This window comes from Microbacterium sp. NPDC078814 (assembly GCF_040702645.1).
In the GTDB taxonomy this organism is placed as follows: domain Bacteria; phylum Actinomycetota; class Actinomycetes; order Actinomycetales; family Microbacteriaceae; genus Microbacterium.
Map to the genome: position 1 here is coordinate 1 of NZ_JBFBLT010000005.1, position 392,958 is coordinate 392,958.

Consider the following 392,958-nt stretch of genomic DNA (forward strand, 5'->3'; position numbering starts at 1 on the left):
GGTCTCGACCGCATCGCCGTAGGTCTCGCTGAAGGTGACGTCGCCTGCCGAGATGTCCTGGACGGTCTTCCGTGCGGCGCCCCTCGTTCTGCAGGAGCGCGGACGGCACCTGCGGCGGGTAGACCCAGGCGACGAGCACGACCGAGATGATCATCAGCAGGAACCAGGAACTGAGCTTGCTCAGCGACACCGGCTGCCATCCCTCCGCCTGGTCCGGGTAGGCCCAGGCGCCCGCCCACGTGCCGATGTTCTCGGCGAGGTAGATGAACACTGCGACGCCGGCGAACACGACCAGGAGCGGCAGGCGGATGGTGCGACGCCACACGCGCGCGTGCAGGATCGTGGGCAGCCAGAGCACGACCACGGCGGCGAGGAGCACCCACCGCGCGTCCCACCACCAGTGGTGGGTGAAGAAGTTGACGTAGATCGCCGCGGCCAGCACGGCCGTCATCCACCGCCGCGGATAGCGGGTGAACCCGAGGTCGAACAGCCGGTACACCCGCACCATGTACGAGCCGACCGCCGCATACATGAAGCCGCTGAACAGCGGGACGCCGCCGATGCGCAGGATGCCGTCCGCGGCGTACGCCCAGGAGCCGACATCGGTCTTGAACAGCTCCATCGCCGTTCCCGTGATGTGGAAGAGCACGATCACCCAGAGCTCCCGTCCGCTCTCCAGCCGGAACACGAGCATCGCCACCTGGATCAGGACGGCCGCGATCGTCAGGGCGTCGTTGCGGGCGAGCGCCGCGTCGTCGGGATACCAGAGGCGGGCCGCGATGATCACCACCAGGAGCGCCGCGCCGAACACGCACGCCCACGCCTGCTTGAGCACGAACACGACGAACTCGGCGAGTCCGGCGCGGAAGCCCGTCGTCGGCACCGCGCGGAGGAGACGGCGGGCGGCCGCATCGACGCGGCGCTCCAGGGAGGTGGCACGTTGCATGCCTCGGACCGTAGCGGTCGGGGTCGACAGAACGCCGGGAGACCGCCGACAGTCCGCCGGGCTCAGGGACGCCGCGGCGGGGTGCCCGTGGCGCGGTCGATGATGCGGGCCACCATGGCCTCCGTGGTGGTGTTCTCCCCCGGCACGTTGGGCTTGCCCGTGCCGTGGTAGTCGCTGGACCCGGTGACGATGAGGTCATGCCGTTCCGCCAGCTCTCGAAGGAGCCGCTTGCCGGCGGCCGTGTTCTCTCGATGGTCCACCTCGAACCCGCCCAGCCCCGCGTCGAGCAGCCGCTCGATGTACGGCATCGGCATCATCCGATCACGGCCCGCCGTCACGGGATGCGCGATGATCGCCACGCCTCCCGCCTCGGTGAGCAGTCTCACAGCGGTCAGCGGGTCCGGCGCGTAGTGGGGCTCGTAGTAGCCCTCCCGCGGGTGCAGGATGCCGTCGAAGGCCTCCCCCCGATCGCGCACGATGCCGCGGGCCACCAGGGCATCGGCGATGTGGGGACGGCCGACCGTCGCGTCGAGCGTCGTCTGGGCGAGGACGTCGTCCCAGTGGAGGTCGTAGTCGCGGCCGATGTTGCGGACGATGCGCTCCGCGCGCCCGATCCGGTCGTTCCGGATCCGGTCGGTCTCGGCCCGCAGCGCCGCATCCTCCGGATCGAAGAGGTAGCCGAGCACGTGCACGCTGCGCCATTCGTGCTTGGCGGAGAGCTCCATGCCCGGGAGGAAGGTCATGCCCAGGGCGACGGCGGCGTCACCGGCCTCCGCCCAGCCGGTGGTGCGGTCGTGATCCGTGAGCGCCGCGGTCCGCACCCCGTGCCGATGCGCCTGTCTCATGACCTCGGCGGGCGCCTCGGTGCCGTCGGAGTGGTTGGAATGCAGGTGCAGGTCGGCGGGACCGGCGGGCGGAACGGGCATCCTCCGAGCGTACCGAGCGCCGACGCGCGTGGCGCGGAATCCCGGACACCGATCGCGGCGACGAGCCGGTCCTGAGGCAGGGACTTCACAGGCGGCGCTTCTAGGCTGGACGGGATGTTTCGACTCCTGGGGATCCTGCTGACCGTCCTGTTCGCGATCGCGACGGCGGTCGTCGTGTGGCCGCAGTTCTTCCGCCTCGAGCAGACCTACCCGTTCGCTCAGCTCGTCGCCGCCCGCGGCCTCGTGCTCGGCGGCTTCCTGGTCATCGCGGTGCTGGCGCTCCTGCTCCTGCTCGCCCGGCCGTTGCGGGGCTTCGCGGCGTCCATCCTGATCGTCGCGCTGCTCGGTGCCGCCGCGACCGGCGTGATCGGGGCGACGCGGGGGTTCGGCGTGGCCGCCCTCCCCGAGCGGACCGACACGAGCCTGCGGGTGCTCACCTGGAACACGGCGGGTGAGGCCGTCTCCGCCGAGCAGATCGCCCGGGAGATCCTGGAGCAGGAGGCCGACGTGGTGGCGCTGCCCGAGACCACCGAGGAGGTCGGCGAGCGGATCGCGCTCATGCTGCGCGAGCAGGGGCATCCGATGTGGGTGCACCACGTGCAGTTCCGCCCGGACGTGGAGGACGGTCCGCAGTCGTGGCAGACCACCGTGCTCGTGGCTCCGGAGCTCGGCGAGTACTCCGTCATCGAGTCGTCGAAGGACGGGAGCAACAACACCGGATCCGTGCCCAGCGCCGTGCTCATGCCCATCGATGGCGATGGCCCCACGATCGTCGCCGTGCATGCCGTCGCGCCGCGCATGGAGGAGATGCAGCAGTGGCAGAGCGACCTGCAGTGGATCGCCGACCAGTGCCCCGCAGGTGACTTCATCCTCGCCGGCGACTTCAACGCGACCGTGGATCACATGGCCTCCCTCGGCATCGACGGCGGGGACATCGGGTACTGCCGCGACGTCGCCTCCCGGACCGGCAACGGGATGTCCGGCACCTGGCCGAGCTCGTTCCCCGCTCTCGCCGGCGCCCCCATCGACCACGTGATGGCGTCGGCCAACTGGCGCCCCACGGGCTCCGCCGTGCTCGACGACGCCGGGGGCAGCGATCATCGCGGCCTCATCGTGCAGCTCGAGCCGGCCGGCTGATCACGCCGGAGGCCTCCAGGTGAGAGACTGGACGGGTGAGCACCGGAGAAAACGACACGATCGCTGACGAGACCGTCGAAGCCCCCGTCGAGAACAGCTCGACCAACCGCAAGCAGCCCTTCCCGCAGGGCTTCCTCGACACCATCTCCACCGGCTGGGCCGAGCGCCCGGAGACGCTGCCCGCGCCGCGCGCCCAGGCTCCGTACGCCGAGCGCCGCCGCGCCGCCGTCTCGGCTGCGTTCCCGGGCAAGCGCCTCGTGATCCCCGCCGGCTCGCTCAAGCAGCGCAGCAACGACACCGACTACGTCTTCCGCGCGCACTCCGCCTTCGCGCACCTCACCGGCTGGGCCTCCGACGCGGAGCCGGACTCGGTGCTCGTCTTCGAGCCGACGTCCGACGGACACGACATCACCCTGTACTTCCGCGAGCGCGCCGACCGCACCACGACCGAGTTCTACGCCGACGCCACCGTCGGCGAGTTCTGGATCGGCCCGCGCCCGTCGCTGGCCGGCGTCGCCGCCGACCTGCAGGTGGCCACGGCGCACCTGCACGAGTTCGCCCCGGTCGACGGCGAGCTCGTCCTCGACGAGGACGAGGCCCTCACGCGTTTCGTCTCCGAGCTGCGCCTCGTCAAGGACGACTTCGAGATCGCCGAGATGCGCCGGGCCGTGGCGATCACGGCGCAGGGCTTCGACGACATCATCCGTGAGCTCCCGGCCGCGGTCGCGCACGCCCGGGGCGAGCGCGTCGTCGAGGGCGTCTTCCACCGCCGCGCCCGCGAGGACGGCAACGGCGAGGGCTACGACACGATCGCCGCGTCCGGGCCGCACGCGTGCTACCTGCACTGGACGCGCAACGACGGCACGGTCGTGCCGGGAGACCTCATCCTCGTCGACGCGGGCGTGGAGGCGGACAGCCTCTACACCGCCGACATCACCCGCACGCTGCCGGTGTCCGGGACGTTCACGGACGTGCAGCGCCGCGTCTACGAGACCGTGCGCGAGGCCGCCGACGCGGCTTTCGCGGCGGCGAAGGTCGGTGTCCGCTTCCGTGACGTGCACGCCGCGGCGATGGCCGTGATCGCCGAGCGCACCGCGGAGTGGGGCCTGCTCCCGGTCACCGCCCAGGAGGCCCTGGACGCGGACAAGGGCGGCCAGCACCGGCGCTACATGGTGCACGGCACGTCGCACCACCTCGGCATCGACGTGCACGACTGCGCGCAGGCGCGCCGCGAGATGTACTATGACGGCATCCTCACGCCGGGCATGGTCTTCACCATCGAGCCGGGGCTGTACTTCCAGATCGACGACCTCACGGTACCCGCCGAGCTGCGCGGCATCGGCGTCCGGATCGAGGACGACATCCTGATGACCGAGGACGGCCCGGTCAACCTCTCCGCGGACATCCCGCGCACGGCCGACGAGGTCGAGGCCTGGATGGCGCGACTGCAGGGCTGACGACGGGAGGGAGTGGGGCCGCGGCCCCGCCCCTCACCCCCGCAGCGTGCTGACGAAGGCGTCGACCACGGGCGCCAGGTCCGCGGCGACGTCCGCCGGTGGTCGCCGCCGGCCCTTCACCTCGAAGGAGTGGCCGCCACCCTCGACCCAGTGCACCCGCGCGTCGTGACAGGACGCGACGGCCTCCTCGAGCTGCGCGATCGGCTGGATGAACGGGTCCGCGGTGCCCTCCACGAAGAGCTGCGGGACGGTGATCGAGGGGAGATGGGCGATCCGCGGCTTGTCCGGACGCCCCGGCGGGTGGAGCGGGTAGCCGAGGTAGACGAGGCCGTCCACGACGAGCCCCTCCGCGACGGCCAGGGACGCCATGCGCCCGCCGTAGGACTTCCCGGTCGCCCACACGGAGGCATGCGGCGCCCGTGCACGGGCTTCGGCGACCGCGGCCTCCCACGTCGTGACCGCGTGCGCGGCGGGACCGGGCATGCGGCGCCCCTGCTCGGCGTACGGGAAGGAGAAGCGCAGCGTCGAGAAGCCGAGTGCGGCGAGCGCACGGTCGAAGCCGACGAGGAACGGGTGATCCTTCCCCGCTCCGGCCCCGTGGGCGATCAGCATGACGTCATCGCGGGTGCCCGGCGTCCAGTCGGCGGACACCGGGGTCGCGCCGGCGGGCAGGGCGACCTCGATCCGGACGGCGGAGGGCTCCGAGGTCACCGCACCGATCCGGGGGTGCCGGTCTCCGGGTCGGCGGGCCGGGGCGGAAGACCGGGCTCAGGAGCGGGGGCAGGCTCAGGAGCCGGGCCGGGCTCAGGAGCAGGCTCAGGGGCCGGAGCAGGCTCAGGGGCCGGGCCGGGCTCAGGAGCAGGCTCAGGGGCCGGAGCAGGCTCAGGGGCCGGGCCGGGCTCAGGAGCAGGCTCAGGGGCCGGAGCAGGAGCGCCCTGCGGGATCCGCTCGCCGTACTTCGGCGGCTCGTCCAGGTTCACCGGAGGACGCACGGGGGCGACCCGCTGCGCGCCGAGGACCTGCCGCGCCTTCGCCAGCGACCCGGGCTGCACGGTCACCTCGTAGTGATCCGCGGCGAACTGCGTCACACTCGCGAAGTCACGGCGGCGACGCACGATGGCGTAGGTGATGAGGCTCAGCAGCATGCCCACCGCGACGCCGATGAGGACGAAGCCGACGAACAGCTGGATCGGCACCTCGGGGTTGCCCAGGACGAGGATCGCCGACAGGAAGAGGCCGATGAGCACCCCGTTGATCGCGCCAGAGCGCGCGGCCGCGGCGTAGCCGAGCCTTCCGGTCACCCGCTCGACCGTCCGCACGCTCTGCCCGACGATCGCGATGTCGCGCGCAGGGACCTCTCCGGCGATCAGCTTCGACACCGCCTTCTGCGCGCTCTCGTAGTCGCGCATGGAGGCGACGATCTCACCGGTGTCCGTGCCGCTCGCGGGGCGATTCAGCATGCTCATCCGGCTATTCTTCCACGTCGTGCCTCGCGGCCGGCCGAGCGACCGCCCCGACAGCCGCCCCGGCACGCCGCGGGCTACGCTGGTCGGGTGAGCACACAACGGGTTTTCGCCGCGCGCCTGGCAGGGTGCGCCGTCTTCGATCCCGTCGGCGACCGGCTCGGCAAGGTCCGGGACGTCGTCGTCGTGTATCGAAGTACCGCGGCCCCGCGCGTGATCGGACTGGTCGTGGAGATCCCCGGCCGGCGCCATGTGTTCCTCTCGATCGGCCGGGTCACGTCGATCCGGTCCGGGCAGGTCATCACCACCGGCCTCATCAACGTGCGGCGCTTCTCTCCCCGCGCCGGCGAGGTGCGCGTCCTCGCCGAGATGCTGGGCCGGCGGGTGAGCCTGACCGACGGCAGCGGCACCGCGGTGATCGAGGACGTGGCGATCGAGCCGAACCGTCTCGGCGAGTGGGCGATCAGTCAGCTCTTCCTGCGCCGCCCGAAGACCGGCGCGTCGCCGTTCGCCAAGGGCCCGACGACGTTCGCGGCCTGGAGCGAGGTCACCGAGGAGCACGCACCGGGCGAGTCGCAGTCCGCCGAGCAGCTCGTCGCCTCGTACTCCGAGCTGCACGCCGCCGATCTCGCCAACACGCTCCTCGACCTCCCGCAGCAGCGGATGATCGAGGTCGCGGAGGAGCTCTCCGACGATCGCCTCGCCGACGCCCTCGAGGAGATGCCGGAGGACGAGCAGGTGCACATCCTCGACCGCCTCGGCGAGGAGCGCGCGGCCGACATCCTCGACCAGATGGAGCCGGACGACGCCGCCGACCTCCTCGCCCAGCTTCCGCCCACCCAGCTGGAGGAGCTGCTCCAGCGGATGGAGCCGGAGAAGGCGGAAGACGTGCGGATGCTGCTGCGCTACGGTCCCGACACGGCCGGCGGTCTGATGACCCCGGAGCCGATCATCCTGTCCGCCGACGCCACGGTCGCCGAGGCCCTGGCGCTCATCCGCCGCCACGAGCTGCACCCGGCCCTGGCGGCAGCGGTGTTCGTGACGCTCCCGCCGTTCGAGACGCCGACCGGGCGGCTGCTCGGCCTCGTGCACTTCCAGCGGATGCTGCGCTATCCGCCGCACGAGCGGCTCGGCGCCATCCTCGACGACAGCCTCGAGCCGGTGCCCGTCACCGCCTCCGCCGCCGAGGTCGCCCGCATGCTCGCCAGCTATGACCTCGTCTCCCTGCCCGTGATCGACGCGGCCCACCGCCTCGTCGGCGCGATCAGCATCGACGACGTCCTCGACTACCTCCTGCCGGACGACTGGCGCACCCACGACAGCGACGACGTCGCCCCGCCCGTGACGGAGGCGCGCTGATGGCACGCAAGGAGCGGGCCGCCCGCCTCGACGCGCCGGGACGGACGAGCACCCGCCCCCGGTCGACCTCGCGCGACCGCTTCGGACGCTTCACGGAATGGGTCGCCCGTGCCATGGGCACGCCGGCGTTCCTCGTCATCCTCAGCCTCTTCTGCATCCTCTGGATCGGCTGGAACACGCTGATGCCCCGCGAGGTGCGCTTCGACGACGCCGCACTGGGCTTCACCGCGCTCACCCTCATGCTGTCGCTGCAGGCCTCGTACGCCGCGCCGCTGATCCTCCTCGCGCAGAACCGCCAGGACGACCGCGACCGCGTGCAGATCGAGCAGGACCGGCAGCGCGCCGAGCGCAACCTCGCCGACACCGAGTACCTCGCCCGCGAGATCGTCGCGCTGCGGATGTCGCTGGAGGAGCGCAACGCGCAGGTGGTCACCCGCGACGTGCTGCGGCAGGAGCTCCGTGCCCTGCTGGCTGAGCTGGGCGACGCCGAGGAGAAGCCCGCAGGCGGCACCGCCTCATGACCGCGGCCGAGAGCGTCAGAGCCGCAGTGGCGGCGGTGACCGACCCCGAGCTGCGGCGGCCGATCGGCGACCTCGACATGGTGCGCGACATCACGGTCGAAGACGGCGTGGCGCATGTGGGCATCGTGCTGACGATCGTGGGGTGCCCCGCCGCCGACCGCATCGAGCGCGACGTGCGCGACGCCGCCGCCACGGTCCCCGGGGTGACGGGCGTCGAGGTCGAGGTGGGCGTGATGACCCCGGCCGAGCGCACGGCGCTCACCGAACGGCTCCGCGCGGGTCGTCCGGCGCGGCACATGCCGTTCGGGCCGGACTCCCTCACCCGCGTGATCCTCGTCTCCAGCGGCAAGGGCGGCGTCGGCAAGTCGACCGTCACCGCGAACCTCGCCGTCGCCCTCGCCGACCAGGGCCTCGCCGTCGGCCTGGTGGATGCGGACGTGCACGGCTTCTCGATCCCCGGTCTGCTCGGCATCCCGGCCGGCACGCAGCCGACGCGCATCGACGACCTCATGCTGCCGCCGGTGGCCCACGGGGTGAAGACCATCTCGATCGGGATGTTCCTGCGCGACGGGGAGTCCGTCGTGGCCTGGCGCGGACCGATGCTGCACCGCACGATCTCGCAGTTCCTCACCGACGTCTTCTTCGGCGATCTCGACGTCCTGCTCATCGACATGCCGCCCGGCACCGGGGACATCGCCATCTCGATCGGGCAGCTCCTCCCCCACGCCGAGGTGCTCGTGGTCACCACGCCGCAGGCGGCGGCCTCCGACGTGGCCATCCGCAGCGGACTCGTCGCCCGTCAGACCGGTCAGCGCGTGATCGGCGTGATCGAGAACATGTCCGCGTATACCCTCCCCGACGGTACCGTCGTCGACCTGTTCGGTGCGGGCGGCGGAGCGGCGGTCGCAGAGGCCCTGTCCGCGCCCGACGCGCCGGTCCCCCTGCTCGCCTCGATCCCGCTCAGCCCGGCGCTCCGCCAGGGCGGGGACGAGGGCGTCCCGGTCGTCACCGCGGCGCCGGACGACGCCGCCGCGCAGGCGATCCGCACGATGGCCGCCGCCCTCGCCCGACGGGGCCGGGGCCTGTCCGGCCGCTCGCTGCCCATGTCGATCGGATGAGCACGCGTGGGAGGATGGACGGATGCCGCACCGCTCCGTGACCGTGGATGAGGGACTGCTGCGGAGGATGGCGCGCGACGCGGCCGTCTACGCGCTCACCCGTCCCGTCGCGATCGTGATGTGGGTCGCGCTGGCGGCGGGACTCGTCCTCTCCGTCTTCACCCTCAACGACCTCCTCTCCACGGGAGCCGAGGTCAGCGCGATCGTCGCCTGGATGCCCGTGGTCACGGTGGGACTGGGCGCCTACGCGGTGCTCCTGACCACCTCGAGCGCCCGGCGCGCCGTGCGGGCCGCGATGCCGGTGGAGAGCGTCGTGTGGGTCGCACTCGAAGAGGATCGGCTGCAGCTGGGAAGCGATCGTCGTCGTTCCGAGATCCCCTACGCCACGTTCCAGAGTCTCCGCGTCGGACGGGACGCCGTGATCTTCAAGGTGCGCGACGCCTCCGTCGCCACCGCCATCCCGCGCTCGCTCTTCAGCGACGAGGAGCTGGCGACCCTGCGGACGCGGATCTCCTGACCGGACGGCTCAGGTCGCCTCGCTGTCGAACGGCGGGCGGTCCTCCGCGCTGAAGGTCGGCGGCGCGGTGCGCGGGGCCACCGGCTCGGCGATCGTCGCCGTCGCCTGCGCGGGGGTCGCGGGCTCCGGCTCCTCGAGGAGGGCGTCGCGGATGATCCGCCGGGGGTCGTACTGGCGCGGGTCCAGCTTGCGCCAGTCCACGTCGTCGAGTTCCGGTCCCATCTCCTCGCGCACACGGGACTTCGTGTCGCGGATGTACTCGCCGGCCCTGCGCACGATGCTCGCGAAGGCCTCCGCGGCACGCGGCAGACGCTCGGGGCCGATGATCAGCACCGCGATCAGGCCGATGAGCAGCAGCTTCTCGAAGGTGAGGCCGAACGTCATGTGACCAGGCTACCGCCGCGCCTGCGGGCTCTGCGCGCGGTGAGCGAATACCCTGGACACATCAGCCATGCACGCAGGGAGAGGCAGGTCATGAGCGAGCACGACGCCAACGCGCGCTTCCTTCGCGAGTCCATCGTCGAGCCGGAGACCATCGCCCGCGCTCGCGCCCACGCCGTGGAGCTGGGAGCGGCCCCGATCAGCGCGGTCGTCGGCTCGCAGATCGCCGTGCTCGCCGCCGCCGGAACGGCGCGCTCCATCGTCGAGATCGGCACCGGCGCCGGCGTCTCCGGACTCTGGCTGCTGCGCGGGGCCCCGAACGCGGTGCTGACCTCGATCGACAACGAGCCCGAGCACCTCGCCGCCGCCCGTCAGGCGTTCGCGGACGCGAAGGTGCCCGCCACCCGCGCGCGGTTCATCGCCGGCCGCGCGATCGACGTGCTCCCCCGCATGAACGAGGCGTCGTACGACATCGTCCTCGTCGACGCCGACCCCGAGAACGTCATCGAGTACGTCTCGCACGGTCTCCGCCTCGCCCGCACCGGCGGCCTGGTGCTCGTGCCGCGCATCCTCGCCGGGGGCCGGGTCGCCGACCCTGTCCAGCGCGACGACGTCACCTCCGCCTACCGATCACTCGTCCAGGAGACGCAGGAGTCATCGGCGGTGCTGGCCACGGTTTCACCCGCGGGCGAGGGCCTGCTGCAGCTGATCCGCCTCGACGACCGGGCCTGACCGGGTCCGCCGACGCGAAGAGGGCGAGGGATCCGCGGATCCCTCGCCCTCTTCGCGTCGCGCTGCAGCGGACCAGGTACGATCAGGCCGGGGCCACGACGGCACCGAGCACGTCGTGAAGCTCCTTGGCCTCGGCGTCGTTCACGGAGACGACCAGGCGGCCTCCTCCTTCGAGCGGAACACGCACGATGATGAGTCGTCCCTCTTTCACGGCCTCCATGGGTCCGTCTCCGGTCCTCGGCTTCATCGCTGCCATCGTGGCTCCCTTTCCTCCGGTGGTATGGGACGAGTTTATCGGGTGCGACCGCGCCGTGGACGTCACGGGACACAATCTGCTCCCCGGCGTCGTCAGGGCACCTGCCAGAACGTGCTGCCGAGGGCATACACGTGATAGATCCACACCCACTGGCCGACCAGGCACAGCGCCAGCACCCCCAGCCGCCACGCTCGTGAGCGCGGCACCGCCACCGCTCCCCACGCCGGGCTGAGCGGCAGCAGCAGGCGGAACGTGCTCGACTGCGGGAAGAACACCGCGAGCAGGTAGAGCAGGTAGCTCGCGCTCCAGAGACGGAGGTCGGGGCCGAGCGCGCGCACCTGCGGGGACAGCAGCAGCGCGGCGGCCGCCGCGACCACGAGCACGACCAGCGCGACCGGCCCCCAGGCGGCCGGCAGACCCCACAGCTCGAACCAGAACTGCGATGCCTGCACCCAGCCCTCGAAGGGCACGAAGCCCTCGACGCCCCCGGTGATCCAGTGCCGGCGCCAGGCGAGCTCGGTGGCGAGGTAGGCGCCGGGGTCCCCGGTCACGACACCGGCGATCACCTGCCACGCGAACCCGGTCGCCGTCGCCAGTGCGCCGAGGGCGACGATGTGCACGACCTCCCTGCCTCCGAGCGGATCCGTGCGACGGTGCGTCCAGCGGAGGATCCCGTGCAGGCCGAGGTACAGGGCGAAGGCGAGCACTCCGGGACGGGTGAATCCCAGCACCGGGATCAGCACGTACAGCCAGGCGTAGTTCCGGCGGATCGTCGCGTCCAGCGCGAGGAAGAGCAGCAGCAGGAAGAGCGTCTCCGCATATCCCACCTGGAACAGGGCGCCCAGGGGGCCGGCGGCGAAGAAGACGACGGCCCACAGCGCCGCCGCGTTCCCGATGCGGTCGCGGAGCAGACGATGCAGGGCGAGACAGGCCAGGTAGCCAGCGACGAGCGCGAGCACGAGCGCTCCGGCGCCCCAGGAGCCGAACAGGAAGCCCAACGCCTTCGCGGCGTACGCGAACACGGGCATGAAGGCCCACGCGTTCTCGGCCACCTCCCCGTCGTCGGTCAGCGGGAGGTCGGCGGGATAGCCGTGCACCGCCACCTGCCAGTACCACTGGGCATCCCATCCGAGGACGAAGTCCACGAGCCCGGCGTCGCCGCCGAAGCGCGAGAACACCGTGGACAGGGAGGCCGCGGCGATGAGGAATCCGGTCGTCACGACCCGTGCGAGGACGTAGATGATGCCGATGCGCAGAGCCAGCGGCGTCCGCGCCCAGCGCCGTGCGAGCGTCAGTGCGACGTGAGCCATGCGCGCAGACCCCGCTCGACGGCGTCGATCTGGGCGAGCGGCACACGCTCCTCGTCGTGATGGGCGAGATGCGGGTCACCGGGCCCGTAGTTCACGGCCGGGATGCCGAGGGCCGAGAAGCGCGCGACGTCGGTCCATCCGTACTTCGGCTGCGGCTCCGCGCCGACCGCCGCGACGAACCGGCGCGCGATGTCGGCGTCCAGCCCGGGGCGGGCACCCTCGGCGGCATCCGTGATCTCGACGTCGAAGCCGGCGAGGACCGCCCGGACGTGGGCCTCGGCGTCGGCCGCGGACTTGTTCGGCGCGAAGCGGTAGTTGACCTCGACCTCGCAGGCGTCCGGGATGACGTTGCCGGCGACCCCACCCGCGATGCGGACCGCGCTGAGTCCCTCCCGATAGAGCAGGCCCTCCACCAGCACCTCCCGGGCCCGGTACTCGGACAGCCGGGTGAGGATGGGCGCCGCGCGATGGATCGCGTTCTCGCCGATCCAGGCCCGGGCGCTGTGCGCGCGGACGCCCGTGGTCCGCACGATCGCCCGCAGCGTGCCGTTGCACCCGCCTTCGACCTGGCCGTTCGACGGCTCCCCGAGGATGGCGAAATCGGCCTGGAACAGGTCAGGACGCGCTGCGGCGAGAAGCCCGAGGCCGTTCAGGGAGGCCGCGACCTCCTCGTTGTCGTACCACATCCAGGTCACGTCGATCGCGGGGTCGGTGAGCTCGGCGGCGAGCTTGAGCTGCACCGCGACCCCGGCTTTCATGTCGACGGTGCCGCGACCCCACAGATACGGCACGCCGTCGATCTCGATGTCGCGCGTGGGCAGATTGTCGTTGAGGGGCACGGTGTCGATGTGCCCGGCGATCGCGACGCGCTGCGCCCGACCGAGATCCGTGCGGGCGACGACCGTGTTGCCGTGCCGGATGACCTCCAGGTGCGGCAGACCGGACACGGCCTCCTCGATCAGGTCGGCCAGTGTCCTCTCGTCGCCGGAGACACTCGGGACGTCGCAGATCGCGCGGGTGATGTCGGCGGAGGACGCGGTCAGATCGAGCACCATGCCCCCAGCCTACTGATGCCCGTCATGCGGGACGGGACACCGTCGCCGGCGCGATACCGTGGAGGCATGAGCGACGCACGATCTGTCTGGGGACTCGGCCTGACGACCACCGCGAGCGACGGCACGGTCCTCGACGCGTGGTACCCGGAGGTCCGCTCGTCCGCGCCGTCCGAGACCGAGGTCGCCGCCGCGCGCACCGCGCTCGACGCACAGACCGGTCAGGACGAGCGCCGCGACGTCACCCTCGCGGTGGTCGAGCTCACGATCGATCTGGACGCCGCCCCGGTCTCCACCGCGGATGCCTATCTGCGTCTGCACGCGCTGTCGCACCTGCTCGCGCGGCCGAACGCCCTCAACCTCGACGGCATCTTCGGTCACCTGCCGAACGTCGCCTGGACCAATGCCGGCCCGCTGCTCCCCGCCGATGCCGCGCGCCTGCGTCCGCAGCTCCAGCGCGCCGGGATCCAGATCCAGGGCCTGGACAAGTTCCCTCGTCTCACCGACTACGTGCAGCCCGCCGGGGTGCGCATCGCCGACGCCTCGCGCGTGCGGCTCGGCGCCCACCTCGCCCCCGGCACCACGGTCATGCACGAGGGCTTCGTCAACTTCAACGCCGGCACCCTCGGCGCCTCGATGGTCGAGGGGCGCATCTCGCAGGGCGTGGTGGTCGGCGACGGCAGCGACATCGGCGGCGGCGCCTCGATCATGGGCACCCTCTCCGGCGGCGGGTCGCATCGCGTGTCGATCGGCGCCCGCACGCTTCTCGGCGCGAACGCCGGCATCGGCATCTCCCTCGGCGACGACTGCGTCGTGGAGGCCGGGCTCTACGTCACCGCCGGGACGAAGATCGTGCTCGCCGACGGTCCCGCGACGGCCGACGGCGGACGGAAGACCGTCAAGGGCGCCGACCTCTCGGGCCAGGACGGCCTCCTCTTCCGTCGCAACTCCCTCACGGGTGCCGTCGAGGCGGTCCGTCGGGCCGGCGTCGGCGTCACGCTCAACGAGGCGCTCCACGCCTGACAGCCCGCCTGCAGCCTTCGACCGGTCTCCGCTGGTAGACTGGCTCCGTTGCCCGCGCCGCCGGCCGGTCAGCATCGTCGTCGTCTAGGGGTCTCCGAGGACCGAAGCGAGCGCCCGCGCTCCCCTCTCCAGCCCGAACTGGCCATTCGCACGGCGAACGGACGCGCACTCGCTGCGTCTTCGCCCACCTCACCCCACTATCCCGCGCCATTCTCGTGCGCTGACGGAGTTCTCTGCATGCCTTCCTTCCTCGATCTCGGCGTTCCCGCCGAGCTCGCCACCGTTCTCGCCGCCTCCGGAAAGACCGAGGCGTTCGCGATCCAGCGCGACACCCTGCCCGACTCGCTCGCCGGCCGTGACCTCCTCGGTCGCGGACGCACGGGCAGCGGCAAGACCATCGCCTTCGCGCTCCCGCTCGTCGCCCGCCTGGCAGCCTCCGGCCACAAGCGCCGTTCCGGCCTTCCCCGCGGCCTCGTGCTCGCCCCCACCCGCGAGCTCGCCACCCAGATCGCCGCGACCGTCGCCCCGCTCGCGGAGGCCGTCGGCCTTCGGGTCACCACCGTGTTCGGCGGTGTCAGCCAGCGTCCGCAGGAGCAGGCGCTCCAGGGCGGCGTCGACATCGTCGTCGCCTGCCCCGGCCGTCTGGAAGACCTCATGAAGCAGCAGGTCGTGCGTCTCAGCGCGATCGAGGTCACCGTGCTCGATGAGGCGGACCACATGGCCGATCTCGGCTTCCTCCCCGGCGTCACCCGCATCCTCTCGGCGACGCCCGCCGACGGTCAGCGCCTGCTCTTCAGCGCCACGCTGGACCGCGGCATCGACACCCTCGCCCGCCGGTTCCTCACGAACGCCGTCAGCCACGAGGTCGACGAGGCGAGCGTGCCCGTCGGCGAGATGACCCACCGGGTGCTCGTCGTCGACTCCCCCGAGAACAAGACCGTGCTGGTGCGCGATCTCGCCTCGGGCACCGGCCGTCGCATCCTCTTCACGCGCACCAAGCACCAGGCGAAGAAGCTCGCCAAGCAGCTCACCGCCGCGGGGATCCCCGCCGTCGACCTGCACGGCAACCTGTCCCAGAACGCCAGGGAGCGCAACCTCGGTGCCTTCTCCACCGACCCGGCCGACGGGGGCGTCCGCGTCCTCGTCGCGACCGATGTCGCGGCGCGCGGTGTGCACGTGGACAACGTCGACCTCGTCGTCCACGTCGACCCGCCCGTCGAGCACAAGGCCTACCTGCACCGCTCGGGCCGCACGGCTCGCGCCGGCGCCGCCGGCACGGTCGTCACCGTGGTCCTGCCCGAGCAGCGCCGTGACGTGAAGGATCTCCTGCGCAAGGCCGCCATCACGGCACCGCTGGAGAACCTCACCGCCGACGCCGTCACCGAGCTCGTCCCCGAGCGGGCTCCGCACGTGCGCCCCGCTCCCCCGCAGCCGCAGCAGCAGCGCTCTGCGAAGCAGCGGCCCGCGGGCGGCGAGAAGAGCACCGCGACCACCCCGCCCTCCCGCCGTCGTCGCCGTCCGCGCTCGGCCGGCCAGGGCGCGCCGGGTGCGCAGCGCCAGGGCGGCCAGGGCCGCCAGGGCGCGCGCGGCGGCCAGGGACGCTGATCCCGGCTCGCGCCTGACGACGACGAAAGCCCCCTCGCACTCCGGTGCGAGGGGGCCTTCGGCGTCTGCGGCGCCGCGCTCAGCGCGTCGGGAAGGCGCGCTCCGGCGACCCGGTGTAGAGCTGCTGCGGACGGCCGATCTTCGTCTGCGGGTCGAGCTGGAGCTCGCGCCACTGGGCGAGCCAGCCGGGCAGGCGGCCGATCGCGAAGAGGACCGTGAACATCCGCGTGGGGAAGCCCATCGCCTTGTAGATCACGCCCGTGTAGAAGTCGACGTTCGGATACAGGCGACGCTCACGGAAGTAGTCGTCCGCGAGGGCGATCTCCTCGAGCTCCTTCGCGAGGTCCAGGAGCGGGTCGGTGACGCCGAGCGAGCTCAGCACCTCGTCCGCGGCCTCCTTGACGAGCTTGGCGCGCGGGTCGTAGTTCTTGTACACCCGGTGCCCGAAGCCCATGAGCTTCACGCCCTCTTCCTTGTTCTTCACCCGCTCGACGAACCGGGAGACGCTCTGTCCCGAGTCGCGGATCTGGCCGAGCATCGTGAGGACGGCCTCGTTCGCACCACCGTGCAGCGGACCCGAGAGGGCCTGGATGCCGGCCGAGACGGAGGCGAACTGGTTGGCTCCCGTGGAGCCGACGAGGCGGACGGTGGAGGTCGAGGCGTTCTGCTCGTGGTCCTCGTGCAGGATGAGCAGCAGTTCGAGGGCCTTCACCATGGTCGGGTTGATCTCGTATGGCTCGGAGTTCACGCCGAAGTTCAGCTTGAGGAAGTTCTCCACGAAGCCGAGCGAGTTGTCCGGGTAGAGGAACGCCTGGCCGACGCTCTTCTTGTGCGCGTAGGCGGCGATGACCGGCAGCTTGGCGAGCATGCGGATGGTGTTCAGCTCGACGTGCTCGGGGTTGTGCGGGTCGGTCTGCCCCTCGTAGTACGTCGACAGGGCGGCGACGGCGGAGGAGAGCACCGACATGGGGTGCGCGGTGTGCGGCAGCGCGGAGAAGAAGCGCTTGAGGTCTTCGTGCAGCAGCGTGTGCCGACGGATCTTCTCGTCGAACTCGGCCAGCTCTCCGGCGGACGGGAGCTCCCCGTAGATGAGCAGCCACGCGACCTCGAGGTAGCTGGTGCTGCCGGCGAGCTGCTCGATCGGGTAGCCGCGGTAGCGCAGGATGCCCTTGTCGCCGTCGATGAAGGTGATGTCCGACTTCGTGGAGGCGGTGTTGACGAAGCCGTAGTCGAGCCCGGTGTAGCCGGTCTGACGGGTCAGCGTCGAGAAGTCGATGCTGTCGTGGCCCGCGGTACCGCGCACCAGGGGGAATTCGGCGGTGGTGTCGCCGATCGTCAGCTTCGCCGTCTGGTCTGCCGCAGCGCTCACGCGGACCTCCTCATTCTGTCTGATCGCCCCGGCATCGCGGGCGTCAGCAAGTTCTTGATCAAGCCGGAACTGGCGATATCTCTGGCGCCGAGCGCCGGGCCGGGTGCCGACCGAATCGCCTTTACAGCCTAGTCGTCACGCAGGCCTACTGTGACAACCGCCAAAGGGATGGCTGCAACAGGGAGGGATCCTACAGATCCGCGCCGCGCAGGCGTCGCGCCGCTTCCGCGACGCGGTCGGTCGGCGCCGTCAGCGACAGCCGCACGTGCGCAGGCGACGAGGCGCCGTAGAAGTGCCCGGGGCCCGCGAGGATCCCGAGGTCCGCGAGGCGCGCCATCGACTCCCAGGCGTCGCGCCCCTCGGTCGCCCAGAGGTACAGCCCGGCCTGCGAGCCGTCGATGCGGAAGCCGGCAGCCTCGACGGCGGGCAGCAGCAGCGCCCGCCGCTCACGGTAGAGCTCCTTCTGCGCCGCGACGTGTGCGTCGTCACCGAGGGCGACGATCATCGCCTGCTGCACCGGCGCGGGCGGCATGAGGCCGAGGTGCTTGCGCGCGGCGAGGAGCTCGCCGACTACGCGGGCGCAGCCGGCGACGAAGGCCGCCCGATAACCCGCGAGGTTGGACTGCTTGCTCAGCGAGTACACGCTGAGGAGATTCGCCCGCGTGCCGCCGGTCACCCGGGGGTCGAGCACCGACGGGATCGCGTCGTCCGCCCAGGGGCCGTCCCAGCCGAGCTCGGCGTAGCACTCGTCGCTGGCCAGCACGGCGCCCAGTTCCCGCGCCCGCTGCACCGCCGCGGCGAGCTCGTCGACCGTCCAGGTGCGGCCGTCGGGATTGCCCGGGGTGTTGATCCAGATGAGCTTGGCGCCCTCCGGCCACTCCGCCGGGTCGTCGACCGCGAGGGGCGTCGCCCCTGCCACCCGCGCGCCGACCTCATACGTCGGGTAGGCGACGCGAGGATGCACCACGATATCGCCGGCGCCGAGCCCCAGCAGCGTGGGCAGGAGCGCGACGAGCTCCTTGGAGCCGATCGTCGGCAGCACGTTGTCGGCCCGGAGGTCCGGGACGCCGCGGCGGCGGGCGTACCAGTCGACGATCGCCTCCCGGAGCGCGGGGGTGCCGACGGTCTGCGGATAGGCGTGGGCGTCGGTCGCCTCGGCGAGGGCCTGACGGACGATCTCCGGCGTGGGATCGGCCGGCGAGCCGACGGAGAGATCGACGAGCCCGCCCGGGTGCCGGGCGGCGCGCTCGCGATACGGGACCACGGCGTCCCACGGGTAGTCGGCGAGGTCGCGGACGCTCACGGAGCGGGCCTACTCGCCCTGCGGCGGGAGCGCGGCGATGATCGGGTGGTCGAACGGGTAGACGCCGACCTTGGCGGCGCCTCCGGGCGAGCCGATCTCGTCGAAGAACTCGACGTTGGCCTTGTAGTAGTCCTGCCACTCGTCGGGCAGGTCGTCCTCGTAGTAGATCGCCTCGACCGGGCACACCGGCTCACACGCTCCGCAGTCCACGCACTCGTCGGGGTGGATGTAGAGCGACCGTTCGCCCTCGTAGATGCAGTCAACGGGGCACTCGTCGATGCAGGCGCGATCCTTGACATCGACGCACGGGAGGGCGATCACATACGTCACCCCCTCAGTCTACGACCCGTGGACCTCGGGTTCCTCCGAGGACGGCGTGGCGGGGCGGACCGGCTGCCGGGAGAACGACGGCCACGCGATGACCAGCAGCACGATGCCGGCGGCGAGATACGTCCAGATGCGCCCGGCGAGGGTGTCCTGCACGACGACGGAGCCGCCGGGGCCGACGCCCGAGATGAGCACGATCATGCCCAGCATCCCCAGACCGGCGGCAACGGCCGCTCCCCGGTCGTGGGTGAGCGCACGGACGGCGATGAGGATCGCGGCGCAGGCGATGGCGGCGACGATGAGGCCGATCGGGATCGGCCCCCACATGACGCTGTGTGCGATGGTCCCGGCCACGCCGTAGACCCCACCCACCAGGGCAGCAGCCACCCAGGACAGCACCCTCGACAACCACTTCCCGCGCACCCCCCGATCCTACCCGGGCACTGTCCGGCGGAACGACGTGTCAGGCGGCCAGACCGAACAGCCGCAGCAGCGCGGCGACGAGGGCGGCGGCGGCCACCACCACGAGGAACGACTGCCGCAGCCAGAGGAGACCTGCCGCGACGAGCAGGGCGGGGACACGCGCGTCGACGGTGATGGCCTGCCCGTCGCCGAGCGACTGCACCGCGACGAGGGCGGCGAGCAGCGCGACGGTGAGGAGATCGGAGATACGGGCCGGACGCGGCGCTTCGAGCACCTTCGGCGGCACGAGATAGCCCACGGCCTTCAGGGCGAGGCAGATCAGGGCCGCGAGGAGGATGGCGCTCCAGAGGGTCATGCGGTTCCCTCCCCTTCGCCGGCGCCTGCGGGTCGCGGCGTTCCGAGCCAGTTGAACCATCCGACGACGATCGCGACGAGAGCGGCGACGAGCACCGGGAGTCCGGGCAGGAGGAACGGGGTGAGGGCGGCCGCGATCACGGCGGCCGCGATCCCGACGGCGACCGCCTGCCGTTGACGCAGACGCGGCCACAGCAGGGCGAGGAACGCCGCGGCCGCCGCGGCGTCCAGCCCCCAGGCCTTCGGGTCGCCGAGCACGTCGCCGACCAGCGCACCGACGAGCGTGGTGAGGTTCCAGCCGAGGAAGATGCCGACACCCGTGACCCAGAATCCCACCCGGCGCAGGCGCGGATCGTCCTGCGCGATCGCCACGGCGGTGGACTCGTCGATCGTGAAGTGCGCGGCGAGCGCTCGTCGTACCGGTCCTCCGCCGACGACCGGCGACATGCGCATCCCGTAGGCGACGTTGCGCACCCCGAGCAGGGCGGCGGACGCGATCGCCGAGGGCAGGGCGGCCAGTCCGCCGGCGGTGAAGACTCCCACGAAGGCGAACTGCGATCCCCCGGTGAACATCAGGAGACTGAGCACGCATGTCTGCCACACGTCGAGGCCCGCGGCCACGGCGAGCGCGCCGAAGGAGATCCCGTAGGCGCTCGTCGCGAGCACGACGCCGAGCGCCTCGCGCCACACCTCGCGCTCGGCGGTCATCGGGGTCCGCTCCGCCACGACGTTCGCTTCACTGAACACACGATCATCATTCTGAACATGCCTGGATGCATAGTCAAGCGAACGATCGTTTGCCATGATGAACGCATGGACGATCTCCGCACCCGCATCGCCCGCACGCTCCGCCGCGAGCGCGAGGCGGCGAACCTGTCCGTCTCCGAGCTCGCCCGGCGGGCCGGCATCTCCAAGGCGACGGTCTCCCAGCTCGAGAGCGGTGCCGGCAACCCGAGCGTCGAGACGCTGTGGGCGCTGGGCGTCGCGCTCGGCGTGCCCTTCGCGGTGCTCGTCGACCAGCAGGCCAACGCCCCCACCCTCATCCGCGCCGACGACCTCGCGGGGGTGCCCTCCTCTGCCGCCGCCTACAGCGCCACCCTCCTCTCCGCGAGCCCTCCGGGCGCCCGGCGCGACGTGTACCTCATCCAGGCGGAGCCCGGCGACCCCCGACGCTCGGACCCCCACCATGCGGGCACGATCGAGCACGTGATCCTCATCGCCGGACAGGCGCGGGTCGGCCCGCCCGAGGATGCCGTGGTGCTGAACCCGGGCGACTACCTGACGTATGCCGGCGACGCGGCGCACGTGTTCGAGGCCATCGCGCCCGGGACGAGCGCCGTGCTCATCTCCGAGCTCCGCTGAGGATCACTCCCCCGGCCCGGCCGGCGAGGGGTCCGGGATCTCGTGCGGACGGTAGTTCGGCAGGCGCGACGCCGGCAGGATCGCGAGCGCGCTCACCGCGGCGAGGATCAGCAGGCCGAGCTTGAGGGTGCGCAGGCGCGACTCCTCGTTCACGGCGACCGCGGCGTCGACCTGTTCCGGCGTCGCGTCCGTGGTCTCCAGGACCGCACGCAGTTCGTCGTTGCTGACGAAGTTCACCTCGTTCAGGTCGACCTGCGACACCAGCGACGGCGGCAGTTCCGGATGCTCCACGACCGCGCGTCCGACGTTGAGCGCGAGCAGCGAGACCAGCAGCGCCCCGGCGAGCGCCGTCCCGACCGCGGAGGCGAGGTTCTGCGTGGTGCCGCGCAACGATCCCACGTCGCCGGCGAGCTCGGGCGGCGCCGCGGTCACGAGCACGTTGAAGACCAGGGTGACGAGAGCGCCCTGGCCGATGCCGAACACGATGAGGCCGGCGATGGTCGGCACCGTCTCCCAGTTGTTCGTCACGACGATCGAGAGCCAGACGAGCGCCGCCGTCGTGAGGATGAACCCGAAGACGCCGATCGTGCGCGGCGGGTAGCGCGTGTAGAACCGCACGACGAGCGTCGCCGTGACGAACACCGTGAGGTTGAACGGCATCATCGCGAGGGCGGTGTCGAAGGGCGTCCGCCCCTGGACGATCTGGATGTACAGCGGCACCGTGAAGTTCACGCAGGCTTCCAGCGCCACGACGATGAACATGGCGTACACCGCGGCGCGCTCCCGGGACGAGCCGAGCACGCTCAGATCGATCAGCGGCACCTTGCCCTCCGCCATCCGCCGCCGCGTCCACAGGAAGAACCCCTGGCCCAGGATGATCCCCAGCACGATGAAGATCGGTGCCGGTGAGAGCCCGAAGACCGAGAACGGGGCGGACGGCGCCGCCGGGAGCGCTCCCCAGCTGTTCAGGTTGTTGAATCCGAGGGTCAGCAGCACGATCGCCGCGCCGATGAGGAGGGCCGCGACGAGATCGATGCGGATCGCCGCATCGCCGCGATCGCCGCGCAGCGTGAAGCTCAGCGCGAAGACCGCGACGGCGATCGCCAGCACGATGACGAAGAGCGGACGCCACCCGACGAGCGTCCCGAGCGTCCCTCCGATGAGGAAGGCGCTGACGCCGGAGATCGCGCGTGCCGAGCCGATCGCGCCGATGGCCGTGGCCTGCTGCGGGCCCCGGTAGTTCTCGGCGATCAGAGCCACGATCGAGGGGACGATGATCGCCGCGGCCGCTCCCGCCACGGCCTGCCCGGCGATGGCCCACCAGACGGTCGGGGCGAGGAGCATCATCACGGCCGACCCCGCGAAGAGCGCGACGACGACGCGGAAGATCAGCACCCAGCCGACGCGCTGCCCGAGCTTGGCCCCGGTCATCACGAGCGCCGCGACGGCGAGGCCGTACATCACGATCGTCGTGCTCGCGACGGTCGGCGGGACGCCGAAGTCGCTCACCATGCCGCCGAGGGAGATCGGCAGCGCTGCGACGTTGAAGGACATGAGCACCTGTGCGAGGAACAGGCTGACCATCGGCAGCCAGGACGTCTTCGCGGGGGCGGGGGCCGTGCGGGTCATGAGCGCGCTCCTTCCGAGGCTGACGAGACAGGCGCCTCGCCGGCATGCGCGGGCGCGGGCGCGGAGGCGAAGAGGTTCAGCCCCAGCGACCGCGACAGGTGGCCGATCGCCATCTGCGACCGGATCGAGTTGCCCGCCTCGTCCAGCCGGGGCGAGAAGCCGGCGACGGCGCCCTTGCCGGGAGAGACGGCGACGAGGCCGCCCGAGACGCCCGACTTGGCCGGAAGGCCGATCTCGAACAGCCAGTCCCCTGACCGCTCGTACAGCCCACTCGCCGCGACGACGGCGAGCGTGTCACGGCAGACGTCCGCGGAGACCACCCGCTCTCCCGTCACGGGGTTGACCCCGCCGTCGGCGAGCGTGGCCCCCATGACGGCGAGGTCGTGCGCGGTCACGCTGAGCGCGCACTGACGGGTGTAGACGTCGACGATCTCGTCCGGATCGCCGGCCAGTCGTCCGTAGCTGCGCAGCAGCCATCCGAGTGCGCGGTTGCGCTCGTTCGACCCGGCCTCGGAGGCGTAGACCTCGCCGTCCAGGCTCAGCGGTCGTCCGGCGAACGCGGACAGCCCCTCGCGGACGCGCTCCCACTGCTCCACCGCCGTGGCGCCGGGCATCAGCGCGGTGGTCGCGATCGCCCCGGCGTTGACCATCGGGTTGCGCGGATGCCCGTCGTTGAGCTCCAGCGCCACCACCGAGTTGAAGGCGAGGCCGGTGTTGTTGACGCCCACGATCTCGCGGACCCGCTCGTGGCCGTGCTCCTGGATCGCCAGCGCGTAGACGAACATCTTCGAGATCGACTGGATGGAGAACGCGTGCAGCGCGTCTCCGGCGTCGTGGATGCCGCCGCCCACCTCGATCACCGCGAGCCCGAACAGCTCCGGATCGACCGCGGCGAGGACAGGGATGTAGTCCGCCACCTCCCCGGACACCTCGTCCGCGTACCGGGCGTGCGCCTCCCGCACGAGCTCGTCCACCCGCTCCCATCCGGGAAGCGTGCCCGTGGAGACCTCCTGCGGGACGTCGAGCCAGACGGTGGGGTCGAGCACCATTCCTCCTCGGAAATCGCGACGCCCCCAGCCGTCTCCCTGTCACGGTAGCGTCCGTGTCGGGTGACGGCTAGGGGCAATCGTCCGCGAGGGGCCCGCTCTGCGGCTCAGTACCAGTTCATGGCCTGGGAGTGTCCCCAGGCGCTGCACGGGGTGCCGTAGGCGTCGGCGATGTACTGCAGGCCCCAGGCGATCTGGGTGGCGGCGTTCGTCTGCCAGTCGGCACCCGCCGAGGCCATCTTGCTGCCGGGCAGCGCCTGCGGGATGCCGGTCGCTCCCCCATCGTTGTTGTACGCCTGGTAGTTCCAGCCGGACTCCTTGTTCCACAGCGAGTTCAGGCAGGAGAACTGGTCGCCGCCCCAGCCGTAGCGGTCGGCCATCATCTGCTGTGCGGTGGCCCGAGCCCCGTCCGGCGTGTTCGCGGAGGCGAGCGCCGCCGCTGCGGCCGCCGCCTTCTCCTCGGCGGCGCGGGCGGCGTCCTCTGCCGCCTTCTTCTCCTGCGCGGCCGTGAAGGCCTCCTGGAGGTCTGCGGTGGCCGTCACCACCTTCTCGGTCTCGGCTTCGGCCTGCTCGGCCGTCACGGTGATGAGGACCAGCGGGAGGGTGGATCGATCGGCGAGGGTCTCCAGGTCGTCCTCGAGAGCGGTGGTGTCCACGGACGCCGCCGCGCCCACGTCGAGGCCCGACTCGGCGACCTCCGTGGACAGGCTCTTCGCCGCGGCGACCGCATCGATCGCGTTCGAGACCGTCATGACGGCCTGATCGGCGATCCGAGTGAGGGGCTCGGTGCCGAGGTCGTGGCTCGTGACGGCGGAGGTGGCGTCGGAGCGCTCCGCTCCGGCCGCCGGGGCGGAGGCGAGTCCCACGCTGAGGGTGATGCCGACGAGCGCGGCCGTGGCGGCGCCGAGGGCGATGAGGGGTGTACGGGTGACGGTGGCGCGAGCGGCTGCCGCGTCGGAGGCGCGCCGAAGCGCACGGGTCTTCTGAAGCAAGGCTTTGACTTTCGGGTCGTCGTACGCCCATATCGGGGACTCATCGGGAGCTCGCCCCGGGCGCAAGTCAACGAGTCTGCGTCATCAACCTGAACGAAAACTAGCCCTCACCTGGGATTTTCATGAGAGAGGGCCCCACGCGGCCAGGCGGCGTGGGGCCCTCTCGAAAGGAGTGCGGTGCGATCAGGCGTTCGCGTCCTGACGCTTGAGACGCGAGGCCTCGCGACCGCGGACGGTCTGGTCGAGGATCACCTTGCGGATGCGGACCTTCTCCGGAGTCACCTCGACGCATTCGTCGTCGCGCGCGAACTCCAGGCTCTCCTCCAGCGTGAGGATGCGCGGCGGCGTCATCGACTCGAAGTTGTCGGCCGTGGAGGAGCGCATGTTGGTGAGCTTCTTCTCCTTGGTGATGTTGACGTCCATGTCGTCGGCGCGCGAGTTCTCGCCGATGACCATGCCCTCGTAGACCTCTTCGGTCGGCTGCACGAAGAACGACATGCGCTCCTGGAGCGCGATCATCGCGAAGGGGGTGACGACACCCGAGCGGTCGGCCACGATCGAGCCGTTCTGGCGGGTGGTGATCTGCCCCGCCCACGGCTCGTAGCCGTGCGAGATCGCGTTGGCGATTCCCGTGCCGCGCGTGGTCGTGAGGAACTCGCTGCGGAAGCCGATGAGACCACGCGAGGGCACGACGAACTCCATGCGCACCCAGCCGGTGCCGTGGTTGGTCATGTTCTCCATGCGACCCTTGCGGTTCGCGAGGAGCTGGGTGATCGCGCCGAGGTGCTCCTCCGGCGTGTCGATGGTCAGGTGCTCGAACGGCTCGTAGACCTTGCCGTCGATCTTCTTGGTGACCACCTGCGGCTTGCCGACCGTGAGCTCGAAGCCCTCGCGGCGCATGTTCTCGACGAGGATCGCGAGGGCCAGCTCACCGCGGCCCTGCACCTCCCAGGCGTCGGGACGGCCGATGTCGACGACCTTGAGCGACACGTTGCCGATGAGCTCGCGGTCCAGGCGGTCCTTCACCATGCGGGCGGTGAGCTTGTGCCCCTTGACCTTGCCCATGAGCGGCGAGGTGTTCGTGCCGATCGTCATGGAGATCGCGGGGTCGTCGACCGTGATGGCCGGCAGCGGACGGATGTCCTCGGGGTCGGCGATGGTCTCGCCGATCGTGATGTCCTCGAAGCCGGCGATGGCGACGATGTCGCCGGGGCCGGCGGATTCTGCCGGGTAGCGCTCCAGAGCGCGGGTCTTCAGCAGCTCGGTGATGCGGGCGTTGCTGGTCGAGCCGTCGGAGCGAACCCACGCGACCGTCTGGCCCTTCTTGAGCGTGCCGTTGAAGACGCGCAGCAGGGCGAGGCGACCGAGGAAGGGGCTGGAGTCCAGGTTCGTGACCCAGGCCTGCAGCGGGGCCTCGTCGTCGTAGGCCGGGGCCGGGACGTGCTCGAGGATGGCCTCGAACAGCGGCTCGAGGTCGTCGTTGTCGGGCAGCGAGCCGTCGGCCGGACGGTTCTGCGACGCGGCACCGGCGCGACCGGAGGCGTAGACCACGGGCACGTCGAGCAGCGCGTCGACGTCGAGGTCGGGCACGTCGTCGACGAGATCGGAGGCCAGGCCCAGCAGGAGGTCGTGCGCCTCCTCCTCGACCTCGGCGATCCGGGCGTCCGGACGGTCGGTCTTGTTGACCAGGAGGATGACGGGGAGCTTGGCCTCGAGCGCCTTGCGCAGCACGAAGCGGGTCTGCGGCAGCGGGCCCTCGCTCGCGTCCACGAGCAGCACGACGCCGTCGACCATCGACAGGCCGCGCTCGACCTCGCCGCCGAAGTCGGCGTGGCCGGGGGTGTCGATCACGTTGATCGTGATCTCCTTGCCGCCGGCGTGCTTGCCCTTGTAGGTGATCGCCGTGTTCTTGGCGAGGATCGTGATGCCCTTCTCGCGCTCCAGATCGTTGGAGTCCATCGCGCGCTCCTCCACGTGCGAGTGTTCGCCGAAGGAGCCCGTCTGGCGGAGCATCGCGTCGACGAGCGTGGTCTTGCCGTGGTCGACGTGGGCGACGATTGCGACGTTGCGGAGGTCAGAGCGGAGGGCGTGCGCCATACAAGGGTCCTCAAAGAGTGTGGGGTTGCGCCGGGAAGCCGACGTTCCAGGATAACGTACGCGCGGATCGGGTTCCTGAACGCACGTCGTACCATCGTCCCGTGACCCTCCCCGACCCGACTCCCCCGGTGCCGCAGACGCCGTCGACCGCGCCCATCCGGAGGGACGAGCCGCGCGATGAAGGTCGAGGGCGCCTGTGGTGGGAGATCGCCATCGTGCTCGCCCTGGGTCTGGGCCAGTCCGCGGTCTACGCGATCGTGCAGCTCGCCTATCGACTCACGGACGACACCCCCCTCGCGGATCAGACCGCCACCCTCAACCCCTCCCGCAGCGACCGGGAGGTGTTCGACCTCATCTATCAGGTGCTGTCGATCGGATTCGCCCTGGTGCCGGTGCTCCTCGTGTGCTTCCTCCTCTGGCAGCGCCGTCGCCCGCACCTGGAGCGCCTCGGCCTGGACGGCACCCGGGTGGCCGGCGACGTCGGCCGCGGCGTGCTCCTCGTCCTCGCGATCGGCGTGCCGGGGCTGGCGCTCTACCTCGGCGGGCGGGCGCTCGGACTGTTCGTGGCCGTGAACCCCGCGGGTCTGGACGCGCACTGGTGGACCGTGCCGATCCTCCTGCTCGCCGCCGCCCGCGCATCGCTCCAGGAGGAGTTCGTCGTGCTCGGGTACCTGTTCGCCCGCCTGCGGCAGCTCGGATGGTCGCCGTGGACGATCATCGTCTCGACCTCCGTGCTCCGTGCGACGTACCACCTCTATCAGGGGCCCGGTGCCTTCATCGGCAACCTCGCGATGGGGCTGCTGTTCGGGTGGCTCTACCACCGCACCGGTCGGCTGCTGCCGTTCCTGGTGGCGCACTTCCTCATCGACGCGGCGGCGTTCGTCGGCTATCCCTGGGCCGCGGCGACCTGGCCCGCCCTGTTCGGTCTTCCCGGCTGAGGCGCGCTCAGCCGAGGTTGACGACGACGAGCGCCGCGACGGCCCACAGCACGATGACAGCGAGGGCGATGAGGGCCGGGCCGTCCCAGCTGCGTCGGACCGGGGCGTCCGCCGTCGAGGGTGCCGCGCTCCACAGGTCGCGGATGCCGGTGAGCACCCGGAGCGCCGACGGCACCTTCACCTCAGCATCCTCATCACGGGAGCGACGAGGCGGACGTGCCTTGGCCGGTCCGCCCCAACAGCTCACGGTGCGGCCGTCGTCCAGCGTGAACTCGAGCTGCCAGCGCATGTCGATGTCCTGCACACGCGCCCAGCCGAAGGTCGTGCGACGCAGCAGGTTCTGCACCACGGCCCCCTCCTGATCCACGCGGACGAAGGAGACGAAAGCGGTCTCGTAGACGATCCACAGCCCGAGCAGCAGCCAGGGCGCCACGAGGAGCGCCTGCACGATGCTGCCGTTGACGACGGTGTCCCCGAGCAGGAACAGCACCAGCAGGATGCTGAGGACGAAGACGACGGTGCCCGAGGGCGCACGGTAGGTCCGTGCGCCCTCGGGGTGTCCGGGAGATGCCACCTCAGAGGCCGCCGAGCGGGATCGAGGCACCGGGGATCGCCTGCAGCAGACGATCCGTGTACTCCTCCTGCGGGTTCGCGAAGATCTCGTCGACCGTCCCCTGCTCGACGACCTTGCCCTTCTCCATGACGCAGACCAGGTCGCTGGAGACCCGGACGACCGCGAGGTCGTGCGTGATGAAGAGGTACGTCAGGTTCAGCTCCGACTGGAGTTCGGCGAGCAGCTGCAGGATCTGGTCCTGCACGAGCACGTCGAGTGCCGACACCGCCTCGTCGAGGACGATGATGTCGGGCTTGAGCGCCAGCGCACGCGCGATCGCCACGCGCTGCCGCTGTCCGCCGGAGAGCTCGTTCGGGTAGCGCGTGGCCAGCGCCTGCGGCAGGGCGACCTGCTCCAGGAGCTCCTCCACGCGAGCCCGATGCGAGGCCCGGTCGCCGACGCCGTGGATCTGCAGCGGCTCCGCGATGGTGTTGCCGATGTTCCGCAGCGGATCCAGGGATCCGTAGGGATCCTGGAACACCGGCTGCATGCGCCGGCGGAGTCCGAACGACTGCGCGTTCGACAGATGGGACACGTCCTGCCCGTCGATCTCGATCGTCCCGCTCGTCGGCTCCTCCAGCTTGAGCACCATCTTGGCGACCGTGGACTTGCCGGATCCCGACTCGCCGACGAGGGCCAGCGTCTTTCCGCGCGGGATCTCGAACGACACGTCGTCCACCGCCCGGAACGCCTCGCTGCGGAAGTTGCCCTGCCGGATCTTGTAGTCCTTGGTCAAGCCGGCCACGCGGACCGTCGGAGGGAGGTCGGCCAGGTCGTCGAGGGTCTCGATGCCCCGGTCCTCCACGACCGCCTGGATCCGCTGCGACGCGACGCTGGGCGCCGCGGCGACCAGTCGCTTCGTGTACGGGTGCTGCGGGTTCTCCAGGATCTGCCGGCTGGGGCCCGCCTCGACGATGTTGCCGCCGTTCATGACGATGATCTTCTCGGCGCGTTCGGCCGCGAGTCCCAGGTCGTGCGTGATCAGCAGCACCGAGGTGCCCTTGTCGCGCGTGAGCGACGCCATGTGGTCGAGGATGACCCGCTGCACCGTCACGTCGAGAGCCGAGGTCGGCTCGTCGGCGATGAGGAGCTTCGGGTCGGCGGCGAGGCCGATCCCGATCAACGCGCGCTGGCGCATCCCGCCGGAGAACTGGTGCGGGTACTGGTGCAGGCGACGCTCGGCATCCGCCAATCCGGCCTGCTGAAGCACCTCGATCGTCCGCGCCTTCGCCGCGGCGCGCCCCTGGGCGACGCCGTTCGCGCGGACGGCCTCCTTCACCTGGAAGCCGATGCTCCACACGGGGTTCAGGCTCGACATCGGGTCCTGCGGGACGAAACCGATGTCTCGACCGCGCACCGCCTCCATGTCGCGCCGGCTCAGCCCGGTCAGCGGGCGGCCCTCCAGCGTGATGGACCCGCCCGTGATCGTTCCCGTGCCCGGGAGGAGGTCGACGATGGCGGTCGCCGTGGTCGACTTGCCCGAGCCGGACTCGCCGACGATGGCCACCGTCTCACCGGGCATCACGTCGAACGTGACGCCGTGCAGGACCTCGCGCATCCCGCCCTGGGTGCGGAACGCGACGGTGAGGTCGCGCACGCTCAGCAGCGGCATCTGTGGGGTGGTGCGGTCGCTCATCGGCGAGCCCTCGCCTTCGGGTCGATGGCGTCTCGGATGAGCTCGCCGAGGCTCACGAAAGCGAGCACCGCGAGGGTGAGCGCGATCGACGGATAGATGAGGGACATCGGAGCGACGCGCAGAGCCGCCTGCGCCTGGCTGATGTCCTTGCCCCAGGAGACGACGGTGCCGTCGAGCCCGACGCCCAGGAACGACAGCGTGGCCTCGGCCACGATGGCGGCGGCGAGCCCGAGCGTCGAGACCACCAGGAGCGGTGCGATCCCGTTGGGAACCACGTGGGTCACCAGCGTCTTGAACTGCGACAGCCCCAGAGCGCGCGATGCCATGACGAAGTCGGCCTGACGCACCCGCAGGATCTCGGCGCGCACGACGCGAGCCGTCGAGGCCCACGAGAACCCACCGATCGCGAGCGCGAGCGTCCACACCGACCGGTAGTCCGACAGCACGGTCATCACCACGAGCGCAGCGAGGATGTACGGGATCGCGAAGAAGATGTCCCCCACGCGCGAGAGCAGGGCATCGAGCCAGCCGCCGTAGAAACCGGCGATGGCTCCCATGATGAGGCCGAGGACCGCGGAGATCACGGTCGCGATCAGACCGACGGCCAGCGAGGTCTGCGCACCCCACACGACACGCGCGTAGATGTCACACCCCTGGAAGTTGTAGCCGAGCGGATGGCCCGGCGTGGGGCCCTCGTTGCTGTACATCAGGTCGCAGGCGCGCGGATTGACCTGCGTGAACAGGGTCGGCCAGAACGACATCAGCACGAACACGGCGGCGAGGAACACCGAGAACCAGAACAACGGTCGACGGCGCAGGTCGCGCCAGGCGTCTCGCCACAGGTTGCTGGGCTTGTCGCCGACGCGGACGGCATCGACGGAGATCGTCTCGGTCTCGACCGGGGCGACGTAGTGCTTCTGTGTGGTGGGGTCAGACATAGCGGATCCTCGGGTCGAGTAGACCGTAGAGCAGGTCGATGACAAGGTTCACCAGCACGTACAGGATGACGAACACCGTCACGAAGGAGACCACCGTCGGCCCCTCCCCGCGGATCGCCGCCTGATAGAGCGTGTTGCCGACACCGGGGATGTTGAAGATCCCCTCGGTCACGGTGGCCCCGACGAGCAGGACACCGAAGTTCGTGGCGGAGTTGGTGATGACCGGGATGAGGGAGTTGCGCAGCACGTGCACGGGGAGGACGCGTCGCCGCGAGAGCCCCTTGCTGTAGGCCGTGCGCACCCAATCCTGGTTGAGGGTGTCGATCACCGAGCTGCGCATCAGGCGCATGCTGACGGCGAACAGGCTGAACCCGAGGACGAGCGCGGGGAGCCACAGGCCGCCCCAGTCGTTGTCGGACCCGACTGTCGGACTGAACCAGCCCCACTGGATCGCCAGGAAGTACTGCGCCAGGAAGCACATCACGAAGATCGGGATGGCGAGAGCCACGAGCGCGATGAGCAGGGCCGTCGTGTCGAAGAGCTTCCCCTTGCGCAGCGCCGAGATGGTGCCGACGGAGATCGCGAGGGTGAACTCGATGCCGATCGCCATGATCGCGAGACGCCCCGTGACCGGCAGGGTGTCGACGAGGACGTCGGAGACCGGTCGGCCGGAGAAGGTCACGCCGAGATCGCCCTGGAAGACACCGGTGATGTAGTACCAGTACTGCACCAGGAACGGATCGTTGAGGTGGTACTCCTCGCGGAGCGCGTTGACGAGGGCCTCACTGGGCGTGCGGTCGCCGAACAGCGCGAGGATCGGGTCTCCCGGCATCGCGAAGACGAGGAAGTAGATGAGCAGGGTGGCCCCGAAGAAGACGGGGATCACCTGGAGAAGACGTCTGAGGATATAGCTGAGCATCCGCTGTCGCTTTCGGGCGGTCGCGAACAGGCAGGACGGAAGCACCCGACGAGGCGGTGACGGAAGACCGTCACCGCCTCGCGGTTGCGAGCTCCGTCAGGCCTATTCGGCAGCCTTCGTGATCTCGTAGTACAGCGGGACAGAGTTCCAGCCGAAGGTGACGTTGTCCACCGTGTCGGCGTAGCCACCGGTCACGTTGGAGTACCACAGCGGGATCGCGGGGAGGTCGTTGAAGAGGATCTCCTGCGCCTTGGTGAACTCCTCGACCTGGGCCGCGGTGTCGGTGTTGCTGATGCCGTCGGCGATCAGCTTGTCGAACTCGGGGTTCGAGTAGTCACCGTCGTTCGAGCCGGCGTTGGTCGCGTAGAGCGGGCCGAGGAAGTTGTACAGACCGGGGTAGTCGGCCTGCCACCCCGAGCGGGCAGCGGTCTTGATGCTGTTGTTGTTGATCTCCTCGCGGATGACCGAGAAGGTCGGGTACGGGTCGCCCGAGGCCTCGATGCCCAGCGTGTTCGAGATCGCGTTGGTCACGGCCTCGACCCACTCCTGGTGGCCGCCGTCGGTGTTGTAGGCGATCTTGAACTCGCCCTCCCACGGGGAGATCGCGTCGGCCTCGGCCCACAGCTCCTTGGCCTTCTCCGGGTCGTACTTCAGGACCTCGTTGCCCGCGATCGAGTCGGACCAGCCGTCGATGACCGGCGACGTGAAGTCGGAGGCCGTGGTGCGGGTGCCGAAGAAGATCTTGTCGGTGATCTGGTCGCGGTCGAACGCCATCGAGATGGCCTGGCGACGGAGGATGCCCTCTTCGCCCGAGAAGTGCGGCAGGAACTGCCCGATCGTGAACGACTGGAACACGGCGGACGGCTGGTTCACGGCGCGATCCCCGAGGTCGTCCTGGAACGTCGGCAGCGAGACGGCGGGGATGACGTCGATGACGTCGACCTTGTTGCCCTGCAGGTCGGCGTAGGCCGCATCCTGGGTCGCGTAGAACTTGATCGTCAGACCGCCGTTCTTCGCCTGGCGCCCGCCTTCGTAGTCGTCGTTGCGGACCAGGTCGATCTGCACGTCGTGCTGCCAGGCGCCCTCGCCGTCGAGCTTGTACGGACCGTTGCCGATCGGGTTCTCGCCGAAGGCGTCGATGTCCTCGAACGCCGCGTCGGGCAGCGGGTAGTACGCCGAGTAGCCGAGGCGCAGCGCGAAGTCGGCGGCCGGCTTGTTCAGGGAGATCTTGAAGGTGTAGTCGTCCACCTGCTCGAGGCCGGTCATGTCGCCCTGCGCGCCGTACACCTCGTCGGTGTTCTGGAAGCCCTCGATGTCCTCGAAGAAGTAGTTCGATAGGTGGGCGTTCTCCGCCTGGGCGCCGTAGTTCCACGCCTTGATGAAGTTGTCGGCCGTGACCTCTTCACCGTCGGAGAAGGTCTGCCCCTCCTTCAGCTTCACCGTGAGGTGCTGCGGGTCTTCGGTCACGATCTCCTCGGCCATGTCGTTGACCGGCTTGCCCTCGGCGTCGTAGTAGACGAGTCCGGCGAAGATCTCGTCGAGGATCTTGCCGCCGCCGACCTCGTTGGTGTTGGTCGGGATGAGCGGGTTCTCCGGCTCGGAGCCGTTCGTGGTGATGATGGCGTCCGGGTCAGCCTTCGCCCCGCTGCCGTCGTCTCCCGAGTTGCCGCCGCCGCTGGCGCAGCCTGCTAGGGTCAGGGCGCCGATCACGAACAGTGCGCTGCCCGCGAGGGCGATCTTGTTGCGCTTCACTTTTGTCCTCCTGTGGACGTGGGAATTCTGCGCGGCTCATCATCGAGCGCGCAGGGATACCTGAGCGTAACCCGGTGGTCGCGCGTCCAGGACGTTCAGCTAACGAACTGTTACTGAGTGGTGACCATCTGTCACATGACCGAAACATGGCGCAACGCGAACGGCGCCGCGCCGCCGGGAGGCGGGCGCGACGCCGTTCGTCGTGCGGGTCCGTGTCAGGCGAAGGCCTCGATCGGCGGGCAGGCGCAGACGAGGTTGCGGTCGCCGTACGCCTGGTCGATCCGGCGGACAGGCGGCCAGTACTTCGCCGCCACCAGCGAGCGCACCGGATAAGCGGCCTCCTCGCGGGTGTAGGCGTGCGCCCACTCCCCCGCGATGAGCGAGACCGCGGTGTGCGGGGCGTGCACGAGCGGGTTGTCGTCCGCAGGCCAGCGCCCCGCGGCGACGGCGTCCGCCTCGGCCTTGATCATGATCATGGCCTCGATGAAGCGCTCGATCTCGTCGAGGTCCTCCGACTCGGTGGGCTCCACCATGAGGGTGCCGGCGACCGGGAACGACATGGTCGGCGCGTGGAAGCCGTAGTCGATCAGGCGCTTGGCGACGTCGTCGACGGAGATGCCGGTGGCCTCCTTGAGCGGACGCAGGTCGAGGATGCACTCATGCGCGACCCGTCCGTTCTCCCCCGTGTAGAGCACCGGGAAGTGCCCGCCGAGGCGCTCGGCGATGTAGTTCGCCGAGAGGACCGCCGCGGCGGTCGCGCGCCGGAGCCCCTCGGCGCCCATCATGCGCACGTACGCCCACGAGATCGGGAGGATGCCCGCAGAGCCGTACGGGGCCGCGGAGATCACCGCGCCCTCGAACGTGTGGCCACCGAAGTGCTCGGCGCGCTGCGCGAGCGGGTGCGACGGCAGGTACGGCGCGAGGTGGGCCTTCGCCGCGACCGGACCGATGCCCGGGCCGCCGCCGCCGTGCGGGATGGCGAAGGTCTTGTGCAGGTTGAGGTGCGAGACGTCGCCGCCGAGGTCGCCGAATCGCGCGTACCCGAGGAGCGCGTTGAGGTTCGCTCCGTCGACGTACACCTGACCGCCGGCCGCGTGCACCGCCCCGGTGATCTCGACGACCTGCTCCTCGTAGACGCCGTGCGTGGACGGGTACGTGATCATCAGCGCCGCCAGGTCGTCGGCGTGCTGGGCGATCTTCGCGCGGAGGTCGTCCAGGTCGACGTTGCCGAGCGCGTCGCTCGCCACCACGACGACCTTCATGCCGGCGAGCACGGCGGAGGCCGCGTTCGTGCCGTGGGCGGAGGACGGGATGAGGCACACGATGCGGTGGTCGTCGCCGTTCGCGCGGTGGTAGCCGCGGATCGCGAGGAGGCCCGCCAGCTCACCCTGCGAGCCGGCGTTCGGCTGCAGCGACACCGCGTCGTACCCGGTGATCTCGGCGAGCCAGCCCTCGAGCTGGTCGATGAGCTCCAGGTAGCCGCGCACGTCGGCCTCCGGGGCGAACGGGTGGATGCCCGCGAACTCCGGCCACGTGATGGCGGCCATCTCCGTGGCGGCGTTGAGCTTCATCGTGCACGAGCCGAGCGGGATCATGCCGCGGTCGAGGGCGTAGTCCCGGTCGGACAGGCTCTTCAGGTACCGCATCATGGCGGTCTCGCTGCGGTGGCTGTGGAACACCGGGTGCGTGAGGTACTCGTCCTGGCGGCGGAGGGCGTCCTGCAGCGCGTCCGCGTCGCCGAGGCCGAAGCCGAAGGCGCGCTCCTGCTTCCCGCCGAAGACCTGCGCGACCTGGTGCAGCTCGGCCACCGTGGTCGTCTCGTCCACCGCGATGCCGATCGTGTCGGCGTCGGCGACCCGCAGGAGGATGCCGAAGCCGCCCCGCGCCTGGTCGGCGTACTCCGCCGCCCGGCCCGGGACGCGCACGGTCAGCGTGTCGAAGAAGTGCTCGTGGACGACCTCGGCGCCGGCCTCGACGAGCCACTCGCGCAGCAGGGCCGCCTTGGCGGCGACGTCGCGGGCGATCTCGCGGAGTCCATCCGGGCCGTGGTAGACCGCGTACATCGAGGCCATCACGGCGAGGAGCACCTGGGCGGTGCAGATGTTCGACGTCGCCTTCTCGCGGCGGATGTGCTGCTCGCGGGTCTGCAGCGAGAGGCGGTAGGCCGGCTTGCCCTCGGCGTCGACGGACACGCCGACGAGACGTCCGGGCAGCTGCCGCTCCAGGCCTGCCCGCACGGCCATGTAGCCGGCGTGCGGGCCGCCGAAGCCCATCGGCACGCCGAAGCGCTGCGTCGTGCCCACGGCCACGTCGGCCCCGAGGGTGCCGGGCGCGGTGAGGAGCGTCAGCGCGAGGAGGTCGGCGGCCGCGACGGCGAGCGCGCCGGCGACGTGCGCGGCGTCGAACACCGCGGACGGATCCCACACACGGCCCGAGGCCCCGGGGTACTGCACGAAGACGCCGAAGAGCTCGGCGGGAAGCTCCTCCCCCGCGGCGAAGTCGACCGTGACCAGCTCGATGCCGAGCGCCTCGGCCCGGGACGCGAGCATGGCCTTCGTCTGCGGCAGCGCATCCGCGTCCACTGCGAAGACGTTGGAGGAGGTCTTCGAGGCCCGGCGCGCGAGCAGCATCGCCTCCACGACCGCGGTGGACTCGTCGAGCATCGACGCGTTCGCGGTGGTGAGGCCGGTGAGCTCGGCCACCATCGTCTGGAAGTTGATGAGCGCTTCCAGGCGCCCCTGCGAGATCTCGGGCTGGTACGGCGTGTAGGCCGTGTACCAGGACGGGTTCTCGAGCACGTTGCGCTGGATGACCTGCGGCGTGACGGTGCCGTAGTAGCCGAGGCCGATCATCGAGCGGTTCACCGTGTTCCGCGCGGCGAGGGCACGCAGTTCGGCCAGTGCCTCGGTCTCCGACGCGGCGACCGGGATGCGGGAGTCGGCGACCGCGTCCTCCGGTCCCGTGTAGATCGAGGCGGGGACGGCCTGACGCATGAGCTCCTCGACCGGGCTCAGCGTCCCGTTGCCGGCGGAGCCGAGACCCAGCGCGTCGAGCATCGTGCGCTGGGCGGCCTCGGTCGGTCCGATGTGACGATCGGCGAATGCAACCACGTCCGGATCAGCCCTCCGTGAGTGCGACGTACGCGTCGCGGTCCAGCAGTCCGTCCAGCGCACCGGCGGCGACGGACACCTTGAGCAGCCAGCCGCCCTCGAACGGCTCGGCGTTGACGAGCGAAGGGTCGTCGACGACGGCGTCGTTGACCTCGACGACCGTGCCGGCGACCGGAGCGTAGAGCTCCCCGACCGACTTCGTGGACTCGATCTCGCCGACCACGGAGCCGGCGGTCAGCTCGGTGCCGACGGCGGGGAGCTCGACGAAGACGACATCCCCCAGCTTCTCGGCGGCGTAGTCGGTGATGCCGATCGTCACGGTGTCGCCGTCACCGGCGATCCATTCGTGCTCGTCGGTGTAGCGGAGTGCGCTGAGGTCGGTCATTTTGTCCTCCGGTAGAAAGGCAGGGCGGTCACGGTCGCGGGGATGCGGGTCCCCCGCACATCAAGGAATACTGCGGTTCCCTCTTCCGCGGAAGAAGGGTCGACGTACGCCATCGCGATGGGATGGCCGAGCGTCGGGCTCAGGGCACCGCTGGTGATCTCTCCGATCGGGGTGCCGTCGGCGTCGACGACCGCGTAGCCGGCGCGGCCGGCGCGTCGTCCTTCGGCCGTCAGGCCGACGAGGATGCGGGCATCGTCGGCGGGCGCCGGAGCATCCTTGCCGACGAAACGGTCCTTCGCGACGACCACGACGCGGCCGAGGCCGGCCTGGGCGGGTGCGGTGTCGAGGCTGAGCTCGTGGCCGTAGAGCGGCATGCCCGCCTCCAGGCGGAGCGTGTCGCGCGCGGCGAGGCCGGCGGGGACGAGCCCGTGCGGCGCGCCGGCGTCGAGGACGGCGTCCCACAGCGCGGTCGCGTGGGCGGCCGGGACGAGGAGCTCGAAGCCGTCCTCCCCGGTGTAGCCGGTACGGGCGAGGAGCAGCGGCTCGCCGGCGAACGACGCGGTCGCCCACGCGTAGTACTTCTGCTCCGCCCAGGGGATGCTGACGTCGGCGATGCCCGCCGTCGCCGCGAGGATCTCCTCGGCCCGCGGGCCCTGCACGGCGATCAGCGCGTAGTCGTCCGAGACGTCGTCGACCTCCACGGCGCCCGCGTCCGCGTCCGCGATCCGCTCGGTGAGAGCCCGACGCACGGCGTCGCGGTTGCCGGCGTTCGAGATGATGAGGAAGTCGTCGTCGGCCAGCCGGTACACGATCACGTCGTCGACGATGCCGCCCTCCGCCGTCAGCAGCAGGGAGTACTTCGCCTTGCCGACCGCGAGCGCCGACAGCCGCCCGGCGAGGGCGTAGTCGAGGAAGGCCGCCGCGCCGGTGCCGCGGACCGTGAACTCGGCCATGTGCGAGATGTCGAAGACGCCCGCTGCCTGCCGCACCGCGTGGTGCTCGGCGAGGTCGGACGTGTAGCGCACCGGCATCTGCCAGCCGCCGAAATCGGTGAAGGAGGCGCCGAGCGCCTCATGGCGCTCGCGCAACGGGGTGTAGCGGGGGTCGGACATGGAGTTCTCCCGGGCTGGGTCGGGCGGGACGACGACGTCGTCCCTGGGAACTCCCCCTCTGTCATGGGCCTGAGAGCTTCGCCCGCGCGAGCGCAGGGCTTTCACCGTCGGCGGATCCCCCGGTGCTCGGGATCGCTTTTCAGAGCGGCCGGACCTCCGCGGTACGCGTACCTGAGAGATTGGCGGGGAGGCTTGCTCCTTCGGTGCCCGGCTGCATGCGCCGGGGCTCTCCCGCGTCGGTCGTTCGGCCTGTCTTCGATTGTGGGTTCAGTCTAGCGGTCTCCCCCGCCCGCTCAGGAGCCCAGCGCGAGCTCCGCCCTGACCTCGTCGCGGAGCCTGCCGAGGTTCTCCGGTTCGGGGGCCGCCGCCAGAAGCGTCCTGGTGTACTCGTGCTGCGGGTTCAGGATCACCTCGTCGGCCGATCCCCGCTCCACGACGTCGCCCCGGAAGAGGACCATGATGTCGTCGGAGAAGTGCCGCGCGGTCGCCAGGTCGTGCGTGATGTAGAGGACGCCGAGGTTCTCCTCCCGCTGCAGCTCGGCGAGCAGGTTGAGCACGCCGAGCCGGATCGACACGTCGAGCATCGACACCGGCTCGTCCGCCACGATGAACCGGGCGCCGGGGGCCAGGGCCCGCGCGATCGCCACGCGCTGCCGCTGTCCGCCGGAGAGCTCGTGCGGGCGCCGTTCGGCGAAGCTCTCGCCCGGAGTGAGCCGCACGCGCTCCAGCAGCTCGATCGCCCGCGCCCGCACCTCGCGACTGTCGAGCTTGGGGTGGTGCAGCCGGATCGGACGCTCCAGGTGGTGCACGATCGTGTGGAACGGGTTCAGCGAGGCGAACGGGTCCTGGAAGACCATCTGGACGTCCGACCGGTAGCGCTCGAGGGCCGCCCCCCGCGTGCCGGACTCCTCGCCGTCGAGGAGGATGCTGCCCGAGGTCGGCGTCTCCAGCTTCATCAGCATCCGGGCGATGGTGGACTTGCCCGACCCGGACTCGCCGACGAGAGCCGTGGTCCGCCCGGCCTCCAAGGTGAACGACACGTCTTTCACCGCGTGCAGCACGCTCGTGCGGAACCCTGACCGCAGGTGGAAATCCTTCACGAGGTTCCTCGCCTCGAGGGTGCCGCCGCGCCTCGTCCCGTCCACGCTCATCGGATGACCTCCTGGTTGACGCCGCCGCTGCGGACGAAGTCGCCCCGCTCGCCCGTGAGGGACGGGAAGCTCGACAGCAGGCGCTGGGTGTACTCGTGCTGCGGGTTGCGGTAGATCTCCGCCGCGGTGCCCTGCTCGACGATCCGGCCCTGCAGCATGACAGCGATGCGGTCGCTGATCTCGATGAGCATGGGCAGGTCGTGGGTGATGAAGATGACCGCGAAGCCGAGCTTCTCGCGCAGGCGCATGATCTCCCGGATGATGCCGCGCTGCACGACCACGTCGAGCGCCGTGGTGGGCTCGTCCATGATCATGACCTGCGGGTCGAGCGCCAGCGCCATCGCGATCATCATGCGCTGGCGCATACCGCCGGAGAGCTCGTGCGGGAAGCTCGTCAGCCGCCCGGGGTCCACGCCGACGAGCGTGAGCAGCTCCTCGGCGCGCTCCTGCTTGGCCTTCTTCGACATTCCGGGGCGGTGGGTGTCGAAGATGTCGAAGATCTGCGCGCGGACCGAGATGACGGGGTTGAGGGAGTTCATCGCCCCCTGGAAGACCATCGAGATCTTGTCCCAGCGGAATGCGCGCAGCCCGTCTCCGTCGAGTCCGACGACGTCGATGTCATGGCCGTCGCGATCGTGGAACACGATCTCGCCGTCGGTCATCAGGGCCGGCGCCTTGAGCAGCCGGTTCATCCCGTACGCGAGGGTGGTCTTGCCGCAGCCCGACTCTCCCGCGAGACCGAGGATCTCGCCCCGGTGGAGAGTCAGCGAGACATCCCGGACCGCCTTGACGGGCGGATCGACCTCGTACTCGATCGAGACGTTCCTGGCGGTGAGCACGGCGTCGCTCATGCGGTGACCCCCTTCTCCTTCGCGGCCTTGCGCAGACGACGGGCCGCATCGGGCGCGTTGCGCAGCTTCGGGTTGATGACCTCGTCGATGGCGAAGTTGATCAGCGCGAGTCCCGCGCCGAGGATCGCGATCATGATGCCCGGCGGCACGAACCACCACCAGGCACCGCGGCCGAGGGCCTGACCGGATTGGGCGTCGTTGAGGATCGAGCCCCAGGTGATCGAGGAGTTCGGACCGAGGCCGAGGTACGACAGCCCCGCCTCGCCGAGGATGGCGAAGATGATCGCGAACAGGAACTGCGCGGTCAGCAGCGGGAGCAGATTCGGCATGATCTCGACGAGGATCACCCGGAGGGACTTCTCCCCCGCCACCTTCGAGGCGTACACGTAGTCACGGGTGCGGAGCGAGCGGGTCTGCAGCCGCAGCACGTACGCCGCGCCGGCCCACGAGGTGATGCCGAGGACGAAGGCCACGAGCTGCCAGCTGCGCTGCGGCACGAACGACGCGATCACCATGACCAGCGGCAGTCCGGGGATGACGATCATGACGTTGGTCAGGAGAGCGAGGACGTCTTCCCGCCAGCCGCCGAGGTACCCGGCCAGGACGCCGAAGAGGAGGGACAGCACGATGGCGATGCCGCCGGCCGTCACACCGATGAGCAACGACCCCTGCGCCCCGACGGCGAGCTGCGCGAACACGTCGTTGCCGAGCTTGGTCGTGCCGAGCCAGTGCTCCGCCGACGGCGCGGCGAGGGCGGGATTGTCGGTGCTGCGCGGGTTCTGCGTGAAGAACGGCGCGATGATCGCGAAGAGCACGATGGCGAGCACGAGCACGGAGCCGACGATGAACTTCGGCGACGTGCTGGGCAGGATCCGGCGGCGCCGGCGCTCCTGACGCTGCGTGGCCAGGGCGACGGTGCCCTCGGGGGCGACGGTAGGAGGCTCCTCCACGAGGAGCGGGTTCTTCGTGTCAGACATTCTGGCGAGCCCTCGGGTCGATGAAGCCATAGACGAGGTCCATGAAGAAGTTGGCGACGAGCACCGTGAGGGTGATCACGAGGAACAGCCCCTGCATCAGCGCGTAGTCGTTGTTGGTGACGGCCTGGAACATGAGCTTGCCGACGCCCGGATAGGTGAACACCTGCTCCATGACGATGGAGCCGGCGACGACGAACCCCAACGTGATCGAGAAGCCCGCGATCGACGGGATGGCCGCGTTGCGCGCGGCGTACGTCGTCATGATGCGTCGCGGCCGGAGTCCCTTCGCCTCGGCGGTGAGGACGTAGTCCTCGGCGAGCGTGGAGACCATCATGTTGCGCATGCCGAACATCCAGCCGCCCACCGAGCTGATCACGATCGTGATCGCCGGGAGGATCGAGTGCGCGACGGCATCCGAGAAGAACGCCCAGGTCGGCTCCGGGCCGTCCGGGAAGTCGAAGACGTCGTAGCCGCCGAAGATGGGGAACCAGCCCAGGCCCACGGCGAAGACGGCGACGAGGATGAGCGCCAGCCAGAAGTACGGGATGGACTGCAGCACGGTGGTCGCGGGGATGAGATGGTCGACCCAGGTGCCGCGCTTCCAGCCGGCCCACGCCCCGAGCACGACGCCGAGCACGAACGAGATCACCGTCGCGGTTCCGACGAGCACCAGCGTCCACGGGAGAGCACCCGCGATGAGCTCCGTGACCGGAGTGGGGAACTTCGTCACCGACACGCCCAGATCGCCCTGGAACATGCGCCCCCAGTAGGCGAGGTACTGCTCCCAGAGGGACGAGTCGTCTCCGCCGAGCAGGAGCTTGATGTTGCGGATGGTGGTCTCGGAGACCTCTCCGCCGGCCCGCTGCATCTTGGCGATCATGATGTCGGCGGGATCCCCCGGCATGAGCCGGGGAAGCAGGAAGTTGATGGAGATCGCGGCCCACAGCGTGAACGCGTAGAACCCGATCCTTCGTGCATAGAACTTCATGTCACCTGTCCTGACTTCCTACTTCCCCGACTCATCGACTCAGCCGGCGGGCTTGATCTGCGTCAGCACGTAGCCGGCCGCGATCGCACCCCAGGACGGCGGGAAGGCGTAGAGGTCTTCCTCCGTCGGCCAGCCCGTGTAGTCCTTCGTGTTGTAGAAGGTCTGCGTCGCGTTGATCACGAGCGGGATGTACGGCAGGTCGCGCACGATCTCGGACTGGATCGTGCCGTACAGCTCCTTCTTCTCCGCTTCGTCGTTCGTGCTGATCGCGGACTGGATGGCGGCATCCACCGTCGGGTTGCTGTAGCGGCTGAAGTTCCAGCGACCGGCCGGGATCTCCGTGCCGACGGGGCTGGTGGACTCGACCTCGGTGCCGCCGAACCAGTCACGGTAGATCTGGAACGGGTCGGCGACCGACGTGCCGACGACACCGCCGACGATGAGCTGGAAGTCGCCACCCTGTCGGGCGTCGGAGAACTCCTGCCACTGCACGGTCGACGCGGTCACCTTGATGCCCGCGGCCTCGGCCTGCTCGGCGATGAGCTTCGCGGCGTCGTTGTAGTCGGTCCAGCCGTCGACCGAGATCAGGCTGAGCTCGACCGGAGCGCCGTCCTTCTCGTAGATCCCGGAGGAGCCCTTGGTGTAGCCGGCGGCCTCGAGGATCTCCCCGGCCTCGGCGGCGTCCGCCTCCTGCGGGCTGACCTCGTTGGCCGGGTCGGCGAGCCACTTCTCGTCGCGCGGCAGCAGCGTGTACGCGGGCGAGATGTCGCCGGTCAGGCCGACGAACGCCTTGTCCTTGATGGTGGCGCGGTCGATGGCGACGTTCAGCGCCTGGCGCACCGCGACGTCGGTCTGCGGGCCTGTGCAGCCGAGCTCGGCGTTCGAGCAGGTGTAGAGGACGGTCGGGTCCTGCGGGGTGTTGATCCACTCGATCTTGCCGTTGCCCGTGACGTCGTCCGGGTTCGGGATGAACATGCCCGTCCAGTCGAGCTTGCCGGCGGCGAGCAGGTCCTGCGCGGTCTGGTTGTTGTCGACCGCGATGTACTGGACCTTCTTGACCGCGAGCTCGTCGGCGCCGCGGTAGTTCTCGTTCGCGACCAGCGTGTAGGACTCGCTCGTGGTCTTGTCCACGACGTACGGACCGGAGCCGACGGGATCTTCGTTCGCGAAGTTCGCGAAGTCGGTGACGTCCTTCCAGATGTGCTCCGGGAGGATGTAGCTCGACCCCATCCGCTGGAACTCGGTCGTGTACTGGGCGGTGGCGTAGGTGAGGACGACGGTCGTGTCGTCGGTCGCCTCGGCCGAGACGAGTCCGTTGCCCTCGGGGTTGTTGGCCTCGTACGTGAAGGAGAAGACGACGTCGTCGGCGGTGAGCGGCTCGCCGTCGCTCCACTTCAGGTCGGGCTTGATCTTCACCGTGATCTGGGTGCCGTCCTCGTTGTACTCGAACGAGTCGCCGATCAGGCCGACGGGCTCGGCGTCCTGCGTCTTGTTGTAGAAGAACAGCGGCTCGTAGATGGGGCCGAGCGCACCGTGGAGCACGGTGGGCGCGAACGGGTTGTAGTTCGCGGTGATCGGCGTCTGGCTTCCTGCCCAGACGCGGAGTGCGCGGTCGCCGTCGGCGTTGCCGCCGTCGTCGCCGCCTCCACCGCTGCCGCAGGCCGTCAGGCCCAGGGCGAGGACCGAGGCCCCCGCGACCGCCGTGAGCGCGATCTTGCGCTTTCCGTTACGGATCATTCTTCATTTCCTCTCGGTGCTGCACTGCAGGAGGGATTCTCCGGTTGGAGCCGAACCCCGGGCGGGGTTCACGGGAACCCCGGGAGGTGGCCTGCGGCCGCCCTCGAAGGGGTTTGTTAGGACAGTAACCTAACAAACCCACCCCGGGGGGACAAGCCTTCCTGCGGGCGGGAGATAACGTTTCGGACTCGACGTCTTCCCTCGTCATGGGCGCGCACTAAAGGTCTCGATGACACTAAGATCGAATCCGGAGGTTAAGGTGCCTATGACTCGAAGTGCGGACATCCGCGTCGCCGTCTCGACGGTCATCCTCACGCTGCGCCGCGGTGACGACGGTCCGCCCGTGCTCGCGCTCCCCCTCGTCCGCCGCACCCGCGAGCCGTTCGCCGAGCGGTGGGCGCTCCCCGGCGGGTGGCTCACCCCCGAGGAGTCGCCGGTCGACGCCGCCGCCCGCACGCTCGCCGAGACGACCGGCCTCGCGCCCACCTACCTCGAACAGCTCTACGCCTTCGGCGCCGTCGACCGCTCCCCCACGCGGGTCGTCTCGATCGTGTACTGGGCGCTGCTGCGTCAGGACGACGTCGAAGCCCAGATCACCGCGCACCGGGCATCGGGCCGCGCGCCGGAGAACGTGGAGTGGTTCGATGTCGACGATCTGCCGGCGCTCGCCTTCGATCATCACGAGATCATCGAGTACGCGCTCTGGCGCCTGCGGAACAAGGTCGGGTACAGCCGCGTGGCCCAGGGCTTCCTGCCCGCCGAGTTCACGCTCGCCGAGCTCCGGGAGGCCTACGAGTCGATCCTGGGGCGCGCACTCGACCCCGCGAACTTCCGGCGGCAGGTCGAGTCCGCCGGCAACCTGACCCGCACCGACCGCTTCCGGACGGGCAGTCACCGCCCGGCCCGCCTGTACCGCGACGACACCGATCTCGAGCTGGCCGACCGCGGTCCGCTCCGCCCGGAGGAAACGAGAACCCGATGAGCACCACCTTCGTCCCGATGCCCGCCGTCCCGTCGTCGGATCCGTCCGTCGACCACGCCATTCAGGCCATCGTCGGCGGGGTCTCCACCGACGCCACCTGCACGACCGACCTCGCCGTCGGCCCCTGGGACTTCGACACACGCCCCGGCTACGGCCCCGGCTCCTCCATGGGCGATGTCATCCCCACCGGGGCTCCCCGGCAGGGAGAGCTCCCCGCGGCCTACCGCGAGGCCGGCGAGGCGGAGCTCCACCGACGCATCGAGGCGGCGAAAGCCACGCTCGGAGATCGCGTGGTGATCCTCGGGCACTTCTATCAGCGCGAAGAGGTCGTGACGCACGCCGACGAGGTGGGCGATTCGTTCCAGCTCGCCACCGCCGCCACGATGCGGCCGGACGCGGAGGCGATCGTCTTCTGCGGCGTGCACTTCATGGCCGAGACCGCCGACCTCCTCTCGCGTCCCGACCAGGCGGTGATCCTGCCGAACCTCGCCGCAGGGTGCTCGATGGCGGATATGGCCGACATCGACCAGGTGGAGGAGTGCTGGGAGCAGCTCGCCGACGTGCTGGGCGACCTCGACACCCCGGACGAAGACGGCCGCGTGCCGGTGATCCCCGTCACCTACATGAACTCCTCGGCGGCGATCAAGGGCTTCGTCGGGCGACACGGCGGCATCGTGTGCACCTCGTCCAACGCCGCCACGGTGCTGGAGTGGGCGTTCGCCCGCGGCCGCCGCGTGCTCTTCTTCCCCGACCAGCACCTCGGCCGGAACACCGCGAAGGCCATGGGGGTGCCCCTCGACCGGATGCCGATGTGGAACCCGCGGCGAGCGCTCGGCGGCTCCACCGCGGAGGAGCTCGTCGACGCGCAGGTGATCCTCTGGCACGGCTTCTGCTCCGTGCACCGGCGCTTCACCGTGGCGCAGATCGACCAGGCCCGCACGGAGCACCCGGGGGTCCGCGTGATCGTGCACCCGGAGTGCCCGATGGAGGTCGTCGACGCGGCGGACGAGGCCGGGTCCACGGAGTACATCCGCCGCGCCATCGCCGAGGCCACGGAGCCGACGACGTTCGCGGTGGGGACCGAGATCAACCTCGTGCGCCGCCTGGCCGCACAGTACCCGCAGCACCGGATCTTCTGCCTCGACCCGGTCGTGTGCCCGTGCTCCACCATGTACCGCATCCATCCGGGCTACCTCGCGTGGGTCCTGGAGGAGCTGGTCGTCGGCCGCACACCGAACCGCATCACGGTCTCCCCCGATGTCGCCGACCCGGCTCGCCTCGCGCTCGAGCGGATGCTGGCCGCCAAGCCGCCGGTGGCCGCCGGGGCACGATGAACGTCGTCGTCGTCGGCTCCGGTATCGCCGGGCTCACCGCCGCGCTGCACGCTCACGAGGCCGGGCACACGGTGACCGTCGTGACGAAGGGCGGCCTCGGGGGCGGATGCACGCCTCTCGCGCAAGGCGGCGTAGCCGGCAGCTACGGGCCCGGCGACAGTGCGGACGCCCATGCCGCCGACACGATCCGCGCCGGAGGGGGTTTGTGCGATCCGGCCGCGGTCGACGCGCTCGTGGCGGACGGCGCGGCCCGGATCGCCGAGCTCCTCGCCCGCGGCGTCACCTTCGACCGGACTCCGGGCGGAGCACTCGCCCGCGGGCGCGAGGCGGCGCACACCCATGCCCGCATCCTGCACGCCGGAGGCGACGCCACCGGAGCCGCGATCTCCGCGGCGCTGTGCGCAGCGGTGCGTCGCGGGCCCATCGCCGTCTGCGAGGGGACGATGCTCCTCGACCTCGTCGTCGAGGAGGGACGGGTCCGCGGGATCACGGTCCTCCGCGAGGGCGACACGACCGAGCTCCGCGCCGACGCCGTGATCCTCGCGACGGGCGGGGCGGGGCAGCTCTACGCGCACACGACCAATCCGCCGGAGGCGACGGGCGACGGCATCGCCGCGGCCCTGCGCGCCGGCGCCGCCGTCGCCGACCTGGAGTTCGTGCAGTTCCACCCGACCGCGCTTCCCGGCAGCCCCGTCTTCCTCCTCTCCGAAGCCGTCCGCGGCGAGGGCGCCGTGCTCCGCGACCAGGACGGGCGACGGTTCGTGTTCGACAGCCATCCCGACGGGGAGCTCGCGCCGAGGGATGTCGTCGCGCGGGCCATCGCCCGGCAGGCCGCCCGGCAGGGGGTGCCCGTGCACCTCGATGCGACGGCGCTGGGGGCGGACGCGCTCGCCCGCCGCTTCCCGACCATCGACAGGGTGACGCGCGCTCGCGGTTTCGACTGGTCCACGGAGCCCGTGCCGGTGACCCCCGCCGCGCATTACCTCATGGGCGGCATCGTCACCGATCGGCACGGACGGAGCACGATCCCGGGGCTGTACGCCGTCGGTGAGACCGCCCGCACCGGGGTGCACGGGGCGAACCGGCTCGCCTCCAACTCGCTCCTCGAAGGCGCCGTGTTCGGGGCCAGGGCCGCCGCCGCGCTGGACGGACCGTGGCCTCCCGTGGTCGACCGCCTCCCCTCCCCGCCGGCGACGACCAGGGAAGACGCCCTTGCGCCACCGGAGCCCCTTCCCCCGTTCGACCGCGCGGCGCTGCAGCGGCTGCTGTGGGACGAGGTCGGTCTGCACCGGACGGGCTCCGGACTGCAGCGCACCCTCCGAACCGTGTGCGCGTGGGCCGTCGGGATGCCACCCGCGTCCGACGTCCGCTCGCACGAGGACAGGAACCTGCTGCGGGTCGCCGAGGCCGCCATCCGCGCCGCCCTGGCCCGCCCCGTCTCGGTCGGCGCCCACCACCGCGACGACCACGCCCCCGCCGCGCCGACCGCGGCACACGCACCGATCCTGGAGACCGCCTGATGCTCACCCGCGCCACCCTGCACCGCGTCGTCGGAGCCGCGCTGGAGGAGGACGCCCCCTGGGGCGACCTCACCAGCACCACCCTGCTCCCCGCGGAGACGACGGCCACGGCCGACCTCGTCGCCCGCGAGGACGGGGTCTTCAGCGGCGGCGAGGCCTTCGCCACCGCGTTCCTCCTCACCGATCCCGACGTCACGGTCGACCTGCACGTGGGCGACGGCGATGCCTTCACCGCCTCCGACGTGCTGGCCACCGTGACCGGACCGGCCCGCGCGGTCCTCACGGCCGAGCGCGTCGCCCTGAACCTCGTGCAGCGGATGTCGGGCATCGCGACCCTCACCGCCGCCTACGTCAGCGAAGTCGAGGGAACGCGGGCGCGCATCGCCGACACCCGCAAGACGACGCCAGGACTGCGGGCGTTCGAGCGGCACGCCGTGGTGTCCGGCGGCGGCCGGAACCACCGGTACTCCCTCTCCGATGCGGTCATGGCGAAGGACAACCACCTCGCGGTGCTCCAGCGGTCCGGGCTCGACCTCGCGACGGCTCTTCGCGAGGCGCTCTCGCGGCTGCCGCACACCGCCCACGTCGTCGTCGAGGTCGACCGTCTCGACCAGATCCCGGCGGTGCTCGACGGCGGTGCCCACACGGTGCTGCTGGACAACTTCTCCCTCGACGACCTGCGCGCCGGGGTGGCCCTCATCGGCGAGCGCGCCACCGTGGAGGCCTCGGGCGGCGTCGACCTGACCACCGTCCGCGCCATCGCCGAGACCGGGGTGGATGTGATCTCGGTCGGAGCCCTCACGCACTCCGTGCGGGCGCTGGACCTCGGACTCGACCTCCGGATCGACTGAGTCCGTGCTGTACCTCGATCACGCCGCGACCTCGCCGGTACGCCCCGAGGTGAGGGCGGCCATGGAGCCCTACCTCACCGCGGTGTTCGGCAACCCCGCCAGCCACCACACCGCGGGCGAGACGGCGGCGCGGGCGCTGGAGGACGCCCGCACCAGGGTCGCCCGCGTCTTCGGGGCGCGGGTGGGCGACGTCGTCTTCACCGGCGGCGGCACGGAGGCGAACAACCTCGCCGTGAAGGGGATCACACTGGCAGCGCTCGCCTCCGGCCGGCGGCGCGTGGTGGTGTCGCCCATCGAGCACGAGTCGATCCGGGAGTCGGCAGCGTACCTCGCCCGGTTCCACGGGGTGACGGTCGCGATGCCCGCGGTGGACGGGACCGGGCGGATCGGGCCGGACGCCCTCGACACGGTGCTCACCGACGACACGGCCGTCGTGTCCGTCGGACACGCGAACAACGAGATCGGCACCGTCCAGGACATCGCCGCGCTCCGCGAGGTCGTCCGCGCCCGCCGCGTGCCCCTCCACGTCGACGCCGTGCAGTCGGCCGGCTGGCTGCCCCTGCACGATCTGGATGCCGACGCCGTGTCGGTCGCCGGGCACAAGCTCGGCGCTCCCAAAGGGACCGGGGCGCTCGTCGTCCGCGGACGCCTCCCTCTGGAGCCGCTCCTGCACGGTGGCGGCCAGGAGCGCGGACGACGGTCCGGCACGGTGGACGTCGCCGGAGCGGTCGGCCTGGCGACGGCGCTCGAGCTCGCGGAGCAGGAGCGCGCGGCCGCTGCGGCCCGAGCGGCAGAGGCCACGGCGCGCTTCATCGCCGAGGTGACCCGGCGGGTGCCCGATGCGACGCTGACCGGGCATCCCGCGCATCGGCTGCCCGCGATGGCGAGCTTCACGATCGCGGGTGTGAGCGGCGAGGCGGTGCTGTTGGAGCTGGAGCGCCGCGGGGTGATCTCGTCCAGCGGCTCCGCCTGCGCGGCCGGCAGCGACGAGCCCTCCCCCGTGCTGCTCGCCTGCGGCATCAGCCCGGAGGTCGCCCAGACGGCGGTGCGGTTCACCTTCGGGCGCACGGCGCTCCCGGCGGACGCTCCCGAGCGCCTCGCCGCACTGGTCGCGGAGGCGGTCGCCGCGGCCCGCGGCTGACGGACGGCTCTAGACTCGGCGGGGTGACCGCCCCCATCCCGATCGTGACGCTGATCGTGCCAGGACGCGACATCGCCGCGTTCGCCCCGGCCGCCCTCGACTCCCTCCGCGCGCAGACGGACGAGCGGTGGCGGGCCATCCTCATCGACGACGGCTCCACCGACGACACGGGAGCGATCTTCGCCGACGCCGCCGCGAGGGATGCCCGCTTCACCGTGGTGCGGCATGAGACTTCCGTCGGGCTCGGCGCCGCGCGCAATGTCGGCCTCACACGGGTCGACACGCCCTTCACGGGCTTCCTCGACGCGGATGACGAGCTGATGCCGGACGCGCTGGCGACGCTCGTGGGCACGCTCGAGCGCACGGGGAGCGACTTCGCCGCCGGCGCCTACGTGCGGCTGCGTCCCCGGGGGCGAGGATACGTGCCCGGCCGCGTGCAGCCGTGGGTGGCCGCGGCGACCTCTCCGGCCCGCCTCGGCACCACTCTGGCGGAGCACCCGCAGGCCGTGTCGAACATCGTCGCGTGGTCCAAGGTGAGCCGCACGGAGATGTGGTCCGACCTGCGGTTCCCCGAAGGGGTGGCCTACGAGGACCAGGTCGTCGCGCAGACGATGTACACCCGGGCGCGCGCCTTCGACGTGCTGCCGGACGTCGTGGTGCGCTGGCGCGTCCGAGCGGACGGCACCTCGATCACCCAGAGCAAGGCGCAGCTCCCCGTGCTCCGCGACTACCTCGCCGCGCTCCGCGGCGGCATCCGCGTCCTGCAGGAGGCGGGCGCGCACGCCGCCGTGACCGCCCGGCTCGACCTCATCCTCGCGATGGACGTCGCTCCGCTCCGGGAGATCGCGGACACCCATCCCGATCCCGCCTACGCGGCGGAGGTCTCCGCGTTCCTGGCCGAGCTGCGTGCCCTTCCCGAGTTCGCCGACGCCCGCCCCGACCCCACCCTCGCCGACGCCCTCGCGTGGTGAGCCCCGCCGGAAGGACCCCCGCATGACCGACTACCTCTCCTCGCTCTTCGCGCTCGACGGCCGCACCGCGGTCGTGACCGGCGGCAGCTCGGGCATCGGCCGCGGCATCGCGACGGCGCTCGCCCGGGCCGGCGCGGCCACGGTGATCGTCGCCCGCGGTGCGGAGCGCATCGCCGAGACCGTCGAGGAGCTGAACGCGCAGGGGTGCCGGGCCGCGGGCGTGGTCGGCGATCTGAGCACGCGCGACGGCATCCATGCGGTCGCGGAGGCCGCGGCCATCCCCTTCGGCGAGCCGGACATCCTCGTCAACTCCGCCGGCATCAACATCCGTCCGCCCTACGCCGAGATCACCGAGGCGGATTGGGACGCGACGATGACCGTCAATGCGCTCGCCCCGTTCCTCCTCGGTCAGCGCTGGGCGCAGGGCATGGCGGCGCGCGGGTTCGGGCGACTCATCCACATCAGCTCCCAGCAGGCGCACCGCGCGTTCGTGGGCAGCGGGGTGTACGGCGCCTCCAAGGGCGCGGTCGAGTCGCTCATGCGCTCGGAGGCCGAGGCCTGGGGCGGCACCGGTGTGACGAGCAACTCCCTCGTCCCGGGATTCGTCCTCACACCCCTGAACGCCCGCCTGCAGGAGGATCCCGCGACGATCGCGGCCCTCGCGGCCCGGACGATGATCGGACGCAACGGTCTTCCCGAGGACTTCGCCGCGGCAGCGGTCTTCCTCGCCGGTCCGGGTTCGGCCTACGTCACCGGCCAGTCGCTGTTCATCGACGGCGGGCTCTCCGTGCACTGACCCTCGCGGTCGTCACCCGTCGGTCGGGCGCGGCCGGGCCTCGGTGCTCGATGCTGTCGGCAGCGGGACGCCCGTCGTCAGCGCCACGACGGCATCGGCTGCGGCGGAATCCTCCGGCTCGCGATCCGCACGGCGCGCGGCGAGGCCGGCCTCGAGGCCCTCCTCGACACCGCCCCGGATCGCCGCCTCCTCCTCGGCCTCCGCTTCGATCTCCGCGTCGAGCACGCGCGACGCGGCCACCTGCTGCGCCGCCAGCTCGGCGTAGAGGCCGCCGTGCGCGAGCAACTCGGCGTGGGTGCCGGATTCCACGATGCGCCCGGCCTCCAACACATGGATGAGGTCCGCCCCCATGACCGTCGACAGGCGGTGCGCGATCGACAGGGTCGTGCGCCCCTTGGCCGCCTCGTCGAGGGCCTCCTGCACCACGCGCTCGGACACGGTGTCCAGGGCGGAGGTCGCCTCGTCGAGCAGGAGCACCGGCGGGTCCTTCAGCAGCACACGGGCGATCGCGATGCGCTGCTTCTCGCCACCGGAGAGCCGGTACCCGCGCTCCCCCACGACCGTGTCGTAGCCCTTCTCGAAGCCCGCGATGATGTGGTGGATGTTGGCCGCGGTGCAGGCGGCGACCAGCTCCTCGTCCGTCGCGTCGGGCTTCGCGTAGCGGAGGTTCTCCCGGATCGTCGCGTGGAACAGGTAGGTCTCCTGGGAGACGATGCCCACGTCGTCGATGATCGACTCCTGCGTGAGGGTGCGCACGTCGGCCCCCGCGAACAGCACCGCGCCGCCCTTGGCCTCGTACAGGCGCGGTGCGAGGTACAGGATCGTCGTCTTGCCCGCACCGGAGGGGCCGACGAAGGCGACGTGCTGCCCGGGCTCGGCCACGAAGGAGACCCCGTGCAGGGTGGGACGCGAGTCGGCCGCGGCATCCGGATACCGGAACACGACGTCCTGGAACTCGATGCGTCCACGCGGCCCGGGGGCCTGGGCCACGGCGATCGCATCGGGGGCGTCGGTGATCTCGGGCACGAGGTCCAGGTACTCGAAGATGCGGGCGAACAGCGCCGACGAGGTCTGCAGATCGAGCGAGACCCGCATGAGACCCATGAGCGGCATGAGCAGCCGCGCCTGGACCGTCGTGAAGGCCACGATCGTCCCCGCGGTGATCGCTCCCGTGCCGCCCGCGATGAGGTATCCGGAGACGAGGTAGATGACGGCGGGGACGCTCGCCATGATGACCTGGACGACCGCGAAGAAGCCCTGACCGCTCATGGCCCGCCGCACCTGGAGGCGCACCTGGTTGCGGTTCTCCTGCTGATAGCGCTCGGACTCGGTGCGCTGGCGGTTGAACGCCTTGGACAGCAGCATGCCCGAGACGCTCAGGGTCTCCTGGGTGATGGAGGTCAGCTCGGACAGCGACTCCTGGGTCTCCCCCGCGATGCGGGCGCGCACCTGTCCCACGCGTCGCTGCACGAGCACGAGGAACGGCATGAGCACGACGGCGATGAGGGTGAGGCGCCAGTCGATGAGGATCATCGCGACGAGTGAGGCGATCACCGTGACCGCGTTGCCGAGGATGCTGGTGACCGTGTTCGTCAGCACGCCCGAGACGCCGCCGACGTCGTTCTGCAGCCGGGACTGGATCACGCCGGTCTTCGTGCGGGTGAAGAAGCCGAGCTCCATGGCCTGCAGGTGCTCGAACAGCCGCACCCGGAGATCGCCCGTGACGCTGTTGCCGACCGTGGCCGTGAGCCAGGTCTGTGCGACGCCGAGGACCGCCGAGAAGAGGAAGAGGCCGACCATCGCGCCGACGAGCACGCCGAGCAGCGAGAGGTGGGGGCCGCCGCCGTCGACGGGGAACAGCGCGTCGTCGAAGATGCGCTGCACGAGGAGCGGCGGGATGACCGCGATGCCCGCGCCGAGCACCACGAGGACACCGGTGAAGAGGATGCGCCACCGGTAGGCGCTGAACAGGGCGACGACCCGGGTGCCGAGTCCGTCGATCTTCGGAGCCTCCGCGTTGAGCCGACGCTGGGCGTCCTCGTCCACGCCGCGGAAACCGCCCCGCGGACCACCGCCCATCCCGCCCATGCTCATGGCGCCAGCGTACTCACCCCCCAGGACACCGGCTCCGCTGTCTCGGCGTTCAGCGATATCCCAGATTTCGGAATGAAATGTCCGTCCGACCCGTTACGCTGAGTGATTCTCGCGAACTCTCGCACCTTCCTCTTCTCTCCGATGCCCTGGAGGCCGCCCATGTCTGCCGTCGATACCGGCTCCATCACGACGCCCCCCGCATCGAGCGGGGGCATCCCCCGCAAGGACATGCGGGTCATCTGGCTGCTGCTCGTCGCCGCCTTCGTCGCCATCCTCAACGAGACGACGATGGGCATCGCGATCCCGCACCTGAACACCGATCTCGGCATCCCGCCCGAGCTCGGGCAGTGGCTGACGAGCGCGTTCATGCTCACGATGGCGGTGGTCATCCCGACCACCGGCTTCATCCTGCAGCGCTTCACGACGCGACAGGTCTTCATCGCCGCGATGACGGCCTTCTCGCTCGGCACGCTCGTGGCGCTCGTCGCGCCCGGGTTCTCCGTGCTGCTCGTGGGTCGCGTGATCCAGGCCGCCGGCACCGGCATCATGATGCCGCTGCTGATGACGACGATCATGAACGTCGTGCCCGCGCAGTCGCGCGGCCGCATGATGGGCCGCGTCGGCCTCGTCATCTCGCTCGCGCCCGCCATCGGCCCGACGCTCGCGGGCGCCGTGCTGGACGCGTTCAACTGGCGCGCGCTGTTCGCGATCGTGCTGCCCATCGCCCTGATCTCGCTCGGCATGGGCGCGAAGTGGATGACGAACCTCGGCGAGACCCGCAAGGCTCCGCTCGACGTGCTGTCCATCCCGCTCGCGGCGCTCGGTTTCGGCGGCATCGTCTTCGGCCTCAGCCAGTTCGGCGGCGAAGGCGGTGCGGGCGGCACGACCGGCGTCATCGCCCTGGTCGTCGGCGCCGTCTCGCTCGCCCTCTTCGTCTGGCGCCAGCTCGTGCTGCAGCGGGTGGACGACGCGCTGCTCGACCTGCGCGTGTTCCGTTCGGCGAACTTCTCGCTGGCCGTCATCATCATGACGATCCTGGCGCTGTCGATGTTCGGCACGCTCACGCTGCTGCCGCAGTACCTGCAGAACGTCGCCGGACTCAGCGCTCTGGAGTCGGGCCTCATCCTGCTCCCCGGTTCGGTGCTGATGGGTCTCCTCGGACCGATCATGGGTCGCGTGTACGACGCGAAGGGCACCCGACCGCTGCTCATCCCCGGGACGATCCTCGTCTCGGCGTCGCTCTTCTTCTACTCGACGGTCGGCGAGCACACCGTGTGGTGGCTGCTGATCATCGTGCAGGCGGCCATGTCGGTCGGCCTCGCGATGTCGTTCACGCCCCTCTTCTCCTCGTCGCTGGGGTCGCTGCACCGTTCGCTGTACTCGCACGGCTCGGCCGTGCTGAACACGCTGCAGCAGGTCGGCGGCGCGGCCGGCGTCGCGCTGCTCACGGTCACGTACTCGGCCATCCTGCACGCCGGCGAGGACGAGGGCCTGTCGCGGGCGGTGGCGGGTGCTCCCGGTGCGCGGACGGCGTTCCTCATCGCGGCGATCATCTCGCTCGCCGCGGTCGCGCTCAGCCCGCTGGTGCGCAAGCCCGCCGACGACATCGGCGACGCGGCGCACGGCGGTCACTGACCGCGCAGAGACACCGACGGCGTCTGCTGCTCACCGCTCCTTCGGGGCGGGGATGTGGCAGACGCCGTTGCTGCAGTAGCCGGCGGCACCGCCGTCGAGCAGCTCGATCGCGCCCGGCAGCGGCTGCAGCCCGAGCGGCGCGTCCTGCCCGGTGCTCTCCTGCTTCGATTCGGTCATCCCTCGATCGTACGCCTGCCAGGAGCACCGGGCGCCGCACGCTCTTCTCTGGGAGGCGACAGCGGCGTATCGTTCCCGGCGGGGGGTGCACGCCCTCGCCGCGCGCCCCGGAGCCGAGGAGGCGCCATGATCATCCACCCGCCCGAACGGGCCACCGCGACCGGGCATGTCGCGGCGATGTACGAGAGCGACCTCGCCGACGACGGGATCGTGTTCGCACACACCCGGGCCATGGCCGTGAACCCCGAAGCCCACGCCGCCTTCGAGGCGCTCGTCCGCGCGGTCGTCCCGTCGATCGGCGTGGGAGTCTACGAAGCCGCGACCCTCGGTGCGGCGCGGGCCCTCGGTTCCGCGCACTGTCTGCTCGCCCACGGCCGCCGCTCCCTCCGCGCCGGAGTCGTCGACGAGGCGGGACTCGCCGCCTTCGCCGCCGGAGACGACCGCGGTTTCACGGAGCAGGAGCAGGTCGTGATCCGCTTCGCCGCACGCCTGTCGACGGATCCGTCGGCGATGACCGATGCGGACACGCAGGAGCTGCGCGAGGCGGGGTTCAGCGACCGGCAGATCGTGGACATCACCCTGGCGGCGGCGGCGCGCAACTACTTCAGCAGGGCATTGCTCGCGCTGGCCGTCCCCGTCGAGGAGGTCTCCGGGCTGGACCCCACTCTCGCCGCGGCGCTCACGCACGCCTCCGCGGCCGAGCCGCCAGGTGATCGATAGGCCGCTCCCCTTAATCTGGACGGATGCTCCGACGATTCCTCGCCCGCGTGTACTGGGCCGTCAGCCGGTGGACCCTCGTCGCCGACGCCGCCCCCACGCGGCCGACCGTCCTGATCGGCGCCCCGCACACCTCGAACTGGGACTTCGTGCTCATGCTCGCGATCGCCTGGCGGCTGGGCATCGAGGTGCACTGGCTGGGCAAGAAGAGCCTGTTCCGCGGCTGGCGCGGCCCGATCATGCGCGGCCTCGGCGGCATCGCCGTCGACCGGGCGGATCCGGCACGCATCGTCGGCGAGGTCGTGGACCAAGTGCACGCCGGGTCCGTGTTCGGCCTCGTCGTCACCCCCGACGGCACCCGCGGCGGCAACGAGTACTGGAAGAGCGGCTTCTACCGGATCGCGCGTGCCACCGGCATGCCGGTCACCCTCGGCTTCGTCGACCGCCACACGATGACGACCGGCCTCGGGCCGACGATCGACCTCACGGGAGACGTGGCCGCCGACATGGACCGGATCCGCGCGTTCTACGCCGACAAGCACGGCGTGCGTCCGGAGCGCTGCACGGAGCCGCGGCTGCGCGAGGAGACGGCCGAGCGGCCGGAGGGCTGACGCCTCACTCCTCCGCGGGCGCGTGGTCTCGGGCGTACGCGAGGTCGTCGTCGGACAGCGACTCGATCATTCCGACCACCGCTCCGGTGATCTCCCTGATCTCCTCGCGGACGTCCTCATCGAGGTGCCGCGAGCCGCTGCCGATGACCGCTCGGCGCGCCTCGTCGGACAGCTCGGGCCACCATTCGTCGATCGGGGGCAGGGTCATCTCGGGTCCTTTCCTGAGGCGTCTCCGCCGGGCCGCGCAAGGTCCTGGACAGCGGCGGATCGTGCCCACGAGACTATCGCCATGAGAGCAGAACCCCGTGGCGCCGCGGACGAGCGCGACGACCGCGACGACGGCCGCGACGAGACCCCGAACGAGCGCGCGGACCGCAACTGGGAGGAGCTGCTGCAGGAGCTGCGGGTCATGCAGACCGGCACCCAGATCCTCACCGGATTCCTTCTGGCGGTGGCCTTCCAGCCGCGCTTCACCGACATGGACGAGTTCCAGCGCGATTTGTACGTCGTCCTCGTGGCCCTCGCCGCTCTCGCGACGATCCTCGCCCTCGCCCCCGTCGGCATCCACCGGGCCCTGTTCGGCAGCCGGCTGAAGCCCGAGCTCGTCCGGACGGCGGCGCGGCTGGTGAAGATCGACCTGTTCGTGATCGGCGCCCTCACGATCGGCGTCACGACCCTCATCATCGACTTCACGGTCAGCCGGACCGCCGGGATCATCGCGCTCGTCGCGTCCCTCGTGCTCGTGGTCGGACTGTGGATGGCGCTGCCCGGCCTGCTGCGGCGCGCCCGAGCGCGGGCGCGATCACACGACGGACCGCCGCCCCCGTCGGCGTGAGCGCGACGAGGGCGGCGGTGGGACAGCGGGTCGATCAGCGACCGGCGGGGCTGCGGTTCTCCGCGCTCACCATCCAGGCGAACTGCTCCAGCCGCTCGATGACGGCGTGCAGCAGATCGGCGGACGTCGGGTCCTCCTCGTCGACGGCGTCGTGCACGTCGCGCATGGTTCCGACCGCGGCCTCGAGGCGCGCGGTGACGAGGTCGATGGTCTCCGTCGTGGACACCTCGCCGGTCGGGAACTCCGGCAGCGTGGTCGTCTTCGCGATCGTGGCGCTGCGGCCGTCGGGGACGGCGTGCAGCGCGCGCATGCGCTCCGCGATGGTGTCGCTGAACGTCCGGGCGTCCTCGATGATCTCGTCGAGCTGACGGTGGGTGTCGCGGAAGTTCCGTCCGACGACGTTCCAATGCGCCTGCTTGCCCTGCAGCGAGAGCTCGAGCAGATCGACGAGCACGGCCTGCAGGTTCGCCGCGAGGGTCGGGGATGCCGTGAACCCCTTCTCCGCGTTCTGCTGGCGCGTGGTCTTGACGCCGGCCTTCGCCGCCCCGTCCTTGCTGCGGGAGCTGCTGGTCTTCTTGGACTTCGTGTCTGCCATGGTGTGACCTCCTGCTGTCACGGTAACCCCGCCACGCGGCCGATTCGAGGGGGTTGACACCCACCGGGCGCACCCCCGAACGTGAGGGAGGCGACACGGCCATCACGAGAGGCGGAACAGTGGGAACAGCAGCACAGGAGGATCGACCCGAGGTGGTCATCGCCCCTCTGACCGCGGCGGATGCCGGCGAGGTGCTCACGATCCAGCGGGCGGCCTTCGTGTCGGAGGCGGCGATCTACGGGAGCGTCGACATGCCGCCGTTGACCCAGACGCTCGCCGAGATGGAGGCCGAGCTCACCTCGGAGCGCGGCCTGGGTGCCCGGATCGACGGCCGCCTGGTCGGAGCCATCCGATTCGTCGAGGACGACGACCTGCTCCTGATCGGACGGATCGCGATCGCCCCCGACATGCAGGGCGAGGGCATCGGCCGGAAGCTCCTCGAGGCGGCCGAGCAGGCCTCCGACGCCCGCGAGTCCGAGCTCTTCACCGGAAGCCTCAGCGAGGCGAACATCCGGCTGTACGAGTCCTGCGGATACGAGGAGCGCGAACGGGTGCCGCAGGGCGACGGCACCGCCCAGGTCTTCCTCCGCAAGCGGCTGCGAGGTTAAGGGCAGCGCCCCCGTCGGCGCAAGGGGGTCGAGGGGATCCGGGGCGATGGGGAATCGTAGCCGGGACATGTCGCGACCGCGTCATGCCCCAACCGGAAAGGAGAGCTCGTGCTCACCCTCACCGACAACGCCACCGCCATCGTGTCGACCCTTGTGAGTCGACAGAACGACGCGCCGGCCGCCGGGCTGCGCATCCACACCGCCGAGGCGCAGGACGATTCGGGCGCGGCCCGGCTCGCCGTCGCCGTGACCGCCGACCCGGAGCCCGCCGATCAGGTCGTCGAGCTGTCGGGCACGCGCCTGTTCCTCGACGAGGCCGCCGCCTCCGCGCTCGACGACAAGGTCCTCGACGCGGGCGTGGACGACGAGGGCTCCGTGTCCTTCGCCGTGCTCCCTCAGGTCGCCTGAGACCTCAGACTTCGGACGCCGCGGCCGCCCCGGCCGCGGCGTCCGTCCGTCTCCGAGCACGCTCTGATAACGAGGTCCGCGCCTTCGGGGCACCCGGCCGCAAACGCTCTAGCATCGGAGCATGCGACGACCTGCTTCTCTTCTTCTCGCCCTTGCCGCCACCGCGCTCGCGGTGACGGCCTGTGCTCCCGCGAACTCGGCCGAGCCGTCCGCGTCTCCTCGTCCCTCGGAGACCACCAGCGCATCGCCGACGCCGACGGAGACCACGTCCGCGCAGATCGTGGTGACGCTGGACGGTCTGACGGTCACCGGCGCGGAAGACCGGAGCGCCGATTACACGGACGCCGCCGCCCTTCTCGAGCTCCTCCAGGAGGTCACCGGCCAGCTTCCCGAGCCGGAGAGCGTGGAGATCTTCCCCGGCGAGGCCTCCACGCTGGAGGCGTACGACTGGGAGGGCCTGCGCGTCCTGGCCGACAGCACCGGCGAGGCCCCGGCGAGCGTCTCCGTCACCGCGGCCGAGGTGGCGGGCCTCCCCGTCGTCACCGAGGACGGATTCCGCGTCGGCAGCACCCGCGCCGAGCTCCGCGCCGCCGATGCCTGGGCGCTGACGGATGCGGAGGACCCGGAGACGGCGAGCGAACTCGGGCTCGGCGGCCGCGAGGTGCCGGACACCGAGTCCCTGACCCGCCCGGGCTCCACCGGGATCATCTACACGATGTTCGTGCTCGACGGCGACACCGTCACGCAGATCATGGTCCCCGCGAACGACTTCAGCGACCTCTGACCCGCGGCGTCACCCTCAGTCCCAGTCCAGGTACTCCTCGAGCACGACGGCCGTCTCGATGGGGTGCGTCATCGGGAAGAGGTGATCCCCGCCCTCGACGACCTTGATGCTGGCGCGCTCCGGAGCCGTGGCGCGCAGGCTCTCGGCGTTCGCGGGCGGGGTGACCTCGTCGGCCGTCCCCTGGATCAGCAGCACCGGGATCACCGGGGCGAGGGGCGTCTCCACGTCTTCCACGCCGAGGAGTGCGAGACCGTTCACGCGCTCCGGATGAGCCAGCGCGAATGACCGTGCGATCGTGCCGCCGAAGCCGTGTCCGCCGATCCACGTGTCGCCGAGGCCGAGGTGGTCGATGACGGCGAGCGCGTCCGCGACGCGGTCGTCGATCGAGACGTCGGCGTCATCCGCGCGATGGCCGATCCGCACCACGTGGAATCCGGCCTCCTCGGCGAGGTAGTGACCGACCACTCCGAGCACGTCGGCGGCCAGGCCGCGCTCCTGGATGAGCACGAGCCTGACCGGCCCGTCACCCTCGTCGACGAAGGGGATGGCGCGGCCCTCGGGCTCGAAGATCTGGGTGTCGGTCATCGGCGTCGTTCTCCTCAAGCCGTCGGTGTCAGGTTCGCAGGCGTCGTCCGCGCCGGGCTCCTGCGGCCGGGCACCGGGCGGTGGCGCCTGCGTCCAGCGTAGCCCGCCGGGGGACGAGCCTCCTCCTCGCATCCCCCGGCGGAGTCATGAGGCGGCGGCGAGCTCGCGCCACAGATGCGCGAGCGTCGCGGCGCCGCGGACGAGCATGCGCAGATCGATGCTCTCGTCGCTCGCATGCCAGTGGTCTTCGGGCAGCCCTGTACCGAGGAAGATCACCGGGGCGGCGAGTTCCCGGGACAGCAACTCCGCCGGACCTCCCCCGGCGTTCCCCATCCGCCCCTGCACCGCGTGGCCGTAGCCGCGGGCGAGGGCGCGCTCCAGGGCGTCGCGCATCGGCCCGGGCGGGGAGGCGTACGGTTCCTGCGCGATGTCCTCGTCGACCTCGAGACGGTACGTCGCCTCCGGGGGCATGACGTCGGCGATGAAGGCGCGGAGCGCGTCGGCGACGTCATAGTTGCGCTGGTCGGCGACGGTCCGGATGCTCAGCGAGGCCATGGCCTCCCGGGGGATGACGGAGCGCTCGATGCCCTCCGGGTCACCGGCGAGCAGCGAGATCACCTCGATGGCCGGGCGCACCCACAGGCGCTCCTTCGGGGTGAACCTCTTCTCCCCCACGATGACCCTCGTCTCGGTGCGCCGCGTCCAGTCGTCGGGATCGAACGGCAGCGCATCGAGCTCCGCGGCCCGCTCGTCGGTGAGCGGGGCCACGCCGTCATGGAAGCCGGGGATCGCGATGCCTCCGTCCTCGTCGTGCAGCTGCGCGAGCACCCGGGACAGGACGAGGGCCGGATTCACGGTCACGCCGGAGGCGGCGCCGCTGTGCACGTCCCGGTCGGGCCCCTGCACCGTGAGCGTCGCGGTCAGCGTCCCGCGCATCGAGGTCACCGGAGCCGGGGAGTCGGCCCCCCACTGCAGGGTGTCCGAGAACACGACGAGGTCGCACGCGAACCGATCGGGGTCAGCCTCCAGGAGGTTCTTGAGGTGCGGGGAGCCGATCTCCTCCTCACCGTCGACGAGCAGCTTGAGGTGCACCCCCCGCATCGGGGCCGTCCACGGCGGCGAGCGCGCGCTGGGCCCAGACGTGCGCGAGCGCCTGACCCTTCGCGTCCGATGCCCCGCGCCCGTAGAGGCGCCCCTCTCGGAGCACCGGCACGAACGGCGCCGTCTCGCTCCACTCCTCCGGCTTCGCGTGCCGGACATCGTGGTGGGTGTAGACGAGCACGGTGGGCGCCCCCGGCGCGCCGTCCCGCTCGGCGAACACGGTCACCGCATCGCCCGCGGGGAGCAGCGTCGTCGTGAAGCCCGCGTCCCGCAACTCGGCGGCGATCCAATGAGCCGACCGCACGCCGTCGATGCGGCGCTCGGGGTCCGCCGACACGGACGGGATCTCGACCCAGGCGGAGAGTCGGTCGACCATCTCGTCCCGATGGGCTTCGAGGAACGCGCCGATCGCGTCGTCCGCGGCTGCCGTCTGATCCCCCATGCCCACAGCATGCCCGGGGGGACGCGGAGGAGAGCGGGGGGGGTTGACGGCGCCGATGCCGACCGGCTACCACGCGAGGTGACACCTCACGTGCCGAGTGTGATTGTCCCACGCGACTCCGGGTCTGGAAAGGCCCTGAGTGGATGGGCCGACCGGGCGTTGCATGGCCAGCCCATCCCCAGAAGAGAAAGGCTCGATATGTTCTTCCATCGACAGGAGCTCCAATTCTCCGCGACGCCCGAGGCCCCGGACGCCGTGTACGCCCGCAAGCTGCAGGAGGTCCTCGGCGGGCAGTACGGCGAGATCACCGTCGCCCTGCAGTACCAGTTCCAGGCGTGGAACATGCACATCCCCGGCAAGTACCGCGACCTCGTCTTCGGCATCGGGGCCGAGGAGATGGGCCACGTCGAGATGCTCGCGGTCATGATCGCGCAACTCCTCGAGAAGTCCCCGCTCGGCATCACGGAGGACGCCGTGCAGGACGACCCGACGGTCGCCGCGATCGTCGGCGGTACGGACGTGCAGCAGGGCATCGTCGCCGGTGCCGGCGCCCGCCCGGTGGACAGCAACGGCAACCCGTGGCAGGGCTCGTACATCACCGCGAGCGGCAACCTCCTCGCCGACTTCATGGCCAATGCGAACGCCGAGATGCAGGGCAGGGTGCAGGTCGCCCGGCTCTACCACATGACCGACGACCACGGCGTGCGCGATCTGCTGAGCTTCCTGCTGGCGCGCGACACCATGCACCAGAACCAGTGGCTCGCCGCCGCGGAGGAGCTGAAGGCCGAGGGCGCCGAGAAGCTGCCCGTGCCCAGCAACTTCCCGCTGTCCAAGGAGCACCGCGACGTGTCGTACCAGTACCTCAACTTCAGCGACGGTCCTGCCGCCGCGGAAGGCACATGGGCATCCGGACCGACGCCGGACGGACATGGCGAGTTCAGCTACCACGAGGGCCCCACGACCACGGCCGAGATGCCTCCGCCCACCCACCCCGACGCGCGCTTCTACGGCACGACCGAACTGCCGAACGTCGTGGAGAAGGTGGCCGGCGCCGCGCAGGACGCGCTCCACAAGGAGTGAGCGGCCGCCGTTCGACGGGGTGGGCGTCGCGCGCCCGCCCCGCCGGCCGTCCTACCGGACCGGGTCGACGCGGCGCAACTCCCTCGTGCCGGTGCATCGGTGCGGATACCGTCGAGGCACACGGTCTCCGGCAGAAGGGAACTCCATGCTCCTCGGCATCCTCAGCTCCTCCGCGGACAGAAGCCTCGGGGCCGGGGCGCGCCGATGACGGCGTGCTTCACGGTCGAGCCGTGGGCCGTCGGCATCGAGAGCGTCGACACGGCCCATCTCGCGCAGGAGGAGTCCGTCTTCGGTCTCTCCAACGGCCACATCGGCTGGCGGGGCAATCTCGACGAAGGCGATCCGCGGGGTGTGGCGGGCAGTTACCTCAACGGCGTGTTCGAAGAGCATCCGATGCCGTATGCAGAGGACGGGTACGGCTACCCCGAGACGGGGCAGACGGTGATCAACGTGCCGAACGGGCAGCTCATCCGCCTGTTGGTCGGCGACGAGCCGTTCGACGTCGAGCACGGGACCGTCCATGCGCACACCCGCCGCCTCGACCTGCGCGAAGGCACCCTCCACCGGGAGGTCGACTGGGAGTCAGCCGAGGGACGTCGGGTGCACATCAATTCGACCCGTCTGGTCTCCCTGGAGCACCGGTCGCTGGCAGCCGTGCGCTACCGCGTGCAGGCGCTCGACGCTCCGCTCGCGGTCACCGTGCTGTCCGAGGTGCTCGCGAACGAGCCGCTTCCCGTGACCCATGACGATCCGCGGGTGCAGGAGCTCCTCGCCCGTCCGCTGGAGGCCGTCGCGGCATCGGAGCGCGGCGCGCGGAGCACGCTGTTGCACCGCACCCGCGGCAGCGGTCTGCGTGTGGCGGTGAGCGCGGACCATCTCGTGCAGATCTCCGGAGAGGGGACGCCGGACGTGACGACCGAGGTGGACGACGATCTGGCGCGCACGCGCATCCGCGTCGACCTCGCCCCCGGCGAGGAGCTCGAGGTCGTCAAGCTCGTCGGACACGAGTGGTCGGCGTCCCTCGCACCGCAGACGCTGCGTGACCGCGCGGAGGAGGCCGTGGAGGAAGCGGCTCGCCTGGGGTGGGACGAACTCGTGGCGGGACAGCGCGCCGTCCTCGATCGGTACTGGGAGTGCGGCGACGTCCGTATCGAGGGCGATGCCCGGCTGCAGCAGGCCGTGCGCTTCGCGCTGTTCCAGGTGTTCCAGGCGTCGGCGCGCGCCGAGGCTCGATCCGTGCCGGGCAAGGGTCTCACCGGCTCGGGCTACGAGGGCCACACATTTTGGGACTTCGAGGCGTTCGTGCTCCCCGTGCTCACCTCGACCGCTCCGGATGCCGCGCTCCAGGCACTGCGCTGGCGTCATGCGACGCTGGATCACGCCAGGGAGCGGGCGCGCACGCTCGGCCTGCGCGGGGCGTCCTTCGCCTGGCGCACGATCGACGGACGCGAGAGCTCCGGGTACTGGCCCGCGAGCACGGCGGCCTTCCACATCAACGCCGCCGTCGCGGGTGCGGTGATGCACTACGTCCGCACGACGGGCGACCAGGACTTCGAGCGGGAGGCGGGCACGGAGATCCTCGTCGAGACCGCGCGCCTCTGGTTGTCCCTCGGGCGCCGGGACGACGACGGCGGCTTCCACATCGACGGGGTCACCGGGCCCGACGAGTACACCGCCGTGGTCGACGACAACGTCTACACCAACCTCTCCGCCCGCCGGAACCTCCGCGGAGCCGCGGCAGCCGTCCGACGTCATCCGGACGTCGCCGCCCGCCTCGGCGTGGACGACGACGAGATCTCCGCGTGGGAGGCCGCCGCCGACGGCATGACCGTGCTCTACGACGAGGAGCGGAAGGTGCACCCGCAGTCGGCGGGGTTCACCGCGCACGCCCGGTGGGATTTCGACGCCACCGGCCCCGACGACTATCCGCTGCACAGTCACTTCCCCTACTTCGACCTCTATCGCAAGCAGGTGCTGAAGCAGGCCGACCTCGTGCTGGCGCTCTACACCGCGCACGAGGAGTTCACGTGGGAGGAGAAGGCCAGGGCGTTCGCCTACTACGACGCCCTCACCGTGCGTGACTCCTCGCTCTCCGCGGCCGCGCAGGCCGTGATCGCCGCCGAGGTGGGTCATCTCGAGCTCGCATCGGCGTACCTCGCGGAGCTCGCCGCCCTCGACCTGGACGACCTCCACGGCAACACGGACGAGGGACTCCACATCGCGGCCCTCGCCGGCATCTGGACGGGAGTCACGGCCGGCTACGGGGGCATGCGGGAGGGAGACGACGGCCTGTCCTTCCGGCCGCAGCTCCCGGACGGGGTGACCCGTCTCGCGTTCGGCGTGCGGCTGCACGGCTGCATCCTGCACGTCGACATCACGCCGGCGGAGACGACCTACCGGCTGAGCGCTGGCGAACCGGTGACGATCCGGCACGCGGGCGAGGAGCTCGTCCTGCACGCCGGCGTTCCGTCGAGACTGCCGACGCCGGACCGCGTCGAGCCGCTCACTCCGGCCCCGGTGCCGCCACGCTGGCGGGAACCGGGACGACCGCGCGCCGGCGACTGAGGCGGCGTTCGGTGCGTGTGCCATATCGAGGCGGGTCAGCGCAAGGCCCGCGGCGATGTCGGCCGCCCGCCGTAGTGTGGAGCCGTGCCTGATTCCCCCCACCCCGCATCGGATGTCCTCTGGGCGTGCGTCGAGGACGGCTTCCATGTCGGAAGCCGCGGCGGAGACTTCCTCGGCTACGTCGACCGTCAGCCCGACGGCCGCTTCGCCGCGTTCTCCGCGTCCGCGCAGCCGCTCGGTCTGCACGCCACGTTGAGCGACGCGACCACGGAGGTCGTCGCCCACGCCGGCCCCTCGGAGGGCGACGCCGCCCTCGGCGCTCCGGAGCTGGTGCAGGGGTGACGGCGGCCAGGGCCGACGGGCTGCTCCGCCTCGTCTACACCAGCACGGCGGCGCAGCCGTTCCGGGAGACCGCTCTGGAGCAGCTGCTCGAGCAGTGCCGCCGGTCGAACGCGGCCCGCGACATCACGGGCCTCCTCCTCTTCCGCCAGGGACGCTTCCTCCAGGTCCTCGAAGGACCGGTCGAGGCCGTGCGCCGACTCGTCGACGCGATCGCCGACGATCCGCGTCACCGCGCGATGCGCATCCTGCTGGAGACGCCGATCACCGCCCGGCTCTTCTCCGATTGGTCGATGGGCTATCGGTCGTTCCGCACGGGGAACACCGCCGCCCCCACGGGCTTCCGCGACTCCTTCGACGACCTCGTCGACGGCGCGGACGACTCCACGATGGAGCGCGCCCTGTTCGAGCTCACCCTGTGGTTCCGCACCCGCTCCGGCGCTGCGGTTCCGATTCCGGCCGCGAGCGACGAGGGTTCCTCCCTCCGGGTATGAGCGGGCCCGCGGGCGGACCGGAGCCGTCGCTCATCCAGCAGCGCATGGCGCTGGAACGGCGGCGGAACTGGGGCGTCTACGCGATCGTGTTCTCCTCGGTGATGACGGTCGGCTGGACGGTCGCGTTCCTCCTCGATGCGCCCGCCGGGTTATGGCGCGTTCTCAGCATCATCGTGTTCGCCGCCGGGATCATCGTCGGTATCGTCGAGACCCGCCGCGCGAGGCGCGCGCTCCGTGCGTTCGAGGATCGCCATGGGCCGGACGCGGGTGTACGGCGCTGAGCCGTCGCACGTCAGCGACCGAGACCGATGCTGAAGCCGCCCGAGAACAGCACCGCGCCGAGGCCCACGACGGCCATGCCGACCAGGAGCACCCACGCGACGGCGCGGACCCCGCTCCGCCCGTGGCGCGATCCGGACGTGAGAAGCAGGACGACCGTCGGTACGAGCAGCAGCCCGCCGAAGAGCAGGGCCGGGGCGACACGGACGTCCGGCGTGGGGCAGGGGAACGCGAGGGCGCACACCGTCGGCACTCCCTGAGCCAGCCAGAGGAGCAGCCACGTCACGAGCACGACGACGACCGCCGGCAGGGCTCTCCCCAGGAGCCGCGGTCGACTCGTCTCTGCCTGCTGCACCCCACCACTCTCTCAGGCGGAGCGAGTGAGATCCAGACCTCGCTCCGGCCGCGGGTTCGGCGGACTTAGGAGAAGAGCTGGCGCAGCGCGTCCGGGTCGCCGGCGTCGACCACCTTCTGGATGGCCTCGATGGTGGCGGGGTCGGTGAACATGCCCGCCAGGGTGTCGTTCCAGATCGCACGCACGCCGTCGATGTCCCCCGCGTCGACCGCGAGACCCGCCGCCGTCATGGCGTTCTGGTAGGGGATCTGTGCGAATCCGGCCTCGGCATCCAGCGGGCTGAAGTACGGCACCCAGGGCGAGTCGGGATCCGGGGTGAGCCAGAGCATCTGCCCCGGGGAGAGATCGCGCACGTGATTCAGCGAGGCGAGGGACGGGTAGGCGCAGAGCCGTTCGGCGATCACCGCCTCGACGTCGCCGGGCGCGACCGTGTACGTCACGACATGACCGTCGTCATCGAGGGTCACCTCCCCCTGCGCGAACTCCCTGGCGCCGAGGTCGACGAGCGGCTGTCGTCGCTCCCACCGCCAGTCGTCGGTGTAGCTGACGACCTCGGACAGTCGGACGCAGCGGTCCGTCGTGGTCGGCTCCGGTGCCTCCGCCGTCACGGGCTCGGGCTCGGGCCCGCGGGTCGCGGGCGGGGATGGAGCACTCGACGTGTCCCCGGTTCCTTCTGCGGCGCACCCGACCAAGAGCAGGGCCACCACCCCCACGGACGCGAGCGCTGCCGTTCGTGCTGTCGATCGAGACATCGCCCGCCTTCCGATAAGCCGGAACCTATCAGTCGTCGAAGCGGAACTCCACTCCGTCACGTCCTGCATCATGATCATCGAGGAAGACGGTCCCACGAACTTCACATCCGATGGCGGCAAGATCCGTGATCAGGCTCGCATTGACACCTTCGTCGTCGCCCGTTGAACGTGCGGTCACGTCAAGAAGCCACGTCGTCCGCTGATAGGTCAGATACTCGGGCTTGTACGCGCGTCCTGCCCGGCCGGACCGGGTCTGTTCGCCGATGTTCGCAGCTTCGGTGGGTTCGAGCCGGAGCGAGGCGGTGATCTCCGCGACAGTGCGCGACTCGCTGTAGATCGCCAGCGTTGCTCTGTCGTGATCGATCATCGCTCTCCGAATACCTAGTTGTTGAAGCGGAACTCCACGACGTCGCCGTCCTGCATGACGTAGTCCTTGCCCTCCAGGCGCGCCTTGCCCTTCGCACGGGCTTCCTGCACGGAACCGGTCTCCACGAGGTCGTCGAACGACACGATCTCGGCCTTGATGAAGCCCTTCTCGAAATCGGTGTGGATCACGCCGGCGGCCTGCGGGGCCTTCGATCCCTTGGGGATGGTCCAGGCGCGGGCCTCCTTGGGGCCGGCGGTGAGGTAGGTCTGCAGACCGAGCGTGTCGAAGCCGATGCGGGCGAGCTGGTCGAGGCCCGACTCGTCCTGGCCCGTCGAGGCGAGGAGCTCGGCGGCGTCCTCGGGGTCGAGGTCCTTGAGCTCGGACTCGATCTTCGCGTCGAGGAAGATCGCCTGCGCCGGCGCGACCAGGGCGGCGAGCTCGGCCTTGCGGGCGTCGTCGGTCAGCACGGACTCGTCGACGTTGAAGACGAAGATGACGGGCTTGACGGTCAGGAGCCCGAGTTCGCGGATCGGCTCGAGGTCGAGGCCGCTCGTGGAGAGCAGGATCCCGCGCTCCAGGGCGTCCTTGGCGGCCTTCGCGGCTTCGAGGACCGACGGGTCGATCTTCTTGCCGCGGACCTCCTTCTCGTACCGTGTGATCGCCTTCTCGACGGTCTGCAGGTCGGCGAGCATGAGCTCGGCGTTGATGGTCTCCATGTCCGACGCCGGATTCACGGCACCGTCCACGTGCACCACGTCGTCGTCGGAGAACCCGCGCACCACCTGGGCGATCGCGTCGGCCTCGCGGATGTTCGCGAGGAACTGGTTGCCCAGCCCCTCCCCCTCGCTCGCCCCGCGCACGATGCCGGCGATGTCGACGAACGACACCGCGGCGGGCAGGATGCGCTCGCTGCCGAAGATCTCCGCGAGCTTCTGGAGCCGCGGGTCGGGAAGGTTCACCACGCCGACGTTCGGCTCGATCGTCGCGAACGGGTAGTTCGCCGCGAGCACGTCGTTCTTGGTGAGAGCGTTGAAGAGGGTGGACTTGCCGACGTTGGGCAGGCCGACGATTCCGATAGTGAGAGCCACGGGGTATGAGTCTACCTGCGCCGCTCTCCCCCACCTCACCCTCGCCAGGGCAGGCACCCACGCGGGGTCAGGCGGCAGGGTGGGAAAAGTGCCTGATGCGGCGCGGACGCCTGTTCAGTCGCGGACCGCTCGGAAGGCCCTCGTCACGTAGGGCACCTCGATCGCGTCGTCCCCGCGCAGGCCGAGCTCGTCGAACAGGGCGTCCATCTCGCGGCGGATCCGGTCCTTCTCGGCATCGTCGGCGGTGATCACGGCGCTGCGGGACGCGGCCATACGATGCAGGAGCTCCCGCGTCATGGGGCGCGACCACTCCCAGCGCTCCTGCGCCAGAGCGCCGAAGGGCTCCGCCACCACGGGGTCGCCCGCAGCAAGCATGATCTCGGCGTTGCTGCCGTGCATGATGTCGGTGAGCCGGCGCACCCAGTCCACGCGCTCGTCGCGGAGGTTCCAGATGAGCCCGAGCACACCGCCCGGGCGCATCGCGCGACCGATCTCCGCCGACGCGGCGACCGGCTCGACCCAGTGCCACGCCTGACCCAGGACGACGGCGTCCACGCTCGCGTCCGGAAGCGGCAGCCCCTCGGCGGTCCCGACGAACGTGGGCACCCCGGGGACGGCGTCGCGAAGGGCCGCGAGCATCGCGGGGTCCGGATCGATCGCCACCACCTCGGCGTCCGCAGCTGCGACGAGCGCCCGCGTGAGCTTGCCGGTCCCGGCGCCGACATCGGCCACCCGCCGCGTACCGTCCGCCATCGGCTCCAGCATCCAGGCGACGGCCTCGAAGGGGTACTCGGGTCGTCCGGCCTCGTAGCTTCCGGCCGCCGCGCCGAAGGATCTCGCGAGTTCGTCCGCCATGTGGCCAGCATACGGCGAGCCTGCACAGCGACGTCGGAGGCCCGGGAGAGAGTGAGGACGTGCCACTGGACTTCACTGCGATCGACTTCGAGACCGCGAACTCCAGCCCGGCCTCCGCGTGTTCCGTGGGACTCGTGCGGGTGCGGGACGGGGAGGTCGTCGCCACCGCGAACTGGCTGATCCAGCCCCCGCCCGGCCATGACGAGTTCCAGGAGTGGAACGTCCGCATCCACGGCATCCGCCCCGAGCACGTGCTGTCGGCGGCGACGTGGGTCGATCAGTTCGACCGTCTGTGCGGCTTCGCGGGCGCCGACGTGCTCGTGGCCCACAACGCCGGCTTCGACCTGAACGTCCTGCGACGGGCGACCGAGGTCACGGGTCAGATCTGTCCGCCGTACCGGTCGCTGTGCAGCCTCCAGGTGGCGCGGAAGACCTACCAGCTCGACTCGTACCGTCTGCCGCTCGCCGCCGCGGCGGCCGGGTACGCGGAGTTCTCGCATCACGACGCGCTGGCGGATGCCCTCGCCTGCGCCCAGATCATCGTGGACGCGGCCGCGCGGGCCGGAGCCGCGGATGTCTTCGCGCTCGCCGATGTCCTCGGCCTCCGCGTGACCGAGCCCGCCGTGCCGGCACTGGAGCGCGCCGTCGCCTGACGCACCTCGCGTCCTCCCGGCGATGTCGGACGCCCCCGGCATCATGGAGCCATGGATGCCCTGTCGATCGTTCTCCTGCTCGTGGCCCTCGCCGCGGGCGTCGCTCTCGGGTGGTTCCTGCGAGCCGGTCGCAGCGCCGCCGACATCGCACGCACGCAGGCGGAGCTCGCGGCCGCGCGAGACGACCGCGACCGCCAGTACGACCTCTATCGGGACGCGGTCGAGCACGCCCGCACCGAGCAGCGGGCGGAGGCTCAGCGTGTCCAGCAGCAGAACGCCGTCCTGCAGGCTCTGGCACCGGTCCGCGAGAGTCTCCAGCAGATGCAGTCCAAAGTCGCCGCGATCGAGAGCGAGCGTCAGGCGCAGTTCGGCACACTCGCCGAGCAGCTCCGGCGTGCCCAGGAGTCCGATGAAGCGCTCCGCGCGACGACCGAGTCGCTCGCGGGTGCGCTGCGCTCCACGTCCACGCGCGGCGTCTGGGGCGAGACCCAGCTACGGCGCGTCGTCGAGGCGGCGGGGCTGACCAGACACGTCGACTTCGACCTCCAGGCGACGATCACCTCCGACCGCGGCCAGGGACGCCCGGACATGGTCGTCCGCCTTCCGGGCGGCACGTCCATCGCCGTCGACGCGAAGGTGCCCCTCGACGCCTACCTCGAGGCCTCCGCCCTCCCCCTCGGCGACGCCCACGAACCCCAGCGACGCGCCCACATGCAAAAGCACGTCCGCGCCGTCCGCGCCCACGTCGACGCCCTCGCCAAGAAGGCCTACTGGTCGGGCCTCGACGCGAGCCCCGAGTTCGTCATCTGCTTCCTTCCGAGCGAGTCGCTGCTGGCGGCCGCCATCGACGAGGACCCGACGCTGCTCGACTACGCATTCAGCCGTCGCGTGGCCCTCGCCTCTCCGGTCAACCTCTGGGCGGTCCTCAAGACCGTCGCCTACACGTGGACCCAGCAGGAGGTGTCCACCGAGGCCCGGACGCTGCTGGCGCTCGGCACGCAGCTCTACGAGCGCCTCGGCACGCTCGCGGGTCACGCCGACGACCTGCGCCGGGCGATCGAGCGCACGGTCGACAGCTACAACCGCTTCGCAGGATCCCTGGAGTCCCGGGTGCTCGTGACCGCCCGGCAGTTCCCCGGCGTCGATGCGGAGGCCCTGGCACCGGCGTCGCCGATCACCGCGGACGGGCGGCGCTTCACCGCTCCGGAGCTCCTGGCCCCGACCGAGGCCGAAGAGGCCGCCGATGCGATGCAGGCCGACGTCGGCGAGGTGCGCGCTCGTCTCGACCACGCCGCCGCGCTCCACGACCGGGAGCAGTGACGACGGGAGCGACCGGATCCTCCGACCGCGGGAGCGTCAGGCGACGCCGGGCACGCCGCTGAGCAGCAGGATGACGAGGCCGCTCGTCGCGAGGAAGGCACCGATCATCCACCAGGCGCTGACCTCGTGCCCCTCGGCGCGACGGACGCGGAACAGCACGTCGGCGCGGCGAGCCGGATCGACGGCCGGCTGAGCGACGGGTGCTGGCGGGGCCACGGCGGCCGCTTCGGCATCGGCACTCACCCGGAGGATGCGTCCGGTATTCGTGGTGATGATCTTCGTCGGCGCGGCGCTCTTCGAGCCGGTCGTGTGCTGCGTTGTCATGCGTTCGCCCTCCTGTGCCTGCGGTGCCTGGCGGCTCCGTCGACGGCGACAAACCCAGTGACAATTGTGACACGGCGGCTCGCCGAACCGGGCCCGACCCGTGCAGGAGGCGATACCGGGTCGGTAACGATGGCGAGAGTCCCCCCCGCGATCATGCCGGCGGGAGAGCCGTCACAGCCACTTCGAGACGAGGTGCTCCGACGCGATGCGGCGCAGCGTTCCGGAGGCTCCGCGCAGCACCACGCTCTCGGTGTACACGTAACCGCGCTCCCGCCGGACCCCGGCCACGAGCTGGCCGTCTGTGACGCCGGTCGCGACGAAGATCGTGTTGTTCCCCTGCACGAGGTCGTCCGCCTCGTAGACCTTGTCCATGTCGAGCCCCGCGTCGATACCGCGCTGGCGCTCGTCGTCATCGCGCGGCCAGAGCCGTCCCTGGATGTGGCCGCCGAGGGCCTTGATCGCACACGCGGTGACGATGCCCTCGGGGCTGCCGCCGATGCCGACGCACATGTCGGTACGGGCGTCGTGGCGGGCGGCGTTGATGCCACCGGCGACGTCGCCGTCGCTCATGAGACGCGTACCGGCACCGGCGTCGCGGATCTCCTGGATGAGCTGCTCGTGCCGCGGGCGGTTGAGCACCGAGACGACGATCTCGTCGACCGGCTTGTCCAGCGCACCGGCGAGCTTGCGGATGTTCTCGCCGATGGGTAGGCGGATGTCGACGACGCCGACACCGGCGGGCCCGGTCACGAGCTTGTCCATGTAGAAGACGCTGGAGGCGTCGAGCATCGTGTCGCGGTCGGACACGGCGATCACCGAGAGCGCGTTCTGCCGGCCGGCTGCGGTCAGCGACGTACCGTCGATCGGGTCGACCGCGATGTCGCACAGCGGGCCGCGCCCCGTGCCGACGACCTCGCCGTTGAACAGCATCGGGGCGTTGTCCTTCTCGCCCTCGCCGATCACCACGCGGCCCTGGAAGTCGACCGTCCCGAGGAACGCCCGCATGGCGTCGACGGCGGCGCCGTCGGCAGCCTCCTTCGCACCGCGACCGATGAACGGAACGGCACGGATCGCCGCCGCCTCGGTCGCGCGCACCAACTCCATCGCGAGGTTACGGTCGGGACGCAGCGGGCTCAGGTCGGCAGTCAGACTCACCATGAGCCCCAGCCTATCCGCGAGCAGGGGATCGATCGGCTCGTTTTCCGCCGGTGCGCGAGGAAGAAATCGCGGTTCTTAACACCACCGAAGGACGGCGCCCACCGACGCGCGACTCCTCCTGCCGGAGCCGGACACCCGCCCCGATAGAGTGGCAGCTGTCCCGGCTTCACCTACCGCAGGAGTTCTCATGCCCGTCGCCACCCCGGATCAGTACGCCGACATGCTCGACCGCGCGAAGGCAGGCGGCTTCGCGTACCCCGCGTTCAACGTCTCCAGCTCGCAGACGATCAATGCCGTCCTCCAGGGCCTGACCGAGGCCGGCTCCGACGGCATCATCCAGGTCACCACCGGTGGCGCCGACTACTTCGCCGGCCACACGGTCAAGGCCCGCGCGACCGGCGCCCTCGCCTTCGCCCGCTACGCCACCGAGGTCGCCAAGAACTACCCGGTCACCGTCGCCCTGCACACGGACCACTGCCCGAAGGACGCTCTCGCGGGCTTCGTCGAGCCGCTCATCGCCGCCTCGGAGGAAGAGGTCAAGGCCGGCCACAACCCGATCTTCCAGTCCCACATGTGGGACGGCTCGGCCGTGCCGCTCGCGGAGAACATCGAGATCGCCAAGGAGCTGCTCCCCCGCATGAAGGCCATCAACGCCATCCTCGAGGTCGAGATCGGCGTCGTCGGCGGCGAGGAGGACGGCGTGCAGCACGAGGGCTCGAACGAGGCGCTCTACACGACGTTCGCCGACGTGGACCAGGCCGTGCAGGCGCTCGGCCTCGGCGAGCAGGGCCGCTACATCGCCGCGCTCACCTTCGGCAACGTCCACGGCGTGTACAAGCCGGGCGGCGTGAAGCTGCGTCCGGAGCTGCTCGGCGAGATCCAGGCCGAGGTCGCCGCGAAGTACAACACCGGCGAGAAGCCGCTCGACCTCGTCTTCCACGGCGGCTCCGGCTCGACCGATGAGGAGATCGCCCTCGCGGTCGCCAACGGCGTCATCAAGATGAACATCGACACGGACACGCAGTACGCGTACACCCGTGCGATCGCCGACTACATGTTCAAGAACTACGACGGCGTGCTGAAGGTCGACGGCGAGGTCGGCAACAAGAAGCAGTACGACCCGCGCGCCTGGGGCAAGATCGCCGAGTCGGCCATGGCCGCCCGCGTGGTCGAGTCCACCCGCCAGCTGGGCTCGTACGGCCAGTCGAAGAGCTGACACCCGCAGACAGACGAAAGGGGCCCGGCATCATGCCGGGCCCCTTTCGTCTGTCTACTCGGGGTCAACGCACCCCGGTCGCCTGGTCGAGGTAGGCGATGAAGGCCGGGTCGCCCATCATCGGCACGACGAGGCAGAACGAGGCGAAGCCCAGCGTGATGACGGCTCCGACGAGCGGGAGCCACCAGGTGAGGCGGCCACGACGCAGGCGACGGATCGACAGGGCCGCCGTGACGCACCAGCCGACCGCCAGCACGACGGCCGCGATCGTGCCCCACGTGCGGCCCGCGGCGTAGTTGGTGAACTCCCCCTCGATGCCCAGCATCCCCATGGTCTGATTCATCACCGGGACGATGTCGAGGTAGGACAGGCCGGTGACGACGACGTTCACGAGGCCATAGGCGAGAAGCGCGATCGTCGCGAAGCGGTCCACCGAGGAGGGGCGCGCCGGAGCAGGAGCCGCGGGCGAGGGGTCCGAGACAGGAGCCGACGGGGCGACCACCTCTGCCACGGGCGGCAGCCCCGCGGCCCTCCGCTGCTCCTCGGGCGTGGCGAGTTCCCCGTAGCGGGGGCGCTGGTCGGTCATCCCGCCATGGTATCGGCCGGTGCTCCGTCGGTCGTTCAGGAAAAGGGACCCAACCGATAGCGGCCCCGGAGAAGTGGGGACTTCTCGGGGCCGCGGACGGAGAGCGCTGGGGACGCTCCTCATCCCGTTCGGTCGCCGGCGCTGGGGACGCCATGGGCGATCAGTAGGGCGTTGTCAGCCACTACGCCTTCGATCATAGATAAGCGACGTGGCGGGCACCAGGGTCACGAATTCAGATGGTGAACTCGGCGTCCGGCCCGTCGGTGTCGAACGCATCGGCCCCGAGCTGGAGCGACAGCCGACGGGCGGCGCGCTGCAGGTTCGAGACGAGCCGCCGGTTGACCACGGCCTGGTCGGCCGGGAGGGAGACGGCCAGCGATGCCGTCACGCCCGGGGCGATGACCGGGACCGCGACGCAGGTCGCGCCGATCGCGTACTCCTCGCGATCGATCGCCCACCCCGGGGTCTGCTCGAGCTGGGTGAGGAGCGCTGTCCGGTCGCTGATCGTCCGCGGCGTGAGCTCCTCGAGCCGATGACGGGCAAGGTAGTCCAGCCGGTCCTCTTCCGAGAGGGCGGCGAGGATCTGCTTCCCGAGGGCGGTCGCGTGCGCGCTGGCGTGCAGCCCGACCCACAGCTCGATCCGAGGGTTCCGCACGGCGTCCACGATGTCGACGAGGTGGATCTCCCCATCCGCGTACCGCGACAGGTAGGCCGTGGCGCCGACGTCCTCGGTCACTGCGCGCAAGGCGGCGCGCACGCGGGCGAGGAACACGCCTCGGGAGCCGATCTGCTGCTGGAAGGACGGGAACCGGTCCCCCAGCACGAGGCCGTCGGGCTCCGCACTCAGGTACCCCTCGTGCACGAGCGTGCGCACGAGGTTGTAGGTGGTACCCGGCGTCAAGCCCGTGATCGACGAGAGCATCTTCGCCGGCAGGGGGCGCGGGGAGTTCGCGACGATGTCGACCAGGCGGAGAGCGCGTTGCACGGACCCGATGAGGGTCGGCTCCGCCTCCGCGGCGTTCACCGCTACGCACCCCCTCCTGCGGAGGCGCGGCCGCCGAGGGCGCGCGCGTCGCGCTGGCCCGTGGCGTCCTGACGGAGCTCCTTCGGCAGGGAGAACATGAGGTCCTCCTCCGCCGTCTTGACCTCTTCCACGTCGCGATACCCGGCATCGCCGATCGCGTCGAGCAACTCGCGCACGAGCACCTCGGGGACCGACGCGCCACTGGTGACGCCGACCGTCTCCACGCCGTCGAGCCACTCCTGGCGGATCTCCTCGGCGTAGTCCACGCGGTAGGCGGCCTTGGCTCCGTACTCCAGCGCGACCTCGACGAGTCGCACGCTGTTGGAGGAGTTGGCGGACCCCACGACGATCACCAGATCAGCACCCTGGGCGACCTTCTTGATGGCGACCTGCCGGTTCTGCGTGGCGTAGCAGATGTCGTCGGACGGCGGGTTGTGCAGCTCGGGGAACCGGGTGCGGAGCCGGTTCACCGTCTCCATGGTCTCGTCCACGGAGAGCGTCGTCTGCGACAGCCACACCACCTTCGAGGGGTCCTTCACCTGCACGGTGTCGGCCTCCTCCGGGGAGTTCACGACGGTGACGTGATCCGGTGCCTCTCCGGCCGTGCCCTCGACCTCCTCGTGCCCGTCGTGGCCGATGAGCAGGATCTCGAAGTCGTCCCGCGCGAAGCGCACGGCCTCGCGGTGGACCTTGGTGACGAGCGGGCAGGTGGCGTCGATCGCGTGCAGGCCACGGTCGGACGCGGCGTTGACGACAGCCGGGGAGACGCCGTGCGCGCTGAAGACGACGTGCGCGCCCTCGGGCACCTCGTCGACCTCCTCGACGAAGATGGCCCCCTTGGCCTCGAGCTCCGTCACGACGTGGATGTTGTGCACGATCTGCTTGCGGACGTAGACCGGGGCGCCGTAGCGCTCGAGCGCCTTCTCCACAGCGACCACGGCGCGGTCCACGCCTGCACAGTAACCGCGGGGGGCGGCGAGCAGGACGCGCTTGTGTCCGGGCACCGGGTTATCCTGAAGCCGCCCGGCCGCGGCGCGCACTCGTGGGATGCGAGGAGCGGGAAGATGAACGGCAGTCGAAGTCACCCCTCGATTCTACCGTCGTGCGGCTGGGCGGGGCCGGTGAGTGCGCGGGCAGGAACGGGAGCAGATGACAGTCTTCGAAGCGACGACGGGACCGGGCGAGACCCCGCCGGCGGATGCCGTCGCCCCGCGCGACTCCACGGCCCAGGCACCGACGTCGGTCGCCCGACTGAACGCCACCATCCGCGACTTCGTGGCGCGATGGAACACGGTGTGGGTCGAGGGCGAGATCACGTCCTGGAACGTGCGCGCCGGAAACGTCTTCGCCCGCCTCAAGGACACCCGGTCCGATGCGCAGATCTCCATCCGTGTCTGGTCAAGCGTGCGCGGCCGCATCCCCGCCGACCTGGGCGTGGGCGATCACGTGGTCGCCGCCGTGAAGGCCGACTACTTCGTCCGCTCCGGGGACTTCAGCTTCGCGGTCTCGGCCATGAAGCACGTCGGGCTCGGCGACCAGCTCGAGCGCCTAGAGCGGCTGCGGGTGCAGCTCCGCCAGGAGGGCCTCTTCGATCCCGCACGCAAGAAGCGCCTGCCGTTCCTCCCCCATGTCATCGGACTCATCACCGGCGAGCGCTCAGACGCCGAGAAGGACGTGCACCGCAACGCCGAGCTGCGCTGGCCGCAGGTGCGGTTCAAGACCGCGTACGCCGCGGTGCAGGGCGATCGCTGCGTGCCGGACACGCTGGCGGCTCTCGCCCGTCTGGACGCCGACCCCGAGGTCGACGTCATCATCATCGCTCGCGGCGGCGGCGACCCGCAGACCCTCCTCGGCTTCAGCGACGAACGCCTCGTCCGAGCCGTGGCCGCCGCCTCCACACCGGTGGTCAGCGCCATCGGCCATGAGAACGACCACCCCCTCCTCGACGACGTCGCCGATCTCCGCGCCTCGACGCCGACCGATGCCGCCAAGCGCGTCGTCCCCGACGTCGGGGAGCAACGCGCACTCATCGCGCAGCTGCGGTCCCGGGCCACCACCCGCCTCACGCAGCGCCTCACGCACGACATCGCCCAGCTCGAGCAGCTGCGGTCCCGGCCGGTGCTGCGCTCGCCCGATCCGATCATCGACAGCCGCGCACAGGAGACCTTCCTGCTTCTCGCTCGCGGTCGCGACGCGGTCACCCGGCAGCTCGACGACGCCGGCCGGCGGACCGGTGAACTGCGCGCCTCGCTGCGCGCCCTCTCCCCCGCCGCCACTCTGGCCCGCGGTTACGCGATCGCGCATCTGGAGGGCGGCGTCATCCTCCGCGATGCGGCCGATGCGCCTGCGGGCAGCGCGCTCACCCTCACGGTGGACCGAGGGTCGCTCGCGGTGCGCTCGGAGGGCGAGATCGCGGAAGGCGCCTGAGCGGGCGGCGTCCGGGGCACGACGTAGGATGGAGGAGTGAGCGCCGTGAACGACACCCCTGTGGACACGCTGTCGTTCGAGGCGGCCCGTGACGAGCTCGTCCGGGTCGTCGCCGAGCTCGAACAGGGGGCGCCCACCCTCGAGCACTCACTCGCGCTCTGGGAGCGCGGCGAGGCCCTGGCCGCCCGCTGCGAGGAGTGGCTGCTCGGCGCGAAGCGTCGCCTCGAAGCCGCGCGCACCGCCACCACCGACGAGAGCGACGCGTCATGAGCAAGGGCCCCGCGATCAACGCCGACCTCGGTCGACCGGAGACGCCCGACGAGACCGCCGCACGCAAGGCCGCGTCGAGCAAGGCCTACCGGTCGAGCCAGACCGTCCGCAACCTCGTCGCCGCGCTCGTGGTGACCCTCGCGGTCGTCGTCGTCATCATCGCGCTCGTCCCCCGGGGCGAGCCGGTCGCGGCGAAGCCGATCGACGTCGCCGCCATCGCCGCGGACGTCGAGTCGTCCATGGGCAGCCCGGCGATCGTCCCCGAGACGGACGACTTCTGGCGGGTGAACGCCGCTGAGCTCCAGAGCGGAGCCCCCGTCGTCTGGGAGGTCACCCTCGCCCCCGCGGCCCAGGACGAGCGCGGGTTCATCAAGCTCGCCCAGGCCTTCGACGCCGACGCCTCGTGGGCCCCGCAGCGCCTGAACGGCGTCGCCCCGACCGACACCATCCGCATCGGCGGCCGGGAGTGGGACGTCTATCGGCCCGGGTCCGCCGGCGCGGAGGCGAACGTCACCTATGCCCTGGGCACCCAGGCCGGCGACGACTACGTGCTTCTCTACGGCTCCCGCTCGGCCGACTCCACCGCCGAGCTCGCGGAGTCGCTCATCCCCCAGATCCGCACCGTCTCGGAGGCCCGATGACCCACCCGCTGACCCCCGCCGCCGCCTGGAAGCAGATGCAGGACGGCAACCGTCGCTTCGTCCGCGACGAGCCCCAGCACCCGAACCAGAACGTCGACCGCCGCAAGGACCTCACCGCGGCCCAGCACCCCGTCGCGACGCTGTTCGGCTGCTCGGACTCCCGCCTGGCCGCCGAGATCATCTTCGACCTCGGCCTCGGCGACCTCTTCGTCGTGCGCAACGCCGGGCAGGTGATCGGCGAGTCGATCGTGGCGAGCCTGGAGTACGCGGTCGCCGTCCTCGAGGTGCCGCTCATCGTGGTCCTCGCACACGACTCCTGCGGTGCGGTGCGCGCCGCCATCGACGGCACCGCCATCGATGCCGACCCGCTCCCCCCGCACATCTGGAAGCTCATCGCGCCGATCGTCCCTGCCGCGCGCAAGGTCCTCGCGGAGAGCGGCGGCGGCACGGTGGCCGACATCGATGCGGAGCTCGTCGGACGCGAGCACCTGCGCAACACCGTCAACGACCTGCTGCAGTCGTCCGAGATCATCAGCAACGCCGTCGCCGAAGGCCGTCTCGGCATCGTCGGCGCCAACTATCGTCTGGCCGAGGGTGAGGCAGCGCCTGTCATCACGGTCGGCATCGAAGCCGAGGGGATCGACCCCGCAACCAAGGAGGGTTCGGAATGACCGACACCGAGTACCGCATCGAACACGACACCATGGGTGAGGTGCGAGTGCCCGTGAACGCGCTCTACGGGGCGCAGACGCAGCGCGCCGTGGAGAACTTCCCGATCTCCGGCAAGGGCCTGGAGTCGACGCAGATCGCCGCACTCGCGCGCATCAAGAAGGCCGCCGCGCTGGCGAACAAGGAGCTCGGCACGCTCGACGGCGCCATTGCCGACGCGATCGCCCAGGCCGCCGACCAGGTCGCCGCGGGCAGCCACGACGGCGAGTTCCCGGTCGACACCTACCAGACCGGCTCCGGCACCTCGTCGAACATGAACATGAACGAGGTCCTGGCGACGCTCGCGAGCCGCATCCTCGGCTCGACCGTGCACCCCAACGACCACGTGAACGCCTCGCAGTCGTCGAATGACGTGTTCCCCACCTCGGTGCACATCGCGGTCACCCAGGCGCTCATCGACACCCTGATCCCGGCGCTCGACCACCTCGCCGTCGCGCTCGAGGCCAAGGCGGAGCTCTGGAAGGACGCGGTCAAGTCCGGCCGCACGCACCTCATGGACGCGACGCCCGTCACGCTCGGCCAGGAGTTCGGCGGCTACGCCCGCCAGATCCGCCTGGGCATCGAGCGCGTGCAGTCGGCGCTCCCCCGCGTGGCCGAGGTGCCTCTGGGCGGCACCGCTGTCGGCACCGGCATCAACACGCCGCTCGGCTTCCCGCAGAAGGTCATCGAGCTGCTCGCGGCCGAGACCGAGCTGCCCATCACCGAGGCGAAGGACCACTTCGAGGCGCAGGCGAACCGCGACGGTCTCGTCGAGGCCTCCGGCGCGCTCCGCACCATCGCCGTGTCGCTCACGAAGATCAACAACGACCTGCGCTGGATGGGCTCCGGCCCGAACACCGGTCTCGGCGAGCTGCACATCCCCGACCTGCAGCCGGGATCCTCGATCATGCCGGGCAAGGTGAACCCCGTCGTTCCCGAGGCCGTGCTCATGGTGTGCGCGCGCGTCATCGGCAACGACGCCACGGTCGCCTGGGCCGGCGCCTCCGGTTCGTTCGAGCTGAACGTCGCCATCCCGGTCATGGGCACCGCGCTGCTCGAGTCGATCCGTCTGCTGTCGAACGCCTCGCGGGTGCTCGCCGACAAGACCATCGACGGCCTGCAGGCGAACCTCGACCGCGCCGCCGCCTTCGCGGGCATGAGCCCGTCGATCGTGACGCCGCTGAACAAGCTGATCGGCTACGAGGCCGCCGCGAAGATCGCCAAGCACTCGGTCGCCAAGGGCATCACGGTGCGCGACGCCGTGATCGACCTCGGCTACGTCGAGCGCGGTGAGCTCACGCTGGAGCAGCTGGACGAGAAGCTCGACCTCCTGTCGATGACCCACCCGGGCTGATCCCCACCCGACACGGATGCCGCGAGGACCTCGGTCCTCGCGGCATCCGTCGTCTCCGGCCCCGTCCCGTGCAGGTGACGGGTCAGCTGAGTTCGCCGCCCTCCAGGAGGTCGGTGACGAGGGCGGCGATGGCGGAGCGCTCCGAGCGGGTCAGGGTGACGTGGCCGAAGAGACCGTGTCCCTTGAGGGTCTCGATGACGCTCGCGATACCGTCGTGCCGGCCGACGCGGAGGTTGTCGCGCTGCCCGACGTCGTGGGTGAGGATCACGCGCGAGTTCTGGCCCATGCGGCTGAGCACCGTGAGCAGCACGTTCCGCTCCAGGGACTGCGCCTCGTCCACGATCACGAACGCGTCGTGCAGGGACCGTCCCCGGATGTGGGTGAGGGGCATCACCTCCAGGAGCCCGCGCTCGACCACCTCGTCGATGACGTTCCCCGAGACCACGGAGCCGAGGGTGTCGTACACCGCCTGGCCCCAGGGGTTCATCTTCTCCCCCTGGTCGCCCGGCAGGTAGCCGAGTTCCTGACCCCCGACGGCGAACAGCGGACGGAAGACGATGATCTTCTTCTGCTGCTGCCGCTCCAGCACGGCCTCCAGCCCCGCGCATAGCGCGAGCGCCGACTTGCCGGTGCCTGCGCGCCCGCCCAGGGACACGATGCCCACCTCGGGGTCGAGGAGCAGGTCGATCGCGATGCGCTGCTCGGCGGAGCGCCCGTGCATGCCGAAGATGTCCCGGTCACCGCGGACGAGCCGGAACTCGCCGTCACCGGTGACCCGACCCAGGGCGGACCCGCGCTCGGAGTGGATGATCAGGCCCGTGTTGACGGGAAGCCCGTGCACGTCCTCGCTGAGCCCGACCTCGCTCTCGTAGAGGTCGCTGATGTCGTCGCCGGAGAGATCGAGGGCGGCGATGCCGGTCCAGCCCGAGTCCACGGCCTGCTCCGCGAGGTACTCCTCGGCACGCAGCCCGAGGGACGCGGCCTTCACCCGCATCGGAAGGTCCTTCGAGACGATGGTCACGTCCTGGCCGTCCTGCGCGAGGTGCATCGCGACGGAGAGGATGCGGCTGTCGTTGTCGCTGAGGCGGATGCCGGCCGGGAGCACCGAGAGGTCGGCGTTGCCCAGCTCGACGCGGAGCGTGCCCCCCTCGCCGACCTCCACCGGGAAGTCGAGGCGGCCGTGCTCGACGCGGAGATCGTCGAGGTGCCGCAGCGCCTGGCGGGCGAAGTACCCGATCTCCGGGTCGTGCCGCTTGCCCTCGAGCTCGGTGATGACGACGACCGGGAGCACCACGGAATGCTCCGCGAACCGGAAGAGTGCCTGCGGATCGCTCAGCAGGACCGAGGTGTCGAGGACGTAGGTGCGCAGATCCTGAGCGGGTTCTGCGGCCCCGGCCTGACTCGGCGTCTGACGGGTGGACTGCTGCGCGATGCTGGTGGACTGCTGCGCTGTACGTGTGGTCACGACCCACTCCCGACCCGGGGATTCCCGGCTATTCGAACGAGTCGACCAGGGGGTCACGAGTCGCGAACCTGAGGCCGACCCGACCGGGCGCCTTGCCCGATGCCTTGAAGGTACGGCCGCCCGAGGGCTTTCCCCGGCCTCGACACGCCAGCTATTCGTTACGGGACGATGAACGATTCCCTGCCGAAGGCCCCGAGCGCTTCGTCGAGCAGACCGAGGGTCTCGGTGTCGGTGCCGGCATGCGGCGCGATGCGGATCGACCCGCCCCGAGCGGTCACGACGAGTCCGGCGTTGGCGAGCGCCGCGGCGAGCCGCGCGGGTTCCTCCGGAGCGAGCGCGACGATCCCGGCGCGTTCGCGGGGCTCGCGCGGTGAGGCGACGGCGATCCCATGGCGGTCGGCCGTGGCGATCACCGCGTCCACCTGCGCGGACAGCCGCTCCTCGATGGCCGCGACGCCGGCGTCCCTGACGTCCCGCGCGCCGATCGCGAGCCGACCGGCCGCGAGGGTGTCCGGCACGCTGATCGTGTAGGCCTTCGCGTCCGGTGCCGGGGCCGGGCGCTCGTCGACGACCAGCCCGGTCGCCGCCGTCCCCGTGATGCCGGAGAGCACGGGCACGATCCGTTCACGCGCCCGCGGCGAGAACCAGGCGAACCCGGTGCCCCGGCCCGCGCGCAGCCACTTGTAGCCGTGCCCGACGACGACGTCCGCGACGCTGTAGTCGGCGTCGATCACGCCGAAGGACTGCACGGCGTCGACGATGAGGAGGCGGTCCGGGCCGAGGACGTCCCGCAGCGCGGCGAGGTCGACCCGGTACCCGGTGCGGAAGTCGACGTGGCTGACGGCCAGGGCCACGACATCGTCGTCGAGGACGGCGGCCACAGCGTCGGGGGTGACGCGTCCGTCGTCGGGCGTGATCCAGCGGGGCGTGACCGCGTGCTCTGACGCGGCCGCCGCGCGCTCCAGGGTGAGGCTCACGCTCGGGAACTCCGCAGTGCTCGCGACGACCGCGCCGGAGACCCCGTAGAGCGCGTGCATGAGGCCGTGCGTCGACGACGGCTGCAGCGTGACCTCCGCGGACTCCGCCCCGAGGAGCTCGGCGACGACCTCCTGCGCCTGTCCGATCCGCTCCCCCACGAGCGCCAGCGACGACGGCCGGCCGTTCCCGAGGAGGTCCGCGTCGGCGATGACCTCGGCACGGACGGACGGCGACACGGGGCCGAACGCCGCCCAGTTCAGATAGCCGGGCTCCGCGTCGAACGTACTGAGGTAGTCGTCGAAAGCGCTCACTGCGTCATTGTGCCACGCCCCGCGGCTCCCGGATCAGCGACCGAAGCGGCGGTCGCGGTCGGCGTAGTCGCGGATCGCGCGGAGGAAGTCGACCTGTCGCAGATCGGGCCCGAGCGCCTCGACGAAGTAGAACTCGCTGTGCGCGCTCTGCCACAGCAGGAAGTCGCTCAGCCGCTGCTCGCCGCTCGTGCGGATCACGAGGTCCGGATCGGGCTGGCCGCCCGTGTAGAGGTGCTCCCCGATCATCTCCGGAGTGAGCTGCGCCGCGAGGTCCTCCAGCGTGCCGCCCGACGCCTCGTGTGTGGTGATGATGCTGCGCACCGCGTCGACGATCTCGTTCCGGCCGCCGTACCCGGCCGCGAGGTTCACGTGCAGGCCGGTGTGGTCCTTCGTGCGCACCTCCGCATCGGCGAGCACGCGCGCCAGCTCCGCGGGGAGGATGTCGGAGCGGCCGACGTGCTTGACCCGCCAGTTCCCCTTCTGGGAGAGCGCCTCGGCGAGCTCCGCGATGATCTCGATGAGGTCGGCGAGCTCGGCCGAGTCCCGTTTGCGGAGGTTGTCGCTGGAGAGGAGGTAGAGCGAGACCACACGCACCCCGAGTTCATCGCACCAGCCGAGGAACTCCTGCATCTTGGCGGCGCCTGCACGGTGCCCTTCGGCCGGGGTGTCGAAACCGAGCTGCCGCGCCCACCGGCGGTTGCCGTCGATCATCATGGCGACGTGGTGCGGAACCGAGGCCGGATCGAGGTGGCGACGCAGCCGGCTGGTGTACAGCCGGTACAGCGGTCCCCGTCCCGGGCTCTCGCGTGACATCACCCACCTACGCTACCCTGCCCCGCCCTTCCGCGCCGGTGCAGAACCTGGGGACATGTACGGGGACGGGCATGCGCTCCCGCCTAGAGTGAGCACGTGAGCACTTCCGACCAGACCGGCGCCGACCTCCCGAAGCTGCCGCTGCTCGAAGCGGCAGCCGCCGACGCGGCGACCGAGATCAAACCGACCTGGCGCGGGTGGATCCACGCCGGCACGTTCCCCGTCGCGATCGCCGCTGGCATCGTCCTCGTCACCCTGTCCCAGGGAGCGGCGGCCAAGTGGGCGGCGGTGGTCTTCATGGCCACCTCGCTGCTGCTGTTCGGGAACTCCGCCCTGTACCACCGTTTCAACTGGCGACCGCGCGTGAAGGGCATCCTCAAGCGGATCGACCACGCCAACATCCTGCTGCTCATCGCCGGCACGTACACCCCGCTCGCGACCCTGGCGCTGCCGCCGGCCAAAGGCGTCCTGCTGCTGACCCTGGTCTGGAGCGGGGCCCTGCTCGGCATCCTCTTCCGCGTGTTCTGGATCCACGCGCCGCGCTGGCTCTACGTCGCGCTGTATCTGCTGCTCGGCTGGGCCTCGGTGATGTACATCGTCGACCTGCTCGACGCCAACGTCGCCATGATGGTGCTCGTGATCGTCGGCGGTCTGCTCTACACGGGCGGCGCCATCGTCTACGCGCTGAAGAAGCCGAACCCGTGGCCAGGCCACTTCGGCTTCCACGAGATCTTCCACGTGTGCACGGTCCTGGCCTTCCTCTGCCACTGGACCGCATGCCTGCTGATCGCCCTGCACCCGCTCTCGCCGTCGCTCGGCGCGCCCTGAGCGGCGGTCAGCGCTCGCGCGGCTCCTCGTCGGGCGCGGCCGGTGCGTCCGGTGCGGTGCGACCCTGGTCCTGGGCGTCTTCGGCGGCGCGGGCGGCCTCCTCCGCGTCGAGCTCCTCGCGCACCTCTTCGCGGTACCGCACCCGGCGGATCCGGCGGTTCATGTCCCAGATCAGCAGGATCACGGCGACGAGCACGATGACGATCACCGCGAAGCCCGCGAAGCCCGGCGTGACCGACTCCGGGGCCACCGTCATCGACGGTGTCGGCATCGGGGTCTCGGAGAGGAAGCGCATGAATCGGCCTTTCGTACGCAGGTCGCATAACCTGGTATCACCAGCCTAACGACCGGAAGACCCCACCTGTGACGACCGCCCTCCAGCTCGACGAACGCTATGGCCGCACCCGCCGCCGCCGGTGGCCGTGGTTCCTCGCCGGGGCCGTCGCGCTCCTCCTCCTCGCGGCCCTCGCGTGGTCCATCGTCGGCCAGTCGCTGAGCTCGGTCGACGCCGATGATCTGGGCTTCGAGCTCGTGGACGAGCACGCCGTCGACGTGCGCTTCCAGGTGACCGGCGTCCAGGGCAAGGACGTCGTGTGCGTGCTCGAGGCCCTCGACGAGGAGTTCGGCGTCGTGGGCTGGAAGATCGTGGAGATCCCGGCGGGAGACGCCCATGCGCTCACCCGTGCGGAGCGCATCCCGACCGTCGCGGAGGCCACGACAGGTTTGGTGAACACCTGCTGGGTCGCCTAGACTGATGCCAGACAGACGACGCCCCGGCACCGTGCCGGGGCGTCTTGGCATATCCCCCGCGGCATCTCGGCGGGATCCCGATAGAAGGAGCTTCGTCATGTCCACCGATGCTCAGGTCCCCTTCCTCACGCAGGAAGCCTACGACCGGCTCGTCGCCGAGCTGGAACACCTCTCCACCGTCGGTCGCGACGAGATCGCCAAGCGCATCGAGGCGGCCCGCGAGGAGGGCGACCTCAAGGAGAACGGCGGCTACCACGCGGCGAAGGACGAGCAGGGCAAGCAGGAGGCCCGCATCCGCACCCTGGAGGCGCTGTTGAAGACCGCCAAGGTCGGCGAGGCCCCTGCCAGCCGGGGCATCGTCGAGCCGGGCACCGTCGTGACCGCGATCGTCGCGGGCGGCGAGGAGGTCTTCCTCCTCGGCAGCCGCGAGATCGCCGCCGCCGGCAGCGACCTCGACGTCTACAGCGAGGCCAGCCCGCTGGGCCAGGCGATCCTCGGCCTCAAGGTCGGCGAGTCCTCGTCGTACGAGGCACCGAACGGCCGCTCGATCAGCGTCGAGATCGTGAAGGTGGAGACCTACACGGGCTGACGCGCCCTCACGAGACACCCCCTCGACCGCCACGGTCGAGGGGGTGTCGCGCGTTCGGGGGTCAGTCCTGGACGACGATGGGGGCGAAGCCGGCGCGACGGAGGGTGTCGAGCGTGTGGGCCGAGTGGTCCGCCCCGCGGGTCTCGACGCTGAGCTCGAGGATGACCTCGCTGATCTGCAGTCCGTGGCCGTGACGCGTGTGCATCGCCTCGATGACGTTCGCTCCCGCCTCCGCGATGAGCTCGGACACGCGGGCCAGCTGGCCGGGACGGTCCGGCAGCGGGATGCGGATCGTCAGGTACCGCCCCGAGGCGGCGAGGCCGTGCGACACCACGCGCTGCAGCAGGAGCGGGTCGATGTTGCCGCCCGACAGCACGGCCATCGTCGTGCCGGTCGCCGACACACGTCCGGAGAGGATCGCGGCGACGCCCGCCGCACCGGCGGGCTCCACGACGACCTTGGCCTGCTCCAGGAGCACGAGCATGGCACGCGCGAGGTCGTCGTCCGAGACGGTCACCACCTCGTCGACGAGGTCCTTGATGATATCGAACGGCACAGCTCCCGGGCGCGCGACGAGGATGCCGTCGGCGATGGTCGGGCGCGTGACGATGTCGACCGGCTCCCCGGCCGCCAGCGACGGCGGCACCGCGGCTGCGTTCTCCGCCTGGACGCCGATCACGCGGATCGTCCGTCCGAGCTCGGCGGCCTTGGCCTTGACCGCGGCGGCGACGCCGGCGATCAGCCCTCCTCCGCCGATGCCGAGGACGACGGTGTCGATCTCGGGCGCATCCTCCAGCAGCTCCAGACCGAGGGTGCCCTGCCCGATCACGATGTCCCGGTGGTCGAACGGGTGGATGAGGACGGCGCCGGTGCGTTCCGCGAACTCGGCGGCCAGGCGCAGCGACGTGGCGACGGTCTCCCCCTCGAGCACCACCTCGGCCCCGTAGCCGCGGGTGGCGAGGAGCTTCGGCACGGGGACCCCGAGCGGCATGAAGATCGTCGCGGGGATGCCGAGCGCCTGGGCGGCCAGAGCGACGCCCTGCGCGTGGTTCCCGGCCGAGGCCGCCACGACGCCACGGGAGCGCTCCTCCGCGCTGAGGCGGGAGAGCCGGTACGCCGCGCCGCGGATCTTGAAGGACCCCGTGCGCTGCAGGTTCTCCATCTTCAGCAGCACGGGGGCACCGAGCGCGTCGGACAGCGCCCGGGAGGGCAGCGTCGGGGTGTGCGAGATCACCTCAGCCAGACTTCGAGCCGCGTCCTGGAACTCGGTCAGGCTGGGGACTGCGCTCATCGATTCCTCCGTCTCCGCTCACGCGGAACTGTGCTCCAGATCAGATCTCCACTCGGCCCGACGCCGGTGCGCCAGGATCCCGAGCTGATGGTCACCGCCGCCACGTTCACGAACGCGGCCAGCGGGACGGCGAACAGGGCACCCGGGATGCCCGCGATCATCGCGCCGCCCGCGACCACGAGGACGACGGCGAGCGGGTGCACCTTGACGGCGGAGCCCATCATGATCGGCTGCAGGATGTGGCCCTCGATCTGCTGGACGGCGAGGACGACGACGAGCATCCAGAGGGCGATCCACGGCCCGTTGTAGACGAGCGCGAGGAAGACGGCCACGGCACCGGTCACCACCGCACCGACGATGGGGATGAACGAGCCGAGGAACACGAGAACTGCGACGGGCAGCGCGAGCGGGACCTGGAGCAGGAAGGCGCCGAGGCCGATGCCGATCGCGTCGATCGTCGCCACGAAGAGCTGCGTCCTGGCGTAGTTGACGATCGTCGTCCAGCCGTTGCGCGCGGCGCCGTCGACGGCGGGGCGGGCCTTCCGGGGGAAGATGCGCAGCGTCCAGCGCCAGATGCCGGCGCCGTCGGCGAGGAGGCAGATGAGGATGAACAGCGACAGCAGCGCGCCGGTGGCGACGTGCCCGACGGTCGTCCCGATCGCGAGGGCGCCCGTCCAGAGGACCTGCGCCTGCTCGCTGATGAAGTCGAGGCCCTGCTGCAGGTAGTTCGCGATCTGCGTGTCCGACAGGTTCAGCGGACCGTCGTGCAGCCACACCTGGAACTGGTCGAAGGCCTCGGTCGTGCGCTGCTGCACGTCCGGGAGCTGGGCGCGCACCTGCCAGACCACGAGCCACATCAGCCCGGTGACGATGGCGATCGTGCCGATGAGGGAGACAGCGATCGCGAGCCAGCGCGGGAATCCGTGACGCAGCATCCAGGAGAACGCCGGCCACAGCAGGGCGGTGATGAGGATGCCCACCATCAGCGGGATGACGAGGAGCTTGAGCAGCATCACCAGCCAGATGAAGACGCCGGCCGCCGCTGCGATGAGCAGCAGGCGCCAGGCGTAGCTCGCCGTGATGCGCAGGGGCAGCGGCACCGCCTCGTCGGCTTCGGTGGTCACGGTCCGATCGGTCACCACGGGGCGCGGACGGAACAGATCGCGCAGCCGGGGTCGCTGGTCCTCGCTCATCGCCTCAGTCTACGGTCATGCCGTATGCCGTTCGACGCATCCTGCACGCCAGGACGATGTCGGAGAGCGGGGATACGCTGGCGGCGTGACCGACACCCTCAGTCCCGCCCAGGCACGACGGATCGCCCTCGCCGCTCAGGGCTTCACCCGCGCACGCCCGGCCACCGTCTCCGGTCGCCATCTGCACCGGGTGATGGACCGGCTCGGCGTGCTGCAGATCGACTCGGTCAACGTGTTCGCCCGGTCACACTACGTCCCGCTGTTCTCCCGGCTCGGCGCCTACGATCCCGCACTCCTCGACCGCCTCTTCCTGTCGCGCACGACGCACTATGTGGAGTACCTCGCCCACGAGGCGACCTTCATCCCCGTCGAGGACTGGCCCCTGTGGCGGTTCCGCATGGACGACTTCCGGCGGCGCTGGTCCGCGGAGGACTCCTGGCTCCGAACGAACGCCCGGACGGTGCAGTGGGTGCAGGACGAGCTCCGTGCGCGCGGACCGCTCCGCCCGGTCGACCTCCGTGCCGACGCCCCGCGCGAGCGCGGCACCTGGTGGGACTGGGACGAGGTCAAGCTCGCCCTCGAGCATCTGTGGCGCACGGGCGACGTCGCTGTGAGCGGGCGCCGGGGGTTCGAGCGCACCTACGCCCTCGCCGAGCAGGTCATCCCCGAGCGCATCCGGTCCCGCGAGATCCCGCGCGAGGACGCCGTCCGCGAGCTCGTCCGACGCGCCGCTCGGTCCAGCGGCGTCGGGACGGCGGCCGACCTGGCCGACTATTACCGCCTCCGCGACCGTGCCGCGGTGACCGGGGCGATCGCCGACCTCGTCGACGCCGGGGAAGTGCAGCCCGTGACCGTCCGCGGCTGGGAGCGGGGTGGCCGGCCCCTCCCCGCCTGGCGGCATCGCGACGCAGTTCTTCCGCGCCGGGTCGAGACCGCCGCCCTGCTGACTCCGTTCGATCCGGTGGTGTGGTTCCGGGAACGCGCGCTGCGGGCTTTCGAGCTCGACTACCGCATCGAGATCTACGTGCCGGCGGCGAAGCGCCGCTACGGCTACTACTCGCTGCCCGTGCTCGTCGGCGACCGGATCGTGGCGCGGGTCGACCTCAAGGCCGACCGCGGCACGTCCACGCTGCAGGTGCAGTCGGCGTGGTGGGAGCCGCAGGCGCGTCCCGGCGACGCCGAGGCGATCGCGGCGGAGCTCCTCCGCGCCGCGCGGTGGCAGGGTCTCGAACAGGTGTCGGTCTCCGGATGGGGCGATGCGACCGCTGCCGTCCACACCGCGCTCGCCTCCACCGCCCCGGACACGGTGCGTCGTCACGTCCACGTCCGGGAGGCCGTCGCGTGAGCCGTCGTCGCTGGTGGCTCCTGGGCGGTGTCGTCGTTGCCGTCGCTGTCGCGGGGGCGGTGTGGTGGGGGCTGTCCGCGCTCCGCTCGCCGACCGCGGAGGACGCAGCGCTGGCCTATCTCCGGGCGCTGGAGTCGGGCGATCCCGAGGCGGTCGCGGCGACGGGGACCGCGGTGTCCGACGCCGCCCTCACCGCGTTCGCCGGAGCGGCGTCGACCATCGCGGACGCCGAGGTCACCGCTGTGCGTGAGGGAGACGGTGACGCGTCCGCGACGGTGCGCTTCCGACTCGACGGGGACGAGCACCAGGCGCGCGTCCGGCTGACGCCGGAGAGCGGCCGCTGGACCGTCGACGCCTCCGGACTCGGTGCCCTCCGCGCCACGACGACGATCGGGACGGCGGTCCAGGTCGGCGATGCGGTCCTCCCGGTGACCGAAGACACCGCTCTGCTCCCTGGCGTGTACCCGGTCGCGGCCGCGCCGCGGGCGCTGCTGGCCGGCACGACCGAGGCCGTCGTCCTCCCCGGCGACGACGCCACCGCACGCGTGACCGCCGAACTCCGCCCGGAGGCGACGGAGGCCGCGCAGACGCAGCTCGACGGCTACCTGGAGACCTGCACCGCCGAGGGCCACGCGATTCCCGACAACTGCGGCATCCGGATCCCGTGGGGCACGGAGTTCCGGGACGTCTCCCACGTGGCGTTCCGCGTCGAGCGGTTCCCTGCGGTGACGCTCTCCGCCGGCGGGTTCACCGCGGACGACGGCATCCTCGAGGCGACCGTTACCGGCACCGGCCAGGACGGCGCCGCGCGCACCGTCACCTACCGCAGCACCGCGTGGAGCGTGCGCGGTGGCGTGGATATCACCGCAGACGAACTCGCCCTCACCGTGTGGTGAGGGCGAGGATCAGAACTGCACGCGCGGCGGCTCGGAAATGGCGCCGCTGTCGGCGACCTCGAAGAACTCGCGCTCGGTGAAGCCGAGTCCCTTGGCGAAGAGGTTGTTGGGGAACACCTTGATCTTGGTGTTGAGCTCGCGGACGCCGCCGTTGTAGAAGCGCCGCGCGGCCTGGATCTTGTCCTCGGTGTCGACGAGGGCCTGCTGCAGCTGAAGGAAGTTCTGGCTGGCCTGCAGCTGCGGGTAGGCCTCGGCCACCGCGAAGAGGCTGCGCAGGGCCTGCTGCAGGTGCCCCTCGGCGATCCCCGCCTCGCCGGGGCTGCCGGCGGAGAGGGTCTCGGCGCGGGCGCGGGTGACGTTCTCGAACACCGCCTTCTCGTGCGAGGCGTAGCCCTTGACCGTCTCGATGAGATTCGGGATGAGGTCGGCTCGGCGCTTGAGCTGGACGGTGATGCCGCTCCAGGCTTCGTCTACGCGGACGTTCAGCTGCACCAGCGAGTTGTACGTCGCCCAGAGATAGACGCCGACGAGCAGGATCACCCCGACGACGATCAGTACCGGCACGAGCCATTCCATCAGTGCCCCACCCTTTCCCGTATTTCTCTCATCCTAGACGCGGTGCCTGCACGTGGACTGGGGATGCGACGGACCAGCGCCGCCGATCAGCGTCCCAGCACCCGCTCCAGATAGCGGTTCGTGAAGCGGCGATCCGGATCGAGGCGGTCGCGCAGCGCCACGAAGTCATCGAAGCGGGGGTAGCTCTCCCGCAGCGTCTCCCGGGTCATGGTGTGCAGCTTGCCCCAGTGCGGGCGGCCGCCATGGGCCCGCATGATCTCCTCGACCGCACCGAAGTACGCCGTCGGGTCCGCGCGCCAGTACCGGTGCACCGCGATGTAGGCGCTGGGGCGGCCGTACGCGGTGGAGAGCCAGCGATCGTCGGCGGCAGCGAAGCGGACCTCCACGGGGAACTCGATCCGCCAGCCGCGCTCGGCGATGAGCTCCTGGAGGGCGCGGAATGCCGGCACCACCTCGGCCGCCGGCAGCGCGTACTCCATCTCGCGGAAGCGCACGGTCCGGCTCTGGGTGAGCACGCGATTCGAGAGGTCGGTGTACTCACGGTCACCGGTGAGCCGCACCGCGAGCCGGTTGAACGGCGGCGTGATCGCCGGCACCGCCTGTCCCGCCGCGCAGACGACGCGATAGACGCCGTTCGCGAGCAGGGTCTCATCCACCCACCGGCCCACGACCGGGAGCGGCCTCCGTCGCGTCGATTCCGGCAGACGCGACTGCCGCTTGGTGAGCGCGACGTCGGTATGCGGGAACCAGTAGAACTCGAAATGGTCGGCGGCGGGGACGCGTTCGTCGATCGTGCCGAGCACCTCGTCCAGCGGCAGCGGCTCGTCGACCGCATGCATCACGAACGTGGGCACGCACTGCAGGGTGACCTCGACGATGATGCCGAGCGCGCCCAGCCCCAGAGCGACCGCGGGCAGGAGCTCCGGACTGTGCGCCTCGTCGATGCGGAGGAACTCCCCGTCGGCGGTGATGAGGGTCACCCCGACGACCTGGGTGGCGAGTCCGCCGAAACCGGCGCCGGTGCCGTGCGTGCCCGTGGAGATCGCACCGGCGATGGACTGGCGGTCGATGTCGCCGAGGTTCTCCATCGCGAGGCCGTAGCGGGCGAGCAGCCCGGGGATGCGGTGCAGCCGGGTACCGGCGAGGAGCGTGACCCGTCCGCTCGCGACGTCCGCGGACACGAGCCCCTGCAGGTCGTCCAGTTCCAGGAGCACACCGGGGGCGATGGCGATCCCGGTGAAGCTGTGACCGGCGCCGACGGCTTTGACCGTGAGCCCCTGTCGCACCGCTGCCCGCACCGCACGCTGCACGCCCTCGGGGCTGCGCGGGCGCTCGACCCGCACGGGGCGCACGGACGCCGACCGGCCCCAGTTCTGCCAGGTGCCGCCGATTCTCGTCACAGGAACGCCTTCCCCTCGCCGCGGTACGTCGGCAGCTCGTCCACGACCTCGTCGCCGGACACGAGCTGGTACGCGGCGATGCGCTCGGCCGGCTCGCCGCTCTTGGCGTGACGGAACCAGACACGATCGCCGACGCCGAGCGTCGCCGCTGTCGGCCCCTGCAGCGGCGTCTGCACCTCGCCGGCAGCCTCTCGCGGAAGCGTGCGGAGGTTCGCCGGCCACACCGGGCGCGGCTGTCGCGAGGCCAGCGCCGGACCCGAGGCGATCCAGCCGCCGCCCAGCACCGTGGCGATGTCGGCAGCGGGACGGCGCACGACGTCGAAGGCGAAGGCCGCGGCCGGCGCCGGGTGGAAGGACCGGTACCCGTCGAACAGGTGTCCGCCGAGCAGACCGCTGCCCGCGCTGGCCTCGGTGAGCGACTCGTCGCTGCCGCTGAACTCCAGGGATCCGGTGCCCCCGCCGTTGAGGAACTCGAGCGGCGTCACGGCGCCGACCGCGGCGACGATCGCCGCCCTTCGCTCCCGCAGCTCCTCGCGCGAGCGGGCCTGGACGCGACGGATCAGCGGTCCATCGGGACCGGCATCGCCCTGTCCTGCGATCTGGGCGTCGTACATCTGCAGCCCCACGAGGCGGAAGCCGGGGCGTGCGACGACCGTCCGCGCGAACGCGGCGACCTCCCCGGCGGAGAAGAGGGCCGATCGGCGGACGCCGATGTGACCGAGCAGCGCGGATCGCCAGGACGCGTCGACGTCGATGGCCACGCGAAGCTCGGGGCGCGCGGACGGGGCCACCACGCTGTCGACGAGGTCCAGGTGCACGGGGTCGTCGATCATGAGCGTGATGCGCTGCGCCGCCTGCTCGTCGGCGCACAGCCGTTCGATGCCCGCGCGGTCCACGGTCGGGTAGCCGAGGACGATGTCGTCGTGGGTCTCCGCGAGCCAGAGCGCCTCCTCCAGCGTGAACGCGAGGATCCCGCGGAAACCCGGGAGTCGCAGCACGGCATCCAGGACCGCACGCACCCGCACCGACTTCGACGCCACGCGGATCGGCAGACCGCCGGCACGGACGAGCAGGTCCATGGCGTTGTAGCGCAGCGCTTCGCGATCGATAACCGCCACGGGCGCCGGAAGGTGCCCGGTCGCGGCCGACAGGCGCGGCCAGTAGCGGCCCGGGTCCTCCCATTCGGGGGCGACCGCGGGGCCACCCGGGACGGGGCTCAGTTCGTCGGTGAGGTCGAGCACTCCCCCACCCTACGGCCTGAGCCCCGCCGGGTCACGACCCCGCCGACGATAGGCTGGCGGCGCAGCCCCCGTAGCCCAATGGCAGAGGCAGGCGACTTAAAATCGCCTCAGTCTGGGTTCGAGTCCCAGCGGGGGCACCGTCAGCGGCCGAGGATGTCGCCGATCCCGGGGATACCGAGATCGCCGAGCCGCTCCCCCCAGCCGGTCGCCGTCTCGCCGAGACCCGAGACGGCCTCGCCGGCCGAGCCGAGCATCTCGTCGGCGCCGCCGGCCAGCGCGTCGATGTCGACGCCGGAGGCGAGCGCATCCAGGTCGATGCCCTGCGCCAGCGCGTCGAAGTCCACCCCGAGCCCCGCCGCCTGTTCCAGGAGCGGTGCGGCCACGGTGCTCACGACGGCTCCGCCGGCCACCACGCCGAGGAGACCGACCGCCGCGCCGCCCGCCGCGACCGCGGCCCCGCCGCCGCGGGCGCGGGAGAGGAGTCCGCGCAGGCGGCCGGGCTGCATCGCCTCGGCCCGTCCGGCCGCGCGGGCCAGGTCGTCCGCAGACGACGAGCGCGGTCGCTCCTCCACCGGGAGCTCCGCCCGCATGCGGGCGTCGACGTGCGCGCGCTGCGACGGCGTGAGGCGCGCGAAGGCCTCGCGATGGATCTGCTCGATCCGATGTGGATCCGCTGTCTGCAGGAGGTAGTCGTACCGGGCGATGGCCGCGCGGTCCGCCGCGGAGACGTCCGACGCACCACCGGACGCGGGAGCGGGCGGCGGGGCGTACGCCCCTGCGGCGGATGCTCGTCCGGCGGGAGGGGTGGGCGCCGGGGACGCGGGAGGAGGCGCGGTCGGGCGCTGCGCCTGAGGATCGGTGCCCCGCACGGCGTCGACCGCGCCGCGGATCATCCCGCTCCAGTCGGTGGAGGCACGCGCGCCCTCGCCGCCGCGCACCCCGGGGCCTCCCCCCTTCGCGTCGATGGCGTCGGTGGCGAGGCGGATCAGGCGGGAGAGCTTTGACATGGGGGTCCCTTCGTGGGACGGACCGCCGTTCTCCGCGACCTCTGTCGACGCAAGGTTCCGGGCAGCCCGCGATTCGGGTGCCAAGGTCTCCTCCACCCTCGCGGGCCAGCGGGCCGGGGCACGATGACATGCCCGTCATGACGACGTCGCTGCAGACGGGAGTACTCCCCTTGCGGTCGACACGCTAGCGAGGCGGCCTATGGATCGGCTCCACGCGCGGCCGGGGAGGCGCCGTGCCCAGGATCGCGGTCATCTCGTCGTACAGCACCCGGAAGGCGTCGCGGAGCTCTGCGGCACCATCCGGTCGACTCGCAGCCGGGACCGCCTCCGCCAGCGTCCCGAGGGCGAGAGTCGCCGCGGCCTCCCGCGCCACCGCCGTGCCGAACTCATCGGACGGCCGGCCCCACCCCGCGGCGAGGAGGAGCTGGTCGCGCAGCACTCCCGCCACCCCGAGGAGCACGGCCGCTGCGCGGAGATGGCTGCGGGCCACCTCCGTGCCGAGAAGGCGTTCCTGCATCACTCGTGCGAGCCGTCGGGCGTGCGGCGTCGGCACCTCCCGGCGTGTGCGGAGACGCCAACCATCCGGCGTGCCCGGCACGGACTCGTACGACAGCGGCTCGCCGTCCCGGAGATGGACCACCGGGATCGACGACGGCGACACGAGCGACGGCCGCCGCCACCAGTCCGCCGGCGCCATCGCCGCAGACAAGAAGGCGGTGGCCGGAGCGTGCGCCCCCGCCCCTTCGAGCTGCACGAGATCGGCCGTGCTCGCGAGCAGGCTGAGGCCCTGTTCCGCCGCGAACCGCTGCAGCAGCAGCCCGACGGGCTCGAGATCGCCACCCGGGACGGAACGCGCGAACTCCGCCGCCTCGGGAATCGGCAGCACGACGGCGACGGACGACGGATCGGGGCCCGGCGGCACGAACCACGAGCACCCGGAGAACGCCGCCACCCGGGACGCATGCGAGGCGTAGCCGTCACTGCGGGTGAAGAGCCTCAGGACCGCCCGGGGCTGCGCGGCGACGGCTTCCTGCACCTGGGCGAGAAGGTGAGGGTGCGGGCGCACCGCAGCGTCGAGGACGAGATGATGCGTGGCTCGTCGCGTCCAGGGCCGCCATGCCGCGGCGCCCGTCGGGCAGATGCGGACGGGAGCGCCGTCGAGCCGTGCCGCGAGCTGTGCCGCATGCGCGTCCTCGCCCGGACCCGTCCGGATCGACACACTGACGGTCGGTGATTCTCCCCCGTGCGCGCTCACCGGACCTCCTCCCCGCATCGGGGGTGCCTCGCACACACCCCTCCCGAGCACCCCTGCGAGCGTACAATGTGAGATGTTACGCGACCAACTCCCGTCCCCGGTCAATAGGAGAAGGCCCTGGCGCTCACGCGCTCAGGGCCTTCTCCTCAGAACCGGACGGTCACTTCGCCGCAGCGGTCTCCGCGGAGTCCTTCGCAACGGAGGCCGGAGCCTTCTTCGCTGCGGGCCGCTTGGCGGCCGGCTTCTTGATCTCAGACGGCGTCTCCGCCGCGGGCGCAGCGGCCGGCTTCTCAGCGGCCGGCGCCTTGGCGGCCGGGGTGGCGTCGGCGGGTGCCGCGGGACGCGGGCGGGCGGCGAACTCCTCGAAGACGTAGCGAGGGTTCTGCACCGTCTGCAGGTTCACGAGGTCGCGGCCCAGCCACAGGTTGTTCCACCAGCCCCAGAGCACGCGCCACTTGCGCTCCCACGTCGGCATGGCCAAGCCGTGGTAGCCGCGGTGCGCGAGCCAGGCGATGAAGCCCTTCAGCGCGATCTTGCCGGACTGGAAGACGCCGTTGTACAGGCCGAGGCCGGCGACGGCACCGAGGTTCTTGTGGAAGTACTCCTTGGGGGTCTCCCCGCGGAGCACCGCGACGAGGTTCTTCGCCAGGAGCTTCGCCTGCCGGACGGCGTGCTGCGCGTTCGGGACGCAGAATCCGCCGACGCCGCCGCCCGAGAGGTCGGGAACGGCCGAGACGTCGCCCGCGGCCCAGGCACCCTCGACGAACGCCTCGGGGGTACCGACGCGCAGGTCGGCACGGGTCTGGATGCGACCGCGCTCCTCGACGGGCAGGTCGCCGCCGCGCACGACGGTCGGGTTGGCCATGACGCCCGCGGTCCAGACGATGACGTCCGTCGGGATGACCTCGCCGGTCGACAGCTCGACGTTGCCGTCGATGGCACCGGTGACCTGGGTGTCGAGGTGAACGTTCGCGCCGCGCGTGGCGAGGTCCTTCAGGACCCACTCGCTCGTCTTCAGCGAGACCTCGGGCATGATGCGGCCCATGGCCTCGATGAGGTGGAAGTGCGTGTCGTCGAAGGTCAGCTGCGGGTACTTGCTCACCAGCGACGAGGCGAGCGAGCGGAGCTCGGCGAAGACCTCGATGCCCGCGAAGCCACCGCCGACGACGACGACGGTCAGCAGGCGGTCGCGCTCGGGGCCAGCCGGGAGGGAGGCGGCCTTGTCGAAGTTCGACATGACCTTGTCACGGATGGCGACGGCCTCTTCGATCGTCTTGAGCCCGATGGCGTTGTCGGCGATGCCGGGGATCGGGAACGTGCGCGAGACGGCGCCCGCGGTGACGACGATCTGGTCGTACGCGAACTCGTACGGCTCGCCGACGGGCGGCGTGATGGTGGCGACCTTCTGCGCGTGGTTGATGTTCGTCACCTTGGCGGTGAGCACGTGCGTGCGCTTCAGGTGACGGCGGTGCGCGACGACGGAGTGCCGGGCCTCGATCGATCCGGCGGCGACCTCCGGGAGGAACGGCTGGTACGTCATGTACGGCAGCGGGTCGACCATGGTCACGTCGGCCTCGCCCTTGCGCAGATGCTTCTCGAGCTTCCACGCGGTGTAGAAACCTGCGTACCCTCCGCCGACGATCAGGATCTTGGGCACAGTGCTGTTCTGAGGCACAGAAGAACTACTCCTCGGAGTCGGGATTGTGGCGTACGGGAACGCGCGCCGATCGGATGCGCCGGGCAGCTGCGGTGACGCCAAGCGCTACCAGGATACCAGGGACCGTGAGGGCGATGAGCGGCAGGGTACCGTAGCGCAGGGAGTCGGCGCTGGGAAGCAGCGGTGAACCGGGGTCGGTGGGGGCATCCGCGTCGGGCAGCGGCGGCACCTCCACGGGGGCGAGCGACGGCTCGGGCGTGGGCTCGCTGTCGGCGCGGCGGTACAGCCGCACCCACTCCGCGAGATCGCCCATGGGGTTCTCGCTCACGGACGGCAGGTTCGCCGAGATCGCCGCCTCCGCGTCCACCAGGCCGAAGCCGTACAGCGGATCGCGCGGCTTCTTCGCATCCGCCACCGGCATCGCCGTCTTGATGATGCGGTTGATGACGTCGTTCGCGGAGATGTCGGGGTGCGCCGAGCGGATGAGCGCCGCGACGCCGGCGACGATCGGAGCCGCGCCGCTGGTCCCGCTCCAGGAGACGACCTCGCCGTCCGCCGACACCCCCAGCAGGCCCTCGCTCGGCGCCGAGATGCCGATGGTGATGCCCTGCGTCGAGGCCTCGATGCTCGCGGTGCCGGTCTGGTCGACGCCGCCGACCGTGAGCACGCCGGGGATCGTGGCGGGCGCGCCGATGATGTTCGTGCCGCTCCCCCGGTTGCCGGCCGCGACGACGACCACGACGTCGTGCTCGAACGCGTAGAGGAAGGCGTCGTCCCAGCTCTGATCCCAGTCGAGCGTGTTCGTCGTGAACGACAGGTTGATGATGTCGGCGCCGTGGTCGACGGCCCAGCGGATGCCGGTGGCCACCTGCTCGGTGAACGGCACCGCCGCGGCGGCGCCGAACCCCACGGAGATCGAGAGAAGCTCCGCCTCGGGCGCGACCCCGATCATGCCGGTGCCGTCGGCTTTGCCGCGTCCTGCCGCGAGGGACGCCACCCACGAGCCGTGATTGCCGTCGACGGCGCCGAGCGGCGTGCGTCCGTCCGGCGTCCCGGCTCCGGACACGTCCGTCCCCCCGACGACCGCCTCGTCGAAGACCTGCGGCACCTTGCCGATGCCCGTGTCGATGACGGCGATCGTGACGCCCTCCCCGCGGGTCGTCTGCCAGGCGTCGCGGATGCGGGCACCGTCCAGCCAGTACTCCGCCGCCCGCACCGGATCGGCCGGGTCGTCGGCGACCGGAGGTGGCGTCGGCGTCGGCGTCGCCGTGGAACCGAGGAGCAGGACGGATGCCGCCACCGCCACGAGGGCGACGGCGCCGCGCAGCATCCGCCGCCGCGTCATGCCGAACGTGCCGGATCGTCGCGGAGCGCGGCGCCGGGCTCTTCGCAGCGGCAGACCTCGGGAGACCACGAGCTGCGGGCCAGCGCGGCATCGCCGATCGGGTTCACACCGGCTCCCGCCGCCAGGGCGTGGCCGGCGAGGGCGTGCAGGCACTTCACCCGGGTGGGCATGCCTCCGGCGGAGATCCCGTCGATCTCGGGCACCTCGCCGAACTGCGCACGGTCGGCGAGGTACGCCTCGTGGGCGGACCGATACGCGGCGGCCACGGTCTCGTCCTCCGCGAGCATCGCCGCGAGCTCGGGCATGACCTGGTTCGCCTCGAGCGTCGACATCGCGGCGGTCGCCGCCGGATGCGTGAGGTAGTAGAACGTGGGGAACGGCGTGCCGTCGGGCAGGCGCGGGGTGGTGGCCACCACCGTGGGGTTCCCGCACCGACAGCGGGCCGCGATGCCGACGACACCGCGGGCGGGGCGTCCGAGCTGGGTCGAGACGACGGCGAGCTCGGCGGAGGTGGGCGCGGGGAACGGCGGGGTGGTCACCCCACCAGCGTAGGGGAGCCGTCCGGGAGGATGCTCGGAGCCCGGGTTCAGCCTGCGGGGACGGCGGTGTCGCTCAGTCCCGCGGAGACGAGGGTGCGCAGCAACTGCGGCATCCAGTCGGCGGGCTTCTCCTCGAGGGTGTCGCTCACCGGCTCCTGCTCGCGCGGGAGGGTGGAGGGATCGAGGTCGTTGTCGATGAGGTACACGACCTCGCCCGGCTTGACGTAGTACAGGCGCTCACGGGCCTGGGTCGTGATGTACGCGGGGTCGTCCCAGCGCTCGCGCTCCGCGGTCAGCGCGGCGATCTCGTCCTCGCTCACCTGCACGGACTGCTCCAGCGCCGCGATCTTCTGGCGCTGGTCGATGAAGGTGCCCAGCGTGGGCACGAGCACCCAGGCTCCCAGCACCACGAGGGAGAGCATGATCACGGAGAAGGCCGAGAGCCGCATGCCCGAGGCCCACTCGCGCACGTCCACGCGGGGTGCGGCGGGGGCGCCGCTCCGCGGCTGTCGCGACGAGGACGTCGAGCGAGGCGTCGCCGCCCCGATCGACGGCGAAGGAGGAGCCGGTCGTCGTGCCACGGCTCCTCCTTCGTGTCAGCCGCCATCCGGGCGGCGCGGTCGTGCCGCGGATGCGGCGTGGTCGCTGTCGCGGGCGCTCAGCCCTGGTAGCGCGGGAAGGCGGAACGGCCGGCGAAGACCGCCGCGTCGCCCAGCTCCTCCTCGATGCGCAGCAGCTGGTTGTACTTCGCGACGCGCTCGCTGCGCGCCGGGGCACCCGCCTTGATCTGGCCGGCGTTCGTGGCGACCACGAGGTCGGCGATCGTCGTGTCCTCGGTCTCACCCGAACGGTGCGAGAGCATCGCCGTGTAGCCCGAGCGCTGCGCGAGGCTTACGGCGTCGAACGTCTCGGTGAGCGTGCCGATCTGGTTGACCTTCACGAGCAGCGAGTTGGCGACGCCGCGCGTGATGCCGTCGGCGAGACGCTGCGGGTTGGTGACGAACAGGTCGTCGCCGACCAGCTGCACCTTCGAGCCCAGGGCCTCGGTGAGGTGCTTCCAGTTGTCCCAGTCGTCCTCGGCGAGCGCGTCCTCGATCGTGACGATCGGGAAGTCGTTGACGAGCCCGACGTAGTACTCGGTGAGTGCGGCGGCGTCCCAGTCCTTGTTGTCGAGACGGTAGACGCCGTCCTTGAAGAACTCGGTCGCGGCGACGTCGAGGCCGAGGGCGATGTCGGTGCCGGGCGTGAAGCCGGCCTTCTCGATCGCCTTGACGAGGAAGTCGAGGCCCTCGCGGTTGCTGGGCAGGTCGGGGGCGAAGCCGCCCTCGTCGCCGAGACCCGTCGCGTAGCCGGCGGCCTTCAGCTCCGCGCGCAGCACGTGGTAGGTCTCCACGCCCCAGCGCAGCGCCTCGGAGTAGGTCTCCGCGCCGATCGGGGCGAGGAAGAACTCCTGCATGTCGATGCCGTTGTCAGCGTGCTCTCCGCCGTTGATGACGTTGAACAGCGGCACGGGCAGCACGTGCGCGTTCGGACCGCCGAGGTAGCGGAACAGCGGCAGGTCGGCGGAGTCCGCGGCGGCCTTCGCGACCGCGAGGCTCACGCCGAGGATGGCGTTGGCGCCGACGCGCTTCTTGTTGTCCGTGCCGTCGACCTCGATGAGGATCTCGTCGACGATGCGCTGCTCGCTCGCCTCCACGCCCTCGATGGCCGGGCCGAGCTCGTCGATGACCGCCTCGACGGCCTTGAGCACGCCCTTGCCGCCGTAGCGGCTCTTGTCGCCGTCCCGCAGCTCGTACGCCTCGAAGGCGCCGGTCGAGGCACCGGAGGGGACGGCGGCGCGCTGCACGATGCCGTCGTCGAGGAGCACCTCCACCTCGACGGTCGGGTTTCCGCGCGAGTCGAGAATCTCGCGTGCGCCTACAGCCTCGATCAGTGCCACTGATGTGCTCCTTGCTCAGGATGGAAGGGTGTGTGGAGCGTCGTCGATCCGCGCCCAGTCTATCCCCGGCGTCGGACCGCACCCGGAGACGAGCCGGGGGGATCCGCCCGCGTCAGACGACGAGGGCGAGCGCGATGCCGTCCCATCCCTTGATCCCGACCGTCTGCAGCGCCGTGGCGTCGAAGCGCGGGTCCTCCCCGAGCATCCGCAGCCCCGCGCGCGTGCCGTTCACCTTGGGGTCCGTCGAGTCGTCGCGGACGATCTCGCCGTCGCGGCCGATGTTGTCGAGCACGACAACGGTGCCCGGGTGACCGAGCTTCGCGGCCCAGTCCAGGTACACGGTGTTGGACTCCTTGTCGGCGTCGATGAAGACGAGGTCGAAGGCGCCGGCGAGGGTCGGCAGCACGTCGGCTCCCCGACCGATCCGGATGTCGACGCGGTCCCCCACTCCGGCCGCGTCGATGCTCGCCCGGGCGACGGCGGCGTTGTCCGCCTCCGCCTCGATCGTCACGACCTGTCCCGCCGGTCCGACCGCGCGGGCCATCCAGATCGTCGAGTAGCCGCCGAGGGTGCCGATCTCCAGCACGCGGCGGGCACCGCTCATCCGCACGAGGAGATTCAGCAGCTTCCCCGCGACCGGCGCGACCTCGATCTCGGGCAGCCCCGCCGCCCGCTGCGCCTCCAAGGCCGACGCCAGGGCCGGATCCGGACCCACGAGCATGTCGGCGAGGAAGGTGTCGGCGCGGGCCCAGGCGGCGGGAGTGGATTCCATGTGCTCAGCCAACCCCCGGCGCCGGCCGGCCGTCAAGCGTCGGCGGGGTGCGCGGCGCGGCGAGCTCCGGCTGGCGGCGGAACTGCCCCGTGAGCATGAGGACGATGGCCACGACGGCGGCGACGATCCAGCCCGCGACGCCGAGCGGTCCGGCGAGGGCGAGGTCGGGCTGCTCGGCGGCGACGATCAGGACCAGGCCCGCGGCGGCGTTCAGGGCCCCGTGCGCGACGACCGCCGGCCACAGCGAGCCGGAGCGCAGCCGCAGCCAGCCGAACAGGACCCCCCACGCCACGCAGCCGCCGATCATGAACAGCACGCCGGTGACGTCCGTCCGGCCGAAGTTGTAGCCGAGGAGGATGACGGGGCTGTGCCACAGCCCCCAGATCGCCCCGCTGAGCAGGAGCGCCGGCCAGGTGCCGAGCGGACGCAGCGCCGGGAGCAGCCAGCCGCGCCAGCCGAGCTCCTCGCCGAAGGCGAGCACGCTGTTCACCAGCGCCCCGACCGGGATCGCGGCGAGCTGCGCGAACACGACCACTCCGACCGGCGGCACCGGTGTCCCCGGGGGAAGAGCCTGGGCGAGCTGATCCGCGAAGGTCGAGAAGGTGAGGTCGAGCCGCACCCACCCGAATGCGGCGGCGAGGAGGACGCCGAGGGCGACGAGCAGCGGCGGCACGAGCCAGGCCGCGACCAGCAGCCCGACGACGCGCTTCGCGGGCCGCAGCGGCCACATCCCGAGGAAGCGCGCCCGACTGCCCTTCTCCGGTACGCCCGTGGTGAGCATGACGACGAGCACCGCGGCCGCGGGCGTGAACATCATCACGGGGAGGAGCGCTCCCGCGAAGGGTTCGGCGAGGCCGTCGCCGAGCCAGAGGGGCAGGCAGACGAGAGCCGCGAGCCCGCAGGCCGTGAGGGTGAAGATGAGGACCGCGCGCCAGGGCACGCGGGTCGGCGTCAGAGCGCTCATCATGCCGTCCTCTCCGTTCCTCCGGAGGGCGCAGGCCCCGCGGATCGGTCCACGTACGCCTGCAGGAGCGCCGCCGCCTCCTCCGCCCCGTCGATCGTGATGACGAACGGTCCGTGGTCGCGGCGATGCACCTCGATCGCCGGCCCCTGGCGCATCACGATCCCGCTGCGGCCGTCGGGAGCGAGACGCCACCCCCAGCCGCCGAACTCACCGAAGGGCGAGATGCGCACGGCCCTGGCCGACGCGATCTCCGCCACCGGGATGGTCTTCCGAGGCCACCCGATCACGGCACGGGCGTCGATGCCGTCCGGCGTGACGCGCACCCGGAACGAGGCGGTCGCCGCCAGCGCGAACCCGACGACGAGGGCGACCAGACCCGAGACCCAGGCCAGCGGGGTGCCCGTGATGAGCATCGCCACGGCGAGCGCCACGAGCCCGAGCAGCACGAGCAGGAGGAAGACGAGGGCACCGGTGGGCATGGTCGTGGTGCCCACCCAGACGACCCGCTCGCCGTCGCCGACCCGCACGTCGTGGCGGGGCTCGAGAGCGGCGCCGGGCACCGACTGCACGCGCGGCTGCACGAACCACGCCATCGCGCCCACGCCGAGGAGAGCCGCCCAGGCCAGTGCCATCACTCCCGCGATGCCCGGGACCTCACCGGAGGGCGGGAGGTCGCGCTGGATCGCGAGGGAGCCCAGGCAGATCACGCCCGCGAACGCCGACATGCCGGCCGCGGTCGCTCCGAGCAGACGGGCGGTCGCGCCCCAGTGCGCCCCGACGGCGACCAGTGTCGTGACGGTCAGGAGCACCGGGAGGCCGAGACCGACGCCGAGGAGCACCCAGAGGTAGGTGGCGGCCGGGCCGAAACCGTCCGCCCCGTCGACGCCCCAGTGGATCGCGACGTCGGTGGGGAACGACGGCAGCCAGGCCGTGAGCACGAGAGCGGAGATCGCGACGATGAGCACCGGGAGGACGAGCGCCACGAGGACGAAGGCCCGTCGTGCGCGGCGCAGGGTGGCCGGAGGGGTGCGGGTGGGGTCAGGCGTCGTCATGGGAGGCCTCCTGGGGGGTCGCGGCGGGGGTGGGAGGTTCGGCTTCTGCGCGGTGCGTGCGGACGATACCGGCGAGGGTCTCGGCGGAGACACCCAGGGCCGCCGCCCGCCGGATCAGCCCATCGATCTCGTGAGAGAGTGCGGCGAGCGGCGCGGCGGAGGCGGCGATCACGGCGCCCCTCCCCCGCCGGAGGTCGACCAGGCCCTCGTCGCGGAGGCGCTGGTAGGCGTGCAGGACGGTGTGCTGATTGATGTCGAGGGCGGCGGCCACGTCGCGGGCGGCCGGCAGACGATCGCCCGGCGCGAGAGCACCGGAGAGGATGTCGGCACGCACCGAGGCGGCCACCTGGTCGTAGAGCGCGAGCGGGCTGTCGACATCGACGCGGATGAGCATGGCACTTCCCTTCGCTAGTTATTCTATGTGAACTAGAACAACTGTGCCAACCCTCCAGACGTCTTCGCGGGGACTCGGCGCATCCTCCACACTGACCTCATGCGCATCACGCCCCGCCGCCTCGCCCTCGGCATGAGCCTCTGGATCCCCAATCTCTGCAGCGGCATCCGCGTCCGCCGGTTCAGCGACGACTGGACCCAGGCGACCGTGGAGCTGCACGTGAACCTCCTCACCCGCAACTACGTCAAGACCGCGTTCGGCGGCTCGATGTCGGCGATGACCGACCCGTACTTCTTCATGCTCGTCATGCATCAGCTCGGACGGGACTACGTCGTGTGGGACACCCGAGGCGAGATCGAGTTCCTCAAGCCGGGGCGCGGGGTGCTGACCGCGGAGTTCGAGGTGACGCGGGAGAAGGCGGAGGAGCTCCGGCAGCGCGCCCGCGGCGGCGCGAAGGTGCTCGAGTGGTTCGAGACGGTCATCACCGATCGCGACGGAGACGTCGTGGCGACCGTGCGCCGCGAGGTCTACATCCGCGAGAAGAAGCGCGTCACCGCGTCCCGCGGCTGACACGTCACCCGTCGTTCACCCCGGCGTGCGACGATGACCGGGTGCCCCTCGCCCGCCGCCTGACGCTGCCGGATGCCGTCGCGATCGGCCTCGGAGCGATGATCGGTGCCGGCGTGTTCGCGGTCTGGGGACCGGCCATCGAGGTCGCCGGGAGCGGGATCCTCCTCGCCCTCGCGATCGCCGCCGCGGTCGCCTACGCCAACGCCACCGCGTCCGCGCAGCTCGCGGCCGTGCACCCCGTGGCAGGAGGCACGTACGCCTATGCGCGCGCGGAGATCGGACCGTGGTGGGGCTTCGTCGCCGGCTGGAGCTTCGTGATCGGCAAGATCGCGAGCTGCGCCGCCATGGCCATGACCTTCGCCGCCTACGCTGCTCCGGCGGGGTGGCAGACGCCGGTCGCCGTGATCGCCGTCGCCGCCCTCGCGGTCGTGAACTGCCTGGGCGTGACGCGGACCGCGCTGGCGACCCGGATCCTCGTGGCCTGCTCGCTGCTCGGGCTCTCGGTCGTGGTGGCGGTCGGCCTCGGCGCCGCGCCGACCGCCACCCCCGCGCCGCTCCCCGACACGACCGTGTACGGCGTGCTCCAGGGCGCCGGACTGCTGTTCTTCGCCTTCGCCGGTTACGCCCGGATCGCCACCATGGGCGAGGAGGTCGTCGACCCCGCGCGCACGATCCCCCGCGCGATCGTGCTCGCTCTCGGCGGCGCCGTCGTCGTCTACGCGCTCGTCGGCGTCGTGGTGCTCCTCGTCCTCGGTGGCGACGCGCGGGGAGCCGACGCGCCCCTGGCCGACGTCCTCACTGCCGCCGGCTGGTCGGCGTTCGCCCCCGTGGTGCGGATCGCCGCGGCCGCCGCGTCCCTCGGCGCTCTGCTGGCCCTGCTCACCGGCATCGGGCGCACGACCCTCGCCATGGCGCGAGAGGGCGATCTCCCGCGGTTCCTCGCCCGCATCGACGAGCGCCATCAGGTGCCGCGCCGCGCCGAGATCATCCTCGCGGTCATCGTGATCGCACTCGTGCTCGTCGGGGATCTCCGCGAGGTGATCGGGTTCTCCTCCTTCGGCGTGCTGCTGTACTACCTCATCGCGAACGCCGCCGCGTTCCGCCAGCACGGCGCGGCCCGACGATACCCCCGGGCACTGCAGGTGGGCGGCGCCCTCGGCTGCCTCGTGCTCGTGAGCACGCTTCCCGCCCTCGCCTCGCTCGTCGGCATGGGCGTCGTGCTGCTCGGGGTCGCCGGACGGGCGCTGCGGGTACGGCGGCAGCAGCAGCGACGCGGCTGATCGCCTCAGCCGGAGACCCTGGCGCGATAGTCCCGCGGCGGCAGGCCGAGGACGGCCGCGAAGTCGCGCGTGAGATGGGCGTGGTCGGCATACCCCAGCGTGGCGGCGAGCGCCGTGAGATCCGTCTCCGGCTCCTCGCGGAGACGCTGCGCCGCCTCCTGCAACCGGCGACGGCGGATGATCGCGCCCGGCGACAGTCCCACGGTGCGATGTGTGAGGCGCTGCAGCGTGCGCACCGAGACGGCGAGTCGGGTCGCCGCCTCCTCGGGCGTCAGCGCCGCTCCCTCCCCCAGCAGCACGTCGAGCATCGCGTTGGCCTGCCGCCCCGCCGCGCCGACCGGGCCGACGCGCTGTGACAGCCACGCGGCGAAGACCGCGACGGCGCGCTCCCGGCGTTCGGGCGCGGTCCGCATCGCCGTCGTCACCGCCGCGTGCAGCTCGGGGGCGTCGAAGGAGTGCTCCGCGTCGATCAGGGCCGGAGGGTCGTCGGTGAGGGCAGGGACCGCGGCGGGGCGGAGTAGAGCGCCGACAGCCCACCCCGACCCCCGCAGCTCCCTGGTCGACGCGCGGGTCGTGGCGCCCGAGATCGACACGCCCTCCGGGGCGACGACGAGGTTGACGGCCGGATACGAGACGATCTCCTGCCGGGACACCTCGCCGTCCGGGAGGCTCCACTCCGGGATCCAGAACCAGGAGACGAGCGCGGCGGCGTGTGCGGGCGGGGGCAGCCGATGGAACGAGGGCAACCGCGCGGGATACAGCACTCCGCGCGTCCGGTCGACCATGGCCCCAGCGTAGGACGCGCCACCGACGCAGCGGCCCCGAGGACGTGTCGCGGATCTTCAAGCGCCGGGCGCCCTCCCGCGTCTAGCGTGGCCGCATGACCGAACAGACACCTCCGGCCGGTGTGACCGGCGCACACACCACCGACGGCCGCCCGCACAGCGCGACCTCGCTCACCCCCTTCCTCGCGATCCCCGACGCCGCCCGCGCCGTCGAGTTCTACCGGGACGTCTTCGGCGCCCGCGTGGTCGACGTGACGGAGTTCGGCGGTGTCGTCGCGCATGCCGACCTCGACTTCGGGCTCGGACGGCTCCAGCTCGGCGAGCCCAGCCCCGAGTACCACCTCGTGCCCGCGCCTTCCGGCGACGACGACTGCTATTCGATGGGCCTCTACGTCTCGGATGTGGACGCCGTGGTCGCGCGCGCCGTCGCGGCGGGGGCGACCGTCCGCGAGGCGCCGTCGCTGTTCGTCTCCGGCGACCGCTACGCCAGCATCCGCGACCCGTTCGGCGTCCGCTGGTCGATCATGACCCGCGTGGAGGATCTCTCCGACGAGGAGAGCGCACGACGGGTCGCAGAGTGGGCGGCCTCGTTCAGCGCGGCACCGGAGAGTGCCGGGAGCTGAGCGCGACCAGGGCGGCCCGCTCGACGGCCGGCAGCAGCGCCTCCGCGGTGCGGCGGTAGCCGAGGGCGCTCGGGTGGAAGCGGTCGAGGCTGAACATCTCCTCCGGCTCGTCGAAGAACATCGGGCCGACAGCCCGCCGCAGGTTCACCGTCTCCGCTCCTTCCCGGTGCGCGGCCTCCGCCTGCGCCTCCGCCAGCCGTCGGGACAGACCGGAAGCGATGCGGCGCAGCGGCTGCGGCACCGCGCGCAGGGCGCCGAGGTCGGGGCAGGTGCCGACGACGACGCGGGCACCGCGAGCCTGCAGGCGACTGATGGCCGCGCGCAGGTGGCCGGCCGACTCCGCTGCCGGGAGGCGGTGGGTGACGTCATTGCCACCGACCACGATCACGGCGACGTCGGGGCGGTAGTCCGCGGGAAGGCGGGAGAGCTGCCCGGCGAGATCCCGCGACTCCGCGCCCACGACCGCGGCGGTGCGCAGCCGCACCGGACGCCCGAGCCGGCGTGCCGTCGCCTTCGCGAGCCGTGCCCCGAGGGTCTCCTTCCGCCGTGCCGCTCCCAGGCCGGCAGCGAGGGAGTCGCCCAGCAGCAGGAGGTCGAGCGGCTCGCCCTCGAGCCCCGGGCGCCAGACACGGTCGGCGTCGAGCGACTGCTCCCCCAGCGGCTTCCCGATGCGCCGGCGCGCGAGGGCGGCCTGCCGGTCGAGGACCGCGCGGGCGCCCACGACGAGCGCGGCGGCGAGCGCGACCAGGGTCAGCAGAGGCAGACGACGCACGGCGCGATTCCAGCCGACCGCCGTGAACGTCCGGTGAACGCCTCGTCCCGACGGGGGCGACTCAGGCCAGCGTCTTCACCTCGAGCTCGTCGTCGCCGGGGCGCACGCTCGCGAAGTGGGTGTAGCCGTCCGCGGCGGAGCGCTCCAGCAGCGCCTTGAGGTTCTTCGTGCGCTGTTCGAGGCGGACCCGCGCGCCCTTCGCGACGAGGGCCGTCTTGTGCGCCACGAGCTCCGCGACGGGCACGGCCGCGTCGTGGACCAGCACGATCGCCTGCGCCGCGGTGGCCGGGTCCGTCGAGACGAGGTCGACCAGGCGCTCGAACCCGAGGGAGAAGCCCACCGCCGGCACGTCCTGCTGGAGGAACCGGCCGATCATGCCGTCGTACCGTCCTCCACCGCCGAGCGAGTACGTGACGGACGGGTGCGCGAGCTCGAAGATCGTCCCCGTGTAATACCCCATGCCGCGCACGAGGAACGGGTCGAACACGAGCGGGATGTCGTCCTGCCCGCGGCCCGCCGCCACGGCCTCGCCGATGCCGACGAGGTGGGCGACGAGCTCGTCGGGCGCGCCGTCCGGGAGCGCCTTGCGGATCTGGCGGTCTCCGAACGGGTGGTACTCGAGCGTCTGCGGGCGACCGAGGAAGGCCTGGAACGCGTCGACCGCGGTCGTCGTGGCCCCGCGCTCGCGGAGCTCGGCGGCCACACCCTCGGGCCCGATCTTGTCGAGCTTGTCGATCGTGATCAGCACCTGCGGGCGCTCGTCCTCGGTGAACCCGAAGTGCCCCAGCATCCACTCCAGCACGCGGCGGTCGTTGATCCGCACGCTCGCGCCCTCCAGCCCCAGGGCGTCGACGGCGTCGAGCGAGGCGGCCAGCAGCTCGGCCTCGGCGCGCGCGGACGCGTCGCCGATGATGTCGATGTCGCACTGGACGAACTGGCGGTAGCGCCCCTTCTGCGGACGCTCGGCCCGCCAGACGGGACCGATCTGGATGGATCGGAAGACGCCGGGGAGCTGTCCCCGGTTGCTCGCGTAGAAGCGGGCGAGCGGCACCGTCAGGTCGTAGCGCAGGCCGAGGTCGGAGAGCTCCGCGGGATCGTCGGCGGCGGCGCGGACGGCCTCCGCATCCAGGCCGCGACGCAGGATGTTGAACGACAGCTTCTCGTTGTCGCCGCCGATGCCGGCGTGCAGCCGGTCGTACTCCTCGACCACGGGGGTCTCGATCTCGTCGAATCCGTGCGCACGATAGCGGTCGCGGATGACGGAGAGCACCCGCTCACGGCGGGCCTTGTCGGCGGGGAGGAAGTCGCGCATGCCGCGCGGCGCGTTCACGGTAGCCACCCGTCCATCTTCCCAGGTCGGCGGCGGTGTCCGTGTCGGGTCAACCGGCCTCGGCGGCGCGGACCTCGTCCTCCAGGCGCGTCAGCCGTTCCCGGAGGGCGCGCTCCGCGTCCCAGCCCTCGGCCCGAGCGGTGTCCACGAGGGCGAGGAGGGCATCGCCCAGCTCCTCCTCCGACGACGGGCGCAGGGCGGACGGCGGCGCGGGCACCACGCCGGCACCGGCGGCACGACCCGACATCTTCTGCGCACGCGCGAGGGCGGGCATCGCGCGCGGGATCCCGTCGAGCACGCTGCGGCGGGTGCGCTTCTCCGCCGCCTTCGCCGCGTTCCAGTGCACGAGCACCTCCTCCGGCGTCTCCGCGACCTCGTCGCCGAACACGTGCGGATGCCGCCGCACCATCTTCTCGGTGAGCGTGCGGGCGACGTCGTCGATGTCGAACGGGTCGTCCGGATCCTGTGCCGCGATCGCGGCATGGAACAGCACCTGCCACAGCAGATCGCCCAGCTCCTCGCGGAGGTCGGCGCGTGAGCCGCCCTCGACCGCGTCGATCACCTCGTGCGACTCCTCGATGAGGTACGGCACGAGGTCGCGGTGCGTGATGCGCTGCGACCACACACACCGCTCCCGCACCGCACGCATGGTCTCTGCGGCCGCGCGCAGCGGATCGTCGATGTCCTCGGGGCCTCGCTGCTCGCTGGTCATGCTTCCTCCGGACTCCGGCTCAGGCGGGGATGGGCGCAGCGCGACGGTACCACCGGGCGCGCAGGGTGACGACGATGCCGGAGAGGATCAGCGCGAAGAGCGACCCCACGAGGACGCCGAGGATCGCCTGGTCGCGGATGACCGCGTCGCCCTCGAACGCGAGGTTCGCGAGCAGGAGCGAGACGGTGAATCCGATGCCGCCCAGGGCGCCAGCGGCGAGGATGTCCGCGAAGGGCAGCGCCGGGTCGGCCCCCTTCGGACGGATGCGCATGGCGAGCCAGCCGAACAGGGAGATGCCGATGATCTTCCCCACCGGAAGGGCCACCACGATCGCCCAGAAGGCCGGGGAGAGGGCCGTCGGCGAGACGGCGGGGATGACGACGAAGGCCGCCACGAAGGCGAAGAGCGGCAGGATCGCGCCGTTCACGGTCGGCTCCAGCGCATGCCGGGTGCGTCCGGCGGGTACCGGCGCCATGACGAGGCCGAGCATCACGCCGGCGATGGTCGCGTGGATGCCGGACGAGGCGACGAGGCCCCACGTGACGACGCCGACGACGGCCATCCCGACCGCGACGAGCGTGTGTCCGGTGGCGTGCAGCAGGCGGCTCAGCAGCCAGAACACCGCCACCCCGACGATCGCGAGCCCGAACAGGAGCCACTGTACGTCGTGCGCGAAGAGCACCGCGATGAAGATGATGCCGATGATGTCGTCGAGGATCGCGAGGGCCAGCAGGAACACCCGCACCCGGGACGGGAGTCCGCGTCCGAACATCGCCAGCACGCCGAGCGCGAAGGCGATGTCGGTGGCGGTCGGGATCGGCCACCCGGACGCCGTCTCCGGCCCTCCCGCGATCAGCAGGTACACGAGGATCGGCACGAGCACGCCGCCGGTCGCCGCGATGGCCGGCTGCACGGCCTTCCGCGGGGAGTCGAGCTCGCCGTGGGTGAGCTCGTGCCGCAGCTCGATCGCCACGACGAGGAAGAAGATCGCGAGCAGGCCGTCCGACACCCAGTGCGCGATCGACAGGTCCAGCGCCGTCCCCGGGACGGCGAGGTGCGTCTCCAGCAGCCCGGCGATCGCGTCGTGCGTCGGCAGGTTCGCGAAGAGGAGGCCGAGGCCGGCGGCCACGAGCAGGAGGACGGCCGGGAACTGCTGCCCGCGGAGGGGGTTCGCTGTGATGCGCATCCTGTCCATCGTAGGCCGCGGCGTCACACCGTCGTCATGCGTGCAGGACACCCCGATCCACCCGGCTACTCTCGGAGGGTGACCCCCGATTCCCCCGCTTTCTCCGAGCCGACGCCCACCGAGGCCATCCGCGTGATCGGTCGTTTCGAAGCCGGTCGCGGCATCCCCGATGCCATGCGCTCCGACGTGCGGATGCTGGGCCAGCTCCTCGGCCAGGTGCTCCGGGAGGCCGGCGGCGACGACCTGTTCGAGGACGTCGAGCGCCTGCGCCTCGCGACGATCCAGGCCTACGAGGACCACAGCTCCGACGCGTTCGACCGCGCCGCGGCGATCGCCGACTCCTTCACGATCGCCCGTGCCGACGAGGTCGCCCGCGCGTTCACCTGCTACTTCCACCTCGTGAACCTCGCCGAGGAGCACCAGCGCGTGCGCGTGCTCCGGGAGCGGGCGGGGCAGGCCCCTTCGACGGGCTCAGGGGCCCAGGCGACGGACACGGTCGCGGGGGCGTACGCCCGGCTGCGCGAGGAGGTCGGCGACGACGAGGCCCGCCGTCGTCTGGACGGCCTGCGCTTCCACCCCGTCTTCACGGCGCACCCGACCGAGGCCCGCCGCCGTGCGGTCTCGTCGAGCATCCGCCGGCTCTCCGAGCTGCTCACCCAGCACGACGCAGCCAGCGCAGGTGGCTCCGAGGAGCACCGCGCCCGCCGCCGGATGCTCGAAGAGATCGACACCCTGTGGCGCACGGCGCCGCTGCGCGCGCAGAAGCCCTCCCCGACCGACGAGGTCCGCACCGTCATGGGCGTCTTCGACGAGACGCTGTTCACCACGGTCCCCCACGTCTACCGCCGGATCGACGACGCCCTCCGCGGCGAGGAGTCCGGCGCCACCGCCCCGGTCGTCCCGGCGTTCGTGCGGATCGGCTCCTGGGTCGGCGGCGACCGCGACGGCAACCCGTTCGTCACCGCCGCGGTCACCCGCGAGGCGTCGCAGATCGCCTCCGACCACGTGCTCCGCGGCCTCGAGCGGGCGCTCGACCGGATCGGCCGCACCCTCACGCTCGCCGCGGACGACACTCCGCCCAGCGCCGAGGTCACGGCCCTCTGGGAGCGTTTCGCGGCCGCGGAGCCGACGGTCGCCGACGAGCTCGCGGCCCGTTCCCCTGACGAGCCGCACCGCCGGGTCGTCCTCGTCATGGCCCGCCGCGTGGCGGCCACGCGCCGCGGAGACGAGGAGGGCTACACGGGTCCGGAGGAGCTGCTCGCGGAGCTGCGCACCGTGCAGTCCTCCCTCGTCGCCGCCGGAGCCCGCCGTCACGCGTTCGGCGGCGTGCAGCACCTGATCTGGCAGGTCGAGACCTACGGCTTCCACCTCACGGAGCTGGAGGTGCGCCAGCACTCCCAGGTGCACGCCAAGGCCCTGGCCGAACTCGAGGCCGGCGGTCCGATCAGCACGCAGACCGAGGAGGTGCTGGAGGTGTTCCGCGCGATCGCGGACATCCAGCGCGACCGCGGGCTGCGCGCCGCGGGTCGCTACGTCGTCTCCTTCACGCAGGCGGCCTCCGACCTCGCGAACGTGTACGAGCTGGCCCGCCACGCGCTCGGCGACGACGCCCCGGTGCTCGACGTCGTGCCGCTGTTCGAGACCTTCGCCGACCTCCAGGCCGCCCCGGGGATCCTCGCCGAGGCCGTCACCTTCCCGGAGTTCCGCGAGCGGATGGCCGCGACCGGCAACCGGCTGGAGGTCATGCTCGGCTACTCCGATTCCTCCAAGGACGTCGGGCCCGTGGCCGCGAACCTCGCGCTGTACACGGCGCAGGAGAAGATCGCCCGCTGGGCACAGGAATCGGGCATCGAGCTCACCCTCTTCCACGGCCGCGGCGGTGCGCTCGGCCGTGGCGGCGGCCCCGCCAACTCCGCGATCCTCGCGCAGCCCCCGCACTCCGTCGACGGTCGGTTCAAGCTCACCGAGCAGGGCGAGGTCATCTTCGCCCGTTACGGCGAGCCCGCGATCGCGATGCGGCACATCGACCAGGTCGCCGCCGCGACGCTGCTGGCCTCCTCCCCCACGGTCGAGGAGCGCACGAGCCGCGCGGCCGCCCGCTACGCCGAGGTCGCCGCGACGATGGATGCCGCCTCCCGCGAGCGGTTCTTCGCGCTCGTCAAGGCCGAGGGCTTCGCCCCGTGGTTCGCGACCGTGACCCCGATGGAGGAGATCGGCCTGCTCGCGCTCGGCTCGCGGCCCGCCCGTCGTGGTCTCTCGGTGGAGTCCCTGGAAGACCTCCGGGCCATCCCCTGGGTGTTCGCGTGGACGCAGGCCCGGATCAACCTCGCCGGCTGGTTCGGACTCGGCACCGCGCTCGAGGCCGTCGGCGACGAGGAACTGCTCACGGAGGCCTATGGCGAGTGGCCGCTGCTGCGCACGATGGTCGACAACGTCGCGATGAGCCTCGCCAAGACCGACGAGCGCATCGCCCGGCAGTACCTCGCCCTCGGAGACCGCGACGATCTCGCCGCCCTGGTGCTCGACGAGCTCGCGCTCACCCGGCGCTGGGTCATCCGTCTCACCGGAGGCGAGGGCCTGCTGGAGAACAAGCCCGTGCTGCAGCGGGCCGTGCAGCTGCGCAGCCCGTACGTCGACGCCCTCTCCCTCCTGCAGCTGCGGGCGCTCCGCGCGCTCCGGTCGGCTCCGGAGCAGCCGGAGGGCTCCGGCGCGGACGCCGAGCAGCAGCGCCTGCTCCTCCTGTCCGTCAGCGGGGTCGCCGCCGGCCTGCAGAACACCGGGTGACCGGAGCCCTCCCGCCGCGTGCGCGGAGGCCCTCGTCGCCGACGCTAGAGTGAAACCTCCGCCTCACCCGGCTCTGCTTTCGCGCGTGACACGATCGCCCGCACCCCATCCCCCATCAGAAAGCCCTCCCGCGTGACCGTCACCACCCCCACCGACTTCCACCCGCTCGCCGCCTCCGTGCAGCCCGTCTTCGACACGGTGCTGGCGCGCAGCCCGCACGAGCCGGAGTTCCACCAGGCCGTCCACGAGGTGCTGCACTCCATCGCCCCGGTGCTGGAGCAGCGTCCGGAGTACGTCGACGGCGGGATCCTGGAGCGCCTGGTCGAGCCGGAGCGGCAGATCATGTTCCGGGTGCCGTGGGTCGACGACGCCGGGAAGCTGCAGGTCAACCGCGGCTACCGCATCCAGTTCTCCTCCGTGCTCGGTCCGTACAAGGGCGGCCTGCGGTTCCACCCGTCGGTCAACCTGTCGATCATCAAGTTCCTCGGCTTCGAGCAGATCTTCAAGAACGCACTCACCGGTCAGGGCATCGGCGGCGGCAAGGGCGGCTCCGACTTCGACCCGCACGGCAAGTCCGACGCCGAGGTCATGCGCTTCTGCCAGTCGTTCATGAACGAGCTCTACCGGCACCTCGGCGAGCACACCGACGTCCCCGCGGGAGACATCGGCGTCGGCGGCCGCGAGATCGGCTACCTCTTCGGCCAGTACCGCAAGGTCACCAACCGCCACGAGTCCGGCATGTTCACGGGCAAGGGCACCGGCTGGGGTGGCGCCGAGGTGCGGACCGAGGCCACCGGCTACGGCGCGGTGTTCTTCGCGCAGGAGATGCTCGGCGTGCACGGCGACTCCCTCGACGGCAAGCGCGTCGGCATCTCGGGCTCCGGCAACGTGGCGATCTACGCGATCCAGAAGGCCGCCCAGCTCGGCGCGACCGCGGTCACGGCGTCCGACTCCTCCGGCTACGTCGTCGACGACGCGGGCATCGACCTCGACCTGCTGCGTCAGCTCAAGGAGGTCGAGCGCGCCCGCATCGTCGAGTACGCGAACCGCCGCCCGAGCGCCCGGTTCGTGGAGAGCGGCAGCGTGTGGGAGGTGCCCGTCGACATCGCGGTGCCCTCCGCCACCCAGAACGAGGTCAGCCTCGCCGATGCGGAGGCCCTGATCGCGAACGGGGTGCGCGCCGTGTCCGAGGGCGCCAACATGCCGTGCGTGCCCGAGGCCGTCGAGGCGTTCCAGAAGGCCGGCGTGCTGTTCGCCCCGGGCAAGGCCGCGAACGCCGGCGGTGTCGCGACCTCGGCCCTGGAAATGAGCCAGAACGCCTCGCGACAGCGCTGGAGCTTCGGCGACAGCGAGAACAAGCTCCGCGAGATCATGGGCGACATCCACCGCGCCGCCTTCGAGGCGGCCGAGCGTCACGGCGTCCCCGGCGACTACGTCGCGGGTGCCAACATCGCCGGCTTCGAGCGCGTCGCCGCGGCGATGCTCGCCCAGGGCGTCATCTGACCCGTTCGAATCGCCTGAATGGTCGCAAATCCGGCCGAGATGCGACCATTCGGGCGATTCGAAGGGTGTGGGGTCAGACCTGACGGTCGTCGGCGTGCCGCGCGAGGGAGCTGCCGTAGCGCTCCGTGAGCTGCACCATGAGGTCGGGAGTGTCCCGGTCGACGCCGAAGACGTGTCCGGGGAAGTCGAGCTCGGGCTGCGCAGCCGCGATCTCGGCGTCGCGGTCGGGTGAGAGCAGCTGCACCGGATCGCCGACCGCGACCCACCCGATCGGCACCACCGTCCCCGACGGCAGCACGGCCCGGCGATGCACGATGGCGTTGACCCGCACCTCGCAGCGATCCCCGACGAGCGCGCCGTTGAAGACCCGGGCTCCGGACGCGAAGAACACCTCCTCGCCCACGGTCGCCCCGGCGATGCTGGCCAGTGTCCCGACGAGCGTGTGCGCCCCGATGTGGACGGCGTTCGCCGCGGTCGCCCGGATCAGCGCGTTCTCCATCACGATGACGTGCGCGCCGAGGGTGATCGGGCCGCCCTCCGCGGTGATGACGGCGCCGTGCAGCACCTGGCAGCCCGGTCCGAGCTCCACGTCACCGGAGATGACGGCGGTCGGAGCGACGACGGCGGTGTCGTGGATGCGGGGGCGAGCCCCGAGGTGCTCGTACAACATGCGGCCAGACTAGCCCTCGGCGTCTGCGGCGTGCACGACTTCGGAGATCATCACCACCGGGTCACTCGGGCTTGGCGGGCTCGGGGAAGATGGCGGTGAACAGCTGGTCGACCCAGGCGAGCAGCTCGGCGTCGGGCAGCGGCTCCACGCCCACTCCGACCGCCGCGGGCACCGTGGGCATCGGCACGACCAGGGCCTCTCCGCCGGAGACGAGCTTCGCCTTCGGATACAGCCGCTGCAGCCGGACCTTGATGGAGTCCTCGAGGCGGGCGGGCGCGAGGCGCAGGTTCGAGCCCATGGCCACGACGTCGGTGAGCCCGGCCCTGGCCGCCCGGCGCCGCAGTCGCGCGATCGACACGAGTCCGGCGACCTCCTCCGGCGGCGTGCCGTACCGGTCGACGAGCTCCTCCACCACGAGGTCGATGGCGTCGTCCTTCGCCGTCGCGGCCGAGGCGGCGGAGAGCTTCTGGTACGCCTCGAGCCGGAGGCGTTCGCTGTCGATGTAGTCCTCCGGGATTCGGGCATCGAGCGGCAGCTCGAGTCGGAGCTCCTGCCCGGTCTCGACCTCCTCGCCGCGGAAGGTCGCGACGGCCTCGCCGATCATGCGCAGATACAGGTCGAAGCCGACCCCCGCGATGTGTCCGGCCTGCTCCGCGCCGAGGAGGTTTCCGGCACCGCGCAGCTCGAGGTCCTTCAGGGCGACCTGCATACCGGAGCCGAGGTCGTTGTTGACCGCGATGGTCTGCAGCCGGTCGGCCGCGGTCTCGCTCAGCGGCTTCATGTCGTCGTAGAGGAAGTACGCGTAGGCGCGCTCCCGTCCGCGACCCACGCGTCCGCGGAGCTGGTGGAGCTGGCTCAGCCCGTACTTGTCGGCGCGGTCGATGATGATCGTGTTCGCGTTGGAGATGTCGAGGCCGGTCTCGATGATCGTGGTCGAGACGAGGACGTCGAACTTGCGCTCCCAGAAGTCGTCGACGACCTGCTCCAGCGCGTGCTCCCCCATCTGCCCGTGCGCCACGGCGATCCGCGCCTCGGGGACCAGCTCGGCGAGCTCGGCCGCGACCCGCTGGATCGACTGCACGCGGTTGTGCACGAAGAAGACCTGGCCCTCGCGGAGGATTTCGCGGCGGATGGCGGCGGCGATCTGCTTGTCGCTGCGGGGTCCGACGAACGAGAGGATCGGGTGCCGGTCCTCCGGGGGTGTGGCGAGCGTCGACATCTCGCGGATGCCGGTGACCGCCATCTCCAGCGTGCGCGGGATCGGGGTGGCGCTCATCGCGAGGATGTCGACGTTGGTCTTCATCTTCTTCAGCGCATCCTTGTGCTCGACGCCGAAGCGCTGCTCCTCGTCGATGATCATGAGGCCGAGATCCTTGAACAGCACCTGCTCGGTGAGGATGCGGTGGGTGCCGATCACCATGTCCACCGAGCCGTCGAGGAGACCCTGCAGCGTGAGCCGCGCCTCCTTGTCGGTCTGGAACCGCGACAGCGGCCGCACCTTGACCGGGAACCCGGCGAAGCGCTCCGTGAACGTCTCGAGGTGCTGCTTGACGAGCAGGGTCGTCGGGACGAGCATCGCCACCTGCTTGCCGTCCTGGATGGCCTTGAACGCCGCGCGGACGGCGACCTCGGTCTTACCGAAGCCGACGTCGCCCGAGAGCAGCCGATCCATCGGGATGGGCCGCTCCATGTCGGCCTTGATCTCGTCGATGGTCTGCAGCTGGTCCTGCGTCTCCGCGAACGGGAACGCCTCCTCCAGCTCACGCTGCCAGGGGGTGTCCGGACCGAAGGCGTACCCCTTGGCGCTCATCCGGGCGGAGTAGAGCTTGACGAGCTCGACGGCGATGTCGCGGACCGCCTTGCGCGCCTTGCCCTTGGCCTGCGCCCAGTCGCTGCCGCCCATCTTCGACAGGGTCGGGGCCTCGCCGCCGACGTACTTCGACAGGAGGTCGAGCTGATCGGTGGGGACGAACAGCTTGTCGCCGGGGTAGCCGCGCTTCGACGGCGCATACTCCAGCACGAGGTAGTCGCGGACGGACTTCGCGGCGTTGCGGCCCCCGGTGGAGACCTCGCGCTGGGTCATCTCGACGAACCGGCCGATACCGTGCGTGGCATGCACGACGAAGTCGCCCTGCTTGAGCTGCAGCGGGTCGACGACGTTCTTCCGACGCGAGGCGAGCTTCTTGACGACGCGCTGGTCGCCGCCGATGGTGCGGCCGTAGAACTCGTTGTCGGTGAGGACGGCGAGCTTCGCCTCCGGCACCTGGAAGCCGGCCTCGACGCCGCCCACCGTGAGGGTCGCGACCCCCGGGTCCGGCGCGTCCGCGATGGTCTCGACGACCCGCGCCGCGATGCCGCGGTCGGACAGCACGTCCCGGGCGCGGTCGACGAGACCGTGTCCGGTCGCGAGCACGACCACCCGCCAGCCGTCGGCGACCTTCGCGTCGACGAAGGCGATGGCGCCGTCGACGTTGCCGTGGAAGGAGGGGATGACGGTGGCCGCCTCGACGCTCTCCGCAGTGGCATCGCCGATCCCGAACGGGCTCAGCCGCCACCACACGCCGCCGCGGTCGCGGACGACCTCGCGCAGGTCGGCGATGGTGAGGAAGTCGCCGGCGCCGAGATCGATGGGGGCGGAGGCACCGGAAGTCGCCGCGCTCCAGGCGGCGTCGAGGAACTCGCGGTTCGTCTCGCCGAGGGTGAGGGCGCGGGCGGTCGAGCGCTCCGGGTCGATCACGGCGGTCGCCGTGCCCTCGGGCAGGTACTCGACGAGCGACTTGAGGGGGCCGGCGACCGCGGGCAGCAGCGACTCCATGCCCTCGACCGGGATGCCCTCGGCCATCTTCTCGAGCATGCCGCTGATGGCCGGGAAGCCGCCGATGAGCGCCCTGGCGCGCTCCCGCACCTCGGCCGTGAGCAGGAGCTCGCGGCTGGGCGGGAGGTCGACGCGCGGCACGTCGCCGGGGAGCGAGCGCTGGTCCGCCACGGAGAACGCCCGGATCTGATCGATCTCGTCGCCGAAGAACTCCACGCGGTAGGGGTGCTCCGATGTGGGAGGGAAGACGTCGAGGATGCCGCCGCGGACGGCGAACTCGCCCCGTCGCGACACCATGTCGACGCGGGAGTACGCCCGTTCCACGAGCTGCTCGGCGACGTGGTCGAGCTCGTTGCCGCGGCTGCCCACGGTCAGCTCGAGCGGCACGATGTCGCCCAGGTTCCCGGCGATGGGCTGGAGCGCCGCGCGCACGGAGGCCACGACCACGAGGGGGCGCTCCCCGGACCACTCGGCGACGCGCCGCAGGGTCTGCAGTCGCAGGCCGACCGTGTCCGGGCTGGGGCTGAGGCGCTCGTGCGGCAGCGTCTCCCAGGCGGGGAAGGTGAGCACCTCGGCGTCCGGGACGTACGTCTCCAGGGCCTGCGCGACCGATTCCGCGCGGCGCCCCGTGGGCACCACGGCCAGCAGCGCCGCCGGGTGGCCGGCCGCCGCGCGCTTGGCGAGCAGACCGGCGAGCACGGGCGCGTCGAGCCCGTCGACCAGGCCGAGGTCGGCGTCGGTGTGCGCCCAGGCGAGAGCGTCACGATACAGAGACGCCTCTTCCAAGGCGCGCAGAATCCCCGGAACAGTCACCGGACAAGCCTAATCGCGCCCACCGACACTGCGGTCGGCTTCCCTGCATCCCACCCCTTTCCGTGCCTCCCACCCCGTTACGGACGCGCGGAAGGGGCCGGGGCGAACCGAAGGGGCCGGGTCGAGCGTTTTAGGCTGGACGGATGCTTCCGGTCACCCTCACCACCGCACGACTCGTCCTCCACGCCCCGACGGAGGCGGATGTCGACGCGATCACCGAGGCGTGCCAGGACCCGGAGATCGCGCGGTGGACGACGGTGCCCTCCCCTTACTTCCGGCAGGACGCGGAGGACTTCGTCGCCCTCGTCGAGCAGTGGTGGGAGGACGGCTCGCAGACCGTCTGGGGTGTCTACGCCGACGACGTCCTCGTGGGCATGGTCGGACTCCACCACATCGGGGAGCATCCGGCCGGGGGCCATGCCGAGCTCGGCTACTGGGTCGTCGCGGACGCCCGCGGCCGCGGCTACCTCGTCGAGGCCGCGCGGGCCGTGCTCGATTGGGGCTTCGCGGAGCTCGGCCTCGCCCGCATCCGCTGGCAGGCCGTCGTGGGCAACGTCCCCTCCGCCCGCGCCGCCCGCGCCCTCGGCTTCCGCTTCGAGGGCACCATGCGCCAGGGACTCACCAGCCAGCGGGGACGGGACGACGGCTGGCTCGCCGGACTGCTGCGCGAGGACGACCGGACGCCGGTCGAGTGGTCGGTGCTCTGACCGCACGTCCACGCGTGACAGCGTCGGACCCCGGTGACAGGATGGCTGCATGCCTGAGATGCCGGAGGTCGAAGGACTCGTCGCGTTCCTCGGCGAGCGCACCACCGGACGCACGATCACCCGTGCCGCCGTGGCCGCGATCGCCGCGCTGAAGACCTACGACCCGCCGATCTCGGCGCTGGAAGGCGCGGCGATCAGCGGGGCGGAGCGCCGCGGCAAGTTCGTGGTGCTGTCCTGCGGGTCCGAGCTGCACCTCGTCTTCCACCTGGCGAAGGCCGGATGGCTGCGCTGGTACGACACTCTGCCGACCACGCTCCTTAAGCCGGGCAAGTCGCCCATCGCGCTGCGGATCGCCCTCGACGACGGCAGCGGCTTCGACCTGACCGAGGCCGGGACGAAGAAGTCGCTGGCCGTGTACGTGGTCCGCGACCCCGCCGAGGTGCCCGGCATCGCGCGGCTCGGCCCCGACCCGCTCGATCCGTCCTTCACGCGCGACGCCTTCGCCGCGCTGCTGGACGACCGTCGGATGCAGATCAAGGGGCTGCTCCGCGACCAGGGCGTGATCGCTGGCATCGGCAATGCCTACTCGGACGAGATCCTGCACGCGGCCCGCATGTCGCCGTATGCGATCGCCGGCACGCTGGACGACGCCGAGATCGACCGCCTGTTCGCGGCGATGCAGGAGACCCTCGCCGAGGCAATCGCGGCCGCCGCGGGCAAACCTCCGGCTGATCTCAAGGACGCCAAGCGCCGCGGCATGCGGGTGCACGCCCGCCGGGGCGAGGCGTGTCCGGTCTGCGGCGATGAGGTGCGCAGCGTGTTCTTCGCCGACCGCTCCCTGGAGTACTGCCCCACCTGTCAGACCGGCGGCAAGGTGCTCGCCGATCGGCGGCTCTCCCGCCTGCTCAAGTGAGGGGTGGGGAAGGGCCCCTGCCACGGAATGAAACGAGCGCGGACGCGTTGAGTACACTCAGAGCAGCAACGTGCTCCGGGGTCGGTGGGAATCCGAACCGGCGGTGACAGTCCGCGAGCGTTCCGAGTGATCGGGATGCCGATCCGGTGGAATTCCGGAACCGACGGTGATGCGAGGGACACCTCGCTAGTCCGGAAGGGAGGCAGCACGAGGCGCACGCGCGTGCGTCCGTTCCGCCACCCTGCAGCGACCCCGAGGCCGCAGAGAGGACGACGGATGGCAGTGACCGCGACAGAGCGCCGCGCGATGGATCGCGCGCTCGCCCTCGCGACTCGAGGCCCCCGCGGAGTCAATCCGCAGGTGGGCGCCGTGCTCCTCTCCCCCGACGGCGAGGTGCTGGCCGAGGGCTGGCACCGGGGCTCCGGCACTCCGCACGCCGAGGTCGACGCACTGTCGAAGCTCGCCCCCGGCGCCGCACGCGGCGCGACCGCGGTCGTCACCCTCGAACCGTGCAACCACACCGGTCGCACCGGTCCGTGCGCGCTCGCGCTCATCGAGGCCGGGGTGGCCAGGGTCGTCTACGCCCTCGACGACCCGGGTGAGGTCTCCGGCGGCGGCGCGGAGCGGCTGCGCGCCGCGGGCGTCGGCGTCGAGTCCGGCGAACGGGCCGCGGAGGCACGCGCGCTGATCGGCGACTGGCTCTTCGCGGCGCGACGCGGCCGTCCGCACGTCACCGTCAAGTGGGCGCAGAGCCTCGACGGCAGGGCTGCGGCGGACGACGGCACCAGCCAGTGGATCACCGGCTCCGACGCGCGTGCCGACGTGCACCGGCGACGCGCCGCGGCCGACGCCATCGCGGTCGGCACCGGCACCGTGCTCGCCGACGACCCCGCGCTCACCGCCCGCGCCGGCGACGAGCTCCTGCCGCATCAGCCCGTCCCGGTCGTGATCGGCGCGCGACCCGCCCCTGCGGATGCGGCGGTGCACCGTCATCCGCACACGCCGTTGTTCTTCGACACGCACGACCTGTCGGCGGTCCTCGCTGCGCTGCACGAGCGCGGCATCCAGACGCTGTTCGTGGAGGGCGGCCCGACGCTCGCCAGCGCGTTCCTCGCCGCCGGGCTCGCGGACCGTGTGCTCGCCTATGTCGCCCCGGTCCTCCTGGGCGGGAGCCGCCTGGCCGTGACCGACGTCGGCGTCCGCTCGATCGACCAGGCGCGCCGCCTCGTCGTGGACGAATGGCTGCCGTTGGGCGCAGACCTGCTCGCGATCGCGCATCCTGCGGACGCGGACGACCCGGACCACGCGGGCCCGGAGAAGGAGGGAAGCCTCTGATGTTCACCGGAATCATCGAGGAGATCGGCGAGATCACCGCCATCGCCGAGTCGGGCGACGGCTGGCGGCTCACCGTCCGCGCCCCGAAGGCGGCCGCCGACGCCGTGCACGGGGAGTCGATCGCGGTCTCCGGCGTCTGTCTGACCGTCGTCGGCTCCACGGCCGAGACCTTCGACGCCGACGTCATGAAGCAGACGCTCGACGTCGCGGCCCTCGGTACGGCGAGCGTCGGGACCAGGGTCAACATCGAGAAGGCGATGCCCGTCGGCGCACGGCTCGGCGGGCACATCGTGCAGGGCCACGTCGACGGGACCGGTGTCGTGCTCGAGGTGCGCCCGGGCGCGCAGTGGAGCGTGCTCCGCATCAGCCTTCCGGACGACCTCGCGCCGCTCGTCGTCGACAAGGGCTCCATCTCGGTCGACGGCACCTCGCTGACGGTGAGCGCGGTGAGCCCTTCGACCCCTTCGACCCCTTCGACAGGCTCAGGGACCCAGGAAGGCTCAGGGACCCAGCACGGCTCAGGGACCCAGGAGGGCTCAGGGACCCAGGAGGGCTTAGGGACCCAGGAGGGCTCGGAGACCCAGGACGGACCGGGGACCCTGGACGGACCGCGGACCCAGGACGGCTCTGAGACCCGGGGCGGGCACTGGTTCGAGGTGTCGCTCATCCCGGAGACCCTGGCGGCGACCACCCTCGGCACGCGCGCGGTCGGCGACCGCGTGAACCTCGAGACCGACATCCTCGCGCGGCACGTCGAGCGGCTGCTCGCGTTCCGCGCCGCACCGGAAGGGGGCTCGCGATGAGCCTGGCAACCATCCCCGAGGCCCTGGAGGCGCTGCGCGCCGGCCGGCCCGTGCTCGTGGCCGACGACGAGAACCGCGAGAACGAGGGGGACGTCGTCCTCTCCGCCGAGCTCGCCACCCCCGAATGGGTGGCGTGGACGGTGCGCTGGTCGTCCGGCTTCATCTGCGCGCCGATGCCCACCGATCTCGCGGACAGCCTCAACCTCCCGCCGATGGTCGCGGCCAGCGAAGACGCCCGCTCCACCGCCTACACCGTGAGCGTCGACGCCGCGGAAGGGGTGACGACGGGGATCAGCGCGAGCGACCGCGCGCACACCCTCAACGTCCTGGCCGATCCGTCCTCGACGGCGACGAGCATCATCCGCCCCGGCCACGTGCTGCCGCTCCGGGCCGTCGACGGCGGTGTGCGTGAGCGCAGCGGTCACACCGAGGCCGCGGTCGAGCTCATGAAGCTCGCCGGCCTCCGGCCCGTCGGCGCGATCGCGGAAGTCGTCGCCGAGGACGGCAGCATGATGCGGCTTCCCGGGCTTCTCGAACTGGGCGCCCGCGACGGTGTGCCGGTCATCACGATCGAGCAGCTGATCGCGCACCTCAACGAGATCGACCCGGACGGAGCGACACCGGCCGCCCAGCGTGGACGCCGTGTGAGCCTCCGGGCCGACGCCACCGTGCCCACCGACCACGGCACGTTCCGCTTCCTCGCCTACAAGGACCGCGTCACCGGCACCGACCACATCGCGGTCGTGTCCGGCGAGCCGACCGAGACCGCCCTCGTGCGCGTGCACTCCGAGTGCCTGACCGGCGAGGCGTTCGGCTCCCAGAAGTGCGAGTGCGGGCCGCAGCTCGATGCCGCGCTGGACGCTATCGACCGCGAGGGCGGGATCGTCATCTACATGCGGGGGCACGAGGGCCGCGGCATCGGGCTCATCAACAAGCTGCGGGCCTACAGCCTGCAGGAGGACGGCCTGGACACCGTCGACGCGAACCTGGCACTGGGGCTCCCGGCGGACGCCCGCGACTACGCCGCGGCGGCCGGCATCCTCACCGACCTGGGCGTCTCGAAGGTCCGGCTGCTCACCAACAACACCGACAAGGTGAACAAGCTGCGCGAGCTCGGCCTCGACGTCGTCGAGCAGGTGCCGCTGATCGTGGGCGTGGGCCCGAACAACCACCAGTATCTGGAGACCAAGCGCGACCGCATGGGCCACATCATCGGCGAAGCAGAGCTCGCCGAGGCCCTCGCGGCGGGAAAGGACGAGGAATGAGCGGCGCCGGAGCACCGAAGACGGGGAACATCGACGGGCGGGGGCTGGAGGTCGTCGTGATCGCCGGCACCTGGCATGAGGTGATCTCGAACGGCCTGATCGCCGGCGCCCAGCGGGTGCTCGACGAGGCGGGGGCGACGTATCGCCTGGTGCGAGTGCCCGGTTCGTTCGAGCTCGCCGTGGCCGCACAGGCCGCCTTCGCCGGCGGTGCGGACGCGGTGGTCGCCCTCGGGGTCATCATCCGTGGCGGCACGCCGCACTTCGAGTACGTCTCGGCGGCGGCGACCGACGGCCTCACCCGCGTCTCCCTCGATGCCGGCAAGCCCGTCGGGTTCGGGCTCCTCACGCTCGACGACGAGAAGCAGGGGCTGGACCGCGCGGGCCTGGAGGGCTCGAAGGAGGACAAGGGCGCGGAGGCCGCGGATGCCGCGCTGCGCACCGCCCTCGTGATCCGCGAGCTGCGCGGCTGACCCCCTCCGTCTCGCGCCCCATCGCGGGCGCGAGGTCAGGCGTGCCTTGGTGGCGCGGAACGCCGCGCTCTCGTACGGTGAGGGCATGGAGACCCTGCGCCACATCGTGCTCTTCGTCCACCTCATCGGCTTCGCCGTGCTCTTCGGGGCCTGGGCGGCGCAGGCGTTCGGTGGCAAGCGGGTGTTCACGCGTCTGATAACCATCGGCATGACGATCGCCGCGGTCGCCGGCCTCGCCCTCGCCGCCCCGTGGGGCCTTCCCGAGGGCGTCGAGATGAACTACGCCAAGATCGGCACGAAGCTCGTCATCCTCCTCGCGATCGGCGCCCTGCTCGGGATCGGGACGGCGCGCCAGAAGCGCGACCAGGTGGTGCCGCCCGCGGTCTTCTGGCTCGTGGGCATCCTCACCGCGGTCAACGCGGCCATCGCCGCGATCTGGCGCTGAGGCGCGGATCAGCGGAGGCCGCGCTCCCAGAGTGCGGCTGACTGCTCCCCGACCTCGGCCGTGCGGATGCGCTGGCCGTTGCGTCCCCCGCGGGCGAACGTGGCCGTGACGCCCGGCGGGACATCGGAAGGCGCCACCGGGCGCGAGGACCAGGTGCAGTCGCGCACATGCACGAGGTCTGCCGCCACCGCCGCCGGATCGTCGTCGTAGCGCCACGGCCCGGTCAGCGTCCCGAGCCAGAAGTACCCGTCGACGTCCTGCGTCCAGACGAGGGTTCCGGTCGGAAGCGCCGCGAACCGCTCCAGCCGCCGCGCCGCCCGCTCGCCATGACGGGCGTCGACGGCCGCGAGCCCCGCGGTCAGTGAGCGAGGCGGGCTGTCGAGCCGCCCGCCCATGCCGCACACACCTCCGGCGAGCGCGCGCTCGACGGCGACCCCCGGGGCGACGGCGTCGTCGCGGGAGCGCATCGGTGCCCGGTAGGCGATCGGGACATCGGCTCCGCCGTCGGTCATCGGACCGGCACCAGGGTCGCCTCGACATCGCGTCCGTCGACCACGACGTGCATCATGGTGTGCACGGGCTGCCGGCGCCGGTCGGTGGGAGAGCCCGGGTTGAGCAGCCGCAGTCCGTTCGGCGTCACGGTGTCCCACGGGATGTGCGAGTGCCCGAAGACCAGCAGGTCGGTGTCCGGGAAGGCGAGATCCATCCGCTTCTCCCGCCCCGTCGCGGCGCCCGTCTCGTGGATGACGGCGACGGCGGTGTCCTCCACGGTGAACCGCGCGATCTCCGGCAGCACCCGGCGGATCTCGGGCCCGTCGTTGTTGCCGTGCACGCCGTGGAGCACGCGGGCGCGGGACTGGAGCAGCTCGACGGTGGCGAGATCGACCCAGTCCCCCGCGTGCACGACGACGTCGGCCTCGTCGATCGCCTGGAGCACCGCGTCCGGCAACCGCTTCGCCCGCTTCGGGACGTGCGTGTCGGCGAGGAGCAGCATCCGCGTGGTCATGGTCCTCCTCCGGCCGGCCTCCCCCGACTCTACGCGGGGGCACCGACGCGCTCGCCCCCCTCCCGTCATCAACGTCCAGCGAACTCCCAGGAAGGCGTAGACTCGCCCGAGTCCGCTGGTGTACCGGCGGAGGATCGGAGACCCCTTGAGCACCGCTACCACCCCCGCGAACCCCCGCTCGCGCGTCATCACCGCGAGCCTCGTCGGCACCACCATCGAGTTCTACGACTTCTACGTCTATGCGACGGCAGCCGTGCTCGTCTTCCCCACACTCTTCTTCCCGAGCACGAACGACACCGCGTCGCTGCTGTCGTCGTTCGCCGTCTTCGGTGCGGCGATGGTCGCCCGCCCGATCGGCGCCGTCGTCTTCGGGCACTTCGGTGACAAGTTCGGGCGCAAGGCGACCCTCGTCGCATCGCTCCTCACTATGGGTATCGCGACGTTCGTGATCGGTCTCCTGCCCACCTTCCAGCAGATCGGCTGGGTCGCCCCGCTGCTCCTGCTGATCCTCCGTCTCGCCCAGGGCTTCGCGCTGGGCGGCGAGTGGTCGGGCGCGGCGCTGGTGGCCACCGAGAACGCCCCGAAGGGCAAGCGCGCCTGGTACGGCTCGTTCCCGCAGCTCGGCGCGCCGCTCGGCTTCATCATCGCGAACGGCATCTTCCTCGCCATCAACTTCGCACTCCCGCACCCGGAGGACCCGGCGCTGAAGTCCGAGGCCTTCCTCTCCTGGGGCTGGCGCGTGCCGTTCCTCTTCTCGGCCGTCATGGTCATCATCGGCCTGTGGGTGCGGCTCCGTCTCGTCGAGTCGGACACGTTCAAGAAGGCGGAGAAGACCGGGGCCATCCGCAAGCTCCCGCTCGCGACCGTGTTCCGGCACCACTGGAAGCAGCTCATCCTCGGCACGTTCATCATGCTGGCGACGTACGTGCTGTTCTACCTGATGACGAACTTCACGCTCACCTACGGCACGAAGGCCGCCGACCTGGAGACCGCCTCGGCCGCCGCCCGTGCTGCCGCGGAGGCCACCGGAAAGGACTTCGACCCGAGCGCGTTCGCGGCGCAGTTCTACCCGGGCCTCGGCTTCGGCTACACGGACTTCGTGCTCATGCAGATCATCGGCGTCGTGTTCTTCGGCATCTTCACGCTGCTGTCCGGGCCGATCGCCGACGCCATCGGGCGCCGCAAGCTGCTGCTGTGGGTCACCGGACTCATCGTCGTCTTCGGCCTGTCGTTCAACATCTTCCTGCTCCCGCAGGCGGACCCGAAGTTCACCGGCGCTCTCACTCAGGCCTTCCTCGTGTTCGGCTTCATGCTCATGGGCACGACGTTCGGCCCGATGGGCGCTCTCCTGCCGGAGCTCTTCCCGACGAACGTTCGCTACTCCGGCTCGGCGATCGCATACAACGTGTCGTCGATCCTCGGTGCGGCCGTGGCGCCGTTCATCGCGGTGGCCCTGTGGGCGGCCGTCGGCGGCGAGCCCTGGCTCGTGGGACTGTACCTCTCGTCGATGGCGGTGCTGACCTTCATCGCGCTCATCTTCACCCCGGAGACGAAGGACCACGACTACGAAGACGACCTCGGTCTCGCCTCCGCCGTCGAGCTCTAGAGGCCGAGAAGACGAAAGGAACGGCTGCACTCCCTCGGGGGTGCAGCCGTTCCTGTCTTCCTCGCCAGACGCTCACAGCACCACGACGTCGCAGTACCGGGCCGCCGTCTTCGCCAGCCGGCGATCGGCCGTGAGCAGAGGGACGTCGAGGGCCTCCGCGAGCGCGACATAACCGGCGTCGTACGCGGAGACGTCATCGCGCAGCGACCAGATCCGCGGGATGAGCCGACGCAGCGGATGGCGGGTGATCTGCAGCGCTCCGAACGCGTCGAGAGCCTCACGAGCAGCATGCGCCGGCATCGAGGACCGCATCGTGAGGCGTCGGAGCACGGAGAGGACCTCGATATCGAGACCCGCGTGCGCATGGAACTCCTCGCCGTGCGTCCAGACCTCCTCGCCCATCAGTGCCTCGATCGCCGCCGAGGCATCGAGCACGGCCGCCTCGGATGTCCCGCTCACTCGCGCTCGTCCCGTTCGCGATCACGGGCGGCGAGGATGCCCTCGCGCGTCAGGGAGACGCCGGCCGCGCGCGCCCGTGCCCGCGACGCCTCGAGGACCTCGGCATTGCTGCGGTACCGGACGAGGTCCTCCAGCTCGCGCGCGACGTAGTCCGACAGGCTCATGCGTTCCGCCGCGGCACGCTCTTTGAGCCGGGCGTGAACCTCATCGGGCAGGTTCCTCACTTGCAGCATGCGAGCCATCCTGTCAGCATCGCATGCGTTCCGCATGCGGGCAAGGCCGTGCTGTGGACAACGTACTCGTCAACACTTCTTGACACCAGCCCGCCGCGTCAACGAATATTGACGCGAAGGAGGTCCCCATGTCTCAACCGACCATCATCGCCGCGGCCGAGGGCGGCGAACCCCTCGCCGAGCTCCACCGCCTGGCCGCGCTGCGCAAGGAGCTCGCACGCGCCGAAGAGGCGCAGGTCCGCCGCGCCCGCACGAGCGGCTACTCGTGGCAGGCGATCGCGAGCGCCCTCGGCGTCACCAAGCAGGCGGCACATCGGCGCTTCGGTCGCACCTGAGCCCATACAGCCGCCCCATAGGAAACGACCGTCCCCCGAGTACGGTCGAAGTACCATCTCCAGATCGAGGTCCCCCATGTCCCGCACGGCGACAGCACGCCGACGCGGACGGGGCGCACCGGCCGACGGGCCCCGCGCCACCTTCCGCCAGCTCCTACCCTTCCTCTTCGAGCACAAGCGCACCCTCGTCGTCGTCGCCGTCCTCAGCGTGTTCGGCGCCGCGACCTCGCTCGTGCAGCCCCTCCTCGTCGGCCAGGTCATCGAAGCCGTGCAATCCGACGGCACGATCGGCGTGCTCGTGTGGCTGCTCGTCGGCTTCGTGATCGTGTCGTCGATCATCTCGGGGTTCCAGCACTACCTGCTGCAGCGCACCGGCACCGCGGTCGTGTACTCCAGCCGCCGCAAGCTCATCGCCCGCATCCTGCATCTGCCGACGTCCGAGTTCGACGCCCGGCGCACCGGCGACCTCGTCTCGCGCGTCGGCACCGACACGACGCTCCTCTACGCCGTCCTCACGCAGGGGCTCGCCGACGCCGTCGGCAACGTCGTGCTCTTCGCGGGGGCGCTCATCGCGATGCTGCTCATCGACCCCGTGCTGCTGCTGCTCATCGTCGTGGTGATCGGCGTCTCCGTCGTGGTCGTCGTCGCCCTCAGCGGCCGGATCCGCACGGCGTCCACCGCCCAGCAGGAGAAGGTCGGCGAGCTGGCCTCGGGTGTCGAGCGGGCCGTCGGCTCCATCCGCACCATCCGGGCCTCCGGCGCGACCGAGCGGGAGACCGCGGCGGTGACGGAGCGGGCCTCCGAGGCCTATGGCATCGGCGTGCGGATCGCGAAGATCTCCTCGCTCGTGGTGCCGGTCGCCGGCATCGCCCTCCAGCTCTCCCTGCTCGTCGTGCTCGGCGTGGGCGGCTTCCGCGTCGCCGCCGGAGCCATCTCGATCGCGGCCCTCATCTCGTTCGTGATGTTCCTCTTCCTGCTGGTGATGCCGCTCGCCTCGACCTTCGGCGCGATCACCTCCGTCAACCAAGCCCTCGGCGCGCTCGGCCGCATCCAGGAGGTGCTCGACCTGCCCACCGAGACCCAGGACGACGCGGCCACCGCCGCCGCCCTCCCCCGTGACGAGGAGCCCGGTGCGGACGCCCCCGCGCTGGAGTTCCGCGACGTGCGGTTCCGCTACCCGGAGAACGTCGTCGCGGCCCGCCGCGCCGCCGCGAGAGAGGCGCAGACCCTGCTCGCCGACGCGCACCTGGAGCAGGCCGAGGCCGCCCCCGACCTGCAGGACCACGAGGTGCTCCGTGGGGTGTCCTTCGCGGTCCCCCGGGGGGCACGGGTGGCATTGGTCGGCCCCAGCGGGGCGGGGAAGAGCACCATCCTCTCCCTCATCGAGCGCTTCTACGACCCCACGGGCGGCTCCATCCGTCTGAAGGGACACGACACCCGCACCTACGCGCGCGACGAGCTCCGCGCCCACTTCGGCTACGTCGAGCAGGACGCCCCGACCCTCGCCGGCACCCTCGCCGAGAACCTGCGGCTCGCCTCCCCCGACGCCACCGATGCGGACTGCGAGCGCGTGCTCCGCGCCGTGAACCTCGGCGACGTGCTGGAGCGGAACCCCCTCGGGGTCGATGCTCCGGTCGGCGAGGACGGCGTGATGCTCTCCGGCGGCGAACGGCAGCGGCTCGCGATCGCCCGGGCGCTCCTCACGGACGCCCCGATCCTCCTGCTGGACGAGTCGACCTCGTCGCTCGACGGCGTGAACGAGCAGCGCATGCGCGAGGCCATCGACGCGGTCGCCACCGACCGCACGCTCGTCGTGATCGCGCACCGTCTGTCCACCGTCGTCGACAGCGACCTCATCGTGGTGCTGCAGGACGGCGTGGTCGTCGGACAGGGCACGCACGCCGAGCTCGTGGAGTCGACCCCGCTCTACCGCGACCTCGCCCGCCACCAGCTCCTCGCCTGACTCCCCCTCCCCCCTCTCCCCCCTCTGTCCACCGCCGGGACCCCGCGTTTCCGCCGAGACCCCGCCTTCCGCACGTATGCGGGGCGGGGTCTCGACGCGAAACCGGGGTCTCGGCGGAAGTGGGTGCCACGAAGGCGGGGCGTCGGAGACCACTCAGCCATGGGTTCGTCTCTGATGCCCCGCCTTCGCGGGTCTGTCTCGACCCGGAGGCCGAGGGCGCCGGCTCCCCCGAACCGGCACCGGTCTGGGGGCTACGCCTTCGCGAGGCGGTAGCGCAGCGACGCGAGCTCGGTGCGCAGCGCCGCCGGGACGCGGTCGCCGAAGGTGTCGTAGAACTCCTCCGTGAGGTCGGCCTCGGCCTTCCACGCCTCGGGGTCGACCGAGAAGAGCTCGTCGAGGTCTTCCGCGGGGATGTCGAGGCCGTCGAGGTTGAGGTCCTCCACGCGCGGCAGGCGTCCGATGGGGCTGTCCACCGCCGGCACGTCACCGGCTACGCGGCGGATGATCCAGTCGACGACGCGGGAGTTGTCGCCGAATCCGGGCCAGAGGAACCGGCCGTCCGCGCCGCGACGGAACCAGTTCACCTGGAAGATGCGCGGTGCACGGTCGAAGCGCAGGCCGCGGCCGACCTTCAGCCAGTGACCGAAGTAGTCGGCCATGTTGTAGCCGCAGAACGGCAGCATCGCGAAGGGGTCGCGGCGCAGCTCGCCGACCGTGCCCTCGGCGGCCGCCGTGCGCTCGGAGGAGATGTTCGAGCCGAGGAACACGCCGTGGGTCCAGTCGGTGGCCTCGACGACGAGCGGTACGTTGCTCGCGCGGCGGCCGCCGAACAGGATGACATCGAGCGGCACGGCCTCCTCCCAGTCCTCGGAGATCTGCGGGCACTGGGCCGCCGACACCGTGAAACGGGAGTTGGGGTGCGCCGCGGGACGACCGGAGTCGGGCGTCCAGTCGTTGCCCTCCCAGTCGATGAGGTTCGCGGGCGCCTCGTCGGTCAGGCCCTCCCACCACACGTCGCCGTCGGGGCGGAGCGCGACGTTGGTGAAGATCGTGTTGCCCCACAGCGTCTCGACCGCGGTGACGTTGGTCGACTCACCGGTGCCGGGCGCGACGCCGAAGAAGCCGGCCTCGGGGTTGATCGCCCAGAGTCGTCCGTCCTCGCCCGGGCGGATCCAGGCGATGTCGTCGCCGAGGGTCTCGACCTTCCAGCCGGGGATCGTCGGTCGCAGCATCGCGAGGTTGGTCTTGCCGCAGGCCGACGGGAACGCGGCGGCGACGTGGTACGCCTTGCCCTGCGGGTCGATCACGCGGATGAGGAGCATGTGCTCGGCGAGCCAGCCCTCGCCCCGGGCGATCACCGACGCGATGCGCAGCGCGAAGCACTTCTTCGCGAGGATCGCGTTGCCGCCGTAGCCCGAGCCGTACGAGTAGACCTCGAGCGTCTCCGGGAAGTGCACGATGTACTTGTCGTCGTTGCAGGGCCACTCGACGTCCGGCTCGCCCGCCTCCAGGGGAGCGCCGACGGAGTGCACGGTCTTGACCCAGGGCGCGCCCTCGGCGATCTGGCGGGTGACCTCGTCGCCCACGCGGGTCATGATGCCGATCGACGCGACCGCGTAGGCACTGTCGGTGATCTGCACGCCGATGTGCGACAGCGGTCCGCCGACGCGACCCATCGAGAACGGCACGACGTACATCGTGCGGCCGCGCATCGAGCCCTCGAAGATCTCGTCCATCTTCGCGTGCATCTCGGCGGGGTCGGCCCAGTTGTTGGTGGGGCCGGCGTCCTCCTCGCGCTCCGAGGCGATGAAGGTGCGCGCCTCGGTGCGGGCGACGTCGCTGGGGTGCGAGCGCGCCAGGTACGAGCCGGGACGCCACTCGGGGTTCAGCTTGATGAGCTTGCCCTCGTCGACGAGTCCGCGCAGCAGCCAGTCGTTCTCGGCACGCGAGCCGTCCACCCAGTGCACGGCGTCCGGCTGCGTGAGCGCGCGGATCTCCTCGACCCAGGCGGCGAGCTCCGCCATCGCAGGGGTGTCGTAGGAGGGGGCGGTGCCGAACGTGCGCGTCGGGGCGACAGGGGACGTGCGAGGGGTGAGAACTTCGGCCATGGCCATGACTGCTCCTTCGAAGTGTGGGGCGTTGCTTCCATCTTCTTCGCCCTCGGCGCGGACTTTCGGCCAAATCGAACGATAAGAATCACACTTCTTTCGCTAGACTCAAACTATGGCGTCCTCCGGCATCCACCTCACGACCCTCGGCCACCGCATCCGGCACCGCCGCCTGGAGAAGGGCTACACGCTCGACGAGCTCGGAGCCCTCGTCGGGGTCGCCGGCTCCCAGCTCAGCCTTATCGAGAACGGCAAGCGCGAGCCCAAGCTGTCGCTCCTCCAGGCGATCGCGCAGGCCACCGGCACGGAGGTGACCGATCTCATCTCCGGCGAGCCGCCGAACCGCCGCGCGGCCCTGGAGATCGAGCTGGAGCGGGCGCAGGAGAGTCCGGTGTTCCGTCAGCTCGGGGTCTCGCCCGTCCGCGTCACGAAGGGCATGAGCGATGAGACCATCGAGTCCATCCTCGGGCTGCACCGCGAGCTGCAGCGCCGCGAGCGCGAGGCCATCGCGACCCCGGAGGAGGCCCGTCGCGCCAACACGGAGCTGCGCCTGCGGATGCGCGCGCAGAACAACTACCTGCCGGACATCGAGAAGCTCGCGGAGAAGCAGCTCAAGGCGGCCGGCCATTCGCAGGGCGCCCTGACCCACCGCACCGTGAGCATCATGGCTGAGAAGCTCGGCTTCGAGCTCATCTACGTCAACGATCTGCCGCACTCGACGCGCTCGGTCACCGACCTCGAGAACGGCCGCATCTACCTGCCCCCGGCGTCCATCCCCGGCGGACACGGCCTGCGGTCCATGGCGCTGCAGGCCATGGCGCACCGCCTGCTCGGGCACACGCCGCCGACCGACTACGCCGACTTCCTGCAGCAGCGCCTGGAGATCAACTACTTCGCCGCGTGCTGCCTGATGCCGGAGACCGCCGCGGTGGCCTTCCTGCAGCAGGCGAAGAAGGACCGCAACCTCGCGGTGGAGGACTTCCGCGACGGTTTCGGCGTGACGCACGAGGCCGCCGGCATGCGCATGACGAACCTGCTCACGCAGCACCTCGGCATGTCGCTGCACTTCCTGCGCGTCGACTCGACCGGGGCCATCACGCGCGTCTACGAGAACGACGACCTGCCGCTGCCGATGGACGTGACGGGAGCGGTGGAGGGACAGCGGGTGTGCCGGAAGTTCCAGGCCCGCTCCGCCTTCACGGAGCAGAACCGCACCGTCGAGCACCACCAGTACACGGACACCCCGTCCGGCACGTTCTGGTGCTCCACGCAGACCGGCTCGTCGAGCGAGGGCGAGTTCTCCGTCACGGTCGGCGTGCCGTTCGACGACGCCCGCTGGTGGCGGGGACGCGAGACGAACGACAGGGCCGTGTCGACCTGCCCCGACGAGGCGTGCTGTCGCCGCCCGTCGCCCGAGCTCACGGAGCGCTGGAAGGGCCGGGCATGGCCGAGCGCCCGCGTGCACACCCACATGTTCTCGCCGCTCCCCCGCGGCATGTTCCCCGGCGTGGACGACAACGAGGTCTACAACTTCCTCGGTCGCCACGCGAGTGAGTGACACTGTCGACCCACCCCCTTGCGTCCACCCCGGCCCGTTACGCGCGGGCGTAAGGGGCCGGGAGGCGCGGAAGGGGGTGGGTCGACGAGGAGTCAGGCGAGGAACGCGGCGAAACGGGCGAGGGCGGCGGTGACGGCGGCGGGGTCCTCGGGGGGCTCGAAGAGCTCCGGAGGGGTGGTGTGGGCGGCGGCGGCGTGGGTCCAGCAGCCGATCACGCGGCCGTGCTCCACCACGGTCGCCCGGATCATCCCGTTCTTCCCCGGGCCGACGGCGGCGAGGTGTTCCGGAGCGCAGACGACGGTGCGGTCGGCGTAGGAGATGTAGTACTCGTCGAAGGCTCCGAGGGCGAACACGGACGGACGGCTCGCCGCGCGCCGGGGTGGGGTGCTCCCGACGAAGACCCCGTCCTCGACCTCGGTCACCCGGGTCGCCGCACGCTCCGCCGCCTCCCGGGACCCCCCGAGCGTCAGCCCCGACCACCACGCGAAGTCCGCGACCCCGGCGGGCCCGTGTCCCTCGACGTAGCGGACGAACAGCTCGGCCAGCGGGTCCTCCGGGCGGGCGTGATCGCGGATGTGGTCCGCCGCGAGCACGAACCGCTGCTCCCGCGTGATGCCCTCCCGCGGCACGACCGGCCCCTGCACGAGCACGCCGGCGACCGTCAGCGCGAACAGCAGGTGGATGCCGCGCTGCCCTGAGGGGTCGATGCCGATGCCCTCGAGCACCGGGAAGATCTCGCTCCGGTTGAGGCCGCCGTCACGGAGCCGCGGCGTGAGCTCCCGGACGACCGTGTCGATCATGGCGTCGTCGATGCCGAGCTGCCGCTGTCGGGAGGCCGCCTGCTGCTGCTGTCGTGCGGCCGTGACCTCCAGCACCCAGCCGAGGTCGCGTGCGGGGATCGTGTGCAGCGTCCCCCGCATGGTCCAGGCCCGGACGAGGTCCCCACGGTCGAACGCGGCGTCGACGTCACGAAGCCGTACGCCGCCTTTCGTCCGCACGGCCAGCGCCCACCGTCCGGCCGTGAAGTCCTGGCTCTGCACCGCGAGCAGCCGCGCCGCCGCCCCGGTCACGTCCGCCGCCGGCGCGGTCAGCCCCTGCCACCGCAGCCGCTCCTCCCGCCATCGTGAGGTCTTCATGCCCCTCATCATGCCGCGACCCACCCCCTTTCGCGTGCCCCGGCCCGTTGCGTGCGCGCGCAGGGGGCCGGGTCGAGCGGAAGGGGGTGGGTCGACGGTCAGAGGGTGACTTCGCGGCGGGCGGGGAGGACGACGGGGTGCGAACCCGCCATGGTCTCCAGCACCCGGATCACCTGGCAGGAGTAGCCGAACTCGTTGTCGTACCAGACGTAGAGGATGAGGGTGTCCTCGGCGGCGATCGTGGCCAGGCCGTCGACGATGCCCGCGCGGTGCGAGCCGACGAAGTCCGTGGAGACCACCTCGGGGCTCTCCACGTAGTCGATCTGCTGCCGGAGCTTCGAGTGCAGCGAGACCCGGCGCAGGTAGTCGTTGACCTGGTCCTTGGTGGCGGGGCGCTCCAGCGTGAGGTGCAGCACCGCGAGCGAGACGTCCGGCGTGGGGACGCGGATCGCGCTGCCCGTGAGCTTGCCCTCCAATTGCGGGAGGGCCTTGGCCACGGCCTTCGCCGCCCCGGTCTCGGTGATGACCATGTTCAGCACGGCGGAGCGGCCGCGGCGGTCGCCCTTGTGGAAGTTGTCGATGAGGTTCTGGTCGTTCGTGAACGAGTGCACGGTCTCGACGTGGCCCTTCACGACGCCGTAGGCCTCGTCGATCGCGGCGAGCACCGGGGTGATGGCGTTGGTCGTGCACGACGCCGCCGAGACGATGCGGTCCTCGTCGGTGATCGTGTCGTCGTTGATGCCCTGCACGATGTTCTTCAGCGGGCCCTTGGCGGGGGCGGTCAGCAGCACGCGGGCGACGCCCTTCGCGCGGAGGTGCTGGGAGAGCCCCGCCTCGTCACGCCAGCGGCCGGTGTTGTCGACGACGATCGCGTCGTCGATGCCGTAGGCGGTGTAGTCCACGGCGGCCGGGTCGTCGGAGTAGATGACCTGGATGCGCGTGCCGTTGGCGATGATCTGCTCGGCGTCCTCGTCCACCGTGACCGAGCCCGCGAAGCGGCCGTGCACCGAGTCGCGCAGCAGCAGCGACGCGCGCTTGACGAGGTCGTTCTCGGAGCCGCGGCGCACGACGATGGCGCGGAGCCGGAGCCCGCTCCCGCCGCCGGTGTGCGCGATGAGGATGCGGGCCAGCAGGCGGCCGATGCGCCCGAAGCCGTAGAGCACGACGTCGGTCGGCGATGCCGGGACCGCGCCGACGGCCGGGGCCAGGGTCTCGGCGAGATACTCCTCGAGCGGGCGGCCGCTCTCCGCGTACCCTTCCACGAGGCGGGCCACGTCTATCGACGAGGCGCCGGGGGCCAGGGCGTGGATGCCCTCGAGCACGGCCAGGCTGTCCTCGACCTCGAGGCGCTCGTGCCCGAGCTGGGCCACGCGCTCGTGCACCTCGACGAGGCCGGTCGCCGAGAGGCCGAGCAGGCGGTGGCCGTGCAACGAGGTGACCACGTCCCGCTCGCGCTTGAGAGCCCCGATGAGCGGGATCATCCGCTCCGCCAGCTCTTCGCTCGCCGTCCATTCGTCGCGGTGTGCCGCGGAATCGTTCATCTGCGTCCTTGCATGTGTGAGCGCGCGCCGAGGTCGCCGGCGCGCACGAGGTTGCCGGGGTGATCGGGGGATGCCTCCAGGGTACAAGCCGTGGAACCGCGCGCCGAATCGGTCGGCGCGGGACCTCCCGTGCGCGAGAGTTTTACGTCTACACTGGTGGAATAATGAGCAGCGCACTCCTCGGCGACGACGCCGACCTCCTCGTCCGCGGCGGCCGCATCCACACCGTCGACGCCACCGATTCCGTCGCCACCGCGATCGCCGTCCGGGACGGGGTGATCGTCGCCACCGACGCCGCTGCCGAAGCCCTCTCGGCCCGCGAAGTGGTGCAGCTCGACGGTCGCACCGCGATCCCCGGCCTCAACGACGCCCACCTCCACGCCGCCTGGCTGGGCGCGCGCTGGCCGCACCTGTTCTTCTCCGACACCCCGCCCGAGGAGCAGCCCACCGGCCGCCTCGTGGCCACGGCCGATGAGCGACGTGCGGCCCTGCGCCGGGCCTGGGCACTGCTCGCGGAGCTCGGCGTCACGAGCTACACGGAGCCGGGCATCGGCCCCGGAGAGGACCACGGTGAGACCGGCTGCTTCGGCACCGACATGCTCGACGCGTACGTGGAGCTGCACCAAGAGGCCGCGCAGACCTCGCGCGTGACACTGCTCCGCCTGTTCGGGACGATCGACGGCGAGAGCTCCCTGGACGACTTCGCCGCCGGACTCCCGGTGCCGCCCCCGTCGACCGATTCCCGCTGGCTCGCGATCCCCGGCGTGAAGATCTTCGCCGACGGCATCCCGCCGATGGCCACCGCCTGGACGTCGGACCCCTACCCCGACGGGACGACCGGACACCTCCTCACGCGCGGCGATGCGGATCCACTCAGCGCCTTCCAGCAGATGATCGCCCTGGCTGCGAGTCGCGGCCTCCAGATCGCGGTGCACGCCACCGGTGACCGCTCGATCGAGGAGTTCCTCACCGCACTGGAACGGCACGGCCGGACACCCCCGCCGCCGGCGCCCCACCACATCGTGCACGGGGACCTTGCCACGCCTGCGCAGATCCGTCGCGCGGAACGCCTCGGCGTCGGCTTCGCCGTGCAGCCCCTCATCGCCGCGCACACGCACTCCTGGGCGGCGGTGCAGCTCGGCGAGGCCCGCGTCGCCGCCGCGTGGCCGCTGGCCGAGATGCTCTCCTCCGGGGCGCTGACCACCGTGACCAGCGACGCCCCGATCGCCACGCCGGACTGGCGCCCCAGCCTCGATGCGTCCCTTGCCCTCCTCGCCGCCGACGGCCGCGCGGACGACGCCGCGACGCGGCGCCGGCTGCTGCGCACCATGACGGCCGACGCCGCGATCCAGGACGGCGCCGCGAGCTGGAAGGGCACCCTCGAGCCCGGCAAGGTCGCCGACATCACGGTGCTCGACGAGGATCCGTGCAGCCCGGGGCGCCCGTTCGCCGCCCTCCAGGTCGAGCGCACGATCGTCGACGGCCGCACGGTTTTCGCGCGCGGCTGACCACCCGCCCCACGAAAACGGCGGGCGGCATGTTCACGCATGCCGCCCGCCTCTGATCCCCCTCGGACCAGTCTCGAACCGCGGTCGTCAGACCGCGGTGGCCAGGAGCACGCGCGGGCTCCCCGGCAGGGCGACGGTGTCGCGCACCGCCCATCCCGCGTCCGTCAGCCAGCCGCGGACCTGCGACTCGGGGTACACGACAGTGCCGTCGATCACGAGGTACTCCCCCGCGTGCAGGGCGTCCAGCGCGCGCTGCTCGTCATCGTCGTCGAGGAAGAAGTCGAGCACGGCGAGCGTCGCCCCGTCGACCGCCGCAGCACGGAGCCGGCGGAAGATCTGCGCGTTCTCCTCCGCGGAGAAGCGGTGGATCACGTGGTTGGCGAACACCGCGTCGTAGGCGCCCTCGGGGGTCGCGGTCGCCGTCTCCCCCACCTCGACGGCAGCCCGGTCGGCGACGCCCGCGGCCGCGACCGCCTCGGCCACGCCGTCCTCGAACCCCGGGGCGTAGACGAACGTCGTGTGCAGCTCGGGGTTGCGCGCCATGACGGCGAGGGCGAACTCGACGGACAGACCGCCGAAGTCGAGGGCCTTCGTCGCGCCGGCGAGGTCGACGAGCCGGCCGAACTCCTGCGCGTGCAGGCGGTTGTACGTCATGACGCCGGCCATGAACGTGCCCCACCGGGCGTCGTCCATCTGCAGGTCGCCGGGCTCGGTCGTGTCGACCGTGTGCGCGAACTGCAGCCAGTGCGGGTAGCTGATCTCGTCGAGGAACGTGAGGAACGGTGCGAGGTCGATGACCGCGTCGTCCCCCGTGAGGTAGGCGGACGCGTCGGGAGCCAGGGCGTAGCGCCCCTCCGTCCGGACGAGGAGACCCTTCGCGGCGAGGGCGTCGGCGAGTAGCCGGGCGATCCGCTCGCTCACCCCGCAGCGCTCGGCGATCGCCGCGGCCGTGTCCGCGCCGGCGGCGATGGCGGCGAACAGGCCGATGCGGCTGGCCTGGAAGAGCTGCTTCGCGGCCATGTAGCCGGTGGCGATGTCGAGGATGCGGGCGGCGTCGGGAGTGGGGGTGTCGGTCATGGCGGATGCCTTTCGGTATGTCTACGAACGTGGGAAATAAAGGGCAGGAAGAGGCGGGCGTCGGTCGCGGAGGTCAGTCCGCGAGGAACCCGCGCACGGCGTCGCGGAACGCGGCGGTGTGCAGCGCCACGAGGTGATCGCCGGGGACGCGCCGCACCCGAACGTCCGGCAGCCGCGCGGCGAGCTCGTCGATGCCCGCGGCCATCGGATCGTCCTCGCCGCCCAGGAGCAGCACCGGCACCGCCGGCGCTCCGGCCTCGGGCGCGAACGGCTCGGTCGCGAGCCCCTCGATGAGGTCGAGCAGATCGTCCGGGCGGTTGCCGGGCAGGCTCACCATGTGCACGATCATCCCGGTCAGCGGGTCGACGGGAGCCTGTCCGCCGGCGAGCGCGGCCCGCGCGGCGGAGAGGTCGACGAGCGCGAAGGGCTCCCCCGCGCTGAGGCCGCCGAGCACGAGACGCCGCACCGCGACACCGGGGTGCCGGGCGAGGTCCCACGCGAGCCGGGCGCCGAGCGAGTAGCCGACGAGGTCGACCTCGTCCGGGCCGATCGCGTCGGCGAGCGCGTCGAGCACCGCGGAGGTCGGCACGACGCCGAGCCCGGGGGCGTCGCCGTGCGCCGGCAGATCGAGGACCCGGCGCGGCCGGTCGCCGAGCACCGCCGTCCACTCGCTGTCCGGCCAGTCCTGCGTGCCGCGCGAGGCGAGGCCGTGCAGGAACACCACGGGTCGTTCGGGGGGAAGGGTCATGACGGGCCGTCCTCTCGGGACCGGCCCCTCGCCCTCAGCGCAGCCGCGCGAGGAACCGGTCGATGTAGTTCTCGTAGTCGGCGATGCGGTCGCCGTCCGGGTACATGAGGTTGATGACCGTCGCCCCGACCGCCGCGGAGATGTACTCGTCCGCCAGCGGGCCGTAGTCCTGATCGCGGATCGACCCCTCGTCGCGGGCCGCCTCCATGCGCGCGATGAGCGAGGCTCGCCAGGAGCCCAGGTGTCCGCGGTAGAGCTCGGCCAGCGACTCGTTCGCCATCGCGTACTCCCAGAGCGCCAGGAGCACCCGGCCCGCGGCGATCTGCTCCGGGTCGCGCGGCACGGTGGCCTGCAGGAAGCCCCGCAGCGCGTCGTCCGCCGCCACCGGCTCCTGCCCCGCGGCCTCCACGCCCTCGGACATCTGCTGCAGGATCGTCTCGAACGTCGCCGCGACGATGCTCTCCTTCCCGGGGAAGTAGTGCTTCAGCGCACCGTTCGCGAAGCCCGCCTCCGCGGCGATGCTGCGCATGGTCGCCGCCTCGAACCCACCCTTCAGGATGATGCTCTTGGCCACCTCGACGATGTCCCGTCGCCGCTGGTCGTGGTCGATGATCTTCGGCATGGCGTCCTTCCGGCCGAGTCCGGGGTGTGGCGTGTTCCGGCCTGGAGCTACCGTACCGCCGCATCGGGCACCTCCCGCAGAGCGAGCCATTGCGCCCGGCGTTCCCGCTGAGCCACCGGGTCCGCGACGGGCGAGGCCAGCCGCAGGCGCTCGGCGTACGGGTGACGCGGCGCGCGCGTGACCTGCTCCCCGTCTCCGATCTCGACGATCTCGCCCCGGTACATCACGGCGACCCGGTGACAGACCCGCCGGACGACGCCGAGGTCGTGCGAGACGAACAGGTAGGCCACGCCGGTGTCGCGCTGCAGTTCGATGAAGAGGTCGAGGATGGTGGCCTGCGTGGTGAGATCGAGCGCACTGACCGGCTCGTCGCACACGATCAGCCGCGGACCGCGGACGAGGGCGCGGGCGATCGCGATGCGCTGCCGCTGCCCGCCGGAGAACTCGCTCGGGTACCGGTCCATGCTCGCGGAGGGCAGCCGCACGCGGTCGAGCATGTCGCGCACGCGCTTCTCGGCGGCCTTCGCCCCGATCCCCGTCGTCAGCAGCGGCTCGGCGAGGATGTCGCCGATGGTCAGTGCCGGGTTGAGGGAGCCGTACGGGTCCTGGAACACGACCTGCACGTCGTCGGCGAGCGCCCGTCGGGCCCGGCCGCCGAGCCGGCCGATGTCCCGGCCGTCGAAGCGGATGCGGCCCGCCGTCACCGGGGCGAGGCCGAGGATGGCCTTGCCGAGCGTCGACTTCCCGGATCCGGACTCGCCGACCAGGCCCAGGCACTCACCGGGGGCGATGTCGAGGGAGACGCCGTGCAGCGCGCGGAAGGCATGCCGACCCCGGCCGTACTCGACCACGAGGTCGTCCACCTGCAGCAGGGGGTTCACCGGAGCGGTGTTCACGCGGGGACCTCCGTCCGCCGTCCGTCGAGCGCGGCGCGACCGTCGGCTTCATCGAGCGACGCGGCGATGAGCTCGCGCGTGTACTCCTGGGTGGGCGCGGCGAAGAGGTCGTCCACAGGCCCCGTCTCCACGATGTCGCCGCCGCGCATGACGATCACGCGGTCGCAGATGTCGGCGACGACGCCGAAGTTGTGCGTCACGATGAGCAGCGCCATGCCGTACTCGGCCTGCAGCTCCCGCAGCAGTTCGAGGACCTCGGCCTGCACGGTGACGTCGAGGGCGGTGGTGGGCTCGTCCGCCACGAGAAGCGACGGCCGACCGGCGATCGCGCCGGCGATGAGCACGCGCTGGGCCATGCCGCCGGACACCTGATGCGGATAGCTGCGCATCACGCGATCGGGGTCGGACAGCCCGACCCGCAGGAGCACCTCCCGCGCGCGCTGCCGGGCGGCGGCCTTCGCGAGCCCGTGCGTGCGGCGCAGCGGCTCGATGAGCTGATGCCCGATCGTGTACGAGGGGTCGAGATTGCTCATCGGCTCCTGCGGCACGTAGCCGATCGTTCGTCCGAGCAGGGCCTGGCGCTCCTTCGGCGTCGCGTGGGTGACCTCCGCTCCACCGACCCAGATCGCGTCGGCGGTCGCCCGGCCGGTCGCGGGGAGCAGGTCGAGCACCGAGAACACGGTCTGCGACTTGCCCGACCCGGACTCGCCGACGATCCCGACGACCTCCCCTGGCGCGACGTCGAGCGTCACGCCGTGCACGACCTCGGTCTCCCCCGTCGGCGTCGCGTGGACGACGTGCAGGTTCTCGACGCGGAGGGCCGATGCCGGAGCCTCGTGGCGGACACTGCCCGTGGCGGGAGCCGCGGCGACCTCGTCCGCGGTCTCGAGCACTCCGCGCCGCCGCCGTCGGGCCGCGCGCGGCGTGCGCACCTGCACGAGCTCGGCGAGCGTGGAGCCCATGATCGCGAGGACGGCGATCGTGAGACCGAGCGCAGCGGAGGGCCACAGCAGCATGAGCGGGTAGGTGAGCATGAGCCGGAAGCCCTCGAGCATCATCGCGCCCCAGCTCGGCACGTTCGAGTCGCCGATGCCGAGGAACTGGAGCCCCGCCTGCATGCCCATGGCGATACCCGCCGTGAGCGCGGTCTGGATGATGACCGGCGGATAGACGGCCGTGATGACGTGGCGGAAGATGATGCGCGCGTCCGACAGGCCCGACACACGGGCGGCGTCGATGTACGCCTCGCCGCGGACGGCGAGCGTCTGCGACCGCGCGATGCGGAAGTACCCCGGGACCATGAAGACGCCGACGGTGACCATCAGCAGCTCGAAGTTGTTGCGGCTGCCGGCGGCGACCACGAGGAGGATGATCATCCCGGGGATCGATTGGAGGGCGTCGCTGATCCAGGTCGCGACCCGGTCGAAGACACCGCCGAAGTACCCGGCTGCGACACCCGACGGAACCCCGATGACGAGCGCCGTGACGATCGTGATGAGCGCACCCCACAGCGTCGTCCTCGTCCCGTAGATGAGGCGGCTGAGGATGTCGCGGCCGGTGGAGTCGCCGCCGAGGAGGTGCTCCGGGGAGGGCGGGGCCTTCGCGGCTGCGAGGTCGACGAGGTTCGGGTCCATCGGCGCCAGCAGTGGCGCGAACACCCCGACGAGCACGATGAGTACGAAGATGGCGAGCGGGATGGAGCCGCCGGGGTGGCGGAGGAAGCGTCGGAACAGGCTCGACCGGCGCTTCTGGGCGGCCCGGTCGAAGGCGACGCGGATGTCTGTCGTGGTCATGCGACGCGCACCTTCGGGTTGATCCAGCCGAGCACGAGGTCGAGCAGGAGGTTGATGAGGACGACGAAGACGATGGAGACCACCGTGATCCCGAGCAGCATGGGGATGTCGCCGTTCTGCGACGACTGGTTCGTGAGCTGCCCCAGACCGGGGAGGCTGAAGATCTGCTCCACCACGATGGCACCGGAGAGCAGGCCCACGAACATCAGGGCGATCACCGTGAGCGCGGCGGGCGAGGCGTTGCGGAGGATGTGCAGGTTCACCCGGGCGGCGGACAGGCCCCGGCTGCGGAGGGTGCGCACCCAGTCCTGGCGGCTCTGGGCGATCACGGCGTTCCGCAGCTGCTCGGACACGGCGACGATGCCGCCCAGGGCGAGGGAGATCGCCGGCAGCGTGATCGAGCGCAGCCACCCTTCGACGGACTGGGTCGGCGGGACGTAGCCGACGGCGGGGAACCACTGGAGCTGCACGGCCAGCCACATCACCAGGACCAGGCTCACCCAGAATCCGGGGAGCGCGAAGAGGACGACGGAGATCCCCTTGATGATCCGGTCGAACCAGGTGCCGGGGCGGAGTCCGGTGATCATGCCGAAGGCGACGCCGATGACCGCGGTGATGAGGGTCGCGAGGGTCACGACGGAGAGCGTGACGGGGACCTTGACCGCGAGCTGCGCACCGACCGGCTGGAAGTTGCGCCACGAGACGCCGAAGTCGAGCAGCACGGCGTGGGAGAACCAGTCCCAGAACTGCACGATCAGGGGGCGGTCGAGACCGATCTTCGCTGCCAGCGCCTCCTGCTGCGCGGGACTCGCCGTGGTCCCGAGGAGCGACGCGGTCGGATCGCTGATCGCGAGGTGGGCGAGGAAGAACGTGCCGATCGAGACCGCGACGAGCAGGAGGATGCCGGACAGCACCCGCTTCGCCGTGAAGAGGAGCATGGGGGCCTCTCGAGGGTGAGGAGGAGGGGAAGGGGTGCCGGGGCGGCCGCGTGGCGACCGCCCCGGCGGGCGTTCAGCCCTGCGTGATGTACCGCAGCGTCGGGAACATCATCCCCACGACGGGCTGCAGCTGGATGCCGGGCGCCGTGTAGTAGATGTTGTTCGCCTGGTACCAGACCGACCACCAGGCCTGGTCGACGAGGGCCTCGTTGAGCTCCTTGATGGCGGCGGTCTGCGCGTCGCCGCGCTCCGTCTGCACCTTCTCGACGAGCGGGGCGATGACCTCGTTCTTCGCGTAGTCGGGCTCCGGGTTGAACCACTGCACGCTCGTCAGCTGCCGGGAGACGGTGGCCACGTCGTTGCCGTCCATCGCGAGGAAGGAGATGAACATCGGGTAGTTCGGTGCGTTGAGCTGGTAGTCCGGCATCTGCATGTTGTCCCAGGTGACGGTGATGCCGAGCTCGTTGAGGGCCTGCTCGGCCGACGGCTTCCACATCTCGAAGATCGGGGACATCGGCATCGAGATGTCGAAGCCGTCCGGGTAGCCGGCGTCGGCCAGAAGCTCCTTCGCCTTGTCCATGTTGAACGCGTAGGCGTCGTTGAGCTCGGGATCGTTGATGTCGCCGCCGTCCGGGAACACCTGGTTGGTGGCCACGCCCGCACCGCTGCCGACCGCCGCGAGGACGGCCGCACCGTCGAACGCGTAGTTCAGCGCCTGGCGCACCTCGAGCTTGCCGAGGGGCTCGCTCTTCGCGCCGGTGTGGTCGGTGATGACGAGGCCCGCCCACCCGGAGACCCGCTGGGCGGTGTTCCAGCCCTGCTGCTCGGCCTGGTCGAGGTTGGCCACGTCGCCGTACTGCACGTTGATCTGGCCGCTGAGCATCGCGTTGTGACGGGCGGTCGCGTCGGTGATCGGGTAGATCGCGAGCTCGGCGAACGGGTACGTCTTCGCGTCCCAGTGGTCCTCGGTCTTGGTGAAGTGGTACTCGGCGCCCGCGACGCTGGTGTCGCTGTCGAGCACATAGGGGCCGGAGCCGACCGGGTCGCTGCCGAGCGTGCCCGCCTCGATGGAGGCCGGGGGCATGACGTAGCTGCGGCCGAGGCCCATCAGGTAGAGGATCGTGTCGTCGCGCTGCGTGAGGGCGATGCGGACGGTGTCGTCGTCGACCTTCTCGAAGCCCTTCGCGTTGACGTAGGCCTCACCGGACCGGGCGCCGGCCTTGAGGTACTCGAGGCTCGCGACGACGGCGTCGGCGTCGACCGGGGTGCCGTCGCTGAACACGGCGTCGGTGCGGATGTCGAGGTCGATGCTGAGGTCGTCGTCGGCCACGGTCCACTTCGTCGCGAGCGACGGGATCGGGGTGCCGTCGGCGTCGAGGGCGATCAGGGCGTCGTACACCGCGGACAGGTAGGGGCCGTCGAAGCCGATGTCGGCGAGGGACGGATCCCACGACGTGACATCGAGGAAGTTGCCGATGTTGAGGGCGTCGGGGCCTTCGGCGCCACCGCCGTCGGACGGCGAGGGCGTTCCGCCGCCGCTGCAGCCGGCGAGCGCGAGGGTCGCGGCGACGGCGGCGGCGACCGCGAGGGGCATTCGTTTCATGGTTCCTTCTCTCGGGTGCAGGGGGTGGTGAAGAAGGTTCGAAGAGCCGCTGACCGGAGACCGGGACCGACGCCACTTCGATGTGTCGTGCTGGTTAGTCTACATGCGTGGAAAAAGAGCGCAAGCGTGTTTCCGCCCCCGGCCGCACGGACCGATGCCTCAGCGCGCACGCACCTTGCTCCCCCGCGCACACCCCCGCCCCCGCGGGTGCCCGTGCCGGTGCCGGTGCGGGTACCGGTGCCGGGATCAATACCGCCCCCGCCCCCTCCCCGAGGGGCCCGTTCTTGATCCCGCCACTGCGCGCACCCCTCCGGCCGGATCAGAAACACCCCTCCGCGGCGCGTTCAACGCACCCTTTTCACCCCGCACCGGAGCGAGTGACGGCGGGAACGGTCTCCGCTGCCGCTCCCGAGATCGACCACACCCACCCTCCCGGGATCAAGAACGCACCTCCCACCGCGGTCCGAGGAGCACTTCTGATCCGGCGCGGAGGCGAGGAGCACTTCTGATTCAGCACGGAGGCGAGGAGCGTTTCTGATCCGGGGTGCCGGAGAACGGTTCGGTCGTGCAGGAACAGCAGACTCGGCGACGGACCCACAGCCGCCACCAGAAGCGGGATCAGAATCGACCACACATCCTCCCCACGCGGCGCGTTCTCGAACCGGCGCGCGGATCGTCACGCCGTGCGGGATCAGAAACGTGCCAGCGAACCGTCGACGAGGCGCGGAATGCATCCCGCAGCGGGGTGGGGGTGGGGGTGGAGGCGGAGCAAGACGGGATCACAAACGTGCCCGCAGAGCGCGCGCGAGGGGCGGAACTGATTCCGCGGGCGAAGCGGTCCTCAGGGGCACAGGGCGGGGCACCAGGGTCGCCTCCCGGCGCACTCTCTCTCCTCGAGGCACGTTTTCGCCCCGGGACGCAGTAGGTCACACCGGGCGGGATCAGAAGCGTGCCCGCGAGGCGCCCGAGAGGTGCAGAACTGATCCCGCACGCGGAATGGGGCGCGGGGTGGAGCGAGTGCGGGATCAGGAACGTGCCTGCGGGGCGCGCGGGAGGTGCGGAAGTGATCCCGGACACCGGCGGGAGCGGCGGGAGCGGCGGGAGCGGCGGCAGGCGCGAAAGGTCACCAGGTGCCGTCGGGGCGGACGGCGTGGTCGACGCGGCAGTCGGCGAGGGCGGCGCGGACCTCGGCTCCGTGGTCGCGGGCGAGGGCGAGGGCGGCGTGGTTCTCCTCGAGCTGCGCGACGCGGGAGGCACCGAAGAGCACGGTGGCCGTCGCGGGGTTCGCCAGACAGAAGGCGATGCCGAGGGCGGCCGGGGTCACCCCGAACTCCCCCGCGACCCGCGCGACCTCGGGGTACACGGCGAGGATCCGCTCGCGGATACCCCCGACATCGGCACCGATCTTGCGCTGAGGCATCCGTCCCGTGGCGAGGATTCCACCCTCGAACACGTCCGAGGCCTGCAACGCGAGGGTTCCGTCGGCGAACAGCGGGCCGTACGCGTCACCCTCCGCCATGGCCCGTCGGGCGATGCCGTACTTGAGCTGCGCGAACGCGGGGCCGATCAGCCCCTGCGCGTCCGCCTCGGCGAGCGCCGCCCTGGTGTCCGCGATCCGCCAGTTGTTGATCCCCCACGAGTCGACCAGGCCGTCCACGAGGAGGGCGTTCACGTCGGCGACGAGTCGCGGCATGTCCGGGGCGTCGAGGTAGTCCCCCACCACGAGGGTGTCGAAGCGGTCGAGGCCGGCCCGCTCGAGCGACTCCTCGATCTGCCCACGGAAGCCCTGGTTCGGCCAGTCCCAGAGCCAGAGCTTGCCGCACAGCACGACGTCGGCACGGTCCACCCCGCTCGCGCGAAAGGCCTCCCCGAAGAGGATGTCGGTCCGTGAGTTCTCGGCGTGCGGTCCCATGTTGTAGTACGCGATGTCGAAGAATCCGGCGTCGAGCTCGACCGCCCGGTGGATGAGCTGCACGGCGTCGTCGAACTCCATGCGATCCCAGGTGTTCCACGATCCGAGGGCGAGCGGCGGCACCGTCGCGCCTCCCGGAGACAGCGGCTTGCGGGGGTATGTCGCATCAGGCATGAGGGCTCCTTCGCCGTCTCGGGGCACGGGGTTGTATTTTTCTATGTTTGTAGAATATAACGGACTCATCCCGTCAGAACACCCGTCAGTGAGGACGACCATGACCGCTTCCCCGCGCCGTATCCTCGTCACCGGAGGAGCCTCCGGGCTCGGCCGCGGCATCGCCACCGCCTTCCGCGCCGCCGGGGATGATGTGTTCATCGGCGACGTGGACGAGGGCGCCGCGGCAGCCGTCGCCGCCGAGATCGGCGCCACCGCCCTCCCCCTCGACATCGGCGACGAAGCGTCGGCGCAGGCGGCGGCCGGACGGATCCGCGAGGCCGGCGGACTCGACGTCCTCGTCAACAACGCCGGCGTCGTCGCCGGCGGGGGAACGCTCCAGGAGGTCGCGGTCGATGCGGTCGATGCGGCCCTGCGCGTCAACGTCCGCGGCACGTTCCTCATGTTGCGGGTCTTCGGCGGGCTGCTCGCCGCGGCCGGTCACGGGGCCATCGTCAACATCTCCTCGATCGGCGCCCGGCAGCCCACTCCCGGCCTCGGGCACTACGAGGCCACGAAGGCCGCGGTCGACGCGCTCACCCGGACGGCGGCCATCGAGCTCGCCGGCTCCGGGGTGCGGGTCAACGCCGTCGCCCCCGGCCCCGTGCTCACGCCCCTGACCGCCGACTTCGCCTCGAACCCCGATGCCCGCGCCTCGTGGGAGTCGCGCATCCCGCTCGGCACCATCGCCGAGGTCGACCAGGTCACCCCGCTCGTGCTGTTCCTCGCGAGCGAGGCCGCCAGCCACATCACCGGGGTCTCGGTCCCCGTCGACGGCGGCCAGCTCCTCGTCTGACCCCCGTCCCCCTCCGTGCGGGATCGATTCCGCCCCTCCCGGGCACCGCGGAGGACCGTCTTCGATCCCGCCACCCGCCCCGCGACTGGAGAACCATGACCCTCCCCACCACCACCCGCGCCGCGGTGCTCACCGCGCACGGCGAGCCGCTCACCCTGCAGGATCTCCCGCTGCCCGCCGAGATCGAACCCGGCGCCGCCCTCGTCCGCATCGCCTGCACCACGCTGTGCGGCACGGACATCGAGATCTGGGAGGGGAAGATGTCGTTCCCCGGCATGCTGCCCATGGTCCTCGGCCACGAGATGGTCGGTGAGATCGTGGCCACCGGACCCGACACCCGCGACGCGCTCGGCCGCCCGCTCTCCCCTGGCGACCGGATCGGCTGGTCGGAGTACACCTGCGGCGAGTGCCACGGGTGCGTCGTGCTGCGGGAACCGGTCGCCTGCTCCCGCCGCGGCTACGGCTTCCTCCAGCGCGCCGACGTGCCGCCGTTCGCGACGGCCGGGCTCTCCGAGTACGCGTACGTGACCCCGGGTGCCGCCAAGCTCCTGCTCCCGGCGGCGGTGAAGGACACCTGGGCCTCCATGGCCGGCTGCGCCGCGAAGACCGTCCTCCGCGCGTTCGAGCGGGCCGGTCGCATCCGCCCCGGCTCCCGCGTGGTGGTGCAGGGCTCCGGCGCCCTCGGCATCTTCGCCACGGCAGTCGCGAAGATCGCGGGTGCCGGGCAGGTCATCACCGTCGGCGCTCCCGCGGCCCGTCTGGAGCTCGCCGCCCGCTTCGGCGCCGACGCCGTCGTGGACTTCCGCGACGGGCCCGTCGTCGACCAGGTCCTGGCGCTGACCGGAGGCCAGGGGGCGGACCACGTGTTCGACTTCGCGGGCGCCCCGAGCGTCGGGCCGGACGCCGTCGGCATGGCCGCCCAGCGCGGCACCGTCGCGATCGTCGGCTCGACCGGCCCCGCCGGAGACGGCTTCGCCCTGAGCACGATCATGGGCAAGGAGCTCACGGTGGTCGGCTCGCTCAACGGCGACATCTCCGACTACGCCCGCGCGATCGACTTCTTCACGGCCTTCGCCGACCGCTTCCCGTGGGACGACCTGTTCAGCGCCCCGGTCGGACTCGCCGACGCCTCCGCGAAGATCGCCCACATGCACCACCTCGATGAGGTCAAGGCCGTCATCGACCCGAGCCTCTGAGGAGCATCATGACCACTCCCCTCCCCCTTCGCGAGATCGGCCGCAGCGGCCTGCATGCCTCCCTGTTCTCCCTGGGCTCGTGGCACACCTACGACCGCATGGACTTCGCCGACGCGGTCGCACTCCTGCGCGAGGCCACCGACCGTGGCGTGAACCTCTTCGATGTGGGCGTGTACTCCGCACCCGGCGCCCCGCCCGTCTTCACCGACGTGATCTTCTCGGCGATGGTGCGCGCGGCGGGGCTGCGCCGAGAGGAGTGGCTGCTGTCGTCGAAGCTCTGGCTGGAGGCCTTCGGCGCCGACGGCTTCCGCCCGCAGCTCGAGAACGCCCTGATGCGGGTGGGCACGGAGCACGCCGACCTCGTGATCCTCGGCGACCTGCGCCGCGACGACCTCGAGCTGCGCGATCTCGTGCTCGACCTCGCCGCCCTCACCGACGCCGGCCTCATCCGCGCGTGGGGCGTGAACAACTGGTCGGCGGGGAGCATCCAGACCCTGATCGACCTCGCCGGCGCGGAAGGCGTGCCCGGTCCGCAGATCGCGCAGCTCAAGTACAGCGTCTCGCGCCGGTCGATCCCGGACGGCGAGCCGTTCGCGCGCCTCTGGGAGCAGGGCCTCACGCTGCAGGCCTCGGACTGCCTGGAGGGCGGGATCCTCGCCGGGACGGTGAACGGCGGCCGGCAGATCGGGCGCGACCCCGGCGGCATCCGCGAGCGGATCATCGCCGACGTCCCTGCGTTCACCGCGGTCGCGGAGGACCTCGGCGTGACCCCGGCCCAGCTCGGCATCGCCTTCACCCTCACCCACCCCGCCCTGACGACGACCCTGTTCGGGGCCTCCCGCGTCACGCAGCTGCGGTCGAACCTCGATGCGGCCGCCCTCGTCGACCGCATCGGCGCCGCCGAGCTGCGCCGTCTCGTCGAGCCCTTCTGGGCCGACCGCGGGGTCGTCGACCCCGAAGGCCCCTAACGCCGTCCCACCCGAGGAGAACCATGACCATCCCCGTCCCCTTCGATCCCGACGTGCAGGCCGTGCTCGACGAGATCGCGAAGAACCCGCAGCCCGCGCTCACCCGCGAGACCCTGCCGCGCGACGGCGTCGACCGGATGTTCCCGGACAACGACGCCGTGATCGCCGGCCGGGACATCACGTGGGAGGACCGCGTCATCCCCGGCCCGCCCGGAGCACCGGATATCGAGGTCACGATCTTCCGCCCCGCGGGGTCCGAGACCTCGACGCTCCCGGGCTTCGTGAACATCCACGGCGGCGGCATGATCGTCGGCCACCGCTCGTGGGAGACGGCTCGGGTCGTCGACATCGTCGCGGAGCACGGCGTCGTGGCCGTGAACGTCGAGTACCGCCTCGCACCGGAGGACCCGTACCCCGCGGGCGTGGAGGACTGCTACGCGGCCTTCGTGTGGACGCACGCCCACGCCGCGGAGCTCGGCATCGACCCCGCGCGCATCGTCGTGGGCGGAGGCAGCGCGGGCGGCGGTCTCACTGCGGCCGTCGCCCTGCTGGCGCGCGATCGGCGGGGCCCTGTCATGGCCGGGCAGCTGCTGCTGTGCCCCATGATCGACAACACCAACACCACGGTCGCCAGTCGGCAGTATGACGGCATCGGCACCTGGCAGCGCGACATGAACCTCCTCGCCTGGTCATGCGTCCTCGGCGAGGAGCTCGCGTTCAGCACCGAGGCCCCGGCCTACGCCGCGCCGACCCGCGCGACGGATGTCTCCGGCCTCCCGCCCGCGTACATCGAGGTCGGCGAGGCGGAGATGTTCCGCGACGAGGACACCGCGTACGCCCTCCGGATCTGGGAGACCGGCGGACAGGCCGAACTGCACGTCTGGGGCGGCGGCGCCCACGGCTTCGACATGTACATGCCGAAGGCCGAGATCACCCGCGCCGCCCTCGCCGCCCGTGCCTCCTGGCTGCGACGGATCTGGCGGGCCGCCGCATGAGCACGCCGGAGCCGGTGCCCTACGACCCGGAGCTCGTCGCCGGGCTCTACGCCTTCGTCGACCTCGTGGAGGTCATCCCGCTGCGCGCCGACACGATCCACGCCAACCGCGACCACTTCGCCACGATCATCGCGCCGATGGTCGTGCAGGCGGAGGGTCGCGCCGTGACCTGGGAGGACCGGGTCATCCCCGGCCCCGTCGGGTCTCCGGACCTCGAGATCACCGTCGTGCGCCCGGCGCCGGCGCCCACGGACCCGGCACCGGCGGTGCTGTCGATCCACGGCGGCGGCATGGTGCTCGGCACACGCTTCTTCGGCACCGCCGAGCTCATCGACCTCGCCGAGCGGCACGGCGTCGTCGGCGTCGCGGTCGAGTACCGCCTCGCCCCCGAGCACCCCGGACCGGCACAGGCGGAGGACTGCTACGCGGCGCTGGAGTGGATGGTCGCCCACGCCGACGAGCTCGGCATCGACACGTCCCGCATCATCGCGTCCGGGCAGAGCGCCGGGGGCGGGCTCTCGGCAGCGGTCGCGCTGCTCTCCCGTGACCGCGGCGGGCCCCGGCTGGCCGGGCAACTCCTCGGCTGCCCGATGCTCGACGACCGCAACGAGACCCCGTCGAGCCGCCAGTACGACGGCTTCGGCGCCTGGGACCGGAACAACAACGACACCGCGTGGGACGCGATCGCCGGAGCCGACCGGTTCACCGACCGCGTGTCGCCGTACACGGCACCGGCCCGGGCCACGGATCTATCGGGACTCGCCCCGGCGTTCATCGAGGTGGGCGCCGCGGAGACCTTCCGCGACGAGGCCGTCGACTACGCGTCGCGGATCTGGGCCACGGGCGGGCAGGCCGAACTGCACGTCTGGGCGGGCGGCTACCACGGCTTCTCCGGGTTCTCCCCCGATGCCGAGGTCTCCCGGGCCGCAGTGGCCGCGCGGGAGAGCTGGCTGCGCCGCGTGCTGCGCCTCGAGGGATGAGTCTTCCGTTCGCCGCTGACGCCCCGCGGCCCCGCATGGGCACTCTGCGGGCGATGCTGGTGCTGGGCATGCTGGAAGCCTTCGGTCCGCTGTCGATGGACCTCTACCTCCCGCAGCTCCCCCAGCTCGCGGCGTCGCTCGGCACGACCGAGGCCCTGGCGCAGGTGACGATGTCGGCGTGCATGATCGGCCTCGGCCTGGGGCAGCTCGTCGCCGGTCCTCTCAGCGACCGGCTGGGCAGACGCCTGCCACTGCTGGTCGGCGTCGCGGCGTTCGCGGTGCTCTCCGCGGTGTGCGCCGTCGCTCCGAACATCGAGCTGCTGCTCGTCGCGCGCTTCCTGCAGGGGCTGGCGGGATCGGCGGGCATCGTGATCTGCCTGGCGATCGCCCGCGACCAGTTCGAGGGGGTCGAGCTCTCCCGCATGCTCTCGCTGCTGTTCCTCGTCTCGGGCACCGCCCCGATCATCGCGCCGGTGGTGGGCGGTCAGCTCGCCCGCATCATGGACTGGCGCGGGATCTTCGGGGTGCTGTCCGCGGTCGGCGTGCTGTTGCTGCTCGTGGTGGTGTTCGCCCTGCCGGAGACCCTGTCGCCATCCGCCCGTCACCGCGGGGGCCTCCGGGTCTGGGGCGCGCACGCCGGAGCGGTCGTCCGCGACCGGCTCTTCGTCGCCGTGCTGTGCGCCGCGGCCGGAGGCGGTGTCGCGTTCTTCACCTACCTGTCGATGTCGTCGTTCGTGCTGCAGGACGAGTTCGGTCTCAGCCCGCAGGAGTTCAGCGTCGCCTTCGCGGCCGGCGCCCTGGCGAGTATCGCGGGCAGCCAGTTGAGCCGACTCGTGGTGCGGCGTTGGGGGCCCCTGCGCGTCTACCTGGGCGGGATCACCGCGACGCTCCTGGTGACGACGGCTTTCCTCGTGCTGGCGCTTCTGGGCGTCGGCATGAGGGGTGTCGTCATCGCGTTGGTCGCGTTCATGCTGTGCTCCGGCATCGGCGGGCCCAATGGTCAGACGCTGGCGCTCGCCCATCACGGAGTCCGTGCCGGCACCGCTTCGGCCCTTCTCGGGATGGCGACATTCCTGTTCGGCCCCGTGCTCGCCCCCGTGGCCGCCGGTCTCGGCGGGACCACGGCCATCACGATGGCCGTGACGATGACGGTCGCGGCTGCGGCAGCGGCGTTCGCCGCCTGGGCCTTCGTCCGGCCCGCGGCCCGCGATCAGTAGCGGGCCGAGAAGGCGCCGTCCGCCTGCAGGAGCTGACCCGAGATCCATCGCCCCTCTTCTGAGACGAGGAACTCGACGACGGCGGCGATGTCGGCGGGTCGCCCGAGCCTGCCCAGCGGCGTCATCTCCCCCAGGGAGGTGCGGGTCTCGTCATCCATCCAGCCGGTGTCGATCGGGCCGGGGTTCAGCACGTTCGCGGAGATGCCGCGCGGACCGAGTTCGCGGGCGGCGGAGATGACGAGCCGATCGAGCGCGCCCCTGGAAGCGCCGTACGGAAGGTTGCCGGTGACGTGATCGCTCGTGAGCGCCACGATCGCGCCGCCGTCCTCGCCGACCTGGCGTGCGAACGCTGCGATCAGGAGCAGGCTCGCCCGCGCGTTCACAGCGACGTGCAGGTCGAAGCTCTCCGCCGTGGTGTCGAGGATTCCGGACTCGACATCGTGCGCGTGGCTGAGGATCAGCGCCGAGATCGGGCCGTGCTCTGCATTCACCTCCGCCACGAGGGATGCGGGGCCGTCCGGCGTCGACAGGTCCGCCGGGTGGTCGGCGTCGCGCAGATCGCTGGTGACGACCGTCCACCCCGCGGCGCGCAGGCGCGGGACGATGCCGGCGGCGATGCTGTTCGCGCGGGCGGCACCGGTGATCAGGGCGAGGGGCATGCGTTCACGGTAGCGGACCTCCCTCACGCTCCACGATCACATCCCGGCGCACATCACGACGACACCGCCGGCCATCGCCCAGGACTCGACCGTCAGCGACCGCGCCGCTCCCCCGCGGTGCAGTCCGGAACGGCGCCACGAGGCCGCGAACGCCCACCCGACGACCCCGAGAGCACCCACCAGCACGAACGCCGAGAGCACACCGCCGAGACCATGCCCGCCGTGACCAAGAGCGGCCTCGACGCCGGCGACCGACCCCGGGGTCGAGGCGGATTCGAACATGCACGCCGCCATCACGAGCGAGCCCAGCGCCCGGTGGCAGCACGCGGGCGCGGACGGCATTCCGCGCACCCCCATCGTCCCGAGCATGGCCGAGAGCAGCAGCAACGCACCCCAGATGATGTCGCCCAGCGCGTCGAGGACCCCCGCGGCCATCAGCAGCATCCCCGACGCCATCACCACTGCCGCCTGGCGTCCCTGCCACGGCACGGCACGGCGCGCAGCGAGGCAGGCGCCGGCCGACACGAGCGCCGCCGCCGCCATCAGCCACGATGCTGCCGGGAGCAGGAGGTCCACAGCCGAAGTATATTGATCGGTCGCTCAAAAAAGCGAGACCCGGTCGCAATGCGACACAATGAGCACGTGCCCCGCATCGTCGACCATGATGAGCGTCGCCGCCAGATCGCCGACGCGCTGCTCGTCGTCGCCGCCAGGGACGGTCATGAGAGCGTGTCCTCGCGGGCGGTCGCGAAGGAGCTCGGCGTCGCAACCGGCTCCCTGTGGCACTACTTCGACGGCTTCAACGACGTCGTGCGCGCCGCGGCGGCCGAGGTCACCCGCCGCACCGACGAGCGCATCGCCGCAGCCACGACCGGGCTCCGCGGACTCGCCCGCCTGCGGGCCCTGATGGGCGAGGTGCTCCCCGTCGACGAGCGCACCCGCACCGAGGCGCACGTGGTCGTCGGCTTCTGGGGGCGCCTGGCCACTCTCGCCCCGGCCCCCAATGCCGGAGCGCCGACTCTCGCGACGTGGCAGGACAGCATCCGGGAGGCCCTGGACGAGGCGGCGACCGACGGCGAGCTGCGCCCCGACACCCCCACCGGCGACCTCCTCGCCCTCCTGCGCTCGATCACCTACGGCCAGCAGGTCGTCGAGGTCACGGAGCCGCAGACGCCGGAGGCGCACTTCGCGGTCCTCGACAGCATCCTCGCTCCCTGGCGACGCTGACCTCGACATCGCCCACACGCCACGGTTGTGCACCCGTGCACGCCGTCGTATCATCGTGCCAACCCGTTTCTTGAGCGTTCGCTCGAAAATAGTGAGGTCAACGATGTCCCCGCACTCCCCGCAGCCCGTCTCCCTCGAGCCCATCGCCGCTCCGCATCCGCTCGATCCGCTCACCGGCGCCGAAATCGCCGCGGCGCGCCGCATCCTCGACGCGGCAGGTCTTCTCACCGAGACCACCCGCGTGCCGATGCTGCTCCCCGACGAAGCCACGAAGGAGGAGCTCGCGGCCTGGCGCCCCGGCTCCCCCATCGACCGCCGGGTGGACGTGACGCTGCTCGACACCGCCACCGGCGTCGCGACCGAGGTGATCGTCTCGATCACCCGCGGCGAGGTCGTGCGCCAGGACCGGGTGCCCAACGACGCCCCGCCCTACGGCCAGCCGCAGTACCTGTTCGAGGAGTACGAGCGGGCCGAGGCCATCGCCAAGGCCTCGCCGGAATGGCAGGCGGCCATGCGCCGTCGCGGCCTGACGGACCACATGGCCCTCGCCTTCTGCTCCCCCCTGGCCCCGGGCCACACGGGCCGGGCCGACGAGGTGGGCCGCCGCGTGATCCGGTCCCTCACCTTCCTCCGATACGACGAGCAGGATTCCCCGTGGGCGCACCCCGTCGAGGGGCTGATCGTGCACATCGACCTCACCACGGACAGCGTGATCCGCGTCGAGGACGAGGGCGACGTGCCGGTCCCGGCCGGACACGGCAACTACTACCCGGAGGTGCAGGGCGCGGCGCGGACGACGCTGAAGCCTATCGAGATCACCCAGCCGGAGGGGCCGAGCTTCGGCGTGTCCGGCTCGCTCGTCGAGTGGGAGGGCTGGTCGATGCGCGTGGGCTTCAACGCCCGCGAGGGTCTCGTCCTGCATGACGTGTCGTTCCAGGGGCGCTCCGTGCTGCACCGGGCGAGCGTGCCGGAGATGGTCGTCCCCTACGGCGACACCGCCCCCGGGCGCTTCTGGATCAGCTACTTCGACGCGGGCGAGTACCTCCTCGGCAAGAACGCCAACCATCTGGAGCTCGGCTGCGACTGCCTCGGCGTGATCCGGTACCTCGACGGCTACGTCGCCGACGACCACGGCCACCCGGTGCGCATCCCGAACGTGATCTGCATGCACGAGGAGGACTACGGCATCCTCTGGAAGCACACCGACCTCTCCGGGCGCTCCGACGTGCGGCGCTCGCGGCGCTTCGTCGTCTCGTACTTCTCCACCATCGGCAACTACGACTACGGCTTCTACTGGAACTTCGGCCTGGACGGCTCGATCGAGGTCATCGCCAAGGCCACGGGCATCGTGTTCGCCGGTGCCGGAGAGCCGGGGGTCCGCCAGAAGCACGCCACCGAACTCGCCCCCGGCGTCTTCGCCCCGGTCCATCAGCACCTGTTCTGCGCGCGCCTCGACGTGGCGATCGACGGCCAGGACAACCGCCTCGTCGAGGTGGATGCGCAGCGGGTGTCGATGGGGCCGGACAACCCGTTCGGCAACGCGTTCACCTGGTCGGAGACGGTGCTGGAGACCGAGCACGCCGCCCAGCGCGAGGCCGACTCCTCCGTCGCCCGGGTGTGGGAGGTGCAGAGCGCCTCGCGGACGAACCACGTCGGCCGCCCGACCGCCTATCACCTCGTGCCGGAGCCGACCGCCCTGCTCATGGCCGACCCCGCGTCGTCCGTCGCGGCGCGCGCGGCCTTCGCCACGAAGCACCTCTGGGCGACCCGGTACGAGCACGGCCAGATCTGGCCGGCCGGGCGCTATCCCAACGCGCACCAGGGCGGCGCCGGCCTCCCGGAGTACACCGCCGACGACCGCCGGATCGACGGCGAGGACATGGTGCTGTGGCACACCTTCGGGCTCACGCACTTCCCCCGGCCGGAGGACTGGCCGATCATGCCCGTGGACTACGCGGGATTCTGGTTCAAGCCCTACGGCTTCCTCGACCAGAACCCGGCCATGGACGTGCCGGAGTCCTCCCAGGCGCACGGCGGTGCGACGGCGACCTCCTGCTGCGGCGGCGACTCCTGCGCCTGCAGCCACTAGCGAGCGTCCGGCGGTGCCACGCCGTCGCGGGTGCGAAAAGGTGCCCCGATGGCTCCGGGCAGGAGCTTTTCGCATCCCCCCACCGCGGGGAGGGCGACGACCGACTCAGGTGAGGGCGGCGATCGCGTCGCGAAGGATGCCGTCGGCGTCCGCCAATGCCGCCGCGGCGGTCTCGGCGGAAGCGCCGGTCGCGAGCAGGAGCAGCGCGAGCTTGACGGAGCCGTCCGCGGCCTCCAGCGCGGAGGACGCGGCGTCGACGTCGACACCCGCGAGCTGCGACACCGTGCGGATCGAGCGGGCGTGCAGCTTCTCGTTCGTCGCCAGCAGGTCGACCATGACCCCGCGGTACGTCTTGCCGAGCTTGATCATCGAGAGCGTCGTCAGCATGTTCACGACGAGCTTCTGCGCCGTGCCGGACTTCAGCCGGGTGGAGCCCGAGATGAACTCCGGCCCCGTGACGACCTCGATCGCGATCTCGGCCTCCGCGCCGATCGCCGACCCGGCGTTCGAGGCGATCGCCACCGTGAGCGCGCCGAGACCCCGGGCGTACCGCAGCCCGCCGATGACGTAGGGCGTGCGGCCGGATGCCGAGATCCCCACCACCGTGTCCAGATCGGTGAGGTCCAGGTCGCGCAGAGCGACGGCCGCGGCCTCGTCGTCGTCCTCCGCGTTCTCCACCGCCGAGCGGATGGCCGTCTCCCCGCCCGCGATGAGCCCCACGACCATCGACGGGTCGGTGCCGAAGGTGGGCGGGCACTCGCTCGCGTCCAGCACGCCGATGCGTCCGGCCGTGCCCGCTCCGATGTAGATGAGGCGACCGCCGCGTCGGAACCGCTCCGTGATGCCGTCCACCGCCGCCGCGATCTCCGCCGCGCGACCGGCCACGGCCTCGGGCACGCGCCGGTCCTCGGCGTTCATGCGCTCGACGAGCTCGGTCGTGCTCAGCAGGTCGAGGTCGCCGCGCTCGGTGGTGGAGGCCTCGGTGTCGAGGCCCGCGAGCTCGGCGAGGAGGGTGGTCAGACGGGGGTCATTCGGCACGGTGCACGAACCTTTCATGGGGGAGGTCGAGGCGACGGGTCAGCAGCAGGGCCCCGTCCATGGCGCCGCCTCGCGCGGGGACGACGCGGTGGCCGCTCGTCTCCAGGGCGCGGGTCAGGGCGGCGCGGAAGCCGTCGTGGTCGGTGAGGCCGCCGTGCAGCACGACGTCCGCTGTCGCGCCTGCGGCCGCAGCGGTCGTCGCCGCGAGGAGCCGGACGGCCTCGTCCACGATCCCGATGGCGACGGCGTCGTCGTCTGCGGCCGCGGCGAGCACGAGGGGCGCGAGGGTCGCGAGGCGGCGGGCGAGGGCTCCGTCGGCGGCGAGCCAAGCCTGGACGGCCGAGGGCGGGCCGACGGGGGCGGCGAGCGCCGCGGTGAGAGCGGTGGGCGCGGCCAGCCCGTCGTGGGCACGGAGCACGGCGCGCAACGCCTCCCGGCCGAGCCAGGATCCGCTGCCGAAGTCACCCAGCTCGGGGCCCCAGCCGTCGACCAGACGCGCTCCGGAGGGGTCGACGCCCAGCGCCACGGCTCCGGTGCCGGCGATGAGCAGCACGCCGGCCGCGCCGTCGAGAGCGCCTGCATGGGCGGTGACCACGTCCGACGCCACGGCCACGCGTGCGCCGGTCCGTGCGGCGAGCGCGGCGGCGAGTTCCGCGGCCGCCTCCGGGGCGAACCAGGCGCCGGCCGCCCCCACGCCGAGCGTGTCGATGCGCCCGACGTCGTCGAGCAGCGGGAGAATCGCGGTGAGCGCCGCTTCCACTCCGCCCGCCGCGGCGAGGCCCGGGGCTCCGAGCCCGGAGCGCTCCCCGGCCGTCGCGCCGTGCACGACGAGGCGGCAGCGGGACTTGCCGAGATCGACGGTGGCGGTCGTCTCGCTCATCGGCACTCCTCGGATCCGGCGGAAAGAAAGAAAAGCGACTACACAACGCGTAGACTCGCTGAAAAGAATTTACCATCCCGTTCCGCCGTTCCGGAGGATACCGTGAGCATCCAGTCGACGATCGAAGCCGCCGCTGCGAGCCTGCCCCCGTCCCTGGCCCGCGTCGCGGCCGCCGTGCGGGAGAACCCGAGCCTCGTGATCGACAAGACGATCAGCGAGCTCGCGACGGAATGCCACACCTCGGTCGCGTCCGTCGTCCGGTTCTGTCGGGCGATCGGCTTCACCGGATACGCGCCGCTGCGCATGGCCCTGGCCACCGAGCTCGGCAAGGAGGCCGCCCAGTTCTCCGCCCGCGGCGCCTACGGCTCCGAGATCTCCGACGAGGACTCGCTGGAGGAGGCCGTCTCCAAGCTCGCCGCCCTGGAACTCCTCGCGATCGAGGAGACCGTCGGACAGCTCGACTTCGCCGTGCTGACGGCGGCGGTCGCGGCCATCGACGGCGCCGACCGCATCCTCCTGTACGGCATCGGCGCCAGCCAGTTCGTCGCGGAGGACCTCGCGCACAAGCTGCTCCGCGTCGGCCGCAACGCCCACGTCCTCTCCGACCCCCACGAGGCGATCGCCGCCGCCGTGCTCCCCGTCGGGACGACCGTCGCTATCGGGTTCTCGCATGCGGGGTCGACCATCGAGACGGTGCGGTTCCTCGAAGCCGCCGTCGCCAACGGCGCGACGACGGTGGCCGTCACCTCCGTGAAGGACTCCCCGCTCGCCCAGGTCGCCGACCACGCCCTGTTCACCGAGGTGCGCGAGTCGACCTTCCGCGCCGGGGCGATGGTGAGCCGGATCGCACAGCTCGCCCTCGTGGACTGCCTGTTCATCGGCGTCGCCAAGCGCCGGTACGCCGAGACCGTCGACGCCCTGCAGCGCACGCGTCGGGCGACGCGCCTCCTCCGCGACTGACGACGCCTCGCCCCGTCAGTCGAGCGCCGACTCCGGGGTGGCACGGGCATCCGCGCGCGTCGTGGAGGGTCCCATCGTGCCGGCGGTGCGCAGGAACACGATGATCCAGCTGAAGATCAGCACGGCCGCGATGAGCTCGACCGCCGTGAGGTTGTAGTAGCCGACCGCGAAGAACGCCCCCAGCAGCACGATGACCAGCACGTACGCCCAGCCGAGTCCCACGAACACCCGCGGGATGCTGCGCACGAACCACGGCAGGCCGACGACGATCACCGCGAACACCACCGCCATGCCCGTCGCGACCGTGTTGTGCAGGCCGAAGAACTCGTCCACCGGGAAGATGCCCACGCACGCGAGGAAGATCCCCATGAGGATGAGGCTCCCGCGCACGATCGTCCGGCCGCGACGGTCGACCGGGTCGTCGACGGCCAGCCCCGCGGTCGCATAGCGGGAGATGGTCGTCACCATGATCCCCGCGATGATGAGGGTCACGTTGAAGGCCACCGAGGCGCTGTTGCTGCTCATGCCCAGCGCGGACAGGTTGTCGCGCCACCAGTGCACGTCGCTCGACGCCAGCATCGCCGCGAACGCACCCACGACGAGGAACACCGCCAGCACCAGCGACAGCACGGTCGGCGTCAGCGCGACGGCGCTGAGGAAGGCGACGTAGCCGGTGAGTGCGAAGGCCACCGCGACGAGGATCGCCCCGGGGAATGGGAAGACCGGGGCGTCGACGAAGCTCTGCTCCAGGAGCTGCGCGATGCCGAGCCAGCCGAGGTAGGCGATGGCGGCGTGCGCGAACGCGATGGCGGCGAGGTCGTACCAGCGGAGCCGGTCACCGGGAACCGCGAATCCGTCCCTCGCGACCGACGGGTCGGGCTCCGGAGCCCGCACGGCGAGGCGCCCCAGAGCGAAGGCGAGCGCGGCCGCGATCGCACCGCCGTACGCCGCGAACATGCCGATCGATCCGGTGCCGCTGATCGAGAGCTGGTGCCCCCAGAACACCGGCAGGGCCACGACGAATCCCACGAGCAGGAACGCCGCGCCGACGATCAGCGCCGTCGCCTCGAACACCGCGTCCGAGGTGGCGGGTCCACGCACCTGACGGAGCACGTGCCGGATCCGCTGCCCCACCGTCGACATCATCCCGCCGTTCACGGACCACATCCTAGACGGCACCCCGCGCGGCCGTCGCCGGTGGTAGCATCGCGGAACGGATCGTATACAACGTCGTCGTTCCCACCAGCCCGAGGTGATCAGTCATGAACGGTGCCCTCACCACCCCCGCCGAATCGGTGTCGACCCTCGTCGCGCGCAACATCAGCGAGTTCCGCGCCGCCGTCTCCGAGTCGTTCGTCCCCCTGCAGGTGTCCTCCGCGGGCGCTGACCAGTTCCGCGGCGTGATCCGCGGCGCCGCCGTCGACGAGGTGCACGTCAACGACATCCGCGCGACCTCGCACGTCGTCGAGCGCACCACCGAGCTCATCGCCCGCGGCGACCGCTCGTACTTCAAGGTGAGCCTGATGCTCGCCGGGACCGGGCTGCTCATCCAGGACGACCGCGAGGCCGTGCTGCAGCCGGGCGACCTCGCCGTCTACGACACCGATCGCCCGTACTCCCTCGTCTTCGATCAGGACTTCCGCACCATGGTGGTCATGTTCCCGAAGCACCTCATCAGCCTGCCCGCGGACATGATCGGGCAGCTCACGGCCGTCCGCATCTCCGGGCAGGAGGGGCTGGGCGGCATGGTCGTGCCATACCTGACGCAGCTCGCCGGCAACCTCGACGAGCTCGCCGGCACGACGGGGGCTCGGCTCGCGCACAGCGCCCTCGACCTCGTGACCACCGTGTTCACGCGGGAGCTCGGTCTCGACCAGGCTTCCGCCGACCCGCACCGCGCCCTCATGCAACGGATCCGTGCGCACATCGACCGCAACCTCGCCTCCACCGACCTCGGTCCGGCCTCCATCGCCGCCGCGCACTTCATCTCCACCCGCCACCTGCACGGTCTGTTCCAGGAGCAGGGGGTGACCGTGTCGACGTGGATCCGCACCCGCCGCCTGGAGCAGTGCCGCCGCGACCTCCTCGACCCGATGCTCGCCGACCGCCCCGTCGCCGCGATCGCCGCGCGCTGGGGCTTCGTCGACGCCGCGCATTTCAGCCGTGCGTTCAAGACCGCCTTCGGCGTCTCCCCCAGCGAGTACCGCGCCACCCACTGACCCCCGTCCTTCCCGTCGTCCCCGTCGCCCGCGGGATCAAAACCGCCCCGCCAGCACTCGCCCGCGCACGTTCCTGATCCCGCACCGTCCCCCGTCGCGCGCGGGATCAAGAACGCACCCCACACGCCATTGGCAGGGGCACTTTCGACCCCGCACCGACGAGCGGCACGCCCTGCACGGAAGAACACGACTCCCGTGCACCAGAGGTACACCGCGTTCGGGTGCGGGATCAGGAACGGGCCGCACACGCGTCCGGCAGGGGCGTTTCCCGTCCCGCACCGGAGCGGCCGCAGGCGGGACGCCGGTGCGGGATCAGAAACGCACTCCACACACGTCCGGCAGGGGCGTTTTCGATCCCGCTCCGATGAGAGGCACGCCGTACGCGGGAGGGCACGGCTCCCGCGCGCCAGAGGGCACGGCTGACTCCCGCGTGCGGGGTCAGAAACGCGCCCCATCCGCGTCCGGGAGGGGCGTTTTCCGTCCCGCACCGGGGCGGCCGCAGGCGGGACGCCCGTGCGGGACCAGGAACGCACCCCAAACGCGTCCGGCAGGGGCGGTTTCCGTCCCGCACCGCGGCGGCGGCCGGTGGGACACACCGGTGCGGGATCAGGAACGGGCCGCCGTTGGGCGCGGCAGGGGCGCTTTTAATCCCGCACGGGGGCCAGGGGCGGATTCGGGGGACGGAACCGGGAGGGCGAAGCTCCGCGGGGGCAGGACTTGCCCGGGAGGGCACGCCGGTTGACTGTCGGTGCGGGATGGACTCCGCGCGCTTGAGGGCTCCCCCGGGCCGGCCGGAGCATGAGGCAAGCGCATCGCGACGACGCGGTGCCCGGGGCGACGAGGCCCCGCCGTGTGCGACGTCAGGACCCTCATGACCGACATCTCCACCGACCCCGCTCTGGACGAATGGCGCACGTACGACGAGTTCGCCGCGGGCATCGACACGTTCCGCCTGCCGAGCACGATGCTCGCCGGAACCGCGCTCACGCTCACCCTCGACGACGACACCACCCTCGCATTCCGCTTCGACGAGGACTCCGTGACCTGGGAGGGACTGGGCTCCTCGGGACGCGACCCGTATGACGCGGTCCGCGTGCGCGACGACGTCGTCTTCGTGAACATCCCCTTCGAGACCCGCGAGCGCGAAGCCCTCACCGTCGTCTTCTCCACCACGACCCACCGCGCCACCGTCATCCGCTCCCGCATCGCGGCGGAGGCCGTCGAGGGCACGCCGCAGGTCGGGCAGGACTTCTGGGCCGCGACCACCGACGCCGGCCCCGCGACCGGAGAGGTCCCCGGTCCGAGCCGCGACCTCATCGGCAAGCGGAACATCTACCGCTACAGCCCCCACCACCTGTACGAGCACGTCTACGTCTCCAGCCAGCGCTACGCGTGGCAGTGCCTCGAGGGCGTCCAGCGCGGTCACGGCGACATGGACCTCTCCACGGTGTGGAAGTTCGCGGACGGTCTCTACCTGTTCTGCTTCCGCGAGTTCCGGATCGCGGTGGCGAGCGTCTGGCTCCACGACCTCGGCTACCAGCTCATGACGACGGGGATCTTCCTCGGACTCAACGGCGACGGCGAGTCCGAGCACTCCCGCGCCGGCGGGCACATCTACCCCCTGGGCGCCGTCGCCTACCCCGACGCGCAGCCCGTCTGACCCTTCGACCCTTCGACAGGCTCAGGGACCCAGCCTTCGACCCTTCGACAGGCGCAGGGACCCACCCTCGACGGGCACAGGGCCCCGGAACGAAAGAGAGCACATGAGCAACGCAGACCTCATCCGCGACCACTACGCCGCGAACGACCGGGGCGACCTGGACGGCATGCTCGCGCCCTTCGCGGCCGACATCGAGTGGACGGAGGCCGCCGGGTTCCCCTACGCCGGGACCTACATCGGCCCGGACGCGGTCGCCGAGAACGTCTTCGGCCGCATCCAGGAGGAGTGGGACGACTACACCGTCGCGATCGACGAGGTCGTCGACGGCGGCGATGTCGTGGTCGGCATCGGCACATACTCCGGCACCTACAAGCGCACCGGGCGGTTCTTCGCCGCCCGGGTGGCCCACGTCTGGCGCGTGGCGGGCGGCGAGATCGTCGCCTTCGAGCAGTTCACCGACACGGAGCTCGTGAACCGCGCCCTGCGCGCACCGTCGACGAGCACCGACACCCAGCCTTCGAGCTGACAGCACGACCCGAACAGGAGAGGCAGGAAGCACATGAACAGACGAGCATCCGGCACCGCGGCGGTCATCGCCGTGGCCGCCCTCGCTATCGCCGGCTGCGCCGGTGGCGACGGAGCCGGGGGCGAGGGCGCCCCCATCGTCGTCGGCTCCGTGAACACGATCAGCGGTCCGGCGACGTTCCCGGAGGCCTCGCAGGCGGCCGCCGCCGTCTTCGACGCGTTCAACAAGGAAGGCGGCCTGGACGGCCGAAAGATCGAGTACAAGATGCTCGACGACAAGGGCGACCCCGCCACGGCCACCGCCTCGGCGCGGGAGATCGTGGGCAGCGACGAAGCCGTCGCGCTCGTGGGCTCCGCGAGCCTCATCGAGTGCGAGATCAACGCGAAGTACTACGAGCAGGAGGGCATCCTCTCGGTGCCCGGCATCGGCGTCGACACGGGCTGCTTCGACAGCGAGAACATCTCGCCGGCGAACGTCGGCCCGTTCAACGACATGACCCTCACGCTGCAGTACGGCTCCGAGGTGCTCGGACTCGACGACATCTGCATCCTGCTGGAGATCGCCGGCTCCACCCGTCCGACCTACCAGGCGGCGATCGACACCTGGACCGAGATCACGGGCAAGGAGCCGAAGTACGTCGACGACACCGTGCCGTACGGCGCCTCCGACTACACGCCCTACATCGTCAAGGCGCGCGATCAGGGCTGCAAGGCCCTCGCGATCAACCCGGTCGAGCCCGACGCGATCGGACAGGTCAAGGCCGCGAACGCGCAGGGCTGGGACGACGTGACCTGGCTCTACCTCACGAGCGTCTACAGCGAGAACTTCGCCGACGCGATCGACGACGCCGGTGCCGGCATCTACGTCCCCGCCGAGTTCTACCCGTTCACGGACGACAGCGACATCAACGCGGACTGGCGGGCGCTGATGGAGGAGAACGACATCCCGCTCACCTCGTTCAGCCAGGGCGGCTACCTCGCGGCGACGTACTTCATCGAGGTGCTGAAGAGCATCGACGGCGACATCACCCGGGAGAGCGTCTCCGAGGCGCTGAAGGGCATGGACCCGATCGAGAACCCGATGGTGGGGACGCCCTACGCCTTCGGCACGCAGAACACCGCGGGCTGGCCGATCATCCTGAAGTCGGGCACGAACGCCTGGGAGAAGGTCGCCGACGATTGGCTCCGGATCGGCGAATAGTCCCGCGCTTCGACAGGCTCAGCGACCCACATCTGGGTCCCTGAGCCTGTCGAAGGGCCCTCCCCCTCACCAGAAAGGACGCCTCATGCTCCAAGGCGCCATCGCCGGTCTCGCCGCCGGCGGCCTCTACGCCGTCCTCGGCGTCTGCCTCACCCTCATGTCGCGCCTCGTGCGCGTGGTGAACTTCGCCCAGGCCGCGACCGGCATGTTCGGGGCCTTCACCGCCGTGTGGTTCGTCCGCGAGATCGGGCTGCCCATCTGGCTGGGCTCGATCCTCGGCGTCCTCGTCGCGGGCGTGCTCGCCGCGGCCATCGGGTTCATCGCCGCGACCTGGCTGTCTGAGGCCTCGACGACGACCCGCTCGGCCATGACCGTCGGTCCGCTCCTGCTGCTCATCTCGCTGTCGTTCATCCTGTTCGGCAACAAGCCGCAGCCGTTCACCCCGATCATCGCCGGCCCCGCGTTCTCCTTCGGCGGCGTGGTGATCAGCCAGGTCACCGTCGCGACGGTGGCGATGGCCGTCGTCACCGCCGTCGCCGTCCGCATCGTGCTGCGCCGCACCCGGGTCGGCACCCAGCTGCGCGCGCTGTCGGAGCGGCCGACCACGGCGGAGTTGCTCGGCATCCGCTCCCGGCCGCTGTCGATCGCCGTCTGGTTCGTCACCGGGATCATCAGCGCCATCGCGATCATCATCGTCGCGCCCTCGCAGTCGAACGACGCCACGAGCCTGTCCATGCTCATTGTCCCGGCTGCGGCGGCCGCGCTCCTCGGCGGCTTCCGCCGGCTCGACCTCGCCGTCGTCGGCGGGCTGCTCCTCGGCGTCCTCGGCGGACTCGTCGCGCAGATCGACGAAGTGGCGCTCGTGCGCAACTTCCTGCCGTTCCTGTTCATCGTCGTCCTGTTGCTGTGGACGCAACGCAAGGAGGTGTGGGATGCCGCTCGCTGACCGCCCCTGGTTCCGGATCACCTGGCCGTTCGCCGTCGCCGTCGTCGGCATCGGCGTCGGCGCGCTCCTCAGCGCCGCCCTTCCCGGCTACTTCGTCTTCCTCGCGATCAGCGCCGTCACGGCCGCGATCGCGATCCTCGGCCTCGGCATCGTCACCGGCTCGGCCGGCATGATCGCCCTCTGCCAGCTCACGTTCGCCGCGGTCGGGGCGTGGATCGTCTCGCTGCTGAACGTGATGCAGGCGCCGGGCGGCTTCCTCGTCTGGCTCGTGCTCGGCGGTGTCGCGGCCGGTCTCGTCGGCATCCTCGTCGGGCTCCCCGCCCTGCGGCTGCGCGGGGTGAACCTCGCGGTGGTGACGCTCGGCTTCGCCGCGGCGGCCGACGTCACGCTCGTGCAGATCCAGTTCCCCGGCTCCGCGGACGGCATCGCGATCGAGCGGCCGGCACTGTTCGGGAGCGACCGGGAGTTCTTCTTCCTCTCCATCGTCGTGCTCGCCGTCTGCGGCCTGGCGGTGTTCTTCCTGCAGCGCGGACGGTGGGGCGCGAGCTGGAAGGCCGTCGCGTTCTCCGAGCGGGGCACGGCCGCGGCCGGGCAGAGCGTGCGCACCGCGAAGCTCACGGCGTTCGCGGTGTCGGCGGCCCTCGGCGGCATCTCCGGTGGGCTGCTCGCCGGTCAGGTGCAGCTCCCCTTCGCCTCGAGCTTCACACCGCTGCAGTCCCTCGCCCTGTACGTGCTGGCCATCATGTCCGGCGCGCACCTCATCGATATGGCCATCTTCGGCGGACTGCTCTGGGTGCTCGTGCCGGAGCTGCTCAAGCGCTGGGGCGTGCCGCAGGACTGGGGCTTCGTCGTGTTCGGCGTGCTGGGGGTGCAGGCGCTCACGAGCGGCACGAACCTCGGCCAGGGCATCCGCAACCTCCTGTACCGACGGGCCGACCGGCGCACGGCCACCGCAGAGCTCACGGCGCTCCCGCCCGACGCGGGGACCGAGGCGACGGCGATCACCACGACCACGACGGCCACCGTCGACGAGGCGGCCCTCGACGGCGCCCCGGTGCTCACGGTCGACGGCCTGACCGTGCAGTTCGGGGCGCTCAAGGCCCTCGACGACGTCTCGTTCACGGTGCCCGCCGCCTCGATCATGGGGCTCATCGGGCCGAACGGCGCCGGGAAGTCGACCTTCGTCGACGCCATCAGCGGCTTCCTCCCCCAGCACGAGGGCCGCGTGCTCCTCGGCGACCGCGACCTCGCCGGGCTCTCCCCCACCCGGCGTGCGCGACTCGGACTGCGACGGACCTTCCAGCAGGACCGCGTCCCTCCGGCGCTGACCGTGGGTGGCTACGTGCGCTTCGTGGCCAGACGGCGGCTCGCCGCGGCGGACATCGACGAGGTCCTCGCGTTCTTCGGGTGCCCGCCGGCCCGGGCGCGCCTCTCGAGCGTCGACGTCGGCACCCGGCGGCTCGTGGAGGTCGCAGCGAACGTCGCCGCCCGCCCGCGCCTGCTCATCCTCGACGAGCCCGCCGCCGGCCTCTCGCACGAGGAGCATCTGGCGCTCGCTGCTCGCCTGCGCGAGCTCCCGGGGCGCTACGGTGTTGCCCTCATCATCATCGAGCACGATCTCGACCTCGTCCGCTCGGTGTGCCCGACCCTCACGGTCCTCGACTTCGGCCGCGTCCTGGCGAGCGGCCCGCAGGCGGAGGTCCTCGCGAACCCCGACGTCGTCAAGGCGTACATGGGAGAGACGGAGCTGCTGAAATGAGCGCACTGGTGCTCGACGGCGTCACGGTGAGCCGCGGTGCCGGGCCGGTCATCTCGGACGTCTCGCTGCGGGTCGCCGGGGGCGAGGTCCTGGCCCTGGTCGGCCCCAACGGGGCGGGCAAGACGAGCCTGATCGAGGCGGTGTCCGGCGTGACGCCGCACTCGTCCGGGTCGATACTGCTGGACGGGGAGCCGATCGACCGGCTCTCCCGCGTGGCGCGGGCCCGGCGCGGCATCGTGCACATCGAGCAGGGGCGGGCCGTGTTCCCGTCGCTGACCGTGCGCGAGAACCTCTCCCTCACGGCGCGCACCGCCGGGGAGATCGAGGCCGTGCTCGCGCAGTTCCCGGAGCTGGAGAAGCGCATCGACTCCCCCACGGCGCTGCTGTCGGGTGGGGAGCAGCAGATGGTGGTGCTGGCACGGGCGTTCGCGGCGAAGCCCCGGGTGCTGCTCATCGACGAGATGTCCCTGGGCCTCGCGCCGGTGGTGTTCCTGCGCCTGATGCCGATCGTGTCGTCGATCGCGGAGTCCGGGGTGGCGGTGCTGCTGGTGGAGCAGTTCACGCAGCTCGCACTCGGTCTCGCGCAGGAGGCGGTGGTCGTCGCCGGCGGCCGTGTGTCGTTCCAGGGTGCGCCGCAGGCCCTCCAAGACGACCCCGCCCTCCTCCACCGCGCCTACCTCGGGGGCTGACTCCCCCTGTCGACCCACCCCGTTGCGTTCCTCCCGGCCCCTTGCGTACGTGCGCAAGGGGCCGGGGCGCACGAAAGGGGGTGGGTCGGCGGCGTGGGGGTTAGCCTGAGGGAGTGACCGAGATCCTCCACGCGCGCGCCGCCCTCCTCGACATGGACGGGACCCTCGTCGACTCGACCGCCGTCGTGGAGCGCCTCTGGCTCGCCTGGGCGGAGCCGCACGGGATCGACCCGGAGACCGTGCTCCGCACCGTCCACGGGCGCCAGGGGCACCAGAGCATGGCGATCCTGCTCCCCGAGCGCGACCACGCGATCAACCTCCGCGAGAACGAGGTCATGCTCGCCACCGAGGCCTCCGACGTGGACGGTGTGATCGGCATCCCGGGCGCCAATGAGCTGCTCGCCGCGCTGCAGCCGTTCCCGCACGCGGTGGTCACCTCCGCCAACGTCGCCCTCATGACCGCGCGGATGGGCCAGGCCGGGCTCACGGTCCCCGAACTCGCCGTGACGGCGGAGAACGTCTCGGCCTCGAAGCCCGATCCGGAGGGCTTCCTCCTCGCCGCCCGCACCCTCGGCATCGACCCCGGGGACTGCGTCGTGTTCGAGGACTCCGGCGCCGGCATCCAGGCCGCCCACGCGGCGGGCATGCGCGTGATCGGCATCGGTCCGCACGCGGGAGCCCACGCCCCGACCGTGCACGTCGACGACCTCACGCACGTCGCCGTGGTCCCGACCGACGAGGGCTTCGAGCTCCGCATCGACTGACGCGCGGGGCCCGAACGACCCCGCCGACTAGGCGGCGGAGCGGTCGGCGGCCGGACGCCGGCGGAGCACCGGCTCGAGCACCGCGGGCGGGTTGTACTGCTGATCGAGACGACCGACATCGGAGCCCGGCGGGACGATCTCGTCGATGCGGTCGAGCAGCTCGTCGCTCAGCGCCACGTCGACGCCCTCCAGCAGGTCGTCGAGCTGCTCCATCGACCGCGGCCCGATCAGCGCGCTGGTCACGCCGGGATGCGCGATCGCGAAGGCCATCGCGAGGTGCGTCATCCGGATGCCGCTCTCCTCGGACAGGGCGACGATCTGCTCCACCGCGTCGATCCGACGCTCGTCCTGGTTGTGTCGGAACATGGTCGCCCGCGCGAGATCGGTCTGCTGTCCCTTCCGGAACCGCCCGGTCAGCATGCCGCCGGCGAGCGGGCTCCAGACCAGCGTTCCCAGGCCGTACCGCTGCGCGACCGGGAGGACCTCGCGTTCGATGCCGCGGTTGAGGATCGAGTACGTCGGCTGCTCCGTCCGGAAGCGCTCGAGCCCGCGGCGCTCGGACGTCCACTGCGCCTCGACCTGCATCGAGGCCGGGAAGTCGGAGCTGCCGATCGCACGGACCTTGCCGCTGCGGACGAGGTCGGTCAGGGCGGAGAGCGTCTCCTCGAGGTCGACGCTGTCATCGGGACGGTGCGCCTGGTAGAGATCGATGTGGTCGGTGCGGAGCCGACGGAGCGAGTCCTCGACGGCGCGCATGATCCAGCGGCGGGAGTTGCCCCGGCGGTTGGGGTCGTCTCCCATCGGCCCGTTGAACTTCGTGGCGAGCACGACGTCGTCGCGGCGCCCGACGAGCGCTTTGCCGAGGAGTTCCTCGGACCCGCCCTGCGAGTACCGATCGGCGGTGTCGATGATGTTGATGCCGGCGTCGAGGGCCCGGTGGACGATCCGGATCGAGTCCTGTTCGTCGCCATTGCCGATGCGGCCGTCGGTGCCGAGCATCATCGCGCCGAGCGCGAACGGGCTGACTCGGATGCCGGTGCGGCCGAGGGTGCGGTAGTGCATGAGCGGTTCCTTTCGTGGCTGGCATCCCGTCGTCCGGTGTCCTATCGTTGACCGAAGCGGAACGCTCTTCCGGAAGCATACGGAACACTGTTCCGTTTAAGCAACCCCTGGGAGGATCCATGCGCGCCGATGCCCGCCGCAACACCGACGCCCTCGTCGACGCCGCGCGCGAGGTCTTCGCGACCGACGGGGTCGACGCACCCGCCAGGGCGATCGCGGATCGGGCCGGCGTCGGAGTGGGCACGTTGTACCGACGATTCCCCCAGCGCTCGGATCTGGTGGTGGCCGTCTTCCGCACCGCGGTGGATGCCACGGAGCAGGCGGCCTCCGAGCTCGCCGCCGCGCACGCGCCCGACGAGGCGCTCGCCCTCTGGCTGCAGCGGTTCACGCAGTTCATCGCGACGAAGCGGGGGCTCGCCGCCGCCCTGCACTCCGGCGACCCCGCCTTCGAGGCACTGCCGGCGTACTTCACGGCTCATCTCGGGGGCGCCCTCGACGGCCTGCTGCGCGCCGCCGAAGCGGCCGGGACCATCCGCGCCGACGTCGACGCCACGCAGCTGCTCTACGCCGCGGCGAACCTGTGCCAGTCCGCAGGGTCGGAGGAGCAGAGCCTGACCCTGGTCGGACTGCTCGTGGACGGCCTCCGCTACCGCGCGACGGCCACCGCCCACCCTTAACCCGGCGCTACATCCCGGCGTGGTCGAAGGCGATGGTCGGCACGTCGACCACGTGCGACCCGCCGTCCGCGACGATCACGGCGCCGGTGATGTACGACGACTCCCCCGACCCGAGGAACCGCACGACGGAGGCGATCTCGGCGGGCCGCGCCGGGCGGCGCAGCGGCACGTCGGCGGTGACCGTCGCGTACCCCTCCTCGCGGGAGCCGAGACCGGCGTGCGCCGCGAACTCGTCCATCTCCTCGTCGGCCATCGGCGTCTGCACCCACCCGGGGCAGATCGCGTTGACGCGCACGCCGTGGCGCCCGTAGTCGCGCGCGAGCGTCCGGGTGAGGCCGATGAGGGCGTGCTTGCCGACCGTGTATCCGGCCACCGACGGCCCCGCGAAGAGACCGGCCAGCGAGGAGACGACCACGATCTGGCCCTTGGCCTCGATCAGCGCCGGCAGCGCCTCCCGCGCCATCACGAACGCGGTGGTGAGGTTGGCGCGGATCGCAGCGTCCCAGCTCGCGTCGTCGGTCTCGGCGACCGGCGAGAACCCGTGTCCCCCGGCGTTCGCGACGAGAACGTCGATGCGGCCGAACCGCGCGAGGATCTCGGCGATCGCGGCCTGCGCCGACGCGGTGTCCGCCGCGTCCGCGACGACGGGGAACGCCCCGACGGCCCGCTCGACCTCGTGCAGCGGCTCGGGGCGGCGGCCCACCACGACGACGTGCGCCCCTTCGGCCGCGAACCGTTCCGCGACCGCCGCGCCGATGCCCGTGCCGCCTCCGGTGATGACGACGACGCGTCCGGAGACGCTCGATCCGACCACGGTTGCCATGTGTGCTCCTGTGTGTTCTGCGCGCGTGCGCGGTGGGGCCGGACGCGGGTGCGTCAGGCGGGGAAACCCGACCGGGCGGTGTACCCGAAGTCGCTGAGGAGGGTGGTGCCGTTGACCGCCCGGCTCCGCGGGGAGAGGAGGTAGGCGACGTGCACGGCGACCTCGTCGGCGCTCTGCACGGGGAAGGCGGGCTCGTCGAACGCCGCGGCGCCGAGGTCGCCCCGGCTCATCGGGGTGTCGACGATGGACGGTGACACCGCGTTCACCCGCACCCCGGTGCCGGCGAGGTCGACCGAGAGCGCCCTTCCGAACTGGACGAGCGCCGCCTTCGACGCGGCGTAGGGGGCCATGCCCGGGGAGGCGACGACAGCCGAGTCGCTCGCGAGCAGCACGACGGATCCGGCGGCGGACTCCCGGAGCGCCGCGATCGCGTGCTTGAGCACGAGGAACGCGCCGGTGATGTTCACGGCGAGGACGCGGTTCCACGCCTCCAAGGGGGTCTCCTCGATCGGCGTCCCGACCGGGCCGGAGATCCCGGCGCAGCAGACCACCGCGTCGAGACCACCCAGCGCGCGGACACCAGCGCCGACGGCGGCAGCCACCTGCTGTTCGTCCGTGACGTCGGCGGCGAGCAGCACCGGATCGATGCCGGCCTCCCCCGCCGCGTCCCGGAGCACGGCGGCGTCCCGGTCGAGCAGCGCGACCCGCACCCCCTCGGCGGCGAGCGCCCGGGCGACGGCACGACCGATGCCGGAGGCAGCCCCCGTGACGAGGGCGGTCGTGCCGTCGAGCTGCAGGTCCATCGCATCCTCCGACCGCAGCCCGGCGCCGCGCGGCGCCGACGAGACAGCGGTGTCGTCCCGGTCATCCTGCTCCGCGGTGCGGAGGGCCCGCACGCTCGACGCCGGGGTGTGCGCGGTGGCACCATCGTCCTTCGCTCACGGTCAAGCGTCGGAACGGGGCGGCGAGCAGACTCGCTCTATCGACGATTCCCCTCGTCGTCGATGCCGTGTCCACACGGCCGTCACCCGAGCAAAGGAGCCGACGTGGCAGAGCAGACCTCCGCACCCACGACGCCGCACCACACCTCCCTCCGCCCCGGCGCCCTCGGTGTCGCGGGCATCGTCTTCCTCGTCCTGGCCGCCGTGGCGCCGCTGACCGGGATCGTCGTCGTCGCCTCCCTCGCCATCGCGCTGGGCAACGGCGGCGGCACCCCGATGTCGTTCTTCCTCGTCGCGGCCATCCTGCTGCTGTTCGCGATCGGCTACGCCCAGATGTCGAAGCAGCTCGTGAACGCCGGAGGCTTCTACGCCTTCGTCGTGAGGGGCCTCGGCCGCACCGGCGGACTCGTCGCGGGCCTCATCGCGACGCTCGGCTACAACTTCTTCGTGGTCGGCACGATCGGCACCAGCGGCTTCTTCATGCAGACGATCATCCGCGACCTCACCGGGCTCGACGTGCACTGGCTCGTCTGGGGCCTGCTGTCGATCCTCGTCTGCTTCGTGCTCGCCCGGATCGGCGTCGACTTCAGCTCGAAGGTGCTCGGGGTGTGCCTCGTGCTCGAAGTGCTCATGCTCGTCGTGTTCGACATCTCGGTGCTCGTGCAGACCGGCTACGACGTCGCCGCGTTCAGCCCGGAGGCCGTGTTCTCCGGCTCGCTGCCCATCGGCCTGCTGCTCGCGGCGACCGGCTTCCTCGGGTTCGAGGCCACCGCGCTCTTCAGCGAGGAGGCCAAGCAGCCGCTGCGCACGATCCCGCGGGCGACCTACACCTCGATCATCGCGATCGGCGTGATCCTCGGCGTCACGACTTGGGCCGTGGTGAGCGCGACCGGCGTCGCGCAGGCGCAGGTCACGGCGCTGGAGCACCTGCCCACGGGCGACCTCATCTTCTCGCTCTCGCAGCAGTACCTGGGCGGACCGCTCACGACCGTGATGATGGTGCTGCTCCTGGTGAGCCTCTTCGCGGCGATGCTCGCCTTCCACAACTCCGCCACCCGCTACCTGTACTCGCTGGGCCGCGCGAAGATCCTCCCGCAGGCCCTCGCCCGCACCCGCCCGAACGGCGCCCCGCAGCTCGCGGGCATCGTGCAGGCCGGCTTCGCGGCGATCGTGGCGATCCTGTTCGCCCTCGCCGGCGCCGACCCCATCGTCACACTCGTGCCCGCGATGCTCGGCTTCGGCACCCTCAGCGTGCTGATCCTGCAGGGGCTCGCGGCGATCTCGATCGTCGTGTACTTCCGGCGCCGGAAGGACCCGCGGTGGTGGGGCACCTTCATCGCTCCGGGCATCGGCTTCCTCGGCATCGCGGCCATCTCGATCCTGGCGATCGTGAACTTCAACATCGTGGCCGGCTCCGAGGAGCTCGCGATCCGCCTGATGCCGCTGCTGCTCGTGCTCGCGCTGATCGGCGGCATCGTCTACGCCGCCTACCTCCGCCGTGCCAAGCCCGCCGTCTACGACGGCCTCGCCACCGATCTGGAGCGGTTCAGCGACCGCTGACGCCCGCGCCGACCCCGTTCTCCGAAGGAAGGAAACCCCATGACGACCCTCAACCCCGCCGACACCTCCACCTGGCTGCCGCTGGAAGGGCTCGCCCCCGGCTTCGACGCCAACAAGGCCCCGCACACCACCGCGCTGAGCGGCCGCGAGATCGCCGTCGTCGACGCCCGCGGCACCCGCATCGTCCACCGCTTCGACGACTCGACCGTCGCCTGGGAGTACCAGCCCGGCGCCGAGGACCCGACCGAGGCGGCATCCGACACCGACGACTACGAGGCGTTCGAGGTCGACGACGAGCTCTACTTCGTGCAGTTCCACCACCGCTACCTCCCGAACGAGGCCGTCTCGCTCGTGGTCGACCTGCGGCACGGACGCTCCCTCGCGGTGATCTCCGAGATCCTTCCCGCGCCCGAGCAGGGCCGCACCCGGGTGCAGCACCACTTCGCCCCAAGCACCATCGAGGGCGCCGACGTCACCGGCACCGAGGCCGCCCCCACGACCACGCTCATCGGGCGCCGCGTGGAATGGGTCTACAGCGAGGAGCACGCCTACGAGCACGTGTACCTCTCCCCGCGCTGGTACTCGTGGCAGTGCCTGGCCGGTCCGGAGCGCGGGCTCGCCGACACGGACGAGAACAGCGTGTGGGAGGTGCGCCCCGGGATCTACGTCTTCGCGTGGCGCGAGAAGGTGATCCCGTGCGCTTCGGTCACGATCGCCGACCACCGCGACGTGAACGCGATCCGCTCCCACGGCGTGCTGTTCGGTCTGGACGAGACCGGTGAGGTGCCGACGCACTTCACGTTCGGCGCGCACGGCCGCCTGCTGTCGACCACCCACCACACGCCCGCGCTCGAGCCCGCGACCTTCGGAGACGCCTGACATGACCGACGTCGCCGACCTCCTCGTCACCGGCTCCGTGATCCGCACGTCCGACCGCGCCCGTCCGCGCGCCGAGGCCTTCGCGGTGCGCGACGGACGGATCCTCGCCGTCGGCGACCGCGCCGACGTGGAGGCGTTCCGGGGCCGCCGCACGCGGGTCATCGAGGTCGGCGACGCGGCCGTCTACCCCGGCTTCGTGGACGTGCACAACCACCACGCGCTCGCCGGACGGACCGAGCTCTTCGAACTGTCGCTCGCCCCCTCCCTCACGCTCGACGAGATCCTCGACCGGGTGCGGGAGAAGGCGCAGACCCTGCCCGAGGACGCCTGGATCGTCGGCGGCGCCGTGGCCACGACCCTGCTCCCGACGCTGGCGAACACCGCCACGCGGCGCCGGCTGGACGAGGCGGCGGGCGGACGACCGGTGGCGCTCATGGAGGACTCCCGCCACAACCGCTGGGCCAGCACCCGGGCCCTGGAGCTCGCCGGCATCACGGCGGACAGCATCCCGACCTCCGGGGTCACGCTGCTCGACCCCGACGACGGCACGCCCACCGGCGTGCTCCTGGAGGCCGCCGGCATCCCGGTGCAGGAGGCGTATGACCACAGCGGCGGACTCACCCCGGAGCAGCACGCCGCCGCGTCCCGCCGCGGCATCGAGCTGCTGAACTCGTTCGGGATCACGGCGTTCCAGGACGCGGGGGTCTCCGTCGACATCCTCGCCGCACTCGCCGGGCTCGACCGCGCCGACGAGCTGCACGCCTGGGTCGTCTCCTCGCTCCTCATCAACGACGAGATCTTCGGATTCGACCCCATCGGCGCTCCCCTCCTCGACCGGGGCGAGGAGTTCCGCACGCCGCACCATCGCCCGGACTTCGTGAAGATCTTCCTCGACGGCGTGCCGCCCGCACGCACCGCCTCCTTCCTCGACCCGTATCCGGCGGATCCGGTGCACGGGGCGCACTTCCATGGCGAGACGACCATGACCCTCGACGAGCTCACCGACTGGCTGCGGGCCGTCGCCGCCCGCGGTCTCGGGGCCAAGGTTCACTGCACCGGCGACGGGTCGGCGCGCCTCGTGCTCGACGCGACCGCGCGCGTGCGCGCGGAAGGCTTCACGACGCCGGTGCAGATCGCGCACGGGCAGTTCCTCGCGGAGAGCGACATCCCCCGGCTCGCGGCGCTCGACGTCTCCGCCGACATCTCCCCGTTCATCTGGTACCCGGGCGTCATCCCTCGGGCGCTGGCGGACGTGCTGGGAGAGCGTGCCGAGCACTCCCAGCCCAACCGTGCCCTCCTCGACGCCGGAGCCCTCGTGGCCGGCGGCTCGGACTGGCCCGTGAGTGAGTCGCCGAACACGCTCGAGGGTCTGCAGGGGCTCGTGACACGGGCCGATCCGCTCGGCCGGGCCGCGGGCACGCTGTGGCCGGAGCAGGCGATCTCGGCCGAAGAGGCGCTGGAGGTCTTCACGATCAACGCCGCGACGGCGATGGGCCTCGGCGCGGAGACCGGTTCCCTGAGCCCCGGCAAGTCGGCCGACTTCGTGATCCTGGAACGGGATGCGATCGGCGGACCGGCGGAGGAGATCGTGCACACCGAGGTCGTCTCGACGTGGTTCGCCGGGCGCACGGTGCACGAGCGCTGAGCGCGCCGCGCCGTACGATGGGCGCATGCGCCGCTTCCCCGCCTCCGTCTACCGGGTCGGGGACGAGCCCGATCCCCGGTTCTCCCTCGCCAACGAGCGCACGTTCCTGGCCTGGACCCGGACCGGCCTGGCACTGATCGCGGGTGGCGTCGCGCTCGAGGTCCTCGGCCTCGACCTGCATCCCGGGTTCCGGCTGGCCGCCTCGCTGCTGCTGATGGTCGCCGGCACGGCCGTGGCGCCGCTCGCCTGGTTCGAGTGGATGCGGGCCGAACGCGCCCTCCGGCAGGGACGGCCGCTGCCCGGCGCACTGTCGGCGGTGGTGCTCGCCGTGGTCGTGGTGACGACGGGGCTGCTCGTCCTCGCCGGGGTGCTGTGGCGCTGACGGAGCCCTGCCGATGACCGCCCCCGATACTCCCGCCCCCGATCTGTACGACCCCGGGCTGCAGCCGGAGCGCACGGAGCTGGCCTGGCGGCGCACGGCCCTCGCGATCGCGGTCGGCTCGCTGCTGTCGCTGCGGGTCTTCCCGCTCGTGCTGCCTGCCGGCGCCGAGGGATGGGGCCTCATCCCGGGTGTGCTGGGTGTCGGCACGGCAGCGCTGCTCTGGATCGCCGCGCGCCGGCGGCAGCGCCGGACGACCGCGGTACTCACCGCCCGGGCGCGCGGGCCACTGCCGGGCGGCGCACTCCCGCTCGCGCTGACGGTGTTCGCGACCGGGTTCGGTCTCGTCGCCCTCGCGCTCGTGGCGGTGACGCTGCTCACGCGCTGACACGCCGGAGCGCGGGGCGATCGTCGGCGTCTGCCGTGACCGCCCCGCGTCCCCTCGCCGCCCTCCCTCAGTCCGCGAGGAGGAAGCGCGCGCCGCGTTCGCCGATCATGGCCGCGGGCGCGTTGGTGTTGCCGGTGGGCACGGTCGGCATGACTGAGGCGTCGACCACCCGGAGGCCCTCGATCCCGCGTACCCGGAGCTGCGGGTCGACAACGGACTCGGGGTCGGAGCCCATGCGGCAGGTGCCGACCTGGTGGTGGTAGGTGATGGCCGTGCGGCGCACCCACTCCTCCACGTCGTCGTCCGCGACATCCGGCCCGGGGTAGACCTCGACCGCACCCCACTCCTCGGCGAGCGCGGGCTGTGCGCCGATGCGGCGGCACTGGCGCACCGAGGCGGCCAGGGCATCGGCATCACGCTGATCCTCCAGCGCCGCCAGGTCGATGTGCGGCAGGTCGTCGAGGCCAGGACCGGTGAGGCGGAGCTCGCCGCGGCTGTACGGCGTGACCAGGCCCGCCATGAGCGTGAACCCGTCGGTGCCCCGCGGCTCCAGCTCTCCCCACATCGGGACGGAGAAGTGGATGGGCTGCGTGTCCGGCTGCGCGAGGCCGTCCCGGCTGCGCCAGAACAGGTGGCTCTGCGTGACGGAGACCCCCGGCTGCGGCGGGCCGACGGGCTTCTTCTCGGTCGCGAAGATCACCGGGGAGAGGAGGTGGTCGTGCAGGTTCTTGCCCACGGCGGGGGCGTCGTGCACGACGGGGATGCCGAGGGCACTCAGCTCAGCGGCGGGACCGATGCCCGAGCGCAGCAGGATGACAGGAGTGCCGAGTGCTCCCGCCGAGAGGATGACCTCGTCCGCGAGCACCTCCTCGGCGTCGTCGCCCTCCCCCAGCCGGATGCCGACCGCACGACCCTCGCGCACGATCACGGAGTGCACGGCGCGACCGGTGAGGATCGTCATCCGGTCGGCGACGGGCTGCGCATAGGCGGTCCAGGTGTTGACGCGGCGGCCGTCCGTGATCGTGACCTGCTCCTGCGAGACCCCGTCGAGCGTGCCCCCGTTGTAGTTCGGGTTGCGTGGCAGCCCCTCCTCGACGGCGGCGTCGATGATCGAGGCCTGGATGGGCGCGAGCGCGTAGTCGTCGGTCACCGGCAGCAGGTCGTTCTCGATCGCGTCGTAGATCGGCTCGACCTCGGCCCAGCCCCATCCGGTCGCGCCGGCCGCCTCCCACGCGTCGTAGTCGGAGGCCGCGCCGCGCACCCAGATCATGGCGTTCAGCGCGTGCGACCCACCGGTGACCTTGCCGCGAGGAAGATGCAGCCGACGACCGGCCGCGTGCGGCTGCGGCACGGTGAAGAAGTCCCAGTCCTCGGCGGAGTGCCAGAGTTCACCCGCCCGCGAGGGGTCGTGGATGGCCGGGTTCGTGTCGTAGCCGCCCGCCTCGACGAGCGTCACCGCGACACCGGCGTCGGTGAGACGCCGCGCGACGATGGCTCCCGACGTGCCGGCACCGACGACGATGGCGGAGCGCGCCGCGCCACTGTTCGCCGCGGTCACGTTCACGCCTTCCGGCCGGGTCCGGAGACGACCTGGGTGACGGCGACGGACTTGAGCCCCTCGACGCCGAACTCCAGCCCGTAGCCCGAGCTCTTCACGCCGCCGAACGGCACCATCGGGTGCAGCCCGCCGTGCGAGTTGATCCACACCGTGCCGGACTGCATGCGCGCGGCGACGGCGCGGGCCTCCTCCGGGTCGCTCGCCCACACCGAGGCGCCGAGGCCCACGTCGAGCGCGTTCGCGAGCGCGAAGGCCTCGTCGACGTCGCTGTAGCGGATGACGGGAAGCGCGGGACCGAACTGCTCCTCCTGCACGAGTGCCGCGTCGTTGTCGATGTCGGCGACGATGGTGGGCCGGTAGAACAGCTCGCCGAGCTCGGTGGCCGGCTCGCCACCCGTGACGATCCGGGCGCCGCGGCTCCGCGCATCGTCGACGAGGCGACTGACGATGTCGAACTGCGGACGGTTCTGCAGCGGTCCGAGCACGTTGCCCTCGTCGAGCCCGTTGCCCATCGGCACCTGCGCGGCGATCGCGGCGAGCGCGTCCACGACCTCGTCGTACACGGAGTCGTGCACGTAGAGGCGCTTCATGGCGGCGCAGGTCTGTCCGGTGTTGATGAACGCACCCCAGAAGAGGTCTTCCGCGATCGCGGAGGGATCGGTGCCGGGGAGCACGATGCCCGCGTCGTTGCCGCCCAGCTCCAGCGTGAGGCGGGCGAGGTTGCCCGCGGAGCTCTCGATGATGCGGCGCCCTGTCGCGGTGGAGCCCGTGAACATGATCTTGGCGATGTCGGGGTGCGAGGCGAGGCGGCCGCCCACCTCGCGGTCGCCGGAGACGCCGATGAGGACGTCGGCGGGCAGCACGTCGTTCATCACCGCGAGCATCGCCAGCACGCTCAGCGGCGTGTACTCGCTGGGCTTCGCGACGACCGTGTTGCCCATGCGCAGCGACGGACCGATCTGCCAGATCGTGATCATGAGCGGCCAGTTCCACGGCCCGATGGCGCCGACCACACCGGCCGCCTTGTAGACGAGCTCGGCGTGCAGCGTCTCGTCGTCGACGAGCACCTGCGGCTCCAGGACGGTGGTGGCGTTGGTGCGCAGCCAGGCCGAGCAGGCGCCGAGCTCGAACCGCGCGTTGGGGCCGTTCAGCGGCTTGCCCTGCTCCCGCGACAGGAGGTAGGCGAGCCCCTCGGCGTTCGCGTCGATGGCGTCGGCCGCGGCCAGGAGGAGTGCGCTCCGCTTCTCGTGTCCGAGCGCCTCCCACGCGGGCTGCGCGGCCTTCGCGCGGGCGATGGCGTCGTCGAGGTCGGAGACCGTGGCCACGGGCGCGCGTCCGATGACCTCTCGCGTCGCGGCGTCGGGGATCTCGCGCCCCTCACCCTGCGGGGCCTGGATGCGGTCGAGCAGCGCAGCGGCGGCGGTCGCCGCGGCATCGGCGGATCCGGAGTCGACGGCTACGGGAACGGCGGAATCGGACATCGGTCTCTCTCCTTCGAGCGGGTCACGGCGCGGACGCCGGTCTTCTTCTCATTCTCGGTCGGCCCTTCCCGCCGCACTTGTCGCGGAGCGCGCCGGAGATGTCCCCGCGCGAAGGATGCGCTCCCGGGCCGGTCCCGCGTGAGCGAATCGGGACCCCGTCCGGTCCGGGGAGCCGGTAAGCGTCAGGCGCGGCGTGCGCCATCGTCGCCTCGGATCCCACCACGCCGGCCCTCGCACCTGCGGCACTCCCTCTCGCATGCGGATCTGCCACCCCGAGGTGTCCAGTGCGCGGTGGTGGTGCCAGCACAGCGCGACCCCGTTGTCGGTGTGCGTCGGACCCCCGTGCGCGTGCTCCGTGACGTGGTGGATCTCGCACCAGGCGGCGGGGACGTGACACCCGGGGATCAGGCACTCACCGTCCCGCACGCCGATCGCCCGGCGCTGCGCGGGGGTAAAGATCCGGTCGCTCGACCCGAGCCCGACGATCCTTCCTCCGGCGCCGAGCACGATCCGCTGGACCGTCCCTCCGCACGCCGTGTGCGCGGCCACCCGCGTCGACACCGGCGTCTCGGCACCCTCGACCCGCGCCCAGCCGCGCCCCGTGGCATAGTCCTCGGCGCCGACCGTCACCACGAGTGTCGGGGCGGCACCACCCAGCCGCGGCATGTCGTCGTGCCGGGCTGCGATCCCCAGGGCCGCCGCGAGCGCGTCGTGCTGCTTCTGTGCCCGCGTGCGCCCGTCGACCATCCCGCCGGGGTCGCCGGCCGGGAGCACATCGTCGTCCGGGGACACCGCCGTGTCCCGCTGCTCGGCATCGGAATCCTCGAGTTCCGCGGACGGGACAAAGTGCACGCCGGGAAGCGGCGGACCATCGACCTTCGGGTTCAGATATGCGTCCCAGATCCGCTGCAGCTGCCCCGCGACCTCGGGCAGCAGTGCGCCCCGGACCGGGATCACGCCGTCCTTGGCGCGCCCCAGCACCACACCTCGCGCTCGCAGCGCGATGTCTTCCGCAGGCTCCGCGCCGTCGGGGTCGAGGTACTGCACGATCAGCTGCGCCCGCACCCGCAGATCCTCGGGTGTCGGCGCCGGCCCGGGCTCGTTCTGGGCGTCATCACTGTTCTCGGCGCCATCACTGTTCTCGGCACCGTCGCAACTCTCCTCGCCACGAGCGACCTCCGCGAGATACGCGTCGGCCTCCCAGCGGTCGGCGAGGCGCACGCGAGGGCCTGCCTGCTCGATCGGCCCGGTCGCGGCCAGCAACCCGGTCACGCCGAGCGCCCCGTCGAGGAGGGCCTCGCGCAGCGCCGGCCACCGCGCCGGCAGCCACTCCCCGGAGGACAGGTCGACCTCGCGTCGCACCAACCGCGCGCTCTTCACGAGGCGCGCGGCGGACGCGCCGTCGGTGCTGAGCACCCGCTGCAGCAGCTCGTTCATCGAGCGACAGCCGAACCCTCCGCAGAAGGCCGGCTCCCCCGACCCCGCCGGACGCGGATCGACGCTCGCGACCGCCTCCACGATCACGGCCTCCACGCGTCGCTGGATCTCGCCCGCGACCCGCAGCAGGTGCATCATCGCCCCGGCATCGAGAGCGCCCACGGTGCCGGACTGCAGCACGGCGTCGAGAGCGACGACCGTGTCGTCGAGAACCGCTGCCGGGGTGCCTTCCATACGACGATTCAACAGAGGGCCACCGACATTGCGAGGCCCGATTACCCCTGTTCAGACTGATATTCCAGTACGCGCGAAGGACTCCTCCTGCACACGAACAGACCCGTGATCAACCCTCCACATCACAACACCATCCGCACAACATGCCGCCGCCGAAATCCGCCGCTTCCCGGCACGACCCCCGCACCCCACCCACGACCCGCGGCACCGACGCCCGTCGCACCCCAACGTCCCCCGTCGCAGGAAACAACCGTCACGCCCGGTCGAAGTCCTCGAAGATCAGGATCGTCCGCGTCGAGCGGATCGACGGGATCGCCTGGATGTCCTCCAGCACGATGCGGCGCAGGTCGCGGGCGTCGTTGGCGCGCACGAGCAGCAGCACGTCGAAGTCGCCGCCGACGAGCGCCATGTGCTCGATCTCCGGGATCGCCCGGAGCCGCGCGCTCACCTCCTGCCACGTGGCCTGCTCGATCGCGAGGGTCACGTACGCGCTCGCGTGATGCCCCAGCAGCACGGGGTCGGTGCGCACGGTGTACCCCGTGATGACCCCGGCGTCGGTGAGGCGCTTGATGCGGGCATGCGCCCCCGCGCGGGAGATGTGCACCGCCTCGGCGATCGCGGTCATGGACGCCCGCGCATCCCGCCGCAGCTCCGCGAGGATCGCGCGATCCGTCTCGTCCAGCGCCGCCATGGCACCCCTCTCGCGTCCGGGAAATCCTGACATTTCGGAAGCCATTGTGGCACGTCACGAGCAATCGTCCACGATCCTGCGACGGATCTTGGATGACTGTCGCACGCGCGGCATGCTGTCCTCATCGAGTTCGGCAAGGAAGGCGGACGGATGCACCCCCACGACATGCTCCCGCGGGACACCGCGGTACGACTGATCGCCGAGGACGGGACCACCCTCCCCGACGAGACCTACGCGCTCCCCACCGCCGACGTCCTGCTGGCGGCCTACCGCGGCCTCGTCGAAGGCCGTCGCATCAACGATCAGGCCGGCGCGCTCGTGCGCCAGGGACGCCTCGCGGTCTACCCCTCGTCGCACGGCCAGGAGGCCTGCCAGGTGGCCGCGGCGATGGTGCTCGGCGACACCGACTGGCTCTTCCCCACGTACCGCGACTCGGTCGCCGTGATCGCCCGCGGCGTCGCTCCCGCGGAGGCGATGGTGCTCCTCAAGGGCGACTGGCACTCGGGCTACGACGTCCGTGCGCACCGCGTCGCCCCGCAGGCCACCCCACTCGCGACCCAGCTCCTGCACGCGGTCGGCTTCGCGCAGGCGGCGAAGCACCGCGGCGAGGACACCGTGGTGCTCGCGCTCTGCGGCGACGGGGCGACGAGCGAGGGCGACTTCCACGAGGCGATGAACTTCGCGGCGGTGTTCCACGTCCCCGTCGTGTTCTTCGTGCAGAACAACGAGTTCGCGATCTCGGTCCCCCTCTCCCGGCAGACCGCCGCCCCCTCCCTGGCCCACAAGGCGGTCGGCTACGGCATGCCGGGGCAGCGCGTCGACGGCAACGACGTGGCCGCGGTCCTCGCGGTGCTCACCGAAGCCGTCGACCGCGCCCGCGCCGGCGGCGGCCCCTCTCTCGTCGAGGCCCACACCTACCGCATGCAGGCGCACACCAACGCCGACGACGACACCCGCTATCGCGAACGCGAGGAGGTGCAGGCCTGGCTCGCCCGCGATCCGCTGCTCCGCCTGCGCGCGCACCTCACCGCGACGGGGACGCTGGACGACGAGGCCGAGTCGCGCTTCGCCGCGGGCGCGGAGGAGATCGCCGCCGCCATGCGCACCGCCCTGAACACCGACGCGGACCTCGACCCGGAAGACCTCTTCCGCTTCGTGACCGCGACCCGCTCGCCGCAGCGTGAGGAGCAGTGGCAGCTCCTCCGGGACGAGATCGCCCGCTCCCACCCCGCCGAGACGATGACGACCGGAGGCCCCCGATGACCATCGCCGAGCACGAGACGTTCGTCGCCCCGTCGGACGCCGGCACCACCACGACCATGACTATGGCCGCCGCCCTCAACCGCGCCCTCGCCGACGCCCTCGCCGCCGACCCCGACGTGGTCGTGTTCGGAGAGGATGTGGGAGCCCTCGGCGGCGTCTTCCGCATCACGGACGGACTCACCGCCCGCTTCGGCGAGGACCGCTGCTTCGACACCCCGCTCGCGGAGTCCGGCATCATCGGCACCGCCGTCGGCATGGCGATGAACGGGATGCGCCCCGTGGTCGAGATGCAGTTCGACGCCTTCGCCCTCCCCGCGTTCGAGCAGATCGTCAGCCACGTCGCGAAGCTCGGCAACCGCACCCGCGGCGGGATGCGCATGCCGCTCGTGATCCGCATCCCGTTCGGCGGCGGCATCGGGGGCGTCGAGCACCACTGCGACTCGTCCGAGGCGTACTACGCGCACACGCCCGGTCTCACCGTCGTGAGCCCGTCCACCCCGCAGGACGCCTACTCGCTGCTCCGGGCGGCCATCGCCTCGCCGGACCCGGTGGTCTTCCTCGAGCCCAAGAAGCTCTACTGGTCGAAGGGCGAGGTCGACACCGCCGTGACGACGGAGATCGGCGCGGCGCGCATCGCCAGGGAGGGCACCGACGTGACCCTCCTCGCGTACGGGGCCTCCGTGCCGCTCGCGCTGGAGGCGGCGGAGGTCGCCGCGGGCGAAGGGCGCAGCGTGCAGGTGGTCGACGTGCGCTCCCTCTCCCCCTTCGACGACGAGACGGTCACCGCGGCGGTGCGGTCCACGGGACGCGCGGTCGTGATCGCCGAGGCCCCGGGATTCGTCAGCGTCGCCTCCGAGATCCAGGCCCGGGTGTTCGAGCGCTGCTTCGAGTACCTGGAGGCCCCCGTGCGGCGGGTGACCGGTTTCGACACCCCCTACGCGCCGCCGAAGTTCGAGCACTGGTACCTGCCGGATGTCGATCGGGTGCTCGACGCGATCGACACGCTGCACTGGGAGGACGAGGCATGAGCACCCCGGTGAAGACCGCGACCCGTGTGTTCCGCCTCCCCGACCTCGGCGAGGGACTCACCGAGGCCGGCCTCGTGCAGTGGCTCGTGGCTGTCGGCGACACGATCGCGACCGACCAGGCCATCGCCGAGGTCGAGACCGCGAAGAGCGTCGTCGAACTGCCCTCGCCGTTCGCGGGCGTCGTGACGGCGCTGCACGGCACGCCCGGCGACACCATCGACGTCGGGGCTCCGGTGCTGGAGGTCGCCGACCCCGGCAGTGAGGAGACCGCGTCCGCGCCGCAGGCTCCCGCCGCGCAGACCGAGCACGAGGCGTACCGGCAGGAGGAGCGTGCGGGGTCGGGCAACGTCCTCATCGGGTACGGCACCTCCGCGTCCGCCTCGACGGGTCGACGACGGCGCCCCACGGCGCCACGCCCCGCACCGGCACCCGCCTCGACAGCACCGGCCTCGACAGCACCGGCCTCGACGGCACCCGCACCCGCCGCACCCGCCGCGACCGCTCCGGAGTCGCCCGCACCGGCCGCCCGCGACGCCGCGCGACCCGCTCCGGTCGCCGTGCGCTCACCACTCGTGCGGCGCCTCGCCCGCGACCTGGGCCTCGACGTGCACACGATCTCGCCTACCGGAGCGGACGGGGCGATCACCCGCGCCGACGTGCTGCGCGCCGCCGTGGACCATGCGGTGGACGGCGTCGCCGCAGCCCCGGCGCCGACCTCCGCGACCGCTCCCACCGGCGAGATCGACGGCCTCCCGGTCCGCAGCCGCGAGCGCCTGTCCCCGCTGCGCCGTACCGTGAGCGCCCGGCTCGCCCAGAGCCGCTCGGAGATCCCCGAGGCCACCGTGTGGGTCGACGTCGACGCCACCGAGCTCTGGAACCTCCGCGGGCAGATGGCTCCCGAGGGCGGGAAGGCCCCGTCGATCACGGCGCTCCTCGCGCGGTTCGTGCTGCTCGCACTGGAGGACTACCCGGTCCTCGCCTCGCGGCTCAGCGACGACGGCTCCGAGTTGATCTCGTTCGACGGCGTGAACCTCGGCGTCGCGGCCGACACCGAACGCGGCCTCCTCGTCCCGGTCGTCCCGCACGCGCACCGGCTCACGGTCGGCGACCTCGACGCCGCCCTGCGCGAGCTCGCGGCCACCGCGCGCGCCGGCACGCTCCCGCCCGAGCGGCTCCGCGGATCGACCTTCACCCTCAACAACTACGGCGGGCTCGGCGTCGACGGCTCTGCGGCGATCATCAACCACCCCGACGTCGCGATCCTCGGCATCGGCCGGATCATCGAGCGGCCGTGGGTCGTGGACGGGGCGATCGTACCGCGTCGCATTGTCCAGCTCTCGCTCGTGTTCGACCACCGCGTCTGCGACGGCGGGTATGCGGCCGGATTCCTCCGCCGCGTGGTGGAACTCATCGAGCATCCGCTCCGCGCCTTCGGGCGGGTCTGAGGTCGACCCGGCCGGCGAACCCTCGTGGGCGGAGCGCCGATACGCTACGCTCGGCGATTACTGACCGATCATTCGGTAAGTCATCGCCGACGTACCCGCGTCGGCGCTCCCCCTCGCAGAACAACGGAGTTCGCATGACCTCAGCCACCGCAGCCGCCTCGTCGACCGGAAGGATGCCCGCCGAGGAGCGGCGCGTCCTCGCCGGCACCCTCGTGGGGACGTCGATCGAATGGTACGACTTCTTCATCTACGCCCAGGCGGCGGGCCTCGTGCTCGCCCCGCTCTTCCTCGCTCCCATCGCGGAGTCGAGCCCCGGGCTCGCCCAGGTGCTCTCGTTCGCGACCATCGGCATCTCGTTCCTGTTCCGCCCGCTGGGCGCGATCGTCGCCGGACACCTCGGCGACAAGCTCGGCCGGAAGAAGATGCTCGTCTTCACCCTCGTGATGATGGGGCTGTCCACCTCCCTCATCGGCCTGCTGCCCACATACGCCGCCATCGGCGTCGCCGCCCCGATCCTCCTGATCCTCCTGCGCATCCTGCAGGGCTTCTCGGCCGGCGGCGAATGGGGCGGCGCAGCCCTCATGGCCGTCGAGCACGCCCCGACGGCGCGGCGCGGCCTCTTCGGCGCGTTCCCGCAGATCGGCGTGCCGGTCGGCATGATCCTCGCCACCTTCACCCTCTGGGCCCTCACGAGCTCGATGTCCCCCGAGGCCTTCCTCGAATGGGGCTGGCGCATCCCGTTCCTGCTCTCGATCGTGCTCATCGCGGTCGGCTACGTCATCCGTCGCGCGGTCGACGAGAGCCCCGTGTTCGAAGACCTCCGCCGCCGCCGCAAGGAGGCCTCGGCGCCGCTCGGGCAGCTCTTCCGCGCACACACGAAGCAGGTCGTGCTCACGGCCGTCATCTTCATCGCCAACAACGCCGCCGGATACCTGCTGATCGCGTTCTTCGCGACGTACGCCGTCACGGCTCTCGGCATGGAGCGCCCGCCGGTGCTGCTGGCGACCACGCTCGCCTCGTTCGGCTGGCTGATCTTCACACTGTGGGGCGGCGCGCTGTCCGACCGCCTCGGCCGCATCCGCACGTTCCAGATCGGGTACGTCGCCCTCGCCGTGTGGGCCATCCCGATGTGGTTCCTCATCGACACCGCGAACATCGTCTGGTACTTCGTCGCCCTGTTCGTCATGACGTTCGCGCTCGGACTCTCGTACGGCCCGCAGGCGGCACTGTACGCCGAGATGTTCCCCGCGAACGTGCGCTACTCGGGCGTCTCGATCGGCTACGCCCTCGGGGCCATCCTCGGCGGCGCGTTCGCACCGATGATCGCGGAGGCGCTGCTGAACCAGTTCCACGCCGCGTGGACGATCGGCGTCTACATCGCGGTCGCGTCGATCATCTCGCTCATCGGCGTCTCGCTGGTGAAGGAGACGAAGGGCGTGGATCTCAGCGTCTGACTCCTGGTCCGGGATCGCGGCCGGCCGTGCGCCTGTGCCATAATTACCTTACGATCGGTCAGTAATTCACGACCGGCCGCTCCCGGACCACACCAGGACGACGAAGTCAGGAGATCCGCATGCCAGAGGCCTACCTCGTCGGAGGGGTCCGCACCCCGGTCGGCCGCTACGGCGGCACCCTCTCCGCCGTCCGTCCCGACGACCTCGCGGCGCTCGTCGTCGGCGAGGCCGTGCGCCGCGCCGGGCTCGACCCGGCGCGTACGGAGTTGGACGAGGTCATCCTCGGCGCCGCCAACCAGGCCGGAGAGGACAACCGGAACGTCGCCCGGATGGCCGTGCTCCTCGCCGGCCTCCCCGACACCGTGCCGGGCATCACGGTCAACCGCCTGTGCGCCTCCGGGATGTCCGCCGTCACCATGGCCGCGCAGGCGATCCGCGCGGGCGACGCCGATCTCCTCGTCGCCGGCGGCGTCGAGTCCATGACCCGCGCCCCCTGGGTGCAGGCCAAGCCGGAGAAGGCGTGGGCGAAGCCCGGAGCCGCCTTCGACACCTCGATCGGCTGGCGCTTCCCGAACCCGCGCCTCGCCGCGCGGGACAAGGCCACTTTCACGATGCCGGAGACCGCGGAGGAGGTCGCCCGCGTCGACGGCATCACCCGCGCCGAGGCCGACGCCTTCGCCGTCCGCTCGCAGCAGCGCGCCGCCGCCGCGATCGCCGCCGGCCGCTTCGCCCCGGAGATCGTCGGCGTGCCGGTCCGCGACGGCGAGGTGCTCGTCGACGAGGGTCCGCGCCCGGATACCACCCTCGAGGTGCTCGCGCGCCTGCGTCCCGTCGTGGCCGGCGGAGAGGTCGTCACGGCCGGCAACTCCAGCGCCCTCAACGACGGCGCCTCGGCCGTGCTCGTGGCGAGCGCCGAAGCCGTCGAGCGCCACGGGCTGACGCCCCGCGCCCGGATCGTCGTCGGCACCTCCGCCGCGCTGGCTCCGGAGATCATGGGACTCGGACCGGTCCCCGCGACGGAGAAGGCGCTGCGCCGTTCGGGACTCTCCCTCGACGACATCGGCGCCGTGGAGCTCAACGAGGCGTTCGCCTCGCAGTCGCTCGCCTGCATCCGGCGGCTCGGCCTCGACGAGGACCGCGTGAACGCCGACGGCGGCGCCATCGCTCTCGGCCACCCGCTCGGCTCGTCCGGCTCGCGCCTGCTCGTGACGCTGATGGGACGCATGGAGCGCGAGGACTCCCGCTACGGCCTCGCCACGATGTGCGTCGGCGTCGGCCAGGGCGCGGCCGTGATCCTGGAGAAGGTGTGAGCGGCGCCGACGAGCCGCTGCTCGTCACCCGCACCACGGACCGCGTCGTCGCGACCCTGAACCGTCCGCACAAGCGCAACGCGATCGACCAGGCCACGATCGACGCCCTGCACGCGCTGTGCGCCGAGCTGGAGGAGACGCCGCGCACGCTCATCCTCACCGGCGCCGACGGGGTGTTCGCGGCCGGCGCCGACATCGCCGAGCTGCGCGAACGCCGCGCCGACGACGCCCGTCGCGGCATCAACGCCCACGCGTTCGTCCGCGTTGCGCAGCTGCCGATGCCCGTGATCGCCGCGATCGACGGCTACGCGCTCGGCGGTGGCGCGGAACTCGCGTATGCCGCCGACATCCGCCTCGCGACGCCGACCCTGAAGATCGGCAACCCGGAGACCGGCCTGGGCATCCTCGCCGCCGCCGGAGCGAGCTGGCGCCTCAAGGAGATCGTGGGCGACGCCCGCGCCATCGAGCTGCTGCTGACCGGCCGCACGGTGCACGCCGAGGAAGCGCTCCGCATCGGTCTCGTCTCCTCGCTGCACGAGGTCGCCGACCTCCTCGCCGCCGCCCACGCGGTCGCCGACCGCATCGCCCGCAACGACCCCGCGGCGATCATCGCGACCAAGCGGGTGTTCCGGGCGCCGCGCGACCAGCACCCCGCTGTCGACCTCGAGGAGCAGGCCGCGCTGTTCGAGAGCCCGGAGAAGCACCGTCGCATGACCGCCTTCCTGGAACGGAGAGACCGATGAGCACGCCCTCCTCCCTCGAAGCCGCAGCCCCGGCCCGTGTCGGCGTGCTCGGCGGCGGACGCATGGGCGCCGGCATCGCCCACGCCTTCCTCCTCGCCGGAGCCCCCGTGACCGTGGTCGAGCGGGACGACGACGCCGCCGCGGCCGCCGCCGCCCGCGTGCACGGGTCGATCGACGCCTCGCTCGCTCGCGGCACGGCGATCGAGACGGCTGAGGCCTACCGGGCCCGGTTCGCGACCGGGACCGACGCCGCCCTGTTCGCGGACTGCACCCTCGTCGTCGAGGCCGTCCCGGAGGAGCTGGCGCTCAAGATCGATGCCCTCACCCGCGTCGAGCGGCATCTTGCGCCGGACGCGGCCCTGGCGTCCAACACGTCGTCCATCTCGATCGACGAGCTCGCCGCGGTACTCGACCGCCCCGAGCGCTTCCTCGGGATGCACTTCTTCAACCCGGTGCCCGCCTCGACCCTCGTGGAGGTGGTCCGTGGCGGCGCGAGCGCGGAAACTCTCGTCGCGGACGCCGCCTCCTGGGTCCGCGCGCTGGGGAAGACGCCCATCGTCGTCGCCGACGCCCCGGGTTTCGCGTCGTCACGGCTGGGCGTCGCGCTCGGCCTCGAGGCGATCCGGATGCTCGAGGACGGCGTCGCCTCCGCCGCCGACATCGACGCGGCCATGACCCTCGGCTACAAGCACCCGGTGGGGCCGCTCCGGCTCACCGACATCGTCGGGCTGGACGTCCGGCTCGGCATCGCCGAGTACCTCGCGGCGCAGCTCGGCTCGCGCTTCGAACCCCCGGTCCTGCTGCGCCGCCTCGTGGCGGAGGGGCACCTCGGACGCAAGAGCGGACGCGGCTTCTACGAATGGGACGACTGATGAAGGGAACCCCCATGACCGAGATCCTCCCCAGCTACGTGCAGGGCTCCTGGTGGACGCCCGCCTCCGACGCGGACGCCACCGCGGTGCGCGACGCCTCGACCGGGGAGACGGTGGCCCGCGTCTCCACCGCCGGCCTCGACCTCGGCGCGGCGCTCGACTACGCCCGCACCACCGGCCAGGCCGCGCTTGGCGAGCTCACGTTCCACCAGCGCGCCGTGCTGCTCAAGCAGCTCGCGCTCGCGCTGACCGCCCGCAAGGAGGAGCTGTACGCGCTCTCCAGCCGCACCGGCGCCACCGCGCAGGACTCCTGGGTCGACATCGACGGCGGCATCGGCGTGCTCTTCGCGTACTCCAGCAAGGGCCGCCGCGAGCTGCCGAACGCGAAGGTCTACGTCGACGGCGCCGTGGAGAACCTGTCGCGGGACGGCTCCTTCCTCGGTCGGCACATCTACACCCGGCTGCCCGGGGTGGCGGTGCAGATCAACGCCTTCAACTTCCCCGTGTGGGGCTCGCTGGAGAAGTTCGCGCCGGCCTTCCTCGCCGGTGTCCCCACGGTCGTGAAGCCCGCCACCCCCACCGGCTACCTCACCGAGGCCATGGTGCGCGTGATGGTGGAATCGGGTCTGCTGCCCGAGGGGTCGCTGCAGCTCGTGTCCGGCAGCGTGCCCGACCTCTTCGAGCACCTGCGCCTCGGCGACCTCGTCGCGTTCACCGGCTCGGCGTCGACGGCGGAGCGGCTGCGGGCGCACGACGCGGTGCAGACCGGCGGGGTCCGCTTCACCAGCGAGACCGACTCGATCAACGCCTCGGTCCTCGGCACGGATGCGGCCTCCGGCACGCCGGAGTTCGACGCCTACGTGAAGCAGCTCGTCGCGGAGATGACGTCGAAGGCCGGGCAGAAGTGCACCGCGATCCGGCGGGCGATCGTGCCGGAGGACGCGGTGGACGACGTAATCGCCGCCGTGCGCGACCGGCTCGCCGCGCGGATCGTCGTGGGCGACCCGCGCGCGGAGGGCGTGACGATGGGACCGCTCGCCTCGACGGCCCAGCGCGACGAGGTGCTCCGGCAGGTGGCGCGGCTCCGCGAGGGCGGCGGCGAGCTCGTGATCGGCTCCCCCGAGACGCCGACGGTCCGCCGTGCGGACGGCAGCGAGGGCCCGGCGGAGGACGGCGCGTTCGTGGCGCCGATGCTCCTGCGCTTCACCGATGCGACGAGCCCCGCCGTGAACGAGATCGAGGCGTTCGGCCCCGTCTCCAGCATCCTCGGCTACCGCACGCTGGACGAGGCGGCGGCACTCGTGGCCCGGGGCGGCGGCTCGCTCGTGACGAGCGTCGCGACGCACGACCCGGAGGTCGCGACCACGCTCGCCGCGGGGATCGCCGCGTACAACGGCCGCGTGCTCTTCCTCGACCGCGACGACGCACGCAGCTCGACCGGCCACGGGTCTCCCCTGCCGAACCTCGTGCACGGCGGCCCCGGTCGCGCCGGCGGCGGCGAGGAGCTCGGCGGCATCCGGGCGGTGCTGCACCACATGCAGCGCACCGCGGTGCAAGGCTCCCCGGAGATGATGACCGCGCTCACCGGCGTCTGGCACCAGGGGGCCTCGGCCCGTCCGTTCGACACCGACGACGGCGTGCACCCCTTCCGGAAGTCGCTGGCGGAGCTGCGCATCGGCGATCAGGTCGTCAGCCCCTCGCGCACCGTCACCCTCGACGACATCGAGACGTTCGCGGCGTTCACAGGCGACACGTTCTACGCGCACATGGACGAGGCGTCGGCGGCGGCGAACCCGTTCTTCCCCGGACGCGTGGCCCACGGCTACCTGCTGGTGTCGTGGGCGGCCGGGCTCTTCGTCGATCCGGCTCCCGGTCCCGTGCTCGCGAACTCCGGGCTGGAGAACCTGCGCTTCGTGACCCCGGTGTCCCCCGGCGACGAGATCCGCGTCGAGCTCACCGCCAAGCAGATCACGCCGCGGGAGACCGACGAGTACGGCGAGGTGCGCTGGGACGCGGTGCTGAAGAACCAGGACGACGAGCTCGTCGCGACCTACGACGTCCTGACTCTCGTCGCGAAGGAGCTCACCCCCGCCTGATCCCGAGACCCCGGGTTCTCGTCGAGGCCCCGCCCTTCCCACGCGGAGAGGGCGGGGCCTCGGCGCGAAGACGGGGTTTCGGGGTCAGGGGTGGCGGAGGCCGTCGAGGGCGATCGCGACGACGTCGTCGGCGAGGCGGTCGGCGCCCTCGCGACCACCGGGGCGGTACCACTCGACGATCGAGTTGATCATGCCGAACGTCAGGCGCGCGACGACGGCCGCGTCGATGTCGGAGCGCAGGGCACCCTCAGCCTGCGCCTCCGCGACGAGGGCCGTGATGCGACGGTCGAACGCCCGGCGCCGGGTGAGGGCGCGGCGCTCGACGTCGGTGTTCCCGCGCACGCGCAGCAGCAGCGTCACGGCGGGGAGCTGCTCCACGAGCACATGGACGGCCCCGCGGAGCACGTGTTCCAGGCGGGCGACCGCATCGGCGGCTCCCCCGCTGTCCGGGAGGGGTGCGTCGACCACGGCTTCGAGCCCGCCGAGGGCGCTGTCGAGGGCGCGGTCGAGCATCTCGTCCTTCGACCCGAAGTGATGGTAGATCGCCGACTTCGACAGCCCGAGGCGCTCGGCGAGCATCCCGATCGAGGTCGCGTCGTAGCCGTGCTCGTTGAAGGCGGCCACCGCGACGGCGAGGATCCCCTGCTGGTCGTACCCGGGGCGGCCGCGCCGCGTGGTCTGCATCTCGGACATCCCCCTCAGTCTCGCACCGCCCGCCGCGCGCATCGCGGAGGTCGACGCCGAGACCCCCGCGTGTCAGCGCAGGTCGTAGACGCGCTTGTACTTGCCCTCGCTGCGCGGCAGCGCCCCCGGCTCCTCCAGCCGGACAGCGACCGTCGAGCCGATGAACACCTTGATGCGCTGCACCAGCACCTGCGCCGCCGCCTCGCACGTCTCCACGGACAGGTCGGGGTGCCGCTCGATACGGACGGTGAGGGCGTCCATCCGGCCCTCCTTCGTCAGCTCCAGGATGAAGTGCGGCGTGAGCTGCTCGATCCCGAGCACCAGCTCCTCGATCTGCGTCGGGAAGAGGTTGACGCCGCGCAGGATGATCATGTCGTCGTTGCGCCCGGTGACCTTCTCCATCCGCCGCATACCCGGACGCGCCGTGCCGGGGAGCAGGCGGGTGATGTCGCGCGTGCGGTAGCGGATGACGGGGAACGCCTCCTTGGTGAGCGAGGTGAAGACGAGCTCGCCCCGTTCGCCGTCCGGCAGCGCCTGCAGGGAGTCGCCGTCGATCACCTCGGGCAGGAAGTGGTCCTCCCACAGATGCGGGCCGTCCTTGGTCTCGAGGCACTCGTTGCCGACGCCCGGCCCCATCACCTCGCTGAGCCCGAAGATGTCGAGGGCGTCGATGCCGAGCCGCTGCTCCAGCTCGTGCCGCATCTCGTTGGTCCAGGGCTCCGCGCCGAGCACCGCGACCTGGAGCGAGGTGGACCGCGGGTCGATGCCCTGCGCGGCCATCGCGTCGGCGATCGTGAGGAGGTAGCTCGGGGTGCACAGGATCGCGTCCGGCTCGAAGTCGCGGATGAGCTGCACCTGCCGGGCGGTCTGTCCGCCCGACATCGGGATCACGGTGGCGCCCAGGGCTTCGATGCCGGCATGCGCCCCGAGCCCACCCGTGAACAGGCCGTACCCGTAGGCGTTGTGCACCTTCATGCCGCGCCGGATGCCGCTGGCGCGGAGCGACCGGGCCACCAGCGTCCCCCAGCGGTCGAGGTCGCCGCGCGTGTAGCCGACGACGGTCGGGCGGCCCGTGGTGCCGCTGGACGCGTGGATGCGGGCGACGTCGGCCATCGGCACCGCGAACATCCCGAACGGGTACGTCTCGCGCAGGTCGTCCTTGGTGGTGAAGGGCAGCCGGTGCACGTCGTCGAGCGTGCGGATGTCGTCGGGATGCACGCCCGCCTCGTCGAACTTCCGCGTGTAGAGCGGAACGTTGCGATAGGCGTGCTGCACGGTCCACCGGAGGCGCTCGAGCTGCAGGCGCTCGATCTCGGCGCGGCTCATCCGCTCCTCGGGGTCGAGCTCGTCGGTCGTCGGCGGGCGGAGGGCGGAGGCGGGGGCGGTCATCGTCGACACGGGGACTCCTCGGAACGGCGGATCAGAAGGTCTGGGAGGTGGTGCGGGAGCGGCCGCGGAACTCGGCGACCGCGTCGCCCTGCTCGTCCACGACCGTCACGTCGTAGAGGCCGGAGCGACCGGTGCGGGTGCGGCGGACGGCCGTCGCGGTGAGCGTCTGCCCCGCGACGGTGGGCTTGAGGAACGAGATGTCGGCACCGGCGGCCACCGTCACCCGGTCGTCTTCGTTGCAGGCGATCGCGAAGGCGGTGTCGGCGAGCGCGAACACGAGCCCACCGTGGGTGATCTGGAAGCCGTTGGTCATGTCCTCACGGACGCGCATCGACACGACCGCGTGCCCCGGGTCGTCGCGTTCGACCACGAGCCCGAGCATCGCCGAGGCCCGGTCGCGTTCCATCATGGCCCGGTTCGGCCGCACGGCCTCCGCCGTATCCGTCGCCTCCGTCATCGCCGACCTCCTCGTCGCGCTGGGACGGGACGACCGCGTCCCGTCCGCCCATACTAACTGAACGATCGGTCAGTAACGCAAGGGTGTCGGGGACGCGGGTGGGGTCACTCGATCCGGAACGGCGTCCGCAGCGTCGCGTCCTCCACGGTGACGCCGGTGATCACCGCCGCCGGGTCGGAGAAGTCGCGATCCGCGCGGAAGCGGATCGTGCCTCCCTCCCGCGTGGACCATTCGTAGAAGTACTCGCCGGACGAGACCACGCGGAGGAACGTGCCCTCCGGGAAGGCCGCGACCGCCTCCGTCAGCGGAGCGCCGATCCGGACTCCCCCGGCGGCGGGCAGCGCGGCGCCGTCCGGCTCGACGTCGCCCTGGATGTTCGCGATGCCGGCGGTGACCGCCGCCAGCGCATCCCCCTGCTCGGCGAAGTGCAGCACGAGGCGGGACGTCCCGTCGGCGCTCACGACGCGCACCTGCCGGTCGGACCAGTCGAACTCCTCCACGGTGGCCCCCGGGATCGCCGCCACCGCCTCCTCGCGCGAGGTGCCCAGCACGAGGGGGCCCACACCCGTCGTCGTCATCTCCCAGTCGCTCCACGGAGCGGCGGGGTCGGCGGGCGCCGGGGTCTCGGCGACCGGCGGGTCGTCCGTGAGCTCCTCGACGAGAGCGGCTTCCGCCTCGACCGCCCGATCCCGGAGGAGCAGAGCCGCGCGCTCGGCGTCGAACGCGGAGCCGTCGAGCGCCGGCTGCCGCAGGTGCACGACGACGTTGCCGACGGCGGCGAAGGCGTGGTGCACGCGCCAGGGGTTTCCGCCGGAGTTCATGGTCATCGTGCCGGCGAAAGCCCGCACGCCCTCCTCATCGGGCACGGCGACCGCGTTGAAGGTGCCTTCACCCCGAGCGTCGAACTGCGCGCAGCGGTCGACGGTCGAGGCGAGCAGATCCATGCGCTCGGCCGCCACGTCCTCCGACGCGAACTGGAGGATCTCCTGCTTGCCGCTGTTCTGCGTGTCCTCGGCGTCCGCCCAGGGCACCGTGCGCGCCCCGATGCTGAACATCGAGGTCTCCATGATCAGCATCCCGCACACGGACGGGGTGAAGTCCGGGCCGCCCCCGTCCGCGTACTGCAGCAGAATGTCGTCGACCTCACCCGCCGGCGGCGCGGACGGAAGCAGGTCGGCGACCTCGGCCGGCGTGAGCGCGAAGGCGTCGAGGTCGTCCCCCACGAACAGGAGCGGGCCGTCGTACGGCTCCGGCGTCGGCGTCTCCGTCACCGGAGAGGCGGTCGTGGTCGTCGCCTCCGGGGTCGCCGCGCATCCGGGCACGGCGATCAGCGCCGCTGCCGTCGCCGCCGCGAGGAACGCCGCGCCGCGCCTCTTCCGCCTCCCGGGCACCGCAGCCGTCATGAACCCCTCCGAGTGGTCTCGTGCGCACCGATGCGCGCCCCTGAGGGAAGGATAGCGGTCAGGATCCGGGACTCAGGACGCCGGCGGCCGCCCGCCGCGCGTCCGCCGCGGTTCTCGCGCCGCTCGCGCCCTCGGCCGCCCGCCGGCAGGCATCGGCGTCCACGGCATCGAGCGCGGCCGCCACCCGCCCGAGGGCGCGCGGCGTCATCGACAGCGAGGTCGCTCCGAGCCCGACCAGCACGGGGGCGAGTGCCGGGTCACCGGCCGCCTCCCCGCAGATGCCGACGGCCTTGCCCGCCGCGCGTCCCGCCGCCCCGACCGTCCCGATGAGCCGCAGGACCGCCGGCTGCCAGGGATCGTTGAGATCGGCGAGCGCACTGGACAGCCGGTCCGCGGCGAGGGTGTACTGCGCGAGATCGTTGGTCCCGAGACTCACGAAGTCCACGACCTCGAACAGCTCGGCGGCCAGCAGCGCCGCCGCCGGGGTCTCGATCATGATCCCCGCTCTGTCCAGCCCCGCGGCACGGCACCGCGCCGCGAAGTCCGCGGCCTCGTCGACCGTGGCGACCATCGGGGCCATGACCTCCACCTCGGCGGATTCCGCATCGGCGGCCCTGGCCAGCGCGCGGAGCTGATCGTCGAGGAGTGCGGGCCGGCGACGGGAGAGGCGCAGGCCCCGCACACCGAGCGCGGGGTTCTCCTCGTCGTCGTCGTTCGCGAACGGCAACGGCTTGTCGCTCCCCGCATCCAGCGTGCGCACGACGACCTTCCGCCCGGGGAATGCGCGCAGCACCCCGCGGTACGCCTCGACCTGCTCCTCGATGCTCGGCGCCGCTGTCCGGTCGAGGAAGCAGAACTCGGTGCGGAAGAGTCCGACCCCCTCGGCGTGCGCCGCGGCCGCGCTCCCGGCATCCGCGGCGCCCCCGACGTTGGCCAGGAGCGGCACGCGGGTCCCGTCGGCGAGACGACCCCGCCCGTCGAAGGTCACCACGACGGCCGCGGCCCGGGCCTCGGCGATCTCCGCCTCGTCCGGGTCGACGTGGACCGTGCCGCGATCCCCGTCGATGAGGAGCATGGCCCCCTCGGGGATGCCGGTCGCCCCTGGCACCCCGACCACGGCGGGAAGTCCCAGTGCCCGCGCGATGATCGCCGTGTGCGACGTGGGCCCGCCGTCCGCGGTCACGAGAGCGACGCAGCTCCCGCCGTCCAGCGCTGCCGTGTCGGCGGGTGCGAGGTCGGTCGCGACGAGCACGAACGGCTCATCGCGCTCGGGGACCCCGGGCATGTCCACCCGGAGGATCTCGGCGATCATGCGGTCCCGGACGTCACGGATGTCGGCGGCGCGCTCCGCCATCCTCCCGCCGAGCGCTGCGAGCGCCGCCTCGTGTGCCGCGGACGTCTCCCAGACTGCCCGCGCCGCCGTGCGGCCCTGAGCGCGCACGAGGGCGGTGGCTTCCGCGACGAGCTCCGGGTCCGAGGCGAGGAGCCGGGACGCGTCCAGGATCGCCCGCGCCTCTCCGCGGGCCCGTTCGGCGCGCGAACGCAGCTGATCGGCGACGGCGACCGCCGCCCACTCGATCGTGGAGACCTCGGCCTCCCGACCCTCCGGCGGGACGACGGTCTCGGCATCCGGTTCCGGGAGTGCCGGTGCGAGGGACACCGCCCTCGCGGCCACCCGTCCCGGGCTGACGCCGCGGCCCTGCAGCACGGATCCGGAGACGATCTCCGGCGTCGGCGCCGGTTCGTGGTCGGCCCGGGCTCCCGTCTGGTCGTCCCCGGCTGTGCCGAGCGCGGGTGCGGTTCCGGGGCCGCCGGTGGCGCCCTCGTCCGTCTCGACGCCCTCGCCGAATCCTCCCTGGAAGAGCGAGACCAGGCGGTCGATCGCCGCCTCGGCATCCGCTCCCCGACCCGTGAGCTCGAACTCGGTCCCCTGCCGCGCGCCGAGTGCGAGCAACCGGGTCAGGCTCCCGGCCGCGGCCTCCGGGCCGTCCGGCAACCGCCGCAGACGCACGTCCGCGCCCGCCGCCGCTTCCGCGATCAGTGCGGCGGGGCGGGCATGGATGCCGAGAGGATTGCGCACCCGCACCCGACGGGACACCGTCTCCCCGGCCGGCTCCGACCCGTCAGGAGCGCGCTCCGCGGGCGACGTCACGATGTCCTCCGCCGTCGCATCGTCCGTCGGGCCGAGCTGACCGGTCTTCGCGGCGAGGGCCGACGCGGCTTCAGCGGCGACCGCATCGAGGTCGCCCCCGGCCGCCGCGGCCACCACCGCGGCGAGGAGCCCCTCGACGAACGGCGCGGGCGCGAGCCGCACCGGCACGTCGCTGCTGCGCAGCTCCAGCGCGAGCTCGGCGCTCAGCACGGCCGACCCGAGGTCCATGAGCACGAGCACGCCGTCGACCTCGGCGGCGAGTTCATCGATCGCCGCCGACACCGCGACGGCGTCCGTCCCGAGGATGGGCGCGCCGTCCGCGTCCACGCCGGCCCCGGCCGCCACGCGGACCCGCGCGCCGCCGCCCGGCACCATCTGCAGGGCGAGTTCGAGCGCCGCCTCCCCGAGCCGGGCGCTGTGGGAGACGGCGACGATCCCGATCATCCGGCGTCCGCGAGGGCCGCCGCGAGCGCCTCGAACAGGAGCGCGGTCGAGGCGGCTCCGGGGTCGAGGTGGCCCGCGCTGCGTTCACCGAGGTAGCTCGCCCTGCCCTTCCGGGCGACGAGCGGCACCGTGGCGTCGCGGCCGGCGGCCGCGGCATCCGCCGCCGCCCTGGCGGCAGCCGCGGCATCGGCTCCTCCGGCGAGGGCGGAGTCGAAGGCGTCCACCGCGGGCGCCATGGCGTCGAACATCGTCTTGTCGCCCGCCTCGGGCTTGCCCCGCGCGACGATGCCCTCGAGGCCCGCCCGGAGCGCGACGGCGAGCGCCGGTCCGTCGAGCGACGTGACCGCACCGGCGGACATCCCCATGCGCAGGAAGAACGTGCCGTAGAGGGGCCCGCTCGCGCCGCCCACCGAGCTCACCAGGGTCATGCCGACGGTCTTGAGCAGCTCGTCGATCGTCGCGGGCGTCGTCGCCGCGAGCTTCTCCCCGACCGCCGAGAAGCCCCGCGCCATGTTCGCGCCGTGATCGGCGTCCCCGATGGCGGAGTCCAGTTCCGTGAGCCAGTCCCGCTGCGCCGTGACGGCTTCCCGGTACCGGGAGATCCAGTCGACGAGGGCGTCGGTGCCGACGGCCGCCATCACGCGCCCCACCGCAGGCCGGGGGTGATCACCGGGGCGTCCCACAGCCGCAGCAGCTCGTCGTCGGCCTTGAGCACCGTGACGGAGCACCCGGCCATGTCGAGGGACGTGATGTAGTTGCCGACCAGGTTGCGCGCGATCTGCACTCCGGACCTCTCCAGGATCGACGCGACCTCGCCGTACATGAGGTAGAGCTCGATCAGGGGCGTGGCCCCCATGCCGTTGAGCATCACGATCGCAGGCCCGGTGGCGTCGAGGTCGCCCAGGATCGGCTCGACGAGCTGCCGCGCGATCTCCGACGCGGGGGCGAGCGGCTCACGGTGGCGTCCCGGCTCGCCGTGGATGCCGATGCCGATCTCCATCTGGTCGTCGGGGAGGTCGAAGGTGGGCTTGCCCGCGGCGGGGACCGTACAGCTGGTGAGGGCCATGCCCATGGAGCGCCCCTGACCGTTGATGCGCTTCGCGAGGTCGACCACGGCCGCGAGGTCGCGGCCCTCCTCCGCAGCGGCCCCCACGAGCTTCTCCAGCAGGACCGTGAGGCCGACGCCTCGGCGCCCCGCGGTGTAGAGCGAGTCCTGCACGGCCACGTCGTCGTCCACGACGACCGTGCCCACCTCGATCCCTTCCATGGCGGCGAGCTCGGCGGCCATCTCGAAGTTCAGCACGTCGCCGGTGTAGTTCTTGACGATGTGCAGCACGCCGGCGCCGCGGTCGACCGCCTGGGTGGCGACCTGCACGCGGTCGGGGGTGGGCGAGGTGAAGACCTCGCCGGCGACGGCCGCGTCGAGCATGCCGGTGCCGACGTAGCCGCCGTGCAGGGGCTCATGGCCGGATCCGCCGCCGGAGACGACGGCCACCTTGCCCTGAGCCTTCGGTGTCGCCCGGGTGATGACGTGGTTCTCCAGGTCGACCGAGAGTTCGGGGTGTGCGGCGGCGACGCCCTTCAGGGACTCGACGAGGACGTCCTCCGGGGCGTTGATGAGCTTCTTCATCCTGCGATCTCCTTTGATGCGGCGTGAGTCTCGAGCGAAAATCCGAAAGGAATTCGTCAATGTCGAATATGCTCGGAGCCTGCCGGGTTGTCAAGATCGATCCGGCGACCGGAGACCCGGCTCGACGACGACCGGAAGGAGGACGCGCATGATCCAGGCGATCGATCGCGCGGCGAAGATCCTCGACCTGCTCCAGGGCGCCCGCCACCTCGGCATCACGGACCTCTCTGCGGCCCTGAGCCTGCCGCCGTCGACCGTGCACGGCCTCGTGAAGTCGCTGCGCGCGCACGGCCTCGTCGCGAAGGAGCGCGGCGGACAGCGGTACATGCTCGGCCCCACCCTGCTGCGACTGAGCAACGTGTACCTCGACACCCTGGACGTGCGGGCGCGGGCGATGCGCTGGACGCAGGAGTTGGCGCGACGCACGGGGATGTCCGTGCGCCTCGGCGCCCCGCACCTCACGGACGTCCTCGTGATCCACCACAACCTCCGCCCCGACGACAGCCCGCAGATGCTGGAGACGGGGATGGCGGTCCCCGCGCACGCCTCCGCGATGGGGAAGGTGCTCCTCGCGTACGACCAGGGCTTCCAGCAGAGCGTGTTCGCCGAGCCCCTGCGCAGTCTCACCGGCGACACGGTCACCGACGTAGCCCGACTGACCCTCGAGCTGCCGGGGATCGCGGAGCGCGGGACGGCGGCGGAGAGTGATGAGGCCGTCCTCGGCGAGTCGTCCCTCGCGGCACCGATCGCCGACGCCTCGAACACGATCGTCGCCGCGGTGGCCGTCGTGCTGCCGACCGCGGAGGCACCGGCATCCGACGCCGTCGTGCACGCGCTCCGCGAGACGGCACGGAACATCTCCCGCGAACTCGGCGCGACGTCCTGGCCACCGCCCGTGGCCCCCGCCGAGGACTGACGGCGGGCGCGTCCACCCTCGATCCCGGCGGTCAGCCGCGCAGGGCGAGTGCGAACGGCAGCACGGCCGTGGCCCCGGCCTGTCGCACCGTGCGCGCCGCGACCGTCAGGGTCCAGCGACTGTCGATGAGGTCGTCGACGAGCAGCACCGGGCCGGCGGGGACCTCGAGATGCGCCGCGTCGAAGCGGTCCCATACCCCCGCGAGCCGGAACACGCTGTTCCCGCCCGCCTGCCCCGAAGGCCCTCCGCCGCGCCACTCCAGCGCGCCGAGGTACGGCAGCCGCCCGATCTCGGACAGCCCGCGGGCGAGGGAGTCGACGAGCTGCGGATGCGACCGCGACGGCATCGCGATCACGGCCACCGGCCGCTCCGCCCAGCCCCACCCCGCGAGCACGCGCACGCAGGCCTGCAGCAGCGCCGGGCTGATCGGCGCGTCCGGGGCGCCTGCCGCGAAGATCTCGCGCAGCGTGCCGCCCCAGCCGAGGTCGGTGAGCCGGGCGAGGGCACGCCCTTCGTCGGCCTGCTCTCCCGCGGGGATGCGGCCGCGCACCGGCACGTCGAGGCGGTCGGCCCCTGTCGGCCACGCGCGACGCGGCTCGACCGGCACGCCCACCCGGTCGAGGGAGGCGGCCGCCTGTGCGCTCGCCGTCTGCGCGACCTCCGCCGGGAACCACACGCCCGCGCAGTTGTCGCACCGGCCGCACGGGGCCGCGGTGTCGTCGTCGAGAGCCCGCTGCAGGAAGGCCATCCGGCAGCCGTCCGTGCGCTCGTACTCGAGCATATGCTCCTGTTCCGCCACCCGCTCGGCGGCGATGCGCTCGTAGCGCTCGGCGTCGTACGTCCACGGCTGTCCCGTCGCGACCCACCCACCCTGCACCCGGCGCACGGCACCATCCACGTCGATTACCTTCAGCAGCAGCTCGAGGGGCGTGCGGCGGATGTCGACGAGGGCCTCCAGCGCCGGCGTCGAGATCGGGCTGTCGCCGAGCGCCGCGATCACCCGTTCCGCACGCTCCCGGTCCGGCATCGACGCGGTCGCGAAGTAGTGCCAGATCTCGCGGTCTTCGACACCGGGGAGCAGGAGCACGTCGGCGCTCTCGCTGGCACGCCCCGCTCGTCCCACCTGCTGGTAGTACGCCACGGGTGAGGACGGCGCGCCGATGTGGACGACAAACCCGAGGTCCGGCTTGTCGAACCCCATGCCGAGGGCACTGGTCGCGACGAGGGCCTTCACCTCGTTGCGCTTGAGCATGCCCTCCGACTCGGCACGCTCCTCGGGGTCGGTCTGCCCCGTGTAGGCGCGCACGTCATGGCCGTGGTCGCGCAGGAACCGCGCGGTGTCGACCGCCGCCGCCACGGTCAGCGTGTAGATGATCCCGCTGCCGGGGAGATCGTCGAGGTGGCTGAGCAGCCAGGCCAGACGGCTCGCCGAGTCCTTGAGGCGGAGCACCCCGAGCCGCAGCGAGGTACGGGCGAGCGGCCCCCGGATCGTGAGCACGGGCACCGCCTCCGCTCCGCCCGCGCCACCCGGCAGCGCCCCGAGCTGCTCAGCCACGTCGGCCACCACGCGGGAGTTCGCCGTCGCGGTCGTCGCCAGCACCGGCACGTCGGCGGGCATCTGCGCGATGAGGTCGCGCAGTCGGCGGTAGTCCGGACGGAAGTCGTGCCCCCAGTCGCTGATGCAGTGCGCCTCGTCGACGACGAGCATGCCGAGCCGCGCCACCAGCGCGGGCAGCTGCTCCTCGCGGAAGGCCGGGTTGTTCAGCCGCTCCGGCGAGACGAGCAGCACGTCGACGTCGTCTCCGGCGAGCCGCTCCTGCACCTCGGCCCACTCGTGGGCGTTCGTCGAGTTGATCGCCACGGCGCGCACGCCCGCGCGCTCGGCCGCGGCGATCTGGTCGCGCATGAGCGCCAGGAGCGGGGAGACGAGCACGGTCGGGCCGGCTCCCTGCCTGCGGCGGAGCAGGGTCGCGACGAAGTACACCGCCGACTTCCCCACCCGGTGCGCTGCACCACGAGCGCGCGGCGACGCCCCTCCACCAGCGCCTCGATCGCCTCGAACTGGCCGTCGTGGAAGTCGACGTCGGGACGGCCGACGAGTTCGCCGAGGGCGGCGCGGGCGGCCTCGCGGAGGGGAACGGCGGTCGGAGAGGTCATGTCCTCCACTCTGCCGCAGACCTCGGACAGGACTCCGCCCGCCGCCCGCTCTCGGTGGATGACCGGTGGGAAGGCCGTAGCGTGGAGGAATGATCACCCGCGAACTCGCCGTCGCGCTCCGCGATGCCGGCCTGAACTGGAAGCCCGCGGAGGGTGACCGGTTCCAGCTCGATCTGCCGGACGAGGTGGAGCTGGAGGCCGAGGCCGACGTCTTCACGGTGAGCGCGATGACCATCGAGGCGCGGCAGACGCCGGCCGGCACGGACCTCGCCTTCAACGGCACGACGGAGTGGGCGCTCGACGCCGTGACCCTCGCCGATGCGGTGTGGCTGCCGCGCGAGGACCAGCTGCGCGACCTGCTCCGCGGGACGTTCCGTGCCCTCACCCGCCTCCCCGACACGTTCCGCGTCGAGATCGAGCTCGGCGGCGCTCCCCTGCTGTTCGAGCACCCGGACCCGGCGGAGGCCTACGGCCGCGCGCTGCTGGCGCTGATCTCGCGCTCCCGCTGACACGCCCTGTTGAATCGGGCCGTCGCGTGTGTCAGAATTACCTAACGATCGGTCAGTAAAGAAGGACCGGAGCCCGAGGAGTCGACGATGACCAGTCCCGCAGACCTGTCCCTCGTGGACGGCGAGACCTCCGACGAGGAACGCCTGTTCGACGAGCTGATCGCGAACGAGCAGCGCATCGAGCCGCGCGACTGGATGCCCGAGGCCTATCGCAAGACCCTCATCCGGCAGATCTCCCAGCACGCGCACTCCGAGATCATCGGCATGCAGCCCGAGGGCAACTGGATCACCCGCGCCCCGAGCCTCAAGCGCAAGGCGATCCTCATGGCGAAGGTGCAGGACGAGGCCGGGCACGGGCTCTACCTCTACTCCGCCGCGCAGACGCTCGGCATCACCCGCGACGAGATGATGGAGCAGCTCATCTCCGGCAAGGCGAAGTACTCGTCGATCTTCAACTACCCCACCCCGACCTGGGCCGACATGGGCGCGATCGGCTGGCTCGTCGACGGCGCCGCGATCTGCAACCAGGTGCCGCTGTGCCGCGCCTCCTACGGCCCCTACGGGCGCGCGATGGTGCGCATCTGCAAGGAGGAGTCGTTCCACCAGCGCCAGGGGTTCGAGATCCTGCTCTCGCTCATGCGCGGCACCGACGAGCAGCGGCAGATGGCACAGGACGCGGTGGACCGCTGGTACTGGCCGAGCCTGGCGATGTTCGGGCCGCCCGACGACCAGTCCCCCAACTCCGCCCAGTCGATGGCGTGGAAGATCAAGCGCTTCTCCAACGACGAGCTGCGTCAGCGGTTCGTCGGCATGCTCGTGCCGCAGGCCGAGATCCTCGGCGTCACCCTCCCCGACCCCGACCTGCGGTTCCACGAGGAGACCGGTCGCTACGAGATGGGCGAGATCGACTGGGACGAGTTCTTCCGGGTGCTGCGCGGCAACGGCCCCTGCAACGCCGAGCGTCTGGAGCGCCGCCGCACGGCGCACGAGGAGGGCGCGTGGGTGCGGGAGGCCGCCGCGGAGTACGCCCGCAAGCAGCACTCCCGTCTGAGCCGGGAGCGCGTCGAAGGGGCGGTGGCGTGATGGCGACCCCCGGAGCCGACCCTTCGACGAGCTCGGGGACCCAGGGCCGGGAGGTCTGGCCCCTGTGGGAGATCTTCGTGCGGGCGAACCGCGGGCTCAGCCACGTGCACGTCGGCTCGCTGCACGCCCCCGACGCCGACATGGCCATCCGCAACGCGCGCGACCTCTACACCCGCCGGGGCGAGGGCGTGTCGATCTGGGCGGTCCCCGCCGAGGCGATCACCACGAGCGACCCCGACGCCAAGGGGGCGTACTTCGAGAGCCCCGCCGGCAAGAACTACCGGCACGCGGTGTACTACACCGCCTCCGAGGGGGTGCCGCACCTGTGACCCTTCGACAGGCTCAGGGCCCCAGCCCTGCTCAGGGACCCAGCTCCGCTGAGGGACTCGGCGACGTCCACGGGGAGGCGCACGGCGACGTCAGCGTCGACGAGCTGCGGCTCAGCGAGGAGCTCGCGGGCGCCGGCACGACCGCGGCGAGCGCCGACATCGCCGAGTACGCCCTGTGGCTCGGCGATGACGCCCTCATCCTGTCGCAGCAGCTCGGCGCCTGGATCTCCCGGGCCCCCGAGCTCGAGGAGGACGTGGCGCTCGGCAACATCGCCCTCGACCTGCTCGGCCACGCGCGCTCCTTCCTGCACTTCGCGGGCACGTGGGACGGCCGGTCCGAGGACGACCTCGCGTACTTCCGCGACGAGCCGGAGTTCCGCAGCGCCTGGATCATGGAGCAGCCGAACGGCGACTTCGCGCAGACCATCGCGCGCCAGCTCGTCGCCTCGGTCTACCTCGTGGAGCTGTACACCGCCCTCCGCGCGAGCTCCGAGCCCACCTTCGCCGCGATCGCGGAGAAGGCGCTCAAGGAGGTCGACTACCACCGCGACCACGCCGTGCAGTGGGTGCTGCGCCTGGCGGGCGGCACGGAGGAGTCCCGGCGGCGGATGATCCGCGCCCTCGCGGATGTGTGGCCGTACGTCGACGAGCTGTTCCGCGACGAGCCGCTGATCGACCGGCTCGGCGACGTCGCCGTGCGCCCGTCGACCCTCCGCGCTCCGTTCGACGCGGTCATCGCCACCGTGTTCGCCGAGGCCGAGCTCACGGTGCCGGAGGTTCCGGGGTCGTCGGCGGGCGGCCGGAACGGCGCGCACGCGACCCCCTTCGGCCACCTCCTCGCCGAGATGCAGGTCCTGGCGCGACGACACCCGGGGGCGTCATGGTGACCCGGACCGCCGCCGACGCGGAGGCCCAGGCCTGGCGGATCGCCGCCGCCGTGCCGGACCCGGAGGTGCCGGTGCTCACGATCGAGGACCTCGGCGTGCTGCGAGCGGTCGAGCTCCGCGGCGAGCGCGTGGTCGTCGACATCACGCCGACCTACAGCGGGTGCCCGGCCATGGACACGATCCGCGACGATGTGGTCCTCGCGCTCACGGCCGCCGGGTTCGCCGACGTCGAGGTGCGGCTTGTGCTCTCGCCCGCGTGGACCACCGACTGGATGAGCGACGCCGGGAAGCAGAAGCTCCGCGAGTACGGGATCGCGCCGCCCAGCGGCCGCGCGGCCGTACCCGCCGGTCCGATCCGGCTCGCCCTCAGCGTGCGCTGCCCCCGCTGCGGCTCGCTCGACACCCGGGAGGTCTCCCGCTTCGGCTCGACCTCGTGCAAGGCGCTGTACGAGTGCCGGGCCTGCCTGGAACCCTTCGATCACTTCAAGGTGCACTGATGTCGCTGTTCTCCCCGGCCCCGGCCCCGGCGACGACGCCGGCGCCCTCTCCCGCCTCCCCCGCCCGGGCGCGCACCCGTGCCCGGTTCCACACGCTCGAGGTCGAGGACGTCCGCCCGCTCACCGAGGACTCCGTCGAGGTGACCTTCACGGTGCCCGCGGAGCTCGCCGACGACTACGACCACCTCCCCGGGCAGTACGTGGCGCTGCGCACGACGCTGGACGGCGTGGAGATGCGGCGTTCCTACTCGCTGTGCCGGGCGCCCGAGCACCGCACCGACGGCATGCCGACCCGTCTGAGCGTCGCCGTGAAGCGCGACGAGGGCGGGACGTTCTCCACGTGGGCCCAGACCGGCCTGCGCCCGGGCTTCCGCATCGACGTCATGAGCCCCCAGGGCACGTTCACCTCCGGCCTCGACGACCTGGACGAGAAGCACGTCGTCGGCATCGCGGCCGGCTCCGGGATCACGCCGCTGATGGCCCTCGCGCACACCGTGCTCTCCCGGTCGCAGACCTCGCGGTTCACGCTCCTCTACACGAACCGGTCGACGCTGGACGTGATGTTCCTGGAGGACCTCGCCGACCTCAAGGACCGCTACCCGACGAGGCTCACGCTGCACCACGTGCTGTCCCGCGAGCAGCGGACCGCGCCGGTGCTCTCCGGCCGCATCGACGAGCCCAAGCTGCGGACGATCCTCGACGCGCTGATCGACCCGGCCGACGTGGACGAGTGGTTCCTGTGCGGACCGCTCGCGCTCGTCGACCTCTGCCGGGAGGTGCTGGCCGACGTGGGCGTACCCCGCGAGCACGTGCGCTTCGAGCTGTTCACGACCGGCGACGAACCGGTGCGGGCCGCCCGGCCGGTCACGGTGCGCTCGGGCGAGAAGACGGTACGGATCGAGGTGAACCTCGACGGCGTGTCCTCGACGGTGGAGAGCCCGGTCGCGGCGCGCGAGTCGGTGCTGAACGCCGCACTGCGGGTGCGGCCGGACGCGCCGTTCGCGTGCGCGGGTGGCGTCTGCGGCACCTGCCGCGCGCGCGTGATCGAGGGCAGCGTCACGATGACCGAGAACTACGCCCTGGAGCCCGACGAGCTGGAGCGCGGCTACGTGCTCACCTGCCAGTCCCATCCCACCAGCGACCGCGTGGTCGTGGACTACGACGTCTGAGGACTCCTGATGATCGATCTCGCCATCGCCGACGACGTCGCCACCGTGGTGCTCGACGCCCCCGCGAAGCTCAACGCCCTGGACGAGGCCGCCCTCGCGGAGCTCGACGCCGCGTACCGGGATGCCGAGGCCGCCGGGGTGCGCGCGCTGCTGCTCCGCGGTGAAGGGCGGGCGTTCTGCGCCGGTCGGGACATCTCCGCCGTCGATCCGCGCGACGACGACGTGCTCGGCTACCTCGGCGGGCGGGTGACACCGCTGCTGCAGCTTATGTCCCGCTTCCCCGCGCCGACGTTCGCCGTCGCCCACGGCGCCTGTCTGGGCGTGGGACTCGGGCTGCTCCTCGCGACGGATGTCGTGTACGTCGCGGAGTCGGCGAAGATCGGCTCGCCGTTCGCCGCCCTCGGCGCCACCCTGGACTCCGGCGGGCACGCGCTGTTCCTCGACCGGCTCGGCCCGCACAAGACGCTCGACCTCATCTACACCGGCCGTCTCATGAGCGGCACGGAAGCCGTGCGCTCGGGGCTCTTCTCCCAGGTTTTCCCGGACGACGAGGTGCTCGCCGCCGCGACGGCCGCTGCGGGGAAGGCCGCCCACGGCGCCACGGCCGCATTCCGGGCGAGCAAGGAGCTCATCGCCCGCATCCGCGACGAACGCCTCACCCTGTGGGAGTCCATCGACGTCGAGAACGCGGCGCAGGCCGCCCTGTGCGACACCGAGGACTACCGCGAGGGCTTCGCCGCGTTTCAGGAGAAGCGGAAACCGGAGTTCCGCGGGCGCTGACGCCACGGCCCGGTCGTCGCTGTCAACCGTCTCGTGCGGTGTCCGACCCCGGTGGGAGGATGCCCGCATGCTGCTCTCGGAGCTCGTCACCACCACCGACCAGGTCGCCGCGACCTCGTCCCGCCTGGCCAAGATCGAGGCGATCGCCGCGCTGCTCCGCCGGGCCGACGCCGACGACATCGCGCCTCTCGTGGGGCTGCTCCTCGCCACGCCCCGCCAGGGTCGTCTCGGCGTGGGCTGGCGGGGGCTGACCGCTCTCGCGATCGAGCACAGCGCGACCTCGACCCTGACCATCGCGGAGGTCGACCACGCCTTCGATACCCTCGCGCACACGTCCGGCTCCGGATCAGCCGGTGTCCGCAGCGCGCTCCTGCACGATCTCGCCGCCCGCGCGACGGCTCCCGAATGGGACTTCCTGACCAGGGCCATGCTCGGGGAGCTCCGCACCGGGGCGCTGGGCGGCGTGCTGCTCGACGCGATCGCCCGCGCCGCCGAGGCTCCGGCCGCGACCGTGCGACGGGCCGCCATGCTCTCCGGCGACCTCGGCGAGACGGCGCTCCTCGCGCTCACCGGTGCCGAGGGAGCGCTCGACGAGGTCGGGCTCCGGGTGGGTCGCCCCGTGCTCCCGATGCTCGCGGCCACGGCGCCGACGCCCACGGCCGCCCTCGAGATCACCGGACGCGCCTCGGTCGAGTACAAGCTCGACGGCGCGCGCATCCAGGTGCACCGCCGCGGCGACGAGGTCGGCATCTACACGCGGAGCCTCGCCGACGTCACCCACCGCCTGCCCGAGATCGTCGAGGTCGTCCGCGGCCTTCCCGCGCAGGAGGTCATCCTCGACGGCGAGACCCTGGCGCTCGACGAGGACGGCGGTCCCCGGCCGTTCCAGGAGACGATGTCCCGGTTCGGTGCGGATGCCGCGCGCGAGCTCGCCCTGCGGCCCTGGTTCTTCGACGTCCTGCACGTGGATGGCCGCGACCTGCTGGACGAGCCACTGTCGGTGCGTCAGGAGGTCCTGGCCGAGGTCGCCGGCGAGTGGCGCATGCCCGGCATCGTGACCGACAGCGCGGAGGAGGCCGAGCGCCTGTCCCGCGAAGCCCTGGCGGCCGGTCATGAGGGCGTGCTGGTGAAGGCCGTGGATGCGCCGTATGCCGCCGGTCGCCGCGGCAAGTCCTGGGTCAAGGTGAAACCGGTCCTCACGTTCGACCTCGTCGTGCTGGGCGCCGAGTGGGGGTCGGGGCGACGGCGCGGACGGCTGTCGAACCTGCACCTCGGCGCGCGGGACCCGGATGGCGACTTCGGCGACCCCGGCGGCTTCGTGATGGTGGGCAAGACCTTCAAGGGCCTCACCGACGCGCTGCTGCAGTGGCAGACCGACGAGTTCCCGGCGCACGAGACCCATCGCTCCGCGTCCACGGTGTTCCTCCGGCCGGAGCTCGTGGTCGAGATCGCGATCGACGGCGTGCAGCGGTCCCCGCGCTACCCCGGCGGCCTCGCCCTCCGCTTCGCCAGGGTCAAGGGCTACCGCCCGGACAAGACCGCTGCGGAGGCCGACACGATCCAGACCCTCCTGGCCCTGCGGCGCGGCGCGGCGGACGACTCCTGATCAGGCCGTGGGCGGCAGTCCCTCGTCCTCCTGACGCACGGTGCCGCGGAACGACCAGGGGAAGTCGATCCAGAGGTCGGTGTCCTTCCACGCGAAGTCCGGCTGGATGATCGTCGAGGGCTTGGTGTAGATCGTGACCGAGCGCACGTCGGCGCCCTTCTCCTGCAGCAGCTGCACCGCGAGCGCCAGCGTGCGACCGGAGTCGGCGACATCGTCCACGAGCAGCACGCGGCGGCCGTCGAGGTAGGCCATGTCCAGCTCGGGTGGCAGCACCTCCGGGGCGTCCAGCACGGTGCCGATGCCGGTGTAGAACTCGACGTTGATGGCGCCGCAGTTCTTCACGCCGAGCCCGTACGCGATGGCGCCGGCCGGGAGCAGGCCGCCGCGCGCGATGGCCACCACGACCTCCGGCTCGAAGCCCGTCGCGATGATGTTCCGCGCCAGATCGCGCGTCGCCGCGCCGAAGCCGTCCCAGGTGAGCGTCTCGCGCTCGATCGATGCATCCGTCATCGGTCCATTCTCGCGCATCCGCTCCGTCCGGGCCGCCGCTAGACTGAGCAGGTCCGGCCCCGCCGGTGCCTGAAAAAGAGGCACGAAGCACCTCGCATCGCCGCGAGGGCGAGACACATACGGATCCCCCTTCTCCGTCCCTGTCTCGAAAGGCTTCTCCATGCCCTCCGTCTCCGCGCACGTCGCCCTCACCCTCGCCCAGCACGTCGATGCCGTCTTCGGCGTCATGGGCAACGGCAACGCCTACTTCCTCGACGCCCTCGAGACGCAGACCGACGCCACCTTCACCGCCGTCCGTCACGAGCAGGGCGCGGTCGTCGCCGCCGACGCGCACTTCCGCGCCTCCGGCCGCATCGCCGCGGGCACCTCCACCTACGGCGCCGGCTTCACGAACACGATCACGGCGCTGGCCGAGGCCGTGCAGGCGCACGTGCCGCTCGTCCTCGTCGTCGGTGACGAGCCCACCTCGGGGCCGCGGCCGTGGGACGTGGACCAGATCGCTCTGGCCTCGGCCGTCGGCGCCCGCACCTACACCGTCGGGCGGACGGATGCCGCTGCGACCACCGTCATCGCCGTCGAGCACGCCCTCACCTATCGCGTGCCCGTCGTGCTCGCCATCCCCTATGACGTGGCCGCCCTCGAGGCCGGCGCGGTGCCGACGGCGCCGGCTCCCCGGCTCCCCGCGCCGCTCGCCCCGTGCGGGGACTTCGCCGAGGGCATGCTGGATGAGATCGCCGCCGCCCTGCGCGACGCCGAGCGTCCGTTCCTCCTCGCCGGGCGCGGGGCGTGGCTGGCCGGCGCGGGCGAGGCTCTCGGCGCCCTCGCCGCGCAGACCGGGGCCCTCACCGCCTCCTCCGCCCTCGGCCGCGGCATCTTCCCGGACGCCCGGTACGACCTCGGCGTGACGGGCGGCTTCGGCGCCGAGGGGGCGATGGAGCTCGTGCGGACCGCGGACGTCGCGGTGGTCTTCGGCGCGAGCCTGAACCAGTTCACGATGCGCTTCGGCGACCTGTTCGCCCCGGGCACCCGGGTGTACCAGATCGACACCGCTCCGGCCGCCACGCACGCCCACGTCGGCGGCTTCGTGCGCGCCGATGCCCGTCTCGCCGCCGAGGCCCTCGTCGCCCGCCTCTCCTCAGGGCACGACTTCGGAGATGCCGTCGGACTCGCCGGGGCGGCCCCCGACTCCGGCGGCGTGTCGGGCGCGGACTCCGCAGTTGTGCCCGCCCGCCCGTGGCGGGAGACGGTCGATGTCGCCGCGGCCCGCGCGTACGAGCCGGGAGACGAGCTCGCGCCGGACGGCCGCCTCGACCCGCGTTCCGCCGCGCGCCGGATCGCCGAGCTCCTCCCCGAAGACCGCGTCGTGGTGTCGGACGGCGGGCACTTCATCGGCTGGGCGAACATGTACTGGCCGGTCGCCGCGCCCGACCGGATGATGATGATCGGCACCGCGTTCCAGTCGATCGGACAGGGCTGGCCCAGCGTGGTGGGTGCGGCCCTCGCCCGTCGGGACGCGACCATCGTGCTCACCTCGGGCGACGGCGGCGGGCTCATGGCGATCGCCGACCTCGAATCGGCCGTCCGGGCGGCGGGCGGACGCGGCATGGCCGTGGTCTGGAATGACGCCGCGTACGGCGCCGAGGTCAACCTCTACGGGCTGAAGGGCCTGGCCGAGGGTCCGATGCGCATCCCCGAGGTCGACTTCGCCGCGTTCGGGGCGGCGGTCGGCGCCGAGGGCGTCGTGGTGCGGACGCTGGACGACCTGGATCGCCTCGCCGCGTGGTCCGAGGAGGACCCGGCGACCCGGCGCTTCCTCGTCCTCGACCTCCGGATCTCCGGCGACGTGATCGCGCCGTACCAGCAGGAGATCATCCGCGTGAACTCCTGACCTGTGCGGGCCGATAGGCTCCCGGAATGACGGATGCTCCTGAGGTCCTGCGCTACAGCGCCTTCGCCGCGACGCCGGACGGCGGCAACCCCGCCGGGGTCGTCTTCGACGCGGACGGGCTCGACGAGGCGGACATGCAGCGGATCGCGGCCGAGGTCGGCTACTCGGAGACCGCGTTCGTGCAGGACGCCGCGGCGGACGGCTCCCGTTTCCGCGTGCGCTACTGGTCGCCGGCTGCGGAGGTGCCGTTCTGCGGGCATGCGACCGTCGCGACCGCGGTGGCCCTCGCCGAGCGGCAGGGTCCGGGGACGGTCGTGTTCGCGACCGCGGCCGGAGACGTGTCGATGGAGTCCTTTGCGGACGCGGACGGCCGGGTCACGGTGTCGTTCACGAGTGTCGAGCCGGAGGTCCGCGACCTCGACCACGTCGTGCGTGACCGCCTCCTCGCGCTGCTGGGGATGGAGCCGGCCGATGTCGACCCGCGCTTCCCGGTCCGTGAGGCGTTCGCGGGCAACTGGCATCCGATCGTCTTCGTCGCCGACCGGGAGCTCTTCCACCAGTTCCGCTTCTCCCCCGCCGAGGTCGCCACTCTCATGCGCGCGCAGGGCTGGCACGGCACGGTGACGGTGCTGCACGCCGAGGATCCGGCCGAGATCCAGGCCCGCAACCTCTTCCCCGTGGGGCGCATCACCGAAGATCCCGCGACGGGGTCCGCGGCCGCTTCGGTCGGCGCCTATCTCCGCGCCCAGGGCTATCCGGGCGACACCGTCCGGATCCATCAGGGCGCCCACGTCGGTCGCCCGAGCGAACTCCGCGTCGCGATCCCGGCCTCCGGCGGCCTCGTCGTCTCGGGCGGGGCCACCCGCCTCCCCTGACCCCCGGACCTCCCTGATCCCGGACCGCCTGCACGACCCGGTTCCGCCCGCACGACCACACCTGACCCCTCGTCGTGCATCCGTCACCCGGTCGTGCACCCGTCTCCCGACTCCGGTACTTCCCCCGGGCTCAGGCACACCCGCCCGACCCGGTTCCGCGCGGGCGTCCCCGGTTCGGCCCGCACGCCCCGGTTCCGCCCGCACGACCGATACCCGCCCGAGGTCGTGCATCCGTCACCCGGTCGTGCATCCGTCGCGGCCGACGAGACATCGACCGCCCGGGCGCGACAGACGGCACACGTGGGCAGGACGCACAGGAGGACGACACGGTGGCGGGTGCACGACCACGACTCACCCCAGGTCGTGCACTCGTCCCCTGGTCGTGCATCCGTCACCCGGTCGTGCATCCGTCACCCGGGTCGTGCACTCGTCCCCAGGTCGTGCACCCGTCACCCGGGTCGTGCACTCGTCCCCAGGTCGTGCACCCGTCACCCGGGTCGTGCACTCGTCCCCAGGTCGTACGTCTCCGCCCCGACGGGGACCCGCGTCCCGAGCCCGCCTACAGATGCACGACCCCGTTCCATCTGCACGACCACACACTGTCGCCGGTCGTGCATCCGTCCCGAGGTCGTGCATCTGTGACCGCACACGACCCCCAGCCCCCCGAACCGAACCAGACCCGGGACGAACCCGAACCAGACCCGGGACGAACCCGAACCCGAACCGCACACGCCCCCATCCCCAGACCCGGCCCGGGGACCGTCGTCACCCCTGGGCGCTGTAGTCCGGGAGCTCCTGCAGGGTCCAGGTGTTGCCGTCCGGGTCGTCGAAGCGCACGAAACGGCCCCAGTCCTGCTCGTCCACGCCCTCCGCCTCCACGCCGAGACCCCGCAGGTGCGCGAGAGCCTCGTCGGCGTCGGGGACGACCACCTGGATGGTGTTCTGCTGCCCGGGCTCCAAGCCGCTGGTAAGCCCCGTGCCGAAGGCGATCGAGCAGGCCGATCCCGGCGGGGTCATCTGCACGAAGCGCAGGCCCTCGTACGGCACCTGATCATGGTCGGCGTGGAAACCGATCTTCACGTAGAAGTCCTTCGCCCGGTCGACATCGCTGACCGGCACGAAGATGAGTTCGATCTTCCAGTCCATCACGCACTCCTCCTGTCGGGCTCCGTCACCCGTCGGCCCTCACAGTACGCGCGGCCTCCGACACCCGCCAGAGGCGTCAGAGCCAGCCCTTGTCGGACGCGATCCGCACCGCCTGCGCCCGGTTCTCGGCACCGGTCTTGCCGATCGCGGCGGAGAGGTGGTTGCGCACGGTGCCCGCCGACAGGAAGACCTCCGCCGCGATGGCCGCCGCGGATCGTCCGTCGGCGGCCAGCCGCAGCACCTGCCGCTCCCGGTCGCTCAGCGGGTTGGCTCCCTCGAACAGGCTCTCCTCGGCGAGTTTCGGATCGAGCACCCGGAGTCCGGCGTGCACGCGGCGCACGGCCGCGGCGAGCTCCTCGGCCGGGGTGTCCTTCACCACGAACCCACTCGCCCCGGCGTCGAGCGCCGCGCGCAGGTACCCGGGTCGCGCGAACGTGGTCACCACGAGCACGCGCGTCTGCGGGCTGGCCGCGCGGATCCGTTTCGTCGCCTCGACGCCGTCCACCCCCGGCATCTGGATGTCCATCAGACACACGTCCGGCTGCAGCTCCTCCGCCAGGCGCAGCGCCTCCGCGCCGTCCGCCGCCAGGCCCTGCACCTCGAGATCCGGCTCCAGGTCGAGCAGGGCCCCGAGCGCCCCGCGGACGAGGGCCTGGTCGTCGGCGATGAGCAGCCGGATCGGAACCGTCGGGGCCGCCGTCACCACGTCACCTCCACCCGCGTGCCCGCCGCCTCGCCGGGCCGCACGGCGAACCCGGCGCCGGCCGCCGCCGCGCGCTCCCGCATCCCCCGGATGCCGTTGCCCTCGCGATGCCCGGTCTCGGACGCGGGCCCGACACCGTCGTCCTCCACGGTGAGCACGCCCGGAGCGATGCGCACACGGACGGCCGCGGCACCGGAGTGCCGCAGCGTGTTGGTCGTCGCCTCGCGGAGGATCCAGCTCGCCGTGATCGCCTGGACCGGCGAGAGGGCGTCCGGGGTCCCGTCCACGACGAGCGCGATGTCCGCGGCGCGCAGCGAATCCTCGGTCGACGCGAGCTGCTCGACGAGGGTCGTCGCCCGCGCACCCGCGACGGTCTGCCGCACTCCGGCGATGGCCTCCGCGGTCAGACGTTCGATGTCGGCGAGCTCGGCCTTGGCGCGCTCCGGGTCGGAGTCCATCAGCCGCCGCACGAGCTGGGCCTTGAGTCCGACGACCGTCAGCGAGTGGCCGATGAGGTCGTGCACGTCGCGCGCCACGGCCTCCCGCCCCTCGCTGGTCGCCAGCTCCCTGCCCAGCCGCTCCGCCTCCGCCGAGCGCACGATGAGCCAGGTCGAGACCGTGTTCACGACGCCGAGGAGGGCGACGATCGCGAGGACGGACAGGTAGGAGAGGTTGTCGGGGATGAGGAACACGCAGCCGGCCGCCACCACGAGCGCGGCGATGGTGGTGATCCAGTGCCAGGCACGGGTCAGTCCGTACGAGGCGAACGACATGATGAACGGCAGGAAGCTCAGCGCCGACCCGCCCACGGCCGGGATCGTGACCAGCGCGCAGGCGATGAGCGCGGCGAACGTGATCCACTGTCGCCGCGAGGGGGTGCGACCGAGGCCGCCTCCGCCGCGCATGCCGTGCATGAACCCCGTCACATAGAGGACGATGAACGCGACCAGCGCCACCCACCCCGTGACGACCCACGCCGGCGGAGCGGCGGAGGCGAGCAGCGCGAGGACCGGATAGATCAGGAACACGAGCCAGACGACCGCCATCAGCCAGCCGAACCGCGCCCAGGGGTCCTTGCCCGTCCCGGATCGGGCGTCCGCCTCCCGGCCCTCCTGCATCGTCATCCGTCCAACCTACTGTCGCGCCGGGGCGCTCACCGTCGTGACCGCGAGCGCCGCACGCCCACCGTCACCAGCACCGCGAAGACGACGAGCCAGACCGCGACGTTGAGGAGCAGCATCCACAGCTCATCCGTCTGCCCCGTCGTCAGCACGCCCTCCGTCAGCGGCCACCGACTCAGGGCGACGAAGCCGTACAACGGGGTGAATCGGGCGATGTCGAGCATGACGCCGTCGAGCGGCATGAACACGTTGCCGAAGAAGGCGAAGAAGGTCATCGAGATGGACGCGAGCGCGGCGGCGGAGTCGGAGCCGAAGAACAGGCCGACCCCGAGCCCGTAGAGGCCGAACATGAGGCCGATGCCGAGGATGAGGGCGGCGGTCACGACCCAGCGCCAGGCGCCGTCCGCCTCCGCCCCGGTGAGCAGCCCGGCGACGAACACCGCGACGAGCGCGAGCGCGGCGAACGACACGGCGGTGAGCAGCTTCGTCAGGGCGTAGCCGGTGGTCGTCAGCGGCGTCATCGCGAGCTGCCTTCCCCACCCCTGCTTGGCCTCGGTGGCCGCGAGCGAGGTGAGCGAGCTCATCGCCACCGCGGTGCCGTAGGCCGCCATCGAGACCATCACGGAGAAGGAGACGTTGCCGTTGCCGGCGGAGAGCGTGCCGTACCCCATGCCCGCACCGAAGAGCAGGTACATGGCCACGGGCATGGCGAGGGTGAAGGCGAGCGTGTAGGGGTTGCGCAATTGGCGCAGCCCCTCGATGCGCAGCATGGTGGGCGAGACGGTCGTGGTCATGTCAGTCCTCCGTGAGGGCGGTGAAGGCGGTCTCGAGCGTGGGGGCGGCGATCTCCAGGTCGTGCGCTCCCCCATCGAGCAGCAGGCGGGCGGCGGCGTCGGAGTCGGTGGCGCGGAGGCTGAGGCGGTCCCCGTCGATGCGCACACCGGTCACGCCCTCCGCGGCGGTCAGGGCGGCGACCAGCGCGTCCGACACGTCGGGCACGGTGGCCGAGACCGTACGCTCGCCCAGGCTCGCACGGAGCAGGGCGGTGGGCGCGTCCGCGACAACGGTGCCCCGATGCATGACCACCGTGCGGCGGGCGAACTGCTCCGCCTCCTCCAGATAGTGCGTGGCGAACACGATCGTGCGCCCCGCGTCCGCGTCGGCACGCATCACGTCCCAGAAGTGGCGCCGCGCGGTGACGTCCATACCGGCGGTCGGCTCGTCGAGCACGAGGATGTCGGGATCGGAGATCATCGCGAGCGCGAACTTCACGCGCTGCTGCTCGCCGCCCGAGCACTTGGACACCCGGCGGCGCGCGAGACCGGCGAGGTCGGCACGGCGCATCACCTCCGGCACGCGTGCGAGGGCTTCCCGCCCGTACAGCGAGGCGATCAGCCGCACGGTCTCGCCGACGGTGAGGTCGCCGAGCAGGCCCCCGGTCTGCAGCACGGCTCCGATGGCCCCGTTCGCGGTGGCCCGTTCCGGAGCCGCCCCGAGCACGCGCACGGTCCCGCTGCTGGGGGCGGTGAGCCCGAGGAGCATGTCGAGCGTGGTGGTCTTGCCCGCGCCGTTGGGGCCGAGCAGGGCGACCACCTCGCCGCGCCGGATGGAGAGGTCGACACCGTCGACGGCCGGCACGCGGCGCTCGCCGGTGCCGAAGTGCTTGCGCACGTCGATCAGCTCCAGCGCCACGGGTCTGTCATCGACGGCGGGGGACGCGGAGGACGACGCGACGCGCGGTGCCGCCTCCTGCACGGATGTCTCGTTCATGCCTCCAGCCTCGCGCCGGAGCGCGCGGCCGTCCGGAGGGCGGTGTCATCTCCTCGGCATGACACGTGTCATGCCGAGGTTCAGCGCGCGGGAAGCAGCGCCCCGTCCAGGAAGCCCGCCAGCTCGTCCACGCCGTCCACCCCGTCCAGCGGGAGGATCGCGGCGACGTACTGGTCCGGGCGCACGACGATCACGACGCCGTCACGGGACAGCTCCCGCGCCTCGAAGATGTCCGTGCCGCACCACTTGCTCGGGCCGGCCGCGTAGACCTTCTCCCAGTCGGTGAGTCCGAGCGGGCCGGTCTTCGGCTGGAAGAGCTCGGGCGTCGTCGTGACTTCGACCTCCTCGAAGGGCTGCTGATACACGGCCTTCACGTCGAACACGGCGTCGGCGTCGGCGTCCGCCGGGGTGAACCGTGCGAACACGGGCGCCGCCATCTCCGCCCACGCGGCGAGCGCTTCGCCGGTCCGGTCGCCGAACGCGTAGACCCGCCACCGGCCGTCGGCCTTCGCGTGGTGTCCGAGGTGGACGACGTTGCCGTCCCCGACCCGCACGACCTCCGCCGACTTGAAGCGCTTGCCCAGCGGGTACCCGACGGCGAGCGCCTGGTGGGCGTCCGTGCCGGTGATCATGGAGGACGTGTACTGGGTCATGAACCCGGACGGGAACTCGGCCGTCGCCAGGTAGTACGTGGCCAGCTCGTTCGGGTCGGAGATCTCCTCGGGCTTGCGCGCCATGAGGCTGGACCACTCGCGGTCGAAGTCGATGAGCTGCTGCGCGACGGGACGACGCTCGGCGCCGTACGTGGCCAGCAGCGACTCGGGCGCACGGCCGCTCAGCACGGAACCGAGCTTCCAGCCGAGGTTGAACCCGTCCTGCATCGACACGTTCATGCCCTGGCCGGCCTTGGCGCTGTGGGTGTGGCAGGCGTCGCCGGTGAGGAAGACGCGCGGGCTGCGGTCGACGCCGGGGTCGACGTCGTCGAAGCCGTCGGTCACACGGTGGCCGACCTCGTAGACGCTGTGCCAGGCGACCTGCTTCACATCGAGCGTGTAGGGGTGGAGGATCGCATTGGCGCGCCGGATGATCTCCTCGATGGGCGTCTGGCGCACGCGGTGGTCGTCGTCCGCCGCGACCTCGCCGAGGTCGATGTACATGCGGCTGAGGTAGCCGCCCTCCCGCGGGATGTGCAGGATGTTGCCCGCCTTCGAGTTGATCGCGCACTTGGTGCGCCAGTCCGGGAAGTCGGTGTTGACGAGCACGTCCATGACGCCCCAGGCGTGCGCGGCGCTCGCGCCGACGTGCGTGCGTCCGATCGCCTGACGCACGCCGCTCCGGGCGCCGTCGCAGCCCACCACGTACTTCGCCCGGACGACGCGTTCGTCGGCTTCGCCGACATGGCGGACGCGCACCTCGACCGGGTACTCGCCCTCCTCATGCACGGTGAGCCCGAGGAATTCGACGCCGTAGTCCGGCACGATCCGTCCGGGGCCGTCGGCCGCCGCTTCGGCGAAGTAGTCCAGCACGCGGGCCTGGTTGACGATGAGGTGCGGGAACTCGCAGATGTCGTAGGCGTAGTCGGCGGTGCGGGTGGTCCGCACGATCTGATCGGGGTGCTCGGGGTCGGGGCCCCAGAAGTTCATCCAGCCGATGTTGTAGGCCTCGGCGATGATGCGCTCGGCGAAGCCGAAGGCCTGGAAGGTCTCCACGCTGCGGGGCTGGATGCCGTCGGCCTGTCCGAGGACGAGGCGGCCCTCGCGCTTCTCGATGATGCGGGTCGTGATGTCGGGGTACTGCGACATCTGTGCCGCGAGCAGCATGCCCGCGGGCCCGGAGCCGACGATGAGGACGTCGACCTCGTCGGGCAGGGCGGCGGGGCGGTCGATCCCGGTGCCGGCGGCGTCCTGCACGCGCGGGTCTCCGGACACATAGCCGTGGTGGTGGAACTGCATCGTCGTCGATTCCTTCCGGACGTCTTCGTCGGGTGTTGCGTCCAGGAACACTGTGTTCTATATTCGAACACAGTGTTCTACTATTGAACACAGCCTAGACCGGTGCCTCGCGCATCGCAAGGAGAGCCATGTCCGAGCGCCCCGCCGCCCCCGCCTCGCAGACGCTGAGCCGCGGCATCCGCATCCTCGAGGTGCTCGCCGACGCCCGCGGTGCGCTGACCATCGACGACATCGCCGGACGCCTCGAGGTGCATCGCTCCATCGCCTACCGGCTTCTCCGCACCCTCGAGGATCACGGTCTCGTCACCCGCGACGCGAGCGGCGCCGTGAGCCTCGGCGCTCGCATGGCCGCCCTCGCCGCCGGTGTCGCCCACGACCTCCAGGCCGAGGCCCTGCCGGAGCTCACCGCCATCGCGAACGAGCTCGGCATGACCTGCTTCCTCGCCGTCCTGGACGGGGCCGAGTGCATCACCCTCGCCAGCGTCGAGCCGCGGCAGGCCGTCGCCAGCGTCGCCCAGCGGCCCGGCGCGCGGCACTCCGTCACGGTCGGCGCCCCAGGGAAGGCGATCCTCGCGCAGCTCGACGGCGCGGAGGTTCCCGTCGCCATCTCCCCCGCCCTGCGCGCCGACGTCGACAGCGCCGCCGCGCGCGGCTACGCCACGAGCCACGACGAGGTCATCCCCACGGTCCAGTCCGTCGCGGTCCCGCTGCGTCTGCGCGGCCAGCGTCCCGCCGCGATCGCGGTCGTGCACGTCGCGACCGACCTGGACGACGGGGAGATCGCCGCGCGCCTCCGGCGCTCCGCCGACCTCATCCGCGAGGCCCTCGAGGGCTGAGCCGGAACGCACGAGAGCGCACGCCCCTCAGGGACGTGCGCTCTCGTGGCAGGGAGGTCAGACCTTCGCGAGCCCGCGGATCGGGCTGACGGACTGCTCCTCCTCGTGGTCCGGACCGAGCGGGATGCCCGAGCGGTCGCGCAGCAGGAGCGTGGCGACGAGGCCGAGGAGGGTCATGCCCGCGAGGTACCAGGTGACCGCCTCGGTGGAGCCGGTCTGATCGACGATGAACGTAGCGATCGTGGGCGCGAAGGCGCCACCGGCGATCGCGCCGATCGCGTACGAGATGGAGACGCCGGAGAACCGGATGCTCGCGGGGAACAGCTCGGTGTACAGCGCCGCCTGCGGCCCGTAGGTGAAGCCCAGGCCGATCGTGAGGATCGCGAGACCGGCGAACAGCAGCCCCACCTCGCCGGTGTTGACGAGCGGGAACAGCGTGACCACGCCGACGAGCTGGAGCACCCAGCCGATGAGGTAGGTCGTGCGACGCCCGATGCGGTCGGACACCCAGCCGGCCAGCAGCGTGGTGAGCAGCCAGGTGACGGCCGATCCGGTGACCGCCCACAGCACGGGCCCGCGCTCGAGGCCGATGGGCCCCTCGGGGTTCGTGGCATAGCCCTGGATGTAGCCGCCGGTGGTCATGTAGCCCACGGCGTTGTTCCCGGCGAAGACGAGGGCGGCGATGATGACGAGCAGCAGGTGCTTGCGGAAGAGCTGCACGATCGGCATCTTCGCCTTCTCCTTGCGCTCGGCGAGCTCGGCGAACACCGGGCTCTCCTCCACGCGACGGCGGACGTAGTAGCCGACGAGGATCAGCACGACGCTCAGCAGGAACGGCACGCGCCAGCCCCAGGCGAGGAACTGGTCCCCCGGAGCGATCGCGGTCATCAGCGCCATGACGCCCGACGCGAGCAGCAGGCCGAGCGGCACGCCGATCTGCGGGGAGGCGCCGAAGATGCCGCGCTTCTTGCGCGGGGCGTGCTCGACGGCCATCAGCACCGCGCCGCCCCACTCGCCGCCGGCCGAGATGCCCTGCACGATGCGCAGCAGCACGAGGAGGATCGGCGCCATCACGCCGATGGTCTCGTACGTGGGGAGCAGACCGATCAGGGCGGTCGCGGCCCCCATGAGGATCAGCGTCCACATCAGCACGGCCTTGCGGCCGAGCTTGTCGCCGTAGTGGCCGGCGAGGAACGCGCCGAGGGGCCGGAAGAGGAAGCTCACACCGACCGTGGCGAAGCCGACGAGAGCGCTGTTGGCGCCGAGCGGCGCGAAGAAGAGCTGTCCGAAGACCAGCCCGACCGCCGTGGCATAGATGAAGAAGTCGTACCACTCGACGGTGGTCCCGACGACGGTGGCGAAGACGACACGACGCCGGTCGGCCGCCGTCGCGATGGTTCCGGTGGGCGTGAACCCACCCTGTGACTGCCCGCTCATGGGGTGTCTCCTTTGTGCTTGTGACCGCGTTGTCACGGCGCGCCCGGACGTGAATCCGATCCGCTTGCCGAGGGGTGAGACGATGATATATGATTTCGGATACGACGCACAATGCGTCCTGACGAGCGCGAGGAGGCGCATCCGTGACGGACACCATCGCCCGCCCGGGGAAGATCATCGCGATCCACCTGAGCTACGCCTCGCGGGCCGACCAGCGCGGTCGACGCCCCGCCCACCCCTCCTATTTCTTCAAGCCGGCCAGTTCGGTCGGGGTCTCCGGCGGCACCGTCGAGCGTCCCGCCGGCACCGAGCTGCTCGCGTTCGAAGGGGAGATCGCGCTGATCATCGGCGCCCCGGCCCGCCGGGTCGCCCTCGCCGACGCCTGGGACCACGTGCAGTGGGTGACCGCCTCGAACGATCTCGGTCTCTACGATCTGCGCGCCAACGACAAGGGTTCCAACGTCCGCTCCAAGGGCGGCGACGGGTACACCCCGCTCGGTCCGGAGCTGATCGACGCCCGCACGGTCGACCCGGCGGCCCTCCGCGTGCGCGCCTGGGTGAACGGCGAGCTCCGCCAGGACGACACCACCGCCGGCCTCATCTTCCCGCTGGCCCAGCTCGTCGCCGACCTCTCCCAGCACTTCACGCTGGAGACCGGCGACGTGATCCTCACGGGCACCCCCGCGGGCTCGTCGGTCATCGTCCCCGGCGACGTGGTCGAGATCGAGGTCGACGCCCCGGACGCCCCCGGCGCCCCCACGTCCGGCCGCCTGGTCACGACGGTCACGCAGGGGGATGTCCCCTTCGACGGCGACCTCGGCTCGCTCCCCGCGGTGGACGACCTCCAGCGCACCGAGGCCTGGGGCTCCCGCGAGCTCGCCGGCCTGCCCGCCGAGGACACCGCGCCCACGCTCACCCCCGAGCTCCGCGCCCAGCTCCTCGAAGCCCCCACCGCCGGCCTCTCGGCCCAGCTGCGCAAGCGCGGACACCACTCCTGCTTCATCGACGGCGTCTCCGCCAACCTCCCGGATACGAAGATCGTCGGCACCGCCAAGACCCTCCGCTTCGTGCCGTTCCGCGAAGACCTGTTCCGCAGTCACGGCGGCGGGTACAACGCCCAGAAGCGCGCGTTCGACGCGGTCGCCGAAGGCGAGGTCATCGTCATCGAGGCCCGCGGCGACGCGACCACCGGCACGCTCGGCGACATCCTCGCCCTGCGCGCGCAGACCCGCGGCGCGGCGGGCGTGGTCACCGACGGCGGTGTCCGCGACTTCCAGGCCGTCGCCGAGATCGGGCTTCCCGTCTTCTCGCAGGGTGCGCACCCCTCGGTGCTCGGCCGCAAGCACGTGCCGTGGGACGTCGACGTGACGATCTCGTGCGGCGGCGCCACCGTGCAGCCCGGCGACATCATCGTCGGCGACAGCGACGGCGTGATCGTGATCCCGCCGGCTCTCGCCGCCGAGGTCGCCGCCGACGCCGTGGCCCAGGAGATCGAGGACGCCTGGATCGCCGAGCAGGTCGCCGCCGGGCACCCGGTCGACGGCCTCTTCCCGATGAACGCCGAATGGCGCGCCCGCTACGAGCAGGCGACCGGCACCGGAGCGGAGCGGAAGTGAGCACGGTCGAGAGCGCCAGCAAGTCGGAGCAGGCGTACGCCTGGATCCGCGCGCGCATCTCGGCGCACACCTACGGCCCTGGCTACCGCCTGGTCCTCGGTCCGATCGCCGAGGAGCTGGGGATGAGCGTGGTCCCGGTGCGCGAGGCGATCCGCCGCCTGGAGGCCGAGGGGCTCGTGACCTTCGAGCGCAACGTCGGCGCCCGCGTGACCCTCGTGGACGAGGGCGAGTACGCCCACACGATGCAGACGCTCGGACTCGTCGAAGGGGCGGCCACCGCGCTGTCCGCTCCCCTGCTCGACGCGGACGCGCTCGCGCAGGCCGCCGAGGTCAACGAGCGCATGAGCCGCCTGCTCGACCACTTCGACCCGCACACGTTCACCGAGCTCAACCGGCAGTTCCACTCCGTGCTGTTCGAGCCGTGCCCCAACCCGCACCTGCTCGACCTCGTGCACCGCGGCTGGGCCCGGCTGTCCGGCATCCGCGACTCGACCTTCGCCTACGTGCCCGGCCGCGCCCACCACTCGGTCGACGAGCACACCCAGATCCTCGAGCTGATCCGCGACGGCGCCGAGCCGCTGGAGATCGAGCTCGCCGCCCGCAACCACCGGTGGCGCACGAGGGACGCGTTCCTCGACGCCCTGCACACCCGTTCCGTCCCCGCCGAAGGAGAAGCATCATGACCGACTCCCGCATCCCCGCCGACCTGCCCGACCACATCCAGCACTACATCGACGGCGCCTTCGTCGACTCGATCGACGGCGACACGTTCGACGTGCTCGATCCGGTGACGAACCAGACCTACACGACGGCCGCCGCCGGCAAGAAGGCCGACATCGAGCGGGCCGTCGCCGCCGCCAAGCGCGCCTTCGACGAAGGTCCCTGGCCGCGGATGCTCCCGCGTGAGCGCTCGCGCGTGCTGCACAGGATCGCCGACATCGTGGAGTCGCGGGACGCCCGGCTCGCGGAGCTGGAGTCGTACGACTCCGGCCTGCCGATCACGCAGGCCCTCGGTCAGGCCCGCCGCGCCGCCGAGAACTTCCGCTTCTTCGCCGACCTGATCGTCGCCCAGGCCGACGACGCCTTCAAGGTGCCGGGCAAGCAGATGAACTACGTCAACCGCAAGCCGATCGGCGTCGCCGGGCTCATCACCCCGTGGAACACGCCGTTCATGCTCGAGTCCTGGAAGCTCGGCCCCGCGCTCGCCACCGGCAACACGGTCGTCCTCAAGCCTGCCGAGTTCACGCCCCTCTCCGCCTCGCTGTGGGCGGGCATCTTCGAGGAGGCGGGCCTGCCGCAGGGCGTCTTCAACCTCGTCAACGGCCTCGGCGAAGACGCCGGCGACGCGCTGGTGAAGCACCCCGACGTGCCGCTCATCTCCTTCACCGGCGAGAGCCGCACGGGGCAGATCATCTTCGGCAACGCCGCGCCGTTCCTCAAGGGCCTGTCGATGGAGCTCGGCGGCAAGTCGCCCGCCGTGGTCTTCGCGGACGCCGACCTGGAGGCCGCCGTCGACGCCACCATCTTCGGCGTCTTCTCCCTCAACGGCGAGCGCTGCACCGCCGGGTCCCGCATCATCGTGGAGCGCTCGATCTACGAGGAGTTCGTGGAGCGCTACGCCGCGCAGGCGCAGCGCGTCAAGGTCGGCTACCCGCACGACCCCGAGACCGAGGTCGGCGCTCTCGTGCACCCCGAGCACTACGACAAGGTGATGTCCTACGTCGAAATCGGCAAGACCGAGGGCCGTCTGGTCGCCGGCGGCGGTCGTCCCGAGGGCTTCGAAGAGGGGAACTTCGTCGCCCCGACGGTGTTCGCCGACGTGGCCCCCGACGCCCGCATCTTCCAGGAGGAGATCTTCGGCCCGGTCGTCGCGATCACCCCGTTCGACTCCGACGAGGAGGCGCTGGCGCTCGCGAACAACACGAAGTACGGCCTCGCGGCCTACATCTGGACGAACGACCTCAAGCGCGCCCACACGTTCGCGCAGTCCGTCGAGGCCGGCATGGTGTGGCTGAACAGCAACAACGTCCGCGACCTGCGCACGCCGTTCGGCGGCGTGAAGGCGTCGGGCCTGGGCCACGAGGGCGGCTACCGCTCCATCGACTTCTACACCGACCAGCAGAGCGTGCACATCACGCTCGCCTCGACCCCGCACAACCCGACGTTCGGCAAGAACTGACGCCCGCCGGACACAAGCAAGGACGCTGACATGACCGACAAGACCGCCAAGACCCTCACCTCCTCCGGCTACTACGTGAGCCAGGAGGCCCCGATCCAGAGCGACAACCCCGTCGCGACGCCGAAGAGCACGCCGCCGGACATCCTGCGCTGCGCGTACATGGAGCTCGTCGTGACCGACCTGGCCGCCTCGCGGCAGTTCTACGTCGACATCCTGGGCCTGTACGTGACCGAGGAGGACGACGAGGCGATCTACCTGCGCTCGACCGAGGAGTTCATCCACCACAACCTCGTGCTGCGTCAGGGGCCCATCGCCGCGGTCGCCGCGTTCTCATACCGGGTGCGCGCCGCGGAGGACCTCGACCGCGCCGTGGAGTTCTACACCGAGCTCGGCTGCGACGTCCGTCGTCAGGAGAACGGCTTCGTGAAGGGCATCGGCGACTCCGTGCGCGTCGTCGACCCGCTGGGCTTCCCGTACGAGTTCTTCTACGCCACCGAGCACGTGGAGCGCCTGTCCTGGCGGTACGACCTGCACACCCCCGGCGAGCTCGTGCGCCTCGACCACTTCAACCAGGTCACCCCCGACGTGCCGCGCGCGGTGCGCCACTACCAGGACCTCGGCTTCCGCGTGACGGAGGACATCCAGGACGACGAGGGCACCGTGTACGCCGCGTGGATGCGCCGCAAGCCCACCGTGCACGACACCGCGGCGACGGGCGGCGACGGTCCGCGCATGCACCACGTCGCCTTCGCGACGCACGAGAAGCACAACATCCTCGCGATCTGCGACAAGCTCGGGGCGCTGCGCCGCTCCGACGCCATCGAGCGCGGCCCCGGCCGGCACGGCGTCTCCAACGCGTTCTACCTCTACCTGCGCGACCCGGACGGCCACCGCGTCGAGATCTACACGCAGGACTACTACACCGGCGACCCGGACAACCCGGTCGTCACGTGGGACGTGCACGACAACCAGCGCCGCGACTGGTGGGGCACCCCGGTGGTGCCCTCCTGGTACACCGACGCCTCGCTCGTGCTCGACCTCGACGGCAACCCGCAGCCCGTCGTCGCCCGCACGGACTCCAGCGAGATGGCCGTGACGATCGGCGCCGACGGCTTCTCCTACACCCGCGCGGACGAGGGCGAGACCTCGATGCCCGAGTACAAGCAGGGCGAGTACAAGCTCGGCCACCAGCTCTAGGAGACGCTCATGCTGCCTGAGGAGACCATCGCGCAGATCGCCGCGGAGCTCGCGGAAGCCGACCGCACGCACGGGGTGATCCCGCGCATCACCGCGCGGTACCCGGAGGCGACCGTGGAGGACTCCTACGCCATCCAGGGCGTGTGGCGGGATTCGCAGGTCGCGGCGGGCCGCCGGCTGGTCGGGCGCAAGATCGGCCTGACGTCGAAGGCCATGCAGCAGGCGACGGGGATCACCGAGCCCGACTACGGCGTCATGTTCGACGACACCGTGTACGAGTCGGGCGCGGAGATCCCCACGGATCACTTCTCCAACGTCCGCATCGAGGTCGAGCTGGCGTTCGTGCTCAAGGAACCGCTGGAGGGCCCCGACTGCACACTGGAGGACGCCCTCGCCGCGATCGACTACGCCGTGCCGGCCCTCGAGGTGCTGAACTCGCACATCGAGCTCGAGGGCCGCACGATCGTCGACACCATCAGCGACAACGCCGCGTACGGGGCGATGGTGCTGGGGACGGTGCGCAAGCGCCCGGACGAGATCGACCTGCGGTGGGTGCCCGGCGTGCTGTCCCGCAACGGGGAGATCGAGGAGACCGGTGTCGCCGCCGGCGTGCTCGGGCATCCGGCCACCGGGGTCGCGTGGCTCGCGAACAAGTTCCATCAGCACGGCGCGCGTCTGGAGGCGGGCGAGATCATCCTGGCAGGATCGTTCACACGCCCGATGTGGGTGTCGCGCGGCGACGAGGTGCTGTGCGACTACGGACCGATGGGGACCATCACATGCCGCTTCGTCTAGACCCGTCCTTCCGCGCGCAGCTCGCCGCGTCCGATCGTCCCTTCGTGGGGATGTGGGTGTGCTCCGGGAGCCCGCTGCTCGCCGAGGTCGCCGCGGGCTCCGGGCTGGACTGGCTGCTCATCGACATGGAGCACTCGGCGAACACGCTCGAGTCCGTGCTGACCCAGCTCCAGGCGGTCGCGGCCTATCCGGTCGCCCCGCTCGTCCGGGTGCCCTTCAACGATGCGGTCGCGATCAAGCAGGTGCTCGACCTCGGCGCGCAGAACCTCATCGTGCCGATGGTGTCGTCCGCCGACGAGGTCAGGGCTGCCGTGGCCGCGACCCGTTATCCCCCCGAGGGCGTCCGCGGCGTCGGCAGCGCCCTCGCCCGCAGCGCCCGCTGGAACCGCGTCGACCGCTACCTGCAGGAGTCGGCGCAGCACGTGTCGCTCACGGTGCAGATCGAGACGGCCGCGGGGGTCGGGGCCGCCGCCGACATCGCCGCGGTCGACGGGGTGGACGCGGTGTTCGTCGGCCCCTCCGACCTGTCCGCGTCGATGGGCCTGCTCGGACAGCAGACGCATCCGGACGTGGTCGCCGCTGTGGAGTCGGTGTTCGCCGCGGTGCACGGTGCCGGGAAGCCCGTGGGCGTGAACGCCTTCGATCCCTCCGCCGCCGACGCGTATCTCGCGGCGGGTGCGGACTTCGTGGCCGTGGGCGCCGACGTCGCCCTCCTCGCCCGTGCCTCCGAGGCCCTCGCCGCCCGCTTCCTCCCCCGCTCCGACGCCTCCGGCCGCCCCAGCTACTGACTTCGAGTCGCGCACCTGGCTCCATCCGCGGCCGGAATGGGGCCATTTGCGCGATTCGAAGCGGCCGGGAAGGATGAGCCGGTGCACAGACTGGCGGCGATGCAGGACCGCAAATTCCGGTGGTTCTTCCTCGCGCGCACCCTGACGCTCGTCACGGGCTCGATGTCGGCCATCGCCCTGGCCTTCGCGGTGCTCGAGATCGACAACGACGCCCGGTCGCTCTCGATCGTGCTGGCCGCCTTCACGATCAGCAACATCGTGTTCGTCCTGTTCGGGGGCGTCGTCGCCGACCGCCTCCCCCGCGCTCTCATCATCCAGTCCTGCTACGTCGTGGACATCCTGTCGGTCGGAGCGATGGCGGCTCTCCTGTTCACCGGCACGGCCACGGTCCCGCTCCTCGCCGTGCTCTCCGCGATCAACGGCGCCTCGTCCGCGTTCGTGCTCCCCGCGATGCAGGGCATCATCCCGCAGCTGACCACCCCCGCGCACCTCCAGCAGGCGAACGCGATGCTGTCGTTCGTCCGCTCGGCCGTCACGATCGGCGGACCGGTCGTCGCGGGCGTCCTGGTCGCCACCGCAGGACCCGCGTGGGCCATGGTCGTGCAGGCGGCGGGGTGGCTGCTCGCGATCCCGGTCCTCGCGCTCGTGAAGCTCCCGCCGCCCGCGGCCTCCGGCGGCACCACGATGTTCCACGACCTCCGGGTGGGGTGGCACGAGTTCTGGAGCCGCTCCTGGCTGTGGACCATCGTGCTGGCCTTCATGATCATGAACGCGATCCACGTGGGCGCCTGGGGCGTCGTCGGCCCGTACATCGCGAAGAACGACGATCGCCTCGGCATCTCCGGCTGGGGGTGGGTCGTGAGCGCGGAGGGCGCAGGAGTCCTGGTGATGACCCTGCTGCTGATGTGGTTCCCGCTCCGCCGGCCCCTGCGCTACGGGATGATCGGGATGGCGGCGTTCGCCCTGCCCCTCACCCTCCTCGGCCTGCACCCGGCCGTGGTCCTGCTCGCGATGGCCGCGTTCGTCGCCGGGGCCGGAGCCGAGGTCTTCGCGACCGGCTGGAACCTCGCGATGATGGAGAACATCCCCGGGGAGAAGCTCTCGCGGGTCGCGAGCTACGACATGCTCGGCAGCTTCGTCGTGATGCCCATCGGCACGCTCGTGTACGGCTGGCTCATCACGCACGCGGAGCCGGCCACCGTGCTCACCACCTCCGCGGTCCTCTATGCGGCGATCGCTCTGGTGACGCTGCTCGTCCCCACGGTGTGGCGGATGGGGCGGCCCGCGGCGGCCGTCGCGGAGCGCGCGGGAGTGGCGGATTCATAGCAATCCCGGGGAGACTGTGGGCATGACCTTCCCCCCGCTGCAGCCCCTCGCCGACCGTGCCGCCCTCTTCACCGCGCTCCGCCAGGACGCCCTCTCCGCGGCCGCCGATGCGCTCGGCGAGCACCGGTGGGACGCCGACCTCGCGGCGGGAACGCTGACCTTCACCGCGAACGACGACCCGACCCGGCAGCTCGTGACCCGCGCGCACCTCATCGCCACGATCGCCCCCGGCCCGCGCTCGCTGCTGTGGGCATGGGCGCACCCCCAGGGCGACCCCCAGGGTGTCGCGGCGCAGCTCCGCGCGTACGGCGAGCAGCACGGGATCGCCGAGCTCACCGCCCCCGAGGTCCCGTTCCCGGCCGATGCCTCGGGCGATGCGGAGTGGATCGCCCGCGCGGCGCACACGATCGGCGGCGTGGCGGTGGAGCTCACCGGGCGCTCCCCCTACTACTCGGCCCCCGTCGACGGCGGCACCCGCGCGGTGTTCCTGCTCGACGCCCCGCTCGCCCCGCTCACGGTCGCCGACACGGTGGTGGCCCTGCCCCGCACCCTCGCGCAGACGCCCCTCCCCGACGCCCGCACGGCGGTCTGGGACCTCGCGCGTCTCGCCGGCTGGACCCTCACCTGGACGGACGAGTCCTTCTCCGGCGCCACGGTGACGGATGCCTCGGGCACCGCGACGATCCGCTTCGACGAGCAGGCCCGGATCAGCGGCGTGGAGAGCTCGCTGCACGGCCAGGGCTGAGTCCGCAGAATCGCACGAACGCCGCAGAGATCCCCGGGATCCCTGCGGCGTTCGCGTGAATCTGCGACGCGGTGCGGAGGTCAGACCGTCCGCTCGGCCGCCTCGACGACGTTGGTCATGAGCAGGGCGACGGTCATCGGCCCCACCCCTCCCGGGTTCGGCGACAGGTACCCGGCGACCTCGGCGACCTCGGGAGCGACGTCGCCGAAGACGAGGTTCTTCCCGGTCTCCGGATCGGTCTCGCGGGTGACCCCCACGTCCAGCACCGCGGCTCCGGGCTTGACGTCCTCGGCGCGGATGAGGTGCTTGACCCCCGCCGCCGCCACGATCACGTCGGCCTCGCGGAGGTAACGCGGCATGTCGACCGTGCCGGTGTGCGTCAGCGTGACCGTGGCGTTGAGGTCGCGACGGGTCAGCAGCAGCCCGATCGACCGCCCGATCGTGACACCGCGACCGACGACCACGACGTGCTTGCCCGTGAGGTCGTAGTCGTTGCGCAGCAGCAGCTCGATGACACCGCGCGGGGTGCACGGCAGCGGCGTGTGGATCGGCGCGTTGACGTTGAGGACGAGGCGCCCGAGGTTGGTCGGGTGCAGCCCGTCCGCGTCCTTCGCCGGATCGATCCGCTCCAGGATCGCGTCGGTGTCGAGGTGCTTCGGCAGCGGCAGCTGCACGATGTACCCGTGGCAGGCGGGATCGGCGTTGAGCTCGTCGATCAGCGCCTCGACGTCGGCCTGGGTGGCGTCAGCCGGCAGCTCGCGCTGGATCGAGTTCATCCCGATCGCCTCGGACTGCCGGTGCTTCATGCCCACGTAGAGCTGCGAGGCGGGGTCGGCTCCCACCAGCACCGTGGCGATCCCGGGGGTGACGCCCTTCTCCTTCAGCGCGGCGACCCGCTCCGTCAGCTCGGCGCGGATCTCGGCCGCCGCCGCCTTGCCGTCGAGGACGACCGCGGTCACTGCTGCAGGTCCGGGTAGAGCGGGAAGGCCGCGGCGAGCGCGTCCACGCGGGCGCGGAGCGCCTCGATGTCGGCACCGGGGAGCAGCGCGAGGGCGATGATGTCGGCCACCTCGGTGAACTCGGCGTCGCCGAAGCCGCGGGTCGCGAGCGCGGGCGTGCCGATCCGCAGGCCCGAGGTCACCATCGGCGGACGCGGGTCGTTCGGCACGGCGTTGCGGTTCACGGTGATGTGGATGTCGTGCAGGAGGTCCTCCGCCTGCTTGCCGTCGATCTCGGCGTCGCGGAGGTCGACGAGCACGAGGTGCACGTCCGTGCCGCCCGAGCGCACGGCGATGCCGGCGTCCTTCACGTCCTGCTGCGACAGGCGCTCGGCGATGAGCTTCGCCCCGCGCAGCACACGCTCCTGGCGCTCCTTGAACTCCGGCGTGCCGGCGAGCTTGAAGGCGGTCGCCTTCGCCGCGATCACGTGCATGAGCGGACCACCCTGCTGGCCGGGGAAGACCGCGGTGTTGATCTTCTTGGCGAGGTCGGCGTCGTTGGTGAGGATGAAGCCCGAGCGGGGGCCGCCGATGGTCTTGTGCACGGTGGAGGACACGACGTGCGCGTGCGGCACCGGGTTGGGGTGCAGGCCGGCGGCGACGAGGCCGGCGAAGTGCGCCATGTCGACCCAGAGGATCGCGCCCACCTCGTCGGCGATGGCACGGAACGCGGCGAAGTCCATCGTCCGGGGGTAGGCGGACCACCCGGCGATGATGACCTTGGGCTTGTGCTCGATGGCGAGGCGGCGGACCTCGTCCATGTCGATCGTCGAGGTCTCGGCGTCGACCCCGTAGGCCACGATGTCGTACAGGCGGCCGGAGAAGTTGATCTTCATGCCGTGCGTGAGGTGGCCGCCCTGGTCGAGCGAGAGGCCGAGCAGGGTGTCGCCGGGGCGGGCGATCGCGTGCAGGACCGCGGCGTTCGCGGACGCACCGGAGTGCGGCTGGACGTTCGCGAACTCGGCGCCGAACAGGCTCTTGGCGCGGGAGATGGCGAGCTCCTCCGCGACGTCGACCTCCTCGCAGCCGCCGTAGTAGCGGCGGCCGGGGTAGCCCTCGGCGTACTTGTTGGTGAGCACCGAGCCCTGCGACTGCAGGACCGAGACGGGGACGAAGTTCTCCGAGGCGATCATCTCGAGGAAGGTCTGCTGACGCTTCAGCTCGCGATCGAGGACCTCGGCGATCTCCGGGTCGACCTCGGACAGCGGGGCGTTGAAGTAACGGTCGGTCATGACGTGCTCCTTTTGACGACGGATTCGAAAAGGGTGTTCCTATCGGCCCAGGCGCGCGGTCGAATTCCGTGGTCAGTCGCTCCCCGGTGGTTGTCCACCCAGACGCCAGTCGCGACGGTTACGAGCATAGCCGATGCGCGACGCCGCGCACGCGGTCGTTTCGGGCATCGTGCCCACCGTCTGCAGAATCGTTTCGATCCCCCTGTTCCCTTGCGGCGTTTCGTTGGCTAGGTTTTGTTCATGGTCCTACCTCTTGATCTGCCCCTCGTCCCCGCTCCGGTCTCCGCGAAGGCCAGGGAGGGACGTCTGCCGCTCGCCGCGACGACGCGCGTGCTCGGCACCTCCCCCGCCGCCGGACAGCTGATCGACGCCGTCGAACGCCGCACCGGCCTCCGCCTCACCGCGGTGGACTCCGGCCCCGCCGAGATCGAGCTGTTCGTCGACGCGGCCTCGTCCGCGCCGGAGGGCTACACGCTCGAGGTCGGCGACCGCGCCATCCTCATCGGCACCGATGAGGCGGGGCTCTTCTACGGGGTCCAGACGCTGCTGCAGCTGCTCCGGGAGGACGACGCCGGCTGGGCGCTGCTCCGCGCCGACATCGCCGACGCCCCGCGCTTCGCCCGCCGCGGCGTGATGCTCGACGTGGCGCGGCACTTCTTCGGCGTCGACGACGTGAAGCGGTTCATCGACAGCACCAGCGCGCTGAAGTTCAACCACCTGCACCTGCACCTCACCGACGACCAGGGCTGGCGCGTGCACATCGACTCCTGGCCGCTGCTCACCGAGCGCGCCGCCGCCACCGCGGCCGACGGCGCCCCCGGCGGCTTCTACACCAAGGACGACTACCGCGAGATCGTGGCGTACGCGGCGGCGCGCCACATGATCGTGATCCCCGAGGTCGACCTCCCCGGCCACACCCACGCGATCGGCGTGGCCTATCCGGAGCTGGTCGAGGCCCCGGTGCTGAACGACGCGCTGGTCGCCCAGTCCGAGCAGCTCGGCCAGCCGCTCCCCGTGGCCGGAGAGCCCTACCTGGGCTGGGGCGTCGGGCACTCCAGCGTGCGCATCCACGAGGAGGAGACGTACCGGTTCGTCCGCGACGTCGTCCGCGAGCTCGCCGAGATGACCCCGGGGCCCTACATCCACATCGGAGGAGACGAGTCCCTCGGCACACCCCAGGCCGACTTCGACCTCTTCGCGGAGCGCGCGACGGCGATCGTCGTCGAGGAGGGCAAGACCCCGGTCGCGTGGCACGAGATGGGGTCGGCGGCCGGCATCGCCCGCGGCACGATCGGGCAGTACTGGGGCATGACGACGCCGACGGGCACGCATGCCGAGGAGGCCGCGCACTTCGTCGAGCGCGGCGGAGCCCTCATCATGTCGGCGGCGGATGCCACCTATCTCGACATGAAGTACACGGCCGAGTTCCCGCTCGGACTCACCTGGGCCGCAATCATCGACGTCCGCCGCGCGTACGAGTGGGAGCCGACCGTCGTCCTCGACGTGCCGGACGAGGCGATCCTGGGGATCGAGGCGCCGCTGTGGTCCGAGACCACCCGCACGCTCGACGAGGTGGAGCAGCTCGTGTTCCCCCGTGCCGCCGCGCAGGCCGAGATCGCCTGGTCGCCGCGCGAGGGCGTGGGCCGCACGTGGGAGTCCTTCCGCGCCCGGGTCGGCGCCCTCGCGCCGCTGTGGAAGGCTGAGGGGGTCGATTTCCACCCCGCCCCCGAGATTCCCTGGAGCGCCCGTTGAAGACCCTCTCCTCCGCGACCGGTTCCCTCGTCATCCACTCCGCCCGCCTCGTCGATCGCGGGGAGATCGTCGAGGACGGCTGGGTGCGCATCGAGGACGGCGTCGTGGCGTCCCGCGGCACCGGAACGGACTGGGAGCCCGCGACGGAGGTCGTGGACGCGACCGCCGTGGCGGGCGCGGGCGCGCTGCTCACGCCGGGCTTCGTCGACATCCACGGTCACGGCGGAGCGGGTGCGGCGTACGACGACGGTGTGGACGCCATCCGGACCGGGCGGGATCTGCACCGCGAGCACGGCACCACCAGGGCCGTCATCTCGCTCGTCACGGGCACGATCGACGACCTCGCCCGCAGCGTCGCCCTGATCGCCACCCTGACCAGGACCGACCCGGACGTCCTCGGCTCGCACCTGGAGGGCCCGTTCCTCGACCCCGGGCACCACGGCGCCCATGAGCCCTCGCTGCTGCGGCACCCCGTCCCGGCCGACGTGGCCCGTCTGCTGGATGCCGGAGAAGGCACCGTCCGTCAGGTCACCATCGCGCCGGAGCTCCCCGGAGGGATCGACGCGGTCCGTCAGATCGTCGCGGGAGGTGCCGCGGCCGCGGTGGGGCACACCGACGCCGACGCCGCCATGGCCGTCGCCGCCTTCGAGGCCGGTGCCTCGCTGCTGACCCACGCGTTCAACGCGATGCCCGGCATCCACCACCGCGCGCCCGGACCGGTGCTGGCTGCGGCCGCCGACCACCGGGTGATCCTGGAGGCCATCGCCGACGACGTGCACCTCGACCCGCACGTCGTCAAGCTCGTGTTCGACGCGGCGCCGCAGCGCGTGGCGCTCATCACCGACGCCATGGCCGCGGCCGGGAGCGCCGACGGCAAGTACGACCTCGGTGCGGTCAAGGTCACCGTCGAGAACGGCGTGGCCCGCGCCGACGACACCGGCTCGATCGCCGGCTCCACCCTGACGCAGGACGTCGCGCTGCAGCGGGCGGTGGCGGCGGGCGTGCCGCTGCCGGAGGTCGTGCGGGCGCTCACGGAGACCCCGGCCCGCGCGATCGGACGTGACGCCCACCTCGGCGCGCTGCGCCCCGGCCTGCTCGGCGATGCGGTGCTCCTGGACGCGGAGCTGCGCGTCGCGCGGGTCTGGACGGGACCGGCGCTGCCCGCCTAGGACGACAGCGCTCCGCGCGACGCGCAGCACTGCGGTCTCCGGTCGATCGGACGAGACGGTGTCACCGGACTCCCCAGATCGGTGACGTGCGTCTCGCAGGTGTGGGAGTGGTGGGCCGCCGTTCTCCCCAGATCGGCGGCCCATTCCCTCCCGCTCGAGCGGGCGGGGCCGGGAGCTCCTCCCCCGAGGATCCCGACCCGCCCACTGGTGCAGTACCCCCCGCACCAGCGCCGGAACTCCGCCCCCCGGTGGAGTCCATTTCGGCTGTCTCTACCGGAAGAGACGAGGGCGTCCCCGGTTCATTACGCGGTTCTCCGAAAAAGTTTGAGAATTCTTCGCCGCTCCCTTCCGCGGGCGTCGTCACCGGGCTCGAGGAGCCGATCCCGAGCATCGGCTCCGAGTCCGTCCTGGGGCTGGCCAGCATGCCGATTTCGCGAGACAATGGAGGGACCGCGTAATGAAAGACGCCTTCTCGCGTCTCTCCTCCTGGGGACGGTTGTGTGCCCCGGGACCAGATGGATGACCGTGCACCGAGAGAACACCACACCAGACGACACCATCGGCGATGCCGACCTGATCCTCCGCGTCCGCTCCGGCGACAAGGGGGCGTTCGGGGAACTCTGGAGGCGGCACTACCCGTCCGGAATGGCGGTCGCACGCTCGGTGACCTCCTCGATCGATCCGGACGACCTGGTGCAGGAGTCCTACACCCGCATCTACCAGGCGATCCTCAAGGGCGGCGGCCCCAACGGCTCGTTCCGCGCCTACCTCTTCACGAGCATCCGCAACACGGCGGCCGCCTGGGGACGCGCGCGCCGCGAGACCGCGATCGACGAGCTCGACACGGTCGCCGACCCGGACAGCACCGAGCACGCCACGAACGAGGCGCTCGATCGCAGCCTCACCGCCCAGGCGTTCCGCAGCCTCCCCTCCCGGTGGCAGGAAGTGCTCTGGTACACCGAGATCGAGCAGATGAAGCCCCAGGAGGTGGCTCCGCTCCTCGGCATGAAGGCCGGCGCGGTGTCGCAGCTCGCCTTCCGGGCCCGCGAAGGGCTCCGCGAGGCGTGGATCCAGGCGCACCTGCGCAGCGCGAGCCCCGGCTCCGAGTGCCAGTGGACGATCGAGCATCTCGGCGCCTACTCGCGCGGCAACCTCGCCACCCGCGACCACCGTCGCCTCGAGCTGCACCTCGACGAGTGCGCGCGCTGCATGATCGTCGCCGCCGAGGCCAAGGACGTCTCCAAGCGCCTCGCCCTCGTGCTGCTCCCGCTCGTCCTCGGCGCCACCGGCGCCTCCGGGTACCTCGCCGCCCTCCAGGGCGGTGCACCGGTCCTGGCGGTGGCGGGCGCGGCGTCCACCATCCCCGGTGCGGTGTTCGTCGGCGACGGCGGCATCGGACAGGCCGCGGCGGCCACCTCCGGGGTCGGCGCCGCGGGTTCGGGAGCCGGCTCCGCCGGCGGTGCGGGCACGGGCGCGAGCACGGGCGGCGTCTTCACGGGCATGGGCGCCGTCGTCGGCGCCGGGTCGGCGGCCCTCGTGGTGGCCGGAGTCGTCGCCGCGGCGGCCATCGTCCCCGGGCTCGCGGGCGCGAACCCCGCGACCTCCCTGCCCAGCGCCTCGGACACCGACCCGTCGTCGATCACGACCGACATCGCTCCCGACTCCTCCCTCGACCTCGACGAGCCCGTGGTGATCGAGACGCCGGATGCCACGCAGCCGCCGTCTCCCCCCGCGGAGGACGAGACGGCCCCGCCGGTGTCCTCGGAGGCCGGACCCGATGCGGCTCCCGCCGCGCCCGTGGTCGTCCCCGCGCTCCCCGAGGCCACGGTGCCGCCCGTCGCTCCGGTGGACCCCGTCGATCCCGTCGATCCCGTGGACCCGGTGGATCCCGTCGACCCGGTCGATCCCGTCGACCCGGTGGATCCCGTGGACCCGGTCGATCCCGTGGACCCCGTCGATCCCGTGGACCCCGTCGACCCCGTGGACCCCGTCGACCCCGTGGACCCCGTCGATCCGGTGGACCCCGCGATCCCGACGGATCCGCCCACGTGGAGCACCGCCGACTTCTGGCTCGGCGAGGACCTGCATTGGTACTACGTCGTGCCGGTCTCCGGTGCGCCGGGCACCGTCGTGCAGGCGCTGCTCGGCGGCCAGGAGGGCGACAGTGTCGTCCTCGGCGAGGACGGCACCGGGATCGTCCAGCTGCGGGCCTCCCTCGACCAGTTCCTGTTCGCCAGCCTCGTGCCGGTGACCTTCCGCTACGTGCTGCCGTCCGGCGAGGCCGGCCCGTCGGCGACCACCTCGCTGTACGCGCTCGAGCCCCAGGGCGCCGGCGCCGACGAGCGCGCAGCGGCGGCGGCGGCCGAGGAGCAGCCGGCGGTCGTCATCGAGGAGGCCGAGCAGGCGCCGGCGCCCGAAGCGCCCGTCGCCGAGACCGTGGCCCCCGTCGCCGAGGTCGCGGCCCCGACCGACGCCGCCTCCGCCGAACCGGCACCCGCGGAATCCGCACCGACGGACGCCGCCCCCGCCGAGGTCGTGGCCACCGATGCCCCGACCGCAGACGCCGCGGCGACGGAAGCCCCGGCCGAGGACGCCCCGCCCGCGGAATAGACTGGTCGTATGACCCCGGATTCCGCCCCTGTCGCCGGCGTCGACCGTCCGGCCCTCACGGCCCTCGACATCGTGCGCGTCGTCGTCCTCATCGCGGCGATCGCCTCGCTCGCCCTGTGGGGGTTCGCGAGCTGGGACCTGCCGTGGAACGTCGTGATCGGCGTCGGCGCCCCCGTCGTCGCCCTCCTGCTGTGGGCGCTGTTCCTCTCCCCGCGCCCGGTGCTCCGCGTGCACCCCTTCCTCCGCGCGGTCGTCGAGCTCTTCATCTACGTCGGCGTGACCATCGCGTGGTGGTCCATGGGCCAGGCCCTCATCGGCACGGCGTTCGCGCTGGTGGCCGTCGTCGCCGGGGTCCTCAGCGGACGCCGCGCGCTGGCATGAGCGCACGGTCGTGAGCGTCGTCTCGCTGCTCCGCGACGCCCTCGGGGCGCGCGTGGACGTCAGCGAGCAGGCGCGGCGCGAGGCCAGAGCCGACCGCTCCGGTCATGCCGCGGTGGGCCTCCCCCTGGCCGTCGTCCATGCCGAGAGCGTGGACGACGTGCAGCAGACCCTGCGCATCGCCACGGCCACGCGCACGCCCGTCGTCGTTCGCGGTGCCGGGACCGGGCTCGCCGGGGCCGCCAACGCCGGTGAGGGGGAGATCGTCCTCTCCCTCCGCCGGATGGACGCCGTCCTCGAGGTGCGGCCGGACGACCTCCTCGCCGTGGTCGAGCCCGGCATCCTCAATGCCGACCTCAACGCGCACCTGGCGGCCCAGGGACTCTGGTGGCCGCCCGACCCCGCCAGTCGCGACATCTCCACCGTCGGCGGCAACATCGCGACCGGAGCCGGCGGACTGCTCTGCGCGAAGTACGGCGTCGTCCGCGATGCGGTCCTCGGCGTCGATCTCGTCCTCGCCGACGGACGCCTGCTCCACCTCGGGCACCGCAGCGTGAAGGGCGTGACCGGGCTCGACCTCACCGCCCTCGTCGTGGGGTCGGAGGGAACGCTCGGCGTCGTCGTCGGAGCCACGCTCAAGCTGCGCCGCCTGGTGCCGGGCGAGACCTGCACCGTGACGGCGACCTTCCCCGGCGTACGGGCGGCGGCCGCAGGCTCCGCGGCCGTGACCGCCGCGGGGATCCAGCCCGCGATCATGGAGCTCATGGATGCCGCGAGCCTCGCCGCCGTCCACGCCCTGCTCGCCCTCCCCGCGCCGACCCCGGGCGCCGCACAGCTGACGATTCAGACCGACGGCCCGGCCGCGCGTGCGGAGGCGGACGCCATCGCCGCGATCCTGAGCGCCCACGAGGGCGTCCCCGTGGTCTCGCACGACCCCGTCGAGGGCGATCGCCTGCTGGCGATCCGGCGGTCGATGCACGCCGCGATGGCGTCGCTGGGGACCACCCTCATCGAGGACGTCTCGGTGCCGCGGAGCGCCATGCCCGCGATGTTCGACGAGATCGCCCGGATCGAGCGCCAGTTCGACATGGTGATCCCGACCGTGGCCCACGCCGGCGACGGCAACCTGCACCCGAACTTCATCTTCGAGGGTCCGGAGACCCCGCCGCAGGTGTGGGCGGCGGCCGACGAGCTCTTCCGCGCCGCGATCCGGCTCGGCGGCACCCTCACCGGCGAGCACGGCATCGGCGTCCTCAAGCGGCGCTGGCTGGCCGACGAGCTCGGCGACGACCAATGGCGCCTCCAGCGCGACATCGCCGCGGTGTTCGACCCCCTCGGCATCCTCAACCCCGGAAAGGTCTTCTCTCCCGATGCCTGACATCCACGTGAGCGCGGCCGTGATCGTCGATGCGGAGGGGCGGGTCCTCGTCGTACGCAAGCACGGCACCACCCGCTTCATGCAGCCCGGGGGCAAGCCGGAGCCGGGCGAATCCCCCGTCGAGACCCTCATCCGCGAGCTGCACGAAGAGCTCGGGCTCGAGCTCACGGACGCCGACCTCCGGCCCCTGGGGCGCTTCGTGTCGGCGGCCGCCAACGAGCCGGGGCACCGCGTGGTGGCCGACGCGTTCTCGGCCTCGATCGATCCCGACGGGGTCCGCGTGCAGGCCGAGCTCGCCGAGCTGCGCTGGATCACCCCGGAGGACGCCGCGGCGCTCCCGCTGGCCCCGCTGAGCGTCGAGCATCTGCTGCCGCTCGCGTGGTCGGCCGGAGCGCGCTAGCGCCTCGGATCAGATGCCCTGCCAGGCCGGCTTGTTCGCGAACGTGTAGCGGTAGTAGTCGGCGAGCTGCAGCTTCGACGCGGCGGCCTCGTCGACGACGATGGTCGCGTGCGGGTGCAGCTGGATGGCCGAACCAGGCAGCAGCGCGGTGAGGGGCCCCTCGACCGCACCGGCCACGGCCTCGGCCTTGCCCGCACCGAACGCCAGCAGCACGAGGTGACGCGCTTCCAGGATGGTCCCCAGCCCCTGCGTGATGCAGTGCATCGGGACGTCGTCGATCGAGTCGAAGAACCGGGCGTTGTCCTCGCGGGTCTGCTCCGTCAGGGTCTTCACCCGGGTGCGGGAGGCGAAGGAGGACCCGGGCTCGTTGAACCCGATGTGCCCGTCGGTGCCGATGCCGAGGATCTGCAGGTCGACCCCGCCGGCCGCGGCGATGGCCGCGTCGTAGTCCTCACCCGCGTGCTGGATGGTCGCCTCCGCGCCGTTCGGCACGTGGATGCGCTCCGGGTCGAGGCCCAGCGGCTCCACCACCTCGCGGGTGATCACCGAGCGGTAGCTCTCCGGGTGGGAGGGGTCGATCCCGACGTACTCGTCGAGCGCGAAGCCCCGCACCTGCGAGACGTCCCGGCCCGCGAGGCGGCTGCGGAGAGCCTGGTACACCGGCAGCGGCGTGGATCCGGTCGCGAGTCCGAGCACCGCGTCGGGGCGGCGGTCGATGAGCTCGACGATCTCGGTGGCGACCAGGGCGCCGGCGGCCTCGGCATTCTCGACGATGACGACCTCAGCCATGCGGAACGATCTCCTTCTCAGAAATGGATGCGCCCACCAGAGCGGCGCCGAAAGCGGCGGCGGGGGAACCCGCGGGGAGCAGTTCGATTCTCTCATCCAGCCGCAGGGACTTCAGGAACGGTGACGCCTGGGCGCCCGCGTGCAGGGCGGCGCGGATCCCGTCCGCGAGCCGGCCACCGAGCGCGGTGAGACCGCCGCCGATGACCACCGTCTCGACGTCGGCCGAGAGCACGAGCACGCGCACGGCCGCCGCGGCCCCGAAGAAAAGGTCCGCCTGCAGGGCGAGGGCGTGCGGATCGCCGGCGTCGGCCGCCTCCACGATGTCCTTGACCGGGAGCGCGCCGGGGCGTCCCCAGGCCTTGGCCAGCGCCCCGCCGCCGCAGAACGTCTCCACGCAGCCGCGCTGTCCGCAGCCGCACAGACGCCCGCGGGGGTCGACGGAGAGGTGCCCGACCTCGCCCGCGGTCCCCCGCGCCCCGCGCCAGATGCGGCCGTCGATGACGATGCCGGCCGCGACGCCGGTGCCGAGGTTCAGGTAGGCCATCGAGCCGGCGACGTCGCTCAGGACGGCGGCGCCGAGCGCGGCCGCCTTCACGTCGTTCTCGACCCGGAAGGGGACGCCCAGCGCCTGCTCGGCGCGCGCCGCGAGGTCCAGGGACTCCACGCCGAGGTTTACGGCGTGCAGCACACGTCCGGTCTCCGCATCCACGAGGCCGGGGATGCCGATGCCGGCGGATCCGACGGCGGACAGCGGCAGCCCGCTCTCCTCGGCGAGCGCGGCGACGGTCGAGACGATGCTGTCGACGACGGCGTCCTCTCCCCACCCGGTCGGGCGGCGGAGGCGGGCGAGGATCGTCCCCGCCGGGTCGACGGCGACGGCGTCGATCTTCGTGCCGCCGACGTCGAGGCCCACGCGAAGGGGCCGACCGGCGCGGTCGGCGGAGGCGGGGACGATCATCGGATGCCGTTCCCGGTCATGGTCGCGGAGGTCACGACACCCCCAGCTGCCCGGAGAGCACCATCACCGCGGCGCCGCGGAGCACGATGTCGTCCTGGCGGGTGAGCCGCACCATGACGTCCTCGAAGACGCCCTCGAGCGTCCGCGCGTGGAGCGTCTCAACGGCCGCGTCGATGAGCGTGCCGTCCAGCAGCTCGGCCGGCCCGGAGAGCACGACCTCGGACAGGTCGAGGGCGGCGACGATAGGGGCGATCGCGATCGCCATGCGGGTCCCGGAGTCGCGCAGGATCTCCTCGCGCGCGGCCGGGTCGGCGTCGAGCGCCTCCTGCATGCGGCTCACGCTCAGCCACGCCTCCAGACAGCCGATCTTGCCGCACGCGCAGCGCGGGCCGCCGTCCGTGCCGACGACGACGTGACCGATCTCCCCCGCCGCGAAACGGCTGCCGAGGAGCGGCTGGCTGCCGGTGATGAGCCCGGCACCCACGCCGCGGCCGATCTTGATCAGCATGAAGTCGGCTTCCGCCTCGCCGAACGTGTACTCCGCGAGCACCGCCGCGTTGGCGTCGTTGCGCGCCAGCACGGGGAGGTCGAGCTCGGCGCTGAGCTTCGCCTCCAGCGGGAAGTCGGTCCAGCCGAGGTTGGGCGAGCTGAGGACGAGGCCGTCCGGGCGCACGACACCCGGGGTGCCGATGCCGACGCCGAGCACCGGCTGCGTGGCGATCTCGACGAGGGTCTGCGCGAGGCCGCGGAGGGCGTCGTACGCGGCATCGCCGTCGGGCGTCGCGGGACGCGGGACCTGACGCCGCTCCAGCACGTCGCCGTCGAGGCTGAGCACGGCCCCCTCGAAGGCGGTCGGACCGGACAGGTCGAGTCCGATGATCTGATGCCCCACGCGGTCGATGTCGATGAGGATCGGCGGCTTTCCGGGGCCCACCGCCTCGCGGACGCCGATCTCGACGACGATGCCGTCGGCGATGAACTCCGCGACGAGGTCGGAGATCGTGACGCGCGTGAGGCCGGTCTCGCGGGAGAGGTCGGCGCGGCTCATCGCCCCCGAGTGATAGAGCGTCTGCAGCACGAGGGCGCGGTTATGACCGCGCGCGTGCTCGGGGAGCACCTTGGTGCGCGAACGGAGATGCCGCGCGGGGCCGAAGGCGTGCGCGTTCGCGGCGACGAAGTCTGTCGTCGCCGCGGGGCGCTGATCATCCGAAACGGACATGTTTGTTAGTAGACCTTACGAACAGGAATTGTGCAACTGTTCCGCGCGATTCCGCGGGCAGGGTTACCGAAACGTGACATCACGCCGACCGCGGATCCTCGTCAGCGGCCCGGCGGAGCAGGCGCTCGACGAGGCCGGCGACGATCGCCTCCCGCGTCTCCACCGTCATGGGCTTGCCGGGGACCCCCGGGCGCCGCTGCTCGGGCGACGGACCGTCCAGCGGACGATACCGCACCGCCGCCGCGGCGAGGCGCCGCAGGTGCGTGGGCAGCCGCCGCGCGAAGTCGGCGAACGGGGCGGGCTCTCCCCCGTCCCAGAGCCGCTCCGCGATCGCGGCGAGACGCGGGAACATCGCGAAGTCGACCCGGTCCCTGCTCGGCAGGTGCTCCGTCCACACGTTCGCCTGCCCGCCGACCGCCCCCTCGACGACCTGGAAGGAGTACGCGCGCTCGATGGTCAGCGGCGGACCGACGCGGATGGGCTCCTCGGTCGATTCCGACTGCGGGTAGTCGAGGTAGACCTCGAGATCCGGGCACCCCACGACCGGGATCCCCCGGCGCAGCGCCTCGCGCATCGCGACCGGTCCGCGCCAGGCGAGGATGCGGACGCCCTCGGGCACCTCGCCCTCCAGCACCTCGTCCCAGGCCAACGCGGTCCGACCGCGGCGGCGGACGTGGTCGACGAACTGCGCCGTGAACCACGGCTGCACGTCGTGCGCCGTGGCCAGCCCCAGCTCCTGCATGCGCGCGGCGGCGGCCGCGCTCTCCGCCCACTCGGTCACCGGGACCTCGTCCCCGCCGATCCCGATCCACAGGGACGGGAACACGTCGCACAGCGCGTCGATGGCGGCACGGCCGAAGGCCAGCGCCTCCGGGGTGGGCGCGAGGGTGCGGGCGTTCACGCCGAAGCGCTCCCACGGCCCGGTGGGCGGCGTCCCGACGTCGCAGTTGCCGAGCTCCGGATAGGCGGCGAGCGCGGCCTGGATGTGTCCCGGCAGCTCGACCTCGGGCACGAGCGTCACGAAGCGCTCCTCCGCGTACCGCACGAGGTCGCGCAGCTCGGCGGAGGTGTAGAAGCCCTCGTGCACGCCGGGCTCGACCGTGGCCTCCGGTCCGTGACCGCGTTGGGTGGCCTCGCGCCGCGCGCCGACCTCGGTCAGGCGCGGGTAGCCGGGCACCTCGAAGCGCCAGCCCTGATCGTCCGTCAGGTGCAGGTGCAGGATGCTGAGGTGGTGGTCGGCGAGCAGGTCGATGAGGCGACGCACGTCCTCCGCAGGGCGGAAGTGCCGCGCCACGTCGAGCATCGCACCGCGCCAGGCAGAGGCGGGAGCGCCCTCCCAGCGCCCGGCCGGGATGATCGCGGGGAGGGCGGGGTCGTGATCCGGGTCGCGGAGCTGCCGGAGCGTGGTCGCGCCGCGGAAGACCCCCTCCGGCGTCGCCCCCGCGATCTCGATCCCGGAGGCCGTCACGGTCACCCGGAAGGCCTCGGCACCGTGGCGCCCCGCGGCGGAGGCCGCGGCGCCCAGCTCCTCGTCGATCACGAGGCGGATCGCGGGCAGGGTGTCGTCCGCTCCCCCGCCGCCGAGCCGTGCGACCGCGGCCGCCAGCTCCGGCGCGCCGAGGATCGGGGTCGAGGGCGTCCACCGGAAGCCAGGAGCCAGGGAGTCGATCTCTGCGGGGATGTGCGGCACCGTCGCCCGCGGCGCGGACGGAGGCATCCGCAGCGCACGGCCGACGACGGCACCCGTGGGGTCGCCGTCGATGACGACCGGCACACCGCCGACGAGCACCTCATGCACGCCCTGCGGCGCGCCGTGCGGGTCGTCGAAGGTGGCTCCGGCTGCGATCGTCTCCGGGTCGAAGAGCACCAGGTCGGCGGTGGCGCCCTCGCGGATCACGCCGCGCGGTGCGTCGCCGCGGTCGAGGCCGAGGCGGGCGGCCGGGTTGCCGGAGAGATGACGCACCGCTTCCTCGAGGCTCAGCACCCCCAGCTCCCTGACGTAGTGCCCGAGGTAACGGGGGAACGTGCCACGGCCGCGCGGGTGCGGGCGCGCGCCGATGAGGATACCGTCGCTGCCGCCGGAGTGCCGCGGGTGCCGCATGATGGCGCGGACGTTGTCCTCGTCGCCGATGTGCATGAGCACACCCGTGGCGCCGGCATCGGCGAGGATCGTGTCGATCACGACATCGACGGCGCGCTGCCCCGTCTCCGCCGCGATGTCGGCGATCGTCCGGCCGACGAGCCCGGCCAGATCGGGGTGGGCGGTCCCCGAGATCTGGATCGCCGACCAATCCGCCGCCTCGCCGTGGAATCCGTCGCAGCCGATCTCCTCCAGCTCGACGCGGACCGCCTCGCGCCCCTCGGCGTCGAGGGCTCCCAGGACGCCGAGCAGGTCGCCGGTCGCCGCCAGCCGGCTGGGCAGGAGCGCGGCGAGGGTCGTCGCCCCCGGGAGATAGGGGTAGGTGTCCAGGGTCACGTCGACGCCGTCGGCCGTCGCCGCGTCGACGAGCGCCAGCAGCTCGGCGGCGCGACCGCGGTTCGGGGCGAAGTTCATGGTCGCGTGGGTGAGATGGACCGGGCACCCGGTGCGGCGGCCGATCTCGATGGCCTCGCGGTACGCGTCCAGCGCCGCCCGCCCGTAGCTGCGGGTGTGCGGCGCCCAGTAGCCGCCGCGCTCCGCCACCACCCGGCAGAGGGCTTCGAGCTCCGCGGTGTCGGCGTACATCCCCGGGGTGTAGGTCAGGCCGCTGGACATGCCGAAGGCCCCCGCGTCGAGGGCCTGCCCGAGCAGGTCGGCCATGGCCGCGATCTCGGCAGGGGTCGCACGGCGGTCGTCGTGTCCGACCACCATCATCCGGAGGTTGCCCTGCGGCACCAGCACCGCGGCGTTGGCCACCGCGGCAGCGTCGATCGCCCGCAGGAGGTCGTCCATCGACCGCCACGGGACCACTGACGGCCGCCCGTTCCAGCCTGCGATCTGCGCGGGGATGACGGCGGCTGTCGCCTCGTCCAGCGGCGCGTAGCCCAGGCCGTCCTGCCCGAGCACCTCGGTCGTGACCCCCTGACGGATCTTGGCGTCGTGCGCGGCCCCCTGGAGCACCGCGAGATCGCTGTGCGCGTGCATGTCGATGAAACCGGGCGCCAGGACGAGGCCGGACGCCTCGACCTCGACCGCGCCGTCCGGCAGCTCGAGCGTCGTCCCGTCGCCGTCGCGGACGACGGCGACGACCCTGGCCCCCTCCACCGCAACGTCCGCGACGACGCGCGGAGCACCGGTACCGTCGACGACGGTCGCCCGACGATAGACGCGCACCAGGCCGGCCGCGGCCTTCTCGGCGCTCAGAAGCATGTCGCCACCGCGTCGATCACCCGGGGGTCCTCGGCGTCGGGGTCGTCGATCACGGCGACGACGCGCCACTTGTCGAACGCGGTGCACGGATGCGAGAGACCCAGCCGCACGACCTCGCCGACCGCGACGGTCGCCCCCTCGGCGGGCCGGAGGAAGGCGTGCTGGTCGTTCAGGGCGGTCACGGCGCCGGCGACCGACTGCGGCACCGGGAGGTCGATGTCGAACGGCACGTCCCGCCGCCCGGCGTCGAGCAGGGCGAGGCCGGGTTCGGGCTGGGAGACCACTCGCGACCACGCGTGCATCGCGGACCGGAGTGGAGCGGTGTCCGTCAGCGGACCGAACGGCGACATGCGGGAGTAGAAGCCGTCGTCGTGGATCTGGAACGCGCCGGAGCGCAGCACGACCTCGGCGTCCCCTCCCGCAGCGCCGAGGACCGCGGCGGCGCGATCGGGGAAGGAGCTGCCCCCCGCGCTGAGCACGGGGCGGACGCCGTCGGGGTAGTCGAGACGGTTGTGCAGCTCGACGAGCGTGGCCAGGAAGCCGTCCACCGCGGCGACCGAGGCCGCGGAGCGATCGGGACCGAAGGGCCCCTCGTAGCCCGTCACCCCGGCCAGGCGGAGACCAGGGGCGGCCGCGATCGCCGCGGCGATGCGCTCACCCACCGCCACCGTGCGCGCGCCCGTCCTGCCCTGCGCGCCGCCGAGCTCCACGAGCACGTCCAGCGGTCGAGGGGCGCCGGCGAGGGCGTCGGCGAGGATCGCGACACCGGCGAGGGAATCCGCGCCGCAGAGGATCCGCAGGCCCTCGTCGGCCGCGAGCATCGCTCCGAGCTCCCGGGCCGCGGCGCCGCCCGTCACCCCGTTGGCGATGAGCACCGTGGGCACACCGGCGTCGACGGCGACGCGGGCCTGCCAGGGTGTGGCGACCGAGATCCCCCAGGCTCCCGCGTCGAGCAGCCGCTGCCAGAGCGCGGGCGCCATGGTGGTCTTGCCGTGGGGGGCGAGGCGGACGCCCTCGCGCGCGGCCCAGCCGAACACCGTGTCCTCGTTGTGCGCGATCGCGTCGGCGTGCACCGTGAGCACCGGGGTGCCGAGGTCCGACAGGTGCAGACCGGCCGCGCCGACCTCCGACAGACGCAGCCCCGCGGCGTGCGCCGGGAACCCCTTCGCCCAGGCGCCGAGGACGGGATCCGGAATTTGTAGAGGCATCTAACAAGGCTACTAGGCTGGCGGCATGACCGCGAAGACACGAGTTTCCACCGACGCCGCCCCCGCTCCCGCGCACACCTTCTCGCAGGGCGTCCGCAAGGGCCCGATCGTCCAGGTCTCCGGCCAGGGCCCCGTCGACCCGCAGACCAACGAGTACCTGTACCCGGGCGACGTCGCGGCGCAGACCACCCGCACGCTCGAGAACGTCAAGGCCATCGTGGAGGCCTCCGGCGCCACGTTCGACGATGTCGTGATGCTGCGCGTGTACCTCACCAAGCGCGAGGACTTCCCGATCATGAACGAGGCCTACGGCGCGTTCGTCGAGGCCCACACGACCAGCGGCGTGCTGCCCTCCCGCACCACCGTCTTCACCGGACTTCCCCGCGAGGAGATGCTCGTCGAGATCGACGGACTCGCCGTCGTCGACTGACCCCCGACACCCCTGGCGAACGGGGAGGCACCTTATCAGGACCGTTGCCTCCCCGTTACCAGCCATCCCGTACCATGGACGACAGGACACGTCGAGACTGCGGGGGGTGTAGTTCGTGACCGATCTGATTTCCACGCCGGGCACTGCGACGGGGGCACAGCCCGACGATGCGACACCGACGAGCGTCCTGACGCCGGAGGCGGCGACCGACACGGCCCCGCCGCAGACCGGCGAGCAGCCCCTGGCCTGGGCTCCCGTCGAGCCCGCCCCGAAGAAGCGCCGCCTCGGCCTGTGGATCGGTCTCGGCCTCGGCGTGGTCGCGCTCGGCGCCGGCGCCGCCTCGATGATCCTCATCGCCCCCGGCACCACCGTCGCGGGCATCCCGGTCGGCTGGATGACCCCCGGGGCCGCCGCCGACGCGATCAGCTCCCGCCTCGCGCAGACCGAGGTCACGCTCACGGGCGAGGGCGACGACGCCGTGCTCACGGGCGCCGACCTGGGCGCCACCGCCGATGCCACCGCGCTCGCCGACGCCGCGTTCGCCGCACACCCGATGTGGAACCTCGGCGCGTGGATGGGCGACCCCGTGCCGGCCGACATCGTGCTCGACCAGGAGACCGCCGCCGCGGCGCTCCGCAGCGCCGTCCCCGGCAGCTTCGTCGACCCGGTCGACGCCGGAGTGGTCTTCGACGCCGCGAAGGGCACCTACGCCGTCACGCCGTCCACGCCCGGGACGGGCATCGACGTGACCGCACTGAACGCGGCCTTCGTCGAGGCCGTGGGCGACGGCCGCACGACGTTCGAGTACCCCGGTGGTCCGGCCGAGGCCGCGCCCGCCGTGTCCGACGACGACGCCACGGCGACCGCGACCACGCTCAACACCATGCTCTCGACCATCGGCTTCTACGTCGGCGAGGAGCGGACCGTCCCGGTCTCCCCCGAGGTCGCGGCCTCCTGGCTGACCGTGGTCGACGACGACGGCCAGCTCCGCATCGAGGCCGACCCCGAGGCGATCCAGGCCACGGTCGACACGCTGCCCGCCGCGGTGGACCGCGCCCCCGTCAACGCGACCAACATCGTGGACTCCGCGGGGAACGTGCTGCGCGCCGAGAAGGAGGGCGCCACCGGACGCGCCCTCGGCGACACCGCGGACATCGCCGACGACTTCGCGACGCAACTCGCCGCGGGAGACGGCGTCTTCGCCCTCTCCGTGACGGAGACCCCCTTCGAGACGACGAACCTGTTCCGCCGCGCCGAGATCAACCTCAGCACGCAGCGCGCCTACCTGTTCGAGAACGACAAGGTCGTGCAGTCCTGGGCGGTGTCGACCGGTCTTCCCGGAACGCCCACGCCGACCGGCAACTTCAAGGTGTTCGCGCACACCGCCATCCAGGACATGGGCTGCTACGAGGGCGCGCCGTACTGCACCGAGGACGTGCCCTGGATCACGTGGTTCGCCCCGAACATCGGCTTCCACGGCACCTACTGGCACAACAACTTCGGCAACCGGATGAGCCACGGCTGCGTGAACCTGCCGATCGACCTCGCCAAGTACGTCTACGACTGGTCCCCCGTGGGCCTCGAGGTCTCCGTCTACAACTGATCCGGAGCCCTGCACCGGGCGAAGCCGGCTGGGGAAGACAGCAGAAGGGGGCGGATGCCGCAGCATCCGCCCCCTTCTCGTCGTCTCAGCGCAGGGCGTCGACGATCTCGTTGAGCGTCGTGGACGGGCGCATGACCGCCTCGACGAGCTTCTCGTCCGGACGGTAGTAGCCGCCGATCTCCACCGGGGAGCCCTGCACCGCGTTCAGCTCGGAGACGATCGTCTCCTCGTTCGCGGCGAGCTTCTCGGCGATGGGCGCGAAGGCGGCGGCGAGCTCAGGGTCCTTCGTCTGCTTCGCCAGCTCCTGCGCCCAGTACAGGCCGAGGTAGAAGTGGCTTCCGCGGTTGTCGATCGTGCCGAGAGCGCGGCCGGGCGAGCGGTCCTCCTCGAGGAAGGTACCGGTCGCGGCGTCGAGCGTCTCCGCGAGCACGCGGGCCTTCTCGTTGCCCGTGCGGTCGGCGAAGTGTTCGAGGGAGGCGGCCAGCGCGAAGAACTCGCCCAGCGAGTCCCAGCGCAGGTAGTTCTCCTCGACCAGCTGCTGCACGTGCTTCGGAGCCGAGCCGCCGGCGCCCGTCTCGAACAGTCCGCCGCCGGCGAGCAGCGGCACGATGGAGAGCATCTTGGCGCTCGTGCCGACCTCGAGGATCGGGAACAGGTCGGTGAGGTAGTCGCGCAGCACGTTGCCGGTCACCGAGATGGTGTCCAGACCGTGACGCATGCGGGCGAGCGTGTACCGCGTCGCCTCCTCCGGCGCGAGGATCGTGATCGTCAGGCCCTTGGTGTCGAGCGTGGCGAGACCCTGGTGCACCTTCGCGATGATCTGCGCGTCGTGCGAGCGGTTCGCGTCGAGCCAGAACACCGCCGGGGCACCCGTCGCGCGGGCGCGGCCGACCGCGAGCTTGACCCAGTCCATGACCGGGATGTGCTTGGTCTGCGTCGCACGCCAGATGTCACCCTTGCCGACCTCGTGCTCGATGAGGACGGTGCCCTCGCTGTCGAGCACCTGGACGATGCCGTCCGCCGCGATCTCGAACGTCTTGTCGTGGCTGCCGTACTCCTCGGCCGCCTGCGCCATGAGACCCACGTTCGGTACGGTGCCGATGGTGGCGGGGTCGAGCGGGCCGTTCGCGATCACATCGTCGATCACGGCCTGGTAGACGCTCGCGTAGGAGGAGTCGGGGATGACCGCGATCGTGTCGGCCTCCTCGCCGTCCTTGCCCCAGAGCTTCCCGCCGTTGCGGACGAGGGCGGGCATGGATGCGTCGACGATGACATCGCTCGGCACGTGCAGGTTCGTGATCCCCTTGTCGGAGTTCACGTACGAGAGGCGCGGCCCCTCGGCGATGGCCTTGTCGAACGCCGCGGCGATCTCCTCGCCACCCGCGACGGTGGCCAGGCCGGCGAGGATCGAGCCGAGGCCGTCGTTCGCGCTGAGCCCGGCCTCGGCGAGCTGGGTGCCGTACTGGTCGAAGACGTTCTTGAAGAACGCCTTCACGACGTGACCGAAGATGATCGGGTCGCTGACCTTCATCATCGTGGCCTTGAGGTGCACCGAGTAGAGCACGTCGTCGGCCTTGGCCTCCGCGAGGGTGTCGGCGAGGAACGCGTCCAGCTCCTTCGCGGACAGGAACGTCGCGTCGATGATCTCGCGCGGGAGGACCTTGAGCCCCTCCTTGAGGACCGTGACGGTGCCGTCCTTCGCGGTGTGGCGGAAGGAGAGGACGTCGTCGTGAGCGGCGACCCACGAGCGCTCGTTGTGCTTGAAGTCGTCGTGGCCCAGGGTGGCGACGCGGGTCTTGGAGCCCTCCGCGAACGGCTTGTTGCGGTGCGGGTGCTTCTTGGCGTAGTTCTTCACCGCCAGCGGCGCCCGGCGGTCGCTGTTGCCCTCGCGCAGCACCGGGTTCACGGCGGAGCCCTTGATGCGGTCGTAGCGGGCGCGGATGTCCTTCTCCTCCAGCGACGAGGGCTCGTCCGGGAAGTCGGGGATGTCGTACCCCTGCTGCTGCAGCTCCGCGATGGCCGCCTTGAGCTGCGGGATCGACGCCGAGATGTTCGGCAGCTTGATGATGTTGGCCTCGGGGAGGGTGGCGAGGCCGCCCAGCTCCGCCAGCGCGTCGCCGACCTGCTGCTCGGGGGTGAGCTTCTGCGGGAAGGCGGCGAGGATGCGGCCGGCCAGAGAGATGTCCCGCGTCTCGAACTCGATGCCCGCCTGGCCCGTGTAGGCCTGGACGATCGGCAGGAACGAGGCGGTGGCCAGTGCCGGTGCCTCGTCGGTGTAGGTGTAGATGATGGCGTCGTCGGTCACCGGGAGGTTCTCCGTTCACGAGGTCTATTTGTCTCGATACCAAGATACCTGAGCGGGGTCGGCCCCGAAGCGGTGGCCTCGAGGGAGGCGCCCGGTCCGTGAAAAGTCCTCCCGAGTGATGAATGCGGTGACCGGAGGGGCTAGCCTGGGGACATGTCCGAACTGCGCATGGTCGAACTCTCCGCCGCGACGATCGTCGCCGTGAACAACCTGTCGCTCAAGCCCGGACAGGAGCAGTTCCTCGCCCCCGTCTCGTACGGCATCGCGGCCACCGTCATCAACCCGCAGACCTCCTGGCAGCGGGTGATCCTGGACCGCAACGAGGTCGTGGGCTTCGTGAGCGCCAACTTCGACGACGAGGCCCCGGAGGAGCACTTCCGTTCCGTGCTGTGGCGCATCAACGTCGACGCGGACGACCAGGGTCGCGGCGTCGGCCGCTTCGCCGTGGAGAGTCTCATCGACGAAGCACGCAACCGCGGCGTCGACCATGTCAACGTCATCTACGAAGCCGGCGAGGACGGCCCGGAGGCGTTCTTCCGGCGCGTCGGCTTCACCCCCGTCGGCGAGACGGCCTACGGCGAGGTCATCGCCGAGATCCGGGTCCCCTCCTGAGACCGGCGGCGGGGTCTCGAATCCCCTCCCCCATCGAGACTCCGTCGCCCTCGGATTCCACCGGGCGGCGCGAGCTCGATCCCTCTCAGCGCTGACCGCTGTCGCCGGGAGGCGTGCCCTTCCCCCGGCGGCTGTTCCACGCGGCGAGCGCAGACGCGGCAGCTCCGGCCGCCCTGTCGATGGCCTCCGCAGACCGGTGCAGCATGTCCTGCGCGGCGTCCTGCCAGGCCGGAGTCGGCGGCGCCTCCCCCGTCTGCACCTTCGCGGCGTGCTCGGCGGCCTCGAACGCCCGCTCCAGCTCGGCGACGGCGTCGCGGTAGGCCGCGTACTCGGCGGCGGTCACGCGGCCCGTCGTCTGCCGACGCGCCTCGACCGCCGCGCCGGCGGCCCGGAGGTAGGCGGCCGTCTCCGGGCGCTTCACGTCCGTCATCTCGGGGTAGGTGATCTGCAGCGCGGGGTCGGTCTCGTACCGCATCCACCGCGCCGTCACTGCCTCGTGCTCCGCGTACAGCCGCTCCAGCGGCCGCGGGGCGGAGCCGGCGGGGATCGCGGCCCGGGCGGCATTCACCCTGACGCGTCGGGCGCGGACGTCGGCCGCCGCCGCCCTGGCATCGCGTTCGCGCTCCTTGAGCATGCGCCGGGCGCCGGCCACCTGCTCGGCGCTCGCGCGCTGCGCGGCCCGCTCGGCGGAGACCCTCGCGAGGTCGGCTCGTGCCACTTTCAGAGCCGTCCGTCGGACCACCGCGCGCTGCTGGGCCTCACGGAGGTCGTGCCGCGCGGCGTCGTACTCCAGTCGGCGGCCGCTGCGGGTGTTGCGATGACGCACCCCGATCGCGCCCGCGGTCACCCCGGCGGCGGTCGGCGCGAGCCACCACCACTCCGCGACGAGGAGGAAGGGGTCCATCCTTCGATGCTACCGACCGCGGCGCGCCCGCGCCCGGACGCAGCGGCCCCGGCATCCGTGCGGATGCCGGGGCCTCAGTCGCGTCAGCGCGTCAGACGAGCGTCTCCTGCCAGGCCGCGTGCAACTGGGCGAACTTCCCGGTGCCGCCGATCAGAGCGGCCGGGGTGTCGTCCTCGATGATCCGGCCGTGCTCCATCACGAGCACACGGTCCGCGATCGCCACCGTCGACAGCCGGTGCGCGATGATGATCGCCGTCCGGTCGGCCAGCAGCGTCTGCAACGCGTCCTGGATCAGCCGCTCGGACGGGATGTCCAGCGAGGCCGTCGCCTCGTCGAGGATCAGCACCGCCGGGTCGGCGAGGAAGGCGCGGGCGAACGAGATGAGCTGGCGCTGCCCCGCCGAGACACGACCGCCGCGCTTGTTCACGTCGGTGTCGTACCCGTCCGGCAGCGCCGAGATGAACGCGTCGGCGCCCACCGCCCGTGCCGCCTCGCGGATCTCGTCGAGCGTCGCGTCCGGGCGCCCGAGCGCGATGTTGTCGGCGACGGTCCCGCTGAACAGGTACGCCTCCTGCGTGACCATGACGATCGCCCGGCGGAGATCCTTCGGGTGCAGCGACCGCAGATCGACGCCGTCGAGCGTCACCGTCCCCGCGGACGGGTCGTAGAACCGCGAGATGAGCTTGGCCAGCGTGGACTTGCCCGCCCCCGTCGTCCCGACCAGCGCGATGGTCTGCCCGGCCGGGATGTCGAGCGAGAAGTTCGGCAGGATCGTCTTGTCCTCGTTGTACGCGAACGTGACCTCGTCGAAGCGGATGTGCCCGCGGGACTCCCAGAGGTCGACCGGCTTCTCGGGGTCCGGCACCGTCGGGACCTCCTCCAGGACGCCCGACACCTTCTCCAGCGCCGCGGTGGCGGACTGATAGGAGTTGAGGAACATCGCGATCTCCTGCATCGGAGCGAAGAAGTTGCGCACGTAGAGCACGGCGGACAGCAGCACGCCGACCGTCAGCGCTCCCTCCGAGACCCGGATGCCGCCCCACAGCACGACGACCCCGAGCACGAGCGCCGCGACGCCCATGAGGCCCGGCTCGAACGTGCCGAACAGCAGCATCGAGCGACGGTTCACGTCCCGGTACTCGCCGGCCACGCCCTGGAAGGCCTCGTCGTTGCGCGGCTCCTTCCGGAAGGCTTTGACCGCGCGGATGCCCGTCATGGTCTCCACGAACTGGACGATCACCTTCGCGCTGATCACCCGGGACTCGCGGTACACGAGCTGCGAGCGCGAGTAGAACCAGCGCATGAGGAAGAACAGCGGCACGCCGCCGATCGCGAGGATGAGACCGGACTGCCAGTCCCACACGCACAGCGCGATGAAGGTGAAGACTCCGAAGAGCACGCCGGAGACGAGCTCGTTCAGGCCGCCGTCGAGGAGCTCCTTGATGGAGTCCAGGTCGCTCGTCTGGCGCGAGATGATCCGCCCCGAGGTGTACGACTCGTGGAACTCCAGGCTCAGGCGCTGGGTGTGCAGGAAGATGCGCTTGCGCAGGTCCAGCAGGACGGCCTGGGTCAGCTTCGCCGCGATGATGACGTACCAGGCGATGAGCACAGCGGCGAGAGCACCCGCGAGCAGGTAGATCCCGCCGACGACGAACGTCGGCATCCAGTCGGCGTCGTCGAGCACCGCGGGGAGCGCCCGGTCGAGGCCGATGCTGATGAGGATCGGCCCCGCCACCTGCAGCGCCGTCGAGATGACGAGCACGGTCGCGGCGAGCACGATCTGCGGCTTGAGCGGACGCACGAGCGAGCCGAGCAGCCGCAGCGAGCGGCGGCGGATCGCCCTGCTCTCCTCCGTGGTGAGGCGGGAGCGGTCCTCGTCCTGGGTTCCGGTGAGGGAGCTCATCGCTGCACCTCCTCTCCTGCGAATCGGGGGGCGCCTCCCGGCGCCTCGTCATCGGCCTCCTCGCGGATGCCGTCCTGCACGGTCTCGTGGATCTCGGCCTGCTCGTCGCGGATGATCGGGATGGCCCCGGTGCGGGCGGCCTCCTCGGCTTCCAGACTGGAGATGACGTGCCGGTAGTGCCGGCTCGTCCTCAGCAGCTCGGCGTGCGTGCCGACGGCGGTGATCCGGCCGTCCTCGAGCAGCGCCACGCGGTCGGCGAGGGCCACGGTGGACGGACGATGCGCGACGATCATCGCGGTGGTGTCGGCGAGCACGTGCCGCAGCGCCTCCTCGACGAGCGCCTCGGTGTCGACGTCCAGCGCCGACAGCGGATCGTCGAGGACGAGGACCCGGGGGTTGGCGGCCACGGCACGGGCCAGGGCGAGCCGCTGGCGCTGTCCGCCGGACAGGCTCAGTCCCTCCTCGCCGATCACCGTCTCGACGCCCTCGGGGAGCGTGTCGACGAAGGCCGCCTGCGCCACGTCGAGCGCCTCGCGCAGGACGCGCTCGGCTTCGGGGCTGTGCACGTCGAGGTCGGCGCGTCCGAGCAGGACGTTCTCACGGACCGACGCCGAGAAGAGCGTCGCGTCCTCGAACGCCATCGCGATGTGCTCCCGGAGCTCGGCGAGCGTCAGGTCGCGCACGTCGACGCCGTCGAGCGTGACCCGGCCTCCCGTCACGTCGTACAGCCGTGTCGGCAGCGTCGTCAGCGTCGTCTTGCCGCTGCCGGTGAGCCCCACGAGCGCCATGGTCTCCCCCGGCCGCAGCACGAGGTCGATACCGTCGAGCAGGTCGCGCTCGTCGGCGGCCGCGTCCTGGTACCGGAAGTGCGCGTTCTCGAACGCGAGCTCGCCGCGCGGGTTCTCGATGTGCACCGGGTTCTCCGGATCGGTGATGGTGTTCGTCTCCGAGAAGATGTCGAAGACGCGGTCCGTCGCCGTGCGCGCGTCGAGCATGAACGAGAACAGGAAGCCGATCGACTCGATCGGCCAGCGCAGCACGACGGCCATCGCGAAGAAGGCGAAGAGCTCCGCCGACGTGATCGCGTCCTGCGAGATGAGCCAGATGCCCGACATGAGGCTGACGCCGAAGGCGATCTGCGGCATGAGGTCGAGCCAGAACCAGATCGAGGCGATGGCCCCGGCCTTGCTCATCTCGGTCTCGCGCAGCGTCTCGGCCTGACGGCTGAAGCGGCGGAGGGCGTGCGTGCCGCGGCCGAACGCCTTGAGCACGCGGATGCCGTGCACGCTCTCCTCGACGCTGGTGGCGAGATCGCCCGCCTGGTCCTGGCTGCGGCGGGTGAGCGCGCCGTAGCGCTTCTCGAAGAGGTAGCCGCGGATCCACAGCGGGACCGCCGTCACGAGGAAGATCGTGCCCAGCAGCCAGTGCCAGCGGAACAGCAGCACCGAGCCGATGAGGATCGTCAGCACGTTCACGACGAGGAGGACGAGGCCGAAGGCGAGCCACCGGCGGATGAGGCCGATGTCCTGCATCATGCGGCTCAGCAGCTGCCCGGACTGCCACCGGTCGTGGAACGCGACGGGAAGCGTCTGCAGGCGCGCGTAGAGCTCGGTGCGCATGCGGTACTCCACCTGCGTGGCGGGGAAGAGCACGAACTGCCGGCGGAGCCACACCATGAGCGCCTCGCCGAGGCCGAGGGCGAACACGGCGAGCGCTCCCCAGATGATCGCGTCGAGCGCTCCGGACTGCACCGGCCCGCCGATGATCTGCTCGAGCACGATGGGGATCATCAGGGCGATGAGCGCGGCCGCGAGCGCGCTGGCGGCACCGCCGGCGAGGCGCCAGATGACGGGCTTCACGAACGGCTTGAGCCGCCACAGCGCGGCGGGCGTGGAGAGGGAGGACGAGGGGGACGGGTTCTGCGCGGAAGACGAGGAAGACATGTCTCTCAGAGGAGTCGAAGGGGAGAAGAGCGGGGAACGGATGCGAGAGCGGGCTCACGGAGCCCGGCATCCGGTGCAGAAGAGGGGCGGAGGCTCTAGGAGAGCGGGCGCGCCGGGGTCGAGCCGAGGGTGGCGATCCGCGCGGTGGCGATCGTGGTCATGGTGTCCTCCTCAAGGGCTCGGCGAGGTCGTCCGGTTGGCGCGACAGCCCATCAGCCTATTCCTGTGAACCAGCTGAGCGCAAGGGGAATTCCCGGGACGCCGAAGAGCCCGCTCCGTACGGGGCGGGCTCCTCGGATCGGGAGGTCAGCGGGCGGCGCGCTCCCGCGCCAGAAGGCTCTCCTTCACCGGGAGCCCCCACGCGAAGCCGCCGAGGGAGCCGTCCGTGCGGAGCACCCGATGGCAGGGCACGAACAGCGCCGGGGCGTTGCGGGCGCAGATCGACGCCGCGGCCCGCACCGCCTGCGGATTGCCGAGCCGGGCCGCGAAGCCGGTGTAGGTCAGGGGCTCCCCCGGCGCGATGCCGCGGAGCGCCGCCCAGCCGGCGAGCTGGAGGGCGGTGCCCGTCTGCGCGACCGCGACACCGTCGATCGCCGCGACGTCACCCGCGTAGTACGCGCCGACGGCTCCCGCCGCGTCCGTCTCGGCCTCCCGCACGGCATCGGGGCGCACCCGGGCGGGAAGACGGCCGAGGATCGCCTCGACGTCGTCGGTCCACCCGGACACGAGCACCCGCTGGCGCTCGTCGGCGAGGATCGTGAAGGGACCGTCGGGGGTGTCGAGGGTCTGGATGAGAGCGGTCATGAGGTCTCCTCGGTGTCGGATGCGATGTCGCGGGCGGGCCGGACGGCGGATCTGCGCCGCGGTCCGGCGGGACGGATCGGGGCGGCACGCCACAGATGCGCGCTGAGGTAGCTCCGCCACGGTGCGGTGCGCTCCGCCCAGGCGGTGAGGGTCTTCGGGTCGGCGGGCAGCCCGGAGGCCGCGGCACCGGCACGGAGAGCCACGTCGCCGGGGAGCAGCACGTCCGGATCGCCGAGCACCCGCATCCGCACGTAATCGGCGGTCCAGGGTCCGATCCCCGGCATCGCGAGGAGGGCGGCGCGCTGCGTCGGGCCGTCATCGCCCACGGTGAGGGTCAGGCTCCCGTCCGCCAGGGCCGCGGCGGCTCCCGTCACGGCGCGGATCCGGGCGGCGGGGCCGCGCAGCACCTCCGCCCCGTGCTCCGCGATGGCCGACATCGTCGGGAACAGCAGGCCGTCGGGGGTCCGCTCCCCCAACGCGTCGGTGAGGGCGGTGAGCGCGGTGCGGGCGGCGACGACCGTGATCTGCTGCCCGATCATCGCGCGGATGAGCATCTCGTGCGGATCGGCAGCCCCGGGCACGCGGATGCCGGGGGTCCGCGCCACGAGGGGGGCGAGGGGCGGGTGCGCGGCCAGGGCCTCGTCGACCGCGAGCGGGTCGGCGTCGAGGTCGAAGATGCGGCGCGCCGTGGCCACCAGCGGCGCGAGGTCGCCGAGCTGCGCGACGCGGGCCCGGAGATGCAGCCGCTCCGTCTCCTCCTGACGCACCTCGAACCACGCGGGGCCGCCCGACATCCGGAGATGACGGGAGAACGACGTCGCCGTGGCCTCCTCGACGCCCGTCACGGCTCGCGCGGCCATCCACGCGAAGACCCCGGCCGCATCCAGGGGGCCCCGGTACGGCAGGACGAGGTCGATCGTGCCGGGTACGGCCGCGGAGGGCGTGCGGCGGCGGGCGCGCAGCTCCCCCGGCGTGAGACCGAACACCTCGCGGATCGTGTCGTTGCCCTGACGGACGCTGTGGAAACCGGCGGCGAAGGCGACGTCCGCGATGGGCATGTCGGTGCCCACGAGGAGCATGCGGGCCGTGTGGGCGCGGTGCGCTCGCGCGAGTGCGAGCGGTCCGGCGCCGAGCTCGGTCGTCAGCAGCCGCGTGAGATGACGGCTCGAGTAGCCGAGTCGCGACGCGAGTCCTGGCACACCCTCGCGCTCGACCACGCCGGACGCGATCAGGCGCATGGCCCGCGCGGCCGTGTCTCCACGGACGTCCCACGCGGGCGACCCGGGGGCGGCCTCCGGCAGGCACCGCTTGCACGCACGGTAGCCGGCCTCGTGCGCCGCGGCACTCGTCGGATAGAACGTGACGTTCTGCGGCTTCGGCGTGCGGGCCGGGCAGCTGGGCCGGCAGTAGATCCCCGTCGAGCGCACGGCGGTGACGAACTGCCCGTCGAAGCGGGTGTCCCGAGCGCTGATCGCCCGGTAGCGCTCGTCGAAGGAGGGGCTCATGTCCTCCACTCTCTCACCCCCGCACGGCTCCGGCTGGCGGAAATCGGACATCGCGGTTCCTTCCCCGAGACCCCGCCTACGCGCCGAGGCCCCGGCGTGCAGACGTGCGCACGCCGGGGCCTCGGCGGAAGACCGGGGTGTCGGTCAGTGGAAGAAGTGACGCTCCCCCGTGAAGAACATCGTGACGCCGGCCTTGCGCGCGGCATCGACGACCTCCTCGTCCCGCACGGAGCCGCCGGGCTGCACGATCGCCGTGACACCCGCGTCGATGAGCACCTGCGCACCGTCCGCGAACGGGAAGAACGCGTCGGACGAGGCGACGGATCCGGCGGCACGATCTCCCGCACGCTCCACCGCGAGGCGGCACGAGTCGACGCGGTTGACCTGGCCCATGCCGACGCCGACCGTCGCGTTGTCCTTTGCCAGCACGATCGCGTTCGACTTCACGGCCCGGCAGGCCTTCCACGCGAAGATCAGGTTCTCCATCTCCTCGTCGCTCGGACGCTCCCCCGACACGAGCTCCCAGTTCTTGGCGACCGAGACGATGTCGTCCGGGAAGCGGTCCGCGTCCTGGAGCAGGAGGCCGCCGGACACGAGGCGCACGTCCATGCGCTCCTGCTGCCAGTCCTCGGGGAGCTGCAGCAGACGCAGGTTCTTCTTCGCCTTGAACACCTCGAGGGCGGCGGGCTCGAACGACGGCGCGACGATGACCTCGGTGAAGATGTCCTTGAGGTTCTCGGCCATCTTCAGCGTCACGGTGCCGTTCGCGGCGATCACGCCGCCGTACGCCGACACGGGGTCGCACTCGTGGGCGCGGAGGTGCGCGCTCGCGATCGGGTCGAGGGCGTTCGGCGCGGTCGTGGCGATCCCGCAGGGGTTCGCGTGCTTGATGATCGCCACCGCCGGCTTGACCATGTCGTAGGCGGCGCGCAGGGCGGCGTCCGCGTCGACGTAGTTGTTGTACGACATCTCCTTGCCCTGCAGCTGCGTGGCCTGGGCGATGCCGTGGCCGCCCGCGCGGGTGTAGATGGCGCCGCGCTGGTGGGAGTTCTCGCCGTAGCGGAGCGTGGCGAGGCGCTCGGCCTGGATCGTCAGGTGCGCCGGGAGGTCGCCCGGGTCGTTGAGGGTGCCCTCGGCGAACCACTGCGCGACGGCCGTGTCGTAGGCCGCAGTGTGCGCGAAGGCCCGCGCCGCGAGCTCCCGCCGCTGGGCGAGCGAGGTGCCGCCCTGCGCCACGGCCGCGATGATCGCCGGGTAGGACTGCGGCGACACGACGATCGCGACGTTGGCGTGGTTCTTCGCCGCCGCCCGCACCATGGCGGGGCCGCCGATGTCGATCTGCTCCACCACGTCGTCACCCTCGGCGCCGGAGGCCACGGTCTCCACGAACGGGTAGAGGTTGACGACGACGAGCTCGAACGGCGCGATGTCGAGGTCGGCGAGCTGCCGCTCGTGGTCCTCCAGGCGCAGGTCGGCGAGCAGGCCTCCGTGCACCTTCGGGTGCAGCGTCTTGACCCGGCCGTCGAGCATCTCGGCGACGCCCGTGACCGCGGCCACGTCGGTCACCTCGAAGCCGGCGTCGCGGATGGTGGACGCCGTCGACCCGGTCGAGACGATCTCGACGCCCGCCTCGGCGAGCGCGGCGGCGAGCACGAGCAGGTCGGTCTTGTCGCTGACCGAGACGAGAGCGCGCCGGATCGGCACGGTGTCGCGATCGCGGTAGAGCGTGGGGTCGTGGCGGGGGCCGGCCATGATGGGCTCCTTCGTGCGGGGGCGTCGGGGGGTCAGGGGGCGGAGGTCAGGGCGAGGTCGCCGGTCGCGATGCGCCGGACGACGTCGATGAGGAGCCGGCGCTCGACCGGCTTGATGCGCTCGTGCAGCGTGTGCTCGGTGTCGTCGGCCCGGATCGGCACGCGCTCCTGGGCGAGGATGGGGCCGGTGTCGACCCCGTCGTCCACGACGATCACGCTGGCGCCCGTCTCCCGGACCCCCGCGGCGAGGGCGTCGCGGACGCCGTGCGCGCCGGGGAACTCCGGGAGGTACGCGGGATGGGTGTTGATGATCCGCGGCGCATAGGCGGCGACGAGGGAGGACGGCAGCAGCCGCATGAGGCCGCTGAGCACCACGAGGTCCGGCGACCAGACGGCGAGCTGACGGCCCAGCTCCTCGCCCCACGCCTCGCGGCTCTCGTGCTCGTGCCACGGCACGGTGAAGCTGGGGATGCCGAACTCCTCGGCATGGGCCAGCCCGTCGGCTTCGCGATCCGCCCCGACGACGACGACACGCGCCGGGAAATCGGGGTGACGAGCGGCCTCGAGGAGGGCGCGAAGGTTCGAGCCGGCGCCCGAGATGAGTACGGCGACCGTGAGCACGCGCCCAGTCTACCGGCGTGCCGCACAGGCGCCGTCCCGACCGCGGGGCGGGCAGGGCCGCTAGGGGCGATCGTCCTCGACGGGTCCGCGCGGTGTCCCGCGGTCGCGCAGCGCGTCCAGTGGCGCGGTGTCTTCGGAGGACGGAAAGCCCGGGTGCGGGCTCCGGTCGTCGCCGGCGTCCTCGGAGGTCAGCGTGGACATCTCGGCGATCCAGCGGTCCGTGCGCTCCTCGGCGAGTTCATCCCGGTGACGGGGCGACAGCAGCAGGATCGCCGCACCCACGAGGACCTCCGCGCCGAGGGACAGCGCGAACGGCAGCACCGCCGGACCGACCGTCCCGAGGCGTCCCGGCCCCATCGACCCGTTCGCGAACATCGCGGCGAGCGCGGCGACACCGGCCGCGACCGCAGCGATCCCCACGGCGATCACGGTCCGCTGCGGGATGCCGAGCGGTGTCCCCTCCCACACCAGACGCGAGCGGACGGCCCACCCCGCGAACGCACCGGCGGCCACGGGGATCAGGACCACGATGAGCATCCAGATCGAGGAGTTCTCCGGCAGCAGGCCGAACGCCGGGATGCCGGGCACGACGCCGAGCTGGGTGCCGGCGGGCGACACCGCGGTCCCCGCACCGACCGCGAACCCGGGCCCGGCCAGCCACGCGGCAGCCCACACCACGAAGGTCGGCAGATACGCGAGCTGTCCGAGGGTCAGCACGGTCGCCCCGAGGGCGTCGACCCGCGCCGCCTGGAACAGCGCGACGACCTCTCCGCCGCGCGTGAGGACCGACAGGGCGACGGCCAACGCGGCGGCTCCCGTCACGCCCACGAGCGCGAACGCGGCGCCGCGCACGATCGAGGAGGGCACCGGCGCCCAGTCCTCCCTGGCGTCCAGGACGTCGTGGACACGGTCGAGCAGTCCGCCGTCGCCGTCCTCCCACGCGACCCGCACGGCGCCGCACACCGCGCCCACGAGGTACACGGCGGGCGGCAGCAGAATGGCGAGAGCCAGCGGGACCCGCGCGGCCCCGAGCGCCGATGTGAGGGCGACGACCGTGGAGATGACGGCGAAGACGACGGTTCCCGACAGCGACCCCAGCAGCCATGCCCCGGAGCGCGCCGCGCGGCCCCCGGAGCGCGCGGCGAAGAGCAGGGTGAGGAGCAGGAAGGCCAGCGGCGTGACCGAGACGACGAACCGCGCGGCGTCTGCGGGGATCGCCAGGGCGACGAGCAACGTGTCCGGGATCGTGATCTCCAGGGGGACGCCGTGGCCGAACTCCCAGAGCGTGCCGGTGAGCGGCCAGAGCGCGCCCCAGTCGGCGGTGATCCCGAAGGCCAGCGTCCAGAGGAGCGTCAACGGCGCCAGCAGCACGACGAGCCCGATGGCCGCCGCGATGGCGGCATCGAGGGCGGCGAGGAGCGCGACGAGGAGGCGTTGCATAGCGCTTCCGAGACTACGACGAGTTCCTTCCCGTCCCCCGTGGGCGCGCGCGGGGGCGGCGACACGGTAGCGTTTCTCCGGAGGTTTCCCGATGACAACTGCCCCGCCCGCCCCGGCGTCCACCGGACCCACCGGTACCCTGGACCGCTTCTTCGAGATCAGCAAGCGCGGATCGACGATCGGCACCGAGATCCGTGGAGGCCTCGTGACGTTCGTCACGATGGCCTACATCGTGATCCTGAACCCGATCATCCTGTCCGGAAAGCCGGACGTCGCCGGCGACATGCTCGACTTCAACGCCGTCGGCGCCGCGACGGCCCTGACCGCCGGCGTCATGACGATCCTCTTCGGCGTCGTCACCCGTCTGCCGTTCGGCTTCGCCGCCGGTCTCGGCATCAACGCCTTCGTCGCGTTCTCCGTCGTCGGCCAGGTCACCTGGCCCGAGGCGATGGCGCTCGTGATGATCAACGGCGTCGTGATCGTGCTCCTCGCCGCCACCGGGCTGCGGAAGGCGATCTTCGACGCTGTACCGTTCCAGCTGAAGATCGCGATCACGGTGGGCATCGGCCTCTTCATCGCGTTCATCGGGTTCGTCAACTCCGGCTTCGTCACCGCGACCGGCGCCTCGTCCCCGCCCGTCGGCCTCGGCGTCAACGGCTCCGTGGCCACCGTGCCGAGCCTGCTGTTCGTGATCACGCTGCTGCTCACCGGCATCCTCGTCGCACTCCGCATCAAGGGCGGCATGCTCATCGGCCTCATCGGCGGCACCGTGCTCGCGGTCGTCGTCGAGGCGATCTGGCACATCGGCGCCCGCGGCGTCGACGATGAGGGCAATGTCGTCAACCCCGGCGGCTGGGGTCTCACCGTCCCGGCACTGAACGGCTCCCCCGTCAGCGTCCCCGACCTGAGCCTCATCGGCGCCGTCGACTTCTCGTTCGACCTCGGCAAGGTCAGCCTCGTCGCGCTCGTGATGATCGTCTTCACGCTCCTCTTCACGAACTTCTTCGACGCCATGGGCACCATGACGGGTCTGGCGAAGGAGGCGAACCTCGCCGACGACAACGGCGACTTCCCGCGCATCAAGTCGGCGCTGGTGGTCGAGGGTGTCGGCGCGATCGCCGGTGGTGCGACCTCGTCGTCGTCCAGCACGGTCTTCATCGAGTCCGGCGCCGGCATCGGCGAGGGCGCCCGCACGGGACTGGCGAACGTCGTGACGGGCATCGTGTTCCTCATCGCGATGTTCCTCACCCCGCTGACCTCGATCGTCCCGACCGAGATCGCCGCCGCGGCCCTGATCATCGTCGGTGCGATGATGATGGCCCAGATCCGGCACATCGACTTCGGCGACTTCCGGGTGCTGCTGCCGGTGTTCCTCACGGTCTCCGTCATGCCGCTGACGTACTCGATCGCCAACGGCATCGGGGCGGGCTTCGTGAGCTGGGTGCTCATCCACGCCTTCTCCGGCAAGGCCAAGACCATCAGCCCGCTGCTGTGGGTGGTCGGCGCCGGCTTCCTCATCTTCTTCGCCCGCGGTCCCATCGAGGCCCTCTTCGGCGTCGGGATCTAACCCCGCTTCGAATCGCTCACATGGCCCCATTCCGACACGGAATGGGGCCATTTGCGCGACCTGAGCGAGGTGGGAGCTCCACCGTCAGGAGGAGGGGGCCGGGGCAGACGGCTCGCCGGAATCGCGTGATTGGTCCCATTCGGCCGCGGAATGGGACCAATCGCGCGACTTGAGGGAGGGGCCGGCAGGAACCGGGGGTATGACGAAGGCCCCGGGGTGGAGCCCGGGGCCTTCAGGTCAAGCGTAGCTCAGATCAGAGCGACTCGATGATCTCGCGCATGAGAGCGGCGGTCTCGGACGGCGTCTTGCCGACCTTGACGCCGGCGGCCTCGAGGGCCTCCTTCTTCGCCTGCGCGGTACCGGCCGAGCCGGAGACGATCGCGCCGGCGTGACCCATGGTCTTGCCCTCGGGAGCCGTGAAGCCCGCGACGTAGCCGACGACGGGCTTGGTGACGTTCGCCTTGATGTACTCGGCCGCACGCTCCTCGGCGTCGCCGCCGATCTCGCCGATCATGACGATGGCCTTGGTCTCGGGGTCGGCCTCGAACGCGGCGAGCGCGTCGATGTGCGTGGTACCGATGACCGGGTCGCCGCCGATGCCGATGGCGGTCGAGAAGCCGAGGTCGCGCAGCTCGAACATCATCTGGTAGGTCAGGGTGCCCGACTTCGACACGAGACCGATCGGGCCCTTGCCGGTGATGTTGGCGGGCGTGATGCCGACGAGCGCCTCACCGGGGGTGATGATGCCGGGGCAGTTCGGCCCGATGATGCGGGTCTTGTTGCCCTTGCTCTGCGCGTAGGCCCAAGCCTCGGCCGAGTCGCCCACGGGGACGCCCTCGGTGATGACGACGAGCAGCGGGATCTCGGCGTCGATGGCCTCGATCATCGCGTCCTTCGTGAAGGCGCCGGGGACGAAGGCGATCGACACGTCGGCGCCGGTCTCCTTCATCGCCTCGGCGACCGAGCCGAAGACGGGGAGCTCGACGGCGTTGCCGTCCTTGTCCGTGTGGGAGACCGTGGTGCCGGCCTTGCGGGCGTTGACGCCGCCGACGACCTGGGTGCCGGCCTTGAGCATCAGCGCGGTGTGCTTGGTGCCCTCGCCGCCGGTGATGCCCTGGACGATGACCTTGGAGTCCTTGTTGAGGTAGATCGACATGTTCTGTTCCTTAAATCCTGTCGAAGCGTCAGGCGTTGGCGAGCTCGGCGGCCTTGTCGGCGCCCTCGTCCATCGTGGCGGCCAGGGTCACGAGCGGGTGCGCGTAGTCGGCGAGGATCGCGCGACCCTCGTCCACGCGGTTGCCGTCGAGGCGGACGACGAGCGGCTTGGAAGCCGTGTCACCCAGCGTCTCGAGGGCGCCCTTGATGCCGTTGGCGACGGCGTCGCACGCCGTGATGCCACCGAACACGTTGACGAACACGCTCTTGACCTGCGGGTCGCCGAGGATGACGTCGAGGCCGGCGGCCATGACCTCGGCCGAGGCGCCGCCGCCGATGTCGAGGAAGTTGGCGGGCTTGACGCCGTTGTGGTTCTCACCGGCGTAGGCGACGACGTCGAGCGTCGACATGACCAGGCCCGCGCCGTTGCCGATGATGCCGACCTCGCCGTCGAGCTTGACGTAGTTGAGGCCGGACGCCTTGGCCTTGGCCTCGAGCGGGTCGGCGGCGTCCTTGTCCTCGAGCGCCTCGTGCTCGGGGTGGCGGATCTCGGAGGCGTTGTCGTCGAGCGTGACCTTGCCGTCGAGCGCGATGATGTCGCCGTCTTCGGTGCGGACGAGCGGGTTGACCTCGACGAGCGTCGCGTCCTCACCCTTGTAGACGTCGTAGAGCTTCACGAACACGTCGGAGACCTTCTCCACGAGGTCCTCCGGGAAGTTCGCGGCGCGGGCGATCTCGACCGCCTTCTCCTTGTCGATGCCGGTCAGCGGGTTGACCTCGACGCGCGCGAGCGCCTCGGGCTTCTCGACGGCGAGCTGCTCGATCTCCATGCCGCCCTCGACGGAGCAGAGGGAGAGGTAGGAGCGGTTGGCACGGTCGAGCAGCACGGAGAAGTAGAACTCCTCGGCGATGCGGGCGCCCTGCGCGACCATGACGCGCTTGACGACGTGGCCCTTGATGTCGAGCCCGAGGATGGCCTTCGCGGCCTCGTACGCCTCGTCGGGGGTCTTGGCGACCTTGACACCGCCGGCCTTGCCGCGGCCTCCGGTCTTGACCTGGGCCTTGACGACCACGACACCGCCGATCTTCTCGGCAGCCGCCTTCACCTCCTCGGGGGTGTCCGCGACGATGCCGGCGAGGACCGGCACTCCGTACTTCTCGAAAACGTCTCGTGCCTGGTACTCGTACAGATCCACTGTGCTTCCTTCACTGGGCTGCGGTCTGGTCTGGTGATTCTCTCGATGTCGAGACATCGACCAGTCCCCCAGCCTACTACCGCAGGCTGAGCGCTCCGACGCCCCGACGCCCTCCCCGACGCGCCTACGCCTCCGGTACGATTCTTGAGCGTCGAGGCAGGGGAGACGAGATGACGGACACCTTCGACTGGTCGGATCCGGTGGCGACACGCGCACGCATCGAGCAGCAGGTGAAGGACGCGGAGCGCCGCGCCGCGCAGGCCGCGCAGGTGCGCGACGACATCGCAGGCGTGCGGGAGCAGGCGACCTCTCCGGGCCGCGACGTCACCGTGACGGTGGACGCCTCCGGGCGCCTCGCCGACGTCGCGCTCACGGATGCCGCTCTGCAGCGCTCCCCCGCCGCCCTCGGCGCCCTCATCGTCACCCTCGCCGCCACCGCGCAGAAGGCGGCGGGCGCGCGGGCGGTCGAGATCGCGGCGGAGGCGTTCGGCGCGGAGGACGCGGCGGTCGCGCATCTACGTGAGGAGATCGCCGAGCTCCCCGACCCGAGTCAGGACGGCCGACCGCAGATCGAGTACCGCTGATGGCCGAGCTGATCGCCGTCGACACCGAGACCGTCCGCCAGCACGCCCAGCGCGTCGCGCAGATCGCCGCGGACGTCCGGCTCGCCGAGAACGCCGCCGGCTCGATGAACGTGGGCGGCGGCGCCTTCGGCGTGATGTGCGCCTTCCTCGTCCCCCCGGCACAGATCGTCTCGTCGATCGCCGCCGGGGCGATCACCGCCGCCGCGACGATGCTGGAGAAGTCCGAGGAGCAGCTCCGCGGCCTGGCGGACGACTTCGATGAGGGAGAGCAGCGTCAGCTCGATTCGATCCGTGGGCTGCTGTCGTCCGTGGAGGGCGCTCGCCGATGACCCCGCCGAACCCGCTGGTGGCGGGACCGATCGACCCGACGACACCGTTCAGCGGAGCCGGTCTGCTCGAGGACGGCTACGACCTCGTGAACGCGATCGAGAGCGGGGACTGGGTCTCCGGAGGACTCGCGTCCTTCTCCGCTCTCGCGAACACCGTGGCCACGGCCATGGATCCGCTCGGCTCGCTGATCGCCGCGGGATTGGGGTGGCTGATGGACCACCTCGAGCCGCTCAAGGGCTGGCTCAACGACCTGACCGGCGATGCGGGCGAAGTCGCCGGTTTCGCGGCGACCTGGGGCAACATCGCGCAGCAGCTGCAGCAGGCGGGCGAGACCCTCGACGCACGCCTCTCCGACGTCAGCTCGATGTCGGGCGAGGCGATCGCGGCCTACCTCCGGCTGCAGTCCGACGTCGCCGCCCACATCTCCGCGGCCGCTGCCTGGGCCGGCGGGATGAGGACCGGCATGGAGACCGCGTCCATGCTGGTGCAGATCGTGCACGAGCTGGTCCGCGACACCCTGTCGCAGCTGGTCGGCTCCCTGATCTCCTATGCGAGCACGCTCGTCGTGTCCCTGGGCACCGCCACCCCGTACGTCATCGCACAGGCCACGAGCCGCGTCTCGGCCATGACCGCCCGGATCTCCGGCACCGTGCTCAAGCTCGTGGACGCCGTGACGGCCCTCACGAAGCACCTCGACGAGCTCAAGTCGCTGTTCCAGCGCCTCGGCGACCTCTTCTCGCGCGGCCCGGGCGGTGGGCACGGCCCGTCCGGCCCCGGAGCCCCGCACGGCCCTGACGGCAGTTCCCCCGGGGGCTCGTCCCCCGACGGCTCGTCTCCCGACGGCACCTCGCCTGGCGGCTCCGGCCCCGCGGGCCCCAGCGTGCGCGACCAGAGCACGCTCACAGACGAGCAGATCCAGACGTACCTCGACCGCAACTACCCGGAATACGCTGACGACTTCGCGGACAACGGCACGCTCCCGCCCGACGTCCAGATCCCCAAGGGACCGGACGTGCTCCAGCCCGACGGGAGCATCGACTGGAGCCAGGTTCCCGGCGAGGGGTACGTGCTGGATTCGGGCGGGGAACCGATCCGGCAGCCGCACACTCCACAGGTCGGGGACGTCCTCGACCGCTACGGTCCTCCGGAGGGCCGTTACACGTCCCCGGTCCCCGAGAGCGGCCCGTATACCTACGATCAGCGGTCCCTCCCGTATGTGGAGAACCCGGCCCACTACCACCGCTATGAAGTGGTCGGCGACATGTCCGATCTTCGGAGCGTCTACGACCGCGCTCCGCAAGACGTCAAGGACGAACTTCTGGCGGGCGGGTTCAAGCCCGAGTATCTGGGTTCGCAGGGCTACCGAGGAGACATCGCGCCCGGGTTCGGCTCGACGGGTGGCGGGGTGCAGGTCCAGCTTCCCCTCACGGCCGCACAGTTGATCACACTCGGCGTATTGAAGGAGATTCCATGACCGAGCTCACCTCCGACGACGTGCAGCGCATCATCGCCGATGAGAAGCTCACCGCCACCGCGAACTGGTTCGGCCCCACCGGTCGACCACAGTCATCGGCGTGGATCGACCGCGACGGCGACGCGTGGATCGTGTGGGAGACGGACGAGCGCGGCGGCAGATTCCACGATCCCGTCCGCTTCGACTCGGAGTCGGAGGCGTTGGACTTCTTCCTGCGGATCGCGCGCCGCTACCGGGCGTCGGACTCGCACGCCGTCCGACGGATCGAGGGCCGGGAATGACGGAGCTGTGGATCGGACCCGACGGCGTCGCGATCGATCGCGAGCCGCTCCCCCGCGGCGCGGAGGTGTGGGACATGTACGGGCCGCTCAACACGCGCTACGTCTACCTCGTGGAGAACGGACGGCCGGCCGCCTATCCGGAGCGCTCCCTGCCCTGGGTCGAGAACCCCGCGGCGTACCACCAGTTCCTCGTCGTCGGCGACTGCGTCCACATCCGCGCGGCATACGAGCGCTCGGAGGACGCCGTCCTCCGACGGGACCTGGACGACCTCGTGGACATCGGCTACTACCGCTGGGACTCCCCGATCTTCCGCGGCACGGTGGCCCCGGCCTTCGGCGACCCCGGCGGCGCGACCCAACTCGTGCTGCCCCTCCCCCTCACGTTCTACCTGCGTCTCGGCCTGGTCCGGGAGCTGGCCGTCCCCGGAGCATCCGCATGAACCGCGACACCGTCCTCGCCGACCTCCGCGCGCGTGGCTCCGTCGGCTTCTGCTTCTTCGACGACCCCCGGGGCAAGACGAACACCGTCGTGGTGTCGTACGGCAGAGAGGGTTTCCAGACCTGGATCCAGGACGAGCGCGCCCAGCCGATCGAGGGGTCGCTGCGGGTGTTCGCCGCAGAGCAGGAGGCGCTGGCCGACTTCGCCCATCGCGTGCAGCTCTGGAACCGCGTCAGCGGAGTGCTCTCCCCGGGGCCGTCGGGCGCCGGTGCCGCGGCGGTCTAGGCTTTCGCCATGCACGAATCCGCAGAGCTGCGCACCGGGGGCGTCGTCGCCGCCGCGCTCGAACTCTTCAGCGCCCAGGGGTTCGACCAGACGTCCGTGGAGCAGATCGCCAAGGCCGCCGGCGTCTCCCGGTCGACCTTCTTCCGGCAGTTCGGCGGCAAGGAGGACGTGGTCTTCGCCGATCACGAGGTCCTGCTGGAGCAGCTCCGCGAGTTCCTCGACGAGGGGCACGACGATCCGTGGGGCGCGGTCTGCGCCGCATCGGAGTCCGTGTTCACGCACTTCGCGAACGACCCGGAGCTCGCGCGACGGCGCTACCAGATCGTGCGGGAGGTGCCGGTGCTCCGCGAACGCGAGATCATCACCGTGTTCCGCTACGAGCGGCTGTTCGACGAGTACCTGCGCAGTGCCCTGCCGGGGGTGGATCCGCTGGACGCGGTGGGCTTCGCCGCGCTCGTGACGGCGGTGCACAACCACGTGCTGCGGCAGCTCCTGCGCGGACGGAAGAAGGTGCCGCTGTCCACCCTCCAGTCCGCGCTCGCGGATGCACGTCGGCGGTACGGCGTGGGCGAGGCCGCCGACGCGGGCGCTCCGGACGATGTGGTCGTGGCGGTCTTCCCCCGGTCGATGCCGATCGCCGAGGTGACCAGGAGGCTCCGCTCCGAGCTCGACTGAGCCGACCGAGGCGGTCGTGGTACCGAGTATCGAGGAGTACGATACCTGGTGTCACGAAGGAGCACCCATGAGCACCGAAGCCTCCCCCTTCCCCGGCGAGCGCGTCTCGTCCTACGACGTCACCGGGCGGCAGGACAGCGACTACTACGCGGTCTTCGCCGACATCCCCGCCGCCGACCGGGAGGCCTGGGACCGCGCGAAGGCGTACGTCGATGAGGTCGCCCCGCAGATGGCCGAGGCGTGGGACCGCGCCGAGTACCCGCTCGACGCCGCACGCCGCATGGGCGAGATGGACCTCGTCGTCGACGGCGTCGACCACCCCGCGCTGACCCGGCTCTCCCCGCTCGCCGCGGGCCTGGTCAACATGGAGATCTCGCGCGGGGACGGCTCCCTCGGCACGATCCTCGCGGTGCAGGGCGGGCTCGCGCTGCGGACGCTCGCGCTGTTCGGCTCGCCCGCCCAGCAGGACCGCTGGCTCACGGCACTCGCCGACGGCACGGTGCTCGGTTCCTTCGCCCTGACCGAGCCCGACCACGGCTCCGACTCCGTCTCGCTGGAGACCGTGGCCCGCCGCGACGGGGACTCCTGGGTGCTCCGCGGTGCCAAGAAGTGGATCGGCAACGGCGCCTCGGGCGGGATCACGTTCGTCTGGGCGCGGGTCGACGACGAGTCCGCCGCCGAGCACGGCGCGGTGCGGTGCTTCCTCGTCGAGCAGGACACCCCCGGATACACCGGCACCGTGATCCGCGGGAAGGCCTCCCTGCGCGCGATCCATCAGGCCCACATCCGCCTGGACGACGTGCGGGTGCCGCGGGACGCGGTGCTGCCGGGGACGAAGAGCTTCAAGGACGCCTCGACCGTGCTGTACGCCACCCGGTCCGGGGTCGCGTGGTCGGCGCTGGGTCACGCGACGGCCTGTTACGAGGCGGCGCTGGCCTACGCGAAGGAGCGTGTGCAGTTCGGCAAGCCGCTCGCGAAGTTCCAGATGGTGCAGGAGCGGCTCACGCACATGCTGGAGGATCTGACGGCGATGCAGCTCTACTGCCGCCGCATGGCCGATCTGGAGCAGGCGGGGGCGCTGCGGCCGACGCAGGCCTCGCTCGCGAAGTTCCACAACACCCGGGCGGCCCGGCGGATCGCCGCGACGGCGCGGGATCTCCTCGGCGGCAACGGCATCCTCCTGGAGAACGGCGTCATGCAGCACCTGGCCGACATCGAGGCCATCCACACCTACGAGGGCACCGAATCCGTGCAGGCGCTGCTGCTCGGCCGCGATATCACCGGGATGAGCGCCTTCGCCTAGCCCTTCGAATCGCTCACTTTGCTGCATTCGGCGGCCGGATGCAGCGAAGTGCGCGACTCGAAGCAGAGGAGACGGTCGCGGTCGTCCCAGGGGTCGACGGGACGGAAGCCGCGGGATGTGTAGAGCCGGATCGCGGCGTCGCGCCAGTCCCAGACCGACAGCCGCACCGCGCCCTCGGCCGCCGCCAGGACGGCGTCGAGCAGCGCGGAGCCGACGCCGCGGCCGCGGACCGCCGGATCCGCCCAGAGCCGCTTGATCTCGGTGTACCCGGCATGCGCAAGCGCGATCACCACGCCGACCGGAGCCCCGGCGAGCTCCGCCACGAGCACCCGTCCGCCGGCGTACGCGGTCGCCGGATCACGGACCTCCGGCCGGTACCGCTCGGGGAGCTCGCTCTCGGGCTCCGCGGGGTCACCCAGGACGTCGTGCTTCTCCTGCTCGGTCTGCCGGAGATACGTCGACACCGCGGCACCGACGAAGGCCGCGTCACCCGGCCACTCCGCCTCGCGGACGGTGACGCCGCGGCGCGACGCGGAGGCGGCGGGCATCAGTCGCAGCCGCAGCCGCCGGCGGGGGTCTTCACCATGAAGCACACGTCGCACACGCCGTAGTCGCGCTCGACGGGCTTCGGAGCCGCGGGCGTGCGGGGAGCGGCGGGGGTGCGCGGCGTCGTGGAGCGCTTGGCCTTGACCGGGGTCTGCGGGGCGAACTCGCTCGGGTGCGTGACGTAGAAGTAGGGCGCGCGCCCCTCGCTGGGCTGCAGGCGGAGGCGGGTGGACCCGACGGTCACGACCTCGTCCTCCGTGAAGCCGTTGGTGTACGTGCGGCCGATGTGCAGCGCCGCCCCCTCGCGGCGGATCGCCTCGATGTAGCGACCGCGGTCGATCAGCGAGGTCACCCCCGCGGCCTCGATGATCTCGGTGATGAACGCGTGGTTCACCGGATCGATGCGATGGGCGCGGAGCGCCTCGGGAAGCGAGCGGTACGGACGGGAGGTGCCGGCGGGGGTCGGGCCCTGGACTTCATTCATCCCTTCCAGGATCGCACGGCGCAACCCCCTCCGCTGACCGCGGGCTCGCGTGCGAGACTGGCCGCATGGCACTCGCGACGATCATCGGATCCGGACCGAACGGCCTCGCCGCCGCCGTCTCCCTGGCCCGCGCCGGCTACCAGGTGCGCGTGCTCGAGGCCGCGGACACGGTGGGAGGCGGCCTGCGCACCCAGGAGGCCACCCTCCCGGGCTTCCGTCATGACGTCTGCTCGGCCGTCCACCCTGCGGCCGTGGCCTCGCCGTTCTTCCGGGCGTTCGGGCTCGACGAGCGGATCGAGTGGATCCGCCCCGAGATCTCGTTCGCCCATCCGCTGGACGGGGGCCGTGCCGCCATCGCCTGGCGCGACATCGAGCGCACCGCGGCCGAGCTCGGCATCGACGGCGACGCGTGGCGGCGCCGGCTCCGCCCCCTCAGCACCCACATCGACGGCGTCACGGACTTCACCGGGAACCAGCTCCTCCGCCTCCCGCACGACCCGGTCACCGCGGTCCGCTACGCGATCCGCATGCTCGACCAGGGCACTCCCCTGGCGCGCGCCGCCTTCCGCACCGAGGAGGCGGCCGCGCTCATGGCGGGAGTCGTCGCGCACGCGAACTCCCCCCAGCCCACGCTCGCGGGGGCTGCGGCCGGGCTCCTGCTGGCCGGACTCGCCCACGCCGGCGGCTGGCCGTACCCCCGCGGCGGCTCGCAGGTGATCGCCGATGCCCTCATCGCCGACCTAGAGGCTCACGGGGGCTCGATCGAGACCGGCACCCGGGTCACCGACCTCGCCGCGCTGGACTGGGGAGACCCGGACCGCGGCGACGTGCTCCTGCTCAACACCTCCCCCCGGCTCGCCCTCACCCACCCGGACATCCCGGCGTCGTATGCCCGTGCGCTCCGCGGCTACCGCTACGGCGCCGCGGCGGCCAAGGTCGACTTCGCGCTCGACGGCCCCATCCCGTGGACGAACGAGCACGTGCGGAGCGCGCCCACCGTGCACGTGGCCGGGACGAGGGACGAGGTGTGGAACAGCGAGAACGCCGTCGCCGTCGGTCGCGTGTCCGAGCGCCCGTACGTCCTGGCCGTCCAGCCGTCGCTCTTCGACCCGACTAGGGCACCCGACGGCAGGTCCGTGCTCTGGGCGTACATCCACGTGCCGAACGGCTCCGACCTCGACCCGACCGAGCTCATCACCGCGCAGGTCGAGCGGTTCGCGCCGGGCTTCCGCGACCGGATCCTCGCCCACCACGCGGTGCCGGCCTCCTCCCGCGAGGCGATCAACCCGGCCGAGATCGGCGGCGACATCTCCGGCGGCGTGTTCGATATGCGTCAGGCCCTGCGCCGCCCCGTCCTCTCCCCCGCGCCGTGGCGCACGCCGATCCCGGGCGTGTACCTCGCGTCGGCCTCCACTCCGCCCGGGCCCGCGGTCAACGGCATGGCCGGGTGGCACGCGGCACACACCGTGCTCCACGATGCCGGCACGCCCGCGGAACTCGACGACCTGTTCGGCTGATCCGGCCCTATCCCCCGCTCGCCGCCCGGTCCAGGATGGGTGCATGCGCTACGAGATCCCGGCCCCTATGCTCGCCAAGGCCGTCGCGGCCGTCCCCGACCCCGACAAGACCCCGGGCGGGCTGCTCTACGAGCCGAAGTGGGACGGGTTCCGGGGGCTCATCGCCTGGGACGGCGAGACGGTCGAGATCGGGTCCCGCGGCGCGAAGCCCCTCACGCGCTACTTCCCGGAGCTCGTCGATGCGATCCCTGAGCTGCTGCCCGTGCCCTGCCTCCTCGACGGCGAGATCGTCGTGGCCACGGGTCCGCACGGCGCGCAGCGTCTGGACTGGGAGGCCCTCAGCCAGCGCATCCACCCGGCCGCCTCCCGGGTCGCGAAGCTCGCCGTCGAGACCCCGGCCCTGTTCATCGCGTTCGACCTGCTCGCCTCCGGTGAGGACGACCTGCGCGACCAGTCGTTCGAGACGCGGCGGGCCCGGCTGGAGACGCTCATGGAGTCCGTGGAGCACCCGCTGCACCTGACCAGGACCACCCGCGACCGTGACGCCGCCGTCCGCTGGCTCCAGGAGTTCGAGGGCGCGGGGCTCGACGGCGTCGTGGCCAAACCGCTGGCGCAGCCGTACGCACCGGGGAAGCGCACCCTCTTCAAGATCAAGCACGCGCGGACCGCCGACGTCGTCGCCCTCGGCTACCGCATCCACAAGTCCGGCACCGGGGTCGGGTCGCTGCTCGTCGGGCTCTACGACGCCGAGGGGACCCTGCGTCAGGTCGGCGGCGTCGCGGCATGGAGCGACGCGAAGCGGAAGCAGCTCGTGGAGGAGCTCGCACCGTTGGTCGAGCGTGACGAGGACGGCGCGGCGGTGACCGGCGAGGGCGAGCGCTCGCGGTTCAGCGGGTCGAAGGATGTCTCGTTCGTGCGGCTGCGTCCCGAGCGGGTGCTGGAGGTGCGGTACGACCAGCTCGAGGGCGCCCGCTTCCGTCACACCGTGCAGTTCGAGCGGTGGCGGCCAGACCGCGACGCCCGCTCCTGCACGTACGACCAGCTCGACACCGTCGAGGGCTACGACCTCGCCGACGTCCTGAGCTGAGCCCGCTCAGTCGTCGACGGGGTTGCCGTCGGCGTCCCAGTTCGCGGCGTTCTTCTTGCTCGGCTGCACGCGCGGCGGCTCGCCCGGCATCTTCGGGAACTCCGGCGGGAAGGGCAGCTCCCCGAGGCCGTTCGCCGTGTCGCGCTCCCACCACTCCAGGAGCGTGTCGATGCGCCCGGGCTTCGCCTGCATGTCGGCCCACGGGTCGCCGACCTCTTCGAGCCGCTGCGGGATGCTCCGCACGGTGAAGGCGCGCGGGTCGAGATCGTCGAGCTCCTCCCAGTGCACGGGCGTCGCGACGGTCGCACCGGGGAGGGCACGCGGACTGTACGCGCCGGCCATCGTGCGGTCGCGGTTGGCCTGATTGAAGTCGACGAAGAGGCGCTCGCCGCGCTCCTCCTTCCACCAGTTCGTCGTGACCCGGTCCGGCATCCGGCGCTCGAGCTCCCGGCCGGCGGCGATCACGGCATGCCGCACGTCGAGGAACTCGTGGGTGGGCTCGATCGGGGCGAAGACGTGCAGGCCCCGGTTGCCGCTCGTCTTCGCGAACGCCTCGAGGCCGGCCTCCCGCAGCACCTCCCGCAGGGCGTGGGCCGCGGGGACGGCCTCGGCGAAGCCGGTGCCCGGCTGCGGGTCGAGGTCGATCCGCAGCTCGACAGGGTTGTCGGAATCGGTCGCCAACGACGCCCAGGGATGGAAGACGATGGTGTTCATCTGCACCGCCCACACGATCGCGCTGGTGCGGTTCAGGACGATCTGAGGATGGCGGCGGCCGCTGTTGTACGTGACCGTGACGGCGTCGACGAAGTCCGGAGTGCCCTTGGGCGGGTTCTTCGAGAAGAAGCCCTCCGGCCGTGGTCCTCCGGCGGTCCCCACGCCGTCCCGGAAGCGCTCCAGGGACACCGGCCGGTTGCCGTTCGCCGCGAGGAACGGCACCGACACGAGCTGCACGTACTCGGCGAGTTCGGCCTTGGTGATGCCGAGGTCGGGCCAGACGACCCGGTTCGGGCTGGAGAGCGCGACCTCACGCTCTCCATCGGTGTCGGCGACGGTCAGGGTCACGCGTTCAGAGGCCATGCTCCGACCCTAGGGCGCGGTCAGGACCCGCGGAACCCCCGGCGACTCCGGGTGCGCGCGCCGTCAGTCCTCGATCCGCACCGCGCGCACGAGCACCGGCGCGAGGGCGTCGCGCTCCACCACCATGGAGGGCCCTGCGGAGTCGATGATGACGCCGGCCATCTCGGAGTGGCTCGACAGCACCTTCGCGAGCTGGTCCGGCTCGAACGGCAGCGGGCGATCGCCCCGGCCGAGCGCGATGACCTCCAGCGGGTGCGAGAAGAGCTGGAGGAAGCGGCGGCCGTCGGCGGTCTGCGCCTCGGCGATGCCGACCTGCCCGGTTCCGGATCCGTCGTTCACGGCCACCCACATGCGCGTTGTGGCGAGAGCCTCGCCCACCTTGGCGGGCGAGTCCTGCTCCCGCGGTGCCGCGAGCAGAGACTTCACGGTCATGTCGACGTCGGCCTGCTCGAGCGTCTTCTGCAGGAGCTCGGTGGGGAACACCACACGATGCGGCGCGGACGCGTTGTCGATGATGAGACCTGCGAAGTCGCCGGAGACGACCTGCTGCATCACCGAGGTCGTCGGCTGGGCGACAGCGGAGGTCGCGGACGGATCGGCTTCGAGCTGCACGGAATCCCGGACGGCGGCCGCCGAGCTGAACGCCAGCATGAACTGGCGCTCCCCGTCGCGGACCACGGCGACGGCGAGCGGCTTGCCCTCGCTGATCTGTGCGCGGGCATCGCCATTCACGCGGATGTAGAGGTGCCCCTGGAGAGCCTGGCGGAGCACCCCGAGGAGCTGCTCGTTCGAGGCCCCCGCCTCGATCTGCGCCAGGGACTCGCGCAGGAGGACGTTGTCCTTCATCCCCGCCACGGTCTCGGTCTGCTCCGGCGGGAGCGCGGGAGCGAGCGGGAGCTTCCGCTCGGCCGGCCGTGCCGCGGGCTCCGCGGTGGAGCTCGGCGGCGTCGGCGCTGCAGCGGGCGCTGCGGCTGCCGCTGCGGCCTCCGGATCCGGAAGCGCGACCTCGGGCCCGGCTTCGGCGCCGACACCGCGGAACGCCTGCACCGAGATGCCGACGGTGGGCGAGGCCTCGGCCGTCGACGCCTCCGACTCCTCGGTCGCCGTGCTCGCGTCCTCCTCGCTCTCGGTGGCCGGAGCGGCGGAGGGGGCGGGAGCGACGGCGTCGTCGCCGGACTTCTTGCGGCGGGAGAAGAGGGCCATGGGAGCCAGCCTAACCGTGTCTCCCCGCCCTCTCCGCCGCGACGTCAGAGCTTCTGGATCGGGGCGACCTTGATGAGCAGCTTCTTCTGCCCTGCCGTGTCGAACCGGACATGGGCGATGCGCTTGGCGCCTTCGCCCGTGACGGCGTCGACCCTCCCCTCGCCGAAGTCGTCGTGCCGGATGCGGTCGCCGGCGGCGAGCTCGAGGTCGCCGTTGTCGCGCATCTTGGCGGTGACGCGGTTGGGGATCTTGTCCATCGCCGTGGAGAGCGGCTTGAGGGACTCGCGGGGCAGGGCCTTCACGCCGAAGCGGTCGCCGGACCCTCCAGAGCGACGGGCGTTCAGCGCACGCGACTGCATGCCCCCGCGGGAGTTCACGTCGCCCGGGGACTGCCGCCAGTCGATGAGGGAGGCCGGGATCTCCTGCAGGAACCGGCTGGGCATGGCGACCGTCACCTCGCCGAACTGCGCGCGGGTCATGGCCAGGGACAGATGCAGGCGCTTGCGGGCGCGGGTGATGCCCACGTAGAACAGGCGCCGCTCCTCCTGCGGGCCGCCGGGCTCACCCGCCGAGATGCGGTGCGGGATGAGGTCTTCCTCGACGCCGGTGACGAAGACCGCGTCGTACTCCAGGCCCTTGGCGGTGTGCATCGTCATGAGCGAGACCGATCCGGACTCGTCGTCGAGGTCGTCCGCGTCGGAGACCAGCGCGACCTCGGTGAGGAAGTCGGTGATGGTGCCCTCGGGGTTGTTGCGCGCGAAGTCGCGGGTCACCGCCACGAACTCGTCGAGGTTCTCCACGCGGGCCTCGTCCTGCGGATCGCGGCTGGCGCGCAGCGCGTCGAGGTAGCCGCTCTTGGAGAGCAGCAGGCTGAGCCCGTCCGCCACGGAGGTGGGCGGCGGCACCTCGCCCGTCGGCGGCAGCATGATCGCGGTCGCCTCGGCGAGCACGGCGTCGAGCTGGGCGATGGCGGCCTGGATCTTCGGGCCGACGCCGAGCTGGCCCGGAAGCGACAGGGCGTCGCGGAAGGAGATGCCGTGCTCCTCGGCGAAGCGGGCGATGGCGGTCTCGGTGACGTCGCCGATGCCGCGCCGCGGCTTGTTGAGGATGCGGCGCACCGCCATCTCGTCGGCGGGGTTGGCGACCGCCACGAGATAGGCCAGCGCGTCCTTGATCTCGGCGCGCTCGTAGAACTTCGTGCCGCCCATGATCTTGTAGGGCACGGCCGAGCGGATGAAGATCTCCTCCAGCGCGCGGGACTGCGAGTTCGTGCGGTAGAAGACGGCCATCTCCGAGTACGGCATGCCCTTGCGGTGCAGGGCCTCGATCTCGTCGGCGACGAACTGGGCCTCGTCGTGCTGCGAGTAGCCGGTGAAGCCGATGATCTTGTCGCCCTCGCCGCGGTCGCTCCAGAGCTTCTTGTCCTTGCGGTCGAAGTTGTTGCCGATGACGGCGTTCGCCGCGGAGAGGATGTTCTGCGTCGAGCGGTAGTTCTGCTCGAGGAGCACGACCTTCGCCCCCGGGAAGTCGCGCTCGAACTCGCTGATGTTGCGGATGTCCGCGCCGCGGAAGGCGTAGATCGACTGATCCGAGTCGCCGACCACCGTCAGCGACGCCCCGGCCTCACCGGCGCCCGGCGCCGGCTCGGGGTCGGGCTCGAAGATCATCATGCCGTTGGAGGCGTAGGGCTCGGGGGTCGCGCCGACGCCGGACACCGGACGGGTGAGCTCGTGGATGAGCGCGTACTGCGCGTGGTTGGTGTCCTGGTACTCGTCGACGAGGATGTGCCGGAAGCGGCGGCGGTAGGTGTCGGCGACCTGGGGGAACGCCCGGAACAGGTAGACCGTCTGCCCGATGAGGTCGTCGAAGTCGAAGGCGTTGGCCTTCTGGAGCTGGCGCTGGTAGTCGGCGAAGACCTCGACGAAGACGCGCTCGGCCGGGTCGCTCATGTTGGCCTGTCGCGCGTAGGACTCGGCATCGGAGAGCTCGTTCTTGAGCTTGGAGATGCGCCCCTGGACCGCCGCCGGGGTGAGCCCGTAGGCGTCGGCCTCGTGCTCCTTGACCAGCCGCTTGAGGAGGGCGCGGGAGTCTCCGGAGTCGTAGATGGTGAAGTTCTTGGTGAACCCGAACTGCTGCGCCTCGCGGCGGAGGATCCGCACGCACGCGGAGTGGAATGTGGAGATCCACATGCCGCGCGCGGCGTCGCCGATGAGCCCCTCGACGCGCTCGCGCATCTCGCCGGCGGCCTTGTTGGTGAAGGTGATGGCGAGGATCTGGCTCGGCCACGCCTCGCGGCTGCGCAGGAGCGAGGCGATGCGGCGCGTGAGCACGCTCGTCTTGCCCGAGCCGGCACCGGCGACGATGAGCAGCGCGGGGCCGCGATACGTGACGGCCTCGAGCTGCTGGGGGTTGAGGCCGGCGAGGAGGTCGTCCTGCGCGGGGGCGCCGGAGGACTGCGGGCCGACGGATCCGGGGACGATGAGAGGGGCTTCGGTCATGACCTCTCGAGTCTAGGCGGCGGCACCGACATCGAGGTCCCGGCCTAACGGGGCTCGAGCGCCAGACGCCCCGCCAGCAGCACATAGGTCGCCGCGAAGGAGCGCCGCAGCCACGCCATCACCTTCGGCCGGGTGAGGACGCGCGTGCGCATGGTCGCCGCGAAGATCCCGTACGCGGCGAACACGACGAAGGTGACCGCCATGAAGACCAGGCTCAACACGATCATCTGCGCCGTGGCTCCGGTGCCTCCGGCGGCGACGAACTGCGGCAGGAAGGCGAAGAAGAAGATGGTCAGCTTCGGGTTCAGGAGGTTGAGGAGGACCGCGGTGCGGATGATCCGCCACGACGACACGGGCACGGCGTCCCCCTCCGCCGGCATCAGCGCAGTGTCCCGCAACGTCCGCCATGCGAGGTACAGCAGGTAGGCGACACCGAACCACTTGATGACCTCGAACGCGACGGCGGAGGCGTGCAGGATCGCGGCCAGACCGGTGATCGCGGCGATCATGTGCGGGACGACCCCCAGCGTGCAGCCGAGGGCGGCGACGACGCCGGCCCTCGCCCCCTGGGAGATCCCGATCGCCACCGAGTACACCGCCCCGGTTCCCGGGGTGGCGACGACCACCAGGGTCGTGAGGAGGAATGCGATGCTCATGCGGCCCTTCCGTCGCGGCGGTCGGTCCGCGTGACATGTCTGCCGGCTCGACGCATGATGCGCATCCCCCCTCTTCCGCTCAGGCGATCCGCGTGCCGGGCGGCAGCCGCCGCGCGGGCGTCCGGGTGCGGGCCCATGCTCCCGCGAACAGCGCCCCGGCGAGCACGACCTGCACGCCGAGCCCGACGAACCAGCTCGGCACGGTCTCGTCGATCACCTCCTCGGCGGTCTGGGAGCCGCTCTCCGGATCGCAGTCGTCCCAGCGCTGCTCCAGCGGCGAGAGCTGCGCGCTGCGGACGCCCCACTTGATCTGCCCGTAGAGGTCGACCGGGTAGCCGTCCTTGCTGAACTCGGTGGGGGTCGCGTCGGCGAGCACGACGAACGGGTTGGCGGCGAGCGCCCACCACACGAGGTCGAACCGCGGCGCCTCGTACGTGTAGCTCTCCCAGCTCTCGCAGTCCACGTTGCCGTTGTTGTCGTAGGGGCGGCTGTAACTGGTCGCCTCGCTGCGCACGGCCAGGCCGCCGAGCGCGAAGACGATGATCGTGCCGATGACGAGTGCCGAGACCACGAGGTAGGTGGACGCGACGGAGAACAGCGGGCGGGCGATGAGGCCGCTCAGCCCCACGCCGATCGCGGCGACGATGACGATCTCGGCGGCGAGGATGAGCAGCGCCACGAACAGCACGATCGGATCGGTCCCGCCCGCCAGCAGCGACGCCGCGAGGAAGGGAACCGCCACCAGGAGGAACGCGCCGCCCGTCGCGATCGCCGCGAGCAGCTTGCCCAGCATGATGTCGCCGGTCGACGCCGCGGTGACCTGGATCGGCGCGAGCGTGGCCGCCTCCCGGTCGCCGTTGATCGCGTTGCCGCTGAGCGTCGGCGAGACGAGCACGACGAGCAGCAGCACCACGTTGACGACGATGGACGATACGCCCGCCCCGACGTCCTCCCCCCAGGAGTACACGGCGAACGACAGGCCGGTGACGCCGAGAAGCACCAGCGCGAAGACGCCGAGAAGCACGTACCAGCCGACGCTCCGCAGCCGCTGGGTCAGTTCCAGGCGCGCGATGACGCCGATGTTCGCGAGGCTCATGCTCCCGCCTCCGTTCCGTGGGGTGCCGCAGGCGGCGGGGGCGGCGGGGTCGTCCCCGCGGGCGGCTGCGGGTGCCGGAGTGCGAGGAACGTGTGCTCCAGATCGCTCTGCGCGGGTGCGAACTCCGCGACCGGCAGCCCCGCCTCCACGAGGAGACGCAGCGACCGGGCGGCGGCGTCCTCCCCGGGGAAGCCGACGAGGACGGCGCCGCGGTCCACGGCGAGAGACTCGGGCGCCAGCCCGAGAGTCGACGCGACCTGCCACGTGTCCGCGTTCAGGCGCTCCGCGGCGGCACCGGCGAGCCGCACCCGCCAGGCGCGGACCGTGCTCTGCGCCGGAGCGGCATCCACCACGGCCCCGCCGACGAGGAAGACGGCGTCGTCGACGACCTCTTCCAGCTCGGACAGCACGTGGCTGGAGATGAGGACCGTGCGCCCTTCGGCCGCGAAGCGGCGCAGCAGCACCCGCAGCTGCACGCGGGCCTCGGGATCGAGGCCCGACGCCGGCTCGTCGAGAAGCAGCACCTGCGGGTCGTGAACGAGAGCGCGGGCCAGGCCGAGCTTCTGCTTCTGCCCCCGGGAGAGCACCTTCGCGGCGGAGTCCGCGAGTTCTCCCAGGCCGACGAGACCGAGGAGGTGCTGCGCCCGCCGCTCCGCGTCCGCGCGGTCGATCCCGTAGAGGCGGGCCGTGGTCACGATGGTCTCGCGGGCTGTGAGGGAGGGCCAGGCGCCGAGCGCATCCGGCATCCACCCCAGCACGCGACGCGCGGCGAGCGGATCGGCTTCGGGGTCGATGCCGCCGATGCGGATCGAGCCACTGTCGGGGGCGAGCAACGAGGCGAGCATCAGAAGCAGCGTCGTCTTGCCCGCGCCGTTCGGGCCCACCAGGCCCGTCACCCTTCCCGCCTCTGCGCGCAGCGTGGCCCCTCGCACGGCCTGCACGTCCCCGAACGCCCTGCTGACGTCGTCCACCACTATTCCGGTCATGCGGTCAGTCTGGCATCGCCGGGCGCGAGCGCCGGGGACCTCCGGGCTGATGCCCAGCCGCGCCGCCCCGCGGGTGACACAATCGCTGTATGCGCACGATCCTCAACATCATCTGGGTCATCCTCGCGGGCTGGGCGCTCTTCCTCGGCTACGTGCTGGCCGGCCTGCTGCTGTGCATCCCGATCATCACGATCCCGTGGGCCATCGCGTCCTTCCGCATCGCCGCCTACGCCATCTGGCCGTTCGGCCGCGAGGTCGTCAGCAAGCCGACGGCCGGCGTCGGCTCGTTCCTCGGGAACGTGCTCTGGGTCATCCTCGCGGGGTGGTGGCTCGCGCTCGGCCACATCGTGTCGGGACTGGCACTGTGCATCACCATCATCGGCATCCCGATGGGCATCGCCGACTTCAAGATGGTCCCGGTGTCGCTCATGCCGCTCGGCAAGGAGATCGTCTCCACCCGTCAGGGCGCGTTCGACCGCACGCTCTGACCCCGACGGGTCAACTGCGGAAGAACGCCACGCCGAGATCGGGGTGGTCGACGAAGACGCCGTCCACGCCCTGCCGGGCGATCGCGCCCCACTCGGCCTCGTAGTGCCCGAAAGCGCTCTTGCCTCCCGGACCGCGGTAGGGCGCCGCGAGGAAGGCGTTCTCCGGACGGCAGGTCCAGGTGAAGACGGTCAGGCCGCGAGCATGGGCATCGGCGACCAGCGTCGTGCCCGGCACCAGGAGCATCTTCTTGTCGACGCTGATCCCGTCGACCTGACCGACGAGGCGGTCCAGATTCCCGGGGGTCACGGTCTCCGGGTAGCTCAGGGCCTTCGACCCCTCGGCGACGAGCAGGTCGTACGGCTGTCCCGCCGCCTCGATGAGGTAGACGAAGCTCGCGTCGACGCCCGCGGCGCGGAGCTGCCCGAGCACGGTCGACTCGAAGCTCTCCACGATCAGCGGCAGCTCCCCCGCCGCCCATCCGGCGTCGCGCAGCTCCCGCGCGATGAGGGGCGCGAGGCCGAGTCCGATGCTCGCGAAATGCGTGGCGTGCTTCACCTCGAGCACGACGCCGATCGGGCGACTCTGCTCCTGCGCGGCCGCCCGCACGAGGTCGAGGACGTCGCGCAGGCGCAGGATGGGTTCCGTGCCGTCGAAGGAGGCGCTGGACGCCCGGAGCTTCGGCAGCCGTTCCCGGCAGCGCAGCGTGGACAGCTCCGCCCAGGTGAAGTCCTCCGTGAACCAGCCGGTCAGTGCGGCACCGTCCACGCGCCTCGTCGTGCGGCGATCCGCGAACTCCGGGTGATCGGCGACGTCCGTGGTGCCGGAGATCTCGTTCTCGTGCCGCACGACCAGGACACCGTCTTGGGTGGCGACCACGTCCGGCTCGACCGCGTCGACCCCCATCGCGAGAGCGAGCTCGTAGGACGAACGGGTGTGCTCCGGTCGGTGGCCCGGGGCACCGCGATGCCCAATGACGAGCGGAGATTTGCTGGGCACGCTCACAGCGTAAGGCACCCCGGGAGTGTCGCCTCACGGGTATCGTGGAGGAAAGCGACCTACGACCCCCCTTTTGGAGTGAGGCCCACCTGATGAGCAACTTCGCTTTCAACAATCCTGCTTTCCAGCAGCAGGACCCGCGCAACGTCGCGACCTACCCGGGTGCGCCCCAGGGCGCTCAGGGCGCGCAGGCCGCGTCGCTCCAGCACGGCGCGATGGATGCCGCCGCCAACGCGCAGCTCGAGGGCATGTACGCCGCTCCCGCCGCAGGCGCCCTCGAGACCGACCGGATGTCCGTCGAGGACACCGTGTGGAAGACCGCCGGCCTCTTCGGCATCCTCCTCGTCACCGCCGTCGTCGGCTGGGTGCTGACGCTCGGCGGCCTCGACGTGCCGCGCTACGACCCGTACAACCCCGCTGCCGTCAACGTGCTGCCCTGGGCCCTCGGGGCGCTCGGCGGCTTCGTGCTGGCGATGGTCATCACCTTCACCTCGCGCAAGAAGGTCCGCCCCGCGCTGATCTTCGCCTACGCGGCCTTCGAGGGTCTCTTCATCGGCGGCATCTCGGCGTTCTTCGAGGTCCGTTGGCCCGGCATCGTCTTCCAGGCGACGCTCGCCACCGTCTCGGTCGTCGGCGTGACCCTCGCCCTCTTCGCGAGCGGCAAGATCCGCGCCTCGAAGAAGGCGACCAAGATCTTCATGATCGCGATGATCGGCTACCTGGTCTTCTCGCTCCTGAACCTCGTCCTCATGTGGACGGGTGTCAACACCAACGCCTTCGGGCTGTTCAGCCAGGAGATCATGGGCATCCCGCTCGGCCTCATCATCGGCGTCCTCGTCGTGATCATGGCAGCGTACTCGCTGGTGCTCGACTTCGACCAGATCCAGCAGGGCGTGCGCAACGGCGCTCCCCGCAAGTACGGCTGGCTCGGCGGCTTCGGCATCATGGTCACGGTCGTCTGGCTCTACGTCGAGATCCTGCGGATCATCGCGATCGCCCGCGGCAACAACTGACCCGATCCGTCGCGACCAGAGGCCCGTCTCCCTGGGGAGGCGGGCCTCTTGCCATATCCGGGAGGGAGCGCGCAAGGGGTTGGCACGCGATTCCGCGGCCGGGCACAGTAGGTGTCACGAGGCCCCGGCACCCCGGGGCTCCTGACCCAAGGAGCTGACCATGAGTTTTCTCGGCTTTCTTCTTCTCGGCCTCATCGCCGGAGCCATCGCGAAGCTGATCCTGCCCGGCAAGCAGGGCGGCGGATGGTTCATCACCCTGCTGCTCGGCGTCGTCGGCGCCCTGCTCGGCGGCTGGCTCGGCAGCCTGATCCTCAACCGTCCGCTCACCGAGTTCTGGGACCTCGGCACCTGGCTCCTCGCCATCGGCGGTTCCATCATCGTGCTGCTGATCTACGGTCTCATCGCCGGCCGCAGCCAGCGGGTCAACGACTGACGCAGACCCCACTCGACGCGCTCCGCGTCACCCACGCCCGTCCCTCACGGCTGCGAGAGCATCCGTGAGGGGCGGGTCTTTTCGTGCCGCAGACGGTCAGCGCTCGGCACCGCGCGCCTTGCGCTCCAGGAGCTCGCGCTCGCGGTCGTTGCCCGCCAGTGCCGCGGCGGTCGCGAACTCGCCGCGCGCCTCGCTCTCCCGGCCGAGTCGGCGCAGCAGCTCGCCCCGGGTCGCGGGGAGCAGGTGGTACCCGCGCAGCGCGCCGGACCCGGCCAGGTCGTCGAGCAGCCGCAGGGCGGAGGCGGGCCCGGTGGCCATGGCCACGGCGGCCGCGCGATTCAGCTCCACCACCGGGGACGGGGTGAGCCGGCCCAGCGCCTCGTAGAGGACGACGATGCGGTCCCAGTCGGTCTCCTTCACGGACGGCGCGACGGCATGGCATTCGGCGATGGCGGCCTGCAGACTGTAAGGCCCGCGTCCGCGGCCGAGTCCGTCCGCCCGCGCCAGGGCTGCTCTCCCCCGCGCGATGCGGCTGCGGTCCCACCGCCGACGGTCCTGATCGGCGAGCAGCACCGGGTCGCCGTTCCGGTCGGTCCGCGCCGGGAAACGTGCGGCCGTGAGCTCCAGGAGCGCGAGCAGGCCGTGCACCTCCGGTTCCCGGGGCTGCAGCGCGGCGAGCACCCTGGCGAGCCGGATGGCCTCGTCGCTCAGCTCCGGCCGCATCCACTCCGGACCGCTGCTGGCCGCGTGCGCTTCGTTGAAGATGAGATAGAGCACCCCGAGGACCGCGCCGAGCCGCGCCGCATGCTCCTCCCGCGGTGGCACCTCGAACGGCGCGTGCGCGGCCGCCAGCGTCTTCTTCGCGCGCACGATCCGCTGTTGCACGGTCGCCGTGGGGACGAGGAAGGCGCGGGCGATCTCCTCACTCGTCAGACCGCCCACGACCCGCAGCGTGAGCGCGACCTGCGCCTCCCGGGAGAGGACCGGGTGGCACGCGATGAAGAGGAGGCGCAGCACATCGTCGTCCACGGCATCCGGGTCCCACGGCAGCTCGTGCCCCTGCGCCTGCTCCTGTTCCAGGTCGTGCGCGATCAGCGCCAGACGGTCGTCCAGCCGCTCGCGGCGGCGCCATCCGTCCACCGCCTTCCGCTTCGCCACGGCCGTCAGCCACGCGGCGGGATTCTGCGGCACGCCCTCGGCGGGCCATTGCCGCAGCGCGGCGACCAGGGCCTCCTGCGCGAGATCTTCTGCCAGGCCGAAGTCGCCGACCATCCGCGTCAGTGCGCCGACGATGCGCGCGGACTCGATGCGCCACACGGCCGCGACCGCGCGCTCGGCCGCCTCCTGCGCAGAGGCGGCCGAGGTCGTCGCGGGGTCCGGGGAGCCGTCCATCAGCGGACGGGGGTCACGCCTGCTCGGCGCGGCGGGCCTGCTCCTCCCGCCAGCCCGCCTCCTTCTCGATCCACTCGTTGTCGGCGGGGAAGTCCTCCGGGCCGGTCACCCGGCGCACCTCGAGGAACGATCCCGGTCCGAGCGGCGCCCGGCTCGCCCATTCCGCGGCCTCCTCGCGCGAGGAGACCTCGATGATCCAGAAGCCGTTGAAGAGCTCCTTCGTCTCCCCGTAGGGGCCGTCCGTGATGAGCGGCTTCTCGGCGCTGAAGTCGACGACGAAGCCCTCCGCCGCGTCGGTCAGGCCCTCTCCGGCGACGAGGACGCCCGCCTTCATCATCGACTCGTTGTAGCGGCCCATCGCTTCGATGACCTGCTCGAAGGGCATCTCCTGATAGGCCGCCACCGCGTCGTCGGTCGCGCGCATGATGAGCATGAACTTCATGATGTTCTCCTTGTTCCGAAGGGCCGTTCCTCGACCCTCTCATCACAGACGTCGAACGGGAACGGCGGAGATCGACATCGGGGCGAAAATTCCTCGCGGTCTTCTGCCGAGAGCCACATCGGCATAGAGTTTCAGTTCAACCCCTTTCAGTGGAAATTCTTTTCCAGATCGAACGAGGACTCGATGAAGAGACGCATCGCCGCCACCGCCGCGGCCGCCCTGCTCCTGCTGGCGCTCCCCACGACCGCCGGAGCGGCCCCCGACGAGGAGCCGCTGACCCGGTACGTCAAGGACGCCTCCGGCACCTACGGCTACGGCACGGAGCCCGTGTACACCTATCCGGGATCCGGCGAGCAGGTCGCCATCCCCACGACGCTGACGCCGGAGAACCGCCGCTTCTCCAGCGCCTGGGTCGGGACGATCGGCAACCTGAACTTCGGCAAACCCGCCGACGCGGCGGACTTCGACGCCCGCTACGCGACGGTGCTCGACGACTTCGCCTCCTGGAACATGAACGCCGTGATCTTCCAGGTGCGTCCGCTGCTGGACGCCTACTACCCGTCGGCACTCAACCCGTGGTCCGAGTTCCTCACCGGCACCCAGGGCGCCGATCCCGGCTATGACCCGCTGCAGCGCATGGTCGAGGCCACCCACGCCCGCGGCATGGAGTTCCACGCGTGGCTGAACCCCTATCGCGTGACCAACGCGAAGATGACCTCGCCGGGGATCCTCACCGCCCTCGGCCTCACCGCGGACCAGGTGAAGGCACTCTCCATCCCGCAGTACATCGCGGCACTGAACGACGCCGGCATCCTCGCCGACGACAACTTCGCCGTGCAGCACCCCGACTGGGTCCTGTCTTTCGAGGAGAAGCTGTTCCTCGACCCCGGCCAGCCCGAGGTCCCCGCGTACGTCGCGGCCACCGTCGCCGAGATCACGGAGAACTACGACGTCGACGCCATCCACTTCGACGACTACTTCTACCCGTACCGGATCACCGTCGACGGTCAGAACGTGTTCTTCGGCGCGCAGGGCGAGGACCGGGCGACGTTCGAGGAGTTCGGCCTCACGGCGGGCTATCCCGACACCGTCGCCGGCATCGAGGCGTGGCGGCGCGACAACATCACGGGTCTGATCACCCTCGTCGGCGACGCGATCGACGCCGGCAACGCGGCCCGCGGCACCGCCGTGCAGCTCGGTATCAGCCCGTTCGGGATCTGGGAGCACGAGGCGCTCGACCCGGCCGGATCCCACACGCCGACGAGCTCGTCGCAGACGTACAGTCAGGCGGTCTTCGCCGACACCCGCGGGTGGGTGCAGGACGAGCTGATCGACTACATCGTGCCGCAGATCTACTGGAGCTTCGATCAGGCGGCCGCCCCGTACGGGGAGCTGGCGCAGTGGTGGAGCGACGTGGCCGCCGGCAGCCGCACCCAGGTCTACGTGGGGCATGCGCTCTACAAGCACGTCAACAACGGCGGCTGGGAGCAGGCCTGGATGAATCCGGAAGAGGTGCCGAATCAGATCCGGTACAACCAGAAGCTCGACGGCATCGAGGGCAGCGTCCTGTTCAGCTACAACGACATGAAGCCGAGCGACCTGGCCGCTCTGCCCGCGGATCAGCAGCCCAAGCACGAGGCGAAGAACACCGCGATCGAGCTCCTCGAGGGCGAGGCCTTCGCCCACCCCACGCTCGTTCCGGCCAAGCCCTGGCTCTCGGACGGACAGGTGGCCGCCCCGGTGGCCCCCGAGGTCGTCGACGGCGAGCTCCGCTGGCAGGCCGGCGACGCGCGGGAGGCCCGCCAGTATGCGATCTATCGCGGTACCGGCGATCCGGCGCAGATCGTCACCACCCCGGGCGCGCTGGTCGACACGGTCTGGGCAGGCGGTGCGGCGTCGTTCCGCTTCCCCCTCCCCGCCGACGAGGCCCCGGCCGCCGCGCGCGCCGCGACGGAGACCTGGGTGGTGACCGCGCTGGACGCGGCCGCCGTCGAGAGCGCGCCGGTGGCTGTCGCGGTGGACGAGCCGGTGGATCCCACCGATCCGGGAACTCCGACGGATCCCACCGATCCCGGCACGCCGGAGGACCCGGACTCCGGGGGTGACGATGACGCCGCCGCCTCTCCCGTCGGCGGCGCGTCGCGCGGCGACCGCGGCGACCTCGCCGCGACCGGCGGCGATGTCCCGATGATGGCGCTGCTCCTGGGCGGACTGCTGCTGACCGCCGGCGCCGTCACGGTCGGAGTGACCGCCTTCCGGCGGCGCACGCGATAGGACCGTCGACCGCCGGGGCGTCGTCCGCGACTCTCCGGCGGTCGACCGGGTCGCGGACGGTCAGCGCCGCGAGGGAGCGCGGACGGCCGCGGCGATCGTCGCGGTCAGCGCCTCCACGGAGCGCGCCGGGCTCCACGCCGCCGCGACGAGCGGCGCCTCCGCGCGGAGCGCCGCGAGCCGGTCCGGATCGGTCAGGAGGTCCCGCAGCGCCTCCCCCAGCGCCGTGACGTCACCGGCGGGCACGAGCACACCTCCGCCGGCGCCGAGCACATCGCGGATGCCGTACCGCACGTCGTACGACACCACAGGGGTGCCGTGCAGCAGCGCCTCGACCACGCCGAGCGGCTGTCCCTCGAACGCGGTCGAGGTCACCAGGACGGACGCACGATCGAGCACGGTCGCCGGATCGGCGGTGTACCCGCAGAGCCGCACGCGGTCGGCGCCGTCGAGCTCGGCGATCAGCGCCGCCAGCCGCTGCTCCTCCGCACCCGTGCCCCAGATCTCCATCCGGGTGCCCGGCACGTCCGCCGCCAGGAAGGCGCGGATCGCGTGGTCGACGCGCTTGCCCGCCGCGAGTCGGCCCAGCACGACGACAAGGCCGTCCTCGCGCAGACTCTCCCGACGTTCCACGGGCTCGATGGGGTTCGGCACCACGACGTGGTTCGCAGAAGAGCCGAATCGCGCCACCACGTCGTCGCGCTGCGTGGCCGTCGGCCAGATCACCGCGTCGAAGCGGTCGGCCAGGCGGAACCACCGCGTCCAGAGCGTGTTCATGGGTGCGTCCGGCGTGTAGGGAGCCTCGACGTGCATGGTGTGGATGGGGTGCAGGATGCGCACGCGCGGGTCGCCCCAGTCGGCGACCAGTTCGCCGAGCTGACGCGATTCGCAGATCACGACGATCGGCCGGTCGCCCAGCGCCGCCGTGACGTGGTCGAGCCAGGCACCGTAGAGCCCGCGGAAGCCGTGCAGCGCCCCGACGACCGCACCGCTCTCGTCGTGGACGAGGACGGGCTCGTCCGTGAGGTGCCAGTCCGGGTCGCCGGGGATCACCGGGAGGGCCACGAAGGGACGACCCTCCGGGTCCGCGAGCACCCGGTACTCCACATCGGGGTCGGCCGTCACCGCGTCATCAGCCGCGTCCCGCAGCCAGGCGGCGGCTCCGCCCTCCGGGGCGACGGCCTCGTCGAAGAGGTTCCGCAGACGATCCGGGTCCGCAAGCGCGCCGCGGTCGGCGAACACGCGGCGATGCTCGGCGTGATCCGCGCGCGTTCCCGGATCGAAGGTCAGCAGCTGCGGACCCCGGCCCTCGCCGGCGCCCGCTCCGGCGAGCAGCCGGGCTCGCGCGAGTGTCGCGATCGTGTACCCGCCGTCCAGCCCGGGGATCAGACGGCTGGACAGCACCAGGTACTCGGCGTCCGGGAGGACCGGTGCCGAGACCGGGGGCATCGCGCCCCCTACTCCCACTCGATCGTCCCCGGCGGCTTCGACGTGACGTCCAGCACCACCCGGTTGACGTCGCGGACGCCGTTGGTGATCCGGTTCGAGATCTTCGAGAGCACGTCGTACGGCAGACGGGTCCAGTCGGCGGTCATCGCGTCCTCGCTGGAGACCGGACGCAGCACGATCGGGTGGCCGTAGGTGCGGCCGTCGCCCTGCACGCCCACCGAGCGCACGTCGGCGAGGAGCACGACCGGGCACTGCCAGATCTCCTGGTCGAGGCCGGCCTTGGTCAGCTCCTCGCGGGCGATGGCGTCGGCCTCACGCAGGATCTCGAGACGGTCAGCGGTGACCTCACCGATGATCCGGATGCCGAGACCGGGCCCCGGAAACGGCTGACGCCCGACGATCGCCTCGGGGATGCCGAGCTCGCGGCCGATCGCGCGGACCTCGTCCTTGAACAGGGCCCGCAGCGGCTCGATGAGCTCGAAGTCGAGGTCGTCCGGAAGACCGCCCACGTTGTGGTGCGACTTGATGTTGGCGGTGCCCGCACCGCCGCCCGACTCCACCACGTCCGGGTAGAGCGTGCCCTGCACGAGGAACTTCACCGGCGCGCCGCCGTCGGCCTTCGCCTCCTCCACGAGGTCGAGCTGCACCTTCTCGAACGCGCGGATGAACTCGCGGCCGATGATCTTGCGCTTCTCCTCGGGGTCGGTCACGCCCTGGAGGTGACCGAGGAAGGTCTCCGCGGCGTCGACCGTGATGAGCCGCACACCGGTGGACTCGACGTAGTCCTTCTCGACCTGCTCGCGCTCCCCCTTGCGGAGGAGACCGTGGTCGACGAAGACGGCCGTGAGCTGGTCGCCGATGGCCTTGTGCACGAGAGCGGTCGAGACGGCGGAGTCCACGCCGCCGGACAGCGCGGAGATGACCCGGGCGTCGCCGACCTGCTCACGGATGCGCTCGATCTGCTCGGCGATCACGTTGTCGGGGTTCCAGTCGGACGCGAGGCCCGCACCCTTGTGGAGGAAGTTCTCGAGCACGCGCTGACCGTGGTCGGAGTGCTTGACCTCCGGGTGCCACTGCACGCCGTAGAAGCCGCGCTCCTCGTTCGCGAAGGCGGCGACCTTCGTGGCCTCCGTCGTCGCGAGCACCTCGAAGCCCTCCGGTGCCTTCGCGACCTGGTCGCCATGGCTCATCCACACGTTCTGCTCGGTCGGCTGCCCGCTGAGCAGCGTGCCGCCGTCACCGAAGATGACGGCATCCGTGGCGCCGTACTCGCGGAGGCCGGTGTGCGCGACCTCGCCGCCGAGGGTCTGGGCCATGTACTGGAAGCCGTAGCAGATGCCGAGCGTGGGGACGCCCAGGTCGAAGACCGACGGGTCGAGCTTCGGGGCGCCCTCCTCGTACACCGACGAAGGTCCGCCGGAGAGGATGATCGCGACAGGGTTCTTGGCGGCGATCTCCTCCGCCGTGGCGGTATGCGGCACGATCTCGCTGTAGACCCCGGCCTCGCGGACGCGGCGGGCGATGAGCTGCGCGTACTGGGCGCCGAAGTCGACGACGAGCGCGGGGCGCTGCTGGGTCTCGGACTGTTCGGTCAACGGACACCTTCCGGGGCGATCGCGGAGGCCTCGGCGGCCTCCCGGGTGGCGAGATAGGTCTTGACTTCACGGGCGACGATCGCCTCCATGAAGAACGACAGCAGCGGGATGACGCCGCCGAGCGCGAGGAGGATGAACCGGCGGAACGGCCAGCGCATCAGGCTCCACATGCGGAAGCACGCGAAGAGGTAGACGACGTAGAACCAGCCGTGGGCGACGAGGATGAACAGCGAGATGTTGAAGCCGTCCCCGAGGGAGGTCATCTCGCACGAGTTCGTCCACGGCGCGAACAGCGACCACCACTGGCAGTCCGGCCCCGCGATGACGCCGGCGAACCAGAGCGGGCCGCCCGATCCTCCGGCGAAGAGCTCGAGGTGGATCGGCGTGTACTTCAGCACCATCTCGGCGAGCAGCAGGAGCAGCATGACTCCCGTGATGATCGACGCGATCTGGTAGAACTTCAGCGCACCGCGGATCGCCGGAAAGCTGGCGACTTTCGGTTCGGGCATGCCCCCAGTCTAGTCGGCGGCGGGCGACGCCCCGACCCCGCGGAAACGACGGAGGCCGCCGGGTCGCCCCAACGGCCTCCGCCTCGTCATCCGCCGATCGGCATCAGAACCATCCGGTCAGGAGGTCCCACAGCCAGTCGACGATGTCCTTGATGATCCCGCCGATGCCGCCGGCGCGGTTGACGGTGACGGTGGCCGTGGCCTCGTCCCCGTCGGCCTGCGCCGCCGCGACGGTGTACTTGCCGGGCTGGGCGTTCTTCGGCACCGTCACCGAGGTGCTGAACGTGCCGTCCTCCCGGACCTGCACCGTGCCCACCTGGACGCCCTGGCCCTTCTTCGGCCGGAGCTCCACCGTGACGGTCTCGCCGGGCTGGTAGCCCTCGCCGGTGACGTCGAGCTTCTTGCCCGCGGCCACCTTCGAGGAGCCGAGTGCGATGGTCCCCGCGAACTCCTCCTCGCCGGCGATCGTGAACGGCACCTGCACCGTCGTGCCCGTCGCCGGGACCTCGACCGTGAGCTGCTGCTCACCGAACACCCCGGACGGCACCGTGAAGGTGAGGGTGGCGCGGCCGCCCTCGTCGGTGGTGTCCACGACGGTCGGGTCGACCGTGCCGGCCGCGAGCTGGGTGTCGCCGAGCGACAGCGTGACCGCTCCCGGCGCCGCCTCACCACCGCTGAACGCCAGCGAGGAGAGCGAGACCGTCACCTGGTCGCCGGCGCGGTAGCCGTCGGCGTCCGCCGGACTGACGGTCACACCGACCGCACGCTGGGCGAGGTCCGGCGAGGCCGTCTTGTTCGCATCGAACCAGTCGACCATCGACTGGAGGTCGATCTTGCCGGTGTCCCGCTTGCCCGCCCCCTCCTTGAAGGTGGCGAAGTTGTCGCCGCCCGCCGCGAGGAAGGAGTTCGCCGCCACCGTGTACTCCCCGTTCGGGTCGATCGCGGTGCCGTTCAGCGTGATCGAGGTGATCCGCGAACCCGCGGCCGCCGTCGGGTCGTACGTGTAGGCCAGACCCTCGGAGACGCCGAGCTTGAGGAACGGTCGGGCCGATCCGGCGGGCTGCCACTGCTCCTCCAGCACACCCTTCAGCTGGGTGCCGGTGAGGGTCAGCGTGACGAGCGTGTTGGCGAAGGGCTGGACGGTCGCCGCCTCCCGATAGGTGACGTTGCCGTCGGGGTCCTCGGGGTTGCTCGACGCGTAGGTCAGGTTGGCACGGATGCCACCGGGGTTCATGAGAGCGATGTCCGCACCCGTGGACCACTTCTGCACGTCGGCGACGAAGTTGCCGATGGTGGACTCGCCACCGCGGTTCTCCGAGCCGTTGGTCTGCCGCGCGCGGTTGAAGTCGGCGGTGATGTCGCCCACCTTGACCGCTCCCAGCACGTCGGCCTCCGCCTTCGCCTTGTCGACGATGGCCTGCACCTCCGGCACCGCCGGGTACAGCGGCTTGCCTGCGGACGTGAGGGGCTTGATCTCGTTGGTGATCGAGAGCAGCTCCTTCGTCTTCGGGTCGACCTGGATGTTCATGAGGCCGAGGTTCTCGCCGTACTGCCCCGCCGAGACGACCGGCCGGCCGTCGATGACGTGGTTATAGGCGAGGTGCGTGTGCGCCGAGACGATCGCGTCCACGTCGTCGTCGACTCCGTAGACGATCTCGCCCAGCGGCGAGTCCTCGGTGATCGCGGACAGCGCGGTGCTCTCCGCACCCTCGTGCACGAGCAGGATCACGACGTCCGCTTCGCCGTTGGCCGGGTCCCCGTCGCGCAGGTCGTCGGCCACGGCGTTCACGGAGTCGACGATGCTGCGCACCTCGAGATCCGCGATGCCTTCGGGCGAGACGAGCGAGTCGAGATCCTCCGTGACGGCGCCCACGAAGCCGACGCGCACGCCGTCGAGCTCCTTGACCCAGGCCGGGGCGAGCGCGGGCTCACCGGTCTCCGTGAGGAACACGTTCGAGGAGATGTACTCCCAGTCCGCGCGCTCCTGCACCCGGTCGCGCAGGTCTTCCCAGCCCTGATCGAACTCGTGGTTGCCCGCGGCGCTCACGTCCAGGTCGGCGGCGTTGAGCGCGTCGATGGTCGGGTTGTCGTCGTTGATGAAGGAGGTGAACGTCGACGCACCGATGAGGTCGCCGGCTCCGGCGAAGATCGTGTTCGGGTTCGCCGCACGGAACTGCTGCACCGCCCCCGCGAGCACGGCGGCGCCGGCCGCGGCCCCGTCGGCCTCGATACGGCCGTGGAAGTCGTTCACCGTCACGACGTCGATGTTCACCGGCGGGACCTCCGAGGAGACGCCGACGAGGATCGGGTCGTGGTCGCTGGACCGGTACGGGGTGCCCTCCTCGGTGGCGCCGAACGCGTAGCCGCGGTCGCTCCACTCCGGCGAGTTGATGCCCCACACACCGGCGCCCGTGATCGAGGAGACGAGCGACGGCGAGGCGATCACGTGGTCGAGCGAGCCGAGCTCCCCGTCGAACGTGTACGTGTACTGCCCTGCGGCCTTGTCGGCGGCCACGTCGCTCCACCCCTGCGAGGTGAACACGTCGATCGGGTCTTCCTGCCCGTAGGCGTTGAAGTCGCCGATCAGCAGCATGTCGCTGCTGCCGCTGCTCTCGGCCAGCTCATCCGTGAAGGCGAGGATGGCCTGCGCCTGCTTCACCCGGTCGGCGTTGAAGAACCCCTGGCCGTCGGCCGGCTCCGCGCCGGCACCCTGCGGCGGGGACTTCGACTTCAGGTGGTTGGCGACGACGGTGACGACGCGGCCGTCGATGTCGAACGCCTGCGCGATCGGCTCGCGGGCGTTGCCCCACACCGACTCGTCGGTGACGGTGGCGCTGTCGCCCACCGTGCTGACGGCGTCCTTCTTGAAGATGATCGCGTTGGTGATGTAGTCCGTCGTCGCCGGGTCCTGCAGCGCCTTCGGCGTGCGCACGTAGTCCCACACGTCCGAGCCCGCGTCGGCGTTGAGGCCGGCGACGAGATCCTTCAGGGCGGTGTCGACGGGCTTGCCGAGCTTGACCGAGTTCTCGATCTCCATCAGCGCCACGATCTCCGCGTCGAGGCCGTTGATGGCCGAGACGATCTTGGACTTCTGGATCGCGAACTGGGCGGCGTTCGCCGCACCGCGGGCGTCCGCGTTCTCGCTCTTCAGCGTCGTGAAGTAGTTGTAGACGTTGAACGACGCCACCTGCGCGTCGCCGCCCACCTCGGGGGCCTTCTCGGGGCGCGGGTTCGTCGGCTCGAAGGTGACCTTGCGCTCCGCCGGGGAGGCGTCGTCGATCGGGACGACCGGCTGCAGGCGCCAGTCGTCGAAGCCCCACTGGAGCACGTAGCCGTTGGACCCGAAGTCGACGGTGTCGCCGTTGCGGACCACCGTGTCCTCCGTGAAGTACGGCTGCTGGCCCGGGTGGCCGTTGTTGGTCACCTGGATGGACCAGGCGTCGTCGAGCAGGATGCGGTTGGCGCGGTTCTCGGCCGCGATGGCGGCCGCGTCGGCCCCGGGACGCGTGGTCTCGGTGCTCTTGACGTTGAGGTCGTCGCCGGCGTTCAGCCACAGCGCCCCGTAGTTGTACAGCTGGTGGCTCGACGCGAGCCGGTAGGTGCCGGTCGGGGCGACGTACATGTTCTCGTACTGCTCGCGGTCGGCACCGCGCACGGTGTCCGGGAGCGGCGTGAGGGCCGGCACGCCCACACCGGCGGTGACGACGGAGACGTCGGCCACCGCGGCGGGAGCGATCTGGGTCTGGCCGTAGTACTCGCTCACGGTGCCGGTCACCGAGACGAGGTCGCCGATCTCGAGCGTGGGCGCGAGCGCGTTCAGGAAGACGAAGACGCCATCCGAGGCGCCGGGAGTCGCGTCGGTCTCGCCGCCCGAACCCTGCGTCTGGATCACGATGCCCTTGTAGCCGCCCGTCCGGTGATCGGCGGTGACGACGCCCTCGACGCGGACGCGCTGTCCGGCCAGCGGCGAGACGTCGCCGGTGCCCTGGACCTCGGCGATCGTGGCGGTCGTGGGCTCCGTCCCCGGCTCCTCGCCCGGGTCGGTGCCGGGATCGGTGCCGCCGGAGTTCTGCGGGGTGATGGTCGCCGACAGCGCGAAGTCCGTCTTGTTGTCGTCCGCGTCCGCGCCGTCCGTGCGGTTCAGCGACCGGACGTCGGTGTTGCTCGTGGGGGCGGCGGCGGCCGCCGTCTCGAAGGTGTTCGAGGTGCCGTAGCCGAGGAGGTCGATCACGCCGTCGACGCCGACCGTCGAGCCGGGAGTCAGGGTGACCGCCGCGGTGCCCTCGACGAGGGCCAGCGTGCCGTTGGTGCCGCTCGGGCTCAGCGTCGTCGTGGCGTCGGGGGTCGGGAGGGCGGCGCCGTTGGTGCCGTTGCTGTTCCCCTGCACGAGGAAGTAGCCGCCCGCGGGGATCGTCCCCTTCAGCGGTGCGACGCCGTTGAAGGCGCCGGTCCCGGTCGCGGAGCGGTACTGCAGGGACAGGCCGTCCAGGGTGACGGGCGCCGTCGTCGGGTTGTACAGCTCCACGAACTTGTTCGTGAACGCCGCCCCGGCGCTGCCGCCGGACAGATACGCCTCGTTGATCACCACCCCGGTGCCGTCGGTGTTCGCCGACGCGGGCGCGGCCACCAGCGAGCCGAGGCTCAGGGCGGCGACGCACGTCGCGGCGAGAGCGCCCACGCGCCCTCGGATTCTGCGGTGCGAGACGGGGGTCAGGGTCTCCCCGTGCTCAGGAGCGGACATCATCGGTGCTGTCTCCTCGATCGTGTTCCGGCGCTGCTCAGGACGCTGTCATCGCACACATCGGGAACTCCCAGCGTGCGCACATGGAGCGAGCATACGGAGCGGTTCGGACATCCTCAACGGAGTTTTCCCATTGGTCACCGAGCGCTCACCGAATGGCCGCGACACCCCCTGACGAAGGTTCACACCGGGCCGACCCGACGCGCAGAAGCGCAGCATCCGACGCGCGGATGCGCAGCGGGTGTCAGGGAGCCGCGGAGCCCTGCGCCTCGTCGAACTCCTCCACCTCGCGCTCCCAGGCGTCCTTCGCCAGGCGGTACCAGAGGTAGAACGCGAAGCCGGCGAAGATGACCCACTCGGCGGCGTAGAACACGTTGAGCCAGTTGACCGGCGACTGCTCGTCGGGCGCCGGGGAGGCGATGTCCACGAGTCCCGCGGTCGCGGTCGTGGAGGCCAGGTAGGGACGGTAGACGTCGAGCTGCTCGGTGTCGTGCCAGCGGCTCAAGAGAGCGGCCGGCGACATCCGGTCCATCTGCTCCGGATCCGAGCGCGGAGGCACCGCCGGCCCCTCATCCGAGATGATGCGACCGGCGACGGGGACCACGCCGCCGTCCGCCTCGGCTTCGAGGCGCTCCACCGCGGCATCGGCGGCCTCGCGATCCGGCGCCCAGCCGATCGCTACCGCCAGCGAGACGCGCTCGTCGACGCGGAGCTGACCGGTGACCCAGTACCCCTCGGCGCCGTCGTTGAAGCGGCTGCCCACGACGAGGAAGTCTCCGGGGATCCAGACGCCCTCGGTCTCCACGCGCTGTCCGACGAGGGGCTCGGGCAGGTACTCCCCCGGCTCCACGACCTCGTCGAGCGGTCGGACCTGCTCCGTCGCCCCCGGCGCCGGAGGATCGGTCTCGATCGCCCGCTCCAGCTGCCACTGACCGAGCCAGGCGAACACGCCGGCGACGACCAGGCACAGCAGCAGCATCGCGATCCAGCGTCCCCGCAGCATGACCTCACGGAGGGTCGGCGGGAAGGGAGCAGGTGCGGTCACGGTGATGCGGAGACCTCAGGCCTCGTACGGAGCCAGCACGACCTCCACCCGCTGGAACTCCTTGAGGTCGGAGTATCCGGTGGTGGCCATCGACTTGCGCAGCGCGCCGATGAGGTTCGCGGTGCCGTCGGCGACCGGAGCGGGGCCGTAGAGGATCTCCTCCAGCGTGCCGATGCCGCCCACCTCGACGCGTCGTCCGCGCGGGAGCTTGGGGTGGTGCGCCTCGGGACCCCAGTGGAACCCCTGGCCGGGGGCGTCCGTGGCACGGGCCAGGGCGACACCGAGCATGACCGCGTCGGCGCCCATGGCGAGCGCCTTCACGATGTCGCCCGAGGTGCCGACGCCGCCGTCGGCGATCACGTGCACGTAGCGCCCGCCGGACTCGTCGAGGTAGTCCCGACGCGCGGCCGCCACGTCCGACACCGCGGTCGCCATGGGGGCGTGGATGCCGAGGGTGGCACGGGTGGTGGACGCCGCACCGCCGCCGAAGCCCACGAGCACGCCGGCCGCGCCGGTGCGCATGAGGTGGAGCGCCGCGGTGTAGGTCGCCGCTCCGCCCACGATCACCGGAACGTCGAGGTCGTAGATGAACTTCTTGAGGTTCAGCGGCTCCGCCACGCTCGACACGTGCTCCGCGGAGACGGTCGTGCCGCGGATGACGAACAGGTCGACCCCGGCCGCGGCGACGGTGTCGTAGAACTCCTGCGTGCGCTGCGGAGTGAGGGAGCCGGCGACGGTGACGCCCGCCTCCCGGATCTCGGCGAGGCGGCGGGTGATGAGCTCGGGCTTGATGGGCTCGGAGTAGAGCTCCTGCATGCGCACGGTCGCCCGGTCCTCCGCGAGGCCCGCGATCTCGGCGAGCAGCGGCTCTGGGTCCTCGTAGCGGGTCCAGAGCCCCTCCAGGTCGAGCACTCCCAGACCGCCGAGCTGCCCGAGCATGATCGCGGTGCGCGGGCTGACGACCGAGTCCATCGGCGCACCGAGCACCGGGATCTCGAAGCCGAAGGCGTCGATCGTCCACGCGGTGGACACGTCCTCCGGGTTGCGCGTGCGCCGCGAGGGCACCACCGCGATGTCGTCGAACGTGTACGCGCGACGCGCGCGCTTTCCTCGGCCGAGCTCGATCTCCATGGTCACCCGTCCAGCCTACCCGGCACCCGGCGGCCTCCGCGGCGGTCAGCGCGCACGCGCCACCCGCCGCTCGTCCCACACCGGCTCGTCGGACTCGTAGACCTCGCCGTCCGTGCCGAACACGAGGAACCGGTCGAAGGAGCGCGCGAACCACCGGTCGTGCGTGACCGCCACCACGGTGCCCTCGAAGCGTCCGAGCGCCTCCTCCAGCGCCTCGGCCGACTCGAGGTCGAGGTTGTCGGTGGGCTCGTCGAGGAGGAGCAGGGTCGCGCCGGAGAGCTCGAGCAGGAGCACCTGGAACCGCGCCTGCTGTCCGCCGGAGAGCGATTCGAACGGCTGCTGGGCCTGGCGGACGAGGCCGTATCTGTCCAGCGCCGAACTCGCCGCGTCGCGGGGCATCCCGTCTCGGAGGTCGTCCCCGCGGTGCAGGATCTCGAGCAGGGTGCGGCCGACGAACTCCGGATGCGCGTGGGTCTGCGCGAAGAGCCCCGGCACCACGCGGGCGCCCAGCACCGCACGCCCCGTGTGCGCGACGGGACGGAGCTCCTCCGCGACCGCGGTCACGTGCCCGAGGGACGGGTCCGGGTCGGTGCCGCCGCAGGCCAGCAGCCGCAGGAAGTGCGACTTGCCCGAGCCGTTGGAGCCGAGCACGCCGAGGCGGTCGCCGTACCAGATCTCGGTGTCGAACGGACGCATGAGGCCGGTCAGCTCCAGCCGGTCCGCGACGACGGCCCGCTTGCCGGTCCTGGCGCCGCGGAGGCGCATGTCGAACTCCTGCGCCGGGGGCCGCTCCTCGGGCGGGCCCGCCTCCTCGAACTTCCGCAGCCGCGTCTGCGCCGCCTGGTAGCGGGACGCGAAGCCGTCGTTCGCGGACGCCTTGACCTTGAGGTTCGCGACGAGGACGCGGAGCTTCTCGTGCTGCTCGTCCCACCGTCGGCGCAGCTCGTCGAGCCGGTCCATCCGATCGGTGCGCGCCTGGTTATAGGTGGCGAAGCTCCCGCCGTGCACCCAGGCGGTCGACCCCGCCGCGCCGGGCTCCAGCGTGATCAGACGATCGGCGGCCCTGGCGAGGAGCTCGCGGTCGTGCGAGACCAGCAGCACGGTCTTGTCGGTGGCGCGCAGCCGCTCCTCGAGCCATCGCTTGGTCGGCACGTCGAGGTAGTTGTCCGGCTCGTCGAGCAGGAGCACCTCGTCCGGGCCGCGCAGCAGCGCTTCCAGGGCGAGCCGCTTCTGCTCGCCGCCGGAGAGGGAGGTGAGCTCGCGGTAGCGCGCCCGCTCGAACGGCACGCCGAGCGCCGCCACGGTGCACTGGTCCCACACGGTCTCGTGCTCGTAGCCGCCGGCATCCGCGTACTCGGCGATCGCGGAGGCGTAGGCCATCTGGGTGTCGTGCTCGTCGCGGTCGATGAGGGCGTTCTCCGCGGCCTCCAGCGCCTCCGCGGCGGCACGGAGGCGGGTGGGAGCCACCCGCACGAGCAGCTCGTGCACGGTCTGGCCCGGCTCGCCGTGTCCGACGAACTGGTCCATGACGCCGAGGCCGCCGTCGATGGTCACGACCCCGTCGTCGGCCGGCTGCTCGCCGCGGATGATCCGCAGCAGCGTCGTCTTCCCGGCACCGTTCGGTCCGATGAGAGCACTCGTCGAGCCCGCCCCGACACGGAACGACACCTCGTCGAGAAGCGGTCTGCCATCGGGAAGCGTCAGCGAGACTCCGGATGCGTCGATGTACCCCACAGGCGTGGCCGTCCTTCCGCCCGCGGACAGCGAGCCGACCAGGCTATCAGTCCGCGGGGCTTCGCGACGACCGGGACGAGCTACGGTCGTAGCTGCTCGATGCGCCCGCCGTCGCCCCATGCCCGGTCCGCGGTCAGCACCGCCGCGTCCATCCGTTCGGCGAGCGCCAGGCACAACCGGTCTCCGAGAGAGAGCCCGGTGCCCCGGGCCCAGAGCGCTGCCGCCCTTTCCGCGTCGCGATGCGAGACGGGCTCGATCGTCAGACGATAGCTGAGGAGGAGTCCGGAGGCGATGCCCCAGTCGGCCCCGGCGGCGCGCACCTTCTGGGCCACCTCCGACCAGTTCGCCGCACCGATGACGCCGCCATCGAGAGCCTGCTCCACGCGGGCGGCACCGGGCTCGTCCTGAAGGAATGCCAGCACAGCCGACGCGTCGAGGACCGTCACGCCGCGTCGTCCTGCGCAGCGGCCGCGCGGCGCTCGGCGAGCAGAGCCTCCAGGACGCTCTGCCCCTCGAGCTGACTGCGGATGAGCGCCTTCGCCTGTTCGCGAGTGAGGAGGACGACGCCACCCTCCGCTTCGATCATCAGGAGGGGAACGCCCTGATCCCAGTGCTGCCGCGCGCGCAGCTCAGCCGGAATCACCAGACGGCCGCGGTCTCCCATCGGAGCGACGAAGGTGGTATCCATCAACCCACGATACCACTGCCCGTCCTCGCGTGGTCAGTCCGCGCGGCTGAGGGTCTGCAGCACCTCGGTCTTGGGAGCCGCCGGGAGGAAGAACCGGAACTCGGTACCCACCCCCTCCTCGCTGGTCACGTCCATGGACCCGCCGTGGGCCAGCACGATCGCCCGCGTGATCGTGAGCCCCAGCCCCACCCCCGGCACGGCGTTGCGGGTGGCCGTCGAGGCCCGGAAGAACCGGGTGAAGAGCATGCGCTGCTCGTCCTGTGGGATCCCGACCCCGGTGTCGGCGATGGCCACCTGCACCCCGCCGTCGAGGCGACGCACGGCGGCCGTCACCCGACCCCCGCGCGGGGTGAACTTGATGGCGTTCGAGAGGAGGTTGTCCACGGCCTGCCCGAGGCGACCGGGATCGACGAGCAGCGGGATCGGCTCGTCCCCGACCTGCAGGTCCAGCTCGATCCCCTCGCGCTGCGCGTGCGGTCCCGCCGAGGCCACGGCCGAACGCACGAGCGCCGCGACGTCCGCCTCGTCCCGTTCCAGGGGGAAGCGCCCCGACTCCACCTGCGCCGTGAAGAGCAGGTCGCCGACGAGGTTCAGCAGGCGTTTCGCGTTGCGCTCGATGATGCCGACGAACTCCTGCTGGTCCTCCGTCAGCGGCTGACCCGGATCGTTCTGCAGCAGGTCGAGGAAGCCGATGATCGCGCTCAGCGGCGTCCGCAGCTCATGGGAGATCATCCCCACGAACTCGTCCTTCATGCGCGCGACCTCGACGGCTCTCGTCTCATCGGTGAGCACGAACAGGTAGCCCTGCTGCGCGCCGGACGGATCCTTGTGCGGCGTCACGGTCACCCGGGCGGGTACCGTCGTGCCGCCCGCGGTCTTGACCTCGATGTCGCCGTCGACCGTGTTCCCCGCGTCCGCCTGGGCGAAGAGCTCGCAGAGGGCCTCCGGCACGTCCGCGCGCTCGTCGGGCGCACCGGGCACGCGCGGTGCGCGCGCGACCCCCTCGCGTGCGGCGGTGTCCTCGGCCAGCATGGTCAACGCCGACGACGAGAAGAAGCGATCGACACGTACGTCGTCGAGAGCCTCGTCGTGAGAGAGCCCGAGCAGGCGGACAGCCCCGGGGTTCCAGGCCGTGACGCGCCCCTCGCGATCGGTGCCGATCACGGCCTGCGCGGTGATCGACGCCCACAGGCCCTCGAACGAGTCGAGCAGCACGCGGTACTCGTGCTCCTTCTGCCGCAGCTGCACGATCATCGAGACGTTCTCGGACAGCGCCTTGGTCCGCTCCGTGACCAGCTCCTCCGCCTGCTGCACCCGCAGGCGCTGTTGCCGGGAGAGCTCGTTCACCACGGCCGCGACGGCCGCGAAGACGAGAGGACCGACGACGCCGCGGAGCCACACGACCGCGTTCGTCGGCGGTTCGATGACGTAGGGGATCAGGAGCGCGAGCGACGTGAACGCGCCGACGACGAAGACCCAGCGGATGCCGGGCGCCGCCGCGATCCAGATCACGGGGAGCAGCACGAGCGCGCTGAAGAGCGAGGCCGCCCCTCCCGTCCCCGCGCGGAAGAGCCCCAGTCCCAGGATGTCGACCATCGGGACCAGGAGCACGATCCAGCCCTCCCGGATGTGCAACGCGCTGAGCACTCCGGCGTGGAGCGTCGCGACGAGGACGATCGCGAGGCCGGCGAGGGCGAGGGTGAGATCGGTGAACGGCAGGCTGGGGATGGCCCAGGTCATCACGCCCGCGATCGCCGCGGCGACGAGCGTCGGGACCTGCTTGATGATCGGGTTCGGGTTGTCGACGACCCGGTACCAGCGGTTCTCGGCGCGCTCCAGCGGTGTCGCCCTCATCGCGGAACCCGTTCCACGGCGCGATGGAGGTCGGCCCCGGTGATCGGCTTCGGCAGGGCCGCGTCCGCCGGCGGGTACTCCGCGACATCCAGCACCGAGCTGACGATGAGGAAGCACTCCGGATAGCGTTCGTGGATCAGGCGGCAGCAGGCCTGCCCGGAGATGCCCGGGAGCAGCAGGTCCAGGACGGCGACCTGGGGGTCGATGTCCGGGAAGGCGGCGATGGCAGACTCCGCATCGGGCGCGACGAACACGTCGAAGCCCTCCCGGTCGAGGTACCGCCCCAGGAGGGTCGCCTGATCCGGAGCGTCCTCGACGACCAGGGCGAGCGGCCGTCCGGTCATCGCAGGAGCAGCTCTCGGACGACGACGATCACGACCACGACGGCGAGGGAGATGAGCGCCTGCGGGATGAGGCGGCGCTCCTTCCGGGCGTCGGCCGCGATCTCCTCCACCTCGGCGTCGTGCGATGGTGCGTCGGTCATGAGTCGACCCGTCCGATCTTCTCGGTCTTGATCCAGGAGGCGTCCGCGCGACGCCACTCCTTGAGGTACGAGTCGGCGGTGATCGCGCACAGCAGCGATCCGTACCCGCAGACGTAGAGCAGCAGGCCCGCGAAGAAGCGTCCGGCCGGAAGCGGCTCGACCGCCCGCGCGAGCCAGATGCCGAGCATCGACACCGGCCCCCAGAGGGCGAACGCCATCAGCCACAGCACCCGCGTCTGCTCCGTCGACTCCTGCCCCGCCGCGCCGATCAGACCGTCCAGGGCCCAGGGGAACAGCGCCAGGGCCATGAGGATCAGCGCCCCGAGCCCCGGGAACATGATCGCCTCGCGCCAGGACTGCCGCCCGATGCGCGGATCGAGCTGGACGGAGTAGAGCATCGAGAAGATGTAGATGGCCGCCGCGGCGATCCACATGAACCGGAACACGAACTCCGCGACGTCGCTGTGCAGGAGCAGGAGGACGATCATCGCGGTGGCGGCGAGGAGCAGGAGCGCCGGCATCAGCAGGATCGTGAACCAGGCCAGCCCGAAGGGGATGCTGCCCAGGTTGTGGTCGCGACTCGGACGGAACCAGAGCTTCTTGTAGATCGAGGTGAGCTGCACGTTGCCGCGCGCCCAGCGCAGCCGCTGCTTCCAGAGACTGTCGATCGTCCGCGGCTCCTCGGCGAGCACCACGGCGTGCGGTTCGAACACCATCCGGCGGCCGTGGAGCTGACTCTCGAAGGTCGTCATGGTGTCCTCGGCGAGCGTGCCCGTCGGGATGCGTCCGCCGATCGCCTCGAGGTTCGCGCGGGAATGCAGCTGGGCGCCCCCGGCGAGGCAGGCGATCGCTCCCCCGACGTTCTGCGTGCGCCGTGCCGAGAGCTGGCCGATGACGTACTCGATCGCGATGAACCGGGTGAGGTAGTTGCGGTCCCTGCTGCCCTCCGCGATGTAGGCCGTGACGGCCCCGACCTCCTCGTCCGCGAGGTGCCGGGTGAGCTTGCGCAGGGAGTTGCGCGCGAAGATCACGTCGGCGTCCATGATGAGCACCGCCTCGGTCCACGGGTCGGCGAGCACGACGTCGAGGCCGTGGTTCAGCGTGTGCGCCTTGCCTTCGCCACCCTTCTCGCGTCGCAGGTGGACGACCCGCCCCGGATAGGTCGCCGCCTTCTGCTGCACGATGGCCGGGGTGTCGTCCGTGGAGGCGTCGTCGACGACGAAGACACGGAGGCGCTCGGCGGGGTACTCGAGCTGGAGCAGCCGCTCGATCGCGGGGCCGATGACGAGGCCCTCGTTCCATGCCGGGATGACCACGGCCACGTTCGGGTGGTACGGGGCGGCCTTGCCGTAGTGATTGCGGAAGGCGTGCAGCGGCAGCATGAGGAACTGCAGACCGGTGTTGACGACCGGCAGCGTGCCGATCAGCACGCAGAGGAGGAGGATGACGACGACGACCGTCTCGATCCAGGTCAGTTCGGGCATCAGCGTCCTTCCGTCCCGGTGAGCAGCGGGACGATGCGGGAATACCGGCCGACGTCTGCGGCCACGTGGCTGTCGGTGGAGGCCACGATGCCGGCGCCCGCGCGCTCCAGGGCGTTCAGCGCCTCCGCCCCGGGGCACACCCATTTCTCGTTGACCTCGACGAGCGTGTCCGTCTCGGCGGCGGCTCGCGCCCACGCGTCGAGGCGCTCGCCCCCGAGCTCCTCCTCCGCGAGGCCGATCTTCGGCAGGATCGAGAAGCAGTGCGCGAGCTGGTTGCCCGGATGGCGGCGCATGGTGGCGATGACGGCGTCCACGAACTGGTCGAGGACGTCGGCCGGCGCCCAGCCCGCGGCGATGCGCTCGCGGACCGCGGTGGGTCCGAGCGGCCCGTCCACGCCGGGGAACTGATGATCGGCGATGAGGATCCGGTCGATGCCCGCCGGAAGCGCCGGAATGTCGAGCGCGCCCGAGGCGTCGAGGATCTTCGCCTCCACTCCGGTGAGCACGGTCAGCCCGTCCGGGACGGACAGGCCGCGGACGGCGGCGAGGTACTCCGGCACCCAGGTCGTGCCCTGCCGCACGTGGTCGACGAGACGGACGGTGTCGAGACCGACGGCCGCAGCCGCGGCGACGTTCTCCTCCAGGGTGGAGACCGCGTCGTCGGAGAACGTGGAGTGGACGTGGTGGTCTCCGCGCAGGGCGGGATGACTCACAGCTCCTCCTGGTGACCGGCGTGCGCCGACACGAGCACGTCGTCGACCTCGACGATCACGTCCTCCAGGAAGCGCACGGAGGCGACCTCACGGAAGGGCACCTGCACCGGGATCTCCCGGCCGAGGAAGAGATCGGCGACGAGCGACGGGATGTCGACCCCGGCGGCGATCGTCAGCGGGAGCGCCCCGGGGAAGCGCGGGTTGACCTCGAGCAGCACGGCCCGCCCGTCCCGGTCGCGGCGGAGCTGCACGTTGGCGACGCCGACGAGGCCGATCGCCCGCGCGATGGCGGCGGCGGTCTCCTCGAGCTCGGGGTCGCGGAGCGCGCGGCCGGCGATCGCGACCCCGGAGTCCACCCGGGCACGGGTGCGCGGCACCGCCGCGACCACCCCACCGGAGGCGTCGGCGATCACATCGACCGAGTACTCCTCGCCGGGGAGGAAGTCCTGCACGATCAGCCCCTCATCCGTGGGGAGGGCGGCGAGCGCCTCCGCGTCGGGGACGAGGCGCACGCCGCGGCTGCCCGCCCCCTGCCGGGGCTTGGCGAACACGGGGAACTCCCACGCGACCTCCGCGGCATCCGGGCCGGCGAGCACGGTGCGCGGCACACGACCGGTCGGCGCGCAGCGCGCCGCGAGGGCGAGCTTGTCGAGGGCGGTGTGCAGCGTGTCGGCGGGCGGCGCGGCGAGGACCGCGGGGGCCAGCTCGTCCCGGCGGTCCGCGAGCGCGATCAGCTCCACGTCGACGGTGGAGACCACGAGGTCGAGACCGTCCTCGGCGACCATCCGCGCGATCGCCGGCACGAAGTCCGCGTCCCGCCCCGGGGGAACCAGACGACGCTGCGCCGGCGGGACGAGGTAGATGCCGCTCGCCCAGCCGTCCATGTCGGCCGCGAAGACCGTCAGATCGGACCGGCGCAGCAGGGAGCGGATCACCGCGACTCCGGCGGGGCCCCCGGCTCCGGTGACCAGTACGCGCTTCGTCATCAGCTCTCCCGTCGGGTCAGTTCATGGGCGCCGATGAACTCGGCGGTCTCGCGCACGACCTCCAGCGGCTCGACGGCCACGCCGCCGCCGAACCGCGACCAGTAGCGGGCGGTGGCCGTGACGAACTCCGGCGCGAGGTACTCCCGGTTCGCGGCGGCCTGGGACTGGAAGCACTCCAGCAGCCGCAGCTTGTCGTCGAGGAAGCGGTCGATGCGGACGAAGCGCGTGGGCCGGTAGTCGATGGTCGCGGACGGGCTCTGGTAGCACGCGACCGTGCCGACGCGGCGCGTCGCGACGATCGTCGCCTCGTTCACCGCGCGGTGATCCTGGTGGCGGTCATGGTGCGAGTGCGTGTAGACGATGGTCGGCTGGATCTCCTGCACGACCTCCTCGATGAGGCGGACGGTCGACCCGCCACCGGAGATCTCGGTGTCGACGAGGTCTTTCACGAACAGCCGGGCGCCCACCTGCTCGGCGGCGGCGAGGGACTCGTGCTGGCGGCTGTCCGCATCACCGCCGCGCGCTCCGCGGGAGAGCGTGAGGATGGTGATGCGATCGCCGGCGGCCGCATGGGCTGCGAGGATGCCGCCGACACCGATCTCGACGTCGTCCGGGTGCGCTCCGATCGCGAGGACGACCTCACCGGTCTTCGCCTCCGCTGTCCGGCGCCGGGACTCCTCGACGAGCCGGGTGACCGACTCCACGAGCCGGGCGTTGTCGAGCGGCTTGGTGAGGAACTCGTCGGCCTGCGCCCGGAGCGCGGAGACGGCGTACTCGACCGAGACGTGCGCCGTCATGACGATGACCGGCACGGTGGGCATGAGGCGGCGCAGCTCCGCGAGGAGCTCCAGGCCGCTGAGTCCCGGCATCTCGATGTCGGTGACGACGACGTCGGGTTTCACCGCCGCGGCCTTCTCGAGCGCCGACCGGCCGTCGTCCGCGAGATCGACGACGCAGCCCGCACGCCGTTCCAGGACGGTCTTCACGAGCAGGGCGACGTCGTGGTCGTCGTCGACGACGAGGATGCGAGGGGGGACCTCAGCCATGTACAGCTCTCCTTGGGGAGATTCCCTGCCGAGGGGATTCGGCGGTGCGACCGCGGTGCCTTCATCACCGGGCCGCAGGGAAAGTCGAGCGGGGTACGTCGATTCTGGCACAGGGCTCCACCCCCGGCCCGCAGCGCTTCAGCCCGCGCGCGCCGCCCGCTTCTCCTCCTGGTAGAGCCGGATCGCCTCGTACCGCTCCGCCGACCGCGCCCGCCTCTTCGCCGCCTGCTCCTCGCGGTTCTTGGGCGGCGCCGAGGTCACGAGATCATCGAGCAGCCGCCGCGTGGCCACGGCGATCTCGGCCACCGCGCGATCGAAGACCTCACGGTTCGCCCGCGACGGCGCCGTCGTCCCGGAGATCTTGCGGACGAACTGGAGCGCAGCCTCGCGGCACTCCTCGTCGGTGGCCGCGGGCTCGAGGTTGTTCAGAGGCACGATGTTCCGGCACATACCGGCACCGTACGCGCGGCTCACGGGCCGCGAAAGGGGGATGGCATGCCCGTCCCGCCGTCGCTACGCTCTGGGCTACGACCGGAACCGAGGAGAGATCATGACCGACGCACCGCCGCCCGACGCCCCGCCGCCCTACAACCCGCCGCCGCCCAGCAGCACGCCCTCGCCGTATCCCGCCGCCTCCGCTCCCCCGCCCGGCACCGCCTCCGCGCAGGACGTGCCGACGTCGCCCCCGGGGCGGGTGCTGTCGATCATCGGCCTCGTGCTGGCGTTCCTGCTGCCGCCGGTCGGCCTCATCCTCAGCATCATCGCCGCCGTGCAGCTCGGCAAAGCGAAGGCTCCCAAGGGCATCGCGATCGCCGGCATCATCGTCGGCGCCGTCCTGACGATCTTCGCGATCATCGGCATCATCCTGCTGGCGACCGTGCTGGCCGGCGTGATCGGGACGTGCGCCGAGCTCGGCCCCGGGGTCTGGGACGTCGGCGGCGTCACCTACCGCTGCGGCTGACCGCACCGCGAACGGCGAGGGGCCGGATGCAGCGCATCCGGCCCCTCGTGCGTCCCCTTGCGGGGGTTGCGGTCACTTCTTGTAGTTCGGCGCCTCGACGACGATCTGCACGTCGTGCGGGTGCGACTCCTTGAGCCCGGCCGAGGTGATGCGCACGAACTTGCCGCGCTGCTTGAGCTCCTCGATGGTGCGGGCGCCAACGTAGAACATCGACTGCCGCAGGCCGCCGACGAGCTGGTAGGCGACGGCCGAGAGCGGGCCGCGGTAGGGGACCTGGCCCTCGATGCCCTCCGGGATCAGCTTGTCGTCGCTGGGCACGTCGGCCTGGAAGTAGCGGTCCTTCGAGTAGGACGTCTGCTTGCCGCGCGTCTGCATGGCGCCGAGCGAGCCCATGCCGCGGTACTGCTTGAACTGCTTGCCCGACTGGAAGACGATCTCGCCCGGCGACTCGTCCGTGCCGGCCAGGAGCGAGCCGAGCATCACGGCGTCGGCACCCGCGACGAGCGCCTTCGCGATGTCGCCCGAGTACTGCAGGCCGCCGTCGGCGATCACCGGGACGCCGGCGGGGCGCGCCGCGAGCGAGGCCTCGTAGACGGCGGTGACCTGCGGCACGCCGACACCGGCGACCACGCGGGTGGTGCAGATCGAGCCGGGGCCCACGCCCACCTTGACCGCGTCCACGCCCGCGTCCACGAGCGCCTGCGCGCCCTCGCGGGTGGCGACGTTGCCGCCGATCACGTCGATGTGGGCGAACGACTCGTCGGCCTTGAGGCGCTTGACGAGGTCGATCACGCCCTGCGACTGCCCGTTGGCGGTGTCCACGACGAGCACGTCCACCCCGGCGTCGCGGAGGGCCTCGGCGCGCTCCCACGCGTCGCCGAAGAAGCCGATCGCCGCGCCCACCCGCAGGCGGCCCTGGTCGTCCTTGGTGGCGAGCGGGTACTTCTCGCTCTTGTCGAAGTCCTTGATGGTGATGAGGCCGGCGAGCTTGCCGTCCTCGTCGATGAGGGGCAGCTTCTCGACGCGGTGCTTCGCGAACAGCGCGATGACCTCGCCTGCGGCGACGCCGACGGGGGCGGTGACGAGGTTCTCCCTCGTCATGACGTCCTTGACGAACGTGCTCTGACGCTCGAAGCCGGAGACGAAGCGCATGTCGCGGTTCGTGATGATGCCCACCAGGCGACCCTCGTCGTCCACGACCGGGAGGCCGGAGATCCGGTACTTGGCGCACAGCGCGTCGACCTCCTCCACCGTCGCGTCCTGCGTCGTGGTGATCGGGTCGGTGATCATGCCGGACTCGCTGCGCTTCACGCGGTCGACGTGCGCGGCCTGGTCGGCGATCGAGAGGTTGCGGTGCAGGATGCCGATGCCGCCCTCCCGGGCCATGGCGATCGCCATGCGGGATTCGGTCACCGTGTCCATCGCGCTGGAGAGCAGCGGCGTCGCGACGGAGATCCGTCGGGTGATCCGGGACGACGTGTCGGCCTCACTGGGGATGACGTCGGTGTGCCCGGGGAGCAGCAGCACGTCATCGTAGGTCAGTCCGACGAAGCCGAAGGGATCGTGCTGGTCCATGGAATCTCCTCCTGCGCGAGTGGCGCGGATCCGGGTGCGAATGGGGGGTCGACGTCGGCCGGTGCGCGGGCGTGACCCGTATGGAGATTCTAAGCGAGACACGCCCGAGAACATTCCCAGGGCCCTGTCGTTACCGGACCGTTGGCCGGGACGATAGGTGATTCGCCGATCGCCCATTACGCTCAAGTGCGTCGTCCATCCCCGCGGTTCGACCCGAGCCCGCGGAGACAGCACTCACAGTGGAGGTTGCGTGGGACCCACAGCACTCGCCGGACCGCGAAAGCGCCCTTGGGCCTTCGCCTTCTTCGGAATCCTGATGGCGCTCGCGGCATCGCTCCTGCTCCCTCCCTCAGCGGCCTCCGCCGAGACCACGGACGACGGGCAGGAGGTCACCGACTTCTACTTCGCCGGCGTCGTCACCAACGGCGACGAGCCCGTCGAAGGCGTCGTCATGACGATCGAGGGCAACGGCTTCGACGCCGAGACCGAGACGGACGCCGAGGGCAAGTGGCGCCTCTACGTGCCGGAGAAGGAGACGTACACCCTCACGGTGGACGAGTCCACGCTTCCGGACGGCGTGATCGTCGACGCGACGCAGCTTCCCGAGGGCATCCAGCCCGTCGCCGGCACCACCGCCTCGTTCGAGCTGGAGTTCGGTCTCACCGGGACGAAGATCGTCAACCTCTTCCTCGGCGAGGGCGAGCGGGTGACCGTCTCCTTCCTCGATCAGCTCCTGTCGCGCCTGGTGGGCGGTCTGAACTTCGGGCTCCTGCTGGGGCTCGCCTCGATGGGCGCCGCACTCATCTACGGCACGACCCGGCTGTCGAACTTCGCGCACGGCGAGATGGTGACGTGGGGCGCGGTGATCACCCTCGTCGTCACCTCCTTCTGGCAGCTCCCGCTGTGGGCCGGCATCATCGCCGCGGTCATCGGCGGCGCGGCGCTCGGCTGGGCGCTGGACGCCGGCATCTGGAAGCCGCTGCGCCGCCGCGGTCTGGGCGTCGTCCAGCTCATGATCGTCAGCATCGGCCTCTCGCTGGCCCTGCGCTACGGCCTGCAGTACATCATCGGCGGCAACACCTACCAGCTGCCCGGCGCGAGTCCGGAGCCGATCCGCCTCGGTCCGATCTCCCTGTCGTACATCGACATGATCGGCATGGCCACGAGCATCATCGTGATCCTCGGCGTCGCGTTCTTCCTCACCCGCACCCGCACCGGGAAGGCGACGAGGGCGATCTCGGACAACCCGCAGCTCGCCGCCGCCTCCGGCATCGACGTGGACAAGGTCATCCGCGTCGTCTGGATCCTCGCCGGTACCCTGGCCGCGATCTCCGGCATCCTCTGGGCATACTTCCGCCCCGGCGTGAAGTGGGACATGGGCATGCAGATGCTGCTGCTGATGTTCTGCGCCATCACGCTCGGCGGCCTCGGCTCCGCGATCGGCGCGCTGATCGGCTCGATCATCGTCGGCCTCGCCGTCGAGGTCTCCACGCTCCTCGGAGTGCCGACCGACCTCAAGTACGCCAGCGCCCTCGTCGCGCTGATCATCATCCTGCTCGTGCGACCGCAGGGCATCCTCGGACGCAAGGAAAGGTTGGGCTGACGCATGGACTTCGGAAGCATCTTCGGCAACACCGCCTCCTACCTGTTCAGCCCGACGACGATCGCCTACGCGCTCGCGGCCACCGGCCTCGCGGTGCACTTCGGGTACACGGGTCTGCTCAACTTCGGCATGGCGGCGTTCATGGCGATCGGCGGCTACGGCTACGCGATCTCGATCCTCACCTTCGGATTCCCGTGGTGGCTGGGCGTGCTCGTCGGCATCACCGGCGGCGCGCTCTTCGCCCTGCTGCTGGGCATCCCGACCCTGCGGCTGCGCGCCGACTACCTCGCCATCGCGACCATCGCAGCCGCCGAGGTCGTCCGCCTGATGTTCGTCACCGAGCTCTTCAAGGACTGGACGAACTCCGCGGGCGGTCTGTCCGGGTACCACCAGAGCTTCCGCGACGCCAACCCGTTCCCCCCGGGGACCTATGGCTTCGGCCCGTGGACGTACAACGCCAACGACCTCTGGGTGCGGGTGTTCGGTCTGCTCACGCTCGCTCTGACGATCCTCGTGGTCTGGGCGCTCATGCGCAGCCCGTGGGGCCGGGTGCTCAAGGGCATCCGCGAGGACGAGGACGCCGTGCGCTCTCTCGGCAAGAACGTCTTCGCCTACAAGATGCAGGCGCTCGTGGTGGGCGGTGTGATCGGTGCGCTCGGCGGCATCGTCTTCGTCCTGCCGTCGGCGGTCATCCCCGGCAGCTACTCGACGTCGCTGACGTTCTTCCTGTGGACGATCCTGCTCCTCGGCGGCGCGGCCACGGTGTTCGGCCCCACGCTCGGCGCCGTCCTGTTCTGGGTGGTGTTCGCCTTCCTCGGCGCGCTCCTCCCCGCGATGGCCACGGCCGGCTACCTGCCCATGACGAGCGCTCAGGCCGACGTGGTGCGCTACATCCTCATCGGCATCGTGCTGATGCTCATCGTCGTGTTCCGCCCGCAGGGCATCCTGGGGAACAAGAGGGAGATGACCTTTGTCAAGTGAGAACGACGCGGCCGTCACGCCCGCGAAGAGCGCTCCCCGCGCCAAGACCACCGGCCTCGCCGCGGGCCCCGCCGCCCCCGGAGTCAAGAAGGTCGACCCGATCCTCGTCGTGGACGCCGTGCAGCGGCGCTTCGGCGGCCTCACCGCGGTCGACGTCGATCATCTCGAGATCCCGCGCGGCGCCATCACGGCGCTCATCGGCCCCAACGGCGCCGGCAAGACCACGCTGTTCAACCTCCTGTGCGGCTTCGATAAGCCCAACAGCGGCACGTGGTCCTACGACGGCAAGAACCTGTCCGGAATCCCGTCGTTCAAGGTCGCCCGGATGGGACAGGTGCGCACCTTCCAGCTCACCAAGTCGCTGTCGTTGCTGACCGTGCTGGAGAACATGAAGCTCGGTGCGAAGGACCAGCGCGGCGAGGGTTTCTGGGCAGGGCTGTTCCCCTTCCTCTGGCGCAAGCAGGAGCAGGAGATCGAGCAGCGCGCCCACGAGCTCCTCGTGCGCTTCAAGCTCGACGCCAAGGAGCAGGACTTCGCGGCGTCGCTCTCCGGCGGGCAGCGCAAGCTGCTGGAGATGGCCAGGGCCCTCATGAGCGACCCGAGCCTGGTGATGCTCGACGAGCCGATGGCCGGGGTGAACCCCGCCCTCACGCAGTCGCTCCTCGATCACATCCTCGACCTCAAGGACCTCGGGATGACCGTCCTGTTCGTGGAGCACGACATGCACATGGTCCGTCACATCGCCGACTGGGTGGTCGTGATGGCCGAGGGGCGCGTGGTGGCCGAGGGGCCGCCGGAGACCGTCATGGAGGACCCCGCGGTGGTGGACGCCTACCTCGGCGCCCACCAGGACGTGGACCTCGGCGCCGTCACCGGCCGTCTCCCGGTGATCTCCGACGCCGACGCGGAGCGCATCCGCGAGCAGATCGAGACAGAGGTCGAGGCCGAGGTCGAGGCCGAGGACGCCGCCGAGGAGGGCAAGGCATGAGCACCGCAACCCCCGCCGAGGGCGCCGCCCGGGCCGACGACGTGGTCGTCGAGCTGAAGGACGTGCACGCCGGCTACCTGCCGGGAGTCAACATCCTCAACGGCGCCAACCTCGTCGCCCGCCAGGGTGAGCTCATCGGCATCATCGGCCCGAACGGCGCCGGGAAGTCGACGCTCCTCAAGGCGATCTTCGGCATGGTGAACGTCCGCGAGGGCGACATCACGGTCAAGGGTGAGAGCATCGTCGGTCTCAAGGCCGACAAGCTCGTGCGCCGCGGTGTGGCCTTCGTGCCGCAGACGAACAATGTGTTTCCTTCGCTCACCATCCAGGAGAACCTGGAGATGGGCCTCTACCAGAACCCGAAGATCTTCGCGGAGCGACTCGAGTTCGTCAGCAGCATCTTCGCCGAGATCGGCAAGCGCCTGAAGCAGCGGGCCGGCTCGCTCTCCGGCGGTGAGCGGCAGATGGTGGCCATGTCGCGCGCGCTCATGATGGACCCCTCGGTGCTCCTGCTGGACGAGCCGTCCGCCGGCCTCTCCCCCGTGCGACAGGACGACGCCTTCATCCGCGTCTCCGACATCAACAAGGCGGGCGTCACGACGATCATGGTCGAGCAGAACGCCCGCCGGTGCCTGCAGATCTGCGACCGCGGCTATGTGCTCGACCAGGGCAAGGACGCCTACGAGGGCACCGGCCGGGAGCTGCTGAACGACCCGAAGGTCATCGGCCTCTACCTCGGCACCCTCGGGACCGACGCGGCCTGAGACGCGGCCCAGGAACGACGAAGGCCCCGGATGCCGAAGCATCCGGGGCCTTCGTCGTCGCTGCGTTACTTGATGCGCGAGGTGACGTTCTCGGAGTCGAACTCGTAGACGCCGATGGCAGCGCCCTTCGGGTCGTTGTTCTCGTCGAACGTGATCTCACCGGAGAGGCCGTCGTAGTCCGGCGTGCCGCCGTCGTTGATGATCGCGGCGCAGTCGGCGTAGTTGTCGCACTTCTCGCCGTCGCCGTCACCACCGGAGACGGTGATCATCTCCGCGGCGATGTCCGGGCCCTCGACCGAGCCGGCCTTCAGCGCGGCCAGAGCGATCAGCACCACGGCGTCGTACGCCTCGGCCGAGTACGTCACGGCGTCGATCGGGTCGTTGCCCTCGGCCGTCCAGACCGCGTTCAGCTGGTCGAGGAAGTCCTGCGGCAGCTCGGCGCCGGCGCGGGTGCCCTTCGAGCCCTCGAGGCTGACCGACACGTCCGCACCCCAGTCCTTGAGGTTGCCGTCGACGAGGTACAGCGACCCCGTGTCGACCCCGGCGTTGCCGAGCAGCGGCGCGATCGTGGCGAACTGGTCGTAGGAGACGACGGCGACCGCATCCGGCTTGGCCGCGGCGATCTCCGAGACCTGGGCGTTGAACTGTCCGTCGCCCTGGTTGTACGAGGCGTCGGCGACGACCTCGCCGCCGGTGCTCTCGAAGGTGGCCTTGATCGCCTCGAACAGCCCCGTGCCGTACGGGTCGTTCTGGTAGATGATGCCCAGCGTCTTGTGACCGTCCTCGGCGATCTCGTTGCCGAGCACCTCGCCCTGCAGGTTGTCGCTCGGCGCGGTGCGGAAGTACAGCGGGTTGATGCCCGTGAAGTCCGGCGAGGTGTTGGACGGGGACACCGTCAGGATGTCGGCACCCGCGTTGCCGTCGAGGATGAGCTTGGTGACGCTCGAGGACGCCGCGCCGATCATGGCGGTGATGCCGTCGTTGCGCAGGTTGGTGATGGAGGTCTCGTAGGCCTTGTTGTCGAGGTCGCCCTCGTCGGCCGTGCTGAGGTCGATCGTGATTCCGGCGTCGGCCTCGTTGATCTGATCCACGGCGAGCTGGACGCCGGCCTCCATCGGCGCGCCCAGGAACGCGAGCGTACCGGTGGCGGGCAGCAGCGAACCGAGCTTGAGCGTCAGGTCGGCGGCGGGCTTGTCGCCACCCCCGTCCGACGGCTCCGCGTTCGGCGTGCTGCTGCAGCCCGCGATGATGAGGGCGGAGGCGCTGACCAGCGCGATCCCGGCGAAGATCCTCGCGCTGCGCGAGCCCTTCAGTGCGTTCATGATGCTCCCTTGCGTAAACGAACGTGGATGGTGACCACAGTCGGGTGCTCTAACACTAGGGCGTGCGCCCCGCGCGCAGGAGGGGCAAGTATCTCGGTGCGTTAACGATCCAGGACAGCTGTTTCCGCCGGTGGGCGGGCGGGATCAGAGCCCCGCGGCGGGGGTGTCCCGACGGCCGCGCCGTGCGGCGAGGAGCAGATCGACGACGAAGACCGCGATCGCGATCCACACCAGGACGAACCCGATCCAGCGCTCCGGCGGCATCGGCTCGTGCAGCACGACGACCCCGATCAGGAACTGGAGGATCGGGGTGAGGAACTGCAGCATGCCGATGACGGCGAGATCGACGCGACGCGTGCCGGCCGCGAACAGCAGCAGAGGGACGGCCGTCGCCACTCCCGCGAACGCGAGCAGCACGGCATGCGGCCCGCCCGCGGTCCCCATGGTCAGGCCGGCCGGCGTCGTCGCCACGATCACGAGCTGCACCACCGCGATGGGGATCAGCCAGAACGACTCGAGCGTCAGCCCGCTCACCGCGTCGACGGCGGGGCCGATCTTCTTCTTGATGAGCCCGTACAGGCCGAAGGAGGCCGTGAGCGTCAAGGCGATCCAGGGGACGTGGCCGTACGCCACGACGATGACCACGACCGCGATGGCCGCGATCCCGACGGCCGCCCACTGCAGCCGGCGGATGCGCTCCTTGAGCACGAAGACGCCGAGCAGCACCGTCGTGATGGGGTTGATGAAGTAGCCGAGCGCCGTCTCCACCACGTTCCCGCTCAGCGTGCCGAGGACGAAGACCTGCCAGTTGACGTAGATGAGGAGGCCGGCCAGGGCCGTCCACCCCAGCAGCCGCGGACTCCGGACGATCGCGAGGAAGGCGGCCCATCCCCTCGTGACCGTGAGCAGCAGGAGACAGAAGACGACGGAGAGCAGCACCCGCCAGGCGACGACCTCCCACGGACCGGTGGGCTGCAGCAGGAGGAAGTAGAGCGGCAGGACGCCCCACAGCAGGTAGGCGCTCCCGGCGTAGGCGACGCCCGCCGTCCGGGTGGCGCGGGTCGTCTCAACGGTCACCGCACAACCCTATGCCTGCGCCGCCGGGCGACGCGCCGTTCGGGACGCAGAAGAGGGCCCGGATGCCGAAGCATCCGGGCCCTCTGCGGACCGGGTTCCCGTCCGGCGAGCGGAGGGAACCGGGTGTGCGATCAGCGGACGACGACCGCCAGGACGTCGCGAGCCGACAGGACGAGGAACTCGTCCGCGCCGAACTTCACCTCGGTGCCGCCGTACTTGCTGTAGAGCACGCGGTCGCCGACGGCGACGTCGAGCGGAACGCGGTTGCCGTTGTCGTCGATACGGCCGGGGCCGACCGCCACGACCTCGCCCTCCTGGGGCTTCTCCTTGGCGGTGTCGGGGATGACCAGGCCACTCGCGGTGGTCTGCTCGGCCTCGACCTGCTTGATGACGATGCGGTCCTCGAGCGGCTTGATGGAAACCGACACGGTCTACCTCTTCTTTCTTGACGCTGACACGAAAGACTCGTTCGCACTCTCAACCCGAGAGTGCTAATGCCAGTGTAGGCGGTCGGCTGGCACTCATGCAATGCGAGTGCCAACCCCGATCCGGCGGCGACCGGGTCCTAGGGTGGGAGGGTGGAGATGTCCGAGCTGCGCGCCCTGCTGACCCCCGCCGGCCTCGAGCTGCTCGATGCGCTCGGGCCGGTCACCTCCACCGCCGAGGCGGCCGCAGCCGTCTCCCGGCTGCGCGCCGCCGGCCACTCCCCCGACCTCGTCTCCGCCGTCGTCGGCCAGGCGCACCTGCGCGCCAAGGCCACGGCGAAGTTCGGCCCGTTCGCCGCCCGCATGCTCTTCACCCGCGCGGGCCTCGAGCAGGCCACACGCCTCGGAGTGGCCGCCCGCCACGCCCAGCGGATCCGCCGGGCCGGCCTCACGAGCGTCGCCGACCTCGGCTGCGGGATCGGCGGCGACGCCCTCGCGTTCGCCGGCGCCGGACTGGCGGTGCACGCCGTGGACGCCGACGAGGTGACCGCGGCCTTCGCCGCCTACAACCTCGCCCCGTTCGGGGAGGACGCCACAGTACGCCACGCGACCGCGGAGGAGGCCCTCGGAGAACCGGTCCCCGGCCAGGCGATCTGGATGGACCCCGCCCGCCGCACCTCCGGGCACAGCGAGACCCGGCGCGTCTCCGCCGACGACTACTCGCCGTCGCTCGACTGGGCGTTCGCCGTCGCCGCGCAGCGCCCCACCGGGATCAAGCTCGGCCCCGCCCACGACCGCGACCGCCTGCCCACGGACGCGGAGACGCAGTGGGTCAGCGCCGACGGGAGCGTGGTCGAGCTCGTGGTGTGGTCGCGCGAGCTCGCGAGGGAAGGGGTGCGGCGCTCCGCTCTCGTCATCCGCGGCGAGCGCTCGCACGAGCTCACCGGATCCGCGGATGCCGAGGACGCGCCGGTCCGTGCGCTCGGGGCCTTCCTCCACGAGCCGGACGGGGCCGTCATCCGGGCCCGGCTCATCGGCGACGTCGCCCGCAGCCTCGACGCGGGGATGCTCGATCCGCGCATCGCGTACCTGACCTCGGACGCCGCCCTGACGAGCCCGTTCGTGCAGTCCTTCCGCGTCCGGGAGACGCTGCCGATCACGCCGAAGACGATCAACGCGGCCTTGAAGACCCACGGCATCGGCCGCATCGAGATCAAGAAGCGCGGGGTGGACGTCGATCCGGCGGCCTTCCGGCGCAAGCTGACCCTGCGCGGCGACGCCGAGGCGACCCTGATCCTCGCCCGGTTCGGCGATCAGCGCCGCGCGATCCTCGCCGACCGGGTGCCCGCCGCGGACTGAGAGAGCGTGTCAGCCCTCCGGGTCGCGGCCCGGGATGTCGACGCGGATCGGATCCCCGGGCGGGCCGGTGGTCACGAGGTAGGACTCGCCCGTCGCCGCGTCGACGACGGCGGGGCCCGAGGTCACGGTGAGATAGGGCGTCTGCCAGCGCGTGAAGTCCACCTCGATGACGGATGCCGACAGCAGCTCCCCGGTCTCCTGGTCGACGTCGAGCAACTGCACGCGGAGCCCGGACTGGACGGCTTCGTCGATCGTGGCGCACTGGCGCGAGCCGTCGGCGTCGACGATCAGGCAGCGCTGGGAGGGCCCGCTCTCCGTGCTGCGGTCGCCGAGCCAGACCGGCTGCTCGCGGAACGACCCGAGGACGGAGAGGTTGAGGTCATAGCCGTCGCCGACGAGCTCTTCCGCCCTCGCGCGCTCCGCCTCGCCGAACTGGGCGACGAGCGTGGAGCTGCCTCCCCAGCGCTGGATGCTCACCATCGGCTCGTCCGTGGTGGAGAAGAGCATGACCGCCGTCACGCTGTCGAAGGAGAAGGAGCTCTCCTCGTCGTCCGCGGAGGAGACCGGCACGGGGAGCGAGGCGTACAGGCCCGTCCCCACCTCCTCCCCGGCCAGGCAGGTCGACTGGGAGTCGGCGCCCACGTCGAGGATCAGGCACCGGGTGGCCCCGTCGTCCTGTGTGGCGAACCAGGCGAGCGCCCCCTCCGCCTCTCCCACCGGGCGGACGGAGCCGGGATCGTAGTCCTCCCCGGCGAGTTCGATCCGCCGGTCCTCCTGCGCCTCCGTCAGGGGGAACGCGTCCGGTCGCGGGGCGAACAGCGCCCACCCGGCCCCCACGCCGATCGCGAGGAGAGCCGCCGACGCCACGAGGACCGGCACGAGACCGCGGCGGTTCGCGGCCGGCGCCTCGGACGCGGAGACGTCCTCCGTGTCCTCCGGCGCGGCGTCTTCCGCGACCGGCCCTTTCTCCGGCTCCGGGAGAGCGTCCGCGACCTCCTTCGCACCGCCGGGGTCCGGGGGTGCGGACGTCGCCGGCTCCTCGGACGCGGACAGAGCCGTGCGGCGGCGCTCCGCCTGGAGCTCCTCCAGCCGGAGGGCTGCGGCAGCGTCGAGCCCGCCGTCACGGCCGTATGCCGCACGCTCCAGCGCCCGGCGCTCCGCGTCGTCGTCTCCGGACTGGGGTCGGTCAGTCTCCTCCCGCACCGACGTCGCTCCCTTCTCGGATGATCACGAAGGACGGGGAGCCACCGCCCGGCAGCTCGTAGGTCGTCAGGCCGCCGGTCTCCGCGTCGGTCAGCTGCAACCTCAGCCGACCGTCGTGCTCCTGCAGCGTCTCCGTCGTCTCGCAGGCTTTCGGCGCGTCCGGTGTCGCCCCGTCGTAGACGAGGCACTGCCGCCCCGTCTCGGCCTCGGAGGCCGTCCAGATCGGGACGTCGCGGTCGTACCCCACGACCCAGATCGAGTGGGGGTCGAAGCCGTCCTCGACCAGACGCGCGGCCGTGCGGGTCTCTTCCTCGTTCGCATAGGTGATGCCGCTGCCCTCACCGGAGCCGTACTCCGAGACGCCGACGGCCACCGCCGGTTCGCCGTCGGGCGTGAGGAGCAACTGCGCCATGACCTGTCGGGTGTACTCGTCGTCCCGCTGCGTCGTCACCTCGCCCCACAGTCCTTCCTTCTGGACGGCTTCCCGCTGGTTGCAGCTCGGCGTCGTGCTCTCCGCCGATCCGAGGACCAGGCAGACGCTCGCCCCGCCGTTCTGTGTCGCCATCCAGACGACCGCGCCCTCCTCCGTCGCGACGGCGCGCACCGATCCGGGGTCGTACTTCCCGGATGCGATGAGTTCGGACTGCCACCCCTGCTGCTCGGCGCTGAGCGCGACCGCGGCACCGCCGGTCCGGCCGAAGGCGAGCCACCCGATGCCGAGCCCCAGGAGGACCATGACGACCGCGGCGAGCGCGAGCATCCCGCGCGAACGGTGCCGCGCCTCGGTAACGGCGGGGCGGTCGGTCCGGGTGGCGTCGTCCACGGGCTCGTCGTCCGGCACCACGGGAGCGTCGTCTCCTGTCGGAGTCTCGCCGTCGTCCGGCACGGTGGCGAGGGAGTGCCGGGACCGCGGAGGACCGGGCTGCCGGGTCTCCTGCACAGAGCCGGCCATCGGATCCGACGTGCTCGGTCCCGGAGACGGACGCCGCCGGGCATCGTCGAGCTGTCGCAGGCGCGCGGCCTCCGCGTCCGTGAGGCCTCCGCCCGGGCCGAAGGCCTTGCGCTGCAGGGCCCTGCGCTCCTCGACATCGTCGTCGTCCGTCATGGCCATCCCGCCTAGCCGAGTCTCTCGAACTGCATCCCCGCCCAGACCAGCCAGCCGAGGCTGTACACGGTCGCGCACAGCCCCAGCACGAGCGCCCAGCGCGCGATCGCGCGGTTCTCGACGGGGCGGCGCAGCGACATGATGGCGGCGATCACGGCGACGACCGCGACCGGGATCCCCCAGCCCACGAAGAACGATGCGCCGAGCGCGACGATCGCCGCAAGCAGCGCCCACGGCGCCAGCCGCGTGTCGTCCACGGGCACGGGCTCGGACGCCGGCTCCCAGGCGTCCTCCTCCCCGTGGTCGAGGTCGGGCCCGCTCACGACCACGGGCTCGATGCCCACCGGGCCCGTGGGGAGCTTCGTGTAGCCCTCCCGCGGAGCTCCGGGAAGGCGCGCGGTCCCGGCCGGGCGCTCGACCTGCCCGCTCGCGCGCTCGACCCGCGCGCGGGGGGCGACCCCGTCCGGTTCCGGTTCCTGCGCGAGCCCGGTCACGCCGGCACCGCCTCCGCGACCTGGATCTCCGTGACCGGCAGCGTCGAGTCCGCGCCGAAGCCGAGGGTCGAGGCGGGACGCCCCGATGCGATGAGCTCGGCGGCGAGCGCGGCGATCATGGCGCCGTTGTCCGTGCAGAGGGACAGCGGCGGGATGCGCACGGTGACCCCGGCCTCGGCGGCCCTCGACAGCGCGACCTCGCGGAGCCGGCGATTCGCGATCACGCCGCCGCCGAGCAGCAGGCGCGGCACCCCGAGGTCGGCGCAGGCGTTGAGCGCCTTGGTGACGAGGACGTCGACGACGGCCTCCCGGAAGCTCGCGGCGACGTCGGCGATCGGCAGCTCGCGCGCGTCGGCGCCCGCGGCGGCGTTCTCCGCCTCGAAGCGCTCGACCCAGCGGGCGACAGCGGTCTTCAGCCCGGAGAACGAGAAGTCGTAGCGATGCTTCGCGAGGTCCGAGGCACGCGAGAGCCCGCGCGGGAAGCGGATCGCGTCCGGGTCTCCGCCGACCGCGGCCCGGTCGATCTCGGGACCGCCGGGATACGGCAGGGACAGCAGCCGGGCGACCTTGTCGAACGCCTCGCCCGCGGCGTCGTCCACGGTCTCCCCGAGCAGCTCGACATCGGTCGTGAGGTCGCGCACGTGGAGCAGGGACGTGTGGCCGCCGGAGACCAGCAGCGCGATCGTCGGGTACTCCAGCGGCGCCGCATCCGGGGTGAGGATGTCGGCCGCGATGTGGCCGACGAGGTGGTTGACCGCATACAGCGGCTTGTCGAGGGCGACGGCGAGTCCCTTCGCCGCTCCCACGCCGACCATGAGCGCTCCGGCGAGGCCGGGGCCGCTCGTCACCGCCACCGCATCGAGGTCGGCGAGACGGACGTCGGCCTCGGCGAGGGCGGCGTCGATGGCCGGCTGCAGGGCCTCGAGGTGCGCGCGGGCGGCGACCTCCGGCACGACGCCGCCGTACCGGGCGTGCTCGTCCATGCTGGAGGCGATCGTGTTGGACAGCAGCGTGCGCCCCCGCACGATGCCGATGCCGGTCTCGTCGCAGCTCGTCTCGATGCCGAGCACCAGGGGCTCACTCATGCGGTCGCCTCCTCCGGCGTATCGGCGGGCGCCGGGTGGCGGCGCAGGTCCAGACGCATCACGATCGCGTCGACGTCGTCCGGCTGATAGTAACGGGGGCGCCTGCCGATCTCCTCGAAGCCCTCCGTGCGATACAGCCCCTCGGCCGCCGGGTTGTCGGCGCGCACCTCGAGGAACACCTCGTGCGCGCCCCGGGCGGCAGCCGTCCGCAGCAGGGCACGCAGCAGCGCGCGCCCGCGCCCCTGCCCCCGGACCTCGGCGAGGAGGGCGATGGTCTGGATGTCGGCGTCCGCGCCGCCCTGCAGGGCTCGGACCCCGCCGTAGCCGACGATCGCCCCGCCCTGCTCGTCGACGAGGTAGCGGCCGTGCGGGCTCGCCAGCTCGCTCGCCATGGTCTCCCGGCTCCACGCGTCGGTCGGGAACGAGCGCTCCTCGATGGCCATGATCGCGTCGAGGTCGTCCGGCCGCGCGTCCCGGAGCGTCATGCGCCCACCTTCTTCGGGGCACCGGGCAGGGTGACGTCCGGATGCCGCAGGTAGAGCGGCTCCTCGCCGGCGAGGACCCTGCCGGCGGCGAGCGCTCGCGCCCCCACCCGGGCGAGGTCGACCGCGGACAGCGTCGTCACGTCCACCCGGCGGAGGCCCGCGAGATGCTCGTCGGCGTCGGCGGCGCGCACGAGCACGGTGTCGGCGATCGTGCGCGGGATCCCGTCCTCGTCCTGCCCGTCGAACACGGTGACGGCGACCTCGCGGCGGCGGGCGTCGGTGACGACGGCGAACGGTCCGGTCACGGTGGCCTGGATCGTGAGCGCGGCCGCCGTGTGGCTGGGGACCGGGACGACGGGGACACCGCGGCCGAGGGCGAACGCCCGCGCGGTCGCGATGCCGATGCGCAGCCCGGTGAACGGGCCGGGGCCCATTCCCGCCACGACGTGCGTGATGCCGTCGGACCCGCCCTCGCGGAGCACGTCGCGCACCAGGTCGCCGATCACCTCGGCGTGGCCCAGTGGGTCGGCGGTACCGGCCTCGGCACGACGCGTCCCGTCCGGGTCGATGAGGGCGACGGCGGTGCCAAGGGAGGTGTCGACGGCGAGGATCACCTCTCCAGGGTAGTCGTCACCCCGCCCGTCACGGCCGGCGATCCGACCCCGCACGGGTCAGCCCAGCGGCGCCCGCACGGGGTAGTCCTGGCCTTCGAGGATGACCTGCGTCGCCGCTCCCGTCGCCCGGTTCACGACGACCGGTGCCAGCAGGTTGACGCTGACACCCTCGGCGGCGGGGTGGGCGACCACGAGCACGAAGGCGTCGTCCGCCGAGGAGAGAGCGAGGTCGGCGACCTGCGCGTCCGTGAGGGTCGGCGCGTACTCCGTGAGGACGGTGTTCGGGTCGACCAGGTAGAGCCGCAGGGCCTCGTCCTCGACCGCCCGCATCGCGAAGAGCCCGTCGGCGCCCTCGACCGGTGCGAGGGCGAAGTCCACATGGGGTGCCAGTCCGGGCGGCGGGGCCGTGAAGGTGAGCGCGGCGGTCATCGCAGGAAGTCCATCAGCGACGGCTGCAGCACGCGCGCGTTCACCGCGAGCGCCGAGCGGTACACGAGCTCCTGCGCCTGCAGGCGGATGAGCACCTCGACCGAGTCGACGTCCTCGACCGCGGCGCGGCGGGACTCGAGGGACACGGAATTCTGCACTGCCGCCTCCTTGGCGCGTTCGATCTGAGCCTGCCTGGTGCCGACCGCGCCCTGCACGCCCAGCATCGCCGTGCGGCGGTCGTCGATCTCCGCGAGCCGTGGTCCGACGTTGGTGCCGGAGCGGAGGTCGGCGACGATGCGGTCGACGAGGGCGAACACCGAGTCGTCGCCCGTGCCGAACACCGCCGCCCCGTCGGTGTCGACGCGGACGGACGCCGCGTCGGACACACGTCGCGTGACCTCGGAGCCGGCGACGCCGCTGTACGAGTAGTCGCCGGCGAAGGCCGCGGTGTCCGAGGTACCCGCGAACACGGACCGCCCGAGCAGCCGGGTGTTCGCCTGCGAGAGCAGCTCATCGCGGATGCCCTCCAGCTCCACCGCGAGGGCCTCCTTCGCCGCGGCGTCCAGCGCCCCGTCGTTCGCTCCCTGCGCGGTGAGGTCCCGCACCCGCGAGAGCAGTGAGGTGCTGGAGGTGATCGCCGTGTCGGCCGCGGTCACCCACGCCAGGCCGTCGTCGATGTTCCGCGCATACTGCTCGGTGCGCCGTTGCTCGGCGTGCAGGGCGAGGGCGGCAGCGGCCGCGGCCGGATCGTCCGAGGGCGCGGCGAACGCCTTCTGCGACGTGGCCTGCTCCTGCAGACGGGCGAGCTCGGAGAGGTTGGACTGCAGCTGGCGCATCGCCGTCTGCGTCATCGTGGTCTGGGTCACGCGAGAGATCATGGGGCTCCTCCGGTCAGCGTCCGACGACGCCCGTGCGGTTGATGAGGACGTCGAGGGCCTCGTCGACGGCGGTGAGCACGCGGGCCGCCGCCTGATAGGCGGTCTGGTAGGTGAGGAGGCTGATCGTCTCCTCGTCGCCGTCCACGGCCGCGACCGACTGCTGGGCGCCGACGGCGCCGACCGCCGCCGCATCCGACGCCTTCGCACGCTGCACATCGGCCGCGGTGGACACGCCGAAGCGGGTCACCTGGTCGGTCCACAGCGCATCCGGAGAGGTCGCGCGCTGCCCGATCTGGGAGATGAGGTCGGCGTTGGTCGCGTCCTTGGAGCCCGCTCCGGGCGAGGCGAGGGCCAGGTCGGCCGCCGAGGTGACGGCCACCTGCAGCCCGAGCGCGGCGGAGCCGGTCGCCGGCAGCGTGAAGAAGTCGCCCCCGGGCTGTCCGGACGCCGTGACACCGGCGCGGTGCTGCGCGTTGAGCGACTCCGCCAGCGCCGTGGCCACCCGGTCGTAGGTGGCGGCGAGCTGTGCCAGCATCCCGCCGTCGGCGGCCGGGGCGAGCACCGCGAGCGAGCCGCCGAGCTCTCCGCCGTCGACCACGAGGGGAAGATCCGGGACCGACTCCCAGACCACGCCGACGCGGGGTGCGCCGTCGATCGTCGCCGCGCCGGTCAGGGCGAGGTGACGCGCGTCGCCCCCGGAGACCAGGGCGTTGCCGCCGAGGCGGACCGTGAGCGTGCCGTCCGCCTCCACGGTGGCGGTGCCGCCGGCGAGCCGGGCCACGTCCTCGGCGAGCAGATTGCGGCGGTCGGTGAGCTCGTTGGCCGAGCGGCCCGAGGCCAGAGCGTCGCGGATCTCGGTGTTCAGCACCGCGATCTGGTCGGCCGCGGCGTTGACCTGGCTGACGGTGCGCTCGGCCGTTCCCCGTGCGGCCGTCCACTGCGCGGCGACGGTGCGATAGCCGCCGGAGATGTGGGCGGCGAGCTCCTTCGCCGACTCCAGGATGCTCGCGGCCGCGGCCCCCGAGTCGGGGGTGTTGGCGAGATCCTGCCACCCCGCCCAGAAGTTCGTCAGCCGGTTCGCGAGGCCCTTGTCCGTCGGTTCCGCGAGCGCCGACTCGGCGGTCGTCGCGGCGAGCGCGCGGGTGGCCCAGTAGCCGGAGGCCCCGAGGGTGTCGCGGACCCGGGCGTCGAGCAGCGCGTCGCCGAGGCGGGACACCCCGTCGATGGAGACGCCGTGTCCGGGGAGCGCGCCCATGCTGAAGCGCCCCGTCTGCGCGACGGCGGCGATGGAGGAGGTCTCGACGCGCTGCCGCGTGTACCCCTCGGTCTTCTGGTTGGCGATGTTCTGCCCCACCACATCCATGCCCCGCCGCGCGGCGGCGAGGCCGCTGGCGGCGGTGGTCAGTCCACTGAAGGTCGACATGAATCCCTCTCGGTCACATCTCGGTGTCGATGATGCGGGCGGCATCCTCGCGGGCGCGGTCGCCGCGGGTGGTGTACTCGCCGCTCTCCTGGCCGAGAGCGGCGATGGTCTCCTGGGTGGCGCGGAGCACTCCGCTGAGCTGCTCCGCGGCGGCGTCGCGCATCTGCTCGACCTCCGCCGTCAGCTTCACGAGCGCGCGCATGTGGTCGGTGAAGACGTCGCCCCAGGCCCCGTCCGGGGCGTGCTCGATGAGCTGGCCGATCGTCGCGTCCTGAGGAGCCCCCCACTCCTCGGCGACGCCGGCGACCTCGACGGCCCTGGCCAGGCTCGCGGCGCGCAGGCGGTCGAGCACCTGATCGATCTCCCTGGCCGCGAACTGGATCCAGTGCGACCGGCCGGCGGCGAGCAGCAGCTGTTGCTCGTCGAGCTTGAAAAGCAGCATCTCGAGCAGCTCGCGCTCGCGCCAGAGCTGCATCGATAGTTCGTTGGCTCCCATGATCCCCTTGTCCCCAGCGATCCCCCGCCCCACGCAGGTGCGATCGGCCCGCCTGTTAACGGTTCATAAATCTCTATCGGCCACCGCGCCCCTAAGGTTACTATGTGGACTGGCGGCGGTTAGTGCTCCCCATGGACATATCCCGGACCTTGTGATATGACCATCTACCCCTCGCCATGGAGCTTCCGGAGTGCATCCAGAGAGGTGGATCATCCCCCATGTCGTCGCGCGCTGAGCGCAACCGCCTCGTCGAGGCCAACCTCCCCCTGGTCGGCTACCTCGCTGCAGACACCCATGCTCGGGCTACCCATATCCCCCGCGAAGAGCTCGCCGCCGTCGGCGCGCTCGCCCTCGTGACCGCCGCCGACGCCTACGACCCCGCGCTCGGCGTCCCGTTCGGCGCGTACGCCCGCCGCCGCATCCTCGGCGCGTTCGCCGACGAGATGCGAGCCATGGACTGGGCGTCCCGCGGCATCCGCAAGCGCATCAAGGAGACCGTCGCCGTCCGCGACACCCTCACCGCCGCCCTCGGTCGCACGGCGACCGCCACCGAGATCGCCACCGCCATGGGCTCCCCCAAGGAGGCGGTGGTGGAGGCCCTCGCCGACGCCGCGCGCACCGTCGCCCCGCTCGACGACCCCGCCACGCGGGACCTCGTCGCCGACATCCCCCTGCCGGAGGAGTCCGCGCTGGTCGGCGAGCGACGCGAGGTGCTCGAGCACGCCATCACCGCTCTCCCCGAGCGCATGCGGCGCATCGTCGTGGCCGTCTACGTCGAGGAGCGCCCCGTCAAGGAGATCGCCGAGGAGCTGGGCGTGACCCACTCGGCCGTCTCGCAGCAGCGGGCGGAGGCGGTGCGCCTGCTCCGCGACGCCCTGGACCGCTACTTCGCCGAGGGCGGCACAGAGACCACGACCACCACCCGCGTCTCGCCCGCCGCGCGGGATGCGTACTTCGGCCGCATCGCCGAGGCCGCCGGCGTCCGGATCGGTGAGGTCTTCCGCGCCGCCGCCCCCGCCTAACGCGTCCGCATCCTCCGCCGATAGGTGAGAGCAGGAGACCACGGATGGTCTCCTGCACAACACATCACGGAGGAAACCCTCATGGGTATGCAGATCAACACCAACGTGGGCGCGCTCAACGCCTACCGCAACCTGTCCAACACGCAGAACGACCTGTCGAAGTCGCTCGAGAAGCTCTCGAGCGGTCTGCGCATCAACCGCGCCGCGGACGACGCCGCCGGCCTCGCGATCTCCGAGGGCCTGCGTTCGCAGGTCAACGGCCTGAACGTCGCGGCTCGCAACGCCCAGGACGGCATCTCGGTCATCCAGACCGCGGAAGGCGCCCTGACCGAGGTGCACTCCATCCTGCAGCGCGTGCGCGACCTGACCGCTCAGGGTGCGAACGACTCGAACAACGCGAAGTCGCGCGAAGCGATCCAGACTGAGATCGGCGCCCTCGCCGACGAGCTCACCCGGATCGCCGACAGCACCAACTTCAACGGCATCAAGCTGCTCTCGGGCGGCACGACGCTGACGTTCCAGGTGGGTGCGGGCGCGGTCGCCGCCGAGGACCAGATCTCGGTCGGCCTGACCAACTTCGCCAACCTCGGCACCACCATCGAGACGCTCGCCGGCACCATGACCGACGCGGCATCGTACGGTGCGGCTCTGGCGGGCATCGACACGCAGATCCAGGCGGTCTCGACCGCACGTGCCGGCTACGGTGCGCTGCAGAACCGCTTCGAGTCGACCATCAACAGCCTCAACGTGTCGGCCGAGAACCTCGCCGCCGCCGAGAGCCGTATCCGCGACACCGACATGGCGTCCGAGATGGTCAAGTTCACGTCGGCGAACATCCTGTCGCAGGCGGGAACGGCCATGCTGGCCCAGGCCAACCAGGCCAACCAGGGCGTGCTCCAGCTGCTGCGCTGATCCGCGCCGCCGCACGGAATCACTCCGGGGGTCCGGGTGACGGCTTCGGCCATCGCCCGGACCCCGCCGCACACAGAAGGGAAGCCGCATGTCGCTCTCGCTCGACGGCCTCGTGTCGGGGCTCAAGACCACCGAGGTCATCAAGGCCCTCATGGACGTGCACGCCATCCCCCGCACGCTGCTCAAGGCCAAGATCGACGACAAGAACGTCGTCATGACGCAGCTGCGCACCCTCAACACGGCCGTGCAGAACCTCGCCGCCGCCGCCGAGAAGGCCGCAGCGCCCGGCGGCCTCGACCGCTTCACCGGCAGCGCGTCGTCCGAGTCGGTGAAGGTCGCCCTGCGCACCGGCGCCGCGCCCGTGTCCACCGACATCGTCGTCGACCGCCTCGCCCAGGCGCACACGGTGGTCTCCGCGTCCGCGAGCCGCTGGCCCGCGGACCCGCCCGTCCTGACGCTCGAGGACGCCACGGGGAAGCGCGTCCAGGTGCAGGCCGACTCGACGTCGATGCAGGACATCGCCCAGGCCATCAACGACGCCGACACCGGTGTCCTCGCCACGGCCGTCCCCGCCGGCAAGGACGCCGACGGCACCCCCGTCTACCGCCTGCAGCTCCGGGCCGAGGAGTCCGGAGAGGCGGGACGCTTCCGCGTCTACGCGGGCGACCTCGCCGCGGTGGCAGCCGGCACCGCCACGGACGTGTCCACGGAGCCCGGCGCCGCCGTCATCGCCACGGGCACGGATGCGCAGCTGCGCCTCTGGACCGGCACGGCGGCCGAACAGGTCATCACCTCGTCCGGCAACACGTTCACCGATCTCTTCGAGGGCGTCGACGTCACGGTCTCCACCGTCTCGACGACCCCCGTCACGGTGACCGTCGCCGTCGACGGCGAGGCCAGGACCAAGGCCTCCGGCGAGTTCATCGCCCTCCTCACGGACATCTTCACCCGCATCGACAACGGCTCGAAGGCGACGGTCGCCGCGGGACAGGGCGAGAAGACCACCCTCGGCGTCTTCACCGGCGACAGCACCATCCGCGGTCTGCGGACCGCCCTCGCCGACGCCGTGCAGCACCCCGTGGACGGCGTCTCGCCGTCCACGATCGGCATCTCGACCGACATGTACGGCAAGCTCACGTTCGACCAGGAGAAGTTCTCCGAGGCGCTGGCGAAGGACCCCGCGGCCGTCGGCGCGCTCTTCTCCGCGGTCGCGGCACGCGTGGAGCAGACGGCGACCTCGTACTCCGACAAGTACGACGGGCTGCTCACCTCGCGGATCACGGGTCAGGAGAGCGAGGTCAAGAGCCTCGGCGAGCAGATGGAGCGCTGGGACGTGCGCCTCGCGCAGCGCAAGGCGTCGCTGGAGCGCACGTACGCGCGCCTCGAGGTGATGCTGTCGCAGATGCAGTCGCAGTCGTCGTACCTCGCCTCCCAGATCAACGCGCTGCCGAGCAGCCGCTCCGGGTCGGACTCGTGAGCATGAACGCCGCCCTGCGTGCCCAGCAGCGGTACCGCGAGGACGCCATCCTGTCCGCCCCGCCGGAGCGCCTGGTCACGATGCTCTACGACCGGCTCCTGCTCGACATCGAACGCGCCGAGACGGCGCAGCGGGCGGCCGACTGGACCGAGGCCAACACCCAGCTCCAGCACGCGCAGGCGATCGTGGCCGAGCTGTCGTCGTCCCTCACCGACGACTGGAGCGGCAGCGCCGGGCTGCGCTCGCTGTACGTCTTCCTCTCGCAGACGCTGATCGGCGCCAACGTCGGCCGCGATCCGGAGCGCACGCATGCCTGCCGCGAGCTCGTCGTGCCGCTGCGCGACGCCTGGCACGCCGCCGCCCTGGCCGTCGCGGAGGGCCGCGCATGACGGACGAGGACTGGGCCACGCTGCTCGACCGGCTCGAAGCGGACGCCGACCGGATCCTCGCCGCGCCGGCGGGAGCCGTCGAGGTGCACGACATCATCCCCTGGGCGCCGCCGTCCTCCCCGCTCCCCCCGCACCTGGCCGATCGCGCCCGTGCGGTGATCGACCGGCAGCACGCCGCCATGGAACGCGCCAGGTCGGAGCTCGAGGGGCTGCGGCAGCACCTCGGTGCCGTCCGGCGCGTGCCGGCACCCCGCTCTCCCGATGCCCCCGCCTACCTCGACGTGGACGGGTGAGGAACCCTCCTAACGAATCCGCACGGACGGCCGACAGTCCCCCGAGAGCACGGATGGCTCGCAAGACTCGGCCAGGGAACGGCCACTTCACCCACACACGGGGAGCCGGTTCGTGTTCGACTCTGTGACCATCACCGCACTGACCAGTGCGCTGAACGGCCTCTCGCTGCGCCAGCGAGCCATCGCCGACAACATCGCCAACATCAACACCCCCGACTACCACGCCAAGCGCGTGCAGTTCGAGGCCGCGCTCGCCGACTCGATCGCCGCCGGTGACGGGGACGTGTCCGCCACGGTCGGGACATCGCTCGAGCCGACACGGCTGAACGGCAACAACGTGAACCTCGACACCGAGACCCTGTCCAGCATCGACACCATGCTCCGCTATCAGTTCGCGACGCAGGCCGTGAACGGATCGTTCTCCTCGATGCGCACCGCGATGAGGACGTCATGACCTTCGACGCCATCGGGATCGCCGGCACGGGACTGACCGTGCACCGGAAGTGGCTCGACGCCATCAGCGACAACATCGCCAACATCAACACCGCGACGTCGACCGACGGCGCGGCTTTCCGGGCGCGCTACATCCTGGCGCAGACCAGCGACCAGTCCCCCGGGGTCTACGTCGCCGGGACCGTCCAGGGCGACGCGGAGGGCCGGCTCGTGCACCAGCCCGACCACCCGCTCGCCGACGCCGACGGCTACGTGCGCTACCCCGACATCGACCTGGGAGACCAGATGAGCCAGCTGATCCTCGCGCAGCGCGGATACCAGGCGAGCGCGGCGATCGTGGACCGCGCCCGCACCTCCTACGAGGCGGCGCTGCAGATCGGGCGGAACGCGTGAGCGCCGTCGCCGGCATCGAGGCCGTCGCCTCGTCCCTCGGCATGACCACCTCGCCCGTGACGGGTGCGAGGACCGGCGACGACACGGCCTTCGCGAACAGCGTCACCGGGGCGATCGACGAGCTGCGCTCGCTGCAGTCCGAGTCCGACACCCTGAAAGTCGCCGCCGTGACCGGCGACCTCGACGACATCCACGCCGCGATGATCGCCTCGTCGCGCGCCGCGGTCACCCTCGAACTCGTCGCCGCCGTCCGCAACAAGGGCGTCGACGCGTTCAACGAGATCATGCGGATGCAGGCCTGATGCCCCCGGCAGTGACCGGGGCGTTCCAGCGGATGCGGCGGGTGATCGCCGGATTCTCGCTCGCGCAGCGGACCATCGCCATCATCGGCATCGCCGTGCTCGCACTCGGCATCGTCGCCCTGTCCAGCTGGCTCACCCGCCCCACGTACACACCGCTGTTCTCGGGGCTGAACGCCACGGACGCGAACGCCGTGGTGGAGCAGCTGCGCTCCGCCTCCGTCCCCTACGAGCTCGCCGACGGCGGCGCCACCGTGCTCGTCCCCGAGAAGGACGTCTACGACCAGCGGCTCGCGGCCGCGTCCGCCGGACTGCCGAGCGCCGGATCGGCCGGGTACTCGCTGCTCGACGACATGGGCGTCACCACGAGCGAGTTCCAGCAGTCGGTCACCTACAAGCGCGCGATCGAGGGCGAGCTCGCCGCCACGATCTCCGCGATCGACGGCGTCTCCGCGGCCTCCGTGCAGCTCGCGATCCCCGAGGAGAGCGTCTTCGTGTCGGAGACCGTCGACGCGACGGCCTCCGTGTTCGTGGAGACCGCCGGACGCACGACGCTCGACCAGAAGCAGGTCGAGGCCATCGTGCACCTCACCTCGGCCGCCGTCAGCGGCATGAAGCCGGAGAACGTGGCCGTCGTCGACCAGACCGGGCGGACGCTGTCGACCGTGGGCGGTGGAGCCACCGGCGGCCTCGACCAGCAGGCGAGCGACTACGAGGCCCGCGTGGCCGCGAGCGTGCAGCAGATGCTGGACACCGTGGTCGGCCCGGGCAACGCGACCGTGACGGTGGTCGCCGAGATCGACCGCTCGGTGAACGAACGCGTCGAGGAGACGTACACGCCGGCCGAGGGCGCGCCCCCTCTCACCGAAGAGGTCCGCGAGCAGAACAGCAACGGCTCCACCTCGGAGGCGGGCGTGCTCGGTCCGGACAACATCGCGGTTCCGAACGGGAACGGCGACGGCACCTACCGGTCCTCCGAGGAGACGCGCACCAACGCGGTGAACAAGGCCACGGAGAGCACGTCCACCCCCGCCGGAAACCTGCTGCGGCAGTCGGTGTCGGTCGCCGTGGACGCCGGTGCGGGCGGAGACCTCAGCTCCGCGCAGCTCAGCGACCTCGTCGCCACCGCAGCCGGCATCGACCGCACCCGCGGCGACGAACTCGCCGTCGAGCTCGTCGCGTTCAGCCAGACGGACGCCGAGGCCGCCCAGGCCGCGCTGCAGGCGGCGAAGGAGGCCGAAGAGGGCGCCCGTCAGGCCGCGCTCCTGAACACCGTCATCATCGCCGCCGCCATCGCCATCCCGCTCATCGCCGCGATCACCGCGCTGATCATCCGGTCCCGACGGAAGGCGGCGGGTGTGGAGGAGTTCGACCAGCTCTTCGGTGACCGGCCCGCCGAGCTCGCCGCGCTCTCCGCCGACGCACCGACGGCCGTGCTGGAGGCGCCGACCACCCCGCTCGCCTTCCTCGAGCCGGTGCCGGATCTCGACCCGGACCCCGAGCCCGAGCCCGCGCAGATCAGCCTCGAGCGCCGCCGTGCCGAGATCGACGCCCTCACCCGGCAGGACCCGCAGCGCACGGCCGAGCTGCTGCGCACGCTCATCGACGACAGGTCACGGGCATGAGCGGACTCACCGATCGGCAGACGGCCGCCATCGTCCTCATGAACCTCGACCGCGCGCAGGCCGTCGAGGTCATGAAGCATCTCTCGGAGACCGAGGCCGAGGCCGTCGCCGCCGAGATCATCGGGCTGCAGGACCTCGATGCGGAGACGACCGCCCAGGCGCTGGGACAGTTCCATCGCATCGCGGCCGGGCACCTGCCCCCGGCCCGCGGCGGGCGCGACATCGCCGCCGGGCTCCTGGAGGCCTCCTTCGGGTCGGAGCGGGCGGCCGCCGTGCTCGGCCGCGTGGGCTCCACGTCGATGAGCGCCTCGTTCGACTTCCTCGCCTCCGCCGACGCCGCCCATCTCGCCACGCTCCTGGACGGCGAGCTGCCGCAGACCGTCGCACTCGTGCTCGCGCACCTCCCCGCCGATCAGGCCGCCGCCGTGCTCGCCGCGCTGCCCGACCCCGCCCGGACCGACGTCGCGCAGGCGATCGCCACCATGGGCACCGCCTCCCAGGAGGCCATCGCCATCGTCGCCGACGCCCTCAAGGCGCGGACCGGCAGCCTCGCGTCGCGGGACAGCCCCGAGGTGCTCGGCGGCGTCGAGCCGCTCGTGGAGATCATCGGCCGCTCGGGGGCCACCATCGAGAAGGCCCTGCTGGCGAGCATCGAGGACCGCGACAGCGCCCTCGCGGAGGACATCCGCTCGCGCATGTTCACGTTCGCGGACATCGTCAAGCTCGACGACCGGGACACCCAGCGCGTGCTGCGGGGCATGGACATCCGGTCGCTGGCGCTGGCCCTCAAGGGCGCCCAGCAGCCGATCGTCGATCTCATCCGCCGCAACGTGTCCGAGCGCAACCGCGAGAACCTCGACGAGGAGGCCAGGACGCTGGGCCCCGTGCGCGTCTCCCAGGTCGAGGAAGCGCGGGCCGAGATCGTCCGCACGATCCGGGCGCTGGAGGCCGCCGGGGACATCACCGTGCAGCGGGCCGACGAGGACGAGTATGTCTACTGACGCCTTCGCCCCCGCCGCGTTCCCCCGGCTCGGCGGCTCGGACCACCGCGGGGAGCAGGAGCGCGCGCGCCGCCGCGGGTACGCCGAGGGCCACGCCGCGGGCTTCCGGGCGGGCACGGCCGACGCCGAAGCCGCGCACCGCGCCGCCGCGGCCGAGCAGGCGGAGCGGGAGCGCCATCGCGCCGAGGAGATGGCCGCCGCGGTGGCGGCCCTGCACGCCGCGGCACGCTCCCTGGCGGAGCGGGAGGCGGAGCTGGAGGCCGCCGCGACGACGCAGGTGCTCTCCCACGCGATCGACCTCGCGGAGCTCCTCCTCGCGGCCGAGCTGAGCGATGCGGGCACCGCGGCGGCCGCTGCGGCCCGCCGCGCCCTGAGCGCGACCGCGCCGGCCGCGGTACGCAGCCTCCGCGTCCATCCGGAGGATCTCCGGCTCCTCGCCGCGGAGACCGGAGACGACCTCGCCGCATTCCCGCTCGTCGCCGACGACACCCTCGCCCGCGGCGACGCCGTGGCCGTGCTCGCGCACGGCGTCATCGACGCGAGGGTCGGGACGGCGTTCGAGCGCGCGCGCCGCGCCCTCGCGGAGGGCACGCCGTGAGCTCCTGGGCGGCGGTGCTCGAGGCGGCGCGGCCGGAGCGCATCGGCGAGGTCTCCCAGGTGCGCGGACTCAGCGTGCAGGTGCGCGGGCTCGACGGCGCCATCGGGGACGTGGTGACGCTCGACGGCATCGACGCCGAGGTCGTGGCGACGGGCGAAGACGGGCTGCGCTGCATGCCGCTCGCCCCGGTCGCCGGACTCACCGTCGGCGCCCCGGTGCGCGGCCGGGGCGGCCCGGTGCGCGTTCCCACCGGACGCGCGCTGCTGGGCCGGGTCCTGGACGGCCTCGGGCGTCCCATCGACGGCAAGGGTCCGCTCGCGGCGCCGCAGGTGACCCTGGATCACGACACCCCCTCGATCATGGAGCGCGATCGCATCGACACCCCGCTCCCCCTCGGCGTGCGCGCGCTCGACACCCTCGTCAGCGTCGGCCGAGGGCAGCGCGTCGGCCTGTTCGCGGGATCCGGCGTGGGCAAGTCGTCGCTGCTGTCGATGATCGCCCGCGGCACCGAGGCCGAGGTCACCGTCATCGCCCTCGTCGGCGAGCGGGGCCGCGAGGTGCGCGAGTTCATCGAGGACGACCTGGGCCCGGAGGGACTCGCCCGCTCGGTCGTGGTCGTCTCCACCTCGGATCAGCCGGCGATGGCCCGCATCCGCGCCGCCTTCACCGCCACCCGGATCGCGGAGGCCTTCCGCGACGACGGGGCGCACGCGATCCTCATGATGGACTCGCTGACCCGCGTCGCCATGGCCCAGCGCGAGATCGGGCTCTCCGCGGGCGAGCCGCCGGCCACCCGCGGCTACCCGCCCTCCACCTTCTCGCTCCTCGCCGGACTGCTGGAACGCGCCGGCACCGACCGCGCCGGCTCCATCACGGGCATCTACACCGTGCTCGTCGACGGCGACGACCACAACGAGCCGATCGCCGACGCGGTCCGCTCCATCCTCGACGGCCACGTCGTACTCGACCGTGCCCTCGCTCTCGCCGGTCACCACCCCGCCATCGACGTCCTCGGGTCCGTGTCCCGCGTGGCCGGCAAGATCACGAGCCGGGAGCGCCGCGCACAGGCGGCCACCCTCCGCGCCGTGCTCGCGGCCCGACGCCGGGCGAACGACCTCATCGACATCGGCGCCTATCACGCCGGCGCCGACGCCCGTATCGACGCGGCGATCGCCCATGAACGGCCGATCTCGGCGTTCCTCACCCAGCCGCTCGACGAGACGAGCGCGATCGACGACTCCTGGGCCCGGCTGGAGAGCCTCGTCTCCGCCTTCGAGGGGGTCTCATGAGCAGAGGGTTCTCGCTCGCCGGTCTCCTGCGCGTCCGGGAGATCCAGGAACGCGCCGCCGCGCAGCGTCTGTCGCGCGCGGTGATCGACGCGCAGCACACCGAGGCCAGGGACCGGGCCCTGCGCGCGCACCTGGCCGGCACGGACACGGAGGCCGTGGACGTCCGTGCGCTCGCGGCGCTCGCGGCGGCCCGGGTCTCCGGCCGGGCGCTGCTGGCCGACCTCACGACGCTGTCCGCCCTCCAGCAGGAGACGGTCGCCGAGGCGCGGTCCGCGCACGCCGACGCCCGGCGCACGCTGCGCGGCCTCGAGCGCCTCGCGGACGGCCACGCCGAGGCGTTACGCGCCGCCGACCTGCACGCCGAGCAGGCGGAGCTGGACGAGATCGCCTCCCGCTCCCGGACGGAGGGCTCGGCATGACCGCTCTCGACCTCCTCGCCGCGCTGGACGTGCGCCCCCCGCGCTCCGCAGCCCCGGCCGGCCGCGGCGGCGCCCCCGGAGCCGCCGCCTTCGCCGACGCCGTGCGCGATGCCGCGCGGGAGACGGAGCCGGCCGGCCCCGCGTCGCCCGAGGACCCCGCGACCGACGCGGCCACCGGGAGCGACGGCACCGCGGCCGTTCCCGCCGACGGTGCCGTCGCCACTCCGCTTCCGCTCCCGGCCCCGTCGCCCTCGGGGTCGGTGGTCGCGCCGCCGGCGATCCCGACTGTCGTTCCGCCGGACGCCGGCCCGACGGCGGTTCCGACGCCGCCCGAGGGAGAGCAGACTCCGGCGACTCCGTCTCCGGCACCTCCGTCTCCGGCGGGTCCGGCCATCTCCGGCACCGACGCGCTCTCCCTGCCCGCCGTCGAGTCCGCCTCCCCCGCGGCGACGCCTCCTCGCGCGGAGGCGGTGCCCACGGCGGCCGCCATGGCACCGGTCGACGCACCGGTCGACGCCGGAGCGGTCCGGTCGGCCCCCGCTCTCGCGTCGTCGGCCCCATCGACCGCGCCTCCGACGACCGGAGCCGTCGTGCCGTCCCCGCCCTCCTCGTCCATCGAGGCAGCGGCGAGCGCGCGTACCGGCGAGGACGGCGGGACGAGCGCAGGATCGGACGGCAGGACGTCCCGCCTCGCCGGCCCGGCGCCGGACGGAGCGACGGCCACGCTCGCGCTCCCGACCGAGGCCACGACCGTCCCCGAGACCTCCACCGTGTCCGGGACGCCCTCCGTCCCGGTGCCGTCCGCCGCCACCCCCGCGGGCCCGAGCGCCGTCGACCCGGTCGCAGCCGGGTCCACGCCCGCGCCGAGCCCGGTCGCCGCCACGGCCACCGCGCCCGTCACGCCGCCGAGCGCCGTCCCCGCACCGGTCCGACCGGCCCTGCTCCCCCAGGTGGCGGCTCCGGTGCTGTCCCTGGCCCAGGCCCCCGACGGCGATCACCGGATTACGCTCACCGTCTCGCCGGAGAACCTCGGTCCCGTCACCGTGCGGGCCCACATCGCCGGCTCCACCCTGCGCATCGAGCTGCAGGCCCCGAGCGAGATGGGCAGGGACGCCCTGCGCGCCCTCCTCGTCGATCTCCGCCGGGACCTCGCGGTCGCCGCGCCGCACGCCACCCTGAGCCTCAGCACAGGGGACGGCTCGTCCTCCTCGCCCCAGCACGGCGCGACGACGCACGGCCAGACCGGGAACGGCGACCCGGACACCCCGCGCCCGCCGACCACCCCGCGTCCCCCGGCCTCGGCGCCGACCGCTTCCCCGCCCCCGCCCGCACCGCCCGCCGCGCCCACCGGCGGCATCGACGTCTACGCCTGATCAGAGAGGACTCCATGACCACGGTCGACTCCATCACCGGCACCCTGCCCCCGGGTGCCACGCCGACGTCCGGTGTGCAGACCGGCAGCACGACGCCGGCGACCGAGCGCAAGAAGACCCTCGACTCGGAGGTGTTCCTCAAGCTGCTCGTGACCCAGCTCACCAACCAGGATCCGAGCTCGCCGATGAACACCAACGAGATGATCTCCCAGACGACGCAGCTCGCCTCGATGGAGCAGCTGACGGCGCTCGCGTCAACGAGCACCGAGAGCTTCGCGCTCAGCATGCGGCAGACCGCCGCCGCCCTCCTCGGGCAGGAGGCCCAGTACGTCGACGCCGACGGCGTCACCCAGAAGGGCGTCGTCACCGCGGTCTCCTACGCGGGAGCCGTCCCCACCGTGACCATCGGCGAGAAGTCGATCCCCCTCGACGCGATCTCCGGCGTCTCCCTCGTCCCCGGCACCGCTGCCTGACCCCGCTCCCCAGAAAGGCACCACCATGCTCCGTTCCCTCTTCTCCGGAATCTCCGGACTCCGCTCGCACCAGACCATGCTCGACGTCACGGGCAACAACATCGCCAACGTCAACACGACCGGCTTCAAGGCGTCCTCCGTGCAGTTCCAGGACTCCCTCTCCCAGCTCCTGCGCAACTCGATGCTGCCGCAGCAGGCGGCCGGCGGGCAGAACCCCGCCCAGGTCGGACTCGGCGTGCAGGTCGCCGGCATCAGCACCAACTTCGCCGGAGGAGCCCCGCAGCCGACCGGCGTCCCCACCGACCTGATGATCTCGGGCGACGGCTTCTTCGTCGTCCGCTCCGGCGGCGAGACCCTCTACACCCGCAACGGCGGTTTCACATTCGACGCGAGCGGCCGTCTCGTCGGGGCGGGCGGAGCCCTCGTCCAGGGCTGGACCGCGACCAACGGGGCGATCGTCCCCGGTCAGGGCATCGGGGACATCACGCTCCCCGTCGGCGCCCTCAGCCCCGCGGCCGCCACCACCACCGCGCGCGCCACCGGCAACCTGCCCTCCGGTGCCGCGGTCGGCGAGACGCTCGTGCGCGACATCAAGACCTACGGCGCCGACGGCTCCGCGTCCACCCTGCGGCTGACGTTCACGCGCAGCGCGACCGGGTGGGACGTCACCGACGGGGCGGGCGCGAGCACCGCACTGACCTTCACCGACGGGGTGCAGAACGGCGCCGGGAGCATCGTGTCGGGCGGCGTCACCGTCGACCTGTCCGGTGTGACCGGCTTCGCCGACGTCAGCGACATCGCGATCAAGGAGCAGAACGGCAAGCCGGCGGGCACGCTGAGCTCCTACGCGCTGACGAACGACGGCAGCCTGGTCGGCACCTTCAGCAACGGCGACACCCAGGTGCTGGCACGCATCGCGCTGGCCGGGTTCGTGAACCCCGGCGGCCTGGAGAAGGTGGGCTCCTCGCAGTTCCGCCCGAGCGGTAACTCCGGTCAGGCCGAGCTCGGACAGCCGGGCACCGGCGGCCTCGGCGGCATCATCAGCGGCGCGCTCGAGATGTCCAACGTCGACCTCTCGCAGGAGTTCACCAACCTCATCGTCGCGCAGCGCGGCTTCCAGGCCAACGCCCGCATCATCACCACGAGCGACGAGGTGCTGCAGGAGCTCACGAACCTCAAGCGCTGACCCCTCCCGAGACCCCGTCTTCGCGCCGAAGCCCCGCCGTGTCCACGTGGATACGGCGGGGCCTCGACGATGGAGCGGGGTCTCGCGGGGTTGGCCGGTCAGACGTAGATGCCGCGCTGCTCCATGAAGAGCACGGGGTTGGTGTACCCACCGTTGATGTAGACCTCGAAGTGCAGGTGGCAGCCGAACGAGCGTCCCGTGTCGCCGGCGTAGGCGATGACCTGACCGGACTGCACCCACTGCCCGCTGCGGACGATGATGCCACCGGGCTTGATGTGCGCGTACCCCGTGCTGACGCCGCCGCCGTGCTGGATGCGCACGTAGTTGCCGTAGTTGCCGTTCGGGCCGGCGTAGTCCACCGTCCCGGAGTTCGCGGCGTAGATCGCGGCGCCGCAGCCGTTGGCGAGGTCGGCCCCGTAGTGGAAGCTCGACGAGCAGCCCTGTGGACCGCAGATGGGCGTGCGCGGACCGTAGCTCGAGCTCCGCGCCCCGCCGTGCGGGCGCACCCAGCCGCCGTTGCCCGGCGTGCCACCGCCGCCGCCACCGCCACCACCGCCGCCGCTCGTCCCGCGGCCGGCCGCAGCCGCCGCCGCGGCAGCCGCCGCCGCCTCGCGCTTGCGACGGGCTTCCTCCTCGCGCCGCCGTGCCTCCACGCCCGCCTGGTACCCCGCGACCGTCTTGGTCGTGGTGTCCTTGAGCGCCGCCAGCTGGGCCTTGAGGGTCTCGAGGTTCGCCGCCTGCTCGTCGAGCGCGGCCTGGGCCGCGTCCGCCGCCTGCTGCGCCGCGACCATCTTCTGCTCGGCGACCTGCTGCAGGCGGTCGCGCTCGTCCCTGGCGACCTGCGCCTGCGCGGTCAGAGCCTGCGCGGTGTTGCGCGCCGAGACGGCGTTGTCGTAGGTGGTCTGGTTGTACTCGAGGAACTTGTTCATGGTGCCGAGCCGCGACAGCAGCTCGTCGGCGTTGGCTCCCGACCCGGCGAAGAACAGCTCCAGTGCGGTGTCGTCGCCGCCGCTGCGGTAGAGCTGGGCCGCGATCTGGCCGGCCTTCTTCGCGGTCTCGTCGGCGAGCGCCGCCTTCTCGTCGGCCTGGGCCTGCAGGGCGTCCGCCTCGGTGATCGCGGCGAAGTAGGCCTGCTGCGCCTCGAAGAACTCGTCGGACGCGACCTGTGCCGCCGCCTGGGTCTCCGCGACCTTGCGCTCCAACGACTGGATCAGCCCCTGGATCCGGCTGACCTCGCCGGCCTTGGCCGCCTCGTTGTTCTTCGCGCGCTGCACGTCGTCCCAGCTCGGGTACGACGCGGCATGCGCGGCCGTGACCCCCGAACCGACGCCGAAGGCGGCGAGCGCGACGACGCCCAGCGCGCCGATCCCGAAGGCATGGCGCCGGCTGACCGGCTGGTTCCACAGCGCGCCGCGTTCGGCAGCGGTCGGCGCGCAGCCGCACTCCTCGGCCGCCGTCGCCGCGGCCTTCTCCACGTTCCGATCCCGCACAAGGCTCCCTTCGCCCGCTGCTCATCGTCCCCCGCCCCTGGTCCCTATCGGCGACGACGCGCCCGCCGTGAGAAAGATCCCGCTCGGTCCGACCCCGCGCTAACGCGCCGCAGCACCCGGCCGACAGTCCTCTCCGACAGCCCAGGACGGGCCGTCGGTTCCCCGCTCTCGGGCGGGGCGAGCTTTTTCCAGGATGGAGCCCATGATCGTCCTCACGCGCCTGAACCGTTCCCGGTTCGCGGTGAACCCCGACCTGATCGAACGTGTCCAGGCCACGCCGGACACGACGATCATGATGGTCGACGGCGCGACCTTCGTCGTCACGGAGACGATGGACGACGTGATCGCCCGGATCACCCGCTTCCGCGCCGGGGTCCTCGCGACCGCGGCCGCACTGGTCGCGGCCGGCGACGAGGCCGGCGCTCCCGCCGTATCCGTCACGGGAGGGGACGCCTGATGGATCCGTCTCTCATCCTCGGGCTCGTCCTCGCGTTCGGCGCCCTGATCGCCATGATCAATCTGGAGGGCGCGACGATCGGGTCGCTCCTCCTGCCCGCGCCGATGGTGCTCGTCTTCGGCGCCACGATCGCGGTCGGGCTGGCCAGCGGCACGCTGCGCGACGCCCTGCACGCCGTGAAGTCCCTCCCCCGCGCGTTCCGCGGGGAGCGCCGCACCGCGCAGAGCACCATCGACACGGTCGTCGGCTACGCGGAGAAGGCCCGCGCCGAAGGGCTCCTGGCGCTGGAGCAAGGGCTGGACGAGGAGAAGGATCCGTTCCTGCGGCAGGCCCTGCAGAGCATCGCCGACGGCACCGACGCGGAAGACCTCCGCGTGCTGCTCGAGGACGAGCTGTCGTCCACGGCCGCCCGGAACCGCACCGCCTCCCGCTTCTACATGACCCTCGGCGGGTTCGCCCCCACGGTCGGCATCATCGGCACGGTCGTCTCCCTCACCCACGTGCTGGAGAAGCTCGACAAGCCGGACACCCTCGGACCCATGATCGCCGCGGCCTTCGTCGCCACACTGTGGGGCCTGCTGTCGGCGAACTTCATCTGGCTCCCGATCGGCGGCCGCCTGCAGCGTCTGGGCGAGCTGGAGCTCGAGCGCATGACGGTGCTCATGGAGGGCATGCTCGCCGTCCAGGCCGGTGCCGCCCCCGCGCACGTGCGCGAGCGCCTGAGCGCACTCGTCTCCGATCGTTCCCCCGGCCGCTCCCGCCGCCGCGAGCAGCCGGCGGAGGCGGCGGCCGAGCACGAGGACCTCTTCTCATGAGCGTGCGCACCCGACGCCGCGTCCAGGAGTCCGAGCACAGCGGGCCGGACGAGCGCTGGATGGCGTCGTACCTCGACATGGTGACGGTGCTGATGTGCATGTTCATCGTGCTCTTCGCCATGTCGACCGTCGACCAGGAGAAGTTCGAGGCCCTGAGCGCGTCCCTCGCGACCGGCTTCGGCCAGGAGCCCTCCGACGACATCGATGTGACCAGCGGCGTCGTCGTGCCGCCCGAGCTCGTGGACGACGAGGGCGAGGACTTCGCCGACACCGGGCTGGAGGCCGCGCAGCGCGAGTTCGACGAGCTCTCCGCCCTCCGCGAGCGCCTGCGCCAGGTGCTGGCGGACCGGGGGCTCGAAGCCGACGTCACCTTCACGATCGACGAGCGCGGTCTGACCATCGGACTCGTGAGCGCGGAGACCTTCTTCACCACCAACAGCACGGACCTCAGCCCGGCCGCGACGCAGGTGCTCGATGCGCTCGGGTCGGTCCTCGTCTCGGCCCCCAACGAGATCTCGGTGGAGGGGCACGCCGACGCCCGCGGCTCGGTCGCCCCCTTCCCGACCAACTGGGAGCTCTCCGCCGGGCGCTCCACGCAGGTGCTGCGCTACCTCGTGGAGGCCGCCGGCCTGCCCCCTGCCCACCTCAAGTCCGTCGGGTTCGGCGACACCCGCCCGGTCGCCGCCGGCAGCACGCCGGAGCAGCTCGCGGAGAACCGCCGGGTGGACATCGTCATCCTCTCCGATGCCAGCGAGGAGGTGCGAGCGCTGATCCCGGCCGCGGGTGCCGCGCAGACCTCCCCCTGACCCGTCCCTAACGCACGCCGCTCACCGCCCGATAGTCGGGTTCGTGGTGATGGATGACGGCGTGCGCTCTCGGGCGCGCGCGGAGACGGCGATCGCCGACGTCGAGGTCTACGACTTCGGACGCGCGGCGACGCTGTCGCGCGAGCACGCCCGCACCCTGGAGCTCGCGTTCGAGACGTTCGCGCGGCAGTGGTCGGCCCAGCTCTCCGGCAAGATCCACGTGCGCGCCACCATCGCCGTCGAGCACGTCGGCATGCTCACATACGGCGAGTACGCGCAGTCGCTTCCCACCACGACGACCATGATCGTGTGCGCGCTGCCCGATTCGGACGAGCGCATGATCGTCCAGGTGCCGATCCCGACCGCGACCTCATGGATCGTGCAGATGGTGGGAGGACGATCGACGTCCACCGCCGAGGACCGCACCTTCACCCCGATCGAGCAGGCGCTGATCCGATCGCTGATCGCCGACGCCATCGACCACCTCACCGGCAGTCTCGACGGCCTGCTGCCCGCAGGCGTGGCCGTCGCCGGCATCCAGTACAGCTCCCAGTTCGCGCAGGTGGCCGCCGCCGGGGAGCCGGTGATCGTCGCCCGCCTGTCGATGCGCCACGGCGGCCGGACGGTGCCCGCCAGCATCATGCTCCCCGCGTCGGTCCTCGCCGGGTTCGCGGTACGCGCCTCCGACGCCGACCGCACCGAGACCCCGGGACTGGTCCGGCGGCAGGTGGAAGCCGCCCCGGTCGAGGTGGCGCTGCGGCTGGCCCCCCGCACGGTGCTCCCCCGCGAGGTGCTCGATCTCGCCGTCGGCGACCTGCTGCCCCTGCCGCACGCCGCCGACCGTCCCCTGCTCCTCACCGTGGGCGACCAGACGGTCGCGACCGCCGCCGTCGGCAGCGCGGGCGCCCGGCTCGCCTGCGTCGTGACCGCCACCGTCCCCGAAACCGCCCCCGCTCAGGAGTCCGCGTGATCAGCACCACCGCCTACGAGTCCGCCGTCGCCGCCGCGTTCGCGGCCCGGCTGCCCACCGCCGCACCGGTCACCGCGCGCGCCTCGCAGGTGTCCGGCGACACCGGCGACGCGGTGGTCGCGCAGTTCGTCGGCGAGGCGAGCGCCCAACTCGCGGTGCAGCTCCTCGACGCCGACGTGCTCGTCGACGGCCTCGGGGACCGCCCGCTCACCGACCGGCTGCTCGACGCGCTCGAGGCCGCGGCGACCGCCCTCGGTCCGGGCCTGCTCGGCGAGGCCGCGGTCGGCGACGCCTCGGCCGTGTTCGCCGACCCGCAGACCCAGCTCTTCGACCTCGTGGACCACACCGAGCGGATCATCGGCCGCCTCGCCGTGCGGATCACCCACCGCCCCGCGCGCCCGACCGGGGCCGACGGCCGCCTGCACCGCATCGCGGGCGTCGAGATGGAGCTGACGGTGGAGATCGGCCGCACCCGCATGGCCGTCCGCGACGTGCTCGACCTCGAGCCCGGTCGCATCGTCGAGCTCGATCGCTCCGCGGGCGCCCCCGCCGACGTCAAGCTCAACGGCCGCACGATCGCGCACGGCGAGGTCGTCGTCGTCGACCAGGACTACGCGGTGCGGATCACCCGCATCCTCGAGAACGTCGAGGCCTGACCCTGGACGACCTCCTGCTCGCGCTGCGGGTCGGGCTGTCGCTCGCCGCCGTCCTCGGGCTGCTCTGGTTCCTGCAGCGCCGGGTCTCGAAGACCCAGGCGCGGCGCCGCGACGCCGAGGCGATCACGGTGCTCGGGCGGCAGGGCATCGGTCCGAAGGCGCAGCTCGTGGTCGTGCAGACCGACGACGCCCGCTACGTGCTCGGGGTCACCGAGCACGGTGTGAGCGTGGTCGACCGCCTTCCCCTGCGGCCGGAGCCCGCGGACTCAGAGGTCGGGCACCCGCCGGCCACCCGCACGGCCGACGACGCCGAGTTCGACCGCATCCTCGCCGCCGCCGCACTCACGAGCGCGCCCCCGGCGGTCGCCCCGGCACCGGAGCTCCGTCGCCGCGTGCGGCACCGCAACGACCCGCTCCGCGGTTCCATCCTCTCCCCCGACACCTGGCGGCAGACCGCCGAGGCCCTCCGGCGCGCACGATGACCGCGACCCGTGCCGTCGATCGCGGTCGCGCCTCGCGGCTGGTCGTCCTCGTCGCGGTCGCGATCCTCCTCGCCGTCGTCCTCGTCGCCCTCTCCGGCACCGCCGCGCACGCGGAGGTCACCCCGGACGACGGCGAGGGCGTGACGATCGACATCAACGGCATCGACGGCGGCCCGTCCGGCTCGATCCTCACCCTCCTGGGGATCACGCTGCTGTCGGTGGCCCCCGCGCTGCTGCTGATGATGACGTCGTTCACGAAGATCTTCGTCGTCCTCGCCATGACCAGGAACGCGCTGTCCCTCCCGACGATCCCGCCGAACCAGGTGCTCGCGGGCCTGTCGCTGTTCCTCTCGCTGTTCATCATGTGGCCCGTGCTGACCGAGATCAACACGCTCGCGGTGCAGCCGTACATCGACGGGGCGCTCACGTTCACGCAGGCCGTGGACGTCGGGCAGGCCCCCCTGCGGGAGTGGATGCTGCACTACACGCGCGAGGAGGACCTCGCGCTGATGACCCGGATGGCCGGGCAGGACAATCCGGAGGACGCCGCGAGCGTGCCGATGTACACGCTCATCCCCGCGTTCATGATCTCGGAGCTGCGGGCCGCCTTCATCATCGGCTTCGTGATCTTCGTGCCGTTCCTCGTGATCGACCTCGTCGTGGCGGCGGCGCTGATGTCGATGGGCATGATGATGCTCCCGCCGGTCATGATCTCGCTGCCGTTCAAGATCCTGCTGTTCATCCTCGTCGACGGGTGGGGGCTCATCATCAAAGCGCTCCTGGAGAGCTACGGAGGTGTGGGATGAGTCCCGAAGCCGTCCTCGACATCGGTGCCCAGGGGCTGCTGATCGCCGCCAAGCTCGCCGCCCCGATGCTCATCACCGCGCTCGTGGTGGGCTTCGCGATCTCGCTGCTGCAGTCCATCACCCAGGTGCAGGAGGTGACGCTGTCGTTCGTGCCGAAGATCGTCGCGGTGGGCATCGCCCTGCTCATCGCGGGGAACTGGATGATCGCCGAGATCATCGCCTTCACGAACGAGATGTTCGCCCGCATCCCGTCGCTGCTGAGCGGATGAGCCCGTGTTCATCCCGATCGACTTCGCGTGGCTGGAGGCCACCCTGCTCGCCGCCGTGCGCATCACGGCGTTCATCATGATCGCCCCGCCGTTCTCGTACGGCGCGATCCCGGTGCGCGTGAAGGCGATGCTCTCGATCGGACTGTCGCTCGCGGTGGGGGCTGCCGTCGCGCCCGGGTACGAGAGCCTGGACACCGGGCCGTTCCTCGGTGCGCTCGTGATCCAGCTGCTCACCGGGGCCCTGCTCGGCTTCCTCGTGCTGCTGTGCTTCTCCGCGGTGCAGGCCGCGGGCAGCCTCATCGACGTGTTCGGCGGTTTCCAGCTCGCCCAGGCCTTCGATCCGGCGGCGATGGTCAACGGCGCGCAGTTCACCCGGCTCTTCCACCTCACCGCGCTCACGCTGCTCTTCGCCTCCGGCGGCTATCAGCTCATCCTCGCCGGGCTCGCCCGCAGCTTCGACGCGGTGCCGGTCGACGGCATCTTCCGCGTGGCGGGACCCGCCGAGCTGCTCGTCGACGGGGTGTCCCAGATGGTGCTGGCGGCCGTGCAGATCGCGGGTCCTCTCGTCCTGGTGCTCTTCCTCGCCGACGTCGGGCTCGGTCTCATCACGCGCGTGGCGCCGGCGCTCAACGCCTTCGCGATGGGCTTCCCCGTCAAGATCCTCCTCACGCTCCTGCTCGCGGGCGCCGTGTACGTCGCGTTCCCGGGAATCGTCGACGCCCTCGCCACCCAGGCGTTCCGCCTGATGCAGGGGGTGACACCGTGAGCGGCTCGGACAGCGGCGAACGCAGCGAGAAGGCCACCGAGAAGCACCTCAGGGAGGCCAGGCAGAAGGGCCGGATCGCCCGCAGTCAGGACCTCACGGCGTGGCTCGGCATCGGCGCCGCCGCCGTCATGATGCCCGCCGCCATCGCCGCGGGGACCGCCGCCGGCACCGAGCAGCTGGTGACCCTCGCCGGGCTCATGCAGGCGCCTTCTCCGGAGGCCGCGCTCGCCGCCCTCGGACGGGCCCTCGCCTCGGTGCTGCCCACGCTGGGCGCGCTGCTGGCCGCGGTCGCGATCGTGACGCTGTTCGGCGCGGTGGTGCAGGGCGGCGTGCACCTGCGGAAGCTGTCCGGGCGCTACGAGCAGTTCAACCTCGTCTCCGGCGTGCGGCGGGTGTTCGGCCTGCAGGCGCTGTGGGAGGGGGCGAAGGCGCTCCTGAAGACGGCCGCCATCGCCCTCGCCCTGTGGGTCGTCATCTCCGGGCTCATGCCGGTGCTCACGGCGAGCGGCGCGCACTCCGTGTCGCGGCTGCTCGGCACCGCGGCGGACGGCACCGCGGCCCTGCTGCAGACCGCCATCGCCGTGGGTCTGGTGCTCGCCGCGATCGACCTGTTCGTCGTGATGCGCCGCAACCGCAAGCACACGCGCATGACCAAGCGCGAGGTGCGCGACGAGAACAAGAACTCCGAGGGCGACCCGCTCATCCGGCAGCAACGCCGGTCGCGTCAGCTCGCGGTGAGCCGCAACCGCATGATCGCCGCGGTCGCCGGCTCCGACGTCGTGGTCGTCAACCCCACGCACATCGCCATCGCGCTCGAATACGACCCCGGCACGTCCGCCCCGCGGGTCGTCGCGAAGGGCAGCGGCGTCATCGCCGAGCGGATCCGCGAGAAGGCGCTCGAGTCCGGCGTCCCCCTCGTCCGCGACATCAGCCTCGCTCGCGCTCTGCACGCCTCGTGCGAGCTGGGCCAGGAGATCCCCGAAGACCTCTACAACGCCGTGGCACGGGTCCTCGTGTTCGTCGACGCGCTGCGGCGCCGAGGCGCCGCCCGCGGCATCCACTCGCTCCCCTACCGGAGGACCGTATGAAGAAGCTCCTCACCACGCTCGGGGTGCCGATCGGCGTCGTCGGCATCATCATGCTGCTCGTCGTCCCGGTGCCGCCGTTCCTGCTCGACGTGCTGATCATCCTCAACATCATGTTCGCGCTGGTGATCCTGCTGACGTCGATGTTCGTGAAGAAGCCGCTCGACTTCTCGGTGTTCCCCTCGCTGCTGCTCGTGGCGACGCTGTTCCGGCTCGGGCTCAACGTCGCCTCCACCCGCCTCGTCCTCGGCGAGGCGTACGCGGGACAGGTGATCGAGGCGTTCGGGGCGATCGCGGTGGGCGGCTCGCTCATCATCGGCGCCGTCGTGTTCCTCATCCTCGTCGTGATCCAGTTCGTCGTGGTGACCAAAGGTGCAGAGCGCGTGGCCGAGGTCGGCGCCCGGTTCACGCTCGACGCGATGCCGGGCAAGCAGATGGCCATCGACGCCGACCTCAACGCCGGCCTCATCAGCGACACCGAAGCCCGCGAGCGCCGGGCGGAGGTCGCCGCCGAGTCCGACTTCTACGGCGCGATGGACGGCGCCTCGAAGTTCGTCAAGGGCGACGCGATCGCCGGGCTCGTGATCATCATCATCAACCTCGTCGGCGGCATCGCGATCGGCCTCGTCCAGCACGGCATGTCGATCGACCAGGCGGTGAGCACCTACAGCCTGCTCACGATCGGCGACGGCCTCGTCACCCAGATCCCCGCGCTGCTCATGGCGGTCTCGACCGGCATGATCGTCACCCGCTCGACCGCCGAGGCCGAGATGGGATCGGCCGCATCGACGCAGCTCGGCCAGTCGCGCAACGCCCTCATCATCGCGGGGTCCGCGGCCATCGTCATGGCGCTCATCCCGCACATGCCGATGCTCCCCTTCCTGGTGATCGGCGCCCTGCTGCTGCTCATCGCCCAGCGCATCACCGCGACCCGCAAGCGGGAGGAGGCGGAGGCGGCGCAGGCACCCGCTCCCGCGCCGGTGGACCAGCCGGAGGAGCTCATCGAGCGCATGCGGGTGCACCCCCTCGAGATCCTCCTCGCCCCGGACATCGTGGATCTGGTGACCGGCGGCCCCGACGACCTCCTCGCGAGGGTCAAGGCGCTGCGGCGGCGCATCGCGCTCGACCTCGGTCTGGTCACCCCGCCCGTGCGCACCAGGGACAGCATCGAGCTTCCCCAGGCGACCTACGTCATCCGCATCGCGGGCGTCGAGACCGGGCGGGGCACCGCGCCGACCGGGTCGGTGCTGGCGCTCGGACAGGGCCTGGACAGCCTGCCGGGGACCGCCGCCCTCGACCCCGTGTTCGGTCTCGAGGGCAAGTGGATCCCGATGGAGATGCGCCACAGCGCCGAGTTCGCCGGAGCCACGGTGATCGACCGGGCGAGCGTCATCATCACCCACCTGTCGAGCGTGATCCAGACGCACGCCGCCCGCCTGCTCAGCCGCGAGGACGTGCGTCAGCTCACCGACGCCCTGAAGCAGGTCTCTCCCTCGGCGGTCGAGGAGCTCACCCCCGCGCTGCTGTCGCTCGCGGAGGTCCAGCGGGTGCTGCAGGGGCTGCTCGCCGAACGGGTGCCGATCAACGACCTCAGCCGCATCTACGAGGCGCTCGCGCTCCGTGCGAAGACCTCCACCGACCCGGAGGGACTGATCGAGGCCGCCCGTGCCGCCCTGGGACCGGCCATCGCCTCCCGCTTCGCGGAGGACGGCACCCTCCGAGTCGTCATGATCGCCCCGCTGCTGGAACAGGCGATGCTGGAGAGTCTTCGTCCCGGCGACGAGGGCTCGCAGATCGTCTTCGACCCGCCGCGGATGGAAGCGGTGATCGCGTCGGTGAAGCAGGCCGTGGCGACGCCGACGGACGGCGGCGAACCGGTGCTCGTCTGCGCCCCCTCGCTGCGTCCCGCCGTGCGGCGGCTGGTGTCGGCGCAGACCGACGGCCTCCCCGTCCTCTCCTACAGCGAGGCGACCGCCGCTCCCCTCACGATCGAGACGATCGGCGTGGTCCGCGACTCCTCCACCGCGTCGCTCGGGGCCGCCCCCGCCGCACCAGTAGGCTGAACGAATGCTGGTGTTGACGAGGCGGATCGGTGAGAGCGTGCGCATCGACGGCGAGATCGAGGTCACGCTGCTCGACATCAAGGGCGACAGCGTGCGCATCGGCGTCAAGGCCCCGCGGGAGACCCGGATCCAGCGCACCGAGATCATCGAGGCCGTCGTCGCCGAGAACGTCTCCGCCGCCGCCGACACCGACGCGAGCGCCGCGGATGCGATCACCGCGGCACTCGCGCGAGGGCGCGAGAAGCAGACCCCCTAGGCCCCGCGGGCCGGCGTCGTCGCGGCGCGGCGCTCCGCCGCGTTCCGCACGGCGTGCAGGGTCGCCGTCAGCACGGAGCGGTCGCGGCCGGCCGCCCATCCCGAACGCGCGCCGTCGCGGTACTCGATCAGGGTGAGCGCGTCGCTGTCCGGGCCCGTTCCGATGCTCGTCTGGTGCAGACTCAGGATCTCGACGGGCAGACCGATTGCCGCGAGCGCCGTGCCCAGCGCCTCCACCGGACCGACGCCGTCGTGGCGGGTCCGCGTCTCGACGCCGTCGGCATGGAGCGTGATCGTCGTGCACCCTCCCGCGACGTCGGCATCCGCCCGCAGCTTCAGCGGTCCCGTGTCCGCGCTCGCGAGGTAGGCGGCGTGGAAGATGTCCCACACCTCCGCGGCCGTGACCTCGCGTCCCGTCTGCTCGGTGCGCCGCTGGACGTGACGAGCGAGGTCGATCTGCAGGCGCCGCGGCAGCTCGATCCCATAGGCGTCTTCCAGCAGGTACGCGATGCCGCCCTTCCCGGACTGCGAGTTGACGCGGATCACGGCGTCGTAGCTGCGGCCGATGTCCGCCGGGTCGATGGGCAGATACGGCACGCGCCATTCGATCTCGTCCTCGGGGCGGCCCTCCTCCGCGGCACGGGCGCGATGCTCCGCGAACCCTTTCCGGATGGCGTCCTGATGGGTGCCCGAGAAGGCGGTGTGCACGAGGTCGCCGGCATACGGGTGCCGCGCGTGGATGTCGATGCCGTTGCAGTGCGCGACGGTCCGGCGGATCTCGTCGATGTCGGAGAAGTCGATCATCGGATCGACGCCCTGCGCGTGGAGGTTGAGGGCGAGGGTCACGAGGTCGACGTTGCCGGTGCGCTCCCCGTTGCCGAAGAGGCACCCCTCGACCCGCTGCGCACCGGCGAGGACGGCGAGTTCCGCGCAGGCGACGCCGGTACCGCGGTCGTTGTGCGGATGCACGGAGAGGATGACCCCGTCGCGACGCCCGAGGTTGCGGTGCATGTACTCGATCTGGTCCGCGTAGACGTTCGGGGTCGCGACCTCGACGGTCGCCGGCAGGTTCAGGATCACGGGACGCTCGGGGGTCGCGTCCCACAGGGTCGTCATCGCCCCGCACACGTCGAGGACGAAGTCCGGCTCGGTGAGGGTGAACACCTCGGGGGAGAACTCGAAGCGGACGTTGTCGAGCTCCCCCGCGAGGCGGAGCACGTCCTGGCCGCCGGCGAGGATCAGCGCCCTCAGCCCCTCCCTGTCCTGGCCGAGGACGACATCGCGCCACGTCGGCGCCGTGGCGGTGTACATGTGGATGACGACGGGGTTCCGGATGCCGCGCACGGACTCGACGGTCCGCTCGATCAGGTCACGCCGCGCAGGCGTGAACACCACGATCGTCACGTCGGCAGGAGCGAGGTCGGTCTCGGCGAGGAGCCGGACGAAGTCGTAGTCCGTCCGGGAGGCCGAGGGGTATCCGACCTCGATCTCCTTGTAGCCCATCGCGACCATGAGCTCGAAGAAGCGCCGCTTGCGGGCCGGGTCCATGGGCTCGGCCAGCGCCTGGTTCCCGTCACGGAGATCCACGGGGACCCAGAGAGGTGCGTGCGTCAGCCGCGCGCTCGGCCAGGTCCGCGTCTGCAGCGGCACGACGACGCGCGAGTACACGTCTCGATAGCGATGCGACGGCATCTGCGAAGGCCGCTGCCTGTTCCAGTGCGGAGCGTCGTCGGGGAGGGCGCCGGACGGGGTGGCGAGGGTCGGGAAGGCGCGGGATGGGGTCATGATCGGGTTCCTGTTCGGATCGCGAGGAAGGCGACCGGCGCGTCCTGCTCCCCACGACGGGGAGCCGGTCTGACTAGACCCCGTGGTGGCGACGAAGGAGGAGGAACCCGGATGTGCGCATAGGGAGAACCTAGCACAACTCCTCAGACAAGCAGAGCAGTCGAGTCACCTGCGAGAATGGACCCATGACGACCGTGCGCCGCGAATCCCTCGCCGAACAGGCCGCCGAGCTGCTCCTCGCCCGGATCGGAGCCGGCGAATGGGAGATCGGCGGGAAGCTTCCCGGCGAGACGACGCTCGCTCCGCAGCTCGGCGTGGGTCGCTCGACGGCCCGCGAGGCGATCCGCATCCTGGCCGGGCGCGGTGTGCTCGCCACCCGCCAGGGCGCGGGCGTCTTCGTCACGGCCGTCGAGCCCGCCCCGACCTGGGATGCCGTCCTCGACCGCGCCGACATCATCGCGGTCCTCGAGGCCCGCACCGCGATCGAAGTCGAGGCCGCGGCGCTCGCTGCGGAGCGCCGGACCGCGGCCGACCTGGACGAGCTGAGGCGCACGCTCGCCGAACGCGACCGTCGACGCACGGACATCCGCGCGCACGTCGAGGCGGACATGGCCTTCCACCGGGCCGTCGTCGTCGCCTCCGGCAATCCCGTGCTGCGAGAGCTGTTCGACGGCTTCGCCCCGCGCTCGCTGCAGGCCATGATCGACATGCTGCGCATCCGCGGCCATCACGGCGACGCCGCCGACCAGGACGCGCACGGGCGTATCGGCGATGCGATCGCCGCGCGCGACCCCCGGACAGCCGGCGCCCTGACCCGGGAGCACCTCGATACGGTGAAGAGGCTGTTCGGCTGACGCCGGAAGGCGAGCTCAGACGGCGGTCAGATCCGACTCCTGCGCCCGTTTCCACTGATCCCCGCCGGCGTCGCGCGCCCGTTCCGCCGCGGATGCCGCCGCCGCGACGAGTGTGTCGTAGTCGTATCCCGCGACGGCTGCGGTCGCCCAGCCGATGCTGGCGGAGGAGCGGATCCCGCTCGCAGGCGCCTCCAGATCGATGATCGACACGGATGCCAGGATCGCCCGCAGGTGGAACCGCACCGCCTCGTCGCTTCCGTGGATGATGACGATCGCGCGGTCGTCGGCGACCCGCTCCGCATCGGCTGTCGCCGGAAGCGCGTCGCCGATGTCCGCGTGGAACCGATCTGCGATGCGTCGGAAGCCGGCGCTGCTCGACGCCTCGCGGAGGTCGGTGGGGTCGTCCAGGCGGATGTCGAGGATCGACCAGGCGGGGTCCTTCTGCGCTGACGCCTTGCGAAGCCGCTCCCTGGCGCGCTCCGCCGCGCCGTCCGTCCCGGGCGTCGCGCTCTCCACCCGCACGAGGAGCACGAGGGTGAAGGCTGCGCACGTGCTCACGACGATCGTCCCGACCGCGTTCATCCCGCGCAGCGCGCTGAGCTGCTCCTCCGTGCTCACGCCTCCCGAGACGAGGGCGGAGCCGGCGCTCACGACGGCGACCACGACGAAGCCGCACGCGGCGAGCGCGAGAGGCAGCACGATGTCCCGCGACGCCGGCTGCCCTCGGAGCAGCTCCCAGGCGAGCAGGCCGGCGAAGACCGCCATCGCCAGGAAGACGACGTGGAAGACCGGCAGATACCAGCGCGTGCCCGCCGTGAGGATCAGCGCCGTGGGGACGCCGACGAGCGCGAGGACGACCGGCAGCCAGGGCGCTGACCGTCCGAAGTGCATCCGCACCCCGAGCCACACGAGCGGCACGAAGGAGACGACGATCGCGGAGGCGGCCGCGCGGAGCACGGGGCTGCCGGTGTGGTGCCCGGCCAACCAGAGGTAGGCGCCGAGCATCCCGATGCCGAAGGCGACGCCCCAGACGATGGTCGCCCTGCTCGGCCGCGCCAGGGTGGCGAGACCGACGACGATCGCGGTGAGCACGGTCACCACGGCCACCATGCTCGTGGTGACGTCGACGCTGACGGGCACGAGCGGCGTCATACGGGGTCCTCTCTCATTCGTCGGGGGAAGCGGACGGTGACGGTGGTCCCGACGTCCACCTCGCTCGTCACGAGGATGGCGCCGCCGTGCGCGAGCACGATGTCCCGCGCGATGCCCATGCCGAGACCGGTGCCGGCGATGCCGCCGCGCACGGCGCTGTCCGCGCGGAAGTAGGGCTCGAACAGCCGCGGCAGCTCCTCCTCGGCGATGCCGATCCCGGTGTCCGCCACGGTGACCTCGGCGTGTCCGTCCGACTCCGCCAGCCGCACCGTGATGCGCCCGCCCCCCGGCGTGTACTTCACGGCGTTGCCCAGGAGGTTGTCCAGCACCTGACGCAGCCGGAACGCGTCGCCCGTGATCACCATCCGCTCGGCCCCGTCGAGGACGAGCTCCTGCCGCGCGGCCCCCATCAGGGGCGCGAACGACGCGGCCGACTCCTCGACGACCACGCGCAGGTCCACCGGTTCGAAGGGGTCGTGCGAGACCCGCCCCGTCTGGGCCTGCATGCTCGTGACGAGATCCTGCAGCCGCTCCCCCGCGTCCGCGATGACCTCGATCTGTGCGGGCACGCGGCCGGGGAGGTCGTCGCGCTCGCGCAGGAGCTCGACGTGGCCGATGATCGCGGTCAGCGGGTTGCGCAGCTCGTGGGAGATCACGGCGGTCAGCGCCCGCCGCTCCTCGGCGGCCTCCAGGAGCGCGGTGACGTCGTCGATGACGACGAGGGTGATGCGCTCCCCCTCCCGGGCTCCGGCGATGGGCTGCGTGGTCACGGCCAGGGCGTGCCACTGCCCTGCCCCGTCGTACAGCCACACCCGCTCCTCCCGCATCGACTCCCCCGCGGCCGCCCGCGCAAGCGTCGTACGCTCCGGGGTCAGAGCCGTCCCGCGCCGGGCGTCGTACTCGACGGACGCCGACGGGAGCGCCGCGCCGAAGCGGTCACGGCCGTAGAGGGTGCGGTAGGCGTCGTTCATCTGCAGGATGCGGCCCGCGGAGGTGACCACGACCAGCGCGATGCGCAGCGCGTCGATGACCTGCGTGACGCGCTCCTGGTTCGTCTCGGCCCGCTCCGCCGCCCGGTTCACCTGCTCCGAACGGCGCTGCAGGAGCCGCCGTGCCGCGCCGGAGCGCTGGGCGCCGATGCGGACCGTCACGCCGAGGAAGCTCAGGGTGATGACGACCGTGAGCACGCGCAGCAGCACGTCCTCCGGCGGGCCGGAGCGGTCCGAGAAGAACACCAGGCAGCCGCCGCTGAGCGCGATGCCGACGAACACCCAGGGCATCGAGAAGTAGGTCGCCAGCCAGACCACGGGGAAGACCCAGAGGAAGCCGAGCCGGAGATCCGGCACGTTCGTCGTCAGTCCGACCCCGAGCACGTCGAGCAGCGGGAGGACCGTCACCGCCGTGCGCGGCAGACGTCGCCACGGGACCATGAGCGCCACCAGGGTGGTGACGACGATGAGGCCGATCCCCCCGATGAACAGCGGGATCGCGAGGGTCTGCGGCTTGAAGCCCGCGACCATCACCACGATGGCGACGATGCTCGCGGTGAACACCAGCTGCCACCGCCAGATCGAGACCGTGCGGATCATCAAGGTCCGCCTCCCGGTCGATCCTCAGCATTCACGCAAGATTACTCAAAGATCGTCACTTCTCGCTCTTCAGGAGGCGTTCGCGCCCTACGATTCTGAGTGGGAGCCGACGCTGCGACTGGGGATTTCGCAGAAGCTGGGGCCGCGCGAGTGGGGATTCGCAGGCATCCGGGGCCGCGGTGGGGGAGCCGCGGCCTCGACCCCTCCCGTCAGGGGCGCCGATCGTCGGACGTGAGGCGGTATCCGACGCCACGCACCGTCTCGATGTAGCGAGGGGCGGTGGGACTGTCGCCGAGCTTCCGACGCAGATTGGCCATGTGCGTCTCGATCGCCCGCTTGTCGGGTTCGCTCACCCGATCGAAGGCGTCGCCGGAGGCTCCGCGCAGTCCGAGCGCGAGGTCGGCTTTGCTGCAGACCCGGCGGCCGGCCTCGAGGAGCGCCGCGAGCAGGTCGAACTCGGTGGGGGTGAGTTCGACGGGGCGCTGGGCGACGAGCACGAGGCGCGTGTCGAGGTCGAGACTGAGGTCGCGGTGCACGAGCCCTCGCCACGTGGCCACGGTGGCATCGGCGGCGGCACCGGCCGGGAGCGCAGCACTCGGGGCGGGTGAGGCCGCGGGCACGGGGGTCGGAGCCGCCGGGACCTGCGCGGCGGCGAGAGGGAGCGGGTCCGTCGCCGGGGTGCGGGTGCGCCGGAGGAGCGCCTCGATCCGGGCACGCAGCTCGCGCGGCCGGAAGGGCTTCACCAGGTACTCGTCGGCACCGGAGGTGAGGCCGAGCACCACGTCCGACTCGTCGGCCAGGGCGGACAGCATGATGATGAAGGTGTCGCTGACCTGTCGGATGCGCCGCGCGACCTCGAAGCCGTCGATGCCGGGGAGGTTGATGTCGAGCGTGGTGATGATCGGACGGTGCGCCGCGACCGCCGCGAGCCCCTCCGGCCCGGAGCCGGCCAGCACGGTGCGGAACCCCGCGGCGAGGAACACCTCGTCCAGCAGCGACCGGACCCCGGGGTCGTCCTCGATGATGACCGCGACCAGCGGCTCCCCCGCCGTCACGCGCGCTCCTCACGGGTGATCGTGACGACGCGAGGTGCGTCGGCGTCGAGTTCCGACGGGTCGAGGGCGTCGTCCTCGCCGGCACCGACGGGGCGTTCGATCTCGATGTCCCACCAGGCGTCGGCGAGCTCCTCCGCCATACCGCGGCCCCATTCCACGACCACGACCGATCGCTCCAGGTCGAGGTCGAGGTCGTCGAGTTCCGCCGCGGAGCCGAGGCGATAGGCGTCGACGTGCACGAGCGGCGCGCGGCCGACGAGCGACGGATGCGTGCGGGCGATCACGAACGTGGGGCTCTGCACGGGACCGCGCACCCCGAGCCCCTCGGCCAGGCCGCGGGTGAACGTGGTCTTGCCCGCCCCCAGCGGCCCGCTGAGGATCAGGAGGTCGCCCGGCGCGAGCTGCTCGCCGATGCGCAGGCCGAGCTGCTCCATCTCCTCGGAGGTGGAGATCCGGCGGCGTCCGAGGAACGCGGGGTCCAGGCTCACGTCGTCCTCCGCGGCACCCGGTGACCGATGCGGGTGACGATCTCGTAGCCGATCGTGCCGGCGGCCTCCGCCCAATCCGTGGCCGACGGCACGCCGAGGGTCGGATCCCCGAACAGGGTGACCTCGTCACCGACATCCACCGGTGCATCCCCGACGTCCACGACGAACTGATCCATCGCGATCCGTCCGACGTTCGTGTAGCGGCGCCCTCCGATCGACACGGGCAGGCGTCCGGAGGCGCTGCGGGGCACGCCGTCGGCATAACCGAGGGGCACGAGCGCCAGGGTGGTCTCGCGGTCGGTGCGGTGCACGTAGTCGTAGGAGACCCCGGTGCCGGCGGGCACACGACGGACGGCCGCCACCGCCCCGCGCAGGGTCATGGCCGGGCGCAGACCCAGTTCCGCGGAGGAGCGGTCGTCGAAGGGCGAGAGGCCGTACGTGCCGATGCCGATGCGGACGGCGTCCAGCCGTGTCTCCGGCAGGTCGATCGCGGCGGCCGTGGCGGCGATATGGCGGATCTCCGGGCGTACGCCGAGCGCCGCGGCCTGCGCCACACCCTCCTCGAACCGGGCGAGCGCGGCGCGGTCGTCGGCCGGCGAGGCGTTGGAGAGGTGCGAGAAGAGGCCCACGATGCGCAGGCGGCCGATGCGCTCCAGCCGGGCGGCCTCGGCGAGCACCGTCCCCCAGTCGTCGGGAGCGATGCCGTTGCGCGACAGCCCGGTCTCGAGCTTCAGGTGCACGGCGACCGGGCGGTCCGCGGACGCGGCGGCGGCGGCCGCCTGCAGCTGGTCGTACGACGAGATGCCGACCTCGACCCCTTCCGCAGCCGCCTCCAGGAACCGCTCCCCCGGGGCGTGCAGCCAGGCCACCACAGGCGCGTGCACGCCCTGACGCCGCAGTTCCAGCGCCTCCGGGATCTCGGCCACGCCGAGCCGCGTCGCACCGGCGGAGAGCGCGGCCACGGCGGTCGCGGCGGCGCCGTGGCCGTAGGCGTTGGCCTTGACGACGACGAGCACCTCGACTCCGGTGAGCCGGCGGAAGTGCCGCACGTTGTCGGCGATCGCATCGAGGCCGATCGTGGCCTCGCGGAACGGGACGGTCACAGCGGGGCTCCTTCGGCGACGACGAACGCGGCGGCGAGGCCGGCATCGTGGGTGAGGGTGAGATGCAGCGTGCGGATGCCGCGCTCCTCGACGACCGCGGCGGTGGATCCGGACAGCACGAAGTGCGGCTTTCCGGAGGCCTCCGAGGCGATCTCGATCTCGGTCCAGTGCACGCCGTCGGAGCCGCCGAGCGCCTTGATCAGCGCTTCCTTCGCGGCATATCGCGCGGCCAGAGACGGCAGCCGGAGCTCCCGTTCGGACGGAGCGAACAGCCGCTCGCGCAGGCGAGGGGTGCGGGTCATCGTGCGCTCGAACCTCGGGATGTCCACGAGGTCGATGCCGGTGCCGATGATCACGCGTTCAGCCTACCCGGGCTTGCCCACCCACCCCTCTCCGTACACCCCACCCCTCTGCGTGCGCACGCAGAGGGGTGGGAGGAACACAAGGGGGTGGGTCGGCGGTCACTCCACCGTGACGGACTTCGCGAGGTTGCGCGGCTGGTCCACGTCGAGACCCTTCGCGGTGGCCAGCGCCATCGCGAAGATCTGCAGCGGAACCACGGCGAGCAGCGGCTCGAACATGGGCCCGGCGAGCGGGATGTGGATGACCTCGTCGGCGAAGGGCAGCACGGCGGCGTCGCCCTCCTCCGCCACGACGATCACGCGGGCGCCACGGGCGCGGATCTCCTGGATGTTGGAGACGACCTTGGAGTGCACGAGCGCGGAGTGCCGCGGCGACGGCACGAGCACGAACACCGGCTGTCCCGGCTCGATCAGGGCGATCGGACCGTGCTTGAGCTCACCGGCGGCGAAGCCCTCCGCGTGGATGTAGGAGATCTCCTTGAGCTTGAGCGCACCCTCGAGCGCGATCGGATAGCCGACGTGGCGGCCGAGGAAGAGCACCGAGCGGGTGTCGGCCATCCAGCCGGCGAGCTGCGAGACGTGCTCGTGCTCGCTCTCCAGCACCTTCGCGACCTTCTCCGGCAGCGCGGCGAGCTCTTCGACGTCCGTGGAGGCGTCGGCGACGACACCGCGGACGCGGCCCATGTGCAGGCCGAGCAGCAGCAGGGCCGCGATCTGGGCGGAGAACGCCTTGGTCGAGGCCACGGCGACCTCCGGGCCGGCGTGGGTGTACACGACGGCGTCGGACTCGCGCGGGATGGTCGCGCCCTGCGTGTTGCAGACCGACAGCGTGCGGGCACCGCGCTCCCGGGCGTACTTCACGGCCATGAGGGTGTCCATGGTCTCGCCGGACTGGCTGATCGAGACCACGAGGGTGTCCGCGCCGATGACCGGGTCGCGGTAGCGGAACTCGTGGGCGAGCTCGACGTCGACGGCCACGCGGGCCCACTGCTCGATCGCGTACTTGCCGACGAGCGCGGCATAGGAGGCCGTGCCGCACGCCGTGATGATGACGCGGTTGATGCCGACGAAGAGCTCGTCGAGGCCGTCCAGCTCCGGGATCACGACCTGACCATCGCGGATGCGTCCGCGGATGGTGTTCGCGACCGCCTCGGGCTGCTCCGCGACCTCCTTGGCCATGAAGCTCGACCATCCGCCCTTCTCGGCGGCGGCGGCGTCCCAGGAGACGTCGAAGGGCTCGGCGGTGACGGGCGTCCCGGCGAAGTCGGTCACGGTCACCGCGTCCGGGGTGATCGAGACGATCTGGTCCTGACCGATCGCCAGTGCCTTGCGGGTGTGCTCGACGAAGGCGGCGACGTCGGAGCCGAGGAAGTTCTCCCCCTCGCCCAGACCGATCACGAGCGGCGAGTTGCGGCGGGCGCCGACGACGAGCCCCGGGTGGTCCTGGTGCATGGCCAGGAGCGTGAAGGCCCCCTCGAGGCGGTTCACCACCGTGCGGAAGGCGAGGGCGAGATCGCCGCCGTTGCCCGCATACTCGCGGCCGAGGAGGGCGGCGGCCACCTCGGTGTCGGTCTCGCTGCGGAAGGCGACGCCGTCGGCGAGGAGCTCGTCGCGCAGGGCCGCGAAGTTCTCGATGATGCCGTTGTGGATCACCGCGAGCTTGTCGTCGTCGGCGAGGTGCGGGTGCGCGTTGACGTCGGTCGGTCCGCCGTGCGTCGCCCAGCGGGTGTGGCCGATGCCGGTCGTGCCGTCGGCGAGGGGGGCGTCGCCGAGCGAGTCGCGCAGCATGGCGAGCTTGCCCGCCTTCTTGCGCATGCCCAGCGTCCCCTCGCCGTCGATCACGGCGATGCCCGCGGAGTCATAGCCGCGGTACTCGAGCCGGGCGAGGCCGGCGAGAAGGATGTCCTGGCTGGGCCGCGGGCCCACGTATCCGACGATTCCACACATGCGGATAAGGGTAAGCGGCATTTTTTGCGAACCGTCCGAACAATCGGCCGCCGCCGCGAGCGGTCAGAGCTTGCGCAGGAGCACGCTCTCCACGTCGTGATCCGCGCCCTTCCGCAGGACGAGCCGTGCCCGATGCCGAGTCGGCATCACGTTCTCGACGAGGTTGGGCATGTTGATCTCGTTCCAGTATCCCAATGCAGTGGTGATCGCCTCCTCGTCGGTGAGGTGCGCGAACACGTTGAAGTACGAGTTCGGGTTGCTGAAGGCACCCTGCCGCAGAGCGAGGAACCGGTCGACGTACCACTTCTCGATGTGTGCCGTGTCGGCGTCCACGAAGATCGAGAAGTCGAAGAGATCGCTCACGGCCACGTCGTTCGGCGCCGGCGGGGGCTGCAGGACGTTCAGCCCCTCGACGATCACGACGTCCGGCCGGCGCACCACGACGTGGGCGTCCGGGACGATGTCGTACCGCATGTGGGAGTAGAACGGCGCGCGCACCTCGGGAGCCCCGCTCTTGACCTCCGTGAGGAACTGGATCAGCGCCCGGCGGTCGTACGACTCGGGGAAGCCCTTGCGGTCCATGAGGCCGCGGCGCTCCAGCTCGGCGTTCGGGTAGAGGAAGCCGTCCGTCGTGACCAGCTCCACCCGCGGCGTCCCCGGCCAGCGGCTCATGAGCTCGCGGAGGAGCCGGGCGATCGTCGATTTGCCCACCGCGACGGAGCCGGCGACGCCGACGACGAACGGCGTCGTGGTGTCGTCCTCCTGCAGGAACGTCGAGGTCGCGGCGCCGAGCTGCTTGGTCGCGCTCGCGTACAGACTCAGCAGCCGGCTCAACGGGAGGTAGACCTCGCGCACCTCGGTGAGGTCGAGCCGGTCGCCGATGCCTCGGAGTTCGACGACCTCGGTCTCGGTGAGCGGCTGGTCGAGTCCCGCGGCGAGACGCGCCCACTCCGCGCGCCCGATCTCCCGGTACGGCGACAGCGGCAGCGTGGGGTCGACGGTGGTCACGTCGTCCATCGTAACCGCGCGCGAGTATCCTCATCCCGTGCGCCTCGGAGTCATCGACATCGGATCGAACACCGTCCACATGCTCGCGGCCGACGTGCGTCCCGGCGGACGACCGCTCGCGACGACGAGCGACCGCACCGTGCTGCGCCTCATGCGCTACCTCACACCGGACGGCGCGATCGCCGAGGAGGGCGTGCGGGCTTTGGAGGCGGCCGTCGCCCAGGCGCGTCGGGTCGCCGAGACCGAGGGCGTCGACGCTCTCCTCGCCACCGCCACGAGCGCCGTGCGCGACGCCCGCAACGGGGCTGCCGTGATCGCCCGCATCGAGGCCGCGCTCGGCCAGCCGCTGCAGGTGCTCGACGGCGAGACCGAGGCCGCGCTCACCTTCCTCGCCGTGCGACGCTGGTTCGGCTGGTCCGCCGGCCGACTGCTGCTCCTCGACATCGGCGGCGGTTCGCTGGAGATCGCCGCGGGGGCCGAGGAGCTCCCGGAGATCGCCACCTCCGTGCCGTTGGGCGCGGGACGTATGACGGTGCGCTTCCTCCCGCAGGACCCACCCGGCGAGGACGACGTGGACCGGCTCCGCGCGCATGCGACGACGACGCTCGCCTCCGTCGTCCCCGCGTTCACGGCGCTCCCCCGTCCCGACCACGTCGTCGGATCGTCCAAGGCCATCCGCTCCCTCGCGCGTCTGGTCGGCTACCCGGTCCCCGGCTGGTCGGGGAGCGAGCGGATGCTGCTGCCTCGTGCGGCCCTCGGGTCGTGGATCCCGCGGTTGGCGCGTCTGCCCGCATCGGCGCGGCAGGAGCTTCCCGGCATCACTCCCGACCGCACCTTCCAGATCGTCGCGGCGGCGGTGTCGCTGCATGCGGCGATGACGGCGCTCGACGTGGAGGAGCTGGAAGTGTCGCCCTGGGCGCTGCGGGAAGGCGTGCTGCTGCGGTACATCGAGCAGCAGGGCCCGCCCGGGTGACCCCCGCCGCCGGACGGATCCCCAGGTTCGCCCCCTAGGCTCGCGCCATGCCCTCCCGCTTGACGAAGACCGCCATCGCGGCGCGCGTGCTGCTCGTCCCGTACGTCGTCGCCGTCGCGATGATCGTCTGGCTGCCGGCCACGGTCGCGTCGCGGGTGACGGGTATCGCGTTCCGTCTCGCGGAGTACGCCTCCGCCCATCTCGGGATCTCGCTCTCGACGAGCTACACCGTGTTCGAGTTCCTCGCGAACATCGCGCTGTTCGTCCCGCTCGGGCTTCTCCTGGCCGCGGGATGGCCGCGCTGGAGCCCCTGGCTCGTGATCCTGACGGGCTACGCCGCGAGCGCCACGATCGAGCTCGTGCAGACGCTGCTGCCCAGCCGCTACCCGACGCTGTCGGACGTGATCGCGAACACCCTGGGCACCATCGTCGGATGCCTGCTCGTCCGGGTGGCCGTGGGCCTGCGGCCGCGCCCGAGAGCCGTGCAGCCGACCTCGACGGCAGGGTGAGGCAGCGAGCCCCCGCCCCCGTCAGAGGGCGAGGCGCTCCTGCACCACGGCAGCCAGTCGTTCGGCGTGAGCCCGTGCCGACTCGGAGTCGGCCGCCTCGACCATGACGCGCACCAGCGGCTCGGTGCCGGACTTGCGCAGCAGCACACGCCCGGTATCGCCCAGCTCGGCCTCGACGTCGCGCACCGCCTGCTGCACGACCTCGTCATCGGCGACGCGATCCTTGTCGACGTCGCGGACGTTGATCAGCAGCTGCGGGTACACGGTCATGACGGACGCGAGCTCGGCGAGGGACTTGCCCTGCCGCGCCATCTCGGCCACCAGATGCAGACCGGTGAGCAGGCCGTCACCCGTGGTGGCGTATTCGCTCATGATGACGTGGCCGGACTGCTCGCCGCCGAGGGCGTAGCCGCCGGCGTTCATGTCCTCGAGCACGTAGCGGTCGCCGACGGCCGTCTGACGCACCGTGATTCCGTGCTCGCGCATCGCGACGTGCAGGCCGAGGTTGCTCATGACCGTGGCCACGAGGGTGTCGTCGGTGAGACGACCGCGCTCCTTCATCGACACGGCGAGGATGGCCATGATCTGGTCGCCGTCCACGACGTTGCCCTGTGCGTCGACCGCGAGGCAGCGATCCGCGTCGCCGTCGTGCGCGATGCCGACGTCGGCGCCGAGCCGGACGACGGCTTCGGCGAGGTTGTCGAGGTGGGTCGAACCGACGCCGTCGTTGATGTTCCAGCCGTCGGGGTCGGCACCGATCACCGTGACCTCGGCGCCGGCATCGCGGAACGTCTCCGGCGAGACACCGGAGGCGGCGCCGTGGGCGCAGTCGAGCACGACGTGGATGCCCTCGAGGCGATGCGGCAGCGAGGCGAGCAGATGGACGACGTAGCGGTCCTCGGCGTCCGAGAACCGGTCGATGCGGCCGACGCCGGCACCGGTCGGGCGCAGCATCTCGCCGTGCATGGCCTCCTCGATGCGCTGCTCCACGATGTCAGGGAGCTTGCGTCCGCCGCGGGCGAAGATCTTGATCCCGTTGTCGGGCGCCGCGTTGTGCGACGCGGAGATCATCACGCCGAAGTCGGCGTCGCGATCCGCGACGAGGAATGCCAGCGCCGGCGTGGGGATGACCCCGGCCTCGAGGACGTCGACGCCGGAGGAGGCGAGTCCCGCGGAGACGGCGGCGGTCAGGAAGTGCCCCGAGACCCGAGGGTCACGGGCGACGACGGCGGTGAGTCGCTTGCCTTCGGCCTTGCGAGCCTCCGCAGTACGGCCCTGGCCCAGGACGACAGCAGTCGCCTGGGCCAGGGTGAGCGCCAGGTCGGCGGTGAGGATGCCATTGGCGAGTCCTCGCACGCCGTCCGTGCCAAAGATCGGCATCGGAGCAGTGGACCTTAACGCTTCGAGTACTGAGGCGCCTTACGGGCCTTCTTGAGTCCGGCCTTCTTGCGCTCCTTGACGCGAGCGTCGCGCGAGAGGAAGCCGGCCTTCTTCAGGGTCGGACGGTTGTTCTCCGCGTCGATGCCGTTGAGGGCACGGGCGATGCCGAGACGCAGGGCGCCGGCCTGGCCGGAGTCGCCACCACCCGAGATGCGGGCGATCACGTCGTAGGCACCGGCGAGGTTCAGCGCGGTGAACGGGTCGTTGATGAGCTGCTGGTGCAGCTTGTTCGGGAAGTAGTCCTCGAGCGTGCGGCCGTTGACCGTGATGGTGCCCGAGCCGGGAACCAGACGCACGCGGGCGATGGCCTGCTTGCGACGGCCGACAGCGGCGCCGGGGACGCTCAGCACGGGGCGGGGAGCCGCCTCGACCGCGTCGGTCTCCGGGGTCGACGTCGAGAAGTTCTGGAGGTTTTCGGTGGAGTCCTGGATGTCAGCCACGAGTATGTCCTTAGTCTGTACGGCGCTTACTGGGCGACCTGGTCGAGGGTGTACGGCTGGGGCTGCTGCGCGGCGTGCGGGTGCTCGGCACCGGCGTACACCTTCAGCTTCGACAGCTGCTGGCGGCCCAGGCTGTTCTTCGGGAGCATGCCACGGATGGCCTTCTCCACGGCGCGGACCGGGTTCTTCTCGAGGAGCTCGGCGTAGCTGACGGCCTTGAGGCCACCCGGGTAGCCGGAGTGGCGGTACGCCATCTTCTTCTGGAGCTTCTGACCGGTGAGCGCGACCTTGTCGGCGTTCACGATGATGACGAAGTCACCCGAGTCGATGTGGTTGGCGAAGGTCGGCTTGTGCTTGCCACGCAGGAGCGTCGCCGCGTGCGAAGCCAGACGGCCGAGAACGACGTCGGTGGCGTCGATGACGACCCAGTCGCGCTGGACTTCGCCAGCCTTGGGGGTGTAAGTGCGCGTCACGATAGTGCTGCTTTCTTGTCGAACGGAGGTGTTCGTGAATCCCACTCCGGGGTGGTTCTTCCCTACGGGGAGGAACACGCCAGTGGAGGGCTCACGTTCGGATGTGCGTCTTCCCCGCAGGACAGGGAAGGGCACCAAAGAGTCAGCATACGCCACCGGAACGGCATTCCCAAACCCGCCGGCGCCCGGACTCAGTCCGGGCGGACCGTCACGAGGATCGGGCGGTGGTCGCTGGAACGCTGCGGCAGCGTGGTGATGCGCTCGATCTCGAAGCCGGACGACGTCGCGAAGTCGTAGTGCCCGCGGAAGACGCGGTAGCGCGTGTAGGTGTGGTCGTCGCTGAGGGAGAGCGCGTAGCCCTGGTCGCGCACGGCCTGCCCGAGGTTCTCCTTGAACACGGGGTAGTTGTAATCCCCCACCATGAGCTGCGGCAGCCCCTCGCCCAGCGTCGCGAGCTCGGCGAGCGCCGCACGGATCTGATGCCGCCGCAGCGAGTTCAACGCCGTCAGGGGCGCGGCGTGGAAGGACGCGACGATGAACTCGCCGCCGTCGTCGATGTCGCGCAGGCGCGCGCCGAGCACGCGCTCGTGCGCCGGCTTCGCGATGCGATCGTGCAGCGACTTCTTCAGGCCCAGCGTGCGGATGCCCTGCAGGCGGTAGGTGCTCTCGCGATAGAAGAGCGCGAGACCGAGGCGGTTGCCCTGCGTCGCATCCGCCAGCACGAGACCGCCGATCCGGTCCGGCAGCTCCGGGACGTCGCACTCCTGCAGGCAGAGGATGTCGGGATCATGCTCATCGACGAGCGCCGCGAGCTCGCCGGCGGCCCGGTGCTTGCGCAGGTTGTAGGAGATGACCTTCATGATCGTCCCCACGCTACCCGCCCCATCTGTGCCCCGGCTCCGGATCCGGACGATCAGTCGGTCTCGTGGTCCCGGCGGGCGCGGGTCTGGGCTGCCCGCGCGGCGAGGAGGTCGTCGGCGGGGTATCCGACCTCGGTGAGCGTGAGCCCGCGGGCGGCGAGCACCTTGAACTCGCTGGTCCGCGTGAGGGCATCGCGGAGCACGACGAGGTCGCCCACGTCGAGGCGCCCCTCCCCCACCGCCGCGCAGGCGCCGACGAGGGCCCGCACCATGCTGTGGCAGAACGCGTCGGCCTTCACCTCCGCGACGAGCACCCCGTCCGCGTCCCGCTGCCACCGGTAGTCGAGCAGCGTGCGGATGGTCGTGGCCTCCTCGCGCGGCTTGCAGTAGGCGGCGAAGTCGTGCAGACCGATGAGGGTCCGGGCGGCGGCGTCCATGGCCTCGGCGTCCAGCCGACCGCGGATCGTCGTGGTGTCGAGACGCCGTAGCGGGTCATAGCCGGCGAGGTCGTCGGCGAGCCGGTACCGATAGCGTCGCCAGACCGCGGAGAAGCGCGCGTCGAAGCCCTCGGGGGCGAGGGAGGAGCGCACGACCGACACGTCGGGGTAGGCGCCGAGCACCCCGCGCATGCGCGCCGCGATGCTGCCCGCGGGATCCTCGGCGGCGCGGCCGTGTCGTGCCTGGATCCGGGCCCACTGCGCCTCGTCGAGATCCACGTGCGCGACCTGTCCGCTCGCATGCACGCCGGCGTCCGTCCGTCCGGCGACGACGAACCGCACGTCGGAGCCGACGATCCGGGCGAGCGCCGCCTCCAGCGTCCCCTGGACCGTGCGGAGCGTGGGCTGCGTGGCCCACCCGCGGAAATGGGTGCCGTCGTAGGCGATGTCGAGCCGGATGCGCACGAGGCCAGCCTAGGACAGCCGCGCGAGCACCCTGCGCCTCAGATGCCGCCGTCGACCGAGCGGATCATCGCGCCCGGCTCCTCCGGCACCATCACCTCGGTCTCCCGGTTCAGGCTCTCGCCCCGGAAGAACCGCTTCGACCGCGGGAAGAGGTACCAGAGGAACATCAGGACGAGGCCGATCGCCAGCGACCCGATGCCGATCACGAACGTGCCGCCGATGCCGAAGAGCACGGTGTAGCCGTAGTCGACATCCCACATGTCGATCGCCGACTGCACGAACGCGCCGGTCAGCAGCAGCGCTCCGAGCAGCGGGAAGATGCCCTTGAAGAACAGGTCGCGGGTCGAGCGGCGCAGGTCGGCACGGAAGTACCAGACGCAGGCGAAACCGGTGATGGCGTAGTAGAACGCGATCGCGAGGCCCAGCGAGAGGATCGAGTCCTGCAGGATGTTGTCGCTGATGAGGGTCATGCCGACGTAGTAGAGGGAAGCCACCACGCCCATGACGATGGTCGAGAACGACGGCGTCTTGTAGACGGGGTGCACGTCCTTGAACTTCGCCGGGAGCGCCCTGTACACGCCCATCGCGAGCGTGCCGCGGGCGGTCGGGAGGATGGTCGTCTGGGTGGACGAGATCGCCGAGATGATGACCGCGACCACCAGCACCCAGCCGAACGGTCCGAGCAGCCCGTCCTTGATGGCCAGGAAGAAGTCGTCGGCGTTGGCCTCGTTGCCGAGTCCCGTGCCGTCCTCGCCGAGTCCGGCGTACATCATCGCGGCGATCGTCACCGCGACGTACGTCACCAGGAGGATGACGCAGGTGAGCACCGCGGCGCGGCCGGGGATGCGCTTCGGGTCCTTCGTCTCCTCGTTGAGGGCGAGGCAGGTGTCCCATCCCCAGTAGATGAAGAGCGCGAGGAGGATCGCCTCGGTGAAGCCCGACCAGTCGGTGAAGCCGAAGGGGTTCAGCCACTCCCACGAGAACGGGGTGGCGTCGGGGGCGTCGCCCGTGAAGAACTGCCAGAGGGCGGCCACGATGAAGATCGCCAGCGCGAGGTACTGGATCGCGAGGAGCACGTTCTGGATGCGCTCGCCGATCTCGACCCCGCGCCAGCTCACCCAGGTCATCGCCGCGATGAAGAGCACCGCCACCACGACGACGCGCCAGTCGTTGTTCTCGAGGTCCTGCCCGATCAGCGACCAGAAGTACACGGAGGCGATCTGCGCGAGGTTCGCGAGCACGACCATGCCGGCGACCGCGACGCCCCAGCCGCCCATCCAGCCCACCCACGGCCCGAAGGCCTTGGTGCCCCAGGTGAAGGTGGTGCCGCAGTCGGGGACGGCGTTGTTGAGCTCGCGATAGGCGAAGGCGATCAGCAGCATCGGCACGAAGGCGATGATGAAGGCGATCGGCGCCTGCGCGCCGACGGCGAGCACGACGAAGCCGAGCGTCGCGACGAGCGAGTAGACGGGGGCCGTGGAGGCGAGCCCGATGACGGTGGAGCCCCACAGGCCGAGGGTGCCTGCGGCCAGGCCCTTGCCGTCGGGGCGTTCGAGGTGGATGGGCGTCGTTGCCATGTCCTGAACAGTACGGCTCGCCGCGGTATCCCGTCAATCCTTTTGTTTCTGCAACGGAATCCATGTGTCGCGTTCAGATACGCGAAGGATTCCGTGGGTCAGTCGCGACCGAGCATTCCGTCGGCGTGCGCCGCGACCCACTCCATCAGCGGAAGCATCCGCTCCATCAGGTCACGCCCGAGAGGCGTGAGGCTGTACTCGACATGCGGCGGCACCGTCGGCAGCGACTCCCGATGCACCAGGCCGTCGTCGGTGAGGGTCCGCAGGGTCGACGCGAGCATCTTCTCGCTGATGCCGTCGACCTCCCGACGCAGCTCGCCCCAGCGCCGCGTGCCGTCGGAGAGACAGGAGAGCACGAGCACGCCCCACTTGCTCATGATGTGGTCCAGGACGACCCGCGTTCCGCATCCCTGATCGAAGAGAGCGGGCTGGGAGTCGCGGATCTGCGCAAAACTCACCGTCATGTGGGTACCTTACCGAAAAGTGGGTACCCGCCGAAAGGAATGCGGAGCACGGCTGCCGGGGTTGTCCGGGGAGTCAGCAACGAAAGGACTCCCATGACCATCCTCGTCACCGGTTCGACCGGTCACCTCGGCCGCCTCATCGTCGCCGCCCTGCTCGCGCGCGGCGTCGACCCGCAGACGATCCGCGCCGGTGCGCGCGACCTCGCCAAGGGGGCCGACCTCGGCGTGCCCGTCGTCCGTCTCGACTACACCGACCCGGCGTCGGTCGCGGCGGCGCTCGACGGCGTGGACACCGTCGTGCTCGTCTCCGGCTCGGAGGTGGGCCAGCGCGTCGCGCAGCATCAGGCGGTCATCGAGGCCGCGAAGGATGCCGGGGTGTCGAAGTTCGTGTACACGAGCGCCCCGAAGGCCACCACGAGCTCCCTCGTCCTGGCTCCCGAGCACAAGGCCACCGAGGAGCTCATCGCGGCTGCAGGTCTTCCCGCGGTGATCCTCCGCAACAACTGGTACACCGAGAACTACGCCGCCGACCTGGCTCGTGCAGCGGAGACCGGCACCCTCAACGCCGGCACCGGAGAGGGCCGCGTCGCCTCCGCCAGCCGGAAGGACTACGCCGAGGCCGCCGCCGTCGTCGCCACCGAGGACGGACACCTCGGTGCGGTCTACGAGCTCGGCGGGGACGTCGCATGGACCTACGCCGACCTCGCCACCGCGATGACCGAGGTGACGGGCCGCGAGGTCGTGTTCGTCCCCCTCTCCGCCGACGAGCAGCTCGCCGCGCTCCGCGCGGCCGGCCTCGACGAGGGCACCGCCGGGTTCGTCGTCGCCCTGGACGCCGGTATCCGCGACGGCGCCCTGGCGGACACCGACGGCACCCTCCGCCGCCTCATCGGCCGCCCGACGACCCCGCTCGTCGATGGCCTCCGCGCCCTGGTGTGATGCGAGGAGCGCCGCCGGCCGTCACGAACGGCGGCGCTCCCCCGGCTCCGGCTCCACGGCGCTCTGCACGTAGGCGACGGTGAGGGTGAGGCTCCCGCGGTGCAGGCCTTCGGCCCGCAGCACCGCGTCCACGGCGTCACGGGCATGCCGTAGCGTCGCGACGCTGCGCACCCGCCCGTCAACGCCGATCGCCGCCTCCGCCGCCACGCCGTCCGCTCCGGCGGCGACGGACACGATCGGTTCGACTCCGCGCTCGTTCCCCCACGCCGACGCACCCGCACGCAGGAGGTTGGAGACGAGGGAGCCCGATCGGTATACGCCGCGCACCCCGGAGCAGGCGCGCAGCGCCGCCTCGATCCGGAGCGCGAGACCCGCGCGCTCCTCCTTCGACAGCTCGGTGCCGGTCATCATGCCCCCTCCCTGACGTCGGTGATCGCGACATCGATGGCCACGACCTGCAGCTCGGTATGACGACGCAGCCGGGCCTCCACCTCCGCGCGCAGCCGGTCGGCGACGCGACGGAGAGGGTCGCCGAGGCGCACGCTCGCGTCGATCGCCACCCGCACCGGCGCTCCGGGCTCTGTGACATCGCCCTCCAGCCGGCACCGGCCGACCAGCACGCCGGGGACGGCCTCCTCCGCGGCACGGACCAGTCCGCGCACGGCGCCTTCGGTGATCGCCAGCTCCACGTCCGGATCATCGGAGGCGAAGGGGATGCGGCGCCCCGCCTGGGCGTCCATCGCGATGCCGCTGAGGATCCTCTCCACCCAGCTCTCGTCCGCGGCAGGCGCGGAGGAGACATCCTCATCCATCAGGGCGCTGCCCAGTCCGCGCAGCCTCTCCAGGGCATCGAGCGCGAGCTGGCACCCCGGCGACTCCTCGATGGCGGGATTCCGCGGGGTGCGGCCGGAGTCCAAGTAGTCGCTGAGCTCCTCGATCGTGTGCCCGTCGAGGTCGGCGGGCTCCAGGCCGAGGCGGCGCAGCTGGTCGTCCTCGTGGTGATCGGTCATCGCCACGCCTCCATCCGTGTGATCAGGAACCGTCGCGCGCGGGACAGCAGTCCGCGCACCGTGCTGACGGGGATGCCGAGCTCCTCGGCGATCTCGTCGTAGCTGTAGCCGGCCAGCTCCCGCAGCACCCAGCATTCACGCTGGGCCTCCGGGAGTTCGCGCAGGGCCGCGCCGAGGGCCTCGACGCCCGCTCTCGCCTCGACGACCGCATGGGGCGATGCCTGCGGCGGCGCCGGTCGGTCGATCTCGTCCACGTCGAGCGCGGGACGCGTCCGGCGCAGCCGATCCACCGCCTTGCGGCTCACGATCCGCATGAGCCAGCTCTTGACCTTCGCGGGGTCCTCCAGCTCACCGAAGCGCTGCCATGCCGTCACGAACGCGTCCTGCACGATGTCGTCGACCTCCGCCGACGCGTTGAGCATCCGCTGCGTGTAGGCCCTCATCATCGGCGTGTACCTGCGCACGAGCACCGCGAACGCGGCGACGTCGCCGTCCATGGCGCGGCCGGCGACGATACGGTCTCCGGCCTGCTCCAGCGCCTCACCCCAGTGATCGGCTGCCATTCCCCCACCCCTCGTTCACGGTTCCCCGGACGTTCGGAGCCCGCGCCGCATCGGATCGGATCGACCCTCTGCGCGCGGGCGGAGGAGACGCCCCTCCGGGCGCCTCCTCCCCTTCCGTCACTTGGTGAACGTGTCCTTGACATCCTCGGCCGCGTTCCTGACATCGCCCTTGGCCTGCTCGGCCTTGCCCTCGGCGACGAGCTTGTCGTTGTTCGTGACCTCGCCGACGACCTCCTTGGCCTTGCCTGCGACCTTCTCGGCTGCGGCCTTGATCTTGTCCTCCGCGCTCATGGCGCCTCCTTTCCTCACACGACCCCGACGGTCGGGGTCGATGTCTGTGTGCTGTGCGGCTCACGCGCCGCCGTGCTCTGTCCGGCCACCAGCGAACGGCGCATCCGCTGCCGGGAGCGGAAGAGCTCCCGCCAGCCGCGGTCCGCGATGTGCACGACGACCGGCATCCGCGTCCCGGTGACGGCGTCCCACTCCTGCACGACCGCATCGGCGGCGGCGAGCACCTGCCCCAGGGCCGCGCCGGGGCGTGGAGTGACCACGAGGCCGAGAGCGATCTCGCGGCCGGCCTTCCGGCTCGTCACCCGGGCGGCCAGCACGTCCGCTCGATCGGCGAGGGGGCTTGCGAGCAGCTGCTCTGCCACACTCCGGTCGACGGTGGTCGTGCCGCCCTCACCGGCGAGCCGGAGAAGGGTGCGCTCCCGCCGCGGCCTGCGGGTGAGCAGGAACGCGAGGAGGAGGACGACGAGCAGCACCGCGGCGGCGAGCCCCGCGAGCGCCCACAGCGGCACGAAGCCCGCACCGGGGATGTCGAGGCCCCAGGCCCCCGACCACGCCACGACACCGTCGGCCTCGGCGAGCACATCCTCGGCGGGGGCCGGAAGCGCCCCCGCGCCCCGCAGTCCCGCAGCGAGGAGGACGACGCCCCCGCCCAGAAGCATCGCGGCTCCTCCGAGGAGGACGATCCGGTTCGCGACGGTCCCTGCCGACGTCATGCGATCACTCCTTCCCGCGCCACCTGCACCCGCGGCGAGAGCCGGAATCCGGTCTCGTCCAGCACGCGCAGGGCCGCGTCTCCCGCGGCGGCCGCATCCACCGGGACCCCGCTCGTGGGCGTGACCCGGATCAGCACCGTGCGTCGTCCCACGGTCACGCGCACCTGGCCGCGTGGCACGCCGACCCGGCGCGCGGTGCCGTCGGCGATGGCGTCGGCGAGCACCCCGTCGTCGATCACGAGCGCGGCCCGTGCGGCGAGCCGCGTGCGGCGGGCCCGCCGACCGGGAAGCACGGCGAGTCCGAGGAGGAGCAGCGCCACGACCACGAGCACGGCCCCGGCGGCGATCATCACCGCAGGCGCCGCGGCGGAAGCCGTGACGGGCGTGAGCCATCCGGTGACCTGCGCGCGGAACCCCGCGTCGAGAGTCCCGGCGACCATCGCGCCCAGCAGAGCGAGGAGGAGCACCGCGAGGACGACCGCGAGCGCGATCGCCGGGCCCCGGCGCGTCGCCCTCGCCTCTCGACGAAGCAGTCGCCGCGACGTCGTCGTGTTCGCCGTCATGCCACTCTCCTCTCGTCCTCACGCCGGACTCCGGTGAAACGCACGTCCACCGCTCCCACGCGGCGGGCCGCCAGCTCGCGCATGCCGCGGACGACCGCGTCGCGCACGGCGTCGGCGCGGACCGCCACGGGACCGCCCCCGCGGCTCCCCAGGACGACCGGGACCGCCACGGAGACCCGCAGGTCGCCGCGGCTGTCGGATAGGTCGACGCTCGCGTCTCCCGCGCCGACTCCGGCGACATCGCGGACGATCCCCAGCGCGAGCCGATGCAGCGCCCGGGCCTCGACGACCGTGGCCCCCGCCACGGTCGTCGGCCCGTCCGTCACTGCGACGCTCATGAGGACGATCGCCGCCCGCGCACCACGTCGGCGAGCGCCCGCACGTCCAGGCGACCGTCGACGATGCGGCCGACGACCGCACCGACGAGCATCGCGAGGGTGACGAGCAGGAACGCCCAGAACCCCCAGACGATCCAGGTCAGCGCGAGCACCGTCGCCGCAGCTCCGCCGATCACCGAGGCGTTCACTGGACTCGCGCCTCCGGAGCCTCGTCGTCGTCCTCGGAGGGGATGTGCACGTCGTTGACGGTGACGTTCACCTCGGCGACCTCCATGCCCACCAGCTCCACCATGGCCCGGTGGATCGCGGCCCGCACCTGGTCGGCCACCTTCTGCAGGGACACCGGGTACTCCGCCACGATCGTCACGTCGACGGCCACCTGCGTCTCGCCCACCTCGACGCTGATCCCCTGCGCGAGGTCGGTCGTGTTGAGGGCGTCGCGGATGGCGCCCATCATGCGTGCGGCGCCGCCGCCGAGCGCGTAGACCCCGTCCACCTCTCGTGCCGCGATGCCGGCGATCTTCGCGACCACCGCATCCTCGATCGTGGTCTTCCCCGCCGCCCCCTGCGACGCCGGAACGACCTGAGCCTTGGGCTGGGTGCCCCCAGTCACGTTCGCCATCTCGAGCTCCTTCATCCGTGTGACCACGCGGTTCCCGCGCGGGCCGTGTTCTCACGACACCACTAAGACGGTCGGGGAGCACAGAATGTCACAAAGTTCTCCGAACGAATTTCGGCCCGCCACTCGGCGGCAACTCTCAGTGCACTCCAAGGCTCAGAGTGCAAAGTTGCACTTTATGGACAACAGTGCAGAATCCACCCGGGAGCAGCGCAAGCGTCGGACCACGCGCGCGCTCACCGAAGCCGCGCGCCGCTTGACCACCGAGCGGGGCTTCGCGGGCTTCACCGTCGAGGAGCTGTGCGCCGACGCCGGGGTCTCGCGGCGCACGTTCTTCAACTACTTCGAGAGCAAGGAGAACGCCGTCTTCGGCTTCGCCGTCATCGACTCCCGCCAGGAGGAGCTCGAAGCGGCCTTCCTCGACCGCGAGGGCGATCTCCTGGACGACTTCGTGCAGCTCACCATCGAGCGCTTCGCCCTCTTCGATCCCATCGAGCACGCCGCGGAGCTGTTCGCCGTCATCGAGCAGGAGCCGCGGCTGCTGCGGGCCGCCTTCGAGCAGCAGGAGAAGCACGAGCGGCGCGACATCGCCCTCGTGGCCCGCCGCATCGGCGCGGAGCCGGACGCGGAGCTGCGCGCGGAGGTGCTCGTCCACTCCGTCGGCGCGCTCGTGCGCCTGTGCATGGAGCAGCTGCTGCACCACCACTCCACCGAACCGTTCGCCGACCTCATCACCCGCCGGCTGCGCCTCGCGCGCGACCTCTACTCCCCTTCACAGAAAGCCCACTGATGTCCGCCACCGCCACCGCGGATGCGCCCTTCCTCCTGACGAAGCGCCGCATCTGGATCATCTTCAGCGCCCTGATCGCGGGCATGCTGCTCGCGAGCCTCGACCAGACGATCGTGTCGACCGCGATGCCCACCATCGTCGGCCAGCTCGGCGGCGTCGACCATCAGGTCTGGATCACCACGGCCTACCTGCTCGCCACCACCATCGTCATGCCGATCTACGGCAAGTTCGGCGACGTGCTGGGCAGGCGGTCGCTGTTCCTCGTCGCCATCGCCCTGTTCACGCTCGCCTCGGTCGGCTGCGCTTTCGCGTCGGACTTCTGGATGTTCGTCGTCTTCCGTGCCCTCCAGGGTCTCGGCGGCGGCGGGCTCATGATCCTCTCGCAGGCGATCATCGCCGACATCGTGCCGGCCAACGAGCGCGGCAAGTACATGGGCCCGCTCGGCGCGGTGTTCGGCCTCTCCGCGGTCGCCGGACCGCTCCTCGGCGGCTTCTTCGTCGATCACATGACCTGGCAGTGGGCGTTCTACATCAACATCCCGGTCGGCATCGCGGCGTTCCTCATCGCCCTCGTAGCGCTGAAGCTCCCCAGCAAGAAGGCGGAGAAGCCGATCGACATCCTCGGTGTGCTCTTCCTGTCCGCTGCCACGACGTGCCTCATCTTCTTCACCGACTTCGGCGGCGACGCCGCGTTCGGCTGGGATTCCCTGGCGACCTGGGCCTGGGGCGCCGGCCTCGTGGTGTCGGCGACGGCGTTCGTCATCACCGAGTCGCGCGTGCAGGACCCGATCATCCCGCTCAGCCTCTTCCGCAACCCGATCTTCGTGAACGCCACCGCGATCGGCCTCGTCCTCCGCATCGGCATGTTCGCGGCGATCGGCTTCGTCCCGACATTCCTGCAGATGTCGTCCGGAACGTCCGCCGCCGCGTCGGGGCTGCTGATGATCCCGATGATGGTGGGCCTCATGGGGACCTCGATCTTCTCCGGCATCGCGATCTCGAAGACCGGGAAGTACAAGATCTACCCGATCCTCGGCACCATCATCACCGGCATCGCGATGGTCGCCATGACCACCCTGTCGGCGGAGACGCCGATCTGGCTGATCTGCGCGTTCCTGTTCGTCTTCGGCGCCGGGCTCGGCCTCATCATGCAGGTCGTCGTGCTCGTCGTGCAGAACGCCGTCCCGGCAGGCGAGATCGGCACCGCCACGAGCACGAACAACTACTTCCGCGAGGTCGGCGCCTCGCTGGGGACCGCGGTGTTCGGCACGATCTTCACCACGCGGCTGACGGAGAACCTCCTCGGTGTGTTCGCCGGCGCCGGGGCATCCCCCGAGGCCGCGTCCCAGGCCGCGTCAACGATCGACCCCGCCACACTGAACAGTCTGCCGGACGAGGTGCGCGACGGCATCGTCACGGCGTACGCGGACGCGCTCGCCCCGGTGTTCTGGTACCTCGTGCCGTTCATCGCGCTCGCGCTCATCCTGTCGCTGTTCCTCAAGCAGATCCCGCTGTCGGATCAGGCCGGTCTCGTGGCCCGCGGTGAGGCGATCAGCGGCGAGGAGGCCGAACGCCTGGAGGCGGAGCTCCGCACGGCCGGGCGGGTCCATGCCGCACGCACGGACGCCGAGCCGGGAGAGACCGGCTCGGCGCCCACAGGCGGGTAGCCCGCGCTAGGGGAGGTCGGCGACGTCGACGTCGTCGTCGTCCTCCCCGCCGCCCGTCGCCGGAAGCTCGTCGGGCTCGGGGTCGTGATCGGTGGTGACGAAGTCGGGGTCGACGCCGATGGCCTCGATCTCCTCCTGGTTGTCCTGGCTGTTCGACGTGTCGGACATGGCGCCTCCTGACGTTGGGATCCGGACGGCCAGTCTGGGCGGGCGGGCTGCCGGGGCCGAGGGGGTTGACACGGCGTGTCGCCGCCCGGCGCCCGCGCCGCGCGGGCGGAGCCGTCACACTGGAGGTGCCCGCCATCCCCCTTCGAGGAGCACCCGTGATCGACGCCGCACCGCACCGTTCCGCCTGGCAGCGCTTCTGGGATCGCGGAGGCTGGTGGCGCGCCCTCCTGCTCGCGGCGGTGTACTACGGCCTCTATCAGCTGTTCTCGCTCGCCTTCCTCCCGCTGGCCGCGCAGGTCGACGACCCGGCCAGCGCAACCGGCGTCCTCGTCTACGACGTCCTTCCGATCCTCGTCGGGGGTCTCCTGCTCATCGGGTTCATCGCCTCGGTCGGGTGGTGGCGCCCCGTGTTCGGGCGCCAGCCGATCCGGGGAGCGGGATGGATGTGGATCGCGATCGTCGCGGTCCTGCTGTTCAACGTCCTCCGCTTCCTCACGATCGACTACGGCAGCGTCGGATTTGATGTTGTCGCGACCTGGCTGCTCGCGGGACTCGCCATCGGCTTCGCGGAAGAGGTTCTCACCCGCGGCCTCGTCGTGAAGATGATGCGCGACGCGGGGGCGCGCGAGCTCGTCGTCGCGGTGATCTCTGCGGCGATCTTCGCCGGGCTGCACTCGGGCAACCTGCTGACCGGACAGGACCTGTTCCCGACCCTCTTCCAGCTCGTGTACACCTTCGCTTTCGGCATCTGCATGTACCTCGCGCTCCGCGTCACCCGGACCATCGTCGCCCCGATCCTCCTGCACGCCAGCACCGACCCGAGCATCTTCTTGCAGACGCTGCACCCCGCCGAGGGTGGGCTGACGGCGTTCGCGGCTCTGGGGAACATCGTGGTGGTCGTCGTGGGTCTCGTGCTGATGATCTTCATCCGCGGTCGCGTCCGCACCTCCGCACCCGACGCCTTCGCCCCTCAGCGCTGACAGCGCGCGTCACCCCGCACGCCAGACGGCGTGGGTGCCGACCGCCGCGATCGCGAACACCAGCACGGCCACCCGGTGCGCGTCGCCGACGGCCAGGGCCGCATCGGAGGCACCGATGAGGTCGTCGGCGACACCGGCCACCATCGTCCGCGACACGACGGCATCGTCCATCTCGGCCACGCCGTCCGCGAGCCACCCCATGACGAGCCGGAGGCTTCTCGGCCCGAGCTCGACCCCGAGAGGGACCGCAGGACAGCTCAGCACGTCGGCGACGGTCACGCCGTGCCGCCGCAGCCCGGCGAGGGCCCCGGCGAGGGCGCCGGTCAGCAACGCGCGCCCGTACCCTTCGGCGACCAGCACGTCCCACGACTCCTGCGGCGCGAGCGTCTCCAGCCCGAGGCAATGACCGCGCCCGTCGGCGACAGCTTCCTCCAGGGCGCGCCGGGCGTCCCGGAACACGATGCTCGCACGGCGATCGGGCGCAGACACGGCAGACCTCGTCCCTCGATGCCCGCCATCTCGGTGGCCGGCTGGGTGGCCGACGCGTCACACACTCTAAGACGCTCCGCGCGGGTGAGGACGGTATCCCGGCACGGAGGTCGGAGACGACAACACCCCCGGAAGGTTCCGGGGGTGCAGCGACGGTGCTCCCGTCCGGAGCGCGTCTGACGCTGCCCTTGCGGTGGTGGAGTGACCTTCCGCCCCGATGACCGCGTCTACGTCGACGAGTCGAAGGTCCGCGGGTACTACGTCGTTGCGACAGCATCCGCAATCAGCGACGTCCGGGCATCCGAGCGGGCGCTGCGCGACCTTCTCAAACCGGGTCAGCGACGCCTCCACTTCAAGAGTGAGAGCGACAGTCGACGCCGCCAGATCCTCTCCCGCATGTGCGCTCTCGACGTACGCGTGTCCGTGTGGCTCGTCAGGCAGCGGTCAGACAAGGAAGCGCGTCCCCTGTCGCTCGCTGCGCTCACTGAGGATGCGGTCCTCGGCGGCGTGGCGAAGCTGGTCATTGAACGAGACGCATCCCTCGAGCGCGCCGATCGGCGATTGATCGCAGAGACGATCCGCCGCGTCGGGCCGGCGGAGATGCAGTATCTTCATGTCGCGCCGCACGAGCATCCGTTGCTCTGGGTGAGCGACGCCGTCGCCTGGTGCTATTCGAACGGTGGAGACTGGGTACGCCGCGTCGAAGCGCTCGTGGGGCCGCGGGTCACCCGGATGGAGAAACACGTGAGCCTGGCTCGTCATACCGTCCGGAAGACTGCCAGGCTCCGAGGGCTACTGCCCGCCGTGCTTCCAGTGTACTCGGCACATGGACGAGCCAAGGCCGAACCGGCATCCCTGCGGGGAACGACAAAACCCCCGGAAGGTTCCGGGGGTTTCATGCTGTAGCAGGAGCGGGGCTTGAACCCGCGACCTCACGATTATGAGTCGTGCGGATAGTTGCGTGAATGGCTTGTATTTGGTCAAAAAAGGGGTGTATGGTCTCTATGTAGGCCCACACGAAACCATGTCAAACAATGGCTATGGCTACACAGAGGGCTACACTCAAACCGATCCTTGGCCGGAAGGGAACAGCTGTGATGTACGTCGTAAGCCTGAGAAGAAGACGTGCGGACAACGGAGTCCGCGACGGACAACCGAAGCACTGAGAAAGGACAACATGCGCGGGAAGGGTGAAGGATCCGTCTATCGGGTGCCAGCCGACAAGACGCTCCCCCTGAAGTACTGGACCGGAGTGGTCGAACTGCCCCCCGGGCCGAACGGCGAGCGGCGTCGCAAGCCGATCCGTCGCAAGAACAAGGCCGAGCTGCTCAAAGAGCTTGCGAAGCTACGCGTCGACCTGGAGAAGCGCGGCGACATCCCGACCGCGAACACCACGGTGGAGAAGTGGTTCAGCTACTGGCTGGACAACATCGCGGCGAAGAAGGTCCGTCCGAACACGCTCGACGGGTACCGGCGAACGGTGAACAACCACATTGTCCCCGCCATCGGGAAGATCAAGCTGGACAAGGTGACAGCCGCACACGTTCGTCGCGTGCATGACGCCATCCTCGAGAAGGGCAACAACTCAACTACAGCCCTGCTGGCTCATCGCACGATGTCCGTCTCATTCAAGGCGGCCCTGCGCGAAGGCCGAATCGGGCGCAACCCCGCAACACTCACCGACGCCCCCAAAAAGGCCGCCACCACACTGCATGCCCTCGACCTCGGCGAGGCGATCCAGCTACTCGCGCACCTAGCGACTCGCCCGGATGGTGCGCTCTGGGCCACGGTTCTCCTGACCGGTGCTCGGCGCGGCGAAGTCATCGGTCTTGAGCGCGACCGGGTGAGCGAGGTTCTCGACCTCTCGTGGCAGCTCATCCGCATCAAGAAGACCGGCACGGAAGGCAAGCCGGATGTTCCGGCTGACTTCGAGTATCGGCACGTCTCCGGCGGGCTCTATCTGACCCGCCCCAAGTCCCGGTCAGGATGGCGAGTCATTCCACTCATCGATCCGTTGCGCTCGATCCTTGCCCACCACATCGAACAGACTCCCCCCAATGAATGGGGGCTGCTCTTCACGCGCAACGGGCGCCCTTACAGCCCCGACCTCGCGGGCAAGGACTGGCGAAAGGTCTTGCTCGACGCCGGCATCGAAAAGGATGTGCGTCTCCACGACGGTCGACACACAACGGTCGACCTGCTGTATGCCGCGGGGGTGCCTGATGACCTCATTCAGGAGATCGTGGGGCACTCCACGCGATCCATGACCCAGGCGTACAAGTCTCTCCGCAACCGGGAACGCCTGACCTCGGCCATGCAGCAGTTCTCAGAGCTCTTGGCCGCGAACTCTCCCTCGGCCATCGATCCCCCGACGCGCGGCTAAATCGAGTCGTCCATCCAGCTATCGTCTTCTTCTTCGAAGTCGGAGCTGCACGAGATGCCACCCTCGGGGAGGGCGTCTTCGTCGCAGGTGGCGAGGTCGATGCGGTCACGGCTCATGCTGCGGTTCTCCTGGTTCGATTGGTGGAGGTACGCTCCACCCTCTCCCTGACCATGCGTGCGGTGACGGGATCGGCTTTGATCCCCTCGGTCGATCGCGCGGCCCGTAGCAGCAGGGTGTAGTAGCGGACTTCGCTGATACCAAGTTGGTGTCGGATGGCGTGGGTCTTGGCCGGGGTGCGGTTTGGGTGGCGGGCTTCGAAGGCGATTAGTTCGGCGGGCGTCACGGTTCCCATGATCGTCGTGGGGTCGGACATTGAGAGCTTGTTGCAGAGCTTGTTTCTGAGCTTGTTCTATGACGCCGGACTAGACTGACTTGTCTCGGCCGGAGGAAGGATGATCCGGCGTGCAATCACGAGGTCTGTCCCCCACAACCAAGCTCAGTGTCGAGTTGGATGCGATCTGTTCACGCAACAGGTACACGACTGACACGGCGCCCGTTCTAGACGAGCTCAAGGCCGCCGCGGGTGAACGCGCAGACGTGCTCGCTGAGGCCGTGGGCACATGGGTTGGCTACTTCGAGGACGACTACACAGCGACCCTCTGCGCGGCCCTCAGAACGCTCCCTGACCTTGACCCGTGGATCGCGTTGGGGAAGCATCGTCGTTCGCTCCCAGACCCGTCTACGCCGGAACGGTTGGGGCATGGGCAGGCGGCGGCACTCCCCCTCTACATCACCACCGACCCGGCTATCCTCGACGCCCCATAAACGCGTGAACGCCCCCACCTAGCCCTGTGCGGACCGGGTGGGGGCGTTCGTGATTTGATAGTCAGTTAGCATTGGCCGGCGCCGCATACACAGCACCGAAACCAACCAGGAACCCACCGACCGCGAGGCCGATGATGCTCCACACTTCATCGCCAGTGATCGCACCATCCGACAGTGCAGCCGTGATCGCCGACCCAACACCACCAGTCGCCAAACCAGCGATACCACCAGCAAAAGCCTTCTTCGTACGCGCCCAAAACGACGGCGCATCAACAACAGGTGTACTCATGTGTCACTCCCTATAGATAGGTGGTTCTGTGTGCCACTCGTCATCAGCGAGGTAGCCCAGGCCGAGACGGTGGAGGATCTGAGGCGGCGGCATGGGCATGTCGCCAAGACGGCCACGCTGACCCCACCGCCATACGCCCACGATCCACTCGCGGAACGCGTTCTGAATCTCGTGCGATTCCTTCTTCACCGCGTCGAGCTCGGAGCGGATCGGGGCGACCTGCCGTTCCACCTCTTCACGGATGTACTGGGCAAGCTGCGACGCGTCATCGAACCGTTCCGTGATGCCTGTCGCCTTGTCCCGCTTCCGGGTAGCGATGAACACCAGGATCGCTGCGAGGCTGCCACCGCCAAGCAAACCGCCGAGGAGCGTGCCGACCCACGCTTCCATCAGGCTGCCCTACGTGCGCGCTCTTCGATCCCAAGAATCCAGAGACGCAGACAAGGGATGAGCATCGCCGCCAACAGCAGGCCGGACACGGCGTCTTTCGCGCCGTCGACCGTTGTCGGGGAAGCGCGCATCGCGATGAAGTAGAGAAGGAGCACGGAGAACAACGCCCCCTTCCC

At 71.4% G+C, this 392,958-nt stretch carries 386 protein-coding genes, 1 tRNA gene, 1 pseudogene and 3 riboswitches; of the genes and pseudogenes, 179 read left to right on the forward strand and 209 right to left on the reverse strand.

What is annotated here, in order from left to right:
• Both AB0300_RS10765 and AB0300_RS10770 read right to left on the reverse strand, forming a co-directional pair.
• A partial coding sequence (locus tag AB0300_RS10765; RefSeq protein ID WP_366215980.1) for a DUF817 domain-containing protein occupies positions 1-946 on the reverse strand: 946 nt, incomplete at its 3' end.
• Between the two features lie 62 nt (positions 947-1,008).
• Complete coding sequence (locus AB0300_RS10770) at positions 1,009-1,872, reverse strand: PHP domain-containing protein (protein ID WP_366215981.1); 864 nt, start codon at positions 1,870-1,872, stop codon at positions 1,009-1,011.
• Positions 1,873-1,986: 114 nt separating this feature from the next.
• Between AB0300_RS10770 and AB0300_RS10775 the strand changes: the two genes are divergently transcribed.
• Complete coding sequence (locus AB0300_RS10775; RefSeq protein WP_366215982.1) at positions 1,987-3,009, forward strand: endonuclease/exonuclease/phosphatase family protein; 1,023 nt, start codon at positions 1,987-1,989, stop codon at positions 3,007-3,009.
• 35 nt (positions 3,010-3,044) lie between these two features.
• Positions 3,045-4,466: an aminopeptidase P family protein gene (locus AB0300_RS10780; protein ID WP_366215983.1), complete on the forward strand. Its 1,422-nt coding sequence runs from the start codon at positions 3,045-3,047 to the stop codon at positions 4,464-4,466.
• A 33-nt stretch (positions 4,467-4,499) separates the two neighbouring features.
• On the opposite strand, the gene AB0300_RS10785 is transcribed toward AB0300_RS10780, so the two are convergent.
• Positions 4,500-5,177, reverse strand: coding sequence for an alpha/beta family hydrolase (locus AB0300_RS10785; RefSeq protein WP_366215984.1), 678 nt, complete (start codon positions 5,175-5,177; stop codon positions 4,500-4,502).
• Positions 5,174-5,932, reverse strand: coding sequence for a general stress protein (locus tag AB0300_RS10790; protein ID WP_366215985.1), 759 nt, complete (start codon positions 5,930-5,932; stop codon positions 5,174-5,176). The genes AB0300_RS10785 and AB0300_RS10790 overlap by 4 nt, the downstream gene beginning before the upstream one ends.
• Before the next feature lie 87 nt (positions 5,933-6,019).
• Here AB0300_RS10790 and AB0300_RS10795 point away from each other — a divergent pair, with 87 nt between their 5' ends.
• Genes AB0300_RS10795 through AB0300_RS10810 form a run of 4 tightly spaced genes read left to right on the forward strand, consistent with a single transcriptional unit; the run spans position 6,020 to position 9,444 of the window.
• Positions 6,020-7,288 (forward strand): CBS domain-containing protein, encoded by a 1,269-nt coding sequence (locus AB0300_RS10795; protein ID WP_025102964.1) that lies wholly within the window; start codon positions 6,020-6,022, stop codon positions 7,286-7,288.
• Entirely contained in the window at positions 7,288-7,809 is a 522-nt protein-coding gene (locus tag AB0300_RS10800; RefSeq protein ID WP_025102963.1) for a DUF1003 domain-containing protein, read from the forward strand. The genes AB0300_RS10795 and AB0300_RS10800 overlap by 1 nt, the downstream gene beginning before the upstream one ends.
• Positions 7,806-8,927: an Mrp/NBP35 family ATP-binding protein gene (locus AB0300_RS10805; RefSeq protein ID WP_366215986.1), complete on the forward strand. Its 1,122-nt coding sequence runs from the start codon at positions 7,806-7,808 to the stop codon at positions 8,925-8,927. The genes AB0300_RS10800 and AB0300_RS10805 overlap by 4 nt, the downstream gene beginning before the upstream one ends.
• A 22-nt stretch (positions 8,928-8,949) precedes the next feature.
• The gene (locus AB0300_RS10810; protein ID WP_025102961.1) at positions 8,950-9,444 is read left to right on the forward strand and encodes a YcxB family protein; all 495 of its coding nucleotides are present in this window, start codon (positions 8,950-8,952) and stop codon (positions 9,442-9,444) included.
• Positions 9,445-9,453: 9 nt separating this feature from the next.
• Here AB0300_RS10810 and AB0300_RS10815 read toward each other — a convergent pair whose 3' ends face one another.
• Entirely contained in the window at positions 9,454-9,828 is a 375-nt protein-coding gene (locus tag AB0300_RS10815) for a twin-arginine translocase TatA/TatE family subunit (protein ID WP_025102960.1), read from the reverse strand.
• Positions 9,829-9,918: 90 nt separating this feature from the next.
• Here AB0300_RS10815 and AB0300_RS10820 point away from each other — a divergent pair, with 90 nt between their 5' ends.
• The gene (locus AB0300_RS10820) at positions 9,919-10,557 is read left to right on the forward strand and encodes a class I SAM-dependent methyltransferase (protein WP_025102959.1); all 639 of its coding nucleotides are present in this window, start codon (positions 9,919-9,921) and stop codon (positions 10,555-10,557) included.
• A gap of 82 nt (positions 10,558-10,639) precedes the next feature.
• Here the strand turns inward: AB0300_RS10820 and AB0300_RS10825 are convergent, their stop codons facing one another.
• From AB0300_RS10825 to dapE, 3 genes are all read right to left on the reverse strand, one after another.
• A complete protein-coding gene (locus AB0300_RS10825; protein WP_071328210.1) occupies positions 10,640-10,813 on the reverse strand; it encodes a DUF3117 domain-containing protein in 174 nt (57 codons plus the stop codon).
• 92 nt (positions 10,814-10,905) lie between these two features.
• Entirely contained in the window at positions 10,906-12,123 is a 1,218-nt protein-coding gene (locus tag AB0300_RS10830; protein WP_366215987.1) for a hypothetical protein, read from the reverse strand.
• Complete coding sequence (gene dapE, locus AB0300_RS10835; protein WP_366215988.1) at positions 12,105-13,178, reverse strand: succinyl-diaminopimelate desuccinylase; 1,074 nt, start codon at positions 13,176-13,178, stop codon at positions 12,105-12,107. Before dapE ends, AB0300_RS10830 begins: the two co-directional genes overlap by 19 nt.
• A 66-nt stretch (positions 13,179-13,244) precedes the next feature.
• Between dapE and dapD the strand changes: the two genes are divergently transcribed.
• Positions 13,245-14,198, forward strand: a complete 954-nt coding sequence (dapD, locus tag AB0300_RS10840) for a 2,3,4,5-tetrahydropyridine-2,6-dicarboxylate N-succinyltransferase (RefSeq protein ID WP_366215989.1) — start codon at positions 13,245-13,247, stop codon at positions 14,196-14,198.
• Between the two features lie 237 nt (positions 14,199-14,435).
• Positions 14,436-15,803 (forward strand): DEAD/DEAH box helicase, encoded by a 1,368-nt coding sequence (locus tag AB0300_RS10845; protein WP_062766414.1) that lies wholly within the window; start codon positions 14,436-14,438, stop codon positions 15,801-15,803.
• Positions 15,804-15,882: 79 nt separating this feature from the next.
• Here AB0300_RS10845 and AB0300_RS10850 read toward each other — a convergent pair whose 3' ends face one another.
• From AB0300_RS10850 to AB0300_RS10875, 6 genes are all read right to left on the reverse strand, one after another.
• Positions 15,883-17,172, reverse strand: coding sequence for a citrate synthase (locus AB0300_RS10850; RefSeq protein WP_025102954.1), 1,290 nt, complete (start codon positions 17,170-17,172; stop codon positions 15,883-15,885).
• Positions 17,173-17,362: 190 nt separating this feature from the next.
• The gene (dapC, locus tag AB0300_RS10855) at positions 17,363-18,475 is read right to left on the reverse strand and encodes a succinyldiaminopimelate transaminase (protein WP_366215990.1); all 1,113 of its coding nucleotides are present in this window, start codon (positions 18,473-18,475) and stop codon (positions 17,363-17,365) included.
• A gap of 9 nt (positions 18,476-18,484) precedes the next feature.
• Positions 18,485-18,805, reverse strand: coding sequence for a ferredoxin (fdxA, locus tag AB0300_RS10860; RefSeq protein WP_017203330.1), 321 nt, complete (start codon positions 18,803-18,805; stop codon positions 18,485-18,487).
• A 9-nt stretch (positions 18,806-18,814) separates the two neighbouring features.
• Complete coding sequence (locus AB0300_RS10865) at positions 18,815-19,225, reverse strand: hypothetical protein (protein WP_060922743.1); 411 nt, start codon at positions 19,223-19,225, stop codon at positions 18,815-18,817.
• 40 nt (positions 19,226-19,265) lie between these two features.
• The gene (locus AB0300_RS10870) at positions 19,266-19,580 is read right to left on the reverse strand and encodes an AzlD domain-containing protein (protein WP_025102951.1); all 315 of its coding nucleotides are present in this window, start codon (positions 19,578-19,580) and stop codon (positions 19,266-19,268) included.
• Positions 19,577-20,287, reverse strand: coding sequence for an AzlC family ABC transporter permease (locus AB0300_RS10875; protein ID WP_085606884.1), 711 nt, complete (start codon positions 20,285-20,287; stop codon positions 19,577-19,579). The genes AB0300_RS10870 and AB0300_RS10875 overlap by 4 nt, the downstream gene beginning before the upstream one ends.
• Before the next feature lie 105 nt (positions 20,288-20,392).
• Between AB0300_RS10875 and AB0300_RS10880 the strand changes: the two genes are divergently transcribed.
• Complete coding sequence (locus AB0300_RS10880) at positions 20,393-20,941, forward strand: XRE family transcriptional regulator (protein WP_025102949.1); 549 nt, start codon at positions 20,393-20,395, stop codon at positions 20,939-20,941.
• Between the two features lie 3 nt (positions 20,942-20,944).
• Here AB0300_RS10880 and AB0300_RS10885 read toward each other — a convergent pair whose 3' ends face one another.
• The 4 genes from AB0300_RS10885 to typA all read right to left on the reverse strand — a co-directional run bounded on the left by AB0300_RS10885 (position 20,945) and on the right by typA (position 26,705).
• The gene (locus tag AB0300_RS10885) at positions 20,945-22,570 is read right to left on the reverse strand and encodes an MFS transporter (protein ID WP_366215991.1); all 1,626 of its coding nucleotides are present in this window, start codon (positions 22,568-22,570) and stop codon (positions 20,945-20,947) included.
• On the reverse strand, positions 22,567-23,616 hold the full coding sequence (gene glsA / locus AB0300_RS10890) for a glutaminase A (protein WP_366215992.1): 1,050 nt from the start codon (positions 23,614-23,616) through the stop codon (positions 22,567-22,569). Before glsA ends, AB0300_RS10885 begins: the two co-directional genes overlap by 4 nt.
• A gap of 107 nt (positions 23,617-23,723) precedes the next feature.
• On the reverse strand, positions 23,724-24,608 hold the full coding sequence (locus AB0300_RS10895; RefSeq protein WP_315108337.1) for a phospholipase: 885 nt from the start codon (positions 24,606-24,608) through the stop codon (positions 23,724-23,726).
• A 183-nt stretch (positions 24,609-24,791) separates the two neighbouring features.
• Positions 24,792-26,705, reverse strand: a complete 1,914-nt coding sequence (gene typA, locus AB0300_RS10900; RefSeq protein ID WP_025102945.1) for a translational GTPase TypA — start codon at positions 26,703-26,705, stop codon at positions 24,792-24,794.
• Between the two features lie 155 nt (positions 26,706-26,860).
• Here typA and AB0300_RS10905 point away from each other — a divergent pair, with 155 nt between their 5' ends.
• Entirely contained in the window at positions 26,861-27,643 is a 783-nt protein-coding gene (locus tag AB0300_RS10905) for a type II CAAX endopeptidase family protein (protein WP_249521546.1), read from the forward strand.
• Between the two features lie 7 nt (positions 27,644-27,650).
• On the opposite strand, the gene AB0300_RS10910 is transcribed toward AB0300_RS10905, so the two are convergent.
• The 13 genes from AB0300_RS10910 to AB0300_RS10970 all read right to left on the reverse strand — a co-directional run bounded on the left by AB0300_RS10910 (position 27,651) and on the right by AB0300_RS10970 (position 43,812).
• Entirely contained in the window at positions 27,651-28,217 is a 567-nt protein-coding gene (locus AB0300_RS10910; protein ID WP_366215993.1) for a PH domain-containing protein, read from the reverse strand.
• 1 nt (position 28,218) lies between these two features.
• Entirely contained in the window at positions 28,219-29,892 is a 1,674-nt protein-coding gene (locus AB0300_RS10915; RefSeq protein ID WP_366215994.1) for an ABC transporter ATP-binding protein, read from the reverse strand.
• Entirely contained in the window at positions 29,889-30,830 is a 942-nt protein-coding gene (locus tag AB0300_RS10920; protein WP_025102941.1) for an ABC transporter permease, read from the reverse strand. The genes AB0300_RS10915 and AB0300_RS10920 overlap by 4 nt, the downstream gene beginning before the upstream one ends.
• Positions 30,823-31,749 carry an ABC transporter permease gene (locus tag AB0300_RS10925; RefSeq protein ID WP_025102940.1) on the reverse strand — a complete coding sequence of 309 codons (927 nt, stop codon included), beginning with the start codon at positions 31,747-31,749 and terminating at the stop codon, positions 30,823-30,825. Before AB0300_RS10925 ends, AB0300_RS10920 begins: the two co-directional genes overlap by 8 nt.
• 102 nt (positions 31,750-31,851) lie before the next feature.
• Positions 31,852-33,501: an ABC transporter substrate-binding protein gene (locus AB0300_RS10930; protein WP_366215995.1), complete on the reverse strand. Its 1,650-nt coding sequence runs from the start codon at positions 33,499-33,501 to the stop codon at positions 31,852-31,854.
• A 215-nt stretch (positions 33,502-33,716) separates the two neighbouring features.
• A complete protein-coding gene (gene gcvP / locus AB0300_RS10935) occupies positions 33,717-36,611 on the reverse strand; it encodes an aminomethyl-transferring glycine dehydrogenase (protein WP_366215996.1) in 2,895 nt (964 codons plus the stop codon).
• A 7-nt stretch (positions 36,612-36,618) separates the two neighbouring features.
• The gene (gene gcvH, locus AB0300_RS10940; RefSeq protein ID WP_025102937.1) at positions 36,619-36,996 is read right to left on the reverse strand and encodes a glycine cleavage system protein GcvH; all 378 of its coding nucleotides are present in this window, start codon (positions 36,994-36,996) and stop codon (positions 36,619-36,621) included.
• A complete protein-coding gene (gene gcvT / locus AB0300_RS10945) occupies positions 36,993-38,108 on the reverse strand; it encodes a glycine cleavage system aminomethyltransferase GcvT (RefSeq protein WP_085606589.1) in 1,116 nt (371 codons plus the stop codon). Before gcvT ends, gcvH begins: the two co-directional genes overlap by 4 nt.
• 149 nt (positions 38,109-38,257) lie before the next feature.
• Positions 38,258-38,352: riboswitch (glycine riboswitch) on the reverse strand.
• 49 nt (positions 38,353-38,401) lie between these two features.
• On the reverse strand, positions 38,402-39,259 hold the full coding sequence (locus tag AB0300_RS10950; protein ID WP_303708283.1) for an ATP-binding cassette domain-containing protein: 858 nt from the start codon (positions 39,257-39,259) through the stop codon (positions 38,402-38,404).
• A complete protein-coding gene (locus tag AB0300_RS10955) occupies positions 39,256-40,110 on the reverse strand; it encodes an ABC transporter ATP-binding protein (protein ID WP_025102934.1) in 855 nt (284 codons plus the stop codon). The genes AB0300_RS10950 and AB0300_RS10955 overlap by 4 nt, the downstream gene beginning before the upstream one ends.
• Positions 40,107-41,087 (reverse strand): ABC transporter permease, encoded by a 981-nt coding sequence (locus tag AB0300_RS10960; RefSeq protein WP_025102933.1) that lies wholly within the window; start codon positions 41,085-41,087, stop codon positions 40,107-40,109. The genes AB0300_RS10955 and AB0300_RS10960 overlap by 4 nt, the downstream gene beginning before the upstream one ends.
• On the reverse strand, positions 41,080-42,075 hold the full coding sequence (locus tag AB0300_RS10965; RefSeq protein ID WP_025102932.1) for an ABC transporter permease: 996 nt from the start codon (positions 42,073-42,075) through the stop codon (positions 41,080-41,082). The genes AB0300_RS10960 and AB0300_RS10965 overlap by 8 nt, the downstream gene beginning before the upstream one ends.
• 39 nt (positions 42,076-42,114) lie before the next feature.
• The gene (locus AB0300_RS10970; RefSeq protein ID WP_025102931.1) at positions 42,115-43,812 is read right to left on the reverse strand and encodes an ABC transporter substrate-binding protein; all 1,698 of its coding nucleotides are present in this window, start codon (positions 43,810-43,812) and stop codon (positions 42,115-42,117) included.
• Positions 43,813-44,077: 265 nt separating this feature from the next.
• Between AB0300_RS10970 and AB0300_RS10975 the strand changes: the two genes are divergently transcribed.
• Genes AB0300_RS10975 through AB0300_RS11005 form a run of 7 tightly spaced genes read left to right on the forward strand, consistent with a single transcriptional unit; the run spans position 44,078 to position 51,407 of the window.
• Positions 44,078-44,794 (forward strand): NUDIX domain-containing protein, encoded by a 717-nt coding sequence (locus AB0300_RS10975; protein WP_025102930.1) that lies wholly within the window; start codon positions 44,078-44,080, stop codon positions 44,792-44,794.
• Complete coding sequence (gene nadA / locus AB0300_RS10980) at positions 44,791-46,128, forward strand: quinolinate synthase NadA (RefSeq protein ID WP_303708285.1); 1,338 nt, start codon at positions 44,791-44,793, stop codon at positions 46,126-46,128. The genes AB0300_RS10975 and nadA overlap by 4 nt, the downstream gene beginning before the upstream one ends.
• Positions 46,125-47,648 carry an L-aspartate oxidase gene (gene nadB, locus AB0300_RS10985; RefSeq protein WP_366215997.1) on the forward strand — a complete coding sequence of 508 codons (1,524 nt, stop codon included), beginning with the start codon at positions 46,125-46,127 and terminating at the stop codon, positions 47,646-47,648. The genes nadA and nadB overlap by 4 nt, the downstream gene beginning before the upstream one ends.
• The gene (nadC, locus tag AB0300_RS10990; RefSeq protein WP_366215998.1) at positions 47,648-48,499 is read left to right on the forward strand and encodes a carboxylating nicotinate-nucleotide diphosphorylase; all 852 of its coding nucleotides are present in this window, start codon (positions 47,648-47,650) and stop codon (positions 48,497-48,499) included. Before nadB ends, nadC begins: the two co-directional genes overlap by 1 nt.
• Positions 48,500-48,503: 4 nt before the next feature.
• Positions 48,504-49,640 (forward strand): cysteine desulfurase family protein, encoded by a 1,137-nt coding sequence (locus AB0300_RS10995; protein ID WP_366215999.1) that lies wholly within the window; start codon positions 48,504-48,506, stop codon positions 49,638-49,640.
• A gap of 23 nt (positions 49,641-49,663) precedes the next feature.
• Positions 49,664-50,611, forward strand: a complete 948-nt coding sequence (locus AB0300_RS11000) for a glycosyltransferase family 2 protein (RefSeq protein ID WP_366216000.1) — start codon at positions 49,664-49,666, stop codon at positions 50,609-50,611.
• Positions 50,612-50,633: 22 nt separating this feature from the next.
• The gene (locus AB0300_RS11005) at positions 50,634-51,407 is read left to right on the forward strand and encodes an SDR family oxidoreductase (RefSeq protein ID WP_249521481.1); all 774 of its coding nucleotides are present in this window, start codon (positions 50,634-50,636) and stop codon (positions 51,405-51,407) included.
• A gap of 12 nt (positions 51,408-51,419) precedes the next feature.
• Here AB0300_RS11005 and AB0300_RS11010 read toward each other — a convergent pair whose 3' ends face one another.
• A complete protein-coding gene (locus AB0300_RS11010) occupies positions 51,420-53,495 on the reverse strand; it encodes an ABC transporter ATP-binding protein (protein ID WP_366216122.1) in 2,076 nt (691 codons plus the stop codon).
• 165 nt (positions 53,496-53,660) lie between these two features.
• Here AB0300_RS11010 and AB0300_RS11015 point away from each other — a divergent pair, with 165 nt between their 5' ends.
• Positions 53,661-55,136 carry an MDR family MFS transporter gene (locus AB0300_RS11015; protein WP_025102922.1) on the forward strand — a complete coding sequence of 492 codons (1,476 nt, stop codon included), beginning with the start codon at positions 53,661-53,663 and terminating at the stop codon, positions 55,134-55,136.
• A gap of 30 nt (positions 55,137-55,166) precedes the next feature.
• On the opposite strand, the gene AB0300_RS11020 is transcribed toward AB0300_RS11015, so the two are convergent.
• Positions 55,167-55,313, reverse strand: coding sequence for a hypothetical protein (locus tag AB0300_RS11020; RefSeq protein WP_164498172.1), 147 nt, complete (start codon positions 55,311-55,313; stop codon positions 55,167-55,169).
• A gap of 126 nt (positions 55,314-55,439) precedes the next feature.
• On the opposite strand from AB0300_RS11020, the gene AB0300_RS11025 reads away from it, so the two are divergent.
• Both AB0300_RS11025 and AB0300_RS11030 read left to right on the forward strand, forming a co-directional pair.
• Positions 55,440-56,033, forward strand: a complete 594-nt coding sequence (locus AB0300_RS11025) for a carboxymuconolactone decarboxylase family protein (protein ID WP_085606611.1) — start codon at positions 55,440-55,442, stop codon at positions 56,031-56,033.
• Positions 56,034-56,056: 23 nt separating this feature from the next.
• The gene (locus AB0300_RS11030; RefSeq protein WP_366216001.1) at positions 56,057-56,641 is read left to right on the forward strand and encodes a 1-acyl-sn-glycerol-3-phosphate acyltransferase; all 585 of its coding nucleotides are present in this window, start codon (positions 56,057-56,059) and stop codon (positions 56,639-56,641) included.
• Between the two features lie 4 nt (positions 56,642-56,645).
• Here AB0300_RS11030 and AB0300_RS11035 read toward each other — a convergent pair whose 3' ends face one another.
• On the reverse strand, positions 56,646-56,849 hold the full coding sequence (locus AB0300_RS11035; protein ID WP_025102919.1) for a hypothetical protein: 204 nt from the start codon (positions 56,847-56,849) through the stop codon (positions 56,646-56,648).
• 81 nt (positions 56,850-56,930) lie between these two features.
• Here AB0300_RS11035 and AB0300_RS11040 point away from each other — a divergent pair, with 81 nt between their 5' ends.
• Complete coding sequence (locus tag AB0300_RS11040) at positions 56,931-57,476, forward strand: DUF6328 family protein (RefSeq protein ID WP_085606615.1); 546 nt, start codon at positions 56,931-56,933, stop codon at positions 57,474-57,476.
• Between the two features lie 34 nt (positions 57,477-57,510).
• Here the strand turns inward: AB0300_RS11040 and AB0300_RS11045 are convergent, their stop codons facing one another.
• On the reverse strand, positions 57,511-58,071 hold the full coding sequence (locus tag AB0300_RS11045; protein WP_085606617.1) for a DNA starvation/stationary phase protection protein: 561 nt from the start codon (positions 58,069-58,071) through the stop codon (positions 57,511-57,513).
• Positions 58,072-58,223: 152 nt separating this feature from the next.
• Between AB0300_RS11045 and AB0300_RS11050 the strand changes: the two genes are divergently transcribed.
• The 3 genes from AB0300_RS11050 (at position 58,224) to AB0300_RS11060 (ending at position 59,871) form a co-directional block, all read left to right on the forward strand.
• The gene (locus AB0300_RS11050; protein WP_025102916.1) at positions 58,224-58,679 is read left to right on the forward strand and encodes a GNAT family N-acetyltransferase; all 456 of its coding nucleotides are present in this window, start codon (positions 58,224-58,226) and stop codon (positions 58,677-58,679) included.
• Positions 58,680-58,787: 108 nt separating this feature from the next.
• Positions 58,788-59,087 (forward strand): Fe-S cluster assembly protein HesB, encoded by a 300-nt coding sequence (locus AB0300_RS11055; protein ID WP_085606619.1) that lies wholly within the window; start codon positions 58,788-58,790, stop codon positions 59,085-59,087.
• Positions 59,088-59,208: 121 nt separating this feature from the next.
• Positions 59,209-59,871, forward strand: a complete 663-nt coding sequence (locus AB0300_RS11060) for a hypothetical protein (RefSeq protein ID WP_025102914.1) — start codon at positions 59,209-59,211, stop codon at positions 59,869-59,871.
• A 15-nt stretch (positions 59,872-59,886) separates the two neighbouring features.
• Here the strand turns inward: AB0300_RS11060 and AB0300_RS11065 are convergent, their stop codons facing one another.
• From AB0300_RS11065 to AB0300_RS11075, 3 genes are all read right to left on the reverse strand, one after another.
• On the reverse strand, positions 59,887-60,456 hold the full coding sequence (locus AB0300_RS11065) for an alpha/beta hydrolase (RefSeq protein WP_025102913.1): 570 nt from the start codon (positions 60,454-60,456) through the stop codon (positions 59,887-59,889).
• Positions 60,457-60,600: 144 nt separating this feature from the next.
• The gene (locus AB0300_RS11070) at positions 60,601-61,557 is read right to left on the reverse strand and encodes a M20/M25/M40 family metallo-hydrolase (protein WP_366216002.1); all 957 of its coding nucleotides are present in this window, start codon (positions 61,555-61,557) and stop codon (positions 60,601-60,603) included.
• Complete coding sequence (locus tag AB0300_RS11075; protein ID WP_366216003.1) at positions 61,520-61,999, reverse strand: M20/M25/M40 family metallo-hydrolase; 480 nt, start codon at positions 61,997-61,999, stop codon at positions 61,520-61,522. Before AB0300_RS11075 ends, AB0300_RS11070 begins: the two co-directional genes overlap by 38 nt.
• A gap of 198 nt (positions 62,000-62,197) precedes the next feature.
• Between AB0300_RS11075 and AB0300_RS11080 the strand changes: the two genes are divergently transcribed.
• The 5 genes from AB0300_RS11080 to AB0300_RS11100 all read left to right on the forward strand — a co-directional run bounded on the left by AB0300_RS11080 (position 62,198) and on the right by AB0300_RS11100 (position 66,758).
• Positions 62,198-63,079 (forward strand): manganese catalase family protein, encoded by an 882-nt coding sequence (locus AB0300_RS11080; RefSeq protein ID WP_085606628.1) that lies wholly within the window; start codon positions 62,198-62,200, stop codon positions 63,077-63,079.
• 204 nt (positions 63,080-63,283) lie between these two features.
• Complete coding sequence (locus tag AB0300_RS11085; protein WP_366216004.1) at positions 63,284-65,644, forward strand: glycosyl hydrolase family 65 protein; 2,361 nt, start codon at positions 63,284-63,286, stop codon at positions 65,642-65,644.
• A gap of 84 nt (positions 65,645-65,728) precedes the next feature.
• Positions 65,729-65,986, forward strand: a complete 258-nt coding sequence (locus tag AB0300_RS11090) for a hypothetical protein (RefSeq protein WP_025102908.1) — start codon at positions 65,729-65,731, stop codon at positions 65,984-65,986.
• Positions 65,983-66,477, forward strand: a complete 495-nt coding sequence (locus tag AB0300_RS11095; protein ID WP_366216005.1) for a BLUF domain-containing protein — start codon at positions 65,983-65,985, stop codon at positions 66,475-66,477. Before AB0300_RS11090 ends, AB0300_RS11095 begins: the two co-directional genes overlap by 4 nt.
• Positions 66,474-66,758, forward strand: coding sequence for a hypothetical protein (locus AB0300_RS11100; protein WP_366216006.1), 285 nt, complete (start codon positions 66,474-66,476; stop codon positions 66,756-66,758). Before AB0300_RS11095 ends, AB0300_RS11100 begins: the two co-directional genes overlap by 4 nt.
• An 11-nt stretch (positions 66,759-66,769) precedes the next feature.
• Here the strand turns inward: AB0300_RS11100 and AB0300_RS11105 are convergent, their stop codons facing one another.
• From AB0300_RS11105 to AB0300_RS11125, 5 genes are all read right to left on the reverse strand, one after another.
• Positions 66,770-67,111 carry a hypothetical protein gene (locus AB0300_RS11105; RefSeq protein WP_366216007.1) on the reverse strand — a complete coding sequence of 114 codons (342 nt, stop codon included), beginning with the start codon at positions 67,109-67,111 and terminating at the stop codon, positions 66,770-66,772.
• A 65-nt stretch (positions 67,112-67,176) separates the two neighbouring features.
• A complete protein-coding gene (locus tag AB0300_RS11110; RefSeq protein ID WP_366216008.1) occupies positions 67,177-67,719 on the reverse strand; it encodes a hypothetical protein in 543 nt (180 codons plus the stop codon).
• A 172-nt stretch (positions 67,720-67,891) separates the two neighbouring features.
• Entirely contained in the window at positions 67,892-68,230 is a 339-nt protein-coding gene (locus AB0300_RS11115; RefSeq protein WP_366216009.1) for a hypothetical protein, read from the reverse strand.
• A 14-nt stretch (positions 68,231-68,244) separates the two neighbouring features.
• On the reverse strand, positions 68,245-69,318 hold the full coding sequence (gene ychF, locus AB0300_RS11120) for a redox-regulated ATPase YchF (RefSeq protein ID WP_062766410.1): 1,074 nt from the start codon (positions 69,316-69,318) through the stop codon (positions 68,245-68,247).
• A gap of 114 nt (positions 69,319-69,432) precedes the next feature.
• A complete protein-coding gene (locus tag AB0300_RS11125) occupies positions 69,433-70,173 on the reverse strand; it encodes a class I SAM-dependent methyltransferase (protein WP_366216010.1) in 741 nt (246 codons plus the stop codon).
• 59 nt (positions 70,174-70,232) lie between these two features.
• On the opposite strand from AB0300_RS11125, the gene AB0300_RS11130 reads away from it, so the two are divergent.
• Positions 70,233-70,826, forward strand: coding sequence for an exonuclease domain-containing protein (locus tag AB0300_RS11130; RefSeq protein ID WP_025103958.1), 594 nt, complete (start codon positions 70,233-70,235; stop codon positions 70,824-70,826).
• 51 nt (positions 70,827-70,877) lie between these two features.
• Positions 70,878-72,146 (forward strand): DNA recombination protein RmuC, encoded by a 1,269-nt coding sequence (locus AB0300_RS11135; RefSeq protein ID WP_366216011.1) that lies wholly within the window; start codon positions 70,878-70,880, stop codon positions 72,144-72,146.
• Between the two features lie 36 nt (positions 72,147-72,182).
• Here the strand turns inward: AB0300_RS11135 and AB0300_RS11140 are convergent, their stop codons facing one another.
• Positions 72,183-72,470, reverse strand: a complete 288-nt coding sequence (locus AB0300_RS11140; RefSeq protein WP_025103956.1) for a hypothetical protein — start codon at positions 72,468-72,470, stop codon at positions 72,183-72,185.
• Between the two features lie 171 nt (positions 72,471-72,641).
• Positions 72,642-73,628, reverse strand: a complete 987-nt coding sequence (gene glpX, locus AB0300_RS11145) for a class II fructose-bisphosphatase (RefSeq protein ID WP_025103955.1) — start codon at positions 73,626-73,628, stop codon at positions 72,642-72,644.
• A 187-nt stretch (positions 73,629-73,815) separates the two neighbouring features.
• On the opposite strand from glpX, the gene fbaA reads away from it, so the two are divergent.
• Positions 73,816-74,844 carry a class II fructose-bisphosphate aldolase gene (fbaA, locus tag AB0300_RS11150; RefSeq protein ID WP_366216012.1) on the forward strand — a complete coding sequence of 343 codons (1,029 nt, stop codon included), beginning with the start codon at positions 73,816-73,818 and terminating at the stop codon, positions 74,842-74,844.
• A gap of 64 nt (positions 74,845-74,908) precedes the next feature.
• Here the strand turns inward: fbaA and AB0300_RS11155 are convergent, their stop codons facing one another.
• From AB0300_RS11155 to AB0300_RS11165, 3 genes are all read right to left on the reverse strand, one after another.
• A complete protein-coding gene (locus AB0300_RS11155; RefSeq protein ID WP_366216013.1) occupies positions 74,909-75,430 on the reverse strand; it encodes a DUF6264 family protein in 522 nt (173 codons plus the stop codon).
• 232 nt (positions 75,431-75,662) lie between these two features.
• Positions 75,663-76,454 carry an IclR family transcriptional regulator gene (locus AB0300_RS11160; protein WP_366216014.1) on the reverse strand — a complete coding sequence of 264 codons (792 nt, stop codon included), beginning with the start codon at positions 76,452-76,454 and terminating at the stop codon, positions 75,663-75,665.
• 2 nt (positions 76,455-76,456) lie between these two features.
• The gene (locus AB0300_RS11165; protein ID WP_366216123.1) at positions 76,457-77,503 is read right to left on the reverse strand and encodes a 4-hydroxy-3-methylbut-2-enyl diphosphate reductase; all 1,047 of its coding nucleotides are present in this window, start codon (positions 77,501-77,503) and stop codon (positions 76,457-76,459) included.
• A 100-nt stretch (positions 77,504-77,603) separates the two neighbouring features.
• Between AB0300_RS11165 and xseA the strand changes: the two genes are divergently transcribed.
• Genes xseA through AB0300_RS11190 form a run of 5 tightly spaced genes read left to right on the forward strand, consistent with a single transcriptional unit; the run spans position 77,604 to position 81,854 of the window.
• Positions 77,604-78,881, forward strand: coding sequence for an exodeoxyribonuclease VII large subunit (gene xseA, locus AB0300_RS11170; RefSeq protein ID WP_062766407.1), 1,278 nt, complete (start codon positions 77,604-77,606; stop codon positions 78,879-78,881).
• 36 nt (positions 78,882-78,917) lie between these two features.
• Complete coding sequence (locus AB0300_RS11175; RefSeq protein WP_060922691.1) at positions 78,918-79,151, forward strand: exodeoxyribonuclease VII small subunit; 234 nt, start codon at positions 78,918-78,920, stop codon at positions 79,149-79,151.
• Entirely contained in the window at positions 79,148-79,792 is a 645-nt protein-coding gene (locus AB0300_RS11180) for a DUF4245 family protein (RefSeq protein ID WP_025103948.1), read from the forward strand. The genes AB0300_RS11175 and AB0300_RS11180 overlap by 4 nt, the downstream gene beginning before the upstream one ends.
• Positions 79,789-80,463: a carbonic anhydrase gene (locus tag AB0300_RS11185; protein WP_025103947.1), complete on the forward strand. Its 675-nt coding sequence runs from the start codon at positions 79,789-79,791 to the stop codon at positions 80,461-80,463. Before AB0300_RS11180 ends, AB0300_RS11185 begins: the two co-directional genes overlap by 4 nt.
• A complete protein-coding gene (locus tag AB0300_RS11190) occupies positions 80,460-81,854 on the forward strand; it encodes a class II fumarate hydratase (RefSeq protein ID WP_062633568.1) in 1,395 nt (464 codons plus the stop codon). The genes AB0300_RS11185 and AB0300_RS11190 overlap by 4 nt, the downstream gene beginning before the upstream one ends.
• Positions 81,855-81,936: 82 nt before the next feature.
• On the opposite strand, the gene AB0300_RS11195 is transcribed toward AB0300_RS11190, so the two are convergent.
• From AB0300_RS11195 to AB0300_RS11205, 3 genes are all read right to left on the reverse strand, one after another.
• Complete coding sequence (locus AB0300_RS11195) at positions 81,937-83,223, reverse strand: PhoH family protein (protein ID WP_231729609.1); 1,287 nt, start codon at positions 83,221-83,223, stop codon at positions 81,937-81,939.
• Positions 83,224-83,477: 254 nt separating this feature from the next.
• Positions 83,478-84,608, reverse strand: a complete 1,131-nt coding sequence (locus AB0300_RS11200; protein ID WP_366216015.1) for an aminotransferase class V-fold PLP-dependent enzyme — start codon at positions 84,606-84,608, stop codon at positions 83,478-83,480.
• Positions 84,609-84,641: 33 nt separating this feature from the next.
• Positions 84,642-85,421 carry an isoprenyl transferase gene (locus AB0300_RS11205; protein WP_366216124.1) on the reverse strand — a complete coding sequence of 260 codons (780 nt, stop codon included), beginning with the start codon at positions 85,419-85,421 and terminating at the stop codon, positions 84,642-84,644.
• Positions 85,422-85,517: 96 nt separating this feature from the next.
• On the opposite strand from AB0300_RS11205, the gene AB0300_RS11210 reads away from it, so the two are divergent.
• On the forward strand, positions 85,518-86,249 hold the full coding sequence (locus AB0300_RS11210) for a hemolysin III family protein (RefSeq protein ID WP_366216016.1): 732 nt from the start codon (positions 85,518-85,520) through the stop codon (positions 86,247-86,249).
• Between the two features lie 7 nt (positions 86,250-86,256).
• Here the strand turns inward: AB0300_RS11210 and AB0300_RS11215 are convergent, their stop codons facing one another.
• Positions 86,257-86,544, reverse strand: coding sequence for a hypothetical protein (locus AB0300_RS11215; RefSeq protein WP_025103940.1), 288 nt, complete (start codon positions 86,542-86,544; stop codon positions 86,257-86,259).
• A gap of 68 nt (positions 86,545-86,612) precedes the next feature.
• Between AB0300_RS11215 and AB0300_RS11220 the strand changes: the two genes are divergently transcribed.
• The gene (locus tag AB0300_RS11220) at positions 86,613-86,999 is read left to right on the forward strand and encodes a DUF4307 domain-containing protein (protein ID WP_025103939.1); all 387 of its coding nucleotides are present in this window, start codon (positions 86,613-86,615) and stop codon (positions 86,997-86,999) included.
• Between the two features lie 97 nt (positions 87,000-87,096).
• The gene (gene greA, locus AB0300_RS11225; RefSeq protein WP_025103938.1) at positions 87,097-87,588 is read left to right on the forward strand and encodes a transcription elongation factor GreA; all 492 of its coding nucleotides are present in this window, start codon (positions 87,097-87,099) and stop codon (positions 87,586-87,588) included.
• 61 nt (positions 87,589-87,649) lie between these two features.
• Here greA and ilvA read toward each other — a convergent pair whose 3' ends face one another.
• Both ilvA and AB0300_RS11235 read right to left on the reverse strand, forming a co-directional pair.
• The gene (gene ilvA / locus AB0300_RS11230; RefSeq protein WP_366216017.1) at positions 87,650-88,879 is read right to left on the reverse strand and encodes a threonine ammonia-lyase; all 1,230 of its coding nucleotides are present in this window, start codon (positions 88,877-88,879) and stop codon (positions 87,650-87,652) included.
• On the reverse strand, positions 88,876-90,072 hold the full coding sequence (locus tag AB0300_RS11235) for an AI-2E family transporter (protein WP_025103936.1): 1,197 nt from the start codon (positions 90,070-90,072) through the stop codon (positions 88,876-88,878). Before AB0300_RS11235 ends, ilvA begins: the two co-directional genes overlap by 4 nt.
• Before the next feature lie 85 nt (positions 90,073-90,157).
• Between AB0300_RS11235 and AB0300_RS11240 the strand changes: the two genes are divergently transcribed.
• Both AB0300_RS11240 and AB0300_RS11245 read left to right on the forward strand, forming a co-directional pair.
• Positions 90,158-91,417 carry a crosslink repair DNA glycosylase YcaQ family protein gene (locus tag AB0300_RS11240; protein WP_366216018.1) on the forward strand — a complete coding sequence of 420 codons (1,260 nt, stop codon included), beginning with the start codon at positions 90,158-90,160 and terminating at the stop codon, positions 91,415-91,417.
• Positions 91,414-92,313 carry a hypothetical protein gene (locus AB0300_RS11245; RefSeq protein ID WP_366216019.1) on the forward strand — a complete coding sequence of 300 codons (900 nt, stop codon included), beginning with the start codon at positions 91,414-91,416 and terminating at the stop codon, positions 92,311-92,313. Before AB0300_RS11240 ends, AB0300_RS11245 begins: the two co-directional genes overlap by 4 nt.
• A 9-nt stretch (positions 92,314-92,322) precedes the next feature.
• On the opposite strand, the gene AB0300_RS11250 is transcribed toward AB0300_RS11245, so the two are convergent.
• The 3 genes from AB0300_RS11250 to AB0300_RS11260 form a co-directional block, all read right to left on the reverse strand.
• Positions 92,323-92,889: a LemA family protein gene (locus AB0300_RS11250; RefSeq protein WP_025103933.1), complete on the reverse strand. Its 567-nt coding sequence runs from the start codon at positions 92,887-92,889 to the stop codon at positions 92,323-92,325.
• A gap of 86 nt (positions 92,890-92,975) precedes the next feature.
• Entirely contained in the window at positions 92,976-94,289 is a 1,314-nt protein-coding gene (locus AB0300_RS11255) for a D-arabinono-1,4-lactone oxidase (protein ID WP_126893971.1), read from the reverse strand.
• Positions 94,286-95,530, reverse strand: a complete 1,245-nt coding sequence (locus tag AB0300_RS11260) for an alanine racemase (protein ID WP_062633548.1) — start codon at positions 95,528-95,530, stop codon at positions 94,286-94,288. Before AB0300_RS11260 ends, AB0300_RS11255 begins: the two co-directional genes overlap by 4 nt.
• 64 nt (positions 95,531-95,594) lie before the next feature.
• On the opposite strand from AB0300_RS11260, the gene AB0300_RS11265 reads away from it, so the two are divergent.
• Positions 95,595-95,667: transfer RNA gene (locus tag AB0300_RS11265), tRNA-Leu, on the forward strand.
• A gap of 3 nt (positions 95,668-95,670) precedes the next feature.
• Here AB0300_RS11265 and AB0300_RS11270 read toward each other — a convergent pair.
• The 11 genes from AB0300_RS11270 to AB0300_RS11320 form a co-directional block, all read right to left on the reverse strand.
• Positions 95,671-96,537: a cation-transporting ATPase gene (locus AB0300_RS11270; protein ID WP_366216020.1), complete on the reverse strand. Its 867-nt coding sequence runs from the start codon at positions 96,535-96,537 to the stop codon at positions 95,671-95,673.
• Positions 96,538-96,721: 184 nt separating this feature from the next.
• Positions 96,722-97,792 (reverse strand): hypothetical protein, encoded by a 1,071-nt coding sequence (locus AB0300_RS11275; RefSeq protein ID WP_366216021.1) that lies wholly within the window; start codon positions 97,790-97,792, stop codon positions 96,722-96,724.
• A gap of 160 nt (positions 97,793-97,952) precedes the next feature.
• Positions 97,953-99,449, reverse strand: coding sequence for an FAD-dependent oxidoreductase (locus tag AB0300_RS11280; protein WP_025103928.1), 1,497 nt, complete (start codon positions 99,447-99,449; stop codon positions 97,953-97,955).
• 25 nt (positions 99,450-99,474) lie between these two features.
• Positions 99,475-100,794, reverse strand: a complete 1,320-nt coding sequence (locus AB0300_RS11285; RefSeq protein ID WP_036292654.1) for a S8 family serine peptidase — start codon at positions 100,792-100,794, stop codon at positions 99,475-99,477.
• The gene (locus tag AB0300_RS11290; protein WP_025103926.1) at positions 100,791-101,333 is read right to left on the reverse strand and encodes a DUF501 domain-containing protein; all 543 of its coding nucleotides are present in this window, start codon (positions 101,331-101,333) and stop codon (positions 100,791-100,793) included. Before AB0300_RS11290 ends, AB0300_RS11285 begins: the two co-directional genes overlap by 4 nt.
• 47 nt (positions 101,334-101,380) lie before the next feature.
• Entirely contained in the window at positions 101,381-101,914 is a 534-nt protein-coding gene (locus AB0300_RS11295) for a septum formation initiator family protein (protein WP_172400116.1), read from the reverse strand.
• Between the two features lie 77 nt (positions 101,915-101,991).
• A complete protein-coding gene (gene eno, locus AB0300_RS11300; protein ID WP_025103924.1) occupies positions 101,992-103,272 on the reverse strand; it encodes a phosphopyruvate hydratase in 1,281 nt (426 codons plus the stop codon).
• 112 nt (positions 103,273-103,384) lie between these two features.
• The gene (locus tag AB0300_RS11305) at positions 103,385-104,044 is read right to left on the reverse strand and encodes an O-methyltransferase (RefSeq protein ID WP_025103923.1); all 660 of its coding nucleotides are present in this window, start codon (positions 104,042-104,044) and stop codon (positions 103,385-103,387) included.
• Between the two features lie 4 nt (positions 104,045-104,048).
• The gene (locus AB0300_RS11310; RefSeq protein WP_231729419.1) at positions 104,049-105,008 is read right to left on the reverse strand and encodes a CPBP family intramembrane glutamic endopeptidase; all 960 of its coding nucleotides are present in this window, start codon (positions 105,006-105,008) and stop codon (positions 104,049-104,051) included.
• Positions 105,008-106,060 carry a DUF1648 domain-containing protein gene (locus AB0300_RS11315; protein WP_338565669.1) on the reverse strand — a complete coding sequence of 351 codons (1,053 nt, stop codon included), beginning with the start codon at positions 106,058-106,060 and terminating at the stop codon, positions 105,008-105,010. Before AB0300_RS11315 ends, AB0300_RS11310 begins: the two co-directional genes overlap by 1 nt.
• Positions 106,047-106,454, reverse strand: coding sequence for a GntR family transcriptional regulator (locus AB0300_RS11320; protein WP_025103920.1), 408 nt, complete (start codon positions 106,452-106,454; stop codon positions 106,047-106,049). The genes AB0300_RS11315 and AB0300_RS11320 overlap by 14 nt, the downstream gene beginning before the upstream one ends.
• A 99-nt stretch (positions 106,455-106,553) precedes the next feature.
• Here AB0300_RS11320 and AB0300_RS11325 point away from each other — a divergent pair, with 99 nt between their 5' ends.
• Both AB0300_RS11325 and AB0300_RS11330 read left to right on the forward strand, forming a co-directional pair.
• Positions 106,554-107,024 (forward strand): DUF4442 domain-containing protein, encoded by a 471-nt coding sequence (locus AB0300_RS11325; protein ID WP_025103919.1) that lies wholly within the window; start codon positions 106,554-106,556, stop codon positions 107,022-107,024.
• Between the two features lie 41 nt (positions 107,025-107,065).
• Positions 107,066-108,304 carry an amino acid permease gene (locus AB0300_RS11330; RefSeq protein ID WP_366216022.1) on the forward strand — a complete coding sequence of 413 codons (1,239 nt, stop codon included), beginning with the start codon at positions 107,066-107,068 and terminating at the stop codon, positions 108,302-108,304.
• Positions 108,305-108,309: 5 nt separating this feature from the next.
• Here AB0300_RS11330 and AB0300_RS11335 read toward each other — a convergent pair whose 3' ends face one another.
• A complete protein-coding gene (locus AB0300_RS11335) occupies positions 108,310-109,089 on the reverse strand; it encodes a helix-turn-helix domain-containing protein (RefSeq protein ID WP_366216023.1) in 780 nt (259 codons plus the stop codon).
• A 95-nt stretch (positions 109,090-109,184) separates the two neighbouring features.
• On the opposite strand from AB0300_RS11335, the gene AB0300_RS11340 reads away from it, so the two are divergent.
• A complete protein-coding gene (locus tag AB0300_RS11340) occupies positions 109,185-109,712 on the forward strand; it encodes a VOC family protein (protein ID WP_366216024.1) in 528 nt (175 codons plus the stop codon).
• Here AB0300_RS11340 and AB0300_RS11345 read toward each other — a convergent pair.
• The 4 genes from AB0300_RS11345 to nhaA form a co-directional block, all read right to left on the reverse strand.
• The gene (locus tag AB0300_RS11345; RefSeq protein ID WP_366216025.1) at positions 109,681-110,484 is read right to left on the reverse strand and encodes an SGNH/GDSL hydrolase family protein; all 804 of its coding nucleotides are present in this window, start codon (positions 110,482-110,484) and stop codon (positions 109,681-109,683) included. The genes AB0300_RS11340 and AB0300_RS11345 overlap by 32 nt on opposite strands.
• A gap of 61 nt (positions 110,485-110,545) precedes the next feature.
• Positions 110,546-111,796: a histidine--tRNA ligase gene (hisS, locus tag AB0300_RS11350; RefSeq protein WP_366216125.1), complete on the reverse strand. Its 1,251-nt coding sequence runs from the start codon at positions 111,794-111,796 to the stop codon at positions 110,546-110,548.
• A 67-nt stretch (positions 111,797-111,863) separates the two neighbouring features.
• The gene (locus tag AB0300_RS11355; RefSeq protein ID WP_366216026.1) at positions 111,864-112,526 is read right to left on the reverse strand and encodes a MazG family protein; all 663 of its coding nucleotides are present in this window, start codon (positions 112,524-112,526) and stop codon (positions 111,864-111,866) included.
• Positions 112,527-112,545: 19 nt separating this feature from the next.
• Complete coding sequence (nhaA, locus tag AB0300_RS11360) at positions 112,546-113,712, reverse strand: Na+/H+ antiporter NhaA (protein ID WP_025103912.1); 1,167 nt, start codon at positions 113,710-113,712, stop codon at positions 112,546-112,548.
• A gap of 78 nt (positions 113,713-113,790) precedes the next feature.
• Between nhaA and AB0300_RS11365 the strand changes: the two genes are divergently transcribed.
• Positions 113,791-116,496 carry a phosphoenolpyruvate carboxylase gene (locus tag AB0300_RS11365; protein WP_366216027.1) on the forward strand — a complete coding sequence of 902 codons (2,706 nt, stop codon included), beginning with the start codon at positions 113,791-113,793 and terminating at the stop codon, positions 116,494-116,496.
• Positions 116,497-116,628: 132 nt separating this feature from the next.
• Positions 116,629-117,999 (forward strand): NADP-specific glutamate dehydrogenase, encoded by a 1,371-nt coding sequence (gene gdhA, locus AB0300_RS11370; protein ID WP_062633506.1) that lies wholly within the window; start codon positions 116,629-116,631, stop codon positions 117,997-117,999.
• A gap of 73 nt (positions 118,000-118,072) precedes the next feature.
• Here gdhA and AB0300_RS11375 read toward each other — a convergent pair whose 3' ends face one another.
• Both AB0300_RS11375 and mfd read right to left on the reverse strand, forming a co-directional pair.
• Complete coding sequence (locus tag AB0300_RS11375) at positions 118,073-118,669, reverse strand: gamma carbonic anhydrase family protein (protein ID WP_025103909.1); 597 nt, start codon at positions 118,667-118,669, stop codon at positions 118,073-118,075.
• 61 nt (positions 118,670-118,730) lie between these two features.
• Entirely contained in the window at positions 118,731-122,297 is a 3,567-nt protein-coding gene (mfd, locus tag AB0300_RS11380; protein WP_366216028.1) for a transcription-repair coupling factor, read from the reverse strand.
• 143 nt (positions 122,298-122,440) lie between these two features.
• Here mfd and AB0300_RS11385 point away from each other — a divergent pair, with 143 nt between their 5' ends.
• The 7 genes from AB0300_RS11385 (at position 122,441) to AB0300_RS11415 (ending at position 128,235) form a co-directional block, all read left to right on the forward strand.
• Positions 122,441-123,004, forward strand: coding sequence for a GNAT family protein (locus AB0300_RS11385; RefSeq protein ID WP_085606685.1), 564 nt, complete (start codon positions 122,441-122,443; stop codon positions 123,002-123,004).
• A 49-nt stretch (positions 123,005-123,053) separates the two neighbouring features.
• A complete protein-coding gene (locus AB0300_RS11390; RefSeq protein WP_366216029.1) occupies positions 123,054-123,917 on the forward strand; it encodes a DNA-formamidopyrimidine glycosylase family protein in 864 nt (287 codons plus the stop codon).
• 67 nt (positions 123,918-123,984) lie between these two features.
• Positions 123,985-124,129, forward strand: a riboswitch (FMN riboswitch).
• A gap of 64 nt (positions 124,130-124,193) precedes the next feature.
• Positions 124,194-125,252 carry a bifunctional diaminohydroxyphosphoribosylaminopyrimidine deaminase/5-amino-6-(5-phosphoribosylamino)uracil reductase RibD gene (gene ribD / locus AB0300_RS11395; protein ID WP_366216030.1) on the forward strand — a complete coding sequence of 353 codons (1,059 nt, stop codon included), beginning with the start codon at positions 124,194-124,196 and terminating at the stop codon, positions 125,250-125,252.
• Positions 125,252-126,055, forward strand: coding sequence for a riboflavin synthase (locus AB0300_RS11400; RefSeq protein ID WP_366216031.1), 804 nt, complete (start codon positions 125,252-125,254; stop codon positions 126,053-126,055). The genes ribD and AB0300_RS11400 overlap by 1 nt, the downstream gene beginning before the upstream one ends.
• Positions 126,052-127,320 (forward strand): GTP cyclohydrolase II, encoded by a 1,269-nt coding sequence (gene ribA, locus AB0300_RS11405; protein WP_025103904.1) that lies wholly within the window; start codon positions 126,052-126,054, stop codon positions 127,318-127,320. The genes AB0300_RS11400 and ribA overlap by 4 nt, the downstream gene beginning before the upstream one ends.
• Positions 127,317-127,790 (forward strand): 6,7-dimethyl-8-ribityllumazine synthase, encoded by a 474-nt coding sequence (gene ribH, locus AB0300_RS11410; protein ID WP_062633494.1) that lies wholly within the window; start codon positions 127,317-127,319, stop codon positions 127,788-127,790. Before ribA ends, ribH begins: the two co-directional genes overlap by 4 nt.
• An 85-nt stretch (positions 127,791-127,875) precedes the next feature.
• Positions 127,876-128,235, forward strand: a complete 360-nt coding sequence (locus AB0300_RS11415) for a Fe-S protein (RefSeq protein WP_366216032.1) — start codon at positions 127,876-127,878, stop codon at positions 128,233-128,235.
• A gap of 8 nt (positions 128,236-128,243) precedes the next feature.
• On the opposite strand, the gene AB0300_RS11420 is transcribed toward AB0300_RS11415, so the two are convergent.
• Both AB0300_RS11420 and AB0300_RS11425 read right to left on the reverse strand, forming a co-directional pair.
• Positions 128,244-128,747, reverse strand: a complete 504-nt coding sequence (locus tag AB0300_RS11420; RefSeq protein WP_366216033.1) for a GAF domain-containing protein — start codon at positions 128,745-128,747, stop codon at positions 128,244-128,246.
• Complete coding sequence (locus AB0300_RS11425) at positions 128,744-129,241, reverse strand: YfcE family phosphodiesterase (RefSeq protein ID WP_366216034.1); 498 nt, start codon at positions 129,239-129,241, stop codon at positions 128,744-128,746. Before AB0300_RS11425 ends, AB0300_RS11420 begins: the two co-directional genes overlap by 4 nt.
• Positions 129,242-129,386: 145 nt before the next feature.
• Between AB0300_RS11425 and AB0300_RS11430 the strand changes: the two genes are divergently transcribed.
• A complete protein-coding gene (locus AB0300_RS11430) occupies positions 129,387-130,847 on the forward strand; it encodes an MFS transporter (protein ID WP_060923458.1) in 1,461 nt (486 codons plus the stop codon).
• Positions 130,848-130,919: 72 nt separating this feature from the next.
• On the opposite strand, the gene AB0300_RS11435 is transcribed toward AB0300_RS11430, so the two are convergent.
• Positions 130,920-131,306, reverse strand: a complete 387-nt coding sequence (locus tag AB0300_RS11435; protein WP_366216035.1) for a type II toxin-antitoxin system VapC family toxin — start codon at positions 131,304-131,306, stop codon at positions 130,920-130,922.
• The gene (locus AB0300_RS11440; protein ID WP_126894495.1) at positions 131,303-131,548 is read right to left on the reverse strand and encodes a hypothetical protein; all 246 of its coding nucleotides are present in this window, start codon (positions 131,546-131,548) and stop codon (positions 131,303-131,305) included. The genes AB0300_RS11435 and AB0300_RS11440 overlap by 4 nt, the downstream gene beginning before the upstream one ends.
• A 119-nt stretch (positions 131,549-131,667) precedes the next feature.
• Between AB0300_RS11440 and AB0300_RS11445 the strand changes: the two genes are divergently transcribed.
• Both AB0300_RS11445 and AB0300_RS11450 read left to right on the forward strand, forming a co-directional pair.
• Entirely contained in the window at positions 131,668-131,874 is a 207-nt protein-coding gene (locus AB0300_RS11445) for an AsnC family protein (protein ID WP_366216036.1), read from the forward strand.
• A gap of 76 nt (positions 131,875-131,950) precedes the next feature.
• The gene (locus AB0300_RS11450) at positions 131,951-133,837 is read left to right on the forward strand and encodes an ABC transporter ATP-binding protein (RefSeq protein ID WP_366216037.1); all 1,887 of its coding nucleotides are present in this window, start codon (positions 131,951-131,953) and stop codon (positions 133,835-133,837) included.
• 251 nt (positions 133,838-134,088) lie between these two features.
• On the opposite strand, the gene AB0300_RS11455 is transcribed toward AB0300_RS11450, so the two are convergent.
• A complete protein-coding gene (locus AB0300_RS11455) occupies positions 134,089-135,861 on the reverse strand; it encodes a phosphoenolpyruvate carboxykinase (GTP) (protein WP_366216126.1) in 1,773 nt (590 codons plus the stop codon).
• A gap of 199 nt (positions 135,862-136,060) precedes the next feature.
• On the opposite strand from AB0300_RS11455, the gene AB0300_RS11460 reads away from it, so the two are divergent.
• Positions 136,061-137,503, forward strand: coding sequence for an XRE family transcriptional regulator (locus AB0300_RS11460; RefSeq protein WP_025103893.1), 1,443 nt, complete (start codon positions 136,061-136,063; stop codon positions 137,501-137,503).
• Positions 137,504-137,595: 92 nt separating this feature from the next.
• On the opposite strand, the gene AB0300_RS11465 is transcribed toward AB0300_RS11460, so the two are convergent.
• Positions 137,596-138,639: a winged helix DNA-binding domain-containing protein gene (locus AB0300_RS11465; protein ID WP_366216038.1), complete on the reverse strand. Its 1,044-nt coding sequence runs from the start codon at positions 138,637-138,639 to the stop codon at positions 137,596-137,598.
• Between the two features lie 98 nt (positions 138,640-138,737).
• A complete protein-coding gene (locus AB0300_RS11470; RefSeq protein ID WP_366216039.1) occupies positions 138,738-140,180 on the reverse strand; it encodes a glyceraldehyde-3-phosphate dehydrogenase in 1,443 nt (480 codons plus the stop codon).
• Between the two features lie 164 nt (positions 140,181-140,344).
• On the opposite strand from AB0300_RS11470, the gene AB0300_RS11475 reads away from it, so the two are divergent.
• Positions 140,345-141,688 (forward strand): amidohydrolase family protein, encoded by a 1,344-nt coding sequence (locus tag AB0300_RS11475; protein ID WP_366216040.1) that lies wholly within the window; start codon positions 140,345-140,347, stop codon positions 141,686-141,688.
• Positions 141,689-141,775: 87 nt separating this feature from the next.
• Here AB0300_RS11475 and AB0300_RS11480 read toward each other — a convergent pair whose 3' ends face one another.
• The 8 genes from AB0300_RS11480 to AB0300_RS11515 form a co-directional block, all read right to left on the reverse strand.
• Positions 141,776-142,765, reverse strand: a complete 990-nt coding sequence (locus tag AB0300_RS11480; protein WP_366216041.1) for a methyltransferase dimerization domain-containing protein — start codon at positions 142,763-142,765, stop codon at positions 141,776-141,778.
• Positions 142,766-142,838: 73 nt separating this feature from the next.
• On the reverse strand, positions 142,839-143,513 hold the full coding sequence (locus AB0300_RS11485; protein WP_366216042.1) for an alpha/beta fold hydrolase: 675 nt from the start codon (positions 143,511-143,513) through the stop codon (positions 142,839-142,841).
• A gap of 34 nt (positions 143,514-143,547) precedes the next feature.
• Positions 143,548-144,135, reverse strand: a complete 588-nt coding sequence (locus tag AB0300_RS11490; protein ID WP_025103887.1) for a TetR/AcrR family transcriptional regulator — start codon at positions 144,133-144,135, stop codon at positions 143,548-143,550.
• Positions 144,136-144,182: 47 nt separating this feature from the next.
• Positions 144,183-145,031: an ATP-binding cassette domain-containing protein gene (locus AB0300_RS11495; RefSeq protein WP_029989391.1), complete on the reverse strand. Its 849-nt coding sequence runs from the start codon at positions 145,029-145,031 to the stop codon at positions 144,183-144,185.
• Positions 145,028-146,824: a dipeptide/oligopeptide/nickel ABC transporter permease/ATP-binding protein gene (locus AB0300_RS11500; RefSeq protein WP_025103885.1), complete on the reverse strand. Its 1,797-nt coding sequence runs from the start codon at positions 146,822-146,824 to the stop codon at positions 145,028-145,030. Before AB0300_RS11500 ends, AB0300_RS11495 begins: the two co-directional genes overlap by 4 nt.
• Positions 146,821-147,762 carry an ABC transporter permease gene (locus AB0300_RS11505; protein WP_025103884.1) on the reverse strand — a complete coding sequence of 314 codons (942 nt, stop codon included), beginning with the start codon at positions 147,760-147,762 and terminating at the stop codon, positions 146,821-146,823. The genes AB0300_RS11500 and AB0300_RS11505 overlap by 4 nt, the downstream gene beginning before the upstream one ends.
• A 73-nt stretch (positions 147,763-147,835) precedes the next feature.
• Complete coding sequence (locus AB0300_RS11510) at positions 147,836-149,365, reverse strand: ABC transporter substrate-binding protein (protein ID WP_315107658.1); 1,530 nt, start codon at positions 149,363-149,365, stop codon at positions 147,836-147,838.
• A 1,123-nt stretch (positions 149,366-150,488) separates the two neighbouring features.
• The gene (locus tag AB0300_RS11515) at positions 150,489-151,451 is read right to left on the reverse strand and encodes an aldo/keto reductase (RefSeq protein WP_025103882.1); all 963 of its coding nucleotides are present in this window, start codon (positions 151,449-151,451) and stop codon (positions 150,489-150,491) included.
• Between the two features lie 100 nt (positions 151,452-151,551).
• On the opposite strand from AB0300_RS11515, the gene AB0300_RS11520 reads away from it, so the two are divergent.
• The 6 genes from AB0300_RS11520 (at position 151,552) to AB0300_RS11545 (ending at position 157,642) form a co-directional block, all read left to right on the forward strand.
• Positions 151,552-152,286, forward strand: coding sequence for an SDR family NAD(P)-dependent oxidoreductase (locus AB0300_RS11520; RefSeq protein ID WP_303708327.1), 735 nt, complete (start codon positions 151,552-151,554; stop codon positions 152,284-152,286).
• A 95-nt stretch (positions 152,287-152,381) separates the two neighbouring features.
• On the forward strand, positions 152,382-153,482 hold the full coding sequence (locus tag AB0300_RS11525) for a zinc-binding dehydrogenase (protein ID WP_366216043.1): 1,101 nt from the start codon (positions 152,382-152,384) through the stop codon (positions 153,480-153,482).
• Between the two features lie 8 nt (positions 153,483-153,490).
• Positions 153,491-154,450, forward strand: a complete 960-nt coding sequence (locus AB0300_RS11530; protein ID WP_366216044.1) for an aldo/keto reductase — start codon at positions 153,491-153,493, stop codon at positions 154,448-154,450.
• Positions 154,451-154,473: 23 nt separating this feature from the next.
• Positions 154,474-155,445 carry an alpha/beta hydrolase gene (locus tag AB0300_RS11535; protein ID WP_085606725.1) on the forward strand — a complete coding sequence of 324 codons (972 nt, stop codon included), beginning with the start codon at positions 154,474-154,476 and terminating at the stop codon, positions 155,443-155,445.
• Positions 155,442-156,425 (forward strand): alpha/beta hydrolase, encoded by a 984-nt coding sequence (locus AB0300_RS11540; protein WP_366216045.1) that lies wholly within the window; start codon positions 155,442-155,444, stop codon positions 156,423-156,425. Before AB0300_RS11535 ends, AB0300_RS11540 begins: the two co-directional genes overlap by 4 nt.
• The gene (locus tag AB0300_RS11545; RefSeq protein WP_303708330.1) at positions 156,422-157,642 is read left to right on the forward strand and encodes a multidrug effflux MFS transporter; all 1,221 of its coding nucleotides are present in this window, start codon (positions 156,422-156,424) and stop codon (positions 157,640-157,642) included. Before AB0300_RS11540 ends, AB0300_RS11545 begins: the two co-directional genes overlap by 4 nt.
• Here the strand turns inward: AB0300_RS11545 and AB0300_RS11550 are convergent.
• Positions 157,636-158,301 (reverse strand): SDR family oxidoreductase, encoded by a 666-nt coding sequence (locus tag AB0300_RS11550; protein WP_366216046.1) that lies wholly within the window; start codon positions 158,299-158,301, stop codon positions 157,636-157,638. The two genes, AB0300_RS11545 and AB0300_RS11550, sit on opposite strands and share 7 nt — an antisense overlap.
• A gap of 36 nt (positions 158,302-158,337) precedes the next feature.
• Positions 158,338-158,877, reverse strand: coding sequence for a hypothetical protein (locus AB0300_RS11555; protein ID WP_366216047.1), 540 nt, complete (start codon positions 158,875-158,877; stop codon positions 158,338-158,340).
• Between the two features lie 66 nt (positions 158,878-158,943).
• On the opposite strand from AB0300_RS11555, the gene AB0300_RS11560 reads away from it, so the two are divergent.
• Both AB0300_RS11560 and AB0300_RS11565 read left to right on the forward strand, forming a co-directional pair.
• Complete coding sequence (locus AB0300_RS11560) at positions 158,944-159,528, forward strand: TetR/AcrR family transcriptional regulator (protein WP_366216048.1); 585 nt, start codon at positions 158,944-158,946, stop codon at positions 159,526-159,528.
• Positions 159,529-159,631: 103 nt separating this feature from the next.
• Positions 159,632-161,617, forward strand: coding sequence for a primary-amine oxidase (locus AB0300_RS11565; protein ID WP_366216049.1), 1,986 nt, complete (start codon positions 159,632-159,634; stop codon positions 161,615-161,617).
• A gap of 105 nt (positions 161,618-161,722) precedes the next feature.
• Here the strand turns inward: AB0300_RS11565 and murQ are convergent, their stop codons facing one another.
• Entirely contained in the window at positions 161,723-162,655 is a 933-nt protein-coding gene (murQ, locus tag AB0300_RS11570) for an N-acetylmuramic acid 6-phosphate etherase (RefSeq protein ID WP_338565641.1), read from the reverse strand.
• The gene (locus AB0300_RS11575) at positions 162,645-163,535 is read right to left on the reverse strand and encodes a BadF/BadG/BcrA/BcrD ATPase family protein (RefSeq protein WP_366216050.1); all 891 of its coding nucleotides are present in this window, start codon (positions 163,533-163,535) and stop codon (positions 162,645-162,647) included. Before AB0300_RS11575 ends, murQ begins: the two co-directional genes overlap by 11 nt.
• Positions 163,536-163,637: 102 nt before the next feature.
• Between AB0300_RS11575 and AB0300_RS11580 the strand changes: the two genes are divergently transcribed.
• Positions 163,638-164,495, forward strand: a complete 858-nt coding sequence (locus tag AB0300_RS11580; RefSeq protein ID WP_366216051.1) for a MurR/RpiR family transcriptional regulator — start codon at positions 163,638-163,640, stop codon at positions 164,493-164,495.
• Between the two features lie 15 nt (positions 164,496-164,510).
• Here the strand turns inward: AB0300_RS11580 and AB0300_RS11585 are convergent, their stop codons facing one another.
• Complete coding sequence (locus AB0300_RS11585; RefSeq protein ID WP_366216052.1) at positions 164,511-165,653, reverse strand: DUF998 domain-containing protein; 1,143 nt, start codon at positions 165,651-165,653, stop codon at positions 164,511-164,513.
• 104 nt (positions 165,654-165,757) lie between these two features.
• On the opposite strand from AB0300_RS11585, the gene AB0300_RS11590 reads away from it, so the two are divergent.
• From AB0300_RS11590 to AB0300_RS11625, 8 genes are all read left to right on the forward strand, one after another.
• Positions 165,758-166,714 carry a helix-turn-helix domain-containing protein gene (locus AB0300_RS11590; protein ID WP_025103869.1) on the forward strand — a complete coding sequence of 319 codons (957 nt, stop codon included), beginning with the start codon at positions 165,758-165,760 and terminating at the stop codon, positions 166,712-166,714.
• Between the two features lie 871 nt (positions 166,715-167,585).
• Positions 167,586-168,374 (forward strand): MoaF C-terminal domain-containing protein, encoded by a 789-nt coding sequence (locus AB0300_RS11595; protein ID WP_366216053.1) that lies wholly within the window; start codon positions 167,586-167,588, stop codon positions 168,372-168,374.
• Positions 168,375-168,477: 103 nt separating this feature from the next.
• Complete coding sequence (locus AB0300_RS11600; protein ID WP_085606741.1) at positions 168,478-168,900, forward strand: nuclear transport factor 2 family protein; 423 nt, start codon at positions 168,478-168,480, stop codon at positions 168,898-168,900.
• Positions 168,901-168,933: 33 nt separating this feature from the next.
• A complete protein-coding gene (locus tag AB0300_RS11605; protein ID WP_366216054.1) occupies positions 168,934-170,100 on the forward strand; it encodes an ABC transporter substrate-binding protein in 1,167 nt (388 codons plus the stop codon).
• A gap of 85 nt (positions 170,101-170,185) precedes the next feature.
• Entirely contained in the window at positions 170,186-171,046 is an 861-nt protein-coding gene (locus AB0300_RS11610; protein ID WP_025103865.1) for an inner-membrane translocator, read from the forward strand.
• Positions 171,033-172,805, forward strand: a complete 1,773-nt coding sequence (locus AB0300_RS11615) for an ATP-binding cassette domain-containing protein (protein WP_025103864.1) — start codon at positions 171,033-171,035, stop codon at positions 172,803-172,805. Before AB0300_RS11610 ends, AB0300_RS11615 begins: the two co-directional genes overlap by 14 nt.
• Positions 172,802-173,494 (forward strand): ATP-binding cassette domain-containing protein, encoded by a 693-nt coding sequence (locus tag AB0300_RS11620; RefSeq protein ID WP_126894342.1) that lies wholly within the window; start codon positions 172,802-172,804, stop codon positions 173,492-173,494. Before AB0300_RS11615 ends, AB0300_RS11620 begins: the two co-directional genes overlap by 4 nt.
• A gap of 113 nt (positions 173,495-173,607) precedes the next feature.
• Positions 173,608-174,258: an HAD-IA family hydrolase gene (locus tag AB0300_RS11625; RefSeq protein WP_366216055.1), complete on the forward strand. Its 651-nt coding sequence runs from the start codon at positions 173,608-173,610 to the stop codon at positions 174,256-174,258.
• Positions 174,259-174,285: 27 nt separating this feature from the next.
• On the opposite strand, the gene AB0300_RS11630 is transcribed toward AB0300_RS11625, so the two are convergent.
• Positions 174,286-175,320 (reverse strand): aldo/keto reductase, encoded by a 1,035-nt coding sequence (locus AB0300_RS11630; protein ID WP_025103861.1) that lies wholly within the window; start codon positions 175,318-175,320, stop codon positions 174,286-174,288.
• A gap of 119 nt (positions 175,321-175,439) precedes the next feature.
• Between AB0300_RS11630 and AB0300_RS11635 the strand changes: the two genes are divergently transcribed.
• Entirely contained in the window at positions 175,440-175,997 is a 558-nt protein-coding gene (locus AB0300_RS11635; RefSeq protein WP_366216056.1) for a helix-turn-helix domain-containing protein, read from the forward strand.
• A gap of 7 nt (positions 175,998-176,004) precedes the next feature.
• Here AB0300_RS11635 and AB0300_RS11640 read toward each other — a convergent pair whose 3' ends face one another.
• Both AB0300_RS11640 and AB0300_RS11645 read right to left on the reverse strand, forming a co-directional pair.
• Positions 176,005-176,820 carry an SDR family oxidoreductase gene (locus tag AB0300_RS11640; protein ID WP_071327385.1) on the reverse strand — a complete coding sequence of 272 codons (816 nt, stop codon included), beginning with the start codon at positions 176,818-176,820 and terminating at the stop codon, positions 176,005-176,007.
• A gap of 53 nt (positions 176,821-176,873) precedes the next feature.
• Positions 176,874-177,716 carry an SDR family oxidoreductase gene (locus AB0300_RS11645; RefSeq protein WP_366216057.1) on the reverse strand — a complete coding sequence of 281 codons (843 nt, stop codon included), beginning with the start codon at positions 177,714-177,716 and terminating at the stop codon, positions 176,874-176,876.
• Between the two features lie 150 nt (positions 177,717-177,866).
• On the opposite strand from AB0300_RS11645, the gene AB0300_RS11650 reads away from it, so the two are divergent.
• Genes AB0300_RS11650 through AB0300_RS11670 form a run of 5 tightly spaced genes read left to right on the forward strand, consistent with a single transcriptional unit; the run spans position 177,867 to position 182,612 of the window.
• Complete coding sequence (locus AB0300_RS11650; RefSeq protein ID WP_366216058.1) at positions 177,867-179,321, forward strand: APC family permease; 1,455 nt, start codon at positions 177,867-177,869, stop codon at positions 179,319-179,321.
• A gap of 39 nt (positions 179,322-179,360) precedes the next feature.
• The gene (locus tag AB0300_RS11655; RefSeq protein WP_366216059.1) at positions 179,361-180,200 is read left to right on the forward strand and encodes a molybdenum cofactor biosynthesis F family protein; all 840 of its coding nucleotides are present in this window, start codon (positions 179,361-179,363) and stop codon (positions 180,198-180,200) included.
• A gap of 1 nt (position 180,201) precedes the next feature.
• On the forward strand, positions 180,202-181,845 hold the full coding sequence (locus AB0300_RS11660; protein WP_366216060.1) for an amidohydrolase: 1,644 nt from the start codon (positions 180,202-180,204) through the stop codon (positions 181,843-181,845).
• Positions 181,846-181,870: 25 nt separating this feature from the next.
• Positions 181,871-182,227 (forward strand): DUF202 domain-containing protein, encoded by a 357-nt coding sequence (locus AB0300_RS11665; protein WP_062636014.1) that lies wholly within the window; start codon positions 181,871-181,873, stop codon positions 182,225-182,227.
• Between the two features lie 13 nt (positions 182,228-182,240).
• Positions 182,241-182,612: a DUF202 domain-containing protein gene (locus AB0300_RS11670; RefSeq protein WP_366216061.1), complete on the forward strand. Its 372-nt coding sequence runs from the start codon at positions 182,241-182,243 to the stop codon at positions 182,610-182,612.
• Positions 182,613-182,679: 67 nt separating this feature from the next.
• Here the strand turns inward: AB0300_RS11670 and AB0300_RS11675 are convergent, their stop codons facing one another.
• From AB0300_RS11675 to AB0300_RS11690, 4 genes are all read right to left on the reverse strand, one after another.
• Positions 182,680-184,170: an FAD-dependent oxidoreductase gene (locus tag AB0300_RS11675; protein WP_366216062.1), complete on the reverse strand. Its 1,491-nt coding sequence runs from the start codon at positions 184,168-184,170 to the stop codon at positions 182,680-182,682.
• Positions 184,171-184,172: 2 nt separating this feature from the next.
• The gene (locus tag AB0300_RS11680) at positions 184,173-185,651 is read right to left on the reverse strand and encodes an aldehyde dehydrogenase family protein (RefSeq protein WP_366216063.1); all 1,479 of its coding nucleotides are present in this window, start codon (positions 185,649-185,651) and stop codon (positions 184,173-184,175) included.
• Between the two features lie 48 nt (positions 185,652-185,699).
• Positions 185,700-187,322, reverse strand: coding sequence for a DUF222 domain-containing protein (locus tag AB0300_RS11685; protein WP_366216064.1), 1,623 nt, complete (start codon positions 187,320-187,322; stop codon positions 185,700-185,702).
• Between the two features lie 253 nt (positions 187,323-187,575).
• Positions 187,576-188,013 (reverse strand): Lrp/AsnC family transcriptional regulator, encoded by a 438-nt coding sequence (locus AB0300_RS11690; RefSeq protein ID WP_071327392.1) that lies wholly within the window; start codon positions 188,011-188,013, stop codon positions 187,576-187,578.
• 150 nt (positions 188,014-188,163) lie between these two features.
• On the opposite strand from AB0300_RS11690, the gene AB0300_RS11695 reads away from it, so the two are divergent.
• The 8 genes from AB0300_RS11695 to paaZ all read left to right on the forward strand — a co-directional run bounded on the left by AB0300_RS11695 (position 188,164) and on the right by paaZ (position 198,224).
• Positions 188,164-189,276 carry a thiamine pyrophosphate-dependent enzyme gene (locus AB0300_RS11695; RefSeq protein ID WP_366216065.1) on the forward strand — a complete coding sequence of 371 codons (1,113 nt, stop codon included), beginning with the start codon at positions 188,164-188,166 and terminating at the stop codon, positions 189,274-189,276.
• A complete protein-coding gene (locus AB0300_RS11700) occupies positions 189,273-190,304 on the forward strand; it encodes a transketolase C-terminal domain-containing protein (RefSeq protein ID WP_315107831.1) in 1,032 nt (343 codons plus the stop codon). Before AB0300_RS11695 ends, AB0300_RS11700 begins: the two co-directional genes overlap by 4 nt.
• Positions 190,301-191,749: a dihydrolipoamide acetyltransferase family protein gene (locus AB0300_RS11705; protein WP_366216066.1), complete on the forward strand. Its 1,449-nt coding sequence runs from the start codon at positions 190,301-190,303 to the stop codon at positions 191,747-191,749. The genes AB0300_RS11700 and AB0300_RS11705 overlap by 4 nt, the downstream gene beginning before the upstream one ends.
• 134 nt (positions 191,750-191,883) lie before the next feature.
• A complete protein-coding gene (locus tag AB0300_RS11710) occupies positions 191,884-193,203 on the forward strand; it encodes an MFS transporter (RefSeq protein ID WP_025103845.1) in 1,320 nt (439 codons plus the stop codon).
• Positions 193,204-193,322: 119 nt separating this feature from the next.
• Entirely contained in the window at positions 193,323-194,513 is a 1,191-nt protein-coding gene (locus AB0300_RS11715) for an acetyl-CoA C-acyltransferase (RefSeq protein WP_062636001.1), read from the forward strand.
• Positions 194,510-195,256: an enoyl-CoA hydratase/isomerase family protein gene (locus tag AB0300_RS11720; RefSeq protein ID WP_366216067.1), complete on the forward strand. Its 747-nt coding sequence runs from the start codon at positions 194,510-194,512 to the stop codon at positions 195,254-195,256. The genes AB0300_RS11715 and AB0300_RS11720 overlap by 4 nt, the downstream gene beginning before the upstream one ends.
• Entirely contained in the window at positions 195,253-196,128 is an 876-nt protein-coding gene (locus AB0300_RS11725) for a 3-hydroxyacyl-CoA dehydrogenase family protein (RefSeq protein ID WP_366216068.1), read from the forward strand. The genes AB0300_RS11720 and AB0300_RS11725 overlap by 4 nt, the downstream gene beginning before the upstream one ends.
• Before the next feature lie 14 nt (positions 196,129-196,142).
• Positions 196,143-198,224 (forward strand): phenylacetic acid degradation bifunctional protein PaaZ, encoded by a 2,082-nt coding sequence (gene paaZ, locus AB0300_RS11730; protein ID WP_249520805.1) that lies wholly within the window; start codon positions 196,143-196,145, stop codon positions 198,222-198,224.
• Between the two features lie 84 nt (positions 198,225-198,308).
• Here the strand turns inward: paaZ and AB0300_RS11735 are convergent, their stop codons facing one another.
• The 7 genes from AB0300_RS11735 to dhaK all read right to left on the reverse strand — a co-directional run bounded on the left by AB0300_RS11735 (position 198,309) and on the right by dhaK (position 206,383).
• Positions 198,309-198,917, reverse strand: coding sequence for a TetR/AcrR family transcriptional regulator (locus AB0300_RS11735; protein WP_126894598.1), 609 nt, complete (start codon positions 198,915-198,917; stop codon positions 198,309-198,311).
• A gap of 63 nt (positions 198,918-198,980) precedes the next feature.
• A complete protein-coding gene (paaK, locus tag AB0300_RS11740) occupies positions 198,981-200,297 on the reverse strand; it encodes a phenylacetate--CoA ligase PaaK (RefSeq protein WP_366216127.1) in 1,317 nt (438 codons plus the stop codon).
• 31 nt (positions 200,298-200,328) lie between these two features.
• Positions 200,329-200,754 carry a hydroxyphenylacetyl-CoA thioesterase PaaI gene (gene paaI, locus AB0300_RS11745; RefSeq protein WP_025103838.1) on the reverse strand — a complete coding sequence of 142 codons (426 nt, stop codon included), beginning with the start codon at positions 200,752-200,754 and terminating at the stop codon, positions 200,329-200,331.
• A 104-nt stretch (positions 200,755-200,858) separates the two neighbouring features.
• Entirely contained in the window at positions 200,859-202,157 is a 1,299-nt protein-coding gene (locus AB0300_RS11750) for a hypothetical protein (RefSeq protein WP_366216069.1), read from the reverse strand.
• Between the two features lie 58 nt (positions 202,158-202,215).
• Positions 202,216-204,753 carry a phosphoenolpyruvate--protein phosphotransferase gene (gene ptsP / locus AB0300_RS11755; protein ID WP_366216070.1) on the reverse strand — a complete coding sequence of 846 codons (2,538 nt, stop codon included), beginning with the start codon at positions 204,751-204,753 and terminating at the stop codon, positions 202,216-202,218.
• Complete coding sequence (gene dhaL, locus AB0300_RS11760; RefSeq protein ID WP_025103835.1) at positions 204,750-205,391, reverse strand: dihydroxyacetone kinase subunit DhaL; 642 nt, start codon at positions 205,389-205,391, stop codon at positions 204,750-204,752. Before dhaL ends, ptsP begins: the two co-directional genes overlap by 4 nt.
• On the reverse strand, positions 205,391-206,383 hold the full coding sequence (gene dhaK, locus AB0300_RS11765) for a dihydroxyacetone kinase subunit DhaK (RefSeq protein WP_025103834.1): 993 nt from the start codon (positions 206,381-206,383) through the stop codon (positions 205,391-205,393). Before dhaK ends, dhaL begins: the two co-directional genes overlap by 1 nt.
• Positions 206,384-206,531: 148 nt before the next feature.
• On the opposite strand from dhaK, the gene AB0300_RS11770 reads away from it, so the two are divergent.
• Positions 206,532-207,299: an IclR family transcriptional regulator gene (locus AB0300_RS11770; protein WP_025103833.1), complete on the forward strand. Its 768-nt coding sequence runs from the start codon at positions 206,532-206,534 to the stop codon at positions 207,297-207,299.
• A 31-nt stretch (positions 207,300-207,330) separates the two neighbouring features.
• Here the strand turns inward: AB0300_RS11770 and AB0300_RS11775 are convergent.
• Positions 207,331-209,456, reverse strand: a pseudogene (locus AB0300_RS11775) (DEAD/DEAH box helicase).
• Between the two features lie 89 nt (positions 209,457-209,545).
• Between AB0300_RS11775 and AB0300_RS11780 the strand changes: the two are divergent.
• From AB0300_RS11780 to AB0300_RS11815, 8 genes are all read left to right on the forward strand, one after another.
• The gene (locus AB0300_RS11780; RefSeq protein WP_025103831.1) at positions 209,546-209,965 is read left to right on the forward strand and encodes a pilus assembly protein CpaE; all 420 of its coding nucleotides are present in this window, start codon (positions 209,546-209,548) and stop codon (positions 209,963-209,965) included.
• A gap of 87 nt (positions 209,966-210,052) precedes the next feature.
• On the forward strand, positions 210,053-211,048 hold the full coding sequence (gene paaA / locus AB0300_RS11785; protein ID WP_366216071.1) for a 1,2-phenylacetyl-CoA epoxidase subunit PaaA: 996 nt from the start codon (positions 210,053-210,055) through the stop codon (positions 211,046-211,048).
• Positions 211,048-211,377, forward strand: a complete 330-nt coding sequence (paaB, locus tag AB0300_RS11790; RefSeq protein ID WP_025103829.1) for a 1,2-phenylacetyl-CoA epoxidase subunit PaaB — start codon at positions 211,048-211,050, stop codon at positions 211,375-211,377. The genes paaA and paaB overlap by 1 nt, the downstream gene beginning before the upstream one ends.
• A gap of 104 nt (positions 211,378-211,481) precedes the next feature.
• On the forward strand, positions 211,482-212,264 hold the full coding sequence (gene paaC, locus AB0300_RS11795; RefSeq protein ID WP_231729604.1) for a 1,2-phenylacetyl-CoA epoxidase subunit PaaC: 783 nt from the start codon (positions 211,482-211,484) through the stop codon (positions 212,262-212,264).
• Positions 212,258-212,761 carry a 1,2-phenylacetyl-CoA epoxidase subunit PaaD gene (paaD, locus tag AB0300_RS11800; RefSeq protein WP_025103827.1) on the forward strand — a complete coding sequence of 168 codons (504 nt, stop codon included), beginning with the start codon at positions 212,258-212,260 and terminating at the stop codon, positions 212,759-212,761. Before paaC ends, paaD begins: the two co-directional genes overlap by 7 nt.
• Complete coding sequence (gene paaE / locus AB0300_RS11805) at positions 212,761-213,930, forward strand: 1,2-phenylacetyl-CoA epoxidase subunit PaaE (protein WP_366216072.1); 1,170 nt, start codon at positions 212,761-212,763, stop codon at positions 213,928-213,930. The genes paaD and paaE overlap by 1 nt, the downstream gene beginning before the upstream one ends.
• Positions 213,931-213,939: 9 nt before the next feature.
• Positions 213,940-214,710 carry an enoyl-CoA hydratase-related protein gene (locus tag AB0300_RS11810; RefSeq protein WP_366216073.1) on the forward strand — a complete coding sequence of 257 codons (771 nt, stop codon included), beginning with the start codon at positions 213,940-213,942 and terminating at the stop codon, positions 214,708-214,710.
• Positions 214,711-214,777: 67 nt separating this feature from the next.
• A complete protein-coding gene (locus AB0300_RS11815) occupies positions 214,778-216,316 on the forward strand; it encodes an ATP-dependent DNA ligase (protein ID WP_366216074.1) in 1,539 nt (512 codons plus the stop codon).
• On the opposite strand, the gene AB0300_RS11820 is transcribed toward AB0300_RS11815, so the two are convergent.
• Complete coding sequence (locus AB0300_RS11820; RefSeq protein WP_060923485.1) at positions 216,317-216,826, reverse strand: phosphoribosyltransferase; 510 nt, start codon at positions 216,824-216,826, stop codon at positions 216,317-216,319.
• 160 nt (positions 216,827-216,986) lie between these two features.
• Here AB0300_RS11820 and AB0300_RS11825 point away from each other — a divergent pair, with 160 nt between their 5' ends.
• Together AB0300_RS11825 and AB0300_RS11830 are read left to right on the forward strand one after the other, a co-directional pair.
• The gene (locus AB0300_RS11825; protein WP_366216075.1) at positions 216,987-218,714 is read left to right on the forward strand and encodes a thiamine pyrophosphate-binding protein; all 1,728 of its coding nucleotides are present in this window, start codon (positions 216,987-216,989) and stop codon (positions 218,712-218,714) included.
• Between the two features lie 26 nt (positions 218,715-218,740).
• Complete coding sequence (locus AB0300_RS11830) at positions 218,741-219,589, forward strand: PhzF family phenazine biosynthesis protein (RefSeq protein ID WP_025103821.1); 849 nt, start codon at positions 218,741-218,743, stop codon at positions 219,587-219,589.
• 765 nt (positions 219,590-220,354) lie between these two features.
• Here AB0300_RS11830 and AB0300_RS11835 read toward each other — a convergent pair.
• The 6 genes from AB0300_RS11835 to AB0300_RS11860 all read right to left on the reverse strand — a co-directional run bounded on the left by AB0300_RS11835 (position 220,355) and on the right by AB0300_RS11860 (position 226,281).
• Positions 220,355-220,735: a VOC family protein gene (locus AB0300_RS11835; RefSeq protein WP_025103820.1), complete on the reverse strand. Its 381-nt coding sequence runs from the start codon at positions 220,733-220,735 to the stop codon at positions 220,355-220,357.
• A 76-nt stretch (positions 220,736-220,811) separates the two neighbouring features.
• Positions 220,812-221,438, reverse strand: coding sequence for a response regulator transcription factor (locus AB0300_RS11840; RefSeq protein WP_036292686.1), 627 nt, complete (start codon positions 221,436-221,438; stop codon positions 220,812-220,814).
• Positions 221,435-222,562: a histidine kinase gene (locus AB0300_RS11845; protein WP_366216076.1), complete on the reverse strand. Its 1,128-nt coding sequence runs from the start codon at positions 222,560-222,562 to the stop codon at positions 221,435-221,437. Before AB0300_RS11845 ends, AB0300_RS11840 begins: the two co-directional genes overlap by 4 nt.
• A gap of 29 nt (positions 222,563-222,591) precedes the next feature.
• Positions 222,592-223,353, reverse strand: coding sequence for an ABC transporter permease (locus AB0300_RS11850; protein WP_085606807.1), 762 nt, complete (start codon positions 223,351-223,353; stop codon positions 222,592-222,594).
• Between the two features lies 1 nt (position 223,354).
• The gene (locus tag AB0300_RS11855) at positions 223,355-224,329 is read right to left on the reverse strand and encodes an ABC transporter ATP-binding protein (protein WP_303708367.1); all 975 of its coding nucleotides are present in this window, start codon (positions 224,327-224,329) and stop codon (positions 223,355-223,357) included.
• 80 nt (positions 224,330-224,409) lie between these two features.
• The gene (locus AB0300_RS11860; protein WP_025103815.1) at positions 224,410-226,281 is read right to left on the reverse strand and encodes an FAD-dependent monooxygenase; all 1,872 of its coding nucleotides are present in this window, start codon (positions 226,279-226,281) and stop codon (positions 224,410-224,412) included.
• 128 nt (positions 226,282-226,409) lie between these two features.
• Between AB0300_RS11860 and AB0300_RS11865 the strand changes: the two genes are divergently transcribed.
• Complete coding sequence (locus tag AB0300_RS11865; protein WP_366216077.1) at positions 226,410-227,117, forward strand: helix-turn-helix domain-containing protein; 708 nt, start codon at positions 226,410-226,412, stop codon at positions 227,115-227,117.
• A gap of 57 nt (positions 227,118-227,174) precedes the next feature.
• Here the strand turns inward: AB0300_RS11865 and AB0300_RS11870 are convergent, their stop codons facing one another.
• The gene (locus tag AB0300_RS11870; RefSeq protein ID WP_338565602.1) at positions 227,175-228,554 is read right to left on the reverse strand and encodes an MFS transporter; all 1,380 of its coding nucleotides are present in this window, start codon (positions 228,552-228,554) and stop codon (positions 227,175-227,177) included.
• A gap of 143 nt (positions 228,555-228,697) precedes the next feature.
• Between AB0300_RS11870 and AB0300_RS11875 the strand changes: the two genes are divergently transcribed.
• From AB0300_RS11875 to AB0300_RS11910, 8 genes are all read left to right on the forward strand, one after another.
• Positions 228,698-230,170 carry a fumarylacetoacetate hydrolase family protein gene (locus AB0300_RS11875; RefSeq protein ID WP_338565600.1) on the forward strand — a complete coding sequence of 491 codons (1,473 nt, stop codon included), beginning with the start codon at positions 228,698-228,700 and terminating at the stop codon, positions 230,168-230,170.
• Positions 230,167-230,853: a GntR family transcriptional regulator gene (locus AB0300_RS11880; RefSeq protein ID WP_025103811.1), complete on the forward strand. Its 687-nt coding sequence runs from the start codon at positions 230,167-230,169 to the stop codon at positions 230,851-230,853. Before AB0300_RS11875 ends, AB0300_RS11880 begins: the two co-directional genes overlap by 4 nt.
• Complete coding sequence (gene hpaE / locus AB0300_RS11885) at positions 230,850-232,349, forward strand: 5-carboxymethyl-2-hydroxymuconate semialdehyde dehydrogenase (RefSeq protein WP_126894097.1); 1,500 nt, start codon at positions 230,850-230,852, stop codon at positions 232,347-232,349. The genes AB0300_RS11880 and hpaE overlap by 4 nt, the downstream gene beginning before the upstream one ends.
• A 30-nt stretch (positions 232,350-232,379) precedes the next feature.
• The gene (gene hpaD, locus AB0300_RS11890) at positions 232,380-233,546 is read left to right on the forward strand and encodes a 3,4-dihydroxyphenylacetate 2,3-dioxygenase (RefSeq protein ID WP_025103809.1); all 1,167 of its coding nucleotides are present in this window, start codon (positions 232,380-232,382) and stop codon (positions 233,544-233,546) included.
• Positions 233,547-233,555: 9 nt separating this feature from the next.
• Positions 233,556-234,341, forward strand: a complete 786-nt coding sequence (locus AB0300_RS11895) for a fumarylacetoacetate hydrolase family protein (RefSeq protein ID WP_062766317.1) — start codon at positions 233,556-233,558, stop codon at positions 234,339-234,341.
• Complete coding sequence (locus AB0300_RS11900) at positions 234,326-235,129, forward strand: HpcH/HpaI aldolase/citrate lyase family protein (protein ID WP_126894098.1); 804 nt, start codon at positions 234,326-234,328, stop codon at positions 235,127-235,129. Before AB0300_RS11895 ends, AB0300_RS11900 begins: the two co-directional genes overlap by 16 nt.
• A gap of 81 nt (positions 235,130-235,210) precedes the next feature.
• Positions 235,211-236,455, forward strand: coding sequence for an MFS transporter (locus AB0300_RS11905; RefSeq protein WP_366216078.1), 1,245 nt, complete (start codon positions 235,211-235,213; stop codon positions 236,453-236,455).
• A 22-nt stretch (positions 236,456-236,477) separates the two neighbouring features.
• The gene (locus AB0300_RS11910; RefSeq protein ID WP_025103805.1) at positions 236,478-237,200 is read left to right on the forward strand and encodes a DUF6882 domain-containing protein; all 723 of its coding nucleotides are present in this window, start codon (positions 236,478-236,480) and stop codon (positions 237,198-237,200) included.
• A gap of 80 nt (positions 237,201-237,280) precedes the next feature.
• On the opposite strand, the gene AB0300_RS11915 is transcribed toward AB0300_RS11910, so the two are convergent.
• Positions 237,281-238,159 carry a bifunctional methylenetetrahydrofolate dehydrogenase/methenyltetrahydrofolate cyclohydrolase gene (locus AB0300_RS11915; RefSeq protein WP_102208152.1) on the reverse strand — a complete coding sequence of 293 codons (879 nt, stop codon included), beginning with the start codon at positions 238,157-238,159 and terminating at the stop codon, positions 237,281-237,283.
• Positions 238,156-239,430 carry a serine hydroxymethyltransferase gene (gene glyA, locus AB0300_RS11920; protein WP_025103803.1) on the reverse strand — a complete coding sequence of 425 codons (1,275 nt, stop codon included), beginning with the start codon at positions 239,428-239,430 and terminating at the stop codon, positions 238,156-238,158. Before glyA ends, AB0300_RS11915 begins: the two co-directional genes overlap by 4 nt.
• Positions 239,431-239,468: 38 nt before the next feature.
• A riboswitch (ZMP/ZTP riboswitch) is annotated at positions 239,469-239,553 on the reverse strand.
• 117 nt (positions 239,554-239,670) lie between these two features.
• Here glyA and AB0300_RS11925 point away from each other — a divergent pair.
• From AB0300_RS11925 to AB0300_RS11950, 6 genes are all read left to right on the forward strand, one after another.
• Positions 239,671-241,182, forward strand: a complete 1,512-nt coding sequence (locus AB0300_RS11925) for a family 20 glycosylhydrolase (protein WP_366216079.1) — start codon at positions 239,671-239,673, stop codon at positions 241,180-241,182.
• On the forward strand, positions 241,179-242,351 hold the full coding sequence (locus AB0300_RS11930) for an amidohydrolase family protein (protein ID WP_366216080.1): 1,173 nt from the start codon (positions 241,179-241,181) through the stop codon (positions 242,349-242,351). The genes AB0300_RS11925 and AB0300_RS11930 overlap by 4 nt, the downstream gene beginning before the upstream one ends.
• A gap of 519 nt (positions 242,352-242,870) precedes the next feature.
• Positions 242,871-244,961 (forward strand): sigma-70 family RNA polymerase sigma factor, encoded by a 2,091-nt coding sequence (locus tag AB0300_RS11935; RefSeq protein ID WP_366216081.1) that lies wholly within the window; start codon positions 242,871-242,873, stop codon positions 244,959-244,961.
• A 9-nt stretch (positions 244,962-244,970) separates the two neighbouring features.
• Complete coding sequence (locus AB0300_RS11940) at positions 244,971-245,342, forward strand: YrdB family protein (protein ID WP_062766298.1); 372 nt, start codon at positions 244,971-244,973, stop codon at positions 245,340-245,342.
• Between the two features lie 10 nt (positions 245,343-245,352).
• Entirely contained in the window at positions 245,353-246,717 is a 1,365-nt protein-coding gene (locus tag AB0300_RS11945; RefSeq protein WP_025103798.1) for an FAD-linked oxidase C-terminal domain-containing protein, read from the forward strand.
• On the forward strand, positions 246,710-247,117 hold the full coding sequence (locus AB0300_RS11950) for an NUDIX domain-containing protein (RefSeq protein ID WP_366216082.1): 408 nt from the start codon (positions 246,710-246,712) through the stop codon (positions 247,115-247,117). The genes AB0300_RS11945 and AB0300_RS11950 overlap by 8 nt, the downstream gene beginning before the upstream one ends.
• 9 nt (positions 247,118-247,126) lie before the next feature.
• Here AB0300_RS11950 and nagB read toward each other — a convergent pair whose 3' ends face one another.
• The 5 genes from nagB to AB0300_RS11975 all read right to left on the reverse strand — a co-directional run bounded on the left by nagB (position 247,127) and on the right by AB0300_RS11975 (position 254,640).
• Positions 247,127-247,906, reverse strand: coding sequence for a glucosamine-6-phosphate deaminase (gene nagB, locus AB0300_RS11955; RefSeq protein ID WP_025103796.1), 780 nt, complete (start codon positions 247,904-247,906; stop codon positions 247,127-247,129).
• Entirely contained in the window at positions 247,899-248,864 is a 966-nt protein-coding gene (locus AB0300_RS11960) for an ROK family protein (RefSeq protein ID WP_062766292.1), read from the reverse strand. Before AB0300_RS11960 ends, nagB begins: the two co-directional genes overlap by 8 nt.
• Positions 248,865-248,895: 31 nt before the next feature.
• Positions 248,896-250,083, reverse strand: a complete 1,188-nt coding sequence (locus AB0300_RS11965) for an ROK family transcriptional regulator (RefSeq protein WP_062635949.1) — start codon at positions 250,081-250,083, stop codon at positions 248,896-248,898.
• Positions 250,084-250,162: 79 nt separating this feature from the next.
• Positions 250,163-253,432 carry a family 20 glycosylhydrolase gene (locus AB0300_RS11970; RefSeq protein WP_366216083.1) on the reverse strand — a complete coding sequence of 1,090 codons (3,270 nt, stop codon included), beginning with the start codon at positions 253,430-253,432 and terminating at the stop codon, positions 250,163-250,165.
• A complete protein-coding gene (locus AB0300_RS11975) occupies positions 253,423-254,640 on the reverse strand; it encodes an amino acid deaminase (RefSeq protein ID WP_366216084.1) in 1,218 nt (405 codons plus the stop codon). Before AB0300_RS11975 ends, AB0300_RS11970 begins: the two co-directional genes overlap by 10 nt.
• A gap of 25 nt (positions 254,641-254,665) precedes the next feature.
• Here AB0300_RS11975 and AB0300_RS11980 point away from each other — a divergent pair, with 25 nt between their 5' ends.
• Positions 254,666-255,070, forward strand: a complete 405-nt coding sequence (locus AB0300_RS11980) for a RidA family protein (protein ID WP_025103791.1) — start codon at positions 254,666-254,668, stop codon at positions 255,068-255,070.
• A 115-nt stretch (positions 255,071-255,185) separates the two neighbouring features.
• Complete coding sequence (locus tag AB0300_RS11985; protein WP_231729407.1) at positions 255,186-256,673, forward strand: L,D-transpeptidase family protein; 1,488 nt, start codon at positions 255,186-255,188, stop codon at positions 256,671-256,673.
• Between the two features lie 85 nt (positions 256,674-256,758).
• On the opposite strand, the gene AB0300_RS11990 is transcribed toward AB0300_RS11985, so the two are convergent.
• Positions 256,759-258,978: an NADP-dependent isocitrate dehydrogenase gene (locus AB0300_RS11990; RefSeq protein WP_366216085.1), complete on the reverse strand. Its 2,220-nt coding sequence runs from the start codon at positions 258,976-258,978 to the stop codon at positions 256,759-256,761.
• 153 nt (positions 258,979-259,131) lie between these two features.
• Between AB0300_RS11990 and AB0300_RS11995 the strand changes: the two genes are divergently transcribed.
• Complete coding sequence (locus AB0300_RS11995) at positions 259,132-259,590, forward strand: GNAT family N-acetyltransferase (RefSeq protein WP_025103788.1); 459 nt, start codon at positions 259,132-259,134, stop codon at positions 259,588-259,590.
• Between the two features lie 85 nt (positions 259,591-259,675).
• Here AB0300_RS11995 and AB0300_RS12000 read toward each other — a convergent pair whose 3' ends face one another.
• The 8 genes from AB0300_RS12000 to AB0300_RS12035 all read right to left on the reverse strand — a co-directional run bounded on the left by AB0300_RS12000 (position 259,676) and on the right by AB0300_RS12035 (position 270,461).
• Positions 259,676-260,494, reverse strand: coding sequence for a hypothetical protein (locus AB0300_RS12000; RefSeq protein ID WP_303709506.1), 819 nt, complete (start codon positions 260,492-260,494; stop codon positions 259,676-259,678).
• 91 nt (positions 260,495-260,585) lie between these two features.
• Complete coding sequence (locus AB0300_RS12005) at positions 260,586-262,397, reverse strand: ABC transporter ATP-binding protein (protein WP_060923216.1); 1,812 nt, start codon at positions 262,395-262,397, stop codon at positions 260,586-260,588.
• Positions 262,394-264,340 (reverse strand): ABC transporter ATP-binding protein, encoded by a 1,947-nt coding sequence (locus AB0300_RS12010; protein WP_366216086.1) that lies wholly within the window; start codon positions 264,338-264,340, stop codon positions 262,394-262,396. The genes AB0300_RS12005 and AB0300_RS12010 overlap by 4 nt, the downstream gene beginning before the upstream one ends.
• 306 nt (positions 264,341-264,646) lie before the next feature.
• Entirely contained in the window at positions 264,647-265,144 is a 498-nt protein-coding gene (locus AB0300_RS12015) for a methylated-DNA--[protein]-cysteine S-methyltransferase (RefSeq protein ID WP_249520771.1), read from the reverse strand.
• Entirely contained in the window at positions 265,141-266,649 is a 1,509-nt protein-coding gene (locus tag AB0300_RS12020) for an AlkA N-terminal domain-containing protein (protein WP_366216087.1), read from the reverse strand. The genes AB0300_RS12015 and AB0300_RS12020 overlap by 4 nt, the downstream gene beginning before the upstream one ends.
• Positions 266,650-266,793: 144 nt before the next feature.
• Positions 266,794-268,401: a bifunctional phosphoribosylaminoimidazolecarboxamide formyltransferase/IMP cyclohydrolase gene (purH, locus tag AB0300_RS12025; RefSeq protein WP_025103782.1), complete on the reverse strand. Its 1,608-nt coding sequence runs from the start codon at positions 268,399-268,401 to the stop codon at positions 266,794-266,796.
• Positions 268,402-268,433: 32 nt separating this feature from the next.
• Positions 268,434-269,021: a phosphoribosylglycinamide formyltransferase gene (purN, locus tag AB0300_RS12030; RefSeq protein WP_025103781.1), complete on the reverse strand. Its 588-nt coding sequence runs from the start codon at positions 269,019-269,021 to the stop codon at positions 268,434-268,436.
• A 60-nt stretch (positions 269,022-269,081) separates the two neighbouring features.
• A complete protein-coding gene (locus AB0300_RS12035) occupies positions 269,082-270,461 on the reverse strand; it encodes a DUF6350 family protein (RefSeq protein ID WP_025103780.1) in 1,380 nt (459 codons plus the stop codon).
• 91 nt (positions 270,462-270,552) lie between these two features.
• On the opposite strand from AB0300_RS12035, the gene AB0300_RS12040 reads away from it, so the two are divergent.
• The gene (locus tag AB0300_RS12040; RefSeq protein WP_025103779.1) at positions 270,553-272,028 is read left to right on the forward strand and encodes an NCS2 family permease; all 1,476 of its coding nucleotides are present in this window, start codon (positions 270,553-270,555) and stop codon (positions 272,026-272,028) included.
• Positions 272,029-272,281: 253 nt separating this feature from the next.
• Here the strand turns inward: AB0300_RS12040 and sucD are convergent, their stop codons facing one another.
• Together sucD and sucC are read right to left on the reverse strand one after the other, a co-directional pair.
• Complete coding sequence (gene sucD / locus AB0300_RS12045) at positions 272,282-273,184, reverse strand: succinate--CoA ligase subunit alpha (RefSeq protein WP_025103778.1); 903 nt, start codon at positions 273,182-273,184, stop codon at positions 272,282-272,284.
• A 28-nt stretch (positions 273,185-273,212) separates the two neighbouring features.
• Positions 273,213-274,379 carry an ADP-forming succinate--CoA ligase subunit beta gene (sucC, locus tag AB0300_RS12050; RefSeq protein ID WP_025103777.1) on the reverse strand — a complete coding sequence of 389 codons (1,167 nt, stop codon included), beginning with the start codon at positions 274,377-274,379 and terminating at the stop codon, positions 273,213-273,215.
• Positions 274,380-274,549: 170 nt separating this feature from the next.
• Here sucC and AB0300_RS12055 point away from each other — a divergent pair, with 170 nt between their 5' ends.
• The 8 genes from AB0300_RS12055 (at position 274,550) to AB0300_RS12090 (ending at position 279,750) form a co-directional block, all read left to right on the forward strand.
• Entirely contained in the window at positions 274,550-274,963 is a 414-nt protein-coding gene (locus tag AB0300_RS12055; protein ID WP_025103776.1) for a YbaB/EbfC family nucleoid-associated protein, read from the forward strand.
• A complete protein-coding gene (locus AB0300_RS12060; protein ID WP_025103775.1) occupies positions 274,963-275,292 on the forward strand; it encodes a type VII secretion target in 330 nt (109 codons plus the stop codon). Before AB0300_RS12055 ends, AB0300_RS12060 begins: the two co-directional genes overlap by 1 nt.
• Positions 275,289-276,767, forward strand: a complete 1,479-nt coding sequence (locus AB0300_RS12065) for a TNT domain-containing protein (protein ID WP_085606845.1) — start codon at positions 275,289-275,291, stop codon at positions 276,765-276,767. The genes AB0300_RS12060 and AB0300_RS12065 overlap by 4 nt, the downstream gene beginning before the upstream one ends.
• On the forward strand, positions 276,764-277,048 hold the full coding sequence (locus AB0300_RS12070) for a hypothetical protein (RefSeq protein WP_126894112.1): 285 nt from the start codon (positions 276,764-276,766) through the stop codon (positions 277,046-277,048). The genes AB0300_RS12065 and AB0300_RS12070 overlap by 4 nt, the downstream gene beginning before the upstream one ends.
• Positions 277,045-277,488: a hypothetical protein gene (locus tag AB0300_RS12075; protein ID WP_303708614.1), complete on the forward strand. Its 444-nt coding sequence runs from the start codon at positions 277,045-277,047 to the stop codon at positions 277,486-277,488. Before AB0300_RS12070 ends, AB0300_RS12075 begins: the two co-directional genes overlap by 4 nt.
• Positions 277,485-277,772, forward strand: coding sequence for a hypothetical protein (locus AB0300_RS12080; RefSeq protein ID WP_249520974.1), 288 nt, complete (start codon positions 277,485-277,487; stop codon positions 277,770-277,772). The genes AB0300_RS12075 and AB0300_RS12080 overlap by 4 nt, the downstream gene beginning before the upstream one ends.
• Positions 277,773-277,781: 9 nt before the next feature.
• A complete protein-coding gene (locus tag AB0300_RS12085; protein ID WP_025103770.1) occupies positions 277,782-278,447 on the forward strand; it encodes a TetR family transcriptional regulator in 666 nt (221 codons plus the stop codon).
• Positions 278,448-278,514: 67 nt separating this feature from the next.
• Positions 278,515-279,750, forward strand: a complete 1,236-nt coding sequence (locus tag AB0300_RS12090; protein WP_249520975.1) for an acyl-CoA dehydrogenase family protein — start codon at positions 278,515-278,517, stop codon at positions 279,748-279,750.
• On the opposite strand, the gene AB0300_RS12095 is transcribed toward AB0300_RS12090, so the two are convergent.
• Together AB0300_RS12095 and AB0300_RS12100 are read right to left on the reverse strand one after the other, a co-directional pair.
• Positions 279,747-280,298, reverse strand: a complete 552-nt coding sequence (locus tag AB0300_RS12095) for a GNAT family N-acetyltransferase (protein WP_366216088.1) — start codon at positions 280,296-280,298, stop codon at positions 279,747-279,749. The two genes, AB0300_RS12090 and AB0300_RS12095, sit on opposite strands and share 4 nt — an antisense overlap.
• Positions 280,298-280,780 carry a hypothetical protein gene (locus AB0300_RS12100; RefSeq protein ID WP_366216089.1) on the reverse strand — a complete coding sequence of 161 codons (483 nt, stop codon included), beginning with the start codon at positions 280,778-280,780 and terminating at the stop codon, positions 280,298-280,300. The genes AB0300_RS12095 and AB0300_RS12100 overlap by 1 nt, the downstream gene beginning before the upstream one ends.
• A 65-nt stretch (positions 280,781-280,845) precedes the next feature.
• On the opposite strand from AB0300_RS12100, the gene AB0300_RS12105 reads away from it, so the two are divergent.
• Positions 280,846-282,297 (forward strand): NAD(P)/FAD-dependent oxidoreductase, encoded by a 1,452-nt coding sequence (locus AB0300_RS12105; protein WP_366216090.1) that lies wholly within the window; start codon positions 280,846-280,848, stop codon positions 282,295-282,297.
• A 43-nt stretch (positions 282,298-282,340) separates the two neighbouring features.
• A complete protein-coding gene (locus AB0300_RS12110; protein ID WP_025103765.1) occupies positions 282,341-283,384 on the forward strand; it encodes an ATP-dependent DNA ligase in 1,044 nt (347 codons plus the stop codon).
• A gap of 6 nt (positions 283,385-283,390) precedes the next feature.
• Here the strand turns inward: AB0300_RS12110 and ligD are convergent, their stop codons facing one another.
• From ligD to AB0300_RS12140, 6 genes are all read right to left on the reverse strand, one after another.
• Positions 283,391-284,461, reverse strand: a complete 1,071-nt coding sequence (gene ligD / locus AB0300_RS12115) for a non-homologous end-joining DNA ligase (RefSeq protein WP_025103764.1) — start codon at positions 284,459-284,461, stop codon at positions 283,391-283,393.
• Between the two features lie 63 nt (positions 284,462-284,524).
• Entirely contained in the window at positions 284,525-285,664 is a 1,140-nt protein-coding gene (locus tag AB0300_RS12120) for an SseB family protein (RefSeq protein WP_338565571.1), read from the reverse strand.
• Positions 285,665-285,708: 44 nt separating this feature from the next.
• A complete protein-coding gene (locus AB0300_RS12125) occupies positions 285,709-288,162 on the reverse strand; it encodes a UvrD-helicase domain-containing protein (RefSeq protein WP_303708610.1) in 2,454 nt (817 codons plus the stop codon).
• Between the two features lie 44 nt (positions 288,163-288,206).
• Positions 288,207-288,818 (reverse strand): LysE family translocator, encoded by a 612-nt coding sequence (locus AB0300_RS12130; protein ID WP_126894122.1) that lies wholly within the window; start codon positions 288,816-288,818, stop codon positions 288,207-288,209.
• Between the two features lie 79 nt (positions 288,819-288,897).
• Complete coding sequence (locus AB0300_RS12135; RefSeq protein ID WP_366216091.1) at positions 288,898-289,914, reverse strand: ABC transporter permease; 1,017 nt, start codon at positions 289,912-289,914, stop codon at positions 288,898-288,900.
• Positions 289,911-290,900, reverse strand: a complete 990-nt coding sequence (locus AB0300_RS12140) for an ABC transporter ATP-binding protein (protein ID WP_366216092.1) — start codon at positions 290,898-290,900, stop codon at positions 289,911-289,913. The genes AB0300_RS12135 and AB0300_RS12140 overlap by 4 nt, the downstream gene beginning before the upstream one ends.
• Before the next feature lie 89 nt (positions 290,901-290,989).
• Between AB0300_RS12140 and AB0300_RS12145 the strand changes: the two genes are divergently transcribed.
• Positions 290,990-291,388, forward strand: a complete 399-nt coding sequence (locus AB0300_RS12145) for a YccF domain-containing protein (protein WP_060922036.1) — start codon at positions 290,990-290,992, stop codon at positions 291,386-291,388.
• A gap of 10 nt (positions 291,389-291,398) precedes the next feature.
• On the opposite strand, the gene AB0300_RS12150 is transcribed toward AB0300_RS12145, so the two are convergent.
• On the reverse strand, positions 291,399-292,385 hold the full coding sequence (locus tag AB0300_RS12150; RefSeq protein WP_366216093.1) for a glycerophosphodiester phosphodiesterase family protein: 987 nt from the start codon (positions 292,383-292,385) through the stop codon (positions 291,399-291,401).
• Between the two features lie 92 nt (positions 292,386-292,477).
• Here AB0300_RS12150 and AB0300_RS12155 point away from each other — a divergent pair, with 92 nt between their 5' ends.
• A complete protein-coding gene (locus AB0300_RS12155; protein WP_025103756.1) occupies positions 292,478-293,398 on the forward strand; it encodes a Bax inhibitor-1/YccA family protein in 921 nt (306 codons plus the stop codon).
• A gap of 160 nt (positions 293,399-293,558) precedes the next feature.
• The gene (locus tag AB0300_RS12160; RefSeq protein WP_187663444.1) at positions 293,559-293,831 is read left to right on the forward strand and encodes a GlsB/YeaQ/YmgE family stress response membrane protein; all 273 of its coding nucleotides are present in this window, start codon (positions 293,559-293,561) and stop codon (positions 293,829-293,831) included.
• Between the two features lie 96 nt (positions 293,832-293,927).
• On the opposite strand, the gene AB0300_RS12165 is transcribed toward AB0300_RS12160, so the two are convergent.
• Both AB0300_RS12165 and AB0300_RS12170 read right to left on the reverse strand, forming a co-directional pair.
• On the reverse strand, positions 293,928-295,223 hold the full coding sequence (locus AB0300_RS12165) for a sigma-70 family RNA polymerase sigma factor (protein WP_366216094.1): 1,296 nt from the start codon (positions 295,221-295,223) through the stop codon (positions 293,928-293,930).
• Positions 295,224-295,236: 13 nt separating this feature from the next.
• The gene (locus tag AB0300_RS12170; RefSeq protein ID WP_025103753.1) at positions 295,237-295,665 is read right to left on the reverse strand and encodes a YciI family protein; all 429 of its coding nucleotides are present in this window, start codon (positions 295,663-295,665) and stop codon (positions 295,237-295,239) included.
• Between the two features lie 183 nt (positions 295,666-295,848).
• Here AB0300_RS12170 and AB0300_RS12175 point away from each other — a divergent pair, with 183 nt between their 5' ends.
• Positions 295,849-297,939, forward strand: a complete 2,091-nt coding sequence (locus tag AB0300_RS12175) for a family 10 glycosylhydrolase (RefSeq protein ID WP_366216095.1) — start codon at positions 295,849-295,851, stop codon at positions 297,937-297,939.
• A gap of 60 nt (positions 297,940-297,999) precedes the next feature.
• Here the strand turns inward: AB0300_RS12175 and AB0300_RS12180 are convergent, their stop codons facing one another.
• From AB0300_RS12180 to AB0300_RS12260, 17 genes are all read right to left on the reverse strand, one after another.
• Positions 298,000-299,385, reverse strand: coding sequence for a glycosyltransferase (locus AB0300_RS12180; RefSeq protein WP_338565557.1), 1,386 nt, complete (start codon positions 299,383-299,385; stop codon positions 298,000-298,002).
• An 8-nt stretch (positions 299,386-299,393) separates the two neighbouring features.
• Complete coding sequence (gene guaA, locus AB0300_RS12185) at positions 299,394-300,980, reverse strand: glutamine-hydrolyzing GMP synthase (RefSeq protein ID WP_366216096.1); 1,587 nt, start codon at positions 300,978-300,980, stop codon at positions 299,394-299,396.
• The gene (locus AB0300_RS12190; RefSeq protein ID WP_062635876.1) at positions 300,977-301,489 is read right to left on the reverse strand and encodes a DUF3817 domain-containing protein; all 513 of its coding nucleotides are present in this window, start codon (positions 301,487-301,489) and stop codon (positions 300,977-300,979) included. The genes guaA and AB0300_RS12190 overlap by 4 nt, the downstream gene beginning before the upstream one ends.
• A 103-nt stretch (positions 301,490-301,592) precedes the next feature.
• Positions 301,593-306,233, reverse strand: coding sequence for an ExeM/NucH family extracellular endonuclease (locus AB0300_RS12195; protein WP_366216097.1), 4,641 nt, complete (start codon positions 306,231-306,233; stop codon positions 301,593-301,595).
• A gap of 241 nt (positions 306,234-306,474) precedes the next feature.
• Positions 306,475-307,233, reverse strand: coding sequence for an SURF1 family cytochrome oxidase biogenesis protein (locus AB0300_RS12200; protein ID WP_102208394.1), 759 nt, complete (start codon positions 307,231-307,233; stop codon positions 306,475-306,477).
• Positions 307,234-307,290: 57 nt separating this feature from the next.
• Entirely contained in the window at positions 307,291-308,406 is a 1,116-nt protein-coding gene (locus AB0300_RS12205; RefSeq protein ID WP_025103746.1) for a GuaB3 family IMP dehydrogenase-related protein, read from the reverse strand.
• Positions 308,407-308,451: 45 nt separating this feature from the next.
• On the reverse strand, positions 308,452-310,140 hold the full coding sequence (locus tag AB0300_RS12210; RefSeq protein WP_025103745.1) for an ATP-binding cassette domain-containing protein: 1,689 nt from the start codon (positions 310,138-310,140) through the stop codon (positions 308,452-308,454).
• A gap of 80 nt (positions 310,141-310,220) precedes the next feature.
• Entirely contained in the window at positions 310,221-310,586 is a 366-nt protein-coding gene (locus tag AB0300_RS12215; protein ID WP_025103744.1) for a type II toxin-antitoxin system VapC family toxin, read from the reverse strand.
• Positions 310,583-310,828: an AbrB/MazE/SpoVT family DNA-binding domain-containing protein gene (locus AB0300_RS12220; RefSeq protein WP_025103743.1), complete on the reverse strand. Its 246-nt coding sequence runs from the start codon at positions 310,826-310,828 to the stop codon at positions 310,583-310,585. Before AB0300_RS12220 ends, AB0300_RS12215 begins: the two co-directional genes overlap by 4 nt.
• Positions 310,829-310,861: 33 nt before the next feature.
• Positions 310,862-312,682, reverse strand: a complete 1,821-nt coding sequence (locus tag AB0300_RS12225) for an ATP-binding protein (protein WP_366216098.1) — start codon at positions 312,680-312,682, stop codon at positions 310,862-310,864.
• Positions 312,679-313,026, reverse strand: a complete 348-nt coding sequence (locus tag AB0300_RS12230; RefSeq protein WP_025103741.1) for a response regulator — start codon at positions 313,024-313,026, stop codon at positions 312,679-312,681. Before AB0300_RS12230 ends, AB0300_RS12225 begins: the two co-directional genes overlap by 4 nt.
• Positions 313,023-313,166, reverse strand: coding sequence for a hypothetical protein (locus tag AB0300_RS12235; RefSeq protein WP_157524008.1), 144 nt, complete (start codon positions 313,164-313,166; stop codon positions 313,023-313,025). The genes AB0300_RS12230 and AB0300_RS12235 overlap by 4 nt, the downstream gene beginning before the upstream one ends.
• A complete protein-coding gene (locus AB0300_RS12240; RefSeq protein WP_025103740.1) occupies positions 313,163-314,650 on the reverse strand; it encodes a glycosyltransferase in 1,488 nt (495 codons plus the stop codon). Before AB0300_RS12240 ends, AB0300_RS12235 begins: the two co-directional genes overlap by 4 nt.
• The gene (locus tag AB0300_RS12245; protein ID WP_025103739.1) at positions 314,650-315,363 is read right to left on the reverse strand and encodes a PHP domain-containing protein; all 714 of its coding nucleotides are present in this window, start codon (positions 315,361-315,363) and stop codon (positions 314,650-314,652) included. The genes AB0300_RS12240 and AB0300_RS12245 overlap by 1 nt, the downstream gene beginning before the upstream one ends.
• The gene (locus AB0300_RS12250; RefSeq protein ID WP_366216099.1) at positions 315,360-316,349 is read right to left on the reverse strand and encodes an ATP-grasp domain-containing protein; all 990 of its coding nucleotides are present in this window, start codon (positions 316,347-316,349) and stop codon (positions 315,360-315,362) included. The genes AB0300_RS12245 and AB0300_RS12250 overlap by 4 nt, the downstream gene beginning before the upstream one ends.
• Positions 316,349-317,395: a response regulator gene (locus tag AB0300_RS12255; RefSeq protein ID WP_025103737.1), complete on the reverse strand. Its 1,047-nt coding sequence runs from the start codon at positions 317,393-317,395 to the stop codon at positions 316,349-316,351. The genes AB0300_RS12250 and AB0300_RS12255 overlap by 1 nt, the downstream gene beginning before the upstream one ends.
• Positions 317,396-317,533: 138 nt before the next feature.
• On the reverse strand, positions 317,534-317,845 hold the full coding sequence (locus AB0300_RS12260) for a DUF2277 domain-containing protein (protein WP_025103736.1): 312 nt from the start codon (positions 317,843-317,845) through the stop codon (positions 317,534-317,536).
• A gap of 100 nt (positions 317,846-317,945) precedes the next feature.
• Here AB0300_RS12260 and AB0300_RS12265 point away from each other — a divergent pair, with 100 nt between their 5' ends.
• Positions 317,946-318,356: a hypothetical protein gene (locus tag AB0300_RS12265; protein ID WP_085605835.1), complete on the forward strand. Its 411-nt coding sequence runs from the start codon at positions 317,946-317,948 to the stop codon at positions 318,354-318,356.
• Positions 318,357-318,428: 72 nt separating this feature from the next.
• Here AB0300_RS12265 and guaB read toward each other — a convergent pair whose 3' ends face one another.
• Positions 318,429-319,931, reverse strand: a complete 1,503-nt coding sequence (guaB, locus tag AB0300_RS12270; RefSeq protein WP_025103734.1) for an IMP dehydrogenase — start codon at positions 319,929-319,931, stop codon at positions 318,429-318,431.
• Positions 319,932-320,247: 316 nt separating this feature from the next.
• Here guaB and AB0300_RS12275 point away from each other — a divergent pair, with 316 nt between their 5' ends.
• The 4 genes from AB0300_RS12275 to AB0300_RS12290 are packed head-to-tail and all read left to right on the forward strand — an operon-like array spanning position 320,248 to position 324,267.
• Positions 320,248-321,534 carry a branched-chain amino acid ABC transporter permease gene (locus AB0300_RS12275; RefSeq protein WP_085605837.1) on the forward strand — a complete coding sequence of 429 codons (1,287 nt, stop codon included), beginning with the start codon at positions 320,248-320,250 and terminating at the stop codon, positions 321,532-321,534.
• Positions 321,535-321,537: 3 nt separating this feature from the next.
• Positions 321,538-322,515, forward strand: a complete 978-nt coding sequence (locus AB0300_RS12280) for a branched-chain amino acid ABC transporter permease (protein WP_025103732.1) — start codon at positions 321,538-321,540, stop codon at positions 322,513-322,515.
• Positions 322,505-323,503, forward strand: a complete 999-nt coding sequence (locus tag AB0300_RS12285; RefSeq protein WP_025103731.1) for an ABC transporter ATP-binding protein — start codon at positions 322,505-322,507, stop codon at positions 323,501-323,503. The genes AB0300_RS12280 and AB0300_RS12285 overlap by 11 nt, the downstream gene beginning before the upstream one ends.
• Positions 323,500-324,267 (forward strand): ABC transporter ATP-binding protein, encoded by a 768-nt coding sequence (locus tag AB0300_RS12290; protein ID WP_025103730.1) that lies wholly within the window; start codon positions 323,500-323,502, stop codon positions 324,265-324,267. The genes AB0300_RS12285 and AB0300_RS12290 overlap by 4 nt, the downstream gene beginning before the upstream one ends.
• 65 nt (positions 324,268-324,332) lie before the next feature.
• On the opposite strand, the gene AB0300_RS12295 is transcribed toward AB0300_RS12290, so the two are convergent.
• The 3 genes from AB0300_RS12295 to groES form a co-directional block, all read right to left on the reverse strand.
• The gene (locus AB0300_RS12295; protein ID WP_025103729.1) at positions 324,333-325,589 is read right to left on the reverse strand and encodes an ABC transporter substrate-binding protein; all 1,257 of its coding nucleotides are present in this window, start codon (positions 325,587-325,589) and stop codon (positions 324,333-324,335) included.
• Positions 325,590-325,733: 144 nt separating this feature from the next.
• A complete protein-coding gene (rarD, locus tag AB0300_RS12300) occupies positions 325,734-326,666 on the reverse strand; it encodes an EamA family transporter RarD (protein WP_366216101.1) in 933 nt (310 codons plus the stop codon).
• A 131-nt stretch (positions 326,667-326,797) separates the two neighbouring features.
• The gene (groES, locus tag AB0300_RS12305; protein ID WP_017203655.1) at positions 326,798-327,094 is read right to left on the reverse strand and encodes a co-chaperone GroES; all 297 of its coding nucleotides are present in this window, start codon (positions 327,092-327,094) and stop codon (positions 326,798-326,800) included.
• 150 nt (positions 327,095-327,244) lie between these two features.
• On the opposite strand from groES, the gene AB0300_RS12310 reads away from it, so the two are divergent.
• Entirely contained in the window at positions 327,245-328,450 is a 1,206-nt protein-coding gene (locus tag AB0300_RS12310) for a class I SAM-dependent methyltransferase (RefSeq protein ID WP_338565538.1), read from the forward strand.
• Between the two features lie 9 nt (positions 328,451-328,459).
• Here AB0300_RS12310 and AB0300_RS12315 read toward each other — a convergent pair whose 3' ends face one another.
• Genes AB0300_RS12315 through flgN form a run of 10 tightly spaced genes read right to left on the reverse strand, consistent with a single transcriptional unit; the run spans position 328,460 to position 336,662 of the window.
• A complete protein-coding gene (locus AB0300_RS12315; protein ID WP_315108329.1) occupies positions 328,460-329,653 on the reverse strand; it encodes a hypothetical protein in 1,194 nt (397 codons plus the stop codon).
• On the reverse strand, positions 329,637-330,758 hold the full coding sequence (locus AB0300_RS12320) for a hypothetical protein (RefSeq protein WP_315108327.1): 1,122 nt from the start codon (positions 330,756-330,758) through the stop codon (positions 329,637-329,639). The genes AB0300_RS12315 and AB0300_RS12320 overlap by 17 nt, the downstream gene beginning before the upstream one ends.
• Before the next feature lie 11 nt (positions 330,759-330,769).
• Entirely contained in the window at positions 330,770-331,252 is a 483-nt protein-coding gene (locus AB0300_RS12325) for a hypothetical protein (RefSeq protein ID WP_025104334.1), read from the reverse strand.
• On the reverse strand, positions 331,249-332,337 hold the full coding sequence (gene tsaD, locus AB0300_RS12330; RefSeq protein ID WP_025104335.1) for a tRNA (adenosine(37)-N6)-threonylcarbamoyltransferase complex transferase subunit TsaD: 1,089 nt from the start codon (positions 332,335-332,337) through the stop codon (positions 331,249-331,251). Before tsaD ends, AB0300_RS12325 begins: the two co-directional genes overlap by 4 nt.
• Positions 332,334-332,822: a ribosomal protein S18-alanine N-acetyltransferase gene (gene rimI / locus AB0300_RS12335; protein ID WP_025104336.1), complete on the reverse strand. Its 489-nt coding sequence runs from the start codon at positions 332,820-332,822 to the stop codon at positions 332,334-332,336. The genes tsaD and rimI overlap by 4 nt, the downstream gene beginning before the upstream one ends.
• Entirely contained in the window at positions 332,819-333,436 is a 618-nt protein-coding gene (tsaB, locus tag AB0300_RS12340) for a tRNA (adenosine(37)-N6)-threonylcarbamoyltransferase complex dimerization subunit type 1 TsaB (protein WP_025104337.1), read from the reverse strand. The genes rimI and tsaB overlap by 4 nt, the downstream gene beginning before the upstream one ends.
• Before the next feature lie 57 nt (positions 333,437-333,493).
• Positions 333,494-333,865 carry a flagellar assembly protein FliW gene (locus tag AB0300_RS12345; RefSeq protein WP_025104338.1) on the reverse strand — a complete coding sequence of 124 codons (372 nt, stop codon included), beginning with the start codon at positions 333,863-333,865 and terminating at the stop codon, positions 333,494-333,496.
• Entirely contained in the window at positions 333,862-334,743 is an 882-nt protein-coding gene (flgL, locus tag AB0300_RS12350; protein ID WP_126894310.1) for a flagellar hook-associated protein FlgL, read from the reverse strand. The genes AB0300_RS12345 and flgL overlap by 4 nt, the downstream gene beginning before the upstream one ends.
• A 13-nt stretch (positions 334,744-334,756) precedes the next feature.
• The gene (gene flgK, locus AB0300_RS12355) at positions 334,757-336,166 is read right to left on the reverse strand and encodes a flagellar hook-associated protein FlgK (RefSeq protein WP_126894311.1); all 1,410 of its coding nucleotides are present in this window, start codon (positions 336,164-336,166) and stop codon (positions 334,757-334,759) included.
• Between the two features lie 13 nt (positions 336,167-336,179).
• Positions 336,180-336,662, reverse strand: a complete 483-nt coding sequence (gene flgN / locus AB0300_RS12360; protein ID WP_025104341.1) for a flagellar export chaperone FlgN — start codon at positions 336,660-336,662, stop codon at positions 336,180-336,182.
• A 218-nt stretch (positions 336,663-336,880) separates the two neighbouring features.
• Between flgN and AB0300_RS12365 the strand changes: the two genes are divergently transcribed.
• The 16 genes from AB0300_RS12365 (at position 336,881) to AB0300_RS12440 (ending at position 349,864) form a co-directional block, all read left to right on the forward strand.
• Positions 336,881-337,684, forward strand: coding sequence for a sigma-70 family RNA polymerase sigma factor (locus AB0300_RS12365; RefSeq protein ID WP_025104342.1), 804 nt, complete (start codon positions 336,881-336,883; stop codon positions 337,682-337,684).
• 81 nt (positions 337,685-337,765) lie between these two features.
• Positions 337,766-338,596 carry a flagellin gene (locus AB0300_RS12370; RefSeq protein ID WP_025104343.1) on the forward strand — a complete coding sequence of 277 codons (831 nt, stop codon included), beginning with the start codon at positions 337,766-337,768 and terminating at the stop codon, positions 338,594-338,596.
• An 88-nt stretch (positions 338,597-338,684) separates the two neighbouring features.
• On the forward strand, positions 338,685-340,073 hold the full coding sequence (gene fliD, locus AB0300_RS12375) for a flagellar filament capping protein FliD (RefSeq protein ID WP_366216102.1): 1,389 nt from the start codon (positions 338,685-338,687) through the stop codon (positions 340,071-340,073).
• A gap of 2 nt (positions 340,074-340,075) precedes the next feature.
• Positions 340,076-340,462, forward strand: coding sequence for a flagellar export chaperone FliS (gene fliS / locus AB0300_RS12380; RefSeq protein ID WP_366216103.1), 387 nt, complete (start codon positions 340,076-340,078; stop codon positions 340,460-340,462).
• Positions 340,459-340,755: a hypothetical protein gene (locus tag AB0300_RS12385; RefSeq protein WP_315108315.1), complete on the forward strand. Its 297-nt coding sequence runs from the start codon at positions 340,459-340,461 to the stop codon at positions 340,753-340,755. The genes fliS and AB0300_RS12385 overlap by 4 nt, the downstream gene beginning before the upstream one ends.
• Before the next feature lie 112 nt (positions 340,756-340,867).
• Positions 340,868-341,209, forward strand: a complete 342-nt coding sequence (flgB, locus tag AB0300_RS12390) for a flagellar basal body rod protein FlgB (protein WP_025104347.1) — start codon at positions 340,868-340,870, stop codon at positions 341,207-341,209.
• A complete protein-coding gene (locus AB0300_RS12395; RefSeq protein WP_025104348.1) occupies positions 341,206-341,601 on the forward strand; it encodes a flagellar basal body rod C-terminal domain-containing protein in 396 nt (131 codons plus the stop codon). Before flgB ends, AB0300_RS12395 begins: the two co-directional genes overlap by 4 nt.
• A gap of 41 nt (positions 341,602-341,642) precedes the next feature.
• Positions 341,643-341,903 carry a flagellar hook-basal body complex protein FliE gene (fliE, locus tag AB0300_RS12400; protein WP_315108331.1) on the forward strand — a complete coding sequence of 87 codons (261 nt, stop codon included), beginning with the start codon at positions 341,643-341,645 and terminating at the stop codon, positions 341,901-341,903.
• Complete coding sequence (fliF, locus tag AB0300_RS12405) at positions 341,903-343,525, forward strand: flagellar basal-body MS-ring/collar protein FliF (RefSeq protein ID WP_126894313.1); 1,623 nt, start codon at positions 341,903-341,905, stop codon at positions 343,523-343,525. The genes fliE and fliF overlap by 1 nt, the downstream gene beginning before the upstream one ends.
• A complete protein-coding gene (gene fliG, locus AB0300_RS12410; RefSeq protein WP_062635821.1) occupies positions 343,522-344,526 on the forward strand; it encodes a flagellar motor switch protein FliG in 1,005 nt (334 codons plus the stop codon). Before fliF ends, fliG begins: the two co-directional genes overlap by 4 nt.
• The gene (locus tag AB0300_RS12415) at positions 344,516-345,124 is read left to right on the forward strand and encodes a FliH/SctL family protein (protein WP_025104352.1); all 609 of its coding nucleotides are present in this window, start codon (positions 344,516-344,518) and stop codon (positions 345,122-345,124) included. The genes fliG and AB0300_RS12415 overlap by 11 nt, the downstream gene beginning before the upstream one ends.
• Positions 345,121-346,413 (forward strand): FliI/YscN family ATPase, encoded by a 1,293-nt coding sequence (locus AB0300_RS12420; protein WP_366216104.1) that lies wholly within the window; start codon positions 345,121-345,123, stop codon positions 346,411-346,413. The genes AB0300_RS12415 and AB0300_RS12420 overlap by 4 nt, the downstream gene beginning before the upstream one ends.
• Entirely contained in the window at positions 346,410-346,832 is a 423-nt protein-coding gene (locus AB0300_RS12425) for a hypothetical protein (RefSeq protein ID WP_085605853.1), read from the forward strand. The genes AB0300_RS12420 and AB0300_RS12425 overlap by 4 nt, the downstream gene beginning before the upstream one ends.
• Positions 346,829-348,205, forward strand: coding sequence for a flagellar hook-length control protein FliK (locus tag AB0300_RS12430; protein WP_366216105.1), 1,377 nt, complete (start codon positions 346,829-346,831; stop codon positions 348,203-348,205). The genes AB0300_RS12425 and AB0300_RS12430 overlap by 4 nt, the downstream gene beginning before the upstream one ends.
• Positions 348,206-348,219: 14 nt before the next feature.
• Positions 348,220-348,678: a flagellar hook capping FlgD N-terminal domain-containing protein gene (locus AB0300_RS12435; protein WP_025104356.1), complete on the forward strand. Its 459-nt coding sequence runs from the start codon at positions 348,220-348,222 to the stop codon at positions 348,676-348,678.
• A 25-nt stretch (positions 348,679-348,703) separates the two neighbouring features.
• The gene (locus AB0300_RS12440) at positions 348,704-349,864 is read left to right on the forward strand and encodes a flagellar hook protein FlgE (protein ID WP_303708572.1); all 1,161 of its coding nucleotides are present in this window, start codon (positions 348,704-348,706) and stop codon (positions 349,862-349,864) included.
• Positions 349,865-349,962: 98 nt separating this feature from the next.
• On the opposite strand, the gene AB0300_RS12445 is transcribed toward AB0300_RS12440, so the two are convergent.
• The gene (locus AB0300_RS12445) at positions 349,963-351,339 is read right to left on the reverse strand and encodes a M23 family metallopeptidase (protein ID WP_036292979.1); all 1,377 of its coding nucleotides are present in this window, start codon (positions 351,337-351,339) and stop codon (positions 349,963-349,965) included.
• A gap of 217 nt (positions 351,340-351,556) precedes the next feature.
• On the opposite strand from AB0300_RS12445, the gene AB0300_RS12450 reads away from it, so the two are divergent.
• The 12 genes from AB0300_RS12450 (at position 351,557) to csrA (ending at position 360,785) form a co-directional block, all read left to right on the forward strand.
• Positions 351,557-351,811 carry a flagellar FlbD family protein gene (locus tag AB0300_RS12450; protein ID WP_249521002.1) on the forward strand — a complete coding sequence of 85 codons (255 nt, stop codon included), beginning with the start codon at positions 351,557-351,559 and terminating at the stop codon, positions 351,809-351,811.
• Positions 351,811-352,626, forward strand: a complete 816-nt coding sequence (locus AB0300_RS12455) for a MotA/TolQ/ExbB proton channel family protein (RefSeq protein ID WP_025104360.1) — start codon at positions 351,811-351,813, stop codon at positions 352,624-352,626. Before AB0300_RS12450 ends, AB0300_RS12455 begins: the two co-directional genes overlap by 1 nt.
• On the forward strand, positions 352,623-353,432 hold the full coding sequence (locus AB0300_RS12460) for a flagellar motor protein MotB (protein WP_025104361.1): 810 nt from the start codon (positions 352,623-352,625) through the stop codon (positions 353,430-353,432). The genes AB0300_RS12455 and AB0300_RS12460 overlap by 4 nt, the downstream gene beginning before the upstream one ends.
• A 49-nt stretch (positions 353,433-353,481) precedes the next feature.
• On the forward strand, positions 353,482-354,402 hold the full coding sequence (locus tag AB0300_RS12465; protein WP_164498194.1) for a flagellar motor switch protein FliM: 921 nt from the start codon (positions 353,482-353,484) through the stop codon (positions 354,400-354,402).
• Positions 354,399-355,058, forward strand: a complete 660-nt coding sequence (gene fliN / locus AB0300_RS12470) for a flagellar motor switch protein FliN (protein ID WP_025104363.1) — start codon at positions 354,399-354,401, stop codon at positions 355,056-355,058. The genes AB0300_RS12465 and fliN overlap by 4 nt, the downstream gene beginning before the upstream one ends.
• A 71-nt stretch (positions 355,059-355,129) precedes the next feature.
• On the forward strand, positions 355,130-355,540 hold the full coding sequence (locus tag AB0300_RS12475; RefSeq protein ID WP_238695681.1) for a flagellar biosynthetic protein FliO: 411 nt from the start codon (positions 355,130-355,132) through the stop codon (positions 355,538-355,540).
• Complete coding sequence (gene fliP / locus AB0300_RS12480; RefSeq protein WP_025104365.1) at positions 355,537-356,346, forward strand: flagellar type III secretion system pore protein FliP; 810 nt, start codon at positions 355,537-355,539, stop codon at positions 356,344-356,346. Before AB0300_RS12475 ends, fliP begins: the two co-directional genes overlap by 4 nt.
• Positions 356,343-356,615 carry a flagellar biosynthesis protein FliQ gene (gene fliQ / locus AB0300_RS12485; protein WP_025104366.1) on the forward strand — a complete coding sequence of 91 codons (273 nt, stop codon included), beginning with the start codon at positions 356,343-356,345 and terminating at the stop codon, positions 356,613-356,615. The genes fliP and fliQ overlap by 4 nt, the downstream gene beginning before the upstream one ends.
• Positions 356,616-356,619: 4 nt before the next feature.
• The gene (locus tag AB0300_RS12490; RefSeq protein WP_025104367.1) at positions 356,620-357,381 is read left to right on the forward strand and encodes a flagellar biosynthetic protein FliR; all 762 of its coding nucleotides are present in this window, start codon (positions 356,620-356,622) and stop codon (positions 357,379-357,381) included.
• Positions 357,378-358,469 (forward strand): EscU/YscU/HrcU family type III secretion system export apparatus switch protein, encoded by a 1,092-nt coding sequence (locus AB0300_RS12495; RefSeq protein ID WP_366216106.1) that lies wholly within the window; start codon positions 357,378-357,380, stop codon positions 358,467-358,469. The genes AB0300_RS12490 and AB0300_RS12495 overlap by 4 nt, the downstream gene beginning before the upstream one ends.
• Positions 358,466-360,529, forward strand: a complete 2,064-nt coding sequence (locus AB0300_RS12500; RefSeq protein ID WP_025104369.1) for a flagellar biosynthesis protein FlhA — start codon at positions 358,466-358,468, stop codon at positions 360,527-360,529. The genes AB0300_RS12495 and AB0300_RS12500 overlap by 4 nt, the downstream gene beginning before the upstream one ends.
• Before the next feature lie 4 nt (positions 360,530-360,533).
• Entirely contained in the window at positions 360,534-360,785 is a 252-nt protein-coding gene (csrA, locus tag AB0300_RS12505) for a carbon storage regulator CsrA (protein WP_025104370.1), read from the forward strand.
• Here csrA and AB0300_RS12510 read toward each other — a convergent pair.
• Positions 360,782-362,476 (reverse strand): 2-isopropylmalate synthase, encoded by a 1,695-nt coding sequence (locus AB0300_RS12510; protein ID WP_366216128.1) that lies wholly within the window; start codon positions 362,474-362,476, stop codon positions 360,782-360,784. The genes csrA and AB0300_RS12510 overlap by 4 nt on opposite strands.
• Positions 362,477-362,754: 278 nt before the next feature.
• Here AB0300_RS12510 and AB0300_RS12515 point away from each other — a divergent pair, with 278 nt between their 5' ends.
• The gene (locus tag AB0300_RS12515) at positions 362,755-363,423 is read left to right on the forward strand and encodes an FCD domain-containing protein (protein ID WP_366216107.1); all 669 of its coding nucleotides are present in this window, start codon (positions 362,755-362,757) and stop codon (positions 363,421-363,423) included.
• Between the two features lie 15 nt (positions 363,424-363,438).
• Here the strand turns inward: AB0300_RS12515 and AB0300_RS12520 are convergent, their stop codons facing one another.
• The 8 genes from AB0300_RS12520 to coaA form a co-directional block, all read right to left on the reverse strand.
• Positions 363,439-364,575: a hypothetical protein gene (locus tag AB0300_RS12520; RefSeq protein ID WP_025104373.1), complete on the reverse strand. Its 1,137-nt coding sequence runs from the start codon at positions 364,573-364,575 to the stop codon at positions 363,439-363,441.
• The gene (locus AB0300_RS12525) at positions 364,572-366,164 is read right to left on the reverse strand and encodes a PAS domain-containing sensor histidine kinase (protein ID WP_366216108.1); all 1,593 of its coding nucleotides are present in this window, start codon (positions 366,162-366,164) and stop codon (positions 364,572-364,574) included. Before AB0300_RS12525 ends, AB0300_RS12520 begins: the two co-directional genes overlap by 4 nt.
• 209 nt (positions 366,165-366,373) lie before the next feature.
• A complete protein-coding gene (locus AB0300_RS12530; RefSeq protein WP_249521007.1) occupies positions 366,374-367,219 on the reverse strand; it encodes a response regulator transcription factor in 846 nt (281 codons plus the stop codon).
• Complete coding sequence (tsaE, locus tag AB0300_RS12535) at positions 367,216-367,653, reverse strand: tRNA (adenosine(37)-N6)-threonylcarbamoyltransferase complex ATPase subunit type 1 TsaE (RefSeq protein WP_366216129.1); 438 nt, start codon at positions 367,651-367,653, stop codon at positions 367,216-367,218. Before tsaE ends, AB0300_RS12530 begins: the two co-directional genes overlap by 4 nt.
• 50 nt (positions 367,654-367,703) lie before the next feature.
• Positions 367,704-368,810 (reverse strand): alanine racemase, encoded by a 1,107-nt coding sequence (alr, locus tag AB0300_RS12540; protein WP_366216109.1) that lies wholly within the window; start codon positions 368,808-368,810, stop codon positions 367,704-367,706.
• Complete coding sequence (locus tag AB0300_RS12545) at positions 368,807-369,166, reverse strand: holo-ACP synthase (RefSeq protein WP_025104378.1); 360 nt, start codon at positions 369,164-369,166, stop codon at positions 368,807-368,809. Before AB0300_RS12545 ends, alr begins: the two co-directional genes overlap by 4 nt.
• A gap of 105 nt (positions 369,167-369,271) precedes the next feature.
• Positions 369,272-371,119, reverse strand: a complete 1,848-nt coding sequence (gene glmS / locus AB0300_RS12550; RefSeq protein ID WP_366216110.1) for a glutamine--fructose-6-phosphate transaminase (isomerizing) — start codon at positions 371,117-371,119, stop codon at positions 369,272-369,274.
• Between the two features lie 63 nt (positions 371,120-371,182).
• Positions 371,183-372,136: a type I pantothenate kinase gene (coaA, locus tag AB0300_RS12555; protein WP_025104380.1), complete on the reverse strand. Its 954-nt coding sequence runs from the start codon at positions 372,134-372,136 to the stop codon at positions 371,183-371,185.
• Positions 372,137-372,164: 28 nt separating this feature from the next.
• Between coaA and AB0300_RS12560 the strand changes: the two genes are divergently transcribed.
• On the forward strand, positions 372,165-373,100 hold the full coding sequence (locus AB0300_RS12560; RefSeq protein ID WP_366216111.1) for a Ppx/GppA family phosphatase: 936 nt from the start codon (positions 372,165-372,167) through the stop codon (positions 373,098-373,100).
• Between the two features lie 47 nt (positions 373,101-373,147).
• Positions 373,148-373,609 (forward strand): VanZ family protein, encoded by a 462-nt coding sequence (locus AB0300_RS12565; RefSeq protein ID WP_366216112.1) that lies wholly within the window; start codon positions 373,148-373,150, stop codon positions 373,607-373,609.
• A gap of 21 nt (positions 373,610-373,630) precedes the next feature.
• On the opposite strand, the gene glmM is transcribed toward AB0300_RS12565, so the two are convergent.
• The 7 genes from glmM to AB0300_RS12600 form a co-directional block, all read right to left on the reverse strand.
• Complete coding sequence (glmM, locus tag AB0300_RS12570) at positions 373,631-374,989, reverse strand: phosphoglucosamine mutase (protein ID WP_062766240.1); 1,359 nt, start codon at positions 374,987-374,989, stop codon at positions 373,631-373,633.
• A gap of 14 nt (positions 374,990-375,003) precedes the next feature.
• The gene (gene rpsI / locus AB0300_RS12575; protein WP_025104384.1) at positions 375,004-375,489 is read right to left on the reverse strand and encodes a 30S ribosomal protein S9; all 486 of its coding nucleotides are present in this window, start codon (positions 375,487-375,489) and stop codon (positions 375,004-375,006) included.
• A gap of 26 nt (positions 375,490-375,515) precedes the next feature.
• Positions 375,516-375,962: a 50S ribosomal protein L13 gene (gene rplM / locus AB0300_RS12580; RefSeq protein ID WP_025104385.1), complete on the reverse strand. Its 447-nt coding sequence runs from the start codon at positions 375,960-375,962 to the stop codon at positions 375,516-375,518.
• A 191-nt stretch (positions 375,963-376,153) separates the two neighbouring features.
• The gene (locus tag AB0300_RS12585; protein WP_025104386.1) at positions 376,154-376,822 is read right to left on the reverse strand and encodes an endonuclease/exonuclease/phosphatase family protein; all 669 of its coding nucleotides are present in this window, start codon (positions 376,820-376,822) and stop codon (positions 376,154-376,156) included.
• 53 nt (positions 376,823-376,875) lie between these two features.
• Positions 376,876-377,724: a tRNA pseudouridine(38-40) synthase TruA gene (gene truA / locus AB0300_RS12590; RefSeq protein ID WP_249521009.1), complete on the reverse strand. Its 849-nt coding sequence runs from the start codon at positions 377,722-377,724 to the stop codon at positions 376,876-376,878.
• A gap of 38 nt (positions 377,725-377,762) precedes the next feature.
• Positions 377,763-379,301 carry an APC family permease gene (locus AB0300_RS12595; protein ID WP_060922145.1) on the reverse strand — a complete coding sequence of 513 codons (1,539 nt, stop codon included), beginning with the start codon at positions 379,299-379,301 and terminating at the stop codon, positions 377,763-377,765.
• A gap of 98 nt (positions 379,302-379,399) precedes the next feature.
• Positions 379,400-379,765 carry a helix-turn-helix domain-containing protein gene (locus AB0300_RS12600; RefSeq protein WP_071327524.1) on the reverse strand — a complete coding sequence of 122 codons (366 nt, stop codon included), beginning with the start codon at positions 379,763-379,765 and terminating at the stop codon, positions 379,400-379,402.
• Positions 379,766-379,858: 93 nt separating this feature from the next.
• Here AB0300_RS12600 and AB0300_RS12605 point away from each other — a divergent pair, with 93 nt between their 5' ends.
• The gene (locus AB0300_RS12605; protein ID WP_366216113.1) at positions 379,859-380,704 is read left to right on the forward strand and encodes an SDR family oxidoreductase; all 846 of its coding nucleotides are present in this window, start codon (positions 379,859-379,861) and stop codon (positions 380,702-380,704) included.
• Between the two features lie 21 nt (positions 380,705-380,725).
• On the opposite strand, the gene AB0300_RS12610 is transcribed toward AB0300_RS12605, so the two are convergent.
• From AB0300_RS12610 to AB0300_RS12650, 9 genes are all read right to left on the reverse strand, one after another.
• Positions 380,726-381,115: a hypothetical protein gene (locus tag AB0300_RS12610; RefSeq protein WP_366216114.1), complete on the reverse strand. Its 390-nt coding sequence runs from the start codon at positions 381,113-381,115 to the stop codon at positions 380,726-380,728.
• Positions 381,112-381,714 carry an Asp23/Gls24 family envelope stress response protein gene (locus tag AB0300_RS12615; RefSeq protein WP_085604120.1) on the reverse strand — a complete coding sequence of 201 codons (603 nt, stop codon included), beginning with the start codon at positions 381,712-381,714 and terminating at the stop codon, positions 381,112-381,114. Before AB0300_RS12615 ends, AB0300_RS12610 begins: the two co-directional genes overlap by 4 nt.
• Positions 381,711-382,277 (reverse strand): sigma-70 family RNA polymerase sigma factor, encoded by a 567-nt coding sequence (locus AB0300_RS12620; RefSeq protein WP_085603738.1) that lies wholly within the window; start codon positions 382,275-382,277, stop codon positions 381,711-381,713. The genes AB0300_RS12615 and AB0300_RS12620 overlap by 4 nt, the downstream gene beginning before the upstream one ends.
• Before the next feature lie 117 nt (positions 382,278-382,394).
• Entirely contained in the window at positions 382,395-382,568 is a 174-nt protein-coding gene (locus AB0300_RS12625; RefSeq protein ID WP_025104394.1) for a CsbD family protein, read from the reverse strand.
• Positions 382,569-382,582: 14 nt separating this feature from the next.
• Positions 382,583-383,281 carry a hypothetical protein gene (locus tag AB0300_RS12630; protein ID WP_249521012.1) on the reverse strand — a complete coding sequence of 233 codons (699 nt, stop codon included), beginning with the start codon at positions 383,279-383,281 and terminating at the stop codon, positions 382,583-382,585.
• Positions 383,278-383,844: a hypothetical protein gene (locus AB0300_RS12635; protein WP_249521013.1), complete on the reverse strand. Its 567-nt coding sequence runs from the start codon at positions 383,842-383,844 to the stop codon at positions 383,278-383,280. The genes AB0300_RS12630 and AB0300_RS12635 overlap by 4 nt, the downstream gene beginning before the upstream one ends.
• Entirely contained in the window at positions 383,841-384,182 is a 342-nt protein-coding gene (locus AB0300_RS12640; protein WP_366216115.1) for a hypothetical protein, read from the reverse strand. Before AB0300_RS12640 ends, AB0300_RS12635 begins: the two co-directional genes overlap by 4 nt.
• Positions 384,179-384,370 carry a DUF2273 domain-containing protein gene (locus tag AB0300_RS12645; RefSeq protein WP_025104398.1) on the reverse strand — a complete coding sequence of 64 codons (192 nt, stop codon included), beginning with the start codon at positions 384,368-384,370 and terminating at the stop codon, positions 384,179-384,181. The genes AB0300_RS12640 and AB0300_RS12645 overlap by 4 nt, the downstream gene beginning before the upstream one ends.
• Positions 384,367-384,804, reverse strand: a complete 438-nt coding sequence (locus AB0300_RS12650) for an Asp23/Gls24 family envelope stress response protein (RefSeq protein WP_025104399.1) — start codon at positions 384,802-384,804, stop codon at positions 384,367-384,369. The genes AB0300_RS12645 and AB0300_RS12650 overlap by 4 nt, the downstream gene beginning before the upstream one ends.
• 175 nt (positions 384,805-384,979) lie before the next feature.
• Between AB0300_RS12650 and AB0300_RS12655 the strand changes: the two genes are divergently transcribed.
• Together AB0300_RS12655 and AB0300_RS12660 are read left to right on the forward strand one after the other, a co-directional pair.
• Positions 384,980-385,591, forward strand: coding sequence for a TetR family transcriptional regulator (locus tag AB0300_RS12655; RefSeq protein WP_366216116.1), 612 nt, complete (start codon positions 384,980-384,982; stop codon positions 385,589-385,591).
• The gene (locus AB0300_RS12660; protein ID WP_366216117.1) at positions 385,591-387,258 is read left to right on the forward strand and encodes an MDR family MFS transporter; all 1,668 of its coding nucleotides are present in this window, start codon (positions 385,591-385,593) and stop codon (positions 387,256-387,258) included. Before AB0300_RS12655 ends, AB0300_RS12660 begins: the two co-directional genes overlap by 1 nt.
• 6 nt (positions 387,259-387,264) lie before the next feature.
• Here the strand turns inward: AB0300_RS12660 and AB0300_RS12665 are convergent, their stop codons facing one another.
• On the reverse strand, positions 387,265-387,426 hold the full coding sequence (locus AB0300_RS12665) for a hypothetical protein (protein ID WP_157524002.1): 162 nt from the start codon (positions 387,424-387,426) through the stop codon (positions 387,265-387,267).
• Between the two features lie 155 nt (positions 387,427-387,581).
• Between AB0300_RS12665 and AB0300_RS12670 the strand changes: the two genes are divergently transcribed.
• On the forward strand, positions 387,582-388,406 hold the full coding sequence (locus AB0300_RS12670; RefSeq protein ID WP_338565492.1) for a CPBP family intramembrane glutamic endopeptidase: 825 nt from the start codon (positions 387,582-387,584) through the stop codon (positions 388,404-388,406).
• A 9-nt stretch (positions 388,407-388,415) separates the two neighbouring features.
• Here the strand turns inward: AB0300_RS12670 and AB0300_RS12675 are convergent, their stop codons facing one another.
• A complete protein-coding gene (locus tag AB0300_RS12675) occupies positions 388,416-388,895 on the reverse strand; it encodes a hypothetical protein (RefSeq protein WP_338565491.1) in 480 nt (159 codons plus the stop codon).
• A 201-nt stretch (positions 388,896-389,096) separates the two neighbouring features.
• Here AB0300_RS12675 and AB0300_RS12680 point away from each other — a divergent pair, with 201 nt between their 5' ends.
• The gene (locus AB0300_RS12680; protein WP_366216118.1) at positions 389,097-389,801 is read left to right on the forward strand and encodes a hypothetical protein; all 705 of its coding nucleotides are present in this window, start codon (positions 389,097-389,099) and stop codon (positions 389,799-389,801) included.
• Positions 389,802-390,105: 304 nt separating this feature from the next.
• Complete coding sequence (locus tag AB0300_RS12685) at positions 390,106-391,278, forward strand: site-specific integrase (RefSeq protein ID WP_366216119.1); 1,173 nt, start codon at positions 390,106-390,108, stop codon at positions 391,276-391,278.
• Positions 391,279-391,390: 112 nt separating this feature from the next.
• Here the strand turns inward: AB0300_RS12685 and AB0300_RS12690 are convergent, their stop codons facing one another.
• The 3 genes from AB0300_RS12690 to AB0300_RS12700 form a co-directional block, all read right to left on the reverse strand.
• Positions 391,391-391,651: a DUF3263 domain-containing protein gene (locus tag AB0300_RS12690; protein WP_366216120.1), complete on the reverse strand. Its 261-nt coding sequence runs from the start codon at positions 391,649-391,651 to the stop codon at positions 391,391-391,393.
• Between the two features lie 513 nt (positions 391,652-392,164).
• Positions 392,165-392,392, reverse strand: a complete 228-nt coding sequence (locus AB0300_RS12695) for a hypothetical protein (protein WP_126893504.1) — start codon at positions 392,390-392,392, stop codon at positions 392,165-392,167.
• Positions 392,393-392,395: 3 nt separating this feature from the next.
• Complete coding sequence (locus AB0300_RS12700) at positions 392,396-392,782, reverse strand: hypothetical protein (protein ID WP_366216121.1); 387 nt, start codon at positions 392,780-392,782, stop codon at positions 392,396-392,398.
• Between the last annotated feature and the right edge of the window lie 176 nt (positions 392,783-392,958).

Excerpts from the sequence above, each read along its gene's own strand:
- paaI (WP_025103838.1), bottom strand. The coding sequence starts at position 200,754 with ATGACGGAGGCGACGGATACGGCGGAGGCCGTGCGGCCGAACCGGGCC.
- AB0300_RS12395 (WP_025104348.1), top strand. The coding sequence starts at position 341,206 with ATGACCTTCGACGCCATCGGGATCGCCGGCACGGGACTGACCGTGCAC.
- AB0300_RS11060 (WP_025102914.1), top strand. The coding sequence starts at position 59,209 with ATGCGACGACCTGCTTCTCTTCTTCTCGCCCTTGCCGCCACCGCGCTC.
- AB0300_RS11185 (WP_025103947.1), top strand. The coding sequence starts at position 79,789 with ATGACCCACCCGCTGACCCCCGCCGCCGCCTGGAAGCAGATGCAGGAC.
- AB0300_RS11015 (WP_025102922.1), top strand. The coding sequence starts at position 53,661 with ATGTCTGCCGTCGATACCGGCTCCATCACGACGCCCCCCGCATCGAGC.
- AB0300_RS11705 (WP_366216066.1), top strand. The coding sequence starts at position 190,301 with ATGAGCACCCCGGTGAAGACCGCGACCCGTGTGTTCCGCCTCCCCGAC.
- AB0300_RS10825 (WP_071328210.1), bottom strand. The coding sequence starts at position 10,813 with ATGGCAGCGATGAAGCCGAGGACCGGAGACGGACCCATGGAGGCCGTG.
- AB0300_RS11960 (WP_062766292.1), bottom strand. The coding sequence starts at position 248,864 with ATGATCGTCCCCGCCTCCGCCGACCGCGCCGGTCGGCCCCTTCGCGTG.
- AB0300_RS11630 (WP_025103861.1), bottom strand. The coding sequence starts at position 175,320 with ATGCACTACCGCACCCTCGGCCGCACCGGCATCCGAGTCAGCCCGTTC.
- gcvT (WP_085606589.1), bottom strand. The coding sequence starts at position 38,108 with ATGTCCGACCCCCGCTACACCCCGTTGCGCGAGCGCCATGAGGCGCTC.
- AB0300_RS10955 (WP_025102934.1), bottom strand. The coding sequence starts at position 40,110 with ATGAGCGACGCCGTGCTCACCGCCAGGAACGTCTCGATCGAGTACGAG.
- paaK (WP_366216127.1), bottom strand. The coding sequence starts at position 200,297 with ATGACCGCCCCCGCCTCCGCCCTCCGCCCGCCGACGACCGACGAGCTC.
- AB0300_RS11550 (WP_366216046.1), bottom strand. The coding sequence starts at position 158,301 with ATGCCCCTCGCCCTGATCACCGGTGCCGCCCGCGCGAACAGCATCGCC.
- AB0300_RS11995 (WP_025103788.1), top strand. The coding sequence starts at position 259,132 with ATGTCCGAACTGCGCATGGTCGAACTCTCCGCCGCGACGATCGTCGCC.
- AB0300_RS11735 (WP_126894598.1), bottom strand. The coding sequence starts at position 198,917 with ATGTCCGAGATGCAGACCACGCGGCGCGGCCGCCCCGGGTACGACCAG.
- AB0300_RS12565 (WP_366216112.1), top strand. The coding sequence starts at position 373,148 with ATGCCCTCCCGCTTGACGAAGACCGCCATCGCGGCGCGCGTGCTGCTC.
- AB0300_RS11285 (WP_036292654.1), bottom strand. The coding sequence starts at position 100,794 with ATGACGCGGCGGCGGATGCTGCGCGGCGCCGTCGCCCTCGTGGCGGTG.
- AB0300_RS11045 (WP_085606617.1), bottom strand. The coding sequence starts at position 58,071 with ATGGCAGACACGAAGTCCAAGAAGACCAGCAGCTCCCGCAGCAAGGAC.
- AB0300_RS11900 (WP_126894098.1), top strand. The coding sequence starts at position 234,326 with ATGCCGCTTCGTCTAGACCCGTCCTTCCGCGCGCAGCTCGCCGCGTCC.
- AB0300_RS11440 (WP_126894495.1), bottom strand. The coding sequence starts at position 131,548 with ATGGCTCGCATGCTGCAAGTGAGGAACCTGCCCGATGAGGTTCACGCC.
- AB0300_RS11830 (WP_025103821.1), top strand. The coding sequence starts at position 218,741 with ATGACGGATGCTCCTGAGGTCCTGCGCTACAGCGCCTTCGCCGCGACG.
- AB0300_RS11725 (WP_366216068.1), top strand. The coding sequence starts at position 195,253 with ATGAGCACGCCCTCCTCCCTCGAAGCCGCAGCCCCGGCCCGTGTCGGC.
- ribD (WP_366216030.1), top strand. The coding sequence starts at position 124,194 with ATGGCAGTGACCGCGACAGAGCGCCGCGCGATGGATCGCGCGCTCGCC.
- AB0300_RS11870 (WP_338565602.1), bottom strand. The coding sequence starts at position 228,554 with ATGAGCGGGCAGTCACAGGGTGGGTTCACGCCCACCGGAACCATCGCG.
- AB0300_RS11965 (WP_062635949.1), bottom strand. The coding sequence starts at position 250,083 with ATGTCCGTTTCGGATGATCAGCGCCCCGCGGCGACGACAGACTTCGTC.
- AB0300_RS11355 (WP_366216026.1), bottom strand. The coding sequence starts at position 112,526 with ATGACCAGCGAGCAGCGAGGCCCCGAGGACATCGACGATCCGCTGCGC.
- AB0300_RS12090 (WP_249520975.1), top strand. The coding sequence starts at position 278,515 with ATGAGCACCGAAGCCTCCCCCTTCCCCGGCGAGCGCGTCTCGTCCTAC.
- AB0300_RS10815 (WP_025102960.1), bottom strand. The coding sequence starts at position 9,828 with ATGACGTTCGGCCTCACCTTCGAGAAGCTGCTGCTCATCGGCCTGATC.
- AB0300_RS11700 (WP_315107831.1), top strand. The coding sequence starts at position 189,273 with ATGACCATCGCCGAGCACGAGACGTTCGTCGCCCCGTCGGACGCCGGC.
- AB0300_RS11250 (WP_025103933.1), bottom strand. The coding sequence starts at position 92,889 with ATGGAATGGCTCGTGCCGGTACTGATCGTCGTCGGGGTGATCCTGCTC.
- AB0300_RS12435 (WP_025104356.1), top strand. The coding sequence starts at position 348,220 with ATGACCACGGTCGACTCCATCACCGGCACCCTGCCCCCGGGTGCCACG.
- AB0300_RS12195 (WP_366216097.1), bottom strand. The coding sequence starts at position 306,233 with ATGATGTCCGCTCCTGAGCACGGGGAGACCCTGACCCCCGTCTCGCAC.
- AB0300_RS11715 (WP_062636001.1), top strand. The coding sequence starts at position 193,323 with ATGCCAGAGGCCTACCTCGTCGGAGGGGTCCGCACCCCGGTCGGCCGC.
- AB0300_RS11070 (WP_366216002.1), bottom strand. The coding sequence starts at position 61,557 with ATGCGGGGGGTGCACCTCAAGCTGCTCGTCGACGGTGAGGAGGAGATC.
- AB0300_RS11935 (WP_366216081.1), top strand. The coding sequence starts at position 242,871 with ATGACCGTGCACCGAGAGAACACCACACCAGACGACACCATCGGCGAT.
- AB0300_RS11065 (WP_025102913.1), bottom strand. The coding sequence starts at position 60,456 with ATGACCGACACCCAGATCTTCGAGCCCGAGGGCCGCGCCATCCCCTTC.
- csrA (WP_025104370.1), top strand. The coding sequence starts at position 360,534 with ATGCTGGTGTTGACGAGGCGGATCGGTGAGAGCGTGCGCATCGACGGC.
- ligD (WP_025103764.1), bottom strand. The coding sequence starts at position 284,461 with ATGGCCTCTGAACGCGTGACCCTGACCGTCGCCGACACCGATGGAGAG.
- AB0300_RS12060 (WP_025103775.1), top strand. The coding sequence starts at position 274,963 with ATGGCCGAGCTGATCGCCGTCGACACCGAGACCGTCCGCCAGCACGCC.
- AB0300_RS10970 (WP_025102931.1), bottom strand. The coding sequence starts at position 43,812 with ATGATCCGTAACGGAAAGCGCAAGATCGCGCTCACGGCGGTCGCGGGG.
- AB0300_RS12460 (WP_025104361.1), top strand. The coding sequence starts at position 352,623 with ATGAGCGTGCGCACCCGACGCCGCGTCCAGGAGTCCGAGCACAGCGGG.
- AB0300_RS11465 (WP_366216038.1), bottom strand. The coding sequence starts at position 138,639 with ATGAAGACCTCACGATGGCGGGAGGAGCGGCTGCGGTGGCAGGGGCTG.
- AB0300_RS12085 (WP_025103770.1), top strand. The coding sequence starts at position 277,782 with ATGCACGAATCCGCAGAGCTGCGCACCGGGGGCGTCGTCGCCGCCGCG.
- AB0300_RS12625 (WP_025104394.1), bottom strand. The coding sequence starts at position 382,568 with ATGAGCGCGGAGGACAAGATCAAGGCCGCAGCCGAGAAGGTCGCAGGC.
- AB0300_RS12125 (WP_303708610.1), bottom strand. The coding sequence starts at position 288,162 with ATGACCGAAGCCCCTCTCATCGTCCCCGGATCCGTCGGCCCGCAGTCC.
- AB0300_RS11635 (WP_366216056.1), top strand. The coding sequence starts at position 175,440 with ATGCGCGCCGATGCCCGCCGCAACACCGACGCCCTCGTCGACGCCGCG.
- AB0300_RS11530 (WP_366216044.1), top strand. The coding sequence starts at position 153,491 with ATGACCACTCCCCTCCCCCTTCGCGAGATCGGCCGCAGCGGCCTGCAT.
- AB0300_RS12455 (WP_025104360.1), top strand. The coding sequence starts at position 351,811 with ATGGATCCGTCTCTCATCCTCGGGCTCGTCCTCGCGTTCGGCGCCCTG.
- AB0300_RS10960 (WP_025102933.1), bottom strand. The coding sequence starts at position 41,087 with ATGTCTGACACGAAGAACCCGCTCCTCGTGGAGGAGCCTCCTACCGTC.
- tsaE (WP_366216129.1), bottom strand. The coding sequence starts at position 367,653 with ATGGAGCAGCTCGGCCTGCGCATCGGCGAGCAGCTCGCGCCGGGCGAC.
- AB0300_RS11140 (WP_025103956.1), bottom strand. The coding sequence starts at position 72,470 with ATGACAACGCAGCACACGACCGGCTCGAAGAGCGCCGCGCCGACGAAG.
- AB0300_RS12365 (WP_025104342.1), top strand. The coding sequence starts at position 336,881 with ATGTCGTCGCGCGCTGAGCGCAACCGCCTCGTCGAGGCCAACCTCCCC.
- AB0300_RS12425 (WP_085605853.1), top strand. The coding sequence starts at position 346,410 with ATGAGCAGAGGGTTCTCGCTCGCCGGTCTCCTGCGCGTCCGGGAGATC.
- AB0300_RS11235 (WP_025103936.1), bottom strand. The coding sequence starts at position 90,072 with ATGAGCGAGGACCAGCGACCCCGGCTGCGCGATCTGTTCCGTCCGCGC.
- AB0300_RS11970 (WP_366216083.1), bottom strand. The coding sequence starts at position 253,432 with ATGCTTCTGAGCGCCGAGAAGGCCGCGGCCGGCCTGGTGCGCGTCTAT.
- AB0300_RS11750 (WP_366216069.1), bottom strand. The coding sequence starts at position 202,157 with ATGACGGCTGCGGTGCCCGGGAGGCGGAAGAGGCGCGGCGCGGCGTTC.
- AB0300_RS11540 (WP_366216045.1), top strand. The coding sequence starts at position 155,442 with ATGAGCACGCCGGAGCCGGTGCCCTACGACCCGGAGCTCGTCGCCGGG.
- AB0300_RS11590 (WP_025103869.1), top strand. The coding sequence starts at position 165,758 with ATGAACGGTGCCCTCACCACCCCCGCCGAATCGGTGTCGACCCTCGTC.
- flgK (WP_126894311.1), bottom strand. The coding sequence starts at position 336,166 with ATGTCGACCTTCAGTGGACTGACCACCGCCGCCAGCGGCCTCGCCGCC.
- AB0300_RS12615 (WP_085604120.1), bottom strand. The coding sequence starts at position 381,714 with ATGACCGATCACCACGAGGACGACCAGCTGCGCCGCCTCGGCCTGGAG.
- AB0300_RS11490 (WP_025103887.1), bottom strand. The coding sequence starts at position 144,135 with ATGCCGAAGATCATCGACCACGACCAGCGGCGACGGGACATCGTCGAG.
- AB0300_RS11695 (WP_366216065.1), top strand. The coding sequence starts at position 188,164 with ATGCACCCCCACGACATGCTCCCGCGGGACACCGCGGTACGACTGATC.
- AB0300_RS11125 (WP_366216010.1), bottom strand. The coding sequence starts at position 70,173 with ATGGCGGACGAACTCGCGAGATCCTTCGGCGCGGCGGCCGGAAGCTAC.
- AB0300_RS11940 (WP_062766298.1), top strand. The coding sequence starts at position 244,971 with ATGACCCCGGATTCCGCCCCTGTCGCCGGCGTCGACCGTCCGGCCCTC.
- AB0300_RS11605 (WP_366216054.1), top strand. The coding sequence starts at position 168,934 with ATGAACAGACGAGCATCCGGCACCGCGGCGGTCATCGCCGTGGCCGCC.
- AB0300_RS10800 (WP_025102963.1), top strand. The coding sequence starts at position 7,288 with ATGGCACGCAAGGAGCGGGCCGCCCGCCTCGACGCGCCGGGACGGACG.
- AB0300_RS12510 (WP_366216128.1), bottom strand. The coding sequence starts at position 362,476 with ATGCCGTCGCATCGCTATCGAGACGTGTACTCGCGCGTCGTCGTGCCG.
- paaE (WP_366216072.1), top strand. The coding sequence starts at position 212,761 with ATGTCGCTGTTCTCCCCGGCCCCGGCCCCGGCGACGACGCCGGCGCCC.
- AB0300_RS12230 (WP_025103741.1), bottom strand. The coding sequence starts at position 313,026 with ATGACCGGACGGCCGCTCGCCCTGGTCGTCGAGGACGCTCCGGATCAG.
- AB0300_RS11215 (WP_025103940.1), bottom strand. The coding sequence starts at position 86,544 with ATGCGCTTCCTCTCCGAGACCCCGATGCCGACACCGTCGATGACGGTG.
- AB0300_RS12650 (WP_025104399.1), bottom strand. The coding sequence starts at position 384,804 with ATGGCGAACGTGACTGGGGGCACCCAGCCCAAGGCTCAGGTCGTTCCG.
- AB0300_RS11155 (WP_366216013.1), bottom strand. The coding sequence starts at position 75,430 with ATGACCGACCAGCGCCCCCGCTACGGGGAACTCGCCACGCCCGAGGAG.
- AB0300_RS11030 (WP_366216001.1), top strand. The coding sequence starts at position 56,057 with ATGCTCCGACGATTCCTCGCCCGCGTGTACTGGGCCGTCAGCCGGTGG.
- AB0300_RS12695 (WP_126893504.1), bottom strand. The coding sequence starts at position 392,392 with ATGAGTACACCTGTTGTTGATGCGCCGTCGTTTTGGGCGCGTACGAAG.
- AB0300_RS11020 (WP_164498172.1), bottom strand. The coding sequence starts at position 55,313 with ATGACCGAATCGAAGCAGGAGAGCACCGGGCAGGACGCGCCGCTCGGG.
- AB0300_RS12140 (WP_366216092.1), bottom strand. The coding sequence starts at position 290,900 with ATGACCGGAATAGTGGTGGACGACGTCAGCAGGGCGTTCGGGGACGTG.
- AB0300_RS11340 (WP_366216024.1), top strand. The coding sequence starts at position 109,185 with ATGACCGAACAGACACCTCCGGCCGGTGTGACCGGCGCACACACCACC.
- AB0300_RS11825 (WP_366216075.1), top strand. The coding sequence starts at position 216,987 with ATGCCCTCCGTCTCCGCGCACGTCGCCCTCACCCTCGCCCAGCACGTC.
- AB0300_RS11815 (WP_366216074.1), top strand. The coding sequence starts at position 214,778 with ATGCTGCTCTCGGAGCTCGTCACCACCACCGACCAGGTCGCCGCGACC.
- AB0300_RS12155 (WP_025103756.1), top strand. The coding sequence starts at position 292,478 with ATGAGCAACTTCGCTTTCAACAATCCTGCTTTCCAGCAGCAGGACCCG.
- AB0300_RS12020 (WP_366216087.1), bottom strand. The coding sequence starts at position 266,649 with ATGAGCCCCTCCTTCGACGAGCGCTACCGGGCGATCAGCGCTCGGGAC.
- AB0300_RS11025 (WP_085606611.1), top strand. The coding sequence starts at position 55,440 with ATGATCATCCACCCGCCCGAACGGGCCACCGCGACCGGGCATGTCGCG.
- hpaD (WP_025103809.1), top strand. The coding sequence starts at position 232,380 with ATGACCGACAAGACCGCCAAGACCCTCACCTCCTCCGGCTACTACGTG.
- AB0300_RS11860 (WP_025103815.1), bottom strand. The coding sequence starts at position 226,281 with ATGCAGTTCCACCACCACGGCTATGTGTCCGGAGACCCGCGCGTGCAG.
- AB0300_RS11420 (WP_366216033.1), bottom strand. The coding sequence starts at position 128,747 with ATGACCGACGGCGGAGCCGATGTCCCGATCGCCTACCGGGCACCGATG.
- AB0300_RS10925 (WP_025102940.1), bottom strand. The coding sequence starts at position 31,749 with ATGCTCAGCTATATCCTCAGACGTCTTCTCCAGGTGATCCCCGTCTTC.
- AB0300_RS11660 (WP_366216060.1), top strand. The coding sequence starts at position 180,202 with ATGACCGACGTCGCCGACCTCCTCGTCACCGGCTCCGTGATCCGCACG.
- AB0300_RS11080 (WP_085606628.1), top strand. The coding sequence starts at position 62,198 with ATGTTCTTCCATCGACAGGAGCTCCAATTCTCCGCGACGCCCGAGGCC.
- AB0300_RS12450 (WP_249521002.1), top strand. The coding sequence starts at position 351,557 with ATGATCGTCCTCACGCGCCTGAACCGTTCCCGGTTCGCGGTGAACCCC.
- AB0300_RS10820 (WP_025102959.1), top strand. The coding sequence starts at position 9,919 with ATGAGCGAGCACGACGCCAACGCGCGCTTCCTTCGCGAGTCCATCGTC.
- AB0300_RS12255 (WP_025103737.1), bottom strand. The coding sequence starts at position 317,395 with ATGGCTGAGGTCCCCCCTCGCATCCTCGTCGTCGACGACGACCACGAC.
- AB0300_RS12345 (WP_025104338.1), bottom strand. The coding sequence starts at position 333,865 with ATGACCGCCGCGCTCACCTTCACGGCCCCGCCGCCCGGACTGGCACCC.
- AB0300_RS11525 (WP_366216043.1), top strand. The coding sequence starts at position 152,382 with ATGACCCTCCCCACCACCACCCGCGCCGCGGTGCTCACCGCGCACGGC.
- AB0300_RS11640 (WP_071327385.1), bottom strand. The coding sequence starts at position 176,820 with ATGGCAACCGTGGTCGGATCGAGCGTCTCCGGACGCGTCGTCGTCATC.
- guaB (WP_025103734.1), bottom strand. The coding sequence starts at position 319,931 with ATGGACCAGCACGATCCCTTCGGCTTCGTCGGACTGACCTACGATGAC.
- AB0300_RS11610 (WP_025103865.1), top strand. The coding sequence starts at position 170,186 with ATGCTCCAAGGCGCCATCGCCGGTCTCGCCGCCGGCGGCCTCTACGCC.
- AB0300_RS11115 (WP_366216009.1), bottom strand. The coding sequence starts at position 68,230 with ATGATCGATCACGACAGAGCAACGCTGGCGATCTACAGCGAGTCGCGC.
- fliS (WP_366216103.1), top strand. The coding sequence starts at position 340,076 with ATGAACGCCGCCCTGCGTGCCCAGCAGCGGTACCGCGAGGACGCCATC.
- AB0300_RS12430 (WP_366216105.1), top strand. The coding sequence starts at position 346,829 with ATGACCGCTCTCGACCTCCTCGCCGCGCTGGACGTGCGCCCCCCGCGC.
- AB0300_RS11820 (WP_060923485.1), bottom strand. The coding sequence starts at position 216,826 with ATGACGGATGCATCGATCGAGCGCGAGACGCTCACCTGGGACGGCTTC.
- paaA (WP_366216071.1), top strand. The coding sequence starts at position 210,053 with ATGACCAGTCCCGCAGACCTGTCCCTCGTGGACGGCGAGACCTCCGAC.
- AB0300_RS10975 (WP_025102930.1), top strand. The coding sequence starts at position 44,078 with ATGACTCGAAGTGCGGACATCCGCGTCGCCGTCTCGACGGTCATCCTC.
- glmM (WP_062766240.1), bottom strand. The coding sequence starts at position 374,989 with ATGCCGATCTTTGGCACGGACGGCGTGCGAGGACTCGCCAATGGCATC.
- AB0300_RS11375 (WP_025103909.1), bottom strand. The coding sequence starts at position 118,669 with ATGTTGTACGAGCACCTCGGGGCTCGCCCCCGCATCCACGACACCGCC.
- AB0300_RS11480 (WP_366216041.1), bottom strand. The coding sequence starts at position 142,765 with ATGACCGACACCCCCACTCCCGACGCCGCCCGCATCCTCGACATCGCC.
- AB0300_RS10950 (WP_303708283.1), bottom strand. The coding sequence starts at position 39,259 with ATGAGCGTGGACGGGACGAGGCGCGGCGGCACCCTCGAGGCGAGGAAC.
- AB0300_RS12630 (WP_249521012.1), bottom strand. The coding sequence starts at position 383,281 with ATGACGTCGGCAGGGACCGTCGCGAACCGGATCGTCCTCCTCGGAGGA.
- paaD (WP_025103827.1), top strand. The coding sequence starts at position 212,258 with ATGGTGACCCGGACCGCCGCCGACGCGGAGGCCCAGGCCTGGCGGATC.
- rimI (WP_025104336.1), bottom strand. The coding sequence starts at position 332,822 with ATGACGCTCCGGGACGCGCGGCCGGACGACCTCGACGCGATCATGGCC.
- AB0300_RS12080 (WP_249520974.1), top strand. The coding sequence starts at position 277,485 with ATGAACCGCGACACCGTCCTCGCCGACCTCCGCGCGCGTGGCTCCGTC.
- AB0300_RS11135 (WP_366216011.1), top strand. The coding sequence starts at position 70,878 with ATGGATGCCCTGTCGATCGTTCTCCTGCTCGTGGCCCTCGCCGCGGGC.
- AB0300_RS11040 (WP_085606615.1), top strand. The coding sequence starts at position 56,931 with ATGAGAGCAGAACCCCGTGGCGCCGCGGACGAGCGCGACGACCGCGAC.
- AB0300_RS11445 (WP_366216036.1), top strand. The coding sequence starts at position 131,668 with ATGTCTCAACCGACCATCATCGCCGCGGCCGAGGGCGGCGAACCCCTC.
- AB0300_RS11595 (WP_366216053.1), top strand. The coding sequence starts at position 167,586 with ATGACCGACATCTCCACCGACCCCGCTCTGGACGAATGGCGCACGTAC.
- ptsP (WP_366216070.1), bottom strand. The coding sequence starts at position 204,753 with ATGATCGGGATCGTCGCCGTCTCCCACAGCGCCCGGCTCGGGGAGGCG.
- AB0300_RS11665 (WP_062636014.1), top strand. The coding sequence starts at position 181,871 with ATGCGCCGCTTCCCCGCCTCCGTCTACCGGGTCGGGGACGAGCCCGAT.
- AB0300_RS11485 (WP_366216042.1), bottom strand. The coding sequence starts at position 143,513 with ATGACCCTTCCCCCCGAACGACCCGTGGTGTTCCTGCACGGCCTCGCC.
- AB0300_RS11770 (WP_025103833.1), top strand. The coding sequence starts at position 206,532 with ATGATCCAGGCGATCGATCGCGCGGCGAAGATCCTCGACCTGCTCCAG.
- AB0300_RS12605 (WP_366216113.1), top strand. The coding sequence starts at position 379,859 with ATGACCATCCTCGTCACCGGTTCGACCGGTCACCTCGGCCGCCTCATC.
- AB0300_RS11180 (WP_025103948.1), top strand. The coding sequence starts at position 79,148 with ATGAGCAAGGGCCCCGCGATCAACGCCGACCTCGGTCGACCGGAGACG.
- AB0300_RS11475 (WP_366216040.1), top strand. The coding sequence starts at position 140,345 with ATGAGCAGCGCACTCCTCGGCGACGACGCCGACCTCCTCGTCCGCGGC.
- AB0300_RS12180 (WP_338565557.1), bottom strand. The coding sequence starts at position 299,385 with ATGCCCCCGGTCTCGGCACCGGTCCTCCCGGACGCCGAGTACCTGGTG.
- AB0300_RS11980 (WP_025103791.1), top strand. The coding sequence starts at position 254,666 with ATGACCGCGAAGACACGAGTTTCCACCGACGCCGCCCCCGCTCCCGCG.
- AB0300_RS12145 (WP_060922036.1), top strand. The coding sequence starts at position 290,990 with ATGCGCACGATCCTCAACATCATCTGGGTCATCCTCGCGGGCTGGGCG.
- AB0300_RS11910 (WP_025103805.1), top strand. The coding sequence starts at position 236,478 with ATGACCTTCCCCCCGCTGCAGCCCCTCGCCGACCGTGCCGCCCTCTTC.
- dhaL (WP_025103835.1), bottom strand. The coding sequence starts at position 205,391 with ATGGCGGCCGTCGGCACCGACGCCCTCGTCGACTGGATCTCCCGGTAC.
- AB0300_RS12280 (WP_025103732.1), top strand. The coding sequence starts at position 321,538 with ATGGACTTCGGAAGCATCTTCGGCAACACCGCCTCCTACCTGTTCAGC.
- greA (WP_025103938.1), top strand. The coding sequence starts at position 87,097 with ATGTCCACCGATGCTCAGGTCCCCTTCCTCACGCAGGAAGCCTACGAC.
- AB0300_RS12295 (WP_025103729.1), bottom strand. The coding sequence starts at position 325,589 with ATGAACGCACTGAAGGGCTCGCGCAGCGCGAGGATCTTCGCCGGGATC.
- AB0300_RS12175 (WP_366216095.1), top strand. The coding sequence starts at position 295,849 with ATGAAGAGACGCATCGCCGCCACCGCCGCGGCCGCCCTGCTCCTGCTG.
- AB0300_RS12520 (WP_025104373.1), bottom strand. The coding sequence starts at position 364,575 with ATGACGCCGCTCGTGCCCGTCAGCGTCGACGTCACCACGAGCATGGTG.
- typA (WP_025102945.1), bottom strand. The coding sequence starts at position 26,705 with ATGGCGCACGCCCTCCGCTCTGACCTCCGCAACGTCGCAATCGTCGCC.
- AB0300_RS11005 (WP_249521481.1), top strand. The coding sequence starts at position 50,634 with ATGACCGACTACCTCTCCTCGCTCTTCGCGCTCGACGGCCGCACCGCG.
- AB0300_RS12240 (WP_025103740.1), bottom strand. The coding sequence starts at position 314,650 with ATGCCCGAACTGACCTGGATCGAGACGGTCGTCGTCGTCATCCTCCTC.
- AB0300_RS12585 (WP_025104386.1), bottom strand. The coding sequence starts at position 376,822 with ATGAAGGTCATCTCCTACAACCTGCGCAAGCACCGGGCCGCCGGCGAG.
- fliF (WP_126894313.1), top strand. The coding sequence starts at position 341,903 with ATGCCCCCGGCAGTGACCGGGGCGTTCCAGCGGATGCGGCGGGTGATC.
- AB0300_RS10830 (WP_366215987.1), bottom strand. The coding sequence starts at position 12,123 with ATGGCTCACGTCGCACTGACGCTCGCACGGCGCTGGGCGCGGACGCCG.
- AB0300_RS12370 (WP_025104343.1), top strand. The coding sequence starts at position 337,766 with ATGGGTATGCAGATCAACACCAACGTGGGCGCGCTCAACGCCTACCGC.
- AB0300_RS12105 (WP_366216090.1), top strand. The coding sequence starts at position 280,846 with ATGGCACTCGCGACGATCATCGGATCCGGACCGAACGGCCTCGCCGCC.
- AB0300_RS12700 (WP_366216121.1), bottom strand. The coding sequence starts at position 392,782 with ATGGAAGCGTGGGTCGGCACGCTCCTCGGCGGTTTGCTTGGCGGTGGC.
- AB0300_RS12170 (WP_025103753.1), bottom strand. The coding sequence starts at position 295,665 with ATGAAGTTCATGCTCATCATGCGCGCGACCGACGACGCGGTGGCGGCC.
- AB0300_RS10875 (WP_085606884.1), bottom strand. The coding sequence starts at position 20,287 with ATGACCGCCGAGCGCGAGGTGTGGCGCGAGGCGCTCGGCGTCGTGCTC.
- AB0300_RS11515 (WP_025103882.1), bottom strand. The coding sequence starts at position 151,451 with ATGCCTGATGCGACATACCCCCGCAAGCCGCTGTCTCCGGGAGGCGCG.
- nadA (WP_303708285.1), top strand. The coding sequence starts at position 44,791 with ATGAGCACCACCTTCGTCCCGATGCCCGCCGTCCCGTCGTCGGATCCG.
- AB0300_RS12525 (WP_366216108.1), bottom strand. The coding sequence starts at position 366,164 with ATGATCCGCACGGTCTCGATCTGGCGGTGGCAGCTGGTGTTCACCGCG.
- AB0300_RS10845 (WP_062766414.1), top strand. The coding sequence starts at position 14,436 with ATGCCTTCCTTCCTCGATCTCGGCGTTCCCGCCGAGCTCGCCACCGTT.
- nadC (WP_366215998.1), top strand. The coding sequence starts at position 47,648 with ATGCTCACCCGCGCCACCCTGCACCGCGTCGTCGGAGCCGCGCTGGAG.
- AB0300_RS12010 (WP_366216086.1), bottom strand. The coding sequence starts at position 264,340 with ATGTCTTCCTCGTCTTCCGCGCAGAACCCGTCCCCCTCGTCCTCCCTC.
- AB0300_RS12200 (WP_102208394.1), bottom strand. The coding sequence starts at position 307,233 with ATGCTGCGGGGACGCTGGATCGCGATGCTGCTGCTGTGCCTGGTCGTC.
- dapE (WP_366215988.1), bottom strand. The coding sequence starts at position 13,178 with ATGGTGCTCGATCTGACCGCGTCCTCCGCCGACATCACCCGCGCGATC.
- hpaE (WP_126894097.1), top strand. The coding sequence starts at position 230,850 with ATGACCGACTCCCGCATCCCCGCCGACCTGCCCGACCACATCCAGCAC.
- AB0300_RS11780 (WP_025103831.1), top strand. The coding sequence starts at position 209,546 with ATGATCACCCGCGAACTCGCCGTCGCGCTCCGCGATGCCGGCCTGAAC.
- tsaD (WP_025104335.1), bottom strand. The coding sequence starts at position 332,337 with ATGAGTGAGCCCCTGGTGCTCGGCATCGAGACGAGCTGCGACGAGACC.
- AB0300_RS12655 (WP_366216116.1), top strand. The coding sequence starts at position 384,980 with ATGGACAACAGTGCAGAATCCACCCGGGAGCAGCGCAAGCGTCGGACC.
- AB0300_RS12665 (WP_157524002.1), bottom strand. The coding sequence starts at position 387,426 with ATGTCCGACACGTCGAACAGCCAGGACAACCAGGAGGAGATCGAGGCC.
- AB0300_RS11320 (WP_025103920.1), bottom strand. The coding sequence starts at position 106,454 with ATGCTCATCCGCGTCGATGTCGACAGCCCGCTCGCGCTCTACGACCAG.
- dapD (WP_366215989.1), top strand. The coding sequence starts at position 13,245 with ATGAGCGACGCACGATCTGTCTGGGGACTCGGCCTGACGACCACCGCG.
- AB0300_RS11270 (WP_366216020.1), bottom strand. The coding sequence starts at position 96,537 with ATGTCAAAGCTCTCCCGCCTGATCCGCCTCGCCACCGACGCCATCGAC.
- AB0300_RS11385 (WP_085606685.1), top strand. The coding sequence starts at position 122,441 with ATGCTTCCGGTCACCCTCACCACCGCACGACTCGTCCTCCACGCCCCG.
- AB0300_RS10870 (WP_025102951.1), bottom strand. The coding sequence starts at position 19,580 with ATGACCCTCTGGAGCGCCATCCTCCTCGCGGCCCTGATCTGCCTCGCC.
- AB0300_RS12055 (WP_025103776.1), top strand. The coding sequence starts at position 274,550 with ATGACGGACACCTTCGACTGGTCGGATCCGGTGGCGACACGCGCACGC.
- AB0300_RS11680 (WP_366216063.1), bottom strand. The coding sequence starts at position 185,651 with ATGTCCGATTCCGCCGTTCCCGTAGCCGTCGACTCCGGATCCGCCGAT.
- AB0300_RS12190 (WP_062635876.1), bottom strand. The coding sequence starts at position 301,489 with ATGCCCGAACCGAAAGTCGCCAGCTTTCCGGCGATCCGCGGTGCGCTG.
- AB0300_RS10805 (WP_366215986.1), top strand. The coding sequence starts at position 7,806 with ATGACCGCGGCCGAGAGCGTCAGAGCCGCAGTGGCGGCGGTGACCGAC.
- AB0300_RS11685 (WP_366216064.1), bottom strand. The coding sequence starts at position 187,322 with ATGGAAGGCACCCCGGCAGCGGTTCTCGACGACACGGTCGTCGCTCTC.
- fliP (WP_025104365.1), top strand. The coding sequence starts at position 355,537 with ATGACCGCGACCCGTGCCGTCGATCGCGGTCGCGCCTCGCGGCTGGTC.
- glmS (WP_366216110.1), bottom strand. The coding sequence starts at position 371,119 with ATGTGTGGAATCGTCGGATACGTGGGCCCGCGGCCCAGCCAGGACATC.
- AB0300_RS12220 (WP_025103743.1), bottom strand. The coding sequence starts at position 310,828 with ATGGATACCACCTTCGTCGCTCCGATGGGAGACCGCGGCCGTCTGGTG.
- AB0300_RS11100 (WP_366216006.1), top strand. The coding sequence starts at position 66,474 with ATGAGCGGGCCCGCGGGCGGACCGGAGCCGTCGCTCATCCAGCAGCGC.
- AB0300_RS12320 (WP_315108327.1), bottom strand. The coding sequence starts at position 330,758 with ATGACGGACGACGACGATGTCGAGGAGCGCAGGGCCCTGCAGCGCAAG.
- paaB (WP_025103829.1), top strand. The coding sequence starts at position 211,048 with ATGGCGACCCCCGGAGCCGACCCTTCGACGAGCTCGGGGACCCAGGGC.
- glpX (WP_025103955.1), bottom strand. The coding sequence starts at position 73,628 with ATGGTGAGTCTGACTGCCGACCTGAGCCCGCTGCGTCCCGACCGTAAC.
- AB0300_RS12385 (WP_315108315.1), top strand. The coding sequence starts at position 340,459 with ATGACGGACGAGGACTGGGCCACGCTGCTCGACCGGCTCGAAGCGGAC.
- AB0300_RS12000 (WP_303709506.1), bottom strand. The coding sequence starts at position 260,494 with ATGGACCCCTTCCTCCTCGTCGCGGAGTGGTGGTGGCTCGCGCCGACC.
- AB0300_RS11865 (WP_366216077.1), top strand. The coding sequence starts at position 226,410 with ATGTCCGAGCGCCCCGCCGCCCCCGCCTCGCAGACGCTGAGCCGCGGC.
- AB0300_RS11655 (WP_366216059.1), top strand. The coding sequence starts at position 179,361 with ATGACGACCCTCAACCCCGCCGACACCTCCACCTGGCTGCCGCTGGAA.
- AB0300_RS11855 (WP_303708367.1), bottom strand. The coding sequence starts at position 224,329 with ATGAACGAGACATCCGTGCAGGAGGCGGCACCGCGCGTCGCGTCGTCC.
- AB0300_RS11565 (WP_366216049.1), top strand. The coding sequence starts at position 159,632 with ATGTCCCCGCACTCCCCGCAGCCCGTCTCCCTCGAGCCCATCGCCGCT.
- AB0300_RS10810 (WP_025102961.1), top strand. The coding sequence starts at position 8,950 with ATGCCGCACCGCTCCGTGACCGTGGATGAGGGACTGCTGCGGAGGATG.
- AB0300_RS12040 (WP_025103779.1), top strand. The coding sequence starts at position 270,553 with ATGACAACTGCCCCGCCCGCCCCGGCGTCCACCGGACCCACCGGTACC.
- AB0300_RS11085 (WP_366216004.1), top strand. The coding sequence starts at position 63,284 with ATGACGGCGTGCTTCACGGTCGAGCCGTGGGCCGTCGGCATCGAGAGC.
- coaA (WP_025104380.1), bottom strand. The coding sequence starts at position 372,136 with ATGGACGACGTGACCACCGTCGACCCCACGCTGCCGCTGTCGCCGTAC.
- flgN (WP_025104341.1), bottom strand. The coding sequence starts at position 336,662 with ATGGGAGCCAACGAACTATCGATGCAGCTCTGGCGCGAGCGCGAGCTG.
- AB0300_RS12275 (WP_085605837.1), top strand. The coding sequence starts at position 320,248 with ATGGCGCTCGCGGCATCGCTCCTGCTCCCTCCCTCAGCGGCCTCCGCC.
- AB0300_RS11975 (WP_366216084.1), bottom strand. The coding sequence starts at position 254,640 with ATGCCTCTACAAATTCCGGATCCCGTCCTCGGCGCCTGGGCGAAGGGG.
- AB0300_RS12130 (WP_126894122.1), bottom strand. The coding sequence starts at position 288,818 with ATGAGCATCGCATTCCTCCTCACGACCCTGGTGGTCGTCGCCACCCCG.
- AB0300_RS11575 (WP_366216050.1), bottom strand. The coding sequence starts at position 163,535 with ATGAGCGAGACGACCGCCACCGTCGATCTCGGCAAGTCCCGCTGCCGC.
- AB0300_RS11615 (WP_025103864.1), top strand. The coding sequence starts at position 171,033 with ATGCCGCTCGCTGACCGCCCCTGGTTCCGGATCACCTGGCCGTTCGCC.
- AB0300_RS11535 (WP_085606725.1), top strand. The coding sequence starts at position 154,474 with ATGACCATCCCCGTCCCCTTCGATCCCGACGTGCAGGCCGTGCTCGAC.
- AB0300_RS12600 (WP_071327524.1), bottom strand. The coding sequence starts at position 379,765 with ATGACGGTGAGTTTTGCGCAGATCCGCGACTCCCAGCCCGCTCTCTTC.
- AB0300_RS11460 (WP_025103893.1), top strand. The coding sequence starts at position 136,061 with ATGGCGTCCTCCGGCATCCACCTCACGACCCTCGGCCACCGCATCCGG.
- AB0300_RS11925 (WP_366216079.1), top strand. The coding sequence starts at position 239,671 with ATGGTCCTACCTCTTGATCTGCCCCTCGTCCCCGCTCCGGTCTCCGCG.
- fliQ (WP_025104366.1), top strand. The coding sequence starts at position 356,343 with ATGAGTCCCGAAGCCGTCCTCGACATCGGTGCCCAGGGGCTGCTGATC.
- glyA (WP_025103803.1), bottom strand. The coding sequence starts at position 239,430 with ATGACCGACCGTTACTTCAACGCCCCGCTGTCCGAGGTCGACCCGGAG.
- AB0300_RS11505 (WP_025103884.1), bottom strand. The coding sequence starts at position 147,762 with ATGCTCCTCTTCACGGCGAAGCGGGTGCTGTCCGGCATCCTCCTGCTC.
- AB0300_RS11895 (WP_062766317.1), top strand. The coding sequence starts at position 233,556 with ATGCTGCCTGAGGAGACCATCGCGCAGATCGCCGCGGAGCTCGCGGAA.
- AB0300_RS11600 (WP_085606741.1), top strand. The coding sequence starts at position 168,478 with ATGAGCAACGCAGACCTCATCCGCGACCACTACGCCGCGAACGACCGG.
- AB0300_RS12075 (WP_303708614.1), top strand. The coding sequence starts at position 277,045 with ATGACGGAGCTGTGGATCGGACCCGACGGCGTCGCGATCGATCGCGAG.
- AB0300_RS12250 (WP_366216099.1), bottom strand. The coding sequence starts at position 316,349 with ATGACGAAGCGCGTACTGGTCACCGGAGCCGGGGGCCCCGCCGGAGTC.
- AB0300_RS11545 (WP_303708330.1), top strand. The coding sequence starts at position 156,422 with ATGAGTCTTCCGTTCGCCGCTGACGCCCCGCGGCCCCGCATGGGCACT.
- AB0300_RS11835 (WP_025103820.1), bottom strand. The coding sequence starts at position 220,735 with ATGGACTGGAAGATCGAACTCATCTTCGTGCCGGTCAGCGATGTCGAC.
- ilvA (WP_366216017.1), bottom strand. The coding sequence starts at position 88,879 with ATGAGCGCAGTCCCCAGCCTGACCGAGTTCCAGGACGCGGCTCGAAGT.
- AB0300_RS11415 (WP_366216032.1), top strand. The coding sequence starts at position 127,876 with ATGGAGACCCTGCGCCACATCGTGCTCTTCGTCCACCTCATCGGCTTC.
- AB0300_RS11335 (WP_366216023.1), bottom strand. The coding sequence starts at position 109,089 with ATGGTCGACCGGACGCGCGGAGTGCTGTATCCCGCGCGGTTGCCCTCG.
- AB0300_RS12515 (WP_366216107.1), top strand. The coding sequence starts at position 362,755 with ATGACGACCGTGCGCCGCGAATCCCTCGCCGAACAGGCCGCCGAGCTG.
- AB0300_RS12640 (WP_366216115.1), bottom strand. The coding sequence starts at position 384,182 with ATGAGCGTCGCAGTGACGGACGGGCCGACGACCGTGGCGGGGGCCACG.
- AB0300_RS12260 (WP_025103736.1), bottom strand. The coding sequence starts at position 317,845 with ATGTGCCGGAACATCGTGCCTCTGAACAACCTCGAGCCCGCGGCCACC.
- fbaA (WP_366216012.1), top strand. The coding sequence starts at position 73,816 with ATGCCCGTCGCCACCCCGGATCAGTACGCCGACATGCTCGACCGCGCG.
- hisS (WP_366216125.1), bottom strand. The coding sequence starts at position 111,796 with ATGCGCGACTTCCTCCCCGCCGACAAGGCCCGCCGTGAGCGGGTGCTC.
- AB0300_RS12110 (WP_025103765.1), top strand. The coding sequence starts at position 282,341 with ATGCGCTACGAGATCCCGGCCCCTATGCTCGCCAAGGCCGTCGCGGCC.
- AB0300_RS12500 (WP_025104369.1), top strand. The coding sequence starts at position 358,466 with ATGAAGAAGCTCCTCACCACGCTCGGGGTGCCGATCGGCGTCGTCGGC.
- nagB (WP_025103796.1), bottom strand. The coding sequence starts at position 247,906 with ATGGCTGAGGTCGTCATCGTCGAGAATGCCGAGGCCGCCGGCGCCCTG.
- AB0300_RS11205 (WP_366216124.1), bottom strand. The coding sequence starts at position 85,421 with ATGTCACGCGAGAGCCCGGGACGGGGACCGCTGTACCGGCTGTACACC.
- AB0300_RS12635 (WP_249521013.1), bottom strand. The coding sequence starts at position 383,844 with ATGACGGCGAACACGACGACGTCGCGGCGACTGCTTCGTCGAGAGGCG.
- AB0300_RS12120 (WP_338565571.1), bottom strand. The coding sequence starts at position 285,664 with ATGGCCCTCTTCTCCCGCCGCAAGAAGTCCGGCGACGACGCCGTCGCT.
- AB0300_RS12035 (WP_025103780.1), bottom strand. The coding sequence starts at position 270,461 with ATGCAACGCCTCCTCGTCGCGCTCCTCGCCGCCCTCGATGCCGCCATC.
- AB0300_RS12225 (WP_366216098.1), bottom strand. The coding sequence starts at position 312,682 with ATGAGGGCGACACCGCTGGAGCGCGCCGAGAACCGCTGGTACCGGGTC.
- AB0300_RS11690 (WP_071327392.1), bottom strand. The coding sequence starts at position 188,013 with ATGGCGGCGCTGGACGAGACGGATCGCGCGATCCTCGCGGAGCTGCGG.
- AB0300_RS10770 (WP_366215981.1), bottom strand. The coding sequence starts at position 1,872 with ATGCCCGTTCCGCCCGCCGGTCCCGCCGACCTGCACCTGCATTCCAAC.
- purH (WP_025103782.1), bottom strand. The coding sequence starts at position 268,401 with ATGGCCGGCCCCCGCCACGACCCCACGCTCTACCGCGATCGCGACACC.
- gcvH (WP_025102937.1), bottom strand. The coding sequence starts at position 36,996 with ATGACCGACCTCAGCGCACTCCGCTACACCGACGAGCACGAATGGATC.
- AB0300_RS10775 (WP_366215982.1), top strand. The coding sequence starts at position 1,987 with ATGTTTCGACTCCTGGGGATCCTGCTGACCGTCCTGTTCGCGATCGCG.
- AB0300_RS11390 (WP_366216029.1), top strand. The coding sequence starts at position 123,054 with ATGCCTGAGATGCCGGAGGTCGAAGGACTCGTCGCGTTCCTCGGCGAG.
- xseA (WP_062766407.1), top strand. The coding sequence starts at position 77,604 with ATGACAGTCTTCGAAGCGACGACGGGACCGGGCGAGACCCCGCCGGCG.
- flgL (WP_126894310.1), bottom strand. The coding sequence starts at position 334,743 with ATGATCTCTCGCGTGACCCAGACCACGATGACGCAGACGGCGATGCGC.
- AB0300_RS12100 (WP_366216089.1), bottom strand. The coding sequence starts at position 280,780 with ATGAATGAAGTCCAGGGCCCGACCCCCGCCGGCACCTCCCGTCCGTAC.
- AB0300_RS11470 (WP_366216039.1), bottom strand. The coding sequence starts at position 140,180 with ATGAACGATTCCGCGGCACACCGCGACGAATGGACGGCGAGCGAAGAG.
- AB0300_RS10915 (WP_366215994.1), bottom strand. The coding sequence starts at position 29,892 with ATGAGCGACCGCACCACCCCACAGATGCCGCTGCTGAGCGTGCGCGAC.
- ribA (WP_025103904.1), top strand. The coding sequence starts at position 126,052 with ATGAGCCTGGCAACCATCCCCGAGGCCCTGGAGGCGCTGCGCGCCGGC.
- AB0300_RS10885 (WP_366215991.1), bottom strand. The coding sequence starts at position 22,570 with ATGACCCGCACGGCCCCCGCCCCCGCGAAGACGTCCTGGCTGCCGATG.
- AB0300_RS11510 (WP_315107658.1), bottom strand. The coding sequence starts at position 149,365 with ATGAAACGAATGCCCCTCGCGGTCGCCGCCGCCGTCGCCGCGACCCTC.
- AB0300_RS11710 (WP_025103845.1), top strand. The coding sequence starts at position 191,884 with ATGACCTCAGCCACCGCAGCCGCCTCGTCGACCGGAAGGATGCCCGCC.
- AB0300_RS12005 (WP_060923216.1), bottom strand. The coding sequence starts at position 262,397 with ATGAGCTCCCTCACCGGAACCCAGGACGAGGACCGCTCCCGCCTCACC.
- AB0300_RS12620 (WP_085603738.1), bottom strand. The coding sequence starts at position 382,277 with ATGGCAGCCGATCACTGGGGTGAGGCGCTGGAGCAGGCCGGAGACCGT.
- AB0300_RS11500 (WP_025103885.1), bottom strand. The coding sequence starts at position 146,824 with ATGACCACGACAGACATCCGCGTCGCCTTCGACCGGGCCGCCCAGAAG.
- AB0300_RS12465 (WP_164498194.1), top strand. The coding sequence starts at position 353,482 with ATGGATGACGGCGTGCGCTCTCGGGCGCGCGCGGAGACGGCGATCGCC.
- AB0300_RS11010 (WP_366216122.1), bottom strand. The coding sequence starts at position 53,495 with ATGGGCGGGATGGGCGGTGGTCCGCGGGGCGGTTTCCGCGGCGTGGAC.
- paaZ (WP_249520805.1), top strand. The coding sequence starts at position 196,143 with ATGACCGAGATCCTCCCCAGCTACGTGCAGGGCTCCTGGTGGACGCCC.
- AB0300_RS12205 (WP_025103746.1), bottom strand. The coding sequence starts at position 308,406 with ATGGAGATCGAGCTCGGCCGAGGAAAGCGCGCGCGTCGCGCGTACACG.
- AB0300_RS10920 (WP_025102941.1), bottom strand. The coding sequence starts at position 30,830 with ATGTCTGACCCCACCACACAGAAGCACTACGTCGCCCCGGTCGAGACC.
- AB0300_RS12135 (WP_366216091.1), bottom strand. The coding sequence starts at position 289,914 with ATGAGCCTCGCGAACATCGGCGTCATCGCGCGCCTGGAACTGACCCAG.
- AB0300_RS11845 (WP_366216076.1), bottom strand. The coding sequence starts at position 222,562 with ATGACGATGCAGGAGGGCCGGGAGGCGGACGCCCGATCCGGGACGGGC.
- AB0300_RS11520 (WP_303708327.1), top strand. The coding sequence starts at position 151,552 with ATGACCGCTTCCCCGCGCCGTATCCTCGTCACCGGAGGAGCCTCCGGG.
- AB0300_RS11450 (WP_366216037.1), top strand. The coding sequence starts at position 131,951 with ATGTCCCGCACGGCGACAGCACGCCGACGCGGACGGGGCGCACCGGCC.
- AB0300_RS12065 (WP_085606845.1), top strand. The coding sequence starts at position 275,289 with ATGACCCCGCCGAACCCGCTGGTGGCGGGACCGATCGACCCGACGACA.
- AB0300_RS12015 (WP_249520771.1), bottom strand. The coding sequence starts at position 265,144 with ATGACCGCTCTCATCCAGACCCTCGACACCCCCGACGGTCCCTTCACG.
- AB0300_RS12415 (WP_025104352.1), top strand. The coding sequence starts at position 344,516 with ATGTCTACTGACGCCTTCGCCCCCGCCGCGTTCCCCCGGCTCGGCGGC.
- AB0300_RS11425 (WP_366216034.1), bottom strand. The coding sequence starts at position 129,241 with ATGACCACGCGGATGCTGCTCCTCGCCGACACGCACGTCCCGAAGCGG.
- AB0300_RS12660 (WP_366216117.1), top strand. The coding sequence starts at position 385,591 with ATGTCCGCCACCGCCACCGCGGATGCGCCCTTCCTCCTGACGAAGCGC.
- AB0300_RS11670 (WP_366216061.1), top strand. The coding sequence starts at position 182,241 with ATGACCGCCCCCGATACTCCCGCCCCCGATCTGTACGACCCCGGGCTG.
- sucD (WP_025103778.1), bottom strand. The coding sequence starts at position 273,184 with ATGTCGATCTACCTCAACAAGGACTCCAAGGTCATCGTCCAGGGCATC.
- AB0300_RS12070 (WP_126894112.1), top strand. The coding sequence starts at position 276,764 with ATGACCGAGCTCACCTCCGACGACGTGCAGCGCATCATCGCCGATGAG.
- AB0300_RS12595 (WP_060922145.1), bottom strand. The coding sequence starts at position 379,301 with ATGGCAACGACGCCCATCCACCTCGAACGCCCCGACGGCAAGGGCCTG.
- nhaA (WP_025103912.1), bottom strand. The coding sequence starts at position 113,712 with ATGCGCATCACAGCGAACCCCCTCCGCGGGCAGCAGTTCCCGGCCGTC.
- AB0300_RS12165 (WP_366216094.1), bottom strand. The coding sequence starts at position 295,223 with ATGGACGGCTCCCCGGACCCCGCGACGACCTCGGCCGCCTCTGCGCAG.
- AB0300_RS11455 (WP_366216126.1), bottom strand. The coding sequence starts at position 135,861 with ATGGCGGAGCTCGCCGCCTGGGTCGAGGAGATCCGCGCGCTCACGCAG.
- ribH (WP_062633494.1), top strand. The coding sequence starts at position 127,317 with ATGAGCGGCGCCGGAGCACCGAAGACGGGGAACATCGACGGGCGGGGG.
- AB0300_RS11400 (WP_366216031.1), top strand. The coding sequence starts at position 125,252 with ATGTTCACCGGAATCATCGAGGAGATCGGCGAGATCACCGCCATCGCC.
- AB0300_RS11310 (WP_231729419.1), bottom strand. The coding sequence starts at position 105,008 with ATGAGCGCTCTGACGCCGACCCGCGTGCCCTGGCGCGCGGTCCTCATC.
- AB0300_RS10880 (WP_025102949.1), top strand. The coding sequence starts at position 20,393 with ATGGACGATCTCCGCACCCGCATCGCCCGCACGCTCCGCCGCGAGCGC.
- dhaK (WP_025103834.1), bottom strand. The coding sequence starts at position 206,383 with ATGAAGAAGCTCATCAACGCCCCGGAGGACGTCCTCGTCGAGTCCCTG.
- AB0300_RS12290 (WP_025103730.1), top strand. The coding sequence starts at position 323,500 with ATGAGCACCGCAACCCCCGCCGAGGGCGCCGCCCGGGCCGACGACGTG.
- AB0300_RS10790 (WP_366215985.1), bottom strand. The coding sequence starts at position 5,932 with ATGAGCATGCTGAATCGCCCCGCGAGCGGCACGGACACCGGTGAGATC.
- AB0300_RS12235 (WP_157524008.1), bottom strand. The coding sequence starts at position 313,166 with ATGACCGACGCACCATCGCACGACGCCGAGGTGGAGGAGATCGCGGCC.
- nadB (WP_366215997.1), top strand. The coding sequence starts at position 46,125 with ATGAACGTCGTCGTCGTCGGCTCCGGTATCGCCGGGCTCACCGCCGCG.
- AB0300_RS11810 (WP_366216073.1), top strand. The coding sequence starts at position 213,940 with ATGATCGATCTCGCCATCGCCGACGACGTCGCCACCGTGGTGCTCGAC.
- AB0300_RS12690 (WP_366216120.1), bottom strand. The coding sequence starts at position 391,651 with ATGTCCGACCCCACGACGATCATGGGAACCGTGACGCCCGCCGAACTA.
- AB0300_RS11950 (WP_366216082.1), top strand. The coding sequence starts at position 246,710 with ATGCCTGACATCCACGTGAGCGCGGCCGTGATCGTCGATGCGGAGGGG.
- AB0300_RS11035 (WP_025102919.1), bottom strand. The coding sequence starts at position 56,849 with ATGACCCTGCCCCCGATCGACGAATGGTGGCCCGAGCTGTCCGACGAG.
- fliD (WP_366216102.1), top strand. The coding sequence starts at position 338,685 with ATGTCGCTCTCGCTCGACGGCCTCGTGTCGGGGCTCAAGACCACCGAG.
- AB0300_RS11325 (WP_025103919.1), top strand. The coding sequence starts at position 106,554 with ATGCGCATCACGCCCCGCCGCCTCGCCCTCGGCATGAGCCTCTGGATC.
- AB0300_RS12160 (WP_187663444.1), top strand. The coding sequence starts at position 293,559 with ATGAGTTTTCTCGGCTTTCTTCTTCTCGGCCTCATCGCCGGAGCCATC.
- AB0300_RS11190 (WP_062633568.1), top strand. The coding sequence starts at position 80,460 with ATGACCGACACCGAGTACCGCATCGAACACGACACCATGGGTGAGGTG.
- AB0300_RS12440 (WP_303708572.1), top strand. The coding sequence starts at position 348,704 with ATGCTCCGTTCCCTCTTCTCCGGAATCTCCGGACTCCGCTCGCACCAG.
- fliG (WP_062635821.1), top strand. The coding sequence starts at position 343,522 with ATGAGCGGACTCACCGATCGGCAGACGGCCGCCATCGTCCTCATGAAC.
- AB0300_RS11620 (WP_126894342.1), top strand. The coding sequence starts at position 172,802 with ATGAGCGCACTGGTGCTCGACGGCGTCACGGTGAGCCGCGGTGCCGGG.
- fliE (WP_315108331.1), top strand. The coding sequence starts at position 341,643 with ATGACCACCTCGCCCGTGACGGGTGCGAGGACCGGCGACGACACGGCC.
- AB0300_RS12610 (WP_366216114.1), bottom strand. The coding sequence starts at position 381,115 with ATGATGACCGGCACCGAGCTGTCGAAGGAGGAGCGCGCGGGTCTCGCG.
- AB0300_RS11850 (WP_085606807.1), bottom strand. The coding sequence starts at position 223,353 with ATGACCACGACCGTCTCGCCCACCATGCTGCGCATCGAGGGGCTGCGC.
- AB0300_RS11315 (WP_338565669.1), bottom strand. The coding sequence starts at position 106,060 with ATGACGACGCCTGACCCCACCCGCACCCCTCCGGCCACCCTGCGCCGC.
- AB0300_RS11075 (WP_366216003.1), bottom strand. The coding sequence starts at position 61,999 with ATGGGGGATCAGACGGCAGCCGCGGACGACGCGATCGGCGCGTTCCTC.
- AB0300_RS12095 (WP_366216088.1), bottom strand. The coding sequence starts at position 280,298 with ATGCCCGCCGCCTCCGCGTCGCGCCGCGGCGTCACCGTCCGCGAGGCG.
- AB0300_RS11305 (WP_025103923.1), bottom strand. The coding sequence starts at position 104,044 with ATGGAATCCACTCCCGCCGCCTGGGCCCGCGCCGACACCTTCCTCGCC.
- AB0300_RS10965 (WP_025102932.1), bottom strand. The coding sequence starts at position 42,075 with ATGAAGTTCTATGCACGAAGGATCGGGTTCTACGCGTTCACGCTGTGG.
- AB0300_RS12265 (WP_085605835.1), top strand. The coding sequence starts at position 317,946 with ATGACCGACGCACCGCCGCCCGACGCCCCGCCGCCCTACAACCCGCCG.